The following is a 461373-nucleotide window of genomic DNA, read 5'->3' on the forward strand; positions in this document are numbered from 1 at the left end:
GGGTTCGGTCCTCCACTATGTGTTACCACAGCTTCAACCTGCCCAAGGGTAGATCACACGGTTTCGCGTCTACTCGACCCAACTCTGTCGCCCTGTTCAGACTCGCTTTCGCTACGGCTCCGGTCCTTAAGACCTTAACCTTGCTGGATCAAGTAACTCGTAGGCTCATTATGCAAAAGGCACGCCGTCACCATTATGGCTCCGACCGCTTGTAGGCGTATGGTTTCAGGGTCTATTTCACTCCCCTGTTCGGGGTTCTTTTCACCTTTCCCTCACGGTACTGGTTCACTATCGGTCTCTCAGGAGTATTTAGCCTTAGCGGATGGTCCCGCTTGATTCATACAGGGTTTCTCGTGCCCCGCACTACTCAGGATACCACTATCGTTACATTCTTTGCCTGTACCGGGCTGTCACCGTCTATGGCACCGCTTTCCAACGGCTTCCAGTTCTGTCTGTATTGAATGTTGTGGTCCTACAACCCCGGACGGCCCGTGAGCCGCCCGGTTTGGGCTAGTCCGGTTTCGCTCGCCGCTACTACCGGAATCACTGTTGTTTTCTCTTCCTCCGGGTACTTAGATGTTTCAGTTCCCCGGGTTTGCCCCCTTGCGGGTAACATACCTTCAGTATGCTGGGTTGCCCCATTCGGATATCTGCGGATCAACTTGTATGTGCCAATCCCCGCAGCTTTTCGCAGCTTATCACGTCCTTCATCGCCTCTGAGAGCCTAGGCATCCCCATACGCCCTTGTTTAGCTTATTGTACTAATTGCTCTTTCAAGGGCACAGGTATTAACCTGGCCTTTTGTATTCGTATTCTAATGAGTTCTATCTATAATTTCAGCGGGCACCTCCCCATAACTAACATGGCAAGCCATGTCACGTAAGGTAAATGCCCACTTGCATTTGTTTCTCTCGTATTCTTAAATTATTTCCCAATATGTCAATGAACGTTTCCCCCTAGCCCCCGAAGGGGGGATAAAGGATCCACCTGTTTTGTCCCTCCCCTTGGGGGAGGTCAGGTGGGGAGTGGAGAATATCGGAGTCGAACCGATGACCTCCTGCGTGCAAGGCAGGCGCTCTAGCCAGCTGAGCTAATCCCCCATTATAATAGTAAATTGTCAACCAGTTATCAGTTAACAGTACTTATAACGGCTACCCAACCTCTAAAATTTCCTTCAGTATTTATATATGAACTTGTGTCTCGGTAAAATTACCCTCGACCTCCCGCACCCTAAGGCACAAAGTAGTCTCAGGCAGACTCGAACTGCCGACCTCTACATTATCAGTGTAGCGCTCTAACCAGCTGAGCTATGAGACTGTCCCATTAATCGGTGGAGTGGCCCCTTGAAAAGGGCCATCCTCCCGAATAATATCTTGAATTGACAACGGAAAAAAATCAGCGACCGTCTTGGCTATGGGAACAACAATACCCCTGCGCCGTGTCTTTCCCGCCAATGGCGGGGAAGCTCTAGAAAGGAGGTGTTCCAGCCGCACCTTCCGGTACGGCTACCTTGTTACGACTTAGCCCCAGTTACCGGTCTTACCCTAGGCCGCTCCTTGCGGTGACGGACTTCAGGTACCCCCAGCTTCCATGGCTTGACGGGCGGTGTGTACAAGGCCCGGGAACGTATTCACCGCATCATGGCTGATATGCGATTACTAGCGATTCCAGCTTCACGGGGTCGAGTTGCAGACCCCGATCCGAACTGTGATAGGGTTTATAGATTCGCTCCTTCTTGCGAAGTGGCTGCTCTCTGTCCCTACCATTGTAGCACGTGTGTGGCCCAGGACGTAAGGGCCGTGATGATTTGACGTCATCCCCACCTTCCTCACGGTTTGCACCGGCAGTCTGGCTAGAGTTCCCGACATTACTCGCTGGCAACTAACCACAGGGGTTGCGCTCGTTATAGGACTTAACCTGACACCTCACGGCACGAGCTGACGACAACCATGCAGCACCTTGCAATCTGTCCGAAGAAAAGGGTGTTTCCACCCCTGTCAGACTGCATTTAAGCCCTGGTAAGGTTCCTCGCGTATCATCGAATTAAACCACATGCTCCACCGCTTGTGCGGGCCCCCGTCAATTCCTTTGAGTTTCATTCTTGCGAACGTACTCCCCAGGTGGGTTACTTATCACTTTCGCTTGGCCACCCAGCCCTCAATCGGGCCGGACAGCTAGTAACCATCGTTTACGGCGTGGACTACCAGGGTATCTAATCCTGTTCGCTCCCCACGCTTTCGTCCCTCAGTGTCAATATATTGTTAGTAGCCTGCCTTCGCAATCGGTGTTCTATGTGATATCTATGCATTTCACCGCTACACCACATATTCCAGCTACTTCACAACAATTCAAGACCTTCAGTTTCAATGGCAGTTCTGCGGTTGAGCCGCAGAATTTCACCACTGACTTAAAGGTCCACCTACGGACCCTTTAAACCCAATGATTCCGGATAACGCTTGCACCCTCCGTATTACCGCGGCTGCTGGCACGGAGTTAGCCGGTGCTTATTCTTACGGTACCGTCATCGGACCACACGTGGTCCTTATTCTTCCCGTACAAAAGCAGTTTACAACCCGTAGGGCCGTCTTCCTGCACGCGGCATGGCTGGATCAGGCCTCCGCCCATTGTCCAATATTCCTCACTGCTGCCTCCCGTAGGAGTCTGGTCCGTGTCTCAGTACCAGTGTGGGGGATCTCCCTCTCAGGACCCCTACCCATCGATGCCTTGGTAAGCCGTTACCTTACCAACAAGCTAATGGGACGCATAGCCATCTTATAGCGATAAATCTTTAACCTCCTAGGCATGTGCCAGAAAGGTGCCATAGGGTATTAATCCAAGTTTCCCTGGGCTATCCCCTACTATAAGGTAGGTGCTATACGCGTTACTCACCCGTGCGCCACTCGTCAGCGGGAGCAAGCCCCCCTGTTACCGTCCGACTTGCATGTGTTAGGCCTGCCGCTAGCGTTCATCCTGAGCCAGGATCAAACTCTTCATCGTAGTGTCTTATATACTATCCACGATGCAGGGATTGTCGGTTCCCCATCGCCCAAGGGCGACGGTTTGCTCAAAAATGGTCGTTAATGTTTTTCCTAATTCGTTCCCCTCAATGAAGAGGTTCACGCGTTGTCAATTCAATATTTCAATGAACCGGGACCAATGAAGATCCCACTCTTGCCGCATGGAGGGCTTCGAGACCCTTTCCAAATTACCACCCTTTAAAGCGGTCATGCTTGTCTTTGTTGCCCTCACAGTGCGTGTGAAAGCGGCTGCAAATATACAACCTTTTTTATTTACAAACCAAATAAAATTTTAATTATTTTTTTTGGTTAATTCCAGTTCTTTTTTAATTGAGCCGGAAGGCAAAGATAAGACTCTTTTTTGATCTACAAAACTTTTAAACTTTAATTTAAAAGTTTTTTTTTCGTGATACCTTTTAGCAAATAAAAAGTATTTAACCCTATCTATTACTGCTTTGTTAAAGAACGTTCCCGTTAATTAGTTTCCTATTTTCGGGAGCGCAAATGTACATCCATTTTGCCTATCTGCAAGTGCTTTTTGGAATTATTTTCACTAAAAAAACTTTAATTTCTGAAAGTCAATTCTTTATACTCAAATAAAAATAAAATCTCTTTTACTAATACCACATGCGAATCAAAATTCTAAAGATAAACCCATAGTTATATAATGTAATCCTAAATTTTAAAAGGAAATATATCTGCCATTAAATACAGACCGCACTTAAGTATTTCCTTTCTTCTAAATTGTAGTTAAACAAACTTGAACATCAAAATTGTATGTGTCTTACTGCTATACTTAAAGATTAGCTGTTTTTATAGGCATACTGTATGGATAAATTCGCCTGGAAGCTCTTGTAAATAGACCTTCATATATTATGTATAAACTAATATACCCAAACTGCATCCTTAACCCTTACTAAGGACTTCACCGTATATGAACCATAGCCAAGCGTAATATTTATAAAAATAAATGTACTCTTCTAAATTTAGCATCTATTTTTGCGGTTAAAATTAGTATAATGACCATTACACAATTAAAGTACGTACTGGCTGTAGCCGAAAACAAGAACTTCACTAAAGCTGCAGAACGTGTTTTTGTAACGCAGCCCACGTTAAGTATGCAAATCCAAAAATTGGAAGACGAACTGGACATCCTTATTTTTGACCGGGGAAAAAAACCTATTGAACTAACAGAAATAGGTAAGAAGATTGTGGATCAGGCTAGAAATATTGTTAATGAGTCCAATCGAATTACAGATATAGTAGATCAACAAAAAGGCTTTATAGGCGGGCAATTTAAAATTGGGGTAATTCCTACGGTTATGCCCACCTTGCTACCTATGTTTTTGAAAACCTTTATTAAAAAATATCCCAAAGTCAAATTAAAGATAGAGGAACTTCCTACTGAGACTATCTTGGCCAAATTAGAAGATGGACATCTCGATGCTGCCATAGCAGCAACACCTTTACAAGTAGATCAAATTATAGAACGTCCTTTATATTACGAGCCATTTGTAGCTTATATTCCTGAAAATCACCGATTATATGGTAGAAAAGATCTAAAAAATAGTGATCTTGACTTAAATGACATGTTGTTACTTGAGGATGGACACTGCTTTAGGGATGGTGTGATAAATCTTTGTAAAGCTTATAGAAAAGAAATGGATGATCATTTTTCATTGGAAAGTGGAAGTTTTGAAACATTGATCAAGTTGGCTAATGAAGGACTGGGTATGACACTCCTACCCTATCTACAAACGCTTGAAGTTAAAGAAATAGAAAAACGTTACTTACATCATTTTGAAAAGCCCGTACCTGCCAGGGAAGTAAGCCTTTTATATCACAAAAGCGGTCTTAAAATACAGATTATCGAAGTATTAAAAACAACTATAGCGGGTATTGTAAAAGGGGCAATAACGTTTCAAAATGTTGATATTATAAGTCCAAGAATGGAAAAGAATAAAAACTAGTTATTGTCAGTAGATTTCAAAAATAGAATAGTGATGATTAGTTTATTTTAAATCAACTAAAGATGCAAAGTTACTTTGACGGGTTTAGATATAGTAAACTGTCACCCAATTCTGGCTGTGTCTCTGCCAGGTTCAGAATCCAAATCCGGAGTTCTTCAATTTCAAAAGGAAGTAATCTTGCAGCCGCTTTTTTCAATTCTTTACAAAATAAAGAATAATCAAAGCTTACTTTTTTCAATACAGTTTTGGTGTATTCAAATATTGCTCTAGCCATGGGTTAGAATATTTATTCAGTTTGGTTAAAGTAGTTTTGAACAATAGCAATTTCTTTAAGTAATAAAGTTAAATATTCGGCTGAATAATCAAGTTTAAATTTTTATTAATTTAACACATTTTCCGGCGTATTTTAAAAACGATTGTCACCGTCCAATAAATCACCTAAACCACCTAATAAACTACCCTCACCCCTATCTTTTCCACCCATCTTAGGTGCTGACGCCCAAACACGACCCGCTAATCGGCTAAAAGGTAAGGACTGAATATAAACTGTACCTGGGCCTGTTAGACTGGCAAAAAAAACGCCTTCCCCACCAAAAATTGTATTCTTTATACCTCCCACAAATTCAATATCATATTTAATGGTATGATCAAAGCCAATAATACAGCCTGTATCTACTTTTATCTTCTCCCCCATACCCAACTCTTTTTTCATAGTCGTACCCCCGGCATGAACAAAAGCCATTCCATCCCCCTCCAGTCGCTGCATGATAAAACCTTCACCTCCAAAAAGTCCGCGGCCTAACCGACGGGAAAATTCAATACCTATACTCACCCCTTTTGCTGCACATAAAAAAGCATCTTTCTGGCAAATAAAGCGTCCCCCGCTCTTAGTTAGATCGATGGGGATTATTTTTCCAGGATAAGGGGCGGCAAAACTCACTTTCTTCTTCCCTATAATATCGTTGTAAAAAACAGTCATGAACATACTCTCCCCTGTAAGGAGTCTTTTACCCGCCCCAAATATCTTACCCATCAAACTGGAATCATTTTTAGAACCATCTCCAAAAATGGTTTCCATCCTGATGCCATTTTCCATCATCATGAACGTCCCTGCTTCGGCAATAACGCCCTCCTGGGGATCTAGTTCAATCTCTACATATTGCATTTCCTCTCCTACAATTCTGTAATCTATTTCATGTGCGTTCATAAGGGTAGGTTTTAAAATAAATGACTAAACGATTATATGTAGCCTTTTATTGGTTTTTGTTACATAAATGGTCATTTTTTAGGCAATTTAAAAGGGAACTGGCTTGTTTTGGTTATTCATAAAGCTCGTTTACATCAGCTTTTGCAAGCTCAACCATTAATTTTGCCATTTTTTCACAAACAGCCTTGAAAAAGCGTTCCCCCTTTTCGCTACTGGAAGCCTTTGGATTGCCAACTCCTGTATCTTCAGAAATTTTAGACCAGGGACGTTCAGTCCATGCCCAATCTTCAGTGAATGCTTTAATTTTGTTTCTTTTTTCTGTGCCGACCCCCCATTCTTCTTTTGGCAGAACAAGTTCTGGTCTTAAATGCATAACCAGACTAGTTTCCATCTCATCAGCATGATCTCCTTTATTTTCGAAATATTCCGTTTTATCCATTGCTTTAAACCAATGGGTCACACATAGAAAAAGTTCAGGATATTGCAAGCCCAACTCGCGCATAATAGATTTCCAGTTATTACCTCCATGACTATTTAATATCATGAATTTTTTTACCCCCTGCCGGTGAAGTACCTGGAGTATATCTTTTAAAATGGCTGCCTGCGTGCTGGGGTTGAGATTTATATCAAGAAAAATATCAGCTTGTCCTGTATTGACACCAAATGGAATTCCCGGCAATACCATAACCTTAGCGCCAGCTTCCCATGCAATTCTTGCAGATTCTTCGGCAATGGCCTTTCCCTCAAAATTATCTGTACCATAAGGAAGATGATAATTATGGGCTTCTGTAGCTCCCCAGGGAAGAATGACAAGGTCTACTTCTGCATCTTTAAGATGCTTCCAATTGGTTTCTTCTAAAATGTATGGGCGTATCATATATAAATGGCTAATAAAATTTTAAAGTATTTACAAATCTAAGAGTTTGCTTAGCTTAGATTAAATTAGATTAGATTGAATTCTGCGAATTCCGTCTTACTGAAGTTTTGCTTTTACAGTCCATTCAAAATCAAATGTGCTTACCACATCGCCAGCCTCATCTACCCCTCTAGATTGCATCCAAAAGGTCTGCCCTTCACCTGTGCGCAAGGTTTGCTGAATAGCAGCTTTTACATCTTTAGCGGTTGAACAGGTAAATACGATTCGTCCAGTCGCTTTTTTCACGAATGAGGCTTTGTTGCTAATAACAAGCATACTTATCTTTTGATCGCTACGTTTAATTTCGCTCATGACCAAGATTCCCGTACTTAATTCCGCTGCCATTCCCTGTACTGCCCAAAACATGGAATTGAATGGATTTTGATTGATCCATCTTTGTTTTACGGTAGTCATACAGTTGTCTGCGGTAAATGCTTTAACCCGTACGCCGCATAAATATGCGGAAGGGAGTTTAAAAAGTAGGAAGTTATTGAACTTTTGTACGGAAAGAGACATACTAAATTATTTTTAAAACTCAACTACTGGTATGTAAATTGAATATTAATCTAAAAATATAAAATACATCATCAATTCAATATATTTCTACATGCATTATTTTATCTAAATCTCGCGACAATGGATTGATAACTACAACAGAACAGTTTTATAAGATTAGAACTTCAATAAATTGAATTATAATATACAATACCAATAATCTTGTGCTTTTTATCGTATTTATCGTATATTTGAACCTTATTAATGATAAAATATGCAAGAATATTCGCGTAAATTTGCAATAGAATACCAAGTATCCCGAAGTTACCATTTAGATGTCAAGCGGGCCTCCCTTGATATTTATAAAGCAACTAATGCGCAACAGCAGGAAGCTAGACGCGTTAAAGGGCTATCCTTTGGTACTTTACGAAAGGATATGATGCATGCTTTTTATAGTTTGTGGCAAAATTTGGTATCTAATCCGGAAAGCAATGAGGAGGCCGATGAAGCACTTTTAACGCGTTTCATTTTAAAAGAAGAAGGTGCTATTTATGAGAATGATTTTCTATGGAAAGTTCTTATGGACAATCTAAAGTTATCTGAAGATAGTGAAGAGCTTAATCATGCCTTTCAAAATTGTACCAAAATATATCATGAAGATTATCCTGGAAGTTTCGTACTGATGCATAATGGAAGAAGACTGGGCATTTGCTTTTTAAACATTGAAAAAGGGATTAATGATACTGTAGAAGTAAGTTATCAGTTTAATTCTAACCTTACTTCTTTCCACTAATTTTATATTCCTATATACGCTTTTCCACACTCCTTAATATTTTCTAACATAGTTAATAGGTTTGTGTAAAAAATCCTCATTTCAGGCTTATTTTCTACACTTTATCTCCCCCTCTTTACTTTTCGTTCGGTACTTATTTTTCAGCCGCTTCCAAATTTCTTTTAAAATTGTCTTTTGTCCTATCTGAGCAATTACCTATATAAGGTATACCCTTCAAGTTTCTAAAGCTGTAAAAATTGATCTCTTTGTCATCGTTCTTGATAAGAACTCTCTTAAATCTCCAGATCATTATATAAATAGTATGATGTTTCTAAAAATTATTACACTTTAACGTTACTTATTGTTGTTTAATCGATATTTATATTTATTTTAGCCAAATATTAACTTTTGTTTTAGACAACCAGTTGATATACCCCAAACGAATTGATCCTTTTTATGCAGTCAAAACGCATACTTTTAGTATTCCTGATTTTATTCCTGTGCAGTTACTCGCTATTATCCCAAGAGCAACTTTTAAATTCAATTGCACCTTCTGGGGGTGAGGCTTCTGGTACAGGAGGTTCAGCCTCTTTTACCGCTGGACAAATGGGTTATACTTCTTTTGAAAATGATATGATGCAGATGCAGGAAGGAGTCCAGCAAGCTGCCATAGAAGAAATATACACATTAAAAATTATTGAGAATGTAGGCGTGCTGCAGATTGCTGCGTACCCAAATCCTGTGATAGACGTGCTAACACTTACCATGAAATATAGGAATATGGAAGACGTTTCCTATCAGTTATACGATATGCAAGGGCGCTTGATAACAAAAAATTATTTTCATCAGTCAACAACCACCATTGCTCTGGGCTATTTACAACCTGCAACGTATTTACTTAAGGTATTGGATCATGACGTTACCCTTAAAATCATAAAAGTTATCAAAACTTAAATCATGAATAAAATTAGTATCTTTCTATTTACCCTGTTTATTTCGGTAATAGACCTTGTTGCACAAACTCCGGATAAAATGAGTTATCAGGCGGTGATTCGCTCCGCTGATAATAGTCTGGTCATAGAAGCTAGTGTGGGTATAAAGATTTTAATACGGAAAGCAAGCGCTACTGGAAATATCGTTTTTGAAGAAACCCACCAGGCCCTCACCAATAAAAATGGCCTTGCAAGCCTAATCATAGGTACTGGTTCTGAGACTGGAGGAAGTTTTTCCACTATAGATTGGTCTCAGGGGCCTTACTTTATAGAAACGCAAATTGATCTTAATGGTGGATCTAATTATAGTATTACCGGAGTCAGTGAAATATTAAGTGTTCCCTATGCCATACAGGCAAAAAAAGCCATGACCCTTACTGGAACTATAAGTGAAAGCCAAATAAGCGATCTGGATCATTATAGCGATCTGGATATTAATGGGGAGGAAGCTGCTTTTAGCGGCTGGGATAAAAATGTAAATGACGATTTCTCTGGAGATTATAGAGATTTGGTTCATGTTCCCTACCTCTACACGGTTGCTCAGGTAGATAGCATTTTTGATGCAAAAAGAGTGCAGGCTAAGGATTACATGCAGTCACTGAATCTACAGGAGAAAATACTTAATATTTCTGGAGGCAATAGCATTTCATTTGAATCGTGGGATTCTGACGATTCTGATGATTTTTCAGGAGATTATAATGCACTTTTTAATACTCCTCAAATATATACCAAAAGTCAGGTAGATAGTATAAAAAACAGTTTATTAGGTAACATAGATTCTTTTTATATTAAAAAACCTCAGGTTACTATAATCTCCTCTCCACGCGAACTTGATCCTGGTGATATTGGTAACACCATTGTTTGTAGTAATTCTTCTGTATTGACAATCACAAAAGATTTTGAAGAAATGAAAGTGGGCGATGCTATTAATCTGGAAGTACACGGTATTACTTTAACCATAAAAGGTGCTTCAGGTGTTTCCATCAATGGTGTAGATTCTGGAGAAGAAAATATAGGGAATGATGAGGCTTATACTGGTGGAATATTAAGAAAAACTGAGGCTAACTCTTATATTGTGCTATAATGAAATATCTGCTATTCCTATTTATTATTATTTTTTGCAGAAATTCAGTTGCTCAAAATTATTATGGCATTAGTCCAAAAGAATCTACCAAACTAATAAGTCCGGAGGATAATCAAATAGACTGGAGTGTTTGTGGCGTGGAGAATTCTATTCCCAATTATTTAAACAAAATTGACGTTACAACTAAAGGTGCTAGAGGTGATAGTATATTTGATAATTCTAAAATCATACAAAATTTAATAAATTCTTCAAATTTTGGCACAGTACTTCTATTTCCGTCAGGAACTTATTTATTTAATACATCTATCAATTTAAAGAGCGGAATTGTTATACGAGGAGCGTCCAGCAGTGAGACCATTTTGAAATTCGATTTAAATGGTACCGCTAAACCAAGTTTTTGGTTTAGCTCATGGGATAGGAGTTCCACCACCCCCATAATCTCTGGATATAATAAAGGTTCAATTACAATTACTGTTCAAGATCCTACACTATTCTACAAAAAAGATTATATTGAAATTTTTCAGGACAATGACCCTTCCCTTATGTACACAAAAGAAGAATGGAATGTATCTTGGGCCGAAGAGTCAGTGGGTCAGATGGCTAGAATTATAAATATTAATGGAAATAAAATGAACATTGCTTATCCGTTGGATTATAACTTTTCCCCTACACTTAATATAAGAGCACGGAGTTGTAAAATGCTAACGGATGCAGGTATTGAGAACTTTAAATTAATTAGGATAGATAAAGGCGAAGAGTACAGTATTAGAATGGATTATGCGGCAAATTGTTGGATTAGGAATATTGAAAGTGCATACTCACAAAAAGGTCATATTCAATTAATAAGATCTTTAAATATAGAAATTAGAGAATCTTATCTTCATCACGCATATAATTACGGGGGAGGTGGACATGGATACGGTATAAATATTGCCGTTCACTCCACTGGTTGCTTAGTAGAAAATAATATTTTCTATCATTTAAGACATTCTTTTTTAGCGAAGGAAGGCGCGATCGGAAATGTTTTTGCGTACAATTATAGTCTCGAACCTAATGGAAATCGTAACGACATAGCGATGCATGGTCATTATGGATTAATGAATTTGTTTGAAGGAAATATCGTCCAGAAAATTGCTATAGGCGACTTTTGGGGTCCCTCAGGTCCAGGTAATACTTTTTTTAGAAATCGAATAGAAGATAATGATATAGTGATTCAGGATCAGTCCCATTACCAAAATGTTATAGGAAACGAGTTTTTAAATGGAAGTATTAATATATCAGATAATACACACGAAACATGGACCGTTAACAATCAAAACAGGGAAGGTTTTCTAGATAAAAAAAATGGGGTCCGCACACCTAATTCTTTGTATCTCAAGACCAAACCTAAGTTCTTCAAATCTTTACCTTGGCCCGCTGTAGGTCCAGAATTTAATTTAGGGCAATATACTATTCCGGCAGAAATCAGGTGGAATAAAAATGATCAATTAGTACCTACAATAGATTTTAATTACAATTAATTCAAAACTACTGTAATTTTAATTTCATCATTTTTAATTTTTTACCTAATTCGTCAGAAATAACCTTCGCCCCCATTTTATTAGCATGAGTACGATCATAAAAATATCTGGATTCTAAAAGGCTAGATAGATCAATAACCATGAGATTATCTATCTGCCGAAGATCTGTAGCGAATTTTTCAAAAACTTTAGTATTAGGGCATACGTCTGGATTTACCGGCATCAAAACCAGAACATATTCTATATTTCTATCATTGAAGTATCCCGCCGCTTTCTGTATAAAAGATCTCCTATTTGTACTGGGCTGTTTTAAATCATAGCCTTGGCAGTTATGAAATACATATTTTGAATAATTTGGAAGTTTATCTTGTGTATAGTAATGAGGAAAGAATTTACTGTGGCGGTTTGATTCCTTATAAACTTCATCGTCAAATATTGGTCTGAGAAAATTATGGACATACGTTTTGAAATACGATCTGGAACTATAGTAATTAGCAATGCTTGAATGATCAAAAGATTTATTGTAGTTTGGAATAAGATGTTTGGTTTCTTTATTAATCCTATATCCGCTTAAATACATTGAGATGGCTTTACTATCCGGTAGACTTTGTGTTGAATTGTTAAATAAAATAGGGGCGCTAATACATTGTACAACTAGTTTAGTCTCTTTTTTGACTCTACTGTAATAATAACTGGATTCATAAAAATCTTGACTTACCGAAGAAAGGTTATAAGCCTGTCCTGCTATTTTCAGTTGATCTTTAACTATCCTAGAATCTACACCAAACATAGATCTACTGTCGCCGAATATTATTACTTCTCCTTTATCATCAAGTTTTTTAAAGTAGTCCTCTAGAACCACATGCCTATCAAAATCACTGGGAAAAAGCCTATACAATAGTGGTTGCAGAAAAATTAGAGCTGTGAGAACTCCAAAAATGCATAAAGAGAACAAGATTATTTTTTTTATGAATCGATGCATAATTTAAAATTGAAAGTAAATAAAATCTTGTTGGTTACCGGTGAAGAGGAAAAACAGTGCCGTAAAACAAATTATAATACCTAACTGAAAATACATATTAGTAAGATGTAATTTCTCAAAAACAAATTCATTTCTTCTATGAAACCATTCCACTAAAACAAGAATACCAATAAATAATACTATCAAAATCAAATTTGTATTCTGCAAACCATGCTCCAGTTTAGGAATAGTAAATAAGGACTTACTAAACATTCTACTCAAATAATCGAAAGCATAAAACACTGATGGGGACCTGAAAAAAACCCAAGCTATAACAGTAAAGAAAAAAGTTGTAATTATCTGTATCACTTCTTTTATTGAAGGGAAATTACTAGTGCTAGCGGCAATAAGAATATTTGTTCTGTTCTTATTGAATAAAAGTAAGGGTAGAAAATATAGAGCATTTAAAAATCCCCATATTATAAAGGTCCAATTCGCACCATGCCAGAACCCGCTCACTATAAAAATTATAAATGTATTTCTTATTTTTATGGCCATCCCACCATGACTCCCTCCTAAAGGGATATACAAGTAATCCCTAAACCATGTAGAAAGTGAAATATGCCAACGTCTCCAAAATTCAGCCATATCTCGCGAAAAATACGGATATGAAAAATTGGTCATCAACTTTATACCAAATAGCTTGGATACGCCTATTGCGATATCAGAATAGCCCGAAAAATCCCCATAGATTTGAAATGCAAAAAGAACCGCACCTACGGCAAGCCTACTTCCAGTGTATGAATCTGAAGCAAAAATTATATTAACCAATTCGGCCGCGTTATCAGCAATAATCATCTTTTTAAAGAGTCCCCATAAAATTTGATATACGCCCTGCATGGCCAGTTCATAATCAAACTTTCTTTTACTCAGAATTTGTGGTAATAAATTAGATGCTCTCTCTATAGGCCCCGCAACTAATTGGGGGAAAAAACTTACAAATGCTGCAAAAGAAATAAAGTCTTTTGTCGGCTCAAGCTTATCCCTATAGATATCAATGGTATAGCTCATTGTCTGAAATGTATAGAAGCTAATTCCTACCGGCAAAATGATTTTTAAGGAATCACTATGAAAGGCTGTTCCAAAGAAAGAAAAGGCTGAAATAAAATTATCGAGAAAAAAATTATAATATTTGAAGAATCCTAATAAACCTAAATTCACTAAAATACTTATCCATAAATAAATCTTTTTAGTTAGGTCTTTTGTAGTTCCCCTTAACCCCCATCCCACCGAATAATCTACAGTAGTACTAAAAAAAATCAGAAAAAGAAACCTCCAATCCCACCAACCATAAAAAAAATAGCTCGCTACTACAATAAGCAAGTTTTGAGATTTTAAGTTCTTATTCACTATAAACCAGTATAAGAAAAATACTATTGGTAGAAAAATCGCGAAATCGAATGAATTAAAAAGCATTGATAAATCTATGGATTAGGTGTGGGGCTCTATTTAATCCTTCTATTAAACAGATACATGCGCTTAGAAATAATAAAAAACTCGCATAAAATTACTTATCAATAGGTTGTCTAACTAAAATATTGAAAACAATGATTATGAGTCTATAAACTGTTCTATCGAAAGCAATAGACTTTTAGATGCATAATCCCCTATCTGATAGAGTGGTATTAACTTTTTTTTGAAACTTTCCAAAACTATGTCCTTTAACATCTTTTCGTTGTCAGCAACATGCACATAATTTAAAGTTTTCAATTTTTCAGCCGTGGCCAACTGATGTTCGTTTCTATGCTCTGAATATTTTAATAATCTAGGCATGATGACGAGAGGTTTACTTTTTAACAAGGCCGAAATTACGGTACCCATCCCTGCGTGTGCTATAATCAAATCAGCCTTTTCAAACTGAAAATTAAATTCTTTAGGATTTATAAAATCTACTGTTTTAAAATACTTTGGTTTATAATCCTTGAGAAAACCTTGAACAAAAAAATCTTCATCCGGAATCAAATATGCGATTTCATCGACAGCTTTTATAAGCCGATCGAACGGTTCTTGCGTACCTATTGTTACAAATATCATATTAAAACGTTACCTTCAAAGATTGATTTTTCATTAGCTAATTCTGGCCATTGGGTATATACACGATCTGAAAATTTTTGGGCAATTCTACCGCTAAGCGAAAACTTCTCCACATTGGCAATACTATCCACCCATATTGTTTTAGATCCAATACATTTAGCTGCTACCAGACCAATTAAACCCGGAGCTGCACCTGTGGTAATAACAACGTCAGGTTTTACCTTTAATACCAGCCTAAAAATCTTTACAATACCCATTAGTATTCCTGATTTGTCATTTCTATTAGTATCGGGGATACAATAGAACTCAAAATCCTTTACAGTTTCCGCAAATTTAGGTTTAGTTGATACAAATATTACTTCATGCTTTTCAAATGCAGGTGCTAATCGAAGAAGTTGTATCCAGTGGCCCCCTGCAGAAGCTAATGCTAAAATTTTCATATGTTATTGAATAAATAAAATGTATCGTCTCTTATATAATAAAATACTCCACATCGTATTCCTAATTGCGAGTGTGTTTTCATGCAATAAATCTCAATTTATCATTTACTTACTTGCTTCATACAACTTTAATATCTCTTCAACTTTGTGTTCCCATGAATTTATTTTCGCAGCTGAAATTCTTTTTTGAAATAGAATGGGATTATTTTCTTTATGTGCTAATAAACAATTTTCGTAAAAGTTTTCATTAGAGGATTTATACACCACTTTTTCTTCAAAAGACCAATCTTTAATATTGGGTACATCTGTTACAACAGTTGGTTTACCACAAGATAAATAAAGCCATAATTTATTTGGTGTTAGTCCTTTATTAATTGTGATTTCGGAATAAGGAGCGATACAAACGTCGATTTCATTCAAACTTTTCTGCAATTCATCACTTTTTTTTATGCCAACAAATTCTGCGTTTTCTGTTAATTCATATCGTTTTAATATTGCGGTATCTGCTGGGCCTATAAATATTATTTTCAATTTTTTCAGTAATTCATCTAACAAATCTAATGGTATTCTGTTATTTATAAAAGCGACTAGTCCCAAAACAGGTAACTCATTAAAACTCTTTTTGAATTTAGCATTCGAGGGAGGATCAGGGGCTCCAAGAGGAACGATATGTGTATTGGAATTTATCTTAGAAAGCTTGTTGAGCAAAAATCTGGAAGTCACAGTACATAATTTAGCAGCTTTTATTAGCTTTCTTTCGATATACAAGTGATACCAATTTATCAAGAAAAACTTAATTTTTGAGTTACCTATAAAATCATCGCCGCAGTAATAAATAAGATTACTGTAGTGATTTTTTAGAAGATAAGATGTGTGATCAAATGAAATTACAATATCAAAATCAAGATTAATTTTTTGAATTTTCTTTATGAGCCAGGTATGATAATATTCATTTAGAAAAGGCGTTCTATATCTTATTCGATAGTCTATTGGAAAGTAAGGGATAATTCTATAAACATTTTCATCCACCTTTTTTATTTCAATATGCAAAGTACCTTTACGACTTTTCTCAACGAAATAAACTGTTCCATTTTTCTTCAACTCATTTGTAACTTGATGTCTTGATCTTGGTGGTTCAATCCATTCAGTTAGTGTCGTATATACTAAAAATGTCATTGTGGCAAATTATATATGTAATTATAAAACTTTTTACTATGTAATTTTCTTTTGAGTTATTGCTTTTTTAAAGACTTAAAACCAATACCTATAGTAAATATAGGCTCATAAACTAATATTTAAATTAATTGAAAACTTAGTCATAGGCTTTATAAGTAGGGCTAAATAATGAAGAGAGGGCTCCTAAAGCTTCGCTTAATTTCATTATTCCCCAAAACCTCTCACGAATTGGCAGTAAAGCAATTAATGAAGTAACTAGTCCTACAAATAAATAAATTAAGCTAATGCATATCTTCTTGAATAACATCAAGAACTCATTTTCAATTTTTAAAATATAGGTAAAAATAAAAGCTCCTCTAAACTTCCTTTTAAGGATCCACGACAATCTGGCTCTTTCACTTGAGGTTGTCTCATAAGTCACAGCATTTGCTGACCAATAAATCAAAGCACCATTTTTTGACATTTTTTTTCCAAAATAAGAATCCTCTCCACCCATATCGTCAAAACGTGAATCAAACCATATATTAAGATTCTTTAAGGTTTGTGTTCTAATGACTAAATTTCCTGATCTAATATAATCCAGTCGTTCATTATTCTTATGACTTTTCCTATAAAACCATTTTGAAATGTAATTAGGGATTGCTCGTTCAAATACAGGCAAAACAGGACCCATTACTAAATCAGCTTGATTATTAAGTATAGTCAATACTAATTCATTAAGCCATTTTGGTTCTGCAAACTCATCATCATCAATAAAAACAATAAAGTCAGGTGATTTTTCAAAGGCTCTCCTTAATAATTCATTTCTTACTTTAGCTAAACCTTTTGTTGGATAATGGAAATAAGAAAGATCAAGATCATTTAGTTCATTCTTAGCCAAATTAGACACTAAATTAAAGGCTGAGTTCTTGATATCATTATCAACAATAACAATATGCAACTCCTCGATTAGCGATTGGTCTATCTCACAATTGTTTATACTTTGTAATAATTTTTTTAGACCCTGTATTCTTTTATAAGTCGGGATGCATACAGCAATACTGTTCATTTTAATATTTCTTATTAACGAAAGCAGTTTTTACATTTAATAACATAGCGTAAATGATTTCTTGCGTCGTAATTTTATATATTTTCCTTTTCCTAAACCATAAAAACATTCTTTTTAATAATCCATTATTCATACTTTCTTTAATGGTCATAAGTTTCTGCTTCTGAAAATTTTTGGGTAAATGTCTACAGATATAACTGTGAGTAATTTGATCTAAAGGGCATGTAGGCGTATCAGCTAAAAAAGATTTAAACCACTTTATTTGCAGCATGATCGCATTCATTTTTAAAAGTATATTTCCACTATTAGAAAGTGTCTTGGGGTGCTTTCGATAATTAAGTAAAGGTTTATTAGTGTGTGCTATACCCTTCTCCTGCATTGCTCTAAATGCACTAATATCATCAGAGGCCCATGCCATAGGTAAGTTGTAAAAACCACCCATCGCTTTAAGCGTACTTGTTTTATACACAAAATCTGAAATAAACTGAATTCTATCTCCGAATCGCCTGTGCCATATATTCTCATAAACAGTCTCAAATTCTGGACAGGATGGTGTAAGCATAATTGGTTTAGAATTTTCGTCAATTATAATGGACCTGCAATGATAGATAGCAAGATCAGGATATTTAAGTATGAGTTTTTTAAATTCTTGAAGATAATCAGGCTCCATTTTATCATCATCGCCCATAAGTATAAAATAATTCCCACTCGCTTTACTAAGGCATTTGTTCCAATTAAGTACTAAATCCTTTCCTCCTATATTTTGTTCATTAAGAAAATAGTTTATCCTCGGATCATTAAATTCCCTTACTATGGTATCTATAGGATCTGGTGAGCAGTCGTTAATTATAATGAGCTCAAAGTTTTTATAGTTTTGACTTAAAATACTTTCAATACATTCTTGTAAATATTCTCCCTTATAGGCAGGAATACCTATTGAGAAATAAATCTGATTTAAATTATTCATTTTTATTAGACTATAATTTTTATTTAAAAGCTTTTTGTAAATCTCAAAATAGGATATCCTATGGTTCTTTTTATAATAAAAATTCTTTGTAAGCAATAAAGCGACAAAATATTACTGATTAGGAAATTGGTTGAATATATAGAATCGGATGTCAAACATGTCGCTAATAAATACCAAACATAGTATTTTAGATAACAGTATTTTTCTGGTATTTTTATGACGATACTCTTTATAAAAATTAAAAGATATCCTATTACGGCCATAATCCCAAACATAACATAAAACCCAATAATTCCAACATCTGATAAGTAATATCCTTGATTGCTTTTTAATCTTTCCATTTTTATTCCTAAGGATGAGTTGTAATTAGGAACACCGTTGCCGAAAATTTGACTTATAAGATTAGGAGAGAAATCAGATAAAAAATATTCACCGGCCAAAACACGTATATTTTTTTCTACTGAAGTTTGTTGCGTTTCCTTCTGTTTATCAAGCAGACCTTTAGCTATTGAATTATCCGAATTGAATACAAATAGTAAACTGAGTGAAGATATTGAAAGTATTACAATACGTTTTGGCATCTGTGCTTTTTTTGTATAATGATATAACGTGATAAGAATTAACAGAGCAATACTCTGTCTTGTCACTTGTAAAATCGTTACCACAACTCCCGTTATCAAAAATAAAATATAAAGCAATCTGTATTTTTCACCTTTTTTTGATTTTATTAATGCTATTAAATACCCTAAAAAAAAGACACCAGCCCCCGGAAAATTAATACGTACCACCCCTCTATCAACTCTAAATTCATCACGATATCCAAAATATACTTGACCACTATGAAGAAATTGAAAAGTAAAAAAAATAATATATAAACATCCAAAAATAAGAATCATATTTTCTATCTTATAAATCGGATATCTAATACGCATGAGATAGAAGAACACAAACCATATTAAATATGGTACTGCAGATAAACTATCACCAAGATCCTGATCCCAATTTATAAATGACATAAAGATTGACATTAAAATACTTACGCATATAATTTGAATTGGAAAAACATAACCTTTGGAATATCTAAAAAAATAAGGTAATGATAATATAACGGCGAATAGCATATATGCATATGCAAAATTCTTTAATATGCCGCTCATTGCAAATTTTGCCGAGAAGAACAATAATGAACATAAAATTAATACGAATATAAAGCCATCCTTGACTATAGATTTTTCCAACATCAAACGCTTTAACTTAAAATCTTATCATTATTAAACTTCCCTGTAATACCTTGATAATACACTTGATTATATAATTTAAAAAGTTTTAAATTATGGGATTTTGATAGAAGCACATAAGAGAGACTTTTATAATAATCTTTTATTATATATAAAAATAAATCTAAGCTAAAGCCATTATGTACCATATTTGTATATAGCCAATTTCTTTTCCCAATAAAGCTAAGAAGATCACCTTTATTTATATCAGCATATTTATTTCTCCTATAACTAAGTTTTTCTGACCAGTTTTTTTTATAATTTTTATTTTCTGATAATCATTATACGCCTCAATTGCATCAGAAATTTGTGTTTTATGATAAATGATAGCATCCTTAACTAAGTAAATTGAATTTCCTGATTTCGTAATGCGGATAGAATATTCAACATCATCATGAAAAATAAAATACTCGTGCTTGGGAAAACCAGTACTCTCTATAACCTTTTTAGAAAGGAACATGCCTATAAAAGATGCAAATGAAATTTCTAATGGATTTTCTTGTGAGTTGAAGCTTACATCATCAACAGGTGTTTGTAAGGGATATTGAATTTTTGTAAGGCCTATATATCCACGGTGCAAACTGTCAATTTTATTTCCCTCAACAATAACGGGAGCTAAAACTATATGATCGTTTTGTATTTTCCCTGAGGCTAAAAGAAGCTTCTCTAAACAATCTTCATTAGGGAAAGCATCATCATCCATTACCCATACCCAGTCATACTCATTCTCATAAGCTTCTTTAATACCCCTATGAAAGCCACCGGCACCACCTAAATTTTCCTGTGAAATAGTGTAAATATCTTCTTGAACTTGCAGCCATTGAGCCGTACCATCAGTAGAACCGTTATTAATGACAATAAGCTGGTTGATAATTTTGGTTTGATTACGTAAACATTTAATACATTCCTGTAAAAGAGAAAGTCTGTTAAACGTTACTACTACAGCTACAATATTATCCATATTCTTTACTTAAAATATTTTACTTTCTATTGAATTCTTCAAAAGCTTCCAAGGCATCGTTGATTACATGATGCATATCCATATATCGATAGGTAGCCAGACGACCTAAAAAAGTATAATTAGTTAAGTATTTCACCTCCTCTTGGTATTTTTCTAATTTTTCCAAATCATCTGGCAAACGTTTTGGATAATAAGGTATATCTCCTGACTCAGTCTCTTTACTGTATTCTTTAAAATAAACAGTTTTATTATGCTCTTCCCATGGAGTAAAATGTTTATGCTCATGTATACGTGTATAGGATACATTATTATCGGTATAATTGATTACTGGATTCCCCTGATAATCACCAGTTTTTTCTCCTCTTTCAAAAAAGACCGTACGATAACTCAACCGCCCATGCTTATAATTAAAAAAAGCGTCAATAGGACCTGTATAGATAATCTTATCAAAGGTAGTTACATCAAAAGTATCATCAAATTTTGTCTCGAGTTTCACCTCTATGTTGGGATGGTCTAGCATTTTCTCAAAAATTTTGGTATAGCCCTCTTTTGGAATTCCCTGATAAGTGGATGAATAGTAATTATCATTATAATTGAAACGTACAGGCAACCTCTTTAAAATGGATGCAGGTAGCTCACTGGGCTCACACCCCCATTGTTTCTTAGTATAGCCATAAAAAAAAGCATGGTACAAATCTTGTCCTATAAATTTGAGGGCCTGTTCTTCAAAGTTTTTTGGATCAATAATACTATCATCACTTTTGGAAAGGATAAATTCTTTGGCCTCATCCGGGTTTAGAGTTTTTCCAAAAAACTGGTTAATCGTATGTAAATTAATTGGCAAGGAATATACCTCTTCTCTATAAACGGCTTTAACCCTGTTTATATAAGGTATAAATTCGCTGAATTGTTGAATATAATCCCATACCACTTTATTGGAAGTATTAAAGATATGTGGGCCGTAGGTATGTAGCATTATATTTGTCGCTTTGTCTCTCTCTGTATGGCAGTTACCTCCTATATGTTTTCGTTCATCAATTACTAAGATTTTACACTCCATTGTCCGGCTTAAACGCTCAGCCATAACAGCTCCAGAAAAACCTGCACCTACAATTAAAAATTTTTTACTCATTTTTGAAATCTGTTTATTATTTCATAAAAACCTTTACTAATTACAGAAAGCTTGAAATAACTGAAATTGACAGGATGTATATTTTTTTTTCTTAGGAATAAATACATAGTTATTACAATAAAAATTTCTGTTATCAACCAGTTTAGTGTGGTACCAATATATCCCCACTCTTTTATAAAAAGGATATTTAGGGTAATACTTAAAATTGCTCCACCAGCGGTTATATTAAAAAAAGCCTTATCCATTCCTAAATTCATCATTATTTGAATACCAAAAACGTTGCTTAATGCAATCAGTAGCGGAATAAAAGCTAATATTTGAAACACGGTAATGGCGGCCTCAAACTCTTCGCCATAAAAAATAGTAATTATATAAGGCCCGAGAAAAAACATTCCCAGAGCAGCGCAACCTGTAAAAAGTAATATAAGGGGAATAAGCTTATTCGTGATCGTGATGCCTTTTTGAAAATTTTCCCCAAAAGACTTCCCTATATAAGGATAAAATGCTTGTGCTAATGGAATGGTTAATACTGATTGTGCTATTACAATCAGCCGTTGACCAGCAGTATAATATCCTACCTGTTCAGCATTTTGATATAAACCTAGAATAAAGGTATTTGTTGTTGTATATAAACTAATTACTACCAAAGAAAAAAATATCATCTTTTCTTCTTTTAATACATTTAAACAACGTTTTAATGGGACTAAGTAAAGTTTGACATGATAACGTTTAAAAGCCCAAACAAACGAAATAATTCCTACGGCTATTTGAATTAAACTTATTAATAAAGGCTGCCAGATATAATCTTCCTTTTCCTTAATGATTATCAAAATTAGCCCTGTAAAAACCAGTTTACTTATAAAGTTAAGTATTGCAATTTTTGATAGATCCTGCATGGCCTGAAATAACCAATTTTGCGTAAAAAGGGCACCAATACAGATTAAAAAAGAATAGGATATAATAAGTTTTTCCTCTCGGAGAGTAGGCACTGTATATAAAAAAATAATGCACACTACTGCTGCAACTATAAAAAGTAAGCACTGAGTAAAAAACACTTCGCTTATAATTGTATTCCTGTTATCTACATTATCAGGATCTTTCGCAATTTTTCGCGTTGCAGTATATTCAAACCCATAATTTATTAGTAAAGTAAAATATGTGACGAAAGCAGCCGCAAAGTTTATAGTTCCATATTTATCAGGACCAATTATTCTTACTATAATGGGTACCGAAATTAACGGTAGCATATAGTTTGCTATCTGAACAACTGTTAAGGAGACAAAGTTCTTCGTTAACTGCCTGTGGGATTTATTTAATTTCAACAAAGAAAATACTATTACAATTTATTAAAAACATCTGTTACTTATTTGTATCCTGGCTGTAATACCCATAAGTATTTATTTTTGCACGTTCTTTTTTATCGTTAAGCACAATCACAGCATTTTTTAATTTTTTGTTTCTGTGTAGATCATCAACTACCTCTAGTTGTGATTTATAGGTAGTATTGTAACGCACCATATAGATGGTGGAATCAATGTAAGGAGCAAGCGATAACGCATCTGCCACTAGCCCTACCGGCGCTGTATCTATAATGATATAATCAAATTTCTCCCGAAGTTTTTCAATTAAAAGACCCACCTTTTCACTGGTCATCAATTCATTGGGATTTGGCGGAATTGTTCCGGAACTTATTACAAAAAAATTAGGGAATTTGTTCAACAGGATCAAATAATCATCTATATACGCCTTATCAGCAGTTATATAGTCTGTGATCCCCTTATTTTCGGACAATTCAAGCGATTTTAATACATTCGGTTTTCGCAGATCAAAATCCATGATGAGTACTTTCTTTCCAATAAGTGCCAGGCTTGCTCCCAGATTTATTGAAAAAAAAGTTTTACCCTCACCCTGCATCCCCGAGGTAACTAACAGCACCTTATTTTTATTCCCTACAGCCATAAAATTAAGGTTATTGCGTATAAGCCTGAATACTTCTGCAATGGGTTCTCTGCTTTTTTCAGTAACTACCAACTGTGACGAAGAAAAGCTATGAGGTACTTCCCCCAGAATAGGGGTTCGTGTATTTTTTTCTACTTCTTTTTTTGAGCGTACCTTATCATCGGTAATATCTCTTAGATAGATACCACCAACAGGGATTGCTAACCCCATAAATAATGCAAATGCATAAATAAGTCCTTTTTTAGGGCTTACAGGGTCATTACTAGCGGTAGCAGGGTCAATGATACGGGAGTTTGAGACCGAAGCTGCCAGCGATAAATTTGCTTCTTCCTGCTTCTGCAAGAGATATAAATATAATTTTTCTTTTATACCCTGTTGCCTGCTAATCTCCATCAATTTTCTTTGCATAGTGGGCACTTGCTCTATGCGAGAACTAAACCGTCTGGAACTTGCATCAATATTTCTTTTTTTTATTTCCAGACTCTCTTTTACGTTCTTTAAGTTCTGATTAATATTTGCACGCAGGTTTGATAACTGCTCGCTTAGATTTTGAACCAGAGGATTTTCTTCGGGTAAGGTGCGTAGCAATCGCTGGCGTTGCAAGATTAATTCATTAAACTGAGTGATAGGCTCCTGTAAAGTAGGATCTGATATACTCACGGAGCCCGGAATAAGGGCATATTGGTTGTCAGGTTTATTTAAGTAAGGCTCTACGGAATTTAATACATCAATCTTTATCTCCAGTTCTGCCAGTTGTTTATTATAATCTGTGGCCTCTTCCAGATACATGGATGCTTCTGAACTTACGTCGGTAAGTTCATTTTCTCTTTTGAATTCTTCAACATTTTTCTCAACACCAGTTAAATCTGAAGCAATGTAATCCAGCCGCTCATCTATAAATTTAACAGTATTAGCCGCTATTTGATTTTTATCTTCAACATCTTCTTTATTGTATTCTTCAATAAGCTTGTTTATAACATCTTTGCCTTTTGCTGCAATAGCACTTTCAAGGCTTATAACTAATATCGCGGCATCTTCATTAACCAGTTCAATCTCTATTTTTTTATTGTACGCTTGCGCCAGTTTAGGAATATCATTAAAATGAACACTAATATTTTTCTTCTCTTCTTTTACCCTAAGGATATCGGTTAACGCCAGAACGGAAAACACACCGTATGTTCTTGCAATTTCCTCACCAAAAGAATACTTTTCCCATTTAGTAATATCGCCGTCTTCATTAAGTTCACCCAGTTGAAAAGATTTATTATTAGCAAGCCGAATAACCAGTTCTTTTTCATATGCGGTAGAATCGAGGTTTGTTACCACCATTCGTATGGGTAACTCCCTACCATAAATCTCCTGATCTTTAATAGTGCCTTCAAGAAAATAACTACAATACAAAGAAAGATCCTGTAAAACATGCTCCATCAAGACTTGTGATTTTAAAACCTCTATCTCATTGAGTACGTTTTTAGAAGAATTAAAAATTCCCAAATCACTAAAAACCGTGTTACTGCCTAGATCAGGACCTTTTGTATCATCTTTAATTAATAGTTTACTGGTGATAGCATATTGCGGTGTGGTATAACGTAAATATAGAAATGCCAGAGATACTAATAATAGCGATGCAATGGCAAACCAGTACCAGTTGTTACGATAGTTTAAAAAGATTTTTTTTAAATCTATTTGATCATTTTTTTTATCCTCAATTTCAGAAACAATATTGAGTAATTCTTTTTCTGTCATTTTTTTATAATTAAATTCTGCTTACAAGAACAACAATTACAGTTAAGATAGAAGTTGCAATAGCCCAAAACTGCGTGTTTGTACTCGCTTGAATACCTTTAGCTTTATCTGGCTCTACATAGACCACATCATTAGGCTGTAGATAAAAATAAGATGATGTCAGCACATCTTTTTTATTAAGGTTTAGGCGTTTTAAATTAAGCATTCCATTTTCTTTTCTCATAACCAGCACATTGTCCCTTTTTCCAAAAGCAGTCATATCGCCCGCCATTCCCAAAGCCTGAAAGATGGTTATCTGTTCTGAAGGAATGGTAAAGGTATCAGGGCGATTAACTTCTCCCACCACAGTAATTCTATAATTTAAATATCGAATATTTATGATGGGATCTTTAACCACCTTTACCAATTTATCTATTAAAAGATTTTTAGCCTCATTTCTTGTAAGTCCGCCAACTTTAACCAGGCCAATTACAGGAAAATCGATGTTGCCATTAGTATCTACTAAGTAGCCTTCCCGATATAGATTTGACCGTGTATTGCGATAATCTAACGTAGAACCTTGCTCAATTACTTCGCCGGTATTAAATAGGGCATTTGCTTCGGGGTTTATAGTAGTGACAGTTATACTTAAAATATCATCCGGACGAATTTTAGCCTCACGGACTTCAGGCAGTGGTTCAGAAATTTCATCTCTATTTTCAATGTCACTAAAATAAGCAAGGTTTCGACTGCGACAAGAACTGAAAATCGTAAACAGTATTAAACAAAAAATAATTTTCTTCATTAAGATTGTGATATTTGTTTTTTATTAATTTCCAATTCTAAAAACCGATTGACGGTTTATTTTATTCCACCTTTTAAATTATCAGAAGCCTTTGCTCACAGTTGATAATTGCCCAATTCCTCCAGTTATAAGGACATTCCTGATTAATAAAGGTTTTTGTAGTAATCAAAAAATTGAGAATCCTTAAATAGCGGTTGTTTCTTATCTTTATCGGAAAGTAAAATGGCATCTGTACTCAACTTCCAATCAATATTCAAATTTGGGTCATTAAAAAAAATTCCCGAATCGTGCGATGCCATATAATAATTATCACATTTATAAGCAAAAGTCGCATGTTCAGAAAGTACGACAAATCCATGCGCAAAACCTTTTGGGATAAAAAGTTGCCATTTATTTTCGCCACTTAGTTCAACCTTCACGCTTTTCCCAAAATGAGGTGATCCTTTTCTCATATCTAATGCCACATCCAAAACTTTTCCCTGCATGACACGTACTAATTTGGATTGGGTATAGGGATGGTTCTGGAAATGCAGTCCACGTAAAACTCCAAAATTTGATTTTGATTCATTATCCTGACAAAAATCGACATCAAAACCTAAAAATTCGTTCAATTTATCCTGACGGAAGGTTTCCATAAAATATCCTCGGTCGTCGCCAAATATATTTGGTTTGCAAAGTATGACATCAGGAATAGCGCATCTTTCAAATTTCATCTTATCGTTTTGTTTGAGCACGTTTGATTAGATATTGGCCATAGCCTGTTTTCTTTAAAGGTTCTGCAAGTTTTATTAATTGATCACTTGAAATGTAACCCATTTCAAAAGCTATTTCTTCAATACACGCTACTTTAAGACCCTGTCTTTTTTCTATGGTATGTATAAAATTTGAGGCTTCAAGCATAGAATCGTGTGTGCCCGTGTCAAGCCATGCATACCCACGCCCCATAAGTTCTACCTGTAGGTTTTTTTTACTTAGATAAGCTTCATTCACCGAAGTTATCTCCAGTTCGCCGCGCGCACTGGGTTTAATACCTTTAGCTATTTCAATGACAGAATTTGGATAAAAGTAAAGGCCTACCACGGCAAAATTACTTTTGGGATCTTCCGGTTTCTCATCTATACTCAAAACTTTCCCCTCGGAATCAAATTCAACCACTCCGTACCTCTCGGGATCGGTGACATAATAGCCAAAAACAGTTGCTTTATTTTCAATGTCAACATTTTTTACAGATTTTCTAATAATATCCGTTAATCCATGCCCATAAAAAATATTGTCGCCTAAAACCAAACATACGGAATCATTACCTATAAAATCTTCACCTATAATAAAAGCCTGTGCGAGACCGTCTGGAGACGGTTGTTCTTTATATTCAAAATTCATCCCTATATCCTCTCCTGATCCTAAGAGTTTTTCAAAATTAGGTAGGTCTTCAGGAGTAGAAATAATAAGAACTTCCTTAATTCCCGCAAGCATGAGTACAGACAGTGGATAGTAAACCATAGGCTTATCATACACATTGAGCAATTGTTTAGAGACTCCTTTGGTTATAGGATAAAGCCGTGTACCTGAGCCTCCCGCAAGGATGATACCTTTCATAGGATATAAATTTTTGTATTGAATGAACTACGGTATTAAATTTTGTATTTCAAAATCATCATAGACATAAAAAGGGGCAATTCATTTATGGTTACTCGCCAATAGAAGCATTAATATGCTTTTTCTTCTCCATAAAGAATATTCTTTACAGTTTGGGCAATAATCTGTATATCAAAAAGGAGCGACCATTTTTCCAAATAAAAAATATCAAGCCGGACTCTGTTAACAATATCGGCCTTTGTTACAATTTCCCCACGAAAACCTTTAACCTGAGCAAGCCCTGTTATTCCAGGCTTTACAAAATGACGTACCAAATATTTATCTACCGATACCTGATACTCTCCGGTTTGCAACTCCATATGCGGTCTGGGTCCTACCACACTCATGTGCCCCACGAACACATTAAAAAATTGGGGCAATTCATCCAGGCTTGTTTTTCGTAAAAATTGCCCCATGCGTGTTACTCTTCTATCACTAAGGGAGGCCATTGTTTTATTTGCATGATTGCTCGTAGTCATAGATCGAAATTTGTAACACCAGAAAACTTTTCGGTTAACTCCGTGTCGCTTTTGTTTAAAAAAAAGATCCCCTTTTGAATCCAGCTTGATTAGAATAAACATTAACGGAGTGATCCAGGAGAGTACAAAAACAAGCACGAGAAAGGAAAAGACAACATCAAAGGATCTCTTTGCTATTCTGTGATACTCTTTTTCCAAAGGAAGCAATCTTAAATTCAATACTGGTACAGTGCCATAATGTTCAATAGACATTGCTCTTGTAAAAACTTCCTTATTGTCAGGTATGATTTTTAATTTCTTGAGATTATTATCGGCAAAATCAATCAACGCTTTCAATTCTTCTCGTTGTAATTGTGATACCGTACAGTAAATTTCATCTATGCCGTTATTCTTTATATAATCCAAAGAATCTTTAAAGGTACCCAGATAGGTGGGACTCGCAGAATGCTGGTTTGCGAAATAACCTTTATAGCGATAACCCAGATCTGGCTCATCAAACACTTCGCGTAATTTTTTAAGATTTTGGTCTCGGCCTATGACCACCACATTGATAAAATTTCCTCCTACGAGTCTATATTTACTTCGGATATAATAAAATGCGGCCCTACTGACTAATAAACAAAAACAAATAATGCCAAATACATAAAGTTGTTCTTGCAATAAAGATGATTCAAACTGACGTAAAGCAAAGAATGCAAAATAGGAAAGACCATAGACAATATATAACTGAAAAAGTTTATGAATATTAGTCAGAAAACGCTCTTTTCGGGCTGTAGGATAATAATTAAAACTATAGGCAATCACCAGCCAGGAGATATTATAGTAACCAATATTTAAAACATCAAGGTAGGTTTTAGGCGTTAAATTATAAAGCACGGCATTAATGATTGTTAAATGCACGAGTATAGATATCGGTATGATAAGATAAGATCCCTTCACCATTGAGAAATTTTAGATCTTACATTAAATATATTCATTAGTCAAAAGCTTTATTGCTTGATTACTATAATGAAAATAGAACAGCGGAAAAAATTTAATACTGTCTTTTAAACGTATATAAATAACCTATCTTTCAGTTTGGAAATAGCTGCAATTTTGCTATTTCAATTCTGCAAAAGGATGTTTTAGATTGAAGAAAATTATGAGAATTATATACGGCTTCGCCACATAAGTCACATCTGTAAATGGAAACTTATGTTTATATTTTAAAATTCTTTTCCGTAAATGAGAAATAGATGTGATTTCCCAGTTTTTCTAAGGAAAGTTGGCTAAATTGATTAAATGTTACCTAAAACATAGGTGACAATTGCCAATTATAGTGATCTCTTTTATTCACTTATCGATTAAATACATGATTTCATCTATAGCCAAAAGGTATCTGGCGAAATCTTAGTTTATCTAATTTATTGTTGATAATTATTATATCATTTGACATTTGGTTAATCTCATACTCTTTAAGCAAATTCTCTGACATTGACCTGTACAACGACTCCCAACTCTTTAAGGATCATTCTTATGGTCGCTTTGCCCACCTTTTGTATCTGTGCTTCTCTACCTTTTAAGACACCCTTATTAATAGTGATTCTGTCTCCAGCTTTATACTGTGATATAGCTACATCATCTATTTCATCACTTTCAAGCCAGTCTTTTAACGTGGCTATTTCCTTCTCGCGTACGATGGCTGGTTTGCCCAGCCAGAAGAGATAACGCACCACTCCAGGTACGTCAAAGACGAGACTACGTTCTTTTTCTGATAATTTGACGAAGACATATGAGGTAAATAAAGGAATATCAACTTGCTTTTTTCTATCGCTCCATTGTCTGGTTTCTTTGCGACAAGGTGCATAAGCTTCAACGTCCAAGTCTGAAAGTTGCTCACATACCTTAATTTCCTGTTTGGGTTTTACATAGACTACAAACCAATTCATAAAATTTGGGGTTTTAGGGGTTTTATAATAAATCCAAAACATAGCGGAGTTATTTATAAGTGCGAAAATTATATATATTTTAAGTATTAGAAATAGGAAAAGTTAAAAAATTCAATATTTTTCGACAAAACCATCAATAGGAAGGATAAATGGTTTTGTAGGTAAAATACTATTTATTCAATTAATCTAAATAGCAAAAACCACTTAAGTAAGTGGTTTTTGTTATTAGAAAAATCTTACCTCACTTTACACCCCGCTAAAGGCATTAAACCCTCCATCTACCGGAATCACGGTACCGGTAACAAATGCTGAGCCGCTTCCGGCCAACCACAAAGCTACCCCTTGTAATTCTTCAGGTTTACCGAAGCGCTTCATGGGTGTTTGTGCCGTAATGGTATTTCCGCGGTCTGTGAGTGAACCATCTGGCTGCAGCAAAAGATCCCGATTCTGATCTCCCACAAAAAACCCTGGTGCAATGGCATTTACCCTAAGACCATCGCCATATTTCTGTGCCATTTCAACAGCTAGCCATTTTGTAAAATTATCAATTCCCGCTTTTGCGGCAGAATAACCTACCACACGGGTAATCGCACTCTGCGCGGCCATTGAGGATATATTAATAATACTTCCTTTCTTGTGTTCCGCCAGGATCTCTCCAAATATAAAACTTGGTAACACCGTTCCCTTTAGGTTGAGATCTGTAACAGCGCTAAAGTCATCTAGTGAAAGGTCAAAAAACGTCTGCTCTGGACCAATTGTGGCTCCTTTGCGGTTGCCACCGGCCGCATTAACCAGAATATCAAGTCCTCCCCACTGCTTTAGTAATTTATCTTTTGCAAGATTTAGGGACTTTTTGTCAAGAACGTCTGCAACCAGTGCTAAGGCTTCCCCTCCATTTTTTTCAATCTTTTGAACAGCTTCGTTTACCGTTTCTTCTGTCCTTCCAAGAATCGCAACTTTTACATCCTCTGCTGCAAGTCCGTCTGCGATGGCACCTCCTAAAACTCCGTTACCACCGGTGATCAACGCTATTTTGCCTTGTAAATCAAACATTCTTTAATTTTCTATTTGTTAATTAGTTGTTTTGCTAAAAATTATGCCTCGTTCCAGTCCGCGCAATTCTGCCAGTCCACGTAGTCGTCCTATAGCAGAATAACCGGGATACGTTGTTTTACTCAAGTCATCAAGCATTTGGTGCCCGTGATCTGGTCGCATGGGAAGGGGTTTTCTATTGTGTTTTTGCTGATTCTCGTAAAAAGCATTAACCAGTTTTTCCATACCGGCACTGCCTTCTAAGTGATCCGCTTCATAAAACTGAACATCAGAATCGTGATGCACAGACCGTAAATGGACAAAATGAATACGCTCATAAAAACGGTTTATAAGTTCCACCAGATCGTTTTTTTGTGAAGCACCCAGACTACCGCTACAAAAAGTAAGTCCATTTGCCGTTTGAGGTACGGCTTCAAAAATTTCAGTTAAGTCTGCCGCATTGCCCACCACTCGAGGTAATCCAAAAACAGACCACGGTGGATCGTCTGGATGAATGGCCAGATCAACGCCAAGGTCATGCACTATGGGAATAACTTTCCGGAGAAAATAAATCAGGTTTTCCCTTAATTTTTCGGCAGAAATGCCTGAATAATCCGCTAGGCCTTTTTTCAGTTTTTCCAGGGTGAATCCCTTTTGATCACCAGGAAGTGCCATTAATAGGCTATTTTTCAGAATTTCAAGTTCCTCTTGTTTTATATTTTTAAACTTTACTTCGGCTTGCTGTAGAATTTCTGGGCTATAGCTCTCTTCTGCTCCTTCCCTCTTTAATATATATCTGTCAAATATAGCGAGATCAATAGCATTGTAACACAAGGCTTTGCTACCATCTCCTAGCTGGTAGCTTACATTGGTACGCAACCAGTCAAGTACGGGCATAAAATTGTAGCAAATAGTCTTTACGCCACAAGCTGCCAGGTTTTCAAGGCTTGTAATGTAATTATCTATATAGAGGTCGCGATCTTCCCTACCCTGTTTGATATGCTCATGAACGGGCAGGCTTTCCACCACATTCCAGTGCAACTCAAAAGGCAATTCAGTATTGCTATTGTCAAGTAGTTCTATATGTTTCTTTATGGCAGCCACCGGCCATACGTCTCCTACCGGTATATCATGCAGCGAAGTTACCACCCCGTGGGCCCCGGCTTGTTTTATGTCTGAAAGGGATACGGAATCTTTAGGCCCGTACCACCGCCAACTTTGTTCAAAAATCATAGTTGTTGCTATATCGTTATATTATTTTCAGTCTAAAATATCAATTATTGAACGTTTACGTTCATCTTTATAGAGAAATCTTTAAAATAGGTTCTTAGTACTCCCTCAGGTCATTTAATTAGTATCTTTTTATTGAGAGTCAAGGATTATTTCGAAAGAGAACATGAACGGATCGTGAGGGGATAATTTTCAAATAAAAATCATTTTTGATCCTTAGCTAACAAACCTTTCCAACATTTTCCAATTTTATTTTTCATAGCTTCTTCTTAGTCCAAACTCATAAACATGGGCAGTGCATTTTTCCTATCTTTAGCGCTTTAAAAACCATAACTATGATAAAAAAATCCCTTCTTGTTGTAACGTTGATTGCCAGCTGCATATCCTGCAATACTAAATCAACCGATACGACTGACACGCGTGCCGTAAGCGTAAAATTTGATTCCATTCTGGAAAATTATTACGAAGACGGACTAAAACTCAACCCCATCAACGCCACAACTTCTGGCGATATGCGCTTCAATGATCAATTCCCTAATTTTCTTTCTGAAAATTACCGGGATAGTCTCAAAAGCTATTATGAGCGCTATCAAGATGCAGCGCAGGACATAGATAAATCCGCATTAAGTGCTACCGAGCAACTTTCTCAAAAAATCCTATTGTGGGAATGTGAATTAAACCTAGAGACCCTTACGTTTGACAAAGATAAATACATGCCTATAGATCAAATGTGGTCTGTAAACTTGTTTATGGGACAGCTTGCCAGCGGTGCGGGTTCTCAGCCTTTTAAAACCGTACAGGATTATGAAAACTGGCTCAACCGCGTAGATGGCTTTCTGGAATGGCTCAACACTGCGGAAGCCAATATGCGCAAAGGAATGGAAAAAGGTTATGTACTGCCTCAATCGCTTATCAGAAAGGTCATCCCTCAAATGGAAGCAATGACTGATGAAGATATGGAAAGTCATCTTTTTTATGGGCCTGTGCTTAATTTCCCGAAAGATTTTAGCGCTGCCGAAAAAGAAAGAATAAGCGGTCAGTTTGAAGAAATGATAAGCCAAAAGGTGATTCCCGCTTATCAGGAAATGCACGATTTCCTGAAATCAGAATATTTGCCCAAAGGAAGGGAAAGTAGCGGAATTAGTGATATTCCTGGTGGTGCCGATTATTATGACCATCAGATAAAACTTTATACCACCACAGAAATGAGCGCAGATCAAATTCATCAACTAGGTCTTGATGAAGTGGAGCGTATTTCTTCAGAAATGGAAAAAGTGAAGGAACAGGTCGGCTTCGAAGGTGATTTGATTGCCTTTTTTAACGATGTTCGGGAAAATAAAAAATTAATGCCTTATAAAAGTCCGAAAGAAATTATTTCCCATTTCAATGAAATCAAAAGTACCGTAGAACCCAACCTGGACAAACTTTTCAGCATTAAACCTAAAACCGCTTTCGAAGTACGTCGTACGGAAGAATTCAGGGAAAATTCTGCGAGTGCAGAGTACAACCCTGGTTCGCTTGATGGTACGCGCCCTGGTATTTTTTACGTTCCGGTACCAGACGCCGCCGCTTATAATGTATATGGCGATGAGTCTTTATTTTTACACGAAGCGATCCCAGGCCATCACTATCAAGTCTCGCTTACACAGGAAAGCACCACCTTACCAGAATTTAGAAAAACCCTTTGGTACAGTGGCTATGGTGAAGGCTGGGCATTATACTCAGAATCTTTGGGCAAAGAACTCGGTCTTTATACAGATCCCTATCAGTATTTTGGTATGCTGGGAGCAGAAATGCACCGTGCCGTGCGACTTGTAGTTGATACGGGATTGCATAGCAAAGGCTGGTCGCGCGAGAAAGCGATACAGTATTCCCTTGATCACGAAGCAGAATCCAGAGCCAGCGTTACTGCTGAAATTGAGCGTTATATGGCGAATCCAGGCCAAGCGCTTTCTTATAAAATTGGCCAACTTAAGATTCAGGAATTGCGCGATCGTGCAAAGGAAAAGTTGGGTGCAGCTTTTGATATTCGGGAGTACCATACACAGGTTTTGGAAACTGGTGGTATCCCTTTGGCGTTGTTAGAAGAAAAAATAGACAAGTGGATTGATGAAGGCAAACATTAGTGGAATAGCCGGAAAGTTTCCTAAACCAGACCTAATCCATATTAACAAAAACTGAATTGCTCGATTTTTGGGCTGTTTTTTCGCCTATTTAATCGCTTTTGGACGTTACCCTGCGGGGTCGGGCTTTACGTTGCAATCTTTTTATTCGTCCCTCACAAAAAGGCCTCCTTCCCGGAGGGGCATGCAAAGTCACTACAATCCCTAACGCAAAACACATTTCAAACTAGGGCCGCTTTTTTGAATGTTACGATAGGTATAGAACTTACTTCTGGTTCCCGCAGCATAAAGCCCTCCCCCCTTTCGAGAAGTGCGGGAATGGTTTTACTCCAGCCGCACGCTGCGAACAGATAGATCATGTTGCCGTTGCTGTTCTTGTTCGTTCAGATATGGACCTATTGAAAACTGGAGCGCTTCCGCATGCTCCAGTACAAAATTTCCTGAATTTGTGTGTTCAAAATAATAAGGCAAAAAACCAGGATAAGGCCGCGGCAAAGTCACGGTCTTAACCGGTTTTAGATCACTTAAAGTAATCGTGTACTCTTCTTTTCCCTCAGAAAGTGTGATGGTCTTGCCGTACGCGGCACCATTTTTTAACAGCAGCGCCACTTGCAGTTTTTCGGGTTTTTCAGATAAAGATTTCGCCTTTATAATCAGTTTCTCTTTTCCTTTTAGCAGTTCTTGCTGCTTTTCGACCTTCTTATTAAAATTATATAGAAACGAATAATCGTAGATAGAATCACCATTTTTGGTCAGGGTTTCCTCATTTACGAGTTTTTTGATACGGAATACATATTCTGCTTCGCCCGGCACATTGGTAGGTACCAACTCATTTTCTGGCTGCCAACCCCTAACGAGATTTTTAGAATCCTGTGCAGCGTTAAAGAGGTAAACGGCCCCTAAATTATCGCGTACGGGTATTTCGTAAGTGTCTTTCGCATAAAAATCCCAATCGCCCGGTGACCCTTTAACGCCTGCCGGAAATGTGTAAGTCCCTTCTGCGGTCTGCACAATGATCCTATACTTTAAAAACCCAGGTCTTAGCACTTCCGCAGGGACTTTTGCCGAATATGAATATCCTTTTTCATTGTTCAGATCTATGGCTTTGTACATATTCCCATTTTGCAGATAAGCCTCTACCCTATTTATTTTGTATTTGGAAACCATGGTTGCAGATATCTCAAAATTTACCGTATCATGAATCATTCTTGCTGGTTCGTGATGCACGTAGGTTTGATTTACATTGGTTTTTGGTGCGGTAAATTCATGAAGTTCCAAATTGCCTATCATCTTTTTTTTATCGCTGTCATAATTGGTATTTTCTGCCTGTAATAAATATGTTCCCGGTAGGATTTCAAAGCTGTTTCCTGAAATTTCAGGGTTAAAATCGTTTCCTTCATTTAGGGCATTAATGCTGAATTTTTGACCTAAATCGGGCAATTTCACCTGCATTTGCCTTGTTTTCCATTTTATTACGGCCACTTTCTTCTCAACGCTATTACTGCCAAAGGGATTGCCTAACATAATGGCATCGGGCAGTACTTCCAAGCGCCAAAGGCCGTTTTCGAGCTTATCTAAAAAGTATGCCCCCGTACCGGAATAAACAACAACTTTAGAATCTCCAAAACCGGCTAAATGTTGCAGTTTTCTGGGCGATTTTAGGTCGAATTCATTTGAATTTGTATAAATAAACTCTTCTTCGGTATTGTATATAGACAGATTTTTATCATAACTGATGGAGAAATCTCCAAATTCCAAATTGGTGGGAAACGTGCCATAATCACTATCCATGGGGATTTCATGAAAAATCCGGGAAGCGATCGCCAGCGCCAGCGCTTTTTGCGGCGTGTAGGCGAGGTTCATATAATGCGTATCATATTCTGTATTTGCAAAGGCCATAAAGGTGGGGTCGTAGGCAAACTGCGTGGCCAGCTGTATTCCCGCTTCGCGGAAACTGCGCGCCATGATAGGGTACGTATAATTTTTCAATACATCGGCAGAATCAAATTCATAGACAATCTTTGCCGCGTTGTGTTTTTTAATCACATCATCAAAAGGGATGGTGTATTCATTAACGTTGGGGACTAAATTCCCTTCCAGTTCTTTCCCAAAACCCAGCCCGGTAGGATACCATTGAAAAGTCCCACCCTGAATATCAGCATTAAAATAAGCCTCTTCAAGCGCAATACTGTGGCTTACATTATAAAAAATAGGTTTTTTGGTACCTGTGCTTCGCATGGCAGTGACCATTTTTTGAACAAAGTCTGTTACCTCTTCCGGTGTTCCGGTGTGGTGCGGCTCGTTGCTCACTTCAAAAGCGATCAGGTTGGGCTCGTTTTTATATGCTACGCCGGTATATTGATTTTTGTGGTCTAGAAACTGGGCCAGATAATTTTCCTGCGCCTTGATCGCACCAGGGTCTGTCAGGCTGTTTTCCTTACCATATTTGTTTGTAAAACCAGGCGTGTTTTCATCAGGTTCGGGCCAGCCATTTCCCCAGTACGCGATGGGCGTAATTACAAAATTAATGTCGCGTTCTTTAAGTTTTTTTATCAAATAATCAAAAAGCTCCAGATGCTCATTTTCGATCAAATTGCCCAGACTATCACTTATTTCGGTATCCCAAACGTGCACACGGTACAAGTCAAAACCCAGGCGTGCAAAGTGATACACATCGTTATCTATGGCCTGCTTTATATCTATATTCAATTTTTGCGCGGTACGATAGGCGTGGGCAAAGGGCACGGTATAATTGGTACCAAAACCATGTACCTCCTTTTTAGTGCCGCCCCAGCGCAGAACGCCTTTTTTATCGACAAAAACGTCCTGTTTTTCTGCCGCTTTCTGGGCAAAAACAGTGTTTGATTGATAAATACCGAAACAAATAAAAGCGAGGATTAAAAATGTTCTCATAAAAAAAGTTTCCTATTTAAAATTCAAAGTTCAAAAGTCTATTTAAATTACCGGAACAAAGGTTAAAAAGGATTAAACTTTTCTGAAATATTGAATGCTGAGATAGGAGTATGCCCACCGTATGTTCAAATTTAAGACAATGAAATCTTAACTTTGAACATGGGCAACCTTCAAACGTTCCCAATGAGAGTATTTATTTCCAAAAAAACCTCGAAAATAGCCGGTTTTAAGGATTTTTTAATTCAATTTTTAAAAATTATATAATGACAATTATTGTAGTACTTGTAGTTTCCGGAGCATTATTACTGGGTGCTGCCTGGGGGATTTATGGTTCGCTTTCTGCAGCGACCGAAGGTTTCCTGGTAGCCCTTGCCGGGGGTGCACTGCTGGTCTCCTCCATTTTAGAACTTATAAAACCCTCCATTGAACAATCTTCCCTGGGTGGGGCTATGGCAGTGGTATTTCTGGGCGCGGCCGTTTTTACCGGACTCGATTATATGGTAAAAAAGAAATTTGGATCTGAAAGCGGCGGCGGACTACTGGCAGCGATAACCCTGGACGGTATTCCAGAGAATCTTGCACTCGGTGTAGCGCTCATTGGAGCAAGTCCACTGGCGGTCGCAGCACTATCTGGTTCTATATTTCTTTCCAACCTTCCCGAAGCGGCAGGCGGTGCTAAAGAAATGACGTCCAGTGGAACTTCAAAATCCAAGGTTTTTTGGCTTTGGGCAGCGACTGCAGTCCTGCTTTCAATAGCTGCCATTGTGGGCAATTTACTTCTGGACGGTACCTCTAAAGAGATCCTGGCCTACATTCGCTGTTTTGCAGGTGGCGCTGTGGTAGCCTCCCTTGCAATCGAAGTTTTCCCCAAAGCTTTTAAAGAAGATAATTACTGGGCAGGGATAGCAACAGCCATCGGTCTGGTGCTGGCTTTTATATTGAACAGTTTTGGAGAATAATTACCGTTTTAGCGATAAAAACAGTCCATTTTAAAGCCAAATCCACCGTTTTTTACATTAAAAAGAGCGCTTTTAGCGCTCTTTTTTGTTGATAATAACCAAATTTTATATTCAGCAAAATATCTTATTTCGTTGAAAACTTAAATGAAGTCGTGGTAGTGTAGGTCTCTCTAGGATTTAAAACTGTTGTGGGAAATTCGGCTTGGTTGGGTGCATCTGGATAATGTTGCGTTTCCATACAAAAACCGGTACGCTGGGCATACATTTCCTTTTCACCGCGCTGGGGAAGCGTTCCGTCCAGAAAATTACCTGTATAAAATTGTATGGCGGGCTCATCTGTCATAACTTCCATAAATCTCCCGGAAGCTTCATGATATGCCGAAGCTACTTTGCGCATACTGCCCTGATCATTTAATACCCAGCAATGATCATAACCCCCGGCAATCTTGAGTTGCTCATTCTCGGCATTTACTTCCTTAGCGATAGCTTTTGCCTCCCGAAAATCAAAGGGCGTTCCTTCTACATTTCGTAATTCCCCGGTAGGGATCAACGTTTCGTTTACTGGCAAATAGGTATCTGCAGCTATCATGACCACATGATCTGTAATAGGTTTATTAAAATCCCCTGAGAGGTTAAAATAAGAATGTTGTGTTAGGTTGATTACCGTTTTCTTATCTGTCGTGGCCTCATACTTTACTTCTAGTGTATTATCACCTTTCAAGGTATAGATTACGGTAGTTTTGAGCGTGCCGGGATATCCCATTTCCATATCCTTGCTTGTATAGCTAAGTTTTAATGAAGAATTATCAGCTTCTTGAGGCATTTCTTCAATTTGCCAGAACACTTTATCAAAGCCCTTATCCCCGCCATGCAAACTATTGGGTCCATCGTTTACAGGCAATTCATATTCTTTACCATCTAGCGAAAATTTACCGTTCGCGATCCTGTTTCCGTAGCGACCTATAAGCGCGCCAAAATAGGGGTTGTTTTCCATGTATTGTTCCAGGGAATCAAAACCTGTCACTACATCCTCAAAATTTCCATTTTTATCTGGAGCTTTTAAATGGGTAATGCGGCCACCATAATTAATAACCGAAACTTCCATACCCTGTTCATTTTTCAAGGTATATTCCGTTACTTCCTGTCCGTCAGGCATGGTTCCAAAAGATGATTTTTCTATCGAAATACCCTCTTTTTCTACCGGTTTTTCGGCATTTTCAGTTGTTTTTTGCTTGTTTTCCCCTTTACAATTTACGGCTACGGCAGCAACAACAACCATAAAAAGCATTGTAAATAAGCAATTATATTTTCTCATATTCATTAGTTGGTTTAGGTTACATTCCATGCTGAAAGAGGTGATAATAAGCCTCGTTTGCATGCAATTTATCTTTAAAGTCCCTTACGCGGGTCTGCTCATCGATCACTAAAAGTTCAATGCCTGCGATTTCGGCAAAATCTTCCATAAATTCTGTAGTTACTGCCTGGCTATAAACGGTGTGGTGCGCTCCTCCTGCGAGAATCCACGTCGTTGCAGCAATATCCAGATTCGGTTTGCAATCCCAGAGTACACGTGCAACAGGCAGATTAGGCAATTCCTCTTGCGGTTTTACCGCTTCAACTTCGTTAACGATAAGTCGGAAACGATTACCCATATCAACAAGAGATGCATTGATAGCGTTGCCAGCAGGCGAGTTAAAAACCAAACGCACGGGATCTTCCTTCCCACCTATTCCTAACGGATTTACGATACAGGAAGGTTTTACATCTGCGATGGAAGGACAGATTTCCAACATGTGCGAACCCAGAACATAGGATTTCTCTGGTGTAAAATGATAAGTATAATCTTCCATAAAAGAAGTACCGCCATCCAGGCCAATGGCCATAACTTTCATAGCACGGGTAAGCGCGGCCGTTTTCCAGTCACCTTCACCGCCAAAACCGTAACCATCTGCCATAAGACGCTGTGTTGCGATTCCCGGTAATTGTTTTAGTTCGCCAAGGTTCTCAAAGGTATCTGTGAACGCTCCAAAACCACCTTCTTCAAGAAATGCCCGCAGACCGAGTTCTATTTTAGCGGCTTCAATAAGGGACTGGCGTTTATCACCATTCTCTTTAAGGTTTTCACCCAAGGTATATTCCTCTTCATAGGTTTTAAGAAGGTCATTTAAATCAGACTCCTGAATTTCATTTATTTTCCTGACTACGTCTGAAGAATCAAAACCGTTTACGGTAAAACCGAAACGCATCTGCGCTTCCACCTTATCACCTTCGGTTACCGCTACTTCCCTCATATTATCACCTATACGGGCAACTTTCAGGTTTTGGAACTCATTCCATCCCAGTGCGACACGGGCAAACACGCCCAGTTTTGCCTGTACGCGGTCGCTTTCCCAATGACCCACGACCACCTTGCGGTTTTTGCGCATACGCGTCATCATAAATCCGAATTCGCGGTCACCGTGCGCAGACTGATTGAGGTTCATAAAATCCATATCAATCTTATCCCAGGGAATCTCTGCATTGAACTGCGTATGTAAATGACAAAGCGGTTTTTTGATCAGACTAAGTCCTTTTATCCACATTTTAGCCGGTGAGAAAGTGTGCATCCATAAAATAACACCAATACAGTTCTTGTTCCCGTTAGCCTCTAAACAAACATCTGTGATTTCATTAGGTTTGGTAACTAAATTCTTGCAAACCAATTTTACCGGTATATGTGCCGATTTATTGAGTCCCTGGGTCATTTTCTGAGCATGTTCGGTAACTTTCTGCAAAGCCTCCTCGCCATATAAATGTTGACTTCCAGTGACAAACCAGACTTCGTATTGGTCAATATTGTACTCCATAATTAATTTTTGCGTATTGAATAAATGAGTTTAAGAGAAATAGATGTAGATACCCAGAACCGCTATACAAATAAAGGTACCTGCAGGCTTCAAATATTTCCAAGGATTGATATTCACCTGGTTGGTATACTCTTCAATATAATCAGTCTCCCTTGGATAAAATTTGCTAACTCCAAATAGAATGGCCAGTACAAGCACGAAAATGATACCCATGATATGTAGGAAATTCGGGAAAGCATCTTTTGCAATAAAGGCGAGTTGAGCAGGATCAGACACACCAGAAAGTTCTGCGGTAGAAACCGCTTCCCCTACAAGGATCGGTTTTATGATATAAAGGGCTATTAAATAGGTCACGACTGCAAACACAATCGAAATATTTGCAGCCTTCCCAGATACGCGTTTTGAAAAATAACCCACCAGGACAATCGCTAAAATGGGAACACTAAAAGAGCCGTTAAGTTCTTGCAGGTAATTGAAAATACCACCTTCAACGCCATAAAGAAGAGGCGCGATCGTCATGGAGAATACCGCCAGGAACATACCGAAAGTTTTACCGGCACGTACGACCTGCTTCTCTGAAGCGTTATTGTTGAAATATTGCTTGTACAAATCCAATCCAAACAGGGTAACGGAACTATTTAAGGCCGAATTGAAAGAGCTCAAAATAGCCCCAAAAAGCACCGCTGCAAAGAAACCTACAAATGCGGTGGGCAATACTGCCTTTACAAGCATGGGATACGCTTCATCAGCATTTGTCAAATCTCCATTAAAAACCTGAAAAGCTATGATACCGGGCAATACCACGATAATGGGCCCCAATATTTTTACAAAGGCAGCCAGACAAAGTCCTTTTTGCCCTTCTGCGAGGTTCTTGGCACCCAGTGCGCGCTGAATAATCGCCTGGTTTGTTCCCCAGTAATAAAAGTTTACGATCAACATACCGGTAAACAATGTAGTCCAGGGCACTGAGGAGTTGGGTCCACCTAAAATATCAAATTTTTCGGGCAGGTTTGTGGTTAGTACGTTCATCCCATCAATGATGTTGCCATCACCCACGAACATTAATCCAAAAATAGGTATCAAAAGTCCGCCTATAATAAGTCCTACCGCATTGATCGAATCTGATACCGCAACTGCTTTAAGACCGCCAAAAATGGCATAGATACTACCTATAATCCCAATACACCAGACGGTGACCCAGAGTGCCGTTTCAGGATCCATACCCATACGTTCGGGCAAGTCAAACATGGTGTTGATCGCCAGTGCTCCAGAGTATAAAACCGTAGGTAACATTGAAATCGCATATGCCATTAAGAATAGGATGGACACAATCGTTTTCGTAAGTTTTCCGTAGCGTTTTTCCAAAAACTGTGGAATGGTAGAAATACCGCCCTTTAAGTATTTAGGCAAGAGCACAAACGCGGTGAAAACCATTGCAATTGCTGCAAGGACTTCATAAGCGGCGATCAAAATACCTTCACTGAAAGCAATACCGTTTGTACCAACGATCTGTTCTGTGGAAAGGTTCGTTAATAAAAGGGATCCCGCAATTACGGGACCGGTCAAACTCCTGCCACCTAAAAAGTAGCCGTCTGAAGTTGTTTCATCTGTTTTCCGAGAAGCAAAATAAGAAATAACCGCCACGAGCAAGGTAAAAGCGGCGAAGGTAATAAGTCCCATAAAGTACGTATTTATTTATTGATTAAGTTGTTTTTATTGTCCATAATATGCATCTTTCCCGTGCTTGCGTTCATAATGTTTTTTGATAAGGGAATCTTTTAAACGCGGGGCGTTGGGATTAATTTGTAAAGTCAGGAAGGCCATTCGAGCAACTTCTTCGAGTACCTTACTGTTGTAAACTGCTTTTGCCGCACTGGGGCCCCAGGTAAACGGACCGTGATTTCCCAGCAACACCATTTGAACTTCCTCATAGGAAAGTCCTTTTTTTTCAAAACAATCCAAAATCTGTATACCGGTATTGTGCTCGTAATTGCCAGATATAAGCTCATCTGCCATTGGAGGTGCGCAGGGAATATCTGCCGTTAGATGATCTGCATGGGTGGTACCAAAAACGGGTATATCCATCTGAGATTGTGCCCAGGCCACGGAATATGTAGCATGGGTATGGGCAATGCCGCCTATTTCTGGCCAGTTTTTATATAGAAATGCATGCGTTTTTGTATCAGAAGATGGACGCATGGCACCCTCTATAATCTCATTATCAAAATCAACGATTACGATATCTTCCGGTTTTAAATCTGCATAAGGAACACCACTGGGTTTGATTGCAAAAACCTTGCGCTTACGATCCACCGCGCTAACGTTACCAAAGGTGTAGATTACTAAGTTAAGGGCATCAAGCTGCATATTTGCCTCGTAACACTCTTGTTTTAAATCCTGATAATTAGAATTCATATCACTATTGGTTTTTTTTCTGTTGATTTTCTACAAATTCACTTAAACCTTCATAAGATCTCAGCAATTTACTATAAATTTTTATGGCATCTGGTTCTGGTTGATATTCTGCTTCAAAATCGCTACCCATATGTTTACCCGCGGTAATCACATCCTCGTAAATTCCTGCCGCTACCGCAGCATAAATGGCTGCTCCAAGTGCTGGCGCCTGATCAGATTCGGCAATTTTAATAGGCCTGTTGAGAACATTGGCCAGCGTTTGCATGATAAAGGGAGACTTTCTAGCAACTCCACCTATACCTATAACGGTATGAATGGCCACCCCTTCTTCTTCAAACCGCTCTACAATCTTAAGTGCTCCAAAGCAGATCGCATTGACGAGCGCCTTAAACATATGTGGCGCACGTGTACCCAGGTTCAAACCACTAAAGGCACTTTTAAGTTCCTGGTTAGCATCTGGCGTTCTACGCCCATTGATCCAATCTAAGGCCGTTGGAATACTTTCAGATAACGGTACTTCCTCGGCATCCTGAGTCAATTTTTTGATAAAATTAGCCGAAATCTCCTCTTTTAGGGCTGTTTTTTGCTCTTCAGAAAGTATTTTAGAGGAAAGAACAAGTTCATCAACGGGCCACATGAGCACATCTTTAAACCAGGCCAATAAATCACCAAAAGCAGACTGACCCGCTTCTAAACCTACCAGGCCTGGGATCACAGAACCATCTACCTGACCGCAAATACCACGTACCGTATTTTGACTTATAACATCCTTAGAAGCCACAATAATATCACAGGTTGAAGTGCCCATGACCCTTACGAGCGCATGCTCTTCAATTTTTGCGCCTACCGCCCCGGCGTGTGCGTCAAAAGTACCAACGGCGACAATAGTTTCTGTGGTAAGTCCCAACCTTTCTGCCCATTCTTTACTTAGTTTACCGGCAATCTCATTAGAGGTAAAGGTTTTTGAATAAAGTCTATCGCGCAATTGCGCTAGATAGGGATCAAGTTTTTCCAAAAAAGAAGCTTCCGGAAGTCCGTCCCAGGCTTCATGCCACATCGCTTTGTGACCGGCAGCGCAACGGCTTCTTTTAAAATCGGCAAGACTGGTTTTTTCTATAATGGAAAATGTCATTAAATCGCAATGTTCCATCCAGGAATAAGCGGCTTCCTTAACTGCGGCATCCTCACGGGCAACATGTAAAATTTTTGCCCAGAACCATTCTGACGAGTAAATCCCACCTTCAAATTTTGTAAAATCCGTACCGTCCCAGGATCTTGCTAGTTCGTTGATTTCATTGGCCTCATTAATTGCTGTATGGTCTTTCCAAAGCACCATCATCGCATTTGGGTTTTCTTCAAAGCCAGAAACCAACGCAAGGGGTATCCCCTCTTTGTTGACAGGAACTGGTGAAGAGCCTGTAGTGTCTATGCAAATTCCCTTGATTTGTTTAGGATCTACTTTACTCCTGGAAACTATCGCCGTGATTGTCTTCTCAAGCCCTTCAATATGATCTAATGGATGCTGGCGAAAACGATTTTCTGAAGGGTTACAGTAAAGACCTTTCTGCCATCGTTTATAATAGCTCACTTCGGCTTCTATCTCCTTACCGTTTGCTGCATTGATTAAAACCGCCCGTACGGAGTCTGATCCATAATCTAGCCCTATAACAAAATCACTCATAAATTTTCTCTTTATTGACAAACAAAACTAACTATTTACTTCTTAAAATGTAAAAAATACATTTAATATTACAGTTAGAGTCTATTTTTTAAATGCAATTCTAACCACATTCAATGAATACGGAGCTAGTGTTTGTTTGCTGGTACTACCTTTAACAGAAATAGCTTTTGTTACCGGACTAATCTCTTCTTGAGAATCAAAAGAGTTTTCACTGGTCAAACTATCATCGCGTAAAACCTGAACCGTACCCTGGCTTTTTACTTTTTTACCCTCAAAATTCAGAACGATTTCCTTCGGTTTATCTGAAGTATTGACCATCTTTAGAACTACTTCATTAGCTTCGGAATCTAAAGTTGCCGATGCGAATAGATCATCCTGTCCGGTTAGTGACATCCCATCCTGAGTAATAGAAATAAGATCTGTTCCCCTGTTTGTTGCATACAACTTTTGTACGTAATAGTTGGGCGTCCCATAGGATTCCAAGTTGTTGAACCAGATCATATCTGGCGTCCATTGCCATCCTTCTGCATGCGCCATTAAGGGAGCATAAGAAGTTAATTGTACGACTTCTGCATTGCGCTCCAGACCGGTCATAAAAGCGGCCTCCGCCAGTGCGGTATCCCAGTTGTTTTTGTTCTCTGGACTCGCAATCGCAACACTTTGGGCTGCATATTCACCGGCAAAAATTTTAGGTCCGTTACGGTCATAGCTGTCATAACGCGTTGCATTTTCCTTAAACCATTGCGGACTCTTGTAATAGTGCTCATCTATGATCTCTGCGCCTATTTTTTTCAATTCTTTCATTCCGTATTCAAAATAATCACCTTCAGGGAAAGGACCGCTTCCAGAAACAATGATTATATCAGGATATTTAAATTGGATAGCCTCGTTGAACACTTTATAACGCTCAATATATTCAGGGCCCCACTGCTCGTTACCTACGCCTATATATTTCATATTGAACGGTTCGGGATGACCCATATCTTCACGAACTTTGCCCCATGGCGTATCTGTAGATCCGTTTGCAAATTCAATAAGATCCAAAGCATCCTGTACGTAAGGCTGCAATTCATCCATAGGCACCAATTCCCCCGTGTTAAATTGACAAGCGATACCGCAGCTTAAGATAGGAAGTGGTTCTGCACCCAAATCTTCAGACAACTGAAAGTATTCAAAAAAGCCGAGTCCAAAGGATTGATAATAATCTGGTGTCAACCGGTGCTCAAATTCCGTGTTCCAGCGGTTTATCAGATTGGGACGTTCTTCTACGGGGCCCACGGTCTTTTTCCACTGGTAGCGACGTGCCAGTGTACGACCTTCTACGATACAACCCCCTGGAAATCTCAAAAATCCAGGGTCCATATCAGCCAAAAGCTGTACTAAGTCCTTACGTAACCCGTTTTCACGACCTTTCCAGGTATCCTTTGGAAATAGCGAAACCATATCAAGACCCAACTCGCCAGTACCTTCAAAAGTTAATTTTAAAGAACCTTTCATCACGGTTTCATTCGGAATAAGCTCTGCTTTATAGCTGGCCCATTCTGAGCCGGAAACAGGAATGATTGCTTCTCCAATACTTTTCCCCGCATCGTTTAATAAAGTAACCGTGACTGACGATACATTGCCCTGCATCTGTTTTGCATCAAAAGTAAACCGGTATGCCTCGCCTTCTTTGATCCCCATACCACGGAAACCTTCATTGTGAAGTTCATAGCCTTCCGCGTTTTTGACCTGCACCCTTATAAAATTTTGGTTTGCATCCCCTTCAGCATATTTTACCGGTAATGCGTAACCTGACTCTTCATTAAATGAATGCCGATCGCTGTTAGGTTGGGTCCAGCCCATCATGGGAAGGGTAAATTCAAATGAACGGTTTTTTATCATTTCTGCATACAAACCACCATCTGCGGCAAAGTTTATATCTTCAAAAAAAATACCGTACATGGTAGGCTGTATGGGCGCTATGGTCTCATTCATGTGCACGGTTAATTCTTGCTGTGCATTTATGGGATTACTACCTATCAAAGTAGCCGTTATGAAAGCAGCTACCCCTGCAGTTCTAATACGTTGATTGATCATACTGTGAATTTTATTCGCTGGTTTATATTTTATCTGCTTTTATACTTAATAAACGTACGCCGTAAATTCCAGCAGTTACTGAATTTTTTAAAGCTTCAAAACGCACGTTTATAATCTCTTTGTTATTGATTATATCATTTGGCAGTTCATAGTCTATATAAAAGAAGGTATCGCCTTTATCTCCGTTGAGTTCTTGCTGGGCAATGATCTCGCCGTTGACCAGGATGTTGAATTTTCTATTATCATCTTTTCCATAATAGCGTACGCGCAGGGATTTTGCTTTGGCATCCTTGTTCTTAAGATCATAACTAAACCAGCCTGTAGCATCTCGCCAGTGAAGGTTTTGATTGATCCCACTCGCTGAATTTTCTGATTTAAAGCCGTGATCTGATTCTGGTTGTTGTTCACCTGGGGCTACATAATCAAGGCTTATCGACCTTAAATAGCTTTCCTTTTGCTGTTGTTCTTTCAGCTTGCGCTGCATTTCTGCAATACCCGCTGCCGTTTCATTCTTAAAATATATAGAATACCGCTTTTCATGGATCTTGTAAAAAGGCTGAAGTACCAGTTCCTTATATTCTTGTGGATAAAACAGTTCTTTTGCGGTGAATTTTAGAGGTTCTCCCGAGATTGGTTTGATCTTGTCCAGAATACTTTCCTTGTTTTCTGATTTGAATACTGGTGCTTCGGTCATGGGTAAAAAGGGGCCATCAGCAATATGTCCACCACGACTGTCGTCAGCAAAAAGTCCGTCTTGATTGTCTGCACCTGTTACCGCTGCCAGTACTATGGGACCATATTTAATAGAAATATAGCCTGATTCATCTGGGATTTCTTCCAGGCTCAAATGCATGGGTAATTCCAGTTTTATGCGATCCCCTTTTTTCCACTTCCGTTGAAGCGGAATGTAAGAACCGGGAACTGCGGCTATTTGCTGAAGCTTTCCGTTCACAAAAACTTTTAATTCTCCTGCTTTCACCCACTCCGGATAACGAAGCATCAACGTAGCCTGAGTTTTATTTTCGCTTTCCCAGATGATCTGGGTCGAAGCTTCATCCGGGAAGTTCGTTTCCTGAATCAATGAAGCTTTCTTTTCTTCCCAATCCACTTTAGACGGAATGAATAAATTCACGTAAAGTTTGTTATCATGCTTTGCGTAAATAAGTTCGTTATATTTGGTATGATTTTCCATCCCAGAACCCACGCAGCACCAGAAACTTGTTTCCGGTTGAGAATACACCCGGTAATGTCCCGGCCGGATGGGTGTGAAATACACAAAACCGCCCTCAGGATTTTGCGAAGATAAAATGTGATTATAAAGTCCGCGCTCGTAAAAGTCGATATACTTAGGGTCAGCAGAATCTTCAAAGAGCATTTTGCTCAGCTTGAGCATATTGTAGGTATTACAAGTCTCCGGACCCTGCTCGCTACGCAATACTTCAGAAAAATCATCTAAAGGATTAAAATGCTCGCGCACACTGTTACCGCCAAAACTCAGGGAACGTTTTGAAGTCACATTGTTATAGAAATTAGAGGCTGCATCATGGTATTTTTTTGCATCTTCCAACTGGCTGATTCGTTCAAAACCTATAAATTTTGGAATTTGCGTATTCGCATGCATTCCGGTAAGGATATCTTCATTTGCAGCTAAAGGATCCAGAAGTGCATGCTGGGAAAAATCTTCGGCTAATTTTAGATATTTTTCATCCTTTGTAATTGAGTAGACATCTGCAAAAACCTCATTTAAGCCTCCGTGCTCAGATCTTAACATATCCTGTATCTGCGCAGAACTTAGATTTTTTGAAACATCAATAAACCAATCTGTTAAAGCTATAAGCATTTCTTTTGCCAGTGGACTTTTAGCATGTACCCACGCATCCTTCAAGCCCGCAAAAGTCTTGTGAATATTATAGAGCGGTACCCATTTGTCATTGAGGCTAAAACTCCCTGCGTTTATTTTACCTGCCGCAATGTCTTCCCATAGTTTTTTACTTCCTGGAACACCTCCTATATAGCCATTGCCATTAGCCTGTTGAACCCGTTCTAACTGGCTCAGGGTATACTCAAATAACTCCTTTGCTTTTTTATCTCCGGTAGAGGCATAATACATGGAGAGCGCCGAAATATAATGTCCTGCCGTATGACCGTCAAGACCAGAATTTTCCCAATTGGTGTATGATTCTGCTTTGGGCTTTAGCCCGGCTTCACGTAAAAAGGGAAATAGAAGTCGATCAGGATCCAACTCCTGAATATATTTAAAATCAGTCAGGGCAGCGTCTTTAAAAACCCCATTGGTCACAGCTACCTGATCAAGTGGGATCAAAGAGACTTCTTCCTGCGCGTTGAGCGCACAAGAACAAAAAACAAACGCAAACAGTAATTTACTTCTCATCTTATTTCAATACATTAGTTTTTAAACTGGGCCAACCTTCAGTATCCCAGGCTAATTCTGAGATCTTGAGTTTTGGCGCACCGTTTTCATTGGCATCATAGGCATGAAAGAAGATATAGTCCTTTCCATCAAAGGTATATGTGCTGTTGTGACCAGCTCCGTACCAATTTGCGTTTCCTTCTATAAGCAACGTCCCGCCACCCTGATTAAGTTCTTTTCCATTTTTATCTATGTAGGGACCTGTTACGCTTTTTGAACGGCCTACCACCACTTTATACGTACTGTTCTCACCGCGACAGCACAAATCCCAGGATAAAAATTGATAATACCACCCATTTTTCTTAAAGATAAAAGGAGCCTCTAGAGCGGCATTACCAGGATCTGCATCTGCCAGATCAAATGAGCGTTCCCTTCTCGCTATCGTGTGCCATTCCTGCGGCTGGGCAATGGATTTTAAATCTTCGGAAAGTTTTACCATTTTCAGTCCGTCCCAAAAGGAACCAAAGGCCAGCCATGGCGTATTACTATCGTCAAAAACCAGATTAGGATCAATCGCGTTCCACAGATCCCTGTTAGGGACTGATTGAATGACGATACCCTGATCTTCCCATTTATATGCTGGATCGCCAGCGTCTAATGTAGTATTGATCGTTAAACCTATCGCAGACGTATTTTTTCCAAATGCGGAAACCGAATAGTATAGATAATATTTTCCATCATGTAATGTAATATCAGGTGCCCATATATGATTGTTGAAGTCTGCTGAAACACTATCTGCCCATACAGGTTCTTTTTCAAAAACCTGAGGCTCAGGTTTCCAATTTTTAAGATCTGGCGAACTAAACACTGAGATGCCACGACCCGTACAGAAAATATAGTACATATCACCCTGTTTTATCGCTACGGGATCGTGAACACGAATCTGCTGTGAAATGCTACAATTGGCCCAAAACAGCCCAAAAATGACTAAAAACCGGTGAAAAATGATCGATTTTCTCATAATTTAGTTATTGGTATGGATACCTTCGGAAGTCATTACGATACGTTTAATCGTCCCATCTTCATTGTAATACAAGCGGTCCACACATACCGAACGGTGGTAACTGCTTCCATGTGTAGGTATGCTGCCGTTGTGATAAACGAAATACCATTTATCATCAAATGAAATGATGGATTGATGGTTAGTATTGCTATTGCCGGCAACCTCGTTGATTATACCTTTGTACTCCCATGGGCCTATAATGGACTTTGACATCGCATAGGCTGTTTTCTCCGGAAAATCGTAGGCATATGATAAATAATACCAGTCATCACGTTTGTGAATGTATGGAGCTTCGGTAAATTTTGGAAGGTCGATAGTATGTATAGGCCCATCCATCTCGATCATATTTTCCTTGAGTTTGACATATTTACAAACGCGATTTCCCCAGTACAAGTAAGGAGTCCCATCGTCGTCAATAAATACGGTAGGATCTATATCATCCCAGCTGATGTCTGTTTGGATAGTCATATCATTTGTGATCAGCGCCTTCCCGATGGCATCTTCCCAGGGCCCTTCCGGACTATCAGCGACCGCAACGCCAATGGCTTTGCCAGGATGTGTATCATCGTGTTCTACGGTCACAAACCAGTAAAATTTTCCCTCTTTTTCAACAACTTCTGCAGCCCAGGCAGAATGCTTTGCCCATTCAAAATCTGTTGGTTTTAAAGGTACGGGATGCTCTTTCCAGGTTACCATATCTTTAGAAGAATAGAGCAGCCATTCGTTCATTAAATAATCTTCCTTGTCCTCTGGGGCCTGATCGTGCCCGGCGTAGATGTAAACACGACCATCATGAACCAGGGCTGCAGGATCTGCCGTGTATTTATCGGTAACTATAGGGTTGTTGTAAGAAGATTCCAGGGTTTCAAAAAGCGTATTCCCACGCGCTACATCAACATTTTCTTGCTGCGCTGATATGGGTTTTGAAATACTAAAAAGTGTTCCAAAAACCAAAACAGAAAAGAATGAATTCTTCATAATTTAAATTAATGAGTTAAAATTGGCATCTATACCTTATATATTAAGGTGTATTCCTCTCTATTTACCCTCAAGAACCACTACTGAAAATGGAGGTAATTCTATTTCTAGGTTATCTTTTTTCATCTTGACGTTTTTGAAATCCCGAGGTGTAATGGTTTCTGGTGATTCAAAAGTATTGTGATCATCAAGTGTTTTTGCAGTAAGAATCCTTGCCTTAATATCTTTAAGTTTTAAAGCACTTAAATCTATGGTAACAGTATTGGTTTTCTTTGAATCAATATTCACCAATGATATATGAACATTTCCGATAGAATCTTTAGAAGCAGAAGCATTGACCGCCGGAAGCTTTTTGTCATCATAGGTATAATCTGGAGTATCCATTTCAATAGGAATGAGCTGTGCATCCTGATGTACATTGTACATTTTCATAACGTGGTAGGTGGGAGTCAGAATCATCTTTTCTCCTTCGGTTAAAATAACTGCCTGTAATACGTTTACCACCTGAGCCAGATTTGCCATCTTCACGCGTTTTGCATGGTTGTGAAAAATATTAAGGGTCATACCTGCGATCATCGCATCACGCATGGTGTTCTGCTGGTATAAAAAGCCAGGATTTGTATCTTCCAGTACATCATACCAACCGCCCCATTCATCTACAATAAGGTCAACTTTACCATCCGGGTCATATTTATCCATAACTTCAGTATGCTTGGTAATAAGTTCTTCCATCAACCAGGATTGCTGCATGGTTTTAAAATACTGATCTTCAGAAAACCCTATAGATGGCCCTTTTGCAGCCCAATCAATCACAGAATAATGATGCAATGCAACACCCTGTAACAAGTTGTGCGGAATATCGCGCATTAAAACTTCGGTCCAGTGATAATCGCCATCACTCGCCCCAGATGCAATTTTGTACAGGCCTCCTTCAAGTCCTGCATCAGACATGAAAGTGGCGTACTTACGATATACATCTGCGTAGTATTCAGCCCTCATATTACCACCACAACCCCAGGCTTCATTACCGATACCCCAGAATTTAACGCCCCACGGCTCGTCACGACCATTTTCTTTTCTCCAGTCTGACATAGGGCTTACACCTTCATAATTAGTATACTGAACCCAATCTGCCAATTCCTGAACCTCACCACTACCTACATTACCTGATAAATAAGGTTCTGCATTAAGTTCTTCACAAAGGTTTAAAAAATTATGTGTACCAAAGCTATTGTCTTCCGTCACATTGCCCCACCATGTATTGACAATCGTAGGGCGCTCACTTTGCGGGCCCACACCGTCTTTCCAGTGATAGGTATCCGCAAAACACCCCCCTGGCCAGCGTAAATTGGGAATCTTAAGATCTTTAAGTGCATTGATAATATCAATACGTACCCCTTCGGTATTTGGAATATTACTTTTCTCCCCCACATACAGTCCGTCATAAATACAACGGCCTAAATGTTCTGCAAAATGACCATATATATTTTTATCAATAGTTGGCGCCTCTTCTGAGGGCATAATTTTTAGTGAAGCGTTGCCACCCTGAGCATTGAGGAAAGGAGAGAATAAAAGGGCCATCGCTAGGGCTAAGGCCGTGCGTAATACATGTATCATAATTGGTTTTTTTTGAGTGAATTCTATTAATGAACCCAATCTCTACTTCTATATACGTATTTGAAAAGAGATCAGCGATATTATAGAGGGGGCAGAAAGTTATTAAAAGTTTGCAACTTTTAGTTTGCTGAATTTGGTTCTAAATTAGGATTAATATCTAAATCACGCTGAGGAATGGGTAGATATTCACGACCCGGGCTAAAGCTGATAAATTCAGGATCATTAGCACGAAGTCGTTCCAATTTTTCAGGGTCACTTAACCATCCCCATCTTCTAATATCGTGAAATCTAATGCCTTCTAAAGAAAATTCAAGTAGCCTTTCATGAGCTAACTGATCTCTCATTTCTTCTTGAGACATCCCAGGCATTATTTCTGAAAGATCAGGGAGATTTGCCCTGTCCCTAACTTGTTGTATATAGTCATAGGCTTGTGAAGTCTGTCCCAATTCATTTAAGGCTTCAGCATACATTAAAAGCACATCTGCATAGCGCATTAACCGGTAATTAATTTCTGACAATTCTACGCTTCCCTGACTTTCTGTACTAAATCCAAAACCATCATGAGTATATTTCCTGGGATATAAGGCATCCAGGGCATGGGGCCACTCTGGATTGGTATAAACACCTACGGAATTAGCCTCAGGTTCATAAGAGGCGATGGTCACTAGAAGACGCGAATCTATAGAATCATTAACCGTTCGTTCTTCATTGTAAGTATTGTAAACGAAGTGACTTGGTAAGAAATCAGAATATCCATAACCATCCATTGCATAAGTATGACCTACGGAAGAAACCTGCTTCCATGACGCGGAAGGTTCACCTCCATAATTGTAAACCGTACCACCCACTTCATCTGCACTGGCGAATTGCACTTCAAAGAGTGACTCTGAATTATTTTCATTAAAAGGACCAAAATTGTCTTGATAGTCACTGACAAGACTGTAAATATTGATAGGACCTTCTATAATTTTTTGAAATTCAGCTGCGGCAGCACTCCAATTCTCTGTGTACAAATAGGTTTTTCCCAAAAATCCGGTTGCGGCTCCTTTAGTCGCCCTTCCCACCGTACCAGCATCAGGTCCTGACACATCGTTATAACTTACAGGTAACATTTCTTGAGCAGCAGTAAAATCGTCAATTATCTGTGTCCAAATGGCTTCGCTGGTCGCCGTGGGCGCATTGTATTCTTCAGTATTATCAGGCACTGTTATAACCAGTGGCACTCTATCAAAGTTGATCTTAAGATTGAAATATGCCAGACCTCTTAAAAAATATGCCTGCCCTAGGACACGTTCCTTCAAGTCCTCGTCCATTTCAATATCCGGTACGTTTTCTATAACTTGATTTACTCTGAGAACTTGCTGGTAATATGCGTCCCACATCCATTGAATAGGTGCAGACGTAGGCAAGGCGGTAAAATTGGATATTTGCTGTAGATCTACCCATGGTGTATCAGCCGTCAGATCATCTGCCCTTCCATCTGTAAGAATAGGAGTCATGCGCATATAATAACCATCAATCAAAAGGCTGTTATAGGCAGCATTGATGCCAGCTTGCGCTTGATCAGCATCTGCCCAGTAAACATCTGAGGTAATACTGTTAGGATTTGCCAGGTCCAAGTCGTCATCACAACCTATAAAAAGGGATCCTAGGGCAATTGAAAATATTATATAAAATGTCTTCATAGTTCTTTATTTAAAATGAAAAATCTACACCCATCATAATTGTTCTGGGTCTCGGGTATGTACCATTGTCAAAACCTGGTTCAAATACTCCTGAATTAAAATCAGGATTAAATCCTTTGTATGCCTGAAACGTATATACATTTTGAAGGGTTGCGTAGATTCGGGCAGATTGTAAAAAATTCTTGTAAAAATTTTGAGGCAGTGTATAACCCAGAGATATTGTATTTAAGCGTAAATAATCGCCTTTTTGTAACCATCCCGGGCGGTTGGAATCCCTGGCATTACTATTGGGGTCGTCAGCTATAACCCTTGCTATATTTGTATTGTTGTTGTCAGGAGTCCACCTGTTCAGAAGGTCTTCATGACCATTAATATAACCCGTAGATATCATTAATGAACGATACAACCTACTATTTATATAGTATCCAGCCGCACCCGATGCAAACAATGTGAAATCAAAATTTTTATATCTTGAAGAGAAATTGAGACCGTAAGTGACTGATGGTGTTGCGCTTCCTATAAAGGTACGGTCATCCGCGTTGATGACGTCATCTCCATTTAAATCTGAGAATTTTACGTCTCCCGGAGCTGTAGCAACAGTTTGGAATGGACTATTGGACACTTCATCTGCACTCTGGAAAATACCTTCATAAACAAAACCAAAATGCTCCCCTATTTCCCTACCTACCTGAGTTCGAGATCCTGCCCCATTTATGGGTTCATTATTTCCTCCCAGTGCAAGTACTTCATTTTTGATAGTACTGGCATTCGCTGAAAGATCAAAGCTAAAATCTTCGCCTTTTGTGTAATGATAAGTTGCTTCAACATCAAAACCGGAATTTCTTAATTCTCCCGCATTTCTTAAGAACGCCTGGTTAACCGATCCTGTAGAACCGGCTACTGGAACACCTACTAGCACATCTTCAGTCTTTTTATTGTAATATTCTACAGATAAGTCAAAGCTATTGTTGAATAAACTGGCATCCAGACCAATATTTAATGAAGCTGTCGTTTCCCATTTTATACTGGGATCAACCAGAGATGTTTGTAAACCTCCAATTACCTTACTCCCATTAAAATTGTAAGGAACATTGCGATTTATATTTGCCAGATAAAGATAATCCCCAATATTCTGATTACCCAATTCACCATAACTAGCCCTTAATTTCAGTTGGTTTACTACTTCCTTCGGAATATTAAAGAAGTCCTCGTTAGAAAGTCTCCAGCCAAGTGCCAAAGAAGGAAAAGTTCCGTACTGATTTTCAGGTGAAAAACGGGATGAGCCATCCCGGCGTACTGTAGCCGTAAGTAAATAACGGTCATCAAAATTATAATTGAGTCGACCAAAATAAGAAGCAAGTGTGCTATAGAATTCCGCCCCCGTGACCGTTTGGTTAATACCATTAGAAAGAACAGGTTTGTAGGGTTTGGGCAAATTTTCTGAATGGGCACCACGGTTCACAGTAGAATTTTTCTGGTAAGTTTGTCCCAGAAGAAGTTCTACCCCGTGCTTACCAAATTCCTTACTATAATTTAAGGTATTCTCTACAAGTTCTACAGTAAATATATCAGAATCATCATCTAATAAAGAGCGTCCAGAACCAAAAAAATAACCCATTTCAAACTCAGGTACAAAAGAAAAACGTCTTACGTGCGTCTTATCATAACTTAGGTTCAGCTTGTAAGTTAGTTTATGGCCGTCCTTATCCAGTAATTTAAGTTCTGGGTTTATGATCGCAAATGTTCTATCAACCTCAACGGTATTGGTAAAAAGACTGTTGATACCGGGAACATTCAAAACAATTTCTTGATGAATCTGTGAGGAAGTACCGGCATAACCACCTTCATTATTTTCATCATATATCCCCAGTGTGGGTATTGCGGTTACTAAATCATTGATGAGCGGGGGTCTACCACCTGTAAGGACATCACTCCTAAAAGTAAGGGAGTTTTCAAAACTATGCGTATAATATAATGAAGGGGACATTTTGAAAATACCTTTTTCAATTACCAAGTTCACCCTTCCCGAATAGCGCTCGTAATCTGGTCCATTACCTACAAAAACACCCTCATTTTTAAAATAATCTGCTGATGCATTATAGGTGATATTCTCCCCACCACCACTAAAATTGAAGTTATGATTTTGACGCGAACCCGCCTTTAGGCCTACTTTTTGCCAATTTGTATTGATATTATTAACATAAAGAGGGGAATTGGGATCATTACCATCAATTAGCGGCTGACCTGCATTGAGTCTTTTTTCATTTGATATCATCTGATAATCCTCCCTACCCAAAACGGGAATACGCTGCGCTACTTCATCAATACCATAATAACCGCTGTATCTTATAAGTAAAGGTGTATTCTTTTTACCTTTTTTTGTAGTGATTATAATTACACCGTTAGCAGCTCGCGAACCATATATCGCTCCGGCAGAAGCATCCTTTAGTATTTGGATTGATTCAATATCATTTGGGTTAAAATCCCGTATAGAAGTTCCTACCGGAACACCATCTACCACATATAATGGTTGATTGTTGCCAAAAGTAGCTACCCCACGTATCTTCACGTTGGCAGCAGCACCTGGCTGACCGTCTGCTACTACGGTAACACCAGCTGCCCTACCTTGTAATAGCTGAGAGACATCACTATTGGACACTTTTGTCATTTCCTCTGCCTCCACCGAAGTAACGGCGCCAGTCACATCCGCCCTTTTTTGAGTACCATAACCTACTACGATGACTTCCTCTAAAGAAGAAGCTTCTTCGTCTAATGCAATGTCTAGATTACTTTTTCCATCGACAGGAAATTCCTTCGTCTTGAAACCTATATAGGAGAGAATTAATATATCGTTATCGCCAGCTTCGATAGTAAAATTGCCATCAAAATCTGTTACCGTTCCTTCAGTTGTTCCCTTTATAAGAACGTTGACTCCAGGTATGGGTGTTTTATCAGATGCTGAAACAACTATACCGGTGATAGTTTTGTCCACCTGGGCTTTAGCACTCAAAAATGGAACTAAAACGATTGCGTAAAGAATAATGTTATTTTTAAACAAATGTCTAAACACGCTCATGTAAGCTAAGAGTTGGTTTTGCGTCATATCGTTTGTATTTAATTTTATAAGTGTATTTTTTACATTTCAAATGTAAAGAAAAAATCTGTGATATAAAATTTAAATTTGAGAATTTTGAATTAAATATCCTATTCTGTTGTCAATAATGTAGTTTCTAACATCCATTTTATTAATATTGACGAACGAAGCTATGTTCGAATTTGTATAATCCATATATTAGCCTTTTATTTTACCCCATATGCTCAATAATTATAGTTCTGAAGATAAAATTCTCCTTGCCGTTGATTGTATAATATTTGGTTTTGATGAGAATGAGCTTAAAATACTGCTCATAAAGCGCGATTTTGAGCCTGAAAAGGGAAAATTATCGTTAATAGGCGGATTTTTAAAACGTTCTGAAAACCTGGATGATGCGGCCAATAGAATACTTTTGACCCTGACTGGAATCCAAAATATTTATATGGAGCAGCTCTACACTTTTAGTAAAGTGGACCGTGACCCTGGAGAACGCACCCTCTCCACCTCCTACTACGCTTTAATCAACATTAAAGAACACAATGAAGATCTCAACCAGCAGTTTTCTGCGCAGTGGTACGGTATAGATGAGGCACCTGCTTTAATTTTTGATCACGGGGAAATGGTAGATAAGGCAATTAAAAGATTACGCCGCAGGGCTATATCAAAACCCATAGGCTTTGAACTGCTACCCGAAAAATTCACGATGAAGCAGCTGCAAAAACTTTATGAAGCTATTTTAGCCGAAAAACAGGACAAGCGTAATTTCATTAATAAGATCAACAGTTTAAAAGTCCTTATAAAACTTGATGAAAAAGATATGACCTCTTCCAGAAAAGGCTCGTATCTCTACCAGTTTGATAAAGAGAAATACGATGACAAGGTGCGTAATGGCTTCACCTTTAAGATCTAAAAAGTCAGGGTAATTAAACTTCCCTTGCCAAGCACACTGCTTACCTGAATTTTACCCTGATGTAAAGTCATAATCTGCTTGGAAAGGCTCAACCCTACGCCACTACCGGTTTTTTTAGTACTGAAAAAAGGTATAAAAATACTATCTAATATATCTTCGGGAATTCCATGACCGTTATCAGCAACCTGAATGATATTTTCCCCGCGCATATTCCGTTTTGCGGAAACCATAACTTCTCCTTTTTCTACAGAAGTACATGCTTCGATTGCATTTAAGATCAAATTAATCAGTACCTGCTCAATAAGGTAACTGTCAATTTGAAGCTCCATTTGTTCATTTTCAACAGAAAACAGCAACTTTATATTCTTTTTGGATAGAGAGGGCTGCATTAAATCCCCTAAACTTTTAAAAAGCTCCACTGCGGTGACATTGCTCACATTAATTTGTGTGACCTTATTGAGACTTCTATAGGTTCTGGCAAATTTCATCAGGCCTTCACTTCGCTTTTTTATACTTAAAATGCCGTCGTACATATCCTCCAGATTAAGTGGATCTGCTAAAGGATTGTCCAAACTTGACTCAAGTTGTTTTTGTAATGTTTCGGCAAGTGATGAAATGGGTGCGATTGAATTCATGATCTCATGCGTCATCACACTGAGTAACTTTTTCCAGGCTTCTGCTTCATTTTCATCTAGCGTACGTTCTATATTTTGAAGGACGATCAATTTATAGGAACCCTCCTCTAGTGTGAATACGGTATCTGATAACAATACTTTTAGTCGTTCGTTGTTCATCTCAAGATTTACCGTATTCGCGTTAGAATGGTAATTTTCAAAAAGTTCAGCGTAAACTTGCGGTCGGCGTTTTTCTAAGAATTTGATGTTCTTAAAGGAAGGGAAATCCAGGGTATTTAGAAAAGACTCGTTCGCCCACAACACATCACCTGTGTTCACATTGTAGGCAATTATACCCACATCAACCATTTCCAGGATTTTCTGTAAATACATAAATTGCATTTGCCGCTCACTGTTCATATCGCGAATGGTCCTATTGACCAGATTGAAACCGCCATTGAGTTTCCTCAGGTCCATAGGGCCGCGCTCTTCGACAAAAAAACGGGAAAAATCACGATATTTCACGGCCTCGAAGAAATCATCAACTGCTAAAAACCGTCTAGTGATAAATTGGTAGAGATTGAAGGCTGTAATTATTGCCAATAATGAGCCTGAAATGCTTGCGTATAGGTTTACTTCTAAAATCCCATAACACAATAAGAACAAAAATGCCGAAAGAACAAAAATGCGCAACCCTATTGAAAAAAAATAACTTTTATAGATCATGCTTTTCAAGTCTTCTGTAAAGTGCTGCCCGTGTAATACCAAGTTCGCGCGCAGATTTTGAAATATTACCGCTATTTTTTTCAATAACTTTTAAAATGGTGTTTTTTTCTAAAACTTCCAGGTTGGTTTCCCTAACCGCGATATCTTCCACTTGAGATTCTATTGATGAAAATACCAGGTCATTTTCTAACAATTCATCAGTTTCACTCATAATAACGGCACGTTCAAGCGCATACTGAAGTTCGCGCACATTGCCTGGAAATGTATGTGATTTTAGTTTTTTTACAAATCCAGCATCCATTTTTATGGGGGTTTTGCCATATTTTTCGGAATAAATGGCAATAAAATGATTGGCGAGCTGTAGGATGTCATTTTCCCTTTCCCGTAAGGGAGGCATTACAATATCTACGGTATTGATGCGGTAAATAAGATCTTTTCTAAATTTAGATTCATCGGCCAGTTCGCTCACCCCTGTATTTGTGGCGCAGATTAAACGTATATCTACAGGAATGGGCGTATTTGATCCCAATGGTGTCACTTCCCTATTTTGAAGTACAGTAAGTAATCTGGCCTGTTGCCTCAAGGTAATATTTCCTATTTCATCCAGAAAAAGTGTACCTCCATGAGCTGCTTCAAAGCGTCCTTTACGGTCTTCGCGAGCATCAGTAAATGCTCCTTTTTTATAACCAAAGAGTTCACTTTCAAACAAGGTTGAGGTCAAGGCGCCCACATCTACTTTTACGAAAGGCTTATTCCTTCGCTGGGAATGTTTGTGAATTGCCTGGGCGATTAGATCTTTACCGGTGCCGTTTTCCCCAAGAATCAAAAGGTTTGCGTCTGTGGGGGCCACTTTTTTTAGTTTTGTAAATACATGCTGCATCGCCTGACTTTCGCCTAAAATCGCCTCTTTTTCTCCAACCGATATTTTCTCTTTCTTATCCTTTTTCTTTTTCTCTACAAGTTCCTGGACGGCTTGTATGATCTTTTCATTTTTCCAGGGTTTTACGATAAAATCCGAAGCCCCTTCTTTTAGCGAGCGTATGGCGAGATCTATATCTCCATAAGCGGTTATAAGGATAACATCAAGTTGTGCCTGTATCAGTTTGATTTTTTTAAGCCAAAATATTCCTTCATTACCTGTATTCACCACCGCATTAAAATTCATGTCTAAAATTATAAGATCAAAAACATGCGCTTTTAAAAGGCTGTCCAGTGCGTCTGGACTTTTTGCCACCACCACTTCTTTCACCAGCGGTTTAAAAAGAAGCCGCAAAGCTGTAAGTATATCAGCATCATCATCAATTATAAGAAGGCTGGTATTTTTTAAGAGCATAAGCGGTTTATTGAATTTAGAGATGTTTAAAATTAGTGTTTTAAAGGTTTTAAACCCGTTATATGCAGCAATATCAAGAATACGGTTACTAAAACTTCAATTTTATCAAGTTGTTTTTATTGAAATGAAAACTTCCCAGTTTGTAGCATCTACTGCTCTACGAGGAAAACTTCTTTTCTCAATACTACCGTCACCAGCTACAATTTTAAACAATTCTATTTACGGAAATCAATATTATCCTTCTGAAATTCAAAATAGTATAATTTGTACCACCAGCGCACACCATCTGTTCAAAATCGGACACTTTATCCTAACATTTACTTTATTAATAACTGAAAATGAACACATTAACTTTTTGGCATTAATTTCTCTCTATACTTTTGAAATCTAATACATCCTATGGACATTCCTTTAAAAAAGAAACGCTTTACCACTTCAAGAATCCTGCTCATCGCCGGTGGCGTAACGCTTGTAGGCCTAGTTGTTTTTGTACTCCTCTCCTCTACCGGAAATTCTAAATTAAATGTAGAAACAGAAAGAATTAGCCTAAATACCGTCAAAAATGGCGTTTTTCAGGAGAATATTCCCGTAAATGGGGTGGTTTTACCTATTACTACTATTTATCTAGATGCTTTGGAAGGCGGCCGCGTGGAAGAAAAATTTGTAGAAGATGGTGCTATCCTGAAAAAAGGGGATTCTATTCTACGACTTTCCAACACAGATTTAGAACTCAGCTTAGTAAATCAGGAAACATCCGTATATAATCTGTTGACTCAAATGCAGATTCAGAAAACAGCGGCGCGGCAAAATACGATTAACAAACTCAACCAGATGACTGATGTTGAAAACCAGCTTATCGAGTCTGAAAGGATTTATGAAATGAATAAAAAACTCTATGATAAGGGTGTAGTTGCTGGTCAGGAATATGAGAAATCAAAAAATGATTACAATTATCAAAAAGAACGCATGAAGCTCACCCAGCAAATACTCAATCAGGATTCAATCGCCGTAAACCAGGAACAGAACCAGTCCCAACGCTCCTACGCACAGACCCAGAGCGCTCTCGAACTTATGCGTAAAAAAGTAGAAGACCTTGTTGTCAAGGCACCCGTAGATGGGCAGCTTACCTCTTTAGAAGCCGAAATAGGCCAAAGCAAAAACAAGGGTGAGCGCCTGGGGCAAATTGATGTGCTTAGTGGTTATAAAGTGCGTGTAGATGTAGATGAGCACTACATCTCCAGAATCTATACCGGCCAGCAGGGTACCTTTACCTTTGACGCTAAGGAATATGTACTGGCAATTAAAAAAGTGTACACACAGGTAACTAATGGTCGTTTTCAGGTAGATATGGTTTTTGAAAATGAAGCTCCAGAAGGTATTCGGCGTGGTCAAACCCTACAGATCAGGGTTGCATTAAGTCAGGAAAAACAAGCGCTCCTGATTCCGAAAGGTGGATTTTTTCAGCAAACTGGCGGAAACTGGATCTTTAAAGTAAGCGCAGATGGATCAATGGCCTACAAGCAGGATATTCAACTGGGCAGTCAGAACACAGAATATTATGAAGTTATTAGTGGCCTTGAACCCGGTGATCAGGTCATAACATCAAGCTATGATAATTATGGGGATGTACAGGAACTGGTGCTTCAAAAATAGAAATTAAGAGAACAGAAAAGAGAAATAAGACCTAAGATATTCAGAATTCAGGGTTCTAAACAAAATACAATCTACAGAATACAGAATACAGAATACAGAATACAGAATACAGAATACAGAAATTTAAATTATAAAAAATGACAACACTACTACTGGAACTCATAACCTATTTGGAATCTCTAATACTGAACGCATTATGATAAAAATAACTGACTTAGAAAAATATTACCGCACAGAAGAAGTACAGACCATTGCCCTGAACAAGCTTTCGTTTAATGTTCAGGAAGGCGAGTTTGTCGCTGTTATGGGTCCGTCAGGTTGTGGTAAATCCACTTTATTGAATATCCTTGGTTTGCTGGACGATCCAGACGGAGGCAGTTTTATATTCAATGGCATTGAAGTTTCTGGCTTCAATGAGCGGAAAAGGGCAGATTTACGCAAGCATAATATTGGTTTTGTATTCCAGAGTTTTAACCTCATCGACGAACTCACCGTTTTTGAAAATGTAGAACTTCCGTTGATCTATACCGGTGTAAAGTCCGCAGAGCGAAAGGAACGTGTGCATGAAGTATTGGAGAAAATGCAGATCATGCACCGCCGCAAACACTTTCCGCAGCAATTATCAGGTGGACAGCAACAGCGTGTTGCCGTAGCCAGAGCCGTGGTCAACAAGCCTAAATTGATCCTTGCTGATGAGCCCACCGGAAATCTGGACAGCAGCAATGGTAATGAAGTTATGGACCTGCTCACCGAACTCAATGAAGCCGGAACCACCATTATTATGGTAACACACAGCGAACACGATTCTAAATACAGCCATCGTATTATCAGGATGCTGGATGGTGAAAAAGTAACTGAAAATATCCTTTCTGAATTTAAAAGCTCAGCAAATACAGCGATGACCGAAGCAAACGATACGAAAGTTACAAAGGCCTAATCAACCTGGATCTAAGGGGATTCATTCATCAATCAAAATCAAATTAAAAATGATAAGAAATTATATCAAAATCGCCTGGCGGAACCTCAAAAAGAAACCGCTTTTCTCCTTTATCAATATTGTGGGGCTGGCTACCGGACTGGCGTGCACTTTTTTTATATACCTGTGGGTAAATGATGAATTGATGACCGATCGCTTTCATAAAAATGATGCAAGATTGTATCAAATCATGGAAAAAAGCACCGAAAACGGCAACATACTGATTCATGATCACACCCAGGGCCCACTGGCCGAGGCGCTGGAAAAAGAGTTCCCCGAAGTAGAACATGCCGTCACAGTAATGAACCTGGAAAAAGAAGGCATGGAAATCACCTTTACCAGTGACGACCACGCCTACAAATCGGCCGGGGTTTTCTCGAGTCCCAGCTTTTTTGACACTTTTACATTTCCATTTATTGAAGGAAATAAAGCGCAAGTGCTTCAGGAAAAAAACAATATTGTGGTTTCTGAAAACCTGGCTATAAAACTCTTCGGCTCCAGTCAGAAAGCGATGGATAAAAGTGTGGCGTATTCCATTTTTGGAGTAGATCACGTGGCTAAAATCAGTGGTGTTTTTAAAGATGTGCCCGCTAATTCCACTTTAAAATTTGATTATGTTTTGCCCAAAAGCAAATTGCTGGAAGACATCTGGACCAATGGAAAAGAATGGGGAAATACTGGCCCGGAAACCTATGTGCTGCTCAAACCCAATGCAGACGCAACGCTGTTTGAAGGAAAAATCGAAAATCTGATTGACAACTACCAGCAAGGGAATATTTTTTCTATTTTTCTTCGAAAATTCTCTGATGCTTACCTGCACGATAACTATAAAAACGGCATACAAAGTGGCGGGAGGATCACCTATGTAAAATTGTTCTCTTTTATCGCCATCCTGGTACTGCTCATCGCATGCATCAATTTTATGAACCTTTCTACAGCACGGGTCTCCAGTAGATTTAAGGAAATCGGAATTAAAAAAGTGGTGGGTACCAGTAGAAGGGCTTTGATGCTGCAGTTTTTAACCGAATCTGTAGTCTTGAGTTTTCTCGCTATGGTGCTTGCCATTGGCCTGGTTTTATTATTTACGCCAAGTTTTAATTACATCACCGGGAAAGCGCTTTCGCTGGAATTTTCGCTGTATAACATCATGCTTTTTCTGGCCATAACTCTGGCCACGGGCCTTCTTGCTGGAAGTTACCCCGCCTTTTATCTTTCCGGTTTTACCCCATTAACCACACTCAAGGGGAACTTTAAAGGAAAAATGGGCGAACTGTTCATTAGAAAAGGACTCGTTGTTTTTCAGTTTATGGCATCCATTATCCTGATCATTTCAGTGTTGATAATTAACAAACAAACCAATTTTGCGCTCAACAAATCCATCGGTTACCAAAAAGAGAATATCATCCATTTTGACCTTGAGAGCAAATCCAGTAAAGACAACGCTTCTTTTTTTAGTGGTCTGCGCAATGTGCCCGGCGTTTTAGATGCGGGCGGCATCAACCAGACGCTCATTCGTGAAGATGGGGGCTCTTCTACCTATGGTATTTCCTGGCCAGGCGAAAAAGAGAACAATCCCATTGATTTTCTGATACGCGGCATCGATGCGCACCTTATGAGTACGCTAAATATGAAAATGGCAGCTGGCAAACCCTATTCTGAAGATCTAGGCGCACTCGATTCTTACGTACTGTTAAACGAAACCGCTGCAAAAATCATGAACCTCAAAGATCCCGTAGGAACAAAAATCAACGTGTGGGGTGAAGATAAAACGATACTGGGTGTCATGAAAGATTTTCATACCGGTTCAGTCATGCAAAACATCCCGCCGCTCGTTTTTCATTACCGCCCCAAAGAGGCTACGATGGCTATGATAAGCATTAAACCGGGAAATGAAAGAAAAACCCTGGATGGCATCAAAAATTATTATGAGCAGTACAACAGCGGTTACACCTTTGACTTTAAATTTCTGGATGACACCTTTCAGGCGCAGTACACTACAGAGCAGCATATCCTAAAACTGGCAGGCTATTTCGCCTATATGGCCATTATCATTTCCTGTTTGGGACTGCTGGGCCTTGCCGCTTTTAATGCTGAAATGCGTAAAAAAGAGATCGGCATACGCAAGGTGCTGGGCTCTTCTTCGCTGGGCATTTTACGCCTGTTAAATACGGATTTTATAAAACTGGTAGGCCTTTCGATAATTCTGGCCGTTCCCATCGCCTGGTATGTCATGAACCGCTGGCTATCGCAGTTTGTTTATAAAATTGATCTGGGCTGGTGGCTTTTTGCACTTGCGGGCTTTATAGCGCTGCTTATCGCCCTGATTACCGTGAGCGCACAGGGGTTAAAAACCGCAATGGCCAATCCGGTAAAGAGCTTACGCACGGAATAAATCTCCAGACCTCACGGGTTTTTGAAACCTGTGAGGTTTCATTAATAATCTATACCGCCAACAACCGGGTTAAATCAATCAAAAAAAATCAATCATGCTCAGAAATTATTTCAAAACAGCGTTTAGGCACATCTTAAACAACAAAGCATTTTCAGCTATTAATATTTTAGGGCTTTCCATTGGCATTTGTGCCGCGATGGTTATTGCTATGATTGTATATTATGAGCTTAGTTACGACACGTTTATACCTGATGAAGAAAATGTTTATCGTGTTGTTTTAGATGCAAAATTTAATGGAACTGAAGGTCACAGTGCCGGAGTGCAGGCTCCCCTAGGAGCCGCAATTGAGCAGGAAGTAACAGGAGTAGATAAAGTAGTTCCGCTTTTTCAGTTTCATGGAGATGTTACCGCAACAATCACTAATAAAGATAATTCTTCTAAACAGACAATTTTCAAAAATCAGGATAATGTTATTTTTACAAATGCCGATTATTTTGCTTTGATCCCCTATAAATGGCTGGTTGGTTCTGTGACCTCAGCTTTAAAAAATCCTTTTGCTGTCGTTCTTACAGAGAATAAAGCAAGAAAATATTTTCCAGGTCTTGCACTTAATAAAATCGTAGGAAAACATATAACCTACAACAACGATCTTTTGGTAACGGTTTCCGGGATCGTAAAAGACCTGACAGAGCAAACTACTTTTGAGGCTAGGGAATTTATTTCGTTACCTACCATTTCCGAAACCAGCCTGCAGGAAAACTTTATGATGACCGTCTGGAACGATTGGATGGCCTATTCTCAACTTTATATAAAATTAGCTCCGGGAACAAACCCATTACAAACGGAAGCGCAGCTTAAAGATTTGATGAATAAATACAATACGAACGCAAATCAGGATGAAAATAATACCATGTCCTTTCACCTGCAGCCGCTTAGCGATGTTCATTTTAACCGGCTGTATCCCGGTGTAGGGCAAAGAATAGCTCATAAACCTACGCTTTATACGTTGCTTGCAGTAGCTGGATTTTTATTATTATAAGGCTGTATTAATTTTATCAATCTTACCACGGCCCAGGCTTCTCAACGGGCTAAAGAAATAGGGATTCGCAAAACGATAGGAAGTTCAAAAAAGCAGCTTGTTTTTCAGTTTTTGGGAGAAACATTTTTAATCACCCTCCTGGCTTCGGTTATCGCATTTGCATGTATTCCGGTTCTGTTAACCGTATTTTCAGATTTTACGCCCCCTGGCCTACATTTTAATCCGTTTCATCAATATTCAACATTTGTTTTTTTATCGGTTATAATTGTTCTTGTGAGCTTTTTTTCAGGAATATATCCTGCGCTTATTTTATCGGGTTATAAACCTGTTGCGGTATTAAAGAGCAATGTATTACTGGCTAATCAAAGGCAGCATACCTGGATACGACATTCTTTAATCGTTTCCCAGTTTGTAATTGCACAATTTTTTATCATTGTTACCATCATGGTTAGCAAGCAGATCAATTACTCCATAAATTCAGACCTAGGCTTTAATACAGAAGCTATTATTACTTTTAATACGCCGCGAGATACGGTTGCTTCCCACAAACAGCAATTGCTTAACGACATTAATACGGTACCTGGAGTAGAACTTGCCGCTAGTGGTTTTTTATCTCCGGCCGATAAGGGCGTGGCTTTTACAACTATTGAATCCCCGAGCAAACCAGATGTAAAAGCAAATATCCAGATACGCTGGGGCGATGCTAATTATCTAAAGGTTTATAAACTGAAACTCTTGGCTGGCAGAAATATAGCTTCTTCTGGAAACGGCAACGAATTTCTAATTAATAACAAGTATGCTAAATTATTAGGTTATACCAATCCGGAGGATGCTCTGGGAGCGTCATTAAAGTTTAATGGACAGACCATGCCTATTGTGGGCGTGATGCAGGATTTTCACGACCAGTCAACAAAGGTAACCATAAGTCCGCTGGTCTTTTTTGGCGGAAATGAGGGATCTACTTTTCATATCCGTCTTAAATCGGGCGAAGCTGGTGGCAGTTCCTGGTCACGGTCAATAAGTGCTATTGAAAATGCCTTTAAGCAGACATATCCCGAAGAAACATTTCAATATGCTTTTTTTGATGAAACCATTGCCAGCATGTATGAAACCGAAATGCGCACCGCCCGCCTTTTAAAATGGGCTACCAGCCTTTCCATATTCATCAGTTGTCTTGGTCTTCTGGGCCTGGTGATTTTCACTATAAATTCAAGAATAAAAGAAATAGGAATCCGGAAAATATTAGGGGCTTCCGTAAGTCAAATTGTAGCGGTGCTCTCCAAAGATTTTATTCGCCTGGTACTAATCGCCTTTCTTATTGCTGCGCCGCTGGCCTGGTGGGTAAGTTCTAAGTGGTTGCAGGATTACGCCTACAGAACGCCCATGAACTGGTGGGTATTTGCTTTGAGCGGCGCTTCAATGGTAGTTCTGGCACTGGTTACCCTGAGCATACAAAGTATAAAAGCAGCCATGGCAAACCCGGTGAAAAGCTTAAAAACGGAATAAATCCCCAAACCCCCATAAAGGGAATTACCATCAATTACGATCTATTGTGGGCCTCCTTATCGGTTGTATATAAAATACATGAAATATTGGTCTAAAAGGGTCAAAATTGATCAAAAAGCAGCATTAAATTGAATAAAATCTGTATCAAAATCGAGCATCAACTGTACTAAAACCGATCACCTATGGAATAAATTAGGATTTTAAAATATTGAATTTCAATACTTTATAGATTTGGCATTATTATCTCTTTATTTTCAGTAGAACTTAAGAAAGTATCAGATAAGAAATAAAATTAAAAATTGCTGTAAAACCTTCAAAATCGGTCTAAAATGCTCAAAAATCACCTGAAAATAGCCTGGAGAAACATCGCTAAATATAAAGCCAACAGCCTGATTAATATCCTGGGACTGGCCGCGGGTCTTACTTGTGTGATTCTGGTTGCGCTTTATATTCAGGAGGAATTGAAGTATGACCAGTTTTTTGACGATGCCCAATCGGTTTACCGGGTCAATATTGACAGCAAGATGGGCGACAATAGTTTTTATGCCGGCTACACTCCGCCACCGGCTGGAAAAACACTGGTTGAAAATTTTCCGGAGATTATAAGCTATACGCGTATTTACCGGCCGGGAACAGATGTTCTGGAATATCAAAACGGGACTGAAAAAAAGTTCTTTAATGAAACAGATATCTATGCTGTAGATGCCAATTTTCTGGAAGTTTTGACCTATCCGCTCGCGAAGGGCAATCCTAAAACCTGCCTGCTGGAAAAAAACAGTGTGGTTATTACCCCGGCTATTGCCAAAAAATATTTCGGCGATGCAGATCCTATGGGGAAAACCCTAATTTACGGAACCGATAAAACACCGCTGCGCGTTACCGGAGTTTTGGCCGATATGAACAACGTTCCCGCTTCGGTCACTTTTGATATGCTTACTCCCATAAAAAATTATGCTGATGTGACCTACTTTGACTGGAGTTGGGTTTGGCTTAATGTCGCTACCTATGTAAAAGTGAGCAAAACTGCCGCGCAAAACCCTAACCTGGTCACCAATCTGGAAGCCAAATTTCCTGAAATGTTGCGGGTACAGGCAGCGCCCGCTTTTGACCGTATCGGCCAGCCGCTGGATGAATTTCTTAAAAAAGGCAACAAATGGGATTTAAAACTTCAGCCGCTGCTGGATGTTCATTTGCATTCCGGTGAGATCATCTCATCCATAACAGATCAGGGCGACATTAAAAACCTGTACATTTTTGGTATTATCGCCGTTTTTATTATCGTGCTTGCCTGCGTTAATTTTATGAATCTGGCCACGGCACAATCGGTAAAACGCAGTAAAGAGATTGGGATTAGAAAAGTGCTGGGTTCCAAACGCTCACAGCTCATCCGGCAATTTCTTTCCGAAGCTGTTCTTTATACTTTTATCGCTACGCTGGTGGCTGTCTTTTTGGCTGCGTTGTTGCTTCCGTTTTTTAATGAACTTGCAGGGAAAAACATTCCCATAGCAGCGGTTTTTAGCCTCAATATGCTGATTTTGATAGTGGCTTTAAGTGTGATCACTGCACTTTTAGCCGGTGTTTATCCAGCTTTCTATCTTACTTCATTTTCCCCTGTAAAAGTGCTTAAAGGCGGCAGCTCAAAGATTCTTAAAAGCAGATTTATACGCAATGAACTGGTGGTTTTTCAATTTGTAATCGCCATTGCCCTCATCATTTGCACCCTGGTGGTTTACCAGCAGATACAATTTACGAGCAATCATGATTTGGGTTATGACAGGGAAAATGTGCTTATTCTGAACAATGCCGGTAAACTGGGGGTAAGTGAAGAAACCTTTAGGCAGGAACTGGCCGCGATGCCCCAAATAAAAAGCGCTACCATTTCTAGCGACATGCTCACGAAATCCTCCTTTGGTGACTTTTATGTTCCGCAGAATAGTAATCCGGAAGAATCTGTGGCTAAAGATATTGCCCTGAATTCTTATTTAGTCGACGATCATTTTATAGAAACTCTGGGATTAAAATTGACAGAAGGACGCGCATTTGATCCAGAATTTAATGATTCTCTTTCTGTGATTTTAAACGAAACCGCTGCGAAACAAATAGGATGGAAAAATGCACTGGGCCAGTATATTGAATATCCGGGCGGCGAATACCAGAAATTTAAAGTTATAGGCGTACTGGAAGATTATAATATTGAATCGCTGCACAGTTCCATCGCGCCTTTTGCCCTATTCTCGCAGACTTCAAAAAGCTATGAAACCGGCATTTCCTATATCACGCTCAAGTTGGCCGCCGGAAACCCGGAACAGACCATCAGCAGCATACGACAAAAGTGGCAGGATTATCTCCCCGATGTTCCTTTTGAATATTCCTTTCTCGATGAAGCCTTGAATTCAGCCTACGCATCTGACCAAAAAACAGCTGGACTTTTCGGGGTTTTTACTTCGCTTTCCATTTTCGTTGCCTGTCTGGGTCTGTTCGGTTTGGTTGCTTTTAGCGCGCAGCAGCGCAGTAAGGAAATAGGCATCCGCAAGATTTTGGGTTCCAGCGTTACAAATATTGTAAAACTCCTTTCAGCAGAATTTGTAAAAGCCGTAGTTATCGCCCTGTTGATCGCCTCGCCCATTGCCTGGTATTTTATGCACAACTGGCTGCAGGATTTTGCGTATCGTATTAACATCTCCTGGTGGGTGTTTATAGTCGCAGGATTGGCAACTCTTTTTATTGCCCTGCTCACCGTAAGCTTCCAGGCCATTAAAGCTGCGCTCGCAAATCCCGTAAAAAGTCTAAAAACGGAGTAAATCCCCCTAACCCCAAAGGGGGAATTTCTACAATTACGATCTATTGTAGGCCTCCTTATCCGTCTTGTCTAAAAACATGAAATATTGGTCTAAAAGGGTCAAAATTGATCAAAAAGCAGCATTAAATTGAATAAAATCTGTATCAAAATCGAGCATCAACTGTATTAAAACCGAACACTTATTGCTATTTAAAAATTATTAACTTTCTCTTTATTAGATAATTAACTATTTGGCATTATTATACCTTCTTATCTATAGCGTTCAACATATAAAACAACCACAATGCTCAAAAGTCATTTTAAAATTGCCTGGCGGAATTTAAAAAAGGATAAATTCTACAACTTAATTAGCCTTTCTGGGCTTACGATTGGGCTTACGATTGCACTATTCATTATTATCTGGATGCAGTCTGAACTGAGCTACAATTCTTTTAAGGGCAACAGCGATAAGCTCTTTCGTGTATCAAGCAATATTCAAAGTGGCGATGGGAGGGAAACATGGGGATCTTCTACGGGACCGGTCGCAGCCTATGCAAAATCAGATATCCCAGAGGTAAAACATGCGGTACGGGTTAAGGAAAATTGGGATTATAGACTGTACAGTGTAGGTAAAAATGATTTTGAGATCAATGGGGCTTATGTGGATATTGAATTCTTCGATGTGTTTCAGCGGAAGGTCCTGGCCGGGGTTCCACAGCAATTTCTGACTGATAAAAAAGCGGTGGTGCTCACCGCTTCTACAGCTCAGAAACTTTTTGGAACCGTTGAAGCTGTAGGAAAAACCATTGTAGCAGATCATCAGGACCTTTTTACGGTTATGGGCGTGGTTGAAGATGTTCCAGAGAACTCCAGCGTGGCTTACGAAATGTTTTTTTCGTTAGAAGTTTTAAAAGAAGAGTATGCTAATAACCCTTATTGGAAGTCTATGGATTCTGATTGGGGCAACTTCAAGTTCGTTACCTATTTAGAATTAAAAAATGCGGCAGATGTTTCAAAAGTAAGTCAGAAAATGACCGCTATTCAGCAGAAAAATGATCCTAATGCCGAATTGTTTAAGTCTGACGAAGCTTATTATTTACAACCTATAAGCGATATGAATCTATATAGTGCCGGAGGTGAGCCTCAGGGTATCAATACTGTGAAGATTTTTGGCATAGTCCTGTTTTTGATATTAGCCATTGCCTGCATTAATTATGTCAACTTATCCACTGCCAGAGCATTTCAACGGGCAAAAGAAGTAAGCATCCGTAAAATTATTGGTGCAGATAAAAAAAGCCTATTTGCACAGTTTATTGTAGAATCAGCACTCTTTTTTAGCGCTGCTACCCTTCTGGCCGCTGGACTTGTTTATTTATTGGTGCCGGTATTTAGGGAAATTTCAGGTAAACAACTCGTGATAGATTTTTTTCAGGGTCAAGTGTTACTTTTGATTCTAGCGGTATTTATAGTAGTTCTAGTGGTTTCTTCCATTTATCCGGCGGTGATGCTTAGTTCGTTCAAACCATTGCTCGCAATAAAAGGTGGGGCAGTTGGTTTAAGCAAGGGAACATTCAGGAAAATCCTTGTAACCATACAATTTGTATTTTCTGTTGTATTGATAATAGGAACCCTTGTGATCTCACGCCAACTCGAATTTTTAACTTCTAAAAATCCAGGTTATGACCGTAGCCAGGTTCTTAATTTCTGGATGAGCGATGAAATGAATGAACATGCGGCAACAGTAAAAAATAGGCTTGAAAATCTTCCTGGAGTTAGCGGCGTCTCATTTGCCTCAAACTCAATCATCAACAATGGAAATACCACCGGTGATGTTTCCTGGGACTCGAGCATGCTTAAAAACGGCCTTATTGTTACCCCCATGGCAATTGATGAAAATTTTATTCCACTTTTAAAAATGAACCTAACGGCAGGTGAAAATTTTAAAGGGATCAGCACAGACTCTACCCATTTTATTCTGAATGAAACTGCTGTAAAACTTAGCGGTATTACAGATCCTATTGGGAAGAACTTTAAACTTTTTGAACGCGAGGGAACCATTGTAGGTGTAGTACAAGATTACAATTTTCAATCACTCAAAAACACTATTGGCCCGGCAGTGATGTATTACGAGCCTGAAACCTACCGCGTGTATCTTAAAACATCTGGTGATAACACAGCCGCTACCATTGCTGCTGTAGAAGAAATATGGAACGAATATACGCCTGAATTCCCCCTGGATTATTCATTTCTGGATGCTTCTTATGAAAATATGTACCGCGAAGATCAACGTACAGGAAAACTGTTCTACATTTTTGCGGTCATTGCCATTTTTGTCTCCTGTCTGGGACTGTTCGGTTTGATCACTTATGCCGCCCAACTCAAAAAAAAGGAAATAGGCATCCGGAAAGTGCTCGGCGCTTCGGTTTTTCAGGTAATTAAACTGCTATCGCGTGATTTTCTCATTTTGGTAATACTTTCCGCAGTGATCGCCATCCCGCTCGCATGGTATTTTATGCAGCTCTGGTTACAGAATTTTGAGTACCGAACGCCAATGAGTTGGTGGATTTTTGCACTTGCCGGCGGGATTACGCTAGGGATTGCCCTGCTCACCGTAAGCTTCCAGGCTTTTAAAGCTGCGCTCGCAAATCCCGTAAAAAGTCTAAAAACAGAATAAATCCCTAAACCCCCATAAAGGGAATTACTATCAAGTACGATCTATTGTGGGCCTCCTTATTGGTTGTCTATAAAAAACGTGAATTATTGGTCTAAAAGGGTCAAAATTGATCAAAAAGCAGCATTAAATTGAATAAAATCTGTATCAAAATCGAGCATCAACTGTATTAAAACCGAACACTGTAATAATTAAATAAAATCATAAATCATTATTTATCAGTTATTTAAATACTTGGCATTATTATCTCTTAACTGCTTATAGCTGTTTATATCTTTTAAAATCCATTTGTTAAACATAATTCAGCATAAAGTCGAATTATAAAATTTGACATATTTCTTAAGAACTACACTAAATGTTGAAAAACTACCTAAAAATCGCCTGGCGGAATTTGATTAAAAACAAAGTTTATTCATTTATAAACATCTTCGGGTTAGCGCTTGGCCTTGCAGTGACTATTATTATTGGGTTGTGGATTGCGGATGAATTTGAATATAACAATCATTTTGAAAGCAAAAAACAGATTGCTCAGATAATGCAAAAGCAAACAATCAATGATGATATTGAAACAAGTGAAGGACTTCCTTTAGCATTGGAATTTCAACTGCGCGAGAATTTTAAAGATGTGTTTGATTATGTGGTAATGTCATCAAGAATCGATACTCGTTATCTCACAGTAAAAGATAAAGTTATATCCAGCAATGGGCGTTTTATGCAAAGTGATGCCCCAAACTTGTTGGAATTGAAAATGCTTGAGGGCAGTTTAAATGGTCTAAAGGAGAAAAACTCTATTCTTTTATCTCAAACAACGGCTAAAACACTTTTTGGAAATAAATCCCCATTGGGAGAAGCTATTGTTTCAAACAATGAATTTACCATGATTGTAACGGGAGTTTATAAGGATATCCCTACTAACAACAGCTTCAGTGATATGGATTTTATAATGCCCTTTAATCATTGGATGTCGTCTCATTGGGGATGGCTTGAAAATCAAAATTCTAATTGGGCTTATAATCCATTTTTTATTTACGTAAAACTGTCAAAAAACTCCAATTTGACTGCTGTAAATACACGAATTGAGAACGTGAAAAAAGATAACCGTCCCGGCGGGGATATGTTTAATTCGAAATTGTTTGTTTTCCCGATGAAAGATTGGTATTTGAATTCCAATTTTGAAGCCGGCGTACAAGTTGGTGGGCGCATTGAAAATGTTTGGCTGTTTGGCATCATTGGATTGTTTGTTTTAATTCTTGCTAGTATTAATTTTATGAACCTTAGTACGGCAAGATCGGAAAAACGTGCGCTCGAAGTGGGCATTAGGAAATCTATCGGCTCAACAAGAAAACAACTTATCCACCAGTTTTTAAGCGAGTCATTCCTAGTTGTTTTATTAGCATTTATCATTGCTATTGGTATTGTATCAATTTCTCTTCCCGCATTCAATTCAATTGCATCCAAAGAGGTTAATTTTCCATATGCCAATCCAAAATTTTGGATTATTTCATTAAATTTTATTTTTCTTACCGCAATGTTATCAGGCAGTTATCCAGCATTATATTTATCATCTTTTAAGCCTATTAAAGTATTGAAAGGGACATTTAAAATGGGCAACCTTGCAGTGATGTCAAGAAGGATTCTTGTAGTCACTCAATTTACAGTATCCATTGCTTTAATTATCGGAACGCTTATCGTAATGAAACAAATTGATTATGGTAAACAAAGAAAGATGGGTTTTGATAGTTCTCAATTGATCCAAATTCCTACAAGTAGTCAGGATTTTACAAATAAGTATGAATTAATGCATGATCAGTTTTTAAATACTGACGCCGTAATTAAAATGGGCTGGGGAACCAGTCCTATTACAAATATTTGGAACTACCAGTCGGGATACGAATGGGAAGGAAAGCCTAAAGATTTCAAAGAAAATTTAGCTCAAATGGCGGTATCATACGATTATATGGACGCAGTAGGAATGAAAATAGTACAAGGTCGATTTTTTTCCCGAGAGTTTGCTACAGATTCAAATGCTGTTATTTTAAACGAAACAGCTGTGAAATATATGGGTATTGAAAACCCTATAGGTAAGTATATTAGCGCAAGTGACGCAAGTGCTAGTGAATTCTCAATGCAAATTGTGGGTGTTAGTTCAGATGTAATAAACGAATCTGCCTATGAGGCAGTTTCACCGCAAATGTATCAATTTGGTCAAGGTAGCGGTGGTTTTTATTTTTTGAAACTTAATCCAGAGCAAAGTATAAAGAGAAACTTAGAAACGATTGAAAAAGTGTTTAAAAATAATTTTCCTAATCTCCCTTTTAGCTATGATTTTGTAGACGAAGAATACGCACATAACTTCGCAGCCGAAGAGCGTATAGCGAGCCTTGCCAACATATTTACAATATTGGCCATATTCATAAGTTTCCTCGGTCTTTTCGGATTGGCTTCCTTCGTGGCGGAACAGCGCACAAAAGAAATTGGTGTTCGTAAAGTGCTTGGAGCCACTGTCGGAAACTTGTGGATATTATTATCAAAAGATTTTATTTTTTTGGTTTCGCTATCCTTTTTAATCGCAACACCTATCGCTTATTATTTTATGAGCAATTGGACTGAAAAATTCTTATATAAAACAGATATCTCAGCTACAATTTTTGTGAGTGCAGGTTTGGGCGTAATGTTGTTAGCCATTATCACCGTAAGCTTCCAGGCCATTAAAGCCGCACTCGCAAACCCGGTAAAAAGTCTAAGAACCGAATAAAAATTGGCTAAAACTTGCTATAAATTGGCCTATTTCAATCAAAAAACAATCAAAATGATCAAAAACCACTTCAAAATTGCCTGGCGGAATTTTCAGAAAAACAAGCTGCAAACGCTTATAAATCTTTTGGGTTTGACCGTTGGCACGGTATGTTGTTTAAGTATATTAACCTATGTGGTAGCCCAGTTTGGCTACGATGAAGATTTTACAGATTCTAACTTGATTTACAGGGTCAACACCTCTATTCCAGAGCATGATGATGGGGTGCTTTCTGCCGGGGTTTCACCACCCATTGCTTTTGCTTTAAAAGAGGATTTTCCAGAAGTAGAGAAAGCGTGCCGTGTGGTCTATTTTGGTTCGGGCAACGATGGATTATTGCGAAATCCAGAAACTGATGAAGCGTTTTATGAGACCCGTGGATATCTTGCGGATTCTACCTTTTTCAATTTATTTAATTTTCCATTTGTGGAAGGTAAGGCAAATGGTTCTTTGACACAGCCCAATTCCATCGTGCTCTCACAGGCACTTGCAGCTAAACTTTTTGGTACTGAAAAAGCACTTGGCAAAACCTTGATCCTGGGAAGTGGTGAGCAAGAACAGACCCTACATATAAAAGGTGTTTTTAAGGAAGATTTCAGCAAAACCCATTTAAAACCCAATTATATCCTGACCATGAATTCTGGCGGTTTGGGACAACACGTGCAAAATGTGCAGAATTTTGCCACGGAAAATTTTGCAATAAGCTACTTAAAAGTAAAACCTGGCGCCTCTATTGAGAACCTGGAAGCCAAAGTACCTCAATTTTTACAACGACATGGTGTAAAGGACTTTGCAGAAGTCGGTTTTCACAAAAACCTAAAATTTCAAAAAATCACGGATATTCATTTATATTCCAAGGGAATTCAACACCAAATAGATTCAGTTTCTGATATAAATTATCTCTATATATTACTCATTTTGGCGCTTTTTATTCAGTTGGTCGCCTGTATCAATTTTGTAAACTTAAGCACGGCAAGGGCAAACAAAAGAGCGAAAGAGATAGGGGTGCGCAAGGCAATTGGCGCAGAAAAAGGCGATTTAATCAGTCAATTTTTAGGGGAATCAATACTACTTTCTTTTATCGCCTCCCTAATAAGTATTCCACTAACCCTCGTTACGTTACCCCTCTTTAACACATTGACACAAAGCACAATTGAATATGCTCAAATTCTTGATTGGCGAATTCTGGTTGGGCTTTTAGTACTGGGACTTTTGACAGGCCTGATAGCTGGGATTTACCCCGCGCTCATACTGTCATCCATAAAACCGGTGAAAGTTTTAAAAGCTTCGGTAAGCCTTAAGATGGGAAGCGGCCATTTGCGTAAAGCTTTGGTCGTGTTTCAGTTTGTGGTTTCCATCAGTTTAATTTCTGGGGTGATCATCATTACGCAACAAGTAAAACATGCCCAGAAAATGGATATGGGTTACAATAAAGAAAATCTACTGGCCATAAAATTGGGAACGCAGGAGCTTTCAGAAAAATTCACCAGTATACAAACGAATTTCAAAAGCGTCAACGGAATCAAGGAGGTTGCGGGTACCAATTATTATCCTTCGCAATTTATTTTTGGTGATATGGGTTTGATACTTCCCGGAGCAAATCTGACTGACAGGACCCTGGTTCATTACAATGGTGTGAGCTCAAAATATCTGGAAACAGTGGGTACAAAACTACTCGCTGGCAGAAACCTCAGCGATACAGACGACAACCAGATCTTAGTCAATAAAGCTACGCTAGACGCCTTCAAAATTCCGTTAGATAAGGCCATTGGTTCTATTCTCGTCAATAACTACAATGGGGAAATTGACGAGTATGAGATCGTAGGTGTGACCGAAAACTACAATTTTATGTCCTTAAAAGATAAAATAGAGCCCCTGCTTCTTTACAACGAGACAGCACCGGATTATGTGATCATCAAAGCTGAAACAGACGATTACGAAACACTTTTAAATAACCTTGAAAGGTCCTGGAAATCCATCAATCCCAATGCGCCCTTTGTTTTTCATTTTATAGATAAAGAAGTAGAAAAATTATATGCCGAAGAAAAGCGCCTGGGGCAAATTTCGGTGGTATTTACTTCGCTGGCCATCTTCATCAGTTGTTTGGGTTTATTCGCGCTTGTATCCTTTATAGCCGAACAAAAGAAAAAAGAAATAGGTATTCGCAAAGTACTTGGCGCTAGCGTGAACAATGTCATTAGAATGTTGACTACAGACTTTATAAAACTTGTGGGAATCGCATTTGCAATTGCCACTCCCCTGGCTTATTTCCTAATGCAAAAATGGCTTCAGGATTTTCCCTATAGAATTGAAATGGAATGGTGGTTTTTTGCCATTTCAGGTTTGGGAGCGCTTATAATAACCCTATTGACCGTAAGCTTCCAAGCCATAAAAGCCGCAATAGCCAATCCCGTTAAAAGTTTAAGAACCGAATAAAATACACCTTATGAATACTTCAATATTTACATGTAATAGATTATTTGTCACCCTGTTACTAAGCTTTTTTAGCTTTACTAACGGCAATGCACAATACAAGACCATCACGCTTGATCCTTTTCAAAAGGTTGTCATTAGCCCATATATAGAAGTGGTTTTTGAACAAGCCGCGGAAGAAGCCGTGCTGATCAATAACTCAAAAGTGCCAAAAGAAAAGATCAATATTGAAAGTAGCGGTGACCAACTGCATATTTATCTCGAAGATGCCAAAGTTGTTGGAAAGCAGGAAGGTGTGATCATAAATGGCAATAAGCGAAAAGAGGACGTCTATAAGGGAACTCAGGTAAGCATTACCATACAGTATAAATACCTAAAATCTGTTGAAATTCGCGGTGAAGAGCACATTGATTTTAAAGATCCCTTAAACGCAAAAGATTTTGACCTGGACCTTTACGGTTCGCCAAAGGTGATTTTTAAAAGTCTGACCGCCGAAAAATTGAAAGTGGCACTGTATGGGGAAAGCTATCTAGAAGTCAACGATGGCGCTGTAGAATTTCAACGCTATCGTTCTTATGGGGATAGCAAAGTGAACACACTGGCTTTAGTTTCAAAGGAGACAAAAATCGCGGCGTATGGTAGCAATCAGCTAATGGTACATGCTTCTGAAGAACTTAAAGTTTCTGCTTTTGGAGATGTTTCCATTCAATACAAAGGGAATCCTGAGATCAAAAATGGACTTAAGATAGGAGATATCGTCTTGCAGAAAATGGATTAAAACTATTTACTTCATTTACAGCACGGCGAATGGAAATCCTATAAAAAATTTAACTTAAGAATAGATATCAGTTGCCACTAAATGTTCAATAATAGCTCAAAAATGCACTAAAAAAGCCAATATTTAGTCAATAAATACCTAAAATCAATCAAATATGATACGCAATTATATTAAAATTGCCTTTCGTAATCTATGGAAGGAACGCACTTTCACCTCACTAAATATTCTTGGGCTAAGCGTCGCTTTTTGTGTTGCTGTCTTATTGAGTATATACGCACTATTTGAACTATCATATGATCGCTTTCACGATCATGCTGATCGTATCTATCAAAGTTATCATACACAACAAACTCCTGATGGTGCTGAGGCCAGTATATCGAAGCCTATACCTTTTGCGGCGGCGCTAAAGGAAGAAGTTCCGGGAATAGAAAAAATCACACGTCTTAATGGGCATGGCGTGCTGGTCATTAATGGTGAAAAACAATTACAATTAAGTGCAGCTTATGTAGATCCTGATTTTTTCTCAATGTTCAGTTTTCCCATTCTTAAAGGCGATAAAACGAACCCTATAGGAAACAAGTCTTCTGTTGCGATTACAGAATATGCAGCGAAGACAATCTTTGGCAGTAGCGATCCATTGGGAAAAACAATTACTGTCCTCTCTGAAGGGGAAGAAAAACCCTTTACAGTTTCAGCAATCACAGAAAATTTTCCTGATCAAAGCAGCCTCGTTTTTGACCTTGTGCTTGCTTTTGAAAATCAATCTGCAGCGGCATATGCTGATAAAAAGGAAGATTGGGACAGCTCCAATCACGAGGTTTATCTGCAACTGGCACAAGGTATTGATCCGGCTCAATTTGAGAAAGCAACCCGCGCATTTACCGCTCTTCATTATAAAGATGATTTTCAAAATGCAAATCGAGATGGTATACAGCCAGACAAAAACGGCCAGTATATTCAGCAACGCTTATTAAATATACGGGACAGGCATTTTACAACGCCCAGAAATGGCATAGCCGATGTAAGTCGACTTTACCCCTATCTGGTGCTGGGGGTAGCCTTTTTAATCCTTTTTATTGCCAGCGTAAATTTCATTAATATGAGCATTGCCAAAAGCTCCAAGCGTCTACGTGAAATTGGAATGCGCAAAACACTGGGAGCGAATAAAATTCAGCTGTTTATTCAGTTTTGGGGTGAGAGCGTTCTTGTTTTCATTTGTTCGGCTCTTTTGGGGATTTTGATCTCCTATGTATTCTTAGAATCTTTTCAAACTTTATTTTCAACACGTGCGTCCTTTCAAAATGTATTAAAGCCTGGGATTATTGCAGGCTCTATAGTAGGCTTATTCTGTGTAACGCTACTGGCCGGTGGATATCCTTCTTTCCTATTGAGCAGGCTTAGAACGCTACAGGCTCTAAAAGGCAAGTTACGGGCAACAAAAAATAACCATTTGCGCAATACATTACTGGTCGTTCAATTTAGCATAGCGATTTTACTGATCTGCGGTACACTGGTCCTCTATAAACAATTAGAATTTATGCGCACCAAAGATCTGGGCTTCAATAAAACGCAGGTACTCGCTTTTCCACTTAACGGAACGAAAGAAGATGGAGTGGTTATGCAATTATTGCGCAACGAGTTGCAAGACAAACCCGGTATTGTAAGCGTAACTGCCTCTAATAATATTTTAGGCCGTGGAAAGGATGGAGCAAACATGACAAGCACCATGGGTTTTGATTATAAAGGTGCTGTTGTAACGACCAATTTACTTATGGTTGATTATGATTATACCAAAACCCTGGACCTGGAGCTTGTGACCGGTCGTGATTTTAATAAGGGGTTTCCAACAGATAGTCTTGGAATTATCGTCAATGAAGCCATGGCAAGGCAATTAAAAGAAGAAAATCCCCTGGAAGCCCGTATTACTTTGGATGATTCTATCCATTATTCAGTAATAGGTGTTGTTAAAGATTATAATTTTCAGGAACTGAGCAAGAACATAGAACCCCTTACCTTGTTCTTAAAACCGAAATGGAACCTGCGCTATGCCTATGTTAAAGTTATACCACAGAACATAAATACATCATTTGAAATAGTAAAAAATGCATGGAAAAAAATTGAGCCTAATGCAGAGTTTCAGGCTTCATTCTTAGATGAAAATATAGACCGTACCCTAAAAAGGGAGCGCACCATGACCACGATGATTACCGGTGGTTCAATTATCGCGATTATTCTTAGTTGTATCGGTTTGTTTGCAATTTCACTGCTTGTCGTGCAACAACGCAGAAAAGAAATTGGTATCCGCAAAGTCGTGGGTGCCAGCGTAGCAAAGATTACGATAATGCTTTCTATGGACTTTTTAAAATTGGTGGTAGTTGCCTTTCTCATTGCCACTCCCATCGCGTGGTACTTTGCGCAGCGATGGCTTCAAGATTATATCTATCGCATAGAGCTGAGCATCTGGGTATTCCTAGGGGCTGGGGCCCTGGCTCTGGCAATCGCGCTTGCCACGATAAGTGTAAAAACAATACAGGCGGCATTGCAAAACCCGGCACGATCCTTAAAAGCCGAATGACAATCAAGAAGCCATCAAAAAAGAACTCAAAATGATAAAATATCACTTAAAAATCGCCTGGAGAAACCTGCTCAGGAACCAATCTTTATTCTTCCTGAACTGTAGTGGACTCGCGCTGGGCATGGCCAGTTGTATATTAATTACGCTTTATGTCTGGGATGAACTTAGTTATGATCGCTTTTATGACAATGCAGATCGTATCGCCAGGGTGGTGCTTCGCGGCAATGTAAATGGAGAAGAACTTAAAGAAGCCATGGTGGCCGCTCCCGTTGCCAAAACCTTTAAGGAAGACTTTCCACAGGTAGAAAGTTCCACCCGTTTGAGTACGCTCTACAATCCTAAAATTAGTTACAACAATACTACTTACGAACATGTGGAAGCTGCTTATGTAGATCCTAATTTCTTCGATATATTCAGTTTAAAGGTGCTAAAAGGTGATGCCAAGACGCTACTTTTAAATCCCAACTCCATCGTATTGACGGCTTCGGAAGCTAAAAAATATTTTGGTGATGAAGATCCACTTGGTAAGCGTTTACACGTTCAGGATATCGAAGAAGCTCTGGTAGTAACCGCGATTATTCAGGATATCCCACACAATTCGCACTTTCAGTTCCATGTGTTTATACCTATGCAGCACAACTCGCTTAGCATTACTAATTCCTGGGTAACCTCTGGTTTTGCCACATATCTGCTACTTAAACCGAATACCTCGTTGAGCGGTATCGATAAGCAGATCCCCGGACTTTTAGAAAAATATATGGGGGATCAGGTTCAAAAAGCCATAGGAATTCCCTATGAGGAATTTCAGAAAAATAGCAGAATCGGCTTGTTTTTGCAACCCCTCACTGACATTCATTTATATTCTGACTTTGCTTCCAGTACCGAACTTTCACCTGCCGGAGATATCAAATATGTGTATATTTTTAGCGCCATTGCGCTGTTCATGTTGCTTATCGCCTGCATCAATTTTATAAACCTGGCTACCGCAACCGCGACAAAACGCAGCCGTGAAGTAGGGATAAGAAAGGTGCTGGGATCTGCAAAAAAACAGCTGGTGGGGCAATTTTTAACTGAATCTTTTATCACCTGTACTTTTGCAGCGCTGCTGGCCGTGGGATTGATTGCGGTGCTTTTGCCCTCTTTTAATACGCTGACCGGGAAAGAGCTCCTTCTCATGGACTTTTTCTCCACCCAAAATATACTACTTCTATTAGGCTTTGTTGTTTTAGTAAGTCTGTTTTCCGGAAGCTATCCTGCATTTGTACTTTCCTCTTTTAAGCCTCTTATGGCACTTAGGAGCAAGTTTTCTGGCGGTGGAAAGCGAAACAGTTTGAGAAGCGGAATGGTGATTTTTCAATTTGTCATATCTGCCTCACTTATTCTGGCTACCCTGGTCGTTTATAAGCAAATGCAGTTTATTCAGCATAAAAAACTCGGTTATCAGAAAGATCAGGTAATTATCCTGCGGAACGCCTATAAATTGGGAAGTACACAGGTAAAATCATACAAAGCAGAGCTTCTCAAAAACCCAAATATAGCCAGCGTCAGCCAGTCGGCTTTTGTCCCTGCGGGAGAAACAGACAACAATACGCGGGGTATATTTAAAAACGGTAACTATTTACGTAAATTTTTCTTTTACGACGTAGATGAAGCCTATATTCCTACACTGGGGCTGGAACTTTCGCAAGGTCGAAATTTTTCCACGGAATTTAAAAACGAGGCCAATAAAGCCATTCTTAATGAAAAAGCTGTCGAAATCCTGGGCCTGGGAAAAAATCCCATTGGTAAAGAATTTGAACGCGCAGAAGATCCTCAAAACGAAAAGTTTACCGTTATAGGCGTGATCAAAGATTTTCATTTCAAATCACTGCACTACGAGATAGAGCCGCTTGTCTTGACATACAATCCCTACGGCGGCTTAATCTTAAAAACCAGAAATGCAGACATAGCTTCTATTCTTGCCTTTGCCAAAGAAAAATGGGGCAACTTTAGCACAGAGGATCCATTTACCTATGCCTTTCTGGATGAATCTTTTCAGCAGACCTACAGCAAAGAGCAAAAAATGGGCATAATTCTTAGTATTTTCACTCTTTTGACCATTTTTGTGGCCTGTTTGGGATTGTTCGGGTTGATCACTTTTGCGACAGAACAGCGTTTTAAGGAGATCGGGATTCGTAAAGTTCTAGGCGCTAATGTGGCTGAGATTGTGGGCATGCTGGCAAAAGATTTTATAAAACCGGTCAGCATAGGCCTGTTGATCGCTTTTCCCGTAGGGTTTTACCTGATGAACCGCTGGCTGCAGGATTTTGCGTATCGCATAAGCATAGGATGGGGCATTTTTGCGCTTACCGCTTTGCTTACCATTACCATTGCCATGCTCACAATAAGCCTAAAAAGTATGAAAGCGGCTTTACAAAACCCGGTAAAAGCGCTAAAAACGGACTAAAAACAGCGGTATTTCAAACAATTATTCAATTTTCTAATCAAAAAAAACACATGTTACTACAACTCAATCATATTTATAAATGGGTCAAAAATGGTGGCCGACGTATATTTTTATTAAACGATATAAACCTGAATATTGAAGAAGGGGAATTTATATCTATCATGGGACCTTCTGGATCAGGAAAATCCACGTTACTAAACGCCATTGGCATGCTTGACGATTTTCAGGAAGGGGAATATCTTTTTATGGATGAGCCTATCCACACGATGAAAGAGAAGCAAAGGGCAAAATTGTATAAAGAATACATAGGTTTTGTCTTTCAGCAATATCACCTTATTGATGAACTTACCGTTTATGAGAATATTGAAACCCCATTGTTGTACAAAAATGTAAAGTCCGCAGAGCGGAAAGCGATGGTAGGCGACATGCTGGATCGCTTCAATATTGTGGGCAAAAAAGATCTCTTCCCGGCGCAGCTGAGCGGCGGTCAGCAGCAACTTGTGGGCGTGGCACGGGCACTGATCTCAAAACCAAAACTTATTTTGGCAGACGAGCCTACCGGAAACCTTAATTCTAAACAAAGTGATGAGATCATGCAGCTCTTTAAGCAATTAAATGAGGAAGACGGGGTGACCATAATCCAGGCCACACATAGCGAGGATAACGCCGCCTATGGTTCAAGAACAATACATTTGCTAGATGGAAGCTGGATACGGGATCAACAACCATCCCAATAACATGCAGTACATGTTGACAGCATATAATGGGATGTGTTAAGACTTGTCTTAATAAACCCAGCAACCATCCCAGGGTTCATCACCTAACGGAATGTTAAAATCCTGTCCATTATAGGTATTTCCGCTTGCGGAACCCGTTACCCTTTTAAAGCGGTACGCCCAGCATTTGCTTTTATGTTCTACTTTATTATTTTCAACGATGAGGTTTTCCATTTTTGAAAATACGAGATGGCCGTTGATCAATGTGTTGTCCCTTACTTCCAGATCTGCCCCTTTATACATATAAAAACCACAATTATTACATGTGTTTTCATAAATGTAGGTCGTTGCTGGGTTGGTTTTAAGGGAATTATTGGAATACATGATAATACCATTCCAGTTGTTGACAGACATGGTTCGCATGGTTATCTCGTTACCACGAACGGTCATATCCGCATTTTTTCGGTACACTATTGGTCCGTCAATATACTCGCTATCATCTCCCTGTTCCAGAATGTTTCCATCAATAAGGACATTGGTTCCGTCAACATTTACAATATCCCCACCGCGGTTGTCGTGAAAATAATTGGATACGATGCGCACATCATCACTTTTGTAAATTCGGCTTTCTATATCAATACCAAACTGAGGGGAAGTGCCAGAGGTATGGTGAATCTCATTATTTTGAATAAGCACATCTTCTCCGCCCACAATTGAAATGCCCTGACGGCGGTTCTGTACGAACTCGTTGTTTTTGATATTAATATGCTTTACGGAACTACCAGGCCCCTTCTGCCCTACCAGTAAAATACCGTCGCCATTTGCCTTTGTCAATTTCACATTTTCAACGGTAACATAGGCGCTCTCATTCTGAATACAAACCAGATGACCCTCATCATGTGAAGTATAGCCATCTTTAGGCCTCGGCGTATACGTATGATCATCACGATCGCCAATAATGGTACCTCCAGAAATGACCACGCGCTCCTTAGCGGTAACCTCCAAGACGCAATAGTTCCATTTATCGTTTGGCACCATTTCTATGATTGCATCCTTGTCCAGCATAAATGCCATATTGCTGCGCAGGGCAATGCCCGCCTGATAAATATCGTTCCCATACCTACCCACAAGAAAGTGTCCCGCAGGTAATTTAATGATACCATAACCCTCATCTACCGCCCAGTCAATAGCTTTCTGAAGGTTTTCAGTTGTCTTATCTGCATCTGTACGGTTGCTGGGAATATCCCAACGCTCTACATCGATAAGGTATTCTTTTTTTGAAATTTGAGGATAAGGAAGTTCCTTCACGGGATCCCGTGTACCGGTAATTTCCTGCGGTGGGGAATTCGTTTCCACTTCCATAAATTCGTTTTCTATCGCATCGCTGGAACACGAAAATAAAAGGAAAACACTAAAAACGATTAGAGAGCATCGTAAGAATATGTTTTGAAAAAAACGTTGCATAAAAAGACTTTTAAAAGGTTATGATCTGGGGTGATCTGTGCGAACTATTAAATACCGACTAAATTAGTTTATCATAATTTTATTATAAAATATCGTTCAAATATAACTATAAAACGTTTAAAAGCATAATTAATGCCAACAAAATCAAAAGAAATGTATTGTAGGTTATTTAATTGTATAACAAGGTTTTAAAATATTCCTTAATTGAAATGTGCCGAATCAGAATTTATGATGAGATAAAATCCAACTGCAAGAGGTTCAATCTGAGTAATGGTCACATTTGAAAAGAAAATTGCCAAAAGTTCAACAATTGATTTTTATAAGATATTATCATAAAATTGATATCCTAGAAAATTCAAAACCCCTATATTTGCCGACCAATTCGGAAAAAATCGGTTTTTTGACTTAAAATTGACTTTGCAAGCCTATTAATGCCCGGGTGCTGAAATTGGTAGACAGGCACGGTTGAGGGCCGTGTGTACTACGTACGTGTGGGTTCAAGTCCCATCCCGGGTACTTTTTCAAACCTGATAATCGATAGATTATCAGGTTTTTTTGTTTTATCTACGAAATTAATTTAATCCGAAAATTTTTAGTTTGTCCAGCGTTTTTTCAAAATTCTTCATGAAGTTTTGAGCTTAGATTCAATAGCATATTTTTGTTTATTTTTTTGCAGGTGAATAATTATTCAGGGCAGTCTGTTTCTTTAGCATAGATATTCTATTAGTTGAGTTGCCCAAGTTGAAAACTAATTTAATGAATAACTATGCCAGGTCTTTAACAGGGGCAACGATACTAAATCAGTATTTAGAATTCTCTTCTGTATTTGTTATGCAAAACGTTTTCGCGAATTTTTTTTCCCTATCCTGTATTGAGATGTAGACGTTATTTTTGAAATTTATAGAATCACTTATAATATCAACTTCATATTGGGTTGCATCATATTCAATCACTCTTTGCCAAGTAGATCCACAATCTATTGATAACATTAATAGACTTTTAACACTTTTGCTATCTCTAAAATACAAGTTGGCCCAAATTTCTTTGGTTCCATTTTTATCACGTCTTATAACCATTCTACTGATCATAGATCTACGATAGGGGTCTGGCATAACCTTACTATTAAATAATTTAAGATCAGTAGTAGATACCAGGAAATTAGTACCCCCGTAGTAATCCGTTCCAAAAATGATCTTTTCATTTACTTCTATAATCGCTGTATAACCTCCCTTATCAATATGTCTGCTATTTACTTTTCTCCATCCTAAATTCGGATTTTGTGAAGGTGTATTAAATCTATTAAATGATTTATTTACCCAGATACCTTTTTTATTATCGCCCTCTGTCATTATCAGGGCCTTCAAACGCTTACTCCATTTTAGAATATGGATGTGTTTATTAATACCTTCTTTGCTTAAAAAATCAGTTTTAGACCAGGTATTCCCATTGTCAATCGAATGATATATAAAACCAACAAAAACCCATTTTTTTCCATCCTTGTTATTGGCATATTCTCCAATGAACAGATCACCTTTAAGATTTTCTGTGATAGACTCAGGACGAAAATAACTTGTGGGAGTTGAAAACTTTAAAACCTTTTTAAAGTTGATCTTATTAGCCTTGGATTTAAACAGTATTCCACCAGAGCATACAAAAAGGTTATCTAACTTATCTATAAAAATACTTTCAATCCTATTACTAAATTCGAAGCATTTTTCTGGGCTGCTTCCATTCAAAGAGCGTAATAACACAGAAGGGTTATTATAAGTACTCCCAAAAAATATATTGCTATTGCTCAAACAAATTTTCACCCAATTATACTTACAATTTACGGTGCAAAAAGAGTCATTTTTTATACTAATTTTATCAATAGCAACTACTGTATGTAAAGGAGTATCATCCAAAAAATTGACGAATTCATGTGCTTTATAAAAACGTAGCTGGTATTTTAATTCCCAAAAAGCAAAAGAAACCAGTTCCGTAATTTTACCAGAATGATAGATATCTGATAAAAAACCTACGATTAGTTTCATCGATATTTTACGAGAAGCATACTTTTCGGAAATGGATGTCATTAAATTATTTTTTTTGTCCTATGAACACACCAAGCCAGGCGTATTGTTTAAAGAAATTTCTCTTCAATAATAAAGTGTCTAATTTGTGGAAATAGGGATAAAATTTCCTAATTACTTTTAAATATGCTGCTGGTGAAACTATGTGAAAAATCTCAAATCTAGAATAATTGAAATGATCTTTAAGAGCTGACAATTCTTTAAAAGTGAAATGATTCCAGGGATAAGATTGATATTTGTGCTTTGTTATTTTTAAAAAAAACCTACCTAGCCCGGTTATCGGATTTTTTTTTAAATTCTCAATAAATATTACACTCCCTCCTTCACGCAAAATTCTGTTAGACTCTTTTAAAAAGTCTTGGTGATTGACATATTGAAGTACGCTATTTGCAAATATTATGTCAAAAGAATTATCCTCAAAGGGAAGCGTATTCACAAATAAAAAGTGTTCAAAATGAACAGAGGGATAATCAAGCGTAGCTTTTTCAATACGTTCCTGACTAGAATCTATACCAACAACCTCAAAACCATATTTATCAAAAATATTTGATAACCTTCCAAACCCACAACCAAAATCCAATAGCGAACGATTACTTCTTTGCCCATTTAGGTATTCTGAAATTATGGGAATGATTGGCTGTAGATATGTGCCATCATGCCAATTGCTATTGTTTTCGTTCCAAACTTTCTCTAAAGTATATTCCTGTGCGTTATTACTCTCTAGCATATCGAATGGTTAAATCCTTTTTAGTTTTGAAGTAGATTTTACAGAGGCTTGTATGTTTTTTCAAAGGAATTTTCTAATATTTAAGGAAATGAACTAGTCCTTTATAGCGTCAATAAATCGTTTGAAAAGGTATTTTAAGCCAAGTAGTCTTCCCTACCACAGTACATTAATAGTTGAAAAGTAACATTTTAATACTATAATTATTTCTCCTTTCGCTAAAGGTTCTATAATACTCGATAAAGCCATTTATAACCGTCAATAATAGGAAATAAGCAACGCTTTTGATGAAAACCAATATCAATCCTATGATTTATAAATATGATTTTGAACACATTGCCAATAAGTTATGGCTAAAATTAACCTGGTATTTAAGTGTTGAAGTTTTTCCATTTTACGGAAAATAAACACTAATTGCTGTAGTATTCCATAGTAAATTTTAAAAACATTTCATCTATACATTTCTTCCATTCATCGACATATAAATCTGATTAACCGAATTAATATCCTACAAAATCCTATTTTTTGCATATTTGAAAGAATAAAAATTCATAATTTGCAAAATGAGAAACAAACTGAACGTACTTTTTATTGAAGATGATGAGATCGAGGTAATGAAACTTAACAGAACCCTAAAAACTTCTGATTTAAAACATAGTATAAGAGAAGCGCAGAACGGGGAAATCGCTCTGGAGATATTAAAAAGCAATGAGCGTTTGCCAGAAATTATTCTTTTAGATCTAAACATGCCAAAAATGAATGGTATTGAATTTCTGCGCATTTTAAAAAATGATGAAACCTTAAAGTATATCCCAGTTGTAATTCTCACAACGTCCAATAACCGCAATGATGTGCTTGAATGTTACAAAGTAGGAATAGCAGGTTACATTATAAAACCTTTGAAATATGATGATTATGTCATTAAACTTAAAGCAGTCTTAGAATACTGGTCTTTAAATGAATTAATAAAACTGTAAACATGAAAGGAATCGTATTTACTGAATTTTTGGATATGGTTGAGCAGGAATTTGGTCTCGACACCGTAGATGAAATTATTACAAATTCAGAATTGAAGTCAGGCGGCGCCTATACTTCTGTAGGTACGTACGACTTTTTTGAAATGCAGAGCCTAATTGTAAATTTAAGCCAGATTACGGGTATCACTGTAGACGATCTGATTTATGCGTATGGTACGTTTTTCTTTACCGTTTTGCTTAGGCATCACAGTGATATACTTAATTTATACACTTCTCCCCTAACCCTAATCGCAAGTGTTGAAGATCATATTCATGTACAGGTTAGAAAAATCTATCCTGGTGCAGAGTTGCCCACTTTTAAGATTATTAAACAGGAGCAGGACTATCTTGAAATTCTATATATATCAGATCGATCTATGTATATGTTTGCCAAGGCATTGATGGATCAAACTTTTCAACATTACCATGAAAATTCTAAAATTGAACTGGAAAAGTTAAAAGAAGATGGAAGCAAAGTTCTTTTTAAGATATACAAGCAATCCCATGCAATTACAGAAAAAAATTGAAGTCCTTGAACGCGCACTAATTCGAGAGAGAGCATCGCGTAAAGAAGCAGAATCAATTCTTGAACAAAAATCTTCTGAGCTTTATGACCTTTCACAAGAATTAAAAGAGTCCAATAGCAAATTAAGCCATTTACTGGATCGTAAAACCTCTGAACTTGAAGGGGTATTTGAGAATATTATTGATTCCTATGTAATCATAAAACTCTCTGGTGAAGTTATCAAAATGAACCAGGCTGCGATCAATTTACTTGGTTATGATGTTGAGGAAGAACCTGTAAACCTTATAGAGCTTGTTATAGATGATTATAAGGAATATACCTTTGAAGCATTTCGGGAATTGGTTATCCATGGCAAATTCAATAATTATCAAGCGGTAATACAAACCAAAAACGATGGGGAGAAAACGGTACAGATCAATGCCAGTGTAATTTATAATTCTGAGGGGCAACCCATAGCGGCGCAGGGAATCGCCAGGGATATCACAGAAGAAATTCGTATCAAAAAACTACTTGAGGATCAGACCAAGCAATTAAATATAATCTTCAAAAATTCACCTATAGGCATAAGCTTATCTAAAACCCTATCCCGCGGTTTGATAATGGTCAATCAGTCACTTTGTGATATGCTGGGTTACAATCCAAAAGAATTTGACGACCTAAGTGTACAGGAACTTACCCATCCTGATGACAATGCAGAAACAGAGAAGTACCGAGATTTGATTTTTTCTGGGGAGATAGACACTTACAAAGTCGAAAAAAGGTATTTCAAAAAAAATGGGGAAATCTTATGGGCAAATACTTCTGTTACAGCCGTAAGGGACCAGAGCGGTACTACAGATTACCTGGTCGCCACCATAGAAGATATCACACAGAAGAAGCTCGCCAGCACCAGACTTCAGGAATCTGAGAATAGGATGGCAACGCTCATCATGAACTTACGTACTGCCATATTACTTGAAGATGAAAACAACAAAATAAGCCTTACCAATCAGAAATTTTGCAATATGTTCAAAATTCCCGTAGCGCCAGATACTCTGAAGGGCAGCGATTGTAGCAATGCCGCGGAAGAATTTAAACATTTTTTTGAAGATTCAGAAAGTTTCCCGGTTAGGATTGAGGAACTTCTCAATGAGAAGAAAACAGTAGTAGCCGAAGAATTAAAACTCAAAGACGGTCGTGTTGTGGAGCGAAGCTACATACCTATTTATAATGATGGATTATACAAGGGACATTTATGGAGCTATGATGATATAACAATTAGCAAGCTTTATAAAGAAAGTTTGAGGGCGCAAAAGGAGAAATATAGCAGTATTATCGCAAATATGAACCTTGGTCTCGTCGAAGTGGACAATAAGGATAATATTGTTATGACTAACAATAGTTTTACGGAAATAAGTGGTTACAGCAAACAGGAATTGAAAGGAAACCCTATAAATGAAATATTCCCAAATATTGAAAGTCAAAAAGCGGCCACTAAAGATTATTTAAGCAACAGTGATGATACTTCAAACTCCTATGAGGTAGAGGCAAAAACAAAAAATGGTGACACTAGAAACTGGCTGATAAGTGGTGCACCTAATTATGACGTTAATGGAAAAACCACAGGTTCAATTGGGATATTCTTAGATATTACAGATCGAAAAAAACTCGAACAACAACGAATAGAACTCCTTAAAAACCTGGAAATTCAGAATGAACAGTTGAACGATTATGCGCATATCGTTTCCCATGATTTAAAATCCCCCCTTCGCAATATATCTGCACTTATAAGTTGGACGAAAGAAGATTTCAAAGCACAACTTGGTTCAGATAGTTTGAATAATCTGGATCTTATACAAACCAAGGTGGAAAAAATGGATCATCTTATTGAAAATATCCTTAAATATTCGAGCATCGAAAACGGTGCCCTTAGTGAGGATACGATTGACACGAATATTCTGGTAAACGAAATTGTTTCCATGATTTTTGTACCTGATCATATTGAGATTAAAATCATAGATAAACTGCCTACTATCTATGCGGATAATACTAGAATGCAGCAACTTTTTCAGAATTTGATCAGCAATGCGGTCAACTACATTGATAAAGAAAATGGTCTTGTGGAAATTGAAGCAGAGGAACAATCAGATCACTATATATTTTCTATAAAAGACAACGGCTGTGGGATTCCAGAAGAGTATCACGAGAAGATCTTTAAGATCTTCAGTTCTGCCACAACAGATAAAAAATCTACCGGAATAGGTTTGAGCATTGTAAAAAAGATTGTTGATCTCTATAATGGCCGTGTATGGTTGAACAGCGTACCTAACGAAGGGACGACATTTTATTTTAGTATTAAAAAATAAATATGAAAGTAATCCAGGCAACGTATTCTTCAGAAAGCTGGGAATACAGTTCAGTAAAAGAAAAATTGACAAACCCGCTGGTGCTCATATTTGGCGACCGCTTTTTACTGGAAAACACTACTACTATTGAAAAAATCAAGGAAGAATTTCCCTATGAAAATTTGGTTTTTGGCTCCACAGCAGGTGAAATCCTTGGTAAGAAAATATCTGAGGACAGTATTGTAGTTACCGCTGTTCAATTTGATAACTCCTCATTTGAGATAAAAACGGCCAATATAAAAGAGTATGATAAAGATGCCATAGAACTCGGTAAACACTTAATATCAGAACTATCTCAGGATGATTTGAAACATGTTTTTATTTTGTCTGAAGGCAGTTTTGTAAACGGAAGCGATCTGTTAGAAGGTCTTGAGAGCGGGGAAAACAATTTTTGCGTTACCGGTGGCCTTTGCGGTGACGGCCCAAGGTTTGAGAAAACCCTTACAGGTTTGAACAAAGCGGAAGAAGGAGAAGTTGTTGTCATAGGTTTTTACGGGGAAAACCTAGAATTTTCCTACGCAAGTTATGGCGGCTGGATCCCATTTGGGCCAGAGAGGCTCGTAACCAAAGCAGAAAAGAATATTTTATATGAACTGGACGGTCAGCCCGCGCTTGACCTGTATTCCAAATATCTGGGTGAAAAAGCCTCAGAACTTCCTCAGGCTTCCTTATTTTATTCCCTTTATTTAAGGGAAGAAGGTAAAGAAAACCGTATTGTAAGAACAATCTTAAACATAGACCGTGATCAGAAATCCATGATCCTTGCGGGCAATATGGTACAGGGATCCAGGGTTCAATTAATGATGGCTTCTACAGATGCATTGCTTCAAGGCGCGAGTGAGGCTGCCCAACTTGCTGTTAAAAATAGAAAAAAGAAATCCCAGCTTGCATTACTGGTAAGTTGCGTGGGAAGAAAATTGGTGTTAGATCAACGTGCAGAGGAGGAAATTGAAGAAGTCATTAATATTATAGGTGAAGACCTCAGCATTACAGGTTTTTACAGCTATGGGGAAATTGCGCCCTTTTATGGAGAGCATGCGAGCTCCCTTCATAATCAGACCATGACCTTAACATTGATAAGCGAATGAATCCCCTACTCCAACGTCAACTAAAAAAATACCTGGATCCTTCCTTATTAAAAGCAGAAGGAATTGATGCATTTTTGAGTGCTGTAGAAGATTCTTATGATACGTATGATGATCAATTTAAAATGCTTCAGCGGGCGATGCGTATAAGCTCTGATGAACTCTTTGATGCTAATCATCAATTAAGAAAGGAGGCTGAAGGTCAGAAAAAAATATTGGATAACTTAAGTGCCGCCATCAATGCGTTAAATATTGAAGAGTTTAATACCGAAGAAGGTCCCGTTGAGATTGCAAACCTTGCCGTTTATATCAAAGAACAAAGTGAAAAGCTACAACAGTCTGCCTTAGAGCAAAAGGCCCTATTGCAAAGACTAGAGAAAAAAAATCAGGCCTTAACAGATTATGCGCATATGGTTTCCCATGACCTCAAATCGCCCCTGAGGAGCATAAGCGCGCTTACATCGTGGATTCAGGAAGATAATTATGCGAAACTGGATGATGCGGGAAAGAGCAATTTTGATTCTATCCTAAAAAATGTTGAAAAAATGGATGCCCTAATCAGTGGCATCCTTAATTATTCTACCATAGATCAGGCGGTTCTCAATCAATATCAGGTCAATATAAAGACACTGGTAGAAGAGATTGTAGATCTTCTCTATATTCCAGATCATATCAGGATTAAAATAGATGAACATTTACCTATTATTTCTGGTGATCAGTTCAGACTACAACAATTGTTTCAAAATTTGATTCACAATGCAATAAAGAGTATTGATAAAGAAAGTGGTCTTGTTGAAATTAATGTAGATAATGCTGGTGATTTTTGGTGTTTTGAAATCAAAGACAATGGCCGCGGAATCCCTAAGAGACACCATGATAAAATTTTCCGCATATTTGAAAAAATTGATAATGATAAATCTTCAACCGGTATAGGACTTTCCATAGTTAAAAAAGTTGTGGACCATTATGGAGGGAACCTTCAAATAGAAAGTGAAGAGGAAAAAGGAACGAGTATTTACTTTACGCTACCAAAATGAAAGAAAAGCCAAATTTATCCTACATAAACCAATTGTCTGGAGGGGACAAAATTTTTGAAGGTAAACTTTTAAGCGTAATAAAGAGGGAGCTCCCGGAAGAAGCCGCAACGTATAGAACAAGCATTAAAAACAAAGATTTTACGGAAGCTGCCGTAAATGTTCATAAACTTAAGCACAAAATTAGTATTTTAGGCCTCGAAGAAAGCTATCTTTTCGCAGAAAACTATGAAGAGGAACTGCGGGAAGATAAGAATGTAAGCCAGTCAGAATTTGAAGAAATACTTCACGCAATGTCTGCTTTCATTGAAGAGTTCTAAAAAAAATAAGCATGAAATGTTTAATAATTGATGATGAGGATACTGCACGGCTAATCATCACTCAGCTCATCGATAAAAATCCTAATTTAGAACTGGAAAGAGAGTTTTCTGATGCTATCTCTGCGATTAAATTTCTGAATAAAAACAAAACGGATCTTATTTTTCTGGATATCCATATGCCTGATTTTACGGGTTTTGATCTGATTCAAACCCTTAAAAATCCGCCTCATATTGTCCTTACCACTTCAGATAAAAGTTTTGCTATTGAGGCTTTTGAATATGACTGCATTGTAGACTACCTGGTAAAACCAATAACACAGGAAAGGTTTGATAAAGCGGTAAACAAGGCGTTGAGTTCAAAAATAATACAACCCACCACTAATCTTAATCCCAGCGCTGTAAATCCAAAGAATGAACTGTATGTAAATATTGACAGAAGGCTCATAAAAATCGATATGAATCGCATCTATCTTATTGAGGCAAAAGGGGATTATATTCTTGTAAAAACTTTTGATCAGAACTACACCGTTCATTCAACCCTTAAAAAAATTGAAGAAAAACTCCCTACAGAACTTTTTTTAAAGGTACATAGGTCTTTTATAATCAATGCCAAGCATATTATTGATATAGAAGATAACAGTGTTTTGATAGAAAAAGATGTTGTCCCCGTTAGTAGAAGCAATCGGCCAGAACTTATGAAGCGGTTAAACCTTCTTTGACCGAACCTTTACATCCCTATAACAGTAATTTTCAACTTGATTTTTGATATTTATAACAAATATTCCACCCTTCTTTTTAATTAATGCGCTGAACAATAGTAAAATTTACACTATTGGGATTGATAACGCTCAAATTTTTGATCTCTTCTTAAGTAAATAAAACCTTTTATTTCAAATTGAAATGCAAATCCTTAAAAAAATTTTACAAAAAAGTAAATTCACTACCGAATAGATTTACAGCGTTAGATCTCCAAGTATAAAAGGGGTTTTTTTGACAGCCCATTATTTCTTTAACATCCAATTACCGTATTGCAACGGTTTAAAAGCATTTTAAAGGTAGATTTATCTTTAATTTTAACGCTAAAACGTACTAATTAGCAATTTATAATTAAAAATGTAAGAATTTCTTACATAAGATTAACAAAATTAATATTAAATTTAGTTTTAAGATTAATTTAATTACAGGTCAAAACCTGTAAATTGTTCTTATACATCACGATTATAGCGTCCCTACTTAGATTTTACCCAGTTACTAAATGAGTACTAAAATTCTCAAATATTATCTACCACTATTATCTCTCAGCCTAATTCTCGCTGTATGGATTTTCTTCAATGAGCGTAATAACAATGCAAAACTTGAGCTAAAAGATCTATCCTCCAAAAAAAAACTCATCGTTGAGGCCTTAAATCCAGTAATAGCCAACATATATTATTGGAGTCATTACGATTTTATAAAAGAGGATTTCGAAGTAAATTATAACGGTACGTTCAAAGAGGAAATGGGCAATTTTATAGTTGGTATGAATCAATACGTTCAGTTCAGGTTATTGAATACATCGGGTAAAGAAGTGCTAAGATTAGTAAGAAAAGACGATGGTACCATTGCTTATGATCGAACACTTCAGGATAAAAGACAGCGTGATTATTTCAAAAAAACAATCAAACTGGATAGTTCTCAGATTTATTTTTCTCCGTTAAATCTCAATATTGAATTCGGAAAAATAGAAGTTCCCTATAAACCGATGATTAGAGGTAGCGCTCCTGTATATTCAAATAAAAGAGAGAAATTAGGAATAGTGGTGATTAATTTTCAGGCTTCAAAGTTGCTCGAAAGTCTAAACTACGATTTAAGCTCCAATTTTTATATTCTTGATAAATATGGTAATTATCTGGCTAATACAAGCGATGCAACTAAAGAGTTCCAACATATCCTCAACCGTAAAAACAAGAATAACTTTCGATATGAACATCCTGTGGCATGGAGTGCTATAGAAACCAGTCAGGATTCTATAATAACAGATTTTAAGGGTACCTGGGTTATTGACAGATTGGATTATAAGAAATCAATTTCCAAAACCAGTTTGATCAATGGTACGTATGCAAAAGTAATTACAGATAATGAATGGTATCTGGTCTCAAGAATATCAAATGCTTACATCTTTAATTCCGCAAAAGATTATTACATCGCGCTTATGGCAATCAATTTATTGATTGTTCTTATTATTATCTATGTTGCAAAAAGAGAGTTAAAAACTGAAGCCCTTAAAAACCAATACTTACTTGATTTAAAGGAAAATAAAATTCTCCTAGAGAAGCAAAACAAAACCCTTAAATTCACTAAAAAAAAATTACAGGTAAGAAATAGACAATTAAAAGAATACAACAACATTGTTGCCCATAATTTAAGGGCGCCCACAACTTCCATGTCTGCGCTTGTTTCTATGTTGAGTGGATCTAAGGACTTAGAGGAAATGGATACGTATATACCTAAACTTAACAAGATTACAGAAAGCATAAATTCTCTTGTAGAAGATTTGTTGATTTACGTCAGGATTCTAAATAATAATGAGGTCAACACAGAAAAATTTGATATTGAAACGATTATAGAGGACTCAGAAACATTATTTCTGGAGATCATTGATGAGGAAGTCACGGTATGTCTTGATACAAAAGCATGGCATAAACTTAAGTTTTCAAAAGTTTACTTTCAGAGTGTTATTCAAAACCTCATTTCTAATTCGATAAAATATCGCGATCCCAATAAAGAATGTTTTATACATATTAGAACTGAATATAGGGAAGATAAAAAAGTCCTTATCGTAGAAGATAATGGTATTGGTATAGATATGGAAAAATACCAAAATGATATTTTTAAACTTTATAAGCGGTTTCATAGAAATATCTCTGGGAAGGGACTGGGACTGTTCCTGGTTAAGACCCAGCTGGAATCTTTAAACGCAGAAATACGCGTAGACAGTCAATTGGGAAAAGGTACTTCTTTTGAAATTGTATTCAATAAAAAACACTAAAACGATGACTTTTTTTTTAATCGATGACGACAAGATTTTTCAGTTTATTACTGACAAAATTCTTAGGAAAATTAATCCGGAAATAGTGATTGAAAAATACCTGGATGGAGAAGAAGGTCTAAATAGCATTAAAAAGAGAATAGAAGATGGTGTTTCCCTTCCTGATGTTGTTCTACTTGATATAAATATGCCTTTTATGAACGGTTGGCAATTTTTAAAAGAGTATAAAAAACTACATCTTAATATAGGTAAAGATGTACATATCTATCTTTTAACCTCTTCAAATAACCCTGAAGATCTGGAAAAAGCCAAAAAAATAAGTGAACTTTCCGGTTATATGATCAAACCTGTTACAGAAAAAGAATTGGAAGTTTTAATAAGGGAATTTCCTATCAATCAATGGTATCAACCTCGATTGTAAATGCCTAAAATTTGAAAACTGGCTTATTTAAGATGTCCCATTTTACATTGATTCCAAATTCAGTATAGGTGAAACCTGCCGCGGTTACTGATGCTATATTACTATGGTTACCGTATACACCAGCTACAAATCTATCACTTATTTGATAGCCAGTCCTACCCTGCAACCTATATGTGGATTGCTTTTCATTATTTTCAATAAATTGATAACCAGCTGCAGCCGTTAACTCATAAGAAAATGGAGAGTTCGCATTGTTGCTCGCAAAGCTCAGAAATAACTCTGTTGCATGAAATTTTTTCGGACTGAAGTAAAAGGTGGGAAACTGCTTTTTAAAGCCTATATATTGATAATTGATACCTCCTTTTAATATGAGTTTCTTCAGAAAAGTGAAATACAATGAAGTAAAAAGTAGATTTCTTGCGTTCTCATCACTCTGATTTGTATGTACAAATTGCAGGTACCATCCCAGCCCATACGTAGTTGAATAATTATTGTTCAGGAATATATGGTTTCCTGCAATTTGCCTATTTAAAAGTTCGGCATTAAAGTCTTGTAAGTCCCTTCTATAACCCAATTCAAGATCATTTCTTACAAAAGGTTTTAGGTTTGTGGCGATCTCCCCCACAACGTTTGTATAATCAGTTTGTACTGAGTTTGCTTTTACAAACCCACCATTTACCTTCACTTTAAAATCTGGAGCTATTAAATAATTAACCGCAAGGTTGATCTGATTGGAAGTCGCTTCCAGATCACTGTTCGTATTCATGGTTTCCCTGTACGTATACCCTGCGAGCACTTCTAATTTTGTACTTAGTGGAAGTTTCAAACCTGTTCTAAAGGCGATTGCTTCATTGTTTCCATTATCAAAAGAGTAACTCACGTTTTCTTCAAGGACCGGCCTGAACCCTTTTTCCAGTTTAATCAGAAATTGTTCTGCGTCTTGTTGGTTTTCAAAAAAACGCAAAGTCTTAAGCGCAGCGGCTTTTGCCTTTTTTGCTTCAGAATTTGCAAAATAAGCATTTGCGATACCCAGATTACCATCAAATGAAGTGGAATCTTTAGCTAGTATACTTTCATAACTTTTAATACTATTTTTAAAGGCACCCGTGTACATTCCCAAAGTTGCTTCTAACGCGAGAATTTTTACGGTTTCACCGTAGGTTTTTTTTAGTTGCACAATATAATTGCTGGCCGACTGATATTTTGCATTCCATATCAAAGCCTGGGCGTAGCGTTCTTTAGCTTCAAGTACACGTAGGGAATCTGTTGATTTTTCGGCAATATTCAACGCTTGTACTGCAAAATGCAATGCTTCTTTTTCATCCTCCCCTATATGCGCTGCAAGGGAAATACCGTTGAAGGCAAGTATGCTATCATTTAAATTCAAGGCCAATTCTTCATAAACAGATTTGGCTTTCTTATCATCTTTAATGATCAGATACAAGTTGGCCTTATTTAAAAGACTTTCCTTGTCGCTGGGAAAATCGTTGAGATTAGCATCAAAAAATTCTAAAGCCTTTGTATAATTACGTTGTTGCAGGTTCATACTCGCATACCCCAGGCGTATATATTTCCTGGAGGTCATAGCATTGGGGTTTTCCGGTGAAACCTGTAATGATTTGTTTACGGCATCCAGAGCACCTTCATATTCTTTAAGGTTACTAAGTGTATTGGCGTAACCCAAAAGTGCTCCAAAGTTGTCAGGATATTGCGTCACCAGCTCTTTATAATATTCCTTTGCCTGACCATATTCTTTATTCCATAACAATGATTCTGCGTAGTTCAATTGTACTTCAAGGTCATTTTTATACTCCTCCTGCAACTCAGAAAAAAGCTTTTTTGCCTTTATGGGATCATCATGTAAACCCACCGCCCGTGCATAACACAAGCGCGCGGTTTTGTTAGAAGGAAATTCCTTTAAAATTTCAAAGAAAAATTTTTCCGCATCCGCAAATTCCCCGTTTTCTAGATTTTTAAAGCCCGCTTGCATATCCTGTGCATTTAAGTGAAAACTCATTAAAAAAAGGACAAGCGTATAAATAAGTACTTTAAAATTCATGGTTGAGTATTATTGTAAGATTTCTTATTAATGCCAGAAGTCATAGGTTTGATCTTCAAATAAATACAATTTATCATTTAAGGCACACTGAATAAATTATAAGGCTATATAACTATCGCTAATATATTTTAGGAATTTAATACTATATGTTCTAAAAATAAAGCAAAATATCTATTTATTGCGTGTAAAAACAGCATTTAACGGTTAAAATACGCTATTTTAGACTATTTATAAATTTTATTCATAAATTTTGCATAAATTTTTAAAATATTTTTTTATCTTTTGCCGTCGTAAATTTTAAAGCTGTTTCCCGGTTTAGTGAAATACGGAAAAATAGACCTCAACTCATAGTATTTATAATCAAATACATGATGAATATCAGACTATATAAACTGAAATTTGGCCTAAAGCCTTCTCAGCTATTTATGGTAAGTGCCATGGTTGTGAATATTGGCAATTATCTATACAATCTTGCCCTGGGCCGTCTCCTGGGTCCAGAAGCTTTTGCAGACGCGGCAATCTTGATAACATTCCTTCTTATACTCTCCTTTATGGCTATGACACTGCAGCTTAGTGTCGCTAAATTTACCGGTAGTTTTGATAGTGCCAAAAAAGATGCTTTTTTAAAATATTCCCGAAAATGGAGCCTTATAATAGGCTGCGCAGTAGGCTTGCTCATTTTTATGCTGGCAACTCCTTTGCGGCAATGGTTTCAAACGGACTCTGTCCTCATGTTTAAAATATTTGCAGTGGGCGTTCCACTCTATTTTTTAATGAGCGTCAATAGGGGTTATTTTCAAGGGGAACAGGAATTCGTTAAACTTTCTATTACCTATCAGGGAGAAATGTTGAGCCGTTTGTTTTTGACCCTTGCCTTTATATTGATACTTCCCTTTGGAAGTTCTGAACTTGTAGCTATAGGCATTGTAGTTTCCCTCTTTCCAGGAATGCTTCCGTATAAAAAGATAGTAGGAAAAGCGTTACCTCCCATTGAAAGCGAAGACATTTCCCATTTAAAGAAGTTTGTAATCGTTACCGCGCTTTACGAGCTCACGCAAATTATCATCAACAATGGGGATATACTTCTGGTCAAACACTTTTTTGATCCTCATGCTGCGGGTCTCTATTCCTCAATGGCATTGATAGGCAGGGCAGTGTATTTTGTCGCATGGATGTTTGTCATGCTGCTTTTGCCAGAGGTGGTTAAACTCCACAAAGAAGGAAAGGACACACAAAAACTCTTTTTTAAATATCTGGGCATGATCACTGCGCTGACCACAGGAGTGGTTATCATCACCTTTTTGCTACCAGAACTTATCATCAATGTCCTTTTTGGAAATGAATATGTTGAAATAGCCCATTTATTATGGAAATACGCTTTGGCCAGTTCGCTATTTGCCCTGGCAAATGTGTTTGTCTATTATTATTTGTCATTAGATAAATATTTGCCCGTACTGCTCAGTGGCGTTTTTGGACTTGCACAGCTTGGGTCCATTTTTATTTGGCATGATAGCCTGGCGACCGTTGTGGAACTGCAGATAATCATCATGTTAGGATTACTTGTGTTTCAAGGCCTTTATTTCCTTCAACAGAAGAAACAATCAGCTCAACCCATCTAAAGTTCGACCCGTCGAAAAACCAAAACGTACGCATTAATCTTATTGATATTTACAGCATCATTAAAACCTAAATCAAAAATTGACATTATGAAACTAGCACTAGTAACGGCATTTCCCCCCAGTAAAGTAACCCTGAATGAATATGGTTATCATCTAGCAAAGAATTTTGCGCAGAATGAAGAGGTTGACGAACTCATTCTAATTACAGATCATACGGAGGAAGAAAAAGTATTGGATTTTACTGCTCCCAACTGTAAGATTACCGTGAAAAACTGCTGGAAGTTCAATAGTTACAAAAACGTATTGAGTATTTACAATTGCGTAAAAGAAGCAAAACCAGATGCCATTTTATTCAATTTACAGTTCATGAAGTTTGGGGATAAAAAAATTCCCGCAGCATTGGGCCTAACCCTACCCATGCTTTTTAAACTTAAGGGAATACCCACCATAGTACTCCTACATAATATTATGGAACAGGTAGATCTGGGCAATGCAGGTTTCACCAAAAACAGAATACTGCAAAGAATATTTAATGGGATAGGAACGCAATTGACTCGGGTCATCCTACAAGCGGATACCGTAGCCCTCACAATAGGAAAATACGTAGGTGTAATAAAAGATAAATATAAGGTAGATAATGTCATTCAAATTCCGCACGGGTCCTTTGAAACCGTTGAGAAGCCCAATTTTGACCTGCCGGAAGGGCCAAAAAAAATCATGACTTTTGGTAAATTTGGAACCTATAAAAAAGTCGAGATCCTTATCGAAGCGGTCGAACTTTTAAGGATCACGACAGATCATGAGCTAGAAATAGTTATCGCAGGTACTGATAGTCCCAATACACCTGGATATCTGGAAAGTGTTAAGCAAAAGTATGAACACGTTAAAAACCTCACTTTTACAGGTTATGTAGAAGAAGAAGATGTCCCGCGATTATTTGGCGAGAGTACGGTGGTTGTTTTTCCTTACACCTCGACCACGGGAAGTTCTGGTGTGTTGCACCAGGCCGGTAGCTACGGCAAAGCTGTAATCATGCCTTCTCTTGGCGATCTCGCGCTCCTTGTTGAAGAGGAAGGCTATACAGGGGAATTTTTTCAACCGGAAAATGTCAATTCCCTATGCCGTTCTTTAGAAAATATTGTTGAAAATGACCGCTACAGAAGAAATATCGGTCAGATAAATTATGAAGCTTCCTGCAGTTTGCCCATGGAAAAAGTTGCACAATTGTATATTGATGAGTTCGCAAGATTAGCAGAATCAAAAACTAGTCTGGAATATGCATAATAGGCCGTAAAGCCCTACTATATATCTTATATAAATGACCTATTTGATCTATTTTTTAAGGTTAAAATTGCTGAAAATTGGTCTTAAAACAGGAAAATAGGTTTATAAATAATTTAAAAGTCGGATTATTACTGAACTGAAACGCGCGGTCCTGATTACAACGCTAGCAGCTAATTTATATATTTAAAACTTGGTTTTCTGTGGCCTTCCGTGTCAAGAAAACCAAATTTCTTTTGTCTGGCTTTTCTCCAGGGAAGCCTTCCCACCACAGATGTGGGAACTTCATCAAAATCGTACAAGGTCCAGGACATAAACGACACTTGATCTTTGGAAAAGAAATCCTGCATATAGTTATGGTATTCCGCTTGATCTGCCTCATTGTAACCCAGAGGATTTAAAAGCCCATTGTAGGAAGAAATCCCAAATTCCTGGAGGACAAGAGGTTTATTTATCGCTTCTTGTAACTCTGTATAAATTTCTAGAAACTGCTCTTTGTCTTTGTAATAATGGAAACTCACCAGATCCAATTCATCTTTAAGGTGGTGCGCAGCTTCGGGTGATGACCAGCCTACGGTTAGCAAATGGTTGGGATCAGTCCTTCGGATTTGTGGTATCAAAAATTTCAACCAGTTCAATACTTCTTCTTCTCCCCTACTTTTAAAATCCAGGTCAGGTTCATTTTTGAGATCCCAGGCTATGATTGCCTCGTGATCCTTAAATCTCGATACGATCTGTCTCGCATGCTCGTGCGTCAGCGTCCAGTCAAGCACAGAGTAATCGCCATAAAAATCAAAAAGGGTAACCACCACTTTGAGATTATTGGCCTGAGCGGCGTCTAAAGTCTTTTGCAATTTCACTAGCTTTTCTTCCTGTACAGCTGCCTTTCCAAAATCTTCATATTGCAGAAAAATCCTGATGGTGTTCAATCCCGCTTCAGCGATGATCTGGAGGTCCTCCGCAATGATTTCTGAATCAAAACCCTCGCCAAACATATCCCAGGGCGTGTCTTTGGGATAATAATTGATCCCTTCTATAGGATAAACGCTTCCTTTGTAAAAGATTTTATTTCCTTTTATCTCCCAGTTTTTGGGCTTGCCCACGGCTTTCCCTATTTTCGTTCTCCTTTGCTTGCGAAGGTGCCTGATCCTCCAGAAGCCATCTTCTAGCAACATCATAATCTTATAACTGCTGGTATCTGTACTTCGGTAAAGGATATCTTCTATCTCGCGGCCTTCAGAATATTCTATGACCTGATGATCATTGAAGACCACAAGCTGTCCATCTGCGCTGTAGAACAAAAGTTCAGGTTCATGATTTGTCGTGGTATTCGTAAAATGAAGCTTATGTTCTTCATTATAAGCAATGGCGTTATAAATATTGACGCGGGCAGAATCTGTATAATAATCTTCTACGCCGTACTTTTTATTCGTTTCCAGCGCAAGGTTTTTGACATACCACGCATTTAAGTAGTCGCGCTCTATTTCCTCAAGGCTCTGCTGTTTCATGGGCCTTCCATCGTAATGGGTCGTATCCCAGGTGATCCTGGGCAGGTACATACGGCTGCTCTTTATTTCGGTATGCAACATCGTAGAGCGATCTGCTCCCGTATTTAAAAACCCAAATACGGAACTGATTCCAAAAAGTATGAGTGCGTTAGCAGCTATAAAACTGATGATAAGTATGGCTCTATATAAGTTTTTATTGATTTTCCCCTGCATAAATAGCTTTCGTTAAACCCATTGCCTCGATACTAAAGGTATAGGATTTCCAGTAATTTTTATCTTTCGGAAGTTTGAAAACCGCAAATCCCCCTGCACTGGGTTCCATAAATGATTCGATAACTTTTAAATCGCTGTCCAGAACCCGCAATCTCACCGAAGCTCCATCAGGCACAAATTGACCCAGAAAACTTTCTAAAGGACCAGCGATGATCCTGTTTTCCCCTTTATCAGGCACAATGTCAAAATCCTTTACTACGGATTCAAAAGCGATCGAAATGGAAGGACTTTTTGCCATTCCCGTAACATTGGCGCTGATTTGCCAGGTTTGGGGCTGTTCTGGATGAAGCATTTTTGCCGTGGCAACCCCGGAAATTGTGGTTGCGCTAGATTTTAATTTCATCCCGTTATCGTCTTCCATAACAAATTCAACAGAGGTGCCATCGCTTACCACATTGCCATAGGCATCTTGAATTGGAGAGGTCTTGATATCCACAACCTGGTTTCCATCCGCATAGTTGTGCTCCCTTTTTGTCGTGATAGAAAATTGAGTAGCAGTGGAGGGATAGACCTGACTTATCATTTCTTTTGCCTGTAGGGCTTTTGACGATGCAGAGATTGTAATATTGGCCGCTTTTTTCCTGGTATAGATATTCCTCCAGGCAAACATATTTTGCATGGGAATGCTGTCTTTCTCTAACTGTCCCTGAAAATATTCTGAGATTTCCACTTTTGTGCTGTCCTCCAGCGGATTATCTAATTTGTCTGTGGGTATGGTCACAAGCATAGAATAATCACCCTCGCCTGCCTGAATACTAGTCGGTCCTAGATAATTTTCAATTGTTGCCGGCTCGTTCTGAGCCATGATTTGTATTTGACCAGACCTGTTTTTGTTTGCGGTAATAAGTTTCCACTCCAGAAGTCCGGTTTTTTTTTCTATAAATTCAGGTACTTCAAAAATTTTTACGTTGTTCTCTAAGGGGGCTATTATTGTCTGTGCGTAAGCGTTTTTCAGCAACAACCTGGAAGACGCATTCGTATTGAGAAAATTAAATACAATCTTATCACCCGCTACACTTCGCTCAGGTATTGATTCCTGAGAATACGCTGCAAATTCATGTATGTTTAGAAAACTAAACAGCAGTGTTATTCCTATACAAAATCGGTATCGTATCATTTTGGATTGCCTATATACGTATTCAGTTCAATCTTTAAAAAATCATATCCCTCTCCCTCTAATTTTTGCATACTCAAGGTCTCGTGGGAGGAATCGCGGTTGGGAATTACCTTACCGGCGATCTCCTTATTGGGCAAACCGTTTATATAAATATTTTCCATACTCTCGTTGATAATACGAACATCCTGCACATCTTCGAGAGTCCGCTCAAAGCCCTGTTTTCGCTGTACCCTTATACCTTCCTGTAAATATTGATGGTCTACCCATTGCAATACTTCTTCTTGATCATAGTACGAATAAATAAGCTGTGGGATCGTTACTTCCTGAATACCATAATTGAATAGTTTTCCCTCTAATTTCCCATTTTCCACTCTTAGTTCATTGATGGAAACACTTTTATAAAGATCTGTGGTCGCAACGTTTCCTGCGCATTGCAGGTTGAACTTCACCGGTTCTGCCAAAAGCTCAATGGGCGTAAACTCATCTGGATTGAAGGTTTCTGGCACAGCGCTATCTTTTTTCAGCCAGGCAATCCCCTCAAAATCCACACGGAAACTACTAATTTCCTTCGGCATCAGTTTGTGTTTTAGCACCTGCCGTGCATTGTAAGTGGCCAATTCCTGATTGTTTTCATCATACAACGTCCCTTTTATGACCACATCTGCAGGCGTATAATCCACATTTTGTATTTCACCAATTATAGAATACCTGCCTTTAAATTTTACCAGCTTCGCCGAAAGCACTTCGAGTACCGGTTGTTTCAACACATCTTCATGATGGGTTTGTTGGGTAGTTATACGCCTGCGGCCGTGATTGAAAAATTTAGTGTCGTTTTGTGAAAATAGCTGGTCAGCAGGTAGATCAGTATCCTTTTCTGAAGGTTCAATAAACCATTTTCCATCAATTTTCAAAAGTTTATGTTCCGCTTTTTTATCAATAACTTCTATAGGCGTCACCCAACTCGTATATGCGTCAGCGACCGCAACAGAGTCGTTTACATTTCTTATATCCACGTGTATGCTGTCCAGTTTAGCATAGGAGCTTAAAATACCATCGGTCACCGATACTTCAAGCATGAATTGGGCGATCGTTTTACCGCCATCAGGATCAAGATAGGAATGCGCCCGTTCAAATTCCTTAAAATCTACCGCGTCATAATAGGCTTTTACCACATTTTCCTGAGACACCTGATCCTTATTATCCATATAAATATAATACAGGGAAATCAAGATAATAATGGAAAGCAGCAATGCATACAATTGATTGATTTTTAAGACCCGGGAAGGGAATCCCCTATAGTCGATCTTAAAGTTCATAAAATCTGGCTTTACAGGATTTCCCGTCTTTAAAGTATTGAACCAGATAAGTTGTAAATTGATAAAAATGGCTATAATAACGGTAGAAATGGGAATTATTCCCCACATAATTTTTAAAAAAACCGGCACGTCCTGAATACCTATGATCTTGGAAAGAGGCGGGATATTTAGCTTTTCCCAGACCAATATCCCGTTTTCCAATTGCTGCAACCGTTGCCAACCACTGAAGTATAAGAGCGGATCGTAAAATTTATCGTTTGAAAATATATATTTGAGATTGTATTTTTCGGGAACGGCCAGGAATTGCTGCAGCGACCCTATACCTTCAACACCCCGGAATTTTGAATTCTCCAGCCTTTCTATAGCCCTTGTGGTCAACTCTGGAAGGCGACGGGCAGAATGGTAATTACCATCTACGGTCATTGCCCTGGTTTGTGCAGAAAGCCATGCCATCTGATCACCAAAACCCAGGGTCAAAAACCTCCAGTGGTCGTGCTGGTCTTGATTTAGAAAATTCACGATGGGCAACATTTTAATGCTTTGCGGCTGCATGGGCCTAAAATGCCCCATACTCAGGGTAAACACAGCTATGAAAAGAAAAAAACCAACGATCAACGCTCCCAAAACCCGGTGATAGACAGCCCCAAATTTCTCCTGTAGCATCACTTTCAGATCCCCTTCGGCAAATCTATAGCCGAACTCTCCAAACATGGGCAATGCCATTATAGAACCCCAGAGTGTGAAACGGTCAAGGGTAAGGATATTAAAAGCCGTATCTCCTAAAAGCATTTTGGGTATAGGTGTTGTTCCCCCGGTACCCAGTATAAAAAGTAAGGAAAAGGACAGTCCAAAAAATAAGTATCGCTTTGAATAAAATCGGTATAAAAAATAGGGAAATAGAAAAAACAAAATACCCCACGGAATAATAAAAAATACAAGTCCGGAAGAGGTTATCTCAATAAAACTATCCCGACTTCCGTGAGGAATGGGCACCTGTGTGATAGGGTTCTTTTTTGTATTAAACCAATACGGAAGTATACATAAAACAATCACCATTAAGGAGGTAAGGCCAAAAACGATGATCCTCTTGAATAGTTTTATAAATGAATTGAGAAAAACTTTAAATGTTATGCCTTTATACGCGCCTACCTGTTCATAGGAAACATCCATAACGACCATTCCTATTAATGGGAAAATAAAGAATATCATCCCAAAAATGGGAGTCACATGATGCGATGTAACGGTTACGGCCAATAAAGAAATGGCCCTGATAAAGTATTTTTTGCTACCGGTTTTAATAAACAAATAGATCTCGGGTAGGCAATGCATAAGAACAGAAACACCAACGATACTTGGTAACTGTCCAAAAATATGAAGGGTCTCTACAAATGAAGATGAAAAAACGGCCAGGAGTGCCGCATAACCCGCTGTTTTCCTGGAGCCGGTCATCATTAAACTGAACCGGTAAACCCCCGTTATAAAGAGTATAATCCCAATGATCGCAACGAAAAACATACCGAATTTGAGTCCGCCTATATAAGACAGAAGCGCAATGGCCTGATGTACGAGCGGTGGATATCCCATAACCGTAAAACCGGTGTACCATCTATAGTTCCACGGTTCAAACCAGCTATGCGAATAATGCTCTGCAAAAAATAGATGGATCAAGGCATCATAGGTGGTTTCTAACGTAAAAAATATCGTAGAAGAATGAAATACAACCCCAATAATCAGAGCGGCAATAAGATATTTATTAGTCGTTTCTTTCATTTAGTTTAAGTGGGATACCTATTTGACAAAAATAACATAGAATAAAGGAAAATACCCTACAATAAACGTTATATATTGCATTTTAACCATGTTTATTGGTAAAAAAACTGATTTTTTATCTTTATAAGGCATCTAATACTTACATTTGTGTTAAATCATATTCCATTCACTATGAAAATCTTAGCAATTGATGATCAGCAATTAGTTCTTCTGCCCTTAGAGAAAAGATTACAGGAAAGCGGCTATGATATTATGACCAGCACGCAGGCAAATGAAGCGATAACGATATTCAAAGAATTTAAACCTGATCTGCTCATCATAGATATAAATATGCCTCATGCTAACGGTCTGGAGATTATCAGGACGATCAGAAAGGAAATGAAGGATGAGACACCTATAATGGTGCTTTCGGGAAACACAGATGAAAGTCTTATTGTAGAGAGTTTTGAACTGGGTATCCAGGATTTTATGAAAAAACCTTTAAGTCTTGATGAGGTTAGTGCCCGGGTAAAGCGCTTGATTGGTACTGTGGGAAATGCTATTAAAAAACCTTTGTCGCAGAATTCCATTCTTCAAAATAGATGTGTGGGAGTGGTTATTCCCTGCTACAATGAAGAAAATAGGCTGAAATCAAAAGAATTTATTGATTTTGTCGAAAGAAATTCTGGTTATCATTTGTGCTTTGTAAATGATGGAAGTACCGATAAAACCATAGATGTACTGCAAAAATTAAAGGAAGGAAGGGAGCATTACATCAGCATTTACGATTGTGATAAGAATGGCGGTAAAGCCGAAGCGGTTAGGCAGGGTTTATTGCATATCTCAAAATTTGACGATCTGGACTATGTAGGGTTTCTGGATGCGGATTTGTCAACTGATTTTGAAGATTTTGATGATCTAGTAAAGACCATAGAATCTACCGATTTTCAAATTGTCAACGGTTCCAGAATATCCCGAATGGGCGCCAATATCACAAAGGAAAGCGCGAGAAAAGTGATAAGTATGACCATTAATTTTATCATTGTCTCCATTTTGGGAATGCCTTTTAAAGATACCCAGTGTGGGGCAAAAATCATGAGAAAAGAACTCATTCCCATAGCCTTTGATAAACCGTTTATTACCAAATGGCTTTTTGATGTTGAAATCTTTATGAGGATGAAAAATCATTTCGGTAAACAAAAAGCGCAGGAAATCATTTGTGAACAACCTTTAAAAAGATGGATTCATGCAGATGGTTCAAAATTGTCGATGCGGGATTCCATGCAAATAGGTTTTCAGTTATTTAAAATACATGCGGAGTATTCCTTTAAAAAGGATGACAATAAGAAAGTGCGAGATTTAAAGCCTGAATCTCGAAGTACAATAAGCGTCCAACCGCAAAACGTCGATTAAATCAGAACATATTACCGTTTGAATTATGTAATTTTAGCAATTCAATTTACCGTTTTACTTACTTATATTGTTAAAATATAATACTGATTTAATGATAAATTAAATTTAAAATGAAGAGTTTTCTGAAATTATACCCATAAATTAGAGAAAACTTAAAATCTAATCCTATGAGTACTCCAGAGAAAAGTCACAATAATGAAGATCAGAATAATAAAACAAGTCTTAAGGAGCAGGCGATAAATAAAGAAAAAACGCAGGGCAAGGATATCAATCATCAGGTAAAAGAACAAAGGGAGCAACATCAACCCAGGGATACTGCCTAAACGTAAAAAAAGGAACTATTGAAAAGACCGCGTTGCGGTCTTTTTTTATGTCTAATACTGACGCTTCGCTACTATCCTTATATTATATTTCACTGACTTAAACGCCAAATTTTCAATATGAAAATGGATAAGAACCTTATCTTGCATGCTCCAAAAAACTGCCATTAACTATGAAAAACCGACTTTTTTACCTCATAAATACCCTTATTTTTCTGTTTTTCGTTCCCCTGGCTTTTGGTCAAAAAACGCTTCCGGAAGAGCAACTAATCGGTAAAGGCAATCCAGAATTGACAGAGCGCAACGGTTATAAATTGCGTCCCGAGGCTGCGGAAGCTTTTGATAAAATGAAGGCTGCCGCCGCTAAAGAAGGTATCGCCTTTCAGGTGGTTTCCAGTTACCGCGATTATGCCCACCAAAATCGTATTTGGGAACGTAAATACAATGCTTATACCGCAAACGGACTTTCGCCACAAGATGCCATTGCAAAAATTATTGAGTATAGTACGATCCCGGGAACTTCCCGTCATCACTGGGGTACCGACATTGATATTGTAGATTCCAATCAACCTGCTAACGGAGATTTGCTGGTACCTTCTAAATTTCATGGCAATGGTCCTTTCTGTAAATTCAAGGCCTGGATGGATGAACATGCAAATACGTATGGTTTTTATCTGGTTTACACCCAGAACGGAAACAGGAAAGGATTTAATTATGAACCCTGGCATTACAGCTACAAGCCGCTATCTTCAGGATACCTTGAACAATATAAAAAACTTGATGTAAAAAAGGTTTTAGCAGAACAAAAGCTGCTGGGCAACGATCAGTTTTCAGATGAATTTATAACGCGTTATCGCGATCAAAACATATTGGATATTAATCCGCAGCTACTTCCATAATTTATAAATTCACAGGGATTCCTACTACAAAGCGATTGAAACCTGTCAAAAGGTTATCGTTATTGGTATCTTAAATTTTCGGTATCGGCCCGAATAGTTTTTATCTTTACCTAACAATTTATACAACCATGAACAAGAAAGTTATTTTGATGATTCTTGACGGTTGGGGATTTGCCCCAGACAAGACCGTCTCTGCCGTAGACCAGGCAAATACTCCATTTATAGATTCCCTTTACACTAAGTATCCCCATGCAAAATTGCTCACGAGCGGTGAACATGTGGGACTGCCCGAAGGTCAGATGGGAAATAGTGAAGTGGGCCATATGAACCTGGGTGCAGGTCGTATCGTTTATCAAAACCTTGCTAAAATCAATAAAGCGGTAAGGGAAAATACGCTAAAAGACAAAGAGGCCATTAAAAGTGCCTTTGACTACGCAAAATCAAAGAAGAAGGCGGTTCACATTATGGGTCTTGTTTCTGACGGTGGGGTGCATTCCCATATTAATCATGCCAAAGCATTAATCAAAGCTGCGAATGATGCGGGTGTGGAGGAGATTTATGTACAGGCTTTTACAGATGGTCGGGATGTCGATCCAGAATCAGGAAAAGGTTTTATTACAGATATTGACGCTTTTTCCCGTGAACATAATGCTAAACTTGCCTCGGTGACCGGGCGTTATTATGCGATGGACCGGGACAATCGTTGGGATAGGGTGAAATTGGCTTATGAAGCCACAGTACTAGGTCAGGGTGAAAAAAGCTATGACGTTGCTAAAAGTATTCAGGATAGCTATGATAGAGGGGTTACAGATGAATTTATCAAGCCCATTGTCATGATGGAAGATAAAGAGCCGGTAGGTACCCTTCAGCAGGGAGATGTGGTAATTTACTTCAACTTCAGGACAGACCGCGGCCGCGAACTCACGCAAATGCTTACGCAAAAAGATTTTTCTGACCAGAATACCCGCAAAATGGATCTTCACTTTGTAACCATGACCAGTTATGATCAGAATTACATGAATATTGAAGTAGTCTATGACAACAAAAACCTAGAAGATACGCTGGGCGAAGTTATTGCCGCAGCGGGTAAAAAACAGATCCGCATTGCAGAGACCGAAAAATATCCTCACGTTACATTTTTCTTCTCTGGCGGAAGGGAAGAACCCTTTGTAGGTGAAGACCGCCTTCTCTGCCCCTCCCCTAAAGTTGCAACTTATGACCTACAACCGGAAATGAGTGCCGGCAAAATAAAGGAAATGATCTTACCAGAACTTGAAAAGGAAGAAGTGGATTTTGTCTGTCTCAATTTTGCAAATCCTGATATGGTAGGTCACACCGGTGTTATGGAAGCTGCAATAAAAGCCTGTGAAACCGTAGATCAATGTGCAAAAGAAGTGATTACTACAGCACTGGCACATAACTATAGCACAATTTTAATTGCAGATCATGGAAATTGTGAAACCATGAAAAATGCGGATGGCAGCCCAAATACTTCCCACACTACGAATCCTGTTCCTTTAATTCTTGTGGATAAAGATATTAAGGAAATAAAAGATGGAATCCTAGGTGATATTGCACCAACGATCCTCAAAATGATGAATATTGAAAAACCTACCGTAATGGATAGGGAATCACTTGTATAATATCAAAGTAGATAGCATGAAAAAATTAGTATTGATATTACTTACCTGTACTGTTTTGGCAGCGACGGGATGTAAAAGTTTATCTGGAAAAAATACTCAAAAGCAAGAGCAGATGAATGAATCTATTCCCGAAGAAAAGTCGTTTACAGAAGTGGATGGTATTCTGGTAGGTGAAATAGGCCGACAGCAATTTGAAAAAGAGACCTATGCTAAATGGTTCGAACCTCGCTACGATGCCTATACCATTCACGAAGATGATGTAGCCGTCGTCCACGATCTTATGAAAGGTATTGATGTGACGGTTCTCATGGGCACCTGGTGTCCGGATAGCAGGCGTGAAGTCCCTAATTTTTTCAAGATTCTGGATATTACCAATACCTCTCCTGATATTGAACTTATTGCTGTTTCCCGTGCCAAAACTACCCCAGCTGGTCTGGAGAATGGAAAACAATTACAACGCGTACCTACCTTTATTTTTTCAAAAAATGGTAAAGAACTGGGACGCATTGTAGAATATCCTATAGAATCCCTTGAAAAAGATATTATAAAAATACTTAGTGGGGAGGAGTATAAACACGCTTACGAAAATTAGGATATATCACACTATAATAAAGTGTTTGAATGATATTTCAAACACTTTTTTTGGCAGTTAAGGCTAATGTAGGAAAACTTTTGATTTTTACTTTATATTGAAAGATTTTAAATAAAAAAACCGCCCAAATGGGCGGTTTTTATTATTGTAAGCAATGCTTTAGCTTAAATAGCTTTCTTGTTCAGTCTATTTTCAGCCAACTCATTTAAAGATTTATCGGCTTTTTCTTCTTCTTGAAACGTTTTGTAAAGTTTCTTGGCGATAGCATCATGTCCCAGTTCTTTCGCATATCTCACGATCGTACCATAACCGGAAATTTCATAATGCTCTATACGCTGAGCTTCTGCTATCATACCCGCATCCCGAACGGCAGATTCTGCATCTTCTTTTAAGAAAGACTCTGCTTCTTTGATCAGTCCTTTCATTGCTTTGCACTCTTCCCCGGTAGGTTTTATTCCCAGTTCTTCGGCAACTTCTTCAAGACGTTTTTTCTGGCCTTCGGTTTCTTTTAAGTGGTCTTTAAACGCCTTCTGTAATTTAGAATCGGTAGCAGCTTCTACCATTTTCGGCAAGGCTTTTAAAAGCTGCGTTTCTGCGCTATATAGATCTCTTAGTTGGTGTTCAAAAAGTTCTTCTAAAGTCTTCATAATATTGTTTTAAGTGAATAAAATTACTCTCAACAAAGTAGTATTAAAATGGGGCAAAACACGTTAAGCTAATGGTAAATAATTATCACATTCTTTCACAATTTCTGAAGCGACTCTTATTTTCTTCTTCTGAATAGAGATATTATTTTGAGTTTAAATACTATTCCCTAAATGGAGAATGCGAACCCTTATAGGCAAAAAAAAGTCCCGTAAAACGGGACTTTTTGGGTGAAAAACGGGATGTTTTAAGTAGTATTTACCGCTTTACAAAAACTTTTGAATCCTGTACATTACCATTATATTTTGGCTTTAAAATATAAATGCCTGGCCATAAACTTCCAAAATTCAGGTTTATTTGAGTTTTTCCATCTGCCACAGAAACATCTTCGGCAAATACTTTTATTCCAAAAAGATTGTAAACCTCAAAACGCACTGTAGCTGCAAGTATACTTTCCACAGAAATATGTCCAGTATTGCGCACAGGGTTGGGATAAAGTGTAAGGGAACTTAAAATAATTCGTTCCTCTGCTTGTGAACAACTACCTAGTGTACCACCATTGCGCAGGAGTGCTTTGACAGCGTGACTGCTTACGCAAAGGGTTTTGCCTTTATAGCATACCTGAACTTTTGGATTCCAACGGTTTCCACCACAGGAAACGTCAATTACGTTTACAAAAATCTCTTTAGTAATACTGCAACCATCAGCATTGGTTACGGTTACCTCGTAGGTCGTGCTTTCTGCCGGACAAACATTGATATTCTCCGCTGTCTCCCCTGTACTCCATAAGATGGTATACGCGTCCCCTGCTTCAATAGCCGAAATACTCAACGTTGTACAATCTTCATAACCTTTATAAACATCTACGGTTTTAGGCACAGTATAGGTAATGGCTTCTGGTGCTGTAATTTCTATAGCGTTCACTTCAATATTAGATCCGCCAGCATCTGTAATACTTACACTATACGTTCCCTCCATAAGATTTGTTGCCGTAGCTTCGGTCTGGCCATCACTCCATAAATAGGAATATGGTTGAACACCGCCAGAAACATAAACAGTGGCCATACCATCAGATTCACCATAGCAGGAAGCAGGAACGGTTTCAACATCTTCAAACTTTAAGGGTGTGTTCCATTTAAATCTTGCCGAAACAGGAAAGTGATCTGAAGCGGTCTGCGTATAATCGGCATCATAATATTCATAATTGACGGTTGCGCTTCCTTCTAAATAGGTATCAAAAAGTTCATCGGTAATTAAAATATGGTCTATCATATTTTCCCTGAATACATAGGAACGTTTACCCTCATCGCTCAACACCGAAGTAACCACACTATAATTTGCGGCATCGTTCACATATTCCACATAAGAGGAAACAGTGGTGTTTATACCATCTGCAACTGTTTCATCTACGTCGTCGTTGTAATCTCCCATCAGTATCACTTTACGATCGGCAAATTGTACGTCAAGGCTGTCTTTAAGGACTTCCACATCATATTTGCGCATATCGTAACGGTTTTGTGCACTCGTTCCACTATTTGCACGCGCATGAAGTGCGATAAGGTCAATTTCCTGACTGTTACCGTTAATGGTGACATTTGCGGTCATTAAAAACGGTAAACGACCACTGGCATAAAAACGGTCTGCCTCTGCCGGGTAATTGACCAGGGCACTTGCATCACCACCGTTATAATAGGGATGAATCGTTGCCAAAAGCGCCTGTGTCTTGATGGGAGTAACTGTTTCGGTTTTATATATGAAACCAACCTTCTGAAACGGTGGCGTTCCATCAGGATAGGAAACCGCGTCAGAAAGGATATAGTCGTAACCTGGTAAAAGTGATACCAATTCAGCAAAAAGTACATCATCTGAAATTTCCTCTACAGCAAATACATCGGCATCAATACCTTTTAAAACGGTAAGGACACTGTCACGCTGTATCGGATCTGAAAGTGGGTTGCCAGCGGCTGGTGAATTGCCCTCGTCACCAAACCATTCTATATTCCAGGCGGCAACATCAAAGGTGTCTTCCTTAGGAATGTTAGAACCAGAACCCGGATTCACATAGGGTTCGGCACATGGAATATCCGCTCCCAAACGAGGTAAAAGTTGGAAGGTTTCATTGAACCTACCCACAACGCCCACTACTGAAGCACACGTATCTGGTTGCGCTTTGCCCACGAGTTCGCCAGAATCTGCATCAATGCGCAATTCCGCTTCACCACTGGCATCTGTTACGATATAATTTGAATTTCCGAAGAAAAGATCCCCTGGGGCAGGAAATGCAACGTTTTCTATGCGTACCAGTTCGCCGGGATATTCGCCCAACTGTGACAGAGTAATCGTCCTTGGAGTTATTTGCCCTATAGGTGCCTGATTTTTAGTCACCACATTCACCGGACTAACCTGCACCAGACCATTAAAAGAGGTTCTTGTTCCCGTAATGGTCAATGAATCACCAATAGTGAAAATGCCATCACCCTGTACCGCTTCATCAAATACAGCAATCCCCGCCGTACTGTCCTGAATATAGGCAGGCCCGCCAAACTGGTCGCTAACGGTAAGAATACCGGTAATGGTTATGGTTTCCCCTTCCGCGGCATTACGCGCCTCGGCGATACTTATAGGAGTGGTAGGTTCTACCTCAACCCCATTTTCTGTGCCCGGGGTGGGAAGATCTGCGCGGTAGGTAGCTGTATTGCGAACACCTCCAGAACCATTGGGAACACGCTGTAAAGATTCGCCATCTTTATTACCATTTATATCTTCATCAAGTTGTTCCTGACCTTCATTGAGTAAGGGAAGTAACCCCTCATCTGTTTCATCACCGGTACCGTACACAATTGCATCAACTATATTATCAAGAACCACCGGAGTCCCATTAGGAAAATCAGTCGCATCCCCGCGGTATACAACAACAGCATCGGCACCGTTCTGAAACGTATTACTTGCTACCACATAATCCACATTAGGGACATCGGTATTGCCCAGTACAAAGTAACCTTCGGCATTTGTTGCGTATTCATCCAGATCAAAGGCAGCGTAGCTGGCGTCATTATTTCCATTATAGAGAACAACCACAAGTCCTGCCAAAGCAATATTTCCTTGTCCGCCGTCATAAAGTTCCAAGAATTCCTGGGTATCCGTACCCTGCGTATCAGCATCCAGTTCATTAATTACCACTTCCGCGTCGTTTATTACCGTTCCCAACCGATTTTCTGTTCCCGGCGTGTTTTGAGCGGTTCCACTTTCAGTTTCTGCATTTGGGAAACTGGGTAACCCAGCACCGTTAAAACTATTGCGTACCCAATCTGTAGCGCTGTCTGTGTCCGTTCCATCCGGTATTCTAGATGCACCGCCCACTGTAAATGTTCCACCATCAAAATCAGGGTTCAATATGGTTTCGGAATAGGCAAGGTCATTTACGCCACCGTCCAAGACGGTGAGCCCGTCTGCAATGGCAGACCAGGGTTCGCTGTCAAGCGCACCATCATCGTTCGCATCAAGATCATCTCCCACAGCTCCTGTAAAATCTGCTACCAAAAGGAGGGTTTGAGAGCCATTTTCGAAGGTATTTGAGCTAAAATTAGTAACAAAATAGCCATTTTCATCTGTAGTTGTCAATGGTAAAACGACATCTATGATTCCCAGTGCGTTCTCATCGCCCTCTATAATCAGGAGACTGTATGCGGATATATCTGAAGTAGCAGAACCTAAAATTTCCACAAACTCATCTGTATCTGAACCGGTATGGTTAAAGACAAATTCATTGATTTTTGGAGCGGTCGCTTGCCCATTGAACGTCTGACCTGTATTTATTTCACCGAAAGAATTAACTGCTGTAACTTCCCAGGTAAAATCCTCATATGCATTACCATCACCTACAAGTGATAAAGATGCGCCAATGGGAGTAGCATTTGTTTCTTCAACACCTATATCTTCACTTTCAAGTCCAGCTGCGGCGCCGCTGGCGGCCATCATCGTGCCTTCGTAGGAAAGAAATTGCGCAACAGTTCCTGTGGCGTCTAATAATGCGATACCGTCTGGACTTCCGTTTTGCAAACCGTTAGAAGGTAGGGAAACGACCTGTGTACCGTAACCACCCACCTGATCTGCCACAGTACCGGCAAGATCAAGCGTATTGTAAGGTGCGCCGTTGGAGCCATTGTAGAGCACCAATTGCCAACCATCTAAGAGTGTTCCCGCAGGGGCGGCTACCTCAATAGCTTCTTCAATATCTGCACCGTCGTTGTCATAGTGAATTTCATTGATAAAAATGCTCTGTGAGAACCCTAAAATGGGTGTAAGCATAAACAATAGATTGCGTAAATTTTTAATCATTTGATTTAAGTTTGGGTTTAAACGGCAATTTCTGACAAATCATCGATATTTTACAAACTTATTCATCATTTAAAGATTAAGTCAGTGTTAACTTTTTACACCTTAAATCAAAAATTGATCAATTAAATACAAAAAAAGCCTGTCAAAAAGTTTGACAGGCTCTCAATAAGTACTGCCCCCGACAGTATTAAAAAAATTTTATTGAATTAGTAAGAAGTAGCGATGATCTGCTCAAAGAGTTCTTGTCTACCGCTCATTTGTTTAGGTTCTCCCTTCTCATTTGCAATTTTACTAAGATCTTCCAGAGATAAAGATCCATTCTCAAATTCAGCCCCTTTGCCACTATCAAAAGAAGAGTAACGTTCTTTGCGAAGTTTTTTATAATCAGAATTCTCCAATATCTCACTTGCGCAGATCAATCCACGGGCAAATATATCCATCCCGGCAACATGAGCTATAAACTTATCTTCAAGATCAGTAGAGTTTCTTCTTACTTTTGCATCAAAGTTCACACCTCCGCCTTGTATCCCTCCTCCTTCTAAGATTACAAGCATTGCCTCGGTAATTTCAGAAAGATTTACGGGAAATTGATCAGTATCCCAGCCATTTTGATAATCGCCCCGGTTTGCATCTATACTGCCCAGCATACCTGCATCAACAGCTACCTGAAGTTCATGCTGAAAGGTATGACCGGCAAGCGTGGCATGGTTTACCTCCAGGTTGAGTTTAAAATCATTTTGAAGATCATATTTTTCAATAAAAGCTAGTGAAGTGGCAGCATCGTAGTCATACTGGTGCTTCATAGGCTCCATAGGTTTTGGCTCTATTAAAAAATTACCTTTAAAACCTTGTTTGCGCGCATAATCCTTACAGGTGTGCAAGAAACGTGCAAGATGCTCCTGTTCACGCTTCATATCTGTATTCAGCAAACTCATATATCCTTCACGACCACCCCAGAATACATAATTCTCACCTCCTAAAGCGAGGGTTGCATCTATCGCTATTTTTGCCTGGCCGCCGGCATACGCGAGTACATCAAAATTAGGATTGGTTGACGCCCCGTTCATATAGCGTTTATTACTAAACAGGTTTGAAGTTCCCCAAAGAAGTTTTATGCCTGTATCTTCTTGTTTTTGTTTAGCATACTCAACCATAGTTTGCAGGCGTTCCTCAAATTCTTTCAAGGTAGGTGCTTCATCTACAACATCAACATCATGAAAACAATAATAGGGCATACCAAGTTTTGTCATAAACTCAAATGCAGCATCCATCTTATCCTTTGCGCGGGCAATAGGATCTTGATTTTTGTCCCATGCGAATGTTTCGGTTCCCGGTCCAAAAGGATCTGCACCTGTATTATTGAAGGTGTGCCAGTAAGCAGTAGCAAAACGAAGGTGCTCTTTAAGGGTTTTACCAGCAACCTTTCGGTTTTCATCATAATATTTAAAGGCCATGGGATTTTTGCTGTCCTTGCCCTCAAATTGAATTGTATCAATATTCTTGAAAAATTTATTATCTGAACTCATACGTTGTAGATTTTAATTTTTATTGGTTGGTTTTTTTGAAAATAAGTCTATTTATCTATCTTAAAATATAAAAAATATCGAAGATTTACAGTATACTATAAAAAGAAATACTAGGGTATTTCTAAAAAATTCAAAATTTGGCAACTCTGAAAAATCACTAATTACCTTCTTATAGTTTAACTGACTACAAGTATAACCAATTTTTTAGATTAAGCAATAATTAATATCAAAAAATATACATTTGAATTATTTATGAACGTTTTAGACTTCTATTGGTAATTATTCCTAGAAATCGTCGTATTATTCTATAAAAATACAGCTAAATGAAATTTCCAGCTTTGTCTCTACTTTGTTATAAATATCATTAATTTTCGTCAAAGGTATTCCGTTTGAAGATTTTAAATTCATTAAATAAATACATGTTGATTGTTAACTCAAATGCTTTACGCTTTCTGGCTTTAGCGCTCTTAATTTTTACGGGATGTGAAAAAAATAGTGTTCCCGTCAAATTCGAATTACTGCCTGCTTCAAAAACCGGCATTAATTTTAATAATGCGATAGAAGAAACATTTGAATTTAACCCTATTAACTTTGTCTATATATACAATGGGTCTGGTGTGGGAACTGGAGACATAAATAATGATGGACTGCCAGATCTTTTCTTTGGTGGCAACCAGGTCCCTTCTAAATTATATCTCAATAAAGGCAACCTGGAATTTGAAGATATAACTATACCTGCCGGTATATCAAAAGAAGGTTGGGTAACCGGTGTCAGTTTTGTAGACATAAACTGTGATAACTTTATGGATATATATGTCTGTATTGCGAATAGGGAAAGTGGCAAGTCTGAAAATCAACTTTATATAAATCAAGGCAATAATACATTTAAGGAAAAGGCAAATGCTTATGGTCTTAATGATAATGGATACAGTACGCAAGCCGTATTCTTTGACTATGACAAAGATGGAGATCTTGATATGTACTTATTAACTAATGGTATTGATTCTTTCAATCATAATAATATCCGCCCTATCAAACAGGACGCGAGTGGCAAAACCACAGACAGGCTTTACAGGAATAATGGTGATAATACCTTTACCAATGTTTCTGGTGAAGCTGGTATAACCATCGAAGGTTATGGCCTGGGTGTGGGCATATTAGATGTAAATAATGATGGATGGCCAGATGTTTATTGCTCAAATGATTTTATAACAAATGATTTATTATGGATAAACAACGGTGATGGTACCTTTACAAACGGTATTCTCGATTATATAAAACAAACCTCTTCAAACGGTATGGGTCTGGATATCGCAGATTATAACAATGATGGTCTTGAAGATATTGTACAGATGGATATGCTTCCCGAAGAAAACCTGCACAATAAAACCATGACGCAGGCTATGAACTATAACAATCAAGCGATGCGCTATCGTATGGGGTATATGCCACAATACGTACGTAACACCTTGCAGTTAAGAAACAGGGATTCCTCATTTTCTGAAGTAGGACGATTAGCAGGCATCCATAAAACAGACTGGAGCTGGGCACCACTACTAGTAGACCTTGACAATGATGGTCTTAAGGATCTTTTCTTGACCAATGGGTATGGGAAGGATATTACAGATCTGGATTTTACGAACTACGCTGATGGTTATAAAAATCCTTTTGGTGGGGATTCTATTCGGAAAAGGAGGATTTACAATGACATTCAGGAATTAAAAACAATAAATATTGCCAATTACTTCTTTAAAAATAAAGGTGAAGGATCCTTTGAAAATGTTACCGAAAAATGGAGCGATGCACCCCTAAGCATTTCAAATGGTGCCCTATATGCTGATCTTGATCTGGATGGGGATCTGGACCTGGTGTCTAACAACATCAACGAAGGCGCATTTATCTATAAGAATAAAACCGTTGAAAATAATTCCCGGAACGCCCATTTCCTGAGTGTAGACCTAGAAGGTCCTTCCCATAATCCAAAAGGGATAGGAGCTCAAATCTCCCTTTATTATGGGGATACGATTCAAAAAGCAAATCAATATCCTGTGCGCGGGTATTTATCCTCGGTAGATTATAAACTTCACTTTGGCCTTGGAAACAGAAAAAATATGGACAGTATTCGTATTGATTGGCCAGATGGCAAATCGGAAAAATTGTACGGCATAGTAAGTAACCAGCAACTTATTCTCAACTACAAAGACGCCGAAACTTTTACAAATAAGAAACCTGAACGAAAAAATACACTTTTAAAAAATGTAGAAAATAAGTTATCTACTATTAAACACACAGAAAACAATTTTGTTGATTTTCAGGAGAATCCTTTGCTTCTTAGAATGCTGTCACGCGAAGGACCGGGTATTGCTGTGGGCGATATAGATCAGGATGGTCTGGAAGATCTTTTGTTTACAACTGCTTTGAATGACACCTCTTATGTATGGATGCAGCAAAAAAATGGTGAATTTGAAAAAGGTCAAAGCCTGCCTCAATCTTGGAATTTTGAACAACTGGGAAGCATCATGGCAGATTTCAACAACGATGGGCGCATTGATATTTATGTCGCGAGCGGAGGGAGCGAATTTCCTGACAAATCTGAAAATTATAGCGACCAATTGTATTATCAAAATCCAGATGGTAGCTTTGGTATTTCCAGTACACTACCGCAAATTAATGCCAGTACAGCTACCGTAAATGCTTCAGATTATGATCGTGATGGTGATTTGGACTTATTTATAGGTTCAAGACTTAGACCAAATAGTTATCCTCTGGCAGATGGAAGCTACATACTGAGAAATGATAATGGTATTTTTAAAGATGTAACGCATGATCTTGCTCAGGAATTATCAGCGTTAGGGATGGTTACCTCAGCGCTCTGGACAGATTTTAATAATGATGGCGCGGTAGACCTTATTATTGTGGGTGAATGGATGCAGATAACCTTTTTTGAAAATCAAAATGGTAAATTTAAGAATGTTTCATCACAGACTGAAATGGCCGGCCTCAGTGGATTTTGGAACAGCATAAATGGTGGTGATTTTGACAAAGATGGAGACATAGATTATATTGTGGGTAACCTGGGTGAGAACATAGACCTTAAGGCTACGCAAGAAGAACCCATTACCATTGTCTTCAAGGATTTTGACAATAATGGAAAAATTGATCCAATTATAGGCTATTATGTAAACGGAATAAACTATCCCTTACCCTCAAGGGATGCCCTGATCAGCCAAATTGCCAGTATGAAAAAAAGATTTACCTTTTACAGCGATTATGGTAAAACCACTTTCGATCAGATGTTTTCCAAAGAAGAACTAAAAGGCGCTTCCGCAAAAAAAATCAATTGTCTTAAATCCATTTATATTGAAAATAAGGGAAACGGCACCTTTACTTATAAAGATTTACCTCTACCTGCTCAAATCGCACCAGTCTATGGTATATCTATTGCAGATTTGAACAGTGATGGTAATCTAGACCTATTGCTGACCGGTAACAGAACCGATACTGAAACTCTGGGAGGGTCGCTAAACAGCGCTATAGGAACTGTATTATCTGGCGATGGGAATGGAAATTTCATTAGTGTTCCCGCAAATGAAAGTGGTTTTAAAACCCCTGGAGATGCCCGGGGTATCGCCCAACTGGTGAAAAAGGACGCTATAGATTTTCTTGTTGCAAATAACGATGGCGCCCTTCAATGTTTTACATCAAAAAATGCAAGTGCGATCATTCCATTAACTCCTACCGATAGTTATGCACTGATCAAATGCTCTGACGGAAGAACCTACAAACATGAGTTTTATTTTGGAGCTGGGTATCTTTCTCAAAACTCCAGAATGTTCAAAATTCCCAATGACGCCAAAGAAATTTTCATCTTTAATTCAAAAAACGAAAAACGTTCTGTTTCAGTAGAAGCCTTCAGAGTACCATAAATGAATTATATAATACCTTTAAACTAAATAATAAACCATGAATATTACTAAAAAATACATCGCATCAGAAAACCGCTATGATAGCATGCAGTACCGTCGCTGTGGAAAGAGCGGTATAAATCTGCCTCTAATCTCCTTGGGTCTCTGGCATAATTTCGGTTATAAGGACAATTTTGAAACTAGCCGTGCTATATTAAGAAGTGCTTTTGATCAGGGAATAACACATTTTGATCTCGCCAATAATTATGGACCTCCCTATGGTTCTGCCGAAGAAAATTTTGGACGTCTTTTTAAAGAGGATTTTAAGTCCTATCGTGATGAACTTATCATTTCATCCAAAGCTGGATATGACATGTGGCCTGGTCCTTATGGTAATTTTGGTTCCAGAAAGTATCTCATTTCAAGCATTAATCAATCCCTAAAACGAATGGGTCTGGAGTATGTTGATATTTTCTATCATCACCGCCCAGATCCAGATACCCCGCTCGAAGAAACCATGGGTGCGCTAGATCAAATTGTACGCTCTGGTAAAGCTCTTTATGTGGGTGTTTCTAATTATAAAGCAGAAGAAACCGCACGTGCCGCAGCGTTGTTAAAAGATATGGGCACTCCATTTCTCATCCATCAGCCGCGTTACAATATGATGGATCGATGGGTGGAAGAAAATAAATTGATGGACACGTTAGAGAAAGTTGGCGTGGGAAGTATTGTATTTTCACCTTTAGAGCAGGGAATTCTTACCGGCAAATACCTCAACGGTATTCCTAAAGATTCACGGGCTGCAACACAAGGCAGCTATCTAAGTGAAGAGCAGATCACCCCTAAAGTTGTTGATCAGATTAAAAAACTCAATGAAATCGCTCAAAATAGAAACCAAAGCCTTGCTCAAATGGCAATTGTATGGCTACTTAAAGATAAGCGTGTAACCTCCGTATTGGTAGGCGTTAGTAAAGTAGACCAATTGAAAGATAATGTACAGGCATTGAACAATCTTAATTTTAGTGATGATGAACTAAAAAAAATAGAAGAGATACTAAACTAAACTTCTCACTTTCAGGTTAAATATATTTTTTCTATAATTCCAATGCCCGTATAAAAATATACGGGCATTATTATTTGTATCAAAGGAAGAAATAGCCGTAAGGAAAACCAAGGCTTTTAGAGGGTATAATCCAGACTTTCCTATCCTCTTTTGAAATAGCGATTTATATTTATTTAAATTTATATATTGCCCACAATTACAACATATACATATGGCTTCAGGATTTTTTGCACTTCTAGATGATATCGCGGCACTTATGGATGACGTTGCGATCATGAGTAAAGTTGCCGCTAAAAAAACTGCTGGTCTACTTGGTGATGATCTCGCTGTAAACGCCGAGAAAGCTTCCGGTTTCATATCTTCCCGTGAAATTCCGGTACTATGGGCGATTACTAAAGGATCACTCCTCAATAAGTTAATCATTTTACCTATAGCTTTCCTCTTGAGCGCCTTTGTTCCCGTGGCCATTACGGTCATCTTGATCATTGGTGGACTGTACCTTGCCTATGAAGGTGCTGAAAAAGTATATGAGTATTTTTTTCCGCATTCAGAAAAAATGCATGTAGAGGATATTACAGATCTTTCTAAAGAAGAATTGATAGCCAGGGAGAAAGAAAAAATAAAAGCAGCCATTTTAACTGACTTTATACTTTCAATAGAGATAGTCATTATTGCTCTTGGTGCAGTTGAGGGTGAAGTCCTGGCCACAAAGATTATAGTGGTCTCGATTATAGCAATAGTTGCTACTATTGGGGTATATGGTATCGTGGCCCTAATTGTAAGAATGGATGAATTTGGCGCTAAATTGATAGACCTTAATGAGGAAGAAAACAGCATTTCTGATAAAATAGGTCGTTTTCTGGTAAGGGCGCTACCTATGGTAATAAAAGGACTTTCATTTATTGGCACGATCGCCTTACTGCTTGTCTCCGGGGGAATCTTTGTACACAATCTTGAATTTGTACATCATCTGGTAGAAGGCCTCCCTGGTATTATAGGTGAATTTTTAGTAGGCGTTGTTATGGGAATTGTTACTTTATTGATCGTGAGCGGAAGTTTGAAAATCTGGAAAGCGATTAAGGGCAAAAACTAGGAAAGTCTCCTAGTTCAATTTTATATAATCCTCCTCTAATTCTTAGTTTTGGAAATATTAACTCAATAGCCATTTTCGAGAGCGCTATCACAAAGTTAATTTTGATTTTGATAAAATTTTATGCATTTTTGAGATACCAACTACATTCTCCAAACTCAACAAATGTCCAAAATACTCCTTATTGAAGATGACCACAATCTAGGCCTTATGGTCAAGGATATTTTAGAGTTTAGCAACCATACCGTAAACCTATTAAGGAGTCCTATTAAGGCTATTGAAATTCTAATAGAGGAAAGTTTTGACTTAGTGGTACTTGATAAACTCTTGTCTGGCATAGATGGCACTATAGTTTGCCATGATATTCGCCAAACATCATCCATTTCCAACATTCCTATTTTAATGATGTCTGCACTTAGTGAAAGTGAAGAAGATTGTTTGCGTGCTGGCGCAACAAATTTTATCTATAAACCCTTTGATATTGAAACTTTTGCAAATCGTGTGCAGGCTACATTGGGCTAAATACTTTTATAAGGGTCTTATATATTTTATTACAAACCGTTAGGTCCTTTTCTTAAATCAAGGTGAAGATTATTATATTCTACATAAAAAATTTCAAGTTTGTAGGACAATATCAACATAGATCAAGTTCTCAAAGCATTACTTATAATGTTAAACCTTTTAGAAATGGCTATTTGTTAAGATAAAATGCTGTGATTAACTATTAATTTGATCTTTAATTAAATAAATAAAATTTATAAGCATTATGAATACGACTAACGAAAGTATAAAAGAGAAAAACCACGATGATATTGTAGAGGCTCTTCAGGAATTATTGGAAAAGAACTATGATGCCGAAAAAGGTTTTAAAAAAGCTATAGAAAATTCAAAGCACGAAGCTTTAAAAACATATTTAAAAAAAGAAGCAGTAAAACGCAATCGCTTTGCTACTGAAATAGATTTTGAAATTCGAGCTTTAAACGCACAGCCTACAGAAAAAGGGAGTGCTACAGCATCTGTACACAGAGCATGGATCGATTTAAAATCTGCTATTGCCGGTAATGATGATGAAGCCATTTTAGAAGAGTGCATCCGTGGCGAGAAGGCAAGTGTAGAAGAATATGAAGAAGTTATCAAAAAACATAAACTTCCAGCAAAAATCGAACAGGTTATTGCCAAACAACTTGATGAAATTCAAAAGACCTTTAACAACGTTAAAAGGTTAGAAGATCTTCATGATTAATCAACCCTATTTTGCAAATCAAAGTCCAGTAAAACTGGGCTTTTTTTATGGCATTAAATGAATATAAAATCTTATAAAACACATATTTAGCACATTTTGAGAATGAAGGATATTTATTTTATTGTAAATAAAAATCATTTATTTTCAGTTATTTGATGTTATTATTATTTTATTAGCACCAAATAAGTCACATCGTTATGATAAATTTAAAACAAACTTATCATTCAACTATTATGACTATTCAAACAACATCATCCCGAAGAACCTGGTTAAAGCAAAGCGCAGTAGCAATGGGTGCAATGGCCTTCGCCCCACAGCAAATCTGGGCGTCTACCGTTAAAGAAGCACAACAGGAAGGTAGGAAGTTTCTATACCACAAAAGTACGTTTAACGAATTTACGCCTCCTAAGTTACCAGACCTTAGTACGGTAAATGCACGTTTAGTCTGGAATGAAAATCCTCATGGGCCTTCAAAAATGGCAGCGAAGGCTTTTCAAAAAGCAGTATGGGACGGTAATCACTATTCCTGGAGTTCATTAGATGATCTTGTCAAAAAAATAGCTACTTATGAAGGTGTCAAAGAAGAACAGGTGATGATGGCTCCTGGTTCTTCAGACCTTTTGGAAAAGACAGCATTAGTTTATTTTCAAAAAGGTGGAAATGTGGTGAGTGCAGACCCCAGCTATATGTCTTTAGTTAGTGTTGCCAAAGCTGCCGGTGGTGCATGGAAGGCCATCAAACTTACCCCAGATTATCAGCATGATCTACCTGCTATGGAAGCCGCAATTGATAGCGATACAAAATTGGTCTATATTACAAATCCTAACAATCCTACCGCTACCATAACAGATACTGAAGCGTTAAAATCTTTTTGCAGAAGGGTTTCGAGGAAGGTACCCGTCTTTGTTGATGAAGCCTATATTGAATTGTCAGACGGTGGCCTGGCAAACAGTATGGTCCCCCTTGTTGCCGAAGGTTGCAACATTTTCGTTTCGCGCACTTTTTCCAAGATTCACGGTATGGCCGGGTTGCGCTTGGGCTACATGCTGGGCAAAACCGAATCCCTCAATGCCATCAATGAGATTACCCGTGGTGGGATGGGGATAACAGGTCCCACGATCGCTGCCGGATCTGCTAGTATGGACGATACCGAATATTTGACTTCCTGTAAGGACAAACTTGTAGAAGCCCGCAACTATACCACTTCCTATCTTACAAGCCGTGGTTTTGATTTTATGCCCTCGCAAACCAATTTTGTCATGTTTCCCATTGACATGCCCGGCGATACTTTTCTGGAAAATATCTATGATAGGAAAGTGGTCGTTCGTGCCTTTAAATTCTGGGATCAGGATTGGTGCCGTGTGAGTATGGGTACCATGAAAGAAATGGAATATTTCAAAGATGCTATAGATGCTATTCTAGTTTAAACCTATTATGGACGTATTCACACTTCAGAAGTCACTGCTCTTTATAGTATTTATAGGTATAGGTTTGCTATTGAAATATAAATTCAATGGAAGTGCGGAATTGAACGGTGTTAAAAAAATCATTCTGAACCTCGCCCTTCCTGCAACTATCTTTATAGCTTTAATGGGAATACAGGTGAAGATCGATTTACTGATTCTGCCCGTATTGGCACTTTTTCTCAATATAATCCTATTCTTTATTTTCCCCTATATACTACCCGCATTGGGTATTAAAAAGGGAAGCCCAAAATACAGAACTGCCCAACTATTGATCCCTTCTCTGGCCCCGGGACTTTCTTGTTTCCCTTTTATTCTTGAATTTTTAGGGGAAAACTATCTGGCGAAAGCGGCGATGGCAGATCTGGGCAATAAAATTTTCGTTTTACTGATTCTTTATGTTGTGGCGATGCGTTTTTACTATGCCTTAAATAAAAAGAATAACCGCAGCAACAAGACTAAAATCAAGGAATTGCTTATCGCATTGGTTTCTGAACCGGTAAATTTGTTCATAGGCGCAGCATTGCTCCTCGTATGTTTTGGTATCAATATGAAAACACTTCCTTTTGTGATAGGAGAATCCATGCAACGCCTAAGCTTGATGATGACCCCCCTGGTATTGCTTTATATAGGACTGGCGGTAAATATTAAAAAGGAACAGTTCTTTCAGATTTTTGGGATGCTTTCCCTACGTGCAGGTTTTGCGGTATTCTTTGCGGCAATGATTATTGCGATCATTGGTTTGAATAGTGCGAATGATATTCTTTTGCTGCTTGTATTTTCATTAAGTTCCTGTAGTTTCTGGCCATTTGCCCATATTGCCGCCGTTGAAACCCTGGAGAAGGAAGACGTGATCACTAGTAAACGCACGTTCAATGCAGATTTTGCGATTGGTCTTCTTGCCCTTTCTTTTCCATTTTCGGTTCTGGTAATTCTGGGTGTGCTTTCCAGCGGCACAGTTTTTACCTCCGTAAGTACCATTTTAGTTTTGGGAGCTGTACTTAGTATACCGGGTATTGCTTATATTGGTTATAATTATGTGTCAAAAATTGCTTTAAAAGGCAATAAATCGGTTAAAACGGCCTATAATTTGCCCATTGAAGAAGGTTCATGATCGTTTAAAAATTTTAAACAGCAAAGCCCTAAAAACTATTGTTTCTAGGGCTTTGCTTTTAAATATCGAAAACACTAATATATTATCCTTTTAGGCTATTTTACTCTTCTTGTTCTTTAAAAATATATGATCCAGGGAGTATTTTCCAGGACCTGTAAGTAATAAAACCACATAACAAACGGCATAAAGCGTGGGTAGTTCCTGTCTCCCCCATCCATCTGGAACATGAACAATTAGAATGGCAACAAGCATGGTAATAATAAGCGGGATAGCGGCGAGACGGGTACCCAATCCAAGAAGTAGCAGTATAGAGCAAATTACTTCAGCAAAAACGGCCAGCGCCAGGCTTGCAGTCATACCGAGACCCATAGGATCTGCAAACTGAATTTCGGCATCGCCAAAAAGGGTCAGTAATTTGGGAATTCCATGTACGAGCATCATAAGTGCAAGTGCAATCCTAAAAAATAGCAGTGCAAAATCAGTTGCCTTGAGGTTGAGATTAGTCTGATAGGTCATAATTTCTTTTTATAAAACGGAATTAAAAATTCTCTCTATGCGCACTAATCTACAATAAAATAATGATTTTGTGCTTAAAAGCTATTTTCCGACTATAAAAAGTTTGAATAAAAAAACCTTTCCAATTATGGAAAGGCCCTTAAAAATCCAAAATATCTTAAATTATATGCGTGGATCCAGAATTCGATCTATTCGCTCATTTAGATCCTTTAAATGTATGCTACTCATGGAATCCCCGCTTCTACCTGCGGCCCTTGCGGTCTGGCCCTGCAATACCTTTAATTGTTCCCGCACTACGGCCCGTATATCTGACTGGCCCACGTTGACTTCCGTCGCGTTGCGGCCTTCCTGATCTTTTGTCATTAAGTATTCCAGTCGATCTATATAAGCGCGTTGCAGGTTCCTGCGGTACGTATCTATTTTTGCGCCTTGGTTGAGTTCGCTAAAAATACCTGTTCTAAGATCGCTCATCATGGCAGGTAACGAATAAGCTTCAGAATTGTAAAGTGTTTCATTCTCTATCATACGCGCCATACGGCCAAAATCAAGGATATTATTGAGTGTCCTTACTTGCGTACTGCGGATGCGTTCCAGATTACCGTCGTGTTCGATTTTGTTCAGGATATTTTCATCAATCATCCACATGGGCGTGGTGAAAAGTTCCTCATTTAAAAATGAAAGGCTTTCCTGTTGACGTTTTTTAAGTACCGGGCTGTATACCGCTCCTTGCTGATCATAGGTTTTATTGTATTCATAAACACCACCTACGTTGTTAGAAACATGGCCCATGTACCGGTTGTACTGACTTAAAACCTGGCCGTACAATGTACCCAGATCGTCATAATTTTTACCATCTTCTTTTGTCCATTCAATCAAGTTGGGAACGATTCGTTTCAGGTTTGCAATGCCATAACGGCTTGCTTTTACTGCATCATCGCCTAAATCTTCGGTTTGCGAACTTGGATCTACAATATCGCGCTGTTGTGCCCCAAAACGGTACATAGGATCTCCGGCATGTTCTAAAATCCATTGATCTAAAGTCTCCTTTTCGCTTTTGGCGGAAGCCTCTAAAATAGGTTTATAGCCCCATTTAATGGCATATTTATCGTAAATACCAATATTAGGCATCAACGCAACACCGTCATCACCGGGCTGGGCGATATAATTGAACCGCGCATAATCCATGATAGAAGGAGCCGTACCGTATTTCTTGGTAAATTCCGCAGAGCGTAAAGAGTCGACCGGATAGGCCACACTGCTGCCCATATTGTGCGGTAATCCTAACGTATGCCCCACTTCATGAGAAGATACAAACCGAATCAACCTGCCCATGATCTCATCTTTGAAAGCCACTCCCCGCGCCTCTTCATTAATCGCCGCGGTCTGTACAAAATACCAGTTGCGCAGCAAGGTCATTACATTATGGTACCAGTTGATATCTGATTCCAGGATTTCTCCGCTACGTGGGTCGCTTACATGCGGACCATTCGCATTGGGAATGGGCGATGCCAGATAACGCACGGTGGAATATCGTGCATCTTCCGGCGACCAGTCTGGATCTTCTGCTACCGTGGGCGCATCTTTCGCGATAATCGCCTCTTTAAAACCAGCTGCTTCAAAGGCAACCTGCCAGTCTTCTATACCTTGTTTGATAAAAGGCACCCATTTATTTGGCGTGGCCCGGTCTATATAATAAACAATTTGTTTTTTGGGCGTTACAAGTTCGCCGGCCTTATATTTGGCCATATCTTCCTCTTTAACTTCCAGTCTCCAACGATCAAGATATTTTACTGTTTTACTCTCCTGGGCATCCAGTCCGTAATCCACCTGACCCCTGGCAAACCATCCTACGCGCTGGTCAAAATACCGGCGACGCATGGGCTCTTTGGGCAATAAAATCATAGAATTGCTCATTTCGACAGAAATGGAACCTACGCTTTCGTTGCTGGGCGGTTCTTTGGCTTTATAGGTTTTTACGTGTCTGGATTCAATGTTTATGGGATAGCTTTTTAAGCTTTCTATATAACTACGATCACTGTCAACGCTTGAAATTTTGTAGCGCTCCCTGTAATAATCTGGTATCCCCAAAGGCTGTACATCATCTTCGTACAACTTATTGACCTGGATTACGGTGCTCGTAGAATCCTTCCCTAGCGCTTTGATATCAAAAGCAAATAAGACGGGATCAAAATTAGAATTTTTGACCGCCTCATGAATGGGCAGCGAATCAGCGGCAAATGTTTCATAAGAAACTACCCTAAGAAGCACTTTTTTAGGTTTCTTCTCCCAGCGCAGCACCTGCGTATTGGTCTTACCACCGCCAAAGCCAATCTCAGCTGCGGTTTTGGCGATTCGCGTGACCATAAGCATGTCCCGGTTAAACAAACTATCTGGGATCTCGTAAAAGAAGTCGTCATTTACCGTATGTACGGCAAAAAGGCCAGCATCAGTTATCGCTTCTTTGGTAATGACTTTATCATAAGATTTTAAACCATTTTTAGCATCTTTTTTTTCTTCTGTGGTAGCGGCATCGCCTCCTTTTGTTTTTTTTAAGCTGGAACAAGAAATGCTGAAGAGCAGCAATGCAGCCAGTAAGGGCAAATAGTAGTTTTTTGTTGTCATAAATAAATTAGGTTTGAAAAAATGGAATTTAACCGAACAGCAACCAAAATTTTCTTAATTTTTTACTAATACTCAAAGATTTATATACAACTTTGTTAGTCTTCTTTCAGCATTTATTTGATGTTGAGTATACTTTTAATCACATAAAGAAGAACAAACTCAAGATTTTGAAAAAGAATAAAGTAGTTTAGCACAAGTATTTTATAAGATTTTTAAATTGCAGTACTTTTTATTAAGAACATAATACAGTGTCAGTATGCTAAAAAAATACTCTTTATTACTGTTTTACCTAATTCTAATCCAGTTCAATCCTTCCCTTTTTGCACAGTTTACACAGGACAGTACGTCACAGAAGCTTCCTTCAAAAGACTCTATAAGTACAGAGGGTGGAGTGTATAGGGAGAATCCCATAGAGGAATATAACGATCCTTATTATGTTGTAAATAGGCTCAACAAGAGTATTGGCTTACCGGATAACGATATTAATCTGCAAACCCCGCAGGCAGCACTGGAGCATTTTGTGATCAGTTGCCGCAATAAGGATTTTGAAGCGGCCGCACAGGTACTGAATTTAAATTTATATCCTGATAACATTACCAGGGAGGATGCGGCAATACTCGCTCAAAAACTATATTTTGTGATTAATCAGCGCATACAGATTGACTGGGGCGCGCTATCAGACCGGGCAGACGGACAGACTGATTTTAGCACATCGACCAATAAGGCGATTGCTGGAAAAGCCAGACGCAGTATCGTTTTTGGTGAAATGAACCTTGACGGAAGGGATGCCGTTCTAAGACTTCAACGTGTAAAATATAAGGATTTTGGTGCGTTCTGGACCATTGCACCTGATACCGTAGAAAATATTGACGCACTTTATGCCATCTACGGACCCAGAAAACTAGATCGTATGATGCCCAACTGGGCCCGGCTAAAATTCTGGGGAATGCCCATTTGGAAATTCGTTGGGATGATTATTCTTTTGGGAATTTGTTATATCATCGGGAAACTAAGTATGATTTTGGTGCGCAAGCTGTTTATGAAATCAGGACAGGAATGGATGCGTACCATCGCCAAGAAATTGGCCAAACCAGCTGGTATCGCTATTGGCGTACTCGTTTTTTACATACTATTGAATGAGCTCATTTCCTTTGGCGGACCGTTCGCCAGGTGGCTCTATGCAATTTTGCTTGTGGTTGTTGTAAGTACGATCGCATTTTTTATAATGCGCTTCATCAATTCATTTATGGTATATGTTGCCGAAAATAAAATAGGTGATGTTAGTCCTGAAGAGAATTCTGAAGCGCGCATGAAACTCACCTATATTTCGGTAGCACGACGGGTTGTTACCTTTATAGTTATCATTTTTGCCGCCTCTGTGATTTTATCGCAGTTTAGATCGCTAGAAAAATTGGGCGTTTCCCTTCTTGCGTCTGCAGGACTTGCTACGGTCATTCTGGGTGTTGCCGCACAAAGTACCCTGGGCAACATCGTTGCCGGGATACAGATTGCGGTTACTCGTCCCGCTCGTATAGGAGACGTGGTAATTATAGATGAAGACTGGGGGTACGTTGAAGATATTCGCTTTACCTATATGGTCGTGCGCACCTGGGATTTGCGGCGTCTTGTAATTCCTTTAAAAAGGGTAATTTCCGAAACTTTTGAAAACTGGTCCATGACGAGTCCTAATCAGGTACGTCCTATCGAATTGTGGGCAGATTATAAAATTGATGTGAGCAAGCTGCGCTCAAAATTTGAAGAATTGCTTAAGCAATCTGAAAAATGGGATGAAGAAAAAGAGCCTACACTGCAGGTGGTTGATATGACAGATAAAGCAATCAAACTACGCGCGCTATGCAGTGCAAAAAACCCTCAGGAAGCCTGGGACCTGCACTGTGAATTACGGGAAGCTTTAGTACAATATATTACCCAACTGGAAGATGGCAACTACCTCTCAAAAGAGCGTATAAAACTTGAAAACAACCCAAAACCAGCAAAAAATGGCTCTTCTGAGGCCTAAAATGGCGTCCTGCGATTATTTTTTGCTCTTGGTTACAAAAGGTGAGAACCAGTCCCAGGTTACGCCCACGGACAACCGCGGAAAACTATCCACAAAACGGTAATTATAATCGTCAAAACCGAAAGAAAATTCAGTAAAAAAACCAAAATCATTGTCCCAGGGATAGATGATCCCCCGGCTTTCGGAACGGTAAAAATCTACAGAGGGATGTGATCCAAAGCGCAAATACACTTCCTGTTCCAATGAGTAGCGCATTTTTTTTAAATAGCCTGTATACCCATAGATCATCTCTACTTGCGACCGCCCATAAATATTGATATCATTAGGGTTAAATCCACCAAAGTCAAACAGCCCCATAAACTTATTATGATATAATTGATAGGTCAGGGTAAACGCGTGAATGCGCGTGGGCTTATCAATACTATCAAACTGGTTGATCCTGTAATTAAGGCTGAAACGGCTCAAATTGGTAGAAAAATTACCAGAGTCCCTGTTTAAGATTTTTGAAAGGTTCGTATTGTCATTAATATTGTTATAGGCCGCATTGCCACCGTCTGTACTTTCTTCAAATTCGGTAGAAAAAGCAGCACCGGTCTGCCCATTAGAATAATGCCCGGTTTCAAAAGCGGCCGTAAAAAAGTTGTTGTTTCGTGTGCTCAGGATGCGCTGCCAACCTAAAAAAGCCCTATAACTTGGGGTTTTGACTGGTTTTGAATTCTCGTTATAAAGCCGCAGTTGTGGTTGTATGCTTATATAAATCGCATCTCCTGGGGTAATCGTATCCTTGCTCAATGCCTCCCGAATATCATTGTAGATGCCATAATAAACGACTGGTTTAGCATCAAAAACAATATTTTCATAAGGATTGTTTCCTATACCGCCAGATAGATAAGGACGTTTTGCAATAGGATAATAATCCTTAAAACCGCTGTCGTCACTATTGATCTGAGCCTGGGATAAGGCGGGCATTAAAAGGAAAAAAGTACTGATTAATAGACTAAAAAGGGAAGTATTCTTCAAAGATATAAGCATTTTACTAAAGTTGAATCTAGGTGGCAAATTTACTGTAAACGATAAAAAAACCCGCTTAATAGCGGGTTTTAGTTTAATTCATTCGTATGTCGGTTTTTAGTCAATAAATTGACAAAAAAGGCTATTTATTTGCTATTTAGCAATGTTTATAGCGCGTGTTTCCCTGATTACAGTGACTTTAACCTGACCTGGATAGGTCATATCAGTTTGGATTTTTTGAGAGATTTCAAAAGAAAGTGTGGAAGCTCTATCGTCATTTACTTTTTCACTCTCCACGATTACACGAAGTTCCCTACCCGCCTGAATGGCATACGCTTTCTTAACGCCCTGAAAACCAAATGCGATATCCTCCAGATCCTTAAGTCGCTGTATGTAAGAATCCAGCACTTGCCTTCTAGCTCCTGGCCGGGCGCCGCTAATGGCATCACAAACCTGTACAATGGGAGCCAATAAAGTTTTCATCTCGATCTCGTCGTGGTGGGCACCAATCGCGTTGCAAACCTCTGGTTTTTCACCATTTTTCTCGGCCCATTCCATTCCCAGGAGTGCGTGTGGCATTTCGGTCTCGGTTTCTGGCACTTTACCAATATCATGGAGCAGACCAGCGCGTTTCGCAAGTTTTGGGTTCACACCAAGTTCCGCAGCCATTACCGAACACAATTTAGCCACTTCCCTACTGTGCTGTAATAAATTCTGGCCATAAGAAGAACGGTACTTCATACGCCCTACCGCTTTGATCAATTCTGGGTGCAGGCCGTGAATACCAAGATCAATTACGGTACGCTTACCTACCTCAACGATCTCCTGTTCTATCTGTTTTGTTGTTTTTTGAACCACTTCTTCAATCCGTGCAGGGTGGATACGGCCATCTGTAACGAGTTTGTGTAGTGATAAACGGGCCACTTCGCGGCGCACACTATCAAAACAGGAAAGTATAATAGCCTCTGGGGTGTCATCAACAATAATTTCTACACCGGTAGCAGCTTCGATCGCTCGGATGTTACGTCCTTCCCGGCCTATGATCCTGCCTTTTACATCATCGCTTTCCAGGTTAAATACCGAAACGCAGTTTTCAACTGCTTCTTCTGTACCTATACGTTGAATGGTATTGATGATTATTTTTTTGGCTTCCTGTTCCGCGGTCATTTTTGCCTCTTCCATAGAATTTTGAATAAAAGCCATGGCATCTGTGCGTGCCTGGTCTTTTAAAGATTCCATGAGCTGCTGCTTCGCTTCCTCCACAGGTAAACCTGAGATAACTTCTAATTGTTGCACCTTGCTCTGGTGCAATTTGTCAATATCAACTTTACGTTTTTCAAGATACTCTACCCTTGTAGTGTAATCTTTAAGCTTGTCTTCGTATTCCTTTGTGGTTTTTTTGTTTTTGGCAATATCACTGCCCAACTGTGATTCTTTATCCCGTACGCGTTTTTCGGCTTCTGTGACTTTTTTATCACGGGATACAATTACCTTCTCATGTTCAGACTTAAGTTCTATGAATTTTTCCTTGGCCTGAAGTATTTTATCTTTCTTAATCGATTCCCCTTCTTTATTGGCCTCTTTTATGATACCCTGTGCTTCTTCCCGTGCTTTTGTGACCATTTGGGAAGCATTGTTGCGCTCCAGTAATTTAGCGATTAGAAATCCTATAAATAGCGCGATTACCGCGACGATGAACAAGAGTATGTAAAAATTGGTTTCCATGAAGTATATGTATAAAAAAAGCCTACATCGGTCGGGATTTGAATAAACTCCTTTAAAGATAATCATAGGGCTAATGGACTGATCAAGCTTCCGTTCAAAGACGGCTTGCTTTAACAACCCGAACTTACCCTTCTTAAAGAATATGTGTTGAGTTTACCAAAAAAATAACCAATGTAGGCAGTAATTAATTTCGTTTTATGTCTATGAACGTCAGGATAACTGTTCTGAGAGCATAAGCTCTAAATACTCAAGTTGCTTTATAGCCTGTTCATGATCCTGTGCATCAGCCATATCCTGCTTCAGCGCCTTAGAGGCAAACTGCAGGGCACACATGGCAAGCACATCCTGTTTGTCGCGAACCGCATAGCTCTGCTCAAACTTTTTGATCATAACCTCAATTTCTTTTGCCGCTTTGCGCAACCCTTCCTCCTGTGCAGGATTTATATTTAAAGGGTATACCCTGTCTGCAATAGAAACCTTTATTTTAAGCATGTCTGCCATAAAATCCTTAATCTGCTATATGCGCAATACATAAATCGATCTCTCTGATGAGCGAATTTATCTTAAGCTTTGTTTCCTTCTTGAACGTCTTACTGCCCAGCATTGCATTTGCCGCTTTGAGTGCACTGTACCTTGAGTCTATATCTTCAAGACGGCCTAAAAATTTTGACCGCTCTAATTTCAACTTTTCATTTTCCTGCAATAAGACCTTATGCTCCCGTCGTAATGCCTGATGTTGTTTTACCAACTTATTCAAGCCACTTTGCAGGGAATCAATGCGGTCTAAAAGTTTACTCATCTAAGGCAAATTCTCAATACTTGGTCAGACAAAGTTAACATTCGGCTAAGAATATCCCAATACAATCGCACTTAATTTTAGCTAATGCAAAGGAAAACCAATTCCTGACTACTTGTACGCTAGAAACCAACTTCTTAATATACGCAAACCACAATCGCATCGTTTTGCTTTTAAAAATAGTTATATTCGCCCATAATGAGAACGATATTTTTTGCCTTTGTTCTGGCAGCGAGCCTTTCAGGTTACGCCCAGGACAACATACCTACTACTTATTTTAAGAATCCGTTGGATATCCCTATTATCCTGGCCGGTGACTTTGGTGAACTGCGTGGCGGTCATTTTCACAGTGGCATGGATATAAAAACACAGCACCGGGAGGGACTTGCGGTAAATGCCAGCGCCGGTGGTTCGGTTAGCCGAATAAAAATTCAGCGCTACGGTTATGGTAAGGCGATCTATGTGCAGCATCCTAATGGGTATACAAGTGTTTACGCCCATTTATCAAGTTTTTCGCCCAGCATTGAAGCCTATGTAAAAGGGCAACAGTATGCGCAGGAAACCTATGCCATAGAACTTTATCCTAAACCTGGCGAACTTCAAGTGGAGCAAGGGGAACTGATCGCGTACAGTGGAAATACGGGTGGAAGCACCGCCCCGCATTTGCACTTTGAGATTCGGGATGCCAGCCAGCGCCCCATGAACGGGATGCTTTTTGGCATTGAGGTACCAGACACGAGTGATCCTATCGTTTCTGAGCTTATGGTTTATCCCCTGGGCGACAGCAGCCAGGTAAACCAGTCCCAGTACCGGCAGAACCTGAGTCTTACCAAACAGCCCGATGGCAGTTTTATAAGCGAGAAAATTGAAGCTTTTGGCCCCATTGGTTTTGGGATTGCAACGGTAGATCAGCAAGATGGGGCACCTAACAAAAATGGAATCTATACAATTGAGACTTCCTTCAATGGCAACAAAAACCTGGAGGTACGTATGGACAAATTTTCGTTTGCCGAAACTGGCTTTGTCAAGCGCATGATTGATTATGCATATTATGAAACCGATAGGAAACGGGTTCAAAAATTGTTTATTGAACCGAATAATCCGTTAAGTATTTTTACCCAGCAGACCAATAAAGGCATTATTGACCTAAAAAATGACGGAGTTTCCTATGTTTATAACATTATGATTTCTGATTTTAAGGGGAATAAAACCTCTGTTTTAGTTCCTATAAGTGTCAAAAAACAGGAAATATTGGCTCCACGGGAGGTGAAAAAGACCGGTTTTTATGTAAATCCAAACGAATCGCAGAATTTTAACCTGGGCAAATACGAAGTCTATTTTCCGAAAGGGGCATTTTTTGATGAGCACTACCTGGATCTCAGTGAAGAGAACAACAAACTCCACCTTGGCGAGGACCTGATACCAGTGGCAAAAAACATAAGTATTCGCTACGATGCATCAGGATATTCCGCAGAAGACAGGGAGCATCTCTACATAGGTTCTGTGGGCTATAATGACAAGTTGTACTACACCGGTGCTTATCTGGATGGCACCACGCTTATTGCGCGTACTAAAACACTTACGGATTATACGGTGGGGATAGACGATACACCTCCTAAAATAGTACCGGTAGATGTCGCGGAAGGAAAATGGATGTCTACCTATGATGTGCTTCAGTTCAAAATTACAGACGAGGAAACTGGTATAAAAGATTTCAGGGCCACGATCAATGGCAAGTTTATCCTGATGGAATATGAGTACAAAGACGATCTGCTCACCTATCATTTTTCAGATAACATTATCTCGGAAACCGAAAACAACCTTAAACTTATCGTGACAGATAATGTGGGAAACAGCACTACATTTACCACCACTTTTTTCAGAAAAAAATAGCTTTTGAAAACATCATTTTATTATATCCTTTTTTTCATTTCCCTGTTCGCCTCCCCTTCTTGGTCACAAGAGGCAACCTTACGCGGAGTCGCGCTTGACGCGGAAAATAACGTACTCAATGATGTTAACATTAGCTACGATGGCGGCGGTACCCAGAGCAATATCAACGGGTTTTTCACCCTGAATATCCCTGCGGAACGCGAAATTCAAATTACGTTCAGTCATGTGGGTTTTCAGGCAAAAACATTGACTTTTTCATTAAAAACGGACGAGATTTTTGAGTTTAATCCCGTATTCCGTACAACTGTAGAACAAATTGACGAAGTGGTGATCTCCTCCACAAATCGGGATCGCGTGGAGGGCATAGTTTCCCTTTCCCCAGAAACCATACGCAATATTCCCGGCGCCAATCCCGGCGTGGAAAACCTGCTGGCCACCTTGCCCGGGGTAAGTTCCAATAATGAATTGAGCACGCAGTATGCCGTGCGCGGCGGTAATTATGATGAGAACCTGGTCTATGTAAACGGCATTGAGGTTTACAGGCCATTTTTAATCCGCTCTGGCCAACAGGAGGGTTTGAGTTTTGTGAATAGCGCTTTGGTACGGGATGTGGATTTTAGTGCGGGTGGTTTTCAGGCAAAATATGGAGATAAATTGTCATCTGTGTTGGATATTACCTATCGCCGTCCAGTTGCTTTTGGCGCTTCGGTAGATTTGAGTTTGCTGGGCGTAAGCCTTTCCGCAGAAGGCGTTGCAGACGACGGTAAGTTCACCGCGCTGCTGGGTGCCCGTTACCGGGACAACAGCCTGCTGGTTGATGCAAAACAGACAGAAACCAATTTCCAGCCGCGTTTTTATGACCTTCAGACCTATCTAACCTATACTTTTTCAGATAAATTTGCGGTTGACTTTCTTGGGAATATTGCGATAAACAGTTACGATTACCAGCCTTTTGCACGCCAGACAAATTTTGGGACCCTTACAGATCCCATCGCGCTGGTCATTAATTATGAAGGCCAGGAAGAAGATCAGTACGAGACATATTTTGGCGCCTTGAAAGGAACCTATAAACCTAATGAGAACCTCAGCTTGCAGACCATCGCTTCTGCATACCATACAAAAGAGCAGGAATATTATGATATTTTTGCCGAATATGGTTTGGGAACCCCAAATTCTTCCATTGGTGATGAGAATATTGGCGAAGTGGAATTTACGGAAGGGATAGGCGCCCAACTCACCCATGCGCGAAACAACCTGGATGCGATCATCATAAATGTAAAGGAAAAACTAACCTTAAAAATCAATGAAGGGCAGATTGATGCGGGCATTAAATACACGCACGAAGACTTTAGGGATCGTTTGCAGGAATATGAAATCATAGATTCTGCCGGTTTTTCCATCCGCCCTCCCTTACCTGAATTTATCAATGATCAGCCGTATGCTCCCTTCAATGCACCGCTGGTACCTTTTACAAATGTGCGCGCGACAAATGATGTGCAGATAGATCGCATTTCGGGCTACGCGCAATACAGTAAGCGCCTTTTGCTGGGATCGCATAAGGCCTGGTACAATGTAGGTGTAAGAGCACAAAACTGGACGGTGAGCGGTGACGGGATTGCATCAAACACGCAGACGGTTGTGAGCCCACGGGCGCAGTTCAGCATTAAGCCAGATTGGGATGAGGACATGGTTTTCAGGCTTTCTGGAGGTTATTATTACCAGCCGCCGTTTTATCGCGAACTCCGGGATTCATTAGGTCAGGTGCGTCCGGCAGTAAAAGCGCAACAATCCATTCACATAGTTGCCGGAAACGACTGGAGTTTTAAACTTTGGGAACGGCCGTTTACGTTAGTTACCGAAGCCTATTACAAGAAACTGGATGATGTAAATCCTTACACCCTGGAGAATGTGCGCATACGATACCGCGCAAGAAACAACGCAGAAGCCTACGCCTACGGACTCGATCTTCGCCTTGCCGGGGAATTTGTTCCCGGTACTGATAGTTGGTTGAGCCTGGGAATACTCAAAACCGAAGAAAATATCGAAAACCGCAGCTATATCGCCCGTCCTACGGATCAAAGGCTTAAAATAGGGGCGCTTTTTCAGGATTATGTGCCGAATATTCCCAGTTTGCGCCTGTACTTAAACGCCGTTTATCAAACCGGTCTGCCCGGGGGTTCGCCCAGTTATGCAGATCCCTATGCTTATCAGACGCGGTTACCCTTTTACTTTAGGGCAGATGCAGGTTTTAGCTATGTATTTACCGATGCTCAAAAACAATATCCCAAAGGACACTGGCTCCATATTTTTAAAGACCTGAGCGCAGGCTTTGAGATCTATAATATTTTTGACAGGCAAAACAGTATTACAAATACGTTTGTGCGGGACGCGGCAAGCAAGCAACAATATGCAATTCCCAATTATCTTACACCACGGGTTTTTAATGTTCGCGTAAACGCGAAATTTTAAAGGAAATAATATCTCGGGATTTTAGTAAATGTCATTAAAGTATCTAAAAACTCCCTGATTAGTGATGATTTCTGCCTAAAGATGTACTTTTTTAAACAGTATGCTACTTCAAAATACAGTAAACCAAGAGTTCCTATTCTCTTAATTTAATGGAATAATTGTCGATTTTAAGCAGGATTTTGCCCGATTTCGTGTCTGTTTTCCTCATTTTTTGTCGATTGATGACAGTGTCGCTTCCCATTATTGAGAATAATTTCACCCGCATCTGCCGTAACCAGTCCACAAAGTATTTTAAAAAGTGTGGATTTGCCAGCGCCATTGTGTCCCAGGAGTCCGCTGATTGTTCCCGGTTTCAACGCGATAGCGACACGGTCAAATATTTTTTTACTGGAATAGCTTTTGACCAGCCCTGCTGCGCGCAACATTAAACCGAAATGGTGTTAAGTTGCCTGTAGTCAATTTTGGGCTTGTAGTGTTTTTCCATAAACGTACGTGACCAGAAGTATTTTTTGGTGATAAAAAATGGATCATTGATCATAAAAACCGGTATAAAATGAAACCACCTGATACCCAATTTATGAAAATAGCGCTGCACCTCCTTTTCCATTCCCAGTTCTCGTGCTGCAGTAATGAGAGACATGCGCTGGCACTTGCTCCCACGGTAGGGCGATAAAATCCTGGGGTCAAAACCGTGAAGGTATAAATAATCCTTAATGCGCTTGTAATCCTGAAAACGCGACCAACTATCCATGACTACCAAAAATATATGGGAAAAAGAAAATAAGAGGCACGACGACCAGAAGAGTTTCCAAGGCAATTTGTCTTCATGAAGCGCCGCGGAAAATGCTTGATAATAAAAAAAAGTTTCTATTATAAAAAGCACGAGGGCACCGTACAGCAACTTCCCAACATTCCAATAGGAAACAAATCGGCGCGGTTGTTTAGGGAGGGCGTTATGCTGAATCATTTTATCTGTAATAGCAGGGTGGAGGTTCAAAACTATTATCCATTTGTGCTAGTCAAATGTAGTATAATGAAGTAAATAACAAAAAATAGGCGGTTAAAAAACCGCCTATAAAAGCCAATAATGCACTAAAAATGCGATAAACTGGTACTTTTAGAGCTATTTTGTGATAAATTGCTTCAAAATACCAACCGTAAAATCTACTTCTTCCCTGGTATTTTCGTGTGAAAAAGAAAATCTAACCGAAGGTTTTTGTTTATCCTCTTCACTAAGAAAGGCATTGAGTACGTGGCTACCCTGATCGCTACCACTCTGGCAGGCACTACCTTTTGAGCAGGCGATACCCTTAAGATCCAGTTGAAACAACGTCATGAGCGCTTTATCAGCCGGTATGGGCAAACACACGTTGATAAGCGTATAGGTACTTTCCTTAAAATCGGCACATTTACCATTAAACTTTACCTGTGGAATTTCTTTTTGTAGTTGCTCAATAAAATAGGTTTTCAGGCCTTCAATTTTCGCACGCTCTTCTTGCATCTTTTCGCAGGAAATCTGTAAGGCTTTATCCATGCCCACGATATTGTGCACACCTTCTGTACCGGCGCGACTCCCACGCTCCTGTCCCCCACCAAAAATAAGTGGACGCAACCCGCTGTTTTTGCGTATAAAAGCAAAACCCACACCTTTGGGACCATGAAATTTATGGGCACTCGCAGCAACAAAATCTATGGGCGTTTCCTTGAGGTCAAGGTCAAAATGTCCCACACTTTGTACCATATCACTATGAAAAAGAGCTTTATGTGCTTTACATAAATTGCACACTTTATCAACATCCAGCATACTGCCTATCTCATTATTGATGTGCATAAGGCTAACGAGCGTCTTTTCATTGGATTCCGATAGTAATTGTTCCAGATGTTCCAGATCTATGCTTCCGCAGGACTTAATATTGACGTGTGATACTTTAATATCGTATACTTTTTGAAGCTGTTCAACCACATGAACCACCGCATGATGTTCAATCGCACTTGTGATAATATGACGTACGCCCAGATCACGTACAACAGAATTGATGATCAGGTTGTCTGCTTCTGTACCACCAGAAGTAAATACGAGTTCGCCAGCCGAAACGTTTAAATGCTGAGCAATGTTTTTGCGAGCATTTTCTATAAGGCTTTTCGCTTTGCGGCCATACGCATGCGTGGATGAAGGGTTGCCGGGAATACCCCGCATTACCTCTACCATAGCATCCAGGACTTCTGGTCGTATCGCAGTAGTTGCTGCATTGTCAAAATATACAGATTCCATACGTTTTAATTTGATGCAAAATTACTTAGAATATAATTATTATCGCGCAAAGACGTTAGTTAACTGCAAAGCTTTATTTTTGCTCTTAAAACCTCAAGTATGCTGCGTTATTTCCTCATTTTTGTACTATTTGCCTTTGTCTCATGTAATGATGGGGATGTTATTGTTACCAACTTTGATTTTGAAGGATTGGATATTAATCTTTGCAGGACCGCACAGGTCAATCAGCCAGAGAATATTAAATACGTGTTTTCAAAAATTAACCCAGACACACAGGAAGCGCTTGTTTTAGAATTTATTACCAGCGAACCCATTTTAAGCAAAACAACTGATGGCAAGCCTTATGAAATCAAATTTAACGGCACTACGGCCAAAGTAAACTATAGGATATTTAATGCGGAAGTCACAGAGGATTATTTTTGCAGCGCCATACCCCCCGCAAGCCCTATAGTCAATGAAGAATATATTAGTGGGGAAGGTACGGCGTTGATCACTGTTACCGGTATACGTATGGATGATGACGGCGTGCCGTCAGAAGTGGAACGCGGTCTGGGCAATGAGGATATAGATGGTGATGGAATTCCCAATGAATACGACTTTGACGATGATGGTGATAATATACCTACAAAAAGTGAAGGTATAGCCCTTGACGCTGATGGCAATTTCGATATGCTGGCTTGTGACGATACAGATAAAGACGGAATCCCAGATTTTATGGATCCTGACGATGATGGTGATAAAACAGATACGCGCGATGAAGATAAGGATATGGACCTGAATCCAAATAATGATCGATCAGATCCAGCTGTATCTGAACCAGATTATTTAAATCCTGATTATTTCACTGACTACGATGTGAATGAGTACATCGTACATTCTTACAGCCTTACAGACATACGTGTTACTATTGTGCTTAACGATCTAGTTTTCAGAAATACGGCTACTGATGAAATCATACGTAGGGAAGAGCTTTTGTACGAGACATTCAACGCAGAGAATCAAAATATTACGGTAACACCGGTGTTTAGCCAAGAATAGAAATATTACTGATTCTGAAAAATATAAACTTCTGTTGCACCCAGACCGTATTTTTTATAATCAGCATCATAAAATTTCACTTCATAACGAGATAAAAGGGTCTCCAGTTCCATACGTAAGACGCCTTCCCCTACTCCGTGTATAAATACAATTTTTTGAATGCCTTTGCGTATCGCAAATTCGAGTTGGCCGCGTGCCGTGTCCAGCTGAAGGTTCAAAATTGCATGTTTTGACATTCCTTTTTCATTATCTGTAAGCTGATGTGCATGCAGATCAACTTCCATGGGCGGGACGGTTTTTGATCTTTTGGTAGGGATTTTCCCAGGTTGTGAACGTTGTTCTTCTTCCCTTTTGATTTCTGAAATAAGCGCATCATCCAGATCTAACTCATTCAGGTTACCTTCAACGATCAATTCTTTAGGTTCTGCCTGCAGTGTAAAACCATCTTCTGTCTCGATTGTTATCAAATCAGGACCAATTGCCAGGACCACACCAGAAACTGCATCATCTATAAAACTTACTTTTTGACCTTTTTTAAATACCATATATACATATTATCTATAAATTGTGACCAATAATCGAGGTAAATACCTCTAAATTAGCTACACTAAGAAATAAATTCCTATTTTTACACCTCAATTCAATTAATTATCATGAAAAATATTTACCCCAAATTATTATTTTTCTTTTTACCGGTTATCGCAAGCGCTCAATTACATATCCAGAAAAATAACACTTCTGGTAGTACTGACAATGTGTACATCTATAATAAAGGAGAAATTTTATATGTACAACAAGATATCAGTTTGCTAGATGGTTCTGCAGCAGACGAGTCTGGCAATATTTATCTACGCGATGAAGGCCAGCTTATACAGGGTGATGATACTAATAACAACTCTGGAAAAGGAATTGTCTCAGTTTATCAGGAAGGTATAGTAAATCAATGGGATTATCATTTCTGGACATCTCCCATAAGTGACCCTCTTGATGGAAGCCTGAATGCCGCTGCCTCAGGAAACACCATGTTAAACCTGGCCTCAACACAAACGGCTTCTGCCAAGGGAGGTGGGATTTTCTCTGTAACTGATGCATTAGAAAGTAATCCTGCCGGTTTTCTTCCGGCCCCTAATTACAACGGTATTGCCTCTAATTCAAATAATTCCGTATTTATTTCAAGTTACTGGCTTAATAAATATACTATGGGAACCGAATATTCTAACTGGAACCAGATCAAAGAAACAGGAGATCTCAATCCCGGTGAAGGTTTTACCATGAAAGGTGTAGGAGGAGGCACGGGAACAAACCAAATTTATGATTTTAGGGGACGTCCCAATAATGGAACCATTAAAGTAGCCGTGGCGGCAGATCAAAATACACTTGTAGGCAATCCATATCCTTCTGCAATGGACCTTAATTTCTACCTGCTATCCAATTCTGGTGCTGATGTAAGCGCCTGTAAACCTGGAGCTACACCAACTGCCGTAGGTGAAAAAATAACGGGAATCGCTTATTTCTGGGAGTCAGACCCCAATACACAATCACATTATCTTGTAGACTATCAGGGCGGTTATGCGACCTACTCCCCAGTAGATTGCGCGGAGGGATCAGGTATTTATACCCGTGCAACATTCAGCAAATACGACCGTGATGGCAATCCAGTGGAATCCAGTGGTGGCCCCAGTGGCGATATCCCTGGACGGCGATATGCACCGGTAGGACAGGGCTTTTTTGTAGTAGGAAATGCTGCTCTTTCAGGTACAGATTTTGTAGAGGCCCATAACGAGTTCCGTGTTTTTAAAAAGGAGAACGCTGCAACCTCAACATTCAAAAAAGCAGAAAGGATCGATAACAAATCGCTTGACGAGGTCAAAAATGAAGCGCCAGAGGATAATTATAGCATGCCTCAAGTACGTCTAATGGTTTCTATAAATGATACATACATGCGCGAACTTGTCGCGGCCTTCTCTGAGAGTGCAACCTTAGGGTTGGATAATGGTGCCGATGGGGAAAATATTTCTTTCCTAGATACCGATATCAGTTATCATTTGCCTGAAAGTACTATCCCTTATTGTATCAATGTGCTCCCTTACGATGCTGATCTTAAATTACCACTTGCCATTAACGCGGGTGGAAAGACAAACACCTACGGTATAAAAGTGAGCGGTATCAATCAGGATGTTCCCGGTGTTTGGATTTATGATAATGAAATGGATGAATATCATGACATACTTCATGCGACTTATGACCTGAGCTTGCCTAAAGGGGTGTACAATGATCGTTTTACCCTTGTCTTTAAAGATGATAATCCCGCACTTGATATCGCCAAAGAGATCAAATCCTCTTTTGATGTATTACAGAACAATAAAATCGCCCAACTGCGCGTGTTAAATCCTAAGGCGGTTTCCTTAAAGGAAATAGCCGTTTTCGATATATCGGGAAGACAAGTTGCTGGTAAACTCAATGAAGGGGAAACTCAGGAAGTTACCCTATCATCTGCAAACTGGAGTGACGGAATTTATATAGTACGTGTGGTTACCCGTGATAATATTGAATTTGCCAAAAAGATACAGGTAGCTAACAAGAATTGATTTTAATATGGAACAATACATGCTCCCATGCATTACCAAACATTATTTAGGTTTTGATTGCATGGGATGTGGTTTGCAACGATCTGCACTTCTACTGTGCAAAGGTCAGTTTATGGAAGCTTTTACTATGTATCCCGGTATTTATCCCCTTATATTCCTTTTTGGATTTTTGGGGATTTCTTATGTGTTCCAGATTCGTAATTCAAGTATGATAACCAGTTTCTTGGCAATATCCACCGCTTTGACTATCATTGTAAGCTACATTATCAAACTAACCACAATCTTTTAATTCATGGAACAACATAAATTACCTAATACAACCATCTCCCTGGTACTGGGGATAATTTCCTATATCGCGTGCTGTTTAACCTCTGGGTTTGGAGGTTTGGTACTTTCCGGTATCGCGCTTTATCTGGCAAATAAAGATTTGAAAGCTGCACAGCCAGATACTTCCCTGTATGAAAATTTCAATACTGCAAAAACGGCGAAGATCATCGCTATTGTAGGACTTGTTCTGGCCGCAATAACCGCAGTTATCAGTATTGTATTCATTATAATCTTCGGAAGCGTAGAAGCTGTTCAAGCTTGGGCCGAAGAAATGCAGGCCGCGCAACAATAGCATTAATAACGTTCTTATTTATTAAAAAAGCGGCCGTTTGGCCGCTTTTTTAAGTTATTTTTTGACCGAAAATACCGTTTTTAAAGGTTTTTGGTCCATCTATTTTATTTTAAAACAATGTTTAAACGCGCAAATAAATAACGCCCGTCTATACCGAACTGGGTTGATCGTCTTGAATATAAAAACCTTCCATCTGATTGAAATTCGGGATCTGCCATATCAGGGTAAATATCCAAAAGGTTGTTCGCGCCCACAGTTAAACGCAAAGATTCTGAAAATTTATAGCTAGCACTAAGATCTGTGACCACTTTCCCGGCGTAAATTCTGTTGATATCCGGTTCTACATTATTTGTTGCTTCTTCAACCTCACCAAAGTAAGTATTTCGTAAAAAGAAGTTCCATTTATCCCCTACAAAAAGCGTATTTGTCAAACTTCCTTTAGTACGTGGTACTGCAGATTCTAAATAGATCTCACTGGTACGGTCAAAATAGGTGTCAGATAAATTTGCATCAACTACAGGCCCCGGAATATTTATATTCTCAATATTTGTTTTAGATACGGTAAATGAAAGTGTATTCTTCAAACGTGTAGCAGAACCTAAGTTGGCCGAATGATCTGCAACAAAATCAATACCCATAGTGCGTGTATTTATAGAGTTTACAAAAAATGCAGCCTGCGTGGCATTTGCCTGTGTAAACAGACGCTCCAGCTCCGCATTGTTGTTAGGACCAAACTGGCCCGTAAGTACCACGCGATCATCAATATCAATAAGGTAACCATCTGCGGTGAAAGACATATTGGCATCAGGTACTTTTGCCGTAAAACCTATGGTATAACCCAATGAAGTTTCCTCCTTAAGTTCGGCAATATTAAGCAAACGGGCAACGCGCGAATTGTTTGAAAAAATACCTACTTCCTGTGGAACTCCATCCACAAATAATGTTGATGTTGAATTATAGTTGATCTGATGCAGGGAAGGCGCCCTAAAGCCGGACTGTACAGATCCTCTTAAGTTTAAGATACTGTTTAACTTCCATAGGAATGAAGATTTAAAGTTCAGCGTTCCGCCAAAATCTGAGAAATTCTCATAACGCAACGCTCCCGTTAAACGGAACGTTTCGGTAAAATCGGCTTCCAGATCCAAATAACCAGCCACGGAAGTCCGGTAGGCATCTACCACATTTTTAGGTGCAAACCCGGGAAAAACCTGTATTCCACCAGGGCGCGTTTCACCAAAAAAGTCGGTGGGCACCACAGATTCTGGATCTGAAGGATCATGTACATTTCCATTTGTATTGTACTGGGCGTAGGATACTTCCTGACCAGCTATAATATCATAATTTTCAACGCGATATTCTGCACCATAAGCTATATTGAAACCAGACATAATATCCTCATAAAAACGGCTCACGTCCAGATTTGTGGTGTTTTCCTGATAACGGTAGCCACCGGCATCAGCTTCTAGCGGCGTACTGTTCAATAATGATGCATTTAAGGTATTGCTTATGCGGTAGGTGAATTCGTTGATCCCAGTATTGTTGCTGATATCTACATTCCACTCCCCTACTTTACCGCGTATACCCACGGCTACGGCTTTGTCTTTTATATTTGAATTGATTTCGGGAAGAAAACCATTTAAATATACTGAAGTTACATTACGAGCCTGGTATGGAAGTCTGTAAAAACCAGCGGCATTTCCGTTTTTAAAACCTATCCCACCAAAAGAATAGAGCTTGAAATCACCCTCTCCGCCCAGCGGTATTTCAAGATTGCCAAAGAATTGACCACCGCGAAGTTCAGAATTTCCCACACGCATATTAAAATCACTTCTGTCCAGGTTTCTAAAGCCCAGCTCTGTGTTTGTATTATCGTAATTTAAGATACCCTGTAATTCCTCGATGGAATTCGCCCCGTTTACATTAGCAAGAACATCTGCTGGTAAACCGGCCGACTGTGCAAAATTCTGTATGGCATTAACATCAGTCTGTAAAGAAAGTAGGTCAAAACCATTATTGGACGCTACGCGCTCTATGGAACTGTATCCAGTAAAAATTTGCGCACCAAAAGATCGCATCCTGTTGGTTGCACCCCTAAAATTGAAATTACCGGTAAAGTTTACAAAACCACCTTTGTCACCTATGGGCAGACCATAATTAGCTCCCACGTTTATTTTTTCACCATCTACGCCATCGTCATAATTCTCACTGGTAAAATTGGCCCCGGTAGTTACATCAATAGCGAGTTCATTTGTATTTTTCTTGAGCACAATATTGATCACCCCGGCAATCGCGTCAGAACCGTACTGTGCCGCAGCACCGTCACGTAAGATTTCAATACGCTCTATGGCATTGGTAGGAATTGCAGAAAGGTCTGTTCCCACAGAGCCCCGACCAAAAGTACCATTGGTATTTACCAGCGCCGTTTTGTGCCTTCTTTTACCATTTAACAAAACCAATACCTGATCTGGCCCCAAACCTCTTAAGGAAGCAGGTGCAATATGATCTGTACCATCTGATATGGTCTGCGGGTTAGAAGAAAAAGAAGGTGCAGCGTAATTCAAAATTTCGGTCACGGTAATCTGTGGCGAGCTTTCGGCGATTTCTGAAACACTTAAGACATCTACGGGAACTGCAGAATTTACCGCGGTGCGGCTTGGGTTTCGGGTACCAATTAATACTACCTGATCCAGGGCCACTCCAGAAGTCATTATCACGTTAAGAATGGCGCTAGTCGCGTTTAATGTCTGTGTTTCAAAACCCACATAGGAGAAAACGAGGTTTACTCCCTGAGTGACTTCGATGGAATAATTTCCCTCAAAATCTGTAATGGTCCCTTTATCTGTACCACTTACCTGAACCGATACGCCTGGTAACGGGGTAGACTGGTCATCTGTGACCGTTCCTGATACTTGAAGTTGCTGGGCAAAACCTGATAGGGCAAACAAACAGGTGAATACCATTGCAAGAATGTAATTTTTAATCATAGTTGAGAATTTGATAGGTTTGAATGGAGTGCGTTACAAGGTGTAGCACCCTAGAAGGTTATCTTCTTATAGTGAAGATACTTCAAAAATTAAACGAAAACTAATTAGAACTACCGTAAATGTTGCTATTCTTTTAAATACCCTCTGACATTTACAAGGATGTTTGAGGTAAAATCCACGCGTTTTTAAAAATTTTCACTCTAAAAGGAATACGTATATAATTAAGCAAAACCCTGTGAATTTTGTGCGGAATATAGCTAAAAAAAAACGGCCAATTGGCCGCTTTTTTTTTCAAATTTCGTTCAATAACAACCTATTTTTCAAAGGTTTTGAGCGTTTTTAGTATGATTTCGACACATTCGTTCAATTGCTCTTCATCTATAACCAGGGGCGGTGCAAAACGGATAATGTTACCGTGGGTAGGTTTGGCCAAAAGGCCATTGTCCTTTAATGCCACACAAATATCCCAAGCGGTAGAGCTGTCCTCACTGTCATTGATCACGATCGCATTTAGCAGTCCGCGGCCACGTACCAGGTTGACAATAGTACTCTCTCCTATATAATCATTTATTTTCTTGCGGAAAATAGCACCTAATTTTCGGGCATTTTGAGCCAATTTCTCGTCTTTCACGACATTTAGCGCTGCGATCGCCACTGCACCTGCAACAGGATTCCCACCAAAGGTTGAACCATGCTGCCCCGGCTTGATCACGTTCATAACCTCATCATCTGCAAGAACCGCAGAAACTGGATAGGCACCACCAGAAAGCGCCTTACCGAGGATTAGAATATCAGGACGCGAGTACGTGCTCTGTCGTTCACAATGTCCCTCACAACTACATTTACCGCAAACGGCAAGTAATGCTCCGGTACGTGCAATGCCGGTTTGAATTTCATCAGCCATAAAAAGCACATTATGTTCGTTGCAAAGTGCTTTTGCCCTGGCCATATAATCGTCTGCTGGTGTGAACACCCCAGCCTCACCCTGTATGGGTTCTACCAGAAATCCTGCAATATTGTTGTTTTCTTTGAGCGCACGCTCTAAAGCATCAACATCATTATATTCTATTTTGATAAAACCGGGAGTGTATGGACCAAAATTCTTTCTCGCACCTTCATCATTTGAAAAGGAAATAATGGTTGTGGTACGGCCATGAAAGTTGTTTTTGCAAACAATAATTTGGGCATCTTTTTCCTGTACACCTTTTTTCTCATAGGCCCATTTACGTGCGATCTTTATTGCTGTTTCTACGGCTTCTGCGCCCGTATTCATGGGCAATAATTTGTCAAAGTCAAAATATTCCGTGGCATATTTTTCATAGGGGCCCAGAATATCATTGTGAAAAGCGCGTGAAGTGAGTGTAAGGGTTTCCGCCTGTTTAGTCATTGCACCCACAATCGCCGGGTGGCAATGGCCCTGGTTCACCGCAGAATAGGCCGAAAGAAAATCGTAATACCGCTTTCCTTCCACATCCCAGACGTGCACGCCTTTTCCTTTATTGAGAACAACCGGTAAGGGATGATAATTATGTGCTCCATGCGCATCTTCTAACGCAATGGCCTTTTCTGAGGTCAATGTTTCCTGAGTATTCATTCTTGTATTTCTTTTTGATAAAATAACGCTGTGATTCCTTCTTAAACCTGCGAAGTAGCGGGTTTCCTAAGGGAGAGAAATCATCCCCGGATTGATGCAAAATACTAAATTTCTGGCTTACTTTAGAATGTTCGCACCCTCATTATCTCTTTAATTATGCTATTTTTGCGCCGTGGGAAGAAAAAAAACAAACAGGATCATTTTAGAGAAGTTGCTCGTCACGGGCGCTGGTGCAAAGGGCAAGGCCATTGCAAAAGCGCCAGATGGCCGCGTTGTATTTATTAAAAATGCAGTGCCCGGCGATGTGGTAGATGTGCAGACAACAAAGAAACGCAAATCTTATTTTGAGGGAGATGCGATCGCCATTCACGAAGCTTCACCCAAACGGGTGGAGCCGCCTTGTCAGCATTTTAAGCATTGCGGTGGCTGTAAGTGGCAAAATATGGGTTATGAATACCAACTCGAATACAAAGAGGACGAGGTGGTCAACAACCTCAAAAGGCTCGGTAAGATCGAACTTCCCGAAGTGACTCCCATTGCTGGTAGCGCTGATCACTATTTCTATCGCAATAAAATGGAATTCTCCTTTAGCGACAGCAAATGGCTTACGCCACAACAGATCAAGAGCGACGTAATTATTGAAAACCGAAATGCTTTGGGCTTTCATATTGCGGGTATGTGGGATAAAATTCTGGATATTGAAAAATGTCATCTTCAACGGGATCCCAGTAATGCTATACGAAACGGTATACGGGACTTTGCGGTTATAAATAACTTATCATTTTTCAGTCCGCGGGATCAGGAAGGTTTGCTTCGCACGTTGATGATACGCACCAGTTCTAATGGCGAACTCATGGTTTTGGTTCAGTTTTATGAAGACCACGAGGAGCAACGTAAACTAGTGATGGAGTATCTAAAAGAGACATTTCCAGAAATCACTTCGCTACTTTATGTGATAAACAATAAAGGCAATGATACTATTTATGATCAAGAAATAATCTGTTACGCAGGCAGGAATCATATTTTTGAGGAAATGGAAGGTCTTAAGTTTAAGATCAACGCGAAGTCATTCTATCAGACCAATTCTGAACAAGCCTACGAACTCTATAAAATAACCCGGGATTTTGCCGATTTAAAAGGAAATGAGACGGTTTATGACCTGTATACGGGAACCGGGACGATTGCCCAGTTTATTTCAGCGAAAGCAAAAAAAGTTGTGGGTATAGAATCTGTACCAGACGCCATCGCCGCCGCAAAAGAGAACGCGCAATTAAATGGTATTGAAAACGTTTCCTTTCATGTGGGCGATATGAAAAGTGTGTTCACGCAGGAGTTTGTAAGTAAAAATGGAATTCCAGATGTGATCGTTACAGACCCACCGCGGGATGGTATGCACAAGGATGTGGTGGCACAATTGCTTAAAATCGCCGCTCCGCGTATTGTTTATGTAAGCTGCAACAGTGCTACCCAGGCAAGGGATCTTGCCCTGCTTGATGAAATGTATAAAGTAGAAAAATTTCAGCCGGTAGATATGTTTCCACAGACGCACCATGTAGAAAATGTGGTGCTGCTCACAAAAAGGAATTCAGTAGAATAAGGTAATATGCTAAAGAACTATATTTTAGGCAGTCTATGTTTCCTCCTGGCGCTCAGCGCATGTGAACGGGATGATATCTGCGCCGCCAGTACGCCCACTACACCACTGCTGGCCATTGCTTTTTTTGATGAAACAAACCGTACACTTTCTAAAGATATAAACCTTAGGGTGCAGGCCGTGGGCAGCAACAAATTTATAGAAATCACCGGTGACACGATTATTCGCATTCCACTGCGCACGGATACAACCAGCACCTCTTTTATTTTTACAAAAAACCCGGAAATTCCAGATGCCGAAGAAGATCCAAATAATGCGGATCGTGTGACGTTCAACTATAACCTGAACGAGGTTTATATAGACCGGGCCTGTGGTTTTAAGGTAACTTATGCTGCACTTACTTCACAATACAGTGCAGGGAACGATAGCCCGTGGATCACCGATATAAGTATTAACAACAGTACCATTGTCAATGACAGTATCTATCAGGTTTCTATTATACATTAATATTGTACTCTTTGCCCTAAGCGCGTCTGCACAGGATATTGATACGCTAGCCACGCAAAAGGAACAGGTAACAGACACGGTTCTGGTTGAAAAAGTGCCAGAGCGGTATGGCTTGCGGGTGGGCATTGATCTCAGTACTATCATCAGGTCTGCACTTGACGACAACTACAAGGGATTGAGTATCGTAGGGGATTTCAGGATCAAGGATAATTATTACCTCGCCGCCGAAATAGGCACGGAAACAAAAGACGCGATTGAAAATAGTTTTGACGCCACTATCAATGGAAGTTATATAAAAGCTGGCTTTAATTATAATGCGTACGAAAACTGGACGGGCATGTCCAATCTTATTTATGCCGGTGTACGCGTGGGCTATGCTACCTTTAACACAGATCTTAACAGCTATACCATCTACACGACCAATACCTATTTTGAACCTGATGTACGCGATGAACTTTTGTCTTTTGACGGGCTAAGCGGTGCCTGGTTGGAAGCCCAATTGGGGGTTCAGGCAAGACTTTTCAATAATTTTTACCTGGGTGTGAATTTGCAGCTCAAAAGTATTGTGAGCCAGAAAGAGCCAGAAGGTTTTGGCAATCTCTATATTCCCGGTTTTAATAAAGTCACGACAGATAATAAATTTGGTGCCGGGTACGGGTACACACTCACATATCTGATCCCTATCTACAAAAAATAGAAAACCCGGTTTTTATCCAGTTTATCGCTCCTAAATACCCAATTTTCAAGCATTTTAAGCTCTTTTTAGCTGATTCAATATGTTTTTTTCAGAAAGAAAAGGTGCTGCACTAAGTATTTATTTCCAACTGTACCTAAAAACGTACCAGCAAAGCGAATTAAAAGTCCTCAACAAAAACAAATCCACTTGTTTATCTTTGTGCCATGCGAAAGTCTATAAGTAGCCTGCAAAATGCAGCGGTAAAAAAACTCATTCAGCTAAAGGAAAAATCCCGCGAGCGGAAAAAAAACAATTCCTTTGTTATAGAGGGTTTCCGGGAAATCCAATTGGCCCTAAAGTCAGGATACCAACTACAGGAAATCTGGGTTTGCGATTCTATATTCAATACCGAAAATGCTTCTTTTTTAACTGATTTTGAACAAAAAATAACCATTTTTGATTGTTCTGAAGAGGTTTATGGGAAAATTGCCCATCGCGGTTCCACCGAAGGAATTATTGCTGTCGCAAAAGCTGAAAACCACACACTAAAAGATCTGCATCTTCCTAAAAATCCGCTGATCCTTATTGCAGAAGCTCCGGAAAAACCGGGCAATATTGGTGCTTTGTTGCGCACCGCAGATGCTGCCGGCGTTGATGCTTTTATCCTCGCGAATCCTAAAACCGATCTTTACAATCCCAATACTATTCGCTCTAGCGTGGGCGCGGTTTTCACAGTGCCCATCGCCCTTGCCAGCACTTTAGAAACCATAGAATTTCTAAAAAATAAAAATATTGCGCTTTACAGCGCCATTTTGCAGGAATCTGTTCCGTACCAGCAAATGGATTATACAAATCCCACGGCCATTGCCGTAGGTACAGAAGCTGACGGACTCACCGATCTGTGGCGCGAACGCTGTCAGCAGAACATTAGTATTCCCATGCAGGGCACGCTTGATTCCATGAATGTTTCGGTGGCGGCGGGAATACTTATTTTTGAAGCGCGCAGGCAACGTGGCTTTCATTGATCATTCTTATATTATCCGCCACTTATGACCCCAGAAATTCTTTTTTATTACATTATCGCCGTTATCGTGATCAATTTTATAGTTGGTGAAAGCATGAAGTATCTCAATGCGCGCCATTTTGACGATCCCGTACCGCAGGAATTAAAGGATGTTTACGATACAGAAACCTACCGGAAATCGCAGGATTATAAAAAAGCTAATTTCAAATTTTCGCTTATAAGCGCTGTATTTTCACTTTTTCTGACTTTACTGTTTTTCTTTCTTGATGGTTTTGCAATAGTTGATTCTTTTGCCCGTGAGGTAAATGACAATCCTATTGTTATCGCGCTTATTTTCTTTGGGATTATTATGCTGGGGAGCGATTTGCTAACCACTCCTTTTTCCTATTACAATACATTTGTTATTGAAGAACGTTTTGGGTTCAATAAATCCACACCTCAATTGTTTTTCCTGGATAAACTCAAGGGATGGTTAATGATGATGATTGTGGGCGGTGGGTTGCTTGCCCTTATACTCTGGTTTTATGCATGGGCGGGAAACTCTTTTTGGCTTTATGCCTGGGCGGTTTTCACCGTTTTTTCCGTGGTGCTCAATATGTTTTATTCCCGGCTTATCGTTCCTTTATTCAACAAACAAAGTCCGTTAATGGATGGCAGTTTGCGTTCAAAAATCGAAACCTACGCTACGCAGGCCGGCTTTCAGTTAGACAATATTTTTATCATTGATGGTTCTAAGCGGAGCACCAAAGCGAACGCCTATTTTTCTGGTTTTGGTAGTCAAAAGCGTATTACCCTTTATGATACGCTGATCAATGACCTGGAAGAAGAGGAAATCGTTGCGGTTCTTGCACATGAGGTAGGACATTACAAAAAGAAACACGTTATTTTCAATTTATTGATTTCGGTAGTTTTAACAGGCTTTACTCTTTGGTTGCTTTCCTTGTTTGTTAGCCAACCCCTGTTCTCACAGGCCCTTGGCGTTGACCGCGCAGCTTTTCATGTTGGGCTGATCGCTTTTGGTATTTTGTATACGCCCATTTCTGCCATAACCGGATTTGTTATGAGTCTGCTATCGCGGAAATTTGAATACGAAGCTGATGATTTTGCAAAGGAAACCTACGCGGCCGCCCCGCTGATCACTTCTTTAAAAAAACTCTCAAAAAACAGCCTGAGCAACCTGACCCCGCATCCACTTTATGTCAAATTAAACTATTCCCATCCTACGTTGCTGCAGCGGGTTTGCAATTTAAAATCGGCTTAAAAATAGATTGGGACTGAAAAAATCAACCAAGCTAAATTACCAGAAATAGATTTTTGGTGAATAATTTTGCGTTAGGGATTGAAGTGAAAATCCTTTTTGAGAAGCATGATCAAAAAGATTGAAACATAAAGCCCGACCCGCAGGGAAACGCCCAAAACCCTTAAAAAACGAATAAAAAACCTTCAATAATAGAAGAATTAAACAACTTTTGAAACAATTTACAATGGCCTATTTTATACAAAAATCGGTCTAAAATCGGCAAAATAGAGTCAATTTTCATGCAAAATAACTAGTTTTTACAATCAAAAATCTGCTCTTTAAAAAGCCCGATGTTAGAATCTATATGAATAACGCCAATGACGGTTTAACTTTTGGGAATTTAAAGGATAATCGTATTTTTAATTTATGGCTGTGATTGATATAGAAGAGGAAAATAAAGAGCTTACCCGGCAGTATAAAGAGCTGTTGCGCATAAGTTACCGCACGCTTTCTGACGAGGATAAAAAAATGATCAGGCAGGCGTTTGAGATCGCTGTTGATGCGCATAAAGATCAGCGCCGCAAATCTGGCGAAGCGTATATATTTCATCCCCTAGCCGTTGCACGCATTGTGGCCAGCGAGATTGGGATGGATGCGACCTCCATTGCCGCCGCGCTGTTGCATGACGTGGTGGAAGATACGCCCTATACCCTCGAGGATATCAATGAAATGTTTGGGGAGACCGTGACCCGTATTGTTGACGGACTCACAAAAATATCCAACCTTAAAAAACATCACAATGCCTCGCTGCAAGCGGAAAACTTCCGTAAAATGTTGCTTACCATTAATGATGATGTTCGCGTAATCATTATTAAAATTGCTGACCGTCTGCACAATATGCAAACGATGGACTCCATGCGTCCAGACAAGCAGATCAAGATTGCCAGTGAGACGCTTTATATCTACGCGCCCCTCGCCCACCGTATAGGCCTCTACAATATCAAATCTGAACTTGAAGACCTTGGTTTGAAATATACTGAGCCTGATGTTTATCAAAATATTGTCAATAAACTAAAGGACACGAAGGAAGAACAGGATCTGTATATAGCAGATTTTACGGAGACCATTAAAAAATCGCTGGATAAAGAACTGCTGGAATATGATATAAAAGGGCGACCGAAGTCCATTTTTAGCATTCGGCGGAAAATGCGCTCGCAGAATATTCCTTTTGAAGAAGTGTATGACAAGTTCGCCATACGTATCATCTATAAAAGCCTTCCGGAACAGGAAAAATTTCTTGCCTGGAAGATATATTCCATCGTTACAGATCATTTTAGACCTAATCCCACCCGTTTGCGCGACTGGATTTCTTCACCAAAGTCAACCGGTTATGAGGCGCTTCATATTACCGTAATGGGACTTCGCGGCCGCTGGGTAGAAGTACAGATTCGCTCAGACCGAATGAACGAGATCGCTGAGAAAGGATACGCTGCCCATTATAAATACAAAGAAGGCGACGATGGGGACAAAACGCTTGATGAGTGGCTCAACCGCCTGCAGGATGCGCTGGAAAGCCAGGAAACCAATGCCATAGAGTTTGTTGAACAGTTTAAACTCAACCTGTATAACAAAGAAATTTTTGTTTTTACGCCTAAGGGTGAACTCAAATCTTTACCCAAAGGGGCAACTCCGCTGGATTTTGCTTTCAGTATCCATACAGAAATAGGTTTAAAAACCCGGGGTGCACGGGTAAATGGTAAACTGGTACCCTTGAGCCACGAGCTGAGAAGCGGTGATCAAGTAGATATTATAACTTCTGAACATTCCAAGCCGAACAACAACTGGCTGGATTATGCTACTACGGCACGCGCACGCTCAAAGATAAAATCATCCTTAAAAGATGAGAAAAAAGGCGTGGCCGAAGAAGGAAAAGTTATCCTTATGCGCAAATTGCGCTCGCAAAAAATCAGTCTTGACGAGAAATCGATCAACGAAATGGTCGTCTACTTTAAATTGAAGACCTCGCTTGATCTCTTTTACCGCGTGGGAATAGGTACGATTGACAATAAAATGATCAAGGAATATGCCTCGTCCCGAAGCAATGCGTTTGTTAGCTATTTTAAAAATAAAATGCGCAAACAGCCCATTGCAGAGCATATTGATAAGGATGAGATTACAGACAAATATGACCTTCTTGTCTTTGGTAAAGAGGAACAAAAACTTGATTACACCCTTTCAAACTGTTGTAACCCTATTCCCGGCGATCCGGTTTTTGGTTTTACGACGGTCAAAGAAGGTATTAAGGTGCATAAACAAAACTGTCCCAATGCAATCTCATTACAGAGCAAATATTCTTACCGAATCCTTACCGCAAAATGGATAGATTCTTCTGCAAGGGACTTTAAGGCAGACCTGATACTGGAAGGTATAGACCGTATGGGACTGGTGAACTCCATCACCATGGAAATTTCAGACCATATGCACGTAAATATGCGCAATCTCAATTTTACTACGCATGACGGGGTTTTTAAAGGTAGTATAACGGTAATCGTTCAAAACAAGACACACCTGGAAAACTTAATCGAAAACCTTAAAAAGATCTCCGGGATTGAAAAAGTCCACAGAAATTAAAGATGGAAATTTCAAAATCCTATTAGGCATCTTTGAAATATTCGCGCGGTGTACTAAATTATAAAAAGAATCGACTAAAGCCCACGTTGCCTGAAACAATTGCAAATCCGCAATTAGGCTTATTTTTTTTAGAATTCGTGAATTTAAAGCCATAAATTTGAAAAATGGCTATATCCGCATGGATTTCCATACGATAACAAACCATTATGGCATTAAAAGCAACAATTAATAAAGATCAGGAAGTCGTAAAAAACGTCTTTACAAAATTCCTGGAAGATCATGGTCACCGCAAAACGCCGGAGCGCTATGCGATACTCCAGGAAATTTATATTCATGAAGACCATTTTGATATAGAGTCCCTTTATATCAGCATGAAAAACAAAAATTACCGTGTGAGCCGGGCTACGCTCTACAACACCATAGAACTTTTATTGGATTGCGGTCTGGTACGTAAGCACCAGTTTGGTCAGAATCAGTCGCAATATGAAAAGTCCTATTTTGACAAACAGCACGATCACGTAATCCTTACGGATACGGGCGAAGTCATAGAATTTTGCGATCCCCGTATTCAATCTATAAAAACAACCATTGAAGAAGTTTTTAATATAGAAATCAAAAAACATTCCCTCTATTTTTACGGGAACAGAAAATCAACCGAAAAGAATACAAACACAAAAGATTAATGGCAGTAGATTTATTGCTCGGGCTCCAGTGGGGCGACGAGGGAAAAGGCAAAATAGTTGACGTACTTACTAAAGATTACAACATTATCGCCCGTTTTCAGGGCGGTCCCAATGCTGGGCACACCCTAGAATTTGATGGGCATAAACACGTCCTACATACCATTCCATCAGGTATTTTTCATGACAATGCGATAAATCTTGTAGGCAACGGTGTCGTTATAGACCCTGTAATATTTAAAAAAGAACTGGACAATCTCAAGAAATTTGATCTTGATATTCAGAAAAAACTCCTTATTTCCCGTAAAGCACATTTGATTCTGCCTACGCACAGGCTGCTTGACGCAGCTTCAGAAGCTTCAAAAGGAAAAGCAAAAATAGGATCTACCCTTAAAGGAATAGGCCCCACCTATATGGATAAAACGGGCAGAAATGGTATTCGTGTGGGCGATCTTGAATTGACTGACTGGAAAGACCGCTATGCATCCCTTCGTGATAAGCACATATCAATGATCGATTTTTATGATGCTAAAATTGATTACAACCTTGACGAACTGGAAACGGAGTTTTTTGCGGCGGTAAAAGTCTTGAAAACACTCACCTTTATTGATTCCGAAGAATATCTGTACCAGGCACAAAAAGCTGAGAAAACAATTTTAGCCGAAGGTGCGCAGGGTTCCTTATTGGATATTGATTTTGGAACTTATCCATTTGTCACTTCATCCACGACTACGGCTGCCGGCGCTTGCACCGGTCTGGGCGTGGCACCTACAGATATCAACGAAGTTTTTGGGATTTTTAAAGCGTATACGACCCGCGTGGGGTCTGGCCCTTTCCCTACCGAACTTTTTGACGAAGATGGCGCAACGATGGGCCGCGTGGGCAATGAATTTGGCGCTACGACCGGCAGGCCGCGTCGTTGCGGTTGGCTTGACCTTGTAGCTTTAAAATATGCGGTACGTGTGAATGGTGTTACCCAACTCATGATGATGAAGGGCGATGTACTATCTGGCTTTAAGACGCTTAAAGTATGTACGGCCTATATTTATCAGGGAAAAGAAATTGACCATTTGCCTTATAATATTGAGCCCGAAAACATCGAGCCTATTTATACGGAAATGAAAGGCTGGGCGGCAGATCTTACGGGCATGACCGAAGCTTCCCAACTTCCGGAAAACTTAAATACGTACATTGAGTTTTTAGAAAAAGAACTTGAAGTACCCATTAAAATAGTTTCCGTGGGTCCAGATAGAACGCAAACAATTAAAAGATAATTAAGCAAAATCGCTTAAAACAATTAAAAAACTGCCATTTTCGCATAGAAAATGGCGGTTTTTTTCTTTTAATGAAAGGCTAGCTCTTCAACGAATACATTCCTTTTAGAATTAAAATTGGTCTTTATTTAGTTCTAAAAGTATAAAATCATAAAATACACCGCACAAGCTGAAAATCAACTAATTTTGAGCCTTTAAACGCTTCAACCTATATGAAATTATTTCAGTGCACCTGCTGCAAAAATGCCGTGTTTTTTGAGAACAGTCAATGTATCCATTGTGAAAATGCCCTTGCCTATCTTCCGCAGGCGCAAAAAATGATCACGGCTTCTAACGGATCTTTTGAATACCCAAAAGATTCTGACGCTCAGTATGTTTATTGCGTAAATCATGAACATCAGGCCTGTAACTGGTTGGTAAAAAAAGAGGAGGAAAATATAGGGAAAAAGTTTTGTGTAGCCTGCCAGCTCAACCACACCATTCCCAATCTTACCAAGAAAAAAAACCTGCGGCAATGGCGTAAAATTGAAGGTGCAAAACACAGACTTATTTATAGCCTGCAACGTTTCAACCTTCCACTGAACATAAATAAAAATGGTGAGGACCTGGCATTGTCTTTTGATTTTTTGGCACCGCAAAAAATCAAAGGAGAAATAAAACCGGTAATGACCGGCCACCTTCATGGGCTGATCACCATCAATATAAAAGAGGCCAATGCTGTTCACCGGGAATCGATGAAAGAGCAGATGAAAGAGCGTTACCGCACCGTTTTAGGTCATTTTAGGCATGAAGTAGGTCATTTTTACTGGGAGGTTTTAATAAGGGGTAATTCAGATAATAACGAAGCTTTTACCACTCTTTTTGGCGATGCAAATCAAGACTACGGCGAGGCGCTGCAGGAATATTACAAAAACGGGGCGGCAAAAAACTGGCGAGAGACCTACATTAGTAAATACGCATCCAGTCACCCGTGGGAGGACTGGGCAGAAACCTGGGCGCATTATATGCACATTATAGACACGCTGGAAACAGCGTACAGTTTTGGCATAAAAACCCGACCGAAAGTGGGTAAAAATGCCCAGATGGACACAGAAATTGACTTTGATCCATATCTTGAACAAGATTTTTCTAAAATAATCAACCGCTATATCAAATTGACCTTTGCCCTAAATTCCTTAAACAGAAGCATGGGTCAGCCAGATCTTTATGCTTTTGTATTGACCGCGATGGATATTGAAAAATTAAAATTCGTTCATAAAGTTATACTCAAAAATCAGTAGTCTTATTCTGAGCGCTCCATATCCTTCAGCTTATTTTCCCGCGCTTGCAGACATTTTTCCTGAGCATATTCCCAGCCCTGCTGCCACCAGTTGGTCATCAATTTTTTATCAAAAATCAAGCTGTTTTCGGTTAGTTTTGAAGGTGTATAATACAGATTTAAGGGAACATCTTTATTGATCGCGGCAAGTTTGCCCACGACCACATCGTGATACTCCACCTGATCCATAAGAAAACTGAACAGGCTCACCATTAGGGAAAAAGGATTCTGGCCCAGGATCTTATTGTATTCCATGTTTTCAGATTCAAGGATGATCGCATCAATTTCCGTTGCACCGCGTCGTATCGCTTCCCGAATGGGAACAATACAGCCAAAACCTCCATCTGCATATTCATAACCGTTTTTGTTCACCAGGCTCATAAACGGCACAAGATTGCAGGAAATCCAGATCCACTCACAGAATTCGTCGTAGTTGTAATCATCCATGGATTTATACTCTACCGCATTTTTGGTAAGGTTTGAAACGGTCACAACCACATTTGTGCGGCTCGCCTTCACTTCTTCAAATTCTGCCCGGGAAAGGTTCTTTTTGATCGCTTTTAAAAGGTTTTTGCTTTCGCCAAAGGTTCGCTTGCGCTTTATAAACTGCCTTACCGTATTCCAGTAATTGATCTCTACATATTCCCTGTTATCCTTTTTTCTGATTTTGAACGGATTTACGTTAAATATCGTGCTTTGGTTTACATTGGTATAAATCTGGTGGGCGCGTTCTATCTGACCGTTTGCCAACTGAGAAATCAACAAACTTCCGGTAGAAGTTCCCAGAAACAAATCGTATTTATTTTTTTCTTCCTCGAGTAAATATTGGGCCACACCACCGGCATACGCCCCTTTACTTCCCCCTCCCGAAATGACTAATGCACGCATTAATTAAGTTTTTTGTTTAAATAATCTTCGGCTTTCTTATCGTTCAGCTTTAAATCACGAAGCGCGTTGCTCCACATGGTTTCCTCAAGCAAAAGATCAAGGATTGCTCGACAGCTCTGGGCAAAACGCCAGTTAAAATGTACACAGCCCAGGACAAGGTTTTTCAGACTTCGGTTTTCATACAGTTGCAGTTGGTACAAGTATTTGAACGCGTTTTCCCGCACCTGAAAAGGGTGCCTGGCATCTGTATAATCCAGTAGTTGATTGTAGCGCTCCTCTTTTGCATCAGGTTTATACGAGGATGTTGCAATGGAAAGCGCCAACCACAAAGTCTCTATATTTTTATCTGAAAAGCCCTCTACGCCTTCCAGTTTACCTAAATAGGTGGCCCTATCCTGCGGAAAAGAAACCCAAAGCGCAAGCAATGCCGCCTCCCGGGTAACATAAGAATCGTCATCAAGCAAGATTTCGTAATCGGTTTTCATCACCGATGGAACTTCCTGCATAGAAAGCGCCACCGCCTGTCTTACCCAGCGATTCCCGGAAGCAATCGCTTTTTTGTACAAGGGGAGCGACTCGTCCAGAGGCGCTTCGGCCAACTGATAAACGGCTTCCTGGCCCAGGTAATCGTTAGGCAACTTAAGCATCTTTTCAATCACTTCTCTTTTTTCTGAAAGGGCAATTTTCCGCAGGGCGGAAAGTTCCAGATAGGTACGTATAAATTCTGATTTCTTCAACGACTCCAATGCCACATCTGCCTGAAAAGCGCTTTGTTCCAACCAGTCTTTTTCAAAAGAGGCCAGATCTTGTCCACTTGCTTTTTCCGCAGCAGCGATAAAATCAGCAGTCACTACATTTTCAAACTGGTGTTTTTTTAAATATGAAATTACTACCAACTTAAAAGCTTCGTCCCCAATATTCTCCCTTAAGATATGAAGTGCCCAGGCACCTTTTTGATAAAAAGTAAGCGAGCTGGCGCCGGGATTTAGTAGTTTTTCCCCTTTACCGCGATCGCTGAGTTCCTTAAGCTGCTCTGCGGTTTGATATAACTTAAAGTAAAAATAATCATTACCAAACACTTCTTTTTCGGCCAATAGCGCGTAGTACGTGGCAAAACCCTCCTGCAACCAGTGGTGCGTCCCGGAGGTTTCTGTAACCAAATCACCAAACCACTGGTGGGCGAGTTCATGTGCATTAACATTAACATAATTGCGATCTTCAAAACCTGTACTATCCACCACAAAAGAATCGCTAAAGAGCGTCGCAGTGGTATTTTCCATACCCGCATAAAGAAAATCCTTGACCGGTACTTCCTTATAATTCTGCCAGGGATAAGAGACCCCAATTTCATTTTCCAAAAAATCAAAAATCTGTTTTGTATATCTATAAGTGGGCTCTACTTCGTTGAGATCTTCGGGATAATAATAAAGCGCTATGGGAGTACCGGAGGTTGATGTGAGCTCCTTATTTTTATAATCGCCAATGGCAAGCGCAACAAGATAACTGGATATGGGATTTTGCATGTCAAAATACCACACAACTTCACCAGATTTCTCCTCCTTTTTAGTCAATTTTCCATTGGAAATGACCGTTTTTCCCACAGGAGCGGTAATCTGAAGATCAAATTCGATCTTGTCGTTCATATCATCAATACTGGGGAGCCAGTTTGAGGTATATTTTCCCTGACCCTGTGTCCATAGTTGGCTTTTACCCTCATTATTGACAAAATAAAGCGCTTGCGAAGGTTTAGAAGTATAACTAATGCTGGCCGAATACTTTTTTCCCGCGGAAAAAGACCCGAATAAAATCAGGTGATTTTGGTCGAATTTTGACTGAATTTTGGCTTTTTTTGACTCATTTTCAGCGTTTTTCAACGAGATTTCAAAAGCGGTTATATTTTTAGCGTCCAGATAAACAGAATCCGTATCCTTTAAAATGTTGAATGTTACAGTCAACGTTCCATCTATGGTTTTGGTAGTGAAATCTGGGGTAATTTCTCCCTGGATATGGGTAAAATCCACGATTTCTTTTTGCTGTGCCTGAGCAAAAAATGTGCAAAAAAAGAATAAAAGCAATGTAAAATACCTGTGCATAAAACCGAAACTAAGTATAAAAGCACAAATTAAGGATTTGATTTTAATATCTGTTATCTCTTTGTTCAAATGAAAATGAACATTTTAAACAATTAGGACAAAGTAGGCGATTCACTTAGCTTTGCAGCATTATAATAAAATTAACACAAAAGCCGAACTATGAATCCCGGCAAACTGCAAACACCCATAGATTACCTCAAAGGCGTAGGTCCCAACCGGGCGGCGCTGCTGCGCAGTGAACTCAATATTCAAACCTATCAGGATCTGCTCAACCTTTTCCCCAATCGTTATATTGACAAGACACAATATTATAAGGTGAGCCAGTTGCAGCCCACGCATGCAGATGCGCAGGTTGTGGGCAGGATCATTAACCTTAAAACTTTGGGAGAGGGCCGTTCCAAACGTATGGTAGGGACTTTTAAAGATGACACGGGAATGATGGAACTGGTCTGGTTCCGTGGACATAAATGGTTGCGCGACCGCTTAAAAATAAACGCCATATATGTAGCTTATGGAAAGGTGCAGAAATTTGACAGCACCTACTCGATCGCCCATCCCGAGCTCGAACTCCTGGAAGAACATGAGAAGAACCTGCGCAGTGCCATGCAACCGGTTTATCCTTCCACCGAAAAACTAAGCAATAAGGGCGTGACCAACCGTGTCCTGAACCTGCTCATGCAAAATCTCTTTCTTGAGGTCAAAAATGAACTTACAGAATCACTTTCCCCAACCATTCTGGAAAACCTGAAATTAATGCCCAAAAATGAGGCGTTTTTCAACATCCATTTCCCAAAATCACAACCCGATCTCGCCCGTGCACAATACCGATTGAAATTTGAGGAATTGTTCTTTATGCAACTGCAATTGATCATTAAAAACCAACTGCACAAAAGCAAAATTAAAGGCTATCCTTTTTCTGAAATAGGCGCCTATTTCAATACCTTTTATACCGAACATTTACCCTTTGAATTAACCGATGCACAGAAGCGAGTGGTGAGGGAAATTAGGCATGATCTGGGGCAGCCAGCGCAGATGAATCGGCTTTTGCAGGGCGATGTGGGTTCTGGGAAGACCATTGTGGCGCTCATGGCAATGTTGATGGCACTTGACAACGATTTCCAGGCATGCTTAATGGCTCCTACTGAAATTTTGTCAGTCCAGCATTTTCAAAGTTTAAGTGCTTTGTGCAAACCTTTAAAAATCAGTATTTCATTGCTTACGGGTTCAAGTAAAACTTCAAAGCGAAGAGTCATCCATGAACAACTTGAAAACGGTGAATTGAACATACTAATTGGTACTCATGCACTGCTTGAAGATAAGGTGAAATTCAAAAATTTAGGCCTGGCGATTATTGATGAGCAGCACCGTTTTGGGGTTGCCCAGCGCAGCAAGCTTTGGCACAAAAATGAACTGCCGCCGCACGTGCTTATCATGACCGCAACCCCTATTCCCCGCACCCTTGCCATGAGTGTTTATGGCGACCTGGATGTTTCGGTAATTGATGAGCTTCCGCCGGGGCGGAAACAAATAAAAACAGTGCACCGTTTTGACGCCAACCGGCTAAAGGTTTTTCGGTTTATCAGGGATGAAATAAAAAAGGGAAGACAGGTTTATGTCGTTTACCCACTTATTCAGGAAAGCGAGGCGCTGGATTATAAAGATCTTATGGACGGTTTTGAGAGCATAAGCAGGGAATTTCCCATGCCCGAATATCAAATATCCATCGTTCACGGGCAGATGAAACCAGCAGATAAGGAATATGAAATGAACCGTTTTGTAAAGGGGGAAACGCAGATTATGGTCGCCACAACGGTTATTGAAGTTGGGGTGAATGTGCCCAATGCTTCTGTGATGATCATAGAAAGTGCAGAACGTTTTGGCCTTTCTCAATTGCACCAGTTGCGGGGTCGCGTGGGCCGGGGTGCAGATCAAAGTTATTGTATACTTATGACGGGCCATAAACTTTCGGAAACCAGTAAAACACGCTTGCAGACCATGACCCGCACAAATGATGGTTTTGAAATTGCCGAAGTGGACCTTAAATTACGCGGCCCGGGAGATATCATGGGCACGCAGCAAAGTGGCGTTCTCAATCTTAAAATCGCCGATGTTGTGGCAGATAATGACATCCTTAAAATTGCCCGCAGCTATGCATGGGAAATTATCAAAAATGACCCTTCACTGAAAAACCCTGAAAACAAAGCTGTTAGACGCACCTACGCGCAGGTTATGAAATATAAAAATATTTGGAATTATATCTCATAAATTGGATAATCTACCGTTAGTAGTACTGTGAATGTTAAAATTGGTTTTGTGACGCAACCCTTTTGACATTTCCGCATCTCCTATACAAACAAACTTTATCCAATGGAAATAATAAGTATAATAATAATCCTTGCCCTATTGCTATCTTCCTGTACCACAGATGAAAGAAGTGAAGAAATAGCAGTTTTTCAAAAAAATCCAGATCTTGACCAATGGCACAACCGCCAACACTTATGGATGATGCATCAAAAGGAGAAAATCAGAAAAAGTCAGGCAGAAAACCGAAAAATGGAATCCTCTTTCCATATACGGAATAAAAACAAATCCCGAAGTGAGGTACACATTATAAATACATACCAAACCTCACAGCAGGAAACCTCTTTTGAAAATAATCTTAACGAGGAGCCTATTGAATTCCATAAGGAAGAACCTGTTCTTGAAACCTATTAAATATTCATTTTTTAACTAAAAAGGCAATTTTTTACTTAAATAGATCATTTTTTATTGATTTTCTAAGTAAATCCTTCTTTTCATACATTTTCTTTTATCTCCTCTTTAAAAATTAAGCGTTAAAGTTCCCTTGCCCAAAAACCTTGAAAAAAAGGATATAATCCTATATTTGCAGCCTTAAAACAAAGCAATGCAAATTTCATACAACTGGCTCAAACAATTTATCAAAACAGACTGGGATGCGGCAAAAACAGGAGAACTGTTAACCGATCTGGGTCTGGAAGTAGAAGGCATAGAAGCCTTTGAAAGTATAAAAGGCAGCCTTGAAGGCGTTGTTGTGGGCGAGGTTCTTACCTGTGTGAAACATCCCAATGCAGACCGCTTGCAACTCACCACGGTATATCTGGGCAATGGAGACCCTGTTCAAATTGTTTGTGGGGCGCATAACGTTGCCGCCGGGCAAAAAGTTCCAGTAGCAACTATAGGCACTACGCTGTACGATGATAAAGGCGAAGCCTGGACCATTAAAAACGGTAAGATACGTGGCGAAGAGAGCAATGGCATGATCTGCGCTGAAGACGAATTGGGACTTGGCAAGAGCCACGACGGGATCATGGTACTAGACAAAAACCTTGAACCGGGCACTCCACTTTCTGAACTTTATGATGTAGAGAGCGATCACGTATTTGAAATAGGACTTACCCCTAACCGTGCAGATGCCATGAGCCACATGGGCGTTGCTCGTGATTTACGGGCAGGTATGGTGCAGCTCAATTTAAATTCTGAATTTATCACCCCATCCACCAGTTCCTTTTATGTGGCCAACCGTACCCAAAAAGTTACGGTAGAGGTCGCAGATCATGAGTTGGCTCCCCGCTACTGTGGTGTTACTCTGGGAAACCTTAACGTTAAGGAATCCCCAGTCTGGTTACAGAACAGATTAAAATCTATAGGGCTTACGCCAAAAAATAATATCGTGGACGCAACCAATTATGTGCTGCACGAACTCGGCCAACCCTTGCATGCTTTTGATCTTTCAAGAGTGAACGGCGAAGAAATACAGGTAAAAACCCTTCCCAGCGGGACTAAATTCACCACGCTTGACGGTGTGGAACGTGAACTGCACGAGGAAGACCTCATGATTTGTGATACTGACAAACCTTTGTGTATCGCAGGTGTTTTTGGAGGTGAAGATAGCGGGGTAAGTGAAGGCACAACTTCCATTTTTCTGGAGAGTGCCTATTTTAATCCTGTAAGCATTAGAAAAACGGCTAAAAGGCATGGGCTAAATACAGACGCATCCTTTCGCTTTGAACGCGGTATCGATATCAATATCACAAAATACGCCCTCAAACGCGCTGCCTTGCTCATTCAGGAGATTGCCGGTGGTGAAGTGACCAGTGATATTGTTGAAATCTACCCTAAAAAAGCCGAAGATCATCAAGTTGTTCTCAACTACGACCGTGCCTACAAACTCATAGGAGAAGAAATCCCAAAGGAAACAATCAAATCTATACTGGCATCGCTTGATATTAAAATTATTAATGTTACCGAAAGCGGCCTGGGAATGATGGTCCCGCCTTACCGAAACGATGTAACACGTGAAGTTGATGTCATTGAAGAAATATTGCGGGTTTATGGCTATAACAACATTGGTTTTAAGACAAAACTTAACGCCTCTATAGCGTCAAGCAACAGACTGGAAGATTACCGTGTTCAGAATATTATAGGAGATCAGTTGGCCGGACTTGGATTTTATGAGATCATGGGCAACTCACTCACCTCCCCGGCCTATGTAGAACTTACCGAATCCCTAAAGAAAGAACACAACGTAAGCATGCTCAACCCCCTGAGCAATGATCTGAGCGTTATGCGCCAGAGCATGCTTTTTTCGGGATTGGAAGCGGTTAGCCATAACCTGAACCGAAGACAGGACAACTTTAAGTTTTTTGAATTCGGTAAGACCTATCACAATTACAATGGCACGCACGAAGAGCAAAAATGCCTAAGCCTTTTATTCACCGGTAACCGCGCTGCGGAAAACTGGACGGTTCCTGCCATGCCCACGACTTTCTTTTATTTAAAAGGTCTGGTCTACGCGATAATAGAGCGCCTGGGACTGGAGCATACCACCGAAAAACCTGTAAAAAACGATATTTTTTCCGAAGGATTACAGCTCAGTATATCTAAAAAGGAAATCGTTCAACTGGGTACGGTCACAAAAAAAATCGCTGCCCGTTTTGATATTGATCAGGAAGTAGGTTATGTAATCTTCAACTGGGACAATATATTGTCACTGTTAGCAGACAAAAAAACGTTGTTTACGCCCATTCCTAAATTTCCTGCCGTACGAAGGGATTTTGCCCTTTTACTGGATAAAAATGTACCGTTTTCAAAGATTTATGATATTGCCAATAATGCGGATCATAAATTCTTAAAAGACGTAAACCTCTTTGATGTCTATGAAGGAAAGAGTCTTCCAGAAGGAAAAAAGAGCTACGCGGTAAGTTTTATGTTCCAGGACGAGAAGAAAACAATGACTGATAAGCAGGTAGACAAAATTATGGCCACCTTCAGGAAAAAATTTGAAGATGAAACGGGAGCTACTCTGCGATAATACTTTAGCATTTTAAGTAGTGTGAATTAGACGTTCTTTTGCTAACTTTACGTTGCTAAAAAAGAAAAAAAATGCTATTTAACAGAACAAACGTCCATCAAAAGCTGGTTAGGGAGCGCGACAGGAAACAAGATCCAGATTCTGTGCTTTCTCAGGTTTATGAGATACTGAACCAGGATCATGCCCAGGAAGAGAAAATCAAGGCTGCTTTAAGTCGCCTGGGTATAGGCGAAGTGAATGCTTTCGATTTTGACCAGCTGGAGAGCGAACGCATTTTCCACGAAGATACGATTCGTACGATTTGTATAGATTACCGCCTTCGGTTTCTGGACACGTATTATTTTAAGGGTAAAATCCCTCAGGAAGCGATCAACGCCATAAAAAAGCTGGAACGTGATCATGATATGCCATTAAGTGGCTTTAAGATTATTGCTCCCTCAAAAATGTTTGTTCTGAACAAAACCGACGATCCACTTATGTTTGCACCCATGGGCAATGGTTATTTTTATCTTATCCATAAATGGGGACGTGATTTACATCCCTTTCGTAAGTTAAGGATGTGGCCTTTTAAATCTTTCGAAAATCTTATATTTACCATACTCCTATCAAGCGTATTGACAACGATGATGGTACCCGATGGTCTTTTTGCGCGGGAGCAAACCTTTAGTCAGGATATCATGGTATTCTTCTTTATGTTTAAATCTATCGCAGCTGTTGTGTTGTTCTATGGTTTTGCATCGGGCAAGAATTTTAATACTGCGATATGGCAGAGCAAATTTGATAAAGCACAATAATTTTGAAAGAATCTGATTACGAGCATGTTTTTACGGGATCTGCGATAAAGGCAAACTACTTAAAGAATATTTTTGATGAGGAAGGAATTTCCGCTGTAGTTAGAAATGATCATGACAGTCAGTTGCGGGCTGGTTTTGGTGGCTCTTATGCCAACCAGGCCCTTATCTTCGTAAAAAGGGACGAGTCTATGCGCGCCAAGCGCATTGTAGAAAGAAAAATGGAAGGAGAGGAAATCCCTTCAGAAATCCTGGAAAAACAAGCGGCTGAGAGTCGGCTGGACGAAGAAGAAACTGTTCAAAAGAATCATAAACGACCTTTAATTAAAAAAGATACCAAAGCCAATCGTTCCCTTTTTAATATTTTGCTGAACGTGGTTCTGATACTTTACTCCCTCTGGCGGCTTATGCCCCTTTTACAAGGTGAAGAAATCAGTACCTGGCGTATACTTTTAAGCGGATTTATTCTTGTTTTTTGTAGTATAACTGTATTCAATCACTTTAGAAAGTAAAATTTTCCTTCGCTTCTTTAGCGTTTTCAAGGCATTTAAGGTCTATTTTACTGAATTAATCATAAAAAAACCGGTTAAAATGGATAAAAACTGTTTAATTTAACCGGTTTTTTATATTTTAAATCCCTTTTTTAATAACAAAAGGGGAATAACTATTTAAGCTTCCACAGCGTACATCTCATTGCGCTGTTCCCTGATTTTAGGATCGCTCATATAATCATCAAAATTCATGTAACGGTCAATAATACCTTTGGGCGTAAGCTCAATGATGCGATTTCCCACCGTCTGTGCAAACTCGTGATCGCTAGTGGTAAGCATAAGCGTACCCTTGAAGTTTTTTAAACTATTATTGATCGCGGTAATCGATTCAAGATCCAGGTGGTTTGTAGGCTCATCGAACATAAGCACATTCGCCCGTTGCATCATCATTCGGCTTAACATGCAACGTACTTTTTCCCCTCCGGAAAGTACATTTGAAGTTTTGAGGGCTTCTTCACCTGAGAAAATCATTTTCCCTAAAAATCCACGTAAATACACTTCTTCCCGTTCCTGTTCGGTCTTTGCATATTGACGCAACCAGTCTACGAGCGTAAGGTCATTTTCAAAAAAACCATGATTATCTAACGGAAGATAGGCCTGATTTGTCGTTACTCCCCATTCATATTTGCCCTCAAGAGCCTTTTGCTCGCCATTGATTATTTCATAAAAAGCGGTAGTGGCCCTTGTATCTTTGGAAAACAAAATCACTTTATCCCCTTTTGCAAGATTTATACTCGCCTTTTGAAAAAGGGTTTCTCCATCTATTGAACTCGCCAGTTTATCTGAATTGAAAATCTGATCCCCTGCTTCGCGTTCGCGTTCAAAAATTATAGCGGGATAACGGCGACTTGACGGTTTGATTTCCTCGATATTAAGCTTATCAATCATTTTTTTACGCGATGTGGCCTGTTTACTCTTGGCGACATTCGCACTAAACCGCGCTATAAATTCCTGTAGTTCTTTTTTCTTTTCTTCTGCTTTTTTATTCTGATTGGCCCGCTGGCGCATCGCTAGCTGAGAGGACTCATACCAGAAGGTATAATTACCGCTGTAATGCGTGATCTTCCCAAAGTCAATATCTGAAATATGGGTACACACCGCATCGAGGAAGTGACGGTCGTGAGATACTACGATCACACAATTATCATAATTGGCCAGGAAATTTTCCAGCCAGTTGATGGTTTCATAATCCAGGTCATTTGTAGGCTCATCCATGATGAGTACATCTGGGGTACCGAACAAAGCCTGTGCAAGAAGCACACGGACTTTTTGCGTATTGTCCAGATCCTTTAGGTGCGTATAATGTAAATCTTCGGGAATACCCAGGTTAGAGAGCATGGCTGCAGCATCGCTGTCTGCGTTCCAACCGTTCATTTCTTCAAATGTTACCTGTAGTTCCCCTATGCGGTCAGCATTCTCGTCTGAATAATCCGCATATAAGGCATCTATTTCGGTCTTGATTTTATAAAGAGGCTTGTTACCGCGCAATACCGTATCCAGAACCGTATGATCGTCATACGCAAAGTGATCCTGTTCAAGAACTGACATACGTTTGCCCGTTTCCAGGCTTACGTGACCTGATGTAGGATCCTCTTTCCCTGATAGAATTTTCAGGAAAGTAGATTTACCGGCGCCATTGGCCCCAATGATCCCATAACAATTACCCTGTGTGAATGAAGTATTTACTTCATCAAACAAAACGCGCTTGCCAAACTGGACAGAAAGATTAGATACTGCTAACATGTGTAAAGGTGGTTTTTAAAAGATTGGCAAAAGTACTTAAAATAGGACGAATCAAAAAAGATTAACTTTTAAAAAGAAGCTTTTAACTAGGACTTAACAGCACTTCTACAAGAGGCGGTTATATTTGATTTTAAGTTTTTTCATCCCCAAATTTTATATGTATTGTAGGCTCTTTATTCTTTTATTGACATTCTCTTTTTATAGCTGTACCGAAAAGGCCCCAAAAGCGAAGTACGGTACCTGGTTTGGTGGCCACATTGTCAATCCTGTAGGTAATTCAGTGATTTTTAGAAAAGGAAATGATATCCTTGCTGAGATGGAATTGAATGAAGAAAATCGTTTCCTCCTAAATATACCTGATTTTACTCCAGGTCTTTATGAGTTTCTTCATAAAGAGCGACAACTTGTTTATCTAACTGCTGGAGATAGTGTTACTTTAAGAGTAAATACGTTTGAATTTGACGAAAGCATCACCTTTACGGGAATAGGTGCGGCAAAAAACAACTTTATGATTGATCTTTTCCTAATGAATGAAAAGGAAAATGCTCAAATGGCAAATAATGCGATCTATTATAAAACACCAGAAAAATTTGAACATTACCTGGATTCTTTGCAGCTCATTCGTAATAAACGTTGGGAGGATTTTCAGGATAAGCATAATGCGGGAGAAGGTTTTTCTAAAATCGCCCATGCTATTATAAATTACGATATATACGCACGTAAGGAAGTATATCCACTTACCAACTTTGTTTCTTCAAAAATGAACTTACTTCATTCTATGCCCAAGGGATTTTACGATTACCGGAAGTATGTTTCATTTAACCAGGAAGAGTTTTTGTCTTTATATTCATACCAGCGGTTCCTTTTTAATTATTTCAATCAGGCTTCTTTTAAGAAGTATGGTCACGATTTTCCTTTTGACCCACAATCCTTAATACACAACACAATAGAGATAAAACTTATAGATTCTTTAGTTACAAATAAAGCAATTAAGAATTTCTTAATGACCCGCAATATCCGAAACTACCTTTCTAACAGCAATAATAAGGCTGGCAACAAAGAAATGTATGACCAGTATATGAACTTTGTTCAATCTGAATCTGATAAAAAAAATATTAAAGAGCTTTATCTTAGTAACCAAAACCTTGAATCTGAGAAACAAATTCCTGATGAAACTTTGTTCAATACTGATTTTGAGAAAATTTCACTACGCTCGCTTATTAAAAAACCAACAATAATTTATTTCTGGTCTTCAGAGAGCAGAAATCATATGATACGTGCACATGCCAAAGCAGAAAAGCTTAGGGTGCGTTATCCGCAATACGATATTCTAGACCTCAATCTTGATATAGACCCAGAAATGTGGGTGGAAATTTTAATAAATCAAAATTTTGATGAAAGCCATTCTTATCGTTTTGTGGATGCAATCGACAAATCAAGAAGGGAATTTTCAATTAATAATATTGTGAAAACACTTGTTCTAGACAAGGACGGCATTATTCTAAACGCCCACGCGAATATGTTCAGTTCGCGTTTTGAAAGTGAAATATTGGGATATCTCAATAAGAATGATAAGTAAATTTAAACTTTGAGGTTTAAAATAGTGTTTATAATGCAATCTTATTCGAGCAGACTTTTGCATCTTAGTAGACAGCATTTGGGAACGCGATCTTCTATTCCCTATAATAGTATTTAATAGATCATGAAACCTTAAAGTATTATGCAGGGAGTTTTAATTTCTAAGTAAAACTGATAATTAGCTATAACCTTCAATTGAAAGCATAAAAAAAGAGCCGAGAATATCGGCTCTTTTTTATTATTGGATTCTTCTAATTAAGCATTTTGACCTGCATTAAAATCTGCTAAGAACTTCTCAAGACCTATGTCTGTCAATGGGTGCTTCAATAAACCTTTAATACTATCAAGACCACCGGTCATTACATCTGCACCAAGTTTTGCACAATCAATAATATGCATGGTATGACGAATAGAAGCAGCTAAAATTTCAGTTTCATAAGCATAATTGTCAAAAATCATACGTATTTCTGCAATTAGGTTAAGACCGTCTGTAGAAATATCATCCAGCCTGCCAATAAAAGGAGAAACGTAAGTTGCTCCAGCTTTAGCTGCAAGCAATGCTTGCCCCGCTGAAAATATAAGTGTACAGTTGGTACGTATGCCTTTATCGCTAAAATATTTAAGCGCCTTAACACCATCTTCAATCATGGGTATTTTTACCACGATCTGGTCGTGCAAAGCAGCTAGCTCTTCACCTTGTTTTACCATCCCGTCAAAATCTGTTGCAGTAACTTCCGCACTCACATCACCATCTACAATTTCGCAAATTTTAGAATAATGCTTGAGAATATTATCATGACCTGAAATACCTTCTTTGTGCATAAGTGAAGGATTTGTAGTCACACCATCCAGAACGCCTAGTTCCTGTGCTTCTTTAATCTGATCAAGATTTGCTGTATCTATAAAAAATTTCATATTAATTATCTTTTGTTATTGGTTGATATAAGTTTCAGGTAAAAATAACGATTTGTTCTTAAAATAAGGAAAACTACAAGCCAATTCTATAATAAGAAAACGTTTATGAACATAATTAAATGTTAACGTAGCCTTATAACTTATAGTGGTTGAGTAATAAGCGCTCATAAAACTTACCTGGCAGCACCCCTTTAAGGAAAACTGAAAATTTTTGCATGAAAACGCCCACCTTGTAATTGACCTTAGGCTGTTCCGTTTTCATGATTGCCAGTACCGCATCTGCCATGACATCTGGTGACTGGCCATCAGCTACGTGGGCATCCATCATATCAAGTGATTTTCCGTAACTTTTTGCGTAGGGGGATTGTGCATTGCTTGGGGCGTGATAACGACCGGCAGCAATATTGGTCGCAAAATCACCCGGGGCAACATTGGTTAGTTTTACATTGAATTCTTTCAGTTCCATACGCAGTGCTTCCGTGGTCAGGCCTAAGGCACCCTTTGTTGCAGAATAAGCACTGCGGAAAGGCAAGCCCATAAACCCTGCGATGGAAGTCACATTGATTATCATCCCGGCTCGTTGCTCGCGCATGATGGGAAGCACAGCTTTTATAAGATTTATGGGACCGAAATAATTAGTTTCAAAAATGGATTTAATTTCGCTTTCCGGGATTTCCTCAAGGGGACCGCTAATACCCTTTCCTGCATTATTAATCAGAAAATCAATGCGTTTTTCACGGATCAGGAGTTCGTTCACGGCATTTGTGATACTTTCTGGTCGCGTGACATCAAGCGGGAGGAACCGCACGCCATTGCTTTCTTCTGCTTTGGGATTACGGCTCGTGCCATAAACACGGTACTTATTTTTTGCAAGATGCTCGGCAATGGCCTTTCCTATCCCTGAAGATGCTCCTGTTATAAGTACTACTTCAGCCATTGTAAAAAGTTTAGAGTAGGTAGTTTAATAGTGGCCTGCGCTTCTAACACACTGAAAAATCCTTGACTTTAGCGCACAAAAAATGGCAAGCTACCTACATCACACCGCTACGACCATCTACCCTTGCTGCGTTCCCACCCTGGGGGATTCGACAGGAGCTGGTTGTGTAGGACTTGCCGGTGCAAATATAGAAAAAGATCATGTTTCTGCCTTATTTTTTAAACTGAATTTAAAGATTTATCTTGTCAAAAAATTATTACTACCTCATGCGCTTTACTAAATTACTGGCTCTGTTTATTTTAAGTCTTATACTTTTTTCCTGCGGAAACGGAAAAGACCTCGGAAAAAAATTCAAACTCGTCCTCAATGCCAAAAATGACGCCTTAAACAAAGGCCAAGTCCTTGAAATTTCGCTTCAGCCGGATAAGAATGCGACGTTGGATTCGGTAGTTTATCGCCTTGACGGGGTGATTTTAGATCGAAAAAATGACATTTCCACCATAAAAACCAAAGTATCTTCAGAACGCTTGGGTAAAAAGAAACTTACCGCTACCCTATTTTCTGAAGGCAAAACCGATACGATTAGCAAATTTGTTACCGTACTTGCTGATAAAGCTCCCCAACTCTACGGTTTTGAAATCGTGAAAACTTATCCGCATGCTGTAACTTCCTATACGCAGGGGTTGGAATTTCATGAGGGTTCATTATATGAAAGCGCCGGTGAATACGGTAAAAGCAAGTTGCTGAAGGTAGATTATAAGACCGGCGACATCGAAAAGGAGATAAAACTGGACGACAACTATTTTGCCGAAGGTCTTACCATTATAGATGACCGGCTCATTCAGTTGACCTGGCGTGAAGGGGAAGGTTTTATCTACGATCTGGAAAATTTTCAAAAAACAGGTTCGTTTGCCTATGGAGAGAGCAAGCAGGGTTGGGGGCTTTGTAATGATGGAAGCACGGTTTATAAATCTGACGGAACAACTAAAATTTGGCTGCTGGATCCTGAAAACCTTTCCGAAACCGGACATATAGAAGTTGTTGACAACAAGGCTTTGCGTTCTAAATATAATGAACTGGAATGGGTAGATGGCAAAATTTACGGCAATACCTATGGCAATGACGGCATTAGCATTATTGATCCACAATCTGGCGCTATCGAAGCGGTGATTGACCTGCGTCCATTAAAAGAACAAGTACAATCCGGGCTCGACAAACAAAATGAGGTTCTCAACGGCATCGCCTACAATCCCGAAAGTCAAACGCTTTTTGTGACCGGCAAGCACTGGAATACCTTATTTGAAATAAAAGTGGTTAAAAAATAGCTCAAAAAGCCTATAAACGGTCTATTTCACCTTAAATTCTACCTTTGAAATCAATTTCCTTCAATTTTTTATAGTTGCCATACTCCTACTTACCCTTGTAACGTTGAGTTCGTGCAGGGATGATTTTGAATCTACCGCATCCACTGGAAACCTGGAATTTTCGAGGGATACGGTGTATCTGGATACAGTTTTTACAAACGTAGGCAGCAGCACATACACGCTCAAGGTATACAACAGGGGTAATTCCCTGATCAATATTCCCACCCTTGGCCTGGCGCGCGGTGAAGAATCCCGGTACAGGCTCAATGTAGATGGCAGGCCGGGCAAATTTTTTAATGATGTGGAAATTTTACCGCGTGACAGTATTTTTATTTTCATCGAGACCACGCTTGATTATAACACTTTTACTAACGACAGCACCTCCCTACTCTATACAGATGCCATCACTTTTGATAATGGTGCCAATGAACAACATGTAGAACTCGTGACCCTGGTTCAGGATGCTGTGTTTTTATTTCCGAAACGCGACGCAAATGGGGTTAAGGAAACCTTGAGCCTGGGCGAATCCTCAAAAGGTGAAGAACTGCTTGTAGAGGGCTTCTTACTGGAAGATGATGAACTCACATTCACAAATGAAAAACCATACGTTATTTATGGTTATGCTGCAGTGGGGACAGAAAAAACACTTACCATTGAAGCGGGTGCGCGCGTTCATTTTCATGAGGATAGCGGCATAATAGTGGGAAATAATGGAAGTTTAAAAGTTAATGGAAGTCAGAGCCAGGACACACTAAAGATGGAAAACCAGGTGATTTTTGAAGGAGATCGTCTGGAGCCGCTCTATACGGATGTTCCTGGCCAGTGGGGAACGATTTGGCTCACCGCCGGAAGTAAAAACAATGAAATCCATAACGCCACAATAAAAAATGCCACTATTGGCGTATTGGTAGATTCTAACGCAGGTAATGGCATACCCACACTTGCGATCAACAATACGCAGATATACAATAGCTCTAATATTGGTTTACTGGCACAAACGGCCACGGTTACCGGTGAAAACCTGGTGATCAATAACGCTGGGATTTCTGCACTATCTCTAGCCCTTGGCGGAAGCTATACATTTAAACACGCGACAATTGTAAACTATTTACAACAGGGCTTTAGACAGGCAGCTGCATTGCAAATCAGTAATTTTGTCCCTACGGAAGCCGGGGCGCTTGCGGCGGACCTTAAACAGGCCAAATTTATCAACTGTGTTATCTCTGGGAATCGTAGTGAAGAGCTACAATTACAAGCTGTAGAACAAGCCGCTTTTAATTATACTTTTACAAATTGCCTCCTTCGTTTTGATGATCCTTTTCAGGATTTAACTGGAACTGATTTATACGATTTTGGTGATACCACCAAATATATGGGCGTAATTATTAGTAGCGATCCACTCTTCAAGAATGCACTTTCAAATGACCTGCGCATAGGTGAAGATTCCCCTGCAAATGGAACTGCACTTCCTGAAGCTGCAGCAACGGTTCCTTTTGATATTTTAGGCATTCCACGTACCGGGAATCCAGACATTGGCGCCTATGAAAGCATTATTTTTAAGCATAAAATGTAAAGCAAAACTGTTAAAACTAAATTTAATATCGCATTTCAGCGAGCAATTCTTATCCTTTGGCTTAAATATGCAGTAATAGCAAACAACTTGATTACAGTTCTTTACATTCGCTGTAAATTAAGAACTATGAGCCCCAAATTAGTCTTTACAGCATTATTTATATTATTTGCTACGATCTGTCAATCACAGGAAAATACACACCTCTCTGGTGATGTGACAATTCTTCTGAAAAAGAAATCCCTTACTGCTTCATACGTACTAACAAATATTACTGTTGACAGCCCAAAAATGTCCTTTATGTTACACGAGGATTTTGATGTTGAACAAGCATATTTAAACGGCGATCCTATTGCTTCCAGTAAAAATGGTAGAGATTGTGAATCCTGTAAAGTGCATACTATATGGATAGATCGTCCACTTACAACGACTGACACTTTAAAAATTGCCGTTGATGGTAGTCTGGATAATTTTACTCCCAAACGTTCAGAAATTGAAATAGGAACTGCTGATAAATGGTATCCTGTTATCCTTGAAGAGTCCGCAAAAACAAGTGGTGATCCTTTCGCCTCAAACACTTATTCTTATACGTACGATTTTAAATTGAGATCAGGAGATAGTAAAACAATATTAATAGATGGAATTGGTGCTGACAATAAAGGCAATTTTCATAGTGTAGTTCCAAATTCTAATATCCTGCTAAACTTATCTTCTAGACAACCTGAGGATTTATCGCATACAGAGGAAAGCACTCAAGAAGCACGAATAGTTTTCGGAGAATAAAATAGAAATGTTTTATTTTATTTATTGCAAGAGTTACTTCTAGATTACATTCTTCTATTATCAGTTCTTAATTGTCAAAATTGAGGAAATGAATCTTTTTATCTACGGAACGCTAATAAATCCTACTGTTCAATTAAGCTTATTTAAAAGAATTATTCCCATGCGCGCAGATCAACTGACTGCGTATCGCAAAGATCAGATTTGTATTCAGGATCATCGCAATGGTACTCTTTACCCTATTCTCAAATTCACCGGTGACCCCCATGATACAATTGATGGAAAGGTAGTGCATATTTCTGATACTGAACTCAAGATGACTGATGCCTACGAAGGAAAATCCTACATACGCAGGCCGGTACAATTGGTTTCTGGAGTAATAGCCTGGTGCTATATTGCTCCTATAGATTAAATTCTAATAGCAATTCCTAAGTTGCCACCATCCAGTAAAATAGATCAATTGGTATTAATTGATTCTTAAAATGGATATCCTATCGCAAAATTGAATACGGGCTGGTTGAGATTAAAATCCCACCGCTGACCTTTATCAAGCTTGGGATCATGTATAGGTGCAGCAAGGTCAAAACGAATTACAAAACTTTGTATATCAATACGAATTCCCGTTCCCACGCCTATCCCTAGTTGGTTAAACCAGTCGCTGGTAAACTTACCTTCATCAGGACCACTATTGCTGGTATTCCAAATATTACCTGCATCACCAAAAAAAGCGCCTTTCACAATCCCAAAAATTGGGAATCTGTACTCAATATTTGCCTCTAAACGCATATTACCCGTTTGATCAAAGAAAGAACTTACGGTTCCTTCCTTTGTAGGTTTATACGTACCAGGTCCCAGCGAACGGATCTGAAACGCCCTTACGCTATAAGGTCCACCGGAAAAGTATTGTTTTGTATACGGTAGTACATCAGAATTTCCGTAAGGCACGCCAATACCCGCGAAGAGACGTGTTGCGATTTTCTGGTCCTTACCAAAATTAAAATGGTATCTAAAATCACCATCTATTTTTGCATACTGTGCAAATTCAAGTCCTATAAACTTTTTAGGCTCACCACTAGAACTACCACTTATTAGACCTAAACTGTTTCCTGCAGTGTCAAAATTGATATTTGCGTAAAACTGATGCGTATTACCGGTATCTACCATACCGTTATAGGTAAAGGAATAGGTTAGACCTGAAATAAACTGCTGATCAAAACTCGCTTTGAGGAAAGGATTATTATCTAAAATAGTTTTAAACTCCGGTGTGGTCTTCGCCAGGTTCACATAATTAATGGAAATAGGATTCATTTCATGCGAGACGTATTTGTTTGCCTGCCATACATATCCAAAAGTAGAAGTGCCAGAGAGCAACGTGTAAAGCCCTGTTCTGTTAAGATAATCTACTCCCAGACTTACTTTTGTTCTTGGGATGCTATATTCAAACCAGTCTTCATTAATATTTATGGGGAATAGTAACCTTGGGAAAAGCAGGTCTGCATTCACGCCGAGGAGCAAAGTACTTTTACCGGCCGTAGCATTTGCACCGCCCCCGGTTTGAATCTCATAACCGGCTTTAGCAGATAAATTGAGTGTTTCACCGCCTTTAAAGATATTCCTGTTCGTGAAAGTTCCCTGTATTGTGGGTCCGGCAAATCCATTAGATTTTGTGACGCCTTGCAATTCCGCACGAAGTGCGTATTTATTGAGCGGGGCGAGATAAATATTGGCCTCTAATTGTCCCAGGCTGTCTGAGGGAAGCGTATCTTTTTCTTTGTATTGAATGTTTATAAACTTATAGACCCCAATTGAACCCAACCTCCTACTGGTATTTTTTGAAATTTCAGGATTGTAAAACTGTCCTTTTTCAATGAGGACAAATGGATCGAGACGTTTGGGTTTAAAAAAAGTATCGTTCTGGTAAAAATTCTTTTCCGCGAAGCGATCTGGAGAAGTTAAGGTAGTATCTTCAACACCGGCATAATTGGGATATATATTAACTGAAGAAATTCTGTACGGAATCACGGATTTGACTGGTACATCCTTTTTAAGTTTTATATACATATCAAGCTTGCGTTTCTCATATCTGTTTGTATCTGCTTCAAATATTAAAAAACCGGGATTGAAATTGTAGTATCCTTTATTTTTGAGTTGGTTATCAATGCGGTTACGTTCTGCCTTAAAAGCATTTAAATTAAAACGCATCCCTTCTTTAAGTATACTCTCGTCAAGTTTATTCTGTATATCCTGATAAACCAGTAAACTATCAGAAACCACCTGATAACTGCTAATATCATAGGGATTCGTCACATCTACCCTATAGCTGACTTTACCTGTCTTATTTTCTTCATCTTTAGTTTCGGAAGACGTTGCGTTGCTGTAGAAAAAACCATTGTTTTCTAAACGGTTGAGAAGTAGTTTTTCCATCTCAAGGGTTTCTACGTCTGATAGGTAAACCGGTTCTTCGCCCAGTTTTTTATTAAGGAATTTATTGATAAAACCAGGCTTTTCACGCTGTGCTTTATAATAAAAGTACAGACCAGGACGCATGCCCAAAATTTTACCGTTTGGCGCTGGCCTCAGGACACTTTTTAGTTGGCCTTCAAGACCAGCTTTGTTTTTGAGTACCGTATCTGAAGCAACTTCGAGATCTGCCCCTTCATAAAGTAATTCACCCTCAGGGATGAATTGCTCTACGCTACAACCCTGTACAATTACCGAAATTGCTAAAATAATGAAGAGAAAACCCCTAAAAAAGAGCGATTTTAGCATAAAATAGGTCGTTTTTCTAGTTCTCATCCTTTGGTTTTTCCTCCATATTTTCTTTTTGATCCTGATTCGGTCTGAATAATCCCTGCCAGAAGTCATCAAACTTGTCAAATTCCCTTGTAAAAATGAGCGATATCCCGCTAATGATCAATTGACCATCAATCACATTTTCAAAAGCATTTCGCCGAAAACCTTTTACACTGTACCGGCCATCTTCGGTAAGCAAATATTCAAGACTTACATTACCTATGACTGGGCTTGGGCCATCGCTTGCGGCAGGACTTCCTTCAATATCCACTTCGCTTCCCACGCTAACAATTAGCCGGTCATCAAGAAGTTTTTTCTGTGCGGCAATATCCAGTGTCGTACGGTCCTGTTGCCCTTCGCCCTGATAATCTGTATAGCTGTCAAGACCAAAGTTGAGCTCAACGCCACTATTGCCCAGCAATTTGTCTGAAAAAGTATTCAGCTGATCAGAAATAGCGTCATTAAGATTGTCCCGAGCTATACTTGCAGTACCTCCACTGGAGCCATCGCTACCAGAATCTGGGAAGAATTTATTGAGTACCAGTAATGAGAAAACCTGCTTATTGAGCTCATTTTCCTGCTGGTTAAGTTGTTGCACACGCCCATAAACCTGCCCTCCTACTGCACCTTGCTCATCCTTGGGCATATCCAAATTAAAGCTTATCACAGGATGCATGAGCTCCCCATCTATATTAAGATATACCTGAAAATTCAATTGTTGTTTAAACCTATTACCATTACCACTGCTCGGCATAAGTCCAGTAGCAGCTGTTTCAAGATTGTAATAAGCGCTTACATTTAAGGCAGCATTAAAAGGATCTCCAGACCAGACTGCCTGTCCACCGGGTGCAAGTTCAAAACGTCTCTTTACCAGGTTGTACAAACTCAACTCATAATGGCCAGTATCAATCTCATACATTCCAGTAAGGCTCATCCTACCATTTGGGTTCATGGTAAAATCCAGATCTGCATCCCCCTGAACCCTTAAGTTATCACCAGTCTGCTCATCAACTATAATATTAAAAATTGCTGCTTTATTTACTTTTATGCGCGCCGTTACATCAACCCCGGTAAGCGTATACGATTCTTCCTCAGACTGGGTAAGTATGGCATCCGGATTTTCCTTGTTCACAAATACCACAACGCCTTCCATAGATTCTATTTGGGCCTGCGATGCAGGAAGTACGTAAGTGAAATCAGTGTTTTCGCCAACCGTAAAATCAAGGTCGACTTTAGGTAAATTTAAATCCCCGGTGAGACTGGCATCTGCATCAAAACTAAAATCCCCATAAAAAAGGTCAAAATCCTCTTTTGTGGAATAAAGTACCTGAAAATTGCGAGCTTTGAAATTAAGATCAAATGTAGGTACCAGCAGATCTTCTGTTCCTACGCTGCCGTCAACTGAAAACGCATTTTGCTTGGCGTCCTGAATTTTAAAATCTTTAAAATAAATACCCGCGTTGTCCAGTTTGATCTCTTCCTGCGCGAGCAAGAATTCACTATTTAGTTTAGAAACTTTAAAACCTGCATTATTGAATGTTATGTCACCTTCGTAAAGAGGTTCTATTGTGGTTCCACCTACTTTTATATTTCCGGAGAGACTTCCATCAGCTTCCTCCAGTTCTCCAAAGGAAAAGGCTTCAAGCGTTTTCATTTTCACTTCGTTGAGGGCCAAATTTAAATCTAGTTTTGCCGCTTCTGGGTCTGCAATATACGAGCCTGTTAAGTCCAGATCTGCCGCGCCACCCTTTATACCAAGGTCAAAATTGTAGTCCCTGCCATTTTCTGAATTGGCCTGAAGTGCAAGTGTACCCATGGCTACATCAATAACTTTGAAGTCCGTTATCTTTAGATCTGCCACCAGCCCTGGACTATTTACTGGATCTTCAATAATAAACGTACCATTGAGCGCTCCGTTCGCTAGATTTTCATCTGGATTGAGATAGCTCAAAAAAGTAGCCAATCTAAAGTTCTGAAAGTCTATACCTATGTGGTCTGTTTGTATGCCCGGCATCGTATTGCTTATCTGCAATTGCTGATCGTTTCGGCTAAGTACAAAATTTTCAAAACGCGTTAAGTTTTCGTCAAGACTGATTTTGTTGCTGGGATCAATTTCCCACGGATTTTTGTTCAGCAACAATTCAGAAGGATCAATACTGATTTGCAAGACTTCGTTTTCCCAGGTGAGCCTGGAGAGCATGTGGATCAGTTTTTCCTCATCATCATAGGAAGTGAAATCTAGATTGAGCTGCTTATCAGCGATCCTTCCTTTCAATACTGTCCTATTAATGTTAACAGGTCCAGCCAGTAATTCCCGCAAACCAAAATCAAAGCTTAGCGCGTCAGCATCAGAATCTATGTCAAAAGCTAAACTGTCTATCACATTACCTCCATAATTAATGTGTGGGGCATTGATTGAGGCGCTAAGTTTACGGTTGCGCTCATCAAAGTCTGCCCGTATTTTAACCGTATCCAATTCTTGAAGACCGTTTACCAGAACGTCTGTAAGTACCGGTGCCTGGCTTACGGTCCCTCTCAATTTAATTTTTACGGGATTTGTAAGTGTATCCGTTCGTGGTGAATCTGTAAGATAGGTTATGATATGACGCTGCACTGCGCTGGTAAAAGTAGCAGGATCTGTATTTGATTCTAAATGAAGGTCCAGCATACGATTTGCGATATCTACGGAAGTAGTATCTGGCTTCACAAAAGCTTTGATATCCATATCCCCAAAAAGGTAGGATTTGTTGTCATAAACCGCCACCGCTTCTGTAATCTGTGAATTCACAGCATAATTTTCGGCATCGCCTTCAAAGTTGGCGGTAAGCTTAAGGGCGCTTTTCACACTTCTGGAGGAGAGACTCAGCGCTTGTAAATCTGCGCCTATTACATCCAGATCAATTTTAGCCTGTACGCTTGCGGTATCAAGGATAACGTGGGTTTTAAGGTCTGCATTCAGATTATCATCCTTATAGCTTGAAGCAATATCGCCCTCGCCATTCTTAAGGTTTCCCTTTATCTGTAGGTCTTTTATTGCATAATTGTTCAGTTCTAGAGTCTCAACCACTGCGTTCAGCTGAGCGTCTAACGTGCTAAGATCACTACCACTCCCCTGCGCATCCACTCTTAATGTCAATGCTCCCATCTGGTCATTTTTGAGAATCTGGCCCAGCTGTAGTGAATCTACATTTACTTTCCCGTCAAATGCCAATGCATCGCCAATGGCGGCCTTAACATCCATAGCAATAGTTCCAGAACTGGTGTTCAGGTTTGCCTGCGCGTCCACCTGCTCTGTCGTCCCGGCAACGTCAGCATTTAAAGCAATATCCTGCGGAATGGAAATCCCTAAAGAATCCTCGTTTACGAAGCGTAAAAGGTCCTTTTTTGCCATTTTTACCCGAATTTTAGGAAAATCGTACCGCAATTTATCGGGATCTGTTGCGCTATAAACCACACCATTCGCGTTTATTGAAGTTCCATTGCCCCAGTTGAGCTCAAATTTCGGAATTTGAAGTTCAGAAAGTTTTCCGGAAGCTCGCACCTCACCGGTAACCGGCTGTTTTGCAAGAGCTTTTAAATAAGGGTTTTTGCGCAGTTCTGGCTGAAAATCAAAAGCAGTAGCCACATCCAGGCTTAGTTTGTTTATGTCAAGCTGAAGCGCTCCGCTTTCCGGGTTTTCGATAAATTGGCCTAATGTTTCATAGTGCAAAGCCACTTTTCCATCTAACGTATTCTGGCCTAAACTTAAATAAAGGTCCTCAATAGTTATTTGCTCATCGGTTGCGCGAGCATCAAATGCAAGCTGATCCAGCTTTATCCCAGACGCTTCGGAAAAAGTAAATTGCTCCAATTTTAAGGAAGCCTTCTGCTCCGCATAAGAGATATCCTGCGCCTGCAATGTAAAACCAGTTACCTGAATGGCGTCTGGATTAAATTTTTGTGGCGTAGCTACCGCATCGTTTACCGTATAGCTGATCATGTTGTTTTCAAAATCAATAGAACCAACTTTTATATCAAAATCTGGCCAAACAAAAGACGTTTTTACGTCATTTTCGGTAGATTTTGAGGTGGAATCGGCAGATTTTACGGTACGTTCAATGTTGAATTGCGATTTTTTAAGCGCCAGACCGTCTACTTCAATTTTATTTTCGGCAAGATTAGCAGCAGGAAGTTCCAGTTGGAATTCATTAATAAAAAGATCAGCGAGCAATCCATCAGGAACGGATTCATAATTTGCCCCCACGTTATTCAACTCCAGAAGTTCAACCGAAATACTGGGCAAAGGTGCGTCTGTGGGCGGTGTTTCCGGCAAGGGTTTCGCTAAAGTGTATGCAGCTGTGGTGTTTTCGAGTCGGGCACTTCCCACTGCAAAACGCATGTTCTCCAGATCTGTTTCTTCCATTTCCAGGTCAAGGCGGCCCAGTTTCAGATCAGCTTTCATTCCGCTAACAGCGTCATTATAATCCAGTTGTATGTCTGCAAGTGCAAAAGTCCCTAAACTAAGGGCCATGCTCGAGGTATCTGCCCGTGTTGTAGTGATGGTATCCTGAGCTGCAAAGGCATCTATAAGAAACTTATAGTTGAAACCTTTAACAGAATCTTTTCTATACACGTGTGCGCGTACACCTTCCCATTTCAGATTATCAACACCTATACCACCGCCGCTCACAATGGGCCAGATAGGGATGTCTGCTTCTAAATGTCTGGAATAAACAAGGGTATCCCCCTTCGTATCTTCAAGGTAAAGTCCGTTTAAAAGTATATCGCCAGAGAATGTGATGTAAAGTTTTTCTATTTGAACTTCCGTATTTGTTTTGTCAGACACATAGGAAACGACCTTATTGGTTATAATATCCTGTCCCCAGGGACTCCTTATAAAAAGGATTAACAATAGGATCAATAAGAAAATGACCCCAAGGATTTTTCCCAGTATCTTCGCGATTTTAAGAAAGCGTTGTTTTTTATTCTTCAATGTGCAGGGTGCTTTTCACCATTTTTAATTCATGCAGTTTAAGCTTGGAGTGCTATCTAACAAGCTGCTAAAATAATATTAATAACGCCCTCGGCCCTTTATTGAATACTAAAATGCTGTTATATTTTACCAGGGTAAGCGTTAAATAATTGTACAAACCATGATGCTCATTTAAATTTAGGAAAACTTAAATTATGACTACTGAAAAAGGCAAAGGAAAAACCGAACAAAAATATAATTCTGACTTAACTCCCGAAGAGAAAAAAATGCTTGATCAGGAAAACCTGCATAAGGATGGCGGAGTGGACGATCAACTGCGTAACCGGTCCAAAAAAGTGGATTTTGCGGGTAGCGATCTTGATGTCCCCGGCAGACAAAGTGCAAAACGCGGTGGCGGTAACCTTATAAATGATGAAGAAAATAAAGTTCACAGTCAGGGAGGTTCAAGCAAGAACAATCTGGAAGAACAGGATGGCAAGCTCTAATACCCTTTAGAATAAAACGAAAAAAGCGGCAACTTGCCGCTTTTTTTATACCTAAGAGTGATACTTCTCATTCATCTTCTTTAACAATGACAATATTTGCTTTTACGCCGGTAAGGAGATTCCACTCATCAGAGGAGATAACGGAACCCATATCATCATATATTACGAATTGTGCGGTATTAGGTCCTGAAGAACCCTGATTTAGCGCTTTAAATGAGATTTTATTAAACCCTGGTTTAAGGTCCAGGTTAAATCCTTTAAACGTACCTGTTAAAACAATTAGGGATTGTACCACCTCGTCATTGACCAGTACACTAACCTTGTCCCCATCTACATAAGAAAAGTCACGGCACATGATCTTCACGAATTTAGAACCGCTTTTAAAGGTTCCCAGATCCTGATCTGTTTGATTACCCGGCTGATTATCTGCCTGTAACCCCTGCTGCCGCCTGTTCATCTCCCGGGTATACCCCACACCATTATCAGCAAATTGTTCTTGCTTTTGCATATGGAATTGTTGATCTTCGAGGGGGTTGCGCAATACGGGAGCAGCTTTTGGCAATAGAGGATAATCGCTCGAAATGGGCATTTTTAGCTCATTTTCTTTGTTTTTTTCAGGATTATTAGCCTTTGAAGTGTCAATTTTAGCAGGAATTTTAAACGAGCCCCTGTTATTATCGATTTGTGCCAGCAACGGCCCGCAAGCCATTAAGAAAAATAGCAGGGGCAAACCTTTATTCAAAAAATATTTAAATGGTATTAAAATCATATCCTGTATACTAACGGTAAAATTACCGTATTGTGACAATTTACTGTGATAATAAAGGCTAAAATGCCGTAAATAATCCAAATCTTAGTCATTTTCGAAATGTCTATATACAGCAATTGTGCCAACAAAATTATTTTTAGGAAATACACCCTTCTATCAACTTAATTGACTATCTTAAAACAAGTTAAAAATTGCTACTATGAAATCAATCCTTATACTTAAACTTGGTATACTTATGCCCCGATCCTACAGAAAATACTATTTTTTGCTTCTTTTGGGATTGCTTATAACCATGCCGAAAGGTTTAGCGCAAGATACCAGTTATACGGAATATAAAGGGACGGTTCGCGACGCTCTTACCGAAGATCCTATAGCATTTGTAAGCCTTACCATACAGGGAACAAATATTGCATCATTGACAAACAGTGATGGGGAATTTTCCCTTAAGGCTCCCCAAAACCGACCTAAAGCGAAAGTACAGATAAGTGCCGTGGGATATGAAACATTGATCATAATCATATCAGAATTCCTTCCTGCCAATACGGTAATTGAACTTCAGCCGCAGGCTACACAGCTAGCTGAAGTCAATGTTAAAAGACCCAGCAGTGCAGAAAATTTAGTCCGATCTGTTTTTAGTAGTCGGGATGACAATTATTTAAGCTCAGAATCCTATATGACCGCATTTTACCGCGAGACCATCAAGAAGCGCCGTACTCCCGTTTCCCTTGCGGAAGCAGTAGTCAACGTTGATAAAAAACCATATTCCCGTGGTGGAAGTGACCGCGTTAAGCTCTACAAAGCCAGAAAACAAACAGATTACAATAAGTTGGACACCCTGGCGCTCAAACTTGAAGGTGGCCCTTTCAATGCGCTTTATGCGGATGTGATTAAATATCCCGAGTATTTCTTTACTCCAGATTTGATTTCAAGTTATGATTTTAGCTTCGGCCCTTCTACTCAAATCGATGATAAATTGATTTACGTAGTCAATTTTGAACAGAAAAAGCGAATAACCGATCCGTTATACTACGGTAAATTATTTATAGACGCCGAAAGTCAAGCGCTCACGAGCGCTATCTATAGCCTTAATCTTGAGAACGAAGAACTCGCAAAAGAATTATTTGTAAGAAAGAAGCCGTACCGTGTGGATGTAGAGCCAGTAGTTGCCAATTACCGCGTTGATTATCGTGAAAAAGATGGCAAATGGTATTATGGATACAGTAATATCCAATTGGAATTTGTAATTGACTGGAAAGGCAAATTGTTTAACTCCCGCTACCGTATAAACAGTGAAATGCTGATCACAGACTGGCAAAAGGAAACCAATGCGCTCGCGTTACAGGCAGATGAAAAATTTAATTCCCGAAGCATTCTCGCTGACGAAGCATCAGGCTTTTCAGACCCTAATTTCTGGGGTTCCTATAACGTTATTGAGCCTGATAAATCCATACAGTCTGCAATAGAAAAAATACAGCGACAGCTCAAAAAATAAATGAATTGACAATTATTATTTTATGAAGTTTCGGTTATAAAAACAACCATTCTTTACTTTGTTGTTGATGCAATTCAATTTTAAATCTGGAAAACAATAGCTAAAAAAGATTAAATACTAATAGTTTTAGTATCAGATGGTAAATGTTGTGAAATCACCCGCATAAATTCCTCCATACTATAAGGTTTAATAATGGCACCATTCATACCGTGCGTTTTAACCATTTTTTCCATATAGGAAGCATCTGCGGCAGTAAGCGCAATTATAGGTACTTTAATATGTTGTTCCCGCAACGCTTGAGTAGTTTCAAAGCCATTCATCCCAGGCATATTTATATCCATTAGGATCAGATCGTATTTGTTTAACTTAATTTTCTCAATAGCCTCTTCCCCACTGGCTGCCTCGCCTGTTTTTGCACCGCGCTCTTTAAGAATTTTACTGGTGACCATTCTATTGATTTTATTGTCATCTACAATCAAAAATGAAGAACCACTGATATTGTATTCCTTATTTTTTTGTGACTTACTTTTTTGAGACGAACTGAAATCAATAACATCCAAAAGGGTTGCTTCCTCAAAATCAATATTAAATTCAAAATGAGTTCCAGAATCCTTTTCACTTTCCAGGTGAATGGTAGATTTCATCTTTTCCAGTATTTTCTTTACTATAGGTAGCCCTAAACCTGTACCCATTCTATCGGGATCATACGATTCACTATCTAACTGGCTAAATTCGTTGAATATAACACTCTGTGATTTTTCGTCCATTCCCATACCATTATCTTCTATAGAAAAATTTATAGTATAGGGTCCAGATTCTAGCTTCGTGCTATCGATTTTTATCCAAATATCCCCGTTTTTAGTAAATTTCATTGAATTACTCAAAATATTCAACAATACCTGAGAGAGTCGTCTAGAATCCCCTATGAGATAATTAGGAACAGATGGACTAACTTCTAAATGAATCAAACTCCTTTGATCAATGGCATATTGATCAAGGGAATTCACAATTTCTTTGATTAGATTCCTTAGGTTAAAAGGTCTGTTCTGAAGTTCGAAAGTTTCATTATCCAACTTTGAGATATCAAGCAGGTCGTTGATAATATCCAATAAATGATTTGCACTAAATTTTAAAGAACTTAGTTCTTCACGATTACTATTAAAACTCGGGCTATTTTCAAGAAGCGAGACTATTCCAGTCACTCCATAAAGCGGTGTACGCATTTCATGACTAAGCGTAGAAAAAAAACGGGCTTTTGCAGCACTGCTTCGCTCTGCTTCTTCCTTAGCCCTTTTTAGAGCTATATTATTTCTCCTCAAGCTGATTATAAGCGACTTTCTAGATCTTGTGCTCATGAAAAAATAACCCATAAAAATAAGGAGCAAAACTAAAAGTATTCCTAATAAAATTCCTTCAGTGTTTTTTCGCTTTAGACGTTGATCTGCAAGCTGTTCATGCAATTTTGCTTCATTTTGCTGTCTTTTGAGTTCTTCCCTATCAGCCCTCGCTTTTGAGGAGAGAAGACTTTTATTATTTTCAATGCGTGTCGCCTCAATCTCATATGCTAAAAGCTTTTTTTGAACTTCATAGGCTTTTTGGTAATCATTTTCCTCCTTTAGACGTTCGGCATAACGCTCGTAAAACTCTATAGCTAATCGTCTCAAACTATCCTCTTCAACTCGCTTAAAGGCTTGATCATAATGTTTAAGGGCAAGCTTCTTTTGATCTTCATGATAATAATAATCTCCCCATTCCATATCCAAATAAATACGGGGATCATCAAATTGTATATTAAATTCATTTAAACTGCCTTCAGCAATATTGAGATATTTGGGAATTTCCTTATACTTTCCCATCATTTTATACAGCTCGGCAAGATTCAAAGCGCCATTCAGAAATTGCCCATCTTTTATTCCACTAGCAATTTTGAGAGATTTCTCATACAAAATCATTGCCTTAGAATAATCCTTTTTATTATAGGTATAAAAAGTGGCAAGATTATTATAAGCACTTACCAGTAGGGTATCATTTTTGGCAAGCTCTGCATAAGATAATGCTTTGTTGGCATAAAGTTTGGCAGGGACCGTATCTCTTAAGTCAATGTGACTAACGCTAAGCGTTCTATATGCATCGTGAAGGTACTTATAACAATTGGCTTTTTCCGCACCTTTTATAATTTCAAGGGATTTTGAAATAGCGCTATCGTAGTTTTTACTATTTATAGCCTGCATACTCTCTTCATATAGTCTATCAAGCTTCTGAGAATCGCAATTAGCTATAGTATTATCCTGAGCAAAAATTCCACCGGTGAGAAGAATCAATACTAGTTTTAACAGAAGGAAACGTAAATTACAAATGCGAGCTATCAATGAAGTACTACTAGAAAAATCATAAGAATTTATTGCAGCAAATATATCAATTTATCGATGAAAAGTAATTTTTATAGCTGTAAGTTTTAAAAAAATTACCATAGTTGTTTATAGACAATATATATATTACTTCAATTTTAAAAAATTTAGGCTCTTTTCTTATTTCATACTATTTTTGATTTTTAATCTTTAGCTCTTGAAAAATATTCTAATCATCCCCACGTATCTACCATCTATTACTACTATGGCCCACATTGCTCAGGCGGATCAGGTCGTTTTTGAATTAAAAGATAATTATCAAAAACAGAGTTATAGGAACCGAACCTACATAAATACAGCAAATGGAAGCTTAGGTTTGACAATTCCTATTAGACACAATCAGGCTTCCGGTCATAAAAAAACAAGCGACGCACTTATAGAGAACAATTTTTTATGGCAAAGACAGCATTGGCGCTCCATACAAATTGCCTATAGATCCTCGCCTTTTTTTGAATTCTACGAGGATGATCTAGCACCACTCTATACTACGGGGCAAAAATTTTTGCAAGAGTTCAATCTGAAAAGTATCAAGCTACTTCTCAACATGATGGAAATTTCAAAAAATATAGAGTTTACTACATCATACGAGCAAAATCCGAAACTTCTAAATAGAAGAGCCCTGGCAAATGCTAAAAACAAGAATACCTTTGTAGCGATCCCTAAATACGACCAAGTGTTTGCTGATACAACCGGTTTTAACCCGCAAGTTTCTATTTTAGACCTAATTTTTAATGAAGGCCCCAATAGCAAGAATTTTCTGAATTCTATAGAACTGGGACTAGGTCAAGGAGGTTAATAGTAAGTGGTGTATTAAGAAATGGGTATTCTTGGTTCGCTGGATAAGTTTTTGGCAATTAAAGCATAAAAATCCTGTAGGTTGAATGGTTTTGTCACAGAATCATTAAAGCCACATTCCTGAAGACGTTCTTTCATAGTGTGAATCTCTGAAGCCGTAAGGGCAATAATAGGGGTTGATGAATCAAATTTCCTCAGCGCAATTACTGTTTCAAATCCATCCATCTCCGGCATTTGTAAATCCATTAAGATAAGATCAAACACATCGTTCAGCATGAGCTGAATGGCCTCTTTGCCTCCTGCAGCGGTCATAACTACCACATGTTTTTGCTCTAGTAAGCGCTGTGTTACGATTCTATTGACTTTATTATCATCCACAATCAATATTTTTGAGGAATGCAGCGTTTTGTCAAGTTCCAGACTATTTCCTAATAGTCGTAAATTTTCATTTTCAAAATCCTGAGGATGAGCTTCTTGCAGACATATATCAAAACTAAATGTACTACCTTTACCGAGCTCACTTTCTACGGAAATTTCAGAGTTCATTTTCCTTAGTATTTTTTGTACGATGGGCAAACCTAACCCTGTTCCCATCTTTCGCTCTATTCCTGGACTTTCTATCTGATTAAATTCTTTAAAAATTGATTTTAAGCTACTTTTTGGTATTCCGTGGCCGGTGTCCTCAACGTCAAAGTGCAATTTGCGCATGGAACCTTCTAGATATGCACAGGAAAGTCTAATATAAATATCCCCATCTACGGTAAATTTAATAGCATTACTGATTAGATTTATTAAGACCTGAGCAATGCGACGACTATCACCAATAAATATTTTGGGATAATCGCCCTCGGGAATATAATGTATCTTATTACTGTTCTTGAGTTGAGACTTCTCAAAGGATTTTATGATTTCACGTACAAACAAATCGATCTCAAACGGATGTTCGTGAAACTCAAAAGAATTATCGTCAAGCTTAGAAAGTTCTAAAAGGTCATTTATGATCTCAAGCAGATGAAGTGCACTAAATTTCAGGGAATCAAATTCTTCATGAAAGCCGTCAGCCGCCTTCGAATTTTGTAACACATTTACCATACCCGTAACGCCATAGAGTGGAGTTCTCATTTCATGGCTGACAGTAGAAAAAAACTCGCTTTTAGCCAAAACACTATCTTCGGCTAACTCTTTAGCAGCTTTTAGCTCTGTATTTTTGTATTTTAAGTCTTTTATCAGGGACTTCCGCATACGAGTACTGATATACATATAAATAATAAAAAACAACATCAGTACGGTAAGAATGAACATGAGCGTATACTGTGTGTTCTTACGCTGTAACTTTTCATCAACGAGCATTTCCCGAAGTTCTGCTTCATTACGCTGCCTTCTCAGCTCATCAGCTCCTGCCGCTGCCATTGCTTTTTGAACTTCTTCTTCCCGTCTCTCATTTTCTAGATCATCTTTGATTTTTTGATACTCCACTTGGATCTTATACGCAACCTGCGAACTATCTATTGAATTTAAAAATTGAGCATACCTGGGATAAAAATCCAGGGCTAATGCGGGATCATTTCTGTTTTTTATAAGGTTATAGGAAATATTGTAATATTCTGCTACCAGGTTATTGCCATTTTCTTCTTTAAAATAATCTCCCCAGAGAATATTTAATTGAATCTCCTCCTTTGTGACATCATATTTTAATCCCTGAAGATTCTCTTCCGCTTCACGCAAATTACGAGGCATTAACTCATATTTAGCCATTTTGTGATAAAGACTGGCTAGATCAAGAGCGGGTGCGGCAATATGATCCCTAACAGATTTTCTGGCTATTTTTAAAGCCGATTGGTACATTTTTATAGCTTCACCCCTACTTTTTTCACTTAGTCCCAACCATGCTGCCCTATTTTTAAAAGCAGTAACGATAAGTGTATCATTTTTAGATTTAAGGGCATAATCCAGTGCTTTGCTTGTGTATTCTCCAGCTACACTGGTATCCTTGAGATAGAGGTGATTTTGACCTAAAAGATCATACCCATAAAATAAATAATTATATTCATTATTGATCTTTGCACGATCTATAAGTTGTGCGGCCTTAGTAATTGCGGCTTCATTACGTAGTTCATCCGTAGCTTTTTCGGCTTGTAATAATATAGAATCCAAGCTTTTAACCGTAGAAATATGCTGTGAAAAAGAAGAAAAATATGTTCCAAAATAAATAATTTGGAAAACAACTACATAAATCTTACATATATTTGAAAAAATGAACATGAATCTAAGGTGAATAATATTCAAATATAGACAAAACGTGTAATTATACCGTCTAAAGATTGCTAAAAATTCATTCCCTTATTTCTACATCAGTATAAAAATGAAGCGCAGAAAATTATCGCAGAAAAATAATTCCATTATCATTAATTACTGCCATCTAATTATTTAGTTTTAAATTACTTTTCAAAATCTGATAAAAAGAAGTATTTAATTGTAATGTAAATTTTGAGCAGCAAGTGTATTGATATATAAATCTTTACCAGATGCTTGTTGTCAAAGCTTCAGTTGTGTCATGATAGGATAATGATCTGAAAGCTCCTGCTCATAGTTATGAAAATCAAGTACCTCTATTTGAGGATCGACAAGTATGAAATCTATACGTATAGGGATAAAATCAAAAATAAATGTGCGACCAAATCCTGAACCTGCTTCTTCAAAAGTATCTTTTTTATCACCTCGTATTTTGTGATAGGCATAAGAGTATGCCGTATTGTTGAAGTCTCCATTCACAACCATAGGATACTTGCAGGTTGCTTGATGTGCAAGTACCATTTCAGTTTGTTCCTCCTGCTGTTTAAAGGATTGTCCTAACCTTCCCAATAATTGCTTTGAATCTTCTTGCCGCAAATTACCTATTTGAGGTTGAAGTGCCAACGTTTGCATATGTAGATTGTAAATCCTCAATGTATCTTCATCCTTCAGGACGTCTACAAATATTGCATTATTCATACTGTCTGGGAAATCAAGTGAACCCTGATTTACAATCTTATATTTTGAAAATATAGAAAGTCCAAAACTGGAGCTATTTCCCTGTAACTTAAAATATTTATAAGGATATCCATCAAGGTTAAAGGAAGTTACCAGTGTATATTCCTGAAAACTTAAAATATCGGGATCTTCTTTAGCGATCAGCTGTTCAATTTCCCTGGGAACATTTACATCTTTTAAAGCGTTGTTGAAATTGAACATACGCACATTAAAAGTCATGACTTTGAATGAACCCTCTTCTTCTAATGATTTCCCAAAAAACTCAAAAAGTGTGGCTTCCTGAAAAAAACCTATAAGTAAAACGAAAACCGAAACCAAAAAATGCCTTTTGAACTGAAATAGCCAATACAGGACGAAAAGTAAATTTCCTATTATTAGAAAAGGTATGGCAAGTGTTAATACAGAAAGAGGAGGATAAAAATGCGGAGGAATAAAACGAATTAAATAACCCATTAATAACATACATGCCAACAGTGCATTGAGGAAAAATGCGATCTTATTAAGAAAACTAAGTGATTTCATTAAGAATCTTTACCTGCTTTAAACAAAAAATCTTTTTCTGACTTGCTTAAACTGTCATATCCACTTTTACTTATTTTGTCCAAAATAGTATCTATTTTACGCTGTTGTTCTGTTTTTGAAGGTTTAGGGCCCCCTTTTGTGCTCTTAGAAGCTGAATTCGCATTTCTATATACTGTTTTCATGTTGGACGCTTTCTCTTTCTTTTTAAAAATAGACACAACACTATCAGATAATCGCTCCCAGCCTTCACCTATATCATTACCCTTTAACAATTGCCTGCCATAAATATAACCAAAGATCGCCCCACCCAGATGTGCTACAAGTCCACCCGCGTTAGCAGAGCTGGGCATCTGTATTAGGTCAGAAAGCAAAACAAAAACAGCAATATGCCACAATTTCACGTTAAAAAAGATAACCCTTACTTCGGTATTGGGCGAATACGTGGCAATAAAGATCATGATGGCACGCACTGCAGCAGAAGCTCCCACAAGTACCGCGGCGCCCTTTACGTCTTCGAATACCGGAAATAGGTTATAGGTCAAAATAAAAAGTGCACCCCCCGCTATAGCACCAAGGAGGTAAATAGTCAAAAATCGCTTTTCCTGAAAGATATTGAGCACCAGACTACCAAACCAATATAGAATTAGCATATTCCAGAAAATATGCCAAAAGCCCGCATGCAAAAATGCGTAGGTAAGAATACTCCAGGGCTGTAAAATAAATTCCCCAAGCGATGACGGTAAACTAAACCAGCGCATCGCACTCCCGGGGTCAATTTTGAATATCCACGGGATGATGAGAAAGCATAGGAATACAAGAACATTGACCAGGATAAGCTTGATCAGTACATTCGCTGTTTTGAATTGATAGCTTAAATTACTTGAATTCATCTAATTCCACCGTTGGTTATTAAAACTATTTCGCTTCCAGTACCAAATCATAATGAAGCCGAACAGTGCGCCACCCAGGTGGGCAAAGTTGGCTATATTTTGACCGAAAAGCGAAAATCCCGTAACGCCAGAAAATAGATCAAGAAGCAACAATCCTGGTATAAAAAATTTGGCTTTTATGGGAATCGGCACGAAGATAAGAAACAATTCAACATTAGGGAACATCATTCCAAAAGCGACCAGAACTCCGTAAATCGCACCAGAAGCCCCCACTGCAGAAGTGGAATATGCGGCAATCATACCCTGTACTTTATCTGCCGCTTCTATACTGGGATATGAATATTGTCCTGTTCTCCTTATCCCATCAAAGGCTTTTTCAAGAACATCCTGAATTTCCGCCGGACTAAAACCAGCGCTCAATAATGCATCGTAACCTGCTTGATAATGGTAATACCCTACCAGGGTATGTATAAGCGCCGCTCCCAATCCTGCCGAAAAGTAGAAGAAAATAAACTTTTTCTGCCCCAGCAATTGTTCCACGGGACTACCAAAGGCCCAGAGCGCATACATATTAAAAAGTATATGGAATATACTGTTCTGGTCATGCATGAACATATGCGTAAACGGCTGCCAAAATTCAAAATTGGGGTTCTCAGGGAACCATAGCGAAAAAAAATCGAAAGCTTGCGGAACAATAAACATGGTCCCCAGATAGAAGATCACATTTACGATTAAAAGTATTTTTACGGTTTCGGTTATTCTTCCCATGGGGCTGAAGGCTTTTTTAATGAGCGCTAAATTTCCTGTCTAGTTCATCTACGGTGATCGTGATGAACGTTTTTTTATTGAAAGGAGATAAATTAGGCTCCTTACATGCAAACAAAGTATTTAAAAGATGATCCCGCGAAGCCTCGTTCAGGCTTTCTCCTGGACGCACTGCCATACTCTTTGCCATACTTTTTGCAAGTACATCAGTCTGGCTAAAACCGGCATCTGGAACTTCGTGCTGTACGTCGTCAAGCAACTGCTCCAGTACAATACTCACCTCACTTTCCTGAATGCTTGAAGGTATACCAGAAATTCCTACCATATGTTCTTCCGTAAGATCAATTACAAAACCGGTATTCTCAAGCGATTCTTTGAGTTGCGCAAAAATAGCAATTTCGGAGGCGTTAAAATCCAAGCGAAGTGGAAAAAGCAATTGTTGGCTCACAGACTCTTTTACTGTAATATTTTTAAGTAATTCTTCATACAAAATACGCTGGTGTGCACGGTGTTGATCTATGACCAACATACCACTCTTGATCGTGCTTACTAGATATTTATTGTGCAATTGATACGTGGCGCCCCCACGGGACTGATCCATCCCCTTGCCAGAATTCCCCCTACTCTCATGCTCTTCAAATATAGTTTCTGTTTCCTGATCTACCTCTACCTGTAGATGACTAAATCCTGATTTCCGAATGCTTCGTTTAGTATCCAAACCTTCAAAGGCCTGCTCCCAACCAGTGGATTCATTTTTATGAAAGTGAGAACCCGTAAAATTTGATGAAGAGACTTTATTTTCGGTTTTGAATGGATTGAAGTTTTGGTCTACCTCCACTCGCGGACTTTCGGCTTCTTTGTTTTTATAGGAATAAGGAGTGTCAAAATTGGTATCCCTTTCAAAGTCAAGCACAGGTGCAATATTAAATTGGCCCAGACTATGCTTGACCGCCGCGCGCATGAGCGTATAGACCGCATGCTCATCTTCAAATTTTACTTCAGTCTTTGTAGGGTGGATGTTGATATCTATGGTCTTGGGATCTACATCCATATAAAGAAAATAGCTTGCCCGTGCACGATCTGGTAGCAGCCCATCAAATGCTGATGTTACCGCATGGTTCAAATAAGCATGTTTGATAAAACGGTCATTTACGAAGAAAAACTGCTCTCCCTTGGTTTTTTTTGCAAACTCGGGCTTAACGATAAAGCCATGAATATTTACAATTTCAGTATCTTCAAGTACCGGAACCAGTTTTTCATTGGTTTTTCCGCCAAAAATATTAACGATACGCTGCCGTTTATTACTTTCCGGAAGGTTGAAAAGTTCGCCATCGTTATTGTACATCATAAAAGAAACGGACTCATGCGCGAGTGCCACACGGTGAAACTCATCGATGATATGCCGAAGTTCCACTGCGTCAGACTTCAAGAAGTTCCGCCTTGCGGGAATATTGAAAAATAGATTTTTAACGGCAATACTCGTTCCTTTCAGCGTAGCGGTGATTTCCTGCGTTTTTAAGCGGCTTCCCTCAATTTCTATGCGTGTTCCCACTTCCTCGTCTTCTGTACGTGTTTTGAGTTCTACATGTGCAATTGCAGCAATAGAAGCCAGCGCCTCCCCACGGAAACCTTTTGTATGTAAGCTAAAAAGATCATCTGCCGTACTGATTTTTGAAGTAGCGTGCCGTTCAAAACTGAGTCGGGCATCTGTATCGCTCATCCCCTTGCCATCATCAATGACCTGAACCAGCGTTTTACCGGCATTTTTAATAAGTAATTTTATATGTGTAGCACCGGCATCTACCGCGTTTTCAAGCAGCTCCTTAACCACGGAAGCAGGACGTTGTACAACTTCCCCTGCCGCTATCTGATTGGCCACATGGTCAGGTAAAAGCTTGATGATATCGGTCATGCGGTGAGTTATCTTAAAAAGATGGAAAGGTCAAAATCAATAATATAGAGGAAAAGAAAAATCAGGACTGCAAGTACGATAAGCACCGTACGGTTTGCTTTTTTATCTGGATTGTGCTTAAAATCATCCCAAGCGGTAGTAAACTTACCTTTTAATCCTTTATTTTCTAATGTAGAGGTACGAAATTTATCAAACTTGGATTCCAGTTTGTATGGGCTACCGCTCCCCTCATAATGACGGGGACTGTAGCTGTACTTCTTATTTTTTCTTGTCTTTAAAATTCCCATAACGCTCGTGCTTCAAATTTACGATAATTGTAACTACCTACCTTAGCCTAAGTAGGCTCATTATAGTTACGTCAAAAAGCATTCCAACTCTCTTTATATAAATAGCAAGACCTCACAAGTTTATACATCTGTGAGGTCTTTAAAATTTAATTATTACTTTGTGAGCAGGTTCTAAACTTCCACAGGAATTGAATTCCTGCTGGTCGTCAAAATTTAGAATCTTTTCGCAGCTGCGCCATTTTTATCGCCGCGATTGCAGCCTCAGTGCCTTTGTTGCCATGCTTACCACCGCTACGGTCTATGGATTGTTGTTGTGTATTGTCTGTAAGTACACAAAAAATTACGGGTATATCTCCCTGTATATTCAAATCTTTGATTCCCTGGGTAACCCCTTCACAAACAAAATCAAAATGTTTGGTCTGGCCTTGAATCACACAGCCCACTGCAATAACCGCGTCAAGCATATCAAAACTACGGGTCATTTTCTTGCAGCCATAAATCAGCTCAAAACTCCCGGGAACATTCCATCGTACGATGTTTTCCTTGAGCGCTCCGCAGTCCAAAAAAGCATCAAATGCCCCTTGAAAAAGTCCGTTTGTAATTTCTGGGTTCCATTCAGAAACAACAATCCCAAACCGAAAATCTTTCGCATTTGGGATTGTTGTTTTATCGTACGCAGACAAATTTGTCGTCGCCATATAGTTAAAATTAGTTAGATGCTTTAGCCATGCCCATGTATAATGGCACGTTAACAGCAGCGGGTGAATCAGGATATTCCTCCTGGATTCGGTTTAAAAACTCTTCTGCCTTAGCATTATCCTTAAGCTCCAGGGCAGTCAATGCTGCCTTCATTAAAAATCGCGGGGTCGTAAAATCATTTGTTCTGATTTTAGCGGCCTGCTCATAATAATCCAGCGCTTGTTCTGGTTGGTTGAGCTGCATAAATGCATCACCTATGCCTCCTTTAGCCAATGGCGCAAGCATTAATTCATCATCATCGCTATTAAAATCTTCCAGATAATCGATAGCTTCCTGATATTTATTGGTGTTCAGATAAGCCATACCAGCATAATACTGCGCAAGGTTACCGGCCTTAGAACCGCCATAATTATCTATAATATCAAGAAACCCATATTTTCCTTCACCTCCATTTAAAGCGAGACCGTATAACGAGTCTTTAGCTGCGGCACCGTTAATGGCATCGTTGAAATAATTCTGGGCCTGGTACATTTCATTAGAGGCCTCTAATTCCCGTGGCTCTTCTATAAATTTACCGTAAGCAAGGTAAGCCAATACGAGCAGCGCGATTGCGCCAACAATAATAAAGATGGCTTTCTGGTTCTTGACCACCCATTCTTCTGTTCTATTTGCTCCCTCATCAAGATTAGAAAACACCTCTGCCGTGGTGCTGTCATCCTCATCAAAATCGTCTAAATCTACAGATTCTGGTTTGGTTTTTGGTTTTCCTCCCCGCTTATTGTATGTGGCCATAGTATTATTTTATTGGGCGCAAAAATAAAATTTTTATTTAATATGACAGGTGGTTTGTTTTGTTATTTTTCAATAATTTGCACCTTCGGGACACTTATTTTTATTTATTTACCTATAAGTTTTTGAATTTGGCAACGATTGTAAAAGGTAATTTTCCCATGGGAAATTGCATGGGTTTATACGGGTCTTTAGATTAGGTTCTGGTTCTAAAAATTGCTATTTTACCTCAAAAACTTCCCATTAACGGGCATTTTTTGCTGAATTTCCCTAATAATATGATCCTCAATTCGCTGTCTTTAATAAACTATAAGAATTTTGATTCCCGCTCCTTTGAACTGGATGCAAAAATAAACTGCTTTGTGGGCGACAATGGCGTAGGTAAAACCAATGTACTTGATGCGGTCTACCATCTTTCCTTCGGAAAAAGTTATTTCAATCCCGTTACTTCGCAAAACATCAATCACAATGCAGATTTCTTTGTTATTGACGGTCATTACCGAAAAAACGACCGGGAAGAGAAAGTAATCGTAAGTGCAAAACGCGGACAAAAAAAACTGATAAAACGAAATGGGAAGGCTTACGAGCGTCTTTCTGAACACATCGGTTTTTTACCACTGGTCATCATTTCTCCAGCAGATCGCGACCTGATCATTGAAGGCAGCAGCACCCGCCGCAAATTTATTGATGGCGTGATCTCCCAGAGCGACAACGCCTACCTCAACGATTTGATGTCTTATACTAAGATCCTTTCCCAGCGCAATGCGCTGCTAAAATATTTTGCCGCAAACCGCACGTATGATCCAGATACATTGGGTATTTACAATGAACAAATGACCGCACTGGGAACCCGCATCTTTAAAAAACGAAGTGCGTTTCTAGAAGCATTCAAACCTATTTTTCAGGAACGCTATACCGCCATTAGTGGTGGCCGTGAAACCGTACAGCTCAAGTATAAGAGTCAGTTGCGGGATACTCCGCTTGACCAACTTTTTACGGAAGCCTTGCAAAAGGACCGGATGATGCAATACACAACCGTGGGAACACATAAGGACGATCTCTCGTTGAAAATTGAAGGTCATCATGTCAAAAAATTTGGATCCCAGGGCCAGCAAAAGTCTTTCCTGATCGCTTTAAAACTTGCCCAGTTTGATTTTATTAAAAAGCAGAGCGGTACAACCCCATTGTTGTTATTAGATGATATCTTTGACAAACTGGACGAAAAACGGGTCGCACAGATCATAAACCTGGTAAACGATGCCAATTTTGGCCAGTTATTGCTAACCGATACGCATTCTGAGCGCACCGAAGCCATTGTAAAAGAAATCCATCAATCGTATAAAATCTTCAACCTATGAAAAAGGTACAGCTTTATGGCATGCTATTCGGTCTCGTACTATTTACCGCCTGCGGCGGAAATAGTCCAGAAGAACAAAAGGATTTTCTGAATGGATATTGGGAGATTCAGCGTGTTGACAGTCCGTACGGAAACGATAAGGATTATTCCATTAGTGAAACCATTGATTATATAGAAATTGAGGACAGTACCGGGTTTAGGGCAAAAGTATTGCCGCGCCTGGATGGTACGATTATAACCAATGGCAATACGGAAGATATATCGGTTTCCATAAAGGATGACAGCCTGCGTTTAGAGTATACAACCGCTTATGATCAATGGACAGAAACCGTGCTTGAAGCCAATGAAGAAAATTTAAAAGTCAAAAATCAAAAGGGTATGATTTATACCTATTCCCGGCACAAACTAATAGACCTGCGCGAAGATGGTTTACTTCAGGAAGAGTAAACCGCTTTAAGATTAGGTTTAGAATTTTGAATGCTTATAAAAATTTGAACAGCACGAACAATATCAATAATAATTGAAATAATTAATAAAAGTATGTCGAAACGAGACACAGACCCAAAATCACTTAAAGATGTACTTGGAGCTTTTGTGACCGATAACAAACTGCAAAAAGGTATGGATAAAGTGGACGTTGCTCAGGCCTGGGCAAATGTTATGGGTCCTGCCATCGTAAAATACACCACGCAGACAAAACTAGATGGCGATCGCTTATTTGTTCAATTAAGTTCGTCTGTATTGCGAGCAGAACTGGCCTATGGCAATGAAAGAATAATTGCAAATCTCAATGAAGAACTGGGACGCGAACTCATAAAAAAATTGATACTAAGGTAATAGGTAATCGTAGAAATGCCTTTTTCAAAAATTTTTTCTCAGTTCAAGCATTATAAATGCCTTTAAACCCCTCCTTCTAAAACCGTATCTTTGCCCATTAAAATAAAATACTATGCAACTTGATTTGATACCAAAAATAAAACACGCTGACAGTACTAACTTTTTCCTGATGGCTGGGCCCTGTGCCATTGAAGGTGAGGAAATGGCTTTAAGAATTGCCGAAAAAGTAGTGAAAATCACTGATAAATTGAAGATTCCTTATATTTTTAAAGGTAGTTTCAAAAAAGCCAATCGGAGCCGTGCAGATAGTTTTACAGGTATAGGTGATGAAAAAGCGCTGAAAATCCTTGAAAAAGTATCAAACACTTTTGATGTTCCCACCGTTACAGATATTCATGAAAATAGTGATGCTGCAATGGCTGCTCAATACGTTGACGTTTTACAGATCCCTGCTTTCCTCGCACGCCAGACCGATCTTCTTGTTGCTGCCGCAGAGACGGGTAAAGTGGTTAATATAAAAAAGGGCCAGTTTATGAGTCCCGAAAGTATGAAACATGCGGTAAACAAAATTACCGAAAGTGGAAACCAGCAGGTAATTATCACAGAGCGCGGTTCTATGTTTGGCTATCAGGATATGATCGTGGATTTTCGGGGTATTCCCACCATGCGTCAGTTCGCCCCTACCGTACTTGATGTCACCCACTCTTTGCAGCAGCCCAATCAATCTAGCGGAGTAACCGGCGGAAGGCCAGAACTTATCAATATTATGGCCAGGGCTGGCATCGCAGCAGGAGCTGATGGCCTCTTTATAGAAACCCACTTTGATCCCGCAAACGCTAAAAGTGATGGTGCAAATATGCTTGATATTAGCCTATTGGAGAATTTATTGACAAAACTCACTAAAATAAGGGAAGTAGTTGTAGATCTTTAAATTTCAACAATACATCAAACAATAAGCCGTCACCTGAATTTTTTCTCCGGTGACGGATTTTTTTTGTAACCTAAGGAAACCTAAAGAAGATAGCGCGTTTCACAAAAGCATTTTGTCTACCAATTATCTTATTTTAGTCTTCCCAATTTTATAATATTCCAAAATTGCCAATTTTAAACTTCAACTAATCTACTATCGTTATGGAAAATCAATTACAATACTTTGCCAATCAGGTTACCCATTTTTTACCGAACCTTTTAGGCGCGTTACTTGTTCTTTTTGTGGGCTGGCTCATTGCAAAAGGTATAAAAATGCTGGTTGTCAATCTTCTTAATAGAACATCGTGGGACGAGAAGGTTTTCAGTAGAACAGATGTTGGAGACACAAATATCTTTCTGGGAAACATATTCTATTATATTATAATGATCATTGTCCTGCTGATCGTTCTTGAAATTCTGGGCATAAATCAGGTGCTCGTTCCCCTGGAAAATATGCTTGATAAATTCCTTTCCTTCATTCCCAACTTTGTGGGTGCGGCCCTCATAGGATTTATAGGATACGTACTTGCAAAATTTGTTTCAAACCTTATCAATATAGGGGGTAGTTTTTTAGATAAGATCATAGATAAAACCAGCTTTAAAGACACCTATAAACTTGTAAATATTGTCAAAAAAGTGGTATTTATCGTCATTTTTATCCCTTTTTTGATACAGGCATTTAATGCTCTGGGACTTGATGCCATTTCTGAACCGGCGAACAACATCCTTTATAATTTTACTGAAATGATAGGCGATATCCTTATTGCCGGTGCGATTATCGTGATTTTTGTTTGGGGTGGTAAATACCTAACAGACTTCTTGAAGGATTTGTTCAAGGGAATAGGTATGGACCGCTTTGGCGCAAAAATTCAGATCGAAAACATGATAGGTACAGATCAATCCCTTTCCGCTCTTGTTGCCAATATCATTTACTTTTTTATAGTATTTTTTGGGATTATTACCGCCGTAGAAATTTTGGGTCTTTATATGTTAACCGAAACTTTGAACCAGATTCTGGAGGTAACCGGACAGATCATTTTTGGGATACTTATCCTTGCTATAGGTAATTACATTTCGCTAATGATCTACACAACAATGAGCAAAGCGGAAAATAACAGTTTTGTTGCCAAGATTGTCCGCTGGGCAACACTAGCACTATTTCTTGCGATTTCCCTACGCACCATGGGTATTGCCAATGAAATCGTAGAACTGGCCTTTGGTCTTATCCTGGGAGCGATTGCAGTGGCTGTCGCCCTTAGTTATGGATTAGGTGGTCGTGAGGCAGCGGGTGAACACTTTAAAGAGATCATTTCTAAAATCAAAGGTGACGGCATTTCAACAGAAAATACATCAAGTACCAAAAAAACAAAAACCAGGACATTTTCAAAAAAGAAAGCAGAAAGCAAAAGGGATGAATCTAATGATTATAATAATCCCCGGTTGGATTTATAGGCTAAATTCCATCTAAAATCCTTAAATCCCTGTTCCTAAAATGGCAGGGATTTTTTATGTCAGAGATAAATAAATGTAGTTTTAACATCTTTTACAAATATAATATTCGATTTTAGTACCTTAACAGCGAGTTATTTATAGAACTAACAATTAAACGCATGAATAAAATAGCACTTGCATTTTTGGCTTTGTCAGTTTTGGCTAGCTGTGATAAGAAATCTGAAGAAAGATGGTCGCAAAATGGCAATCTTTCCCTTTCTACTGAAAAACCTATGCGCGGTGAAAGCGTTCGGCTCAAGTATAAAAAGGCTGCGACAGGTACCGCTAAAGTTGACCTGCAGAGCATTTTGTACGTTATCGTAGATGATGAAGTATATGCTCAGGATCTGAATGTAGAGAATGGGGATACAACCTTTATTGAAACTATTAAAATCCCAGATTCCGCTACGGCTATTGCCTTTTTATTTAAGGCAGATAAAAAGATGGATACTAATAATGATAGCGGCTATGTCTATGAACTTTATGATAAAGATGGTAATGAAATTCCTGGCAGCACATTAAGCGCACTCCATTTTAAATCTGGAATGGGCAGTTATCTCGCAGAAATAAAATTTCAGCCAGAAGAAGCTGCAGAACAGTTGAAAAGTTCATTTAAAAATAATTCGGCAAATAAAGAGAAATTAATCCCTGAATATTTTGGTTTTATTAAACGTGCGGATGATACACTGGCTAAAAATCTTGCTGCAGAATATTCAGAACGCTATAAGAATAAAACAAATCTCAGCGAGGAAGATTATGACCAGTTGACCTCGTTATACAGAATTCTGGGGAACGAGGATGCCAGCGATTCTATTCAACAGCTGGCAACAAAGGACTATGCAATGGGTACAATTGCCAACGAAAAAAGTTATAGGGAATTATTGGAGTTGACAACTGTTGAAGAAAAGGAGGGAAAATTTGCAGAAATTGACACTTCTTTTGAAAAGTCTTCTTGGATAAGGCCACATGCCTTACAACAGCTCGCGGTGGGTTATATGGAAAAAGGCAATACTGAGAAGTTTCTGCAATATGCTTCAAAAATTGAGGATAAGGACCAACTGGCAAGCCTTTATAATTATCAGGCCTGGGAAATGGCCGGTCAGGATAAACAGCTGGACTTTGCATTAAAAATTTCCAAACGTTCTTTAGATTTAATGGAAGAGTTATTGGAAAATCCTGAAAACAAACCCAATTATCTTACAGAAAGCCAATTTAAAGACCAGCTAGAAGGTTCTGAAAAAATGTACATTGATACGTATGCTTTTATACTTTTCAAGGAAGGAAAAATCAAAGATGCGCTTTCTTATCAGGAAAAAGCTATAGGTAATGGCAAAAACCCAGAAACAAATGAGCACTATATTCAATATTTAATCGCTGATCATCAGTATGATAAAGCACAATCTAATGCTGAGGTTTTTATTAAAGAAAATGCGGCTACAACAAAAATCAAGGAATTCTTAAAAGAAGCGTATACTAACGGCGGCAAAAAGCAAGAAGACTTTGAAGGTTATTTAATCGCCTTAGAAGAGACCGCAAAGAAAAAGGCAAAGTCAGACCTTAAAGAAAGTATGATTGACGATGAGGCACCACAATTCAGCCTTATAAATCTTGATGGAGAACAAGTAACACTCGCAGATCTCAAGGGAAAAACGGTGGTTTTAGACTTTTGGGCAACCTGGTGCGGTCCTTGCAAAAGTTCTTTTCCGGGCATGCAAATGGCTGTTGACAAGTTTAAAGATGATCCTAATGTTGCGTTTTTATTTGTTGATACCTGGGAGAGCAGCACCGGCGAAGAGCGAATGGAAAGCGTTAGTGAATTTATCAAACAAAACAAGTATTCATTTAATGTTCTAATGGATGTGCCCCTGGAAGAAGGCAGCAGGGAATATAAAGTAGTAAGTGAGTATGGTGTTGATGGTATTCCCACTAAATTTGTTCTGGGACCTGATGGTCGTGTGAAATTTAAAGCCGTAGGTTATTCTGGAAGCACAGATGCCCTAGCTTCTGAAATAGAATTGATGATAGAACTGACACAATCATAGTACTTAATAAAACGGATCAAAAACCTCATAAATTGACCATTTTAGGGGATTTTTCTGTATTAAACAGAAACTTATGATTAATGATAATTCAAAAAAAGGTTGGACGCTTCATTATGTGCAGACTCAAAACTCATGGGACGAACGCCAGTATCTATTTTCTTTGTGTTAAAATACGATAACATTTTTTCAGTAGGCATATTTCCCGTGAGCTCATCTTTTGCCATGGGACATCCCCCATAACCCTGAATGGCACCGTCAAAACGATTACAACCTGCAGTATATGCCGCATTTAATTTTTCAAACCAGGCGCCAGGCGTGGTATGCAAATGCGCCCCGAATTCTATGGTCGGGTATTTTGGAATAAGGTGGGAAAAAAGATAATGTATGGTCTCTGCATCAGAACTTCCCACAGTATCAGATAAGGAAAGGATTTTTACTCCCATACTAGCCAATTTATCTGCCCATTCTGCGACAATTTCCACATTCCAGGGATCACCATAAGGATTGCCAAAACCCATTGATATATACGTCACTACTTCCTTATTTGCTTTATTTGCCGTCTCAAGGATTTCTTTTAAAACATCCACAGATTGCTCAATTGTTTTGTGGGTATTCCTCATCTGAAAATTTTCAGAAATACTGAATGGATAACCCAGATAATCAATGTTTTCGTGCTGAGAAGCATCTTCTGCCCCTCGAGCATTGGCAACAATGGCAAGTAATTTTGTATTTGTCCTGGTTAAATCCAGACCGGACAGAACGTCTGCGGTATCCTGCATTTGTGGTATGGCTTTGGGCGAGACAAAACTGCCAAAATCAAGAGTGTCAAAACCACAACGCAATAAAGCCTGAATATACTGTATCTTCTTTTCGGTAGGTATAGGTTTTTTTATGCCCTGCATAGCATCTCTTGGGCATTCCACTACTTTTATAGTTTCTGGCATTTGATCAATTCTATATCAAATATACAATTTAAGGATACACTTGATAAGCAAAATTCAATAGAGGTCATTCTCCTTTACATTTAGGTATTACCAAGGTGAAATTAGAACCTCTGCCCACAGTACTTTTAACCTCAATGCCTCCACCCATTGCTTTTGCAATTTCACTGCATAATATCAGTCCTATGCCATTACCCACTTCATCACCAGTACCTTTACGTGTATATCGTTGTCGTTCTACAAAAATCTGATCTATTTTGTCCTGACTTATCCCTAAACCGTTATCTATAACTGATAAACGGGACTCCTTTTCGTTAGTGCTCGCTTCAAATCGTATGGTACCTCCTGGGACGGTAAACTTAATAGCATTGTTTATTAAATTTCTCATTACCACTTCTATTACCTGGGCGTCTGCATAAACCTCAAAATCTTCTGGTATTTGATTTGTTATGGTTAACTCTTTTTTGCTAATGGAGACGCGCTCAACATCTATAATTGACTGTATCACGGTACAGGCATTAAGGTTTTTGCGATAAAACTTATAACCTTCCATTTGTGATTTAGTCCAGGTAAGGGCGCCGTCCAACAGATTATATAAACTTTCGGCCTGCCTGCTCAATTCTGATGTGAGCAGGTTTAATTCTTGTTCACTAAAATCACTTATGTTATCCTTCAGCATATTTATGCTTGTCATTATAGCTCCAAGTGGACTTTTTACATCATGTGCCACAATAGAAAATAGATTGTTCTTTTGCGTATTTTGTTTTTCTAGATTTCTATTATCTCTATTTAGAACTTTTTGTTTTGTCTGCAAGCGAATGTTTGCTTTCTGGTTAACTTCATACATTCTACTAAGGACCAAAACCAGTATTAATAGAATAAAAATAAAAACCCCAACGCTCCAAATGAGATTGCGCTGATTAATAATTTTAAGGTTATTTAATTCTGCTTCATGCCTTAATAGTTTGTTCTCATTCTCTTTTTGAGATATGTTCGATTTAACCTTAAGATTTTCTCTTATTTGAACTTGATCAATATTTTGAAGCTCTTCATTTAATACTTGGTATTTCTCTGCATAAACAAGCGCTTCTTCAAACTGGCCACTACTTTTATAAAATTGACTTTTAATTTGATAAAACTGCATAATTATCGTTTTATCACTGGCATTTAGGACTTTTTCTTCAAGCTCATTAAGCTGAACTTTCGCTTCTCCCATTCTATCAAGCCCCACTAAACTACCTACTTTGTATATTCTGGCACGCGTATCGTATTGAATGGGTATATCTTTGTAGGTCAAAGCCTGAATAAGATAGCTCAAAGCTTCTGGGTAACTTTGCATCTTTAAACGTGCCGTACCCATGTGATAATAGGCTGTTGCGAGTTTTCTCTTATCCTTAAGCCGTAAACTAAGATCAATTGCCTGTTCAGCATAAAATACGGCACTATCTAATTGCTTGAGTTCAAGGTTAACCTCACTGAGATTTAAAACAAAAACAAGATAAAGCTCGGGGTGCTGAAAACGATCCAGTATTTTTAAACCCTTTTTATAATTATATAGACTGCTATTGTAATCTTTTATATAAAAATCGTTTGCCCCCAGATTATTATATACCCCAGCTAATTTCGTAGTGTCACCTACATTAGAATAATACTTCTCTGCCTTAATTAATTCTAACATAGCTTTCGTATTGTTGCTAGTTATCATATAATATACACCCCTTCTATTATTTGCAGCAGCGAGAGCACGATCGTTAGAAAAATTTTCCCCTATTAATTTTAAAGTATCAATATAGGCAAGGGCAGAATCTGGATCTATATAGAGATATTCAAGACTTAACCTATTATATAAATCTATTTTCAAGGTATCATGTGAAGTCTTTTCAATAGCTTCTTTTAAAGAGTCGATTACCTTTGACTGGGACCAAAGACTTATTGAAAAGTTCAGATATATAAAAATGAAAAATAACCCAAAATTTAATATATTGGGTATTCCATATTTGATTTTCTTCAACTTTACACTCAAATGAATTTATTATAAAAATCGGTCAAAAATAGTGAAAATATCGACAAACAACGATATTTAAGGGGTTCTATTTATTAATTTCATGTTAATTTCTTTTATAATATTTGGTCCTTCATATATAAAACCGGTATATACTTGAATAAGCGATGCACCGGCTGCAAGCTTTTCAAGAGCATCTTCAGCATTATTGATCCCTCCTACGCCAATTATGGGAAAGTGTGTTGAACTGTGTTGCGAAAGAAATTTAATGATCTCAGTAGATTTCTTTTTTAATGGTTTACCACTAAGACCGCCCTGTTCCTTTTTATTATTACTACTAAGATTTTGACGGTCTGTGGTTGTATTTGTCGCTATCACACCTGCAATACCCGTACTCTCAACTATATCAATAATATCCATAAGTTGGGTATCAGTGAGATCTGGGGCAATCTTGAGCAATATGGGTTTTGGTTTTCGTGCTACGCCACCATTTATTTTCATAAGGGCATTGAGCAATTTCTTTAAAGGCCTCTTTTCCTGTAATTCCCTTAAATTAGGAGTATTAGGCGAACTAACATTTACTACAAAATAATCAACATAATCAAAAAGCGCCTCAAAACTGTAGATATAATCTGAAGCTGCATCTTCATTCGGGGTAGATTTATTCTTACCTATGTTCCCGCCTATTAGGACGCCTTTATTTTTTCTGAGTCGCTTTACCGCTTCATCCACACCACCATTATTAAAACCCATACGGTTCACAATGGCATGATCTTCTTTCAAGCGAAAAAGACGCTTTTTAGGATTACCTGCCTGAGGTTTTGGTGTTAAAGTACCTATTTCTATAAAGCCAAAACCAAAATTAGAAAGTTCGTTATAAAGTTTCGCATCTTTATCAAAACCAGCCGCAAGTCCCACTGGATTCTTAAATTTAAGCCCAAAAACCTCTCTTTCAAGTCGCTTATCTTCTATGGTATAAAGTGACCTTACAAGAGGCCCCAAGCCAAGTTTGTTTATGATTTTGATCATTTTAAAACTAAAATGATGAACATTTTCTGGGTCAAACTTAAAAAGTAGGGGTCTTAAAATCTTTGTATACATATAGTGGGTTATACTACAAAATTAGTCATTTAAAGACTCAAACTCCAGATTTATTAGACAACAGCGTTTTTTTACTTGTCATCCCCATTACATTCTTCTAGTTTTACTAACTTATAAAAACAACAAATGATCGATAAAAATAAACTCATTGACCGATTTTTAACCTACGTGAAAATCGATACCCAAAGTGATCCTTTGAGTAATGAAACTCCCAGTACCGCAAAACAATGGGATCTGGCCCGGCTACTGGCAAGGCAATTAAAAGAGATGGGACTTGATGATGTGAGCATTGACAACAATGGGTATATAATGGCAAGTCTTCCCGCAAATGTATCTGAAAAGGTACCGGTAATAGGTTTTATAGCGCATTATGATACAACACCAGATTTTACGGGAACAGGAGTAAATCCCCAGCGTATAGACAACTACGATGGACAGGATATTACGCTCAATCAGGAAAAAAACATTGTACTGCGATCCACTGAATTTGATGAGCTTCTGGATTATAAGGGACAAACACTTATTACAACAGATGGAAACACATTACTGGGAGCAGATGACAAGGCAGGTATTACCGAAATAATGGAAGCATTTTCCTACCTGATTGCGCATCCCGAAATTAAACACGGAACCTTAAAAATAGGCTTTACTCCAGACGAGGAAATAGGGCGAGGCGCACACAAATTCGATGTTGAAAAATTTGGGGCAGACTGGGCATATACAATGGACGGGAGTCAGCTTGGTGAACTCGAGTATGAGAATTTTAATGCAGCCGGGGCAAAGATTACAATTAAAGGAAAGAGCGTTCACCCGGGGTACGCAAAAGGTAAAATGCGTAATAGCATATATATTGCACAGGATTTTATCAACTCGCTGCCCCGTATGGAGACACCAGAACATACCAGTGATCGAGAAGGTTTCTTCCATCTTAATGGGATCAGGGGAGACGTTGAAGAGACCCACCTTGATTATATCATAAGAGATCATGATACGAAGCATTTTAACGCGAGAAAGGCTTTTATTTTCAAACTGGCCGAAGAGATCAATGCTCAATATGAGGAGGAGATCATTACTATCCAGATTAAGGATCAGTACAAAAACATGCGCGAGAAAATCGAACCTATGATGCATATCGTTGATCTTGCGGAAAAAGCGATGCGGGCGACTGGCATAAAACCTATAATAAAACCCATACGTGGTGGTACAGATGGCTCTCAACTCTCTTTTATGGGATTACCCTGTCCCAATATCTTTGCAGGGGGCCATAACTTTCATGGAAGGTTTGAATATGTACCGGCAGAGAGCATGGTCAAAGCCACGGAAGTAATTGTAAAAATCGCCGAGCTTGCGATAGATATATAAAAAATTGATCTAATTGATGAAAGAAACAACCGCGTTTGAACTAGTTCGCTCTTAATTATAAACATAAAAAAATCCGTGCCGGGCACGGATTTTTTTATGTTTTATATAGAATTCAGCTAAACCTATTTCTTAACAGGAGTAGCTGGTTCATTCAATTTCTTGCTCATTTCTAATGAAAGCGCAGAACGTTCATATTTTAACTTGCCAGCACCAGATTCTAGAATACAGGTACCATCATTATTCAATTCCAGCACTTTACCATGAAGTCCAGATTTAGTAACAACGCGATCCCCTCTTTTGAGCTCTTCAGCAAATTTCTTCTCCTTTTTTTGCCGTTGCATCTGTGGGCGTATCATAAAAAGATACACAACCAGTACCATTAAAATTATAGGCAAAAATTGGGTTAAATTTTCCATTCCCATAAATTAGCTTTTAGCTGGTGCGGTTCCGTCAGCAGGTTCAACAAAGGCTTTGATCTTTAATTGTTCAGAACCATTTTGCGTATTTGCAGTTACCGTAACGACTTTAGTCACTTCGTTAAGACCACTACCATTATATTTTACTAAAAGTTCGCCTTCTTCACCTGGAGCGATTGGCTCTTTTGGAGGTTCAGGAACGGTACAGCCACAAGTACTGGTTGCGTTGACAATCACTAAGGGCGCGTCGCCATTGTTCTTAAATTTAAAAACATGCTCCACATTGGTTCCACGGGAAATTTTACCGAAGTCAAACTCAGTCTCTTCAAACTCCATAGTGGCCATAGAAGATGAACTGGCATCCCTACTGGCAGCCATTTCAACATTCTCGCTTTTAACCATATTAGAAGCATTGCCCTTATCTTTACAAGAAGTAAATCCAAGTGCTAGTACTGCACTTAAGGTAATCACTAATTTTTTCATAATCCTAAATTTTAAGGTTCAAAAATACAAATTTTTAATTACTCCACTAGACCACGCCCTATTTTGTTTAGGCGCTTTTCATTAGCATATTGCTTTACAAGGCGATCAAGTACACCATTGATAAAAACACTACTTTTAGGAGTGCTATATTCTTTGGCCAGCTCGAGATACTCATTGATTGTTACTTTAATAGGTATCGAAGAAAATAGTAAAAATTCCCCTAAAGCCATTTTTAGTAATATCTTATCCAGGATCGCAATTCTATCCTGATCCCAGTTGGGCGTGTTCCCTTCAATCTCAGCCTCAAGCATAGAATCATTTTCTACAGAACGTCGCAATAGATTTCTGGCAAAATGCTCATCTTCGGCATCTTTGTATAGCTTAGGCAAAATGGAAGTTTCAGGAGAATTGGGTTTTATCTTACCTAATTTCTTAACGATTGTAGTATTAATTACCGGGAAATCATCTGTCCATGTGATGCGATAATCCTCCAGATAATCGTAAAGTTTATCATTTGGCGCAATGAGCTCACTAAAAAATTCTATGACAAAAGCACGATCTTCTTTGAAAGAAGTTTGCGCTTTCTCCATATAGATCTTGTAAATATCACTCTGCAGTAACTCTTCAAAAATGATGTTTACATATTCACTGTCAAGCCTCCAGTTGTTGAGTTTTCTTTGTTCGAGTTCTTTTTTAAGCTCCTCATTAGCTGCAAGTTTTACCAGCAGCTCATTATCCACAAAGCGACGGTTGGGATTTTTATCTTCAGCAGTGGCCAGCATTTTTTGCTGTGACCGTTCCTGGTATTCAATGGCATGCGCATGCACTTCAATGATAAGATCTACCATGACCAGATAAAGGTCGTACATCTGGGCAATACTCGACCTTAAAAATTTCTCTTCTTTAATTAAATTGTTATTTTCAGCTTGGGAAAGCGCATAGAGCGCCTGCATGACTTTAATACGAATATGCCGTCTGTTGAGCATGGTGGTGGGAGGCTTAAAAATTTAAATGTAGTTAAAAGACGGCAACTCTTCTATTGACCCTCTTTTTTTTATTGTGGGGCAAAAATAAGCGTTTTGTGATTGTATATGGCAAATAAATGCATTCATTTTGAACGATGCTAACAAGGCCTTAATACGTATCTTTGTGCGCCGGAAATAGAAATTTCCCCAAAACGTAAATTGATATAAAAAAAGCCTTCCCGAAGAAATTTTTATATTGGATTTTCCTTTTTAGCGAAAGCGATCTTACCTATGAAAGAGTTACAGCACCTCAATAAATACTTTGCAAAATACAAATGGCGCCTTATACCTGGTGTTTTTATAGTTATCGCTGCCCGAATATTTGCTATCCTCGTCCCTAAATTTTCTGGTGACATGATAGGCTATGTGGAAAACTATAATAAACAGAGCGGCAATATTGATGCGCTGGAAGATCAATTGCTTACCACGCTATTACTGCTACTTGGAGCCACACTCCTATCTGCTTTTTTTACCTTTTTGATGCGCCAGATGTTTATCGTGGTCTCCAGATATATGGAAGCAGATTTAAAGAACGAAGTATACGACCAGTATCAGGAGCTTTCACTGAGCTTCTATAAAAAAAACCGTACCGGTGACTTGATGAGCCGTATAAGTGAAGATGTGTCTAAAGTGCGTATGTACCTGGGACCCGCAATTATGTATGGTGTAACCACCATAGTACTGTTTGCTACCGTCATTCCTTACATGTATTTTACAGCGCCCAGCCTTACGCTATGGGTTTTAATACCATTGCCCATACTTTCCGTCACCATTTACTTTTTAAGCAGGCTCATTCATAAAAGGAGTACCGTGGTACAACAATATCTGGCGCGCCTCAGCACCTTTACACAAGAATCTTTTAGCGGTATTGGCGTGATTAAAGCCTACGGCATAGAATCACAGACTTTTGAGGGTTTTGACGAACTTAGTGAAGGGAGCAAAAATAAAAATTTAGAGCTGGTGCGCGTTCAGGCATTTTTTATTCCGTTGATAATAGCGTTGATCGGGATGAGCAACCTGCTGGTTATTTATATAGGAGGAAAAACAATATATAGAGGGTACCATACCAGATCTGGGCGTTATCGTAGAATTTTTGATCTATGTCAACATGTTGACCTGGCCAGTGGCTTCCGTGGGATGGATCACCTCGCTTGTACAGCAGGCAGAAGCCTCTCAAAAGCGTATCAATGAATTCCTAAAGGAAAAACCGCAGATAAAAAACAATACAGAAGCCCCTACTCCCGTAAATGGTGATATTCATTTTGACAATGTCACGTTCACCTATGAAGATACTAATATTACTGCGCTTAAAAATGTTACATTCAGTATAAAAAATGGTGAAACAGTGGCCATTATCGGTAAAACCGGCTCTGGAAAATCCACCATTCTGGAATTAATAGGTCGGCTTTATGATGTAACCTCAGGAACCCTAAAAATAGATGGCACGCCCATAGAACAGCTTAATTTAAATGACCTTCGGAAAGCTATAGGTTATGTCCCGCAGGATAGTTTCCTTTTTAGCGATACGATCCTAGAGAATATAAAATTCGGCAAGGCCGAAGCTACTCAGGAAGAAGTAGAAGAAGCTGCTAAAATCGCGGTCGTACACGAGAATATTATAGATTTCAGTAAGGGTTATGACACTATTTTAGGGGAACGCGGCATCACACTTTCTGGCGGTCAAAAGCAGCGGGTTTCTATCGCCAGGGCAATTATCAAGGATCCTAAAATCCTACTTTTTGACGACAGCCTTTCTGCCGTGGATACGGAGACCGAAGAACAAATTCTCAACCATATCCACAAAGAGGCCGGAAGCAAAACTACGCTCATTGTGAGTCACAGGATATCTTCCGCTAAAAATGCAGATCGCATCATCATTCTTGATGAAGGTCAGGTTCTTCAGGAAGGTACTCACGCCACATTGATTACAAAACCAGGGTACTATCAGGAACTGTATCAGAAACAGCTTGAGGAAAAAGAAATGGACTAAAATTTTGACCATTTGATATTTTTTTCCATTTTTGAAAAGTAAAACGTATCCAATTAAAATTCCAATATGGGCAAGAATGACATGAAGGGGAATGAAGAAATTTTCTCAAAAGTATTGCGCGCAGGCAGACGCACCTATTTTTTTGATGTACGCGCAACCCGTGCAGAAGATTATTATCTGACCATTACAGAAAGTAAAAAGTTCACTAATGAGGATGGGTCTTTTCACTACAAAAAGCATAAAATCTATCTTTATAAGGAGGATTTTGAAGGGTTCAATGCAATTTTGAACGAAATGACAGATTATATTCTCGATGAAAAAGGGGAAGAAGTCATTAGCGATCGTCACCAGAGTGATTATGTTTCACCAGCCTCTGAGAATGAAATAGAACTGGAAACCCCTACTTCTGCAAAAACTTTTACTGATGTAAGTTTTGACGATATTTAAACCAGCATTATTCACACATTTATAAAAAAACCGTTGCGTATTACGCAACGGTTTTTTTATTTCAGCTATTTATTTATATCTATAGGCTGAAATCACCTGGAAATCCATTAAATTGGCAAAAACTAACTTAACGCATCAAAAACGCCCATTTTAAACCAATTTTCACCCTTATGAAGCAATTTTTTACCTTCTCCCTCCTCTTATTAGTATCCTTTTCTCCCTTATTTTCACAACTGCAGCCGCCTACCCTGGACTATTATTTACCCAGCGATGTCTCGTACAATCCAGAAATCCCAAAACCCCAGGAACTGCTGGGCTGGGTCCCCGGTACCTGGCACGTGAGCCACGATAAGCTAGTGGATTATATGCGGAAAATAGCCGAAGTTTCAGACAGGATAAGCATTGAATACAGAGGTAAAACCTTTGAAGGCAGACCGCTTTTACTTCTTACCATCACTTCTCCAGAAAACCATAGCAACATTGAAGAAATACGTAAAAATCACGTAGCACTTACAGAGAAGGATGCCGCTTCACAAAATACCTCAGAGATGCCCATCGTCACCTATCAGGGGATGAGCATTCACGGCAACGAACCCAGCGGTGCAAATGCCGGACTCCTAGTTGCGTATTATCTTGCTGCCGCGGAAGGGCCAGAGATGGACAAACTCCTTGATAATACCGTGATCCTCTTTGATCCTTCGTTCAATCCAGACGGTCTGCAGCGTTTTGCCTACTGGGCAAATACAAACAAAAGCCAAAACATTAACCCAGATCCTCAGGATCGTGAGTATGATGAGGTCTGGCCCGGTGGACGTACGAATCATTATTGGTTTGACATGAACCGCGACTGGCTTCCCGTACAATTGCCAGAGTCGCGTGTGCGCATAGAAACGTTTCACTCGTGGTACCCTAACATTTTGACAGATCACCATGAGATGGGCAGTAATTCTTCCTTCTTTTTTCAACCGGGAATCCAGAGCCGTACGAATCCGCTTACTCCCATCCTCAACCAGGAGCTTACTAAAGAAATAGGTAATTATCACGCGGCGGCCTTTGATAAATTAGGCTCACTGTATTATACGGAAGAAGATTACGACGATTTTTATTACGGTAAAGGTTCCACGTTTCCTGACGTAAACGGCAGCATCGGTATTCTTTTTGAACAGGCGAGTTCTCGCGGTCATGCACAAGAAACCGATAATGGGATCCTTACGTTCCCCTTTACCATTCGCAACCAGTTTACCGCTTTTCTCTCCACGCTGGAAGCCGCCAAAAATATGCGTGTAAAATTGCTTGATTATCAACGCAACTTTTTCTCAAACGCCCGCAAGGAAGCTGGTAATAATGCCTACGCCTTTGGCAGTGCAAATGATCCCGCACGCGCCTACCATTTGGCCGAAATATTAAAAAGACAGCATATTGATGTTTATGAAAGCGAAACTGATTTTGAAGAAGAAGATACACAGTTTGAAAAAGGAAGTTCCTATGTTGTACCAAAAAATCAAAAATTTAGCAGATTGTTACAGGCGATGTTTCAGGAAGATAAAACCTTTACAGATAGCTTATTTTACGATATTTCTGCCTGGAGTTTTCCGCTTGCTTTTAATATAGATTTTACAGATAAGGCTAACGTTTCACGTGCAGCAACAAAGATTGAAAACCTAAAACTTCCACCTGTCCCAGAAGTAGGCAATGCAACTTATGGTTATCTGGTCAATTGGGGCGATTACTATGCACCTAAGGTTCTCAATAAGATTTTAGATAAAGGATTACGTGCAAAAGTCGCCATGCAGCCTTTTACTTTAGAAGGCAACGATTATGATTATGGTACGGTGTTCGTACCATTGCAAAATCAGGAGATGAACCTGCAGGAAATGCAGCAGTTCATGAACGAGCTTTCCCAAAATAGCGCGGTTCGTATTACTGGAGTGAATTCCGGCCTGACCGGCAAGGGGATTGATCTGGGCAGCCGACTCTTTGAGGCCCTAAAGCCGCAGAAAGTAGCACTAATTGTAGGCGAGGGCATTTCACCCTATGATGCCGGTGAGATATGGCATTTATTTGATACGCGTTATGACATGCGCATTACAAAACTGGACACCCGTAATTTTAGCCGCACCGACTTATCAAAATACACAGCGATCATACTGCCCAATAGCTATGGCAGTGCCCTAGGGGAAAATGATACAAAGAATCTTAAAACGTGGATTCAAAATGGTGGTAAGCTTATTGCTTTTAAGAATAGTGTGAACTATTTAAAGCAAAATGACCTTGTTAGTTTTCAGCTAAAAGAAACTAAAAACCCTGCAAAAAATGTCACTTTTGAGCAAAAGGATGACTTTGACGGTGCTCAATATATAGGCGGCGCTATTTTTAAGGCAAACATAGACCGCTCACATCCCGTCAACTTTGGTTACGACAAGGAGGAACTTAACCTGTTTCGGGATACTACGATATTTATTGAAAATGATTCCACCAGTTATAAAAACCCCATAAGATATTCAGAAAACCCATTGGCAGCGGGTTATATCAGTGATATCAACCTGGATGCTTTAAAAGATTCCCGTCCCTTTGTACAGGAAAGCCTGGGCCGGGGCCAAATTTTATATTTTACTGATAATACCAATTTTAGGGCTTTCTGGTACGGCACCAACAAATTACTTATGAATGCCATATTTTTCGCTGATGAAATGTAATGGGAGTAAAAATTATATATATAGCTTAAGTCAATATTTTTGCTAAATATTAACGGAAAGGTGTAAAAAAACATTGTTTTAGTAACATTTTACAATATATATTTGATATGCTTTAAACAAAACAACCCAATTAAAACATATAAAATATCCTATGATTCATCCACATACTAAGGTTGGCTTTATTAGCGACGAAGTAGGTTTCGGCGTTATCGCAACGAAGTTTATCCCAGCAGGTACCATTACCTGGGCGCTTGATAATTTTGATCAGGAATTCACTCCTGCAGAATTTGAGGCTATGGATTCTGTACACAAAAATATCATTGATATTTATTGCTATCGCAACAAGACCGGTAATTTTGTCCTTTGCTGGGATAACGGCCGCTTTGTAAATCACAGTTTTAATTCTAACTGTCTTTCTACAGCTTATGATTTTGAGATCGCTATTCGGGATATACAGGTTGGTGAGCAACTAACAGATGATTATGGCTATTTAAACATCACAGAACCTTTTGAGGGAATTGAAGAAAATACAGAAAGAAAAATCGTTTATCCTGACGATCTCAAGAATTTTCATAAGGAATGGGATGAAAAACTGCTGAGTGTTTTTGACAAGATCCCCAAAGTCAAACAGGATCTGAGAATGCTTATTTCTGATGAAACCTGGAAAACCGTTGAGGCTATTGCAGCAGATAAAAAGGAAATGAAATCCATCCTTGAGAATCTATACGTAGAACAGGATTAAGTTTATATACTGGTCGAAAGTAACCCAACTTGATTAAACAACTATTAAAAAAGGCTTCCACCAACTATCGTAGAAGCCTTTTTTTATCCTAAAATCACCGAAAAATCAGTGATTTTAGATGGTTTTTATCGGTTTTTACCTAATTATCGCATTTCCATGACCTCTTTTAAAGCAGTATTATAACTGGTTAGCGTTTTTGCGAGTACCGCAATTTCTGACTGTGCTTCTTTCCAGTTCTTTTGTTCTATTGCCTCGCGTACGCCAGGCAAGGTTTTTACACCATAGCCCGTATAAAAGCCGGGTGCATAAATCTCATGCTTGAACCAGGGCCTTCTGGGCAAACCCTCTTCATCCATCAAGGCAGCTTCCATTTTCATCAGTTTCTGGTTTACCTTTTCCCTTTTATCCTGCGGAAGTTTCTGAAGTGCGGTATGATCAAAGGCATTCGTCGTTTCCTTCAGCGTAGATAAAATATTTTGAAGGGGCGTAAAGTCTAAATAGGGAACTTCCTTCTCCTTTTTCGGCTTGACGAAGGTTTCTTTAGGGTCAGCGGCCAGTTCAAAAGCATTGTCAGCCACCATTTGGTTATGGGATTCCACTTCTTTACGCATGGTTTCGGTCTCCTTTACAATTTCGTCCAGATAACCGGAAACCGTGGTGTACCAATTAGTAAATTCAAAAGGTAAAATATCCGCATTGGCCAACCGCAGCGTAATGGTACCGGCAACTTTTGCTAATGCCACACCGTAGGCGAATTCTGGATCTTTGAAACGCTTAAAGTGCGTGTAGGTATCATAGATTGTATGATATTCGCCGCCTTCATCCTCACCACCAAACCCTAAATTTAAAGAAGGGATCCCGGTATGCTGAATGAACGGCGTGTAATCTGATCCAGATCCCAGCGCAGATAATTTGAAATCCCCATTTTTGCCCGCCACTTCACTTTCGGCCTTTTTACGGGCAGCTACCGATACTTTCGTTTGTGGATCTTCAATGCTCATGGCCACTTGTTTTACCATTTCTTCCAAACTATGCGAACCACCAGCGCCTAAAAATCCGCGGCCATTTCCATCTGTATTGATATAGGCGACAGCATGTTCCTCAAGTTCTTCCTGATGCCCTTCCACCCACTCCGTAGAGCCTATAAGTCCGGGTTCTTCTGCATCCCAGGCGCAATACACAACCGTACGCTTGGGCCCATTACCAGCTTTGGCAAGTTCACCCATTGCACGCGCTTCGTCCAGGAGCGCAACCATTCCGCTAATAGGGTCAGAAGCACCGTGCACCCAGGCATCATGGTGGTTACCGCGCATGATCCACTCCTCTGGATATTCACTGCCCTTTAGTTTTGCAATCACATTGTAGGCTGGCTTAAGCTGCCAGTCAAATTCCAGTTTGAGGTGTACTTTTGCAGGTCCCGGACCTACGTGATAGGTAATGGGCAAACCACCGCGCCAGTCTGAGGGTGCTACGTCCCCACCTAAAGCTGCCAGTAACGGTTGGGCGTCTTCATAGGAAATAGGCAAAACGGGAATCTTGGTAATCGTGGGTGCATCTTCACGGTCGAGACGCTTGGCATCTTTTGTGGCAGCATACCCCGGGGTAAGCACATCGCCCGGATATAACGGCATATCCATAACCGAACCGCGCTGTACCCCGGTCTTATTCTTAAACGCACCCTTGGGATAGACGTCGCCACGTACATAGCCATCATCTTTGGGATCAGAGTAAATAATACATCCTATGGCACCTTTTTCAGCAGCTAGTTTTGGTTTGATGCCGCGCCAGGAACCATAATACTTAGCAATTACAATCTTGCCTTTAACGTCAATACCCATTTTCTCGAGCGCTTCATAATCATCAGGCACGCCATAGTTCACATAAACAAGTTCAGCCTCCACATCGCCGTCTTTTGAGAATGCATTGTAGCTGGGCAGGAGTTCGTCACCCTGATCAGTGTAAGGATCACCTGCTACGGGCACCGCTTCAAGTTTAGCTTTATACGTAGTGGGGCCAGTCAATTCTAAAACACGGGTTTTTGGATATGGAAACAGTACCTGATAGGTTTCTATCTGCGCGTCGTATCCCCAGGATTTGAATTTTTTGAGCATCCATTCCGCATTTTCTTTGCTTTTTTTGGTCCCAACATAATGGGGACGATCTGCCATCAATTTCATCCATTCTTCCATAGTACTGGCAGAAATTTTAGAGGTGAAATTTTGTTCGGCTTTTTCCTCCTGCACAGCACTTTCTGCTGTAAAACCCAGGATTTTATCCTGTGCATTTACATAGCATAGTTGCAGGAGTGCGATACACAATACATAATTTTTAAACATAGTTTATACGGTTAGGTTAACGTTGGATTTTTTACCTTTGATCTTCCCATATTTTCAAAAAACCATTGGGAGAATCCTTAGGGTAAGCCTATAAAATTAACTATCTTCTAGCTAAAAACGGGCGTAAAATTCCTAATTATCACACGCTTTTCTAAGTTTTATCCAATTATGAAAACAATTTTTGACTTTTCTCAAAATAGCAACATTGAGCACTGGAAACTGGTTAACGATGGTGTCATGGGCGGTTGTTCTAAAAGTAGCTTTTATCTCACAGATGCAAAAAATGCAATTTTTGACGGCACTATTTCCCTGGAGAATAATGGGGGATTTTCTTCGGTTCATTATTCCTTTGAACAAATGGATATGAGGCCGTTCAAAACATTTCAACTGAAACTAAAAGGCGATGGGAAGACGTATCAATTTCGGACAAAACGTAGTACAGCAGATAAACATGCCTATGTAGCGCTTGTTGAAACCACTGGTGAATGGCAGACCATTACGATTGCTATGGAACATATGGTACCGCAATACCGCGGTGAGCAGCTGCCCATGACGAACTATGCCGGGGATCAGGCCGAACAAATCACCATTCTTTTTAAAAGCAAAAAAGTAGAAGACTTCAAACTGGAAATCAAAGAAATAAACGTAGTCTAACTACTAGTTTTAGCAGAACTAAGGGATTTATGACCAAAATAAGCCGAAAAACGATCTTTTTTGCCGAAATATCTTCGTTTTATACTATAAATAGAGAATTATAGAATGGCTAAAACTATACGTGCTATCATTCTCTTTTTAGCAAACTTTAATAACAAAAAGCGCTCAAATTAATCTAATTTCGCACCCTCAAAATCAAATCTTAAAATATGGCCGAAACAATACTTTCCAGAAAAAAAGTTATCGTTCATCTCAATCAATTGTTAGAAAAAAAGATGCAGGGTGCAATTGATCAAATCGCTTCCTTAAAAGAATCCCGGGAAAGTGACGGAAAAAGCAGCGCAGGTGACAAATATGAAACCGGTGTGGAAATGATTCAACAGGAAATTGAAAATGCCCAGCGCCAACTAGATCAATATAAGCGCCAGCAGACAGAGTTGCAGCGTGCACAGGCGCAAAACTCTTCGGAGGTCATAAGTTTTGGCAATCTGGTAACCACCACAAAAGGCTCTTACTTTCTGGCCATTGGCATTGGTGAGATCAAATTGGACGACACTAAATGTTATTGTATTTCTACAGAATCCCCGCTGGGAGCTGCATTTCTGGGTAAAAAAGCAAAGGACAAGGTGGTTTTCAACAACAATGAACACACTATTTTAGACATTGCTTAGTATTTATTAAGAATACCATCCTGCCGACCTAAATTAAAAAAGGCGCTTTTCCTTAGAAAAGCGCCTTTTTTATGTAAATGCCCAAAACATTAAAAACTAATGCTTACATTTTAAAAAGTGGTCGATGTCCCATAAGTTCATTGACTTGTTTTGCTATGCTCTCCAGTTTCTCATCGTCATCTGCATTGCTCAATGCCCCGTCTATAAAATTCACTACGGTTTTCATATCCTCTTCCACGAGTCCGCGTGTGGTGACAGCAGCGACACCTATACGCATACCAGAAGTTACAAATGGTGAGCGCGTGTCAAAAGGAACCATATTTTTATTGACCGTGATATCTGCTTTGCCCAGTGCAGCTTCAGCATCTTTACCAGAAATATCCTTATTGCGAAGGTCAATAAGCATCATGTGATTGTCGGTTCCATCAGAAATGATTTTATAACCTTTTTCCATAAACGCCTTTGCCATTACCGCCGCATTTTTCTTTACTTGCGTGGCATAATGTAGAAATTCATCTGTAAGGGCTTCGCCAAAAGCGATCGCCTTTGCAGCGATGATATGTTCTAGCGGCCCACCCTGATTCCCTGGAAAAATAGCGCTGTCCAGCAAAGAAGACATCATCCTTGAATCTCCGTTTTTAAGTTTGATACCGAAGGGATTTTCAAAATCCTCACCCATTAGGATCATTCCGCCACGAGGTCCGCGAAGGGTTTTATGCGTGGTCGTTGTGCAAATATGACAATGTGGAACGGGATCACCTATAACGCCTTTAGCGATAAGACCGGCAGGGTGCGCCATATCACAAAATAAAATTGCATCCACTTTATCCGCAATTTCACGGAAGCGTTTGTAGTCAATTTCCCTACTGTAAGCAGATGCTCCCGCGATAATCATTTTCGGTTTTTCGCGCATTGCAAGGGCTTCGATTTTATCATAATCAAGCAAACCGGTTTCTTCTTCCACCCCATAAAAAACAGGACTGTACAATCTTCCTGAAAAATTTACCGGTGAACCGTGGGTCAAATGACCTCCATGTGCGAGATCAAAACCCAGGAATTTATCACCGGGTTTCAGGCAGGCATGGAATACCGCGGTATTTGCCTGTGATCCAGAATGCGGTTGCACATTGACATATTTTGCATTGAAAAGCTCTTTGGCACGGTCAATGGCAATTTGTTCCACTTCATCAACCACTTCACAACCTCCATAATATCGCTTACCGGGATACCCCTCTGCGTATTTATTTGTAAGTACAGAGCCAGCGGCTTCCATAACCTGTTCGCTCACAAAATTTTCTGAGGCAATAAGCTCTAGACCATTGAGTTGTCGCTTTTTTTCTTCTGAAATCAAATCAAATATCTGGGTGTCCCGTTGCATTCTATTAAAGTTTGTTAAATTAGATTCAAAAGTAAGGATTACATATGGTTAGTACTATTTTAATTCTATATTTGAAAGCACTATTTACTAACAAATTATTAAGAATATATGCCCTCCAAGACGAACGATCCAAAACGTAAAACCTGGCTGGATATCCCAAAAAACACTGATTTTCCCATTCAAAATATTCCTTTTGGCGTGTTTTTGACACGGGATGATATTATCACCATAGGTACACGTATAGGTGACTTCGCCATAGACCTTGGCGCCTTGCACCAGTTAGGCTATTTTGAAGGAATTCCCCTTACAGATGATATTTTTCTGCAGGACACGCTAAACGACTTCATTGCAGATGGCCGTAAGACCTGGCGTCTTGTGCGTAACCGTATTTCAACAATTTTTGAAGAGGGCAACGCTAATTTAAGGGACAATCAGGAACATCGTGACCGGGTGATCTTTCACCTGGATGAAATTGAAATGCAACTCCCTGTTCAAATAGGCGATTATACTGATTTTTATTCTTCTAAAGAGCACGCAACAAACGTAGGTAAAATATTTAGGGACAAGGATAGCGCATTGATGCCCAACTGGATGCATATGCCGGTAGCATATCATGGCAGGAGCAGTTCCATAATTCCTTCTGGGATTCCCGTTCATCGCCCACAGGGACAAAAACTTCCCAATGGCGCCACTAAACCTATTCTGGGTCCGTCGCGTCTGGTAGATTTTGAATTGGAAATGGCTTTTATTACCACAGATGCAAATGAACTTGGCCAACCAATACCTGTAGATGAGGCAGCTGATTATATTTTTGGCCTGGTACTTTTCAATGACTGGAGTGCACGGGATATTCAGAAATGGGAATATGCGCCTCTTGGTCCATTCCTGGGAAAAAACTTTGCTTCGGCAATGTCGTGCTGGATTGTTACCCTTGACGCTTTAGAACCCTTTAAAACCGAAAGTCCGAAGCCTGAAAAAGAACTCCTCCCTTATTTACAATCTTCGGGTAAGAGAAATTACGATATCAAACTTGAGGTCTCCATACAGCCAGAAGGCAAGGCGGAAACTCTGGTTACACGTTCTAACTTTAAGCACATGTACTGGAATATGAACCAGCAACTGGCCCATCATACCATTAATGGCTGTCCCGTAAATTCTGGGGATATGATGGGGAGCGGAACAATTTCTGGTCCCACACCAGATTCCTATGGTTCTATGATGGAATTAAGCTGGAAAGGTTCAAAACCCGTAAAACTGGACGAAGGCGGAGACCGAAAATTCATCGAAGACAATGATACGGTAATCATGCGCGGCTATTCTGAAAAGAATGGGGTTCGCATAGGATTTGGGGATGTATCGACAAAATTATTACCTATATTTAAAAAGAAATAAATTCCCCCTAACCCCCGAAGGGGGAACTTTTATTTAGACGGAATCAAAAAACCCCAAAATGCTTTCGTATTTTGGGGTTTTTTAATCATTATGTCTAATATGTAAAATGTAATACAGCTAAAACTCCCTCCCTTTGGGAGGGTTGGGGTGGGATTCTACCACTTAATTACCGCACTTCCCCAGGTAAATCCACTTCCAAAAGCCGCCAGGATTAAATTATCACCTTCTTTAATCTTCCCTTTTTCCCAGGCTTCGGTGAGCGCGATGGGAATTGACGCAGCAGTGGTATTTCCATAGCGCTCAATGTTATTGTAGATCTGATCATCGCTCAACTTAAACTGCTTCTGTACAAACTGGGAAATACGCAGGTTCGCCTGGTGCGGGATCAACATATCGATATCTTTTGCGGTGAGTCCGTTTTTCTCAAGTCCTTCATTTACTACTTCCGCAAAGCGCTGTACCGCATTTTTAAAGACAAATTGCCCATTCATGTAGGGATAATAGGGAATATCTTCCTGTGGATCTTTTTCCATGATCTCTGGCACCCATTCCATTGTACTTGGACCCCGCAATGCGAGTTCTAATGCATGCTTGCCCTCACTGTGCAAATGGGTGGACAATATGCCTTTAGAATTATCTTCTTCACGTGTAAGCACTGCTGCACCCGCACCATCTCCAAAAATGACCGATACATTACGGCCACGGGTCGTAAAATCAAGACCGCCGCTATGGTTTTCAGAACCTATGACCAGTACGTTTTTGTACATACCGGTTTTTATAAATTGATCTGCAGTAGAAAGCGCATAGATAAAGCCCGTACACTGATTGCGTACATCAAGCGCGGGCACTGTGGGCATATCAAGCAATTCCTGCACTTGAACCCCACAACCAGGAAAGTAATAATCTGGACTTAATGTGGCAAAAACGATCAAATCAATGTCCGCAGCATCAATTTTTGCCCTTTCCAAAGCAATTTTTGCGGCTTTTGCACCCATTGTTGCCGTACTGTTGCCGTCACCCTTCTCAATATGTCGACGTTCTTTGATACCTGTACGCTCCTGAATCCACGCATCATTGGTATCCATTCGTTTCGCAAGATCATCGTTAGTCACTATATTTTCTGGTACGTAAGCACCCAGGCCGGCAATTTTTGAATTGTACATAAAAGCAATTAAATTTAAATATGGACTGGGCATGTGCCCAATCAAAGGTATATACTATTTTTTCTTATGCGCACAGAACAATAAAGCCTGGAGCTTTATGTTTCCCTATAAGGTTGAAAATAATGTGAAAGATATGCTTTATTCAATTTCCAGACTTCTTCAAAAGCATTGTTTAGTATGCGTGCATAGTATTTGAAAAATTTATTGGTGAATTTTGGTTAAATTCACCTAAAATCGGTGTTTATTGACAAAAAATGATCGATTTTAGGTTCAAAACAGGAATTTATTAAAACTATTATGCACATTATATGGGAATAAGGTTGATCGTTAAAGAAAGACTTAAAGAACCGCTATAAAAGACCCATTAAAATGAAAAATTAACTGCATAAAAATATCAAATTATAAGATTTGACTTGTTTTCAATTTAAAGTAGCATCTTGATATATTTATGCATTTATAAAAATGTACCAATCCATTTTAAAGATTATTTTTTCCTAAACATTTTGTTTAATAGAAAAATGTTCTTATTATGCTGCATTTATTGATTATTTTTACATAATTACCATCTGAAAATGTTACTATGAAACTATCAAATATAAGAATTGAGGTTATGCAGACGCTCGAGAAGTCTATGGACGAGCTTTTGACAAAATACCTCAAGCCTATTGAAGAAAACTGGCAGCCGTCAGACTTACTTCCTGACTCCACAGATCCTAATTTTATGGAAGAAGTGAAGGAAATACAGGAACTTGCAAGGGAAATGGACTATGATCTTTTTACTGTTCTTGTGGGTGATACTATTACCGAAGAAGCGCTTCCTACTTATGAATCCTGGCTTATGAGCGTACAGGGTATTGATCAGGAACAGGCCAATGGCTGGTCAAAATGGATACGCGGTTGGACTGCAGAAGAAAACCGTCATGGTGACCTGCTTAATCGCTATTTATACCTATCCGGTCGCGTTAACATGCGTCAAATGGAAGTGAGCACACAATTTCTTATCAGTGATGGTTTTGATATAGGTACAGGCTACGATCCTTACAAAAACTTTGTTTATACCAGCTTCCAGGAGTTGGCCACAAATGTTTCCCACCGCAGGGTAGGAACCTATTCCAGAAAAGCAGGGAATAAGAAACTTGCTAAAATATGTAATACGATTGCAGGAGACGAAGCCAGGCACGCAACAGCCTATATGGAGTTTGTTCGCCGTATTTTTGAAATTGACCCCAGTGAGATGATGCTTGCTTTTGAAGATATGATGCGCAAGAAAATTGTCATGCCGGCAATGTTCCTTAGGGAATCTGGTCAAAGTATAGGTGGCCTGTGGGAAGATTTCTCTGATGCTGCACAGCGCACCATGGTTTACACCACGCATGATTATATCAATATCCTTAAATCACTTATTGATGACTGGAATATCGATAAATTTAGGGATTTAAACGATTCCGCGGAAAATGCACGGGACTATTTAATGGCATTGCCCCAACGTCTAGAGCGCATCTCCCAACGTATTTCTGTACCGGAGCGCGATCATAATTTCAAATGGCTTAATAGCTAGTATAAAAATTAGTGATTTATATAAATGGTCTGGTTCATTAGTGAACCAGACCATTTTTTTGATACCCATACCAAGAATAGAGCATGTCCTAACTTTAGGCTATCTTTGCAGCTTATTCAATATTATGACATTTAAAGACCTGGGTCTTATAGACCCTATCCTAAAAGCACTCGCTGACAAAGGATACACCCACCCCACCCCCATTCAAGAACAGGCAATTCCAGTTTTACTGCAGAATAAGGATCTTCTGGGCAGCGCACAGACCGGTACCGGAAAAACCGCTGCTTTTACCATACCCATTTTGCAAAATATCTACAATAAAATAGGATCAGGTAGCGGTGGGCGCAAGATAAAAGCGCTTATCATAACCCCTACAAGGGAGCTTGCAATACAAATTGATGACAACATAACCGAATATGCCAAATACACCGGCATTAAAAATACGGTGATCTTTGGAGGTGTAAAACAAGGATCTCAGGTAAAAGCATTGCGTAACGGGGTAGACATTCTTACTGCCACACCGGGACGCTTACTGGACCTTATCAATCAGAAATATGTAAATCTTAAGGATCTTGATTTTTTTGTACTTGACGAAGCTGACCAGATGCTGGATATGGGCTTTATTCACGACATCAAAAAAATCATAAAAATTATTCCGAAGGAGCGTCAATCCCTGTTCTTTTCGGCTACGATGCCCAGGGCAATCGTAGATCTTTCCAGAAAAATACTCGGTGATTTTGAAACGGTTAGCATCGCACCTAAACAGACCACGGCAGAGCGTGTGGATCAGGCGGTTTATTTTGTGAGTAAAAAGAGCAAACCAAAATTACTCAAACACCTCATCAATACAGAAAACCCAGATACTACTTTAGTATTCTCAAGAACCAAGCACGGCGCTAATAAAATCGTTAAGATTTTGGACAAGGCAGGGATCAGTTCTGCCGCCATACATGGAAATAAATCACAAACTGCACGCCAGAAGGCTCTCAGCGCTTTTAAAGACGGTGAGACCAAAGTACTCGTAGCTACAGATATTGCAGCTCGCGGTATTGATGTTTCCCAACTTTCGCTGGTCGTACAATATGACCTTCCCAATGTTCCAGAAACTTATGTGCACCGCATAGGAAGGACTGGACGGGCAAAAGCCAGCGGTACCGCACTTGCTTTTTGCGATACAGATGAGCGCCCTTATTTGAAGGATATTGAAAAACTGATCAAACAAAAAATAGATGTTGTAGAAGAGCATCCTTTTCTTGTAGATGGGCCAGATGACGAAGATACAGAAGAAAAAAGGCCTCAAAACTCCAGAAATAGGTCAAATAGACCTAAAAATAACGGTGGAAACAGTACTTCTAACAGGAGAAACAGCAGCAACCGTACAAAAACCGCCGGTAACCCGAACAAGCGTTTTAGCAGTTCCCGAAAATCATCAAACAATAGCGGTAATCGCTAATGTATAGCTGCAAATAAATTTAATAGCCGTTTCAATGTATTGAAACGGCTTTTTTTTGCAACAATCCCAAATTACAGAAGTATATTATTGCTCCATCTGATTTGTGTTTTGATGTTATCATTAGTATACCTAAATTTCAGTACTTAAAAATCCAAATATGTATAAATTTTACCTCGCCCTACTCTTTTTTAGCGGCATTCAGGCAAGTTTTAGCCAAATCAACACCATAGATACACGCTTGATGCATTCGCCGGCAATGGGAACAGATCATATTGCTTTCATTTATGCAAACGATCTTTGGGTTGCAGGTCAAGATGGGGAAAATCCCAAAAGATTGACGGTGGACAATGGGATAGAGTCCAATCCTGTATTTTCGCCAGACGGTAAAACAATCGCTTTTAGTGCAGAATATGAGGGCAATACTGATGTCTATACGGTTTCGGTAGCTGGAGGGGTTCCCAAGCGACTCACATATCATCCATACCCTGATTTGGTACGTGGGTTTTCATCCGATGGACAAAAGGTGCTCTTTTTGTCCCAGCGGGAAGTTTATACGAACAGAATAGCTAAATTATATACCGTAGACCTGATGGGAGGTCATATTAATGCGCTTGATATTCCCCAGGCCTTCTGGGCTTCCTATTCACCCAATGGTGATTTTATGGCCTACACTCCTCTTTCCGATAGGTTTACCCAATGGAAACATTACCGGGGCGGTACTGCCAGTAGAATATGGATCTATGATTTTAAAAATCACGAGGTGCAGGAAATCCCGAAACCAGCAGAGGGTAGCAATGACGCCCAACCGCAATGGATGGGAGATCATATTTACTTTAAAAGTGATCGCAATGGGGAATTCAATATTTATAGCTATGAACCAACTTCTAAAAAAGTAGCCCAATTAACCGATTTTAAGGATTTTCCGGTACTTAATCTTTCTGCTAGGAATGGGCGCATTCTATTTGAACAGAATGGATATTTACATTCTTTATTACCCGAAACAGGACAAAGTACAAAACTCACTATAGGGATCGCGGCAGACCTGCTCGAACTGCGACCACGGTTTGTAAGCAATCCTGATTATGTACGCAGTACAGGTCTCTCACCTACCGGTGCCCGTGCAGTGATCGATTACCGAGGTGATATCGTAACCTTGCCCGCTGAAAAAGGGGATCCTGATAACCGCACCCAGACCCCTGGTTCACATGAAACATTTCCCTCATGGTCTCCAGACTCCAAACATATCGCCTATTTTTCTGATGCCAGCGGTGAGTATGAACTGCATATTAAAGATCAAAACAGTACAGAAGTGGCGCGAGCTGTCAAACTTGATGGCACCGGCTTTTATGCGTACCTCGACTGGTCTCCAGATAGTGAGAAAATCACATTCGTAGATAACGGTAGGAATCTGTGGGTCGTAGATGTTAAGAGTGGCAAGAACACTAAAATAGCACAGGATATTCTTTATACCCCAGGCGTTTACCGCAATCTATTCGGTAGTTGGTCTGCAGATTCTGACTGGATCGCCTATACCATAATAACCGAAACTAATTATGAGCAAGCCTATCTGTATTCCCTTTCTGAAAATAAATCGCACGTCATCTCTGATGCTCTTGCGAACGTTTCAGAACCTACTTTTGATCCCAGCGGAAAGTACTTATATCTTACCGCTTCAACAGATGCCGGCCCAGTGGTCAACTGGTTTGACCAGTCCAATCAGGACATGCGCACAAGCAATTCGCTTTATTTGGTCACGCTTCAGAAAGAAGTAGAATCTCCCTTTGCCAAGGAGAATGATGTAGAAAAAATAGAAAATGACGATGAGGAAGATGAAAATGACAAAAAAGACGAAAAATCGGCCCCAAAGGCATTAAAAATCGATTGGGATGGCATTCGAAACCGTATTGTGGCCGTTTCAGTTCCCCCGGGCAATTATTCTAAACTAGCCGTTCCCCTGGAAGGGAAACTCTATTATGTTTCTCAAAGCGATACAGATGGTAAGGGTATGCTTAATCGGTATGATCTGGCAGAGCAGAAAAATGAAGAACTCTTTGAAACCGCGGATTATGTAATTTCCGCTAACGGTGAAAAAATGCTTTATCGGACTGAAAATAATTGGTTTATATCTGAAACGGGTAAAAAAGCTGAAAACGAACCCCTCAATTTAGATGGCGTTGAAATCAAGATTGATCCCAAACAGGAATGGTCTAATATTTTTAATGAAGCCTGGCGTGTAAACCGTGATTATTTTTATGATCCGGGAATGCATGGGGTAGACTGGGAGGCCATGCATAAAAAATACAGTGTTTTTCTTAAAGAAGTACCTACTAAAGATGATCTCTATCGTATGATGGGATGGATGTTTAGTGAGCTCGCCGTGGGGCATCACCGCTTTGACTATAATGGCGATGCGTTTCAGGAACCAAAAAGCGTTCCTGGTGGCCTGCTGGGTGCAGATTATACAATGGAAAACAACCGTTATAAAATTAAAAAAATCTATGGTGGACTCAATTGGAATCCAGACTTGCGTGCTCCCCTGACAGAACCGGGAGTAGATGTGAAAGAAGGTGACTACATTATAGAGATTAATGGCAAACAGATTACCACAGCAGATAACCTGTATCTATTTTTTGAAAATACGGCCGGTAAACTTACCTTTCTAACTGTCAGTGCAAATGCAAATGGAAGCAATAGCCGTACGGTACAGGTCACACCTACCCCCAGTGAAAGGGCTCTGCGCAATAGGGACTGGGTCGAGGGTAACATCAAAAAAGTTGACGAAGCCACAAACGGCCAGGTAGCTTATGTATATGTTCCCAATACTGCCGAAGATGGTCATGAATACTTTAAACGCTATTTCTATCCACAGGCCACGAAGAAAGCCATTATCGTTGATGAACGCTTTAACGGTGGTGGGCAACTCGCCGATTATGTGATAGACTTATTGAAAAAGCCCAAGCAAGCCAACTGGAATTTTAGATATGGTAAAGATTTAAAATCGCCAAGCGCATCAATTCAGGGACCAAAAGTCATGCTTATTGATGAAACTGCAGGTTCTGGCGGCGATTATTTACCCTGGATGTTCAGAAAGTTTGAAATAGGCACCCTTGTGGGCAAGCGAACCTGGGGCGGACTGGTAGGTGTACTGGGCTATCCTGAATTTATTGATGGAGGTATGGTTACTGCACCTAATATCGCATTTTATACCGAAGATGGTTTTAGAGTAGAGAATGAAGGAGTACCACCGGATGTAGAAGTAGAGCAACTTCCTAAGTCTGTAATAGATGGTCATGATCCCCAGTTAGAAAAAGCCATAGAAATTGCATTAAAAGAATTACGTGAAAACCCACCCAAAGATACGAGCACTCCTGATTACCCTAACAAAACAGGTAATAACTAGTCTTTAAGTATTCATTCCCTAAAAGCCAATTACCCAATGCCAGTCGGCATTGGGTAATTGGCTTTTAAATCATAACCATTTCTGAAAAACCTTATCTAACTATAAAGATACGTATAGTATTTTTTTATGGACTTTTCCCAGCTAAAACGGGCTTTTGAGGCATTTTTCTCGATTTTTGACCATTCTTTAGGGTCATTTTTATAGAGATCTAAAATCTCTTCAAGAACGGTGAGCATGTTCATTATTTTTGAACCGTAGCTCTCACCATCAAAAACGAAACCGGTTTTACCATGTTCAACCGTATCTTTTAGTCCGCCAGTATTGTGCACAAAACAAGGGGTCCCGTTGCGCATGGCTAGCATCTGGCTTATTCCACAAGGTTCAAATTGACTGGGCATAAAATACAGGTCTGTTTCCATATAAATGGAATCTATCACATCTTCAGACTGACCATTGATGAAGATAAAGTTTTCATACTTATAACTTAATTCACGCATCATTTCTTCATATTCAGGAACACCGGTTCCCAAGAGAATGAAAACTCCATTCACCTTTTTAAGTCGCGTAAGTATCTCCACCAAAAATTCCGGGGAACGCTTAAAAAAGTAGAATTTTTGATCTGTGAGTCGGGCAACGCTAGCGCATGTAAAACCCGGAGCCTTATCAAGAAATGGAACTATTTTTTCTCCAGTATGCGCTAAAAAGTCAGATTTGTATTTCTTGGACTCTTGTTGCAACCATTTAAAAATCGCCCTGACCACATTGGGAAATAAACGGTTTCGTTCTGCTTCCCTAAAGTTCTTATAATTGACACCGTTAAGAATTCCGAAGAGCCTACCCTCCTTTTCTGCCTGCTGCAAATCACCTTCAAGATGCTCACCACCTATAAATTCTGGTGGATCGCTGGGCTGTAGTATATCTTCCTTGTACGAAGGGCTCACGGTATGAACCGCGTCTGCCAGCCGTATACCTATAGCCATTAGATTTATGCAATCATGAAATCTGGGATCCCTCAACTTATCATAGTCAAAATGAAGCGAAGGGAAAAAATTTACAAGTGACGCATAATTATCATTGAAGGGACGAATGCCCTGTATGGACAAATTATGAATGCTATAAACAAATTTTATATTCTTTAAACCAGCAAAACCGGGGTTATAATCGCGCAAAAACAAAAGTGTGGTGGTATGCCAGTCATGAAGGTGTGCAACATTCAATTTACCAAATGCGCCTTGAGCGATGGCCTGTGCAACTGCCGTACAGAAAATAAAAAACTTTATGGAATCATTGTAATAAGGCTCAACGGCATCATGATGATAAATATGAGCGATGCTACCGGCCGTGATCTCCGGGTGATGGATCACATAATGTGTGATGTTTTTGAATTCTTTCTTTGGGGATACTTCGTAGAGTTCTGCGGAATAAATCTCGTTTTTTAGATGAAAATTTAATGTGGTCAGGAATTTGCCTTTTTGATGCAATCTGCCATAAGAGGGAACTACCACATGAACCTGATCTCCGTTAGCGGCAATCTGGCGTGGTACATCACGTACCACATCTGCCATACCGCCAGCTTTGCAATCTGCCAAAGCATCATTTTCTGCAGCAACAAATAAAAAATTTTGCATAGTAATTTCAGTCTATTGTAAAGTTTGCCTTAAATCTAAAAACTAGATTAAGTGCTAATAAAATAGACGAAAATTAGAATAATTAAGAACAATGAATTTTAAAAAAATCACAAAATAATGATCCTAATAAATCTTAATCAGCAAATTGGGGTCTGGACAGTTGGTTAGAAAATGTCTCACGTTTTGCGCACTGCTTACCCCGGGATAATCCCCACTGTAATTTTCCATATCCATTATAATCTGAAAATGCAGGTGTGGAGCATAATCTCCGTTTTCCATAGATTCGCCCAGATGAGCAATTATATCCCCAGCACTAAATTGCTGGCCAACTTTTATGGTATTAAGCGATTTGCGTGATAAATGGCCATAAAGCGTGTAAAAGTTCACACCCTTTACTTCATGTTGCAGAATTATACATGGGCCGTAATCCCCGTGGTTTTTATTGTCCTTAAAACTGTGGACTTTTCCTGGATAAGCTGCCAGCACCGGTGTGCCGGCCCCACACCATAAATCAATCCCCAGATGGATGTTTCGCTGGTTATCGCTATTGTCCTTATTAAAATAAACGCTACGGCTATAAATATCCCGGCGCTCGTTGTAACCGCCGTAGCCAATTTTTGACCCCTGCTCTAAAAGTTTACTGTTTACGTAGCGTCCCAGTTCTGCTGAACAGCCTACATCAACGGTACTTAATTCTTTATTATTTATCGAAAGGTCTAAATGACAATAGCTTTCTATATTATAACGCGCATCCAGCAGGGGAACGAAGGATTGTGTAAGGTTTTTTAAAAGTAATTCCTGCGGTGTTCTATCTATGCTCATGGTATCAAAAATACCATTCTAATCTATTATTCAACAATAACATCACTAAATTTAGAAGAAATCATAACAGATCCCCCTGCATTTTTGGCTTTGTTATATCCATTGAGCATCTGGCTATCATAGCCCCGCATGATTTTTGCCTCAAGCGTTTTGGGATAGTGCAAAGAACTGCGGGTCCCATTATATGAAAAATTGTACGCCGCATCAGGAAGTGTGAGCGTAAGTTCACTATTGTTTAAACTTATATTGATGCTCTTAAAATTTTTATTCAGACTGGGTATGGTCAAGGCTCCAAAACTACCCCGTATGACCGCCGTTTCTCCTAGCTCATTGATTGTAATATTACTGGCACGTGCGTCAAGTTTGATATTTTCTGCACTGTTGATCACACAGCTTTTCACATAATTGGTCTGCAGCGTACCGTAGTTCCAGCTTTTAACATCTATAGGGCTATAGGCAATGGTCAAATACGTTTTATCACCATCTATGGTTTTTGCGATAAAACCACCATGCGAAAGATTTATCCTCGCATTTTTAGCTTCGGTCAGGGTTATATTGCCATGACGGATATCAAGGTCCAGTTTTGCTTTTTTCGGCATATGAACCACAATAGTACGTTTAATTTTGCCGCTCTTCGGTGCAGGATTTACAGATCCCGATGAAAACCGTACAGAAGTTCCTATTACATTCCCATTGGCATCGCGCGTTACCGTCTTACTAAAGTTTCCATTCTCCGTATTCTGTGCCATTTGTTCAATTTGCTGCGACAATGCTTCCATTGCCGTGCCCATGTTTGCAGATAGCGATTGCATGTTGCTTTGCATGGATGTACCCCAGTTTGTCATATTCTTACCAAAGGATTCTTTAAAATCCTCATTCCAGCGTTTGAGATCATCCATCCACGCGTCCATTTCGGCAACCGAAACTTTTGTACCCAACTGTTTGTTCAAAGCATTCAAATATTGCTTTTTGTCCCTTTGATAGGCATTGGGATCAAAATTTAAACTTTTACCGAAGGGCGATTTTGGTAAAGCACTGATTTTTTCTGCAGCATCTGATTTGGCCTGATTCAACTTTTGAGCATTCTGCTGCTCCCACTTTGTAATGACCTGGTTATAATCGTCCCCAAAACTGGTACGTATCTTCTCTTTATAGGCCTTTAAATATTGCTCTCCTTTTTGACGGTACGCATCATAATCAAAACGAACGTTATCAATCTTATCGTAATATTCTTTTGAAAACTGTTCCCCTTGTAACCGTTCTAACATAGGGGCTAACATTTGTTGCATCATTGGCTCCAGCATTTCCATTGAGGAGGAAACCATGGTATTGATTCCCCCGTTTGAACCTGCGACAAAAGGTAAGCCAGCGCTCGTATTTCCTGAACTGTTGATACGTATACTGCCGCTGTTGCCTTGAATATTTACTGCCCAGGCGTTTTTTAATTCTTCGATCTGTTCTTCAGAAAGATCTTCAGTTTCTAAAATGGCCTCGATCTGTACCTGGTCTTTGTTCCAATTTTCAAAGACAACATCTGTATTCTGGGCTTCCACAAACAGATTGATCTCTTCAGTGGCATCGTAACGTTCTGTAATTTTAGTGGTTTTCTCCTGTGATAGGCACTTAAAACTGTTAAGGCCCGTAAGACAGGTTACGGCTATGGTAACTATATATAACTTCATTGTGGTAATTCTAGATTCTATTGCTTTTTGTTTCTCCCTGGGGAGATTTTTTTAAATCCTTTAACTTGTCCTTAAGCTTAAAGAGCAGCTCAAGCCTGAGTTTTAAATTATCTATAAGCGTATTCACAGTTTGATCATTTACCCCTACTTCGACCAGGTCTGCATTCAGTTTTTTATATTCGGTATTCAATTCCTCCAGTTGCGCCATGTAGGAATCAACCAGATCTTTATTACTCTCTGTAAGACTGAGCTGGGCTAGTTCTACATTGATACTCGCCATATAATAATCTTCCAGCTTTTTAAATTCTGGGGAAAAATCACTTAGGTGCGGTGTGGTATCAGCTTCTGAAACCTGTACATTTTGCGGGTCCGGTTGCACCGAAGTGTTCAAACTATTTTTAAATAAAAGTCCCCCTACCGTAAGTAGTACAATACATACAGCCGCGATCTTGAGCCACATTTGTTTCTCTCCGTTTGAATTTGCTTTGCCAAAATGAGAATCCAACCGCTTCTCAAAACGGCCTTCGTGGCCTTTTCTAAGACCCTCTGAAGGAAGGCCATTGTCGTTTTTAAACAGCTCCCTAATATCCTGTGCCATGGTAATATGGTTTTAATTTTTCCTGTAATTTTTTTTTGCCACGATGAACCAGTGTTCTGGAGGCGACTTCTGTGATATCCAGTATTTCTGAAATTTCCTGATGATCATATCCTTCCATTAAAAAGAGCATCACCGCAAAACGGTAACGTTCTGGTAAATCTTCAATAGCATCCTTGACCTGATCAATGGAAATACCATCGCTCACAGACCAATCGTCAAACTCCTCCACCGTGCCCATCACCTGCTCATTGATCGCAACGAGTTCCAGCTTTTTGGCTTTTAGCATATCAATACTTTGATTGATGACAATACGCTTAAGCCAGGCGCCAAAGGTGACTTCCCCAGTGAACTGGTGCATCTTTGCAAATGCTTTTACAAAGCCTTCCTGCATAGCATCCTCTGCCTCGTACGAGTTTTTCAGAAAGCGAAATGCCACATAATACATGCCCTCGCTATACTTGCGGTAGAGCTGTAACTGCGCACGGCGATCGTTATGCTTGCATCGTTCTAGAATTTCTGATAACTGCAAAATGATGGTCTGGTTAGTGGTGTTAGTTAAAGGACGGATAGCCTTTTTAAATGTTGCACAATTATTAATTTATTTTTTTTGATCTTTATAATAATATGAAAAATTCAAAATATTAAACTAAAAAAGTCCGGCACATTGGCCGGACTTTAATAATGATTTATCTTCTAGAAGTTTAATTATTAAGAATCTGCATCTAGATAATCTGGAATACCGTCTCCGTCAGTATCTAGATATTCAATAGAACCGTCAGCATTGATAATGATCTCTTCACGCGTTGGAATTCCATCGCCGTCATCGTCAATATCAAGATAGTTGGGCGTTCCATTACTATCTGTATCATCATCGCGCAATATTTTATTCTTATTGATATCCTCTACGATATTAGGTACTCCATCCCTATCATTATCGGTATTTTCGATAACATCAAAAATTTCCATGGTAAATATCAGACTGGAGTAAGCAGGGATCGAACCTTGGGATCCACTAAAATAAGCAAGGCCGGCAGGGATAAAGACAGCGCCAATACCATAATCATTACTGAATTTCAACGTACCATCCGTATTTAAACTAACAGAAGAAGCACCTTTAAAAGAATTAACGCCGTTTGCAAATCCTGGAACCGTACCTGTAATACCATTGCTTGTAATTACACCCGGCAAATTAAACCATAATGGCGTTACAGAACCGTCAAAACGTTCATCATTGAATAAACGCCCATTATAGTTCATATATACCGAATCTGCATACGTCGCCTGCTTTCCCTCGCCTTCGCGAACGACCAGTGTATAAAGCTTATAGTTTACATCAGCAAAATTGATCTCCTGTACGGTAACATCTTCAAGAAGTGATTTCTTATCAGCATTCTCGCCTTTAAGCTCACCAAACCTTATCTTATAATCAAAATCTTCTGAAGGATTATCAAACTCCTCGTAATTGTAATAATGTGTCTCTAAGTATGCCGTGATAGTAGAATCACTTTCAGCTTTTACCTCTTCCCTATCGCGATCTGGTACCGGCGCGGGACCATTATTATCATCGTCTTTGTTACAAGAAATCAAGGCCATTGTAGCCAGAACAAGGCTCAGTATTACTTTTTTGCTATTCATCATTATTATTTTGAGTCGCGCAAGATACAATTTTACGTTATTTTTGTAACGCGATACTTTTTAAACTTCACCTAATATTTAATATCCGTTGCGCAACAAAACGGTTCAAAAAACAATAGATTATGCGCGTTGACAAATATTTATGGCACATTCGCTATTTCAAAACCCGCTCTGTGGCGACCAAGGCCTGTAACAAAGGACAGGTCAAAATAGATGATGTTGCAGTTAAAGCATCCCGGGATGTTTTTCCTTCAGATATTATACAGGTGCGCAAAAACCAGATAGATTATAAAGTAGAAGTGCTTGACCTTCCACCCAGTCGCGTAGGAGCTAAGCTGGTAGGTTTATACTGTATGGATATAACGCCTAAAGAAAATCTTGAAAAGCTGGACCTGTTAAATTATTCTCAGGATTATTACCGAAAAAGAGGCACGGGAAGGCCTACAAAGAAGGATCGTCGTGATCTTGAAGATTTTAAGGATGATGTTGACGATTCAATAGATGATATTTGATAAGGACTACTGGAACCTGCGGTATACCGAAGGAAAAACGGGTTGGGATCTGGGCGTGCCATCTCCGCCATTGAAAGAGTACGTAGATCAATTAAAAAATAAAAATCTCCATATTCTTATTCCCGGAGCCGGTAATGGCCATGAAGCTATTTACCTGAAGAAACAGGGATTTCATAACGTAACGGTTATTGATCTCTCTGGAATTGCATTAGAAAATATAGCCAAAAAATATCCTGATTTTCCCGAAAAAAGACTCTTATTAGGCGATTTTTTCAATCATATGGGCACTTATGATTTAATCCTGGAACAAACTTTTTTCTGTGCATTAGATCCAGGACTTCGGGAAGATTACGCCCTTAAAATGAAAAGTCTTTTAAAACCCGGCGGAAAGTTGGCTGGCGTCCTGTTTGATTTTGAGAAGATGGGGAATGAACCACCCTTTGGCGGTAGCAGCAGCGAGTACAGGAGGCTATTTGAAACCCATTTTAATATAAAAACCTTGCAATGTTGCCACAATTCGGTAAAACCAAGAAAGGGAAACGAACTCTTTTTTATCTTTGAAAACCCACAATAGTAACATTTAGTCTTAAACAAAGCATATGCAGACCATACTTAGCCACGAGGACATCCAAAATAAAATAAGGAGAATTGCACATCAGATTTACGAAGCCAATGTAAACGAGCCAGAGATCATTCTCGCCGGGATATCAAAAAATGGATTTGTGATCGCACAACGTTTAAAAGTGATTATCGAAAAAATAGCCGGTAATGAATGCCGGCTCTGCGAGGTCACCATGGATAAAAACGCTCCTCTAGGAACAGTCAAAGCTTCATTAGACGCTGATGTGTATAAAGATAAATCTGTTGTATTGATAGATGATGTACTAAACTCTGGCACTACGCTGATTTATGGCGTAAAATATTTTCTTGATGTCCCGTTGAAGAAATTTAAAACTGCCGTTCTCGTAAACCGAAACCACAAAAAATATCCTGTCAAGGCAGATTTTAAAGGTATTTCATTAAGTACGTCATTGAACGAGCGCGTAAAAGTACGTTTCAGCCCAGAAAATGACCTGGCGTTCTTAGAATAACCTGGCCTTGATCTCCTGTGCAACCTCTAAAGGGGTCCTGCCATCTACAAGCACCTTTAATTCGGCCTGATTATAGTAAAAACTGCGCTCAAAAAGGTGCTTTCTAACGAATTCATCCATTTTCTCCGGTGTATCCTGATGTATTAGCAAGGGGCGTTCTGCTCGAGCTTTAAAAAGCCGAACTGCAAGTTCTTCAACGGTTACTTTAATGTAAATACTGGTAGTATTAGAATTTGTGATCAGGGACATATTATCACCGTAACATGGTGTACCCCCACCCATGCTTATAACGCTCTGGGGAGCGCTTTTAAGAACTTCCTGTAAATACTTCTGTTCCAAATTTCTAAAGTAAATCTCCCCCTTGAGGTCAAATATTTCCTTTATGGACCTTTTTTCTTTCATTTGAAGAAAATCATCAAAATCAATGAAATTTATATTCAATTCACGCGCTAAAACTTTCCCTATCGTAGATTTTCCACTACCCATGTATCCTATAAGAATAATATTTTTCATAGTTATTTACTGATTTTCAATCGACTAAAACGTTCTAAAAAATTCTTTACAAATTTATTCAAAAAACCTTTTGAATTATCAATTAAATGGCTGTATATTTGCACCCGCATTCAGCGAAAGACTTGGTAGCTCAGTTGGTAGAGCATCTCCCTTTTAAGGAGAGGGTCCTGGGTTCGAGCCCCAGCCAAGTCACTAGAAGGACTATCAAACCATATCAAAACCTTGCTAATTTTATGATTAGCAAGGTTTTATGGTTTTAGGCCCTCCATTTTATTTGATATGATTTGATATAAAAAGTTCACAATTCGACCACACTTTTCATTTTCCAAAAAGTGTTGACGCTTGAAGGACAAAAAACAGATCATTTTGCTTAGTTGATTTGACTTTCGTCATAAAAATGTAAAACCATTAAAAGACGCAACTATGCAGTATTCATCACTATTAACAACACTCTTCTGGGTCAATAAATCTAGGACTAAAGATAATTCGGCCCGACTTTATCTACGAATCACCCTTGATCAAAAACGTGCAAATATTAGCCTGAAACAAGAGGTTAATTTGGAACTTTGGGACAACAAAAGGAAACAAATGAAGGGCAGAAGTCAGCATGCCCAAACTATCAATAGTTATATTGATCATGTTAAAGGTGAAATTTTAAGCATATATCAAGACTTAAAGTCTGAGGATAAAACGATTACACCACAAAGGATTAAGATTAATTTTCTGGGTAAAGACCAAAATAAACATTCCCTCAGTAGTCTGTTTGATTACTTCAATGAAAAAATGTCCCGGAAATTGGCTAAAAAGACCAAGGGTCATTACAGAACAAGCCAAAAATATATACTAAATTATATTTTATCTGAATATAAATTCCAAGATATTTATTTGAAAGACCTAGATTACCCATTTCTTATAGGATTTGAACATTTTTTGCGTTGCTATAATCCCAGACATTATCAGAGCAGTCTTGCCAATAATGCGGTCATGAAGCATATTCAGCGCCTTCGCAGAATGATCAGACTGGCTTATGAAATGGAATGGCTAGATCGGGATCCCTTTATCAAGTTTAAACCAAAACTTGAAAAAAGACAACGTGATTTTTTAACCGCTCTAGAGCTTAAGCGAATTGAGTATTTAAATATAAAAATCACAAGACTCGGAGTTGTACGAGATTTATTTGTTTTTTCCTGTTATACCGGGGTGTCCTATGCTGATGTAAACTCGTTAAGTGAAGAAAATCGCTTCATAGGTATAAACGGTAAAGACTGGTTACGCGGAAAAAGAAATAAAAATGGTAATCCTTACGAAATACCTTTGTTGCCAAAGGCCTTGGAGATTTTGGATAAGTATGAAAATGATCCACGAACAGAAATTACGCAAAAATTATTACCGACTATTTCTAACCAAAAACTTAATGCATACCTTAAAGAGATACAAGATCTTGCAGAAATAAAAAAGAATCTTACATTCCATATGTCCAGGCACACTTTCGCAACTACTGTTACATTAAGTAATGGCGTACCCATTGAAACTGTTTCTAAAATGCTAGGACACACCAAACTTGCTACGACTCAAATATATGCTAAAGTAATAGAAGAAAAAGTTAGCCACGATATGGATGCCCTACACAAGATGCTACAAAATCAGAATAGAACAAAAAACTATGATCAAATACGTCTTAAAAAAGTCTGATTTTTCTCTAAGATTCATTAGAATGTAATCTTCACCAACAATTTGGCTTTCTTGTTGATTTGTCCATTCTTTTTTTGTTCTGTTTTAAATTCCTATAAATTTTATTCGGTATTCCTTTAATTGAACTTTGAACAGAAACTTAAGGTTTTAGAACTTTGCGAATATTTTATTCGACCAAGTTCTAAAATGAGCCCAGCGGCAGCGTAAAACAATACTAAAATTGGATTATAAGCGATTTAAAAGCAAGCAAGAATACAACCTTAATTTGAACTTTAAAGAAATAAAACCTACATCTTTAGCTTTTATTATCGGCTGGTTTTACTCTCTAAGTTCGTTTAACCTATCAATCGCATTTTGATTTTGTGAATTTAGTTTCAAGGATTTTTTAAAACTCTCAATGGCCATTTGTTTATTATCTATGAATAAATATCCCTCCCCCAGACTATCAAAAAGATTTGCTGAATTTGGATAAATCTCTGTGGCCAGCAAAAGAACATTTATTCCCTGTTCCGGTGTATTCGGGTTAAAAGCGAGTTGCAGTCCAAGTGTATTGAGATCTCCTTCTGGGACTTCCAGTGTAGGATTCTCTTTTTTGGCCGTAGCATATAGATCGTAAAGATTATCATAGCCTTGTTTAAAGGCCAATTCATTAAAATCCTGAAAGGTGAAATTTTGACTAACGGCTTTCTTGGACTTTTTGGTTAAAAGACTTGTTTTGATTCCGTTATCCAGGGTATTGTTTTCAATAAAATTCAATGCACTTTCATCTTTTCTCAATTGTGCATCAAGAAAATTTAATGTGTAAACTGAGACCCATTTATAGGATTCCATAATTTCAGGATCTGTTTTATCCTGTCTTTTGTCCCTTTGCTGAAAAAGTACGCCCAATGTACTAAAATAGGAATGTGTCAGATTATGGAATTTCAAGCTGTATGTATTACTGCGTGTTATGCTATCGTAGAGTTGGAATTTTGAATTTAGTTCAGGATCGATATTATCTTCGATAAGAACTTCATCGGGAATATCTTTCTGGGCCATATGGAGGTATGGAACGTCCGTTTTATTTGGCTCGAAAAACGGCGATTTTTTCAATAGCCCGAATTGATATCTTTCCGTTCCATCAAGGCTGACAAGAGCGCTTATTTTATCGTTTCGCATTTGAGCAATTACGTTTGACAGACCTCCAAAACTGAAGCCCATGATTGCAATCCTTTTAGGGTTGACAGCTGGTAACTTTGTTGCCTCTTTTATCAAGAATTCCACATCCCTGGCCTGAGTTTCTATTTCCATTGCACTGTTTGCACTGAACCAACGGTTTTCGGTTCCACGGCTTGGGCCCGCTATCACGATATATCCGTGGCTGGCCAGATACTCACAGAGGATGAAATTTTCTATTGAAGAGGCCTGATAACTTGGTGCGTAAACAATAACAGGAAATCTGCCAGTAGCAAATTCCAACCCAGAGAAGGCTGTTGTTTTTTCTTTAAGATGATCTTGATTATCAAGTGTAGTTGCATAGTAGAACCAATTCAGAATTTGGTCATTGGGCAAGTGTTCCCATTCTTCTTCCTCTTTAAGGATCTCCAGATAATCCAAAATCTTCAACCGCTTTTTGCCCTCTACATTTTCTTGGGAAGGAAACCACATACTTGTTGGGATTGGCCTTGGGATTTTTTGATTTTTATAATCGTAAATTCTACTGTAAGTCCTCGTGCTGTCAAAAACAACATAATGCTTAAATCCAACGCTATAATTCCCAAGGTCAAGGTTGATTTTCTTTAATGAAGTTTGTCCGTAAGATGTTGTAATCCGTAAAATACAGCCCATCAATACTGCCAATCGTATAATCTCGGTAATAGTGCTCATAGTTATAGATATGGTAGTTTAAATAAGTTTCATGCCAAGAATGGGACAAAAGGTCCATTAGGCTCATTATATATTGATTTTCAGATTAATGATCCTTTATTTGAACTTTAGTCAAGCTATAACGTTTTTAAATGAGCCCCCAGCGGCAGCGCCATATGAATCAATAATTTTTGTAAGTTGATTTTTTAATTAAACAATTGCCGAAATTCTAAGGGCGACATCTTTGTCTTTTTTTTGAATAATGTGCTAAAAGACTGAGAATATTCAAACCCCAATTCGTAGGCAATTTCACTAACGGAAAGTTCAGTTACGGAAAGTTTCTCCTTTGCTTTGCCAATGATCTTTTCGTGGATATGTTGTTGGGTGTTTTGCCCGGTTTGGATTCTCAAAAGGTCACTCAAGTAATTAGGGGATATATTCAGCGCTTCCGCAATCTGATAAACTGTCAATCGTCCTTTTTCAGAGGATGCGTTGTCAAAATAATCATCAAGGTACCTTTCGAATTTTGTTAAAAGCTTATCATTTCCACTCTTTCGGGTTATGAACTGTCTTTCGTAAAAACGTTTGGAATAATTCAGCAACAATTCAATTTGCGATAAAATAATTTCCTGGGTGTGCTGGTCGATATGCTGGCATTCTTTATTGATTTTATGCAGAATTTCAATCAGATTGTTTTCTTCATCTTGAGATAAATGCAAAGCTTCATTCACAGCGTAGGAGAAAAATCCGTAAGAAGAAATCGTATTACCCAAAGAATGTTTGAGTAAAAAATCTTCGTGAAAGATCATCAAATAACCAGCAGAATCACATTCCATATTTTGAAGGTCGAGATACTGAACCTGGTTTGGAGCCGTAAAACTCAGCACGCCTTTATCGTAGTCATAATACTGCTGTCCATATCTTATTTTTCCAGTCGCATTTCTTTTCAACGCTACACAATAGAATCGATTGACAAAACCTTTCCAAATCTCATCTTCAAGAAAGATACTTTCAGATAGATTGATGACACTTACCAACGGATGTTTCGGTTCGGAAAGTGAGAGCAATCTGTGAAATGTGGAAATGGAATCAATAGTATTCATAACTGTAATTTTAGCTCTAATAATCTAAAAGTCCCATACTGAATTCGTCATAAGGTGCACCGGTATCAGTTCCTAAAGGTACGATACTTTCCAGTTTTTGTAAGTCAGATTCGCTCAATACAATCTTACTTGCTTCGATATTCTGTTCAACATATTTTCTTCGTTTCGTTCCCGGAATCGGAACTATTCCTTTGCTGATAATCCAGGCCAAAGCCAGTTGCGAAGAGGTAATTTCTTTTTCTTTAGCTAATTCTTCAACCGCTTCCACGAGTTCTATATTTTTATGAAAATACTGCTCTTGAAAACGGGGAATTCCTCTTCGGAAATCATTTTTCGGCAAATCATCAATCGAACGGATTTGTCCAGATAAAAACCCTCTTCCTAACGGAGAATACGCCACAAAACCAATTCCCAATTCATTAAAGGTGTTCAGGACACCTTTTTCCTCAACCGTTCTCTCAAACAAAGAATATTCACTTTGAACTGCTGTAATAGGATGAACAGCGTGCGCTCTTTTCACCGTTTCAGACGATACTTCGGATAAGCCGACATAACCAATTTTACCTTCTTTCACCAACTCAGACATCGCTTCAACCGTTTCTTCGATAGGAGTGTTTTTATCGAGACGATGCATGTAATACAGGTCGATGTAATCGGTTTTTAGATATCTGAGGGAACGTTCCACCGATTTCTTTACATATTCTTTGGTTCCGTTTATTTTCCAGGTCACATTGTCATTGTCGTCGATTTCCCAACCGAATTTTGTAGCGATAGTATAGTGCTCACGATTTTCTGCGATTGCTTTGGCAATAAGTTGTTCGTTTTTAAAAGGTCCATACAAATCTGCGGTATCGAGAAAACTCCCGCCCAGTTCCAAAGAACGATGAATGGTTGCAATGGCTTCTTTTTCATCGGTTTTACCATACATATCGGCCTCACCAAAACCTGTCATTCCCATACATCCCAAACCAATATTCGGGATAATTAAGCCCTGGCTTCCTAATTTAACTTGATTCAATTTCATAATGTTGATATTAATATTACAAAGGTGAAAAGAAAGCAGAAATAGAAAGTATGCAAAATGATGATTGTTGTATGCAAACTACTGATGGCTCATTTTTTTCTTTTGATTAAATAGATCAATTTCCATAGAAGGAGAACCGGCTAGGTCATCATAGAGTTCTTATTAGGTCGCACCTAATATTGGAAATAAAGAGGAAAACCGCCTTGAAGCGGTTTACATACGTGCGTGTTTTTAAAAAATTAAAGTCTTGTGCAACGGCAACCGTTGATGGCAAAAATTTTTTCGCAAAATTTCAAATTATACTTTATTTGAACTTTAGCAATTTGTTTATCTTTTCAGGATCATCAAAATTTCCCCAAAAATATTCAATTTCGATTGAGTCATTCAATATCCTATAAAACATAGTAGTATGCTTGGTAATAAAAGCTTCCCTACTGATGTTGTCATATTGTGAAACCTTGAACATTTCCGGATTCTTGACTATCAATTCAACAGTATGATCCACTTCGTCTACAAAATTAGTAGCAATCTCAATGGGCCAAATATCCAACAGGTAATCCACTATTGCGTTGAAGGACGTATCGGCTTTTCTGGTCCACGTGACTTTCATGCACGGAGCTTTTTACGTACATCTTCCATAACATCCCTATGGTCTTTTGTCCTTCCATTCTTACTGTCCTCACGGCTGGCCCTCAAAGCTTCCCTAATTTCGAAAGCCTTTGCTTCTTCAGGAAAAAGGATATTTCCAAGTATCACCATTTCGTCAATGGTAAAATTCTTTTTTTTTATCTTGTTGTAGAATGTTGCACGGGAGATACCAAGTTGTTCTATAAGATACTCTTTCTTGAATTTGCTGTCATCGATATGAGCATCAATTTCCTTAAGTAAATTTTGATAACCGTAGACTATTTCTAACATTTTGGTATATATTTTTATATATTATTAGACTAATATACTGAATAAATTGGAATTAATTCCGAATCGTACTTAAAAGAAAATCGTATTTCTCTCAACTGTGTTGAGAGTTTTTCCAAGTTTCAGAATCAAATCAAAAACAGCAGATACCGTCTGCTGTTTTTGATTTGAAATAATTTTAGGCAGACTTGAGCTCGCTCAAAATGGATTTTTTAAGCTTAAAGAACTACAGCGTAGACGATGGATAAACTTTAGAGGCCAAAATATTTCTCTCGACAGTGTTGAGAGTTTCTAATATTGACCAATATGATTATTAAAGTAGTTTTTTTCTTTCCAAATGCTCTCTAGCCTCTATCATCGCACTGTGAAGTTTCGCTTCAAGCTCGTCCCTAGGCGGCAATTCAGTCCAATATTCAGCAACCATAATTCCCTCTTTACCCATCTCCAACAGTTCAACCTGTTCATTACTTTTTTCCGCACAGAGTATGAGTCCGATAGCTGGGTTTTCTCCCTCCTGTTTCTCAAACCTGTTCAGCCATTTTAAATATAGTTCCATCTGACCCTTATGGGCCGGGATAAATTTTCCTAATTTGAGTTCAATGGCCACCAAACGCTTTAATTTTCTATGGAAAAACAATAGGTCCAGATAAAAATCATCCCCATCGAGGATCATTCTCTTCTGACGTTCGACAAAGGCAAAACCTTTGCCGAGTTCAAGGATAAACAGCTCCAGTTCTTTCAGGATCGCTTCTTCAAGATTATTCTCCATATAACCTTCCTTCAACCCTAAAAACTCTAAAAAATAGGGATCTTTGAAGCTCGTCTGTAGATCATCTGACTGCTCACTAAATTGGATTTGTGCAATTTCCCTACGCTCAAATGCTTTTCTATCTATCTGATGCCGCAGCTCGTTCCTGCCCCATGTTTCTTCGGCTGCTTTTGACGCATAAAACATTCTGGCCCCGTCCTTTTTAAGTGGGAGCAATTCAATAAAATGCGACCAACTCAATTGTGTCGCCAGTTGCGACACAATCTCCAGATCGGGAAAAACCAGGGCCAATTGCATCATCCGCCTTACATTTCTTTCCGCGAAACTTCTACCATATCTAACTTCCAACTGCGCGGAGACTGCCACTACGGTTTCTTTGCCATATACGGCGCGTTCATTGTCAAGAACAACATCATTGATCCTATTGCCCACCTGCCAATAGACCATGGTAAGTGTGCTGTTTACCTTGGCGGAAAGCTGCTTCCTTCCCCGCTCGATGATTTGGGAAATATCTTCAAATAAGATTGTTTTTATTTTTTCTTCCTCCAACATATTGATTTAAATTTTCAAAACTTTTCTAAAAGCATTTATGTTGCTGTTTATCTATTCTATGGAAACTGACGAAAAATGCGAGGTCATTGTGTTTTCCCATAGGATCTAACTTCCCCTTGGAGACCCCTAATTCGCAAATATTTGTAATAGGTTGCCCGGGATATTTTCAATTGCGAGCAGATTTCGGAAACAGTTAGTTTCCCATCCCTGAAATACTCTTCGCAAAGTACAGCCTTTTGTTGGTTCTTTTTACTGAGTCCCTTGGGCGCTCCCAGCACGATTCCCCGTTGCTTGGCAGATTCCATGCCCGCCTTTGTGCGCTCTATAATGATATCCCGCTCCAACTGGGCCAGCGCAGCGAACATATTGATCAGAAATTTACTGTGAGAGGACTGTTTAGTGGTATCTATGAAAGGCTCGGTTATGCTCTTGAACTTTACCCCCTTTTCCTCAAGCTCGGTCATCAGCTTTGTAAAATGGATAAGGCTCCTGGCCAACCGGTCCAGTTTCCAGACAATAATGGTATCACCGCTACGTACGAAGTCCCAAAGTTTATTGAGACTCTTTCTATCTTCGGCCGTACTGGATACCTTATCGGTATAGATATTCTTTTCCAGTACGCCCTCTTTGAGGAGCGCGTCCATCTGAAGATTGAGGGACTGATCCAATGTACTTACCCTAGCGTATCCAAAAACCATGACTGAAAGTTTAAATAAAGGTCAAAGTAAAAACTTTTTATTTAGTACGGCAAATTAAACTTTAAGAACATAGTGATATCCAAGAACCAAATATTGTCTAAATATACCTTCCTTTAAATGAACTTTTAAAAGCTAATTAATTTGTATCTTATCATTATAATCAAAATTCACTAAATTGTTTAATATAATGGTTATAAGGGTAACTTTATTCTTATCGATATGCTAGTCCGAATGCAAAAAAAGTAAAATGATTTAATGATAAACTTATATTGGCCGATTTATAAAAATCTTGAAAAAGAATTAGTTGAATTATCTAATCTTATCCACTTTGACGATGAACAACTTTCAGTTTATTCTGTCAAAATATCAGAATTGCTGATTAGGTGCTCGGTCGAGATAGAAGCCATTGCAAAAGATCTTTACTTGCATAACGGTGGAGTTAAACCAAATAACAATGATTTATATTTCGACACCGATTGTCTGAAGTTTTTAGAAGAAAAATGGAATTTAAGTGAAAAGAAAATTGCGATAAGTTCTTCAAATTTCTTTTTTTTAAAAATAGAAAATCGAGTGCTGAGTCCTTTAAAAAAAGCGTTTAAAAGAGGTTCTAGTGGTTCTAACTGGAAAAAAGCCTATCAAGCTGTCAAACACAATAGAACGGCAAATCTACAAAAAGGAAATATTGAAAATTTAATTCAGGCAATGGCGGCATTGTTCATTTTGAATTTATATTTCAGAAATGATGTTTTCGAATTAAAAAGAAATAATAGCGTGGACTTTGCAGAAAATCTATCTTCTATTTTTAATATTAAAGTCCACACTTGGAGAGGTGATGATAACAGGAAAGATTCTTACGTAACGCAAGAAGATTTCATAGAGTGCGTCTATTTAGTGAAATGGACTGACGACTATAAAAGTAAAATGAATACTTTCGTAAAAGAACAGAATAAGCATCTTAATGAACTGATTTTCAAACACCCAAAAGTAGTCGAATTTATAAATAAGGAATTCATAGTCAACGGTCAGCTAAAGCAGGTAGAATTCGGAAAATTTATGGAAAATAGAGATTATTTTAAGTTTATAGATATGAAAAAAGAGTATGGTTCTATGATCAATCTAGCTGCTCAAAAGGCTAAAGAAAACCTTAGTTTTGATTGGTCCATACCATCAGAGTTCGAAGCAATTTTGAACAAGAATGAAGAGATATATAAAATAAAGCCCAGTCACTAATAAAGAACAACACAATTACTGAATACCTTGCAAAAATGACATTTTTGAGTAGGTTTAAATGGACTTTACAAAGTTCATTGCTCATGTCTACTATTAGGCACTTTAAGAATATTATGGAAGGGGGGGATGTTAAAATTTTTACCACTCTTTTAGGTATTGTATTGGTACGCTTATCTATACACTAGCTACAGTTTAAGGTAACATTTAGGCTTTATAATCGTCATTATAGAAACCAATAAAAAATGTCAAAAAAAACTATCTTAAACTTACTAGTAGCATTAGTATTATTATTTAATCATAATAATATTTTGGGTCAACAACTTGAAATTAAACCTTACCAATTCATAACAGCGTCAAATGATACAGTTCAAGCAGAAAAAGGAACATTTAAAGTAAAAGAAAACAGGGAAAAACCCTCCTCTGATTCTATTCAATTATCGTTCATAAGATTTAAAAGCACTAACTCACACCCTTCAAGTCCAATTGTCTATTTGTCCGGAGGACCTGGCGGTTCTGGTTCAGTTACAGCCAAACATGAACGATTTGAGCTTTTTATGAAATTACGACAAGTTGCTGATGTAATCGCATTTGACCAAAGAGGAACTGGAATGTCCGATAAATTGACCGAGTGTCCATTTAAACTTGATGTTCCAATATCCCAACCAATAACAAAAGAAGATTATTTAAAAAAAACAACTGAAAATCTAAAAGAATGTAAATCATTTTGGGATTCCCACAATGTTGATTTAGCAGCATATAATACAACTGATAGTGCCAAAGATTTGGATGCACTTAGAAGGGTTTTGAATGTAGATAAAATATCTCTTTGGGGTATTAGTTATGGTTCACATTTGGGTTTTGAATACATAAGACTTTTTGAAAAAAATATTGAAAAAGTGGTTTTGGCAAGTTTAGAAGGACCTGATGAAACTTTGAGATTACCGACAAAAACTGACTCATTTTTAGACCAAATATGCGAACGCGCAAAAGATAATTATGGACAAACTCCCAAATATCCTGATCTAAAAAAGAAAATAATTGAAGTTCATAAAAATTTAAAAGAAGAATCCATAATAGTTGAAATAGAAGGTGACAAAGGAGAAAAAATAAAGGTTGGAATCTCTGAATTTGAACTACAGCTTGCAATTACCGCTATCTACTTAAGAGATCCCGTAATGTCAAAGAAAATCCCAAGTTTATATTCACAAATGCAACAAGGAGATTTTTCAGAAATAGGACCAATGGTAAAACTTATAAAACAATCTATTTCAGAACCTGAAAATCCGATGTCATTCGCAATGGATATGCAAAGTGGTGCTTCCGATGCCAGAAAGAAACGAATCAAGGAAGAATTGAAAACTTCGTTGCTTGGAGATGGCATTAATTATTTAATGTTGGATTGGATTGATGAACTCAATTATTTTCATCTTCCCGAAGAATTCAGAAAGCTTAAGGACAACCATGTAAACGCACTACTGTTAAGCGGAAAAGTGGATGGAAGAACTTATCTATCTTCGGCTGTCGAAATTGCCAAGTCATTTAAAAATGGACAACATATTATAATTGATAATGCAGGACATAATTTATTTATACTATCGCCAATTATAGGGGATTTGGTGCTCGAATTTTTAAAAGGAAAAGAATTGAATGTTAGTGAGATAACTCTTAAACCAGTTACATTTGAATAAACAAATGTGGCTGGAATATCGCGGGTAAAAACCAACCTCTAATCGAACTTTAATAAATGGTGTGGAAAGATATTTTAGGTATACTTAAACCCATATTTATCCATACATTGATCGCTATTTAACAAAATCGTTCAAGAAATAAAATTTTAGAAAATTATTAAAAAATGAATGACAATTTAATTGAACAAAAAAGTTGGTGGGGATCCAATTGGAAATGGCTTGTTCCGGTAAGTGGAATAATCTTGTTTGTAATTGCAATGTTCTTTTCTTCTGGAATGGACGGAATAACCACTGATTTGGTTCAGGCATATGCGGATACCGAACTTTACGAAAATGCGCTTGAAAAGGTAAAATCTGATAAAAGAGTGACAGAATTACTTGGCGGAATTAAACCGATTGACAACCTTGCAATATTGGAAGGATTTTTAGAATATAGTAATGACAATAAAACTGTGAACTCATCCATTCGCATAGTGGGAGATAAAGGAAAGGCGAGTTTGGATATTTCTGCAGACAAATTGAATGGCGAATGGAACTACACAAAAATAAACGTCAGAATTAAAAAGCCACCAGAGAAAAAACAAACTATTGAAATTGTAACAGCAGAATAAAAACGGTCGTTAAAATGAAAATAGTTCACCGATTTCATTTTATAAAATTTGAGCTAAGAAATCTATAATCCAATTTATTTTGTAGCCTTACATTTTCGGGGAAGCCTACAATTTCAAGAAACATACAGTTTCATTTTGGTTTACTTTAACCCACCTTTAAATGAACTTTAGAAAGTCAATAAAATGAATACAATATTATAGTAATGAAAATTGGTTAAATTGGTCATTATGTAGAAAACATAAAGGTGCCGATAAGTTTAGCCGTAGGTTAAGAACAAAATCTCGCGAGATTTATTTCAAATAACTATTAAATGCTGACAGAATTAAACGAAAACAAATTAATTCAAATCCGAATTCATCTGAAAAATATTATAAAGGAAGGATCTCAATTAATAGAAGAAAACAGTTCACATTTTAATATTTATCAAAGCCTTTTTAGAAGATATATTTATGCTTTTGAATCTCTAATAATTTTAACAAAAGATTTTGACCACACTAAAACTCATCGAGCACAATCAATTGCAGTAATTCTTAGAGCTAATTTACTGGACACACTAATAATAATTTATTTAAAAACATTCCAATTTGAGAAAGAGAGAGGTGCAGATATTGAAAAAGTTAAATACCAAAATGAAATAGACAAACTTTACTCAGAACAAATAAGAAGGTTTATTACAATTTCAGAACCTGATAAGAAAATACCGACTTACAACCATAAGAAATTTTGCGAAATGGTTGATAAAATTCGCAAAACATTCGATTACCTTTTTAATGATGAAATTGATATAGATTACAATAAACCTAGTAAATCGATGAAATTTAAGTCAAGCGATGATATAACAAATAAAATCATAAGGAAAAGATTAGATAATTATTCAGCACAACTTAAAGACTATAATTACTTACAAATCTTTTCATTATATGATATCTACTCAAAATACGATCATTTTGGAGTGGCTTCAATGACTTTGGAGTATAACACCACAAATGAAATTTGTGATCATATGTTTTGGTCAATTTTTCATATCACAGATGGAATCACCTTTTGCATTGATTTATTAAATAGTGAGGTCTCTAGTGAATCAGATTTTAAGAATATTCACTACGAATTAAGCTGTTTGAGAGGAGTAGTTTATACCGAGCATTTATATTTAAGCCCGAAATATAAAGAAGATAACAAATAAATTATTTGCGTAACATCGGTTATGGCAAATTTTGGATTTTATCAAAAAAAAGTAACTTAGGAAACCAAACAACAGAAAGTTCGATCCGACAAATTCGCATCCCTATTCTCGCTACTTGTTTATAAATGACCTCCTACCTATAAACTGGACCATTTGAAAGTTCGTTAAAATAGACTTTTGGGATCGTTTATAAATCTGAAAGTCATGCTACTATAAAATTGATTAAATTGATCAGTATTTGCTAGAAATAAAAGTATTGGTACTTTTATCCATACGTTGTTCGTAATTAAAAAAAACGATAATGAAAAGACCTTTTAAGGTGTTATTCTTACTCTTCCTAACTATTTTTAGTATGGAATCTTTTTCACAGAAAATGGTTGAATATTACGAACCCATAAAAAATGATAGTCTAAGAGTTGGAATAGGAGAGAATGACTTTCTGCCTTTTATTCAAAAAGGTTATACTCTAATGCTTTCAGAAAATAAGAAACCTAAAGGTGTACTCATTTTCCTCGAAGATTCAAAGTATGACAAAAAGAATTTTAGCTCAAAGCAGATATATAGTCAAGCTTCTGAAAACAACTATGCGGTATTGTCAGTTTCAACCGAAATACCTTTAGACTTTTACTTTTCTAAATCATCTATGAAATCTACGCATAATATAATTCAAGAGGTTTTTAATAAATATAATTTACCAAATGAAAACATTTTCTTTTTAGGAGCAAGTTTAGTTGGACATAGAGCGATGCGATATATTAAGTTTATGAAAGAGAATGATTTCGGATTTCAACTTAAAATAAAAGGTATTGTCACTTGCAATTTCACAATGGATTTTACAAGAAAATGGTATCAACATAAACGAGATATCAGAATTAACCGAATTGACCTTTGGGAACCTAAATTTATAAATTATCTATTAGAAACGTATTTGGGAGGAACACCCAAAACTAATCCAGAAAATTATCACAACTTCTCATCCTATAGCTACTTTGATGAAAAGAATAGAAATATTGAGATTTACAAAGATTATGCTGTTAGAGCGTACATAGACCCTGCAATAAAATATAAACTAACAAATCAACTAAGAACCTTATATGAGAATAATGCGACAGATATGGTTAGTTTTTTAGCAGAATTGGAGCTGGCAGGAAATAAAAATACCGAACTAATTGTTTTACAACCTGAAGATAATTCATCGCAAAAAAAAAATACCCAATCAACTTGGGATGCAATAAACAAGTATGAACTTATGGATTGGATTCTACAACAACCTATAAATAAACCTTGAAGAAATTGTGTTGAGAAGGGATTCCGGGTATTTAAACCCAAGTTTGTTTGAACTATACCCTAGACTCAAAAGAGGTTTTTTAAAACGTTTCCCACCAAAAGCATTAAGCTTCTACTTTAGGCACAATTCCTGAAGATCTACCCAAAGTTCATTTCCTCCTACCTATTATTAAACATTTCAAAATTACTGGGAGAGGGTATATTTTGGGATTTCAGACATTCCTTTAAACCAACTTTTGTATAGTTGTTAATTTTTTATTACGTCGTTAAAATGGATATTGTTTAAATTAGTAATCATACAATAGATATAAGAGTAACTTTACTCTTATATCTATTTTGCCATTAATTTAAAAAAATGAAAAAACCTATAATAATTGTACTTCTGACTTTAATAATTTCCAGTTGTACAGATATTAATCAAATGGAAAATTCACTTAAGAAAATTGACAGTTTAAGAAAAGAAAATGACAGTCTAAAAAAAATTGTGGCCGATATAAATAGCAAATTTGTATTTGACAGCATTTCGTTCCGTGATATTTACAGTCCAAAAAATACCTACAAACCTAACTCGAATTTTGAAGTAGAACTTTTAATAGTCGGGTATAACCTGAACAAAAACTATTTTGTAAAGTTTGACAGCATTGTGAACGGACAAAAAATTAATCCTGACACGCTTAGCCAAAGCAATGGTGGATTTAAATACAAAACAAATCTGAAGGAAAAAGAAAACGAAATCCGCATCGAAATGAATATCGAAAATGAGTACGGAGAAAAAAGAAAAGGAACGTTATTTGATATAGTGCGGACAAAAAACTAATGACAAAAATTGTTATAACAAATAGGGGTAAGCCTCGAATCCATTGACCGGGTAGTGCTTTGAAAGTACTCCAAATCTTTTGATTTGACTCTTGAAATATAAAAAATAAGAAAAAAATACAAAAGCTCTGGCTAAGGACATGCCCGAAATGAAACGGCTCATCATCTGCCCTACTTGCTATAGCCGAGCCGTTATAGCCCATTAGACCAACTTGTTCTAATAACTGACTGATGAACATTCAAGAGAAATTAGTGACTCTGATCGATAAATACCCATTAGTTACTGGCGGATTTTTTCTGATTTTAGGTATATCATACTTGATCTATAAAATAGATAAAAGAGAGTCATTTAAGATGAAAGATTATAGTTCGGCCAGCTGGAAAGCACTGGTAAATTCATGGGCGCTCATTTTTATGCTGATTATTGCCGGACTCTTTATAATCTTCAGATGACCCCCTCCCTTTAAACCGGACCGTTTGAAGGTTTAATTTTCCAGCTTGTAGATGAACTTTGAAGAAAATAGTATCAAGAAAAGATTTGGTTTACTTATTCCCACCATTATTTGGACTTTCTTTGGCAGAATTGTACAAATGTTCATTTGATCTCAAATCAGTTAAATTTGCAGACATTCAATAATCCGTAGTTACAGCGCATTTGTAAATGACAAAACCTCAATCAAATACACTCTTTGCAATTTTAATTGCATTGTTTGCCCTTGGTCTTTTTTGTTTTTTGACAATTTACTTGATGTTGTAAGCGGATTCCTGATGCACGGATCGCTTAGCTTATCATCCTAAAAAGCTGTTAGGTGTATGTCTTATTTAAGGTACTCTTCCGTATTTACGATTTTAATTTTTGGATGAACTTCAAGATAGTTTCTCAAAGCTCTGATATGACTCGATCCGAAAATTATTACAGCCTTTTTAGGCTCATCCTCTAAAATATCTTTAATGATATTTTGGTAGATATTTACATTTCTTATCATATTTTTCTGGCTCCAGAAAACATTCATATTGTATTTATCTACGTCCAAAGATGAAGATATACTTGCATAAAACATTGTATCTAAATGTTTTTCTGAGTTCAGAGCTTGAAAAACATCCAACAATTCCAATTCAGGTATTATTTTATTAAAGCTGTCAATTTTTCTAAGCGTTTCTTTTAAATCTGCAGATCTGGGCTCAGTATCGGGAATATTATTATCATCGTAATAATTAACCACGTTTTTGAGTAACTCCTCATATTGCTTTTCAAAGAACGTTTTTGCCGGCCTAACATGCCAATCCACACATGTTACTCCATGACGTAAATTTAATTCTTTGGCCAATTTAATTCCTATCTGGAATATTTCATCTGCAAGTTGAATTTCCTGTCCGCTTTTGAAATCTGAATAAATACTATCCCAATATTTTTGTCGGTTGGGTTCATTTTCTACATAAATTTTTTCGGGTTTGAATTTTTTTAATTTTTTTATAACGGTATGAATTTCCTTCTGTTTTTTATCGCCAAGAATATTGTCACCAGTTACTTTTAAATCATCATTAGTATTACCTCCGAAATGATAAGTAGCCAATAACAGAACTTTTGTTTTTTCTTGAGATCGGGTATTTATAATTGTAAATAGTAGAAAAATTGTCGTTATGTAAATTCGTAACATTAAGTTCTGATTTTGATGTATAATATAATGCTTAAGATTTGTACTCAAACTCTTGATTAGTTTGACAAAGGTGATCCAACCGCTTTGAAATTTATCATATGGAAGAAAATGAATAAGTGTTACAATGTCCCAATTATTCATTTTATCCTTTATTCAAAATTTTGAAAATAATAATATTTTCTAGGATTAGTGTTGAAATAGAAATTTAAATTCCAACTTAATAATTAGCGTATGGCCAAACAATTAATTGATTTGTATTTCGCGCTCACTAACCGATTATTGCTATGCCTGCTATTTATCAAATTTAGCTGTTAGAAAAGAATTTCAAAAAGAAGGAGTAGGTAGAAAATCAATAGAAATGACTAAAAAGGAAATAGGCGGCGAGACCGCATTGATATTACTTTCCGCACCATTGGCTACGGAATATTATCCAAAAATAGGATTCGAAGAATGCAAAACCATTTTCCAACTATTTTACTAAGGTTTCTTATTCAGATAATTATTTATTCAAAAAAATCTTTTCTTTATTCTTAATTAAGATTTTATTTATACTTCCTGAGCCTTGAAAACTATATCGGATTCCCGAAACGCTTCTCAGTTCAGGTGATCCTAATTCGGTAGAATATGCCAAACGATCGTTAATGAATATTGATAATTTCCCGCTTGATGAAGTTAGCCTAACGTTGGTATCCTTATTCATATCCACCCCAAAATTTGACAGATCATTGGTCTTCCCCGAAACAAGCTGGTCCAATACCCTTAAATTGATCTCCGATACACACCCTTTTGATGCCAAGGGTACAATTATCACTTGGCCATGGCAATAAACCGTAAGGGCCTCGGTGTAACAGCCCTGTAAATCGTCTCTATTTCTACCGACCACCATATCAATAGTGATATCATTGAGATAAAGGTTACGAAAATCCTTGATATAAAAAAGTCTTCCAAGTGTTTGACTGGGATTTTCTTTGAAGACTTTCTTTTTCAACAGGCTATCAGATATTACTATTCTATGTTCAGACATGATTTCTTTTTCGTTCAGATATTTAGGCACACCATTGTCTTGCACTATTCCCAGCCAACCGTTAGATGTAATCAAAAGACCGTGCTGTTTTATTATACTATCGTTGACTACAAGTTTGGCCATAAAATAACCGGGACTGTAATAAATGGAGGTCGCTATACTGTCTAAATTGGATATCCCCTGCCGTTTTGAATCATCCCAGCTCTGCTGTATTTCCAATTTATCCGTCTGGTCGATAGATGCTGGGGTACCATATTCAAAAATGACGGAGTTGGGTATACCTTCAGCGGTCTGCTTACTGGAGAAGCTAAATTCCGATGGGTTCAATTTTTGATCTATAGGAATGCCGTTCATAAAAATGTAGACCATGGGCAACAATATTAAAATAGGTACGGCCATCCAATAGTGTTTCTTTATCCGATTTAGATTGAAGGGATTTTTCTTATTCTCATCTTTTGTGATGAAACCTCGCCAATCCTCGAACCCAAGGTACTGAGCCAGGATATTCAATGTGGTAGTGCTTGGGGTGGAATTATAATTGAGCCTACCCCAGACCCTTTTTAGGGTATTGACACTCAATTTCATGCCCGTTACCTGAAGAATATCATTACTCAGTTTTTCAAAATCATAGGAAGACCATGCGCTGCTTGCCCCCCAACCTAGCTTTTCTTCAATTTTGAAAAGACAATTTTGGATATCCTGGTCTTTTGCTGAAGATTTCAATTCACTCATTTTCTATTGATTACGAGTTTGTACAGGTTTGTATAATAATGGCTTTTAAATTTTATCGAATTAAATGTTCAGGCCTCTACATTTGGGTTAAAGATAAAATTATGAGATCAAGTTTTAAATTTAGTAGTTATATTTTTAGTAGCCTATTTCTCCTTTTTCTTGTAGGCTGTAATTCAAGTAAATCAATAGCCCTGTCCAAAAATAACGTTAGCAATGTTAACCGCAACATATTATTTCATGGTGAAGCTTTGGAAATGGATGCCGCTCCCGGGGGAGGAATGGCGATACTAAAAGACATATCCTTTGACACCGGTACGGTAATATTGGATATTAAAGGGGAAAATAATCCTGGAAAAAGTTTTGTAGGTATCGCCTTTAATATTCAAAATGACACCACTTATGAGGCCATTTACTTTCGCCCATTTAATTTTAGATCCTCCCAGGAGCCTAGAAGGAAACATGGGATCCAATATGTTTTTGAACCAGGTTATTCTTGGGAGAGACTGCGGAATGAAAAGCCAGGTGAATTCGAGGCAGAGTATGTTGATCCACCATTGCCAGATGAATGGTTTTCGATATCGATTACTGTTAAAAAAGATAGTATTTTGGTAAGGGATAAGAACTCAGTTAAATCTTTATTGCGAGTAAGAAGGCTAACGGCAACTTCATCCGATAGAATTGGGTTTTGGGTGGGTAACAACTCAAATGGAAGTTTTAAAAATCTGAAAATTAAATGATACTCATCTGTTCCCATTTTTTATCTCCTGTGTAGCCTTACCTAAAAACAGGACTGTCATTAATTTAAATAAAGGTGTATTTTAACCCAGATTTATCTGAACTATCTATTTGGATAAAAAAAGAGCTTATTTATATTTGGGATTCTTATCGTTTTCCACCAAAAGCATATTGCTCTTAGTTTAAATAGACTTTTTATATTGAATTCATCTTGTATGCCTTCCCGGTAATAGAAATTGTTTAAATTGGTAATTATACAAGAGGAATTCTACTATTATTCATGCGCCTTTTGCCCTAATATTAGACCCTTGGCCAAAATTATAATATGACTAAATTATTTACCATTTTCGGATTTTTATTTTTGGTTTGCACAACCTGTTTTGGACAAACTAAACAAGATAAGAAAATGATAACCGCTCTTGACGAGCTAATTCCACAACGATTCCCAGCTATTGCTCCTGGCTGTGTCGTTTTAGTGGCAAAATCGGGTAAAGTCATTTACAAAAAAGCGTTCGGGACCGCTAATCTGGAATCAAATATTCCAATGGAACCGAGTATGATCTTTAGGATTGGATCTATCACCAAACAATTTACCGCCATCTCTATTTTACAGTTGGTAGAACAAGGCAAAATTCATTTACAGGACAGCGTTCAAGAATTTATTTTTGATTATCCCTATAATGACCATAAAATAACCATTGAAAACTTATTGACACATACCTCGGGTATAAAAGATTATATGACTATTTCCAACCCGGCAGAAGAAAGGACAAACTATACTCCTAGTCAAGGAGTTGATTATTTTAAAGGTGAGCCATTGGAGTTCAAACCCGGCAGCCAGTTTAAATACAGCAATTCAAATTATTATCTATTGGGTTATATTTTAGAAGAAGTCTCAGGTACAACTTACGCTCAATATTTACAAGAAAATATTATAGATAGAGCAGGGTTGCATAACACATCGTACATTGACCCCGACAAAAATATAGCCAATACACCACAAGGATATTCCAGATTTGATGGAAAGTTAGAAAAGGCAACATTACAGAACATCACCACTATTTATGCAGCTGGCGGATTAATGTCAAGCGCAGAGGATTTGTTCAAATGGCAAAAAGCTCTTGATAACAATAAACTGATAAACCGTGAACTAATCTCTAAAGCATTTACGCCCTATAGGTTTGCGGATAATACATATTCAAAATACGGTTATGGTTGGTTCATAAAAAATATAGGTGATAGCAAAACTATTGAGCATTCCGGCTCGACAGATGGTTATCAGAGCGACGCAATTTATTTTCCCAATGAGGATGTTTTTATAGTGACTCTTTTCAATTCCTTTGAACAGGATATGGACTGGACAGTTTTATCCAACGATATTGCTAAGCTTGCAATCGGAAAGCTTATTAATGATGATATACAATTAAAGGAAGATGTTTTACAGACCTACGCAGGTAGGTATATTTTCAATGCTGAACATCAATTAGTCGTTACTTTTAAAGATGGAAAACTCTTCATAGAAGGAACAAATCCAGATGATAGATTACCCCAAGTCCAGCTATATGCAAAAAGTAAAAATATGTTCTATATTAAAGAGGCCGAATTAAGGTTCGAATTCGGAAATGATGTCAGCAACAATTCTATAAAAATAGTGACCTACAACAATCGTGGAAAAGATGCAGAATGGATAAGATCGAAATAAATAAAACACGGCAAACAGAAAATACCAGAGGGAGAATATCTGTCTTAAAATATATTACTCCATTTGAGTGACCTATTACCTTCCCTAAAAATTAGACGTGAAAAATTTAATATAAGTCATATTTTAAGAAACTACTGAAAATTTGTCTGGGTTTACTTAAACGCAGGTTTGTTTGAACTATCCCTTAGGCTTAAAAGAGGTTTTTCAAGCTTCTACCTTAGTGGATTTTCTGAAGACCCACCCAAAGTTCATTTTCCCATACCTATTATTGAACATTTCAAAAATTGCAGCAAAGAGTTTATTTTAGGATTTCAGACACTACTTTAAATGAACTTTGGAAACATCAAACTATTAGGTTCATCCTCATTATAATCAAATTGTTTAAATTAGTCAATGTATAAGAGAAATAAACGTACTGGTACGTTTATCCACATATTACCTGCAAGCTAAAAAAATGCTGAACTACGATAAAATATATCTGATTGGAGAAACACATTCCAATCGACCATTTAGAGGAGAAATTGACAACTTTGATTTGGCGGAATCCGAAATTTCTCGCGGAGAAAAAGAGGTGTCTGAAATAGTTCCTGTTAAACATTCAATGGGCGGAAAAACTCTTTATGATGTTATTTGGACAACTAATGCATTTCCACTTATTGTGAGTGAAAGAGTAATTGAATTATTTATATCAAATGGAATTACAGGTTGGAAAACTTATAACGTTAAAATCTACTCAAAAAAGAATGAACTTATCGACCAAAAATATTATGGACTAATAATAACTGGAAGATGTGGATATCAAGATTATTCCAAAAACTCAATAATTATGGGTAAAATCGGAATTATGATACAGCCACATTCAAAAGGTTTTTATTTTAAAGATGATTATTGGGATGGTTCTGACTTGTTTATGTGTAAGCCGAATGAAAATGGAGAATCGAATATGTTTAGGTTTTGTACTCAAAAATTAGCCGATTTAATAAAAAAAGAAAAAATAAATAATCTGTCTCTTGAAAAGGTAACTGACTTTTCGTTGTCAATTCCCCTGTATGACATTAAACTGACTGAAAAGCAGAAATTAAAAATTGAAAAATTAAAAGCCAGCAGGTAATCGAGTAGGCGGCCGTGAGCGGTAAGCCCACGGTGCACCTCTCACACCAAAGTACTGTGGCAAAAAACAAGCAAAAAAGCATTAATTTTTCATCAGTGTACTCCGGTAGTTATCCTCATATATCAACCCTGATTTAGCAATTGCGAAAGCTTGCTTTAACAATTTATTGCACATTGCTATCAGTGAGAGTTTTTTACTTTTTCCCTTGGCAACGATCCGCTCATAAATTGCCCTGCAGGCCCTTTTATATTTGCAGGCATTGAAACTGCACATGAACAATAGGTTACGCAGTTTTTGGTTGCCAATCTTACTTATGCGTGGTCGTCTGTAGGCTTCCTTAAAACAGGACAGTCGTTAATCCGGATTAAGGTGTAAAAAAATCCAGGCTTTCTTGAACTATCCCCTAGACTCAAAAGAGGTTTTTTTAATCATTTTCCACCAAAAGCATTAAGCTTCTACTTAAGTAAATTTTCTGAAACCCCTCCCAAAGTTCATTTTCCCATACCTATTATTGAACATTTCAAGATTTCCAGCAGAGCGTTTATTTTAGGATTTTAGACACTCCTTTAAATGAACTTTAAAATTATGACAATATTGAATAATGTTCTCTTATCCACCAATAAGATTTCATATACGGATGTTAAGAAATTTGTTTCCATATACAGCCATTCGAAGCAATTACGAGTAAGAATTGTTTAAATTGCTCAGAACTACTAGTTGTGTATAAGCTGAAAAAAAACCGAAATTGAAGACAAAAGACAGATATGAAATATTAAATTCACTTCCAGCTTACGGACCAATGTATCTTCCTATAACTCAAAACGGAGAATCTTTCTACCAAGAAGGATTTGTAGTCAGGTTTTATAAAAATGACGGAACGGATTGGGTTGCAAATTTTCAACCAGGTTGGACAAAACTGAATAAGATTTTTGATTTTCCAGAGAAAAATATTGTAGTGGTTTTGGCTGGTGGACTTGGCTACATAATGAATCCCGATTCAGAAAAACCTCTTATAACTTTTGGACTTGTAATATCTAATGTATTTCAAGCGGAAAATGGAAATCTAATTTGTGTTGACCAAATTGGAGTTCAAATGTTGGATAACACAAATGGAGAGATATGGACAAGCGAACGAATTTCTTGGGACGGATTTAAAGATTTAACTTATGAGAATGGAGTTTTAAGCGGATTATCATATAACCCAACAGACTCATTACAAGAATGGAGTGACTTCTCACTAAACATTAAAACTAAAAAAATTGAAGGCGGAAGTTGGAGAGAAATGTTGGATAGAAATCCGAATTTAGAAATGAAAAATAGACTTGAAATACAAGAAAAACCCATAAAAAAGAAACCGAAATGGAAATTTTGGAAATAGTAAAAGTCTACACACAACACAGAATTGAGGCGAAATAATAATTATTTTGGATCAAAAAAATCAAGGTGATAAACGTTGAAAACTTACTGTTATTAGAAGATTCAGGGTATTTAAACGCAGGTTTATTTGGACTTTCCACGCAACATCAATTAAATAAGTACCAGTCGGCAAAATGTACTGTTTAATTTCGGTCATTTCGGGTAGCGTCCTTGCGGATTTGAATTTCACAATTTTATAGGCTAATTTAGACGCTTGCGCACCCAAATAACCTGAATATTATACCCATAATTGGGCATTCATCAAAAAAATGGTTGATATTTTATTAGGTATTTTGTTTATATTTCTGGGAATTCTGATTTTGCTTTTAATGAAAGATCAATCGAAGAATGTGGGGAGCCGATTCGGTTATAGCTCAAAAATTTATGTTGGAGCCTTTGGATTTATTGTAATTGGTATCGCAATGATTGTACATGAAATTAAAAAATAATTTCAGGGAATATCTCACCTAGTGTGTCAATAGGCCCACCTTTATTTGGACTTTCTGAAGCCACACCCAAAGTTCATTTTCCCATACCTATAATTAAACATTTCAAGATACCTGTTAAAGGGTAATGTTGGGATTTCTGTCATTATTTCAAGTAAACTTTAATTAGGGAATTGATTGTGCATGCCGTGGTTACAATCAAAATTGTCTAAATTGGTCACTATATAAGAGTAATAAACGTAGCAATTTATCCATACATCATGTGTGATTTGAAAAAACCTATAGAACTAATAATGCAATCAAAATCAAAGTGAGTATATTTTCATATCACTTAGTCGAATTTCCCTTTTTTGTTGCAGCAAAAAGAATATTCTCAAATCCAATTTCCAAAAACACCAAGGGACTCATTCACTCCGAATACATGACGGCAATGACTCTAGGTTCTCCAATTATTTCTCCCTCTAGAGTTTTAATAGGTCAAATAGCAGTTTTTATGCAATGGGAAAATCAAGCTGCCCTTGAAAACTATTTGGAACAAGACAATTTTGGAAGAATTCTAGAAAAAGGCTGGCATGTGCGTTTGTCTTTTATAAGAGAATGGGGAAACTTTAGTGGATTCAAAATACCAGAATATAAAGACAGATTAGAAAGTCCAAATTCTCCAGTTGTCGCTGTAACAATAGCAAGAATGAAACCTATGGCAGTACCCAGATTTATCCATTGGGGAAGGCCTGTAGAAAAACTAGTAAGAGACCATCCTGGAACTACTCTTTCATTGGCATCAGTAAAGTTTCCGAATACTGTATCAACATTTTCAATTTGGAAAACGGAAAAAGAAATGACGGATATGGTTCATGGTCATAGTGCGGTCGACAAGCCTAAAAGACATTCCGCGGCAATGAAAGAAAGAGAAAGGAAGAACTTTCATTTTGAGTTCACCACATTAAGATTTAAACCTTTGGCCGAGTTTGGAAAATGGAAAGGACAATCAAACTTTATTCCCAATATTTGAGATACCAGTAAAAATGGGGATAGCGCACAAAAAACAAAGCATACAAGATTGGATTACTCAGCAATGGGTCATTGCTTTTGGGAATGAAATTGATGAAATAAATCACAAGTGGCTTTTAGGTCCATTTGGAGCCACAAATGGTATTGGGAATAAATTCATCAAGCAGTTAGCAGAAAAAGAACATTTGGTTATTAATAACCATAAACCAGATAAGGGGATAATTGAATCAATCGACCAGTTAAATCTGTCTTCAAATGAAATAAACGCCTTATCTCAAGATGTAATTGATTTTTATGAGAACACATCTAATTATGACCTTAAATTAAAAGTAAAATGGAATCCACTATTTAAAGGATTAGGCTTCTTAGTAAGAATAATTTTCAGCAAAAGAATAGAACAATTGAATGTTCCAATTCAAAACCTAGAAGACTCATCAGGTTTAACAAATGAAATAATTCAATTACTCGACTCTAAAACAGATGAAGTCAAAAGAACAATTTGGCTTCGAGCATTGAAATCGACAGGTCAAGTAGTCTATTCAGGTGTTTATGAAACTTGTACTATTCCATCAGGTAAGACCTGTATAAAAGCAATATTTCCTTTGCCTAACGGAAATGCAACAGTCATTTTAACTCCTAAAATTGGAAAAAACGGAGAACTCATATTAGAGTCCGCAGGGCAAAAAATTGGAGATAGCGGATTTTACTTCTTGTTACAAGACTCAAAAGGACAACTATGGACTAAATTCATTAAATCCTTTAGAGACAAGCTAATAGTAAGAAGCGAAAATGATAGAGTTACGGCAACACAAACTTTGACTTTATGGAATTTAAGAGTTCTGAAATTTGAATATGAAATAAAAAAAACACGACAAGGTATAAAATATATAACCTTGTAATTAATTCGAATTAAGGTATACTTTAACCCAGGTTTTCTTGAACTATCCTCCAGACTTAAAAGAGGTTTTTTATATCGTTTCCCCCCAAAAGCATTAAGCTTCTACTTCAGGCATATTTTATGAAGATTCACCCAAAGTTCATTTTCCGATACCTATTATTGAACATTTCAAAAATTGCAGCAGAGAGTTTACTTTAGGATTTCAGACCTTCCTTTAAATGAACTTTTAGCAACATAACAATCAGGGATGAAAATTTATTTCTTTTCCGATTGAAGATTTAAAATATATTTCTTTTGATATTGAAGAGGAGTTGAATTTTTTGTTTTTTTAAATTGACGATAGAAATTTGATAAGTTGTTAAATCCTGTTTTATATGCTATATCTTCAATATTCAAACTGTTTTCAACTAACAATCTACAAGCATTAGAAATTCTTACCTCTATAAGAAAGTCCAAAAACGTCTTTTTAGTTATCAGTTTAAAATTCCTACAGAATGAGGTTACGCTCATATTTGCAATATTTGAGATTTTATCCAAAGTCAAATCCTCTCGGTAATTTTCCAAAGTATATGAATAGATCTTATTGAACATGGCCATTTCTGAATCATTTTTTGGATAGTTGTTTGAAATGCCAGATATAAGATACTTTTCTGCGATCATCAATTCCTTTATAATTTTTAGAAGAAGTATAATTTTTTCAATACCGTTGGATATCAACATACTTTGCAATAGGCCAAAGATAACTTCCTTTGAAGGACCGTTAATAACAAAGCCTTTTTTTGAAGTCTCGAAAAAATCACTTAATTGAGAAGCCTCAGGAATGTCCAAAAAATCATAACCTAAGCAATTAGGTAAAAAATGAAGTACTATTGCGTCTACATATAATTCAGACGTCTGCAGAAAATAATCTTCTTTACATCTCCATGTATGTGGAAGATTCTGACCCAAAAAAATTAGATCGCCGCTAGAAAAATTGCTCACATTATGTCCTATAAACTGTGTTCCTTCACCTTTGATTATGTAATGCAGTTCCAATTCTGGATGATAATGCCAAATAGAATCAAAATAAGGTTTGACATCCCTCCTTATATTAAATGAATCACCAGAAATTATAGGAACTTTATGAAAATGCGGTTTCATTTTAATAAAAATTAATGGTAAGATAGTATATAAATTTGCCCATTATTAAGAAATAAATATAATAATTTATTTACATATTTGAATCTAACGAATGCCGAAGTAATGATTCTATTCAAAATTGTGCAAATATTTATTTAATATGATAATTACTTTATTGATTAAATATATAATTCTTAATATCGAATTATTATCAATAGATAGCATAGTTATATATACTAACCAAAAATAGTTAAAATGTTAAGATTTATTTCAAACGATGTAGTCAATTAAAATATACAATTATGAATAAAATTTACTTATTCCTTTTTTTACTAAGTTCCATATCAGCCTTTTCCCAAAAAACGATTACCGGTCAAGTGGTTAGTTCTGATATGATAGAAGGTATTCCAGGTGTCAGTGTTTCCATTAAAGGTGAGAATGGCGGTACAATAACTGATTTGGATGGAAACTATTCAATAGAGGTCAAATCGGAAAATCCAACATTGATCTTCAGCTATCTGGGTTTTAAGAGTCAGGAGCTTCCCGTGGGCCAGAATACGGTAGTTGATATAACTCTTGAAAGTGATGTAAGTGCATTGAGCGAAGTTGTCGTTGTGGGATATGGCGAACAGAGCAAAAGAAACGTCACTGGGGCCATTTCATCAATAAATATGACGGACACAGAGGCAGATATCGATATTACTCAATCTTTCTCAGGTGTTGCCGGTGTTCAATTCAATCAAACTGGACGACCCGGTCAAGTCGGAAACATTTTGATTCGCGGTCAGAACTCCTTAAGTGGCGACAGTGCCCCACTTATCGTATTAGATGGTATAATATTTAGAGGGTCGCTTAATGATATCAATCCACAGGATATTAAATCAATGGAGGTTTTAAAAGATGCAAGTTCAACTGCTATCTATGGGTCAAGAGCAGCAAATGGTGTGATTTTAATAACCTCTAAGGAAGGTACTACGGAAAAACCCCAATTCAATATAAATTTCAATAGCGGTCTTTCAGAACCCTCATCGGAGTTGAAACTGTTGACCGGCGAAAGGTATATTGAAAGAAGATTAGATTGGCGTGAACAATCTGGTCTTGAAGCGGATCCTAAAAATATTACACAGTATTTATCTGAGGTTGAAGCAGATAATTATTTAAACGGCATTTCCCGGAACCCCTGGGATGAAATCTTCCAGCAGGGTAGAAACTTAACAATTGACTTTAGCGTTTCGGGTAGATCTGAATACGTAAATTATTTTCTCTCCGCCTCGCACAGTGAGGATGAAGGCTTGGTTTATAATGATAATCTCAAAAGAAATACATTAAGGTCAAATATAGATATTAAGCTCAATGATTACTTAACCGTTGGAACAAATACTACATTTTCAATAAGGGACCTTTCTGGTGAGGCAGCAAGTGTCAGGGACGCTTATAGGGTCAGTCCATTTGGAAACTATTATTTCCCTGATGGATCGCCCACACAGTTTCCAATACCTTCCGAGCAAGCTGCGGTCAATCCGATAAGGTCTGCGATACTAACCGATAATGAGGAAATTTCGAATAATCTCTTCAGCAATTTCTATGCAGAACTTACAGCACCCTTTGTTGACGGCCTATCTTACCGTCTCAATTTTTCTCCAAATTATCTCTGGAATCATAATTATAATTTTGTAAGACAGGACGTAAATGTGGATTTCAACAATACAAGTGGAAGCAAGTACAATAGCAAAACGTACAACTGGTTTCTGGAGAATATTTTGAAATATAATACTGATATTGGAGAGGACCACAATTTGGACATTACGCTTCTTTTAAGTAGAAACCACACCGATTTTGAAAGTACGACCGCTTCTGCACAACGTTTTTCACCAGATGTTTTGGGCTATAACAATTTAGGACTGGGAAACTCCCCAGTAGTTTCATCTATAGCCAATGCTTTTGACGGTGTTTCTTACATGGCACGTATTAACTATCGACTCAAAAACCGCTATTTACTGACCTTTACCACTAGAAGGGATGGTAGTTCGGTGTTTGCATCTAACAATAAATATGCTACATTTCCCTCAGGTGCCCTTGCCTGGATAGTCTCTGAGGAAGAGTTCATGCAAAATCTAGATTTTGTTGATCTGCTCAAGTTTCGAGTTTCATATGGTGCTGTTGGAAATCAGGCCATTGATCCCTATCAATCCCTTACCCTATCAGATACGAGAAGATATGTTTTTGGAAACGATGGGCCAAGCGAATTGGGAGTTGTGACATCATCACTTGGAAATGAAAATCTAAAATGGGAGACTACCTATACCACTAATATAGGACTTGATTTTGAGTTGTTCAAAAGAAGGTTGAGCGGATCAATAGAATTTTATGATAGCAGGACAGAAGACCTGCTGGTCCGCCAAACGATACCGGTTTCAAACGGATACAACAATGTGCTTTCCAATATCGGGGAGGTCAACAATCGAGGTATAGAATTGATAATAAATTCAACCAATATAAATTCCGATTCTTTTAATTGGAGCACTAATTTTAGTTTTTCGTACAATAGAAATAAAATTGTACATCTATTCGGTACGGATATCAACGGTGATGGCCGTGAAGATGATGATATCTCGAACTCTTGGTTCATTAGTAAGCCTATACAGTCGTTTTATGACTATGAATTTGATGGGATATATCAAGAGGGCGATAACGATATCCCGGAAGGTTCGCAACCAGGTTTTGTCAGAGTAAAAGATCTGAACGGTGATGGCGAGATAACCCCGGAGGACAGGACTGTAGTAGGTTCTGGAGGAAGTCCAAGGTATCAGGTAGGAATTACCAATAGTTTCAGTTACAAAAACCTTAACCTTTCCTTTTTCATAAATGCAATGCAAGGCTGGGAAGCACCATTCAATCTAATCAATCCCCTTGTACCCGGCAGAAGTCTCAATCAACTGGATGCCGGATGGTGGACAAGTGAAAATCAATCGAACTCAAGACCATCTTTGACCTATTCTAATCCTTTGGGGACAAATTTCTATAATAGCCGTGATTTCGTAAGAATTCAAGATGTAACATTGGGCTATGACCTTGACAATTCCATTCTCAGCTCCTTGAACTTGACCAAACTTCGGGTCTACTTAAATGCCAAAAACCTTTATACTTTTACAGACTGGCTGGGCCCAGACCCAGAGAATGGAGGCTCCTATTTAAGCATCCAGGGAAGCGACGATCTATATCCAATACCTACCACGATCTCATTAGGTATAAATGTTTCATTTTAATAATACAATCATGAAAAAATTTAATGTACACGTAAGTACGAATATAATCTGGGGTATAAGCCTCCTATTTATTCTATCGATGACCGTTGGGTGTCAGGATGAGTATCTTGATGAAGAACCATTGTCATCTTTGAGTGCAGATAATACCCTTGTTTCTCAGGAAGGATTTGAAATATACTTAAATGGTCTCTATTGGACCTCAAGAGAGGAATACTCGCAAAATGACAATCTTTATTTTATAACCAACTTTCCAGGGACCGATATCGGGGAGGATGCCGGTGCTGAGTATTTTACATACCGGAACTGGGTATCATATCTTACCCCGATCAATAATGAGGTAACGGCGAACTGGAATTGGGCATATTCTAAAATTATCCCACAGGCCAATACAATTATAGTCTATGCAAATAGCCCTGAAAATGATGATACTTGGGAATCGGAAGAAGAAAGAAATGCGGTAATTGCCCAAGCACGCTTCTTTAGGGGATATGCATATAACTTTTTGGCAAACCTTTATGGAGGTGTTCCAATCGTTGATACCATAATGGCCAATCCCAAATTTGATTACACTAGATCCTCTAGGGAAGAGGTGTATGAGTTTGCAAAGAACGATTTAGAATTCGCCGCTGAATGGTTGGTGTCCGTTGATAATGTGCCCCAAGATGGCAAACTCACGAGCGCAGTGGCAAATCACTTGCTCTCAGAGGTGTATATAAGCTTGGGCAATTATGATAAAGCAATTGAGAGCGCCTCGAAAGTTATTGAATCCGGAAACTATCAATTGATGACTGAAAGGTTTGGTAATTATCAGGATGAGCCGGGCGATGTTTTTTCTGATTTGTTTCGTGACGGTAATTACAACAGAAGCTCCGGTAATTTGGAATCTTTATTTGTATGGCAGTTCGAACAGTTTACTGAAGGTGGCGGGGGTTCAAATAACGGAAATTCATCCATAAGAAATCTGGGTCCTTTTTTAACCAAAATATTGAGCCCGGACGGATTTCCAAACCTGCCCACAGATGAGCTGGGTCGAGGTGTGGGAAGAGCAAGGGGAACAAATTACGCTCTATACGATATTTGGGATGATGATTCCGATATACGGAATTCGGAATTTAATTTCAGGAGGGATTTTTATTATAATAATCCATCTTCCAGCTCTTTTGGAGCGTTGATCCCCCCAATTACCATGGCTGAGGACAGTTTAAGAAATCTATATCCCTACCCAAGAAAGATAGAAGGGAATCCCTGGAATGAGAACAACACTTCAGGTAGGATTACCAATGATGTCTACGTTTACAGGTTGGCTGAAACCTATCTACTCCGTGCGGAAGCTTATCTCAGAAACGGGAACACTCAAAATGCCGCTGATGATATCAATACGGTTAGACAAAGGTCAAATGCCATTCCAATTTCTACTGGAGATATTTCAGAGGACTATATATTGGACGAACGTGCAAGAGAATTGCTTTTTGAAGAACCTCGAAGAAAAACCCTTATGAGAATGGGCAAGTTAGTAGATCGAGTTCAAACTTATGGTTTATTAGAAAGTTCTAGAACTACTGTTCAGGAATATCACAATCTATGGCCTATACCTCAAACTGCCATTGATGCGAACCTGGGAGCAGATCTGGAACAAAATCCAGGATATTAAAGCCTTCAACCTTATGAAATCAGGATACATTAAAATAGGATTTTTATTTGTTTTTTTAATTACCTTCAATGGAGCTATTTACTCCCAAACCCCGAATGATGTGACTGGTAAATACTATATACCCCCTCTTGAGGAAGTTGGAAAAAATGCCCTTCTGTTGAGAGAATTTGTATATCCCTTGGACAATAAACCGACCGCCGAAGCCCACGCATCAACAATTGTCGAGACCGCTACGGGGATCGTTATAGGTTTTTTTGCGGGAACATACGAAAGCCACGATGATGTCGGAATAAGGGTAACAAAGTTTCAAAATGGTCAATGGACATGGCCAGTCGAAATGGCTAATGGTTTTGTCAACGATAGCCTTAGGTATCCAACTTGGAACCCGGTACTGTTCCAGCCCAAAAGCGGACCTTTGATGATGTTCTATAAGGTAGGACCTAACCCCAGAGATTGGTGGGGGGTAGTTAAAACATCATTGGATGATGGAAAAACATGGTCCTATGAAAAAAAATTGGGAGAAGATAAAGCTATAGGCCATTTGCTCGGGCCGGTCAAAAATAAACCCATACAGCTAAAAGATGGTACTATCATAAGTCCGTCGAGCACGGAAATTATAGAAAACGATGATACGAGATGGCAGATACACTTCGAAATCAGTAATGACGGAGGAAATACCTGGCATGTTGTTGGACCTATAAATGATGGAAAAAAATTCGACGCAATACAACCAAGTTTACTAGAATTCGGTGATGGGAAATTAATGATTTTAGCTCGTACGCGGCAAGATGTAATTGTTCAATCCTGGTCGAAAGATAATGGTGAAACATGGAGCCAACTGCAAGGGTTAGATTTACCAAATCCAAATTCGGGGACCGATGCTGTAACACTTCAAGATGGAAGACAATTACTTATATACAATCACAAGGTTAAGAAAGATGGAGAAAGAGGGAGAGATATTTTAAACCTTGCTATTTCGATGGATGGGATATCCTGGACACCTGTCATGACAATTGAAAATGAGCCTTCTGAACATGGCTACGCTTATCCTGCAATTATTCAGACCTCCGATGGTTTGATCCATGCTAGCTACACGTATAACAGAAAAGGAATTAAGCATGTGATTATCGATCCAACAAAACTCTAATTTACTTTTATTAGTTCCCCACGTAGAACCTAATCAATCAAAACTATATGACCTCTCAAAATTCTATTTCGATAAATGGTATTATACCACCTTTAATTACTCCTTTGACTGAAACTAAAGCATTGGATTTTATTAGTTTGAGCTTGCTTTTGGAACATATCATTAAAGGGGGGGTTCATGGGGTATTCATACTTGGAACCACCGGCGAAAGCGCAAGTTTGAGCATGGGGCTAAAGGTAAATCTAATAGAAGAAACGATCAAAATCGTTAAAGATCGAATACCGGTACTTGTTGGAGTTACAGATTCATCTTTTGAAGTTTCGGTCGAACTTGCAGATCTCGCACATAAATTGGGTGCAACAGCAGTGGTATCAGCACCACCATTTTATTACAAATTATCTCAAAACGAATTGATTTCATACTATAAAAAGCTTGCGGAGCGCTCCCGACTGCCTGTTTATCTCTATAACATGCCATCGCACACAAAAATCACATTTGAAATTGATACAATAAAGGAGCTTTCAAATGTACCAAACATAGCAGGTTTGAAGGATAGCTCTGGCAATGCCCCCTATTTTCAAAAACTTATACATTTATTCAAAGATCGATCAACCTTCAAATTATTTGTGGGTCCAGAGGAAACTATCGCCGAAACGGTTCTTATGGGCGGTGACGGAGGTGTTCCTGGTGGGGCAAACCTGTTTCCGGAACTGTACGTTGCCCTATACGATGCCGCCATTCGAAAAGATCATAGTCGAACTTTATTATTGCATAACCTTGTCATGAGAATAAGCTCTAAGATCTATAATATGGATAACAACCAATCCAGTTATTTAAAAGGTCTCAAAGGAGCATTATCCACTTTTGGTCTCTGTAAGGACTATTTGGCAGAACCAATAGAGCCATATCTCGGAAAGGATAAAGATAATCTTAAAGAAAGAGTCAATGAGATAAAAAATGAGCTTTCTGAAATAATTTAGGAATCTTATAGTCAAAGATATTTTATAATCCATTTATGAATTTGAGCCTTGTCGATTTAATAGTGTTTGCGGTTTATATGATTGCGATAGTACTCTTTGGGGTTTCATTCTCATTTAAAAAAAGAACATCGGAGGACTATACGACTGGAGGGGGAAGACTCCCGACATGGGCTATTGGAATGTCGATTTTCGCGACTTTTGTAAGCAGTATTAGTTTTCTTGCACTCCCAGGAAACGCCTACCTATCCAACTGGAACGGTTTTGTATTTAGCCTATCAATACCATTGGCAGCAATTGTGGCGGTGGTGTTCTTTGTTCCATTGTATAGAAATATGCAGAGTGAATCAGCGTATTTCTATCTGGAAAAACGTTTTGGACTATGGGCCAGGATTTATGCGTCCGTCTTTTATCTCCTGACTCAACTGGCCAGGATGGGAACCATATTGTACCTTTTGGCCCTACCGCTTAATGTTCTTTTTGGATGGAACATACCTATGATAATTTCGATCACTGGAATATGTGTCATCATTTATGCGACATTGGGGGGTATAGAGGCAGTCGTGTGGACAGATGCAATCCAGGGCATTGTGCTTATAACTGGTGCGATTGCATGCTTATTGATAATACTGTTTGATATGCCCGATGGGCCTTGGCAGGTTTTCGACATAGCTGATAAAAGTAATAAATTCAGTTTGGGAAGTTTTGATTTTGATTTTACACAATCAACCTTTTGGTTAATACTAGTTTATGGACTTTTCATCAATATGCAGAATTTTGGGGTTGATCAGAGTTATATACAAAGGTATTTAAGTGCAAAAACAGAAAGAGAGGCCCAAAAATCGACCCTTTTTGGAAGTCTATTATATATTCCGGTCTCATTGCTGTTTTTCTTTATAGGCACTTCCCTCTACTCATACTATCAAGCCATGCCAGAACTATTGCCCTCCAACCTGCAAGGATTGGAAAATGCCGATAAGATTTTTCCATATTTCATCGTTACGGCCCTCCCAACGGGAATTACCGGGCTATTAATAGCTTCGATATTCGCTGCTGGTATGAGTACAATTTCCACTAGTATCAATAGTTCTGCTACGGTTATTCTGGCGGATCATTACAAAAGGTACATAAAGAAAAATCCAACATCAAAACAGAGCATGCGTGTATTGATAATAGCGTCATCTATTATGGGTGGTATAGGGTTGGTTGTTGGATTGGCACTAAATGGTGTCGAAAGTGCCTTGGATGCCTGGTGGGCACTTGCATCTATTTTCAGCGGGGGGATATTGGGGCTTTTCTTATTGGGATTTATTTCGAGAAAAGTTCAAAGTTCTCAGGCAGCGATAGGGGTTCTGTGTGGGATTATCGTTATAATCTGGATGAGTCTATCTCCAATTTTGTTTACGGGATCATTCATAAAATATGGAAGTCCTTTCCATGCAAACCTTACAATTGTTCTGGGAACTTTAACCATTCTGATCGTAGGGTTCATCCTATCGTACTTTTTTAAAAATAAACAGGCAGGGGATAATAAGTGAGATTTTAACGCTTTTCACTTTTGAGAAAAAACAAGGCAATTTGTAATAAAAAAATAAAATGAATAAAACTATTGAATATCCTAAGATAGGAATTAGACCCATTATTGATGGTCGACTTGGTGGTGTACGCGAATCGCTTGAGGAAATTACGATGAACATGGCCAAAAATGTGGCAAAACTGTTTGAAAACAAGCTCAGTTACCCCAATGGAGAACCTTATCAATGCGTAATCTCAGACAGTTGCATTGGTGGGGTCAGAGAAGCAACGGACTGCGAGAAGAAGTTCAAGGCCCAAAATGTGGGGGTATCCCTATCGGTAACCCCATGTTGGGCATACGGTACAGAAACAATGGATTTTGATCCGCATATGCCCAAGGCCATTTGGGGCTTTAACAGCACCCAACGTCCCGGAGCTGTCTACCTTGCCGCCACCCTTGCCGCCCACAACCAAAAGGGACTTCCCGCTTTTGGCATATACGGAAGTGATGTGCAGGACATGGATGACCAAACGATTACTGAGGACGTTCAGAAAAAACTGCTCAGCTTCGCCCGTGCCGGGATGGCGGTAGCCATTATGCGCGGCAAATCCTATCTGGCAATAGGGAGTGTTTCTATGGGAATTGTCGGCTCTGCGGTAGATCCAAGCTTTTTTCAGTCCTACCTGGGCATGCGAAATGAATATGTAGACTCGTCGGAGGTGCTGCGACGTGTACAAAAAGAGATTTATGACATAGATGAATACGAAAAAGCGGTGAAATGGACCAGGGAAAATTGTACCGAAGGCAAAGATTTTAATGAAAATAAAAGACAGCGCTCCAAAGAACAAAAGCAGGAAGATTGGGAATTTGTGGTAAAGATGACCTTGATCATACGTGATTTGATGGTGGGCAATGATAAATTAAAAGAGAGGGGATTTGGCGAAGAGGCACATGGGCACAATGCCATAGTTTCAGGTTTTCAGGGACAAAGGCAGTGGACTGATTTTATGCCAAATGGGGATTTTTCGGAGGCGATCCTAAACTCATCCTTTGATTGGAATGGAAGGCGCTCCCCATTCATGGTGGCCACCGAGAATGATTCTCTAAATGGTATTTCAATGCTTTTCAATTATTTACTTACCAATACTGCACAGATCTTTGCAGATGTACGCACCTATTGGAGCCCTGATTCTGTACAAAAAGCCACCGGTTGGAAGCCTGAAGGTGAAGCTGAGAACGGATTTATCCATTTGATCAATTCTGGTTCCGCAACACTCGACGGCACCGGGCAGCAGTCAAAGGACGGCAAACCTGTTATGAAGCCCTACTGGGACATTACCCAAGGAGAAGTAGATGCCTCGTTGGAGGCAACTACTTGGTACCCGGCAGATTTGGGCTACTTCCGAGGTGGGGGTTATTCCTCAAAATTTGTCACCAAAGGGGGAATGCCCCTTACCATGTGCCGTATCAATCTTATAAAGGGTCTTGGACCTGTAATGCAGATAGCTGAGGGATTCAGTGTTGACATTCCCAAGGAAATTCATGAAAAACTGGATGAAAGAACGAATATCACTTGGCCCACTACCTGGTTTGTTCCAAGATTAACCGGCAAAGGGGCATTTGCAACTGTCTATACCGTCATGAATAATTGGGGTTCTAATCACGGTGCCATAAGTTATGGCCATATTGGTTCAGACCTGATCACATTGGCTTCAATGTTGAGAATACCTGTATGCATGCATAACGTAAATGATGAAGAAGTGTTTAGACCATCAGTATGGAATTCCTTTGGAATGGATAAAGAGGGTTCAGATTACCGAGCCTGCGAAAATTACGGGCCATTATATTCATAGATTTTACACTGAAATCTATTATCGATTTGTTGGTAATTAAAAAAAATACGATGAAATATCTATTTCTGTATGCCTGCCTTATCATCAGTGGCTTGCTGACAGGCCAAGCTCAAACTGATCAACAAGGTCCATTCCCAACCATAGCACCAATGATATACCCTTCGCCGGTATCCCTCAAGGTGAATGAAGGTGCTTTCAAATTAGGCGATTCGATAAACTTGGTCACGGCCAGCGGATCTCTACCTGAAACTGAATACCTGGTACGGGAATTATTGAAATCCTCCGGAGTCAAAACCATTAAGGTTACGGACCACCTGCCCCCGGTCCTGGATCGTACGTATATTGTCATGGGAGTTGGTGATTCCAAAACAGTTCGGGCTGCACTGGATCAGAGCAATGTCTCCCTGCAAGAATATCCGGAGGGATATACCCTTACAAGCGTTTCACAGGATAAAGGCGCACTAATAGCATTGGTGGGAAATGATCCCGATGGATTATATTATGCATTTCAAAGTTTTCGGCAACTAGTACAAAAAGACGTCATTCCGAACCTGGTTATCCAAGATCATCCTTCAATGCCCATTAGAGGAACGATCGAGGGTTTTTACGGAAAGCCTTGGTCTGTGGAGCAACGTCTCGCTCACCTTAAGTTCCTATCAAGTGTAAAGGCAAACTCCTATGTCTACAGTCCGAAAGATGATCCCTATGCCCGAGATAAGTGGCGTGAACCCTATCCCTCCCATGAGAAAAAAAAGCTGCAACAATTGGTGAGTGCCTCCAAAGAGAACCACGTGAACTTTATTTATGCAATCTCTCCAGGTACGTCGATCTGCTTTTCCAGTGAGGATGATCTCAAAGCCATGGAACTCAAATTTGAAGACCTACGCTCTATAGGTGTGCATAACTTTTACGTTGCTCTCGACGATATTGAATATACGAAGTGGAATTGCGATCAGGATAAAGAGGTATACGGGCCTTCCGGGGAAAAAGCAGCCGGTATGGCACAAGCAGAAGTACTGAATAAGTTACAGGAAAACCTGGAACGCCTGGATCCAGATGCCGAACCCCTTATTATGGTACCTACCGAATATTACGATGCCAAGGAAAGTCCCTATAAAAATGCTCTCATGGAAAATCTCAATCCCAACATAGTCATTCAGTGGACAGGAACGGATGTTGTGCCCCCCTCTATCTCGGTGAGCGATGCACAAAAAGCCACGAAAGCATTCGGTCGTAAAACACTTCTATGGGACAACTATCCCGTAAATGACTTTAAGCAGACCGCAGGTCGTTTGTTGCTTGCACCTTACACCGGACGCGAAGCGGGACTCTCAGAAGAATTAACAGGGATCCTTTCCAATCCCATGAATCAGGAAGCCCCTAGCCGTGTTGCGGTCACGGGAGTAGCGGCCTTTGCTTGGAATGATAGCGGTTACGATCCCGATAGGACATTAGTTTACGCTGCTCGAAATCTTGCAAATGGGGATAAACAGACACTTGAGGCCTTACTTATTTTCTTTGACACACAGCACCTGGCTCCCACATTTGGCAGTCACCCTTGGCAAGAACAGGCTCCTAAGCTAAAATCGTTGCTTGATGGTGTAAGGGAAGCAATTGCATATGGTGATAAAGTTTCTAGGATGGAAGCTATAAAATATCTAAAAAAATCCGCCACCGAATTTAAAAATGCACCAACTTTCATCAGATCAGGTGTTGTTGATCAAGCATTTGTGGAAGAATCTGCTCCATGGCTAGATGCCATGGAACTTTGGGGAGGAGCCCTGGAATATACGGCAAAAGGACTTGAGGCTGCAGATCAAGGAAATTCCGAAGCTCGTGATTATTTTAAACAAGCCAAAGAAATTAAAGAGCAGGCTTCTGAAATTGAAAGCATCCCCGGTGCGACCAGATTTGATGGACACATAAAAATTGCTGATGGTGTGCTTGATGTTTTTATAAATGAGGCCTCTGAATTTTATGTAATAGACACGGACAAAGGTTCAGATACTAATAAATAGTTGAGTTTATATTAAAATATCCATACGCTTTATTATAGATAAACATATTGATTATTCAGGGTTTACTTATTCCCAGGTTTTCTTGAACTTTGCAAATCTATAAATTACCGTTTAAAGGTGCCTCTTAAAATCCTGCCGCTGTCCTAAAATCCGGACTACGAATATGCCGTTTTTGGTTGGTTCGTAAAATACCGTGTGCGACTTGAAATTATATCTTTTTAATGAAGGGGCATACTCAGAGGCACTACGCCCTATTTCGGGACTTTCGGCAAGAGTCTGTAATAACTGAAATAATTCGGATACATAATCATGTGTCTGCGATTCGCCCCAGGTCTCCAAAGTGTAATCCACAATATCATCGATATCATTATCAGCTTTGGACGATAAATTATAACTAGACATTCTTCATGTTCTGAGTCCTGCTGTTCTTACGATTTTTGGCAGCCTCGATAATTTCATCGACAGATCTTGCCTTAGGACTCATACCGCTATCGTAACCTTCCTGGATGGCCGCTTTGGTAATTAAATATTCCCTATTGCTTTCCTCATCCATACGTATTAAATGCCGCATATATTCGCTGTCATTGGCAAATCCACCATTCTCGATTTGCCTTTTGATCCATTCTTCTTGGGAGGTGGTTATAGTCAATGATTTTCTGATAGTTGCCATAGATAAAATTTTATTTACATACAATATACGCAATAAAACACATTATCGACATACGGTAATATCGAATTGATGATAATATTGGTTCTAGGTGCCTCTGGATAGCGGTAATTAATCATTCTATGTATTTGAACTCAATATTACCTTTTCAAAAGTTCATTTTCCCATACCTATTATTAAACATTTCAGAAATTGCAGAAGAGGGTTTATTTTAGGATTTCTGACACTCCTTTAAATGAACTTCTAAAAGTGCAAACGATCGTTATGTAGTTGTTCTAATCAAATTCTTTAAATTGTGCGTATATACGATATACAATCGTAGCGGTAAGTTCATCCATACGTTAGTAATTAATAAAGTAGATAACGATGAAAGTTAAAAAAATTCGACTAAAAAATGGTTATAGAAGATTTCATGATCTGACTATTGATTTAGGTGATAATCCTCACAGAATAGTTGCACTTATTGGCCCAAACGGTTGTGGCAAAAGCAGCGTTATGGATGGGATGCTATTCATTCACAATGCATATGGTTATATTGGTAGCAAAGGACCTAAAGACTACAGCTATCATTCTATGAGTGGAACCCCCAATTACAACTGGGAAAATATATCACTTGAATTTGACCAAGGCTCATATCAAAGTGTAAGAGAATTGAAAGCTAAGGAGGGAAAAGACAAAACATTGTTCTCTTTAAGAAGCCCCTATCGTTATAATAGTAATCTAAAAGTATCTCAATCACAGGCTACTTCAGAACTAAGACTGAATAACTATGGAGCTTCAACATCTTCCGATCTCGACGATAAAATGGAAGAAAATTATAGAAGGCTTTACATTAAATACAGAAAATATCTTAATCAAGCAGATTGTCGGCCAAGTGAAGCGAAAGCTAAGATAATTGGTGATCTCAACAGTTCAATAGGTAATTGTCTTGATTTAGAAATTGTAAGTATAGGAGATATAGAAGCTAACGAAGGAACTTTATATTTTACAAAATCCGATTATTCCTCTAATTTTGAATTTAATGTACTTTCCTCTGGTGAAAAGGAAGTAGTTGACATATTATTAGACTTATATCTTCGAAAGGATGACTACAACGATTCCATTTTCTTGATTGATGAACCCGAACTTCACATTAATACTGCTATTCAAAAGAAGCTGCTGCTTGAAATTAACCAATTAATAGGACCCAACTGCCAGGTATGGGTTGCAACACATAGTGTAGGTTTTCTGCGAGCCCTTCAAGTAGATTTGAAAAATGAATGTCAGATTATTCATTTTGAAGGTGATAGAAAATGGGCATCTGAAGCACAAATTTTGCACCCTATTACGAAAAGTCGCTATAATTGGAAAACCATTTTTGAAACCGCACTGGATGACCTAACTGGATTAGTTAGTCCAAAACGAATAATATACTGCGAAGGGAAAGATAAACCTGGAAAGAATGGTGAAGAGAAAGGTTTTGATGCTAAAGTTTTTAACAACATTTTCGGTGAAAAGCACCACGACACATTATTTATCTCAAGTGGTGGAAACACAGAATTAGATCAACGTAGTGAAATAGCATTGGCTATTCTAACAAAAGTTTTTTCTAATATTGAAATTTGGGTGTTGAAAGATCGTGATGTGTCTTCGGGTAAACAAAACGATGAAAACGATAGGCAAGTTTATCTCAAAACCAATTCTGAGAATTATCGTATTCTAAGAAGGTGGGAAATAGAGAATTATTTGTTTGACAAGGAAGTTTTGGAGAAATTCTGTTCGTTAAATAATCTGACATTTAATGAAGATGAATATGATAGTTTTGTTAAGGATATAATCAATCAAAATGTAAAGGATGAAACTAATAGAATCAAAAATTTTTGTGGAGTTACAACCAGTATCAACTCAGAAAAATTCAAGCTACAACTATCTGAAATAATTACGGCGGACATGGAAGTTTTTAAAGACTTTGAAGAATCAATTTTTGATCGAAAGTAAGCAGCTGTGATTATATGTATAGCATATAACTGCACCTTGCGTAGCTACGACATCACAAATAACAAACTGCTAATCATTGTCAGTTCATTTATATTCAGCTATTGATAGGATTTAATTGGACAAAATGCCTTGGGAGGAAATATTTAATGACGTCAAAAACAAGTAAGGCGCAAAACACGACAGTATCCAATCTTTGTGTTTATTAATTTGGAGCAAAAAAACGCAGGTTTCTTTAGACTTTCAAATTAGGTGCTAACTCATCAGATATTCTGATTTTTTACAGTCAATTAAATAATCAATAAAATAGAGCTTGAGAGATTTCTATTTGTTCAAAAAGGTCAGATCAAAATAATTGTTATCTGGATCTTGACGGTCAATGTACAGCTCGGTCTTACCTTTAACCGCAAAATGTAATTTTAACTTAATCGGTTCCATATTAATATTTGATTTGAAACGGATGCGTTGATTGCGGTAGGGAATATCAAGTATTATGAGATTATTATGCATCTGCACACGTTCATTTCTCTGGTTGTATCCACTGCCAACAGATACTTCCTGCATATAGCTATTGGTATGAATTTTTAATTCGTCCAAATTGATTATCAGTTTATCCCCTGTTTTCTTTAACCTATTAATTCGCTTGATATTTTCATCCCAGAGCTTCCTATCAGTTATTGTGATCCTTATCAAATATATTAAAAATGGTATGGTTAGAATTGCCCCAAACCCGGCAATATAAATATTTGACTTACCCGCCAAATGATATTTACCACGCCAGCCCATCCCTATTAAGAAAATCGTGACCCCAAGAACTGTAGTTACAATAAAAATATTGTTCCATATTGTGAGGAGGATTTTTTTAAATTTCATTTTAAAGTATCAATTGTTGCAAAACTAATATAATATCTAGAAAATAGTTTTCCTGCATCATTTTAAAACCTGATTATAAGCTTTCTCGAAAACGACCTTTCACCATTGGATTAGACAAATTAAAGTTTAGTTTTCGAGTGAATAAATATAATATTTATGTTAACAGAGGACTTTAGTATACTTAAAACCAGGATTGTTTGAACTATCCACCAGGCTCAAAAGAGGTTTTTTTAATCGTTTTCTCCAAAAAGCATTTTGCCCTTTCCTTCAGGTAGATCTTCTCAAGCTCCAAAAGTTCATTTTCGCATACCTATTATTGAACTTTTCAAGATTTCTAGCAGAGGGTTTATTTTAGGATTTCAGCTCCTCGTTTAAATGAACTTTCAAAAGGCAACTAATCTCGTATATTATCATTATAATCAAAATTCACTAAATTGTTCAGTATAATGGATAAAAGTAAATTTACTAATATCCATAAGTTAGCTGTAAGCCTACAAACACAATGCAGATCGAACAACACTAATATGAAAATAAAAAAAATAGAAGTTGAAAATTTTCGATTACTGAAGACTTTCTCAATGGACCTTGAAAATGAACTTTCTCTTGTTACCGGGAAAAACAATACAGGAAAGACTTCTATTCTGTCAGTTCTTGATAAATTTATAAATGAGAAAAGTAAATTTTCTTATGATGATTTCAATATTGATTTTAAAAACGAGTTAGAAGGTTTAATCAAGTTGGCTGATGTTCCCGACGAATTCCTACCCAAAGGCATTAAACTGAAAATTTATATTGAATATAACGATACTGATGACTTATCTAATGTTAGCAGAGTATTGATGGATTTAGACCCTGATAATAATAATATTGTTTTAGGTTTTGAGTACACTGTAATCTATGATGATTTTTTAAAAATTAAAGCTGACTACGGAGCCTTCGCAGCCAGTGAAAATGCCAAAAATGTTAAGAAGAAAGAATATAGGCCAAGGGAACTAAAAGATTTTTTAAAGCAAAACTTAGAAGTTTACTTTAAAATTCATAAATTCTCTTTTGAGTACGATACTGCTACAAAAGAGATTACCGAAACTAAACCAATCGACCTTATTAGTGAAAATATTAATTTAAAAGATATTATCAGCTTCAAATACATAAGTGCAAGGAGAGACGTGACAAATAAGGAAAAGGAAAACACACTCTCAAAACAAACTTCTAGCCTTTATAAAAAGAAAGAAGATAGTAGCGATAAGACCCAAACTACAGAAGATTTCAAAGACCAGCTTTCGGAGACCGATAGTACCTTAAGCGACATCTACAAAGACTTGTTTAAAGATGTAATAAAAAAGGTACAGGATTTTGGTGGCATTAAGTTGAATGATACTGATATAGCAATTATTTCAACACTGCAACACCGAGAATTGCTTGAAGGGAATACTACAGTGGTGTACACTCACGATGACCATAAGTTACCAGAGCATTATAACGGTTTGGGTTATATGAATCTAATAAGTATGATTTTTGAAATTGAAATTCTTGTACAGGATTTCAAAAAAGATAAAGACAAAAAGCCAGCAGATATTAATTTGCTTATTATAGAAGAACCGGAAGCTCATACCCATCCCCAAATGCAGTATGTCTTTATAAAAAATATAAAAAAACTGCTTGGAGAAGGCATCAAAAGAGATGATGGTATAAACAGACCATTACAGTACATAATCACAACGCATTCATCTCACATTGTCGCAGATAGCGATTTCGATGATATTAAATATTTGAAAGCAATAACAAAGAATAATGTAACTGCGAAAAACCTGAAAGATTTAAGAACTCAATATGATGCTGTCCCAAAACAGTATCAATTCTTGAAGCAATATCTAACGATTAGTAGAGCTGAAATATTTTTTGCTGATAAAGCTGTTCTTATTGAGGGAGATACAGAAAGAATTTTGATACCAACTTTTATGCGAAAAGTTGATTTGGAAGAGGCTTCTCGTTTAGAAGCTGAAGGAAATGAAGATACCTTCTTACCGCTTTTATCGCAAAATATATCAATTATCGAAGTTGGGGCTTATTCTCAAATCTTTGAGAAGTTTATTGACTTCTTGGGTATTAAATCAGTGATATTAACAGACATAGATTCTATAAAAGTAACAGGTCAAAATGCAACAGGGAAAGAAGAATGGGGAGCATACCCTGTAAGTGAGGGCACAAAAACAAGTAATTCAGCAATTAATCATTTCTTGAATGCTGTAACTTGGGACGACTTAAAATCCTTACCTCTTGCTAATAGAACAATTACTGTCGGGAGTTCCACAGTTTGTATATGTTACCAACAGGAAGAAAGCACCTATCACGCAAGAAGTTTTGAAGATGCTTTTATACACCTAAATAGAGCATTTGTAAAACGAAATAAAGATACTTTCCAAGGGATAAAAAATACTATTGATTTTGATGATGATGCGAAAAGCCCTTATGTTTTAGCAGCGAATTGTGTTAAGAAGAAAACACATTTTGCTTTGGATATCTTATACCACAGTGATGAAAAATTCAGTAATTGGAATATTCCTGCTTACATTAAAAATGGTTTGTTATGGTTGAAGGACGATTAAATTTAGAACCAGAAGTACAGGAAATTTTTCAATCTATTGATAATAGCAGAAACTTTCTATTGAGCGGAGGTGCAGGCAGTGGAAAAACCTATTCATTAGTGAATGTAATTCGACAAGCAATAGTTGAAAATTCAACAGCTAAGGTTGCTTGTATGACATATACTAATGCAGCTGTTAAAGAAATTGAAGAAAGAGTAAATCACAAAAATCTTAATGTATCTACGATACACGATTTCTTATGGGATAACATTAAACACTTTCAAAAAGAGCTTAAAGAAGCACTTATTTCCTTATCGAATAATGAGGAAATAACCAAAATTTCTATTGAAGAAGTCAATCCCGTTCCGGATAATTATTATTCCATTTTACCTGATGGTGTACAGTACAAAGAGTTTGTTAGAATACGTGAAGGAATTATATCTCACGATGAATTACTTATAGTAGCAAACTATCTCTTTGAAAAGTATCCCAAACTTAGCAGCATCGTAAAAGATAAATACAAATTCTTTTTTATTGATGAATACCAGGATACAAGTAAAGCTGTCGTAGAAACATTTCTTACACATTTTAAGAGAAGTGAAAGAAAAAATATCATAGGCTTTTTTGGAGATGCTATGCAATCAATTTATGAAGATGGCATTGGTAACTTAGACGATTATAAGGGAGATGATGCAGAACAAGTAAACGAAATTCCAAAAAAACAAAATAGAAGAAATCCCAAACTTGTTATTGATTTGGCGAACAAACTTCGTACTGATGCTATAACTCAAGAACCATCTACCGACCCGAAAGCTCCCAATATGGATAATGGAGTAATAAAGCCAGGTACTGTTTTGTTTCTGCATTCCACTGATGCAAATATTAATAAGGTTGAAGCATTTTTAACAGCAAATTACGCCTGGGATTTTAATAATTCAAAGGAAACTAAGGAACTTAATCTCACTCACAATTTAATAGCAGGCAAGCAGGTTTTAGAAACCTGATGGATATTTATGATGATGACCCTGTCATTGGTTTGAAAACGGATATCCTTAATAAAATTAAGGATAATAAGAAAAATAATAGACCTAAAATTGAAATTAATGAAGATGATACTTTCGATACTGTTGTAGATAAGTTCGAACTAAAAAATAGACAAAGAGTCCTGAAGAAAGATATTTTATTGGCAGATCCTATAAAAGCAGAATTGTACAATCAGCTAAAGGATAAACCATTCTCTGAAGTAAGAAAAATCTATTTAAATAAAGATGCCCTAATTGATGATAAAAAACAAGACGAAGATGATGAAAATAGGAAAGGCTCTAAAAGAGATAATCTCATTAAACATCTATTCAAAATCCAGAAAAATATCTCTCTCTATCAGAACAAAAAATATAATGAATTTTTGAGAGTAACCGATTATAGGTATAGAATAATAAGTATCGCAAGTAAAAAAGCCTTAAAGGAAAACATCGAAATTCTTGTGAACGTTGGAGATAATACAATTGAACAAGTCATTAATGATGCAAACGAAAAGGGGATTTGTTTGATTGATGATAAGCTAATTGCTTTTAAAGAGAATAAGGAGTATTTATATAAGCGAGTGAAGAATGTTAAGTTTAGTGAATTTCAAAAACTATATGGATACCTTGAAGGACAAACACCATTTTCAACGCAACACAAAATCAAGGGTGCAGAATTCGACAATGTCTTAGTAGTACTTGATAATGGCGGTTGGAACAATTATAATTTTGAAAATCTTTTCTTAGAAACAGGCTCGGCAAGCGTATTGGCTAGAACGCAAAAGATATTTTATGTTTGTTGTACAAGGGCTAAGGAAAATTTGGCAGTTTTCTTTTATAATCCTGATGCACAAGTAATAGCAAAAGCTAAGGGGTGGTTTGGTGAAGATAGCGTCATAGATATTGATAAATAAGGCCTACAGCTAATCGAGCAGGAGGCCGTGAGCGATAAGACCACGGTGCTCCCCTCACCACCGTACATACGGGTCTGGTATACGGCGGTTCGTAAATCATCACACCAAAGTGTAGGCTTCCCCAAAAAGTTAATGGAGAACTTTTAAAAAATGATCTATCAATACTGAATTGTAAATGACAACACTTAAATTTAAAATAAAAAAATGAGCTACAGTAAATTTAATCTAGAAATTCTTGAAAATCTTGTAAATACGCAATACGGAGATTATGGTGGATTGGTTCAAGTTGACCGAAGTGATTCATACGATTTTAATGAGTTATGCGAAGAAAAAGGCGTGAATATGGAAAAATATTTCTTAGTTGGAATTCATTTTGGTTCAAGTTCTCTTAAAAATGTTAGTAGTGATAATTCATTTTATTGCTTTGCTCTTCTTTTAGATAAGAAAAAATATGGATCATCTTTTGATGAAATATCAAAATATTTAGAAGAAAATCAAAATGTGGCGGACATTAAATCAGTTAACTTTAAAATTAATTTTGCCGATCTTGCAAAATGTATGAAACGATTTAATGCCGGTTTTGTTTCATCAATTACAAATCATATCGACGTTTATAATATCCAAGAGGAATTATAAAAACCTTGCACAACATAAAACTCAGACCATATAAATTGTATTTCAATCTAATTAGCTATTAATTTGGAGCAAAAATTCCCACCATTTTTTTAACTTTCAGTTATAGTTATAGGAGGCTTTTCATTTGAGTTATATTTAATCGTTTTCCACCAAATGCATATTGCTTTTAAATCATGCCCACTTCCCATACGGTGTTCTAATTAAGAGTAGTTTACACTTCACCATTAGAATTAGATAGTCTTAAATTAATCTTTGTTTCAGTTACAAAGAGCATTGATTCGGCTACATCAAAATATTATATTCTGACCAATTTTGCTTTGTAATAATCATTCATTAAACAATAAAAAATGGACACAAAAAAAGTTTGGTTCGTCACAGGAGCTTCTAAAGGTTTAGGGTTGGCATTGGTAAACAAACTGTTGGCAGAAGGCTATTCCGTAGCAGCAACATCAAGAAATAGTACTGCTCTTCATGAGGCAATAAGTGAAGAGAGTGCATCTTTTCTTCCAATAGAGGTAGATTTGGTAAACGAAAATTCTGTTGCTGCCGCAGTTTCAAAAACGATCGAGAAATTCGGGAAATTAGATGTGGTGGTGAACAATGCAGGATACGGCCAACTGGGAACACTGGAGGAGACTACCGATTTGGAAAGCCGGCAGAATTTTGATGCTAACGTTTTCGGTTCATTGAATGTAATCAGAAACGCAATGCCTCATTTAAGAGCTCAAAAAAGCGGTTCAATAATCAATATCTCCTCAATAGCAGGAATGACAGGGGATTTTGCAGGTTGGGGCATCTATTGCGCCAGCAAATTTGCCGTTGTTGGTTTCACAGAATCACTGGCGGCCGAAGTGAAGGAGTTCGGAGTTCATGCAACTGTAGTTTACCCTGGTTATTTTCGTACAGATTTCTTAACTAGTGGTTCTCTTAGAACTCCAAAAAATGAAATTGCTTCTTACACTGCGGCAAGGCAACTTCAAACTACACACGAAAAAGATATCCACGGAAATCAACCCGGCGACCCTGAAAAAGCAGCCTGGGCATTGTTGGAACTGGTGAATATGGAAAATCCTCCGGTTAATTTGGTTTTGGGTTCTGATGCCTTTAAAATTGCTGTAGATAAATTGAGCAAACTAAAGGATCAAATTTCTGGTTTTAAAGCTTTAAGTACATCTACCGATTATTAATTTTGAAAGGGCAGCAGCAAAACTGTTGCCCTTAATTTTTAGGTTTTATGACCAACAGGAAATTATATACGATCGAGACCATCTCTGAATTTCACAGAATTACAGGATTGCCAAAACCACAACACCCGTTGATTAGCCTAATTGATTATTCTTTAGTCGACTATCAGATTGAGGAATCGGAAATCACTTGGGTTCAGGATCTGTATTTTATGGGGTTCAAGAGAGATATTCAGGGTAAATTTCATTACGGTCAAAGTCACTATGATTTTGATGAAGGATTGATGTCCTTTATTGCACCACGGCAATTGGTAAAATTAAATATCAGTAAGTCCGAAAAAAGACCTTCCGGGTATATTCTGGCCTTTCATCCCGATTTTATCTGGAATACACCCTTGTCCAAAATCATAAATGACTATAAATTTTTTGGTTATGACGTGAACGAGGCTTTATTTGTTTCCGAAAAAGAAGAAGAGATCTTAATTGAACTTTTTAAAGGCATTGAAAAGGAATATCAATCAGGAATTGATCAATTTACCCAGAATATCATCATCGCACAGATTGGGGTTATTTTAAATTATTGTGAACGATTTTACCAACGTCAATTCATTACCAGGAAAAAAAGCAATCATCAGGTTTTAGATAAATTAGAATACATCCTGGAAGATTATTTTAATGACGACAATACAATCAACAAAGGATTGCCAACTGCCCATTTTATCGCTGAAACTCTAAATGTTTCTCCCAATTATTTGGGCGGTCTATTAAAGTCGCTCACAGGGCAAACCACACAACAACATATACATAACAAATTGATTGAAAAAGCGAAGGAGAAACTATCAACTACAGCGTTGTCCGTGAGTGAAATTGCGTACGGATTGGGATTTGAACATTCACAATCATTCAGCAAACTTTTCAAGACAAAAACTAGCCTTTCCCCGGTAGAATTCAGACAGTCTTTTAATTAGAATAATGTCTGCAAACAGTTTCAGTACATATCAGAAAGATGTTAATATTTAATAAGATGTGCTCCAATTCAAATTCTTCTTAGTTGGAGCAAAAAAACCCAGGTTTTCTTGAACTATCCACCAGGCTTAAAAGAGGTTTTTTTAATCATTTTCCACCAAAAGCATTAAGCTTCTACTTTAAGTAAATTTCCTGAATCCCCACCCAAAGTTCATTTTCCGATACCTATTATTGAACATTTCAAGATTTCCAGCAGAGGGTTTATTTTAGGATTTCTGACTCTCCTTTAAATGAACTTTTAAATAGATATTGACCTAGTCTGACATTTCTACAAACGAAAACCTTTAACTGGTAAGGATATAAGAGTAACTTTACTCTTATATCTTTGAGAATAATTTGAAGAATGAAATTAAAATTAGTAAAATACTACGATGACTGGAGGTTCAATTTTCCAAAAGAAATGGATAAAGTTTTCGATGAATACTGGGAAGCCATTGATTTTTTAGATTATGACGAAAACGAATGCCAAAAAAGATTACAGAAGATCATTAGTAACTTTTCAGAATGCCATTTAGACGCTTATACCCATGTAAGTATCTCGTATCGAAATCAAAAAAAGGTAACTCAAAGTTTTCATTATGCACTGACTTCATATCTACTTGGGAAAAATGCATTCCCAAAAGAATTCGATGAAAAAAATGATAGAATTATTTGGTCAAATATGGATAACCGACCTTTTTTGAGGGCTTGCCAAAATTTAGGACTTGAATATCAATATCGAAAAGATTTCTCGAGAACAATCGAACTTTACAGAGAGAATTTATCTTACAACGAAAATGATAACCAAGGGATTAGATATTTGCTTTTAGAATGTTATCTGGAATTAAAAGATTACAAAGAATTTAAAAATTTGTTAGACAAATATGATGGCGATTATATTGTTGAATTCTTTTATGGCAGAGTGATCTACGACATTCTAAAAAATAATGGAAAAGAAGCAATGGATTTGCTTACCGAAGCTGCTAAATGTAACAAGCACGTTGTTATGGAATTAGCTAAAGAAAAACATATCGAACCTGATCCACATAGAATTCCAGGAGCACCTAATTTTAATGCAGGAATTCCGATTGGTTCGATTCAACAAGCATATGATTATTGGTCGACAAATAAGAAAACGCTGAATTTGAAAATAATCCGTGATTTTTTCAAATACGCGAAAAAAAATAATGCTTAAGCTATTTAAAATTAATTGCTGCTGCCTGGCTAAGAAAACCCTATGGGATTTTCTATTCGGTGTGTATTTATCAAATTAAGTGGTTGAGCAACGCAAATAATCTTATATAGTATAGTTGTACATCATTCGAAAAAAACTTTGGACCTAATTAAATTCATAGAATATTCAAAAGACATGTTGGATGATGACAGTGATTCGCACTTGGTTCATTTTAATAAATTAATGGATGTCATATTGAATTTGGTAAACTTTCGAGTTAAAAATGAGCAAACCAATATAAAACAGGAAAGATTTTATTATATAAATCTATTAACTCAAAAGTTTGTAGTTCATGGTTTTTCAATTAAAAAGCTTGTAGAAGGCATTTCAATAGAATCGCAATCTGCAAATTTGAAAGTCCCGATTTCTGATCCTTTTTCAATCCAGGTTCTTGTCCGTACAGCAATCGAAAATTATCTTGTTCAAAATTACCTCTCAAACTCTTCATTAAGCGATAATGAATTAGACGGTCGTTTTGAAATTTGGATGAGATACGGATTAAAACAACGTGGAATAAAAGCAGAAACGGAAGAACAAAAGCGAGTACTTGCGTCTGATGAGAAAAGTATCGATTATCTCGAGCAGTCCATCAAAAAGAGAGAATTTTATTTAAACCTGTCCGAAGAAAAGCGAACTAAGTTTCTTAAGACGATAAATAATGAATGGAAATTCATATTTGATTATGATAAATTCTATCCAGTTAGTTGGAAAATGTAGGCTTCCCCGAAAACAGGACAGTTGTTAATTCGAATTTACTAATTTTAAACTCACACTGTCACGATGAAAAACAGCAAGTTTAGCGAGGGCCAAATAATCAAAGCTCTTAAGGAGAATGAACAGGGAAGGTCGGTTGGGGATCTATCCAGAGAGTTGGGTTATGACAAGAGTACCTTTTATTATTGGCGCAAGAAGTATGGGGGTATGGAGCAAGAGCAGCTCAAGCGCCTAAAAGAGCTCGAGCAGGAAAATGCGAGGCTCAAGCAGATGTATGCCGATGTGAGCCTGGACAACAAAATGCTCAAGGACGTACTGTCAAAAAAGTTCTAAGGCCTTCCGACAAAAGAGTTCGGGTCAAGTATCTCATCAAGGAATTTATAGTACCGGTTGTACGGGCCTGTAATGTTGTAGGGCTTGCCAGGTCAATGTGGTACTACCGTAGTAAAAAGGACGATAGCGAAGTCATTGATAAGTTAACTGAGCTGGCAGATGCCTATCCCACCCGAGGTTTTGATGAATACTATCACAAGATTCGTCGTGAAGGTCTAAAATGGAACAGAAAGCGTGTGTTACGGGTTTATCGAGAGATGAAGCTCGGTCTTAGACGCAAACATAAAAAGCGTTTAATAAAACGCGTAAAGCAGCCTTTGGAAACGCCTGCCGTGCTCAATGAATGTTGGAGTATGGATTTTATGAGTGATGCACTTACAGATGGTAGAAAAGTACGGGTATTTAATGTAATCGACGATTGTAACCGAGAGGCCCTTGCTATTGATGCAGGACTTTCTTATCCCGCCAGGGCCGTAGTGGAGACATTGAACAACCTCAAAGAAGAGCTGGGAACGCCAAGATATATAAGGTGCGATAACGGCCCGGAATTTATCTCGAAGACATTCACAAAATGGTGTGAGAGCAACATTATTGAAATCAAATACACACAACCCGGTAAACCAATGCAAAATGGATATGTAGAACGTTTTAACCGCTTCTTCAGAGAAGATATCTTAGATGCCTATTACTTTAATGATATCTATCAGCTTCAGAAGATCAGTGATAACTGGAGGGAGGATTATAATTTCAATCATCCACATAAATCCCTGGGGAACAAATCCCCAAAAGAATATATGCCCAGGTTTGATGAAGAATTCAAATTCTTCATCAAACCTGAACTAAATAACAACTATTTATCGAATTTTATGGTGTCCTAAAACGGGTAAGGCTACAAATGAATCTAATAACGAAATTAGGAAAAAAGTTTGTAAACCTTCACGAGAATTTCACCAATGCTGATTCAAGTTGGAATAGGCAGTATGACTTTTATTTGATTTTTGGGCAGACAGATGAAAACAAATCTCCTTGGATAGAAAATAATTGGAAGTCCGATTTTCAACCATATTTTGATTTACTAATAAAACAAACTGAAAACCTTAAAGAGACAGGAATTAAGGCCGTAAAATATAAACCTGAAAAGCGGATTTCTAAAAAGGAAAACAAAGAATTTACCTTTCATTCGGACATAAAACTTGGACGACTGAAATGGGATGAACAATCACACGATAAGTGGACAATACCTAATGACCCAAAAGAGTACTTTTTAAACTTTGAACTATGGAACCCAATTTGGACAATTTGCGACAAAAGACAAACTCCGCCCGACATTTATATTACGATATCAAATGAACGGGACTTTGAAAATAGACGTGATATAAAATTCGGGTATTTTATAGTAGTTTCAATTGCAAAGAATTTAAAACTTGACTCGAAACTCATTTTGAGAGACTTGTCAGAAAAAATAAACTCAAAGGCAACAATCTTAAAAACAAGAAGGTGGAACCAGCCTGAAAAAACAGGAAATTGGACTTTTTTAAATTGGATACAAGACACTTTTAGCAACGGAATTTATAAAGAGAATAGTTTACATTCCTTTGACTTTGACAAATTAGAATTTGAACCAGTTTGGGAAGTATTATACCAACAGAAAAAAAGCCGAACGCATTGTCGAATAGGTAAAGGGGAGTTTCACCCCTAAACCTCTGTCAGAACCATACGTGAACCTCTCGATTCATACGGCCCTTGTTATGGAGTGGGTATGGCTTATTTATTTAGACCAATTTGTAACCCAATTCCCAATGGTAGAAGAGATTTGGATATGACCTTGTAACAAATCTAAGCCATTTAACGGCTTTAATCTTGCTTCCCTTGAAACCTTTGTACTTGTTCAATGCCCATCTGATCATACGGTTGTGCAGGTAATAGAACACCGGTTGCAGGCTCCTGCGGCTTATCTTCCCATATATTGGATCCAACCTCGAATTTTAGAATTTAGCAGAATTGCCAAGTCTTGTATCCCACGGTGGGTTTTGTTATGGAAGGCAATTTCCCGCAATTCTCTTCTAATGCGAACCTTCGATTTTAGGCTCGTTTTACAATTGAGCTCCCCCCGAAGAACTGGACAGTTTGAAGGTTTAGTTTCCAGCTTATAAATGAACTTTGAAGAAAATAGTGTCAAGAAAAGATTTAGTTTACTTATTTCCAGGCTTTCTTGAACTACCCCCTAGACTCAAAAGAGGTTTTTTTAATCATTTTCCACCAAAAGCATTAAGCTTCTACTTAAGTAAATTTTCTGAATCCCCTCCCAAAGTTCATTTTCCCATACCTATTATTGAACATTTCAAGATTTCCAGCAGAGCGTTTATTTTAGGATTTTAGACACTCCTTTAAATGAACTTTTGTATAACTGTTGATTTTGTATAATGTAGTTAAAATGTAAATTGTTTAAATTGGTGATCCTATAAAGGATATAAGAGTAATTTTACTCTTATCCCTACGTTGTGCAGTATTAAAACAAACTAAACTGACTACGGAGGATCAAGTAAATTTTATTGAATTTCATGGACTTTAGAAAATATTTTGAAAGCAAGATGAATTCATTTTCATATTAGCCCTGGACGTTGCTATTTATGTAATTATCCTTAATTTGGTTTGGGTTTTGGACCAACAGAAATACTCCTAAGTATGTTTGGGCTGCTTTTGATTAGAATGCCTTATATTGAAAGGGTTTTCAAAATCAATTTGCTTCCGTTTATTTTTTAAATATGATCTGGGAACAGCTAAAAAGTAGGAAATGATTCAAGAGCTCAGAAAACATTACGGTTCTCAATTTGAGCCTGCACTTATAGATGAAATCAGTCAAGTTGCTACCTTTATGGATGTTCCAGAAGGTAAGAATCTGATGAAGCCCGGACAGTATATCAAATCAATGCCCCTATTACTGTCGGGCAGTATCAAGATCATGAGACCCGATTCAAAAGGGGACGAACTCCTGCTATATCATCTTGAAAAAGGAGATACCTGTGCAATGACAATGACCTGTTGTGTGGGTAGCACCAAGAGTGAAATACACGCTATAACGGAAACACCGGTAAAACTACTGATGATACCGGTAGGTAAAATGGAAGAATGGTCCGGCAAATATAAAACGTGGCGTAATTTTGTCTTCGCCAGCTATCACGCCCGCATGATGGAACTTTTAGAGAGCGTGGATAATATTGCCTTTAGTAATATGAATGAGCGTCTGGAAAATTACCTTAATAACAAAGTTGAGATAATTAACAGCAAACACCTGTATACCACGCATAGAGAAATCGCAGCAGATCTTCACACGAGCCGTGTGGTCGTTTCCAGACTTCTTAAAAAAATGGAAAACGACTCTAAAATAAAACTGCACCGCAGTTTTATTGAATTCCTGTAACATTGGTTACCAAGATTGGCCCGTCGGGCACCCTACATTTGTTCTATAAATCTATAGTTAATGGATATTGTAGAAATTTTTGGATACATTGGAGCACTCTTTATAGGTCTTGTGCTGGGTCTGATAGGTGGTGGTGGCTCCATCCTGACTGTACCTATACTAGTGTATACGCTGTCCTTTAATCCGGTAATTGCAACGGCATATTCATTGTTTGTGGTGGGTACGACCTCACTGGTGGGCGCCCTTCAAAATATGAGGAAGGGTAAGGTGGACTTCAAAACTGCCATGATCTTTTCCATACCGGCCCTTAGCGCCGTATATCTAACGAGAGCTTATATAATCCCGGCAATTCCAGACAAACTCTTTGAGGTCAGTAATTTTGTGGTCACAAAGAACTTGTTCGTTATGATTTTTTTTGCTTTTATAATGCTCTTGGCCTCGATTACAATGATCCGAAATACCAAACAAAAACCAGGCAAACATATTGAATCGAAAAAAAACAAATATTACCTATTGATAATACAGGGGTTTTTTATTGGCCTTGTAACAGGGTTGGTAGGTGCTGGCGGAGGGTTTTTAATTATACCTGCCCTGGTTCTTTTGGCAAAACTGCCAATGAAAAAAGCGGTCGCGTCCTCTCTTTTTATAATTGCCATTAATTCATTGATAGGTTTTCTGGGAGATATGCAGATCTACGACATAGATTGGTCTTTTTTGCTAATATTCACATCCATTTCAGTAGTTGGAATATTCATAGGGACACGGTTAAATAATTTTGTGGATGGAAATAGGCTGAAAAAAGCATTTGGCTGGTTTGTGCTGATAATGGGAGTTTATATTATATATAAAGAACTTGATGATTGATGATCACGGACAATTATCAAGGAGTGGCAAAAGAATCCTTTTCAGTATATTACAACTGGAAAACGATTATTTCTTCAAAAACGGGAGCGCCTATCATTTAAGGTCCTAGCGCCTATCCAAATTTTGAGGCCATCACCGCAAAAAACGGTCAGGAATTCAAGTTTGGCGATTTGACCTTTGTAGTCCTGCACATACAAGGCTACAAAATGGAAAAGGCCACGCCTTTTTAACCTGAGAACATGGGCCAGTGGATTGAAGAAATATGGACTTCCATATTCATACTGGAATAAAATGCTTAAAGGCGACGCTGTGTAGGTACTAAAATGGATTTATGTATCAAAGGTTACAGCAAGTGGTTATAAGCTTTTTTACTTTTATATAAAATTTAAAAACTATGAACATCAAACAGTTTGAATATAAACCGCTTGCTCATTATTCTTATGCTATTGTGAGCGATGGTAAAATGGCGGTCATAGACCCCGAGAGAAACCCAGAGCAGTATTACGCTTTTGCAAAAGCTAACGCTGCTGATATTGTGTCAATTATAGAAACACATCCCCATGCAGATTTTGTGAGTTCACACTTAGAAATTCATAAAAAAACAGGTGCGACTATTTTCAATAGTAAAAAAATGGGAGCTGATTACCCGCACCGATCTTTTGATGAAGGCGATAGTATTGAGTTGGGAAACATCAAACTAAAGGCCATCAATACACCGGGTCATTCGCCAGACAGTATTACCATCGTTGCAACTGAAGGTACAGAAACTGCGATCTTTACAGGCGACACCTTATTTATAGGCGATGTAGGGCGTCCAGATTTACGTGAGAAGGCAGGAAATATGAAGGCCAAGCGCGAAGAACTCGCCGAAATGATGTTCGACACCATCACGACAAAGTTCAATGATCTGCCAGATGATGCGATCGTTTACCCAGCTCACGGCGCTGGTTCCCTATGTGGTAAAAATCTAAGCGATGCAGCCAGTAGTACGCTGGGCGACGAGCGTATGGGCAATTGGGCTTTCAAAAAGCAACCCAAACAAGAATTTTTGGATACTATACTCGAAGGGCAACCCTTTATTCCGTATTATTTTGAGTTTGACGTTGAAACCAATAAAAAAGGTGCCGACAATTTAGAACCTGCCATTGCGAAAGTTCCATTTGCTGAAAGATCTACCGCCAAAGGTCTTATCATTGATGTGCGAAATGAGAAAACCTTCAAAAAAGGGCATATAAAAGGAAGCATTAATATTCAGGCAGTTTCTGAAAATTCAAAATTTGAAACATGGCTGGGTTCCATCATCAAGCCAGAAGACACATTTACCCTGGTCATAGATAACAAAGAAAAGAATGATATTCTATTGCAACGGGTAGCAAAAATAGGATATGAAAAAATGCTCAGAAAAGTCATTACACTTTCCGGTGAAAATTTGGTAAAAAATGAAAAACTGGATCTGGATGATTTCAAAAAGAATCCTGACAACTATACAATTGTTGATATTCGTAACAAAAGTGAAGTGGAAAATGGCAAGTTTTTTGATTCCGCTATTTCACATCCTTTAAATGATTTACGGGATACTGCGACTGAAATCCCAACAGACAAACCGATAGTTGTGCATTGCGCAGGTGGTTATCGTAGCGCAGTCGGTAGCAGTATCCTTGAGAAAAGTTTAAATGGTACAATTGTTTACGATTTAAGTGATGATGTCAAAGATTTTCAAGATTGATTCTCCAAATCCTAAAAAAATATCCATTTATAGGTATCTTTATTATTGATCTATTCCCATAACAATAATCACGATGAACATTCCCGGATGGCAACGCTTTCCGGATTTGTTTGCGTGCGTTTGGGAGTGCTTTGGGTACACTTGCACTGCTACAACTCAACACCGCCCACTTTCCAACGCCAGTTTCAATAGAAAATTGATTACAACAGGAGCTTTTAAAATAGCACCCTATGATATACCGCGTTGATTTTTTCGGGCCTGGGCCACGCGGTAAATCAGCTATCTTTATTTAAGGCTTTGATCACAATGTTGTCGCTGGCCCTATTTTATTCCAAATCCAAGTACGAAAAAAATTGCCTGCCCAGAACATTTTGGAATACCTAAATAATAAAAAGAAAACACGAAGGTTTATTTAGAGCACTACATGAAAGTACAAAATAGGTTATGGAGCGAAACTTATAATACCCTAAGATATTAAATCATCAAAATTTTAACTTCGCTATCAAAAGTAAGAACCGCATTCAATTTTGGTTTGATGCGGTTCTTTATATTCAACATTATTTATTTTAAGAAGAATATTTCATTTTAAGCCATTTAAAAATTTCTTGAATCCTGGATCACTATAATCTGCCATACCCTTATGTGTCAATGCCAAGTTTCCATCGGCACCAATAATATAAGTTGTCGGCAAGGCGGACGATTGGTACATGGTAGGAAGGTTGTCTGCCGGCGCATATATAGGAAGGTTAAAATCTTTACGCTCTGTAAAAGCTTTTGCCACTTCAAAATCGTTATCAAAGGATAGCATTACAAAAACGACTTCATCACCCATTTCCTCTTGAATTTTAGCTATACTTGGCATCTCTGCCACACAAGGTGGACACCAGGTTGCCCAAAAATTCATAAAAATCACTTTCCCTTTCATTTCCTTGAGCGATACCGTTTTCCCATTAATGTCTATCAGGTTCAGGTTAAAATCTGCCTTAATGAGCTTTGATGCATCTCCCTGGTTATTTCTATCCTCCTGTACCTTGGTAATTTCCTTAAGGTCCGGATTAAACAAACCGGTTGCAAGTATTCCGCGCTGTGCAAAACCCATTACTTCGGTATGCATTCCCGTAACATAAAGTGTAATGGCCACTACCGCAAAAATCCCATATAGTATCCGGGTTTTTTTGCCGGCATCTTGTTTTTTATCTTTTTTCATGGTTTTGATTTTTAGTGAAAATGATAATCAGTTTTGGGAACGGTCGAAAAAGAATAGGTGCCAAGATATTCACAATACGCCCTTCCCTCCAAAGTAGGAGATACGGGCGATTTTTTCTTAAGGTATTGTTCAACAACCTCGTGGATGGCGTAGTCCTTTACTTCAACATCCTTCACATTCGCCATCCTACAAAGATTGTCAAGCGGGTCTCCAGGTCTCACGCAGGCAGAAATCGTGTAATATTTTTCATCTTGCATTTGCTTTCCGTCTACGGTTATGGTGTTGACGCGGTTGCCCTTATCACTTTGGCTGTTAAAATTGACCTCCATCCCTGAAAACCGTACCAACCATCCACCAAATCGTTCCGTTGGGTCCTGGGAAAAGGCATTGTGCATTTCCTTCTCCAACCAATCTTTTATCTGCCTTCCAGTGGCTTTTCCTGTCTTTACCTTTTCATTTACAGGTAGCAGGTTCCAAAGGTTTGCCCTTGTAATTGGCGCAGGTTTCCCTTTTTCTGGAACAATTGGATTGCCAAACCTAAAACCGTTTGAAATGGAAATGTCCGCACCTGTTTTCCAACGTGCGGCATCAGTAATCATATTGTCCATTGGGTTTTCAACAGTTAAATATCTATAGATAGGCGTTTTGGTATAACCGACCACGGTTTCTAAATAGTCTTTATAAGGTGCTTTTACTTCATCTACAAGTGCTTGTACCTCTTTGTCGGCAGGGAACAGTTCCGGATCCACATCTATAAGTTCGTACTCATCGCCGACCAATTTTCCATCCACAAAATGTAGCGTCAACTTCCCAACAAAAGAACCAAATGCACCTGGTTCTGTAACCCTGGCATACTTCCCCTGAATGGGTTCACGTACTCTTTCGTGTGTATCGTTGCCTAAAATATAATCCACATTTTCAGCAATTGGATTATCCGCGAGTTCAACTTGTTTAAAAATACCGATATGTGTGACCATGAAAAGTACATCTACTTTTTCTTTCACTTTAATATCGTCCACCATTTTTTTTAGCTTGTCATCTAGACCACTAAAAGTAATGCCTTCGCTAAAATTGGGGTTCTGTCTAACAGGAACGGCCGGGTCATTAATACCTATAAAACCTATACGGATTCCTTCGATTTCCTTTATGGAATAGGCAGGAAATAATTGTTCTTCTGTTTTATCGTGGTACATATTCTGGGCGATTACATCGGTATCGTACCCTTTCATAACATTCATCATTATATCCTTGCCATAGACGACTTCCCAATTGCCGGGTATTATTACATTATAGCCCATATTTTTAATGATATTAGGCATCACTTTACCTTCAGATAATGCGGTATAACCACTCCCTTGTATAAGGTCGCCACCATCAACGATAATGGTCCGGTCGGGATTTTTTTGACGTTCTCGCTCAAAAAGAGTTTTAATATTGGCTAGTCCTCCACGGTCTTTGAAGACGACTTTTTCATCCTCCCAAAACAATTCGGGATGTGTGTCAAGCTGTCCATGAATATCAGCGGTTTGTAATACAGTAATACTCAAAGTGTCTATTGTATCTGTTTTGTTATCCATTTTGTCCTGTTTTTCTGATTTGCAGGAAATCGCTGCTATAAGTATTCCTAAAAGTAGAATAGTCGTTGATATAGCTCTGTTAAATATTGTCATAATCAGAGGCTTAAACTTTTGAATCCCTTTTTCTGAAGTTGGAAATTATATAGTATTCCATTTTCAACCACCTTCATTTCTTTTGGAACTTTTGTTTTATCCACCTTGAATTTATTCAGCGAAAAACCGCACGCAACCAACTTTACACCAACCTTTTCGGCTTTTTGAATAAAGTTTTTCATTTTTTTGCCATCGGTAATATCGCCTATTTCCCTACCACAGATTATGACCTCGAAATCACCAAAGGCTTCCCCTTCTTCAGCTTTAAGAGCTTCCGCGGTTAAGAGTATTGGTTGTAGCTGTGGAATCTTTTTAGTGAGGACCACATAGTTGTTTCTATCTGTATCGATTTGCTGTGCCTGGGTTTCTACGGTACCAAAAAAGGTTAGCATTAAAAAGATGGAGCTGATCATGTATGTTTTCATTTTGATTTATTTAAAAGGTTATCGGTATCATTCAGTATAAAAAAAAGAAGTCCACCTAAAATTGCTATATTTTTAAAGAGCGGTCCAAGCGTTGTTATTTGACCAACTTGAACCGTTAGTGTTATGGGTGATAGAACCATTATCAGGATTATTGCCGCCCATTTTGTTTTATACCCAATCAGGAATACAAAACCTGCTATAAGCATTACGATACCGGACAGAATGATGAGCAATTGCGGGTCGCCAAAAAAATGAGCGATGCCCTTAAAGCTTGCCTTTTCTATTCGTTGTGCAGTTTTCTCTATATTGAGCAAGTGATTAAAACCCGCTACGAGAAATATGCCACTTACCATTATGCGCAGCAATTGTATGGAACGACGGCTAATTAAAATTTTTGTCTTCAATCAATGCGATGTTTCAGAATGTTATATATTGTGTGGTGTTTGTTCGTAATAGTTCAATCCGACTCATTTTTTAGCCCAATAAAAACCAGATCCAGAGCACCATTCTTAAGTTTTAAAAAAGGGAATTAGGCCGACCGAGGTGGTGGAGAAGTATTATCTCCGTATCGATAACTTAATTTTGAAGAAAAATGTTCGTAAAAGACCACTATGGGATTTAGAAAGTTTGTTTCCCAAGAGAATTGTTCAAATTGAAAAAGAGAGGTGCACAGCCCACTTAATGGAATTACTTGTGGAGCTGCCAAATGAATTTGCGGAAGCTTTTTGGTGGTCCTGATTTGTTTTGGGGAATATTTCTTTTTACAATCAGGATTGACAAAAGTGATATCACTTCCAGCAAGTAAGACATTCGCACCATTAGCGTCAATGGCAATGAATTTTGCCAAAAAGACGAATGTGAGCAGTAAGGCTATGTAAGTATTGATTTTCACGAGTATCGCAAATGTAAAAGAAGCTATAGGTTTTGAATGTAACTTTTGTTACCCAACTTTATCAAAAGGCTAAAATTGAGATCTTAAAATTCAATTCATATCCTCTCTTTCTCCAGAATAGCATTAAAAAAGAAAGAAAACGAACTCGGATATATCTTGTTTTGAATTCTGTTCCAAGATTGAAATCCCCATACTATCAATAGAAAACCTGCCCATGTGATTGCGGGAGCTGATATTCTCATAAGATGCAATAGCTGTTGGGGACTACTCGAATTGGTTTTTTTTTGTTCGTGCCATAATTTTTTCTCTTGTTTAAAATTATATGAAAGCAATTGGTATTACTGTAACACTTGTTACAGTTTTGTTGCCGCAAAAGCTACATCTTTGTCGCTTAAATAATTGATATGGATTTGATATATGAACCGTGGCCGTGGTATGTTGCGGGACCACTTATTGCACTTGTGATGTTCGTTTTATTGTTCGTAGGGAAGCAATTTGGAATGTCATCAAACCTACGAACAGCATGTGCAGCTATGGGCGCAGGAAAAGTAGCCGTTTTTTTTAAATTCGATTGGAAAGCTGAAAGATGGAATTTAATGGTGGTGCTGGGTTCGATCATTGGTGGATTTATCGCCTCAAATTATATGAGCGACAACACTGTTGAAATAAATCCTGAAATTGCTCAACAGCTCACCGAGGATTATCAAATTACGAGTGCGGGAGAAAGTTACCTACCACCGGAAATTTTTGGAGCAGATGCACTGGGCGACCCTTTTATCATTGCCGTGTTATTGATTGGTGGCCTATTAGTTGGTTTTGGAGCACGGTATGCTGGTGGTTGTACATCGGGTCACGCAATTTCTGGATTGAGTAATCTACAGTTACCCTCACTTATAGCCGTCATAGGTTTCTTTATAGGTGGTCTTGTTATGGTACATTTAATTTATCCCTTAATATTTTAGTAATGAAGTACATCACCTATTTAGCCATTGGTATTTTCTTTGGAATAATAATGTTCAAATCTGAAGCCGCATCGTGGTTTCGTATCTATGAAATGTTTCAGTTCGGAAGTTTCCATATGTACGGGATTATCGGCTCGGCTTTGGTAATCGGAATTATGGGCGTGCAGATTATCAAACGTAAAAACATAAAACCACTTGGCGGAGGGAAAATGAACTTGAAGCCCAAGAATAAAAGCGTTGTCCGGTACCTAATAGGTGGAATCATCTTCGGTTTGGGATGGGCACTTGCGGGTGCTTGCCCGGGACCAATGTATGTACTTGCGGGAGCTGGTTATATTTCTATTTTGGTAGTCGTTCTTGGCGCTATTGCAGGGACCTTTTTATATGGGCTGCTAAAGAACAGATTACCTCACTAAAAAAATTGCCTAACCTTAAAAACTCCACATGCTGTCTAAAAAGTTTAGTAGGTGGCATTGACAACCTCGTATAGAGCCCAATTGGTTAAAAATATAGTCTTCGTACGTACAATTGTACTTTCATGATGATTTTGTCAAAATAGAATTTCGCCTTTTTTTTTAACGGTCGCCCGAATATACCATTGAAATAGATTGGCCGGTTTTGCTCCATAAAAATTTAGCAACAAAAATCTTTGATCCGATATATCTCTCAGGTGACACATATAAGTTCATCTTGGTTTACTTAAACCCAGGTTTGTTTGAACTATCCATAAATTCAAAAGAGGTTTTTTAAATCGTTTCCTACCAAAAGCATTAAGCTTCTACTTTATTAGATTTTTCTAAAGATCCACTCAAAGTTCATTTCTCGATACCTATTATTAAACATTTCAAGATTTCGGGCAAAGGGTTTATTTAAGGATTTCAGACACTCCTTTAAATGAACTTTTTAAAATAGAGGAGATGACTGGGTATTTGGTTTTTATATCAAATTGTTTAAATTGATCCATGTATAAGGAAAATAATGGTGTCGTTACGTTTATCCATATGTGGGCAGCCATTTGAATGCAATAAAAACTAATGAGGTTCAATCTTAAAAAACATCGTACATTAAGGCTACTATCTCAAAAATTCTTAAGCGTAAACGAAAAAATGTCAATGGCACATGTAATTCCTGCTGAGCTGGTTGGTTTATCATTTAAGCATATTGAAAAAGAATTAAATATCAATAGTTACCAAAGAGAGTTAATGTTATCTGAACTTGATAAGTCAGAAGAAATAATATTCTATCACTTAGAGGAAAGGGGCTGTTATATTGACCAAAAAAACGGATTTGCAGCTTTATCAAATAGAAAGTATATAAATCAACATTGGTCTATCATTCTTGATTGGATTAAAAACTTTGTTCAAATTGTAATTCCGGTTTTAGCTTTAATTGTTGCTTATATTTCTTTTACAAGTAAAATGAACAGTATAAAAATGCAATACGATAAGGAATTACAAGATGTAAAAAACATAATATTAGAGCAAAAAGACCGCCTAGAGGAACTGGAGAAACAAAATCAGATTTTTTCTAATCCGAAAAAAATTGATTCCTTATAATTTTAATATTTTTCTTTAAATGAACTAAAATATGGAGGTATAATCGGGTGACCTTCATAACTTTTCATATTTCCTCTTTTAACTGTATTAACAAGTATTCCTGCTTTTGTGTCAATATTCAGTCTTTCACCAAAGGTTATCAATGGCAATTGTTAAATTTGATCAGAACCCGTAAACAGGACAGCATATTACAACCATCTAAAATTAAATAAATCACATTGATGGATATTGAAATGCACTACAAAGAACTTTATAACGAATCAATAAATAAGATCTCGTCTAATAACTATGAAATCGATAATCTCATTGATTCTGACAAGGACAATAGGCTCGGGATAACACTCTTGGTGAGACCTTCGATGGAAATAAAAGAGCAGATTCAAAAATTTTTAAAAAAAATAAAAATAATTGAACCCGACCAATACTATTACCCCAATTCGGATATCCATATTACCGTAATGTCGATTATTTCATGTTATGACGGATTCGACATAGCTCAAATCGATGTACCGAAATATATTGAATTGATAAAGAAATGTTTAGCTGGCGAACGGGATCTGAATATTAGGTTCAGGGGTATTACCGCCTCGCCTTCCGGAATCATGGTTCAGGGATTTATGGAGAATGAAAGCCTGAACAATATTAGAGAAAAACTAAGAAAAGAATTCAAAAAATCCGATCTTGAGCAAAGCCTCGACAAGAGATATTCTATACAAACGGCCCATGCTACAATTATGCGATTCAGATCGGAACTAAAGGAACCTGAACAATTTTCAAAAATCTTAGACGAAAATATAGATTATGATTTCGGAACCTTTAAAATAGAAAAATTTGAGCTTGTTTACAATGATTGGTACCAGAGAGATCAATTTGTAACGAAATTGTGGGAGGCTACTCCAAGGAATATTATCGCCTAACACAGGACAAAACAATCATATTAAACATTACTCCATATAAGTTTAGATCAAAAAAATTGTGATAATTAAACATTTCTTTTCCATTCCCAAAGTTCATTTCCCCATACCTATAATCATACTTTTCAGGATACCCTCCAAAGGGTCATTTTAGAATTTCAGCTCTTCCTTTACTTTATAAAAGTATAAATGTATTTGATATATTAATGTGGATTGTTTTCATGGTAGGATTCAAAATTCTATTTATACATATTACTTTTTATCTAACCAATTTTACTGATTGTAAACAGTTTCCACACAAAACGTTAATAAGAGATCAGTAATTTCACTAACTTAGGTTCTTAAAACAGGACTGAAAAACCTTCATTATGTCAAAAACCAAAACTTCCTTAAACAGACGGTCATTTTTAAAATCTACGGCTCTTGCTGGTGGTGGAATGATGCTCGGTTTTAACTGGCTGCTGTATTCAAAAACCGATAATAACAGTATTGCTGCAGAAGATATCCCTGAAGAATGGTATAATCTCAACGCATATTTAAAGATCGCGAAAGACGGGAAGGTCACGATTATGGCTCCCAACCCGGAATTTGGCCAGAATGTAAAAACTTCCCTGCCCATGATCGTTGCAGAAGAACTGGATGTGGCGTGGGACGATGTTGTGGTAGAGCAGGCACCTTATAATATGGACTTATATACGCGTCAGTTTGCCGGGGGAAGTCAGTCTGTACGCCAGGGCTGGAATGGACTGCGAACAGCTGGCGCGGCCGCACGCCAAATGCTGGTAAATGCAGCAGCACAGCAATGGAACGTTCCTGCTTCTGAAATTACCACCGAAAGCGGATTGCTCAAAAATTCCAGTGGCAAATCAATGAAATATGGTGAAATAGCTTCTTCCGCAGCAAAAATGGAAGTGCCGGAAACCACCAATTTAAAAAAAGTTGAAGATTTCACCATAATCAGCACTTCAAAAAAGAACGTTGAGCTTCCGGCAATCGTCAGTGGCAAACCACTCTTTGGCCTTGATTATAAAGTTGAGGGTATGAAATACGCCACTATCGCACATCCTCCCGCTTTTGGCATGAAACTGAAGTCCGTGGATCATGCACAGGCGCGAAAAATGCCAGGAATTCTCGATATTTTTACCATAGATGTATACAAGGATGATTATGAACTGAACATTTTTGACACTGTTACCTTCAATAAACTGGTTGTGGTTGTGGGAGAAAGTACCTGGCAGGTAATTCAGGCAAAAAAAGCCCTAAAACTGGAGTGGGAACAATTTGCCGAATACACCCAAAAAATGAGTGTTTTTGGTAATAAATCGGAAAAAACCATTCCATCTGGACTGGAAAACACCGATGCTCATTTTGAGCAGATGGAGGCCAAATCGCAACAACCGGCCAAAGAGTTACGTAAAGATGGCGACCCGGAGGGCGCATTTAAAAATGCAGCAAAAATTATAGAAAGCACCTATACCGCTCCCTTTCTGGCCCACAACGCCATGGAACCGATCAATTTTTTTGCAAATGTTACGCCTGAAAAAGCTACACTTGCCGGCCCCTTGCAAGCGCCGCAGTTTACAGAGGGTACAGTAGCGGCACGATTGGGAATGGATGCCTCACAAATAGATATTATAATGACCCGCATGGGGGGCGGTTTTGGCAGAAGGGCCTACTCGCACGAACTCGTGGAAGCTGCCGTAATTTCCCAGAAAATTAAAAGTCCGGTGAAGCTTTTCTACACCCGGGAGGAGGACATGACCTATGGTATTTACCGTCCGGCCTATCACGTAAAATTTAGAGCGGCTCTTGATGAAAACAATAACCTGACCGCTTATCATGTGAAAGGCGGTGGTATTCCCGAAGGTCCCATTCATGAAAACAGATTCCCTGCCGGCGCGGTAGATCATTATCTGGCCGAATCCTGGGAGATAAATTCCAACATTACCATTGGCGCCTTTCGAGCACCGGGATCTAATTTTATGGGCGCTTCGGAACAGGCTTTCCTGGATGAAGTCGCCATCGCTGCCGGAAAAGATCCCATCGACTTTAGAGTTGCCCTTTTTGAAAGAGCCATAAACAATCCCGTAGGCAAAGACAACGATTATGATGCCAAGCGGTACATGGAAGTTTTAAAACTGGTACGGGAAAAATCAAACTGGGATGCCTCAAAAATGGGTGTTTATAGGGGTGTAGCGGCATATTATTGCCATAACTCCTACGTGGCTCATGTGGTGGATCTAAAAATGGAAAACGACAAACCGGTTTTTGATAAAATATACAGTGCGGTAGATTGTGGAATCGTGATCAATAAGGACGCTGCAAAGAATATGGTAGAAGGCGCGGTGACCGATGGACTGGGTAATGCGATGTTCGGTAAGATGACCTTTAAAAATGGTGTGCCTCAAAAGAGCAATTTTTACAACTATAAACTGATCCGGATTGATGAAGCGCCCAAAGATATTGAAGTCCATTTTGTAGATAACGGCGCCGATCCCACCGGACTGGGCGAACCGCCCTTTCCTCCCATATTCGCGGCCTACACCAATGCGCTTTCCAGGGCAAGGAACAAACGGTTATACAACCATCCATTTACGGAAGCGGTATCATAGAGAAGGTACTTATAAATTGATGCAATTAGCATCATGATAAATTTATTCCGGGTAGTCGGGGGAACAGCATCCCATCCTAAATTTGAAAATCAGGATTTTATAATATAAAATTCTGAAACAATCTCGATAGTTATCGAAACTAAGTGACTTAGTAGTCGCCTGAACTTATCCGATTTTCCATTCAAAACATTCGCTTTTGACCATGTATCAACACCGCGTTGCTGCTCTGTTTTACCAGATACTGTAAGAAAGTATGGGTAAGTCTACTATTCTGAAGCTTCCGGGGCGTAAGCGCCATTTTTGAGCCAGGTAATCCATAATTTCTTGAATTCCTTATGGCTCATTGGAGGTTTTGATAAACCTTCTGCCGGACGCCAGCCTGCTTTAACCAGCGTATCATCGGCATGTTCAATAAGTTCTTTGATGGATTTATTTCCATTCTTTGATTTATCAGTCAATTGTTTTGCGAGTTCAGGAGCTGATTTTCCTTCAAATACCATTTTCATATCTGCGGGTGGCAGGTGCCATTCCGGGTTTCCCGGGGGCGCATGCTCACCGGGCGAATTTTCGTTTTGATGACAGTTGGTACATTTCATTGCAAACATACCTTTCCCATCTTTCCCGCGCTGGGGAGACATACCGTGAAGATGACTGTCCTCGCCCTGTAAAGGTACATCCCCTTTGGGATGGCAGTTCAAACAACGAGGGTGCATCAGCACCGTGTACACTTTTTTAAAGGCTTCTTTAGAAGCAATGCTATCCTGTTGGCCCGCAGGAAGCATGACATATGTCGCTTCCTCATTTATATAACCTGTGCGGCTCATAGCTATCGTAATTCCGGCAACCAATAGGATAAAAAGAATGCCCAAAAAATTTCGGCTTTTTAAAAAGGAAGGTTTTGATGTGGTATTGCTCATGGTTTCTGTACTATGAAATTACTGTATAGCTTAACGATCAGGTACTACTCTTGTTGATTTCTGCGGCCCGGTGAATGGCTTTTCGGATTCTGGAATAGGTCCCACAACGGCAGATGTTACCGGACATGGAAATATCAATATCCGCATCGGTGGGATTGGGATTTTCCCGAAGCAGGACCGCGGCAGACATGATCTGGCCGCTGTGGCAATATCCGCACTGGGGAACGTCAATTTCGGTCCACGCTTGCTGTACGGGATGATCGTGGTTTTCCGCCAGCCCTTCGATGGTAACCACTTCCTTACCTTCTGCCCTTTTTACCTTGGTCACACAGGAACGGGCCCCCTGCCCATCCAAATGCACGACGCAGGCGCCGCACTGGGCCACCCCGCAGCCGTATTTAGTTCCCATTAGATCAAGATGATCACGCAGAACCCATAACAATGGAGTTTCAGGATCTACATCGACTTGCACTTGCTTATTATTTACGTTGAGTGAGATCATATATTTAAAATTATTGTGTTCTAAATTTAATCAAAATTATGCGGATCTTCATTGACTACAAGGCTAAAACCACTCAGAATGAAGGTCTGAGATTCAAATTTCAATTTTTAGAGTATTTATTTTGCGCGTTCCGAAAACCATTTAACACGGTCCGGGTCTCGATGATCAAAGAACTTTGTCTTTGAGGTGTTCATGCCTTTAATCGTGAGCATTTCCTCCCGGGTCAGTTCAAAGTCAAAGACATTGATATTTTCCTTTATCCGTGATGGTGTAACGGACTTTGGGATAACCACGATATTGCGCTGTATCATCCAACGTAAGGCAACCTGAGCAACCGATTTACCGTATTTCTTTCCGATCTCTGAAAGGGTGCCGTTAGTAAAAAAGTCGCTTTGCCCTTCCGCAAAAGGCGCCCATGATTCATGCTGAACCTTGTTTTCCTTCAGGATTTTATGATCTTCCTCGCGTTGATAATAGACGTGCGTTTCAATCTGGTTAACAGCAGGAACCACATTATTGAAACTGATTAAATCAACAATCCTGTCGGGGAAAAAATTGCTCACGCCAATTGCTTTGGCCTTGCCTTCTTTATAAATATTTTCCAAAGCTCTCCACGATCCATATATATCGTTAAAGGGCTGATGCAGTAAATAAAGGTCCAAATAGTCCAATTGTAATTTTTCAATTGATATTTGAAAGGCTTTTTTTGCCTTTTCCTCACCATAATCCGATATCCAGAGCTTTGTGGTGATAAAAAGCTCTTCCCTGGGAATTCCACTTTCCTTTATGGCCTCGCCCACCGCATTCTCATTTTGATAGGCCTGCGCCGTATCAATACTTCTATATCCCGCTTCAAGGGCAGTTAAAACACTTTTTTTACATTCATTGTAATCTGGTATTTGATATACGCCATAACCCAGGATGGGCATTTCCACTCCATTATTCAGTTTAACACTTTTCATTGCTCTTTTATTTATCGTTATATTCTTTATCGGTAACTTCTTCCATCCACTGGGTGGGTCCATCACTTCTACTGGTAATGGCAATTTGTACAAATCTTTCATCAGGGGAAGCGCCATGCCAGTGCGGTGTATTTGCAGGGCACTTGGTGACTTCGCCTTTTCGTAAAATTTTCTTTTCCTTACCTTTTTCCTGATAAAAACCCGATCCTGAGAGCGCCAGGATGATCTGCCCGTTAGGATGTTGATGCCAGAATGTGCGTGCTCCGGGTTCAAAAGTGACCACGCCTGCCGAATTCTTATTGACTTCGTCTGCCGTGACGAGCATATTGAGCCATGCGTTTCCGGTGAAGGCCGGATTTTCAATTCTTTCTCCACGTGGATACAATTGCTCCTTATCATAATCATCCGTGTTCTTTTCGGCGGGTTCTCCCGAAATAAGGGCGGCGACTATTGCTCTTCCCTCAAGAGCGGTTTTTTCATCTATTTCAGTTTCAACAATATCTGAGATCTGAAAAATCTGCGGTTCCGTAACTCCCAGGCGCATGGCAATTTTGATATGACCGGTGGCCATGGGTGCCAGATCACCCAGGGTCAAAAGAGCAGCTACCGTTGCAATTTCACGTTCTTTAAAAGATAAAACCCCACGTTTAAATATATCGGCAAATAAGTGCTCTTTCAGAAAAACTTCAATAACAGGAACGGTCTTGGCATATCCTGCGGTCGGCCGGTCTTCAACTCCGGTCAATTCGGCCAGTACTTCTTTACCTATTTCGTACTTGTTGCCCGTTTTTAAAGAGATGGGTTCTTCGCCTGTTGGGTCTTCAATCCCACGATCTTCTCTATCGCTCAGCACATCCCTCAGGGTGTTAATGGCCATAAGGCTGCGTGGAAAGCCACAGTAGGCATACAGATGAACCAGCTCTTCTTTAACCTTATTAATGGTGAGCCCGTTATCCAGCCCTTCCTGCAGCGCCGCTTCTAAGGTTTCAAGATCCCCTTTCGCGGTAGCTGCGGCTATTTGGGCAATGCTATATTCAGAAGGGTTCAGTTGCTCTGTTTGCGCATCCAGTTGATAATTGAAACCTACCAATAGCAGTATTAAAGCTGTATTTTTTATCCACTTCATAATCTTCTATTTTAGGATTTTAATTGCTCTTAACCAATCTTCCACCTGTAATGAAACCTTTTGCTCACGGTCACCCTTTATCGCCAGAAGCACCCCTTGCTTTTCATAACCTCCTTCTACTGAAAATTCTTTTAGAATCTCACTGTTAAGGCATAGAGAACGAAGTTGCGCTAAAGATTGACCCAAACCATAACCGGCATTGGTATTGAAGGGGATGACCGTTTTCCCTGAAAGGTTATTTTCATTTAAAAAACTCTTCATGGGTGGCGGTAGCTGCATATCCCAGGTGGGGAAACCTATAAAAACCGTATCGTAATTTTCCAGATTTTTGATTTTGGTCTTTAATGGTGGAAGAAATCCATCTTCGTTTTCCTGATCTACCTGTGAAACAATTTTTTGATAATTTTCAGGATAAGGGTTTTCCTTTTCCAAAGCTACCAGTTTTCCACCCGTTTTCCGCTGAATCATTTCGGCGACGGTCTTTGTATTTTCAGTGCGCGATAAATACACGATCAATATTTTGTCCGGATCAGGAATAACCACAGACCCAGCATTAGCTTCCTTAGTATTTGAGGCATCGCAACTTGATAACATCAGGATAAAAGCGAGTAATTTTGTCATGTTAATTCTCTTTCAAAATCGAGGTTCTATTAAATCCCCCTTAATTGCAACTGATTTCTCAGTTCGGAAACCTTTTTAATGAGATCCAACCGCGCTTTTCTGGGATCTTTTTTACCTACTGCAGTACCATCAGGTTCAATATCAAGGATTTCGGTCTTCTTAAGGGTGAAAACAGGCCATTTTGGTAATCCTTTGCCATTAGGATCGCCGGTTTTGGCAAAGTTCACCCAATACTTATGCAGCGTTTCAGCAACTTTTTTATCCTTAGGGGTTGTCTCTGGGTTACCCCAACGGTCATCGAGATTATTGAAGACATAGGCTACTTCAGAACCATGGCCCGCACCATAGGGCATTCTTTCCTTCATGGGATCTGGTACAAATCCGAACTGATATATATAAACCGGAGCTCCTTCTTCAACAAAAGCCTTGGCAGTAAATCGGCCTGGTTCTGCCCATACCCAGTCTGTATTGAATTTTGTAATGACTTCCGCAAATTCCTTGCTTCCATCAGGGTCATACGCTTGTTGCGCTTCCTCCTTGAAGTCCCCAAACAAAGCAAATAATTCTTCTTTTGAATTACTATTATTTACAAAACCACCTCCTATTTCTGCACTATTTGAGCCGATTATCAATGGGATATCGGCCTGTTTTCCGGAATTGTAAGCGCTTTCTGCCGTTTCTATCATCAGCTTACCGTCAAGGATGGGCCCTGAATATATGCGCGGGCCACCATCGCCATCGGTTTCCTGCCCGCCATCCACAATCTCCTCAACACTTAAAGCGCGAAGTTTAGCGAGTGCCGCGGCATCAGTTCCGGCAATGCCATGCTTTTTTGCAAAATTAATCCCGATGGTTTCGGCAGAAACAGGATAGAAGGGATCCGCGTTTTCTTCCCGTATTGGCCTTCCCGTTAGCACACCGTCACGGCCTCCACCAGATTCACTGATCGCTTTTTGAAAAAGTCCTTTTGTACTTGGTATCGTCATGAGCGAATGTACCGATACACCCCCTGCGGAAAACCCAAAGATAGTTACATTTTCTGGATCACCCCCAAAGGCTGCAACGTTTTCATGTACCCACTCAAGGGCTGCAATCTGATCCATAAAGGCATAGCTACCTTTTTCTTCGTCAGGATGTTCTTCACTCAATGCAGGAAATGCAAAATGACCCAAACGCCCCAAACGATAATTAATGGTGATTAAAATGATTCCATCCTTGGCAAATTCATTTCCTAATACTCCCGGATCAGCGCCACTGCCTCCCGTAAAACCCCCGCCATGAATCCAGACCATAACCGGTAATTCCGCATTTTTTTCAGCATCTTTAGGCCTCCACAGATTAAGGTAGAGGCAATCTTCTGAAGAGCCTTCGCTTATCGTGCCGGGAGCCCCACCCCAACCAGATTGGGCACAGTTCGCACCATATTGTGTAGCATCCAGTTCTCCTTCCCACGGAGTGACGGGCTGTGGTGGTCTCCAACGAAACTCACCCATGGGGGGAGCGGCAAATGGAATTCCCTTAAAGCTATCGACCTCCTCAGAAGATAATCCACGGATTATTCCCAAAGAGGTTTCTACCTTAGGAGCTTGGGCAGAAGCCAAATTATCTCCTGCCTGTTGCGCGTGTATCGTTAAACCAATACAAAGAACCAGTGCGGAAAAAAGTATTTTTTTCATATATTAGTTATTAGAAACAATATTTATCACTAGACTTTTAAATCCTAATGCTCTCCCGGTCCCCCTGTAAGCTGATTTACGAAGGATAGGTTTGCCAGTTTCCAACTCGTATCTTCTTTTACATAAACCTCTGTAACTATAAAATCATGAGAAACCTCATTTCCCCCAACAACGGCCAGTAGCGTGATAGTACTCAAAACAATCGCTGTATTTTCTATGATATCTGCCGAAACCTTATGAATATCGGCTTTTTTGTACCAAATACCGCCAGTTTTTATGATCTGAACTTCCTGTTCTTTACCCCAGCTGCCGCCCATGTGCACAAACTGCGCTTTATCATGGAATAATTCGGCAAGTTTATCAGCCTCCTTATCGGCCATCCACTGCCACTTTTTAGCGGAAAGATCCTTTATTTCGTTTTCCGTTTCGGTATCCTGAGCATTGATCTGACCACTGATCATAACTATAAAAATTGCGCATAAACCTTTGATGATTTTTGAATATCTCATGTTTTTATATTTTAATGTACAATTTCATGGGTGTCCCTGACACTGCTGAAGGTAAGATCTAAAAGCTTCCAGGAATCACTTTGCTTTTGATAGATTTCAGTAACGGTAAATTCTGTTGTTACGTCACTTCCCCTAACAAAAGCGGTAAGGGTAATGCGGTTCCAAAGGATCGCGGTGTCGCCAAAGGTCTTTACCAGCACATCATGCACGTCGGCTTTTTTGTACCAGATACTTCCCGATTTTATAATCTCCAGTTCACGTTCTTTGCACCAGGTGCCGCTCATATGTACAAATCTGGAATCAGCATCAAATAATTCATCCAGCTTTTCCACATTCTTATCGGCCATCCATTGCCATTTTTGACCGGAAAGTTCTTTTATTTGGTCTTCTACCGCAGTTTCCTGCGCGTAGTTAAATTGGCTTAGAATGACTAGAAAAAGCCCTATAATCTGTGTTTTTATCTTCATTTTTATTTATTTAAAATTTTATGGAATTTATAGTTTGATTACTTCCCTACCATATTTTGCATACGCTCAGGATATCGGGCTCCCTGCACATCAATCTGCTTTAAAGCCTGCTCGATGTTCTTTAAATCTTCCATGCTCAGGGTGATGGCAGCGCTTCCTATATTCTCGTTTAAGCGGTGCAGTTTTGTGGTTCCGGGAATGGGAACGATAAATGGTTTTTGATGAAGCAGCCAGGCCAAAGCGATCTGCGCCGAAGTGGCTTCTTTTTCTTCGGCAATTTTTCCCAGTAGTTGAACCAGCGCCTGGTTGGCTTTTCGGTTTTCCTCGTTAAATCGCGGCACGATGTTCCTGAAATCATTTTCGGAAAACTCTGTTTTCTCATCAATTTTGCCGGTTAAAAAACCCTTGCCCAGCGGACTAAAAGGTACCAGGCCAATGCCCAGTTCTTCCAGTGTGGGAATAATTTCATTTTCGGGTTCGCGCCACCACAGGGAATATTCGCTCTGCAGGGCCGTTACCGGCTGTACCGCGTGTGCTTTCCTAAGGGACTGTACTCCGGCTTCAGAGAGTCCAAAATGTTTAACTTTGCCTTCCTGAATCAAATCTTTTACCGTTCCCGCTACATCTTCCATGGGAACATTAGGGTCAACGCGGTGTTGATAGAACAGATCGATTGCTTCGGTATTAAGTCTTTTCAATGATTCTTCCGCAACTTTGCGAATACGCCCGGGACGGCTATCTGTACCTTTCCCGGGTTCACCTTCTTTAAAGCCGAATTTAGTTGCAACTATTACATTATTTCTGAATGGCGCAAGTGCTTCGCCCAACAATTTTTCGTTTTCAAAAGGCCCGTAGGCTTCGGCAGAATCAAAAAAGGTTACTCCTTTATCATAGGCTTCCCGTATAAGTTTTATGGCTGCCTTTTTCTCCGTTGCAGGCCCGTAGCCAAAACTCAAACCCATGCAACCCAGCCCAAGTGCCGAAACTTCAAGCCTGTTGTTCCCTAATATTCTCTTTTCCATTACGTTTTGATTTTATTGGATATACAAATTTCCGGTAATACCATTAGGTATATAGGATACATTTTACGGAGATACTTACCATTTTTACTGATTTGCCCTTTTGCTGTAAATTTCTAATAATCTGAATGGTATCTTTGTTTTTAGAAAAACGAAGCACCCCATTATGGAAGAGATACTTAAGGTAGAAACCATCGCACAGTACAATAAATTGAAGGCTGTTGAAACCAGGCATCCGTTAATAAGCTATTTTGATAGTGCAACCGCCAGGCCTTTGCACAACGGCAAATTCAATTTTAATTTTTACGCCATATTTTTAAAGGGTGTGGATTGTGGTCAACTGCAATACGGCAGAAACCTTTATGATTATGAGGCCGGCACTATGGTTTTCATGGGACCCGGCCAGGTTGTGGGTATCAAGAGCCAGGGTGATTACAACCCAAAAGGTAACGCACTGATATTTCATGCCGATTTTATAAAAGGCACCGATCTAGCGAGTAAAATACACCGGTACTCCTTTTTTAGCTATGAACTGAACGAGGCCCTGCACCTTTCGGAAAAAGAACAACAACTTATCAGGGAAATTTTTGCCAAAATAGATCACGAACTCGATCACGCGATCGATAAACACAGTAAAACCATCATTGCCAATAATATAGAATTACTGCTCAATTATTGCGAACGCTTCTACGACCGGCAGTTTATTACGCGTGAAAATCTAAACAGCGGAGCACTCTCTAAATTTGAAACTTTGCTCAATGCTTATTTTCAATCTGAACAACCACAGAAAAATGGTTTGCCCAGCGTGGCCTATTTTGCGGAGAAACTAAACCTATCCCCTAATTATTTTGGGGATCTGGTAAAAAAGGAAACCGGTAAATCCGCCATGGAAAATATTCACTTAAAACTGATCGAAGTTGCGAAGGAGCGTATTTTCAATACTGATAAATCCATCAGTCAGATTTCATATGAACTGGGTTTTAAATACCCACAGCATTTTAATAGGATATTTAAGAAAACTACCGGCTTTACCCCTCTTCAGTATAGGGCTTAGTGAGTTAATTATATTGTATTTTGAATACCCCTAGTTTAATTAAACTAAGATAGTCATTGATAGGTTGTTGAACAGGCAGGGAGATATCCTAGAAGTAGGTAGGAAAACCCTGGTTTGTTTGAACTATCCACCAGGCTCAAATAGGATTTTTTTAATCGTTTTCCCAAAAAGGCAAATTGCTTTATCTTCAAGTAAATTTTCTGGAAGAACACCCAAATTTCTTTTACCATACCTCCCATTAAACATTTCCATATCCGGCAGGATATTATTTTAAAAATCCTGTATTCCTCTGAACGAATTTTGAGAGATAAAAATATAGTAGGCGTTAATATAAAATTATTAAATTGGTCAACGTAAAAAATTAACGCGCCTGTACTTACATCCTGACGTTGTAACACATAAAATTTAAATGAAAAAAACTTTATATATAGTATCACTGATTTTATTGTTGGCAGGATCTATAAATGCACAAACTCTTGTATCAGATTCCTTTGCCGGAGAATTGCCGGTCTCAATCGAGGTTGTTGAAAATGACATGTATGTATCCACCTTTAATTCGCAGAAACTATATAGATTCAGTCTTGATGACGTTAATCATATTGAGACGGTCTCAAATTTTGATGGTCCGGTTTGGAAAATCAGATATGACCCCTCAAATAATGATTTTTATTGCATTGTCCTGGAAAATCCCAATTCACTTTCCTCAGTTGATCTGGATCAAACTATTCCGATAGCCCCAGTGAACGTCGAGATTGTTACCGGGCCAGATGGTATTGCCATCGACAATGATATGGTATATGTTTCAGATTTGAATAATATCTACAAAATGGATATAGCCACTGGAAATTACTCCCTGTTATATAATGAAGAAGATGGCAAAGTTCGCAATCCGGCAATCTACAATGGCGAACTTTACTATCAGGTTCAGGACGGCAATAGCAATGAGATCTACAAAATAGATGTTTCTTCGGAAAATCCCACCAAAATACTTGTCAGCAGCACAAATACAAATGGAATTTTACAATCCTCCCTGGTCGTGGAGAACTTTTTGTATCTAGGGTTTGAAAGCCTAGATAAGATACTAAGGATAGATCTGTCGGACACCGACCTTCCTCTAACACCATCCATTGTTAATGACAATCCTGGTGCCGGGGTAATTGGATTGGCGAATAAAGACGATACGTTATATTATCTAACGGGAAAACAATCGATATATCAGTTTACCGATAAAGTTTTAAGTTCCGAGGAATCCACTTTTGGCAAAGAGGGTATATATCCGATCCCTTCAAAGAACACCATCTTTCATAAGGGCAATTCGGATTACATATCCTATGAGATTTATTCTATGCAGGGAACCCTGGTTGGATCAGGAAATTATACAAAATCCATTGACATTGGGCAATTGGCGGATGGAATGTACTTTTTGAAGTTCAAATCAGAAACTGGATTTCAAAAGTTCAGATTTATCAAGAATTGAAAAAATAACTTTTTGGATTCCCCACAGCGAACTGGATTTTGAAAATATAATTTTCCAGCCCATAAATGAACATTGAAGGAAATTATGTTGAAGACGAAATTCGGGTATTTTAACCCAGGTTTTCTTGAACTTTAGAAGGTTTAATTTTCATTATTTCTAATCTTTCAGGCTTTCCCTAAAATTGTCCAGACAGAGTCTGGACAGTCTAGATTCCTATTAGTTAAAAAAATCAGGTTTTCTTCGACTATCCCCTAGGATCAAAAGAGGTTTTTTTGATCGTTTTCGTCAAAAGCATTAATATTCTACTTTAATTACATTTTCTCAAGTGTCATCAAAATTTTAGTTTCCGATAGCTATTGTTGAACATTTTAAAAATGCCTTACCACAAGATATAAATACAATAAGCGCGCTGGCAGATTCCTGCGGAATCAGGTGCATTCTTGCAATGCTGCAGATTTAATATGATACTGCGTAATCTGACGCTTACTGCGTTCAAACATCACTTTATATTTAATGTTGAAAATGAAACCTACAAAGCATTGATAAAACAGAGATATTTCAAAGCGCTTTCTTCAATAAGTTCTCTTGGTGCGTCTGAATCAGATCCATAATTTACGAAATATGGACGATAATTAGCTTTTACATATTTAAAGGTAAGTTCAAACGGAAATAATACTTCTCTTAAAGAATGCCCGTAATTACCCTTTATTGAATAATTTTCCTTAGTTGCTCCTGCGATTATAGCTAGACCTATTTTCTTATTTTCTAGTTTATAATCACTTTTACTCCCAAAAGCCCATCCATGACTTAAAACTTCGTCAAACCATTTTTTTAGAAGTGGTGGAGAACTAAACCAATACAAGGGAAATTGAAAAATGATTTTACTATATTTTTCCAGTAATCTTTGCTCTGCCAATACATTGATTTTTTCATCTGGGTAAATTTTATATAGTTGATGAATAACAAATTGATCTGGATATTTTTCTAATTCTTCAATCCATCTTTTATTAGTTATTGAATTTTCTATATCTGGATGAGTCAGAATAACCAAGGTTTTCATAATTGTAATCTTTAAATTTCGGGTACAAAAATAAACTCCTATTTTTAGTTATTTGAGTCGACAACCAATTGTAGGGTACTAACAAAAATGTAAGTAATGTCTAAAATCAAGGAAACGTCCACCAACTTTGCCAACAAACAAGCTTTATCTAAAGAATGCCTAGAAGTTTATTCTACAAATATCATTGGTGGGCAATGGTCACTACCGATTTGCTATGCGTTGTTAAGTGGTAAATTACGATTTGGAGAGATAAAAAAGGTTTTACCGAACATAACAGAAAGAATGCTTACGTTGGAACTAAAAAAATTAGAGAAAAATGAAGTTTTGACCCGCAATATTTATGCAGAAGTTCCACCTCGTGTTGAATATGAATTAACGACCATTGGGTATGAGTTAAAACCTATAATTAAAGAACTTGAAAACTGGGGTGAAAAACATAAAAAATATTGTAAAAGTACTAATGTATAGTCGGGTATATGGCTGTGAGCGTAAACTTACGGTGCACCCCTGACACCAAAGTACGGGTCTCTTATAGCACGGTTCGTAAACCATCACACGAAAGCCGATTAGAGCCTAGCTCTAATTAACATTGAAAAAAGTCGCTTCCGCAATACTAGGTTTATTTAAATCCAGGTTTTCTTGAACTAACCTCCAGACTCATAAAAGGTTTGTCTGAACGTTTTCCGGCAAAAGCATCTCGATTTAACCTTAAGTAATTTTCCCAAGCCCTACCAAAGTTCATTTTCGCATACCTATGATTAAACATTTCCGGATAGCCTTTACAGGGTCATTTTAGGATTTCAGCTCTTTAATCAAATAGACGTCTTTAAATTTATTGAAGAAGGATTCTGCATAATGAAACTAATAATCAATTGCTCCCGCGCTTCCATCAATGAATATTCTATCCTAAAAACTCAAATGCCTTTTAATTGCTGAAATGAAACTCTTTATTTGTAGATTGAATAGAAGAGCTATATAATGGATGATAGACAAATACTATTCTAAAAATGGAAGACTATAAATACTGTTATATCATCTCATAACACACGTTAATAAATAAAAGATCTAAATGATTGATATAGAAAAAATAAAAGATAAAAACCTGCGGAAATTGATTAGTGAATCGGGCCAGGACAGACTTGAATCGATAATCGAACTAAACGGTCGAAACCGAGCAATAAAGGAACTGGACGGAATAGAATACTTGGTAAACTTACGTAAGTTACATTTAGGCAGAAACTCAATTGAGGATATAGCGCCTCTCAAAAATCTTGATCATTTAACTGGATTATTTTTAGAGAAGAATAAAATAAGGGATGCTTCACCTCTCAAAAACCTTAAAAAATTACCCGCCCTCGATTTAAGTCATAATTATTTGACCAGCATTGAGGACGTCTTTACTCCTGAGCATAAAATAACGTGGCTCAATGCCAGCCATAATTATTTGAAAACAATGGACTGTATAAGAACTTGTGCGTTTCTGACAAATCTGAATTTAAGTGGGAATAATATTGAAGAAATTGGCGGACTGAATAACCATGCTCGATTGAGAGTATTAACGCTATCAGATAACAATTTATCTGGTAATTTATTGATCAAGAGTTTTACCAGTTTAACAGCACTTGATTTGTCAAAAAATAATATTTCTTCAATAGATATAGATTGTGTACACGAGAACCTAAACACATTGAACTTATCAAGCAATCTTATTCAAGACTTTAAATTTCTTAAGGAGACACCCGCTTTGTTGTCCCTAAACCTAAATGAAAATCGTGTATATAATTTGTCGGGAATCAAAAATTTGGCTCATCTCAAAGTATTGTATCTGTGGCATGTGGGGATTGAGGATCTAAACGGAATAGAAAACCTGAACAGGTTAGAAGAGTTGGGATTGGCAGATAATAATATTAAAGATATTAGGCCTGTAGCTACATTGAACAACCTTAGACTTCTGTTTTTAGGAGGCAATAATTCATTGACAGAAAAAGAATTTAGTGCGCTGTCGGAAAAAGTATCTGAAGATTTTAGAAAACCAGATTGGAAAGTAAATTAAAGGATTTATTCAAAACTTTAGAATAGGATCTCAAAATAAGAAGTAAACTAACATTATAAATAGCATAATTTCTTTAATATAAATTCAAGGGCAACGTATAATCCAAAAAAAATTTATAGAGATTAAGAAAATTCGCTCTGGTATACTTTAACCCAGGTTTGTTTGAACTATCTATCAGGCTCAAAAGAGATTTTTTTGATCGCTCTACACCAAAAGCATTTTGCTTCAACTTTAGGTGAATTTTCCAAAACCCCCACACAAAGTTCATTTCCCATACCTATAATTGAAGATTTCGGGCAAAGGGTTTATTTTAGGGTTTAAGACATTGGTTTCTTTGAACTTTCATGAAGTTCATTTACCCATTAAATATCCCTTCATTGAAAAAATACATAACCTAAAAAAAGCGAGTATTGAAAGACTTCCATACTCGCTTGATTTTTAATGAGATCAAATTATGACCGTTCACTTATGAATGTTCCATCTTCGGCAATTATTACCTTTTTGTCTTTCTGGAACCATTTCTCAAGTTCTACTTCATAGGTTTTCTGTCCGTTTTCTTCGGTCATTTCTACTTCATCAATTTTGTATTTTGGATACTTCGTTTTGGCGGTAGTTTTTACAGCTGTGGGTAAATCCCTTTCTGTCATTTCCATTTCGGCCTTTAAAATATTCCCATCCTTTGAATACCAGATTTCATTGTCCATTTTATCCACGTCAAATTCAACCTTGTAATTTCCTCCTTCCATTTCCCACTCCACATCGGTAGCATTGGGATATGTTTCCTGAAAACTTCTGTTTAAAGTTGTTGGTACCTGGTCTGTCATCAAATCCTGTGCACTTACTGTTGCAGTAACAATCAATGCCACTGCGGATAATCTCAATTTTTTCATGATACTATATTTTTTAATTTGACGTAAAGTAAAGGGATAAATCTGTAGTCAATTGGAAAAGCCATTAATGCCCTGCATTTTTTTAAAAACATAAAATTCCCAACTTTTTATAGATTTCAATTATATTATTGTTTAAAACAAATGCTGAGATGAAAATACTTATCATAGAGGATGTCCCTGAAATGCTGATCAACATGAAGAATAGTTTGGAACGAGAACATTATATTGTGGAAGCGGCCTCAGATTTTAAAACTGCCGGTGACAAAATAAGTATTTACGAGTATGACTGCATTTTGCTGGATATTGGACTGCCAGATGGAAATGGCCTAGAACTCCTCAAAAAACTTAAAAGTGAGGGCAAGAATGAGGGCGTAATTATCGTTTCGGCCAAAGATTCATTAGATGACCGCCTGGCCGGACTGGACCTTGGTGCAGATGATTACTTGCCAAAGCCCTTCCATATGGCCGAGCTACATGCAAGGGTGAAAGCAGTTTTACGGCGCCGCAACTTTGCCGGCGGTACCGTGGTCGAAATTGGTAACTTAATGATTAACCCGGAAAACAGGACCGTTAAAATGGCAGATGAAGAAATTATACTCAATAGAAAAGAGTATGATATTTTAATGTACCTAACGACCAATAAAACGCGTCTGGTAACCAAGACAGCACTTGCAGAACATGTGTGGGGAGACCATATAGACCAAACCGATAGTTTTGATTTTATTTACTCTCAAATCAAAAATTTGCGTAAAAAACTAAAAAAATCAAACATAAACGTGGAAGCTGTATATGGCGTGGGGTATAAACTAGATGTGGTATAATGCGGTTGCTCAATTACACTTCAAAATATGTGGCAATACTGCTCTTGCCCCTTATTACAGGCTGGGCGGTACTGTTTTATTTCGCAATGCTTGATGAAATTTACGATAGTTTGGATGACGGTCTGGAAAATCAGAAATTCCTAATGTTACAGCGTATTGAGAATGACCCCACCATACTCAAACAAAATGATTCAAAATTTGAAAAACACGTTTATAATTTTACGCCCATATCCAAAGCGGGCTATCTGGATTTTAAGGAGAGTTATCGCGATACCTTAATGTATATGCTCAATGAGAGAGATTACGAGCCGGTTCGCATATTCGAAAGTGCTATTGCATATGGTGATGATCACTACAAATTGAAAATTGTTACTTCCATGGTAGAAGAGGATGATCTGGTAGAGGATATGGTTCTGTATCTGCTTTGCCTATATCTACTATTAGTATTCAGTATCTTATTTATGAATAACTTATTGCTGCGAAAAATTTGGCAACCCTTTTATGACCTGATCACACAATTGAGGGATTTCCGCATCGAGAAGCATACATCCCTACACATCCCAAATTCTAATATAGAAGAATTTAATTTGCTCAACTCTACTGTAGATAGACTCATTAGAAAATCTACTGACAAATATGTGGCCCAAAAGGAATTTATTGAAAACGCATCCCATGAATTACAGACCCCGCTGGCCGTTAGCATCAACAAATTGGAACTTTTTCTAGAGAACAATGATTTGAGGGAAAACCAACTTAAAGATCTCTCAACCATCATGGACAGTTTGGGCAAGTTAACAAGGCTGAACAAATCACTTTTATTGCTTTCAAAAATAGAAAACAGGCAATTTGAAAAAGAAGAAATCATTGATCTTACAAAACTCACCCTGGATATTGCAGCGGATTTTAAGGATCTTGCTGCTCATAAAAAGATGAAGATAAACGTGGATTCAGGGACTGCTTTAGAATACACAATTAATGTGGACCTCGCTATAATTCTGCTAACAAACCTTATTAAAAATGCGTTGGTGCATGGAAAGAGAAAAGAACAGATCCATGTTGAAATAAAATCAAATTTTTGGGAAATAAGGAATTTCGGTGCACTTAAAGAACTTGATAGATCTTCCCTTTTTACCCGATTTAAACATACGAGCAATCATAAAAACTCTACAGGGCTTGGACTGTCCATTTCTATGGCCATTGCCCAGAGATATGGAGTAGAACTCACGTATACTTTTCAAGGCATGCATACCTTCAGGTTACAATTTCCCGATAGCCCTTGAATTCACTGTTCCATTACTGTTTCCATATTCTTTACAGATTTGAAAGTGATATTTACCCTAAACAATATATTATGAAGGGTATTAAAATAATTTCCATCACGACGTTAACGGCTGTGGTGATTATAACCGCTTTTACATTTAAGGGTAAAGGCAACAAAATGCCCCAGGAAACCCAGAATGACTATACCATACATAATTCCTGGCAGCTCCCCGAAATTTTGAACGAGGTGAGCGGTATCGTCTGGCTTTCGGAGGAAACTATGGCATGTGTACAAGATGAAGATGGGGTGATATTTATATATGACCTAAAAGATAAAAAAATCACCAATAAAATAAAATTTGCAGGCCCTGGTGATTACGAAGGTATTGCAGTTCGCAATAACAATGTCTATGTTATGCGTAGCGACGGGACTATTTTTGAGGTCGAGAACTTCAGGACCAAAAAGATAAAGGTTAAAAAAATTGAAACACGCTTTACATCAAAAAACAATATTGAAACCCTGACATTGGATCCAAAGACAAATGACTTGTTGATCGCACCAAAGGATAGGGATTTCGAGGACGGTTTTAAAGGTATCTACCGCGTTTCGATAGATGGTCATGAAACCGATGCCCAGCCATTCATAAAAATTTACATGAATGATGCTGCTTTTACCAGCCATCAAAAAAAGAAAATATATAAAACATTTAGGCCTTCAGAGGTTGCAGTTCACCCTAAAACGGGAGAATATTATCTATTGGAAGGGAAAGATCCAAAACTGGTAATACTTGATGCAGATGGGGCTATCAAGACCGTCCACAAGCTCGATAAGGATACCTTCGCCCAGCCCGAAGGGATTACATTCGACCCAGATGGCACATTATATATTTCTAACGAATCTGGGGATAATGAAGCAACTATTTTACAAGTAAGTTTTAAATAATGACAGAGAGAAATGGAGAAAAGTAGATTACCGCTTTACTTTAGTATTCTATTGATACTTGGCATTGTGGGGTGTTACTTTTTTATACCGACCATAAGGGAATTTATGGACACAGCTTGGTCAGTTTTAACAAGTGATGATGAGCAGCATATCCAGGAATGGGTTTCGGGATTTGGATGGTTAGGCCCTATTCTTTTGATATTGGCAATGGTAGTACAGATGTTTTTAATAGTCATACCCACTATTGCCCTGATGGTCGTTTCTATTTTGGCGTATGGGCCCATATGGGGAAGTGTTATAGTTCTAATGGCTGTTTTTGCTGCTTCCTCTGTAGGATATTTTATTGGCCGATATTTGGGTAAAAACTTCATCACAAAATTATTGGGGGAAAAGACAGAAAATAAAATCACAAAATTTATAGAAAGCTATGGCTCCTGGGCAGTTATCATAACAAGGCTCAACCCATTGTTATCAAATGATGCCATAAGTTTTATAGCTGGGTTGTTAAAAATGGGGTATTGGAAGTTCATAGGGGCAACAATGGTAGGTATTTTACCCCTTACAGTATTCATAGCAATTTTAGGCAAATATACAGAACAGTTAAAAACGGGACTTTTATGGGGATCTATTTTGAGCTTGTCAATATTTATTTGCTATGTTTTATTGAAAAAATATATAATAATTGCTGATGACCATAGTTTAATTGAATAGTTGATTGAAATTACAATGAATGGAGTTTCAAGTTTTGGGATGAATACCATGGAAATTGAATGGTCGGTCTCGATGGATAAAATTCAGCCGCGTAAAACTGTATCAAACATTCATTGGGAACAACCTATACATTTGTAATGAACACACAAACTGAACATCATCCGGCTTCACTGTCAAACCTAAAGCTCATTTCCCATACTATATTATTGGACATTATAAGATATCCATTAAAAATTATGTTAGGGTATTTGTCTTTTATCTAAGCAGATATCAAAATTTGATCCTATCAATGAATATATAGCAGCAGCATAATTAATAAATTATGTTATCAACATATTACCTCTATTTGAGGTCAATTACATGAAAAGGCACAATAACAAATTCAACAAAAAAAGGCAAAATATAAAAATAATGACCGCTATAATTATCTGTAAATAAAATTTAAGGTCGTTCATAACTTGTTCATTAAAAGATTTCCTCGTTTCCTGGGTAACAGAAGGGCATATTTATATTATTCCTCTATGAAAATTATATGGATCTTTTTGAATGTCTTCAATAAATATGGGGGGATAGGCAATAACCATATAAGTAGGAAAATGATCACAAGGTTAGAAAAGACTATTAAATTATAAAATTTTCGATCATCAATAATACCTCGTATTCAATACCACATTCAATTGATCTTTTCTTATATCAATAGTTTACCGAGCACTTTTATCTTAAAACTCGCATAAGCGCTTAAGTGTCCCATATGTTTTGCCCTATACCTTTCATGGATTTTGACCCACTCCGAGTGATGGCCACCACGACCGTATTCCATTTCAGTTTTTATGTCCTGTTGATATTTACAGAGATCTGCCACTGTAAGGGTGTTCGCCCTTCGCCAGGCCAGTAGGTCATATCTTATTCTATCATCCCTCAAAACATGTTTTTCGATCAGTAATAGCATCCCCAATTCATGGTTCAAACCCTCAAGTCCCTCTATCCAATCATCGGCTTCGGCCATGTCCTTTTGAAAAAGCCTTATCTCAAGTTCCCTGATCCTGACATTCAGTTCTCTGATTGCTGACAATGTGCTGTGTTGATTTTATGTTATATCTAATTCAATGTGTGACCCACATTTTGACTGGCGGAAACCACAGTGAAAAAATCCTCCTTCAACCTATCGTATTTCTCCAGGTTATAGTGGTAGAGCATCCTGAAATCCCTATGCCGTTTGCCATAATATTGATCGCACTGCAGGTCCTCGCATTCCAGTATTTTGCCTGCCTCGTTTTTATATCTGTAAAGCGCGTCCAATTGTGAGCGGTTCTCCTTTTTCTTGTCCATCAGCTTTTGATAAAGCAGGTTTTTTTCACTACATATACCACTGATTATCTCAAGCATACTATCGATATCACATTCTATGGAACCCAGATGCTTCAGCCATCCCTCCAGTTCCATCATTTTATTCTTTTGCAGTTTCTCATGCTCAGAATCGTGATCATACATCCGTACCGTTGACATATCATATAATTTAATTTGATTATTTATTTAAATCAGGATCGAGGAGGCCGTTGGGGTGCCGGACTGTTTCACCTTCACAATGGAGAGTTCCTTGGTCCCATTGGGAAATTCCCATTTTAAGTGATCACCGGTGGAATATCCTATGAGCACCATTCCCATAAGGGACATAATGGAAATCTTATCGCTCTTGGTATCCCTCTCGGAGGGTATTACCAATTGAATGGTCCTGTTCCATTCCCCTGCCTTAATTGTAACCGTACTGTTGAAGCGTACCACATCGGATGGCACGTCCTGCTCATCCACGATAAGGGCCCCGGATAGTTCCTCATTTAGCCTTTTCACGGCATTTTTTTCAACCATATCTCTATGTGGTGCAGCCAGGTTCATCAGCCTTTTTAATAGAACATATTCCTTTTTTTCAAGGATCAAACTTCCGTATTTCATTTTAATAAGGGTAAAGTGAATTATTATGGGAAAATCCCCCGTTGTACATAGGCTTTTTCTATACGCTCAATGGCGATTATATATGCAGCGGTGCGCATATCTATGTTGCGCTCCTCTGCCGCCCTTAGGACATTATGAAAACTGGCACCCAGTTTTGTTTCCAGCTTTTCCATGACTTCTTCAAGTTTCCAGAGTTCACCATTTCGGTTTTGCAACCATTCAAAATAACTTGTGATCACGCCGCCCGAATTACACAGTATATCCGGGATAATGGCCACCCCTCTATTTAAAAGTATCTTTTCACCTTCCACATTGGTAGGACCATTTGCACCCTCGGCAATGAGAATGGCTTTGATGGAGGGGGCATTATCTTGAGTGATCTGGTTGCCCAGCGCAGCTGGGATTATAATGTCGCAATCAAGACCAAAGAAGTCATCTTTATCAATCTGGTTCGCTTCCGGATAGTTTTGCACGCTTCCTTCGTTGGCTTTGATGTGACCATATAGGGTTTCCACATCGATCCCGGTACTGGTATATATACTGGCAAACGCATCCTGCACCCCAACCATCACCGCTCCTGCTTTTTCCATAAAAAGTGCGGCCCAATAGCCTACATTGCCAAAACCCTGAACGATGAAACGTTTACCTGTTATATCTATATTTTTTTCTTCCATCCATAACTTTATACAAAGGAACACACCGTAACCTGTGGCACGGTCCCTCCCTTCCAGTCCGCCTGAGCCCACAGGTTTTCCAGTCACCACATGTTGATAGGTAGAACGTTCAGACGGGCTTTTCGTAGACATATAAGTATCTGCTATCCAGGCCATGGTCTGCGCATTGGTGTTTACATCTGGTGCCGGTATATCGTGCTCTGGCCCTATATTTTCGCCCAGGGCGTAGGTAAAACGTCTTGTTATACGTTCAAGTTCAGACTGCGTATAAAGTTTAGGATTGATTTTTATCCCCCCTTTGGCACCGCCATATGGTAACCCAGCCAATGACGTTTTCCAGGTCATCCACATGGCGAGTGCCCTCGCTGCATCTATATCCACCGTGTCATGATAGCGCAGCCCTCCTTTATAAGGGCCAAGAGCATTATTATGTTGCACGCGATACCCAGTAAATATTTCGACATCCCCATTATCCCGCTTAGCAGGAAAGTGAATAATAAGTTCATTGTTGGTCACCGCAAGGATCTTGCGTATATTGGGATTGAGATTTATGTGATCAGCGGCGGTATTGAACTGTTCCATCACATTTTCAACCATTCCGGTAGCATTTTTCTTTGGTTCTGGATGATTTTTCAACTTTCTGTTCATTTCTTTTAATTCCATTGCTAATAAATTTGGTTTAAATGTCGTCCGTTAGTTTAACCTCTCCTGTTTCCAACGCTTTATCAAGATCAATAGAGATTGTTTTTAGCGTATTGAAGAATTTTTTACCATCTTTTCTTTTTACGCGAACCTCCGTTTTACAATTTTCTGTTATTGTTACCTCCGTTACTTTAATTTTCTCTCCACTTAATTTGTTGAAGTTCTTTATGCCGCCACGCTTTTTTAGAAAATTAGCTCTCGGGAGATTGATATATTTGTAAGAATGAGCGGAGGGCTTTGCGATCTCTAGCTCATCTCCAGAATATATTTTTATAGCTTGGTCGCAATCTCTGTTTTCTTGCGCATTTAAGCCCGACAGTGAAAGCCCCCCAATAATCAGATATTTTATCATTGTCTTGGTTTTTAATCGTTAATAACATCTATCTCAATGTGCTGAGCCATACCCGTGCTCCGTTGTAACAGATTGTCACAATTGCTGTAATCACTGCACGACCAGACCTTATCTTTTTGATCGGTAAGCACACAATACCGAATATGAACACAATCTCTGCATATACTGAAGGAAGTTGCTTTCATTGTTTCTGTTTTTACTTTTTTCTATATAGGCAATACAGATGCCAAGTGATAGATCCCAGTTTGGCATTATAACTTAACCCCCCTAATTTCAATGGTTTGTTAAATAATCTCACCACATAAAGCTTAAAGTAAAATGGATAGATAATACCCGGCTGGGTATTATCTATCCATTTTAAATCTAATTATTTAAGATATGAGATAAAGTTAGGAATCTGTATGGAAATATACTTGAACCTTGAAGTCCATGAGCGATCGAAACCGGGTGATGCCCATACATGGACGGTTATTAACAGGTCAAAACCCTCGAATGTTGGAAAGATTTTTATATCCTAACGATTTAATAAAATCTTTGATTTGATATTTATTTTGGTAGAAGTTTTGCAATGTATTACTCGAGATGTAAAGTGTCTAATAAAAAAAATATATGGCCACAATTACTTTAGCAAAACGATTAAATGTCATTCTTGCCATTTCAATGATCTTCCTGCTAATCCTGGTGACTAACCGGATAGATATAAAATATTCCCGTGATATACAACATTATATAAAAGAAGTCTACAATGACCGTATAAAAGTACAGGGGTATATTTTTTCCATCTCCACCATACTCTCTAGTAAAAGGCTCGCTCTAATAAGTAAACAAATAAAGCAGCGGAGCGCTGAAGAAAATGAAAGAATAGATTTGCTCCTTTCACATTTCGAGGCGACCAAACTAACGGTTGAGGAGAAAAAATACTTTGAAAGTTTGCAAGTTAATTTTGATAAATTGATTGAACTGGAAGTCATGAGCAGTCCCCTAAAAGAAAATCAGGAACTTTTGAGAAATAAAATTTCAAAAACTTTGGGACTAATGGATACTGCCCTATTAAAACTTTCGGAGATACAGATCCAAGAAAGTAAGGAGTTGACCAATGATGCACATAAATCATTGAGCATGAGCGCCACTATTTCTAATTTAGAAATTGGCTTTATCATTATTATTGGTATTGCCATCCAGTTTATCCTCTTCTATAAAATAAAAAAAGCTCCGCGATCAGATTATTTTGAAAAAAACCATTTAAAAAATTGAAAATCTTCAAAATCGAAATGATAAAAAGGGAATTAGTATAAGTTTTGTATAGTATGTAGTGAATGAACAACCCACGTATATCTTCGAACTGAATTATCTCCAAATGAATTCTTGATATTGTGCATGTTTCGAAGGATTTTCCGGAAGTCCGAAGTATATCGGCAACCTTGGTTTCATAGTTTCCCTTTGGCCAGAGGATTTTTCTAATGTACGTAAGCTTTATTTCCTGTAAGGTAACGAATGCTCCTTGCGGAAAATCTATTGAATACTTGAGCTTATCAGGCAACTGTGCAACGGTGATCGTTTTATCGCACATGATAACTGACCGACTGAATTACATTTTCATGTTCCCTATATTTCCCAGTCAATTTAGGGATATTCTCTTTTGGATAGAGATATGGAAATATCTCTATTTTCACTATGGTAAGAGAATAAAAAGATCCTCACTAACTAATCCCTTCTTTATCATCCCTTACAGGTTACCATTGGCAGCTGCGACAAATCGCAGATCTAACTTTTCCGGCTTCTGGGAACCCATGCGCACCACCTCTATTTACCGAAGCAAACGTAACCACCTGGATTGCACTATTAGGGCACATTCCCTATATCATCCAAGTTCATATGCCCTTTCAAGAATCTTGAAATTATCAATAGTTTTCCCGTGCTTTTGCCTTTGAATTAAATCTGGTAGAAAGTACAGTGTTTTGAAATTGTTAATTTCTATATATGATGGAAGAAATAAAATATCCGAAGTTCTATATTGGTTAAAATATTACCAACTGGATATTTATTATCCAGTTAAAAATACCATGGAAAACATAATAAACCTATAAAAAGCTGTTTCATAACTATTTAAGAAAAAACCTATTTTTCGGTAAGATATTTGAAATCAGAATTCTGAGAAATGATAAGCCGTGACCAAATAATTTCATTATGCCCAAGAAAACTACCATTGCGAAACGTATCAATACCCTACTTGCAATTTCAATTGTCTTTTTGCTTATACTCTGGACAAACCGCATCGATCAAAAACATTTTGATATTGCCCAAAATTCTGTGAACGAAGTTTATAACGATCGTATGGTGGTACAGGATTATATATTTTCCATATCTAATGTCCTGTTCGAAAAAAAAATGGGTTTAAGCGACAGTTTGAGCAAAGGGATACAGCATGAAGAAAATAAGGTCATCCAAGATTATATTTCTGATTTTCGGTCAACCAAATTAACCATTAGTGAAGGACAGCACCTAGAGCAATTGGAGACGGATTTCGAACGGTTGGTAAGTTTGGAAAACAAACATATTGCCTCTGATGGACCCAGATCTTTGATTAAAAATAAAATTCATGAAACCTTAGAGAGTATGCATTCCCATCTGTTGAACCTTTCAGAAATTCAACTTAAGGAGAGTAAAAACTTGATAGATAGTGCACAGAAGTCCTTAGATACAAGTTCACTCCTGTCACATATAGAAATTGCTTTTTTGATAATTACCGGTATTGCCGTACAGTTCATCATCTTCTATCGAGTAAAAAAGACCTCCTAATCATCATTAAAAATTAATGGCTTCTCACAATCGAGCATTAAAATTTCAATCAATTATCTATATAATAGCATGATTAAAAAAATTACAGGTAAATCATTATTACAGAAATTTGTTCAAATAGAAAGTTGGGGTGGCATATTATTGATCCTAACAACCCTAATTGCCCTATTTTGGGCGAATTCGCCCTTTTCCGAACATTATGAGAACCTGTGGAATTATAACTTAGGGGTTAGACTGGAGGGGTTCGAGCTTAATAAGCCGCTCCTTTTATGGATCAATGATGGGTTGATGACAATTTTCTTCTTTTTGATAGGTCTTGAGATCAAGCGGGAAGTACTAATAGGAGAACTGAATACTTTAAAGAAATTATCTTTCCCGCTCTTTGGGGCTCTTGGCGGCATGTTAATACCTGTTGCATTTTTCCTTGTATTAAATCAAAATGATGATACATTTAAGGGTTGGGGCATACCAATGGCGACTGATATAGCGTTCTCCCTGGCAATCCTAAACGCTCTGGGCAGTAGGGTACCCTTAAGCCTAAAAGTATTCTTGACCGCCTTTGCAATTGTAGATGATCTGGGTGCTGTTCTCGTTATTGCCGCTTTTTATAGCGGGTCAGTTAATCTTGCAATGATCGCATGGGCCTTTGGACTACTTTTTTTCTTATACTTCCTTTCCTATAAAGGGTACTTCTCTAAATTCATAATGATATCGCTTGGCGTCGTCATATGGATTTTATTCCTAAAATCTGGTGTTCATCCTACCCTAGCAGGGGTATTACTTGCTTTTTCAGTGCCCATTGGACAAAATATTAACACCTCTGAATTTTTAGAAAACCTTACTACCATTACCTCAAATATAAAAAATGCTGTTATCTCCCAAAAACCTATCTTAAGCAGTGAGCAAATTCAACAAATAGAAGACTTACAAGATTGGACCGAACGTTATCAATCACCATTACAAAATATGGAACACAGCCTTCATGGATGGGTCGCCTATTTGATAATCCCACTATTTGCGCTGGCCAATGCGGGGATAAATATTATTAGCACTACAAATATGGATACTGGACTTATTTTAAACATTGTCATATGTCTGGTACTAGGTAAGAGTATTGGTGTGACAACAACGGTATTTCTTGCCAAAAAACTGGGCCTTACTGAAATACCGGAAGATATTTCAATGTCGCACATAATAGGGGCTTCTTTTCTGGCGGGTATAGGGTTTACTATGGCCATATTTGTTTCCAATTTAGCGTTCGATGGTGATGTGATCTTTAACCTATCTTCAAAAATGGGTATTCTTATAGGATCATTTGTAGCAGCAGCTATTGGTTATCTCGTATTGAGGTTCAATCGAACTAAAGATATTTAGCGTTTTGTAAACCTGATTCGCAGCTGTACTAATTATAAAATAAGATTTTACCCTGAGAAGGCTTATTAATATATTAATTGAAAGCATTTAGAAAATTACATGCCACAATATCTACAATTTGAATATTAGGTATTAAACTTTACTCACTGATCTTGTCCCGGAGGGTTTTTCTGGTAATCTGAAGGATTTCGGCAGCCTTGGTTTTATTGTTGCCCGTTGCCCGGAGTACTTTTCTAATGTACCTAACCTCCATTTCTTTTAAGGGAACGAGCGCTCCTTGCGGAAAATCAATTGAATACTTAAGGTTATCTGGCAACTGAGCAGGAGTGATCGTTTTATCACACATTATCACTGCCCGCTGAATTACATTTTCAAGCTCCCTTATATTTCCCGGCCAACTGTGACGTTCTAAAATAGTGAGAACCGCAGGCTCAAGCTGAATATAGCGGTCTCTATATTCTATCCCGTATTTGAAAAGGAATTTTTCGGCCAATTTTGGGATATCTTCTTTTCGTTCGCGAAGTGGGGGTACCTCTATTTCGACTACGGTGAGGCGATAAAAGAGATCCTCCCTAAATGTTCCCTTCTTGATCATGTCAGGCAGGTTACCATTGGTAGCTGCAATAACTCGCAGATCTAACTTTTCCGGCTTCTGGGAACCCACGCGCACCACCTCCTTTTCCTGAAGCACACGTAGCAATCTGGACTGTACTGCCAGTGGAGCATTTCCTATCTCATCTAAAAAAATGGTTCCTCCGGCAGCCGCCTGAAAAAAACCACTCCTATTGGTATCTGCTCCGGTAAAAGCGCCCTTGACATATCCAAAAAGCTCTGCTTCCAACAAATTTTCGGGAATTCCCCCACAGTTAACGGCAATGAAGGGCGCACGCGAAAATTTGCCCTGATAGTGAATGGAACGTGCCACAAGCTCTTTTCCTGTACCGCTTTCTCCCTTTATGAAAATGGTGGCCTTATTGTCCTTCACGCGTTCAATGACCTCTATTACCTCTTTTATTTTTTCAGAACCACCTATGATATCACCGTATGCATGCGATTTTTTGAACCCAGAGGATCCTTCTGTTTTTTTATCCAACTGCGAAAATGCTTGTGATATCGCAGTCTCGAGTTCACCTTTGGTAAAAGGTTTAGTAAGGTACTCCACCACACCGGATTTTATTACTTTCAGGGAATCCTGGATGGATGGATATCCAGTAATCACCAGTTTCTGCATCTGGGGATAATGCTCTGAGGCAAACTTTATGAGTTCAAAACCGTCTATATCGGGCATTTTGAGATCTGTGATAAGCAGGTCTATAGGTGTATCCTTTAAAATGCCCACTGCCTCTTTTACCGAAACAGCTTTATAGGTATGGTAGTCCCATGTTTTCAAATGGCGCTGCAAGAGCTCTAAAATGTTGGGATCGTCATCAACCAGTAGGATATTTTCGTTTTTCAGTTGCATAGGGTCAGGATTTTGGTAGGGTTACGGTAAATGTGGCGCCGTGATCTTTATTGTTGACGGCCGTGATGGTTCCCTTATGACTGGCGACGATACCGTGTACCACACTAAGGCCAAGGCCAACACCCTCGCCCACCGGTTTTGTCGTAAAAAAGGGCTGAAACACTTTTTCAAGGGCCGCTTCTGTGAGCCCACTGCCTTCATCCTCTATTTTGAGGATAACAAAATCTTCATTTTGAACCGCTTCTACGGTGACCAGGGCATTTTTTGGTGAAAAATAGATCGCATTGATCACCAGGTTAAAAATAATCTGTGTGAGCTGAATGATATCTGCGCGCAACCATAGCTGCTCTTCCTCAATTTTTACAATATATTTTACTTGATTTTTTCTAAAGGTGGCATCCAGCAGGTCCATTGCGCTTTTGATGCTTGGTACGATATTTACCCTTTTCATTTCTTGGGGCATTTCACAGGCAAAGAACATAAGTTTTTTTACAACTTCGCGGGAAAAAATAGCGCTGCTTATGATTTTTTCAACATCCGATTCGGACTCCTGATCGCCTTTTGTCTTTGGCTTTAAAAGTTCGGCGTAGCCCAGGATGTTCGCAAGCGGGGTATTGAGTTCATGGGCTATACCTGCTGTGAGCTCACCCAGGATATTTAACCTGTCGGCACGTTCCATCTGCATTTTCAGACGGGATTCACTATCTCTAATCTCTATGCGTTCCATCAGATCGCCTATTTTGAGCGCCACATTATCCATTAACTGCTGCTCTTCCTTTAAAAAGCGGAGATTTTCTTTGTTCAGGTGGGCTTTTATACTGCCCACTTTTTTGTTGAAAAGGGAAATGGTGGAATACATCACCACAAAATCCATGGTCTTGCCGGTAGTAACCTGATGTCCCGGAATGAAAATACTGATCTCTGTGTCCGGTGGAAACTGAAATGCCTTTTTAAGGCTCTTTGCTATCGCTTTGAGTTCCTCAAAAAGCTTTGTATCGGTCACGTTCATAAGAATCGAAGATACCTCATAGAGACAGGTCAACTCTTTGATGCGTTCTTTTAGGGCAGCCTCTGTAGTATTCATCATTTTTGCGCTTTATATTATGCAAAAATACAGTTATGACCCAATGCTATTGAGGTTTACCTTACATTTTATGCTTCTTTGCGTTCCCGCTGGCGTCTTCTGAACTTAAAGATACGCGTAAGTCTACTGTTTGTAGGATAACTTCTGTATTTGGTAAGATTGTTGAAAATAAGTGCGGTAATAAATAAGATGAGCACTCCCGTTAAAACGGGCGATAGTACATAAAAATAACCCAGTTCCTTGATTTTTGCCGTTCCTGTTATGGCGATCAGCGCGGTCGCGCCACCCGGCGGGTGCATGGTTTTGGTAATTTGCATCGCCACAATGGAACTCGCCACTGCCAGTGGGGCGGTGATCCATAAAATATCGGGAATTAATTTAAAAACGGTTACCCCTATTATTGCAGACACCACATGACCGCCTATAAGATTTCTGGGCTGCGCCAGCGGACTCTGGATTGCGCCATAGACCAGCACACTTGAGGCGCCAAAAGAACCGATCAAGAATATATTTTCAAGACGCGGGATCATAAAAGATTGCGACAGCGCAATAAGACCGATACCAAAAAAAGAACCAATAAAAGACCAAAACTGCTCCCTGCCATCAATTAGGGTTTCCTTGTAGATCACATACCTTGAAATACGGGCATTTCTTTTGATTTTTTGCTGTATTTTTTTGCTCTTTTTACCCATTTTTCGGTATAAATTGGTCGGTTTTTAACTTCACACTTCTTTATTCTTCTTCTTTTAAGGCCTCCAATTGCGAACCTATAAACGGAATTCTAGGTGCCAAAAAATAGCCTGTTAAACTTGCGAACAAAATGGGGATCAAGTAAGAAAATCCAGTTAATGTAGCGAGCAAAATGGTTGTGCTCATGGGCGTTCTCGTGGCGCAGGAATTAATGGCTGCCATACAGCTTATAATGGCCAGTGTCAGATTTGTGAATGGGAAAAAATAGTGAATGATCAGGCCCAGCGTGGCGCCCACAAAAAATAAAGGGATGATAAATCCACCGCGCCAACCAGAAGTCACCGTGATTGCGATGGCAATGATTTTGAAGACCAAAATGCCAAATAAAACAGTAATGGACAATTTTTGATCCAAAAGCACATTGATCTCATGATGTCCAAAATATCGCGTAAGGGGAAAATAATATGCGATAACCCCCAGCAAAACCCCACCAATTAATGTTTTGATATAAATGGGAAGCGGGCGATGGTCAAAGATTTTTTTAAGAGATTTTGTGCAGTAAATAAAAATCCAAGCGATGATAGTCCCTAGAATACCGAATACGATGGCATATCCAAAATCAAACAGGCCAGAATACTCATACGCCGAAAGATCCCATACCTCCCCAAGGCCCAGATGAATGATCAGGGCAAACACGATATAACTGAAACAGCTTGCTACCAGTGCAGGAATTATAGCCCTATAATATTCTACGGCATGCTTGTGATGCAAGATCTCCAGCGAAAACAGACTCCCACCCAGGGGAGCACCAAAAAGTGCGGTAAACCCGGAAGCCATACCGGCGATACTCAATGAGCGGAGTTCTTCCCCTTTTAACCGGAATACCTTTCCCAACCAGGTTCCGGTAGAACCAGTTACCTGTACCAGAGGCGCTTCAGGACCCAAACTTCCGCCAGATGCAACGCAGAGAAGTGAGGAAAGGATCATGGAGGGATTGTTTTTGGGATCGAGCCTGCCCTTATTGAATCTAATGTTATTCACTATTAAATGAATCTCCCCGGGATCACCGATAAAGTGAATGATCAGTCCAGCCAATAGACCACAAACGGCCATAACAATGATCACCCAAAAATCCTCAAAAAAAGCCAGCTGATTGGTCAAGAACTCCAGTATGATCCAATAAACACCGGCAATGCAGCCGCCTATCAAACCCAAAAGTGCCCAAAGGAAAAAGACCCTCCCAAATACAAAATGATCAAACCTTAAGGGCTGATCTAGAATATTGAGATAGTTCACTAATTTTTTGCGACGTTTGATTTTCATGGATCAAATACTTGATGGCTTGAGTTCTCGCAAATTTATGGTACCACAAGTTGTCTGCGACTTTAAAAAAGAAATAAACGGCATTGTTTATCGAAAAGAAAACCGTTCAAATTTGATTTTGCAAAATTTCATTTATTCCTAAAGCTCTTGTATTGTTGATTTAAATCTAGTGGTAGCATTTAAAATTGATCAATTAAAAAAATGCTGACAAAAACGGATCCAGAACAATTTTACCCTGTTCCTACGGTAATTAACTTGGAGCAAAAAAACCCAGGATTATTGAGACTTTCTGAATCTGAAGTTTATTCCCCGAGACCAATTATTCAACTTTTCAAAATACCCTCCAGAGAGATATTTAGGATCTCAGCTCTTCGTTTAATAGACTCTAAAAACAAATTAGAGAGTTCTAGCAGAATCGGAGTATTAAAATAAGAAGTTTTTATACCTCCTTTGACATGACATAAGATCAATGCCCGAACCAGCCACAATTAGGTACAAAGCTCATAGAGGCATTCCCCATAACTACGACAAAAGGACAAAATTTCCTATATTTATCAAACGCAAAAACGAACCATGGCAGGTGTATATCCGCAAAATACCGCACTCCCTTATACATTGACCCTTACAGGTAACCTTACCGCAAATATGGAAAATCCTCCCTTTCTAGAGATTGAAGAGTTTCATTTGTCCAAAAGTGAAGCGAAAAGAAATATTATAACAGCATTATTAAAACAAGGAATAAAGTCACCAAAGGGAGGTTGGGAAAGAGCGACTTACAAGATTTCAGGAAAAGATTATACATTTAATGATTTATATAAATCCGCTAGAAAATCTGGCATTATCCCATTTATACAGTTTGAGATGGATCGAACTGATGAAGTATTTGGTGGAACAAGGTTCGGTATATCCACGCCAACGATTGGTTTTAACAAAGTAACATCATCTTATGCCGGCGTGACAAAAGAATTAACACCCCCCATGACAGACCAGCCAGTAGAATTTGAAATTACCAAGGATATAATGTTTTATCGTGAAGAAGCTTGTCTCTACAGTAAGGAATATGATTTTACATTTTGTACAAGATATTATAGGGCATATTTGTCTTCATGTATCTCATTAGTCGACGCATTTATTAATCGTCACATTTTAATATATAAGTTTAGGGGTTTAAATAGCGAAGATTTTTTACAATTGCAAAAAACTAGTAGACTTGAGGACAGAATAGGAATATTTCTAAAAGTGTCGTGTGGTAAAGATCTGACAGCTATTAATAGTGGTCAAGAATGGATTCATTTTAAAAAATTAAGACAATTAAGGAATGAGATGACGCATATTAATAGTGCTTCGTTAGGATACTCGATACACGAGTTCGCTGATCATTTCAATTATGTCAGGAAAGGTGTTGGTGGATTGCTAAAACAAATCAGAATCGCTCAAGGAAAAGATTCTTTAACTTTTATAGAAAAATTACGGACTGCACCATTTGTATATTTTAATGAAATCACCCATAGGTCAGATAAAAAGCATATAATCAAAAGGCGAAAATAAAATAACCTTCCCTTTTAGAACTGAACTTTTTGGAAGTATAGTTTTTCAGGGTATAAATGAACTTCAATAAGATTTACATTAACAGTAGGTTTTTGGTATTTAAACCCAGGTTTCTTTGAACTTATAAATTAATTTCTGAAGTTATTTTGCATGGCTTAGTAGGCTTCTCCACAAATAAAAATTTTTTGCTTTAAGATGAAAAGGTTAAAAAGTTAGTAAATTCATGTTGGCAAATGGCTCACATTAATCAGAGGCCGTAGAATCGGAAAGAGAAAATTTAAAATTTCATAAATGAAGAAATATTTGATCATCGCAGCTATACTTTTAATGGAGTTGAGTTTGTTTGCTCAGGTTAAAATAGAAGAAACTCAAAATGATCTAAGTCAGGCAGAGGATGGTTATATTAGAACATTTAAGATATTTCCAACATCGAATATGTGGTATTTTATAAAAATGAATACCAGAACCGGACAAATGTGGCAAATTGAATTTGATCAGAATGAATCGAATCAATTGCAAACACCTTTAAACAGTTTATCCTTGGTTGAGAATCAGGAAGAAGTAGACAATAGGTTTACTCTCTATCCCACACAGAATACTTGGACTTTTTTACTCCTTGACCAAATAAATGGAAAAATCTGGCAAATGAATTGGGATCAGAAACCTGAAAAGACATATGTCAAACCTCTAGACAATCCTCACATCAGTAAGAAACAAGAAGCGATTGATTACAGATTTGCTCTCCATCCGACCTCAAATGATTGGAGTTTTTTACTTCTCGATAAAATAAATGGTAATTTTTGGCAAATTAATTTGTCAAAAAAAATTGAAAAATCTGAAATTATACCCATTAAGTAAATGATTAAAAATTAGCTATTCATTTAAGATCTTAACACACGAAGATTCAATCTAGAAATTACAGATAAATTTTACCGGTATATTTTAACCCTCCTATAAATGAACTTTCAAAATAAAAATTTAGAAGGATTGTAATTTTGAACCGGTAATTACTTATTTGTATTTGAACTTTAATAATTTACTATATATTAGATCGTTTAGTGAACTCTTCCATAATACTGTAAAGTTTGAAATTCATTATTTAAGCATTAATTTTTTCTGGATGCAAAATTGATATGAACACTATATTTTACTAAATTTGCAGATGTGAAAAATCTGGCGCTACTATTTTCTATCTATCTTTTGGGACTTAATGTTGTCCTATGCGAAGATAACAGGATAACATTGCCAGCAGATTCAAATATGCAGGAAATTACCCAGGATACACAACACCTGCCGGCTGATTCTGATAATTGCAGCCCCTTTTGCCAGTGTCAGTGTTGTCACGTGCACGTTGTTAATTTTTATGCTACACCTTTTAAAGCAGTGGGACCCGCTATCTCTACCCTTATTATACAAAAAGGAGGGGGTCCAGGCGTAGAAATCCCCTATATTCAATTCCAGCCACCGCGGGTTTAATTCAGTTCTAAGGATATTTATGTCCTTTTCCCATTGATCATTTATGATCAATCTCTTTTTTAAACTGAATTAAATTCTAATTTTTTTATGATTAATAAGATCATTGATTTTTCAATCAATAATAAATTTATTGTTGGTCTGCTTACGCTTGTTTTAATTGGGGTCGGTATCTGGAGTATGATGCAGGTTCCCGTAGACGCCCAGCCTGACATCACAAACAATCAGGTACAGGTAATCACCCAGGCGCCCAATCTGGGTACCGAAGATATTGAACAGTTCGTCACCTACCCCGTGGAAATCGCCATGAGCAACCTTCCAGGGGTAAAGGAAATCCGTTCTGTTTCCAGGTTTGGACTTTCAGTTTTGACCATTGTCTTCGAAGACGATATGGGAACCTATCTGCCCCGGCAGCTGGTTGCGGAGAAGCTAAATGCTGTGAAGGAAGAAATCCCGGAAGGTTTTGGCCAGCCATCTATGGGTCCCATTACCACCGGACTGGGAGAAATTTATCAGTATACCCTTGAAGTCGAAGAAAAATTCAAGGGTGACTATTCCCCCACTGAACTACGGACCATTCAAGATTGGATCGTACGAAGACAAATGGCAATGGTGCCCGGTGTTGTGGAAGTTAATGGCAGTGGAGGGCTTATAAAACAATACGAAGTTGCTGTAGATCCTGATGAGTTAAATGCTATTGGCCTCACCATATCAGATGTTTTTACTGCCCTGGAAAATAATAACCAAAACACGGGAGGGGCTTACATTAAGAAGGATCACCTGGCAAATTTTATCCGCGGGGAAGGTCTGGCACGTAGTGTAAAAGATATTCAAAGGATCGTAATCACAAACTCTGGCGGGGTCCCCATTACCGTTAAGGATGTCGGTGAAGTAAAAATGGGCAATGCTGTAAGGTATGGCGCACTTACAAAAAATGGAGAAGGTGAGGCTGTCGGCGGAATGGTAATGATGCTGAAGGGTGCCAATTCCAATGAGGTTATTGACAATGTAAAGGAGCGCATTGTTCAGATCCAAAAATCCCTTCCTGAAGGAATTTCCATCAAACCATTTTTAGACAGGAGCGAACTTATTAGCAAAACCACTTCCACGGTAACCTCAAACCTGCTGGAAGGTGGTCTTATAGTGATCTTTGTGCTGGTATTGCTGCTTGGCAACTGGCGTGGGGGCTTGATCGTGGCTTCCACCATCCCACTCTCCCTTCTTTTTGCCTTTATTTTGATGAATGTTTTTGACGTTTGGGCAAATCTTATGAGCCTGGGCGCGATAGACTTTGGGATTATTGTGGACGGCGCGGTAATAATCGTAGAAAGTACCGTTTTCACCATACAGCAGCAAATAAAAAAGAAGCGCGAGTTGAACCTTTGGGAAAAAGATGAAATCGCTTCATCTTCAGCAAAAAAGATGATGAATTCGGCATTTTTTGGGCAGTTGATCATATTGATCGTATTCCTGCCTATCCTGGCGCTAGAAGGGGTTGAAGGAAAAATGTTCAAGCCCATGGCGCTCACCTTTATTTTTGCCATGCTGGGGGCAATGATCCTTTGTCTCACTTATGTACCCATGATCTCGGCACTGTTTTTAAAAGAACCGAAGAACAGCAAAAAATCCTACGGCGATAAATTTATTTCCTGGCTTCAGAAAAACTATGAGCCGCTGTTGAATAAATCCCTGAAAGGGGGAAAATTGATCCTTGGCCTTGCCGTCGCATTTTTTGCCGTTGCCATATTCATTTTTACAAGAATGGGTGGGGAATTCATTCCACAGCTGGACGAGGGGGATATTGCTTTTCACACCATTTTACAACCCGGAAGCTCCTTGGATGAGGGGATAGCAACTTCTACTAAAATTGAAAAATTGCTGTTGGCCGAATATCCCGAAATTGAACAGGTAGTAAGCCGGTACGGGGTTTCAGATGTGCCTACAGATCCTATGCCCATGGACCTTGGTGACAGTTTTATCATTTTAAAAGATAAATCTGAATGGACTTCCGCAGGAACGAAAGATGAGCTTATTTCCAAAATAAAAGAAACCATCAGCGTTGTCCCCGGGGTAAGTTATGAATTTACCCAACCCGTAGAAATGCGGTTTAATGAACTGCTTACGGGGGTCCGCGAGGATATAGCCGTTAAACTTTATGGGGAGGACCTTGATCTGTTGGCCAGTAAAGCTCAGGAAATGGGTTCCATAATAAGTACCGTAAAAGGGGTGGCAGATATGAAGGTTGAAGCTACAGCAGGTTTGCCTCAGATAACGATCAATTATAACCGGGATAAAACAGCACAATATGGCCTTCAGATCAAAAATCTCAATTCCCTGGTGCAGTCGGCCTTTGCCGGAGGCCAGGCCGGGGTGATCTTTCAAGGGGAGAGGCGTTTTGACCTGGTAGTACGCCTTCGGGAAGAAGACCGTACCAATATTGAAAATATCAGGAACCTTTATGTAAACCTTCCCTCGGGATCTCAAATCCCCCTAAAGGAAGTGGCCGACATTAGCTACCAGCCCGGTCCAATGCAGATAAGCCGGGACAATACCAATAGGCGGACTTCTGTAGGGGTGAACATCCGGAACCGAGATGTAAAATCTGTAGTTGCGGATATCCAGGCTAAACTGGATGCCGAATTTGATCTGCCACCAGGATATTATATTCGTTATGGTGGTGCTTTTGAGAATTTTGAAAGGGCCAGTAAGCGCCTACAGATTGTAGTACCCATTGCGCTCCTGCTCATTTTTGTCCTTATCTATTTCGCCCTGAAGTCCTTTCAACAAGCTACGATGATCTATATCGCTATTCCCCTAGCAGCCATTGGGGGGATATTTTCCTTATGGCTCAGGGATATGCCCTTTAGTATTTCGGCTGGGGTGGGCTTTATCGTCCTGTTTGGAGTGGCAGTTTTGAACGGACTGGTACTCATAAGCGGCTTTAATGAACTTAAGGAAGATGGTGTGGTAGATGTGAACGAACGGATCATTAAAGGTTCCAAACGCAGGATCAGGCCAATATTACTTACAGCCCTTACCGATGTATTGGGATTTTTACCAATGGCAATTTCCAGTTCTGCAGGAGCTGAAGTTCAAAGGCCGCTCGCTACTGTAGTTATTGGAGGGCTAATTACTTCTACATTATTGACCCTGTTTATTTTACCCATCCTTTACAGATGGATGGAAAACAGAAAAATAAATACTACGGTAAATAGGAAGCTGGTTGCGGGGATAGCTGTTGCAGCAATTCTTCTTTCCGGATCAAATAATTTACAAGCCCAGGAGACCCCCGAAATGCTTCCTAAAATCACACGGGAGCAGGCTGTTGATAAGGCCCTAAAAAATTATCCGCTTTTGAAAAATAAAAACCGGGAGATCGAGCGGCAAGGGGTATTAAAAACTTCAGCTTGGGACCTTGGGCGAACCCAGATATCTACCGGGGGCGAAGAACTTGATGATGAAAGGGGGATTTATACGGTCCTGGCAATACAGCAACAAAACATAAATATTTTTGGGATCCTTCCAAAAAGTAAATTGGCCAAGCAGCGTGTTGCCCTGGCCGAAGATTCCTATGATCTGTCTCAACTACAAGTGGGCCGCGAGGTAAAAACGGCCTGGACCGAAACTTTTGCTGCAAAAAGGCAATACCTTCTGTTTGAGCGGTTGGATTCGCTTTATATAAGTTTGAAAAAAGCGGTCGAATTGCGATATGAAGTGGAAGCCATCTCCAAGCTAGAAGCACTTACTTTAAGAAACAGGATCAGTGAGGTCAAGATCAAAAAGCAACAGGCGCAAAGCGACTACCTTACCACCTTGCAAAAATTAAATCTGTGGCTGGGTGAAGAAGCGGAATTTACCGTTACCGATGATTTTGAAACAAAATTGGTTCCCGAAGAAGAATTGCTGCTCAAAGCACAGCATCCTTTACTACAGATCCCCAAACAGGAGGTCGCGGTGGCCATTGCACGACAGAGGGTTAAAAGATCAGATCTCCTTCCAGATCTTAACTTTCAATACGGCTTTCAAAGAATAAATGGCACCAGTGGATTTTACAGCTATCAGGCAGCGATCAGAATCCCTATACTGTCGGGGCCTGATTATGCTGAAGTAAAGGCTGCCAAAATAGAGAAAGAAATAGCAGAGGAAGCAGCGGGATTTGCAGAGGAACGGGTACAGACAGGATTTTTCATCACTGTTCAAAATTATAAAAATTGGAAATCCTCGTGGGAATTTTATAGGGATCAAGTGCTGCCATTTCTTGAAGAACAAAGGCAGGGCTCATTTCTCGCTTTCAATGAGGGCGCCATAGAATATGTAGCTTTCATTCAAAACCTCGATAATGCAGTACAATCAGAATTAAGGGCACTGGAAGCTTACAAGAATTACCAGATCGCGCTTGCAGAACTACAATTTTACTTGAACGACTAAAAAAGAAAATATGAAATTTATAAATATAGCATTGTTTTGCACTTTATCTTTCCTGGTTTCCTGTGATGAAAACAAAAAAACTGCGGAGATCAAAAAAGAAACAACAGAAACGAATACCGCTGAAACTGCAAAAGAGGCGATGCTTTCCCAACAGCAGTACAGTAGCTTAAATATGAAGATCGACACCCTTAGCACCCGGCTTATGACAGGATTTGTAGAGGCTAATGGTCGACTGGAAGTCCCACCTCAAAACGAAGCCACGATCACTCCCGTGATTGGCGGGAATGTGGTAAACATTAAGGTTATTGAAGGGGATAATGTCAAAAAGGGCAGTGTTTTAGCATCTATTGAACATCCGGACATCATAAAAATACAAACTGATTATATGAATGCGTCCAATCAACTGAATTTTCAGGAGAAGGAATTTCAAAGACAGCAGAAATTGTATAATGCCGGGGTCGGGTCAGGTGAAAGCTTCCAAAGAAGCGAAGCGGAGTACACAGGTATGAAAGGGCAGGTTTCAGGATTGGAAGCACAGCTGAGACAACTGAATGTAAATCCAGAGGCTGTAAAAAAAGGGAATATTCAACGGCAAATCCCCATCTTGAGCCCAATAGAAGGGGCCGTGCAGGCAGTTGGTGTGAAAATTGGACAGTTCGTACAGGCCCAGACCAATATGTTTGAGATCATCAATACCGATCATGTACACGCAGAACTTATAGTATTTGAAAAAGATGTCGCCAAACTGAAAGTAGGCCAAAAGATTTATATGACCGCGGAATCTTTACCTGGTACAGAATTAACTGCTGAAGTCCTCTCCATCGGCAAGAATTTTGAGCAGGATGTAAAAGCGCTACACGTGCACGCTGAAATTGAAAATCAACCTGAAAACCTGGTCCCCGGTATGTATGTACGTGCAAGGATTGCAGTAGATGATAATCGCAGTATGGCCCTACCTGCATCTGCTATTGTTAAGGATGGAGAAAGGTTTATAACTTTTACTGCTGAAAAAGAAGGGGATGCCTGGAGTTTTAAGCCGGTAGAAGTTATACCAGGTACCGAAGAAAATGAGTGGGTTGCCGTAAATTTCTTGAACGAACTGCCAACAGGAACAAGATTTGCCTTCAACAATGCGTATTACTTGATGGCCGAGATGAAAAAAGGTGAAGGTGGCGGCCACCATCATTAATAGACCTGATTTGCGCGGAAACCAATGCACTTCCGTTGCACTGCCCTTTATTCTAGTTTTACCCTTGTTTATTAAAACCTGTTACGATGATCAAAGAAGATAAAGAGAGAGAAGAACGTGATCCAATGGAAATAAATTCTCCAAGAACGGCGGAAAAACCCAGGTCAAATAGTTCCACAAATGGAGATAGTTGTTGTGGCACGGGATCAAAAAAGGATGATGGGAAAAAAGAGTCATATATCCCAACCATAATCAGCCTTTTACTTCTTGTCAGTGGTATTTTACTTGACTATTTAGATGTTGAGTGGTTCGGCGGATATATTCGCATGGGTATTTTCGGTATCGCTTATCTTTTAGTGGGGGCTAAAGTGTTAAAGCATGCCATTACCAATATGGCCAAAGGAAATGTCTTCAATGAATTTTTTTTGATGACCATTGCAACGCTGGGGGCTTTTTATATTGGAGAATTCGCTGAAGGAGTCGCCGTGATGCTGTTTTATGTTATTGGAGAGCATTTTCAGGAAGCTGCAGTTGCACGCTCCCGAAAATCTATAAAGGAGCTTATAGATAACCGGCCAGAAAAAGTGGGTCTAATAATGGGTGGGGAGGTGGTAAGCACAAATCCACGACAGGTCGGACTGGGAGAAATCATTCAGATAAAAGTTGGGGAGAAAGTGGCATTAGACGGAGAAATACAGAGTGAAGGTTCTTCTTTTAATACAGCGGCCCTGACCGGGGAATCTAAACCGGATACTAAGAAAAAGGGGGAAACCGTTCTTGCGGGAATGATCAATCTGGAGAGGGTTGTGGATTTAAAAGTTACTTCTACTTATGACGAGAGTGCGCTTTCAAAGATCCTGAACCTGGTAGAAGAAGCTAGCGGACGAAAAGCAAAAACCCAGAAGTTTATAACCAAATTTGCAAAGATCTATACCCCCATTGTAGTTTTTATGGCAGTGGGCCTTACCCTCCTGCCCTACTTTTTTGTGGAAACTTACGTTTTTGATGACTGGTTATACCGTGCACTTGTATTTTTGGTGATCTCCTGTCCCTGTGCCCTGGTAATTTCAATTCCCCTTGGATATTTTGGGGGCATTGGTGCTGCCTCTAAAAACGGGATGCTCTTTAAAGGTGCAAATTTCCTCGACCTTATTACAAAGGTCGATACCGTTGTAATGGACAAGACGGGCACCCTCACCGAAGGTGTTTTTAAGGTTCAGGAAATTAGGGCAGACACTATTCCCGAGGAACAGCTTATCGCTCTTACCGCTGCACTTGAAGCTAAATCCACACATCCCATAGCTAGGGCGATTGTAGAATATGCAGGTAATTCTTATAAAGAAATAGATATTTCTAATGTGGAAGAGATTGCGGGCCATGGGTTGAAGGGGAAATGGAACAGCAAAGAAGTTCTAGTGGGAAATGCGAAATTACTCCAGAAGTATGGTGTTGATTTTGATAAGCAGATCAACACAATTGTGGAAAGCATTGTATTGGTTGCCATTGACGGTAAATTTGGCGGATATTTTATCATTGCCGATAAAATTAAAGATGATGCACCTTTAGCCATTAAAAAACTCCATGATTATGGGGTCCAAACAATCGTGATGCTATCAGGGGATAAAGACACTATTGTCCAAAGAGTGGCCAAAGAATTAAAAATAGACCGCGCATACGGTGGGTTATTGCCCCAGGATAAGGTAACCCATGTTGAAGAACTAAAGGCCGAGGGAAAAAAGGTAGCCTTTGTGGGGGATGGGATCAATGATGCCCCGGTAATAACTTTAGCGGACGTTGGATTTGCAATGGGGGCCCTGGGATCTGATGCCGCTATTGAAACGGCCGATATTGTGATACAGACCGACCAACCTTCAAAAATAGCCACGGCTATTAAGATCGGAAAAAAAACCAGACAAATCGTATGGCAGAACATAGCTTTGGCCTTTGGTGCAAAAGTTATTGTTCTTACCCTTGGGGCCTTTGGACTGGCTTCTTTGTGGGAGGCCGTATTTGCGGATGTGGGAGTGGCATTTCTGGCTATCCTTAATGCTGTAAGAATTCAAAATATGAAATTTTAATAAACAACATTCTCTAGACCATTGTTTCTAAAACGTAATGCCAATGACGGAATAGCTGACAAACAACTTTCAGCTTTATAAGGGCGTGATTTAATTCTTCCGATTGTACATAATATAACTTTTGAAGATTATCGTGAAATTAGTCTATTACTTGGCTCTCGCAGTGGAAAGACTACAACAGAAGATTCTATATGCCAAATCATAGATAAGTTAGGAAAAATTTTAGTTACAGATGAGTTTGAGTTGATAAAACACTTGGTGGTGTATTTGCTAAAGGCTACTCATAAAATAACAAAAATCTACTATACTTTAACCCACGAATATCTAAACTTTTCCAAGCATATTTGCAAAACCTATTTTATTGAACCTAACATTAAACATTTAAAAAAAAATCAAATTTAAATTTAAGATTTTTCTCTTTTACTAATTAAACGAAAATATAGCGGGCTCAAACACTTGTATCAAAATTGTACAATGATATGTGATTAAAATGTTATAAATTGAAAAATCAAACCTAGTATGACCAAAGTCCATCAAAATGAGCTAAATTAAATAAAAGTTCACAAAACGACACCATAGATTAGCAAACTGTTTGAAGCCCCTGTATTTACTGGTTCCTTACCTATTGGGTTCGAGCCCCAGCCAAGTCACTTCAATTATCAAGAAAACCTGTTAGATATATCTAGCAGGTTTTTTTAATATTAGGCATTTACTTTTATATGATTTGATTGAAAAAGTGAATAATTTGACTATTGGACTTTTAATAAAAGATCGGATAGTTTTTTAAGTCCTGAGCTACATTTTGCATTCGCAAAATTCTTGCTTCATTTAATAAGATGTTTCATTCCCTAAAAAAATGCAATAGTCTACTATTAAACCATATTGCTATATATTCGAAAATAGCGGTTTTAACGTCTTCTATAGGTTTAAAAATTAATATATGAATAAGTTCTACATTTAACTTTTTAAAGAAAGACTCTTCAACAGAAGTATCCCGTCGATTTCCCTTCTTACTTTTAGATTATATTACCAGAACATTTGAATTTAATCCCTGCTCTACTTGTTTTAGAAGCATATTTTTCCATCTATAAAAAAAGAAAATTTAAATACTTGATTATCCTGCTATCCATTACTGCTATTTTCCGAACTGGCATGCATACCTGGCGTTGGTAAGAAAAGCCCCTTAAGAAAAAATCAATGTATCCCCACAGACCATATTTTATAGCCTTTATCACACATCTATATTCCCTTTGTCCAAAATCTCACAAAACCATTTCGCCAGTAAAATTCTTTGATTATCACTTTGAGAACCGCATACATCGGTACGGCTACCATCATCCCCATAATACCAAAAAGGAGCCCTGAAGCAATAATAATCACGAAGATCTCCATGGGATGTGATTTCACGCTATTGGAATAAATGAAGGGCTGCGAAATGAAATTATCCACCAGTTGACCTATGGTCACGCCAATTAATACATAGCCCACAAGTGGCAATGCCCCATTTGAAAAATCAATATCAGAATGACTTGTGAGTGTGAGCAGCGCCATAAATACCGCACCTATAACTGGCCCGGCATAAGGTATAATATTGAATAGGGCACAAAAAAAAGAAACGATTAGCGCATTTTCTGTGCCTACCAGATAAAGGGTAATGGCATAAATAATGAATAAAATAAAGATCTGTAATACCAGTCCCAAAAAATAACGGGAGAGAAGGTCCTTAATCTTGTCCAGCGAACTAATGGTTTGTTTTCTATGTTCCTTCGGAATCATTGCCAACAGAAAACGTTGAATGGAACTGTGATCCTTGAGCATAAAAAAAGACATGAATAGTACCGAAAGAAGACCTATTGAAAGTTGGGTCAAGATGTTTATCAGCCTATCCATCAAGGTGGGGCCCTCCTCATCATCCATTTCCTCCATTACAGATTTCTCTATTTCCGTTTCTTTCACGGCATCGGCTACGTCTTGTTTGGAAGCACCAGAATATTCAGAAATCTTTTCATAAACCTTGTCTAGTTCCACCTGTATATTTTCTGGATCGTAAACGGCTATCTGTTTCGTCTGTTCTGCAAGCATGGGAACAAACATTAGACCCAGACCGCTCATAATTGCTAGAGCTATGACAAGCGCTATGACCGCACCCAGTGTTTTTGAAATATTGAGCCGTTCCCTGAAAAAATAGACTAAGGGTCGGCACAAAAGGGTCAATACCGCAGCAATTACCAGATAAATAATTAGTGTTCTCAGTTGATACAGAACAAACAGTAAAAGACCTAACCCCAGAAAAAAGGAGATTGCCTTAATAATTCCCTTTGCAAGAATATATGATCTCATGTAATTATCTTATTGATCCTAAAGCTCCTAACCGAAAAGTTTAACCATTAGATGAACGTTTAAATTGCTTTTAGGCCTATTTCTATAAGAGCACTTAAAAATCAAGGACTATTTAGTGTTCTAAAAAATCAAAAATATACATTTAAAGCGCGCTATGGTATTTTCATAAACTTTTGTTTACGATGATACCATAAAAGCAGTAACTTCAAAATAGTTAAGGTACTACCTAATAGGTAAAGCGACCCGATTTTCAATTTTTTAAGAATTAAAAATGGAATATTTAAGGAAACTAAATTTCAGAAAACAAGAAAATAATTAATATTGAAAGTTTGCTGTTCTGTATGGTTAATTGAAATCTTAATCCCAGAACATTGGGGAAAATAAGGAGAAAGATTGCAAAAATAAATGCGTAAATACTTTTAAAACTGCCAAGAGACATCTTAGAAAAATGGTTTGCTGGCATTCAAAAGCATTAAGTAATTTATGGAAACCGTTTTACTACACCTATGCCCTCCATAATCACTTTCGCTCGGTTAATGTGGCTAAAATTTAATTACTAGTGAATAAAGACCTTTAATCAAAAAAATCAAAGGGTTTTAGCAGACGAAGGATCTTTTCACAAGAATAAAAATTTTTATTGTTTCTTAAATACTTACGTATGTAGTTCAAATGATCATTAGTGGTCACCACATGAAAATTAGAATTATAATTTAAAAAGACCGGTTTTGCGGTAGAATGGTTATACACCTCAATAATGTCACCATGACGTGGGTCTTTTAATATTTTGTTATAAAGGGATGTTATATGTTCCTGCCCTCCTTCAAGTATTTGAAAAAAATTGCCAAAAGAATGGAGTAAAATTCCACTGACTATGCATTCATTATTGATCGCTGAAGCATGATCAAGTATGGAACCTATTTCCTTTTTAGATAAGTCCTCGCGGGATTTACTTACATAACATATAGTATGGGGCATTTTCATTCCTTGAAGTTTTTGGGTAATTATTAAAAGATAGAAAACAAGAATATCCTAATTGTTAAGATATATATGTTAATGGAATGATAAATTATGTATTTTAACAATTATTATTGCATTTGAGCGATTTTATGCTTCAGTCATGTTTAAACCATGTTAATTTAACTTTGATTCATTTAACTTTGATTCATTTCAAAATCTTCTATCCAGCTTTCTTTTCTGAAATTCTAATTTACGTTACTGCTATAGATTAAATTTTCGATTATAAACAGCGCTAAAATTCAAATACTTGTGTTTTCTAATTCGGAAATTTTAGATTTTTGGAGTTCTTTATAATTAACGTCGTTATAAGGAAAATATCTATCTTCACGACCGCTAATAATGCCAGAAATTCTATTTCTTTCCCATTATTAGTCAACATTATTGATACACAAGGATGGGAACTTATACGTAATTTGAAATGTAAATTTTTACGTAGGACAAAGCCTATTCAATAATGCATATATGAAAGGTAAATTCAGGAGATTGATTAAGTTTACAAATGATTATCAAAAAAAAGAGGATATCATTCTACGGGACCATCTTGCCATGGAAAGGACCAAACTTGCAAATGAGAGAACGTTATTATCCTATTTAAGAACGTCCCTTTATCTCATTCTAGGCGGCATAGCATTTCTGGGAATGCAGAATCTTGAAGAAATTAAACTCCTGGGTTATTTTTCCTTAGGACTTTCTATGGTGGTTCTTATAGTTGGCATCGCCCGTTTTTACCAACTTAAGAGACATCTGCGAAGAATGTATGAACCGTTACAGGATCCGGAAAAAAAGGAAATTAAAGAAAAGGATTAGCCTGCTATTGAAATGATTTTCAGCAGCTTTAGTTCTTTTCCATTACCAGTACGATTTTCCCTATGTGATCGCTGCTTTCCATGAGTCGGTGTGCGTCTGCAGCTTCTGCTAATGGAAAGGTTTTATGAATGACCGGCTCAATGGACTTATCTTCAAGTAACGGCCAGATTTTTTGTACAACCTCTCTGGCGATTTTTGCCTTTACCTCAATACTTTGTGGCTTGAGCAAACTTCCGGTAAGGATCAGATTTTTGGACATGATCGTCCATAAATTGATTTCAGGTTTTAGTCCTTTCATGCCATTTATATAGCATAAACGGCCGTTTTTAGCCAGAATATCAAGGTTTTTCCGGGTATAATCCCCTCCTACCATATCCAGGATTACATCAATATTTTCGTTTTTGAAAATTTCGGAAAAATCCTCTTTCTTGTAATTAATGGCATTATCAACGCCTAAATCTGTCAAAAACCGAACTTTTTCATCGGTTCCGGCAGTAGAATAGGTAGGCATTCCCATCGCTTTTGCCATTTGTAGGCCCATAATCCCAATACCGCTTGTACCGCCATGAATAAGCAACTTCTCTCCTTTTTCAATCTTTGCTTGCTGAAAAACATTGAACCAAACTGTAAAAACCACCTCTGGAAGCGATGCGGCTTCAGTAAAGCTCAATCCGCCGGGAACGGGCATAGTTAGTTTCTCGTTTACGACAACCTCTTCCGCATAACCACCTTGCGTAAGCAATGCACAGACCTCGTCCCCTACTTTATATGAAGTGATTTTGTCCCCTACCTCTTTTACAATGCCCGCAACTTCAAGACCGGGAACTATAGTTTCTCCTTTTGATCCTCCATACGTATCTGGTTTTTCACGTACCATGACATCACTCCGGTTTATCCCAGCAGCTTTAACTTCAATTAATAATTCGTGGTATCCTGGTTTTGGGGAATCTATATTGGCTAGCTTTAAAACTTCTGCACCACCGCCTGTAGAAACTTGTATTGCTTTCATTTTTTCTTATTTTCAGAAATTTAATATTCTATAGGCATGTAAAACCACCAATTATAAATACATTAACGTCCTTTAAAAAACTATTATGAATCAAATTTCCATTAAGTACACGCTACTTCTATTTATTCTCTGCTCAAGCTGTAACCTTATTTTTGCCCAACAGGGAAACAGGCAATTTTACCAACTTAAAACCTATACGTTTAGTGCGGATTCTCAAGTAGAACAGGCTGATAAATATTTCAAAAATGCCTATTTACCAGCCCTAAAACGTCAAAATATTGAAAATATCGGTGTTTTTAAGCCAAAAACATACGCTCCCGAAGATACATTACAGCGTATTATTGTGCTGATCCCATTCGCTTCTCTGGAAGAATTTGAAAGTCTTGATACAAAACTTCTAAGCGATAAAACCTATCAGAAGGAAGGCGCTGCGTTTATTGGCGCTCCACACGATAAAAAACCGTATGAACGTATTAGTTCAATAGTGCTCAAAGCTTTTGAGGATATGCCTCTTTTAAAACCTTCACCACTTACCACTCCAAGGGAGGAGCGCGTATATGAGCTTCGCAGTTACCAGTCCCCTACCGTTGCTTTGCACCAGAATAAAGTTGACATGTTCAACGCTGGTGGTGAGGTGGCCCTTTTTGACAAACTAGGTTTTAATGCTGTTTTTTATTCCTCGGTGGTTTCTGGGCCAGATATGCCCAACCTGATGTACATGACGACCTTTAAAGACCAGGCCAGCCGCGATGCACACTGGGAAGCTTTTGGAACAGCGCCGGTATGGAAAAAACTTTCGGCTTTGCCAAAATATCAGGATAACGTTTCCCATATTGATATTACCTATCTCTATCCTACGGAGTATTCTGATTATTAATTACCCATAGTTTGACTGCCGCTTTTGTGAAAGAATTATAAAAGTTGATTACTTCCCTTTTTGTTGTGTGCTTTAACTTTAAGCTGCAAAAAACGAACTTACCTTATCATGAAGTACACTATTTTAGGAAATACAGGTCTCATTGTTTCAGAACTTTGTTTTGGTACGATGACCTTTGGCGCAAAAGGAAGATTTAAAGAAATTGGGGGCGTAGATCAGAACGCAGCAAATGATCTTTTAAAACAAGCAGTAGATGCAGGGGTAAACTTTGTAGATACCGCAAATGTATATTCTGAAGGTCTATCAGAAGAAATTACCGGAAAAGCAATTAAAAATATCGGAATTTCCCGAAAATCACTCATTATTGCCACTAAAGTGCGCGGCACTATGGGCGAAGGCCCCAATCAAAAAGGGCTAACTAGAAAACATATTATAGATCAGGTAGACGCTAGCCTTAAACGTCTAAATACTGACTATATAGACCTCTATCAAATACATTCCAACGATCCCATAACCCCTATAGGGGAAACTCTGCGTGCCCTTGATGATTTGGTACGTAGCGGAAAAGTTCGCTATATAGGCGCTAGTAACGTCGCTGCGTGGCAATTGATGAAAGCACTGGATTATTCCCATTACCATAATCTGGAACGATTTGCTTCACTACAGGCCTATTATACCATCGCCGGCCGTGATCTGGAGCGTGAGATCATACCATTATTAAAGGATCAAAATGTGGGTCTTATGGTGTGGAGTCCACTAGCGGGCGGACTTTTGAGTGGTAAATATGACCGGGATGATAAAAAAACATCGGGCGGAAGGCGTGATAATTTTAATTTTCCTCCCGTAAACCGGGACCGGGCGTTTGATATTGTAGATGCCCTTAGACCTATGGCCGAAAGTAAAGGTGTGAGTGTAGCGCAACTTTCCCTTTCCTGGTTATTACATCAAAAGGCAGTGAGCAGCGTGATAATAGGTGCAAAAAATAAAGAACAGCTTAGCGAAAATCTTAAAGCTACTGAAGTGAGTTTTAATACGGAAGAAATGAACAAACTCGATGACCTGAGTCAGCTTCCTAAAGAATATCCCGGCTGGATGCTTGAATTTACCAAAGAAGATAGAAAAGTAGATTCCAGATTTTGATCAATTAATGCTTTAGTTGTTACCGGCAGTCATTTTCCTGACCGTTAATTTAGTACCCAAACCTTATGATTTTTATTTTATTCGTAGTGTTGTTTTCTATTTTTGTCATCGTTTTTCTTATGCAGCCGCAGTTCGGCAAACACCCATCTGGTAAACATTTGCTAACTATTAAACAGTCCATTCATTATAAAAATGGATCTTTTGAAAACTCAAGTGTTACCCCTGCCCTTACTGAGGGTGTAGGTTATGGTACAGTACTAAGCGAATTACTCTTTAAAAAAAATCCTCGAAAAAAACCTGAAAATCGTCTACCAACCATAAAAACAGACTTGCACCAATTGGATAGGGATGAAGATGTTCTGATCTGGTTTGGCCATTCTTCTTATTTTATGCAGATCAATGGTAAAAAAATACTTGTAGATCCGGTTTTTAGCGGTTCTGCATCACCTATTCCCTATTCCATTCAGGCCTTCGCCGGTAGTGATATATATACCGAAAATGACATTCCCGAGATTGATTACCTTTTTATTAGCCACGACCATTGGGATCATTTTGATTATAAGACACTCACTGCCTTACGCCCTAAAATCAAGAAAGTAATTTGTGGTTTGGGCGTGGGCGCTCATCTCATATCCTGGGATTTTGACAAAGAGAGCATCAAAGAATGTGATTGGGATCAATCGCTGGTCTTAGATGATGATTTTAAAATTCATACTGTTCCCGCACGTCATTTTTCCGGTAGGAGGTTTAAGAGAAATGGAACTGTATGGACTTCTTTCGTACTTAAAACCCCAGCGTATACTCTATTCCTGGGCGGTGATAGTGGTTATGATATGCACTTCAAGACCGCGGGAGAAAAGTATGGCCCTTTTGATCTTGCCATTCTTGAAAATGGTCAATACGACGAAAAATGGAAATATATCCATATGCAACCAGAAGAGGTCCTACAAGCTGCAAGCGATTTACGTACTACGAAATTATTACCGGTACATTCGGGAAAATTTGCGCTCGCCAATCACGCGTGGGATGAACCTTTAAAAAGAATCACAGCACTTGCACATGTAGATTCACCAAAAATACTAACCCCAAAAATAGGTGAGAAAGTTGATTTAAAGTTGGCAGACCAGCATTTTGAGCATTGGTGGACGAGTGTTGATTAGAGATTGAACCTGAATTTTTCATTTATAGAAACCATACTAAAATCCATCAAGATGAAAATAGCAATTATAGATGACCAGAGCAAAACGGACATCATAAATCCCGATCAAAAAGTATTCGGAAAAAGCACAAACGCCGCCGGTCTTCAAAAATTGACAGGAAGATACTATGGCACTTTCTAAAAAGGGTAAATGGTTGCTTAATGGAGGGCTGGGCGCTGTTCTTTTTGGCTCAGGTCTCAGCCTGGCGATTGAATCTGGCTTTTGGAAACATAGTTCTGAACCCTGGTATTTTTGGGTTTTGGGTGGAACTGCGGGAATAGGTCTTACACTTAGTGGTGTGATTTTGTTGATTCGCACCGGGATTTTAAAAAGAGAATTGGAAACCAGTTCGAAGAAATGAATTTGAAAAGCCTCACAGATTTGAAATCTGAGAGGCTTTTACTTTTACTCTGATTTGATGCCAAAATCCTACTCGCTTTCCTGTCGAAACCACGTCAAAACAAAAGTCATGATCCGACCAACCAGAAAGACAAAACCTCCAAAAATCACTGAAAGTAAGGTGATTTTAAGTCCACTTGCAAAGACTTGCGGTTCTACGTCGTTTAAGGATTCAAAAGAATCAAAAACCTGAATAAGCCCCAGCCATTGGTTGAACAATCCTATAGTTAAAGCGATCAGGGCAAGCTGATTGATTAATTTGATCAGCTTATCAAAAATGGTTTTTGGTGCTTTCAGTTTTAAAAAAGCACGCACAATTAAAAATAGCATGATCAGAAAACTGATCACGATCAGGCTCATGGCAAATGTGCCACCCTCTTGAATGCGTTCTCCCAGAACCCCGAAAAAACCTTTGCTTTGTAAAGCGATACGTGTTGATAAAAGCATAATTTATTTTATTTAAGATTACAGGATCAAAACTATTATCAAACTAGCGCCTTTCCGTTATTTTGCGATCACCTGCAGTTTTTGAACCCTATTTAACCATTTTGGACTGAATAGCGAAGAATCCGGTGAATTCACGCTCAAAACCGGTGATCTACCGCAAAAATTTTTAAATATTCTACAGAAGTGCCATATTTAAGGAGTGTATGAAAAAAAGTGGATTTCTAAAATATGCTATTAAAAAAATTGTACTGCATGGCCTGTTCTGGAGTGCAGTATTGCTGTATTTTACCTTTTTTTTCGGACTGGAAGATGCCACTTTCAAAACCGTATGTACATTCTCATCTTTTTTATTGCCCGTGACCATGGCAACGACCTATGTTTTTGTATATCATTTGATACCGCACTATTTGTTGCCTGGCAAATATTACGAATTTGTACTGTATGCCATTGCCACCTTTATTATTTCCTCCAGTTCTATTATGTATTCGGCTTTTTATGGCCTGAATTTGAGCGCTTCAATGGCTCTTGGCAAAGAATTTCCAATCACTAAAAGTCTGCTTTTTATAAATATTGTGGTTTATCTGGTCGTGATTTTAGCAAGCGCCTTTAGTTTGCTCAAAACAAATTATAAAACCCAAACCACGAATGAGATTCTAAAAAATAAAATCCTTAGTGGTGAACTTCAGCTCAAAAAGCAGGAATTGACCTATTTAAAAATGCAGGTGCACCCGCATTTTCTTTTCAATACGCTCAATACACTTTATGGATTTGCGCTTAAAAAAAGTGATGAAACCCCAGAGCTGATCTTGAAACTTTCCAGCCTGCTGGATTATATTCTATATCAAACCCCAAAAGCAAAGGTTCCACTAAATCAAGAAATAGAGCACATTCAGGATTATATCGCGCTTGAACAAATGCGTTTTAAGAATAACCTGCAAATTGATTTTAAATGCGATCCCATTGCCGAAGAGCTTGAAATTGCACCTATGATCCTGCTTCCATTTATTGAAAATAGTTTTAAGCACGGCAAACGGAGCGATGGTTCCATAAATGTTGCAATTCACCTTAAAATCAGTCAAAAAAAGTTCTTTTTTTGGATAAAAAACTCAAAAATAACCCCATTAAATGATCAAAAAGAACCATTTTCTGAACCACGAAAAAGTGGAATTGGTCTTGAAAATATAAAAAAGAGGTTGGCTATTGTGTACAAGAATGCGCACCAACTTGATATCAGGAACGAACCAGATTTTTATGAAGTGTCCTTAACCCTAAATCTTGCAAATGTCTAAGATAAACTGCCTGGCCATTGATGATGAGCCCATCGCGCTTGAGATTATTTCCGGTCATCTTTCTAAAATTGACAGGCTGCATCTTGTGGCGACCTGTACAAACGCCACGGAAGCTTTTAATCATCTCAGTACTCAGCAAATTGATCTTATATTCCTTGACATCAACATGCCGGGAGTGACGGGTATAGCATTTGCCAAAGCCATAAACCCACAGACAAAAATTGTATTTACAACGGCCTACCGCGAGTATGCCATTGATGGATTTGATTTACAGGCCGTGGATTATTTACTCAAGCCCATCTCGTTTCCGCGCTTGTTGAAAGCGGTAGAAATCTATTTAAAACTGCATCAAAATACCATTCCCACTTCTGAAAAAGCACTACACGAAGCTGAATTTATTTTTGTGAAAATGGATAGGCAAATGGTCAAAATCAGTTTTGATTCTATTTTATATGTGGAAAGCCTAAGCGATTATATTCAAATATATACGCTGGAAAAAACCTATGTGGTAAGGGAAAAAATTAGCAGTATCGAAAAAAAATTGCCCAAAGGAAAGTTTTTAAGGATTCACCGCTCCTTTATTATCGCCCTTGCAAAGATTGAATCCTACACGCACGAACAACTCGTGATCAACGCCAATTCGATCCCCATAAGCCGAAGCTACCGGGATATGGTGCTTCAAAAATTAGGTGAATTTCACTAAAAATAGCATGTTTTACGCACTTTTTAGCTCATTTTAGATCAAAAATGGATCAATTACCCGAACGAGTAGGAATAAACTGTTTCTTGGGAGCGGCACTTTATTTCAGATAAGTATATCACAGGATTCTTCTAAAAATAGAATGTATTTTTAAGTGTTCTTTAGTAGTATACAATCCATTTTAATTTAATTTCAGTAGTTCTAAAAACAAACTGGATGAGTATTGAAATTATCGAGGTTTTTGCCATACTGGCTATTACTATAATTCTCTTTGTGACCGAATTTTTCCCGGTAGATAAGATCGCATTTTTCCTGATTGTTTCCCTTACGCTCTTTAAGCTCGTAGAACCCGAAGAAGCCATTACTGGGTTCGCAAATCCCGCCACCATAACCGTGCTCTGTTTGATGATTCTTGCCATAGGCCTTGAAGAAAATGGCGTAATTGCCTGGCTTTCCAGAGGGTTGCGTAAAATGAGCGTATTGCCCCTTTTGATAATTACCCCGGCGTTTATGGTGATTACGGCCAGTATTTCCGCATTTATCAGCACCACTGCTGTTGTTATAATCTTTATAAAAATCGTATTCCAACTCGCGGAGCGCTATGATATACAAACTTCGCGTCTGCTTATGCCCATCTCCTTTGCCGGGATTCTGGGCGGGAGCTGTACCCTTATGGGAACTTCGACCAACCTTATCGTTAACGCGGTAGCCCAGGATCTGGGTGTTGAAAAGCTCGGTTTCTTTGAGTTCGCACCTTTTGGGCTGGCTTTTCTCTTGATTGGCATTGTTTATATTACCATTGCCGCCCGGTTTCTTCCCAAAGAAAATCCAGATCAATTGGAAAAAGCCTACAAACTTGATGAATTAGTGACCACTGTAGAAATAGGGGAAGAATCGGCGCTCGTGGGACAGCGCATAGAAAAGACATTTCTTTATGACAATCCAGATGTTTCCCTGATAAAACTAATGCGCGATGACGACGTTATCAATGCACCAGGGCGTTATATTACCCTAAAACCGGGTGATAAACTTGTGGTAATGTGTGATTTTGAAAACCTACTGCGCCTTTCTAAAGAAGAAGATTTTATAATTAATGAAACCCGAAACAGCGACGATAAGAAGAAGGCTATAAAAGACAAACAAGAAGTTGTTGCTGATGTAAATAAGAAAAGTGAAAAATCCAAAAAAGAAGAAAAAAAGGTAATCGATCAAAAAACGATCTACGCAGAACTTCTTATGCTTCCCGGCTCTTCCCTACTGGGCAAAACCTTGAAAGACCTGCGTGAATATTCCCTAAAAGGTGCGATCCCGCTGGGCATTAAAAAACGCAGAAACATTCGCAATACCAAAGAGCGACTGATAAGAAAAGATATAGATCAGATCCGGTTGAAACCTGGTGATCGTGTCCTTGTGGAAACCTCTATGCGACGGGTTGCCTCGCTAGAGGCTATTGAGAATGTGGCGATCCTGCAGGAGCATGACTTTACGCCTACCGCTTCCCAGGTAAAAAAGTACGGATCGCTGGGTATTTTGATACTGGTCATTGCACTGGCGTCTACCGGTGTGCTTTCCATATTATCAGCATCACTTTCTGGTGTTGCGCTTATGCTTGCGACCAATTGCCTGGCACTGGATAAGGTGTATAAAAAAGTGGACTGGCAAATCATTTTTCTTCTTGCGGGTATGATTCCGCTAGGTCTTGCCATGAACAACAGCGGCGCAGATGTATGGATCTCTGAAAATCTGCTTGCCCTTATGGAAGGGAAAGATGCCATTTTTACCCTGGGCGTTGTGTTCCTGGTCACCATGGTTATGAGCGGCACGGTTTCTAATAATGCTACCGCGATCATTATGGCTCCTATTGCCATTTCCATTGCCAGCGGACTTGATGCTTCGCCAAAACCTTTTATCCTTGCCGTAATGTTTGCGGCAAATTTCAGCTTTTTTACACCCGTAGGCTATCAAACGAATGCATTGATCTATGGAATGGGCGTCTACAAATTCAAACATTTTTTGATTATTGGCGGTATACTTTCACTGCTCCTGCTGGTTGCTGGCACACTTATGCTTTCCACAATGCTTACTTAAACCAAAAAGCTCATAGATAGAATGACTAGATCTTGTTCAAATTGGTTTGACCTCAATGAGCCTCACACCTATTCATTTTAATAGCGGCTGGGAACTTATTTTTTGAGGTATTTTTCTTCGGAAACAAGTACATAAACCAGTAAACATTTGGCGGCGTTATTATTCTATCCAGGTTCAGCGCTGTTGATTCTGCTACATAAAAAAACCTTCTCCTATTTTAGGAGAAGGTTTTATGGATTCAATACTGTCTGATTTTTTCAATCAATCAGGACAATGTTTTAAACTTTTTTTTAGATATGCAATGCTCTATCTGCGGTAGCCGCCAGCGCCGCTTCCTTCACGGCCTCGGCGTACGTAGGATGGGAATGTGACATGCGTGCAATATCTTCTGCACTTGCACGGAACTCCATTGCGGTAACCGCTTCCGCGATAAGATCTGCAACACGGGCACCTACCATGTGCACGCCCAGTACTTCGTCGGTTTTTTTATCTGCCAGGATTTTTACAAATCCGTCAGTATCACCACTTGCTCGGGAACGCCCCAGGGCACGCATGGGAAACTGTCCGCTTTTAAATTCTATCCCTTCTTCCTTCAATGCTTCTTCTGTTTTCCCTACTGAAGCGACTTCCGGCCAGGTATAGACAACTCCCGGGATCAAATTATAATCAATATGTGGTTTTTGACCTGCGATGATTTCGGCTACAAAAACACCTTCTTCTTCTGCCTTATGGGCCAGCATGGCACCTTTTACCACATCACCAATTGCATAAATATTTTTGACTTCGGTTTGCAACTGCCTGTTTACCTCAACACGGCCACGATCATCGGTCTTAATGCCTACCGCTTCTAAATTGACGCCCTCGGTAAATGCTTTTCTTCCTACGGAAACCAGCACATAATCACCCTTAAATTCAACTTCCTTATCCTTTTTATCAGTCGCCCTGACCGTTACTTCATCCCCATTGCGCTCAACCACTGTAACTTTATGGGATACATTGAATTTAACACCCTGCTTTTTCATCACCTTCATGAGTTCTTTGCTCTGGGCAGCATCCATGGTTGGGATAATACGGTCTAGATATTCAATTACGGTAACCTCAGAACCCAAACGTTTGTAAACCTGGCCAAGTTCCAGCCCTATGACACCGCCGCCTATAACGATCATATGTTTTGGGATCTCTTTAAGCTTTAAGCTTTCTGTAGAAGTTATGATGCGTTCTTTATCGATCGCTATAAATGGAAGGCTTGCCGGTTTGCTTCCGGTAGCGATGATAATATTTTTTGCCTCTATTACCTGACCTTCCCCTTCCGCGGAAGCAATATGAACGTGCGTCTTATCCTTAAAACTGCCCACACCCTGATACGTATCAATCTCATTTTTGTTCATCAGGAACTCAATTCCTTTTGTGGTCTGCTCCACGACGCTGGCTTTACGCTCCATCATCTTTTGCAGATTGACCTTCACCTCACCAGGAATCTCGATACCGTGCTCTTCAAAATGTTTTACCGCGTCCTCAAAGTGATGCGAAGAATCCAGCAACGCCTTAGAAGGGATACAACCCACATTGAGGCAGGTGCCGCCCATTGTTGAATATTTTTCTATTATAGCGGTTTTTAAACCTAACTGGGCGCAGCGTATGGCGGCCACATAACCGCCAGGACCTGAACCAATGACAGCAACGTCGTATGAACTCATAGTTTTTAGCTTTCTTGTTTTTAAAGCTCTAAAGGTACGATACTCCTATAGGGTGTGCAATTTTGCCTATTGCAAATAATTTAGTGTGGTTAACTTACTTTGTCAAACGAAATGCGTCGAAGTATTTTTTTCAAACCAAATAATAGCACCCTAGCATAGGGCTTGATCTAGAAATTCATGCTCTCCACTGTAAGGGAAATTGAATTCCCAATGAAAGTCGTACCATGACCATTAGTAGCATAACCTAAATATAATCGCTCACCGGCAACCATGTTGAGTAGTAATACTTTTGAAGCATTTATATAAGTATTACTATCTGAATTCCCAACATAACTACGGCTTTTATTCACAATATTTGGGCCTGCTGATGCGGTTCCCTTCGCCACGAATAATAAAAAATTTCTGTCTGATTCATCTGAACTCCAAATAGATAAAGCATAAGAAATCTTATACACCCCAGTCTTTTTTACCTCAATATAGCTATCACCAGCAGTAACATTTTTAAGAGTAGCTGGATCGTTTGTCAATCCTGTTATTAAATAATTTCCACCCAGGATGGGACTGAAATTATTTGTCCCATAAATTTCACCGTATGATTTACCTGAATCGATAGCCGCCCATGTTGCATTACCAGCTGCATCAGAGGTAAGTACCTTGCTATCTCCCTGGTTACCATCTACAATACGCAAACTACCGTCAACATGCAATTTTGCGGTAGGTGCATTAGTTCCTATACCCACATTTACGTTATTCCCCAGAATTAGCGTATTTGCCTGTGAAGCAGTAGTACCATTTCCTATAGCAGCTGAATTTTGTCCTGTTGCCTGAGCACCGTTACCTATAGCCAGAGAATTGATTGCAGAAGCGTTCGTGGATTTTCCTATTGCAATACTACCAGCTTCCCTTGATCTGCTTGAGGCTCCAAGTGCTACTGCATCTGAACCTGTACTTTCGGAATTATTCCCTATAGCTATGGCATTAATTTTGTTAGTGTACGTATCATGACCCAAAGCCATTGAGTTTTCTCCCTGAGCATCTGAAACTGCCCCTAAAGCCACGGCATTTCTTTCTAAGGTCAAACTTTTATAACCCAGTGCAGTAGAAGCATCGCCCTTAGCATTTGCCTGAGAGCCTATAGCCGTACCAAAATCCCTATTGGTGTAAGAATCATCACCTATGGCCGTAGTAAAATTTGCAACAGCTTCTGCTGAATAACCTATAGCTATACCTTTTAAACCATTACTTATAGACCTGTTACCAACCACTACTGAGGCGATAGCTTCAGCTTTTGATTCACTTCCTATGGCAATAGCATCATTGTTACTTGCTACTGTGCGATAACCCAGTGCTGTAGAACGCAATCCTACCGCATGCGCATTACTACCATATGCAGAAGCCTCATCTGACCCAGCAATACTATTGAAACCTGTTGCAGTAGTCCTTGCTTTATTAGCATCTGCATTTCTACCCAGAGCGGTGGCATCTTCTGCGGTTGCGGATGATTCAAAACCTGCCGCAAGCGTACGTGGAGCGCTTGCTAACGCATTTCTTCCGTAAGCTGCACTCTCTTCAGATTGTGCTTTGCTTTCAAAACCGGCCGCAACAGAACGATGTCCGGTAGCAGCAGCCTGTCGTCCCAAAGCTGTCGCTTCATCTCCACCCGCAGTTGATTCAAAACCTAGTGCCATAGATCGTGCACCATTACTGGAAGAACCTACACCTAAGTTAAAAGTATTGTTGGTTTTAAAACCACCTACCGATATATTGTTTACCCGAAAGTTTAGGGCCTTGTCATTTGTAGTTCCAAGGAAAATCTGATCATCAATTACATTTCCACTAGTTGACCAGTTTCCTGTAGTCGCATTACTTTGCGTAGATGCTTTCATGGTATCCCATGCAGAACCATCCCAATAATAAAAACCTGTACCACCAGGTAGCGCTGCATTGGTATTGTAAATTAATAAGCCGGTAGCATTTGTGTATTTACCATCAATCGTAGAATTACTTATACTGCTCAAAGACACCCGTGGAATAAGAAGGCCTTTGTTTGTTGCAGAGATATCTAATATACTTGAAGGGTCTGGTGCTGAAGTTCCAATGCCCACTTGAGAATAAAGCGTGGGACAAGAAAACATAAGAGTAGTAAGCAAAAGTAATCGTAGTATCATAATAATTATTAATTTAGGGTGGTGCAAATGAATGAAAAATAAATTCATGTAACCCCTACATTTACAGGGTTTAACAGCGCCTCTAATGATATCCAGCCCTTCATCGATACATAATTGTATTTGAGCGGCATTTATGGTATGATACCCTAAGGCTAGACTAATACGTGAATGCAGATTTGATTTACTTTAAGTTTTAAATATTATTTTGAGTAATTACTATGTTAGATACCACCCTCTGGTACAGTATTCTATTCTCCATAAAAGCTTCAATGCATAATCCCATTTTACCAGATTCTCAACTTTTAATATTGAAATTACAGAAATAGAACCCTTCAGATGTACTAATGGGCAAATGCCTTTCAAGAAGATTGTGTATTATTGTAAGGATTAAAAAATACCAATGGACAACCAAGAACCAGACCCTAAAAATCCAAATATTATTGAACACAGAGCATTACCTATAGGCAAAGCAATGATCCCCATTGTGGCACTGGTGTGTATGCTTGCGTATAACGTCTTCGTTTTTGGTGATGAGGCTTTAAGTGGTTCAAATCAGTTTATTCTACTTCTTGGAGGAGCTGTAGCTGCGATCGTGGGATATTTTAATAATACGCCATACGATCTGATGATAGAGGAAGTTTCTGAAAACATTAAATCTACCGCCGGGGCGATTCTTATACTACTTATGGTAGGTTCACTTGCGGGCACCTGGCTAATTAGCGGGATTATACCTACAATGATCTATTATGGACTCCAAATCCTCAACCCTACCATCTTTCTTTCCGCTTGCGTAGTCATCTGTGCAATCATATCTGTTGCCACTGGCAGCAGTTGGACCACCTCGGCAACCGTAGGCATTGCACTTATCGGTATCGCAAATGCATTGGGCATACCCGTGGGCATGACTGCTGGCGCCATACTTTCTGGGGCTTATTTTGGAGATAAGCTTTCCCCCTTGAGCGATACCACGAACCTGGCACCTGCCATGGCGGGAACAGATCTTTTTACGCACATACAATACATGCTTTTTACAACGGTGCCTACAATTGTGATCACGATAATTGTTTTTGTTATCATAGGGTTCAATCTGGATACGACCGGAACTGCGGACACTGGCAAAATTTTGGGATCTATTGAAGAAGCATTTACAATTACGCCCTGGTTGTTCCTGGTTCCCATAATTGTAATAGCAATGATCATAAAAAAGACCTCACCTCTTATTGCATTGCTCGTAGGTACGCTGTTGGGAGGTATTGCAGCGCTACTTTTTCAGCCGGAAATTGTCGCAACTTTAGGAGGCAGCGACACTCTTACCTTTGAGAGCGGTTATAAAGGAGTAATGAATGCCATTACTGTAAGCACTTCAATAGAAACTGACAATGCGAGCTTAAACGATCTTTTCGCCTCTGGCGGAATGGCGGGTATGTTGGGTACCATTTGGTTAATCCTGTGTGCCATGGTCTTTGGCGGTATAATGGATGCCATAGGTGCTCTGGCAGCAATCAGTAAATTTATGCTGAATCTTTTTGAAAGTACTTTTGGTCTGTTCGCAAGTACCGTATTTACCTGTATAGGCCTCAATGTTACCGCAAGTGATCAATACCTCGCCATTGTAGTACCGGGTAAAATGTACGCGCAGGCATACAGGGACAAAGGGCTCGCCCCAGAAAATCTGAGCCGTACTCTTGAAGATTCTGGTACGGTTACTTCCGTTCTTGTGCCCTGGAACACTTGTGGTGCTTACCAGAGCGGAGTACTGGGCGTACATGTCGCAGATTACTTTTTCTATGCGATATTCAATTGGTTAAGCCCTTTTATGACCTTGATTTTTGCTGCTTTCAGTATTAAAATCCGCCAATTGAGCACAAAAACGGACTCCTAGAGACTTAAATTAGTACTTTTTCGAGCTATTTATTTTTTGAGCATTATCAGAATAGCAAAGTCTGCTATAAGAACTTGCACATATGGCAATCATGAATCTCTTTTTTTATCAAAATGAGCAATTGCAGCATCCCATTTTTAATCGATAATCATAACCAATACCTCTATAATTTTAGTTCATGCCTGTTTATCATTAAAAGTCCTTCTTATAAGTATTTTTGTAGTGAACAAATCAAAAAAAACACATATATGACTTTAGTAGGTAAACAATTTCCAGATATTCAAGTAGACGCCATGAACGAGATGGGCGATACTTTTAAATTGAACATTCTGGAAGAAGCAAAAAGCAATAATAAAAAAGTACTTCTCTTCTGGTATCCAAAAGATTTTACTTTTGTATGCCCTACTGAGCTGCATGCGTTTCAAAGTGCTTTAGAGGAATTTGAAAAGAGAAATACCATTGTAATAGGTGCATCTTGCGATACCCCAGAAGTTCATTTCGCATGGTTGAATACACCAAAAGATAATGGTGGTATAGAAGGAGTAACCTACCCAATTTTGGCTGATACCAATAGAAACCTTGCAAATCGCTTGGGAATTCTTGACATAACCAATGAGCGTTATGATGAAGAAAGTGGTGCATTGACCGTAGATGGTGACAATGTAACATACAGGGCAACTTATCTTATTGATGAAGAAGGAAATACCTTCCACGAAGGTATCAACCATATGCCTTTAGGTCGTAATGTAAAAGAATTTTTACGTTTGATAGATGCTTATACCCACGTACAGGAAAAAGGTGAGGTTTGCCCGGCAAACTGGGAAGAAGGTAAAGAAGGAATGAATGCAAACCGTGATGGTGTGGCTTCATACCTCTCTTCTAACTAAGACTTTTATAAGCTATACCTAATAATCGGTCAGGATCTAGCATTCTGACCGATTATAGTTTAACCGAATAAAATTTAAAATATGATTAAGGAATTAGATCAGGACAACCTTGCGGATATCGTAGAAAACAATGAGACCGTTGTTGTTCAATATATGGCAAGCTGGTGCGGAAACTGTAGGTTAATTAAGCCTAAATTCAAGAAATTGTCCGCAGAACATGAAAATGCCACTTTTCTATTAGTGGATGCAGAGAAATATCCTGAATCCCGCAAACTGGCTACCGTTGATAACCTACCTACGTTTGCAACTTTCAAAAACGGAAGTTTTGTAAATCAGGTACAGACAAATAAGTTTGATAATTTAAAAATACTCGTAGATGAAGTTACCAGTAATTAAACATTTACAAAAAAACAACAGCAAGGAGAGCCTTGAACATACCATTGAAGTTTTAGAATCTTTTACAGAGCACCGTTCTGTAAGCGATGAGGAAATGGATGTCATTGGTGAACTCGTAACTAATATTTGTGGAGCGCTGGAGATGCATGAAATGATCGCTGGCGGCATGAAAGAAATTGATGCTGCAAATGGATTTGCCAAAAAAGTTTTGGGTTCCATAGACAGGTAGATATATCTTTTTGATACGAATCTTTAAAACCTCTTTTGTTCTTGACAAAAGAGGTTTTTTTATGGTATTTTCCGTATTGTTAATGTCATACGCATTTGAGCTGCATTTTAATTTATGAGTGCTTTAATTGTGCACAACTCATCTTAACCTTACTTTTGCTCAAAACAAATTATTATGGCAAAGATAGCCCTAGGCGGAAATACGATACATACTTCTGGAACATTACCCGAAATAGGTAAAATTGCACCCCAATTCAAGTTGGCCAAAAGTGATCTTACAGATGCCACATTAGAAGATTATAATGGTCGAAAAGTGGTAATGAACATATTTCCCAGTGTTGACACCGGTGTGTGTGCAGCATCCATAAGGGAATTCAATAAAAAAGCGAGCGATCTGGATGAAACTGCCGTACTCTGCATTTCTAAAGATCTTCCTTTTGCCCAGGCAAGGTTTTGCGGTGCAGAAGGTCTTGAAAACGTAGAAAGCCTATCCGATTTTCGCACCGGCTCCTTTGGATCAGACTACGGTCTGGAAATCACCGAAGGTGCTTTTGAAGGTTTGCTCTCCCGTGTTGTCATCGTATTAGATGAAGAGGGAAAGGTAATCTACACGGAACAGGTACCAGAAATAGGAAAAGAACCAGATTATGATTCTGCCTTAAGCGCCCTTCACCATTGATGAACAAAGAAGAGGGTTTCATACGTAACAGGCTGCGTTCTTTTAAGTTCGCTTTTGCCGGCGCCTGGGCTTTAATTCGTAAAGAGCCCAGCGTACAGGTACAGGCAGGGACCGGAATATTGGTAACGCTTGCCGGCATTTATTTTGAAATTGACCGTATAGAGTGGATATTTCAGATACTGGCCATGGGACTCGTACTTAGCGCAGAGGGCTTAAATACGGCTATTGAAAAGATTTCCGATTTCATTCATCCTGAATTTCATGTCAAAATAGGTGAGATCAAAGATGTTTCTGCCGGTGCGGTGACCTTTGCCGCTCTTGCTGCCCTGGGTGTTGGGATTTTCATTTACGCGCCCCGTGTGGCCGCGCTATTTAATTAGAAATAGAATCCTGATCTTCTGTATTCTTTTGAACGCCTTGATTTATAGGCGGCAAAACGTTTAATTACGTTCTAATTAAGGTGAAATGCTGTTAAGGCATAACTTTTCTCCCTGCATCCCGTTTGATATTTGTACTTTTGATCACTTATTGCAACCTACTTAATGGCCAAAAAGAAGACCAAACCCAAAGCCACCAGGAAGAAACCGGCCTTTAAAAAGCCTGCCGGACTTTCTAAAAAACAAAAAATAGTCCTGGGAAGTTTTTTCTTCCTTTTGGGACTCGCCCTTTTCTTTTCTTTTATTTCCTACTTTTCTACCTGGCAGGCTGATCAAAGTATCATCGATAATTTTACGCAACGCGACGCACAGGCTGAGAATTGGCTCAACAAATTTGGCGCGGCCATTGGTCATTTTTTTATCTATGAAGGTTTTGGCCTACCCGCGTTTGCACTGGCCATACTCACCGCTACTACTGGTATTTTCTATATTTTCGATAAACCAAAAAAAACCCTGGGAAACTACTGGTTCTGGGGACTGCTTGTTATGATTTGGCTTGCCATCGTACTGGGTTTTTTCAGTGCAGAAATCCCTATTCTCGCCGGTCGCGTGGGTGTTGAAATGAATGATTTTCTTCAGGATTACGTAGGTTTTATAGGTACGCTCCTTTTATTATCGTTTTTTGCCATTGCTTACGCCGTGCTGCGCTGGGGATTAACGCCTGAGGTTATGGGCTCTTTTGTGAAAAAACAGAAAAAGGGACTGAGCTCAGAATTTACGGTAGCAGATGATATGGATGACGAGCGCATTCCCATGGAAGATACCGCATTTGAAAAAGACAATATTGAGATCGTTCAACCGGTGGAAGAAGAAACAGTTGCGTCTAAAAATCCACTAAAAAAGCCAGAAAATCAGCCTAAAACCTCAATAAATGATCAATATAAGGATGAAAATCCCGATAATATGGCCATTGAAATCGAAGAAACGGTTGAAGAGGAAGAAGTTGAAGAAAACCTTAGTTCTAAGTTGGTACAGGATTTTGGTGAATTTGATCCTACCTTAGAACTCAGCAATTACAAGTTCCCTTCCATAGAACTTTTAAAGGATTATACGCAGGGCCAGAGCATAACTATTGACCAGCAGGAACTGGAGGAAAATAAGAACAAAATTGTTGATACCCTCAAAAACTACAAGATTGAGATCGCGCATATAAAAGCGACCGTAGGCCCTACGGTTACCCTTTATGAAATAGTTCCCGAAGCGGGCATTCGTATTTCAAAAATCAAAAACCTGGAGGATGATATCGCGCTATCACTTGCTGCTCTGGGAATACGTATCATTGCACCTATTCCGGGAAAAGGAACTATAGGTATCGAGGTGCCCAATAAAAATTCGCGTATCGTCTCCATGCGTTCTGTTATTGGTTCACCCAAATTTCAGAATGCCGAAATGGAGCTTCCACTTTCACTGGGCAAAACCATTTCAAATGAAACCTTTGTGGTTGACCTTGCAAAAATGCCCCACTTACTTATGGCCGGTGCGACGGGACAGGGTAAATCAGTGGGATTGAATGCTATTTTGACCTCTTTACTCTATAAAAAACACCCTGCCGAAGTTAAATTCGTCCTGGTAGATCCAAAAAAGGTCGAATTGACCTTATTTAATAAGATAGAACGCCATTATTTGGCCAAATTACCCGATTCCGAAGAAGCGATCATCACTGACAATACCAAGGTTGTAAACACGCTGAATTCGCTTTGTATTGAGATGGACCGGCGCTACGACCTGCTAAAAGATGCGATGGTGCGCAACATTAAGGAATACAATGTCAAATTTAAAAAACGAAAACTCAACCCAAACGATGGCCACAAATACCTGCCCTATATCATACTGGTGGTAGATGAATTTGCAGATCTCATCATGACCGCTGGCAAAGAGGTAGAAACACCTATTGCCCGTCTTGCCCAGCTGGCGCGTGCGATAGGGATCCATTTGATTATTGCCACACAGCGACCTTCGGTGAATGTGATAACGGGTATTATCAAGGCCAACTTCCCCGCGCGTATTGCGTTCAGGGTTACCTCAAAAATAGATTCCCGTACCATTCTTGACAGTCAGGGTGCAGATCAGCTTATAGGACGTGGTGACATGCTTTTCACACAGGGCAATGAACTTGTACGGGTACAGTGTGCCTTTGTTGACACTCCGGAAGTAGAAAAAATCACCGATTATATCGGTTCCCAAAAAGCTTACCCTAATGCGCACGAACTTCCAGAATATTCTGGTGAGGAAGGTGGCACAAGTCTTGATATAGATGTGAGCGACCGCGATGCGCTCTTTAAAGATGCTGCAGAGGTGATTGTCACCGCCCAGCAAGGCAGTGCTTCCCTCCTACAGCGCAAGCTGAAATTAGGCTACAACCGTGCTGGCCGCATTGTAGATCAACTTGAGGCAGCAGGAATCGTAGGCCCTTTTGAAGGCAGTAAAGCACGTCAGGTATTGATAACAGATCTTGCTGCACTGGATGAACATTTAAAAAACGAATAATGACCACATTGACAACTATCAGACCCCTTTATTTATTCCTGGCCCTTCTATTTACCAGTCTGACGACACAGGCACAGGAAGGCAAAGCAAAAGATCTTCTGGACGAAGTATCTTCTAAGGTGAAAACCTACGAGCATATCTATATAGATTTCAAATATGCACTGACTAATGAAGCCCAGGGCATCAATCAGGAAACACGGGGCGATGTAACCCTGATGGGTGAAAAATACAGGCTCAACCTTATGGGAACCACACAGATTTATGATGATCAGAAACTTTACACCATCGTCCCAGAAGATGAAGAAATAACCATCAGTACCCAGAACCCTGAAGAAGATGATGCTATTACCCCTTCTAAAATGCTTACTTTTTTTAACGATGGGTATACGTACAAGTGGGATATAGATCAGGATGTTAATGGCCGTAAGATTCAGTATATAAAATTGTTGCCCAAGGATTCAGAAAGCGAGATCAAAGAAGCGCTACTGGGCGTTGATGCGCAGACTAAACATATTTATCGTTTGATCATGTCTCAAAAGAACGGCACAAAAATCACCATTACCGTAAACAGTTTTAAAACCGATCAACCGGTGGCTGCAAACTTGTTTGCCTTTGATGAAAGCAAATATCCTGGTTACTACATCAACCGTCTAGACTAAGCCCTTGAAGATACTGGATCGTTACATACTGGTTAGCTTTATAAAAAATTTCCTGAGCACTTTTATCATACTCATGTTCATTTTTGTATTGCAGACGGTCTGGCTCTATATTAAAGATCTTGCCGGTAAGGATCTTGATTTTATGATCATCCTCAAGTTCCTTATCTATTTTTCCCCTCGCCTGGTAACGCTTGTTTTGCCCTTGACCGTATTGCTTTCAAGCATCATGACATTTGGCAATTTTGCCGAAAATTATGAGTTCGCCGCCATGAAATCCTCGGGTATATCACTACAGAGAGCCATGCGCGGTCTTACCGTGTTCATAATTATACTTGCTGGAGTTTCCTTTTTATTTGCTAATTATGTCATCCCAGCAGCGGAATTTGAATCGCTCAACCTGCGTCGCAACATTGCAAAAATGAAACCGGCAATGGCGCTGAGCAAAGGCCAGTACAATTCCATAGGGGATTTATATACCATTAAAATAGCTGATAAATCGGGTGATAACGATCAATTTTTAGATGATGTCATTATCTATGAAAAAGATTCAGACCCCAACCGTGTGGGTAATTTTACGGTCATAAAAGCCAAAAAAGGCGAACTTATAAGTGCCGGGGCTGATAATGTACTTTCCCTAAAGCTTATGGACGGTAATTACTACAATGAGATCGAACAAAAAAATTACCGCGAGCGTAACCGTATGCCTTTTGTCAAAAGCTATTTTGAAACCTATACCATAAACATTGACCTTGCCGAACTCAGCAATGTAGATATGGATGAGAAAAGTATTGACAATGCATACACGATGCTCAGTTTCAATGAACTCAATGACACCTTAGTCGACCTCTCTTCCCAATACAGCAAATACCTGGAACAGACAGGCCGCACACAGGTACGCCGTAATGAATTACGCGAACTTGACACCTCGTTCTATTCCAGAATGAAGATAGACACCCTAAAAGTGGCAGATACAGATGTTCTAAAGAACTTTACTCCAGAGAATAGCCGTCAAATTTTGGATTTTGCAAAAACCAGCGCTACCTCCGCGATAAGTTATATAAAAAGCCGAAAGGCAGACAATGGCCAGCGGGTAAAGAGCTTAAGTAAATACGAGATTGCCCTGCATGAAAAATTCACCCTTGCCATAGGCTGTATCGTACTTTTTTTTGTGGGCGCCCCACTGGGAGCGATCATTCGCAAAGGCGGGCTTGGACTTCCCATTGTAATAGGCGTAGTACTCTTTCTTACCTATCATTTTATAGGTATTTTCGCAAAAAACAGTGCAGAAGATGGCAGTATCCCAGCCTGGCTGGCAAGCTGGTTAAGTACGCTGATCCTATTTCCGCTGGGTACCTATTTGACCTATCGTGCAACTACAGATCAAGGTCTTTTTGATATAGATAGTATCCTGGATCCCATAAAAAAACTATTCCGCAAAATTGCCGGCGTAAAAACTAAGAAATAGCTATTGCGTATCTTTGCAAAGAAAATTCCAGTTATGAATACTGACAGCATTTCCTTACCCATTAAACTCAATACCATATCTGAGGCCATTGAAGATATCAAAGCCGGAAAGGTCATTATTGTGGTAGATGATGAAGATCGTGAAAATGAAGGTGATTTTCTGGCTGCCGCCGAAATGGCAACCCCGGAAGTCATTAATTTTATGGCCACAAATGGCCGCGGACTCATCTGTACCCCCATAACCGAAGAACGCTGTAAAGAACTGAAGTTGGACATGATGGTGGGCACCAATACAGACCCTATGGAAACCGCCTTTACCGTTTCCGTAGATCTTAAGGGAAAAGGAGTGACCACGGGCATTAGTGCAGCAGACCGCGCAAAAACCATACAGTCCCTTGTTGATACCAGTACCAAACCCTGGGACCTCAGCAGGCCTGGCCATATTTTTCCGCTAAAGGCAAAACAAGGTGGTGTTTTGAGAAGGACCGGCCATACTGAAGCCGCCATTGACTTCGCCCGTCTTGCAGGGCTCAAACCTGCAGGTGTAATCGTAGAGATCATGAACGAAGATGGTTCTATGGCACGCTTGCCCCATCTGGTGGAAGTAGCTCAGAAATTTGATCTAAAGATTGTTTCTATAGAAGATCTTGTGGCCTACAGAATGCAGCATGATTCCCTGATCCTGAAAAAGGAGGATTTTGATATCGAAACCCGTTTTGGCACGTATCGCCTGCGCGCATATTCCCAGACTACTAACAATCAGGTACATCTTGCTTTGACAAAAGGGGAATGGAAACCGGAAGAACCGGTGCTTGTACGTATGAATTCTACCTTCGTCAACGATGATATTCTGGGTACGTTGACCAATAATTCTGACGAAGTCCTGGATGACATGTTTAAATCCATAAATGAAAATGGCAAGGGCGCTATTGTGTTCATCAATCAGGAAAACGCTTCTTCCTTCCTACTCAGCCGACTTACAGAATTGAGAAATTTACAGTCAAAGGGCGAGTCAAAAGCACCAAAGGCGAAAATGGACACTAAGGATTTTGGAATTGGTGCCCAGATTTTACACGATTTAGGGATCTGCAAAATACGTTTGCTATCCAATTCTGATATATCTACAAAACGGGTGGGAATTGAAGGTTACGGACTGGAAATTACCGAACGGGTAAATTATTAGAATGATTGGGTACTAAAGATTACTGTTTAGTCAAAAAATGACCTTTTTTAGCGGAAAATCGGTCCTTTTAAAGACGTTTTACGTGGTTTTTTCACCTTTTGATCGGACTCCTGTTCTCCGATTCATGGTTTTTCCGACTAACTTTCAACCGCATTGAAATCCCATATCTTTCAGATATTAGCGATATATAACCGTATCCTCTACGGAGCGGCGTACTTTTTCAAATTTGGAGAACATATCATCTTCGGCGCGATAGCCGATAGGCATTATCAGTATGGAAGAAATATTTAGGACATCCAGCTCTAACATCTTATCAAAACCATCAGGCTCAAAACCTTCCATGGGGCACGCATCAATACCCTCCAGCGCGCAAACAGTCATCAAATTTCCCATCGCAAGATAAGCCTGATTGATAGCCCAGTTTCGGGTTTCCTCTTTTGTTTGTGAATCGAATTTATCTGCCAGCATTTCCCTAAATGGAGCCAAGGTTTTTTCGGGGGTATCGCGTGTAGATTTGACGTTGTCAAAATATTCATGAACGTACGGTGATTTGACGTTCTTTTCTATACAAAAGACCAGTACGCACGAGGCATCTACAACCTGGCGCTGCCCCATGGCCTGAGCTACCAGCTCTTCCTGTAGCTTTTTGTCCTGCACCACTAGCAGTCTTACCGGTTGCAGGCCGTATGAGGTGGCCGTTAAATTGAAGGCCTGGGTAATGATGTCCAACTTATCCTGCGGGATCTGCCTGGCATCATCAAATTTTTTTGTGGCGTAGCGCCATTGTAAGCTGTCTATTATGTTCATCGCGATACTTTGCACAAAGATAGTGATCTATAAAGGATTAGAAACAGTTTTTACTTCACCCTGAGCGTTTCTTGTAAAAATTATAAAATAAATTATCCAAGTGCCTTATTCATTTCAAAAAATCGTTTTATATTTGCACCCGCATTCAGCGAATAGCTGATGAGGCACTCAGGAGAAATGGCAGAGTGGTCGAATGCGGCAGTCTTGAAAACTGTTGAGGGTCACACCTCCGGGGGTTCGAATCCCTCTTTCTCCGCGAAAAGTCCTACAAAAGGCATTTTAAAACCTGTAAATCGCTGATTTACAGGTTTTTTTGTTTTATTCCAATATCATTTGATATCAAATAAATGCAATCTAAAAGGGGCTGATTCGGTGTCACTTTTATAGGTCTACCAACTGACACCGAATTGATGTAAATACTTTGATTTTCAGTGGTTTAAAATGATTTTGATATTAATTTTTTTGAGTACATTGTGGAGAATTTAAAACTAAAAAGGTGTCACATTCTCTCTCCCTCCTATTCTACATTAAAAAAAGCAAAGCCGATGAGTACGGCAAAGCAAACATATATCTACGCATAACCCTAGCCGGCAAAAGGGCTGAGTGCAGTATTCGGCGAAAAGTTGATTATAATAAATGGAATCCCAAAACACAACTTGCACTGGGTAATTCTATTCAAGCCCAAGAGATCAACAGAGAAATAGGGATTATAAAAGATAAAATCTATTCTCTTCAGCAGCTGTTTCAAAGACAGGAAAAACCCTATACCGCACTTGACCTTCGCGACGCCTATTTAGGTAAAGACAAAACGCAGAAAATGCTACTGGATATCTTCCAGGAGCACAATGACAAAGTAGAAAGTCTTATCGGTAAAGATTTTGCTGCCGGAACTGCCGAACGCTATCGTACCTGTAAAAAACACGTGGCAGCCTTTATAAAACAGAAATACAAGAAGAATGATATTCCTGTACAGGAAGTAGATCATAAGTTCATCACAGGGCTGGAATACTACCTAAAAACAACGCGCAAGTGTGCGCACAACTCCGCTATTAAATACATCACCAATTTTAAAAAAATCATCCGCATAGCGTATGCTAATGATTGGATTGATAAAGATCCATTCTTAAACTGGAAAGCAAAACTCAAAATCGTGGATCGAGAATTCTTAAGTGAAGAAGAAATCCAAAAAATAATGAATCTGGATTTGAAAATGGAACGCCTGGATCAGGTACGCGATATTTTTATTTTTTGTTGTTTCACCGGCTTGGCCTATGCCGATGTGAAGAAATTACATCGCGGAGATATTAGCGTGGGAGCGGATGGCGAGGAATGGGTCAAAACCAAACGAACTAAAACGGACACCCGAAGCAATATCCCGATCTTACCCATTGCCAAAACGATTATAGAAAAGTATGAAGATCACGAGCTGCTGAAAGAAAAAGACCTGGTACTACCCGTGCTCAGCAACCAGAAAATGAATGCGTACATCAAAGAGCTGGCTACCCTGGCAGGAATCACTAAAAACCTAACCTTCCATTTAGCCAGGCATACCTTTGCGACCACGGTTACGCTTACCAATGGTGTACCTATCGAATCGGTAAGTAAAATGCTCGGGCATACAAATCTTAAAACCACTCAGCACTACGCCAAGATTTTAGATATGAAGGTGAGTAAGGATATGGCGGTATTAAGGGCAAAGTTTAAGTAGGAATATTTTATTTTGAACAATACTATATTGACAATTGAGCCATATAATCAATGTCTTTTTACTAAAACAAATTCTATTCGGACATTTGCCTATTGAAGTATTACCTTATTTTGAAAATCTAATTGGTCTAAGCTATTCCAGCATTTTCATTAATTCTATCTACGATTGAGATTATCTTCCTTATACTATTTTCTTTACCGTCAAACAGATCTAGGATTCCTCTCTCATAATCCTTTCCAAATGTGGACGAAGAAAGAAGTTTTTTTTCTATTGTTCCGTTTTCATTTAAATATTCAATGATTTTATTAATGAAGGTAATTTGATCTGCATTTAGGTTTTCATTTTGGATCAATTCACTAAAAAGCTGATTTGCTACTTTTATATCGAGACCTATAATTTTCCTTATAAACTTACCCAAAGGATCACCCTCTAAGTGACTTTTAAAATCAGTACCTAGTTCACCACTAGAAAGAAATTGTTCTAAAGACTGAAGTTCTTTTTCAGTAATCGGTAAATTTTTATACAGCTTATCTATAACCAGATGGTCTTTATTTTTTCGAATAAAAGTTTCCACTCTATCCTTATAATTCTGCATTCTAGTGTAGGTTGGCATAATATCCCTTTCCTTGATTTCACTATCGTAAATAGTATCTTCAAAATTTGAATATACCGGATCCAAGGATTGTTTATCCAGAAATTGAATCAAAGATCTAAGGTCTTCCCTCACTTTTTCCAGTTGCACCAAAGTAACCTGTTTCCAAAAATCCATATCCTGTACCTGCCTAACGGCAGTAATTTTTGCGGCTACAGCAGGTATGTTTTTTTTCTTCTCCAAACGACTCCCTACATTATATATGCTTTCTATATATCGTTGCTGTGAACAATCACCAGCAACCAAAGCAATATGCAATCTGATTACAATTAAATCGAACCGCTTGGCTAGTTCATCTTCATCATCTTTATAAGAAGTAAGTTTTGATAGATGCGTTTTTATATCGTTTTCATCTCCTTTATTTAAATTATCCCAAGACTCGCGATCTTTATATCTTTTTACATATTTCCAGACAGACCTTACTACATATCTCTCCTCATTTAACCTACTTATTATTTGAAATAGGTCATTTGTAAAATTTCGTTCTAAATTCTCCTCTTCAGTACTAGCATCAATTTTATTTCTTAGGGATACAACCAGGTCAAGTTTAGCTTCAAAAATTTGCTGCGATAAACTCTTAACTGAATTTGATGTAACCCCATCAGGGAACTCGTCAAAAAATTCAAAATTTGAGCAGAAGTCAAAAATGACAAAGTGTTCTTTGTGCTCTCCTGGCGCAAATAAATTAGGACGTAACCTTGTACCCCGTCCAATCATTTGCCAGTATTTTGTATACGATCTTACTCGTTTGAAGAAAACAAGGTTCACCACTCTTGGTGCATCAACACCGGTATCCATCATGTCCACAGATACTGCAACTTGAGGCTCCATCTCTATTTTATCTTCACAAAACATTTCTAAAATATCCTGAGCTTTATCTGCATAATTATCTATGATTCTTAAAAAGCTACCGCCATATTCCGGATAGTTTTTGTTAAATCGTTTTTCAATGAATACTGCGTGCTTATGATTTTTTGCAAAAATAATTGTTTTACCAAGCTTATCACCCCCTTCTACTTTAACACCGTTTTCCATCATATATGCTAATACCTTATCAACAGTATTTTTATTAAAAAGCCAAGTATTCAATTGACCTTTGTCAATCTCCTCCATATGAACCTGACCCGTAATAGGATCACCAAAAAGCTCTTCATACTGCCTTTTATCTTTTTCAGACAATTCTTTATATTTCACTCCTTCCAAAGGAAATTTTATGGGTACCTCAATCGCCCTTGGTGGCACCAAAAATTTATCTGTAACAGCCTGATCTAGCTCATAAGAGAAAGTAGGATTGTCATCCTCAATTTCAAATAGAGAATACGTATTCTTGTCAATGTCCTTTTTAGGAGTTGCCGTTAGACCTATTAGAAGACCATCAAAATAATTGAATATAGAACCGTATTTCTGATATACAGATCTATGCGCTTCGTCAATTATAATTAAATCAAAATGCCCTACTCCGTAGTACCTACCGTCGTCAGATTTAAGGCTATCAATCTTATTCATTATGGTAGGATAGGTAGAAAATACCAGTCTAGTACCTGAATCCTCTTTATCCTTTGTAAGATCAATTGCAGAGAGATGTGGGAGGTGTTCTTTAAAAGCATTTTTTGCCTGAGTTACCAGGGCATTTCTATCTGCTAAGAAAAGAATCCTTTTTGCCCAATCACTTTTTGTAAGCATATCAACAATTGCGGCCGAAGTTCTAGTTTTACCACTTCCTGTAGCCATTACCAAAAGTGACTTTCTACTTTTACCCACCAATTTACCATTGCGCTTACCAACAAAATTCTCTGCTACGCGTTGTATAGCTTCAAGTTGGTATGGCCTTCCGGCTATATTTGTGTTAACCTTAAAATCTCTAATGTCTTTCCTAGTCGTTCTACGGTCTATAAGTAATTGAAGTTCATCTTGAGTATAGAATCCCTGCACCTCACGATCTGGATAAAAAGTATCATCCCATAGATGTGTCTCAAATCCATTAGAGTAAAAGATAATGGGGCGTTGACCAAACGTTTCTTCTAAACAATTAGCATATAAATAGGCTTGATGCTTTCCCTTTGCTGCATCGTGCAGCGTATTCTTTGCCTCAACAATCGCTAATGGTAAACCATTCTTACTCCATAATACATAATCAACATAACCTAAGCCACTGGGATTTGTTGATAAAGGCATTCCCTTTACCTCAAATTCAAGGTCTTTACCCTTTTTAAGATCGTCCCAACCCGCTTCCTTAAGGAGTAAATCTATTAATTGACGACGGGTTTCAATTTCGGAGGTTAATAAAGGAATTGCCTCCTCTATATTTTCAGTTTTCTTGCGCTTTTCCTTTCGCTCCTTTAACTCTTTCTTTGACTTTTCTAATTGTAATTGCAGGAGGTCATTTAGCTTAGCCCTTTCCTGTAGTTTTAGCGCTTCTTTTTTAAACTTTTCAAGTTCAGCCTCTAATTCCTCAGTCTTTCTTTTTAAATCCTTTAGAACTTCTGTATTGGCCTCTTCATACTTAAGTAGCTCCTCGTTAAAAGCGGGAATTTCTGAATTCTCCTCACTATAGTAAATACTTATAAATGAAAGAAACCTAAATAGGTTTTTAATAGCCTGTAGCGACTGGTATTGGTTTACTTTCTTACCGTGTGCTGCGTTATTTCCTGTTAATCTAATAACATCAAGTTCGCGATGCATAGAGGGCTTTAAAATATCTTTGAATGCCTGATGATGGAGTAAAGATCCTAATTTGGTATCATAAGGTAACTCAAGATCAACGTCATTTTCATACAACCAGTGAAGGGCTTTTTCTAAAGTCGCTCTGGAAAGTATTGTCGAATATCGAGGCTCGCGAAAGGTATGTTTTTCCGCATTTGCGGCCTCCTTGTATATCTCTGGAAATTCTTTTTGTAGAAAAGTAAAATTGCTCATTAGGCTCTTAATTTGCTAACTGTCTTTTGAATACCTTATCGTGGTAATAAAATATACTTTGCTGCCTTCCATAATCAAACTCATTTAAATCAGTTATTTTATAAGAATTATCACAATCCTGTGAAGTACATGAAAAATACTGACTATTTATATTTTCTCTAAATGGCTCAGCAATTAACTGATTGGTTCTAGTAATATCATCATAATCTGGCATGTTGAATCCTGATTTGTATAGGTTTTCTAAATGTATTCTATATTTATCATAGGTATAATTTCCTTTATCCCATATAAACCACCATTTCCCATCCTTGCGCTGTCCATACTTGGTGATGTTTGAATTCTTATTTTTTTGATCAATAAACCATTTTAGTTGTTTCTTATAAACTGGACCATATTGGCTGGACTCCTCCATTTCGCCTCCGCATTTATTACAGCAAAGTATACCTAAATCTTTGTGCCCCTCTATATGGCATTTGTAATCTTGACCTGTTTGATTATAAATAAACTCTCTAGCTCGCAATTTTTCTGAACTACAGCAGGCTAAACAATGATTACAAATATACCATCCGCAATTTTCAGAGTATCCTTTTGGTTTACATGAGACACAATCTCTACTATCAATAATATCCATACATCTACCATTAATACAGTGCGACAAATAAATTTGATTATGACTTTCCTCGCAATTTTGATTGCTACAATGAAAACGCGTTACCCTATAAAAAGCATAATTGGAATTGTCTGGGCTATCTATAGGTCTCAATATTGTTTTGCACGATCTACAAGTTAAATGTGATAAAAACCTATTTACTCTATTGATTACTCCTAATAGTTTCTCATACTGCTCTAGGCTATAGGAAATCTCCAAAATCTGCATTATATCTTGTAAGCTATAATTCCTGTAGCTTATATTTAAATTGACATTTCTAGCAGCTTCATAACATTTGGAATTTTCACACCACCAAAATTCTTTTTCTGATTTATTACAGGTTACAGGCTTACCTGAGGATTTATCAATAGCTTTACGGCCATCGCAAAAAGTAGCGAATCGAGGTTTCCAGCTATGTTTAAGTTCTGTATTGTACTCTTCTGTATCAGAATTATAACTTAATACAGTTCGACCTTGACATTTTTCAAAAAAACCATCGATAACAAGTAGGTCATCCGGTTTTTTGATTTGGTTTGCAATTAAATCAAAAATAGTTTTTGTCTCTGTGATTTTATTGTTTTTAAGATCACTTAGTAATTGGAGTATTACTGATAAACTAAAATCTAGACCAACATCACCAATCTCCTTAATGTATTCACTTGTTTGATAATCTATAGTTGTTATACGATTTAAATCGTCTAGTCCTAAATCTAATTTTCCTTCACCGATTAACTTTATTAATTTTTTAAAAAATACTTTTTGACTAGCGGAATCTAATAAAGCAGTATAAATAACCGCATCATCATACTCGATAGTTTCAGTATAGTCAGCTATAAATAATCTTAATTTATACCATTCTGAAGAATTGTTGTGGGCAATTGTAATCAACAATTCCTTTTTCTGCTTATCTATATCTAAATTATCTAGAATGTTTAAAAATTCATGAAAACGCTGTTCTCTATCAACGATCTCTTCTTTGAGATAAATTAAGGATATTAAATCACGTAGATTCTGAAATGAAAGCTTCTCTAAAATTTCTTCTCTTTCTGATCTTGTATATATTGCCCTTGGAGCTACATAACTATTATTATTTGACTCCTCCGCTTTGATTTTTTGCAAAAGACTTCTAATAAAATTTAGAGGAGGGTCGCTAATATGTTCTGACTTCCATAATTGGTATAATCTTTTATCTCCGAGAAGTTCGTAATTTAACTCCTGATCATATTCTTTAGCGAGATCTAAAAATTCAATTAGAACACCTAATTCTAAATCATCAGAATTTAGGATTTTTTGGTATATTTCTTCAAATATAATATCAATCTTGGCAGGCTTCAACTTTGATAAATATTCAAAGCTTTTTGAGGGGTTTTTTAAAAAACTCTTTACTAGAAGGTCGGCAAGTTTTGCAAATGGAACATTGATATTGTAATCTTTCCACCATATGTACAAATCATCCTTAGGGGAGGTTTCAATTATTCTTGTATTTATTTTTTTAAATGAATTAAGACCACATAATTTTCTAAATTCAATAATAAATCGATATTTATAGAAACTGTATTGTTCATTAAATATATACTCTGTGGTTATCTGCCCAACTCTACTCTTAAATTTTTCATCTGGAATAAAAGCTTCAAATAGTTTGAAAAGCTTGCTAATGTCGGCGCAAAAAGCCGTTGTAATATTTAAATCAGTATCTATTCTAAGAAGAATTGAATCTAAAAAAAATAAATAGTGCTCATTTGAAAATTTCGCTCGTAAAACATCTAGATTACCATAAAAGGAATCATGGATCGTACTTCCTATATGATTGTGTAAAGTAGATTGATGATATACTACAATAGTGTAGAGCATATATTTAATGTCCTTTTCCTGCTCTAAAAGATATACTTTATTTGCTGCTTTTTTATTTTGTATTTTAAAATCTTTTTTTAAAAGCTCTGTAATAACAATTCTATTGGGTCTAAGTTCTTCTGCAGAAAAGCCTACAACGTCATTTATGTTGAAATAAACATCTCCCAGTCCATATACTTCAAGAAAACCATATTTGCCCCCAGTAGCTTTGTTGCCAAACCATTTAACTACAGCGGGTACCCTGTAACATTCATCAATCTCATAAGCGCCAATATTCTTCGCCCTGATTTGCATGGCTTTTTCGAAAACTCGTTCTCTTGTAATTTTATGATTAACAAGTTCTTTTATTCTATCATACAAAACTGATCCGACATCAGGTTTAGAAACTGACAAATCGACTTCCAGAAGTCTGCCGTATTCTTGCAGTTCCTCAAATGATATTCTAAGTTGTTTTAATGCCTCACTTACACGCATAAGGTTTTCTCTAGATTTTGATTTACTAAATAGCCTAATTACAAACTATTTATATAACTACTTTACAGTTTTACTCATACCAGTTCTCCTTTAAAAGCTTTTTGTAAGAGGCTATTAAATAAATTTTCACTTTCTTTTAAAGAATTATCTACTATTTTTTTTTCCTTATCAATTTCATTTAAAATATTCCCGTATTTATTTTGAATTTCAATTGGAGGTATTGGAATGACAAATGACTTCACATCTTTCTGATTAATACTAGATTGATTTACGGCATCTTTAGAAGAACTAAGAATTTGATTCTTCATAAATTTCGAACTTAATATCATTAACATATACTGATTATTAACTTTATTCTGATTGAAAGCTACCCTCATCATATTAGATTCGTAAACAATTTCTTCCGAAATATCTTGAACTAAACCACATTTCCCCAAATGACTCGGACTATTAACCCTATTTATTACAAAATCCCCTGGCTTAATAAGATATCTTTTTAATTCAGTTTTAGAAACTCTAACCCTTTTTAATGCTGTTGTGTCTATGTAATCATTATTAAAGGCATCAATTCTAATGATTAAATTACCAGATCCATAATCTTTAGATGGCTTATACAATCCGTTTGTAGGACCATCGACTATAACCTTTTCCAAACTAACATATTTCCAACATTTCTTATTAGATCCCGGATCCCCAAACATATCCAAAAACAAACTCTGCCCCAGATCCTCGTACTTTTTAAGGAGTTGCTTATCAAGCTGGCGTAGTTTGTCTGCTTCATCTAAAATAGCCGCAATTTTTTGTTGGGTTTTTAGGGGAGGGAGTGTTAACGATATATCTGAAATATGATTAAGCTTTATCCCTTTTACTGTGGCCCCACTAGAAACCGATTCAAAATAATCCTTCTTAGACTTTAGAAAATAGAAAAGATATTTTTTATCCAATCCAGATTTACAATAAATAGCTTTTAAATCCTGATTTATAGCAACATCTATTTTTGCAAAAGTAACTTTACCAATAGCCATTCGAGTTGCGATCAACAATGTGTCCTTTACTATAAGTTTTGAACTACTATTTTTTAAGCCTTCTTCTGTGATATAATCTTTAGAACTGTTCAAAAATTCCTCTTTTAAGTCTTTTACACTAACCCAAGGGATATTTCCATTCCAGTAAGACTCATTATTCTTGCTAGGAGTTCCTCCTCCAACTATTTCAATATAATTTGATAAAGTCACCATTAACTTAATAGCTTCTCAAGATTCAACAATGCTTTTTGCCGTTGTGCATCCAATTCTTTAATAGACGCGATAAGTTCCAGAGGCTTTTTATAATCCACCTCTTCATATACAATTTCCTTATACTTATTAATGCTTAGATCATATCCATTCACTTTAATTTCACTTTTAGGCACCAGGAAAGATTGAGATGTACGATCTGAGAAATCACCAGTTCCATTTGCTAGTTTTTTCCAATCCAGTAAAACTTCAGGTATATCACATTTGTCTTTAACTTCTTCCAAAGCTTCTTCTGGATCACTAAAACTCTTTTCTAAGAGTTCTTCATCTATTAAGGCATTACGCTTATCATCAAGGCTATATCCATCTGCCTTCATATCGTAAAACCACACCTTATCTGTACCGCCGCTATTGGTCTTGGTAAAAATTAAAATAGCTGTACTTACACCTGCATAAGGTTTAAATACTCCACTAGGTAAAGAAATCACACCTTGCAACTGATGTTTTTCTACCAGCTCTTCTCGAATTGCTTTGTGTGCACCACTACTCCCAAATAAGACACCATCAGGTACAATAACAGCTGCACGGCCTCCGGTCTTCAGCATTCTAAGCATTAAAGAAAGAAATAAGATTTCGGTCTTCTTTGTTTTGGTTGTTTTAAGCAAACTCGACTCTACCGTATCATAGTCTAAGCTGCCCTTAAATGGAGGGTTTGCCAAAATAAGCGTATACGCATCATCTATGTCTCCGTTGCTTTTACTCAGCGCATCTTTACCCACTAGTGAGGGATTCTCTACACCATGTAATTGCAGGTTCATTGCCGCTATACGCAGCATTGAGGCATCAAATTCAGTCCCATTAAACATCTTGGTGTCATAATGATTACGAAATGCTTCCTCGGTAAACCATTCGTGATGCTTCTCATATAAATATTCCCCGGCAGAGACCAGGAATCCAGCAGTACCGCAAGCCGGGTCACTTATTATATCATCCTTTTTAGGATCCATCAACTGCACCATCATTCTGATAATATGCTTTGGAGTTCTAAACTGTCCTGCCTTACCGGCTATCGAGAGTTTAGATAACATATACTCATAGATATCCCCTTTTGTATCCCTGCTGTCTAGAGGCAATTTATCTATCTTCTGCACTACTTTATCTAATACCTGAGCTGTTGGAATCATAAAGGTGGCTCCTTTCATATAGTCAGAAAAAATACCACCTTCTTTACCCACATTTTTCATAAAGTCGAAAACGGTAATACCGCCAAGTTCTTCCTGAAGTCTGGTAAATAATTCAAACATAACCTCTGGATCTTTATCTTTAAATTGGCTCCAGCGCAGTCCTTTTTGCTTTTTGGTATAGATGGGAGTTTCTATGGCTATACCCATAAGGTTCTCCTCTTCTTCCATTTTAAGCTGTTTATCGTCTAACCTTTTTAGAAAAATCAAATAGGTAAATTGCTCAATTACGGTTAGTGGGTTTGATACGCCACCCGTCCAGAAATCATTCCAGATCTTGTCTACTTGATTTTTTAAGTCTCCTGTAATCATATATTGGTATAGTAGTTTTTAATTCTGATGTAAATGTAGAAAGGTCTTATGCAGTTGTTATGCACAGTTACTTTAAATGTGGAAAATTTTGATCCCTAAATTCTACCATCCATTGACAAATCTCTATTAATAAATAAAAATTAGATAAAAATGGATATTTAGCGATCTCATCTTCAGAAAGATGTGAATACTGCGATGATGACTCTTTTACTTTTCTAAAAGCTGCTTGGATGTATTTTGGAATAAAATGATTTAAATATATTTTTTTGTGTTTAATAGGCTTTAGTTCAAAAAATAGAGTGCAATGATCCATTATTGGAGTACCATCATTTTTTATCAACAGGGGATCATTCGGAATTACAGGTAATGTAGTATTTAAAGCTATATATATTGCTTCAAGAAGATCTCGCTGAGTATTTAAATTCTTTTTTCGATAGTCCTTTTTTTGATAAGATTCTATGAGGTCTAATAGCAAGTATTTGTGACTTAAAGACAATATATTTTCGTCAAAAACTAAAAAGCTCTTTGGAAACTCTTTTCTGGCTTGAATTTCTTTACGCTTCTCTTGTGCTACAATTATATCTTTGAAAAGACGTTCATTGTCTTGGCCTTTTATGTAAAATTCACCGAAAGACTGCTCAAAAATTTCATTACCCATATAATCAGGTTGTCCAGTAAATATGAAATGAGGTAAATAATATTCATTATTGCATTCAATCAAAAAATCCCTAGAGGCACGTAAACCATTTAAATTAGTAACTGTATCTGATTTCCTTTCTTTTACCTTAGCATCTAAAATTACAGCATGGTAATAATTAGGTTTCACTTTTAACTCTTCTATACCTTCTTCGTGCGATTCAAATGGAGTTATATCAATTCCATCATGTTCAGCATCACCAATTAGATCATCCTGCTTTTTGTATTCATCATCTATCCAAAGTATTTTATATCTCATATTTACTTTTCTAAAAGTTCACCAGTATTAGTTATGTCATATAGGGGAAAACGCAATATATAGCTTACCGGGAAAGAATTACTATTATCAATTTCTAAATCGAAAACGGCATCAAAATGAGCTAAAATCTCTTTTATATCAGCTCCTCCAAATCCAGTTCCTTCACTGTCTGTTGTTTTTTCACCACGAGTTACTAATTCTTTTTTCCCAAAACCTTCTGGAAAAGACCACCCATTATTCGAGATAATTATCAAGCACTCTCTCTTTTCTTGATCCAAAGTTAATGTTGTTTTAATAACATTGCCCTTTCTACCTTTGAAGCCATGCTCTTTTGCGTTTGAAATGATATTAGAGAAAACTCTATAAAACGCTTCCTGAGAAATTTTTATGTAGGGATTGAAATACCCTAAATCTGATACAAATACTTCTTGATCAACATATAGATCTTCAAGTTTAAATTCATCAGGTTCTTTAAACATGTTTTGTGCTTCTTCTATCAAATTTTTGGGTTGTATAAAATCACCCTCAGCATCTGCTAATCTGTCCTCTTTGAGAAGTTTAGACATTGAGTTTATTTTACCTTCAAGACTATTGAGATGTTCTCCAAATGTTTGGCTCATATTGTTGCTATAGACAGATTCTAAGGTAATAGGATCACCATTATTACGCTCTATAAACTTTCTAGTTCCTGAAACATTAGATTTCAACGCATTCAAATACTGTCGCATAGTATGTCTTATTGATGCAAATTCTCTAAAGGCATCATCTTTCAAACCCAAGAGTTCCTTTTGCAGTTTCAATTCCTTTTCCCTTGAATTGATAAAAGCTTCTTTAACTGCTTTAATCTTGAGTTTTTGTTTTTCAGGACTCGGTATGATAAGCTTGATTCGCTCAAAATCTCGCTTTGAAATAGATTGTTGAGCAACTCCACTTCTGTATGCATTAAGTTGGTCTAAGACCATACTTGAATAAAATTCATTAATCAAAAAATCTAAGTCAATATCTTTCTGATTAACCTTATAAGTGAAAATATTATTTGAAACTGCGATAGCCTCCCCATTATATTCAAAGAAAGTAGGTTTTAGATCATTACCTATTTTAGCAAAGAGCAAACAAGAAGTATCAATAATTTTTGCTCCTTTTAAAGTTTGTACTCTTTCTTCAACATCTTCAATTTTCAATTTATAATCAAGATTATTTTTTTGAAGATGTTTAATCGATATATATATCATTTCGCGTAAAGGCATTTTACTATGCCCTTTTTTATACTTCAGCACTTTGCTTAATAGAAAAGTTTCATCTGAAATTTCAGTATCTAAAGTATCTGTTTTAACAAAATATCTCGATGATTGAAGATTGTAGTTTTCAACTTCAATTTTATGCTGATCTATAGTTATACAGCGTTTGTTTGAATAGGGAGTGGTATATACTTCGGATTCCTCTTGAATTAGATTCTCTGTAATACCTGTGGAACCGTTTGAATCTGATATAGAATCTAAAGTTTCATACAATTGATTAAAATCGTATTCAGTTTTTCTTCCATCTCCTTTAATAAGATCCGCTGCTTCAATTAAATGAACTAAATTATTATTTTTTTTATTCTTGTCTATGACTAAGATTGAAGTTTTCACTCCGCTTGCTCTACCAAGAATACCTGCTGGCAATGATATTATCGTGTCGATAAGGTTTTGCTTGATTAATTTTTTTCTGATATACTCATCTTTCCCTCCTGCAAATAAGAAACGTTCAGGTACTAGAATTACGAGCTTGCCTTCCTCATTCAATGAATTTATTCCCTTATCAATAACAAATTGATCATAACTAAATCCCTTAAATTCACCTAAGTAATATCCAGACGGAATTTTCCCAAAAGGAGGTGCTGCTATAATAATATCGTAACCCTTTTCATAATTAACTATCCATTCTTTAATAGAATCTCCTTGAACTAATTTACCTGGAAAATTATCTTGAGCGATAAAACGTAATATACCCATTGCCCATAAATCGTAATTAATTTCCTGACCAAAGTATTCACAATTGGGATTTATCGCTAGACCAAACGATGCCATACCCGCAAATGGATTATAAACTCGTTTTTTTTCTTGAACTTTTGCTAAATTGATCATTAGCTTAATTAACTGCTTTGGAAGCATATTTTCACCAGCACTCATTCTATAAGTTCCGTCATGATACCTCTCTAATAAACCTTCAAACAAATCAGAAAAATGCTTGGTATGTATTTCTTCATCTAAGTGGTTTATATAATTTATTAGATCTGCGAAAAACTTCCTACCACCTCTTTCTAATATTGGCTCATAAACGACTTCAAAGACCTTTAGCAAATTTCCATGATAGAGTGGGTCTGTTTTATGTCTAAGAGAGTTTCTTATATCGTCCACATAATCCCATTCAAGATTTGCTCTATTTGGAAGCAAATTTTCCTTTTTTAGGATCAATGCAAAAAAAAGCAGAGGGTATACCTCGGTTTGTGAACCTGCAGTATCTGCACTTAGACTACTTACTACTCGCCATATATCGGCAATATGCTTTTTAACCTGATTTTTGGTCTCCATAAAATTTCTTTAAACCTAGTCTGCTAAATTTTCCTCTTCAAGCTCTGCTATAATTGGTACTGAACTACCTGCAATACCTCTTAAACTCCCATACATTCCGGTAGTATTTAGCATCACTTTGTCAATTTGCTTTTGTCTTCGCTTCCATCTACTATGGGCTGCTCGCTGCTCTTTGTTCAAATCATCCTGCATCTCAATAAAAGCATCCTTTATAGCTTCTATTTGCATTCTGAATTCTGGACCGGTAAGGTAATCGTATAATAAGGACATTTTATCCCCCTTGTTTGACTGTGTAACTATCGTATTATTTACAGCTATTACAGATTGTCTTAGAACTGCACTCAAACTTTTAAACTCCTGAAAAGTACATACCCATAAATTTTTATCAATCATACCCATACGCTCCATTTCATTGGGTAAAACTTCAGAAACTATAACTCCCAGGGGCGCTCCCTTTTTTGCCATATCTTCTTTAAACTTTGCAATCCAGTTATTAGAGAACGCTTTGGCTCTTTTACTTTCATAATAAATACTGCCACAGTTTTGATGATCATAAGTATTTACTATCTGTAAACAGTCAGCTCCATTTGCTCCTTTCTTTATTTCTTCAACAGTATCTAGAGGAAAATTATCTGCAAGCCACTCTTCTATGGCTAATTCCTGCACTTCTCCCTGAAGCTGCATAGAGCCTTGCTCCTGTTTACGTCGCATATCTTCTGTCAACTTTTTTTGATCTTCTAACTGCTTTATAAGCTCTTTCATCCTAAGCTCATTCTTTTCACTCTCTCGCTTTGATATACGCTCTCTCTCCTTTATGAGTGACTCATTTAGCTTCTTCTGTCCTTCAGCTTCAAGAGCTTCTTTCATCTCATCTTTCTCTCTTAAAAGTCTCGAAATCTCAGCTTCTTTTTGATGAAAATCTTTCAATTTTTCACTCTTTTCATTAAGCTCACGCTGAAGGTTTTCTAAGCTATCCCGCTGTTCGTCTTCAAACTGTGCTTTTAGTTTTTTCGCGATTATCTGTTCTGCCTCCTTTTTCTCTTTATCTAACCTTTCTTTAAACAGCTCATTCTCTTTTTCTTTTTTAGACTCAAATTCTAATTGAGCTTTAGCTAAAATTTCTTTCTGCTCATTTAATTTTTCGTTGGCCACTTGTTGCTTCAATTGAAATTCAGTTCGCATAGCATTTTCTATTTGATGCTTAAGAATATCATTTACATTGATTGCGCTTCCGCATTCTGGACATTGAATTGTTGTTTGATCACTCATAACTATATCATTTTTTGATTACGAGACAAATGTATAGTGAACTAGTGCAGTCTATCTGCACACTTAATAATTAGCTAAATTTTCATTTAACCTATTCTTTATTTTTTCTTTTAATCCTATTGGTTCTATTACTTTGAGGGACTCACCAAAAGACAGTATTAATCGCTCCAATTCATAATTAGGAATTACCTCTATAGAGAATGTATAGCCTGATCCGTCATCCACTATCCTTTTTTGAGATGCGTGTAGAGGTTTAGTTTTAATATAAGGTGCTTGCTGAAGACTTGCCCAAAATTTAATCTTCTGTATATCCCCAGGTTCTTTAGTCACACCTATGAAGTCATCAAAATACTCTTGAAAATCTACAGTACTCTCAATATATGATTCCGTCTTCTCAGTTATACCTAAGATTCTATCTAAAGCTAGATTAGTTAAGTTTTCAAAATCTCCTGACTTACCAAATAAGAACCACCGATTATTATATTCCTTTAAATGCCAAGGATGAAAAACAACCTCTACAGGTTCCGGATTTCTAAATGACTGATATTTTATTAGTAGAACTTTCTGATAGAGAATAGCATTGAACAGAGGGTCTATAAATTCAATTCCTTTTAGAAATTCATTGTTATCGAAACTAATGATATTTTCACTACTGGTAGTTAGACCAAAACTCTGATCTAGTTTAGGTAATATCTCATTTATCCAATTGAATTGTGGTAGACCTTTAAAACGTTTTAGTATCAATAGTGCAGACTTTAATTGCTCTGCCTCCAACTCATTAATAGGCTGGTTATTAATTGAGAAATCTCTATCCTCATATCGGAAATATGTTTTTCGCCCTTCTTTATATCTATCTAATTGAATAGACCATCCTTGAGAAGATTCCATAAATCGTATATCCTCATAAAGTTGTCGCTTTTTAATTCCTTCAGTATCTGGGTTTAGTTCTCGAAGCGCATTATTACAACTCTCTAATAAATCATTTATACAAAAGTTCTTTCCTGGATTTCTAAAACATTGATCCAGGCATTGATACCTTATCAATGCATTTCTAGTTATTGGCATAATGCAAGATTTAGAATTTAAAAATAGAAAAACTTCTAAGTTTGGAACAAATGATATCTTTTAACTTGTATTAAATAAGGAAAAATAATACAATCACTTAATTAAATGAATTAAAATCAGTACAATGGCGCAGAGTGACGAGAAAACCTTAATCACTTTAAGTGAGAATATTTATAATATTTTCTGAAGAAATAAAAGTAAATCATTCTAACTCATGGAATAATCGTTTTTTAAAAGATTGGTTTCAGAGTCAAAACCACCAAGACAAGTATATAACTCGTTCTCCAGATTGGTATTGGATTGGATGAAATGTAAGCTTTTAAAATTACAGGAAATTGAGGTTTCATGTTTTAATAACCTTGCAAGTAGTGATTGCAAAATAAAGCAATTAGCGCATAAAAACACCAATAGATTTGGAGAGGAATACGTATGTAAACTCGGTGAACATGATTCAAGAATAATTTACAATGGTTATCATGGAAACGTAGTTATAAGAATACGGAACATTTTATACTCAACATCGAGAAGACTGGAGCCTTAGGATTAAAATACCACCCATAGTCTAACAAAAAATGGATAATTAAATATTTTGGTGAATCTCATATTCAACGTTTACCTGTATGAATATAAAAGGTTGTAAGAAAATTAATAAGTCAAAAATCAGGTTGAATAGCTATTGAAAATGGTTGGAGAGCTAACAATGGCTGACCAATTTTATGCAAAGCTTAAATTAAAATAACATAGACTACAAACAACCGAATATAAATAAACACCTATCACTTATATCGTATCCGCGATTAAGAAAAATTAGTGTTTTCAATATTTGCCGGCAACTTTAACCCTGAATGAATTAATCCATTATCATTGAATAGAATCTTATTGCCAGTCTTAAAAAATCAACCTACTAATGTTTTTTACTTTAATCCGGCAGAGGGTTGGTAAAATCCCAAAGATTTTTTTCTTTAAATATTTTGATGTATTCTTCCATTTTGTCAAACGAAATTTTTTTAGGTAAAAAGTAATTGTCCGTGTTCTCAATTGATCATCCCTAAAAATTTCTACAAGCAGCCTATCATTTTGCCAAACCTCCATCCCTAATCCATCCCTGTCATCACTCGCAATAAGTATTTCTTCAAAATTTTTATTTTCTATATCGTCCATTCTTATAATGGTAATCATGTATTACTTTGAATTTAATTGCTTTCCTCGCTAAAAAAATCCAATACTGTTTTATTAAATAATTCTGGAATCTCATTCGGTGCTTCGTGTCCTGCACCTTTAAAAATTACCATCTCGCTGTTTGGTGTTTTTTCTGCAATTAAACGGGTATGTTTCTCTTTAACGACATCATGCTCACCTGCCATGACCAAGGTAGGAGTCTGTATTTTCTGTAAAGAATCCGGATTGATGTTGGGTTCGGTCAGCAAAAGCATTTTTAAGCGGTAATTCATATCAGTTGCTGCTACCCCCTTAGCTTCCATTTCTTTAACCTGTTTGCGAATTATTTTATTGGTTTCCGCAGTAACCGAGGTGGCATCATTGTACAAAACGGCTCCCATAATGGCCATTTTATTGACCTTATCAGGATGTTCCATAGCTAAAATTACGGCGATGTTGCCCCCATCGCTCCATCCCAAAATGTTTACTTTTTCAAGTCCCAATTCGTCAAGAAACGTCTTTACATCGTCTGCCATCAGTTCATAGGTAATCTTCGTATCATTGCCAGTAGATTTCCCCTGGCCCCGGCTGTCAAGACCTATGATTTGGTATTTTTCAGATAATGCATCAAACTGATCACTAAAACGCCCCATAGCCGAATTGTTCCCGTGAAGCATCAACAGAGGTTCGCCTTCACCATATAGTTCGTAATAGAGTTTTACCCCATTTACACCCATATAGTTGCCGACTTCTTTGTTGTTTCCCAAGCTAGCTACTTCCACTACTCCGGAATTGTCAATAAATAAGGATTGTGTGCCTGCAAAAGCTTTATCATTAGCGTTGGATATTTTGGTGTTTTTATCCATGTTAGTTGTATGCCAGTATTTTAAAGAGCCATCTTCAAATCCGGCATTTTCCAGAGGGATTTCCACCTTTTTCTTTCCATCTTTTATAAAGAGCTTAAAAGCATCTACGTAATAATTACCATTACCCATCACGGCAATCCCCACTCCCAGGTATTTTGCATTTTTATTGATTTTCCCGGTGAGCTCATACGGGCTCCAATCATTTTGTAAGTAAGGTTCTGATACGTCATCATTGTACAATGGATCGTCTATCATTTTCGATTTGTCGCTAACAGCAAATGCCGTTAACAAAGCATAGGATTCTGGTGTAAATGCATTTTTATAAAATATTTTTCCTTCAAGAATGAATTTTTTACCCTGGTATTTTTCAACATTCACGGTTTGATACATACCTGATTGCGCGAAGGTATTTAAGGAAATCAGAAAAAATAGGAGGTTGAAAAATTTGGTAGAGCTATAGGTCATTCTTAAAATTTAAGCAGTTTATTAGTAAGTAATGATTTGTAATGGTGAACATTAGAAGCTTTGAAAATAAAACTATTTTTTTAACTCGCAGATTATATTGTGTTATATTACATATTTGGATAAATAAAATACGTGATTTCCCCGTTGCAGTCTTTACAGAATTCGATTAAAACTTCGTTTTTTATGACTACATTTAGCTTGAAAACGAGCTGTTTTAAAGGTCGAAATAGATATTGCTTATTGACCCCTTCTAAAATCATCATCCTTTCTGAACCTTTCCATTCGCTTCACATAGCCAGAAATTGGACTCCTCTCTTCCTGTTTTATACATTTGAATTCATTTTCCTGAAAATTCCGGGCCAGCTTGCGCCAGTTTGAAATTTCTACGCCATTTGGCGCTTTGCTATGTTGAGATTTGAGGTAGGCATAAAATTTTGAGGCTTCTATTTCCGGCCAGTTATTTTTTTGAAAAAATTCAATAACATCTTTTTCAAAAAGTCGCGCGCCCCGTTTGCTCTGTTTATTTAGGTTTTTATTTTTTTGTTTTAAAGAAGGAACCAATTTTTGGACAGGTTCCAGGGGGTAGCTGTCCATTTTTTGGACTGATGTTGTCCCAGTGGTTGTATCACAGGTTGTATCAATTTTGAGATTGTACACCATCATTCTTATACAGGATCCCACACTTGGTTTAAAGGAAGGAAAGTATTCCAAAAAACCCCAATCCACCAAATCCTTCAGATGAGCGTGGTAGGTCGTCTTCGATTTGATCTTCGCCCATTTTCTTATTTCCCTGCCGTTTACCCGAATGGTCTTTCTAAAAAACTCCCGGTTCCATTTTTGGAACAAGGCAAGGTACAAAGTGATGTGCCCTTGCTTGATTTTAGGATCCTCATTAAAGCGTTTAAAAACTTCGTTGAGCTGTGCGATGTAATTTACCTTTTCCACCAGGTTTCGGATTTTTGATCAATGGACTTACGCTCCTGGAATCTCGGCTTATCCTGCGATGAAGCTCTAGTTTCCTTTTCCATCACTTTCTTCTCTAAAATCAAATTTTTCCTGGGCGGTTCTGCGTGTTCCAATAAGGCAAGCAACATGGCTGCTGTTGGTTTGGTTTGCGTTTTCTCGATATCTTTGATGATCGCGATCATCCCATTCATCCGTTTTTTAATGAGTTCGCTAATTCGGCTTTCCAGGGTTTCCATTCTCGGTCCGAAAGACTCAGCCGGAGAAATGCCATGTGCTTCAAAAAACTCGATAATGAGCAGTAAACTCACCGACTGTGACTTTGAAATCAGCCTTGAAAATTCCCTGAACTTTTTGGCCACGGGAGCTTTGATCTTTAGCGTCTCAAAACCCACTTTTTCATATTCTTTATCCATTTTTTAGTAATTAATTGTCCTGGTATTAAGGCTTCCTGAGGTTTTTTAGTAAAAACTGATGGTTTATGGTGATTTTATCAAATTCTAAAAATCAATTAAATGTCTGATTTTTAATTACTTAACAAGGAATCGAACATCCGTAACGCGGCGCTAGCCCGTTACCCTCTTGCTATTCGATTCCCTCATTTTATTCGGGCCTTTTCATACCTTTTTCCGAAGCTAAACCGATCTTGTTTTAAAGAATAAAAACTGGAATTTTTAACAGTAATAACACGGTCAGTTTATCGATACTGCAAAGAAATTTTTCAAACCTCGCGAGTTCCGCCACCTTTAAAATTTTTAGAATAACTGCAAGGAAGAGGCCAAATTATATTGAATTCAGATGGTGTCCATTAGTTGCCAGACTGGCACTTTTAACACTTACTTTATATATCCTGAGCGTTTTCCTTTTCGTTTGAATTGAAACCGAACCGTTTAAATCAGGATGGAGAATTTTAATATCCATATAAGAGAAAATGAATATTATTTTATCCTGTTTGACTTACTTCCCATAGAGCCTTCGTTGTTACCTTTTCGGGAACCCGCTCAAAGATTTGACGGAGTAAGGACTTATAAAAGGGAGTGAGCGACCGGTTATGCAGTCCGGTCTCTGACATAATTTTAGACCTTTGTGACCTGAAAGGTTGGAGTGAATTTTATCCTTGGCGAACGCTGTCCCCTTTTCTGCGACGGGGTTCAAGATTGCTGTAGTGAACCGCATTTCTCGGAATAAAGCTTTTCGAGAAATGGAAAGGAATGTGGTGAAACCGGATGGTAGTTACTTAAAATATGATATGATCAGAGTCGTTATCCTGTTTACTCTTCTTCATCATTAAATAAATTAAACCTTAAATATTCAGGTTTTTTAAAATATGGATATTTAACACTTAAAAATTTAGTGTGATCTTCCTGTTTTTCAATAATCTCGAAAGTGGGGTCTTGATGATTACCTGTAACTACACCTTTAACTTGTTGAATTGTATAAATTCTGAACTCAGAATTAAACATATATAATGTAGGAGTGTTTATGAAAAAGACTCCTTCAACTTTATAATCCTTAGGATTTAGCATTATACCATACTTTAATTCAAAATGTTCTGAAAGAATATCCAAATTATTCTTAAACCATTCTACCTTTCTCCTTATAGTTTCATCATAAGGTTTCTTTCCAGCAGTAAAAGCGTTAAAATCGTTTCTCTGGCTAGGTATATCGTATCTACCTAACAAATGCTTACAATCAGCTATAAAAACTGTTTTAGTAACCTCAGAAATAATTATAAAATCTACTTCTCCAAGTCCTGTGATATCAAACGATGTTCTACCAGTTTTATGAATAAGAACTTTTATATTGCGTTCAAATTTGACATCGTTTTCCCCGAGTTTTTTTTCTACAGCATCATCAAGCCATCTATCATGGTCATCTTCTTTTCTATTTACGTATTGTCGGAAACAGGTATTGGTCTTCCATTCTACAGGAGCCTTTCCCCAAGGGATTGCATTTGATGATAGTTGAAAAAAAGTCTCCATCCAGGAATGCTTACTAAATAAAGCATAATCTGTACCATCTATATTCCAAATAAGTATAGGTCTATATAGATACCTATCTAATCCATATTGCTTGACAGCGCAATCAAGCAAATTCATTTTATTTACCCTATGTAAGGTTAACCCGTTGAAGAATAGCTCTGCCATATCTAATTCCGTTCCAAACATTTCTTTCATATTATAAGGAAGCGTTTTAACCTCAACTCCAACCACATCTCCCCCTTTAGGCTCATTAACTTTATGAATTGATGCTATTAAATGACTTACTTCATCATAATTTATCCCAAAGCAATGTTTAATCGCTGTTTTCAGATCATCAAATCCTGACAATCCACTATCATCTAAAACTGAGTTACCTAAATTTTCTCTGGCAAAAGAATCAAAATATTTAAAAATTTGATTATAGTGATGACGTCTTGTAAATGAGAAAAGTGCATTCTTATCATAGACAACATCCGCAACATCTTCAATCATACTTTGCTCTGCATATAACGATGCGACCGTAAATATCATCTCTCCTAAATAAATCAAATCACTAAGTTTATCCTGAAATCTAACTTTAAAAGCTTCGTTTGCTTCTTCACGGTTGTGCATTTTAACATCACAACCAACCTCCATAATAAACTTTAGTATTCTGCGATATGTAGCGAGATAACTAATACTGATTTCAGATGATAAATCCGTATGAGGGTAATAATAAGCCGCCTCGGTTGCTTGGTCGTGAAATTTAAAGATGTGTTGATAAAAACGAACAGACTCCTCTTCTTTACATATGGATTCAAACATAGAGGTGAAGTAGTTTATACTATATTGTAAAACCTCTGTTACTTCTTCACTTGTGTATTTTCTATTTCCGAAATTTTCAATAAGTTGAAAAGATAGTTCTTTTCTAAATTTAACTTCAGAAGATTTTTCTGCTTTGTAAATTAAATATTTACCTTTTACTTTATGTACACTCATTCCTTTTTTTATCAAGTAAATCAATAGCTTCTTCTAGACTTGAACAACCTGTTTTACTCAATATAGCGAGCCTATATGCTTCTGTATATTCCGTAACAATATTATTATTTATATTTTGCACTAAATATCTAATACCGTCACATTTCTCTTTGCCTGCTTTTAAAAGGATTGACTTTATAGCAAAATCTGCTAAATCATTTGTGTCAAAATTTATTCTAATATTTGAAGCTATTCTAGTATATAATACTTTTTCAACTTCCATAAAGTTCTCTTCCAGTAATATTTGAGTTGTATTCTCTTTAGGGTTATTAGTATGAACATATGATTTAGAACTATCGGAAGTGCCTATCTCTCGTCGATATAACATAGAAGACACTTCTAATAATGAAACATCATCGCTAAGAATCAATATTATTGCATTCACATTACTACCAGCTTTGGAGTAAGGAATTAGTGTTGGCCCGTATCCTCGTTTTTTACTTCTTCTGGCGTACTCAACTTTAAAGGGAGTAATACATTTTACTCTTTCTACTATTAAAGACTTTAATTCTATACCTGGATCATCAATCAAGGATCCATAAGCTAGTATTCCAATTTTGTGTTTTCCCATTATGAATATTTAATTATTCACAAGATAATTGAATTATAGACCGAACAAAAAAATCACGTCCCAAACTACAAATCCACACCTCAAATCACACAAAGACAAAATATGATATTATCATTTTCAGAAATGGTATTCCCCAAATATGACCATTTTTAGGGATCTTGATCCCCAAATATTCCAAATTCAATTTTGGAGTGCATTTAAACCTTATTATTACAATCAATTTTGATTGATACAATTTGATATAAAATATGGCTAAATCTTCTAAATATTATAAATTTTTGTTAAAAAGGGGCTAATTCGGTGGAGGTAGAAAAAGTGAACGCTTTTAACCCCCAAAAACAGGCAAAAAATGAGCTTTTCGATAGTTCCTCTTTCTCCGCAATCAAGCGCAGGCTTGAAATAAGAAAAACCGCCAAGTATACTTGAGCGGTTTTTTTAATTTAAAGACTTAGGCATTTGCAGAATGCCAGAAGTCGTACTCTTTTATAGGCGGATAAAATACCAAAGCCCAAAAATTATAATAGCAAGATCGAGTTTTATTTTTAAGTGAGGAGAGTAGGGATCACAGAATTTAATCCTTTCTTCTCCGCTATATAAAATGGCAATCAGTTAGTTGTGAAGTTTAAATCCAAAATTATACCCAATTCTGCGAAGGATTTGGTATTTTTCATTTTGAATAAACTTCAATGTAATCCTACAGTTACTTCAATCTGTTTATAAATGGCTCCAGCGCGTTTTTAAACTTGGGAAGCGCTTCTATACTAAAAAGGAAGTCATTTCGGGCCAATCATCTTCATTAAAAAGATTAACTTCCTGTTCATTAAAAAGATTAACTTCCTGTAATTCTATTTTAATTCGAGACATTTTATTTTCGGGTAATTCATCCCAATACGTTATCGCTGTCAGTTCGAGTGCTTCTTTGAGGTGGTAACCGAAAAGAAGTGTATCGAGAACCGTATAGGTAAAAAAGGCTTCTCGGTTAAAAAAGCTTCTCGATACTAATTGAATTCCGCTCCCGCTTCATTTAATTCACTCGAAGTGACACTTTTAGACACTAATTGCACCTGGCTCAGGCCAACTGCATTTCACTCGAAGTGACACTTCTCGATAAAAAAACACTACACTGTCGCTGTCAGTTCGAGTGCTTCTTTTAGGTGGTAACCGAAAAGAAGTGTATCGAGAACTAGTTAAATTTTTTCTTCGCGAGATTGGGAAGTTTATCATAGTGTCCTGCGATCAATGCTGCTTTTTTAGCTCTTGACCATTTCTTTATTTTCTTCTCAAAATCTATAGCCATCTCAGGCTCGGTAAATTCACAATAATAACTTAGTACAACAGGTCTTCTAAAATAGGTATACGCATTTTTATTTTTTCCTGATTGATGCTGCGTCAATCTTTTGTGAACATCAGAAGTTATACCTGTATAGTAACTGTCATCTGAGCATTCTAAAATATAAACCGAATATATTTCCATATATACTCTTTTATTGGATACAAGTAGTTGTCTGTTCAAGTGGTTTTTGAAAGCCTGAGCTTTTGAAAAATGTATCGAGAACCGCATGTATAAACAAGACTTCTCGATTGAAATGGCTTCTCGATACTAATTGTTTACGGCTACCGCCACTAACAATTCACTCGAAGTGACAAGATTCCCGAAAATTAAATTAAACAAGCGCTGTCTGTTCGAGTGGTTTTTGAAAGCCTGAGCTTTTAAAAAATGTATCGAGAACCGCATGGAGAAACAAGGCTTCTCGATTGAAATGGCTTCTCGATACTAATTAAATTCTGCTCTCGCTTCATTTAATTCACTCAAAGTGACATTCTTATCGATACTAATTGTTTACGGCTACCGCCTCAAACAATTCACTCGAAGTGACATTCTTATCGATACTAATTGTTTACGGCTACCGCTACTAACAATTCACTCGAAGTGACATTCTTATCGATACTAATTGTTTACGGCTACCGCCACTAACAATTCACTCGAAGTGACATTCTTATCGATACTAATTGTTTACGGCTACCGCCACTAACAATTCACTCGAAGTGACAAGTTAACTATTCTCAACTATCGCAATCTCCTCCTCCGTCAAGCCATAAAGCTCATAAACCATCTGGTCGATTTCGCGCTCCGTTTTATCAATTTGGATTTGCAGATTCTGGGCTTTTTTCTTGTTTTCTTCAAAAAGCGACATCCACTCAAATTCTTCCTTTTTGGTCAATAAATCGACCAAAACAGGGCTAAAATCGGTTGTTTTAGCCGCTTTTTCGCGAATTTTGTTATTGGCTTTGATGCTTTTGTTAAGCTCTTTGATAAACTCCCCAAAATCCAACTCGTACCAATCTTCTAGCTTACGGGAGAGTTTTTCTAGTTTGTATTGGGATGCAAAGAAGGTTTGATACTTAATGATTAATTTATTTAGCTCATCATAAAAGTTGGAGATTGATGCCGACAAATCAATAAAATATTTACTGCTTTTGATCGACACTGGTATGGGTAATCTACTTAGATGTAGTGGCTTAACTTCATATTCATTAAAATATATATTAAAATAAAAATCCATCAGTGATGAATTTAATAAAAGATATAAATTGTTAAGATTATAGTTCTCATCTGTTAATACGATATTAGATAACCTATTTAAATTATAAAAACCATTTTTGTCGAGATAGCAGACAAGTTTTCTCTTCATACCTCTTCTGGTTCTTTGAATAAGTATTTTCTCTTTTTCAAAAATGTATTCTGGGGGCAACGCGCGCCCTAGCTTACCTTTACTTTTTACAAAGTCAACGTCAAACATTATATATTCACCAGGCCAATGAACACCATATCTGCTTATATCTTTACCGTTTAACATTTTATGATATCGTTTATCAATCTTATTTTCAGATGTTAGTTCACTTTTTATATATCCCGTATTTATACCGACTGTACAGTAACAAATTTTACCAAGTTGAATTGAATTTATTTTCATCTTGTCAATTATGCTTGCATAATTATTTGAAATATTAATGTTGAATGATTTGTCAGGACCCGCATATTTATCTAAGTTTATAGAGTATTCAAATTCTAGATCGTCAAATGGAATTTTTCTATTTCTTTGAATTTTAACTAAAACATCATTTTGCTTAGTAGGTGATAACTTTCTAACAGCGTAAATTACACTTTCAACAACAACATTTTCAAAAACATCAAGTCCTAAATCAAAAAATTCGAGGATTTGAAAACTGTTTAACATTGTAGTCCTCAATTTTTTATATGTTTTTGCGCTTAGGAATGTATTAGGTACTATAAAGCTAGACATTCCACCATTTTTAGTGAGTATTATTGTCTTTTCAATAAAAAATTTATAAAGGTCATAATTACCTTCGGCGCTTTTGTAGATTCTTTTAAAATATTCCTTTTCATAGTCAGATATGGCATTCCTGTATGTGTACGGCGGATTCCCAATCACCACATCAAAACCACCCTTCCCTTCTCGATACGATGCGCTTTCTGGCGCATCACTCGAAGTGACATCTGTTTCTCGATACGATGCGCTTCCTGGCGCATCACTCGAAGTGACAGTATTGAAAATATGTGGGAATTCCTGTTCCCATTTAAAGGCTTTATCTCCGGCAACGGCTTTGCTGTCTATTAAACTGTTTCCGCATTTGATGTTGCTGCTTAGGTCATTGAGTTTTCGGCGGGGTTGCGCGGTACGCAGCCAGAGCGAAAGTTTAGCAATTTCTACAGATTCTTCATTAAGGTCAACGCCATAAATATTGTTTTCTAAAATGGTATTTTCGATATCTGCAAACACCAGACCGCCGCCCAGCACTTTGGCCTTCAGTTCATCAATATAGCGGTGCTCTTTGATCAAAAAGTCAAGCGCCTGATTTAAAAAGGCACCAGAGCCACAAGCAGGATCACAGATGGTGATTTGCAAAAGCCAGTCGCGGTAGGTATCTAAAATGTCTACCAGATTTTTAAGCGTGTCTTTGTTACGGCCTTTTCGGCTTTTAAAATACTCCGCTTCCTCAAAACCCAATTCGGTCTTTTTCTCTTCGCAGAGTTTGCCTACCGTGTTTTCTACAATGTATTTGGTAATATACTTGGGCGTGTAAAAAACGCCATCTTTCTTGCGTTTACTGGTTTGTTTATCAAAGGTATCACCTTCTATTTCGGCATTTACACTCTCAATTTCATTGAGCGAATTTTCAAAAATATGCCCCAGAATATTGACATCCACCTGACTTTCAAAATCGTAATTGGCGAGTTTTCGCGTATGCGTCAGCAGCAGGTCGTCGTCTATGATGAGTTGGTCAAGAATGGCATCCGGTTTAAAAAGTCCACCGTTATACGCATAAATTTCCGCGTGTTTTTCGGTGCCTTTTCTTCCCTGGTCTAGATAATTGAAATAGAGCTTAAACCGGTCATAAAGAGGCACGTGCGCATCCATCGCTTTAAGCTGCTCAAAATCATTGAGAATTTTTAATGTGGAATTGGGCGGTAATAGTCCGCGGTCTTCTGAAAAGAAAATAAACAGATACCGGTCTATAAGTTTTTGCGACTTCTTGAACAGGGTAAGTTTTACATTCTTGTCGAGGCGGTTGCGCTCTGTGCGTTCTTCTTCAGAGAGTTCTACGGTATCAACGGCTTCCAGCTGCGCCTGGCGGTTGGTCTTAATTCGTTTTACATTGCGCTTTACCAGATCGCGAAAGAGCTCCCGTTTAAATACCGAATAGTCTTTGTAAAAATTTTTGGTAATCGCTTCTTCTTCGGCAATGGAAGCCTCTTTAATTTTTAGCGGAAGATCGCGCAGCAGGTTCTCGCGTTGCAGACACAGGTACAGCAGTGCAAAGCGATTTGGTGTCAGCTCAAAAAGGTTAAACTCTTCAAACTCGGTCGCATCGTTGATATAAAAGCGCAGTTTCTCAAAATTTGAGGTCACCACATACACACACCCCTTTTGATTGGCTTTATAGTCAAAAGCCTGTCGGCGTATGCTCTCCAGGTCTTTGGTATTGGTTCCCTTTAGTTCTATAACTCCGGTAGCGCTGCCGTCTTTTAAGATAGCGCCGTCTGCCTTACGGTTGTTCCTTTCGTTCTTGAATTCGGTCGTAAAGTTATAATAGGGATTGGGATTTAAAGTATATCCCAGAATATTTACAAAAAGCTCATGCAGAAAAGTCGCCTGAAACTGCTCTTCTTTGGACTTGCGGATATTCTCCTGTATCACCCGTACACCAATCCCAAAAAATTAATCCTTATCTAAAGTTCCTAAACATTTCAATTTCCTGTCACCATAATCAGTAATGCTAGTAATACCATTCTTAAAAGATAAAATTCTTCAAACCCCATCATATCAGTCATTTCCAAAAGAACATTATAAAAAATTCACTATTTTACCAATAATTCAGTTCAATGCCGAGATTTCTTCGGTTTAATGATCGATTTACCCCAAATCTTATTTATTATGAAAGCAAAAATAACTACCGTAGCCCTGCTATCTCTGATCTTCACTGTCCAGGCGCAAGATATTGGGGATTTTATTTCAGTAGAACCTGCAGGACAGAGTTCAGATTTCACCATTCCCCCTACCCACATTTTTCAGAAAATAATCGAAGAAGGCGAAGCCTTGACGCAGGGTGGCGTGCTGGGCGCAAATAATGATTTTGCCGGTTATGTACCTATCGCACAAAGTAGCGAAAAGGGATATTTAAGTATCAATTCAGAACATAATCCCGGCGGTGCAAGTGTACTTGATATTAATTTTAATCCAGATACCAAATTGTGGGAAACTACCAACTCAAAAAAGGTAGATTTTAGTGTGGTTGCCGGTACAGCGCGTAACTGCTCTGGCACGGTAACGCCCTGGAATACTATAATTACCTGTGAAGAAGCTATTGCTACCACAGATGCAAATAATGACAACCGCAATGATCTGGGCTGGTGCGTAGAACTAGACCCGGCCACAAAAACGGTGATTGATAAAAGGTGGGCGCTGGGCAACTTTAAACATGAAAATATAGTGGTGCACGGCAACGAACGGACTGTTTACGAAGGGGCAGATTCAAATCCCGGTTATTTGTACAAATTTGTGGCAGATGTGGACCAGGATCTGAGTTCGGGAAGTCTATACGTGTATCGCGGTTCTAAGAATGGTTCTGGCCAGTGGATTAAGATAAAAAACAGCACCCCGGCAGAACAAAACAGTACACTGGCCCAAAGCGATGCTATAAATGCGACCGTTTTTAACGGGATTGAAGATGTGGAAATAGGACCAGACGGTAAGGTTTATTTTGCCGTTAAGGGAGAAGGCCGTGTCTATCGTTTTCAGGATTCTGATGCGCTTACCAGCACTACGGTAAGTCAAATGGAGACTTTTGTGGGCGGTACTTCCTATACCATACAGACCTCAAGGGGCGCTACAGCGGTAAGTTGGGGCGGCGGGAACGATAATCTCGCCTTTGACGGCGCCGGTAATTTATGGGTCATGCAGGATGGCGGCAATAATTATATCTGGATGGTGGAAAAAGGCCATACGCAGAGCAATCCCAAAGTAAAAATTTTTGGCACTACCCCCACGGGTTCTGAACCTACAGGAATTACGTTTTCCCCAGATTACAGGTTTTTGTTCCTGTCCATTCAACATCCCAGCAGCGCAAATAATAGTTCCACGCAAACCGATGCTGCCGGAAACATACTGGCTTTTGATAATGATATTACTCTGGTGATCGCGAGAAATGAAGACCTGGGAGGTCCCCTCTCCACCGAAAGTTTTAACCGAACCAAATTAAATATCTATCCCAATCCTTCTACCGGAAATTATACGCTTGAACTGGAAAATAGAAATGCGGAAGTGGAAATACAGGTTTTTACCGCAGATGGAAGACGTGTCGTTACTCAGAAGACTAATAATATAAAACGTTATACGTTAAACCTTTTCAGTCAACCTGCGGGGATTTATCTTGTCGAAATCAAAAGGGGAAATGAACTTATAGGAAGAAGGAAGCTCATTAAAAAATAGGTCAAATGCCAACCCAATTTAAATAAATAGCATGTCAAAACTGGCAAAATATTCCTTTGAAATATACTTTAAAACTGAATAAAAAACACTAAAAATAGCCGAAAATAGAGTATTTAAAACTATTTAACTAAAAGGAAGAACCGACTTATTTCGGCAAAAAACAGCTGATATTAGTACTAAAACAATCAGTTTTTGCTATATTTTTAATGGCTATCGCTCGAAATAATATAGGAATAGATAGGTATTATAAATTAATCCAATTCTTCTTTTACCTGCACGGTTGCCATACCAAACCTATCCTAGCCTTTTCACCAAAAAATACCATTTCCGCTCAAAAAAGGATCAAAATAGCCTGAAAACAGCCTAAAAAATTCCATTTATGGGCAATTTATAAAGGAAGTTTAACCATAGAAAAAGAGCTGTCTAATTTAGACAGCTCTTTTTGCAAGTAATCCTTGATTGATCAGATTTATAAAAGGCTAATTTTAATATCCGGGATTTTGTAAAATTTCCGGATTTTGATCAATTATGGATTGTGGAATAGGGTTCATATACATTTTAGATGTAAACACATGCGGGTGATTGAGTGGGATTACTTCATACTGCCAATCTCCGCTATTGTTTGATGGGGAAGTATTGGTGATTTTCATACCGTGTTTATCAACACTCATAACATCTTCAGCAATTTTCCATCGTATGATATCAAAAAACCTGTTGTTTTCATATCCCAGTTCTACCCTACGTTCTCTGTGAATCGCCTCGCGCATGGCGTTCTTATCAAGTCCGGCTTCAAGATCTGGCAGTTCAGATCTATTTCTGAGGGCATTTATAGCGCTATACACTGAGGCATCTGGCCCTGAAACTTCATTTTGCGCTTCGGCATAATTCAGAAGGACCATCGCGTAGCGGTAAAAGATATAATTCTGACCACTGGCACCGCCACCTCGCGGAGCATCTGGATTTAATTTCTTTTTGGAATAATAGCCTGTATTCCCCACATCATCACTACCAAAGTCGATTTCGTTAAGTGAAGGGTTGACTTCATCTATTCTTGTATAAATAGTATCAGTAGTTTCCATCCAGTCCAGTTTGTAAGGAGCGCCATCGTAAACGATAAAATCGTAAAATCTTTTTTCACGACCGGTATAAGGATCCTGGGGATTATAGCCTGATGTAGGATCTGAAATGACCTTACCGTTAGCCATGGCAAAATCATCTACCATTTCCTGTGTGGGATTGTAATTGCCCCAGGTGTAATACACCCCATTTACCCATACCGGGCCACCATATTGCTCATAGTTGGAACCCATGGTGTTTGCCACTACCTGCCTGTCCCAGATCACTTCAGAATTGTATTCATTAGAAGCGCGCCATAGATCAGACAGCTCTGGAAAAAGTGCATAGGTACCGCCATACTCATCTATGAATTTTTTATTTGTAGCGGCAGCCGTTGCCCATCTGGAGGGATCTTCACTTTCAAAACTTATGAGATGGTTAGGATCTGCCAAAGCAGGAGCACTATTAAAAAGGGGACTTGCAGCATAAAGTTCAAGCCAGCCCTTTAGCATTAATGCAGCACCTAAAGTTGCCCGGCCGGCATCGCTTTCGCCAAAGCTGTATTTCACTTCCAGGGCCTGATTTTGCACTATAGCCCCTAACTCATCAGTCAGGAAATTTAAGGTTTCGGCAAAAGTATTGCGCGCGTTGTAAATGTCTTCCCGCTCCATCGTATTGCGGTCTAGCGGCTCTGTTATAATAGGAATTCCACCCACGTGCAACCAGAGTTCGCTATAGAAATAAGCCCTTAAAAAACGTGCTTCGTCAATACGTTGTTTTATATAAGATTCAGAAAAATTTTCAGCATTTTCATTTATTTTTTGAATAAATAAATTGCACCTTCTCACCTTAGCATACGTACTCTCCCAGTTGGCATGATCTGTAGGTCCAGAGGTACCTCCCCATACCTGAAAGTCACTAGAAGAAGGATTGACTATACCGCTTTTCCAGTTGTAGGACGTGTAGTAAAACCCGGCGTCATTATCATCAGTAAAGTTATCCAGGTTTTCTGGTTCATTACCTTTATTGGGAATATTGCTATAAATGTCGTTTAAGAATAAATCTGCTGTACTTTCAGATTCCCATTGTGTTTCATCGTTCAAGTTGGTCTTATCGGTATTGTCTAAAAATTCCTCGTCACAGGAAGTGAAAGTAGACACCAGTAATCCAAAAATAAGAAGATGGCTTATTTTTAAAATGCTGCTTTTATAGTTCATTTTGATATATTTTAAAATTATTAGAAGTTTACATCCAGACCAAAGGTTACGATCTTTGAATTGGGATAGGCCGTTTCCCTGTCAATATCATTGTTGTTCTGATCTGCATATCCTGCCTCAGGATCAATAAAGTCCAGCTTGCTCAGCGTTAGCAGGTTCTGGCCGGTAACGTACAGGCGTAAATTTTGGATTTTTAAACCATCGGTAAGGCTCGTTGGCAGGGTATACCCTATCTGGGCGGTTTTAAGCCTAACAAATTTGCTGTCTACCATCCAGAAATCTGACGTCTGCGTATTATTGGCAAACGGACTTTGTGTTGCCCGCGGATATTTTGCCCCCTGGTTATCGGGAGTCCATCGGTTGTTATAATATTCATTTGTGGTGTTACTGCTGTTATTTGCGAAGGGCAAGGTCTGGAACGATTGATTTAAATCAAAACTGACCTTTGCAGAGCCCTGAAAGAATAAACTCACATCAAAACCCTTCCATTTCGCATTTGCGGTAAGTCCATAAGTGATCATGGGATATGCGGGATTACCTATTACCGTTTCATCATTCGCATCTATTCTTCCATCGGGTACTCCCTCTGGGCCACTCAAATCTGCATATCTGATATCCCCGGGATGAAGTTCACCAAACTGTTCAATATCATAGCCGTCTGCACTGTTTATGATACCGTCATTGTTGATATCATCTGCGGTGGAAAATAATCCCAGCGATTTATAACCAAAAGGGGTGTTATAGGCCCGGCCTGTCCTGCTACGGTTTGGATTGTTGCGGGTTGCGGCAGTTTCAAATACTTCAACCATTTCATTTGTGGCATAACTGAAGTTTCCGCTCAGTCCCAGATAAAGTCCGTTATTAAAGGTGTAATTGCTACCTGCTACAAATTCAAAACCATGACTTTTCATAACACCGGCATTCTCTTCAGAAAGGTCCAGACCATATTCGGCAGGAACACTTACCGCAGGGGGAAGGAGCATTCCCGTACGTTCTTCGGAAAAATAATCTGCTTCAAGGGTAAGCAGGCTGTTCCACAAGTTGGCATCAAAACCCACGTCGAATTTAGTAGCTATTTCCCAGGTAATATTTGGGTTTGCTTCCAGGGGCACGTAAGATCCCTGCACCATTCTACCGGTACCAAAGGCGTAGGCATTTCCGTAGAGATTATACCCATTTAAATATTGAAAAGCAGTACCCGCAAGATTACCCGACTTCCCCCAGGATGCCCGCACCTTCAGATTATCTACATATTCCAGGTTCTCCATAAATTTTTCTTCAGACAACCTCCATCCGGCAGAAAAAGCCGGAAAATAACCATAGCGCTCTGAGGGTGCGAAATAATAATGACCATCATACCGGCCCGTCGCTTCAAAGAGATACCTGTTATTGTAGGCATAGGTAAAGCGGTATACATAACCAACCTGGCTACCCGTAGATGAGGAGCCCCCGTTGTCATAATCATTACGGTCTGAACTACCCATACCCAATTCGTCAATGTTTACGGCAAAATTATTTCGACGTGCGCTGAATGTTTCAAATTTGTTATTCCGTGCTTCTGCTACAAACAAACCTGATACATCATGCTTGCCAAACGTATTTGCGTAATTGATGATACCTTGATAGGTGAAGGTCTGGTTTTTATTGTACTCCTGACTAAGCCAGGTAAAACTGGCCGCACCTCCTTCATTAGCCGATATTTCCCTGGTATAGGTTACAGGGTCTGCATTGAGATCCTGCGCATAGAAATAAAAAGGCCGGTGCCAGTTTTTAATGGTACGCTGGTTAGGGTCGTAACTAAAAGTTCCCTTTACGTTCAGGCCCTTTATAAAGGGCAGATCCTGCTCAATGGAAGCCGTTGTTAAAAGCGTGTTGTTATTGTTTTTCACATAACCGCCGGAATTTAAAATAGCCACGGGAGAGCGACCGGCAAATTCACCCCATAAACCATTGCTGTATTTGATATTGCGAATAGGTATGAATTTAAAACCACTTCTAAACAATCCACTGGCTGTTTCCTGGGGATCTACAGATTCTGTCTTTTCAATAGAACCGAGTATGGAAAGCAAAACCTTTGTAGTAGAAGTTACCTGAGTCTGTAAGTTCATATTATAATTATAGCGGTCGTAACTCATAGGGTCAAAATATCCACCCTGATTGAAGTAACCCAAGCCTGCATAGTATTTGATATCTTCTGTACCCCCACTCAGCTGCATGTTATAATTCTGGATTGGCGCACTGGAATTTACATATTCTGCCGGGTTGCTTTGTGGATACCTGTCTGGATCTTCCGCATGCAAATTATCGTAATTGGCGATTACTCCAGGATCAAAGGGTAGTTGACTACCTTCGGGTACTACTCCCAGATTATCATTTAAAAAAGCTTCATTTCTCAGGCTCATATATTTCTGAGCGTTGAGCAGTTCCGGGTAATAATCATAAGTGGGGGTCTGCGTGCCATAATAGGTGCTCAAACTCAGCGCGGGAGCACCCGTTTTTCCCTTTTTTGTAGTGATAAGGATTACACCATTTGCGCCGCCCAGGCCATAGGGAGCTACGGCAGCGGCGTCTTTTAATACAGACATAGACTCAATGGTATTAGGGTCAATCTGGTTAATATTAGAACGGATAATCCCATCTACAACCACTAAAGGGGCACTGTTCCCCGTTGTACTTATGCCCCGTATCTGTATGGCCGGACTATCCAAACCCGGCTGCCCGCCATTGGGTCGCATACTTACACCCGCCATGCGTCCCGCAATCGATTGAGATATATTTGATACGGGGGTTTGTGCGACATCTTCTCCATCTAAAGTACTCACAGAACCGGTAAGTGTGGATTTTTTCTGAGTACCATAACCTACCACGACCACCTCGTCTAAGGACTGTGAATCTTCTGTCAGATTTACATCAAGTACGCTGTCATTGCCCACCGTTTTTTCTGTAGTGGCCATCCCGACAAAAGAATAAACCAACACCGCACCCGGAGAGCTGACCGCTATGCTGTAATTACCGTCAAAATCGCTTAAAGTACCATTATTTGTTTCTTTTTCTAAAATGTTCACACCCGGTAAAGGCATACCATTAACGTCTGTAATAGTTCCTGTAATCGTGGTCTGATAGCTGTCATAAGGTGCCGTGTTCCTTGCATACCCATAATAACTGAGTAGAACAAAAAGAAATGCAAGCGATTTTTTTAAATAACGTATAAATGGGGCTCTCTGCAGGCTGCTGTCTGAAACAGCATGAGATAAAATTTTCATTCTTTTCATTGGTTTTGTTTTTAGAGGTTGTGTTATATGCGAATTTTTGTAAGGTTTTATTGTTTTATTTAATCGTCTCCTGCCGTAAATAATTTTTGGTGCCGGGGTTTGTAAAGCTGTTTTTCCAATCCCTGCCAAATGTCGGAATATGTAAAAATCCCATTCGAAATCGTTGTAGTTACCCTATCGGGTATTTTTATAAAATAGGATTAAAATGAACTTCACTTAAAATTTAAATTCATAGTGAGCACGAGTTCCTTTCGATAATGCTAAGATTTAAACCCGATCCTTTTGATCTACCAGGACTTCACGGTTTTTTTTTGCATTCTTTTGCCAGAAGAAAAGAATGGTAAACAGAACAATCAAAATAGCGGGAAAAATCACAATATTCTGCAATGTTTCTTGTCCCGCGGCAAGTTCCAGGGCATTTCCGGTAAGACCTTCACTAATGTTCTCCTCTCTCGCACTATCTATCCAACTTCCAATAAAAGGTTGAAATATAGAAGTGGAAAACATACCAACACCCCCTAATACAGACATTCCCAAAGCACTGCTCAAGGGGACTTTTTGGGCTACAGATCCTACCATAACCGGCCAGAAATAACAAACTCCCAGAGCGAAGATAATTGCTGCCAGATATGCCAAAGGGCCTGTAACTACACTAAACATGTAAATACCTATAGTAGCCAGGATCGCTGATAGTAGCAGGACACCGGTCTGGCCCAGAAAACCAACCACAGGACCTGCAAAAAACCTCCCTGTTGCCATCAATCCTGACGTCAAAGCGAGAATAAGCATAGGTTCTGCACCGCTGTAACTTAATATGATACTTACCCACTGGTTAGGACCAAATTCAGAAATAGCCGTAAGTGCCATACAAACAAATAAGAAAATGTAAATAGGACTTATCATCGCTTTAAAATTCTCCTTTAAAGAGGTGGCTTTATCTACCTGCGGCACGGGGAATTTTTTTCCAAAGAATAGAATGGCGTAAATAATAGTAGGAACCATTATCAACCACATTTGTGTCTGCCATGACCAGTTCCAGTCGGTCATAAATTTTGATAGAATAGCGCCTACAAAAATCCCTCCCGGAAACCACATATGAAAACGATTGAGCATTTTGTTCATTTTGACCCCAGAAAACATATCTGCGATCATGGGATTACAGGCTGCTTCTGTACAACCGTTACCAAAACCTATAAACAAAGTAGAAATTAGAAGGCTGACATAACCTCCAGAATATATGGTCATGATGATACCTACGGTATGTGCAATAAAGGCAATAGACATGATGTTCCTGGGACCAAAAGAATGATATATAAGTCCGCCTATAATCATACTAATAGGGAAACCCAAAAACCACATAGAATTTATAAATCCCAGCTGTTCTGCAGAAAGATTGAAGTCATTGGCCAATTGTGGAAGTATACCTGCTCGTATGGAAAAAGAAAAAGCGGTTGTAATCAGGGCAAAGCAACTACCCGCGAAAAGGGCATTACGATTGATGGTTGTTTTCATAAAGTTTAGTTAGTGTATGTTAAATGTATGCAAAAAATAACCAATTGCTCAACAATTTACCAATTTAAATGTGAAATTAACATTTATCGAATTCCGTTTTTATGATCTTCTCAATTGAATATTGGGGATTTTGCTTAGCGATTAAAATCATTGAGACTTTTGGTCCAGCCTCCTTAATTCTGGAAATGATCCAATTGAACTTAGAATTGGAAGATCGGAAGTTGAAATAAAAGTTTTTACCTCAGCGGCCAGACACTTCGTCATTAAATACTATTCTTTTCAAAGCATACAAACATGCTAAAAACAGCTAATAGCTACCTAAAATAGGATAGTTAAAGCCGTTTTCAGAAAGGGAGAAACCTGTATATTCTAGCAAAAACCTTTAAAATTAAACCCGGATTGATCGGTTTTCGCTGTATTTTAGTAGCTATCGAGATAGAAAATTAAGAGGTCAGGCTTTTTTACGATTAATCAACCACTTCATTTGATTGAGCGGTTGCCATTCCCACCATACTGTCTGCCGTTCCATAATAAAGATACCACTGCTCATGAAAATACACCAAGCCTTCCACAAAGGTGGTCCCGTCTTTATACTGTCCCGACTTTTCAAAAGGTAATTCTGGTTGTAAATATGGCTCTTCACTACGATCCAGCAATTTCCAGGGCTTTTCAGCAGAAAACAAGGCTTGTCCACTGGTATATACCCTGTTTCCTAAATTCTTTACCCCAATGTTTGAAGAATTTCCTGCATTATATAATACAACGATACCATCTTTGGTAAGTACTGGGGGAGCGCCTGCTTCTACTAGCCAGGAATCAAAATAGCCGGGCCGCGGATTTAGAACCGGCGCAAGATTACCCGAATAATCTTCCATGGGCTGCCAGTTGATGAGATCTGTCGAGGTTGCCAGCCAGATATGGGGTACCCCATAATACATATAATATTTACCATTTATCTTTGCAGCAACTAGTTTGCCATCTTTTATGCGGGTTACTATCGCTCCAGATTTTGTTTCTGAAGTGTTGTATTTTCCCTCTTTATACGCTTCGAAAATGGGTCCATGTTTGGTCCATTCTTTTAAGTCTTTTGAAGTTGCAAGCGCCAGTCGGGGCACTTCTCCATTCCACTGGGTGTAGGTTAAAATATAGGTGCCATCTTCACTTTCCACTATTCGCGGATCTTCGGTACCCCCTATCCATTCATACTGCTTTTGATCATCATTATCGGGATAGAAAATAGGTTCCTGCCGGGTTTGGTAATGTATTCCATCACCTGAAGTGGCCACGCCTATGCGGGAAGTGTGACCACCTATGGTATCGTTATGACGATCCTCCTCTGCCCGGTACAGTACATAAATACTGTCGTTTTTTACAATCGCAGCTGGGTTAAAAGTAGCTTTAGATTGCCAGAAAACCGTTTTACCACTCATAGGATCATCAAATGATGAAAGAGTATCCCGCTGGATGATGGGTTGTGCCTTTTTAGGACGTTGAAAAGGGCCCAAAATCCATGGTTTATTTTTCTGCTCACTATGGTTGTTATCTACAGTCTTTTTCTGCATCTGGGTATGGCAGGACAAAGCAAGAAACGCTATAAATATTGCTAAATAATGTATTTTCAATTTGCTCATAATTGATGTAATATACTTTGACATTAATATCCTGGACTTTGCTGAATCTTACCTCCCGAACGATCTATCTCTCCCTGGGGAATGGGGTAAAGTATATTATAATCCTGAAAGTTCTTACCCAAAGCGGAAAGTACAGCATATGCAATCTGCCAGCGTTAGAGGTCGATAAGACGCTGATAGTCAAAGCCCAACTCTACACGTCGTTCATGCTGTAACATGCTTAGGGCCTGATCTTTACAAAGGCCCATGCCAGCATAATGCTGTAAGGCTGTTTGGAGTTATAATAAATACCTATACCTACCACACTTGAAATAGTCAAAGAAGGCATAAATACAGCTCAAAAACACTGTTTTATCCCTTCTTTTCTTACTTATTGTAATTAAAAGTATCAATCCTGATCTAAAGCTCCATCAAGTACGGCTTGTATTCCGCGAAGCGCAACCAGCACCCATTCCGGTCTGTGATTCAGTTCGTGGTTTAATTCACCTACGGCTTTCTCCAGCAGGAAGGTTTCCAGAAGCACCCGGTAATCGCGATCACTATCTGGAATTAAACTTGATTTTCCTAAAGCTGTAGTATAACCCGTCAAATAGAATTTTGATATATAGTAATACCAGGCATCTGCCCAGTCTTCTATGTGCGTGTCCCGGTGTTCTTCGGCATAATTTTGCTGTATAATTGGGCTATAGGCCGCGTAATGGAAAGAGCGTATCATGGTGGCGACATCGCGCAGTGGCGAACGCAAAATACGGCGTTCACTAAAAGGGCGTGAAGGCTCCCCTTCAAAGTTTATAACGACGAAATCTTTACCCGTCCATAATAATTGACCCAAATGAAAATCGCCATGCGTACGTATTTTAACGGCATCGATTTTATGCTTAAATACTCGTTTAAAACAGGTAAGGACTTCGCTTTTACGTTCTAAAACAGCTCTTGCTTCCGCCTGGATTTGCTGCGGGAGTGTAGGGATTGATTTTTTAAGGTTTTCAAAAGACTCCCGGGTGAGGCCCAATAATGTGGAATAAAGGGAGCGCTGATAATGCAACGAGAACGCCTCATGCTCAAAACCTTTCATCTCCTTATGACTTGCAAGCGCAAGGTGCATTTCTGCACTTCGCTGCCCTAGTAAGCCTATACGTTCTGAAAAGACCCCGCCCATAAGATCCTGTTCCTGATCATTTAAATCTTCAAAAAGTAAAGGGGAGGTATGCTTTTTAAGATCATACTCCGGCTCGAGTTCCTGAGCCTGGGTCTGTACCCGCTCCATATATCGGTGTGCATCATCTTTGGTATTTGTCCACCCCGTACCCAGATTGGTCACCAGGTCCTGCATCATGCCCAGGACGGCACTATTTTTATTCTGGGTATGATAAACAAGGCTGCCCATATAATCAGGCGTATTGCCAAATTTTACGGTTTCAGTAAGATATTGCGCTATTTCTGTATCTGGGTTGATGGTAGTATCCAGACGTCTGTAAAGTTTCAAGAAATACCGGTGGTCGTAAATTATAGAGGTATTGCTCTGTTTGGATTCTATAATTCGGGAATTCACCTCTTCGATTTCGGCATCCGGGGTAATGTCCCCTTTTTTAAATTCAAGCTTTTCTTTACCAAATTTAAGCGTTTTCCCTTTTTGTAAATTGTAGAATAGTTGTTCCCGAAAAGGAGCTGTATACACGGCATCTACAAGAAGTCCCTGTTCTTCTCCCAGTTTAACTTCGGCTAAAATACCTTTGTCTGGGACATCTTCCATGAGGCGTTCCTGTGTTTGGGAAACATAGGTCAATGGCAACTGGTAAATTTCGGGCAAACCGTCATTAAAATGAACCTCAACGATAAGGTTTTTGACCAGCATTTCCCCTTCCGAAAGATCAAGCATGTTGGTTATTTCCATCGACTGAACTATTCTATTGGGATCACTAAACCAATATTTGCCCTTGAAGTAAACGGGAAGGATTTTCTTCTCCAGCGTTTTACTGTTTTTTGTATTGAACAAATTTTCCCAGGACGCCGTGGTCATTTGAGGTAGCGGACCTTCCTGCGTTTCGTTTGCCGTTTTTGTTAAGGAGAACCAATAATAACCGTGTGGTGCCAGGGTGAAAAGATAAGGGCGTTCCGTAATACGGGGAAATTTGTTATGGCTGAAAACTTCCACCGGAATATAATCTTTGTAATCATCCAGTTCCAACTCTACCGCTTGTGAAAAACGAGATAGATTAGTCAATATTAATAAGGTCTCATCCTCAAAAGTTCGTGTAAACGCCAGTATACGCGCATTAGAAGGAGATAAAAACTGAATATCACCACGTCCAAATGCCTTAAAATTCTTGCGCATCGCCATAACGCGTTTCATCCACCACAACAATGATGATGGATTCATCTGCTGTGCTTCCACATTTACAGATTCAGAACGGTACTGCGGATCGATAATGGTAGGCAAATAAAGTTTTTGCGGATTTGCCATAGAGAAGCCTGCGTTTCTGTCTGCCGTCCATTGCATGGGCGTACGAACGCCATCCCGGTCTCCCAGATAAAAATTATCGCCCATTCCTATTTCATCTCCATAATACAACACCGGTGTTCCAGGCAGCGAAAATAATAGGATATTCATCAATTCGATCTTGTTCCTGTTATTGTCCAGGAGTGGCGCCAGCCTTCTTCTTATGCCAACATTTATTTTAGCATTGGGATCTTTTGAATAGACTTTATACATATAGTCCCGCTCCTCATCAGTCACCATTTCTAAGGTGAGTTCGTCGTGATTTCTCAGGAAAATTGCCCATTGGCAGGATTCAGGAATCGCAGGGGTCTGATCTATAATATCTGTAATAGGATACCGATCTTCCATTTTTACCGCCATAAACATACGCGGCATGATGGGAAAATGGTAATTCATGTGGCACTCATCCCCATCACCAAAATAGGCCGCAGAATCCTCTGGCCACATATTCGCTTCGGCAAGCAATAATTTATTGTCGTGGTTGGCGTCTATATGCGCCCGTAATTTCTTAAGGAACACGTGGGTTTCCGGCAGGTTTTCACAGTTGGTCCCATCACGCTCAAAAAGGTAGGGCACCGCATCCAGCCTAAAGCCATCTACGCCCAGGTTGCACCAGAAATCCATAATATCAAAAACTTCCTGTTGCACCTCGGGATTATCAAAATTTAAATCCGGTTGGTGTGAAAAGAAACGATGCCAGTAGTACGCTCCCGCTTCGGCATCCCAGGTCCAGTTGGATGGTTCGGTATCTGTAAAGATAATCCTCGCATCATTGTATTTTTCTATGGAATCTGACCACACATAATAATCCCGGTACCTTGATCCTGGCGCTGCTTTACGGGCACGCTGAAACCAAGCATGCTGATCAGAAGTGTGGTTGATGACCAACTCTGTAATTACTTTTAGACCCCGGTCATGGGCCTCTTCAATGAAACGTTTAAAATCTTGAATCTCGCCGTAGGACGGATTTATATTGTAGTAATCTGCAATATCATAGCCATCATCACGCAGGGGAGATGGGTAAAAGGGCAGCACCCAGATAGCGGTAACCCCCAGGTCTTCCAGATAATCAAGTTTTTGCAGCAAACCTTCAAAATCGCCTATTCCATCTCCATTGCTGTCAAAGAATGCTTTAATGTGCAATTCATAAATTATCGCGTCTTTATACCAGTTTTGGTAATTATCAGTTGGAGAAGTTATTGCCATGTGTACTGTTTGAAATTTTAGGTTAAAGCGAGTGAAAGATAGCTCAAATGATGAATAATGTAATACTTTCTAAGCATAATCTTGGTCAAAATTGGTAAAAATTGTGCTGATTTAAGATATGAATAGACATAAGATAATTTGATCGTCAAGCAGTTCGATTAAACCAGTTATTAGATAATCTGATCACATTTTGACTCTATTAAAATTTTCCGAAAAGATATCTGCGGTACTTAAAGTGGTAACGATCGAAAAGAAGCCTGAAAAAGACCAAAATCCAATCAAATATTCAATTTTGAGATAATTTTTTAGATAATTGCAATTCAATAGTTGTATCACAGTTGTTTGCGAAATAGAAATATGGATAATTTTCCGTCAAAAACCGCTTAAAACGGCCAATATTCGGCTATTTTAGGTGGTTTTTTTAAATATTTACTCCTTATTTGATTCGGAAAGTGGATATGTTATCTGAAATTTTCCAATAATGCGAATTTATGGAGTTTCTTAATCTGGGTTTTGAGAGAGAAAGATACATTCAGCGTCCTGGCGCGCTTTATTTGGGTATGCTTACAGGTTTTTCGGCAATGATTACTTTTTCATTCAAATTATATCCGTGTTTGTTATTTTCGCATGTGGTGTATTCCTGTAATCTTGCCTTAAAGCCTGCCTGCTCCAACCTGTGTAGCAGTCCGTGTGCGGAATATATTCTTACATGATCCTTTTGACCAAAATGCGCTAACCGCTCAGAATCTGTTTTTACCTGATCATTCTCATAGGTTTCACCTGCTTTAAAAGGGGTCTGGATCACGCATTTTCCCTGTGGCTTTAGTATTCTGTAAAGTTCTTTCATAGCTTTCATATCCGCCTCAATATGTTCTAGCACGTGATAACAGATTACTATATCATACGTTGCATCAGGTTCATCTATTTCTTCGATATTTAGTTTTTTTGTGGCTTCAAATTCCCCTGCATAATCTGAAGTTATATAATTAATATCTTCAAAGGATTCCATTTTTTTCTTGAGGCTCCGGGAAGGGGAAAAATGCAGGATTGTTTTCCCCTTGATCTCATTTTGCAATACTTCCCAAAGCCTTCTTGTTCTGGCCAGGCTTCCGCAACGGGGACATAAATTATCATGGTTGTTCAATTTTATAAAACGTGACATTTTAAAATCACAAATATTACATTGATAGGTAGTCCCTACATAAAGTAGTGCAATTAAATGGCGCAACACGTTCTCGTTACTTTTGATAAATTTCTTCGGAAGTATTTTTTTTACTTTTTCGTACATTTAAAGTCGATCTATATATCGGCAAAGATATTTATAAGGGCTAAGTAAAGGATCTTTAAAAGTGATATATACATTAAAAATCCCAGAGTGTGGGCAAAGTATACTCTTCATGCCACTCTGCCCATCTCCCGCGATCCAGATCCCTATTCGCCTCATAAATGACCATGGTGGGACTTAAGGTAAAATCAAGGGATAATAGTTCGTCCATTACCTCGTTCCATTTCTCAGAACCGGGTTTAGCGGTCTGGGCCCATAAAGTGCCGGCTTCCCCAAATCTGTCCTGTTCCTCCCGCGCTCCTTTGTCATTCAAATTACTACCAAAGAAGGTGTAGGCTTTGATACTGGGAGCGGTAATTTCATTCTTGTTGCTTACCCACGAACCTGACCTCTACGATGCGATTATTTTTGTGATAGTTAGGTTTATATCACTTAAATGGAATGGTTTAGAACTATCCTAATTTAAGCATTTTATAAACGTATAAAATTTCTTATTTATCTGAGGAAATAAATAGAACCGGGAAGTACGAATTTTGAAATCGCTATAAATAGAAAATAAGGCTTTGAGAAAAATCCGTAGTATTCCAGGCTTTTGAGATATCCGTAATTTCGCTCTACCGAAGCTTAGCCTTTTAAAAGAAATAGTATTATTGAAAACCGCAAAGCAACATTTCCAGGCCAAAAAAAAGGGGATTTAAAATTAAATCCCCCTGACCTACGCTATAATAATATAATCAAAACATTAATTCCTGGGCTCTTCGGCGCGCTCATCTATCAGGCCTTCTTTTTTTAGATCGTTCCAAAATTCAGAAGGAATCTTAACATCAAAACTTTTTACATTCTGCTGAATTTGCTCTGGCTTGCTCGCGCCTACCAGTACCGTATTTACAACGTCTGGAGCATATGAAAACTGCATGGAAGCATTTACAAGATCTACATCGTGTTTTTGAGCAATGTCCTTTATTTTATTCACGCGTTCTACTTTGTCCTTCGGCATTTCACCTCCATAATTATAGCGTTTTTGTCCGCTTAACAAACCGGCATTAAATGGGGCTGCCACGATTAGACCCACATCATGCTTTTCAACCGCAGGAAACAACCTATCAATGGAATCTTTGTGGTCTATAAGGGAATATTGAATCGCAGACAAAAACAAATCTGGCTTGTGTTCTGTTTCTTCTAAAGTTTTAACCAGTGGGTCAATGGTATTGGTTCCTAATCCCCAACCTTTGATAAGGCCTTCTTCCTTCATTTTGGCAAGTTCTGGCATTGCACCATTTTTGGCCACTTCAAACTGGTCAAGCCAATCCACCCCATCTGGATATTCATCATTGTGATCTGGTGACAGATCATGAATAAATACATAATCAATACGCGCTACACCCAGTCGCTGTAAACTATCTTCAATAGATCGTCGCGCAGCTTCCGCGGAATAATCATATTTATAATCAAAAGGTGCGGGCTCGTTCCACATGGTTTGTGGTATCTCCTCTGTGGGAGACAAAATCCTACCTACCTTCGTGGTAAGCGTATATTCAGAACGCTTTTTATTGTGCAAGAAATGACCAAATCTACGTTCGCTCAAACCCAGACCATACCAGGGTGAAGTATCATAATAACGTACCCCGGCTTCCCAGGCGGCCTTTAATACCTGCTGCGCTTCTTTATCGCTCATTACTTTAAAACCATTCCCTAAAGGAACTCCTCCTATACCTATTTTCTCGTTCAATACCTGATTCATAATTTCAATTTTGAAACAAATTTATTCAGATAAGTACAGGCGGAAAATCATTTTAACGAAGTCTAACAAAAAGACTTAAATGAATAAAAAAATTACAAAATAGAAGATATAAATAATTTCCATCAACTTGAATGTTTTTTGTCGCCTGTTTGAAAAATATGCTACCACTTATGCTTTGAAAAAGCAATTTATATCTTCTGAATTGCTTCAAAATTTTAAAATATTTAGGACACCATTGATTTTTGAAATCCTAGAAATATAATTAAAGCAACTGGTAAATAGAAATGCGGCTTTACAAGCACAGTTACAAAACATAATGTTCGCTTACATTATCCTGTTGGCAACCAGCGGATACTGTAAAATAGATTTTTTGCCTTTTAAATAAGTTCGCTTAAAAAGGGCATTCTGATATTATCAAAAGATTAACCCTGTTTCTCTTTTTTTGAAAAATTCTTTAATACAAGGTTAAGCATGGTTGAATCGCTCTAAAAATCTTTCCCTTCAATTAATACTTCATTAATATTTAGATAAAACGATTTATCAAATCGAACTATACTTTAGCATTCGCAAAAACAAGCCAATTATCACTCATAACAGGGAAAAACACCCAAAATATTGAGGTTTTAGACCTAAAACTGAGCTTTTTGACAACTATTTAATTTCAACCTTATACCATTATGCGATTGAAAACTTTTACACTATTCCCCAGGCTAGTCTGTTGCGGCCTGTTCACCCTTAATTGTACTTTTTTAACGGCGAATCATATCCCCGAACCAAAAGGGGATTTTATTATTCTTGATTCTAATCAAGGTATACAACAGGTAGTTACCGGTACGGTTACAGATGATGATGGTCTACCCCTGCCAGGAGCTACTATAAAAGTAAGCGGTACCAGCCGCGGAGCGACCACAGATTTTGATGGAAATTTCAGTATAGAAGCTACTATAGGTGATATTCTTGAAATATCTTATGTGGGTTTCAAAACCACAGCGCTTACCCTTACGAATCAACAAACGCTAACTATCCAACTGCAAACAGATGCTTCTGAACTTAATGAAGTTGTGGTCGTAGGTTATGGTACACAGAAAAGAGCAGACGTAACTGGCGCTATTTCTTCGGTAAATACTGAAGAGTTCAACAAAGGGGTGGTTACCAATCCGGTTGAACTGCTACAGGGAAAAATGGCCGGTGTCAACATTGCAGCAAACAGTGGTGAGCCCGGTGCTTCACAAAATGTTGTGATCAGGGGGGTAGGTAGTTTGCGTTCTGGCACACAGCCACTTTATGTGGTAGACGGTTTTTTGCTCGACAACTCTTCTATGGGTGTGGCCACAAATCCCCTTAACTTTTTAAATCCTAACGATATTCAGAGTATTGATGTTTTAAAAGATGCCAGTGCCACTGCGGTGTATGGTTCCCGGGCGTCAAATGGGGTTGTTGTTATTACTACTAAAAAGGGCAAAAAAGGAAGAACCGAAATGAATTTTTCGGCTTCAACTGCTTTGTCTAACCTCTCGAAAAAAATTGATGTGTTCAATGCGGATGAATTCCGAAGGCAGGTAGTGGCCATCGGTGGAACTTTAGAGGATTTTGATGGAAACACAGACTGGCAGGACGAACTTACCCAGACCGGTGTTTCCAAAAATTTCAATTTCTCGATGCGGGGAGCTAATGAAGATAAACTTTCTTATTACGCCTCCCTGGGAGCTCAGGATCAGGAGGGAATTTTAAAAAACAGTGAACTAAAGCGCTACTCGGGCAAGTTGAATATGACTCAAAAAGCCTTTGAGGGAAAATTGACCGTAGACTATAACCTAACTGCCTCACGCACCGAGAATTTACGACCTAGCATAAATTCCACCATAAGTGATATGCTTAATTTAAATCCCACAATTCCCGCGTATACAGACGGCGAACCCACACTATTGAATACAAATGCGCTCAATCCTTTGAAGCGATATGATTTGTTTAGCGATAAGGCCATCAACAACCGTATTCTGGCAAACATTTCTCCATCTGTTGAAATAGCTGACGGACTTGTCTATAAATTAAATCTGGGTGTGGATTACTCTGCAACAAACAGATATCAGCAGTATAAACCGTACACTCTGGTGGTTAATGAATCTAACATTTCCGAGGGAACGCTAGACGCAAGTATCAATACTAACAGTAACGAACTCATAGAAAATACGCTTACCTATAATTGGAACAGAGAGGTGCATGCGCTAAGTTTATTGGCCGGACATTCCTTCCAGAAATTTTTTGATGAGACAAGAATTTCCACATACAGAGGTTTTGCAAGTAATAATGTAGATCCTATTTATCAGGATCATACCAGTACAGATGTATATCCTACTGCGGTTAATTCTTCTGCAGTTAAAAATGAATTACAATCCTTTTTTGGAAGAGCCAACTACATTTTTGACGATAGATACCTGGTCACAGCTACATTACGGGCAGACGGCTCTTCAAAATTCGGGGAAAATAACAAATATGGTTATTTCCCATCTTTTGCACTGGGGTGGAACATTAGTAACGAACGTTTTATGGAAAACTCAACTTTTGACAATTTAAAGCTGCGTGCAAGTTGGGGACAAACCGGTAATCAAGAGATCCCATCAAAGATTACACAAGCTAGTTTTTCCGAAGATAGGTTAATAACCGGCGGTGGCAGTCTCAATACCTATCCCATAGGCGCAAACGGAAACTCTATTGACGGTTATCCATACGGTATTGTCTTTACCCGTCTAGCAAATCCTGATTTACAATGGGAAGTGTCTACACAAGTTGATTTAGGTATTGATTTTACTTTACTTGATTACAGACTGAGCGGTACTTTGGATTATTTTAATAAGAAGTCTTCTAATATCCTTCTAGAGGTTGTTCCTGCAGATCCCGTTGAGCCTACCTCAACATATTGGAACAATATTCCTGATATGGAAATCGTCAACCAGGGTTTAGAACTGGCACTGGATTATAAAAGCGACACCAATCGGGATTTTTCATACACTATAGGCGGTAACATTACTTATATTCAGAATAAGGTTCAAAAATCGCCTTATGCGGTACTAACAACGGGAGAAGCTCAAGGTGCTGGTCAGACGGGAGCCACCATTAACGGCTATATCAATGACGAAGCCATAGGCTCTTTTTATATGTTCCAGTTTGATGGTATAGGTGCAGACGGCCTCAATTCATTTAGGGATGTAAATGGCGATGGTGCTATTTTAGATGATGACCGAAGTGTGGTGGGAAGTGCGATCCCAAAATATATTTATGGCTTCTATTTAAATTTCAAATACGATGCCTTCAATCTGGATTTCAATTTTAACGGTGTAAAAGGAAATAAGGTCTACAACCATACGGCCATGTCCCTTTTCAGTAAGACACAGTTGGCACGATCGAATAATGCGACCGACTTTGCGATACAATACCCCAATGAATCCTTGACCAATGCAAACACCGTTTCCACACGGTTCTTAGAGAGCGGTTCTTTTTTAAGGTTAAACAACGCTACGCTATCCTACAACTTAAATTCAGATAAAATAGGTTGGGAAAACACTTTTCAGAATATTCGGTTTTCATTAACAGGTCAAAATCTATTTGTGATCACAGATTATTCCGGCTTTGATCCCGAAGTGAATACAGGATCTACCGCAGGGGGTATTCAAACCTTTGGCGTTGATTATTACACCTATCCCAAAGCAAGAACCATCCTATTAGGTCTTGATCTTACATTCTAAAACAGTCGATATATCATGAAATCAATACTAAAAGAGAGTAAAATGAAAAATAAAATTTTAAGCAGAGGCCTACCCCTATTCCTGTTGTTTCTGGCACTTTTTGGCTGTACTTCATTAGAAGAAGAAGTTCTTGATGAATCCCTTACCGGAACCGGACAAGCGGAAGTGGTTAGTGGATCTTTGGCACCAGTCTATGGTTTGCTTCGTAATGTATGGTTGCATACGGTTAATTTCGGTCTTCAGGAAGTTTCCTCTGATGAGGCCATTCTTCCCTATCGTGGCGGGACAGACTGGTATGATGGCGGTAAGTTTATTGCCGTACACCAGCATCTTATGACACCTAGCAATAGCCTTATAGGAGATTCCTGGACAAATATAACCTTAACGCTTTCCAGGGCGGTCCTTGCAACAGAACGTTTAAGACCTGAGGTTGAAAATGGTGACGTGGCAGCGCAAGCGGCGCTTTATGAGATGATTGCGATGAAAGCTTATCTTAACATGTTAGCATTAGACAATTGGGGTCTTGTTTTCAAAAAAGAGACTTCAGATGAAATATCCGAAATTTTAAGGGGTCAGGACGCCATTTCCTATGTGGAAAGCGAACTATTATCTGTTGTAGATGTAATAAATAGCGATAATGGCCCTGGAAGATTTACAAAAGATGCGGTAAGCGCGCTGCTGGCACGCCTCTATTTAAATGCCGCAGTATATCGCGATCCCTATGGTACGCCGGAATTTAGTCAAAATGACATGGATAAGGTAATTCAATATACCAGCACTATTATTGATGGTTCTCATTCCCTTTCAGAAGAATATTTTGATTTATTCAACGATGATAACAACAGTAATCCTGAACTTATTTTTGCACTTGACCAGAGAGGTGCGCTCGAGACGGAGCATAGTAGATGGGCCTATTGGTCAATTTCCGGTGATCTAATTCCAAGGCCTGAAGTTCCCAGTTCGCGAGGTACAGATGCAGTATCTGCTACTCCAGATTTTTACCAAACCTGGGTAGATGCCTACGGCCCTGTTGATCCTGCGGTTGCTGATGGGCGTTTCTTTCAGGAGAATATTAATATTCCTGAGGAACTCAAAAATTTAGATGGAATAAACCCTAAGAATGATTCGCTCCATTTCTATTGTGTGGATGCTGATAGTTTTGAAATAAACAGAGGGATACTTCGTGATACGATCTGGGGACCCAGAAAAGACGACAACGGTAATATCCTAATGTGCGATGAGGGAAAGGTTCGAATATATCCTGTCATCAATAAAAGAAGTAGTAATTCCCCCACTCCTGTATATGTGGATCATACCCTTCAGGTAGATTTTACAGATGCGGGCAGCTTGCACAATACGGGTTATAGGTTTTCTAAATATCAATTTAGCCATACTGCAACCAACTGTTGCTCGTATAGCAGCGTTGATTTGGTCTTGATCCGTTTAGGGGAAATCTATTTAATGCGTGCTGAGGCCAAATTGAGAAATGGCGATCAGGCTGGAGCCCTTGCAGATGTAAATACCTTAAGATCTTCAAGAACGGCCCGCCCAGAGCAAACCCCAGATGCTTTTAGTTCCATTGACCTTGATATTTTGTTCCGTGAAACGGGATTTGAATTGTATTGGGAAGGATTTAGAAGAAATTATCAGATCCGCTTTGGCAAATATGAGGATAACTGGACAGGGAAAACCGATGCCGATGTGAGCAAGCGACTGTTCCCCATTCCTCAAAAAGCAATGGATGGAGCGTCTAGCGAACAGGGTTATTTAGTTCAAAACAGAGGATATTAATCATGAAAATCATATCCACTGTTGCTCTTTTCCTGACAACCTTTCTGTTGTTTCTTAATCTCCTGCACAATAAAAATGATCAGGAAATGAAATTGAACGAAATCCAGGTCATTGGCAGTCACAACAGTTATAAAATAGCGATAGAAGAACCTCTTTTCAATTATTTATTGGAAAAAAATGAAGCTCTCGAAGCTTTGCAATACGATCATATTCCATTGTCGGCCCAATTAAATTTGGGCTTACGTGGTTTAGAGCTTGATGTATATCATGACCCGGAGGGCGGCCATTACACAAACCCAAAAGGCTTAAGTATAGTAAAGGCAGCGGGTAAAGAACCTATCCCCTATGATGTAGAAAAAAAACTCGAGGCACCAGGGCTCAAAATGTTCCATGTGCAGGATGTTGATTTTAGGAGCCATCAGTTGGTTTTCAAAGATGCATTAAAAGAATTGAAAAAATGGTCACAGGAACATGAAGGGCACACTCCGGTCATCATCACGATAAATGCCAAGGATGCTGAGGTACCACTTACCCGAAAGCCCCTGCCTTTTACTGCGGAAGCTTTGCTCACTATTGACGAAGAAATTCGCGAGGTATTTGAGCAAAAAAGTTTAATAACGCCAGACCTGATCACAGGGGATTTTGAAAACCTGGAGCAAGCGGTACTTACTAAAGGCTGGCCATCCTTAAAGGAGCTCAAAAACCGGTTTCTATTTGTTTTGGACGAGGGGGATGAAAAAACAGATGCCTATCTATCCAATTTTTCTAATCTACACGGGGCGGTACTTTTTGTAGATAAAGAGGAAGGAAATCCCAATGCTGGTTTCAAAATCCTTAATGATCCAATCAAGGATTTCAACAAAATAGAAAAATTGGTGAAACTGGGTTATATGGTTCGTACGCGTGCCGATGCTGATACTAAGGAAGCACGGAACAATGACTATACCAGGTTTGAAAAGGCCAAAGCTTCTGGCGCGCAGGTAATCACCACAGATTACTATCTCCCGAGCCAATATTTTGATTCTGACTTCAAGATTATTTTTGATAATGGCGGTTATGAGAAAAGCATTCAGGATTAGCAAAACCAATCAAAATTCATGGGTGATCTTCCCGCATTACAACTACCGCAAATTGAAAAATATTTCGGTGTAAGGGTTTATAAAACTCATGTGCTTTAATGTATTCCAGATCGTGGAACATTGTAATATAATGAAAATAGCAAAATACAAATGAAATTATTGTCTTTACGTTTACTCCTACTTCTTGGTTTTTTTTCAATTTCTGTGGTTGCCCAGAAAAATTACAAAATTCATTCCCACAATGATTATGGGCAGGATTTTCCTTTTTGGAAAGCTTATGTGAGCGGCGCATCTTCCATAGAGATTGACGTCTTTTTACAGCATAGAAAACTGTACGTTACCCATGCCGAGGAAGAGATCTCGCCTGAAAAAACCATTGAGAATCTGTATCTCGATCCGCTGTCTAAACTGGCTAAAAGTGGTAAATTAAGGAAGGTTCAGATACTGGTGGATATCAAATCTGATGCGCGTAAAACGCTTGAAAAACTGGTTAAAATAGTCAAAAACCGACCAGAATTGGCAGAAAATAACAACCTTCGCTTTGTTATTTCCGGGAATCGCCCACAACCTTCCGAATATAAAAATTATCCAGATTTTATCCATTTTGACCATCAGTACCTTGAAAATTTAACGACCATTGCTTTAGAGAAAATAGCATTGGTAAGTGTTAATTTCAAGGATTTTTCGGTCTGGAACGGACTGGGACGCATGACCGAAACCGATCTGGCACGGGTCAAAAATGCTATCGCGCAGGCGCACTCCGTTCATAAACCCTTCCGGTTTTGGGGTGCGCCAGATACTGAAACAGCATGGAGCCGTTTTGCCGAACTTGGCATCGATTTTATAAATACAGATCACCCGGTCAGGGCTTCACAATACCTTGAAACCCTGGATAGCAGAAAATTTCAGCTTCAGCAAAAAATCCCTATTTACCATCCACACTTTGCATACGCTGAAGATGACAAACCGAAAAATGTGGTACTCCTCATAGGCGACGGCAACGGCCTGAGTCAGATTTCTTCGGCAATGATCGCAAATGGCGGCGCATTGACGTTAACGCAGCTCAAAACCCTGGGATTGATAAAAACCTTTTCTTTTGACGATCTGGTCACTGATTCTGCGGCCGGGGGAACGGCAATGGCCACGGGTGCAAAAACCAATAACCGTGCGATTGGCACTGATCCTTCCGGAAAACCGCTCAAAAATATCACCGAAACCCTTTCTGCCCACGGGTTTTTAAACGGAGTGATGACCACAGACAAAATCACCGGCGCCACACCTTCCACTTTTTATGCGCATGTGCCAGAACGCGACGACAGCGCGACGATTTTAAAGGATTTAGCGAAGAGCAAAATTGATTTTTTTGTTTCGGCAGGCGCTAATGATTTTGATGCTATTCATCAGGATTTTGAGCGCAAAAAACTTGCTGATATTACGGATTTCAGCAAGAGAACGGCAGTTTTTCTTTCCGAAAATGATCTGGATACGGCTTCAAAACGCGGTACTATCTTTCCGGAACATGTCAAAAAAGTGCTCCAAACACTGGAAAATCAGGAGAAACCTTACTTTTTGATGATAGAAGCGGCAAAAATAGACAGCAACGGCCATAACAATAATGTAAGCGGCATTGTTGAAGAAATGCTCGATTTTGATCAGGCGATCGCCGAAGTTTTAAAGGTGGCCGATAAAAACGAAAATACGCTGGTCGTGATTACCGCAGATCATGAAACTTCCGGCTTTGGTATTTTGCAGGGCAGCCTTAAAAATGGCGAACTAAAAGGCGATTTTCTCACCAATGATCACACTGCTACCATGGTTCCGCTTTTTGCCTATGGTCCACAGTCCGGACTTTTTCAAGGGGTTTTTGAAAATACCGAAATCCATAACAAAATTATTCAGGCCTTACAAATAGAAGTAGCTAAAAAGTAAAAGAATTCAATTTTCTAATGGCACTACAGCGCCGGTATCAAGATCAATTTTAAAATGATCTGCCGGCTGGCCGTTCATAAACTTTTTAAAAATGCTCATAAACAACCAAAGTTTATGGGCATTTGAGCTTTCCGGGGCATTTTTTAAACGCTGATTTTTTAAAACTTTCTCTTGAAGCTGCCGGTACTGCTCAAGCCGCTGCGCGCCAATGTAAGGTTTAGCCAACACGTCCGCGCTACGCAAACGGTAAAAATCAAATACCATATCAAAGCCCGTCCAGGAATCAAAATCGCTTGAAAAAGGAGTGTTTTTACTCGATTTTAGTGGTTTTTCCGAGGTTTTTATCGCTATGGAATTTTTAGCTTTTAAGTTTAGATCTTCAGTATTTGTACCGGCGATTGCAAGTAGTTCTTCTCCTGTTTTTTCGATCAGAAAGTGCTGAAATTCCGCTGGCCAGTCTTCCGGAAGAAACCGCAATTGGACCAGGTTTTTCAAATGAGCGGTAGTAAATTCAAGATAATTTTTACTTTCTAGAATCGTATTGTCCCACACCGGAAGTTCGTTCTGAGTCAGAAATTCATGTTCCATCTTATATAAAGGAAAAAATTCATCAAAGCGCGGAACATCAGTAACAGGAATAGTTTGCACCTCCAGTTCTTTTGATCCCTTGAACGTAAGTATTTTATAAGCGGGAATATACGCGCCTAGGGACGGCGTCTGGATATTTACTATAAAATCCCCGTTTTCATAGGTTCTCAAACCGGTATCATTAATATGCATATGCCCGGCTACATGCAGTTTTACATCGGCATTTGCCAGGGTTTTCGCAATTTTCTCCTCCGGGACGCGCTCCAGTTGCCACTTATTTTCCCCTAACAATCCTTCAATTTCTGCCGAGGCATTGTCGTTAAAATCCACTGCGGGATAATGACTGAAAGCGATGAGTTTTTTACCATTTTTTCGGGCTCGTTCCGCTACGCTTTCAATCCATTTAAAAAGATGTTTTTTCTGATCTATAGTTTGATTATAGCCCACGCTCGCGCTACTAAAAGACTGCTCTTCATCTTTTTCCTGTAGAATGTAGGAATTCCCATCTATCGCCAGCAACCACAAACCCGCTACCGGTTCCACAAGGTAAGAAGCATCCGGAATTTGTAGATTTTCGGCTATTTTATAGCTTCTTTTGTCAATTTTTGCTGCTTTTTTCGCCTTTTTAAAGCTGTAATTTGCTTCCGTATACTTCGAAAATGGCGTTTCCCAGTACAAATACCGCTTCTGCGGAAAAAAACCAAAATCCTTCAAATTCCCAAAGATTTCCTTGTACCCGGATTTTGCCAAACCTGTTTCGATCACTACCGGATTTTCCCTAATAAAATCTTCTTTATGAAGTCCTTTTTTGCTGAAAATTGGTTGGTTTTTACCGTTTTTTCCGAGAAAATCGGTTTTACCGGCTTCGGTTAAAAAAGGTCCTACAGGATCGTGATTGCCGGTGGTTATAAAAAAGGAAATGTCGTACTTTTCGGTATATTCTTTTAAGATTTTTGCCAGTCCTTTGACATGTATAAGTTGGCCATCATCTGTATAATCACCGGGCAGCGCAACCAGTTTTATTCCCCTCGCTGCAATGGCATCAAGCGTGGCGCGCAGTGCAAAATAATTCTCGTTGAAAAGGCGCGTAGAATGTAATTGCGCGGCCATAGTCCTGATCTTCGCCATTTTTGAACCGCCTTCTATGGGCAAGCCCTCAAAATCTTCATACGCTGCGTAATTATCCTGAAAATGGATATCTGAGACAAAGGCGACTTTTAGATTTACACTTTTCTGTGCGTAAATAACCGGTAACCAAAACATGGATACTAATAAAAATAATCGCGTCATAATCTCCAATTTTAGGGTGCAGTATAGCAAAATTTAAAAAAACCAACTGTGTGTTGAGGTTAAATTATACGCCCTATGGAAACCTAAATGTTAGGTTGGCCTACAGCATTATTTGAATGAATGTACCATCTTATACTAAAATATATTCAACGCTCTTAAAACGAAATTTGCGTTAGGGATTGCAGTGAATTGTTTGGCACCTTCCGGGAGGAAGCCTTTTTGAGAGGCACGAGCAAAAAGATTGCAACGTAAAGCCCGACCCGTAGGGAAACGCCAATAAACCTGAAATTACCAGAAGTAAATTATAATCAGGACCGGTCTACACCTTGCATAAGCCAGAGATCAAGGTCCATATCCTTTTCTGCATGCAATACCGAAATGTCGCCGGTCGTTTCAAAAACAACCGCTTTTACTTCAGAGAGCTGCTTTACATTTGCCGCTCTAAGGCAGCTGCGCAAATCCCCTTCGGTCACCCGTGCTTTGCGCAGGTTTTCGGTAAGGATTACCTGGCCGTCCATAAGGAGCAAGGGCGTATTGTCCATCAAAGATTGAATCTTGTCATTTCTTCTGATAAATGCGGCAGCGATCTGTAAAACGTACACGCTTGTAAGTCCCACGGCGCCTTCCACCAGACTTACACTAGAAGAAAGTGCGGTCGTGGCTATTATAGAACCCACTGCGACGGTCATGGCAAAATCAAAACTTGACATTTTTGAAAAACTTCTTTTTCCGCAAATACGTGTCAAAATGATGACCGATAGGTAAATTCCCAGCGTGCTTAAAAGTATTGTGCAAACCCCTAAGAGGGAAATATCATAAAGTTTTTCCATGGTAAAAATCATTTTTTTGGTTGGTCGTTTCTTAAATTTAAAATACGGAACTACCTAAATATAATATCAGCAATAGGTTAATCGTAATGGAATCGGTTTTATTTCTAACGAAATTAATTGACGTGCATAAAACCGAAATATCAACCAATAATTCGGCTCTAAACACTAGTTTTTGGCACATTTTCGGCTTAAATTGGTTATATTTTGACAGGAAATGAAAAAACCCACAAACACTGTTTGGCACTGGTTTTGCTCCTTTTCTATAAAAAATGTGCCATGCGAAAACTATTCTATCTTATCCTATCCCTCATTTTTGTTTACAGCTGTGCCACGACACAGAAAAATAATGGATTTACTGATAACCGCATGCCTGGCGACACTATTGCTGCCTCAGAAAATGATACCGTACGCATTGCGAATGATAGCCTTGAATATGAAATTATAATCATTGATCCCGGTTTTAATACGTTCCTGAATTCCATCGCCCGACCAGAAGGTTATTATTCCCAGAATTACCTGGAGAACAAAAACAAATTTCTTGTAATTGATTATAACCAGCGCGTGATGCAGCCTTTTCGCTACAATCCCAATTTATACGAACAGCAGATCAATTATGACGCCAGCATAGATTATGGTTATGAAGTGAATTATAAACTCTACTGCTACTTTGTCTTTTTTAGCCGAAAATACAACCAGCGGTTTTCGGTTCCCACAAGAATTTAGCGATCTCTTTTCTATACGCATAACGAAAAGATGTGGTAGTTTTGCGGCGTGGAAGAATTTAAAAGAAAATGGGAAATAACCAAAAACTGGCAACTGTTTTACCCGGTTTTTGGAGTGCTGTTGTCGCTGGGATTTGGCCTTCTTATCGCCTGGCGCATAGGCGAATCTTATTATAGTTCGCACGAATTGTATTTCCTTTTTACCGCTATCCTCACATTGCTTTTCACGTATCTTATCATCAAAATCTGCCTGTTTTGTTTTGTAAAACTGAAAAATAAATGGAAGGTAAATGCCCGGTGGGAATTTATCGCTATTTTCATCGTATTTGCCATCACCGGCTCTACCGCCGGCCGTTTATCAAGCCCCGTGATGGATGCCCTGGGATTGGGCAGCGATGCTATTTCGGGATGGATTTACTGGCCGTTGCGCATTATACTTATCTTCCCGCTGTACCAAATACTTTTGATTCTCGTGGGATGGATTTTTGGTCAATATGACTTTTTCTACGCTTTTGAAAAGAAGATGCTGTCCCGGTTTGGCCTCGGGTTTTTATTCAAAAAGTAGTCGTTTTAAGCCATTTTTAGTCCATTTTTCCAGAAATTTTAAGATAAGCTTTTCCTATATGGGCAACTACATCACCCACGCTCAAAGCTTCAAATCCCATTTTTTTAGCAGCCAGATCGCCTGCAAGTCCGTGAAGGTAAACGCCCACTATAGCGGCATTTAACGAAGAATATCCTTGTGCGATGAGTGCGGTTATGATTCCCGTAAGCACATCACCGGTGCCGCCGGTTGCCATACCAGGATTTCCCGTGGTATTGATATACAATTGCTTGTTGTGAACGGTTATCGTATTTGCGCCCTTGATAACGAGCACCAGATTATATGTTGAAGCGAATTCTTTTGCCTTTTCCAGTTTGTCAAAATCGTCTTCCCACTCCCCTATTAACCGCTGAAGCTCTTTGGGATGTGGCGTCAGCACCGTTTCCGGCGGCAATGCGTTGAGGAACTCTTTATTTTTAGAAATACAGTTTAGCGCATCTGCGTCTATGACCAGCGGTTTTTGATTGACTTTCAGAAAATTCCCCAAAGCCTTGATGGTAATGGGTGCGGTTTCCATTCCCATACCTATCCCGATGACATCTGGTTCCAGATCAAAGGCTATTTCTTCTATCATTTTCCCGGTATGCCTATCTGTAAGCACCATAACTTCTGGAATCGTGCTCTGTAAAATAGGCATGGCAAACTGCGGAATATAGGTAGAAACGAGTCCGCTGCCTGCTTTGAGGCACGCTTTCGCCGAAAGGACAACAGCACCCATTTTTCCGTAGCTACCGCCTATTATTAGACTATGTCCAAAAGTTCCTTTGTGGGTGTATTTATCGCGCTTTTTATAGCGTTTTTTGATTTCGGCAAAGTCTATCAGACGTATATCGGTCTGCGCTTCGGAAAGGTATGCATCATCAAGTCCTATATCAAGCACTTTCCATTCTTTAATATTTTTACCGGTTTGTGGTAGAAACATGACCAACTTGGGCACCTGAAAAGTCAATAACATATCCACCTGTACGACCGGTTCATCCTCTTTTGGCACTTCGTCAAGATAAAGTCCGGAAGCGATATCTATTCCAACCACAAAAGCGCTGCTATTATTGATATGCCTGAATAACTCCTGCACCCACTCTGGCGCCGGCCGATTGTAACCAATACCAAAAATGGCATCTATAACGGTCTCTTCTGGCTTAATTTCTGGCAGTTCACTAGATTCCTGAATTTCCTGAACTTTGGCGTTTTCTTCCTTTTCAAGTTTCTTTTTAGAAGCTTCAAAATCGGCAGATCGTTTATCAGCGTAGGCAACTATATAGGTTTGCACCTTAAAACCTTCGGCAAGCAACCTTCTTGCAATCACGAGACCGTCGCCTCCATTATTCCCTATTCCACAAAAAACATGGATTTTTTCCGTTTTCGATAGGTTGTTGTTGAGCCAGTCAAACGCTTTGCCAGAAGCCCGCTCCATAAGTGTCAAAGACGTGATATCTTGATTCTGTATCGTCGCTTGATCTGCCTTATAGATTTGATCGCGATTTAAAATTTTCATGCTATACTATTTGAGTTGAAGGATTCCACAAGAATCTTGCGTTTTACATCAAATAATTCAAAGAACAGTCTTTAAATTAAGTGTGGTTACCAAATTCTGAAAAATCCACTTTAAACCTTGAGTATCCCAGTAAAAATAATACTTTTGAGTCTTAACCTCATGAGCATGAAAGCGATTAAGGCCTATTTTATCATTCTTTTAAAGATAACAGGTTAGAAAGCAATTTCCCGGTACATTTTTATCGATAAACACTTTTGCGGGATGCGCCGCGTGTTTTTCGATATTGGCATGAATTGGGAGAAATCGACATTGAAAATCGGTTAATGCGGGGAAGCACATAAATTAATTAATCAAGATCCAAACACTTCTATTATGCGTGTTTTAAAATTCGGTGGCACTTCCGTGGGAAGCGTTGACAACATAAAACAAGTAATCAAAATTGCTGAACAGGCTGCGGCCAAAGAAAATATAGTCATTGTCGTTTCCGCTTTTGGCGGAATTACGGATATGCTTTTAAAATCTGGTATTGCGGCAAGTACAAAAAATGATTACAAGGAAGTGTTAGGGGAAATTACCGGAAAGCACATTTCTTTTACAAATGCCCTTCTGGAAAATGATACGGAGGCCGTTCAAGAAGTGGAAACGATCCTTGACGAATTGAAAAGCCTGCTGGAAGGGATTCATCTTATTAATGAACTTTCCCCAAAAACCGTTGATAAACTACTTGCTTTTGGTGAATTATTATCTTCTAATATCATCGCCCGCGCGATGTATGCAGCAAATCTGGACGCCACCAGAAAAGACAGCCGTGACCTGATTACCACAAATGATAAGCATACCCGGGCTTCTGTAAATTATAAAGTGACCAACGCCCAACTAGAGCATTATTTTGCAAAAGCGAAGCACAATATCACGGTAATGCCCGGTTTTGTTGCAAGCACCGCCACGGGAGAAACCAGTACACTGGGCCGCGGGGGTTCAGACTTTACCGCTGCGATTATCGCGGCAGCGCTTGAGGTGGATGAAGTTGAGATCTATACTGATGTGAGCGGTATGTATACCGCCAACCCAAAGATCGTCAAGCAGGCACGTCCCATCGCAGATATTTCCTATCATGAGGCCATGGAGCTTTCGCATTTTGGCGCAAAAGTGCTCTACCCACCCACCATTGTACCGGTAATGAGCAAAAATATTCCCATTCGCATCAAAAATACGATGAGACCCGAAGACCCCGGTACACTTATCCATACGAGTGAAGCCCAGGGCGGCAATCCTATAAAAGGGCTCAGCAATATCAATAATACCGCACTTCTCACCTTAGAAGGTGGCGGTATGGTAGGAATGCCCGGTATAAGCAAGCGCTTGTTTGAAACGCTTTCCAAAGAAGCGATCAATGTAATTTTGATCACGCAGGCATCCAGCGAACACAGTATTTGCCTGGGTGTAATGGAAGAAGATGCCGGGCGTGCAAAACTTGCCATTGATGAAGAATTTCAAAATGAGATCACACTCAACAAAATCGATCCACTCACCATTGAAATTGGGCTTTCCATCATTGCCCTCGTAGGGGATAGAATGAAGAGCCACCAGGGCACCAGCGGAAAAATGTTCAGTACCCTTGGGCAGAATAACGTAAATATTCGCGCCATTGCACAGGGAGCAAGCGAAAAAAATATTTCTGCTGTGATTGCCCAGCGTGATGTAAAAAAAGCCCTTAACAGTTTGCATGAGCGCTTTTTTGAAGAACAGCGCAAGCAGCTCAATTTATTCATTACCGGTGTGGGCAATGTGGGTGCACGACTGCTTGATCAGATTGCACAACAGCAGCAATACCTTAAAAGCGAACTCAAAATAAACCTGCGGGTGCTCGGTTTGAGCAACTCACGTAAAATGGTGATCAAAAAGAACGGAATTGACCTCAGTTCATGGAAAGAAGCCCTTGAAAATGGGGAGGATGCCACTATTGACACCTACTACGAGAAAATCGTCGCGCTCAACCAGCGCAATAGTATATTTGTGGATATAACCGCAAATGCTGATGTTGCTGCTGTTTATGGTAAATATTTGAAGCAAAGTATTGCGGTTGTAGCCTGTAATAAAATTGCCTGCTCAGCAGATTATGAGCAGTATGAAAAGTTAAAAGAACTCAGTAAAAACTACAATGCGCCCCTGCTTTTTGAAACGAACGTGGGTGCGGGCCTTCCCATTATAGACACCCTAAACAATCTTATCGCATCGGGAGACCGGGTTCGCAAGATACAGGCGGTACTTTCGGGAAGTTTGAATTTTGTGTTCAATAATTTTGCTCCCGGCGGAAACTTTCACGATGTGGTTCAAGAGGCAAAAGCCGAAGGATTTACAGAACCTGATCCACGTATTGACCTCAGCGGTGTGGATGTTGCCAGGAAAATTCTGATTTTAGCACGGGAAAGCGGATTAAAAATGAACCTTGAGGATATTGAAAACAAGTCCTTTTTAACCGAAAACAACCTGAAAAGTGACAGCGTTGACCACTTTTTTGAAACCTTAAAAGAAGATGCCGCACACTTTGAGCAATTGGTTTCCGCTGCTGCAGCAAAAGGCAACCGTCTTAAATATGTAGCAGAACTTGATAACGGCAAAGCCAGTGTGGGCCTGCAGGATGTACCGCAGGGTCATCCTTTTTATAACCTGGAAGGTAAAGACAATATCGTCCTGTTTTTTACAGACCGCTATCCAGAGCAGCCTTTACTTATTAAAGGTGCCGGTGCAGGTGGCGATGTTACCGCTTCGGGATTATTTTCAGATATTATAAGGACAAGCACTTTCTAAATTTACCCAATGAAAGAATTGAAACAAGTGCGGGTCTTTTCACCGGCAACCGTCGCTAATGTAAATTGCGGTTTTGATGTGCTGGGCTTTGCCCTGCATGGGTTGGGCGACGAAATGGTCTTACGCAAAGTAGCGCAAAAAGGAATAAAAATCACTTCGGTCACCGGCGCCGAACTTCCCATGGAAACATCGCAGAATGTAAGCGGTGTTGCCGGTGAAGCCATGCTTAATGCCTTAAATCTGGATTATGGTTTTGAGATCGAAATTCATAAGAAGATCAGATTGGGCAGCGGCGTAGGAAGCAGTGCGGCCAGCGCGGCCGGTGTGGTTTTTGGTATCAACCAGTTTTTAAAAAAACCCTTTTCCAACCTGGAATTGACACGCTTTGGGATGAAAGGCGAGGCGGTGGCCAGTGGAAATGAACATGCAGATAATGTGGCGCCGTGCATCTATGGCGGTTTTACGCTTATAACCGGTTATGATCCCTTAAAAATCGTTGCGCTTCCCGTACCGCGCGATCTTTTTGTGACCATAATCCACCCGCATATCAGTATCAAGACCAGAGAAGCGCGCGAGCTTCTTCCGCAGCAGGTTTCCATGCAGGCGGCGATTCAGCAGAGCGGTAATCTTGCCGGACTTGTCGCCGGACTTTACGAGAACGACTACGAACTGATAGGAACGAGTACGCAGGATGCGCTCGTAGAAGGTCACCGCAAAGCGCTGATCCCGCACTTTGATGAGTTAAAAGCAACTGCGCTAAAAGCTGGCGGACTGGCGTTTGGGATCAGTGGATCTGGGCCTTCTATGTTTACTTTAACCGAAGGAATCGAGACCGCCAGAAATGTGGAAAAGAAATTAGTAAAGGTTCTCGCAAAACATAAGTTGCAAACCGATAGTTACGTATCATCCATATCCACTTCTGGAAATCAAGTGTTAGAACGCAATTAGAATATTAACGATTTACGTTTGATCAAACAGTTGCAGAAGTTTGAAAAATAGCCGAAAATCGAGTAATTGATGTGGTTTTTTAGCCAAAAAAGGACAAATAATACCGAAAAATAAAAGAAAATGCAATTTTATAGCCTCAACCATAAAGCGCCAAAAGTAGGTCTTGAAGAAGCCATCACCCGGGGGATTGCCCCAGACAAAGGCCTTTATTTTCCGGAAGAAATAAAGGCCTTGCCAAAGTCATTTTTTGATAAAATCGAAGAACTAGACAATAACGAGATTGCCTTTGAGGCGATCAAACAATTTGTGGAAGGCGCCATTCCAGAGGATAAACTGAAAGAAATAATCGCGGATGTACTCTCTTTTGAATTTCCGCTGGAAGAAATTGAGGAAAATGTGGCCGCCCTTGAACTTTTTCACGGTCCCACGATGGCTTTTAAAGACGTTGGCGCACGTTTTATGGCGCGTTGCCTGGGTTATTTTGCCGCAAAAAAAGAGACACGGGAACCGGTCACCGTTCTTGTGGCGACCAGTGGTGATACCGGTGGCGCCGTGGCACGCGGATTTTTAAATGTGGAAGGTGTTGATGTTGTTATCCTCTACCCCACGGGAAAAGTGAGCGATGTACAGGAAAAACAGCTTACCACCTTAGGCGCAAACATTACCGCCCTTGAAGTTGATGGTGTTTTTGATGATTGCCAGCGTATGGTCAAAAAAGCGTTCCTGGATGATGAGATCACTGCAAACCGAAAATTGACCTCAGCGAATTCCATTAATATTGCACGGTGGTTGCCCCAACTTTTTTATTTCCTTTTTGCCTATAAACAAGCCAAAAAACAAGGAAAAGAGCTCGTTTTTTCGGTACCTAGCGGCAATTTTGGCAATATATGCGCAGGGATTGTTGCACATAAGTTGGGCATGCCGGTAAAACAGTTTGTCGCTTCGGTAAACAGCAATAAAGTCGTACCCGAATATCTCAAAACTGGAGTTTATGACCCAAAACCTTCCGTGGCAACCATAAGCAATGCCATGGATGTGGGAGATCCCAGTAATTTTATACGTATACAGCAGCTTTTTGATAATGACCTGAAGGCACTTTCTGCAAAGCTTACCTCCTACTCTTTTAACGATGCGGAAACTAAGGAAGCAATGAAAGATATTTTTGAAAAAACAGGATATATAGCAGATCCTCACGGTGCGGTAGGCTATCTTGGGCTCAAAAAGTATACTGCCGAAAACAACAATGAATCAGACGTTTACGGAGTCTTTTTAGAAACGGCGCATCCGGTGAAATTTCTTCCCGTAGTTGAAGAAGTGATTCCGCAAAAAATTGAGATTCCCGAGCAGATCAAGGAGGTAATCGACAAGGAGAAGGTTTCCATAAAAATCAAGGATTATGAGGAATTTAAAGCGTTCTTAACTCAAAAATAGAGGTAGTATACCTCCGACATATTAGTTTATTCTAGTTAAGCACTTGAAGATTCTCAGCAAGCAGTTCCTATCTATGTTGGTAAAATATTGAAAATACGGAGTTTGATTTTAGCCCAAGAAGCCAATATTCCTACGCAAAAATATAGATCCAGATAGACCTGGAAATTCTGAAGTTAAAAGTACTGGTTAAGATTGCCACCAGTACAATGATTGCAAATACGTAAAGTGGGGAAAGGCTGGCGAAATACCAGAAAATAACAAGACTGGTCACCATTTCTGCCACAGCCAATGCATAGCTCACAAACATAGCACCGAAAAAGAAACCTGTTTCCTTTTCAAACTTGTAATTGCAATTTTTACAGCGTACGTTCATTTTAGGCATTTTAAAAAGAAAGATATTCCCTTTACTCTTAAAGATCTCGCCTTCATTACAATTGGGACATTTACATTTTACGATATCTACTACAGTTTCCATTACTTATTTTTTAGAAGACTACAAAGTTAAATGCCTATGCAGTGGCTACTGTTATATTTTTATCGCCAATATTTGTACTTTTGGGACATAAATTATGGAAGTTCCGGTTTTAAATATCACACAGTTTCAGAAATCAAAACCTTTACGCGATTTCTATATCAATGTGTTTTCTGAACACATCCTTCTCAACAAAGACCTGATTGCTAAGCCACACAAGCATGATTTTTACCTGTGCGTTTTATTTACAAAAGGCTCGGGGACCCATGAGATCGATTTTAATGCGTACCCTATTCTCCCAGGAAGTGTCTTCTTTTTAAGACCTGGTCAAACGCACTACTGGAAATTTGATTCTGCCCCTGAAGGTTACATTTTCTTTCATTCACAGGAATTTTACGAAATGAAATTTTTAGATCACAAACTCAGTACCTTCCCTTTTTACTATACCTTCCAGAATCCACCATTTTTAAAGTTGAATAACGAAGACATCGCAAATATCAAAAAAAAACTTGCGGAGGTCTTTTCCGAATATAAACAGCATACCTCCTTTAGGGATCTTAAAATTGTGAGCCTGATCACTGAAATATACATTGATTTCACCCGTGAATATGCAGCTTCCGTAGCGATACAGAATAGATTTTCATCGCGTTACCTCAATATTCTGGAAAATTTTGAACATCTCATCGATCAAAACTTCCGCAGGGAAAAATTCCCCAAGTTTTATGCAGAACAGCTTCATATAACTACAAAACACCTTAATAGGGTATTAAGGGAAACCATTGACAAGACCACTTCGGAAATGATTTCTGAAAGGATCATCCTCGAGGCAAAGCGCCTCATCGTAAATTCTGATGACAGTTTCTCTGTGATTTCAGATACTCTGGAGTTTACAGATTATTCGTACTTCTCCAAAATCTTCAAATCAAAAACAGGGATGACCCCCTTGCAATTCAGAAAACAATATATCAATCATTAGTGCCGCTTTTTCTGTACTATTCTATCTATTTTTGAGAATGTGCCAATACATTTAAACATTATAAATCTGATTGTACCAGTATAGGGTGAATACCAATATTAAACATCTAATGCGTCTATAAATGTATTGTTTTGCTTAAAAATCGGTTAAAAAGGTCAATAAACAGGTGCTTTGGGAGCTTATTTGTTCTGATGCTGTATCCTTCTCCTTTGTGCATATTTGCTTATCTTCGCGTTCCTTTAATATGACAACTTATGAAGCAGATCGCACTTAATGATACCCATGTGGCCCTTGGCGCAAAAATGGTTCCCTTTGCAGGATATAACATGCCTGTTCAATATGAGGGCGTTACCGTAGAACATGACACGGTGCGCAAAGCACTGGGTGTTTTTGACGTTTCCCATATGGGCGAATTTTTGGCCATTGGTGAAGGTGCGCAGGACCTCTTACAACTGGTCTGCAGCAATGATATATCAAAAATTAAGGTAGGTCAGGCACAATATAACTGCTTGCCCAATGCAGATGGTGGGATCGTAGATGATCTTATCGTATACCGCATTCGCGAAAACGAATATCTACTCGTGGTCAATGCTTCAAATATTGAAAAGGACTGGGAATGGATCAAAAAGCACAATAGCTTCAACGTAGATCTCAAGAACATTTCTGATGACTATTCGTTACTTGCCATACAAGGCCCCAAAGCTGTTGAGGCGATGCAGTCGCTTACCAGCACAGATCTTTCCGCTATAAAATTCTATCATTTTGAAGTTGCCCCTTTTGCAGGGATAGAACATGTCATTATTAGCGCAACGGGGTATACCGGTAGCGGTGGATTCGAAATTTATTGCAAGAATTCAGAAGCACAGCAACTTTGGGACAAAGTGATGGAAGCCGGCGCCAGCGCTGGCATAAAACCCATAGGTCTTGCCGCTCGCGATACGCTGCGTTTGGAAATGGGATATTGTCTTTACGGAAACGATATTGATGAAACCACTTCGCCCATTGAGGCCAATCTGGGCTGGATCACAAAATTTACCAAGGATTTTGTAAATAGTGACCAACTTAAAGAACAAAAGGAAAAAGGTACAGACCGTAAACTGGTGGGTTTTGAACTTGATGACCGCGGTATACCGCGACAAGGTTATGACATTGTAGATTCCGAAGGAAATTCCATAGGGATCGTTACTTCTGGGACACAGGCGCCTACCGTGGGTAAAGGTATTGGTATGGGTTATGTGCCCAGTGCATTAGCTGCCCCGGGAAGTAAAATATTCATTCAGGTACGCAAGAATGCACTGCCTGCCACCGTTGTTAAACTACCTTTCTATAAAGGATAAATAAACACGTACTATTAACAATTCGCATAAAATATTGATTCTGGGTGCCAGTGGTTTTCTGGGTGGAGCATTGAACAAAGAATTGCGCCGTTACTATGATACCTACGGCACCTACCACACGGGTAGAATTCACTCTGACAACCAGCATTTTATTCACTTTGATGTGGTGCAGGACAGCATTTACGAAGTGCTCAACCAGGTGCGCCCCACTTTAGTGATCTCAACGTTGCGGGGGGACTTTGAAGGCCAGCTGGAAGCGCACGAGGATCTGGTAGATTATGCCCGGCGCACGGGAATTAAGTTGATCTATGTTTCTTCATCCAATGTGTTTGATGCTTTTACGAACTACCCTTCGTACGAGTTCGATAAGACTTTTTCTGAAAGTAAATTCGGGAAATTTCAGATCGCGTGTGAAAATCTATTCCTGAAGAACCTTCCCGAAGAACAATACAGCATTGTGCGGCTCCCTATGGTTTTTGGGCTAAATACGCCCCGCATTCGGGAGATTCGCAACCGCATTCTGGAAGGTCAGGAAGTGGAGGTTTTCCCGCATTTGATCATCAATACCACAACCGATAAAAAATTTTCCCAGCAGGTGCATTTTATCATCAACCGGAATCTTTTTGGTATTTTTCATCTGGGAAGTAAAGATTTGATCCACCACCAGGAATTTGTAAATGAAATTATAGAACGGCTGGATTTAAAGGTAAAACCGCATTTTAAACTGGTTTACACGTCTAATTTTGACCGGTATCTGGCAGTTTTACCGCGGGACAATCCGCTTCCGAAGCATTTAAGCATCACTAACGAAGAAGTTGTACAGGTTTCTCAGGTATATTAATATTCTTGTAAACTGTATTTTGTAGACTGTAAGTCAATCGAATTTTTAAATTAAAGAGTTCCTCCCATTCCAAAGGGGAGGTGCCGCAGGCGGAGGGGTTCCTGTCTTTAAATTGGAATTAAAAAAAGCTCTACATTTAAGGACTGTTGAAATCAGATACATTGAAATTTAAAAAACCGCTCCTCTATCTATTCCTTTTTATCCTTCAGCTATTGGGCTTGCGTTTGCTTCGCGGGAATCCAGCATTTGTTGAGCGTTATTATTCCACCGGGATCTATCCCTATATTTCAAAAGCTTCCCGATTTATTTTGGGATGGATTCCATTTTCCGTTGGTGATCTGCTTTATGCGGTGCTGATTTTTTGGTTGCTCTATTCCCTTTACAAATTAATTAGAAAACGCTTTAAAAATGGGTTGAAATTCCTGACGGAAGCACTACTTGCGCTCAATATCATTTACTTTGGTTTTCACCTGCTCTGGGGTTTTAATTACTACCGGCTACCGTTGCACCGGGCGTTGCAGATGGGAAATGATTATACCACCGAAGAACTTGGTGTACTAACCCAAAACCTGATCGCACGTTCCAACGAACTCCATAAACAATTACAGCCAGACGATTCTGCCGCAGTGATTTTCCCATTTACGATTGAGGAAATTTTTGATAAAACGCCTCAGGGCTATACCCAAATTGAAAAAAGCTTCCCTAAGTTGGATTATCCGCCTAAAAGCATAAAAAATTCGCTTTTCAGGTATCCGCTTTCGGTTATGGGTTTTGGCGGGTATCTCAATCCCATTACAAACGAAGCACAGGTAAACGGACTTATTCCCGGCCACCGCTGGCCGCTTGTGAGCTGCCATGAACAAGGGCACCAACTCGGTTTTGCTAAGGAAAACGAAGCCAATTTTATAGGGGTACTTGCCAGCACAAACAATACAGATCCTTACTTTAAATATTCAGGCTATATTTTTGCGCTAAGGTATTGCCTCAATGAATATTACCTACGCGACCCAGAAGCTTCCGAAGCGCTTAAACCTACCATAAGACCTGGAATTCTTGCCAACTATAAGGAATCTTATGATTTCTGGGCAGGGTTTGAAAATCCCTTAGAACCCTTGATAGCGATTGTTTATGGGAAGTATCTTGTAGCAAATAATCAACCAGGGGGCATGCAAAGTTATAATTATGTAGTGGCCCTACTTGTTAATTATTATAAAGATAAAAAAAGGCTTCCTTAGTGTTAAAAATGGCATTTTGAGTGATTAATTTTAATGCAACTTCTACCTTTAAAAGCTATAATTAATTCAACTTTTATGTTAAAAAAACTATTCCTTTCGGGGAGTTTTCTCTTTTGTGGCTTTATGCTGCAAGCCCAGGATTACTTTCCTAAAAATGACGGCGTAAGTACAGACAACAACAATTACACTGTATTTAGGAACGCCACCCTGCACCTCAACCCTTCGGAAACCGTTGAAAACGGTATGCTCATTGTTCAAAAAGGCAAGATTACCGCCGCTGGAAAATCAGTTTCCATACCAGAACATGCCGTAGTTATTGATGCTACGGGCAAGCATATTTACCCTTCTTTTATAGAAACTTATTCCGGTTTTGGTATCGAAAAGCCAAAAAGCGAAAGCAATGGCCGCAGTCCACAATACGAAGCAACCCGCGAAGGGTATTACTGGAATGATCACATTAGATCTGA

General features: G+C 38.7%; 354 protein-coding genes, 5 tRNA genes, 2 rRNA genes, 2 other RNA genes and 5 pseudogenes (2 of these 368 only partly in view). 191 read left to right on the forward strand and 177 right to left on the reverse strand.

Annotated features, from left to right (window positions below):
- The 4 genes from P162_RS00425 to P162_RS00440 form a co-directional block, all read right to left on the reverse strand.
- Window positions 1-759, reverse strand: a 23S ribosomal RNA gene (locus tag P162_RS00425) (it extends 2068 nt beyond the left edge of the window).
- A gap of 267 nt (window positions 760-1026) precedes the next feature.
- Window positions 1027-1100 (reverse strand) — tRNA-Ala (locus tag P162_RS00430).
- Between the two features lie 143 nt (window positions 1101-1243).
- Window positions 1244-1317: transfer RNA gene (locus tag P162_RS00435), tRNA-Ile, on the reverse strand.
- A 154-nt stretch (window positions 1318-1471) separates the two neighbouring features.
- Window positions 1472-2997: ribosomal RNA gene (locus tag P162_RS00440) — 16S ribosomal RNA — on the reverse strand.
- Together the 16S and 23S rRNA genes with 2 tRNA genes alongside form the textbook arrangement of a ribosomal RNA operon.
- Before the next feature lie 1039 nt (window positions 2998-4036).
- On the opposite strand from P162_RS00440, the gene P162_RS00445 reads away from it, so the two are divergent.
- Window positions 4037-4987, forward strand: coding sequence for a LysR family transcriptional regulator (locus P162_RS00445; RefSeq protein WP_031425146.1), 951 nt, complete (start codon window positions 4037-4039; stop codon window positions 4985-4987).
- 70 nt (window positions 4988-5057) lie between these two features.
- On the opposite strand, the gene P162_RS00450 is transcribed toward P162_RS00445, so the two are convergent.
- The 5 genes and pseudogenes from P162_RS00450 to P162_RS18035 form a co-directional block, all read right to left on the reverse strand.
- Window positions 5058-5261, reverse strand: a complete 204-nt coding sequence (locus tag P162_RS00450) for a hypothetical protein (RefSeq protein ID WP_031425148.1) — start codon at window positions 5259-5261, stop codon at window positions 5058-5060.
- Between the two features lie 132 nt (window positions 5262-5393).
- Window positions 5394-6194, reverse strand: a complete 801-nt coding sequence (locus P162_RS00455) for a TIGR00266 family protein (RefSeq protein ID WP_031425149.1) — start codon at window positions 6192-6194, stop codon at window positions 5394-5396.
- 112 nt (window positions 6195-6306) lie between these two features.
- On the reverse strand, window positions 6307-7071 hold the full coding sequence (locus P162_RS00460) for a creatininase family protein (protein WP_031425151.1): 765 nt from the start codon (window positions 7069-7071) through the stop codon (window positions 6307-6309).
- A gap of 96 nt (window positions 7072-7167) precedes the next feature.
- Window positions 7168-7626: a DUF4442 domain-containing protein gene (locus tag P162_RS00465; protein WP_031425154.1), complete on the reverse strand. Its 459-nt coding sequence runs from the start codon at window positions 7624-7626 to the stop codon at window positions 7168-7170.
- 596 nt (window positions 7627-8222) lie between these two features.
- Window positions 8223-8288, reverse strand: a pseudogene (locus tag P162_RS18035) (hypothetical protein); the annotation flags it as partial.
- Between the two features lie 545 nt (window positions 8289-8833).
- On the opposite strand from P162_RS18035, the gene P162_RS00475 reads away from it, so the two are divergent.
- The 3 genes from P162_RS00475 to P162_RS00485 are packed head-to-tail and all read left to right on the forward strand — an operon-like array spanning window position 8834 to window position 11973.
- Window positions 8834-9331, forward strand: a complete 498-nt coding sequence (locus P162_RS00475) for a T9SS type A sorting domain-containing protein (RefSeq protein WP_031425157.1) — start codon at window positions 8834-8836, stop codon at window positions 9329-9331.
- Between the two features lie 3 nt (window positions 9332-9334).
- Complete coding sequence (locus P162_RS00480) at window positions 9335-10453, forward strand: hypothetical protein (protein ID WP_051907701.1); 1119 nt, start codon at window positions 9335-9337, stop codon at window positions 10451-10453.
- On the forward strand, window positions 10453-11973 hold the full coding sequence (locus P162_RS00485; protein WP_051907702.1) for a glycosyl hydrolase family 28-related protein: 1521 nt from the start codon (window positions 10453-10455) through the stop codon (window positions 11971-11973). The genes P162_RS00480 and P162_RS00485 overlap by 1 nt, the downstream gene beginning before the upstream one ends.
- Before the next feature lie 7 nt (window positions 11974-11980).
- Here P162_RS00485 and P162_RS00490 read toward each other — a convergent pair whose 3' ends face one another.
- The 19 genes from P162_RS00490 to uxuA form a co-directional block, all read right to left on the reverse strand.
- On the reverse strand, window positions 11981-12955 hold the full coding sequence (locus tag P162_RS00490) for a hypothetical protein (RefSeq protein WP_031425162.1): 975 nt from the start codon (window positions 12953-12955) through the stop codon (window positions 11981-11983).
- Window positions 12956-12958: 3 nt separating this feature from the next.
- Window positions 12959-14410, reverse strand: a complete 1452-nt coding sequence (locus P162_RS00495) for an MBOAT family O-acyltransferase (RefSeq protein ID WP_031425164.1) — start codon at window positions 14408-14410, stop codon at window positions 12959-12961.
- 135 nt (window positions 14411-14545) lie between these two features.
- The gene (locus tag P162_RS00500; RefSeq protein ID WP_031425165.1) at window positions 14546-15028 is read right to left on the reverse strand and encodes a glycosyltransferase; all 483 of its coding nucleotides are present in this window, start codon (window positions 15026-15028) and stop codon (window positions 14546-14548) included.
- A complete protein-coding gene (locus P162_RS00505; RefSeq protein ID WP_031425166.1) occupies window positions 15025-15468 on the reverse strand; it encodes a glycosyltransferase in 444 nt (147 codons plus the stop codon). Before P162_RS00505 ends, P162_RS00500 begins: the two co-directional genes overlap by 4 nt.
- 105 nt (window positions 15469-15573) lie before the next feature.
- The gene (locus P162_RS00510; RefSeq protein WP_031425167.1) at window positions 15574-16644 is read right to left on the reverse strand and encodes a glycosyltransferase; all 1071 of its coding nucleotides are present in this window, start codon (window positions 16642-16644) and stop codon (window positions 15574-15576) included.
- Between the two features lie 136 nt (window positions 16645-16780).
- Window positions 16781-17692, reverse strand: a complete 912-nt coding sequence (locus P162_RS00515; RefSeq protein ID WP_031425168.1) for a glycosyltransferase family 2 protein — start codon at window positions 17690-17692, stop codon at window positions 16781-16783.
- Between the two features lies 1 nt (window position 17693).
- Window positions 17694-18659 carry a glycosyltransferase family 2 protein gene (locus tag P162_RS00520; RefSeq protein WP_031425170.1) on the reverse strand — a complete coding sequence of 322 codons (966 nt, stop codon included), beginning with the start codon at window positions 18657-18659 and terminating at the stop codon, window positions 17694-17696.
- A gap of 23 nt (window positions 18660-18682) precedes the next feature.
- A complete protein-coding gene (locus tag P162_RS00525; RefSeq protein ID WP_164076159.1) occupies window positions 18683-19897 on the reverse strand; it encodes a hypothetical protein in 1215 nt (404 codons plus the stop codon).
- A gap of 241 nt (window positions 19898-20138) precedes the next feature.
- Complete coding sequence (locus P162_RS00530; RefSeq protein ID WP_051907703.1) at window positions 20139-20897, reverse strand: glycosyltransferase family 2 protein; 759 nt, start codon at window positions 20895-20897, stop codon at window positions 20139-20141.
- 19 nt (window positions 20898-20916) lie between these two features.
- The gene (gene glf, locus P162_RS00535; RefSeq protein WP_031425176.1) at window positions 20917-22029 is read right to left on the reverse strand and encodes a UDP-galactopyranose mutase; all 1113 of its coding nucleotides are present in this window, start codon (window positions 22027-22029) and stop codon (window positions 20917-20919) included.
- Entirely contained in the window at window positions 22026-23351 is a 1326-nt protein-coding gene (locus P162_RS00540; RefSeq protein ID WP_164076161.1) for a flippase, read from the reverse strand. The genes glf and P162_RS00540 overlap by 4 nt, the downstream gene beginning before the upstream one ends.
- Before the next feature lie 37 nt (window positions 23352-23388).
- Window positions 23389-25734, reverse strand: coding sequence for a GumC family protein (locus P162_RS00545; RefSeq protein WP_031425180.1), 2346 nt, complete (start codon window positions 25732-25734; stop codon window positions 23389-23391).
- Between the two features lie 10 nt (window positions 25735-25744).
- Window positions 25745-26518: a polysaccharide biosynthesis/export family protein gene (locus P162_RS00550; protein WP_031425181.1), complete on the reverse strand. Its 774-nt coding sequence runs from the start codon at window positions 26516-26518 to the stop codon at window positions 25745-25747.
- A gap of 143 nt (window positions 26519-26661) precedes the next feature.
- On the reverse strand, window positions 26662-27231 hold the full coding sequence (rfbC, locus tag P162_RS00555) for a dTDP-4-dehydrorhamnose 3,5-epimerase (RefSeq protein ID WP_031425183.1): 570 nt from the start codon (window positions 27229-27231) through the stop codon (window positions 26662-26664).
- A 1-nt stretch (window position 27232) separates the two neighbouring features.
- On the reverse strand, window positions 27233-28114 hold the full coding sequence (gene rfbA / locus P162_RS00560; protein WP_031425184.1) for a glucose-1-phosphate thymidylyltransferase RfbA: 882 nt from the start codon (window positions 28112-28114) through the stop codon (window positions 27233-27235).
- A 110-nt stretch (window positions 28115-28224) separates the two neighbouring features.
- The gene (locus tag P162_RS00565) at window positions 28225-29574 is read right to left on the reverse strand and encodes an exopolysaccharide biosynthesis polyprenyl glycosylphosphotransferase (RefSeq protein WP_031425187.1); all 1350 of its coding nucleotides are present in this window, start codon (window positions 29572-29574) and stop codon (window positions 28225-28227) included.
- A 512-nt stretch (window positions 29575-30086) separates the two neighbouring features.
- Window positions 30087-30602, reverse strand: coding sequence for a UpxY family transcription antiterminator (locus tag P162_RS00570; RefSeq protein ID WP_241077710.1), 516 nt, complete (start codon window positions 30600-30602; stop codon window positions 30087-30089).
- 204 nt (window positions 30603-30806) lie between these two features.
- Window positions 30807-31613, reverse strand: a complete 807-nt coding sequence (locus P162_RS00575) for an SDR family oxidoreductase (RefSeq protein WP_031425191.1) — start codon at window positions 31611-31613, stop codon at window positions 30807-30809.
- 18 nt (window positions 31614-31631) lie between these two features.
- Window positions 31632-32825, reverse strand: a complete 1194-nt coding sequence (uxuA, locus tag P162_RS00580; protein WP_031425192.1) for a mannonate dehydratase — start codon at window positions 32823-32825, stop codon at window positions 31632-31634.
- A 332-nt stretch (window positions 32826-33157) separates the two neighbouring features.
- Here uxuA and P162_RS00585 point away from each other — a divergent pair, with 332 nt between their 5' ends.
- Window positions 33158-34948, forward strand: coding sequence for a DUF885 domain-containing protein (locus P162_RS00585; protein ID WP_031425194.1), 1791 nt, complete (start codon window positions 33158-33160; stop codon window positions 34946-34948).
- Window positions 34949-35269: 321 nt separating this feature from the next.
- On the opposite strand, the gene P162_RS00590 is transcribed toward P162_RS00585, so the two are convergent.
- On the reverse strand, window positions 35270-37858 hold the full coding sequence (locus P162_RS00590; protein WP_051907704.1) for a cellulase family glycosylhydrolase: 2589 nt from the start codon (window positions 37856-37858) through the stop codon (window positions 35270-35272).
- A gap of 263 nt (window positions 37859-38121) precedes the next feature.
- Here P162_RS00590 and P162_RS00595 point away from each other — a divergent pair, with 263 nt between their 5' ends.
- Entirely contained in the window at window positions 38122-38817 is a 696-nt protein-coding gene (locus P162_RS00595; RefSeq protein ID WP_031425196.1) for a ZIP family metal transporter, read from the forward strand.
- A gap of 124 nt (window positions 38818-38941) precedes the next feature.
- On the opposite strand, the gene P162_RS00600 is transcribed toward P162_RS00595, so the two are convergent.
- The 12 genes from P162_RS00600 to P162_RS00655 form a co-directional block, all read right to left on the reverse strand.
- Window positions 38942-40138 carry an aldose epimerase family protein gene (locus P162_RS00600; protein ID WP_031425197.1) on the reverse strand — a complete coding sequence of 399 codons (1197 nt, stop codon included), beginning with the start codon at window positions 40136-40138 and terminating at the stop codon, window positions 38942-38944.
- A 13-nt stretch (window positions 40139-40151) separates the two neighbouring features.
- Entirely contained in the window at window positions 40152-41663 is a 1512-nt protein-coding gene (gene araA / locus P162_RS00605; protein WP_031425199.1) for an L-arabinose isomerase, read from the reverse strand.
- 30 nt (window positions 41664-41693) lie between these two features.
- Window positions 41694-43343, reverse strand: coding sequence for a solute:sodium symporter family transporter (locus tag P162_RS00610; RefSeq protein ID WP_031425201.1), 1650 nt, complete (start codon window positions 43341-43343; stop codon window positions 41694-41696).
- Window positions 43344-43376: 33 nt separating this feature from the next.
- The gene (locus P162_RS00615) at window positions 43377-44078 is read right to left on the reverse strand and encodes an L-ribulose-5-phosphate 4-epimerase (RefSeq protein WP_031425203.1); all 702 of its coding nucleotides are present in this window, start codon (window positions 44076-44078) and stop codon (window positions 43377-43379) included.
- A 4-nt stretch (window positions 44079-44082) separates the two neighbouring features.
- On the reverse strand, window positions 44083-45759 hold the full coding sequence (locus P162_RS00620) for a ribulokinase (RefSeq protein ID WP_031425205.1): 1677 nt from the start codon (window positions 45757-45759) through the stop codon (window positions 44083-44085).
- Between the two features lie 81 nt (window positions 45760-45840).
- A complete protein-coding gene (locus P162_RS00625; RefSeq protein ID WP_031425207.1) occupies window positions 45841-47838 on the reverse strand; it encodes an alpha-L-arabinofuranosidase C-terminal domain-containing protein in 1998 nt (665 codons plus the stop codon).
- A 22-nt stretch (window positions 47839-47860) separates the two neighbouring features.
- Window positions 47861-50230 (reverse strand): glycoside hydrolase family 127 protein, encoded by a 2370-nt coding sequence (locus P162_RS00630; RefSeq protein ID WP_031425209.1) that lies wholly within the window; start codon window positions 50228-50230, stop codon window positions 47861-47863.
- A 1-nt stretch (window position 50231) separates the two neighbouring features.
- A complete protein-coding gene (locus tag P162_RS00635; protein ID WP_031425211.1) occupies window positions 50232-51230 on the reverse strand; it encodes an arabinan endo-1,5-alpha-L-arabinosidase in 999 nt (332 codons plus the stop codon).
- A 3-nt stretch (window positions 51231-51233) separates the two neighbouring features.
- The gene (locus P162_RS00640; RefSeq protein ID WP_031425214.1) at window positions 51234-52250 is read right to left on the reverse strand and encodes a glycoside hydrolase family 43 protein; all 1017 of its coding nucleotides are present in this window, start codon (window positions 52248-52250) and stop codon (window positions 51234-51236) included.
- Window positions 52251-52310: 60 nt separating this feature from the next.
- Window positions 52311-53867: an alpha-N-arabinofuranosidase gene (locus tag P162_RS00645; protein ID WP_031425215.1), complete on the reverse strand. Its 1557-nt coding sequence runs from the start codon at window positions 53865-53867 to the stop codon at window positions 52311-52313.
- Between the two features lie 119 nt (window positions 53868-53986).
- Window positions 53987-55552, reverse strand: coding sequence for a RagB/SusD family nutrient uptake outer membrane protein (locus P162_RS00650; protein WP_031425216.1), 1566 nt, complete (start codon window positions 55550-55552; stop codon window positions 53987-53989).
- A gap of 10 nt (window positions 55553-55562) precedes the next feature.
- Entirely contained in the window at window positions 55563-58655 is a 3093-nt protein-coding gene (locus P162_RS00655; protein ID WP_035916704.1) for a SusC/RagA family TonB-linked outer membrane protein, read from the reverse strand.
- A gap of 211 nt (window positions 58656-58866) precedes the next feature.
- Here P162_RS00655 and P162_RS00660 point away from each other — a divergent pair, with 211 nt between their 5' ends.
- Entirely contained in the window at window positions 58867-59556 is a 690-nt protein-coding gene (locus P162_RS00660) for an NUDIX hydrolase (RefSeq protein ID WP_031425220.1), read from the forward strand.
- Here the strand turns inward: P162_RS00660 and P162_RS00665 are convergent.
- On the reverse strand, window positions 59553-60896 hold the full coding sequence (locus tag P162_RS00665; protein WP_031425222.1) for a sensor histidine kinase: 1344 nt from the start codon (window positions 60894-60896) through the stop codon (window positions 59553-59555). The genes P162_RS00660 and P162_RS00665 overlap by 4 nt on opposite strands.
- Entirely contained in the window at window positions 60886-62229 is a 1344-nt protein-coding gene (locus P162_RS00670) for a sigma-54-dependent transcriptional regulator (protein ID WP_031425224.1), read from the reverse strand. Before P162_RS00670 ends, P162_RS00665 begins: the two co-directional genes overlap by 11 nt.
- 399 nt (window positions 62230-62628) lie before the next feature.
- On the opposite strand from P162_RS00670, the gene P162_RS00675 reads away from it, so the two are divergent.
- The 13 genes from P162_RS00675 (at window position 62629) to P162_RS00735 (ending at window position 87008) form a co-directional block, all read left to right on the forward strand.
- The gene (locus P162_RS00675; RefSeq protein ID WP_031425226.1) at window positions 62629-63882 is read left to right on the forward strand and encodes an efflux RND transporter periplasmic adaptor subunit; all 1254 of its coding nucleotides are present in this window, start codon (window positions 62629-62631) and stop codon (window positions 63880-63882) included.
- 196 nt (window positions 63883-64078) lie between these two features.
- Entirely contained in the window at window positions 64079-64819 is a 741-nt protein-coding gene (locus P162_RS00680) for an ABC transporter ATP-binding protein (protein ID WP_051907705.1), read from the forward strand.
- 49 nt (window positions 64820-64868) lie between these two features.
- The gene (locus tag P162_RS00685) at window positions 64869-67250 is read left to right on the forward strand and encodes an ABC transporter permease (RefSeq protein WP_031425229.1); all 2382 of its coding nucleotides are present in this window, start codon (window positions 64869-64871) and stop codon (window positions 67248-67250) included.
- A gap of 94 nt (window positions 67251-67344) precedes the next feature.
- The gene (locus tag P162_RS00690; RefSeq protein ID WP_051907706.1) at window positions 67345-68289 is read left to right on the forward strand and encodes an ABC transporter permease; all 945 of its coding nucleotides are present in this window, start codon (window positions 67345-67347) and stop codon (window positions 68287-68289) included.
- A gap of 15 nt (window positions 68290-68304) precedes the next feature.
- On the forward strand, window positions 68305-69795 hold the full coding sequence (locus tag P162_RS00695; protein WP_316931614.1) for an ABC transporter permease: 1491 nt from the start codon (window positions 68305-68307) through the stop codon (window positions 69793-69795).
- Window positions 69796-70124: 329 nt separating this feature from the next.
- Complete coding sequence (locus P162_RS00700; RefSeq protein ID WP_031425231.1) at window positions 70125-72596, forward strand: ABC transporter permease; 2472 nt, start codon at window positions 70125-70127, stop codon at window positions 72594-72596.
- Between the two features lie 282 nt (window positions 72597-72878).
- The gene (locus tag P162_RS00705) at window positions 72879-75248 is read left to right on the forward strand and encodes an FtsX-like permease family protein (protein ID WP_031425232.1); all 2370 of its coding nucleotides are present in this window, start codon (window positions 72879-72881) and stop codon (window positions 75246-75248) included.
- Between the two features lie 352 nt (window positions 75249-75600).
- Window positions 75601-78000 (forward strand): ABC transporter permease, encoded by a 2400-nt coding sequence (locus tag P162_RS00710; RefSeq protein WP_031425234.1) that lies wholly within the window; start codon window positions 75601-75603, stop codon window positions 77998-78000.
- Between the two features lie 54 nt (window positions 78001-78054).
- Complete coding sequence (locus tag P162_RS00715) at window positions 78055-80475, forward strand: ABC transporter permease (protein WP_031425235.1); 2421 nt, start codon at window positions 78055-78057, stop codon at window positions 80473-80475.
- Between the two features lie 10 nt (window positions 80476-80485).
- Entirely contained in the window at window positions 80486-81250 is a 765-nt protein-coding gene (locus tag P162_RS00720) for a head GIN domain-containing protein (protein WP_031425237.1), read from the forward strand.
- 154 nt (window positions 81251-81404) lie between these two features.
- Window positions 81405-83825, forward strand: coding sequence for an ABC transporter permease (locus P162_RS00725; protein WP_031425239.1), 2421 nt, complete (start codon window positions 81405-81407; stop codon window positions 83823-83825).
- Between the two features lie 31 nt (window positions 83826-83856).
- Window positions 83857-86271: an ABC transporter permease gene (locus P162_RS00730; protein WP_031425240.1), complete on the forward strand. Its 2415-nt coding sequence runs from the start codon at window positions 83857-83859 to the stop codon at window positions 86269-86271.
- Between the two features lie 50 nt (window positions 86272-86321).
- Window positions 86322-87008, forward strand: a complete 687-nt coding sequence (locus tag P162_RS00735) for an ABC transporter ATP-binding protein (RefSeq protein WP_031425242.1) — start codon at window positions 86322-86324, stop codon at window positions 87006-87008.
- A gap of 48 nt (window positions 87009-87056) precedes the next feature.
- Here the strand turns inward: P162_RS00735 and P162_RS00740 are convergent, their stop codons facing one another.
- Window positions 87057-88451 carry a right-handed parallel beta-helix repeat-containing protein gene (locus tag P162_RS00740; RefSeq protein WP_051907708.1) on the reverse strand — a complete coding sequence of 465 codons (1395 nt, stop codon included), beginning with the start codon at window positions 88449-88451 and terminating at the stop codon, window positions 87057-87059.
- A gap of 433 nt (window positions 88452-88884) precedes the next feature.
- Between P162_RS00740 and P162_RS00745 the strand changes: the two genes are divergently transcribed.
- Window positions 88885-88967 (forward strand) — tRNA-Leu (locus tag P162_RS00745).
- Between the two features lie 284 nt (window positions 88968-89251).
- On the opposite strand, the gene P162_RS00750 is transcribed toward P162_RS00745, so the two are convergent.
- Both P162_RS00750 and P162_RS00755 read right to left on the reverse strand, forming a co-directional pair.
- A complete protein-coding gene (locus P162_RS00750; protein ID WP_164076165.1) occupies window positions 89252-90526 on the reverse strand; it encodes a hypothetical protein in 1275 nt (424 codons plus the stop codon).
- Window positions 90527-90530: 4 nt separating this feature from the next.
- A complete protein-coding gene (locus P162_RS00755; RefSeq protein WP_051907709.1) occupies window positions 90531-91250 on the reverse strand; it encodes a class I SAM-dependent methyltransferase in 720 nt (239 codons plus the stop codon).
- Between the two features lie 560 nt (window positions 91251-91810).
- Between P162_RS00755 and P162_RS00760 the strand changes: the two genes are divergently transcribed.
- From P162_RS00760 to P162_RS00800, 9 genes are all read left to right on the forward strand, one after another.
- Window positions 91811-92224: a response regulator gene (locus P162_RS00760; RefSeq protein WP_031425250.1), complete on the forward strand. Its 414-nt coding sequence runs from the start codon at window positions 91811-91813 to the stop codon at window positions 92222-92224.
- 2 nt (window positions 92225-92226) lie between these two features.
- Window positions 92227-92790: a heme NO-binding domain-containing protein gene (locus P162_RS00765; RefSeq protein WP_031425251.1), complete on the forward strand. Its 564-nt coding sequence runs from the start codon at window positions 92227-92229 to the stop codon at window positions 92788-92790.
- Window positions 92729-95134, forward strand: coding sequence for a PAS domain S-box protein (locus P162_RS00770; protein ID WP_241077711.1), 2406 nt, complete (start codon window positions 92729-92731; stop codon window positions 95132-95134). Before P162_RS00765 ends, P162_RS00770 begins: the two co-directional genes overlap by 62 nt.
- A gap of 2 nt (window positions 95135-95136) precedes the next feature.
- The gene (locus tag P162_RS00775) at window positions 95137-96261 is read left to right on the forward strand and encodes an FIST signal transduction protein (protein ID WP_031425255.1); all 1125 of its coding nucleotides are present in this window, start codon (window positions 95137-95139) and stop codon (window positions 96259-96261) included.
- Window positions 96258-97295 carry a sensor histidine kinase gene (locus P162_RS00780; RefSeq protein WP_031425257.1) on the forward strand — a complete coding sequence of 346 codons (1038 nt, stop codon included), beginning with the start codon at window positions 96258-96260 and terminating at the stop codon, window positions 97293-97295. The genes P162_RS00775 and P162_RS00780 overlap by 4 nt, the downstream gene beginning before the upstream one ends.
- Window positions 97292-97612 (forward strand): Hpt domain-containing protein, encoded by a 321-nt coding sequence (locus P162_RS00785; RefSeq protein ID WP_031425259.1) that lies wholly within the window; start codon window positions 97292-97294, stop codon window positions 97610-97612. Before P162_RS00780 ends, P162_RS00785 begins: the two co-directional genes overlap by 4 nt.
- An 11-nt stretch (window positions 97613-97623) precedes the next feature.
- Complete coding sequence (locus P162_RS00790; protein WP_031425260.1) at window positions 97624-98331, forward strand: LytR/AlgR family response regulator transcription factor; 708 nt, start codon at window positions 97624-97626, stop codon at window positions 98329-98331.
- Window positions 98332-98867: 536 nt separating this feature from the next.
- Window positions 98868-100640, forward strand: a complete 1773-nt coding sequence (locus tag P162_RS00795; protein WP_031425261.1) for an ATP-binding protein — start codon at window positions 98868-98870, stop codon at window positions 100638-100640.
- Window positions 100641-100644: 4 nt separating this feature from the next.
- On the forward strand, window positions 100645-101061 hold the full coding sequence (locus tag P162_RS00800) for a response regulator (RefSeq protein ID WP_031425263.1): 417 nt from the start codon (window positions 100645-100647) through the stop codon (window positions 101059-101061).
- 4 nt (window positions 101062-101065) lie between these two features.
- Here P162_RS00800 and P162_RS00805 read toward each other — a convergent pair whose 3' ends face one another.
- Window positions 101066-103120, reverse strand: a complete 2055-nt coding sequence (locus P162_RS00805) for a tetratricopeptide repeat protein (RefSeq protein ID WP_031425265.1) — start codon at window positions 103118-103120, stop codon at window positions 101066-101068.
- A gap of 368 nt (window positions 103121-103488) precedes the next feature.
- On the opposite strand from P162_RS00805, the gene P162_RS00810 reads away from it, so the two are divergent.
- Together P162_RS00810 and P162_RS00815 are read left to right on the forward strand one after the other, a co-directional pair.
- Complete coding sequence (locus tag P162_RS00810) at window positions 103489-104739, forward strand: oligosaccharide flippase family protein (protein ID WP_051907710.1); 1251 nt, start codon at window positions 103489-103491, stop codon at window positions 104737-104739.
- An 87-nt stretch (window positions 104740-104826) separates the two neighbouring features.
- Entirely contained in the window at window positions 104827-106023 is a 1197-nt protein-coding gene (locus P162_RS00815) for a glycosyltransferase (RefSeq protein WP_031425269.1), read from the forward strand.
- Window positions 106024-106193: 170 nt separating this feature from the next.
- On the opposite strand, the gene P162_RS00820 is transcribed toward P162_RS00815, so the two are convergent.
- The 3 genes from P162_RS00820 to P162_RS00830 are packed head-to-tail and all read right to left on the reverse strand — an operon-like array spanning window position 106194 to window position 112004.
- Window positions 106194-107741, reverse strand: a complete 1548-nt coding sequence (locus P162_RS00820) for a cellulase family glycosylhydrolase (RefSeq protein WP_031425271.1) — start codon at window positions 107739-107741, stop codon at window positions 106194-106196.
- Entirely contained in the window at window positions 107722-108918 is a 1197-nt protein-coding gene (locus tag P162_RS00825; RefSeq protein ID WP_051907711.1) for a hypothetical protein, read from the reverse strand. Before P162_RS00825 ends, P162_RS00820 begins: the two co-directional genes overlap by 20 nt.
- Window positions 108915-112004: a membrane protein gene (locus P162_RS00830; protein WP_031425275.1), complete on the reverse strand. Its 3090-nt coding sequence runs from the start codon at window positions 112002-112004 to the stop codon at window positions 108915-108917. Before P162_RS00830 ends, P162_RS00825 begins: the two co-directional genes overlap by 4 nt.
- A 171-nt stretch (window positions 112005-112175) precedes the next feature.
- On the opposite strand from P162_RS00830, the gene P162_RS00835 reads away from it, so the two are divergent.
- The 5 genes from P162_RS00835 (at window position 112176) to P162_RS00850 (ending at window position 116850) form a co-directional block, all read left to right on the forward strand.
- A complete protein-coding gene (locus P162_RS00835) occupies window positions 112176-113396 on the forward strand; it encodes a response regulator (RefSeq protein ID WP_051907712.1) in 1221 nt (406 codons plus the stop codon).
- A gap of 167 nt (window positions 113397-113563) precedes the next feature.
- Window positions 113564-113719 carry a hypothetical protein gene (locus P162_RS17630; protein ID WP_164076167.1) on the forward strand — a complete coding sequence of 52 codons (156 nt, stop codon included), beginning with the start codon at window positions 113564-113566 and terminating at the stop codon, window positions 113717-113719.
- 170 nt (window positions 113720-113889) lie between these two features.
- Window positions 113890-114615, forward strand: coding sequence for a M15 family metallopeptidase (locus P162_RS00840; protein WP_031425278.1), 726 nt, complete (start codon window positions 113890-113892; stop codon window positions 114613-114615).
- Between the two features lie 128 nt (window positions 114616-114743).
- Window positions 114744-116258, forward strand: coding sequence for a 2,3-bisphosphoglycerate-independent phosphoglycerate mutase (gene gpmI, locus P162_RS00845; RefSeq protein WP_031425280.1), 1515 nt, complete (start codon window positions 114744-114746; stop codon window positions 116256-116258).
- Between the two features lie 16 nt (window positions 116259-116274).
- Complete coding sequence (locus P162_RS00850; protein WP_031425281.1) at window positions 116275-116850, forward strand: thioredoxin family protein; 576 nt, start codon at window positions 116275-116277, stop codon at window positions 116848-116850.
- 164 nt (window positions 116851-117014) lie between these two features.
- Here the strand turns inward: P162_RS00850 and P162_RS00855 are convergent, their stop codons facing one another.
- The 3 genes from P162_RS00855 to xylA form a co-directional block, all read right to left on the reverse strand.
- The gene (locus P162_RS00855) at window positions 117015-117497 is read right to left on the reverse strand and encodes a ferritin-like domain-containing protein (protein ID WP_031425282.1); all 483 of its coding nucleotides are present in this window, start codon (window positions 117495-117497) and stop codon (window positions 117015-117017) included.
- A gap of 256 nt (window positions 117498-117753) precedes the next feature.
- Window positions 117754-121833 carry an endonuclease/exonuclease/phosphatase family protein gene (locus tag P162_RS00860; RefSeq protein ID WP_031425283.1) on the reverse strand — a complete coding sequence of 1360 codons (4080 nt, stop codon included), beginning with the start codon at window positions 121831-121833 and terminating at the stop codon, window positions 117754-117756.
- A gap of 206 nt (window positions 121834-122039) precedes the next feature.
- Window positions 122040-123359 (reverse strand): xylose isomerase, encoded by a 1320-nt coding sequence (gene xylA / locus P162_RS00865; protein ID WP_031425284.1) that lies wholly within the window; start codon window positions 123357-123359, stop codon window positions 122040-122042.
- Between the two features lie 419 nt (window positions 123360-123778).
- Between xylA and P162_RS00870 the strand changes: the two genes are divergently transcribed.
- The 7 genes from P162_RS00870 (at window position 123779) to P162_RS00900 (ending at window position 133237) form a co-directional block, all read left to right on the forward strand.
- On the forward strand, window positions 123779-127285 hold the full coding sequence (locus P162_RS00870; RefSeq protein WP_031425286.1) for a VCBS repeat-containing protein: 3507 nt from the start codon (window positions 123779-123781) through the stop codon (window positions 127283-127285).
- Window positions 127286-127322: 37 nt separating this feature from the next.
- Window positions 127323-128327 carry an L-glyceraldehyde 3-phosphate reductase gene (gene mgrA, locus P162_RS00875; protein WP_031425288.1) on the forward strand — a complete coding sequence of 335 codons (1005 nt, stop codon included), beginning with the start codon at window positions 127323-127325 and terminating at the stop codon, window positions 128325-128327.
- 211 nt (window positions 128328-128538) lie between these two features.
- Entirely contained in the window at window positions 128539-129420 is an 882-nt protein-coding gene (locus P162_RS00880; RefSeq protein WP_031425290.1) for a DUF808 domain-containing protein, read from the forward strand.
- A gap of 162 nt (window positions 129421-129582) precedes the next feature.
- The gene (locus tag P162_RS00885; RefSeq protein ID WP_031425291.1) at window positions 129583-129939 is read left to right on the forward strand and encodes a response regulator transcription factor; all 357 of its coding nucleotides are present in this window, start codon (window positions 129583-129585) and stop codon (window positions 129937-129939) included.
- A 244-nt stretch (window positions 129940-130183) separates the two neighbouring features.
- On the forward strand, window positions 130184-130660 hold the full coding sequence (locus P162_RS00890) for a ferritin-like domain-containing protein (protein ID WP_031425293.1): 477 nt from the start codon (window positions 130184-130186) through the stop codon (window positions 130658-130660).
- Between the two features lie 233 nt (window positions 130661-130893).
- Window positions 130894-132087 carry a pyridoxal phosphate-dependent aminotransferase gene (locus P162_RS00895; RefSeq protein ID WP_031425295.1) on the forward strand — a complete coding sequence of 398 codons (1194 nt, stop codon included), beginning with the start codon at window positions 130894-130896 and terminating at the stop codon, window positions 132085-132087.
- Between the two features lie 7 nt (window positions 132088-132094).
- On the forward strand, window positions 132095-133237 hold the full coding sequence (locus tag P162_RS00900) for a permease (protein ID WP_051907714.1): 1143 nt from the start codon (window positions 132095-132097) through the stop codon (window positions 133235-133237).
- Between the two features lie 90 nt (window positions 133238-133327).
- Here P162_RS00900 and P162_RS00905 read toward each other — a convergent pair whose 3' ends face one another.
- The gene (locus tag P162_RS00905; protein ID WP_031425298.1) at window positions 133328-133753 is read right to left on the reverse strand and encodes a DoxX family protein; all 426 of its coding nucleotides are present in this window, start codon (window positions 133751-133753) and stop codon (window positions 133328-133330) included.
- Window positions 133754-133915: 162 nt separating this feature from the next.
- Complete coding sequence (locus tag P162_RS00910) at window positions 133916-136375, reverse strand: zinc-dependent metalloprotease (protein ID WP_031425300.1); 2460 nt, start codon at window positions 136373-136375, stop codon at window positions 133916-133918.
- A gap of 256 nt (window positions 136376-136631) precedes the next feature.
- On the opposite strand from P162_RS00910, the gene P162_RS00915 reads away from it, so the two are divergent.
- The gene (locus P162_RS00915) at window positions 136632-138395 is read left to right on the forward strand and encodes a mechanosensitive ion channel family protein (protein WP_051907715.1); all 1764 of its coding nucleotides are present in this window, start codon (window positions 136632-136634) and stop codon (window positions 138393-138395) included.
- A gap of 15 nt (window positions 138396-138410) precedes the next feature.
- Here the strand turns inward: P162_RS00915 and P162_RS00920 are convergent, their stop codons facing one another.
- From P162_RS00920 to P162_RS00940, 5 genes are all read right to left on the reverse strand, one after another.
- Window positions 138411-139415 carry a hypothetical protein gene (locus tag P162_RS00920; RefSeq protein ID WP_241077712.1) on the reverse strand — a complete coding sequence of 335 codons (1005 nt, stop codon included), beginning with the start codon at window positions 139413-139415 and terminating at the stop codon, window positions 138411-138413.
- Between the two features lie 144 nt (window positions 139416-139559).
- Complete coding sequence (gene rny / locus P162_RS00925) at window positions 139560-141131, reverse strand: ribonuclease Y (RefSeq protein WP_031425306.1); 1572 nt, start codon at window positions 141129-141131, stop codon at window positions 139560-139562.
- Window positions 141132-141175: 44 nt separating this feature from the next.
- Window positions 141176-141284: non-coding RNA, 6S RNA (gene ssrS / locus P162_RS00930), on the reverse strand.
- Between the two features lie 57 nt (window positions 141285-141341).
- A complete protein-coding gene (locus P162_RS00935; protein ID WP_031425308.1) occupies window positions 141342-141632 on the reverse strand; it encodes a cell division protein ZapA in 291 nt (96 codons plus the stop codon).
- Window positions 141633-141639: 7 nt separating this feature from the next.
- On the reverse strand, window positions 141640-141930 hold the full coding sequence (locus tag P162_RS00940) for a hypothetical protein (RefSeq protein ID WP_031425309.1): 291 nt from the start codon (window positions 141928-141930) through the stop codon (window positions 141640-141642).
- Between the two features lie 195 nt (window positions 141931-142125).
- Between P162_RS00940 and P162_RS00945 the strand changes: the two genes are divergently transcribed.
- Window positions 142126-143820: a M23 family metallopeptidase gene (locus P162_RS00945; RefSeq protein WP_031425311.1), complete on the forward strand. Its 1695-nt coding sequence runs from the start codon at window positions 142126-142128 to the stop codon at window positions 143818-143820.
- Between the two features lie 3 nt (window positions 143821-143823).
- Entirely contained in the window at window positions 143824-146289 is a 2466-nt protein-coding gene (locus P162_RS00950) for a carboxypeptidase-like regulatory domain-containing protein (RefSeq protein WP_031425313.1), read from the forward strand.
- A gap of 167 nt (window positions 146290-146456) precedes the next feature.
- Here P162_RS00950 and P162_RS00955 read toward each other — a convergent pair whose 3' ends face one another.
- The 3 genes from P162_RS00955 to P162_RS00965 all read right to left on the reverse strand — a co-directional run bounded on the left by P162_RS00955 (window position 146457) and on the right by P162_RS00965 (window position 148561).
- A complete protein-coding gene (locus tag P162_RS00955; RefSeq protein ID WP_031425315.1) occupies window positions 146457-146714 on the reverse strand; it encodes an ATP-binding cassette domain-containing protein in 258 nt (85 codons plus the stop codon).
- Complete coding sequence (locus P162_RS00960; RefSeq protein WP_031425316.1) at window positions 146714-147256, reverse strand: hypothetical protein; 543 nt, start codon at window positions 147254-147256, stop codon at window positions 146714-146716. Before P162_RS00960 ends, P162_RS00955 begins: the two co-directional genes overlap by 1 nt.
- Before the next feature lie 156 nt (window positions 147257-147412).
- Window positions 147413-148561 carry a cysteine desulfurase family protein gene (locus tag P162_RS00965; RefSeq protein WP_031425318.1) on the reverse strand — a complete coding sequence of 383 codons (1149 nt, stop codon included), beginning with the start codon at window positions 148559-148561 and terminating at the stop codon, window positions 147413-147415.
- Between the two features lie 99 nt (window positions 148562-148660).
- On the opposite strand from P162_RS00965, the gene P162_RS00970 reads away from it, so the two are divergent.
- A complete protein-coding gene (locus P162_RS00970; protein ID WP_031425320.1) occupies window positions 148661-149599 on the forward strand; it encodes a hypothetical protein in 939 nt (312 codons plus the stop codon).
- A 5-nt stretch (window positions 149600-149604) separates the two neighbouring features.
- Here the strand turns inward: P162_RS00970 and P162_RS00975 are convergent, their stop codons facing one another.
- Window positions 149605-150144 (reverse strand): Smr/MutS family protein, encoded by a 540-nt coding sequence (locus tag P162_RS00975; protein WP_031425322.1) that lies wholly within the window; start codon window positions 150142-150144, stop codon window positions 149605-149607.
- Window positions 150145-150252: 108 nt separating this feature from the next.
- On the opposite strand from P162_RS00975, the gene P162_RS00980 reads away from it, so the two are divergent.
- From P162_RS00980 to P162_RS00990, 3 genes are read left to right on the forward strand one after another with little or no spacing between them, the layout of a single operon-like run.
- A complete protein-coding gene (locus P162_RS00980) occupies window positions 150253-152187 on the forward strand; it encodes a T9SS type A sorting domain-containing protein (RefSeq protein WP_031425324.1) in 1935 nt (644 codons plus the stop codon).
- Between the two features lie 19 nt (window positions 152188-152206).
- The gene (locus P162_RS00985) at window positions 152207-152476 is read left to right on the forward strand and encodes a DUF2752 domain-containing protein (protein ID WP_262493901.1); all 270 of its coding nucleotides are present in this window, start codon (window positions 152207-152209) and stop codon (window positions 152474-152476) included.
- A 3-nt stretch (window positions 152477-152479) separates the two neighbouring features.
- The gene (locus tag P162_RS00990; RefSeq protein WP_031425327.1) at window positions 152480-152806 is read left to right on the forward strand and encodes a CCC motif membrane protein; all 327 of its coding nucleotides are present in this window, start codon (window positions 152480-152482) and stop codon (window positions 152804-152806) included.
- Window positions 152807-152910: 104 nt separating this feature from the next.
- On the opposite strand, the gene P162_RS00995 is transcribed toward P162_RS00990, so the two are convergent.
- A complete protein-coding gene (locus P162_RS00995) occupies window positions 152911-155790 on the reverse strand; it encodes a TonB-dependent receptor (protein ID WP_031425328.1) in 2880 nt (959 codons plus the stop codon).
- A 313-nt stretch (window positions 155791-156103) separates the two neighbouring features.
- Window positions 156104-157384: an ornithine--oxo-acid transaminase gene (rocD, locus tag P162_RS01000; protein ID WP_031425329.1), complete on the reverse strand. Its 1281-nt coding sequence runs from the start codon at window positions 157382-157384 to the stop codon at window positions 156104-156106.
- 172 nt (window positions 157385-157556) lie between these two features.
- Between rocD and rlmD the strand changes: the two genes are divergently transcribed.
- The 9 genes from rlmD (at window position 157557) to P162_RS01045 (ending at window position 168290) form a co-directional block, all read left to right on the forward strand.
- A complete protein-coding gene (gene rlmD, locus P162_RS01005; protein ID WP_031425330.1) occupies window positions 157557-158981 on the forward strand; it encodes a 23S rRNA (uracil(1939)-C(5))-methyltransferase RlmD in 1425 nt (474 codons plus the stop codon).
- A 6-nt stretch (window positions 158982-158987) separates the two neighbouring features.
- Window positions 158988-159485 (forward strand): DUF6452 family protein, encoded by a 498-nt coding sequence (locus P162_RS01010; protein WP_051907716.1) that lies wholly within the window; start codon window positions 158988-158990, stop codon window positions 159483-159485.
- On the forward strand, window positions 159451-160182 hold the full coding sequence (locus P162_RS01015; protein WP_031425332.1) for a DUF6048 family protein: 732 nt from the start codon (window positions 159451-159453) through the stop codon (window positions 160180-160182). Before P162_RS01010 ends, P162_RS01015 begins: the two co-directional genes overlap by 35 nt.
- A gap of 203 nt (window positions 160183-160385) precedes the next feature.
- Window positions 160386-161186 carry a TrmH family RNA methyltransferase gene (locus tag P162_RS01020; RefSeq protein ID WP_031425333.1) on the forward strand — a complete coding sequence of 267 codons (801 nt, stop codon included), beginning with the start codon at window positions 160386-160388 and terminating at the stop codon, window positions 161184-161186.
- Window positions 161187-161210: 24 nt separating this feature from the next.
- The gene (locus P162_RS01025; protein WP_031425334.1) at window positions 161211-162446 is read left to right on the forward strand and encodes a M48 family metallopeptidase; all 1236 of its coding nucleotides are present in this window, start codon (window positions 161211-161213) and stop codon (window positions 162444-162446) included.
- 405 nt (window positions 162447-162851) lie between these two features.
- Window positions 162852-165056 carry a RelA/SpoT family protein gene (locus tag P162_RS01030; RefSeq protein WP_031425335.1) on the forward strand — a complete coding sequence of 735 codons (2205 nt, stop codon included), beginning with the start codon at window positions 162852-162854 and terminating at the stop codon, window positions 165054-165056.
- Between the two features lie 206 nt (window positions 165057-165262).
- Complete coding sequence (locus P162_RS01035; RefSeq protein ID WP_031425336.1) at window positions 165263-165739, forward strand: Fur family transcriptional regulator; 477 nt, start codon at window positions 165263-165265, stop codon at window positions 165737-165739.
- Window positions 165739-167010, forward strand: coding sequence for an adenylosuccinate synthase (locus P162_RS01040; protein WP_031425337.1), 1272 nt, complete (start codon window positions 165739-165741; stop codon window positions 167008-167010). Before P162_RS01035 ends, P162_RS01040 begins: the two co-directional genes overlap by 1 nt.
- A gap of 212 nt (window positions 167011-167222) precedes the next feature.
- Window positions 167223-168290, forward strand: coding sequence for a putative zinc-binding metallopeptidase (locus P162_RS01045; protein WP_031425338.1), 1068 nt, complete (start codon window positions 167223-167225; stop codon window positions 168288-168290).
- A 2-nt stretch (window positions 168291-168292) separates the two neighbouring features.
- On the opposite strand, the gene P162_RS01050 is transcribed toward P162_RS01045, so the two are convergent.
- Both P162_RS01050 and P162_RS01055 read right to left on the reverse strand, forming a co-directional pair.
- Window positions 168293-169216 carry a patatin family protein gene (locus P162_RS01050; RefSeq protein ID WP_031425339.1) on the reverse strand — a complete coding sequence of 308 codons (924 nt, stop codon included), beginning with the start codon at window positions 169214-169216 and terminating at the stop codon, window positions 168293-168295.
- Entirely contained in the window at window positions 169216-171378 is a 2163-nt protein-coding gene (locus P162_RS01055; protein ID WP_241077713.1) for a M1 family metallopeptidase, read from the reverse strand. Before P162_RS01055 ends, P162_RS01050 begins: the two co-directional genes overlap by 1 nt.
- Before the next feature lie 90 nt (window positions 171379-171468).
- Here P162_RS01055 and recG point away from each other — a divergent pair, with 90 nt between their 5' ends.
- From recG to P162_RS01080, 5 genes are all read left to right on the forward strand, one after another.
- On the forward strand, window positions 171469-173574 hold the full coding sequence (recG, locus tag P162_RS01060) for an ATP-dependent DNA helicase RecG (RefSeq protein ID WP_031425341.1): 2106 nt from the start codon (window positions 171469-171471) through the stop codon (window positions 173572-173574).
- A gap of 102 nt (window positions 173575-173676) precedes the next feature.
- Window positions 173677-174024 carry a hypothetical protein gene (locus P162_RS01065; RefSeq protein WP_031425342.1) on the forward strand — a complete coding sequence of 116 codons (348 nt, stop codon included), beginning with the start codon at window positions 173677-173679 and terminating at the stop codon, window positions 174022-174024.
- Between the two features lie 190 nt (window positions 174025-174214).
- Window positions 174215-176641, forward strand: a complete 2427-nt coding sequence (pheT, locus tag P162_RS01070; protein WP_031425343.1) for a phenylalanine--tRNA ligase subunit beta — start codon at window positions 174215-174217, stop codon at window positions 176639-176641.
- Window positions 176642-176712: 71 nt separating this feature from the next.
- Window positions 176713-177435, forward strand: coding sequence for a hypothetical protein (locus P162_RS01075; RefSeq protein WP_031425344.1), 723 nt, complete (start codon window positions 176713-176715; stop codon window positions 177433-177435).
- 2 nt (window positions 177436-177437) lie between these two features.
- A complete protein-coding gene (locus tag P162_RS01080) occupies window positions 177438-177944 on the forward strand; it encodes a putative signal transducing protein (RefSeq protein ID WP_051907717.1) in 507 nt (168 codons plus the stop codon).
- Between the two features lie 156 nt (window positions 177945-178100).
- Here P162_RS01080 and P162_RS01085 read toward each other — a convergent pair whose 3' ends face one another.
- The gene (locus P162_RS01085) at window positions 178101-179726 is read right to left on the reverse strand and encodes an ABC-F family ATP-binding cassette domain-containing protein (protein WP_031425346.1); all 1626 of its coding nucleotides are present in this window, start codon (window positions 179724-179726) and stop codon (window positions 178101-178103) included.
- Between the two features lie 157 nt (window positions 179727-179883).
- On the opposite strand from P162_RS01085, the gene P162_RS01090 reads away from it, so the two are divergent.
- Entirely contained in the window at window positions 179884-181305 is a 1422-nt protein-coding gene (locus tag P162_RS01090; RefSeq protein WP_164076169.1) for a TlpA family protein disulfide reductase, read from the forward strand.
- A 254-nt stretch (window positions 181306-181559) separates the two neighbouring features.
- On the opposite strand, the gene fsa is transcribed toward P162_RS01090, so the two are convergent.
- From fsa to ffs, 3 genes are all read right to left on the reverse strand, one after another.
- Window positions 181560-182219 carry a fructose-6-phosphate aldolase gene (gene fsa, locus P162_RS01095; RefSeq protein WP_031425348.1) on the reverse strand — a complete coding sequence of 220 codons (660 nt, stop codon included), beginning with the start codon at window positions 182217-182219 and terminating at the stop codon, window positions 181560-181562.
- Between the two features lie 133 nt (window positions 182220-182352).
- The gene (locus P162_RS01100) at window positions 182353-183156 is read right to left on the reverse strand and encodes an SDR family oxidoreductase (RefSeq protein WP_031425349.1); all 804 of its coding nucleotides are present in this window, start codon (window positions 183154-183156) and stop codon (window positions 182353-182355) included.
- Window positions 183157-183236: 80 nt separating this feature from the next.
- An RNA gene (gene ffs, locus P162_RS01105) (signal recognition particle sRNA small type) lies at window positions 183237-183335 on the reverse strand.
- Window positions 183336-183398: 63 nt separating this feature from the next.
- On the opposite strand from ffs, the gene P162_RS01110 reads away from it, so the two are divergent.
- The 4 genes from P162_RS01110 (at window position 183399) to P162_RS01125 (ending at window position 187282) form a co-directional block, all read left to right on the forward strand.
- Window positions 183399-184481 carry a glutaminyl-peptide cyclotransferase gene (locus P162_RS01110; protein ID WP_241077714.1) on the forward strand — a complete coding sequence of 361 codons (1083 nt, stop codon included), beginning with the start codon at window positions 183399-183401 and terminating at the stop codon, window positions 184479-184481.
- 103 nt (window positions 184482-184584) lie between these two features.
- Window positions 184585-186093 carry a hypothetical protein gene (locus P162_RS01115; protein ID WP_241077715.1) on the forward strand — a complete coding sequence of 503 codons (1509 nt, stop codon included), beginning with the start codon at window positions 184585-184587 and terminating at the stop codon, window positions 186091-186093.
- A gap of 126 nt (window positions 186094-186219) precedes the next feature.
- Window positions 186220-186873 carry a hypothetical protein gene (locus P162_RS01120; protein WP_031425352.1) on the forward strand — a complete coding sequence of 218 codons (654 nt, stop codon included), beginning with the start codon at window positions 186220-186222 and terminating at the stop codon, window positions 186871-186873.
- Between the two features lie 88 nt (window positions 186874-186961).
- Window positions 186962-187282 carry a gamma-glutamylcyclotransferase family protein gene (locus P162_RS01125; RefSeq protein ID WP_035916722.1) on the forward strand — a complete coding sequence of 107 codons (321 nt, stop codon included), beginning with the start codon at window positions 186962-186964 and terminating at the stop codon, window positions 187280-187282.
- A 65-nt stretch (window positions 187283-187347) separates the two neighbouring features.
- Here P162_RS01125 and P162_RS01130 read toward each other — a convergent pair whose 3' ends face one another.
- Entirely contained in the window at window positions 187348-189666 is a 2319-nt protein-coding gene (locus tag P162_RS01130) for a BamA/TamA family outer membrane protein (RefSeq protein WP_241077716.1), read from the reverse strand.
- Window positions 189656-194635, reverse strand: coding sequence for a translocation/assembly module TamB (locus P162_RS01135; RefSeq protein ID WP_031425355.1), 4980 nt, complete (start codon window positions 194633-194635; stop codon window positions 189656-189658). The genes P162_RS01130 and P162_RS01135 overlap by 11 nt, the downstream gene beginning before the upstream one ends.
- A 194-nt stretch (window positions 194636-194829) precedes the next feature.
- On the opposite strand from P162_RS01135, the gene P162_RS01140 reads away from it, so the two are divergent.
- Window positions 194830-195120, forward strand: coding sequence for a hypothetical protein (locus P162_RS01140; RefSeq protein WP_031425356.1), 291 nt, complete (start codon window positions 194830-194832; stop codon window positions 195118-195120).
- A gap of 67 nt (window positions 195121-195187) precedes the next feature.
- On the opposite strand, the gene P162_RS01145 is transcribed toward P162_RS01140, so the two are convergent.
- Window positions 195188-195970, reverse strand: coding sequence for a hypothetical protein (locus tag P162_RS01145; protein ID WP_081868352.1), 783 nt, complete (start codon window positions 195968-195970; stop codon window positions 195188-195190).
- A 118-nt stretch (window positions 195971-196088) separates the two neighbouring features.
- On the opposite strand from P162_RS01145, the gene P162_RS01150 reads away from it, so the two are divergent.
- Complete coding sequence (locus P162_RS01150) at window positions 196089-197381, forward strand: carboxypeptidase-like regulatory domain-containing protein (protein WP_035916724.1); 1293 nt, start codon at window positions 196089-196091, stop codon at window positions 197379-197381.
- Window positions 197382-197491: 110 nt separating this feature from the next.
- Here P162_RS01150 and P162_RS01155 read toward each other — a convergent pair whose 3' ends face one another.
- Window positions 197492-199702: a response regulator gene (locus P162_RS01155; protein ID WP_031425359.1), complete on the reverse strand. Its 2211-nt coding sequence runs from the start codon at window positions 199700-199702 to the stop codon at window positions 197492-197494.
- Between the two features lie 244 nt (window positions 199703-199946).
- On the opposite strand from P162_RS01155, the gene P162_RS01160 reads away from it, so the two are divergent.
- A complete protein-coding gene (locus P162_RS01160; RefSeq protein ID WP_031425360.1) occupies window positions 199947-200585 on the forward strand; it encodes a WbqC family protein in 639 nt (212 codons plus the stop codon).
- 14 nt (window positions 200586-200599) lie between these two features.
- On the opposite strand, the gene P162_RS01165 is transcribed toward P162_RS01160, so the two are convergent.
- From P162_RS01165 to P162_RS01200, 8 genes are all read right to left on the reverse strand, one after another.
- Window positions 200600-202738 carry a response regulator gene (locus tag P162_RS01165; protein WP_164076171.1) on the reverse strand — a complete coding sequence of 713 codons (2139 nt, stop codon included), beginning with the start codon at window positions 202736-202738 and terminating at the stop codon, window positions 200600-200602.
- 381 nt (window positions 202739-203119) lie between these two features.
- Window positions 203120-204136 (reverse strand): endonuclease/exonuclease/phosphatase family protein, encoded by a 1017-nt coding sequence (locus P162_RS01170; protein ID WP_031425362.1) that lies wholly within the window; start codon window positions 204134-204136, stop codon window positions 203120-203122.
- Complete coding sequence (locus tag P162_RS01175) at window positions 204136-205026, reverse strand: rhomboid family protein (RefSeq protein ID WP_031425363.1); 891 nt, start codon at window positions 205024-205026, stop codon at window positions 204136-204138. Before P162_RS01175 ends, P162_RS01170 begins: the two co-directional genes overlap by 1 nt.
- Window positions 205027-205794: a rhomboid family intramembrane serine protease gene (locus P162_RS01180; protein WP_031425364.1), complete on the reverse strand. Its 768-nt coding sequence runs from the start codon at window positions 205792-205794 to the stop codon at window positions 205027-205029. It abuts the gene before it with no gap.
- Between the two features lie 16 nt (window positions 205795-205810).
- Window positions 205811-207703 (reverse strand): DNA mismatch repair endonuclease MutL, encoded by a 1893-nt coding sequence (gene mutL / locus P162_RS01185; RefSeq protein ID WP_031425365.1) that lies wholly within the window; start codon window positions 207701-207703, stop codon window positions 205811-205813.
- Between the two features lie 8 nt (window positions 207704-207711).
- Window positions 207712-207990: a hypothetical protein gene (locus P162_RS01190; RefSeq protein ID WP_031425366.1), complete on the reverse strand. Its 279-nt coding sequence runs from the start codon at window positions 207988-207990 to the stop codon at window positions 207712-207714.
- A gap of 206 nt (window positions 207991-208196) precedes the next feature.
- A complete protein-coding gene (gene ribH / locus P162_RS01195; protein WP_031425367.1) occupies window positions 208197-208688 on the reverse strand; it encodes a 6,7-dimethyl-8-ribityllumazine synthase in 492 nt (163 codons plus the stop codon).
- A gap of 10 nt (window positions 208689-208698) precedes the next feature.
- Window positions 208699-209481, reverse strand: coding sequence for a tetratricopeptide repeat protein (locus P162_RS01200; protein WP_031425368.1), 783 nt, complete (start codon window positions 209479-209481; stop codon window positions 208699-208701).
- A 275-nt stretch (window positions 209482-209756) separates the two neighbouring features.
- Between P162_RS01200 and recF the strand changes: the two genes are divergently transcribed.
- The 6 genes from recF to P162_RS01230 all read left to right on the forward strand — a co-directional run bounded on the left by recF (window position 209757) and on the right by P162_RS01230 (window position 216174).
- Window positions 209757-210836 carry a DNA replication/repair protein RecF gene (gene recF / locus P162_RS01205; protein WP_031425369.1) on the forward strand — a complete coding sequence of 360 codons (1080 nt, stop codon included), beginning with the start codon at window positions 209757-209759 and terminating at the stop codon, window positions 210834-210836.
- A complete protein-coding gene (locus tag P162_RS01210) occupies window positions 210833-211282 on the forward strand; it encodes a lipocalin family protein (protein ID WP_031425370.1) in 450 nt (149 codons plus the stop codon). The genes recF and P162_RS01210 overlap by 4 nt, the downstream gene beginning before the upstream one ends.
- 93 nt (window positions 211283-211375) lie before the next feature.
- Window positions 211376-211672, forward strand: coding sequence for a DUF721 domain-containing protein (locus tag P162_RS01215; RefSeq protein WP_031425371.1), 297 nt, complete (start codon window positions 211376-211378; stop codon window positions 211670-211672).
- A 112-nt stretch (window positions 211673-211784) separates the two neighbouring features.
- Window positions 211785-212603, forward strand: a complete 819-nt coding sequence (gene kdsA / locus P162_RS01220) for a 3-deoxy-8-phosphooctulonate synthase (RefSeq protein ID WP_031425372.1) — start codon at window positions 211785-211787, stop codon at window positions 212601-212603.
- Between the two features lie 200 nt (window positions 212604-212803).
- Window positions 212804-214093, forward strand: coding sequence for a mechanosensitive ion channel (locus tag P162_RS01225; RefSeq protein ID WP_051907720.1), 1290 nt, complete (start codon window positions 212804-212806; stop codon window positions 214091-214093).
- A 158-nt stretch (window positions 214094-214251) separates the two neighbouring features.
- Window positions 214252-216174: a TlpA disulfide reductase family protein gene (locus tag P162_RS01230; RefSeq protein WP_051907721.1), complete on the forward strand. Its 1923-nt coding sequence runs from the start codon at window positions 214252-214254 to the stop codon at window positions 216172-216174.
- 77 nt (window positions 216175-216251) lie between these two features.
- Here P162_RS01230 and P162_RS01235 read toward each other — a convergent pair whose 3' ends face one another.
- The 3 genes from P162_RS01235 to P162_RS01245 all read right to left on the reverse strand — a co-directional run bounded on the left by P162_RS01235 (window position 216252) and on the right by P162_RS01245 (window position 220218).
- Window positions 216252-217118 carry a hydroxymethylglutaryl-CoA lyase gene (locus P162_RS01235; RefSeq protein WP_031425375.1) on the reverse strand — a complete coding sequence of 289 codons (867 nt, stop codon included), beginning with the start codon at window positions 217116-217118 and terminating at the stop codon, window positions 216252-216254.
- A 64-nt stretch (window positions 217119-217182) separates the two neighbouring features.
- Window positions 217183-219126 carry a tetratricopeptide repeat-containing sensor histidine kinase gene (locus tag P162_RS01240; protein WP_031425376.1) on the reverse strand — a complete coding sequence of 648 codons (1944 nt, stop codon included), beginning with the start codon at window positions 219124-219126 and terminating at the stop codon, window positions 217183-217185.
- A gap of 69 nt (window positions 219127-219195) precedes the next feature.
- Window positions 219196-220218, reverse strand: coding sequence for a quinone-dependent dihydroorotate dehydrogenase (locus P162_RS01245; RefSeq protein ID WP_031425377.1), 1023 nt, complete (start codon window positions 220216-220218; stop codon window positions 219196-219198).
- 126 nt (window positions 220219-220344) lie between these two features.
- Here P162_RS01245 and pepT point away from each other — a divergent pair, with 126 nt between their 5' ends.
- Window positions 220345-221580 (forward strand): peptidase T, encoded by a 1236-nt coding sequence (gene pepT, locus P162_RS01250; protein WP_031425378.1) that lies wholly within the window; start codon window positions 220345-220347, stop codon window positions 221578-221580.
- A gap of 122 nt (window positions 221581-221702) precedes the next feature.
- Here the strand turns inward: pepT and yajC are convergent, their stop codons facing one another.
- Genes yajC through P162_RS01265 form a run of 3 tightly spaced genes read right to left on the reverse strand, consistent with a single transcriptional unit; the run spans window position 221703 to window position 223465 of the window.
- A complete protein-coding gene (gene yajC, locus P162_RS01255) occupies window positions 221703-221996 on the reverse strand; it encodes a preprotein translocase subunit YajC (protein WP_031425379.1) in 294 nt (97 codons plus the stop codon).
- Between the two features lie 9 nt (window positions 221997-222005).
- Window positions 222006-222479, reverse strand: a complete 474-nt coding sequence (locus tag P162_RS01260) for a DUF1573 domain-containing protein (protein WP_031425380.1) — start codon at window positions 222477-222479, stop codon at window positions 222006-222008.
- Between the two features lie 38 nt (window positions 222480-222517).
- Window positions 222518-223465 carry a transcription antitermination protein NusB gene (locus P162_RS01265; RefSeq protein WP_164076173.1) on the reverse strand — a complete coding sequence of 316 codons (948 nt, stop codon included), beginning with the start codon at window positions 223463-223465 and terminating at the stop codon, window positions 222518-222520.
- 270 nt (window positions 223466-223735) lie between these two features.
- Between P162_RS01265 and P162_RS01270 the strand changes: the two are divergent.
- The 4 genes and pseudogenes from P162_RS01270 to P162_RS01285 all read left to right on the forward strand — a co-directional run bounded on the left by P162_RS01270 (window position 223736) and on the right by P162_RS01285 (window position 229379).
- Window positions 223736-225494: pseudogene (locus tag P162_RS01270) on the forward strand (ABC transporter ATP-binding protein).
- 66 nt (window positions 225495-225560) lie between these two features.
- Window positions 225561-225941, forward strand: coding sequence for a PUR family DNA/RNA-binding protein (locus tag P162_RS01275; protein WP_031425382.1), 381 nt, complete (start codon window positions 225561-225563; stop codon window positions 225939-225941).
- Window positions 225942-226111: 170 nt separating this feature from the next.
- Window positions 226112-228637: a M14 family metallopeptidase gene (locus tag P162_RS01280; RefSeq protein ID WP_031425383.1), complete on the forward strand. Its 2526-nt coding sequence runs from the start codon at window positions 226112-226114 to the stop codon at window positions 228635-228637.
- 151 nt (window positions 228638-228788) lie between these two features.
- Window positions 228789-229379 carry an SET domain-containing protein gene (locus tag P162_RS01285; RefSeq protein ID WP_031425384.1) on the forward strand — a complete coding sequence of 197 codons (591 nt, stop codon included), beginning with the start codon at window positions 228789-228791 and terminating at the stop codon, window positions 229377-229379.
- Window positions 229380-229522: 143 nt separating this feature from the next.
- Here the strand turns inward: P162_RS01285 and P162_RS01290 are convergent, their stop codons facing one another.
- Complete coding sequence (locus tag P162_RS01290; protein WP_031425385.1) at window positions 229523-231715, reverse strand: transferrin receptor-like dimerization domain-containing protein; 2193 nt, start codon at window positions 231713-231715, stop codon at window positions 229523-229525.
- A gap of 168 nt (window positions 231716-231883) precedes the next feature.
- Between P162_RS01290 and P162_RS01295 the strand changes: the two genes are divergently transcribed.
- Window positions 231884-232369 carry a CIA30 family protein gene (locus tag P162_RS01295; protein WP_031425386.1) on the forward strand — a complete coding sequence of 162 codons (486 nt, stop codon included), beginning with the start codon at window positions 231884-231886 and terminating at the stop codon, window positions 232367-232369.
- 209 nt (window positions 232370-232578) lie between these two features.
- On the forward strand, window positions 232579-233040 hold the full coding sequence (locus P162_RS01300) for a GreA/GreB family elongation factor (protein WP_051907722.1): 462 nt from the start codon (window positions 232579-232581) through the stop codon (window positions 233038-233040).
- 103 nt (window positions 233041-233143) lie between these two features.
- Here the strand turns inward: P162_RS01300 and glyA are convergent, their stop codons facing one another.
- Window positions 233144-234418, reverse strand: a complete 1275-nt coding sequence (glyA, locus tag P162_RS01305; RefSeq protein WP_031425388.1) for a serine hydroxymethyltransferase — start codon at window positions 234416-234418, stop codon at window positions 233144-233146.
- 108 nt (window positions 234419-234526) lie between these two features.
- On the opposite strand from glyA, the gene fahA reads away from it, so the two are divergent.
- Entirely contained in the window at window positions 234527-235810 is a 1284-nt protein-coding gene (gene fahA, locus P162_RS01310; protein ID WP_031425389.1) for a fumarylacetoacetase, read from the forward strand.
- Between the two features lie 155 nt (window positions 235811-235965).
- Here fahA and P162_RS01315 read toward each other — a convergent pair whose 3' ends face one another.
- Window positions 235966-236973 carry a 3-oxoacyl-ACP synthase III family protein gene (locus tag P162_RS01315; protein ID WP_031425390.1) on the reverse strand — a complete coding sequence of 336 codons (1008 nt, stop codon included), beginning with the start codon at window positions 236971-236973 and terminating at the stop codon, window positions 235966-235968.
- A 580-nt stretch (window positions 236974-237553) separates the two neighbouring features.
- Here P162_RS01315 and P162_RS01320 point away from each other — a divergent pair.
- The 3 genes from P162_RS01320 (at window position 237554) to P162_RS01330 (ending at window position 243384) form a co-directional block, all read left to right on the forward strand.
- Window positions 237554-238531 carry an acyl-ACP desaturase gene (locus tag P162_RS01320; protein ID WP_031425391.1) on the forward strand — a complete coding sequence of 326 codons (978 nt, stop codon included), beginning with the start codon at window positions 237554-237556 and terminating at the stop codon, window positions 238529-238531.
- A gap of 124 nt (window positions 238532-238655) precedes the next feature.
- The gene (locus tag P162_RS01325) at window positions 238656-239984 is read left to right on the forward strand and encodes a DEAD/DEAH box helicase (RefSeq protein WP_031425392.1); all 1329 of its coding nucleotides are present in this window, start codon (window positions 238656-238658) and stop codon (window positions 239982-239984) included.
- Between the two features lie 157 nt (window positions 239985-240141).
- Window positions 240142-243384 (forward strand): S41 family peptidase, encoded by a 3243-nt coding sequence (locus P162_RS01330; protein WP_035916730.1) that lies wholly within the window; start codon window positions 240142-240144, stop codon window positions 243382-243384.
- A 95-nt stretch (window positions 243385-243479) separates the two neighbouring features.
- Here P162_RS01330 and P162_RS01335 read toward each other — a convergent pair whose 3' ends face one another.
- The 6 genes from P162_RS01335 to P162_RS01360 all read right to left on the reverse strand — a co-directional run bounded on the left by P162_RS01335 (window position 243480) and on the right by P162_RS01360 (window position 249749).
- Window positions 243480-245012, reverse strand: coding sequence for a glycogen synthase (locus tag P162_RS01335; protein WP_031425394.1), 1533 nt, complete (start codon window positions 245010-245012; stop codon window positions 243480-243482).
- 123 nt (window positions 245013-245135) lie between these two features.
- Window positions 245136-245834 (reverse strand): peptidoglycan DD-metalloendopeptidase family protein, encoded by a 699-nt coding sequence (locus tag P162_RS01340; RefSeq protein WP_051907723.1) that lies wholly within the window; start codon window positions 245832-245834, stop codon window positions 245136-245138.
- A gap of 26 nt (window positions 245835-245860) precedes the next feature.
- On the reverse strand, window positions 245861-247516 hold the full coding sequence (locus tag P162_RS01345; RefSeq protein ID WP_051907724.1) for a hypothetical protein: 1656 nt from the start codon (window positions 247514-247516) through the stop codon (window positions 245861-245863).
- Window positions 247517-247526: 10 nt separating this feature from the next.
- Window positions 247527-248114 carry a hypothetical protein gene (locus tag P162_RS01350; RefSeq protein WP_031425397.1) on the reverse strand — a complete coding sequence of 196 codons (588 nt, stop codon included), beginning with the start codon at window positions 248112-248114 and terminating at the stop codon, window positions 247527-247529.
- Window positions 248098-248643 (reverse strand): RNA polymerase sigma factor, encoded by a 546-nt coding sequence (locus P162_RS01355; RefSeq protein ID WP_031425398.1) that lies wholly within the window; start codon window positions 248641-248643, stop codon window positions 248098-248100. Before P162_RS01355 ends, P162_RS01350 begins: the two co-directional genes overlap by 17 nt.
- 179 nt (window positions 248644-248822) lie before the next feature.
- Window positions 248823-249749, reverse strand: coding sequence for an FKBP-type peptidyl-prolyl cis-trans isomerase (locus P162_RS01360; RefSeq protein ID WP_051907725.1), 927 nt, complete (start codon window positions 249747-249749; stop codon window positions 248823-248825).
- Between the two features lie 122 nt (window positions 249750-249871).
- On the opposite strand from P162_RS01360, the gene P162_RS01365 reads away from it, so the two are divergent.
- Genes P162_RS01365 through P162_RS01375 form a run of 3 tightly spaced genes read left to right on the forward strand, consistent with a single transcriptional unit; the run spans window position 249872 to window position 251352 of the window.
- Entirely contained in the window at window positions 249872-250261 is a 390-nt protein-coding gene (locus P162_RS01365) for an RNA-binding S4 domain-containing protein (protein WP_031425400.1), read from the forward strand.
- Window positions 250251-250835: a methyltransferase gene (locus tag P162_RS01370; RefSeq protein WP_031425401.1), complete on the forward strand. Its 585-nt coding sequence runs from the start codon at window positions 250251-250253 to the stop codon at window positions 250833-250835. Before P162_RS01365 ends, P162_RS01370 begins: the two co-directional genes overlap by 11 nt.
- Window positions 250836-250860: 25 nt before the next feature.
- On the forward strand, window positions 250861-251352 hold the full coding sequence (locus P162_RS01375) for a phosphoribosyltransferase family protein (protein WP_031425402.1): 492 nt from the start codon (window positions 250861-250863) through the stop codon (window positions 251350-251352).
- Here P162_RS01375 and P162_RS01380 read toward each other — a convergent pair.
- Window positions 251344-251865 carry a shikimate kinase gene (locus tag P162_RS01380; protein WP_031425403.1) on the reverse strand — a complete coding sequence of 174 codons (522 nt, stop codon included), beginning with the start codon at window positions 251863-251865 and terminating at the stop codon, window positions 251344-251346. The two genes, P162_RS01375 and P162_RS01380, sit on opposite strands and share 9 nt — an antisense overlap.
- Before the next feature lie 119 nt (window positions 251866-251984).
- Here P162_RS01380 and P162_RS01385 point away from each other — a divergent pair.
- Window positions 251985-252057 (forward strand) — tRNA-Lys (locus P162_RS01385).
- Between the two features lie 231 nt (window positions 252058-252288).
- Window positions 252289-253557, forward strand: a complete 1269-nt coding sequence (locus P162_RS01390; RefSeq protein ID WP_035916732.1) for a site-specific integrase — start codon at window positions 252289-252291, stop codon at window positions 253555-253557.
- Window positions 253558-253875: 318 nt separating this feature from the next.
- Here P162_RS01390 and P162_RS01395 read toward each other — a convergent pair whose 3' ends face one another.
- The 7 genes from P162_RS01395 to P162_RS01425 form a co-directional block, all read right to left on the reverse strand.
- Window positions 253876-255423, reverse strand: a complete 1548-nt coding sequence (locus tag P162_RS01395) for a prolyl oligopeptidase family serine peptidase (protein ID WP_031425405.1) — start codon at window positions 255421-255423, stop codon at window positions 253876-253878.
- A 185-nt stretch (window positions 255424-255608) separates the two neighbouring features.
- Window positions 255609-256505 carry a helix-turn-helix domain-containing protein gene (locus P162_RS01400; RefSeq protein ID WP_031425406.1) on the reverse strand — a complete coding sequence of 299 codons (897 nt, stop codon included), beginning with the start codon at window positions 256503-256505 and terminating at the stop codon, window positions 255609-255611.
- A gap of 16 nt (window positions 256506-256521) precedes the next feature.
- Window positions 256522-257529, reverse strand: coding sequence for an aldo/keto reductase (locus P162_RS01405; RefSeq protein WP_031425407.1), 1008 nt, complete (start codon window positions 257527-257529; stop codon window positions 256522-256524).
- 304 nt (window positions 257530-257833) lie between these two features.
- Window positions 257834-258139, reverse strand: coding sequence for a type II toxin-antitoxin system RelE/ParE family toxin (locus P162_RS01410; protein WP_051907726.1), 306 nt, complete (start codon window positions 258137-258139; stop codon window positions 257834-257836).
- Window positions 258136-258447, reverse strand: coding sequence for a hypothetical protein (locus P162_RS01415; protein ID WP_031425409.1), 312 nt, complete (start codon window positions 258445-258447; stop codon window positions 258136-258138). The genes P162_RS01410 and P162_RS01415 overlap by 4 nt, the downstream gene beginning before the upstream one ends.
- 310 nt (window positions 258448-258757) lie before the next feature.
- Window positions 258758-259765, reverse strand: a complete 1008-nt coding sequence (locus tag P162_RS01420; RefSeq protein ID WP_031425410.1) for a YhcG family protein — start codon at window positions 259763-259765, stop codon at window positions 258758-258760.
- 83 nt (window positions 259766-259848) lie between these two features.
- The gene (locus P162_RS01425) at window positions 259849-260463 is read right to left on the reverse strand and encodes a recombinase family protein (protein WP_031425411.1); all 615 of its coding nucleotides are present in this window, start codon (window positions 260461-260463) and stop codon (window positions 259849-259851) included.
- Between the two features lie 255 nt (window positions 260464-260718).
- Here P162_RS01425 and P162_RS01430 point away from each other — a divergent pair, with 255 nt between their 5' ends.
- The 7 genes from P162_RS01430 (at window position 260719) to P162_RS01460 (ending at window position 267732) form a co-directional block, all read left to right on the forward strand.
- Window positions 260719-261693 carry a hypothetical protein gene (locus P162_RS01430; protein ID WP_031425412.1) on the forward strand — a complete coding sequence of 325 codons (975 nt, stop codon included), beginning with the start codon at window positions 260719-260721 and terminating at the stop codon, window positions 261691-261693.
- 242 nt (window positions 261694-261935) lie between these two features.
- Entirely contained in the window at window positions 261936-263381 is a 1446-nt protein-coding gene (locus tag P162_RS01435) for an alpha/beta hydrolase (RefSeq protein WP_031425413.1), read from the forward strand.
- 164 nt (window positions 263382-263545) lie between these two features.
- Window positions 263546-263992 carry a cytochrome c oxidase assembly factor Coa1 family protein gene (locus P162_RS01440; RefSeq protein WP_031425414.1) on the forward strand — a complete coding sequence of 149 codons (447 nt, stop codon included), beginning with the start codon at window positions 263546-263548 and terminating at the stop codon, window positions 263990-263992.
- A gap of 311 nt (window positions 263993-264303) precedes the next feature.
- Window positions 264304-265176 (forward strand): hypothetical protein, encoded by an 873-nt coding sequence (locus tag P162_RS01445; RefSeq protein WP_031425415.1) that lies wholly within the window; start codon window positions 264304-264306, stop codon window positions 265174-265176.
- Between the two features lie 301 nt (window positions 265177-265477).
- Window positions 265478-266464 carry a hypothetical protein gene (locus tag P162_RS01450; RefSeq protein WP_031425416.1) on the forward strand — a complete coding sequence of 329 codons (987 nt, stop codon included), beginning with the start codon at window positions 265478-265480 and terminating at the stop codon, window positions 266462-266464.
- 354 nt (window positions 266465-266818) lie between these two features.
- Window positions 266819-267280, forward strand: a complete 462-nt coding sequence (locus P162_RS01455; protein WP_241077717.1) for a hypothetical protein — start codon at window positions 266819-266821, stop codon at window positions 267278-267280.
- A 230-nt stretch (window positions 267281-267510) separates the two neighbouring features.
- Window positions 267511-267732 (forward strand): hypothetical protein, encoded by a 222-nt coding sequence (locus P162_RS01460; RefSeq protein WP_031425418.1) that lies wholly within the window; start codon window positions 267511-267513, stop codon window positions 267730-267732.
- Between the two features lie 365 nt (window positions 267733-268097).
- Here the strand turns inward: P162_RS01460 and P162_RS01465 are convergent, their stop codons facing one another.
- Window positions 268098-268937, reverse strand: a complete 840-nt coding sequence (locus P162_RS01465) for a DUF5694 domain-containing protein (RefSeq protein WP_164076175.1) — start codon at window positions 268935-268937, stop codon at window positions 268098-268100.
- Between the two features lie 247 nt (window positions 268938-269184).
- Between P162_RS01465 and P162_RS01470 the strand changes: the two genes are divergently transcribed.
- Entirely contained in the window at window positions 269185-269418 is a 234-nt protein-coding gene (locus P162_RS01470) for a GNAT family N-acetyltransferase (RefSeq protein WP_206340669.1), read from the forward strand.
- Between the two features lie 18 nt (window positions 269419-269436).
- On the opposite strand, the gene P162_RS01475 is transcribed toward P162_RS01470, so the two are convergent.
- Window positions 269437-270693: a hypothetical protein gene (locus P162_RS01475; RefSeq protein WP_031425420.1), complete on the reverse strand. Its 1257-nt coding sequence runs from the start codon at window positions 270691-270693 to the stop codon at window positions 269437-269439.
- Window positions 270694-270794: 101 nt separating this feature from the next.
- Here P162_RS01475 and P162_RS01480 point away from each other — a divergent pair, with 101 nt between their 5' ends.
- The 3 genes from P162_RS01480 (at window position 270795) to P162_RS01490 (ending at window position 274241) form a co-directional block, all read left to right on the forward strand.
- Window positions 270795-271430, forward strand: a complete 636-nt coding sequence (locus tag P162_RS01480; protein WP_051907727.1) for a hypothetical protein — start codon at window positions 270795-270797, stop codon at window positions 271428-271430.
- A gap of 323 nt (window positions 271431-271753) precedes the next feature.
- Window positions 271754-273130, forward strand: coding sequence for a serine hydrolase domain-containing protein (locus P162_RS01485; RefSeq protein WP_051907728.1), 1377 nt, complete (start codon window positions 271754-271756; stop codon window positions 273128-273130).
- Between the two features lie 454 nt (window positions 273131-273584).
- Window positions 273585-274241, forward strand: a complete 657-nt coding sequence (locus P162_RS01490; protein ID WP_031425423.1) for a hypothetical protein — start codon at window positions 273585-273587, stop codon at window positions 274239-274241.
- 81 nt (window positions 274242-274322) lie between these two features.
- Here P162_RS01490 and P162_RS01495 read toward each other — a convergent pair.
- A pseudogene (locus P162_RS01495) lies at window positions 274323-274565 on the reverse strand (IS110 family transposase); the annotation flags it as partial.
- A gap of 421 nt (window positions 274566-274986) precedes the next feature.
- Between P162_RS01495 and P162_RS01500 the strand changes: the two are divergent.
- The 4 genes from P162_RS01500 to P162_RS01515 all read left to right on the forward strand — a co-directional run bounded on the left by P162_RS01500 (window position 274987) and on the right by P162_RS01515 (window position 278013).
- Window positions 274987-275619 (forward strand): hypothetical protein, encoded by a 633-nt coding sequence (locus P162_RS01500; protein WP_031425425.1) that lies wholly within the window; start codon window positions 274987-274989, stop codon window positions 275617-275619.
- Window positions 275620-275926: 307 nt separating this feature from the next.
- Window positions 275927-276106 (forward strand): hypothetical protein, encoded by a 180-nt coding sequence (locus P162_RS01505; protein ID WP_031425426.1) that lies wholly within the window; start codon window positions 275927-275929, stop codon window positions 276104-276106.
- Between the two features lie 307 nt (window positions 276107-276413).
- Window positions 276414-277115: a hypothetical protein gene (locus P162_RS01510; RefSeq protein WP_031425427.1), complete on the forward strand. Its 702-nt coding sequence runs from the start codon at window positions 276414-276416 to the stop codon at window positions 277113-277115.
- Window positions 277072-278013: a hypothetical protein gene (locus P162_RS01515; RefSeq protein ID WP_316931578.1), complete on the forward strand. Its 942-nt coding sequence runs from the start codon at window positions 277072-277074 to the stop codon at window positions 278011-278013. Before P162_RS01510 ends, P162_RS01515 begins: the two co-directional genes overlap by 44 nt.
- 254 nt (window positions 278014-278267) lie before the next feature.
- On the opposite strand, the gene P162_RS01520 is transcribed toward P162_RS01515, so the two are convergent.
- Entirely contained in the window at window positions 278268-279152 is an 885-nt protein-coding gene (locus P162_RS01520; protein ID WP_031425429.1) for an AraC family transcriptional regulator, read from the reverse strand.
- Window positions 279153-279433: 281 nt separating this feature from the next.
- On the opposite strand from P162_RS01520, the gene P162_RS01525 reads away from it, so the two are divergent.
- The 7 genes from P162_RS01525 to P162_RS01555 are packed head-to-tail and all read left to right on the forward strand — an operon-like array spanning window position 279434 to window position 291559.
- Window positions 279434-282397 carry a SusC/RagA family TonB-linked outer membrane protein gene (locus tag P162_RS01525; RefSeq protein ID WP_035916736.1) on the forward strand — a complete coding sequence of 988 codons (2964 nt, stop codon included), beginning with the start codon at window positions 279434-279436 and terminating at the stop codon, window positions 282395-282397.
- Between the two features lie 10 nt (window positions 282398-282407).
- On the forward strand, window positions 282408-284048 hold the full coding sequence (locus tag P162_RS01530) for a RagB/SusD family nutrient uptake outer membrane protein (protein ID WP_031425431.1): 1641 nt from the start codon (window positions 282408-282410) through the stop codon (window positions 284046-284048).
- The gene (locus P162_RS01535; RefSeq protein ID WP_206340670.1) at window positions 284005-285195 is read left to right on the forward strand and encodes a sialidase family protein; all 1191 of its coding nucleotides are present in this window, start codon (window positions 284005-284007) and stop codon (window positions 285193-285195) included. The genes P162_RS01530 and P162_RS01535 overlap by 44 nt, the downstream gene beginning before the upstream one ends.
- Before the next feature lie 47 nt (window positions 285196-285242).
- A complete protein-coding gene (locus P162_RS01540; protein ID WP_031425433.1) occupies window positions 285243-286175 on the forward strand; it encodes a dihydrodipicolinate synthase family protein in 933 nt (310 codons plus the stop codon).
- A gap of 35 nt (window positions 286176-286210) precedes the next feature.
- A complete protein-coding gene (locus P162_RS01545) occupies window positions 286211-287710 on the forward strand; it encodes a sodium:solute symporter (RefSeq protein WP_031425434.1) in 1500 nt (499 codons plus the stop codon).
- A gap of 58 nt (window positions 287711-287768) precedes the next feature.
- Window positions 287769-289541 carry an L-fucose isomerase gene (locus P162_RS01550; RefSeq protein WP_031425435.1) on the forward strand — a complete coding sequence of 591 codons (1773 nt, stop codon included), beginning with the start codon at window positions 287769-287771 and terminating at the stop codon, window positions 289539-289541.
- Between the two features lie 50 nt (window positions 289542-289591).
- Window positions 289592-291559: a beta-N-acetylhexosaminidase family protein gene (locus P162_RS01555; protein ID WP_051907730.1), complete on the forward strand. Its 1968-nt coding sequence runs from the start codon at window positions 289592-289594 to the stop codon at window positions 291557-291559.
- Window positions 291560-291670: 111 nt separating this feature from the next.
- Here P162_RS01555 and P162_RS01560 read toward each other — a convergent pair whose 3' ends face one another.
- Together P162_RS01560 and P162_RS01565 are read right to left on the reverse strand one after the other, a co-directional pair.
- Entirely contained in the window at window positions 291671-291961 is a 291-nt protein-coding gene (locus tag P162_RS01560) for a type II toxin-antitoxin system RelE/ParE family toxin (RefSeq protein ID WP_031425437.1), read from the reverse strand.
- Window positions 291954-292229 carry a type II toxin-antitoxin system ParD family antitoxin gene (locus P162_RS01565; protein ID WP_035916739.1) on the reverse strand — a complete coding sequence of 92 codons (276 nt, stop codon included), beginning with the start codon at window positions 292227-292229 and terminating at the stop codon, window positions 291954-291956. Before P162_RS01565 ends, P162_RS01560 begins: the two co-directional genes overlap by 8 nt.
- A 363-nt stretch (window positions 292230-292592) precedes the next feature.
- Here P162_RS01565 and P162_RS01570 point away from each other — a divergent pair, with 363 nt between their 5' ends.
- On the forward strand, window positions 292593-294203 hold the full coding sequence (locus P162_RS01570; protein ID WP_031425439.1) for an AAA family ATPase: 1611 nt from the start codon (window positions 292593-292595) through the stop codon (window positions 294201-294203).
- Window positions 294204-294524: 321 nt separating this feature from the next.
- On the opposite strand, the gene P162_RS01575 is transcribed toward P162_RS01570, so the two are convergent.
- A complete protein-coding gene (locus tag P162_RS01575) occupies window positions 294525-295073 on the reverse strand; it encodes a hypothetical protein (RefSeq protein ID WP_031425440.1) in 549 nt (182 codons plus the stop codon).
- A gap of 524 nt (window positions 295074-295597) precedes the next feature.
- On the opposite strand from P162_RS01575, the gene P162_RS01580 reads away from it, so the two are divergent.
- The 11 genes from P162_RS01580 to P162_RS01625 all read left to right on the forward strand — a co-directional run bounded on the left by P162_RS01580 (window position 295598) and on the right by P162_RS01625 (window position 306399).
- Entirely contained in the window at window positions 295598-297679 is a 2082-nt protein-coding gene (locus P162_RS01580) for an ATP-dependent endonuclease (RefSeq protein ID WP_031428761.1), read from the forward strand.
- The gene (locus P162_RS17795) at window positions 297661-298662 is read left to right on the forward strand and encodes a UvrD-helicase domain-containing protein (RefSeq protein WP_206340671.1); all 1002 of its coding nucleotides are present in this window, start codon (window positions 297661-297663) and stop codon (window positions 298660-298662) included. Before P162_RS01580 ends, P162_RS17795 begins: the two co-directional genes overlap by 19 nt.
- Window positions 298662-299594: a hypothetical protein gene (locus P162_RS17800; protein ID WP_206340672.1), complete on the forward strand. Its 933-nt coding sequence runs from the start codon at window positions 298662-298664 to the stop codon at window positions 299592-299594. The genes P162_RS17795 and P162_RS17800 overlap by 1 nt, the downstream gene beginning before the upstream one ends.
- 204 nt (window positions 299595-299798) lie before the next feature.
- Window positions 299799-300230: a hypothetical protein gene (locus tag P162_RS01590; protein ID WP_031425441.1), complete on the forward strand. Its 432-nt coding sequence runs from the start codon at window positions 299799-299801 to the stop codon at window positions 300228-300230.
- Window positions 300231-300577: 347 nt separating this feature from the next.
- Entirely contained in the window at window positions 300578-301417 is an 840-nt protein-coding gene (locus P162_RS01595) for an SDR family oxidoreductase (protein ID WP_031425442.1), read from the forward strand.
- 47 nt (window positions 301418-301464) lie between these two features.
- Window positions 301465-302382: a helix-turn-helix domain-containing protein gene (locus tag P162_RS01600; RefSeq protein ID WP_031425443.1), complete on the forward strand. Its 918-nt coding sequence runs from the start codon at window positions 301465-301467 to the stop codon at window positions 302380-302382.
- A 401-nt stretch (window positions 302383-302783) separates the two neighbouring features.
- Window positions 302784-303614, forward strand: coding sequence for a hypothetical protein (locus P162_RS01605; RefSeq protein WP_031425444.1), 831 nt, complete (start codon window positions 302784-302786; stop codon window positions 303612-303614).
- 174 nt (window positions 303615-303788) lie between these two features.
- On the forward strand, window positions 303789-304370 hold the full coding sequence (locus P162_RS01610) for a hypothetical protein (protein ID WP_031425445.1): 582 nt from the start codon (window positions 303789-303791) through the stop codon (window positions 304368-304370).
- Window positions 304371-304433: 63 nt separating this feature from the next.
- Window positions 304434-304700, forward strand: a complete 267-nt coding sequence (locus P162_RS17850; RefSeq protein ID WP_031425446.1) for a transposase — start codon at window positions 304434-304436, stop codon at window positions 304698-304700.
- A 35-nt stretch (window positions 304701-304735) separates the two neighbouring features.
- Entirely contained in the window at window positions 304736-305578 is an 843-nt protein-coding gene (locus P162_RS01620; protein WP_241077791.1) for an IS3 family transposase, read from the forward strand.
- A 17-nt stretch (window positions 305579-305595) separates the two neighbouring features.
- Window positions 305596-306399 carry a hypothetical protein gene (locus P162_RS01625; RefSeq protein WP_031425448.1) on the forward strand — a complete coding sequence of 268 codons (804 nt, stop codon included), beginning with the start codon at window positions 305596-305598 and terminating at the stop codon, window positions 306397-306399.
- A gap of 252 nt (window positions 306400-306651) precedes the next feature.
- On the opposite strand, the gene P162_RS17980 is transcribed toward P162_RS01625, so the two are convergent.
- Window positions 306652-306879 carry a group II intron maturase-specific domain-containing protein gene (locus tag P162_RS17980; protein ID WP_316931579.1) on the reverse strand — a complete coding sequence of 76 codons (228 nt, stop codon included), beginning with the start codon at window positions 306877-306879 and terminating at the stop codon, window positions 306652-306654.
- A gap of 615 nt (window positions 306880-307494) precedes the next feature.
- Here P162_RS17980 and P162_RS01635 point away from each other — a divergent pair.
- The 3 genes from P162_RS01635 (at window position 307495) to P162_RS01650 (ending at window position 310711) form a co-directional block, all read left to right on the forward strand.
- Window positions 307495-308121, forward strand: a complete 627-nt coding sequence (locus tag P162_RS01635; protein WP_031425449.1) for a Crp/Fnr family transcriptional regulator — start codon at window positions 307495-307497, stop codon at window positions 308119-308121.
- Between the two features lie 60 nt (window positions 308122-308181).
- The gene (locus P162_RS01640) at window positions 308182-308985 is read left to right on the forward strand and encodes a sulfite exporter TauE/SafE family protein (protein WP_031425450.1); all 804 of its coding nucleotides are present in this window, start codon (window positions 308182-308184) and stop codon (window positions 308983-308985) included.
- Window positions 308986-309379: 394 nt separating this feature from the next.
- Window positions 309380-310711: an MBL fold metallo-hydrolase gene (locus P162_RS01650; RefSeq protein ID WP_031425451.1), complete on the forward strand. Its 1332-nt coding sequence runs from the start codon at window positions 309380-309382 to the stop codon at window positions 310709-310711.
- A gap of 580 nt (window positions 310712-311291) precedes the next feature.
- Here the strand turns inward: P162_RS01650 and P162_RS01660 are convergent.
- From P162_RS01660 to P162_RS01680, 5 genes are all read right to left on the reverse strand, one after another.
- On the reverse strand, window positions 311292-311918 hold the full coding sequence (locus P162_RS01660) for a TlpA family protein disulfide reductase (protein ID WP_031425452.1): 627 nt from the start codon (window positions 311916-311918) through the stop codon (window positions 311292-311294).
- Window positions 311919-311929: 11 nt separating this feature from the next.
- Entirely contained in the window at window positions 311930-313588 is a 1659-nt protein-coding gene (locus P162_RS01665) for a bifunctional metallophosphatase/5'-nucleotidase (RefSeq protein WP_031425453.1), read from the reverse strand.
- Between the two features lie 2 nt (window positions 313589-313590).
- Window positions 313591-314013 carry a sulfur reduction protein DsrE gene (locus P162_RS01670; protein ID WP_031425454.1) on the reverse strand — a complete coding sequence of 141 codons (423 nt, stop codon included), beginning with the start codon at window positions 314011-314013 and terminating at the stop codon, window positions 313591-313593.
- Window positions 314010-314417, reverse strand: a complete 408-nt coding sequence (locus P162_RS01675) for a DoxX family protein (RefSeq protein ID WP_031425455.1) — start codon at window positions 314415-314417, stop codon at window positions 314010-314012. The genes P162_RS01670 and P162_RS01675 overlap by 4 nt, the downstream gene beginning before the upstream one ends.
- Before the next feature lie 125 nt (window positions 314418-314542).
- Window positions 314543-314860: a hypothetical protein gene (locus P162_RS01680; RefSeq protein ID WP_031425456.1), complete on the reverse strand. Its 318-nt coding sequence runs from the start codon at window positions 314858-314860 to the stop codon at window positions 314543-314545.
- A 449-nt stretch (window positions 314861-315309) separates the two neighbouring features.
- Between P162_RS01680 and P162_RS01690 the strand changes: the two genes are divergently transcribed.
- From P162_RS01690 to P162_RS01710, 5 genes are all read left to right on the forward strand, one after another.
- Window positions 315310-315867 (forward strand): YeeE/YedE family protein, encoded by a 558-nt coding sequence (locus tag P162_RS01690; protein ID WP_031425458.1) that lies wholly within the window; start codon window positions 315310-315312, stop codon window positions 315865-315867.
- Window positions 315868-315869: 2 nt separating this feature from the next.
- Complete coding sequence (locus tag P162_RS01695; RefSeq protein WP_031425459.1) at window positions 315870-316283, forward strand: DUF6691 family protein; 414 nt, start codon at window positions 315870-315872, stop codon at window positions 316281-316283.
- Window positions 316284-316979: 696 nt separating this feature from the next.
- A complete protein-coding gene (locus P162_RS01700; RefSeq protein WP_031425460.1) occupies window positions 316980-317423 on the forward strand; it encodes a hypothetical protein in 444 nt (147 codons plus the stop codon).
- Window positions 317424-317644: 221 nt separating this feature from the next.
- Window positions 317645-318340 carry a 2'-5' RNA ligase family protein gene (locus P162_RS01705; RefSeq protein ID WP_031425461.1) on the forward strand — a complete coding sequence of 232 codons (696 nt, stop codon included), beginning with the start codon at window positions 317645-317647 and terminating at the stop codon, window positions 318338-318340.
- A gap of 365 nt (window positions 318341-318705) precedes the next feature.
- On the forward strand, window positions 318706-320949 hold the full coding sequence (locus P162_RS01710) for a xanthine dehydrogenase family protein molybdopterin-binding subunit (RefSeq protein WP_031425462.1): 2244 nt from the start codon (window positions 318706-318708) through the stop codon (window positions 320947-320949).
- A 266-nt stretch (window positions 320950-321215) separates the two neighbouring features.
- Here the strand turns inward: P162_RS01710 and P162_RS01715 are convergent, their stop codons facing one another.
- The 9 genes from P162_RS01715 to P162_RS01755 form a co-directional block, all read right to left on the reverse strand.
- Entirely contained in the window at window positions 321216-321866 is a 651-nt protein-coding gene (locus P162_RS01715; protein ID WP_031425463.1) for a c-type cytochrome, read from the reverse strand.
- 37 nt (window positions 321867-321903) lie between these two features.
- Window positions 321904-322368: a (2Fe-2S)-binding protein gene (locus P162_RS01720; protein WP_031425464.1), complete on the reverse strand. Its 465-nt coding sequence runs from the start codon at window positions 322366-322368 to the stop codon at window positions 321904-321906.
- A 116-nt stretch (window positions 322369-322484) separates the two neighbouring features.
- The gene (locus tag P162_RS01725) at window positions 322485-323330 is read right to left on the reverse strand and encodes an aldo/keto reductase (protein WP_031425465.1); all 846 of its coding nucleotides are present in this window, start codon (window positions 323328-323330) and stop codon (window positions 322485-322487) included.
- A gap of 7 nt (window positions 323331-323337) precedes the next feature.
- The gene (locus P162_RS01730) at window positions 323338-324456 is read right to left on the reverse strand and encodes a carboxymuconolactone decarboxylase family protein (RefSeq protein WP_035916746.1); all 1119 of its coding nucleotides are present in this window, start codon (window positions 324454-324456) and stop codon (window positions 323338-323340) included.
- A 6-nt stretch (window positions 324457-324462) separates the two neighbouring features.
- On the reverse strand, window positions 324463-325077 hold the full coding sequence (locus P162_RS01735) for a flavodoxin (RefSeq protein ID WP_031425467.1): 615 nt from the start codon (window positions 325075-325077) through the stop codon (window positions 324463-324465).
- A 29-nt stretch (window positions 325078-325106) separates the two neighbouring features.
- Window positions 325107-326753 (reverse strand): carboxylesterase/lipase family protein, encoded by a 1647-nt coding sequence (locus tag P162_RS01740; protein ID WP_031425468.1) that lies wholly within the window; start codon window positions 326751-326753, stop codon window positions 325107-325109.
- Between the two features lie 44 nt (window positions 326754-326797).
- Entirely contained in the window at window positions 326798-327262 is a 465-nt protein-coding gene (locus P162_RS01745) for a nuclear transport factor 2 family protein (protein ID WP_051907731.1), read from the reverse strand.
- 11 nt (window positions 327263-327273) lie between these two features.
- Window positions 327274-327729 carry a nuclear transport factor 2 family protein gene (locus P162_RS01750; protein WP_241077718.1) on the reverse strand — a complete coding sequence of 152 codons (456 nt, stop codon included), beginning with the start codon at window positions 327727-327729 and terminating at the stop codon, window positions 327274-327276.
- A gap of 38 nt (window positions 327730-327767) precedes the next feature.
- Window positions 327768-328751 carry an aldo/keto reductase gene (locus P162_RS01755; protein ID WP_031425471.1) on the reverse strand — a complete coding sequence of 328 codons (984 nt, stop codon included), beginning with the start codon at window positions 328749-328751 and terminating at the stop codon, window positions 327768-327770.
- 163 nt (window positions 328752-328914) lie between these two features.
- On the opposite strand from P162_RS01755, the gene P162_RS01760 reads away from it, so the two are divergent.
- Both P162_RS01760 and P162_RS01765 read left to right on the forward strand, forming a co-directional pair.
- Window positions 328915-329802 (forward strand): helix-turn-helix domain-containing protein, encoded by an 888-nt coding sequence (locus tag P162_RS01760; protein ID WP_031425472.1) that lies wholly within the window; start codon window positions 328915-328917, stop codon window positions 329800-329802.
- A 448-nt stretch (window positions 329803-330250) separates the two neighbouring features.
- Window positions 330251-331279 carry a T9SS type A sorting domain-containing protein gene (locus P162_RS01765; RefSeq protein WP_164076177.1) on the forward strand — a complete coding sequence of 343 codons (1029 nt, stop codon included), beginning with the start codon at window positions 330251-330253 and terminating at the stop codon, window positions 331277-331279.
- 529 nt (window positions 331280-331808) lie between these two features.
- Here the strand turns inward: P162_RS01765 and P162_RS01770 are convergent.
- Complete coding sequence (locus P162_RS01770) at window positions 331809-332339, reverse strand: NAD(P)H-dependent oxidoreductase (RefSeq protein WP_031425474.1); 531 nt, start codon at window positions 332337-332339, stop codon at window positions 331809-331811.
- Between the two features lie 96 nt (window positions 332340-332435).
- On the opposite strand from P162_RS01770, the gene P162_RS01775 reads away from it, so the two are divergent.
- Window positions 332436-332807, forward strand: a complete 372-nt coding sequence (locus P162_RS01775; RefSeq protein WP_031425475.1) for a winged helix-turn-helix transcriptional regulator — start codon at window positions 332436-332438, stop codon at window positions 332805-332807.
- Window positions 332808-333408: 601 nt separating this feature from the next.
- A complete protein-coding gene (locus tag P162_RS01780; protein WP_031425476.1) occupies window positions 333409-334392 on the forward strand; it encodes a leucine-rich repeat domain-containing protein in 984 nt (327 codons plus the stop codon).
- A gap of 452 nt (window positions 334393-334844) precedes the next feature.
- Here P162_RS01780 and P162_RS01785 read toward each other — a convergent pair whose 3' ends face one another.
- Window positions 334845-335282, reverse strand: a complete 438-nt coding sequence (locus tag P162_RS01785) for a PepSY-like domain-containing protein (RefSeq protein ID WP_031425477.1) — start codon at window positions 335280-335282, stop codon at window positions 334845-334847.
- A gap of 149 nt (window positions 335283-335431) precedes the next feature.
- Between P162_RS01785 and P162_RS01790 the strand changes: the two genes are divergently transcribed.
- From P162_RS01790 to P162_RS01805, 4 genes are all read left to right on the forward strand, one after another.
- Window positions 335432-336103 (forward strand): response regulator transcription factor, encoded by a 672-nt coding sequence (locus P162_RS01790; protein WP_031425478.1) that lies wholly within the window; start codon window positions 335432-335434, stop codon window positions 336101-336103.
- Window positions 336104-336132: 29 nt separating this feature from the next.
- On the forward strand, window positions 336133-337383 hold the full coding sequence (locus tag P162_RS01795; RefSeq protein ID WP_206340673.1) for a sensor histidine kinase: 1251 nt from the start codon (window positions 336133-336135) through the stop codon (window positions 337381-337383).
- A gap of 71 nt (window positions 337384-337454) precedes the next feature.
- Window positions 337455-338306: an SdiA-regulated domain-containing protein gene (locus P162_RS01800; RefSeq protein ID WP_035916751.1), complete on the forward strand. Its 852-nt coding sequence runs from the start codon at window positions 337455-337457 to the stop codon at window positions 338304-338306.
- Window positions 338307-338357: 51 nt separating this feature from the next.
- A complete protein-coding gene (locus P162_RS01805; protein ID WP_241077719.1) occupies window positions 338358-339017 on the forward strand; it encodes a TVP38/TMEM64 family protein in 660 nt (219 codons plus the stop codon).
- A 688-nt stretch (window positions 339018-339705) separates the two neighbouring features.
- On the opposite strand, the gene P162_RS01810 is transcribed toward P162_RS01805, so the two are convergent.
- The 6 genes from P162_RS01810 to P162_RS17635 are packed head-to-tail and all read right to left on the reverse strand — an operon-like array spanning window position 339706 to window position 342880.
- Window positions 339706-340089 (reverse strand): hypothetical protein, encoded by a 384-nt coding sequence (locus tag P162_RS01810; RefSeq protein ID WP_051907733.1) that lies wholly within the window; start codon window positions 340087-340089, stop codon window positions 339706-339708.
- Window positions 340090-340115: 26 nt separating this feature from the next.
- Window positions 340116-340523, reverse strand: coding sequence for a hypothetical protein (locus P162_RS01815; RefSeq protein WP_164076180.1), 408 nt, complete (start codon window positions 340521-340523; stop codon window positions 340116-340118).
- Between the two features lie 27 nt (window positions 340524-340550).
- The gene (locus P162_RS01820; RefSeq protein ID WP_031425484.1) at window positions 340551-340967 is read right to left on the reverse strand and encodes a GreA/GreB family elongation factor; all 417 of its coding nucleotides are present in this window, start codon (window positions 340965-340967) and stop codon (window positions 340551-340553) included.
- Window positions 340968-340990: 23 nt separating this feature from the next.
- The gene (locus tag P162_RS01825; RefSeq protein ID WP_081868354.1) at window positions 340991-342304 is read right to left on the reverse strand and encodes a Glu/Leu/Phe/Val family dehydrogenase; all 1314 of its coding nucleotides are present in this window, start codon (window positions 342302-342304) and stop codon (window positions 340991-340993) included.
- A gap of 16 nt (window positions 342305-342320) precedes the next feature.
- Window positions 342321-342695: a hypothetical protein gene (locus P162_RS01830; RefSeq protein ID WP_051907734.1), complete on the reverse strand. Its 375-nt coding sequence runs from the start codon at window positions 342693-342695 to the stop codon at window positions 342321-342323.
- An 11-nt stretch (window positions 342696-342706) separates the two neighbouring features.
- The gene (locus P162_RS17635; protein ID WP_164076182.1) at window positions 342707-342880 is read right to left on the reverse strand and encodes a hypothetical protein; all 174 of its coding nucleotides are present in this window, start codon (window positions 342878-342880) and stop codon (window positions 342707-342709) included.
- Window positions 342881-343304: 424 nt separating this feature from the next.
- Here P162_RS17635 and P162_RS01835 point away from each other — a divergent pair, with 424 nt between their 5' ends.
- From P162_RS01835 to nhaA, 3 genes are all read left to right on the forward strand, one after another.
- Window positions 343305-343949 carry a hypothetical protein gene (locus P162_RS01835; RefSeq protein ID WP_031425487.1) on the forward strand — a complete coding sequence of 215 codons (645 nt, stop codon included), beginning with the start codon at window positions 343305-343307 and terminating at the stop codon, window positions 343947-343949.
- Window positions 343950-344882: 933 nt separating this feature from the next.
- Window positions 344883-345494: a hypothetical protein gene (locus P162_RS01840; RefSeq protein WP_031425488.1), complete on the forward strand. Its 612-nt coding sequence runs from the start codon at window positions 344883-344885 to the stop codon at window positions 345492-345494.
- A gap of 69 nt (window positions 345495-345563) precedes the next feature.
- Entirely contained in the window at window positions 345564-346868 is a 1305-nt protein-coding gene (nhaA, locus tag P162_RS01845; protein WP_031425489.1) for a Na+/H+ antiporter NhaA, read from the forward strand.
- A gap of 139 nt (window positions 346869-347007) precedes the next feature.
- On the opposite strand, the gene P162_RS01850 is transcribed toward nhaA, so the two are convergent.
- The 4 genes from P162_RS01850 to P162_RS01865 form a co-directional block, all read right to left on the reverse strand.
- Window positions 347008-348330 (reverse strand): sigma-54-dependent transcriptional regulator, encoded by a 1323-nt coding sequence (locus P162_RS01850; RefSeq protein ID WP_031425490.1) that lies wholly within the window; start codon window positions 348328-348330, stop codon window positions 347008-347010.
- A gap of 4 nt (window positions 348331-348334) precedes the next feature.
- Window positions 348335-349414 carry a sensor histidine kinase gene (locus P162_RS01855; protein WP_031425491.1) on the reverse strand — a complete coding sequence of 360 codons (1080 nt, stop codon included), beginning with the start codon at window positions 349412-349414 and terminating at the stop codon, window positions 348335-348337.
- 68 nt (window positions 349415-349482) lie between these two features.
- Complete coding sequence (locus P162_RS01860; protein WP_031425492.1) at window positions 349483-350106, reverse strand: HPP family protein; 624 nt, start codon at window positions 350104-350106, stop codon at window positions 349483-349485.
- A gap of 40 nt (window positions 350107-350146) precedes the next feature.
- The gene (locus P162_RS01865; protein WP_031425493.1) at window positions 350147-351427 is read right to left on the reverse strand and encodes a chloride channel protein; all 1281 of its coding nucleotides are present in this window, start codon (window positions 351425-351427) and stop codon (window positions 350147-350149) included.
- A 573-nt stretch (window positions 351428-352000) separates the two neighbouring features.
- Here P162_RS01865 and P162_RS01875 point away from each other — a divergent pair.
- The 6 genes from P162_RS01875 to P162_RS01900 all read left to right on the forward strand — a co-directional run bounded on the left by P162_RS01875 (window position 352001) and on the right by P162_RS01900 (window position 362143).
- Complete coding sequence (locus tag P162_RS01875; protein ID WP_031425495.1) at window positions 352001-352975, forward strand: hypothetical protein; 975 nt, start codon at window positions 352001-352003, stop codon at window positions 352973-352975.
- A 291-nt stretch (window positions 352976-353266) separates the two neighbouring features.
- The gene (locus P162_RS01880; RefSeq protein ID WP_051907735.1) at window positions 353267-353833 is read left to right on the forward strand and encodes a hypothetical protein; all 567 of its coding nucleotides are present in this window, start codon (window positions 353267-353269) and stop codon (window positions 353831-353833) included.
- Window positions 353834-354139: 306 nt separating this feature from the next.
- A complete protein-coding gene (locus P162_RS18040; protein ID WP_051907736.1) occupies window positions 354140-354451 on the forward strand; it encodes a DUF6660 family protein in 312 nt (103 codons plus the stop codon).
- A gap of 87 nt (window positions 354452-354538) precedes the next feature.
- Window positions 354539-358876, forward strand: coding sequence for a CusA/CzcA family heavy metal efflux RND transporter (locus P162_RS01890; RefSeq protein ID WP_031425498.1), 4338 nt, complete (start codon window positions 354539-354541; stop codon window positions 358874-358876).
- Window positions 358877-358886: 10 nt separating this feature from the next.
- Entirely contained in the window at window positions 358887-360065 is a 1179-nt protein-coding gene (locus P162_RS01895; RefSeq protein WP_035916753.1) for an efflux RND transporter periplasmic adaptor subunit, read from the forward strand.
- An 86-nt stretch (window positions 360066-360151) separates the two neighbouring features.
- Window positions 360152-362143, forward strand: a complete 1992-nt coding sequence (locus P162_RS01900) for a heavy metal translocating P-type ATPase (protein ID WP_035916756.1) — start codon at window positions 360152-360154, stop codon at window positions 362141-362143.
- 841 nt (window positions 362144-362984) lie between these two features.
- Here P162_RS01900 and P162_RS18045 read toward each other — a convergent pair.
- The 3 genes and pseudogenes from P162_RS18045 to P162_RS01915 all read right to left on the reverse strand — a co-directional run.
- A pseudogene (locus P162_RS18045) lies at window positions 362985-363110 on the reverse strand (IS3 family transposase); the annotation flags it as partial.
- Between the two features lie 272 nt (window positions 363111-363382).
- Window positions 363383-364483, reverse strand: coding sequence for an AI-2E family transporter (locus P162_RS01910; RefSeq protein WP_031425501.1), 1101 nt, complete (start codon window positions 364481-364483; stop codon window positions 363383-363385).
- A gap of 573 nt (window positions 364484-365056) precedes the next feature.
- Window positions 365057-365458: a BLUF domain-containing protein gene (locus P162_RS01915; RefSeq protein WP_164076184.1), complete on the reverse strand. Its 402-nt coding sequence runs from the start codon at window positions 365456-365458 to the stop codon at window positions 365057-365059.
- A 504-nt stretch (window positions 365459-365962) separates the two neighbouring features.
- Between P162_RS01915 and P162_RS01920 the strand changes: the two genes are divergently transcribed.
- Window positions 365963-366307, forward strand: a complete 345-nt coding sequence (locus P162_RS01920) for a DUF202 domain-containing protein (protein WP_051907737.1) — start codon at window positions 365963-365965, stop codon at window positions 366305-366307.
- Between the two features lie 28 nt (window positions 366308-366335).
- Here the strand turns inward: P162_RS01920 and P162_RS01925 are convergent, their stop codons facing one another.
- Window positions 366336-367316, reverse strand: a complete 981-nt coding sequence (locus tag P162_RS01925) for an NAD(P)H-quinone oxidoreductase (RefSeq protein WP_031425504.1) — start codon at window positions 367314-367316, stop codon at window positions 366336-366338.
- 85 nt (window positions 367317-367401) lie between these two features.
- Between P162_RS01925 and P162_RS01930 the strand changes: the two genes are divergently transcribed.
- From P162_RS01930 to P162_RS01945, 5 genes are all read left to right on the forward strand, one after another.
- Window positions 367402-368193: an NIPSNAP family protein gene (locus P162_RS01930; protein ID WP_031425505.1), complete on the forward strand. Its 792-nt coding sequence runs from the start codon at window positions 367402-367404 to the stop codon at window positions 368191-368193.
- A gap of 108 nt (window positions 368194-368301) precedes the next feature.
- A complete protein-coding gene (locus P162_RS01935; protein WP_031425506.1) occupies window positions 368302-369333 on the forward strand; it encodes an aldo/keto reductase in 1032 nt (343 codons plus the stop codon).
- A 65-nt stretch (window positions 369334-369398) separates the two neighbouring features.
- Entirely contained in the window at window positions 369399-370493 is a 1095-nt protein-coding gene (locus tag P162_RS01940; protein ID WP_031425507.1) for an MBL fold metallo-hydrolase, read from the forward strand.
- A gap of 51 nt (window positions 370494-370544) precedes the next feature.
- Window positions 370545-370673, forward strand: a complete 129-nt coding sequence (locus P162_RS17925) for a hypothetical protein (RefSeq protein WP_262493902.1) — start codon at window positions 370545-370547, stop codon at window positions 370671-370673.
- Entirely contained in the window at window positions 370660-370893 is a 234-nt protein-coding gene (locus P162_RS01945; protein WP_031425508.1) for a hypothetical protein, read from the forward strand. Before P162_RS17925 ends, P162_RS01945 begins: the two co-directional genes overlap by 14 nt.
- A gap of 68 nt (window positions 370894-370961) precedes the next feature.
- Here the strand turns inward: P162_RS01945 and P162_RS01950 are convergent, their stop codons facing one another.
- Window positions 370962-371378: a hypothetical protein gene (locus tag P162_RS01950; RefSeq protein ID WP_031425509.1), complete on the reverse strand. Its 417-nt coding sequence runs from the start codon at window positions 371376-371378 to the stop codon at window positions 370962-370964.
- 203 nt (window positions 371379-371581) lie between these two features.
- On the opposite strand from P162_RS01950, the gene P162_RS01955 reads away from it, so the two are divergent.
- The 3 genes from P162_RS01955 (at window position 371582) to P162_RS01965 (ending at window position 375455) form a co-directional block, all read left to right on the forward strand.
- Window positions 371582-372667, forward strand: a complete 1086-nt coding sequence (locus tag P162_RS01955) for a sensor histidine kinase (protein WP_031425510.1) — start codon at window positions 371582-371584, stop codon at window positions 372665-372667.
- Window positions 372660-373370 carry a LytR/AlgR family response regulator transcription factor gene (locus tag P162_RS01960; protein ID WP_031425511.1) on the forward strand — a complete coding sequence of 237 codons (711 nt, stop codon included), beginning with the start codon at window positions 372660-372662 and terminating at the stop codon, window positions 373368-373370. The genes P162_RS01955 and P162_RS01960 overlap by 8 nt, the downstream gene beginning before the upstream one ends.
- Before the next feature lie 213 nt (window positions 373371-373583).
- On the forward strand, window positions 373584-375455 hold the full coding sequence (locus P162_RS01965) for an SLC13 family permease (RefSeq protein WP_031425512.1): 1872 nt from the start codon (window positions 373584-373586) through the stop codon (window positions 375453-375455).
- 290 nt (window positions 375456-375745) lie between these two features.
- Here the strand turns inward: P162_RS01965 and lpdA are convergent, their stop codons facing one another.
- Window positions 375746-377152, reverse strand: a complete 1407-nt coding sequence (lpdA, locus tag P162_RS01970; protein WP_031425513.1) for a dihydrolipoyl dehydrogenase — start codon at window positions 377150-377152, stop codon at window positions 375746-375748.
- Between the two features lie 167 nt (window positions 377153-377319).
- Complete coding sequence (locus P162_RS01975; protein ID WP_031425514.1) at window positions 377320-379320, reverse strand: hypothetical protein; 2001 nt, start codon at window positions 379318-379320, stop codon at window positions 377320-377322.
- 400 nt (window positions 379321-379720) lie between these two features.
- On the opposite strand from P162_RS01975, the gene nhaC reads away from it, so the two are divergent.
- The 10 genes from nhaC to ribB all read left to right on the forward strand — a co-directional run bounded on the left by nhaC (window position 379721) and on the right by ribB (window position 389622).
- Entirely contained in the window at window positions 379721-381202 is a 1482-nt protein-coding gene (gene nhaC, locus P162_RS01980) for a Na+/H+ antiporter NhaC (RefSeq protein ID WP_031425515.1), read from the forward strand.
- Between the two features lie 248 nt (window positions 381203-381450).
- The gene (locus P162_RS01985; protein ID WP_031425516.1) at window positions 381451-382089 is read left to right on the forward strand and encodes a peroxiredoxin; all 639 of its coding nucleotides are present in this window, start codon (window positions 381451-381453) and stop codon (window positions 382087-382089) included.
- A gap of 81 nt (window positions 382090-382170) precedes the next feature.
- Complete coding sequence (locus P162_RS01990) at window positions 382171-382485, forward strand: thioredoxin family protein (RefSeq protein ID WP_031425517.1); 315 nt, start codon at window positions 382171-382173, stop codon at window positions 382483-382485.
- Window positions 382466-382714 (forward strand): DUF6952 family protein, encoded by a 249-nt coding sequence (locus P162_RS01995; RefSeq protein ID WP_031425518.1) that lies wholly within the window; start codon window positions 382466-382468, stop codon window positions 382712-382714. The genes P162_RS01990 and P162_RS01995 overlap by 20 nt, the downstream gene beginning before the upstream one ends.
- 174 nt (window positions 382715-382888) lie before the next feature.
- Entirely contained in the window at window positions 382889-383392 is a 504-nt protein-coding gene (tpx, locus tag P162_RS02000; RefSeq protein ID WP_031425519.1) for a thiol peroxidase, read from the forward strand.
- Complete coding sequence (locus tag P162_RS02005; RefSeq protein ID WP_031425520.1) at window positions 383392-383772, forward strand: diacylglycerol kinase family protein; 381 nt, start codon at window positions 383392-383394, stop codon at window positions 383770-383772. Before tpx ends, P162_RS02005 begins: the two co-directional genes overlap by 1 nt.
- Before the next feature lie 162 nt (window positions 383773-383934).
- The gene (locus P162_RS02010) at window positions 383935-386316 is read left to right on the forward strand and encodes an FtsK/SpoIIIE family DNA translocase (protein ID WP_031425521.1); all 2382 of its coding nucleotides are present in this window, start codon (window positions 383935-383937) and stop codon (window positions 386314-386316) included.
- Window positions 386316-386975 carry a LolA family protein gene (locus P162_RS02015; RefSeq protein WP_031425522.1) on the forward strand — a complete coding sequence of 220 codons (660 nt, stop codon included), beginning with the start codon at window positions 386316-386318 and terminating at the stop codon, window positions 386973-386975. Before P162_RS02010 ends, P162_RS02015 begins: the two co-directional genes overlap by 1 nt.
- A 73-nt stretch (window positions 386976-387048) precedes the next feature.
- Window positions 387049-388440 (forward strand): LptF/LptG family permease, encoded by a 1392-nt coding sequence (locus P162_RS02020; protein ID WP_031425523.1) that lies wholly within the window; start codon window positions 387049-387051, stop codon window positions 388438-388440.
- A 33-nt stretch (window positions 388441-388473) separates the two neighbouring features.
- Window positions 388474-389622, forward strand: a complete 1149-nt coding sequence (gene ribB / locus P162_RS02025; protein WP_031425524.1) for a 3,4-dihydroxy-2-butanone-4-phosphate synthase — start codon at window positions 388474-388476, stop codon at window positions 389620-389622.
- A gap of 177 nt (window positions 389623-389799) precedes the next feature.
- On the opposite strand, the gene P162_RS02030 is transcribed toward ribB, so the two are convergent.
- Window positions 389800-390429, reverse strand: coding sequence for an NAD(P)H-dependent oxidoreductase (locus P162_RS02030; RefSeq protein WP_031425525.1), 630 nt, complete (start codon window positions 390427-390429; stop codon window positions 389800-389802).
- A 171-nt stretch (window positions 390430-390600) separates the two neighbouring features.
- Between P162_RS02030 and P162_RS02035 the strand changes: the two genes are divergently transcribed.
- Both P162_RS02035 and P162_RS02040 read left to right on the forward strand, forming a co-directional pair.
- A tRNA-Ser gene (locus P162_RS02035) sits at window positions 390601-390685 on the forward strand.
- A 240-nt stretch (window positions 390686-390925) separates the two neighbouring features.
- On the forward strand, window positions 390926-392137 hold the full coding sequence (locus P162_RS02040; RefSeq protein WP_031425526.1) for a site-specific integrase: 1212 nt from the start codon (window positions 390926-390928) through the stop codon (window positions 392135-392137).
- A 127-nt stretch (window positions 392138-392264) separates the two neighbouring features.
- Here P162_RS02040 and P162_RS02045 read toward each other — a convergent pair whose 3' ends face one another.
- From P162_RS02045 to P162_RS17860, 16 genes are all read right to left on the reverse strand, one after another.
- Window positions 392265-395705, reverse strand: a complete 3441-nt coding sequence (locus P162_RS02045) for a DEAD/DEAH box helicase family protein (protein ID WP_031425527.1) — start codon at window positions 395703-395705, stop codon at window positions 392265-392267.
- Window positions 395706-395712: 7 nt separating this feature from the next.
- Window positions 395713-398679 (reverse strand): hypothetical protein, encoded by a 2967-nt coding sequence (locus P162_RS02050; protein ID WP_031425528.1) that lies wholly within the window; start codon window positions 398677-398679, stop codon window positions 395713-395715.
- 74 nt (window positions 398680-398753) lie between these two features.
- Window positions 398754-399917 (reverse strand): restriction endonuclease subunit S, encoded by a 1164-nt coding sequence (locus P162_RS02055; protein WP_031425529.1) that lies wholly within the window; start codon window positions 399915-399917, stop codon window positions 398754-398756.
- Window positions 399917-401467, reverse strand: a complete 1551-nt coding sequence (locus P162_RS02060; protein WP_031425530.1) for a class I SAM-dependent DNA methyltransferase — start codon at window positions 401465-401467, stop codon at window positions 399917-399919. Before P162_RS02060 ends, P162_RS02055 begins: the two co-directional genes overlap by 1 nt.
- Before the next feature lie 67 nt (window positions 401468-401534).
- On the reverse strand, window positions 401535-402422 hold the full coding sequence (locus tag P162_RS02065) for a hypothetical protein (RefSeq protein ID WP_031425531.1): 888 nt from the start codon (window positions 402420-402422) through the stop codon (window positions 401535-401537).
- 2 nt (window positions 402423-402424) lie between these two features.
- Window positions 402425-404995: an N-6 DNA methylase gene (locus P162_RS02070; protein WP_031425532.1), complete on the reverse strand. Its 2571-nt coding sequence runs from the start codon at window positions 404993-404995 to the stop codon at window positions 402425-402427.
- 15 nt (window positions 404996-405010) lie between these two features.
- Entirely contained in the window at window positions 405011-406264 is a 1254-nt protein-coding gene (locus P162_RS02075) for a DUF2130 domain-containing protein (protein WP_031425533.1), read from the reverse strand.
- A 63-nt stretch (window positions 406265-406327) separates the two neighbouring features.
- Complete coding sequence (locus P162_RS02080; RefSeq protein WP_031425534.1) at window positions 406328-407329, reverse strand: helix-turn-helix transcriptional regulator; 1002 nt, start codon at window positions 407327-407329, stop codon at window positions 406328-406330.
- 888 nt (window positions 407330-408217) lie between these two features.
- Window positions 408218-408508 (reverse strand): hypothetical protein, encoded by a 291-nt coding sequence (locus tag P162_RS02085; protein ID WP_031425535.1) that lies wholly within the window; start codon window positions 408506-408508, stop codon window positions 408218-408220.
- Between the two features lie 14 nt (window positions 408509-408522).
- The gene (locus P162_RS02090) at window positions 408523-409818 is read right to left on the reverse strand and encodes an alpha/beta fold hydrolase (RefSeq protein ID WP_051907738.1); all 1296 of its coding nucleotides are present in this window, start codon (window positions 409816-409818) and stop codon (window positions 408523-408525) included.
- A 237-nt stretch (window positions 409819-410055) separates the two neighbouring features.
- Window positions 410056-410763 (reverse strand): hypothetical protein, encoded by a 708-nt coding sequence (locus P162_RS02095; RefSeq protein WP_051907739.1) that lies wholly within the window; start codon window positions 410761-410763, stop codon window positions 410056-410058.
- Entirely contained in the window at window positions 410751-411197 is a 447-nt protein-coding gene (locus P162_RS02100) for a BfmA/BtgA family mobilization protein (protein WP_031425538.1), read from the reverse strand. The genes P162_RS02095 and P162_RS02100 overlap by 13 nt, the downstream gene beginning before the upstream one ends.
- Window positions 411198-412052: 855 nt before the next feature.
- Entirely contained in the window at window positions 412053-413741 is a 1689-nt protein-coding gene (locus P162_RS02105; RefSeq protein ID WP_031425539.1) for a hypothetical protein, read from the reverse strand.
- A complete protein-coding gene (locus P162_RS02110; protein WP_031425540.1) occupies window positions 413728-414351 on the reverse strand; it encodes a hypothetical protein in 624 nt (207 codons plus the stop codon). The genes P162_RS02105 and P162_RS02110 overlap by 14 nt, the downstream gene beginning before the upstream one ends.
- Before the next feature lie 1183 nt (window positions 414352-415534).
- Window positions 415535-415825 (reverse strand): GIY-YIG nuclease family protein, encoded by a 291-nt coding sequence (locus P162_RS02115; RefSeq protein WP_031425541.1) that lies wholly within the window; start codon window positions 415823-415825, stop codon window positions 415535-415537.
- A gap of 580 nt (window positions 415826-416405) precedes the next feature.
- Window positions 416406-419573, reverse strand: a complete 3168-nt coding sequence (locus tag P162_RS17860) for an Eco57I restriction-modification methylase domain-containing protein (protein WP_051907740.1) — start codon at window positions 419571-419573, stop codon at window positions 416406-416408.
- 237 nt (window positions 419574-419810) lie between these two features.
- Here P162_RS17860 and P162_RS02125 point away from each other — a divergent pair, with 237 nt between their 5' ends.
- Entirely contained in the window at window positions 419811-421364 is a 1554-nt protein-coding gene (locus P162_RS02125; protein ID WP_051907741.1) for an alkaline phosphatase PhoX, read from the forward strand.
- A gap of 485 nt (window positions 421365-421849) precedes the next feature.
- Here the strand turns inward: P162_RS02125 and P162_RS02130 are convergent, their stop codons facing one another.
- The 4 genes from P162_RS02130 to P162_RS02145 all read right to left on the reverse strand — a co-directional run bounded on the left by P162_RS02130 (window position 421850) and on the right by P162_RS02145 (window position 430052).
- Complete coding sequence (locus tag P162_RS02130) at window positions 421850-423637, reverse strand: RagB/SusD family nutrient uptake outer membrane protein (RefSeq protein WP_031425544.1); 1788 nt, start codon at window positions 423635-423637, stop codon at window positions 421850-421852.
- A 20-nt stretch (window positions 423638-423657) separates the two neighbouring features.
- Window positions 423658-426909 (reverse strand): SusC/RagA family TonB-linked outer membrane protein, encoded by a 3252-nt coding sequence (locus P162_RS02135; protein ID WP_035916764.1) that lies wholly within the window; start codon window positions 426907-426909, stop codon window positions 423658-423660.
- A 267-nt stretch (window positions 426910-427176) separates the two neighbouring features.
- Complete coding sequence (locus P162_RS02140) at window positions 427177-428421, reverse strand: MFS transporter (protein ID WP_031425546.1); 1245 nt, start codon at window positions 428419-428421, stop codon at window positions 427177-427179.
- Between the two features lie 467 nt (window positions 428422-428888).
- Entirely contained in the window at window positions 428889-430052 is a 1164-nt protein-coding gene (locus tag P162_RS02145) for a glycoside hydrolase family 130 protein (RefSeq protein ID WP_031425547.1), read from the reverse strand.
- 38 nt (window positions 430053-430090) lie between these two features.
- Between P162_RS02145 and P162_RS17640 the strand changes: the two genes are divergently transcribed.
- Window positions 430091-430267, forward strand: coding sequence for a hypothetical protein (locus P162_RS17640; protein WP_164076186.1), 177 nt, complete (start codon window positions 430091-430093; stop codon window positions 430265-430267).
- A gap of 173 nt (window positions 430268-430440) precedes the next feature.
- Here P162_RS17640 and treS read toward each other — a convergent pair whose 3' ends face one another.
- From treS to P162_RS02170, 4 genes and pseudogenes are all read right to left on the reverse strand, one after another.
- Complete coding sequence (gene treS, locus P162_RS02155) at window positions 430441-433758, reverse strand: maltose alpha-D-glucosyltransferase (protein WP_031425548.1); 3318 nt, start codon at window positions 433756-433758, stop codon at window positions 430441-430443.
- A 550-nt stretch (window positions 433759-434308) separates the two neighbouring features.
- Window positions 434309-435046: a class I SAM-dependent methyltransferase gene (locus P162_RS02160; RefSeq protein WP_031425549.1), complete on the reverse strand. Its 738-nt coding sequence runs from the start codon at window positions 435044-435046 to the stop codon at window positions 434309-434311.
- Window positions 435047-435122: 76 nt separating this feature from the next.
- Window positions 435123-435335, reverse strand: a pseudogene (locus P162_RS02165) (amidohydrolase); the annotation flags it as partial.
- Between the two features lie 450 nt (window positions 435336-435785).
- The gene (locus P162_RS02170) at window positions 435786-436784 is read right to left on the reverse strand and encodes an aldo/keto reductase (protein ID WP_035916767.1); all 999 of its coding nucleotides are present in this window, start codon (window positions 436782-436784) and stop codon (window positions 435786-435788) included.
- Between the two features lie 677 nt (window positions 436785-437461).
- Here P162_RS02170 and P162_RS02175 point away from each other — a divergent pair.
- The 4 genes from P162_RS02175 (at window position 437462) to P162_RS02190 (ending at window position 445326) form a co-directional block, all read left to right on the forward strand.
- The gene (locus P162_RS02175) at window positions 437462-440527 is read left to right on the forward strand and encodes a SusC/RagA family TonB-linked outer membrane protein (protein WP_035916770.1); all 3066 of its coding nucleotides are present in this window, start codon (window positions 437462-437464) and stop codon (window positions 440525-440527) included.
- Window positions 440528-440569: 42 nt separating this feature from the next.
- Window positions 440570-442318, forward strand: a complete 1749-nt coding sequence (locus P162_RS02180) for a RagB/SusD family nutrient uptake outer membrane protein (protein WP_031425553.1) — start codon at window positions 440570-440572, stop codon at window positions 442316-442318.
- Between the two features lie 2 nt (window positions 442319-442320).
- Window positions 442321-443397 carry a phosphatidylinositol-specific phospholipase C1-like protein gene (locus P162_RS02185; protein WP_031425554.1) on the forward strand — a complete coding sequence of 359 codons (1077 nt, stop codon included), beginning with the start codon at window positions 442321-442323 and terminating at the stop codon, window positions 443395-443397.
- Window positions 443398-443547: 150 nt separating this feature from the next.
- Window positions 443548-445326, forward strand: a complete 1779-nt coding sequence (locus P162_RS02190) for an alkaline phosphatase (RefSeq protein WP_031425555.1) — start codon at window positions 443548-443550, stop codon at window positions 445324-445326.
- Between the two features lie 6 nt (window positions 445327-445332).
- On the opposite strand, the gene P162_RS02195 is transcribed toward P162_RS02190, so the two are convergent.
- Window positions 445333-447204 (reverse strand): metallophosphoesterase family protein, encoded by a 1872-nt coding sequence (locus P162_RS02195; RefSeq protein ID WP_031425556.1) that lies wholly within the window; start codon window positions 447202-447204, stop codon window positions 445333-445335.
- A gap of 308 nt (window positions 447205-447512) precedes the next feature.
- Window positions 447513-448034, reverse strand: coding sequence for a DUF421 domain-containing protein (locus P162_RS02200; protein ID WP_031425557.1), 522 nt, complete (start codon window positions 448032-448034; stop codon window positions 447513-447515).
- A gap of 276 nt (window positions 448035-448310) precedes the next feature.
- On the opposite strand from P162_RS02200, the gene P162_RS02205 reads away from it, so the two are divergent.
- Both P162_RS02205 and P162_RS02210 read left to right on the forward strand, forming a co-directional pair.
- Window positions 448311-448757, forward strand: a complete 447-nt coding sequence (locus P162_RS02205) for a DUF6146 family protein (protein WP_031425558.1) — start codon at window positions 448311-448313, stop codon at window positions 448755-448757.
- 48 nt (window positions 448758-448805) lie between these two features.
- Window positions 448806-449321 (forward strand): DUF6787 family protein, encoded by a 516-nt coding sequence (locus P162_RS02210; protein ID WP_031425559.1) that lies wholly within the window; start codon window positions 448806-448808, stop codon window positions 449319-449321.
- Between the two features lie 16 nt (window positions 449322-449337).
- Here P162_RS02210 and P162_RS02215 read toward each other — a convergent pair whose 3' ends face one another.
- Complete coding sequence (locus P162_RS02215) at window positions 449338-450855, reverse strand: bifunctional ADP-dependent NAD(P)H-hydrate dehydratase/NAD(P)H-hydrate epimerase (RefSeq protein ID WP_031425560.1); 1518 nt, start codon at window positions 450853-450855, stop codon at window positions 449338-449340.
- Between the two features lie 372 nt (window positions 450856-451227).
- On the opposite strand from P162_RS02215, the gene thrA reads away from it, so the two are divergent.
- The 3 genes from thrA to thrC all read left to right on the forward strand — a co-directional run bounded on the left by thrA (window position 451228) and on the right by thrC (window position 456045).
- Window positions 451228-453666, forward strand: coding sequence for a bifunctional aspartate kinase/homoserine dehydrogenase I (thrA, locus tag P162_RS02220; protein ID WP_031425561.1), 2439 nt, complete (start codon window positions 451228-451230; stop codon window positions 453664-453666).
- A 9-nt stretch (window positions 453667-453675) separates the two neighbouring features.
- Window positions 453676-454614, forward strand: a complete 939-nt coding sequence (locus tag P162_RS02225; protein ID WP_316931580.1) for a homoserine kinase — start codon at window positions 453676-453678, stop codon at window positions 454612-454614.
- Between the two features lie 120 nt (window positions 454615-454734).
- Window positions 454735-456045 (forward strand): threonine synthase, encoded by a 1311-nt coding sequence (gene thrC / locus P162_RS02230; RefSeq protein WP_031425563.1) that lies wholly within the window; start codon window positions 454735-454737, stop codon window positions 456043-456045.
- A gap of 130 nt (window positions 456046-456175) precedes the next feature.
- Here the strand turns inward: thrC and P162_RS02235 are convergent, their stop codons facing one another.
- Entirely contained in the window at window positions 456176-456520 is a 345-nt protein-coding gene (locus P162_RS02235; RefSeq protein ID WP_031425564.1) for a DUF983 domain-containing protein, read from the reverse strand.
- A 94-nt stretch (window positions 456521-456614) separates the two neighbouring features.
- On the opposite strand from P162_RS02235, the gene P162_RS02240 reads away from it, so the two are divergent.
- The 5 genes from P162_RS02240 to P162_RS02260 form a co-directional block, all read left to right on the forward strand.
- Window positions 456615-457493, forward strand: a complete 879-nt coding sequence (locus P162_RS02240; protein ID WP_031425565.1) for an AraC family transcriptional regulator — start codon at window positions 456615-456617, stop codon at window positions 457491-457493.
- Window positions 457494-457747: 254 nt separating this feature from the next.
- The gene (gene gcvT, locus P162_RS02245) at window positions 457748-458830 is read left to right on the forward strand and encodes a glycine cleavage system aminomethyltransferase GcvT (RefSeq protein WP_031425566.1); all 1083 of its coding nucleotides are present in this window, start codon (window positions 457748-457750) and stop codon (window positions 458828-458830) included.
- Window positions 458831-458864: 34 nt separating this feature from the next.
- The gene (locus P162_RS02250) at window positions 458865-459671 is read left to right on the forward strand and encodes a sugar nucleotide-binding protein (RefSeq protein WP_031425567.1); all 807 of its coding nucleotides are present in this window, start codon (window positions 458865-458867) and stop codon (window positions 459669-459671) included.
- 161 nt (window positions 459672-459832) lie between these two features.
- Complete coding sequence (locus P162_RS02255; protein ID WP_031425568.1) at window positions 459833-460906, forward strand: DUF3810 domain-containing protein; 1074 nt, start codon at window positions 459833-459835, stop codon at window positions 460904-460906.
- A gap of 75 nt (window positions 460907-460981) precedes the next feature.
- Window positions 460982-461373, forward strand: partial view of an amidohydrolase family protein gene (locus tag P162_RS02260; RefSeq protein WP_031425569.1) — the start only. It continues 2593 nt past the right edge of the window; only the first 392 of its 2985 coding nucleotides appear in the window; its start codon is at window positions 460982-460984; its stop codon lies off the right edge, out of view.

The organism is Flavimarina sp. Hel_I_48, from assembly GCF_000733945.1.
In the GTDB taxonomy this organism is placed as follows: domain Bacteria; phylum Bacteroidota; class Bacteroidia; order Flavobacteriales; family Flavobacteriaceae; genus Leeuwenhoekiella.

Excerpts from the sequence above, each read along its gene's own strand:
- P162_RS00445 (WP_031425146.1), top strand. The coding sequence starts at position 4,037 with ATGACCATTACACAATTAAAGTACGTACTGGCTGTAGCCGAAAACAAG.
- P162_RS00450 (WP_031425148.1), bottom strand. The coding sequence starts at position 5,261 with ATGGCTAGAGCAATATTTGAATACACCAAAACTGTATTGAAAAAAGTA.
- P162_RS00455 (WP_031425149.1), bottom strand. The coding sequence starts at position 6,194 with ATGAACGCACATGAAATAGATTACAGAATTGTAGGAGAGGAAATGCAA.
- P162_RS00460 (WP_031425151.1), bottom strand. The coding sequence starts at position 7,071 with ATGATACGCCCATACATTTTAGAAGAAACCAATTGGAAGCATCTTAAA.
- P162_RS00465 (WP_031425154.1), bottom strand. The coding sequence starts at position 7,626 with ATGTCTCTTTCCGTACAAAAGTTCAATAACTTCCTACTTTTTAAACTC.
- P162_RS00475 (WP_031425157.1), top strand. The coding sequence starts at position 8,834 with ATGCAGTCAAAACGCATACTTTTAGTATTCCTGATTTTATTCCTGTGC.
- P162_RS00480 (WP_051907701.1), top strand. The coding sequence starts at position 9,335 with ATGAATAAAATTAGTATCTTTCTATTTACCCTGTTTATTTCGGTAATA.
- P162_RS00485 (WP_051907702.1), top strand. The coding sequence starts at position 10,453 with ATGAAATATCTGCTATTCCTATTTATTATTATTTTTTGCAGAAATTCA.
- P162_RS00490 (WP_031425162.1), bottom strand. The coding sequence starts at position 12,955 with ATGCATCGATTCATAAAAAAAATAATCTTGTTCTCTTTATGCATTTTT.
- P162_RS00495 (WP_031425164.1), bottom strand. The coding sequence starts at position 14,410 with ATGCTTTTTAATTCATTCGATTTCGCGATTTTTCTACCAATAGTATTT.
- P162_RS00500 (WP_031425165.1), bottom strand. The coding sequence starts at position 15,028 with ATGATATTTGTAACAATAGGTACGCAAGAACCGTTCGATCGGCTTATA.
- P162_RS00505 (WP_031425166.1), bottom strand. The coding sequence starts at position 15,468 with ATGAAAATTTTAGCATTAGCTTCTGCAGGGGGCCACTGGATACAACTT.
- P162_RS00510 (WP_031425167.1), bottom strand. The coding sequence starts at position 16,644 with ATGACATTTTTAGTATATACGACACTAACTGAATGGATTGAACCACCA.
- P162_RS00515 (WP_031425168.1), bottom strand. The coding sequence starts at position 17,692 with ATGAACAGTATTGCTGTATGCATCCCGACTTATAAAAGAATACAGGGT.
- P162_RS00520 (WP_031425170.1), bottom strand. The coding sequence starts at position 18,659 with ATGAATAATTTAAATCAGATTTATTTCTCAATAGGTATTCCTGCCTAT.
- P162_RS00530 (WP_051907703.1), bottom strand. The coding sequence starts at position 20,897 with ATGGATAATATTGTAGCTGTAGTAGTAACGTTTAACAGACTTTCTCTT.
- glf (WP_031425176.1), bottom strand. The coding sequence starts at position 22,029 with ATGAGTAAAAAATTTTTAATTGTAGGTGCAGGTTTTTCTGGAGCTGTT.
- P162_RS00545 (WP_031425180.1), bottom strand. The coding sequence starts at position 25,734 with ATGACAGAAAAAGAATTACTCAATATTGTTTCTGAAATTGAGGATAAA.
- P162_RS00550 (WP_031425181.1), bottom strand. The coding sequence starts at position 26,518 with ATGAAGAAAATTATTTTTTGTTTAATACTGTTTACGATTTTCAGTTCT.
- rfbC (WP_031425183.1), bottom strand. The coding sequence starts at position 27,231 with ATGAAATTTGAAAGATGCGCTATTCCTGATGTCATACTTTGCAAACCA.
- rfbA (WP_031425184.1), bottom strand. The coding sequence starts at position 28,114 with ATGAAAGGTATCATCCTTGCGGGAGGCTCAGGTACACGGCTTTATCCT.
- P162_RS00565 (WP_031425187.1), bottom strand. The coding sequence starts at position 29,574 with ATGGTGAAGGGATCTTATCTTATCATACCGATATCTATACTCGTGCAT.
- P162_RS00570 (WP_241077710.1), bottom strand. The coding sequence starts at position 30,602 with ATGTTTTGGATTTATTATAAAACCCCTAAAACCCCAAATTTTATGAAT.
- P162_RS00575 (WP_031425191.1), bottom strand. The coding sequence starts at position 31,613 with ATGTTTGATTTACAAGGCAAAATAGCGTTGATCACCGGTGGTAACGGA.
- uxuA (WP_031425192.1), bottom strand. The coding sequence starts at position 32,825 with ATGATTTTTGAACAAAGTTGGCGGTGGTACGGGCCTAAAGATTCCGTA.
- P162_RS00585 (WP_031425194.1), top strand. The coding sequence starts at position 33,158 with ATGATAAAAAAATCCCTTCTTGTTGTAACGTTGATTGCCAGCTGCATA.
- P162_RS00590 (WP_051907704.1), bottom strand. The coding sequence starts at position 37,858 with ATGAGAACATTTTTAATCCTCGCTTTTATTTGTTTCGGTATTTATCAA.
- P162_RS00595 (WP_031425196.1), top strand. The coding sequence starts at position 38,122 with ATGACAATTATTGTAGTACTTGTAGTTTCCGGAGCATTATTACTGGGT.
- P162_RS00600 (WP_031425197.1), bottom strand. The coding sequence starts at position 40,138 with ATGAATATGAGAAAATATAATTGCTTATTTACAATGCTTTTTATGGTT.
- araA (WP_031425199.1), bottom strand. The coding sequence starts at position 41,663 with ATGGAGTACAATATTGACCAATACGAAGTCTGGTTTGTCACTGGAAGT.
- P162_RS00610 (WP_031425201.1), bottom strand. The coding sequence starts at position 43,343 with ATGGGACTTATTACCTTCGCCGCTTTTACCTTGCTCGTGGCGGTTATT.
- P162_RS00615 (WP_031425203.1), bottom strand. The coding sequence starts at position 44,078 with ATGAATTCTAATTATCAGGATTTAAAACAAGAGTGTTACGAGGCAAAT.
- P162_RS00620 (WP_031425205.1), bottom strand. The coding sequence starts at position 45,759 with ATGAGTGATTTTGTTATAGGGCTAGATTATGGATCAGACTCCGTACGG.
- P162_RS00625 (WP_031425207.1), bottom strand. The coding sequence starts at position 47,838 with ATGATCAATCAACGTATTAGAACTGCAGGGGTAGCTGCTTTCATAACG.
- P162_RS00630 (WP_031425209.1), bottom strand. The coding sequence starts at position 50,230 with ATGAGAAGTAAATTACTGTTTGCGTTTGTTTTTTGTTCTTGTGCGCTC.
- P162_RS00635 (WP_031425211.1), bottom strand. The coding sequence starts at position 51,230 with ATGAGAAAATCGATCATTTTTCACCGGTTTTTAGTCATTTTTGGGCTG.
- P162_RS00640 (WP_031425214.1), bottom strand. The coding sequence starts at position 52,250 with ATGAAGAATTCATTCTTTTCTGTTTTGGTTTTTGGAACACTTTTTAGT.
- P162_RS00645 (WP_031425215.1), bottom strand. The coding sequence starts at position 53,867 with ATGATACATGTATTACGCACGGCCTTAGCCCTAGCGATGGCCCTTTTA.
- P162_RS00650 (WP_031425216.1), bottom strand. The coding sequence starts at position 55,552 with ATGAAGACATTTTATATAATATTTTCAATTGCCCTAGGATCCCTTTTT.
- P162_RS00655 (WP_035916704.1), bottom strand. The coding sequence starts at position 58,655 with ATGACGCAAAACCAACTCTTAGCTTACATGAGCGTGTTTAGACATTTG.
- P162_RS00660 (WP_031425220.1), top strand. The coding sequence starts at position 58,867 with ATGCTCAATAATTATAGTTCTGAAGATAAAATTCTCCTTGCCGTTGAT.
- P162_RS00665 (WP_031425222.1), bottom strand. The coding sequence starts at position 60,896 with ATGATCTATAAAAGTTATTTTTTTTCAATAGGGTTGCGCATTTTTGTT.
- P162_RS00670 (WP_031425224.1), bottom strand. The coding sequence starts at position 62,229 with ATGCTCTTAAAAAATACCAGCCTTCTTATAATTGATGATGATGCTGAT.
- P162_RS00675 (WP_031425226.1), top strand. The coding sequence starts at position 62,629 with ATGGACATTCCTTTAAAAAAGAAACGCTTTACCACTTCAAGAATCCTG.
- P162_RS00680 (WP_051907705.1), top strand. The coding sequence starts at position 64,079 with ATGATAAAAATAACTGACTTAGAAAAATATTACCGCACAGAAGAAGTA.
- P162_RS00685 (WP_031425229.1), top strand. The coding sequence starts at position 64,869 with ATGATAAGAAATTATATCAAAATCGCCTGGCGGAACCTCAAAAAGAAA.
- P162_RS00690 (WP_051907706.1), top strand. The coding sequence starts at position 67,345 with ATGCTCAGAAATTATTTCAAAACAGCGTTTAGGCACATCTTAAACAAC.
- P162_RS00700 (WP_031425231.1), top strand. The coding sequence starts at position 70,125 with ATGCTCAAAAATCACCTGAAAATAGCCTGGAGAAACATCGCTAAATAT.
- P162_RS00705 (WP_031425232.1), top strand. The coding sequence starts at position 72,879 with ATGCTCAAAAGTCATTTTAAAATTGCCTGGCGGAATTTAAAAAAGGAT.
- P162_RS00710 (WP_031425234.1), top strand. The coding sequence starts at position 75,601 with ATGTTGAAAAACTACCTAAAAATCGCCTGGCGGAATTTGATTAAAAAC.
- P162_RS00715 (WP_031425235.1), top strand. The coding sequence starts at position 78,055 with ATGATCAAAAACCACTTCAAAATTGCCTGGCGGAATTTTCAGAAAAAC.
- P162_RS00720 (WP_031425237.1), top strand. The coding sequence starts at position 80,486 with ATGAATACTTCAATATTTACATGTAATAGATTATTTGTCACCCTGTTA.
- P162_RS00725 (WP_031425239.1), top strand. The coding sequence starts at position 81,405 with ATGATACGCAATTATATTAAAATTGCCTTTCGTAATCTATGGAAGGAA.
- P162_RS00730 (WP_031425240.1), top strand. The coding sequence starts at position 83,857 with ATGATAAAATATCACTTAAAAATCGCCTGGAGAAACCTGCTCAGGAAC.
- P162_RS00735 (WP_031425242.1), top strand. The coding sequence starts at position 86,322 with ATGTTACTACAACTCAATCATATTTATAAATGGGTCAAAAATGGTGGC.
- P162_RS00740 (WP_051907708.1), bottom strand. The coding sequence starts at position 88,451 with ATGCAACGTTTTTTTCAAAACATATTCTTACGATGCTCTCTAATCGTT.
- P162_RS00750 (WP_164076165.1), bottom strand. The coding sequence starts at position 90,526 with ATGACATCCATTTCCGAAAAGTATGCTTCTCGTAAAATATCGATGAAA.
- P162_RS00755 (WP_051907709.1), bottom strand. The coding sequence starts at position 91,250 with ATGCTAGAGAGTAATAACGCACAGGAATATACTTTAGAGAAAGTTTGG.
- P162_RS00760 (WP_031425250.1), top strand. The coding sequence starts at position 91,811 with ATGAGAAACAAACTGAACGTACTTTTTATTGAAGATGATGAGATCGAG.
- P162_RS00765 (WP_031425251.1), top strand. The coding sequence starts at position 92,227 with ATGAAAGGAATCGTATTTACTGAATTTTTGGATATGGTTGAGCAGGAA.
- P162_RS00770 (WP_241077711.1), top strand. The coding sequence starts at position 92,729 with ATGGAAGCAAAGTTCTTTTTAAGATATACAAGCAATCCCATGCAATTA.
- P162_RS00775 (WP_031425255.1), top strand. The coding sequence starts at position 95,137 with ATGAAAGTAATCCAGGCAACGTATTCTTCAGAAAGCTGGGAATACAGT.
- P162_RS00780 (WP_031425257.1), top strand. The coding sequence starts at position 96,258 with ATGAATCCCCTACTCCAACGTCAACTAAAAAAATACCTGGATCCTTCC.
- P162_RS00785 (WP_031425259.1), top strand. The coding sequence starts at position 97,292 with ATGAAAGAAAAGCCAAATTTATCCTACATAAACCAATTGTCTGGAGGG.
- P162_RS00790 (WP_031425260.1), top strand. The coding sequence starts at position 97,624 with ATGAAATGTTTAATAATTGATGATGAGGATACTGCACGGCTAATCATC.
- P162_RS00795 (WP_031425261.1), top strand. The coding sequence starts at position 98,868 with ATGAGTACTAAAATTCTCAAATATTATCTACCACTATTATCTCTCAGC.
- P162_RS00800 (WP_031425263.1), top strand. The coding sequence starts at position 100,645 with ATGACTTTTTTTTTAATCGATGACGACAAGATTTTTCAGTTTATTACT.
- P162_RS00805 (WP_031425265.1), bottom strand. The coding sequence starts at position 103,120 with ATGAATTTTAAAGTACTTATTTATACGCTTGTCCTTTTTTTAATGAGT.
- P162_RS00810 (WP_051907710.1), top strand. The coding sequence starts at position 103,489 with ATGATGAATATCAGACTATATAAACTGAAATTTGGCCTAAAGCCTTCT.
- P162_RS00815 (WP_031425269.1), top strand. The coding sequence starts at position 104,827 with ATGAAACTAGCACTAGTAACGGCATTTCCCCCCAGTAAAGTAACCCTG.
- P162_RS00820 (WP_031425271.1), bottom strand. The coding sequence starts at position 107,741 with ATGCAGGGGAAAATCAATAAAAACTTATATAGAGCCATACTTATCATC.
- P162_RS00825 (WP_051907711.1), bottom strand. The coding sequence starts at position 108,918 with ATGATACGATACCGATTTTGTATAGGAATAACACTGCTGTTTAGTTTT.
- P162_RS00830 (WP_031425275.1), bottom strand. The coding sequence starts at position 112,004 with ATGAAAGAAACGACTAATAAATATCTTATTGCCGCTCTGATTATTGGG.
- P162_RS00835 (WP_051907712.1), top strand. The coding sequence starts at position 112,176 with ATGAAAATCTTAGCAATTGATGATCAGCAATTAGTTCTTCTGCCCTTA.
- P162_RS17630 (WP_164076167.1), top strand. The coding sequence starts at position 113,564 with ATGAGTACTCCAGAGAAAAGTCACAATAATGAAGATCAGAATAATAAA.
- P162_RS00840 (WP_031425278.1), top strand. The coding sequence starts at position 113,890 with ATGAAAAACCGACTTTTTTACCTCATAAATACCCTTATTTTTCTGTTT.
- gpmI (WP_031425280.1), top strand. The coding sequence starts at position 114,744 with ATGAACAAGAAAGTTATTTTGATGATTCTTGACGGTTGGGGATTTGCC.
- P162_RS00850 (WP_031425281.1), top strand. The coding sequence starts at position 116,275 with ATGAAAAAATTAGTATTGATATTACTTACCTGTACTGTTTTGGCAGCG.
- P162_RS00855 (WP_031425282.1), bottom strand. The coding sequence starts at position 117,497 with ATGAAGACTTTAGAAGAACTTTTTGAACACCAACTAAGAGATCTATAT.
- P162_RS00860 (WP_031425283.1), bottom strand. The coding sequence starts at position 121,833 with ATGATTAAAAATTTACGCAATCTATTGTTTATGCTTACACCCATTTTA.
- xylA (WP_031425284.1), bottom strand. The coding sequence starts at position 123,359 with ATGAGTTCAGATAATAAATTTTTCAAGAATATTGATACAATTCAATTT.
- P162_RS00870 (WP_031425286.1), top strand. The coding sequence starts at position 123,779 with ATGTTGATTGTTAACTCAAATGCTTTACGCTTTCTGGCTTTAGCGCTC.
- mgrA (WP_031425288.1), top strand. The coding sequence starts at position 127,323 with ATGAATATTACTAAAAAATACATCGCATCAGAAAACCGCTATGATAGC.
- P162_RS00880 (WP_031425290.1), top strand. The coding sequence starts at position 128,539 with ATGGCTTCAGGATTTTTTGCACTTCTAGATGATATCGCGGCACTTATG.
- P162_RS00885 (WP_031425291.1), top strand. The coding sequence starts at position 129,583 with ATGTCCAAAATACTCCTTATTGAAGATGACCACAATCTAGGCCTTATG.
- P162_RS00890 (WP_031425293.1), top strand. The coding sequence starts at position 130,184 with ATGAATACGACTAACGAAAGTATAAAAGAGAAAAACCACGATGATATT.
- P162_RS00895 (WP_031425295.1), top strand. The coding sequence starts at position 130,894 with ATGACTATTCAAACAACATCATCCCGAAGAACCTGGTTAAAGCAAAGC.
- P162_RS00900 (WP_051907714.1), top strand. The coding sequence starts at position 132,095 with ATGGACGTATTCACACTTCAGAAGTCACTGCTCTTTATAGTATTTATA.
- P162_RS00905 (WP_031425298.1), bottom strand. The coding sequence starts at position 133,753 with ATGACCTATCAGACTAATCTCAACCTCAAGGCAACTGATTTTGCACTG.
- P162_RS00910 (WP_031425300.1), bottom strand. The coding sequence starts at position 136,375 with ATGACAACAAAAAACTACTATTTGCCCTTACTGGCTGCATTGCTGCTC.
- P162_RS00915 (WP_051907715.1), top strand. The coding sequence starts at position 136,632 with ATGCTAAAAAAATACTCTTTATTACTGTTTTACCTAATTCTAATCCAG.
- rny (WP_031425306.1), bottom strand. The coding sequence starts at position 141,131 with ATGGAAACCAATTTTTACATACTCTTGTTCATCGTCGCGGTAATCGCG.
- P162_RS00935 (WP_031425308.1), bottom strand. The coding sequence starts at position 141,632 with ATGGCAGACATGCTTAAAATAAAGGTTTCTATTGCAGACAGGGTATAC.
- P162_RS00940 (WP_031425309.1), bottom strand. The coding sequence starts at position 141,930 with ATGAGTAAACTTTTAGACCGCATTGATTCCCTGCAAAGTGGCTTGAAT.
- P162_RS00945 (WP_031425311.1), top strand. The coding sequence starts at position 142,126 with ATGAGAACGATATTTTTTGCCTTTGTTCTGGCAGCGAGCCTTTCAGGT.
- P162_RS00955 (WP_031425315.1), bottom strand. The coding sequence starts at position 146,714 with ATGTTGCGCGCAGCAGGGCTGGTCAAAAGCTATTCCAGTAAAAAAATA.
- P162_RS00960 (WP_031425316.1), bottom strand. The coding sequence starts at position 147,256 with ATGATTCAGCATAACGCCCTCCCTAAACAACCGCGCCGATTTGTTTCC.
- P162_RS00965 (WP_031425318.1), bottom strand. The coding sequence starts at position 148,561 with ATGGAATCTGTATATTTTGACAATGCAGCAACTACTGCGATACGACCA.
- P162_RS00970 (WP_031425320.1), top strand. The coding sequence starts at position 148,661 with ATGCTGCGTTATTTCCTCATTTTTGTACTATTTGCCTTTGTCTCATGT.
- P162_RS00975 (WP_031425322.1), bottom strand. The coding sequence starts at position 150,144 with ATGGTATTTAAAAAAGGTCAAAAAGTAAGTTTTATAGATGATGCAGTT.
- P162_RS00980 (WP_031425324.1), top strand. The coding sequence starts at position 150,253 with ATGAAAAATATTTACCCCAAATTATTATTTTTCTTTTTACCGGTTATC.
- P162_RS00985 (WP_262493901.1), top strand. The coding sequence starts at position 152,207 with ATGCTCCCATGCATTACCAAACATTATTTAGGTTTTGATTGCATGGGA.
- P162_RS00990 (WP_031425327.1), top strand. The coding sequence starts at position 152,480 with ATGGAACAACATAAATTACCTAATACAACCATCTCCCTGGTACTGGGG.
- P162_RS00995 (WP_031425328.1), bottom strand. The coding sequence starts at position 155,790 with ATGATTAAAAATTACATTCTTGCAATGGTATTCACCTGTTTGTTTGCC.
- rocD (WP_031425329.1), bottom strand. The coding sequence starts at position 157,384 with ATGAATACTCAGGAAACATTGACCTCAGAAAAGGCCATTGCGTTAGAA.
- P162_RS01010 (WP_051907716.1), top strand. The coding sequence starts at position 158,988 with ATGCTAAAGAACTATATTTTAGGCAGTCTATGTTTCCTCCTGGCGCTC.
- P162_RS01015 (WP_031425332.1), top strand. The coding sequence starts at position 159,451 with ATGACAGTATCTATCAGGTTTCTATTATACATTAATATTGTACTCTTT.
- P162_RS01020 (WP_031425333.1), top strand. The coding sequence starts at position 160,386 with ATGCGAAAGTCTATAAGTAGCCTGCAAAATGCAGCGGTAAAAAAACTC.
- P162_RS01025 (WP_031425334.1), top strand. The coding sequence starts at position 161,211 with ATGACCCCAGAAATTCTTTTTTATTACATTATCGCCGTTATCGTGATC.
- P162_RS01030 (WP_031425335.1), top strand. The coding sequence starts at position 162,852 with ATGGCTGTGATTGATATAGAAGAGGAAAATAAAGAGCTTACCCGGCAG.
- P162_RS01035 (WP_031425336.1), top strand. The coding sequence starts at position 165,263 with ATGGCATTAAAAGCAACAATTAATAAAGATCAGGAAGTCGTAAAAAAC.
- P162_RS01040 (WP_031425337.1), top strand. The coding sequence starts at position 165,739 with ATGGCAGTAGATTTATTGCTCGGGCTCCAGTGGGGCGACGAGGGAAAA.
- P162_RS01045 (WP_031425338.1), top strand. The coding sequence starts at position 167,223 with ATGAAATTATTTCAGTGCACCTGCTGCAAAAATGCCGTGTTTTTTGAG.
- P162_RS01050 (WP_031425339.1), bottom strand. The coding sequence starts at position 169,216 with ATGCGTGCATTAGTCATTTCGGGAGGGGGAAGTAAAGGGGCGTATGCC.
- recG (WP_031425341.1), top strand. The coding sequence starts at position 171,469 with ATGAATCCCGGCAAACTGCAAACACCCATAGATTACCTCAAAGGCGTA.
- P162_RS01065 (WP_031425342.1), top strand. The coding sequence starts at position 173,677 with ATGGAAATAATAAGTATAATAATAATCCTTGCCCTATTGCTATCTTCC.
- pheT (WP_031425343.1), top strand. The coding sequence starts at position 174,215 with ATGCAAATTTCATACAACTGGCTCAAACAATTTATCAAAACAGACTGG.
- P162_RS01075 (WP_031425344.1), top strand. The coding sequence starts at position 176,713 with ATGCTATTTAACAGAACAAACGTCCATCAAAAGCTGGTTAGGGAGCGC.
- P162_RS01085 (WP_031425346.1), bottom strand. The coding sequence starts at position 179,726 with ATGTTAGCAGTATCTAATCTTTCTGTCCAGTTTGGCAAGCGCGTTTTG.
- P162_RS01090 (WP_164076169.1), top strand. The coding sequence starts at position 179,884 with ATGTATTGTAGGCTCTTTATTCTTTTATTGACATTCTCTTTTTATAGC.
- fsa (WP_031425348.1), bottom strand. The coding sequence starts at position 182,219 with ATGAAATTTTTTATAGATACAGCAAATCTTGATCAGATTAAAGAAGCA.
- P162_RS01100 (WP_031425349.1), bottom strand. The coding sequence starts at position 183,156 with ATGGCTGAAGTAGTACTTATAACAGGAGCATCTTCAGGGATAGGAAAG.
- P162_RS01120 (WP_031425352.1), top strand. The coding sequence starts at position 186,220 with ATGAGCCCCAAATTAGTCTTTACAGCATTATTTATATTATTTGCTACG.
- P162_RS01125 (WP_035916722.1), top strand. The coding sequence starts at position 186,962 with ATGAATCTTTTTATCTACGGAACGCTAATAAATCCTACTGTTCAATTA.
- P162_RS01130 (WP_241077716.1), bottom strand. The coding sequence starts at position 189,666 with ATGAGAACTAGAAAAACGACCTATTTTATGCTAAAATCGCTCTTTTTT.
- P162_RS01140 (WP_031425356.1), top strand. The coding sequence starts at position 194,830 with ATGACTACTGAAAAAGGCAAAGGAAAAACCGAACAAAAATATAATTCT.
- P162_RS01150 (WP_035916724.1), top strand. The coding sequence starts at position 196,089 with ATGAAATCAATCCTTATACTTAAACTTGGTATACTTATGCCCCGATCC.
- P162_RS01170 (WP_031425362.1), bottom strand. The coding sequence starts at position 204,136 with ATGAAATCACTTAGTTTTCTTAATAAGATCGCATTTTTCCTCAATGCA.
- P162_RS01175 (WP_031425363.1), bottom strand. The coding sequence starts at position 205,026 with ATGAATTCAAGTAATTTAAGCTATCAATTCAAAACAGCGAATGTACTG.
- P162_RS01180 (WP_031425364.1), bottom strand. The coding sequence starts at position 205,794 with ATGGGAAGAATAACCGAAACCGTAAAAATACTTTTAATCGTAAATGTG.
- mutL (WP_031425365.1), bottom strand. The coding sequence starts at position 207,703 with ATGACCGATATCATCAAGCTTTTACCTGACCATGTGGCCAATCAGATA.
- P162_RS01190 (WP_031425366.1), bottom strand. The coding sequence starts at position 207,990 with ATGGGAATTTTAAAGACAAGAAAAAATAAGAAGTACAGCTACAGTCCC.
- ribH (WP_031425367.1), bottom strand. The coding sequence starts at position 208,688 with ATGGCGACGACAAATTTGTCTGCGTACGATAAAACAACAATCCCAAAT.
- P162_RS01200 (WP_031425368.1), bottom strand. The coding sequence starts at position 209,481 with ATGGCCACATACAATAAGCGGGGAGGAAAACCAAAAACCAAACCAGAA.
- recF (WP_031425369.1), top strand. The coding sequence starts at position 209,757 with ATGATCCTCAATTCGCTGTCTTTAATAAACTATAAGAATTTTGATTCC.
- P162_RS01210 (WP_031425370.1), top strand. The coding sequence starts at position 210,833 with ATGAAAAAGGTACAGCTTTATGGCATGCTATTCGGTCTCGTACTATTT.
- P162_RS01215 (WP_031425371.1), top strand. The coding sequence starts at position 211,376 with ATGTCGAAACGAGACACAGACCCAAAATCACTTAAAGATGTACTTGGA.
- kdsA (WP_031425372.1), top strand. The coding sequence starts at position 211,785 with ATGCAACTTGATTTGATACCAAAAATAAAACACGCTGACAGTACTAAC.
- P162_RS01225 (WP_051907720.1), top strand. The coding sequence starts at position 212,804 with ATGGAAAATCAATTACAATACTTTGCCAATCAGGTTACCCATTTTTTA.
- P162_RS01230 (WP_051907721.1), top strand. The coding sequence starts at position 214,252 with ATGAATAAAATAGCACTTGCATTTTTGGCTTTGTCAGTTTTGGCTAGC.
- P162_RS01235 (WP_031425375.1), bottom strand. The coding sequence starts at position 217,118 with ATGCCAGAAACTATAAAAGTAGTGGAATGCCCAAGAGATGCTATGCAG.
- P162_RS01245 (WP_031425377.1), bottom strand. The coding sequence starts at position 220,218 with ATGTATACAAAGATTTTAAGACCCCTACTTTTTAAGTTTGACCCAGAA.
- pepT (WP_031425378.1), top strand. The coding sequence starts at position 220,345 with ATGATCGATAAAAATAAACTCATTGACCGATTTTTAACCTACGTGAAA.
- yajC (WP_031425379.1), bottom strand. The coding sequence starts at position 221,996 with ATGGAAAATTTAACCCAATTTTTGCCTATAATTTTAATGGTACTGGTT.
- P162_RS01260 (WP_031425380.1), bottom strand. The coding sequence starts at position 222,479 with ATGAAAAAATTAGTGATTACCTTAAGTGCAGTACTAGCACTTGGATTT.
- P162_RS01265 (WP_164076173.1), bottom strand. The coding sequence starts at position 223,465 with ATGCTCAACAGACGGCATATTCGTATTAAAGTCATGCAGGCGCTCTAT.
- P162_RS01275 (WP_031425382.1), top strand. The coding sequence starts at position 225,561 with ATGGGCAAGAATGACATGAAGGGGAATGAAGAAATTTTCTCAAAAGTA.
- P162_RS01280 (WP_031425383.1), top strand. The coding sequence starts at position 226,112 with ATGAAGCAATTTTTTACCTTCTCCCTCCTCTTATTAGTATCCTTTTCT.
- P162_RS01285 (WP_031425384.1), top strand. The coding sequence starts at position 228,789 with ATGATTCATCCACATACTAAGGTTGGCTTTATTAGCGACGAAGTAGGT.
- P162_RS01290 (WP_031425385.1), bottom strand. The coding sequence starts at position 231,715 with ATGTTTAAAAATTATGTATTGTGTATCGCACTCCTGCAACTATGCTAT.
- P162_RS01295 (WP_031425386.1), top strand. The coding sequence starts at position 231,884 with ATGAAAACAATTTTTGACTTTTCTCAAAATAGCAACATTGAGCACTGG.
- P162_RS01300 (WP_051907722.1), top strand. The coding sequence starts at position 232,579 with ATGGCCGAAACAATACTTTCCAGAAAAAAAGTTATCGTTCATCTCAAT.
- glyA (WP_031425388.1), bottom strand. The coding sequence starts at position 234,418 with ATGCAACGGGACACCCAGATATTTGATTTGATTTCAGAAGAAAAAAAG.
- fahA (WP_031425389.1), top strand. The coding sequence starts at position 234,527 with ATGCCCTCCAAGACGAACGATCCAAAACGTAAAACCTGGCTGGATATC.
- P162_RS01315 (WP_031425390.1), bottom strand. The coding sequence starts at position 236,973 with ATGTACAATTCAAAAATTGCCGGCCTGGGTGCTTACGTACCAGAAAAT.
- P162_RS01320 (WP_031425391.1), top strand. The coding sequence starts at position 237,554 with ATGAAACTATCAAATATAAGAATTGAGGTTATGCAGACGCTCGAGAAG.
- P162_RS01325 (WP_031425392.1), top strand. The coding sequence starts at position 238,656 with ATGACATTTAAAGACCTGGGTCTTATAGACCCTATCCTAAAAGCACTC.
- P162_RS01330 (WP_035916730.1), top strand. The coding sequence starts at position 240,142 with ATGTATAAATTTTACCTCGCCCTACTCTTTTTTAGCGGCATTCAGGCA.
- P162_RS01335 (WP_031425394.1), bottom strand. The coding sequence starts at position 245,012 with ATGCAAAATTTTTTATTTGTTGCTGCAGAAAATGATGCTTTGGCAGAT.
- P162_RS01340 (WP_051907723.1), bottom strand. The coding sequence starts at position 245,834 with ATGAGCATAGATAGAACACCGCAGGAATTACTTTTAAAAAACCTTACA.
- P162_RS01345 (WP_051907724.1), bottom strand. The coding sequence starts at position 247,516 with ATGAAGTTATATATAGTTACCATAGCCGTAACCTGTCTTACGGGCCTT.
- P162_RS01350 (WP_031425397.1), bottom strand. The coding sequence starts at position 248,114 with ATGGCACAGGATATTAGGGAGCTGTTTAAAAACGACAATGGCCTTCCT.
- P162_RS01360 (WP_051907725.1), bottom strand. The coding sequence starts at position 249,749 with ATGAATAGCAAAAAAGTAATACTGAGCCTTGTTCTGGCTACAATGGCC.
- P162_RS01365 (WP_031425400.1), top strand. The coding sequence starts at position 249,872 with ATGCGCGTTGACAAATATTTATGGCACATTCGCTATTTCAAAACCCGC.
- P162_RS01370 (WP_031425401.1), top strand. The coding sequence starts at position 250,251 with ATGATATTTGATAAGGACTACTGGAACCTGCGGTATACCGAAGGAAAA.
- P162_RS01375 (WP_031425402.1), top strand. The coding sequence starts at position 250,861 with ATGCAGACCATACTTAGCCACGAGGACATCCAAAATAAAATAAGGAGA.
- P162_RS01380 (WP_031425403.1), bottom strand. The coding sequence starts at position 251,865 with ATGAAAAATATTATTCTTATAGGATACATGGGTAGTGGAAAATCTACG.
- P162_RS01390 (WP_035916732.1), top strand. The coding sequence starts at position 252,289 with ATGCAGTATTCATCACTATTAACAACACTCTTCTGGGTCAATAAATCT.
- P162_RS01395 (WP_031425405.1), bottom strand. The coding sequence starts at position 255,423 with ATGAGCACTATTACCGAGATTATACGATTGGCAGTATTGATGGGCTGT.
- P162_RS01400 (WP_031425406.1), bottom strand. The coding sequence starts at position 256,505 with ATGAATACTATTGATTCCATTTCCACATTTCACAGATTGCTCTCACTT.
- P162_RS01405 (WP_031425407.1), bottom strand. The coding sequence starts at position 257,529 with ATGAAATTGAATCAAGTTAAATTAGGAAGCCAGGGCTTAATTATCCCG.
- P162_RS01410 (WP_051907726.1), bottom strand. The coding sequence starts at position 258,139 with ATGAAAGTCACGTGGACCAGAAAAGCCGATACGTCCTTCAACGCAATA.
- P162_RS01415 (WP_031425409.1), bottom strand. The coding sequence starts at position 258,447 with ATGTTAGAAATAGTCTACGGTTATCAAAATTTACTTAAGGAAATTGAT.
- P162_RS01420 (WP_031425410.1), bottom strand. The coding sequence starts at position 259,765 with ATGTTGGAGGAAGAAAAAATAAAAACAATCTTATTTGAAGATATTTCC.
- P162_RS01425 (WP_031425411.1), bottom strand. The coding sequence starts at position 260,463 with ATGGTTTTTGGATACGCTAGGGTAAGTACATTGGATCAGTCCCTCAAT.
- P162_RS01430 (WP_031425412.1), top strand. The coding sequence starts at position 260,719 with ATGATAAACTTATATTGGCCGATTTATAAAAATCTTGAAAAAGAATTA.
- P162_RS01435 (WP_031425413.1), top strand. The coding sequence starts at position 261,936 with ATGTCAAAAAAAACTATCTTAAACTTACTAGTAGCATTAGTATTATTA.
- P162_RS01440 (WP_031425414.1), top strand. The coding sequence starts at position 263,546 with ATGAATGACAATTTAATTGAACAAAAAAGTTGGTGGGGATCCAATTGG.
- P162_RS01445 (WP_031425415.1), top strand. The coding sequence starts at position 264,304 with ATGCTGACAGAATTAAACGAAAACAAATTAATTCAAATCCGAATTCAT.
- P162_RS01450 (WP_031425416.1), top strand. The coding sequence starts at position 265,478 with ATGAAAAGACCTTTTAAGGTGTTATTCTTACTCTTCCTAACTATTTTT.
- P162_RS01455 (WP_241077717.1), top strand. The coding sequence starts at position 266,819 with ATGAAAAAACCTATAATAATTGTACTTCTGACTTTAATAATTTCCAGT.
- P162_RS01460 (WP_031425418.1), top strand. The coding sequence starts at position 267,511 with ATGAACATTCAAGAGAAATTAGTGACTCTGATCGATAAATACCCATTA.
- P162_RS01465 (WP_164076175.1), bottom strand. The coding sequence starts at position 268,937 with ATGTTACGAATTTACATAACGACAATTTTTCTACTATTTACAATTATA.
- P162_RS01475 (WP_031425420.1), bottom strand. The coding sequence starts at position 270,693 with ATGAGTGAATTGAAATCTTCAGCAAAAGACCAGGATATCCAAAATTGT.
- P162_RS01480 (WP_051907727.1), top strand. The coding sequence starts at position 270,795 with ATGAGATCAAGTTTTAAATTTAGTAGTTATATTTTTAGTAGCCTATTT.
- P162_RS01485 (WP_051907728.1), top strand. The coding sequence starts at position 271,754 with ATGACTAAATTATTTACCATTTTCGGATTTTTATTTTTGGTTTGCACA.
- P162_RS01490 (WP_031425423.1), top strand. The coding sequence starts at position 273,585 with ATGCTGAACTACGATAAAATATATCTGATTGGAGAAACACATTCCAAT.
- P162_RS01505 (WP_031425426.1), top strand. The coding sequence starts at position 275,927 with ATGGTTGATATTTTATTAGGTATTTTGTTTATATTTCTGGGAATTCTG.
- P162_RS01520 (WP_031425429.1), bottom strand. The coding sequence starts at position 279,152 with ATGAAACCGCATTTTCATAAAGTTCCTATAATTTCTGGTGATTCATTT.
- P162_RS01525 (WP_035916736.1), top strand. The coding sequence starts at position 279,434 with ATGAATAAAATTTACTTATTCCTTTTTTTACTAAGTTCCATATCAGCC.
- P162_RS01530 (WP_031425431.1), top strand. The coding sequence starts at position 282,408 with ATGAAAAAATTTAATGTACACGTAAGTACGAATATAATCTGGGGTATA.
- P162_RS01535 (WP_206340670.1), top strand. The coding sequence starts at position 284,005 with ATGCGAACCTGGGAGCAGATCTGGAACAAAATCCAGGATATTAAAGCC.
- P162_RS01540 (WP_031425433.1), top strand. The coding sequence starts at position 285,243 with ATGACCTCTCAAAATTCTATTTCGATAAATGGTATTATACCACCTTTA.
- P162_RS01545 (WP_031425434.1), top strand. The coding sequence starts at position 286,211 with ATGAATTTGAGCCTTGTCGATTTAATAGTGTTTGCGGTTTATATGATT.
- P162_RS01550 (WP_031425435.1), top strand. The coding sequence starts at position 287,769 with ATGAATAAAACTATTGAATATCCTAAGATAGGAATTAGACCCATTATT.
- P162_RS01555 (WP_051907730.1), top strand. The coding sequence starts at position 289,592 with ATGAAATATCTATTTCTGTATGCCTGCCTTATCATCAGTGGCTTGCTG.
- P162_RS01560 (WP_031425437.1), bottom strand. The coding sequence starts at position 291,961 with ATGTCTAGTTATAATTTATCGTCCAAAGCTGATAATGATATCGATGAT.
- P162_RS01565 (WP_035916739.1), bottom strand. The coding sequence starts at position 292,229 with ATGGCAACTATCAGAAAATCATTGACTATAACCACCTCCCAAGAAGAA.
- P162_RS01570 (WP_031425439.1), top strand. The coding sequence starts at position 292,593 with ATGAAAGTTAAAAAAATTCGACTAAAAAATGGTTATAGAAGATTTCAT.
- P162_RS01575 (WP_031425440.1), bottom strand. The coding sequence starts at position 295,073 with ATGAAATTTAAAAAAATCCTCCTCACAATATGGAACAATATTTTTATT.
- P162_RS01580 (WP_031428761.1), top strand. The coding sequence starts at position 295,598 with ATGAAAATAAAAAAAATAGAAGTTGAAAATTTTCGATTACTGAAGACT.
- P162_RS17795 (WP_206340671.1), top strand. The coding sequence starts at position 297,661 with ATGGTTGAAGGACGATTAAATTTAGAACCAGAAGTACAGGAAATTTTT.
- P162_RS17800 (WP_206340672.1), top strand. The coding sequence starts at position 298,662 with ATGGATATTTATGATGATGACCCTGTCATTGGTTTGAAAACGGATATC.
- P162_RS01590 (WP_031425441.1), top strand. The coding sequence starts at position 299,799 with ATGAGCTACAGTAAATTTAATCTAGAAATTCTTGAAAATCTTGTAAAT.
- P162_RS01595 (WP_031425442.1), top strand. The coding sequence starts at position 300,578 with ATGGACACAAAAAAAGTTTGGTTCGTCACAGGAGCTTCTAAAGGTTTA.
- P162_RS01600 (WP_031425443.1), top strand. The coding sequence starts at position 301,465 with ATGACCAACAGGAAATTATATACGATCGAGACCATCTCTGAATTTCAC.
- P162_RS01605 (WP_031425444.1), top strand. The coding sequence starts at position 302,784 with ATGAAATTAAAATTAGTAAAATACTACGATGACTGGAGGTTCAATTTT.
- P162_RS01610 (WP_031425445.1), top strand. The coding sequence starts at position 303,789 with ATGTTGGATGATGACAGTGATTCGCACTTGGTTCATTTTAATAAATTA.
- P162_RS17850 (WP_031425446.1), top strand. The coding sequence starts at position 304,434 with ATGAAAAACAGCAAGTTTAGCGAGGGCCAAATAATCAAAGCTCTTAAG.
- P162_RS01625 (WP_031425448.1), top strand. The coding sequence starts at position 305,596 with ATGAATCTAATAACGAAATTAGGAAAAAAGTTTGTAAACCTTCACGAG.
- P162_RS01635 (WP_031425449.1), top strand. The coding sequence starts at position 307,495 with ATGATTCAAGAGCTCAGAAAACATTACGGTTCTCAATTTGAGCCTGCA.
- P162_RS01640 (WP_031425450.1), top strand. The coding sequence starts at position 308,182 with ATGGATATTGTAGAAATTTTTGGATACATTGGAGCACTCTTTATAGGT.
- P162_RS01650 (WP_031425451.1), top strand. The coding sequence starts at position 309,380 with ATGAACATCAAACAGTTTGAATATAAACCGCTTGCTCATTATTCTTAT.
- P162_RS01660 (WP_031425452.1), bottom strand. The coding sequence starts at position 311,918 with ATGAAAAAAGATAAAAAACAAGATGCCGGCAAAAAAACCCGGATACTA.
- P162_RS01665 (WP_031425453.1), bottom strand. The coding sequence starts at position 313,588 with ATGACAATATTTAACAGAGCTATATCAACGACTATTCTACTTTTAGGA.
- P162_RS01670 (WP_031425454.1), bottom strand. The coding sequence starts at position 314,013 with ATGAAAACATACATGATCAGCTCCATCTTTTTAATGCTAACCTTTTTT.
- P162_RS01690 (WP_031425458.1), top strand. The coding sequence starts at position 315,310 with ATGGATTTGATATATGAACCGTGGCCGTGGTATGTTGCGGGACCACTT.
- P162_RS01695 (WP_031425459.1), top strand. The coding sequence starts at position 315,870 with ATGAAGTACATCACCTATTTAGCCATTGGTATTTTCTTTGGAATAATA.
- P162_RS01700 (WP_031425460.1), top strand. The coding sequence starts at position 316,980 with ATGGCACATGTAATTCCTGCTGAGCTGGTTGGTTTATCATTTAAGCAT.
- P162_RS01705 (WP_031425461.1), top strand. The coding sequence starts at position 317,645 with ATGGATATTGAAATGCACTACAAAGAACTTTATAACGAATCAATAAAT.
- P162_RS01710 (WP_031425462.1), top strand. The coding sequence starts at position 318,706 with ATGTCAAAAACCAAAACTTCCTTAAACAGACGGTCATTTTTAAAATCT.
- P162_RS01715 (WP_031425463.1), bottom strand. The coding sequence starts at position 321,866 with ATGAGCAATACCACATCAAAACCTTCCTTTTTAAAAAGCCGAAATTTT.
- P162_RS01720 (WP_031425464.1), bottom strand. The coding sequence starts at position 322,368 with ATGATCTCACTCAACGTAAATAATAAGCAAGTGCAAGTCGATGTAGAT.
- P162_RS01725 (WP_031425465.1), bottom strand. The coding sequence starts at position 323,330 with ATGAAAAGTGTTAAACTGAATAATGGAGTGGAAATGCCCATCCTGGGT.
- P162_RS01730 (WP_035916746.1), bottom strand. The coding sequence starts at position 324,456 with ATGAAGTGGATAAAAAATACAGCTTTAATACTGCTATTGGTAGGTTTC.
- P162_RS01735 (WP_031425467.1), bottom strand. The coding sequence starts at position 325,077 with ATGACAAAATTACTCGCTTTTATCCTGATGTTATCAAGTTGCGATGCC.
- P162_RS01740 (WP_031425468.1), bottom strand. The coding sequence starts at position 326,753 with ATGAAAAAAATACTTTTTTCCGCACTGGTTCTTTGTATTGGTTTAACG.
- P162_RS01745 (WP_051907731.1), bottom strand. The coding sequence starts at position 327,262 with ATGAGATATTCAAAAATCATCAAAGGTTTATGCGCAATTTTTATAGTT.
- P162_RS01750 (WP_241077718.1), bottom strand. The coding sequence starts at position 327,729 with ATGAAGATAAAAACACAGATTATAGGGCTTTTTCTAGTCATTCTAAGC.
- P162_RS01755 (WP_031425471.1), bottom strand. The coding sequence starts at position 328,751 with ATGGAAAAGAGAATATTAGGGAACAACAGGCTTGAAGTTTCGGCACTT.
- P162_RS01760 (WP_031425472.1), top strand. The coding sequence starts at position 328,915 with ATGGAAGAGATACTTAAGGTAGAAACCATCGCACAGTACAATAAATTG.
- P162_RS01770 (WP_031425474.1), bottom strand. The coding sequence starts at position 332,339 with ATGAAAACCTTGGTTATTCTGACTCATCCAGATATAGAAAATTCAATA.
- P162_RS01775 (WP_031425475.1), top strand. The coding sequence starts at position 332,436 with ATGTCTAAAATCAAGGAAACGTCCACCAACTTTGCCAACAAACAAGCT.
- P162_RS01780 (WP_031425476.1), top strand. The coding sequence starts at position 333,409 with ATGATTGATATAGAAAAAATAAAAGATAAAAACCTGCGGAAATTGATT.
- P162_RS01785 (WP_031425477.1), bottom strand. The coding sequence starts at position 335,282 with ATGAAAAAATTGAGATTATCCGCAGTGGCATTGATTGTTACTGCAACA.
- P162_RS01790 (WP_031425478.1), top strand. The coding sequence starts at position 335,432 with ATGAAAATACTTATCATAGAGGATGTCCCTGAAATGCTGATCAACATG.
- P162_RS01800 (WP_035916751.1), top strand. The coding sequence starts at position 337,455 with ATGAAGGGTATTAAAATAATTTCCATCACGACGTTAACGGCTGTGGTG.
- P162_RS01815 (WP_164076180.1), bottom strand. The coding sequence starts at position 340,523 with ATGTCAACGGTACGGATGTATGATCACGATTCTGAGCATGAGAAACTG.
- P162_RS01820 (WP_031425484.1), bottom strand. The coding sequence starts at position 340,967 with ATGAAATACGGAAGTTTGATCCTTGAAAAAAAGGAATATGTTCTATTA.
- P162_RS01825 (WP_081868354.1), bottom strand. The coding sequence starts at position 342,304 with ATGGAATTAAAAGAAATGAACAGAAAGTTGAAAAATCATCCAGAACCA.
- P162_RS01830 (WP_051907734.1), bottom strand. The coding sequence starts at position 342,695 with ATGATAAAATATCTGATTATTGGGGGGCTTTCACTGTCGGGCTTAAAT.
- P162_RS17635 (WP_164076182.1), bottom strand. The coding sequence starts at position 342,880 with ATGAAAGCAACTTCCTTCAGTATATGCAGAGATTGTGTTCATATTCGG.
- P162_RS01835 (WP_031425487.1), top strand. The coding sequence starts at position 343,305 with ATGGCCACAATTACTTTAGCAAAACGATTAAATGTCATTCTTGCCATT.
- P162_RS01840 (WP_031425488.1), top strand. The coding sequence starts at position 344,883 with ATGCCCAAGAAAACTACCATTGCGAAACGTATCAATACCCTACTTGCA.
- nhaA (WP_031425489.1), top strand. The coding sequence starts at position 345,564 with ATGATTAAAAAAATTACAGGTAAATCATTATTACAGAAATTTGTTCAA.
- P162_RS01850 (WP_031425490.1), bottom strand. The coding sequence starts at position 348,330 with ATGCAACTGAAAAACGAAAATATCCTACTGGTTGATGACGATCCCAAC.
- P162_RS01855 (WP_031425491.1), bottom strand. The coding sequence starts at position 349,414 with ATGAATACTACAGAGGCTGCCCTAAAAGAACGCATCAAAGAGTTGACC.
- P162_RS01860 (WP_031425492.1), bottom strand. The coding sequence starts at position 350,106 with ATGGGTAAAAAGAGCAAAAAAATACAGCAAAAAATCAAAAGAAATGCC.
- P162_RS01865 (WP_031425493.1), bottom strand. The coding sequence starts at position 351,427 with ATGAAAATCAAACGTCGCAAAAAATTAGTGAACTATCTCAATATTCTA.
- P162_RS01875 (WP_031425495.1), top strand. The coding sequence starts at position 352,001 with ATGGCAGGTGTATATCCGCAAAATACCGCACTCCCTTATACATTGACC.
- P162_RS01880 (WP_051907735.1), top strand. The coding sequence starts at position 353,267 with ATGAAGAAATATTTGATCATCGCAGCTATACTTTTAATGGAGTTGAGT.
- P162_RS01890 (WP_031425498.1), top strand. The coding sequence starts at position 354,539 with ATGATTAATAAGATCATTGATTTTTCAATCAATAATAAATTTATTGTT.
- P162_RS01895 (WP_035916753.1), top strand. The coding sequence starts at position 358,887 with ATGAAATTTATAAATATAGCATTGTTTTGCACTTTATCTTTCCTGGTT.
- P162_RS01900 (WP_035916756.1), top strand. The coding sequence starts at position 360,152 with ATGATCAAAGAAGATAAAGAGAGAGAAGAACGTGATCCAATGGAAATA.
- P162_RS01910 (WP_031425501.1), bottom strand. The coding sequence starts at position 364,483 with ATGAGATCATATATTCTTGCAAAGGGAATTATTAAGGCAATCTCCTTT.
- P162_RS01915 (WP_164076184.1), bottom strand. The coding sequence starts at position 365,458 with ATGCCCCATACTATATGTTATGTAAGTAAATCCCGCGAGGACTTATCT.
- P162_RS01920 (WP_051907737.1), top strand. The coding sequence starts at position 365,963 with ATGAAAGGTAAATTCAGGAGATTGATTAAGTTTACAAATGATTATCAA.
- P162_RS01925 (WP_031425504.1), bottom strand. The coding sequence starts at position 367,316 with ATGAAAGCAATACAAGTTTCTACAGGCGGTGGTGCAGAAGTTTTAAAG.
- P162_RS01930 (WP_031425505.1), top strand. The coding sequence starts at position 367,402 with ATGAATCAAATTTCCATTAAGTACACGCTACTTCTATTTATTCTCTGC.
- P162_RS01935 (WP_031425506.1), top strand. The coding sequence starts at position 368,302 with ATGAAGTACACTATTTTAGGAAATACAGGTCTCATTGTTTCAGAACTT.
- P162_RS01940 (WP_031425507.1), top strand. The coding sequence starts at position 369,399 with ATGATTTTTATTTTATTCGTAGTGTTGTTTTCTATTTTTGTCATCGTT.
- P162_RS17925 (WP_262493902.1), top strand. The coding sequence starts at position 370,545 with ATGAAAATAGCAATTATAGATGACCAGAGCAAAACGGACATCATAAAT.
- P162_RS01945 (WP_031425508.1), top strand. The coding sequence starts at position 370,660 with ATGGCACTTTCTAAAAAGGGTAAATGGTTGCTTAATGGAGGGCTGGGC.
- P162_RS01950 (WP_031425509.1), bottom strand. The coding sequence starts at position 371,378 with ATGCTTTTATCAACACGTATCGCTTTACAAAGCAAAGGTTTTTTCGGG.
- P162_RS01955 (WP_031425510.1), top strand. The coding sequence starts at position 371,582 with ATGAAAAAAAGTGGATTTCTAAAATATGCTATTAAAAAAATTGTACTG.
- P162_RS01960 (WP_031425511.1), top strand. The coding sequence starts at position 372,660 with ATGTCTAAGATAAACTGCCTGGCCATTGATGATGAGCCCATCGCGCTT.
- P162_RS01965 (WP_031425512.1), top strand. The coding sequence starts at position 373,584 with ATGAGTATTGAAATTATCGAGGTTTTTGCCATACTGGCTATTACTATA.
- lpdA (WP_031425513.1), bottom strand. The coding sequence starts at position 377,152 with ATGAGTTCATACGACGTTGCTGTCATTGGTTCAGGTCCTGGCGGTTAT.
- P162_RS01975 (WP_031425514.1), bottom strand. The coding sequence starts at position 379,320 with ATGATACTACGATTACTTTTGCTTACTACTCTTATGTTTTCTTGTCCC.
- nhaC (WP_031425515.1), top strand. The coding sequence starts at position 379,721 with ATGGACAACCAAGAACCAGACCCTAAAAATCCAAATATTATTGAACAC.
- P162_RS01985 (WP_031425516.1), top strand. The coding sequence starts at position 381,451 with ATGACTTTAGTAGGTAAACAATTTCCAGATATTCAAGTAGACGCCATG.
- P162_RS01990 (WP_031425517.1), top strand. The coding sequence starts at position 382,171 with ATGATTAAGGAATTAGATCAGGACAACCTTGCGGATATCGTAGAAAAC.
- P162_RS01995 (WP_031425518.1), top strand. The coding sequence starts at position 382,466 with ATGAAGTTACCAGTAATTAAACATTTACAAAAAAACAACAGCAAGGAG.
- tpx (WP_031425519.1), top strand. The coding sequence starts at position 382,889 with ATGGCAAAGATAGCCCTAGGCGGAAATACGATACATACTTCTGGAACA.
- P162_RS02005 (WP_031425520.1), top strand. The coding sequence starts at position 383,392 with ATGAACAAAGAAGAGGGTTTCATACGTAACAGGCTGCGTTCTTTTAAG.
- P162_RS02010 (WP_031425521.1), top strand. The coding sequence starts at position 383,935 with ATGGCCAAAAAGAAGACCAAACCCAAAGCCACCAGGAAGAAACCGGCC.
- P162_RS02015 (WP_031425522.1), top strand. The coding sequence starts at position 386,316 with ATGACCACATTGACAACTATCAGACCCCTTTATTTATTCCTGGCCCTT.
- P162_RS02020 (WP_031425523.1), top strand. The coding sequence starts at position 387,049 with ATGTTCATTTTTGTATTGCAGACGGTCTGGCTCTATATTAAAGATCTT.
- ribB (WP_031425524.1), top strand. The coding sequence starts at position 388,474 with ATGAATACTGACAGCATTTCCTTACCCATTAAACTCAATACCATATCT.
- P162_RS02030 (WP_031425525.1), bottom strand. The coding sequence starts at position 390,429 with ATGAACATAATAGACAGCTTACAATGGCGCTACGCCACAAAAAAATTT.
- P162_RS02045 (WP_031425527.1), bottom strand. The coding sequence starts at position 395,705 with ATGAGCAATTTTACTTTTCTACAAAAAGAATTTCCAGAGATATACAAG.
- P162_RS02050 (WP_031425528.1), bottom strand. The coding sequence starts at position 398,679 with ATGCGTGTAAGTGAGGCATTAAAACAACTTAGAATATCATTTGAGGAA.
- P162_RS02055 (WP_031425529.1), bottom strand. The coding sequence starts at position 399,917 with ATGGTGACTTTATCAAATTATATTGAAATAGTTGGAGGAGGAACTCCT.
- P162_RS02060 (WP_031425530.1), bottom strand. The coding sequence starts at position 401,467 with ATGATTACAGGAGACTTAAAAAATCAAGTAGACAAGATCTGGAATGAT.
- P162_RS02065 (WP_031425531.1), bottom strand. The coding sequence starts at position 402,422 with ATGAGATATAAAATACTTTGGATAGATGATGAATACAAAAAGCAGGAT.
- P162_RS02070 (WP_031425532.1), bottom strand. The coding sequence starts at position 404,995 with ATGGAGACCAAAAATCAGGTTAAAAAGCATATTGCCGATATATGGCGA.
- P162_RS02075 (WP_031425533.1), bottom strand. The coding sequence starts at position 406,264 with ATGAGTGATCAAACAACAATTCAATGTCCAGAATGCGGAAGCGCAATC.
- P162_RS02080 (WP_031425534.1), bottom strand. The coding sequence starts at position 407,329 with ATGCCAATAACTAGAAATGCATTGATAAGGTATCAATGCCTGGATCAA.
- P162_RS02085 (WP_031425535.1), bottom strand. The coding sequence starts at position 408,508 with ATGATTACCATTATAAGAATGGACGATATAGAAAATAAAAATTTTGAA.
- P162_RS02090 (WP_051907738.1), bottom strand. The coding sequence starts at position 409,818 with ATGACCTATAGCTCTACCAAATTTTTCAACCTCCTATTTTTTCTGATT.
- P162_RS02100 (WP_031425538.1), bottom strand. The coding sequence starts at position 411,197 with ATGGATAAAGAATATGAAAAAGTGGGTTTTGAGACGCTAAAGATCAAA.
- P162_RS02105 (WP_031425539.1), bottom strand. The coding sequence starts at position 413,741 with ATGAGTGTACATAAAGTAAAAGGTAAATATTTAATTTACAAAGCAGAA.
- P162_RS02110 (WP_031425540.1), bottom strand. The coding sequence starts at position 414,351 with ATGGGAAAACACAAAATTGGAATACTAGCTTATGGATCCTTGATTGAT.
- P162_RS02115 (WP_031425541.1), bottom strand. The coding sequence starts at position 415,825 with ATGGAAATATATTCGGTTTATATTTTAGAATGCTCAGATGACAGTTAC.
- P162_RS02125 (WP_051907741.1), top strand. The coding sequence starts at position 419,811 with ATGAAAGCAAAAATAACTACCGTAGCCCTGCTATCTCTGATCTTCACT.
- P162_RS02130 (WP_031425544.1), bottom strand. The coding sequence starts at position 423,637 with ATGAACTATAAAAGCAGCATTTTAAAAATAAGCCATCTTCTTATTTTT.
- P162_RS02135 (WP_035916764.1), bottom strand. The coding sequence starts at position 426,909 with ATGAAAAGAATGAAAATTTTATCTCATGCTGTTTCAGACAGCAGCCTG.
- P162_RS02140 (WP_031425546.1), bottom strand. The coding sequence starts at position 428,421 with ATGAAAACAACCATCAATCGTAATGCCCTTTTCGCGGGTAGTTGCTTT.
- P162_RS02145 (WP_031425547.1), bottom strand. The coding sequence starts at position 430,052 with ATGAGCAAATTGAAAATACATTATTTAGCAATATTTATAGCGTTTCTT.
- treS (WP_031425548.1), bottom strand. The coding sequence starts at position 433,758 with ATGGCAATAACTTCTCCAACTGATAATTACCAAAACTGGTATAAAGAC.
- P162_RS02160 (WP_031425549.1), bottom strand. The coding sequence starts at position 435,046 with ATGTACGAAAAAGTAAAAAAAATACTTCCGAAGAAATTTATCAAAAGT.
- P162_RS02170 (WP_035916767.1), bottom strand. The coding sequence starts at position 436,784 with ATGAATCAGGTATTGAACGAGAAAATAGGTATAGGAGGAGTTCCTTTA.
- P162_RS02175 (WP_035916770.1), top strand. The coding sequence starts at position 437,462 with ATGCGATTGAAAACTTTTACACTATTCCCCAGGCTAGTCTGTTGCGGC.
- P162_RS02180 (WP_031425553.1), top strand. The coding sequence starts at position 440,570 with ATGAAAAATAAAATTTTAAGCAGAGGCCTACCCCTATTCCTGTTGTTT.
- P162_RS02185 (WP_031425554.1), top strand. The coding sequence starts at position 442,321 with ATGAAAATCATATCCACTGTTGCTCTTTTCCTGACAACCTTTCTGTTG.
- P162_RS02190 (WP_031425555.1), top strand. The coding sequence starts at position 443,548 with ATGAAATTATTGTCTTTACGTTTACTCCTACTTCTTGGTTTTTTTTCA.
- P162_RS02195 (WP_031425556.1), bottom strand. The coding sequence starts at position 447,204 with ATGACGCGATTATTTTTATTAGTATCCATGTTTTGGTTACCGGTTATT.
- P162_RS02200 (WP_031425557.1), bottom strand. The coding sequence starts at position 448,034 with ATGGAAAAACTTTATGATATTTCCCTCTTAGGGGTTTGCACAATACTT.
- P162_RS02205 (WP_031425558.1), top strand. The coding sequence starts at position 448,311 with ATGCGAAAACTATTCTATCTTATCCTATCCCTCATTTTTGTTTACAGC.
- P162_RS02215 (WP_031425560.1), bottom strand. The coding sequence starts at position 450,855 with ATGAAAATTTTAAATCGCGATCAAATCTATAAGGCAGATCAAGCGACG.
- thrA (WP_031425561.1), top strand. The coding sequence starts at position 451,228 with ATGCGTGTTTTAAAATTCGGTGGCACTTCCGTGGGAAGCGTTGACAAC.
- P162_RS02225 (WP_316931580.1), top strand. The coding sequence starts at position 453,676 with ATGAAAGAATTGAAACAAGTGCGGGTCTTTTCACCGGCAACCGTCGCT.
- thrC (WP_031425563.1), top strand. The coding sequence starts at position 454,735 with ATGCAATTTTATAGCCTCAACCATAAAGCGCCAAAAGTAGGTCTTGAA.
- P162_RS02235 (WP_031425564.1), bottom strand. The coding sequence starts at position 456,520 with ATGGAAACTGTAGTAGATATCGTAAAATGTAAATGTCCCAATTGTAAT.
- P162_RS02240 (WP_031425565.1), top strand. The coding sequence starts at position 456,615 with ATGGAAGTTCCGGTTTTAAATATCACACAGTTTCAGAAATCAAAACCT.
- gcvT (WP_031425566.1), top strand. The coding sequence starts at position 457,748 with ATGAAGCAGATCGCACTTAATGATACCCATGTGGCCCTTGGCGCAAAA.